Below are 461,373 nucleotides of genomic sequence, written 5' to 3' on the forward strand. Positions count from 1 at the left end.
CGCCACGATCATGCAGGCCATGAAGCTGTACAAACTCGATAACACCCGCTACCCCACGACGGAGCAGGGCCTGCAGGCGCTGCTGACCCGTCCGACCGGCGGCCCGCCGGCCACTGGCTGGAAGGAGGGCGGTTATCTGGAAAAGATGCCGAAGGACCCATGGGGCAATCCGTATCAGTTCCTGTCGCCCGGCGTGAAGGGCGAGATCGATGTGTTCTCGCTGGGCGCCGATGGCCAGCCCGGCGGCACCGGCGACGATGCCGATATCGGCTCCTGGGATAATTGAACCTGACCACCGACTCCTGACACGCGATGCGTCAGCGCGGCTTTACGCTGATCGAGCTGCTGGTGGTGCTGGTCATCATCGGCCTGACCCTGGGTCTCGTCACGATGAACGCGGCACCCAGCCAGCGCCAGGCCATGCAGCAGGAAGCGCAGCGCGTGGCACTGCTGCTGCAGCTGGCACGCGATGAAGCCATCGTGCGCAACCGTCCCGTCGCGTTCGAGGCAAACGCCAACAGCTACCGCTTCCTGATCCGCAACGGCCGCCGCTGGGAGGCCCTGCCCGCGGACGATATGCTGCGCGAGCGCGAATTCAAACGCAGTCCCGTGACCCTGCTGCTCGATCCTCCCACCAATATCCCCGGCGAAGCCCTGCGCATCGTGTTCGGCCGCGAGCCGGTCGACAAGCCGTTCGTGCTGACGATGGCCAGCGGCGACGTCAGCGCCGCCATCCATGCCGACGGCATCGGCCACTTCACGGTGGAATAAATGACACGCACCAAGCGCCGCGCACAGGGTTTCACGCTGCTCGAAGTGCTGGTGGCGCTGGTCATCGTCGGCACGGCGCTGGGCGCCTCGCTGCGCGCCATCGGCAGCCTGACGCAAAACAGCGATGGCCTGCGCAGCACGATGATGGCCACCTGGTCGGCCGAGAACCGGCTGGTCGAGATCCGGCTGGCGCGCGTGTTTCCCGCCGTGGGCAAGACGTCGTATGCATGCCCGCAGGGCGAGATGGAACTGATCTGCGAAGAGAACGTCATCATGTCGCCCAATCCGCGCCTGCGCCGTGTCGAAGTGAGCGTGTTCGAGGCGGCGCATCCCGAGCGCCGCATCATCAAGCTGGTGCAACTGGTGCTGCGCGAATGAAGCGCGCGACAAGCAAGCAGACCGCGCGCGGCTTCACGCTCGTCGAGCTGCTCGTGGCCATCACCGTGCTGGCGATCGTCGCCGTACTGGGCTGGCGGGGGCTGGACAGCATCATCCGCTCGCGCGCGGCGCTGACGGAGCAGATGGACCATTCCCGCGGCATCCAGCTGGCGTTTGCCCAGATGCAGAGCGACCTGGAACAACTGGCCGACAGGGATCTGCTGCCAGGCCGCCAGCAGCTGGTGGCGGACAATGCGCGGCTGATTTTCGTGCGCACCGTGTTCCCGGAAAACGGCCCGTCGCAACTGCAGGTCGTCAGCTACCGGGTGCGCGAGGGCGTGCTGTCGCGCCGCGAATCCGTCAACACGCGCGACCTGACGCAGCTCGACTCGCTGTGGCAGGTGGCGCTGGGCGACACCGATCCCGTGCCGGGCGTGGCGCTGCAGTCGGGCGTTGCCGACATGGCGATCCGCCTGTGGGAAAACGGCGCATGGCGCGCACCGGACAATGCGGCCGCCGCCCCGCAGCAGTCCCCGGTTCCCGGGGTCTCCGGCATCAAGGGACTGGAGATGTCGCTGCAGTTGCTGGGCCAGCCGAATCCGCTGGTGAAGATCCTGTTGCTGGGGGCCGTATGAGCGCCGGCCTGCACCGCCAGCGCGGCGTCGCCGTCGTCACGGCATTGCTGCTGACGACACTGGCCGTGACGATCGTCGCCAGCCTGTTCTGGCAGCAGCAGGTGCAGGTGCGTTCGATGGAAAACCAGCGCCTGCACCTGCAGACGCGCTGGATCCTGCGCGGGGCGCTGGACTGGGCGCGGCTGATCCTGCAGCAGGAAGGGAACGACAGCAGAATCATGACGCGCGAGGACGGCGTCTGGGCCACGCCGCTGGCCGAAACGCGGCTGGACGACTACCTCGAACGCGAGCGGCAGAATAACGAAACGTACGACGCCACGCTGTCGGGGCAGATTTACGATGCGCAGGCGCGCTACAATCTGGCGAATCTGGCTGGTCCGAACGGGGTCGACCCAAACCAGGTGAATGTGTTCAAACGCCTGCTGCGCAACGTGCAAATGGACGATGCGCTGGCGCTGCCGGTAGCGCAGGCCGTGGCGCGAGCGCGGCCGCTGTCGGCACAGGGAACTACGGGAACGACGGGAACGACGGGAACCGGTGGGGGTACAGGCAGTACCGGCACCACAGGTACCACCACAGGCAGCACCGGGACCACGGGCAGCGCGACAGGCACGGGCAGCAGCGCGCCGCTTCAGATGCTGCGGGTGGAAGACCTGCTGACGGTGGCCGGCGTGACGCAGCAGGCTGTAGAGCGGCTGCGCGATTTTGTCATCGTGCTGCCGGCCGAAGCGAAGGTCAATGTGAATACGGCGCGGGCCGAGGTGCTGGCGGCGCTGTTCGACAATATGTCGGTGTCGGAAGCGCAGTCGCTGGTCGTGCGGCGCAAGCGCTCAGCTTGGCCGACCAAGGATGCGCTGCAGGCCGATGCTGGCGCTGCCAAGCTGATGGTGGACGTCGTCGTCAGGAGCGACAACTTCCTCGTGCAAAGCCAGGTGCGGCTCGAACGGGCGGCGCTCGAAAGCTGGTCGCTGATCCACCGCGAGTTGCCGCAGGGCCGCTCGATAACAACGCCGGTATGGATACGGGAACTCTAGGAAAAGAAGGCAAACGGTTTTGACGACTCTTTATATCAGTTATCCGGCGCGGGCCGCCGCCAACGACGCGGGCGCGGCGCAGAGCTGCGGCTTCGCGCTGGTGGGCGATGGCGGCAGCGTGGCGCAGCAGGGCGTGGGTGCGCTGTCGAAGCTGGCGGACCTGGTGGCGTCGGCGCGCAAGGTCGTGCTGCTGCTGTCGGCCGCCGACGTGACGCTGCTGCGCGTGGCCGTGCCGCCGCTGTCCGGCGCGCGCCTGAAGGCCGCGCTGCCCAACCTGGTCGAGGAGCAGATCCTGGGTGACCCGGCCGAGTGCGCGTTTGCCGTCGGTCCCGTCCAGCCGGGCGTTGCCGAACGTACGGTCGCTGTCGTGCAGCGTGCCTGGCTGGAGGTGCTGGTGCGTGCGCTGGTGGCGCAGGGCGCGCGGTCCGTCAGCGCGCTGCCCGGCCAACTGTGCCTGCCGCTGGCACCGGGCGGCGTCTCCGCCGCGCTGGTGCATGACGAGGCAGGGCTGGAACTGACCCTGCGCGCCGCCCAGTACGAAGGCATGGGCCTGACGCTGCCGGCGCAGGCCGACAGCGCCTTGCATACGCTGCGGGCGCTGGCCGGCGAAGCGCCGGTCACGCTGTACGTGCCCGCCGCGCAGCGCGCGCAGTACGATGCGCTGGTAGCGGAAATCCCCGGCATCATGCTGGAAGAGGACAACTGGGTCCACCGCATCGCCGCCGCCCAGGCGGTGCAGCTGGATATGGCTGCGGGTCTCGGTGCCGCCAGCGGTGCGCAGGCGCGCGAATGGCGCCGATGGCGCTGGCCGCTGCGCATCGCACTGCTGGCAGTGCTGGTCAATATCGTCGGCCTGAACGTGGAGTGGCTGCGCATGCGCCGCGAGGCCCAGGCCGTGCGCCTGTCGATGACGCAGATCTTCCGCGCCGCCTACCCGAACGAGAAGGTCATCCTCGATCCGGCCGCGCAGATGCGCAAGAACATCGCCACCGCCAGGGTGGCCGGCGGCGAGATGGCGGCGGACGAATTCACGGCGCTGGCCGCCGCGCTGGGCGAAGCGCTGCAGATGCTGCCGCAGCGTGACGTGGTCGCCGGGCTGGAGTATCGCGAGCGCGCACTGACCGTCAAACTGAAACCGAATACCGTAGACGCGGCCGCGCTGGCGCAGGTGCAGGCGCAGCTCGCGCCGCGCAACCTGTCGCTGAAGGAAACCGGCGCCGGCGTCTGGCAACTGCGCGCGGGAGGCAAGTCGTGAGCAAACTGAAGGACACCATCAAGGGCTGGCGCGCGGGTGCCGACAGCTTCTGGAGCGCCCGCACGGAGCAGGAGCGCCGCATGCTGGCGATTGGCGGCACCGTCGTCGCGCTGGGGCTGATCTACGGCCTGCTGATCGATCCGGCCCTGACGGGCCGCGAAAAACTGCGGCGCGAACTGCCGCTGCTGCGCCAGGAAGCGGCGGAGCTGCAGGCGCTGGCCAGCCAGGCCGCGCAGATGTCGGCGGCGCCGGCAACGCCGCCGGCGCCGCTGTCGCGCGAAGCCCTGAACACGGCGCTGGCCGGGCGCGGGCTGACGCCGCAGAACGTGGTCGCCACGGGGGACTACTTCAAGATCGATTTCAAGAACGTGCCGTTTGCCGGCCTGGTGACCTGGCTGGACGAGGCGCGCCGTGAAAACCGGCTGGCCGTCACGGAAGGCACCGTCAGCGCGCAGGATGCCGCCGGCATGGTCGATGCGACGCTGACGCTGCGCCAGGAAACGGGCAGCCGATGAAGCGTACCCTCGCATGGCTGCTGGCCATTGCCGTCACGGCCGTGCTGACGATGCTGGTGTTCTTCCCGGCCACGTGGGTCGCCGTGCTGGTGGAGCGCCAGACGGGCGGGCGCCTGACATTGGGCGACGCGCAGGGCACGTTGTGGCATGGCTCCGCGTTTGTCGGCGGCGCCGCCAGTGGCAACGCGGCCGTCACGCCGCTGCTGCCGGGTCGCTTCACGTGGAAGCTGTCGCCGCTGTCGCTGCTGGGCAGCGTGCGGATGGAGCTGTCCAACCCGGAGGCGCTGACGCAGCCCGTCAACTTCACGGGCAGCTGGCGCCAGTGGCAGCTGAGCCCCGCGGCCTTGCTGCTGCCGGCCGACGGCCTGGCGGGACTGGGCGCGCCCCTCAATACGCTGGCGCTGTCCGGCCGTCTGCAGCTGTCGTGGACGTCGCTGCAACTGGCGCTGGTGGAGCGCACCGTGGCCGTCAATGGCGTGACGACGTTGCAGATGCAGGACGTGTCGTCGCGCCTGACGCCGATACGCCCGCTGGGCAGCTACCAGCTGGCGCTCGACTGGCGCGGCGCGCAGGCCGGCGTCAACCTCACCACGACCAAAGGCCCGCTGCTGTTGTCCGGTACGGGCCAGCTGCAAGGCGGCCGGCTGCAGTTTTCCGGCCAGGCGCAAGCGGCCAACGGCTACGAAGAAACGCTGGGCAATCTGCTCAACCTGCTGGGCCAGCGCAGGACGGTCGGCGGCAAAAACATCATCGCTTTAGAGTTCAGATAATGAAAAATCAGTTTGCAAGCAAAACCAATCCTCCGGCGCTCAAGCGCTTCAGTGCCGCTGCGCTGCTGTGCTGCATGCTGTCCTCGGCCATTGCCCCGGCATGGGCCGCGCCGCAGGCGGAGTCGGATGCGGCGGCGCTCAACTTCGTCGGTGCCGATATCGAGTCCGTCATCAAGGCGGTTGGCCACTACACCAACATCACGTTCCTGATCGATCCGCGCGTCAAGGGCACGATCACCCTGGTGTCGGAAAAATCGATCAGCAGGTCGCAGGCATTCGCGCTGCTGACGTCCGCGCTGCGCCTGCAGGGCTACGCGATCGTCAGCGGCGACGGCTATGCAAAGGTGGTGCCGGAAGCGGAAGCGAAGCTGCAGGCCACGCCCACGGTGATCGGCAAGCAGGCCACGCCGAAGGGCGACCAGATCGCCACGCAGGTATTCCACCTGTCGCATGAATCGGCGGCCAACCTGGTCAGCGTGCTGCGTCCACTGATCTCCACCAACAACACGATCAATGCCAATCCGGGCAACAACACGCTGGTCATCACGGATTACGCCGACAACCTGAAACGCCTGTCCAAGATCGTGGCGGCACTGGACGCGCCGGCATCGACGGACATGGACGTGATTCCCGTACGCTACGGCATCGCCAGCGACGTGGCGGCGATGATCAACAAGATGATGGAACCTGGCAGCGGCGCCGGCGACGGCGGCGGCAAGGTCACCGTGCTGGCCGACCCGCGCACCAATGCGCTGATCCTGCGCGCGCCGTCGCTGGCGCGCGCCAATCTCGCCAAGTCGCTGATCGCCAAACTGGACCAGCCGACGGCGGAACTGGGCAACGTGCACGTCGTCTACCTGAAGAACGCCGATGCGACCAAGCTGGCCGAGACACTGCGCGCGGTCACGACGGGAGAAGCGCCGAGCCAGGGTTCGGGCAGCGGCAGCTCCCTGAACAACAACCAGGCGACGATGCAGACTGGCGCCAACAACACCATCGGGCAGAGCGGCAGCACGTCCAGTACGGGGCCGACCAATCCGGCGCTGAGCGGCAACAGCCGCGGCACGTCCGGCAGCACGGGCGGCAGCGGCTACATCCAGGCCGATGCCTCCACCAACACGCTGATCATCACGGCACCGGAAGCGATCTACCGCAACCTGCGTGCCGTTATCGACCAGCTCGACGTGCGCCGCGCGCAGGTCTATATCGAGGCGCTGATCGTCGAAGTCAGTGCCGACAAGGCGGCCGAATTCGGGGTGCAGTGGGTCGGCGCCTCGGGCAACGGCAACAGCACCTACCGCGTGGGCGGCCTGCAGTCGTTCGCCAACGGCGGCAATAACCTCGTCAACGTCTACAACGGTACGGCGCCCGGCAACGGCCTGTCGATCGGCATCTTCAAGCAGCTGGCCGACGGCAAGCTGGGACTGGGGGCCCTGGCGCACGTGCTGGAGACGAACGCCAACGGCAACGTGCTGTCCACACCGAACATGATCACGCTGGACAACGAGGTGGCGACGATCCGCGTCGGCCAGAACGTGCCGATCCTGACGGGCCAGTTCACGACAACCTCGGGCACCAACTCCAATCCGTTCCAGACGATCGACCGCAAGGACGTGGGCCTGACCTTGAAGGTGAAGCCGCAAATCTCCGAAGGCGGCACGATCAAGCTGGCGATCTACAACGAATCGTCCAGCGTGGCGGCATCGTCGGTGGATGCCACGGCCGGCATCACGCTGAACACGCGGGTGATCGAGAACAACGTCATTGCCGACGATGGCCAGATCATCGTGCTGGGCGGCCTGATCGAGGACAAGGCCAGCGACAGCGTCGAACGCGTGCCCGGGCTGGCCAGCCTGCCAATCCTCGGCAACCTGTTCAAGTACAACAAGCGCAGCCGCACCAAGACAAACCTGATGGTGTTCCTGCGCCCGGTCGTCATCCGCAACATGGAGCAGAGCATCAGCCTGGCCACGGACCGTTACGACTACATGCGCTCGGCCGGTGCGACGCTGACGCCGAACGAGGCGGTCCTCGTCAAGCAGCTGGGCAATCCGATGCTGCCGCCGCTGGTCGACGGCAAGCCGGCCAGCGAAGACGGCACGCTGGCGCGCCCGGTTCCCCCGGCAGCCGTGCCGGCCCGCGTGCCCGGCGCTGCGCAACCCGTGCCCGCGCAACCGGCCGGGAAGCAGTAATGACCAATCTGCTGCCTTACGCCTTTGCGCGGGACTACCTCGTGCTGGCCCGCAGCGGCGAGCGTGACGATACCGTGCAGGTGCTGGTGTCGAACGCCACGACGCCGGCGGCCATCGCCGAGGTGTCGCGCCGCTTCGGCCGCATCCAGCTGTCCGCCATGCCGCGCGCCGAGCTGGAAGCGGCGATCGCGTCGGCCTATGCCGGCGCCGGCGGCGACGTGTCGCAAGTGGCCGACGAATTCGACGCCGACCTCGATCTCACCAAGCTGCTGCAGGACGTGCCGGCGATCGAGGATCTGCTGGAATCGTCCGACGACGCGCCCGTCATCCGCATGATTAACGCGCTGCTGACGCAGGCTCTGCGCGATGGCGCGTCCGACATCCACGTCGAGCCGTTCGAGCAGATTTCCGTCGTGCGCTTCCGCGTCGACGGCGCGCTGCGCGATATCGTCAAGCCGAGAAAGGCGATCCACGGCTCGCTGATCTCGCGGATCAAGATCATGGCGCAGCTGGACATCGCCGAGAAACGCCTGCCGCAGGACGGCCGCATCACGCTGCGCGTGGGCGGCAAGCCGGTGGACGTGCGCGTCTCGACGCTGCCGACGGGCCACGGCGAGCGCGCCGTGCTGCGCCTGCTGGACAAGGAAGCGGGCCGGCTCGACCTGCAGCACCTGGGCATGAGCGATCCGATGCTGGCGCAGTTCAACGGCCTGCTGGCGCAGCCGCACGGCATCGTGCTGGTGACGGGACCGACCGGCTCCGGGAAAACGACGACGCTGTATGCGGCCCTGTCGCTGCTGAACTCCACCACGACGAACATCCTGACGGTGGAAGACCCGATCGAATACGACCTGGCCGGTGTCGGCCAGACGCAGGTGAACGCGCGCATCGACATGACGTTTGCGAAAGCGCTGCGGGCGATCCTGCGGCAGGATCCGGACGTCATCATGATCGGCGAGATCCGCGACCTGGAAACGGCGCAGATCGCGGTTCAGGCTTCGCTGACGGGCCACCTGGTGCTGGCCACGCTGCACACCAACGATGCGGCATCGGCCGTCACGCGTCTGCTGGACATGGGCATCGAGCCGTTCCTGCTGTCGTCGTCGCTGCTGGGCGTGCTGGCGCAGCGGCTCGTGCGCAAACTGTGCCCCGTCTGCAAAACCAGCGATGGACAAGGTGGAGCAAGCGCGTGGCATGCGGTGGGGTGCGAAGCATGCGGCCACACGGGCTACCAGGGCCGCGTCGGTATTTACGAGCTGCTGCAGACGACGGAGCAGATTCGCTCGCAGATTCACGAGCGCGCGTCCGAAGCGCATATCCGCACGGCGGCGCTGGGCGACGGCATGCAGACGATGCGCGACGACGGCGAGCGCTGGCTGGCCAACGGCACGACCACGCTGGCCGAACTGCTGCGCGTGGCGAAGGACTAAAGGGCTATGCCGGCATTTCGATACGAAGCCGTCGACGCGGGCGGCGCCACCAAGAAAGGCGTCGTCAATGCCGACAGCGCCCGCTCCGCGCGCGCAGACCTGCGCGGCCAGGGGCTGGTGCCGCTGAAGGTCGATGCGATCTCGGCCCAGGTGGATGCCAGCGGCGCGACGAAACGGCGCGGGCTGGGCGAAAAACTGTCCACCACCGAACTGGCGCTGTTCACGCGCCAGCTGGCCAGCCTGCTGGAAGCGGGGCTGCCCCTGGAGCAGGCATTCACGGCGCTGCTGGAACAGGCCGAGCGGCCGTACGTGCGCGACCTGATCGCATCGATCCGCTCGGAGGTGATCGGCGGGGCGGCACTGTCCGACGTGCTGGGTCGTCATCCACGCGACTTCGCCGAGATCTACCGGGCGCTGGTGGCCTCGGGAGAACAGATCGGCCAGTTGTCGCGCGTGCTGTCACGCCTGGCCGACTACATCGAACGGCGCAACGCGCTGGTGCAGAAGGTCAAACTGGCGTTTACCTATCCGGCCATCGTCACGGTCGTGGCGTTCGCCATCGTCATCTTCCTGCTGACGTACGTGGTGCCGCAGATCGTGTCGGTGTTTGCCAACACGAAGCAGAAGCTGCCGCTGCTGACGGTGATCATGCTGGCCGTCTCCGACTTCGTGCGCCACTACGGCATCGTCGTGCTGGTGCTGCTGATCGGCGCCTGGGTCATGTGGCGCAAGGCGCTGCAGAACATCGAACTGAAAACGCGCTGGCATACGTGGCTGCTGACGGCGCCGTTGTATGGCAAGTTCGAGCGCAGCCTGAACACGTCGCGCTTCGCCAGCACGCTGGCGATCACGACGGGCTCCGGCGTGCCGATCCTGCGCGCGCTGGAGACGAGCCGCGACACGCTGTCGAACGTGGCGATGCGCCAGCTGGTGGAAGAGGCCAGCGACGCCGTGCGCGAAGGCGTCAGCCTGGCGCGCGCGCTGTCGGCGCAGAAGCATTTTCCGCCGATGCTGATCCACATGATCCGCGCCGGCGAAATCACGGGCGAGTTGCCGGCCATGCTGGAACGGGCTGCGGCCGCGCAGGAAGCGGACCTGGAACGCCGCACGCTGACGATTGCCGGGCTGCTGGAACCGGCCCTGATTCTGGCCATGGGTGTGGTGGTGCTGCTGATCGTGCTGGCCGTGCTGATGCCGATTATCGAGATTAATCAGCTGGTGCGCTGACAATGGAATACTGATGAACCGTTTGCCTTTTATTAGCACCGTTGCCGCCGTCGTGGCGCTGACGGCCTCCGTGGCCTACTGGGGCCTGCAGCTGTACAAGCCGGCGCAGCGGCCCATCGCCGCCGTGCCCGTGACGGAAACGCCGCCGGCACCGATCGACGCCGCGCGCGGCCTGTTCGGCGGCGACACGGCCGTTGCCGCCGTCAGCAATTATGAGCTGCGCGGCGTCGTGGCAGCCCGCAACGGCCAGCGCAGCGTGGCCATCATCGCCGCCAACGGCGAACCGCCCAAGGCCTGGCCGGTCGGGACGGAGCTGGCACCGGGCGTCACCGTCAAGGACGTGCAGCCGCGCTTCGTGACGTTGAGCGAAGGGGGTGTGCAGAAGCGGCTGGATCTGCCGGCCGACATGGGCATGTCGTCCACCACGGCCGCGCCGCTGCCGGAGGTGAAGCGCGGCGCGGCGCCGGCGCCGCAACAGCCATCGGCCACACCGCCACCGCCGCCCGCCAATCCGGGCGGCCAGGCAGCGTCAGGCGGCCAGGCGGGATATGTCGGCCAGGCCGGGCAGGCTGGAGGACAGGCAGCAGGGCAGGCGGGTGGACAGGCGGGTGGACAGGCAGCAGGCCAGGCCGCCCCGGTGCAGACGGCGCCCGCACAGCGAACGTCCACCGACACCAAATAAAAAGCACCTCGTCGGGACGGTAACCGACGAGGTGCCTGTTGCGCCGGCAGCAGCCGAACGCTCAATCCTCCGGATCGGCCTTCAGCTTCGCCTGCGCAATCGCCCGCCGGGCCTCCTGCCGCACGGCCGACTTGCTCTTCTCATGCGGTCCGGCGGCGCGCGCCTTGGCCAGCGCGGCAAACGGATTGCGCGGCTTGTTGAACGACGGCTCGACACGCAGCCGCATCTTCTGCCGGGTTGCCAGTGCCTTGTTTGCCATGGCGCGCTCCTTCGTTACAGCACGTAGCGGGACAGGTCCTCGTTGACGGCCAGCGCATCGAGCCGCTGGTTGACGTAAGCCGCGTCGATGACGATCGTTTTTTCCGTGCGGTCCGCCGCGTCGAACGAAATCTCTTCCAGCAGCTTTTCCATCACCGTGTACAGCCGGCGCGCGCCGATGTTTTCCGTGCGCTCGTTGACCTGGTGCGCGATCTCGGCCAGGCGCGTGATGCCGCTGGCGTCGAATTGCAGGGTCAGGCCTTCGGTCGCCAGCAGCGCTTCGTACTGGCGCGTCAGGCAGGCGTCCGTGCTGGTCAGGATACGCTCGAAGTCGGCGATCGACAGCGATTCCAGTTCCACGCGGATCGGGAAACGTCCCTGCAGTTCGGGGATCAGGTCCGACGGCTTGGCCAAGTGGAACGCACCGGATGCAATGAACAGGATGTGATCGGTCTTGATCATGCCGTACTTCGTGTTCACGGTGGTGCCTTCCACCAGCGGCAGCAGGTCGCGCTGCACGCCGGCACGGGAGACATCCGCGCCGCCCGATTCGGAGCGGGACGCGATCTTGTCGATCTCGTCCAGGAACACGATGCCGTTCTGCTCCACGTTCTGGATGGCCTTCTGCTTCATCTCGTCTTCGTTGACGAGCTTGGCCGCTTCCTCGTCCACCAAGAGCTTCAGTGCTTCGCGAATCTTGACCTTGCGGGCCTTCTTGCGTCCGCCGCCCACGCCGGAGAACATCGACTTGATCTGCTCCGTCATTTCTTCCATGCCCGGCGGCGCCATGATTTCCATCTGCGGCGACGGTTCGGCCACTTCGATCTCGATTTCCTTGTCATCGAGTTCGCCCATGCGCAGGCGCTTGCGGAACGTCTGGCGGGTACCGTCGGCGGCGGCCGGCTCGGCCTGCGCGTCGCGGAAGCCGAAGTCGCGCGGCGGCGGCAGCAGGATGTCGAGCACGCGGTCTTCGGCGGCGTCCTCGGCGCGGGCGCGCACCTTGGCCATCTCGGCCTGGCGCGTCTGCTTGACGCCGATATCGATCAGGTCGCGGATGATGGTATCGACATCGCGGCCCACGTAGCCCACCTCGGTGAACTTGGTGGCCTCGATCTTGATGAACGGCGCATCGGCCAGCTTGGCCAGGCGGCGGGCGATCTCGGTCTTGCCCACACCCGTCGGGCCGATCATGAGGATGTTTTTCGGCGTGATCTCGTGGCGCAGCGGTTCTTCGACCTGCTGGCGGCGCCAGCGGTTGCGCAGCGCGATGGCCACGGCGCGCTTGGCCTTGCCCTGGCCGACGACGTGTTTGTCGAGTTCACCGACGATTTCTTGCGGTGTCATGTTCATATGGGTCATGGTCAGTCCAGGGTTTCGATGATGTGGGACAGGTTCGTGTAGATGCACAGCTCGCCGGCGATCGTCAGCGATTTCTTGACGATGTCGGCCGGGGCCAGTTCCGTATTCTCGAACAGCGCCTTGGCGGCGGACTGGGCATAGACGCCGCCGGAACCGATCGCACCGATGCCGTCTTCCGGCTCCAGCACATCGCCATTGCCCGTGATGATCAAGGTCGATTCCGCATCGGCCACCAGCAGCATCGCTTCCAGGCGGCGCAGCACGCGGTCGGTGCGCCAGTCCTTGGCCATCTCGACGGAGGCGCGCAGCAGGTTGCCCTGGTGTTTTTCCAGCTTCGCTTCGAAGCGGTCGAGCAAGGTAAACGCATCGGCGGTGCCGCCGGCAAAGCCGCACAGGACCTTGCCCTGGTACAGCTTGCGCACCTTGCGCGCCGTGCCCTTCATGACGATATTGCCCAGCGTAACCTGACCGTCGCCGCCCAGCGCAACCTGCTTGCCGCGGCGCACACTCAGGATCGTGGTACCGTGAAATTGTTCCATATATGCCTCAAAGTAATGACGCGGAAATCTCGTCCAGCGGCAAATCTGGGGCTGGACGACAAAATTGCAAGGCAGAATGCAGCGTCCGGCAGCCGCTTCAATAGCGATGCGGCACCAGCCGTGCCGTGCCGCCGAATCCCATCCGACGCAACAGGGCTGCCACCAGGTGGTTCAGGTCGCGGAACGCGACAGGGCGGCTGTCCGCCAGCGCGCGCAGGCAGGCTAGCAGCTGGTGGGCGGCGTCGGTATCGATTCGCATCAGGTGCGAGCAATCGAACACGACGGCGGCAGAGTGTTCGGCATAATCCCGAATCGCCGCCAGCAGCGGGGCGATGTGTCCTTCGATGACTTGCGGCAACATGAAGCGATCCGTCGCCGGCGCGCCCGCCTGACGTGGTGCGCTGGCAGCATGTGGCGGCGCAACAAACGACGGCGGCGACACCTCGAACGTCACGCAGTAATCCATGGCCGTCTCCTCGAACGCCTTCTCGCGGTTCAGCAGGCGCAGCAGTTCGAGCAGCAGCAGCCACGGCGCTGCGCCATCGTCGCGCCGGCCGACTTCGACGGTGGCCTGGACCGTGGCAATCAGGTCGTCGGCACCGGCCAGAAACAGTTCCTGCTGCGCCGATACCGCCCGCAGCGCGTCCAGCAGCAAGGCACAGCCTGGGGCCGTGACCGCGTGGACGTGGCCGAAGTCCAGCCGCAGCGCGGCAGCGCCGGCCAGTTCGCGCAACCGAATGGCCTGGGTTTCGACGCCGGCATCGAGCACGCCGGCAAACTGCACGGTCGGTGCCACCCCGCTGTACGGATCGGAACGCGCAGGCGGTTGCCACGACGGCGGCGACGTTTCAAACGTGCTGGCGTAATCGATGGCAAGGTCTTCAAACGCATCCGGTTTGCCCAGCACCTGGTACAGGTCGAACAGCATCCACCAGGCGGTGCGGTCGCGCAGGCCCGGAGGCTGGTTATCGTCCCGTACGGCGCCCGCCAGCAGGCGCTCGGCGGCGTCGTGGTGGCCGCCCGCGTACAGCAGCGCCGCCTCATCCACCACGGCGGTGTTTTCGGTTTCGTCGTCGACAAGGATTTCCGTCACGGGACCGGTAACGGGTGCGGTGGCCGGCGGATCGACGCGGGGCGGCCGGCGGAAGGGTGGCTCGGGATCGTTGAAGATGTCGGCTGCCATGGCCGCTTCGATGGCATCGATCTTCAGTGCCGTGGCACGGGCGATGTCGCGCTGGCGTTCGTCGTGGGACCGTTGCCGCTGCAGTTCGCTGTTGGCGGACAGCCGGGCCAACACCTCGTCCTCATCGACGATGGCGTCACGCTTCTTTGAAAATCGCGAGAACAGTCCCATGGCGCCAGTGTAGCGGATAAGAGGAAGGGATTGCTCTGGCGTAAAAAAAGCATGCCGGAGCATGCTTTTCCTGAAACGCAGGGCGCTCGATCAGTCGCCGTACAGTTTCTGCTTCAGCTCGCGGCGCTGCTGCGCTTCCAGCGAGAGCGTGGCCGTCGGACGGGCGATCAGGCGGGGGATGCCGATTGGCTCGCCCGTTTCCTCGCACCAGCCGTATTCGCCGTTGTCGATCGACGCGATCGACTGCTGCACTTTCTTCAGCAGCTTGCGCTCGCGGTCGCGCGTGCGCAGTTCCAGAGCGTGCTCTTCCTCGATCGTGGCGCGATCGGCCGGGTCGGGCACGAGCACGGTTTCGCGCAGGTGTTCCGTGGTTTCGCCGGCGTTTTTCAGCAGCTCTTTTTCCAGTTGCTGCAGCTTGGCCTTGAAGAATGCCAGCTGGGCCGGGTTCATATAGTCCTTGTCGCTCATTTTCAGAATTTCTTCTTCGGTGAGCAATGGAGCTTCTGCAGCCGCGGGGGTCGATTTATTTGTTTTGGTCATGACTTCGCTTACCTTCGATACGACAGAGTTTTCAAATCCAGCCGGTCCGCCTCGTGGGCCGGGACCTGGCGCGGCCCCACAAAAACCGGGTTAGTTTATACCAAACATTGTTCCAGACCGCGAATAAAGATGTCTTTTGGCAGATTTTTACCGATAAAGACCATTTTGCTGCCGCGCACGTCGTTTTCGCCCCATTTGGCGCCAAGATCGCTGCCCATCAACTGGTGCACGCCCTGGAACACGACCTTGCGCTCGGCGCCCTGCATCCACAATACGCCTTTGTAGCGCAACATGCGAGGCCCGTACACGTTGACGAGTCCGCCCAGGAATTCGTCCAGCTTGGCCGAGTCGAACGGACGGTCGCTCTTGAAGACAAAGGCGGCGATCTCGTCCGTGTGGTGGGCATGGTGATGGTCATGCGCATGGCTGGGATGATCGCAGTGCTCGCCGTGCTCGTGGTCATGATGCTCGTGATCATGGTCGTCCGCCGCCAGGAAGTCCGGGTCCAGCTCCAGCTTCTCGTGCAGGTTGAACCCTTTCAGGTCCAGCACTTCCGTGATGGGAGCGTTGCCGAAGTCGGAGCGGCCGATGGGCGCGCGCGGGTTGATGCGCTTCAGGCGCGCGGTCAGCACCGCGACGGCCGCTTCGTCGACCAGGTCGGTTTTCGACAGCAGGATCTTGTCGGCAAACCCGACCTGGCGCTGCGCTTCCTCGTTGTCGTCCAGCTGCTGCATGGCGTGGCGGGCGTCCACGACAGTGACGATGGCGTCCAGCAGGTAGTGGCTGCCCACTTCCTCGTCGACAAAGAACGTCTGTGCCACGGGGCCAGGGTTGGCCAGGCCGGTGGTTTCGATGACGACACGGTCGAACGCAATCTCGCCGGCAGCGCGCTTCTTCGCCAGGTCGGACAGGCCGATGATCAGGTCGCCGCGCACCGTGCAGCAGATGCAGCCGTTGTTCATCTCGACGATCTGCTCGCGGCTTTCCTGGACCAGGATCTCGTTGTCGATGTTTTCCTGGCCGAATTCGTTTTCGATGACGGCAATGCGCATGCCATGCTGCTCGCGCAAGATGCGGTTGAGCAACGTGGTTTTCCCGGCACCGAGGAAGCCGGTCAGGATGGTGGTCGGAATCAGGGACATGGCGGATACCGGTAACAGAATCGGGCGATTATGCCGGAATTTCAACATTGCTGTCCAATGAGGACATTTGATGCGGATCAGGCCCGTGCCACGCGAGGCGGAACTATTTTGCGCGCGGATGCGCCTTGTCATAGACCTGCGCCAGATGCTGGAAATCCAGCGCCGTGTAGACCTGCGTCGACGTGATGCTGGTGTGTCCCAGCATTTCCTGTACGGCGCGCAAGTCGCCGGACGATTGCAGCACGTGCGATGCGAACGAATGGCGCAGCATGTGGGGATGCACGTGCATCGGCGCGCCCGTCGCCAGCGCATGGGCTTTCAGCCGCGTCTGCACGACGCGGGGCGCGATGCGGCTGCCCCGTTCGGACAGGAACAGCGCATTGCTGCCGTCTTTCGGCGCGCCGCGCACCTGCAGCCAGGCCGCGATCGCCGCCATGGCGGCCGCGCCCACGGGTACGCGCCGCATCTTGTTGCCCTTGCCCGTCACGACGACTTCGCCATTGTCGCGTTCCAGCCAGCTGAGGGAGGCGCTGCGGCCCGCCTCGGCCTTTACGTAGTGCAGGTCCAGGCTGCACAGCTCGGAAACGCGCAGTCCGCTGGAGTACAGCAATTCAAACATGGCGGTATTGCACAGCTCGGCAGGGGTAGGGGCCGCCGCTGCCTTGCGGGCCGGCGTGGCCACCAGTTGCACGGCATCGTCGACGGACAGGGCTTTTGGCAGCGATTTTGCCCGTTTCGGGGCGCGCACGCTCTCGACGGGATTGGTGGCCAGCGGCACCCGGTCGGCCAGCCAGTCGAAAAAACCGCGCCACGCCGACAGCTTGCGGGCGATTGTGCGGCCGTCCTGGCCGGAAGCGTGCAGTTTCGCGGCGAATCGCCGGATATCGCCGACACTGATTGCGGTCCAGTCCGTGCCTTCCGCGAGACGCGCCAGCTCGGCGATGTCGCGCCCGTACGCCGACACCGTGTGAGCCGACAGCTTGCGCTGCGTTGCCAGGTGGAGCAGCCAGGCGGCTGTCCGGTCCGGCGCGGCGTCGGCAGCCATGTCAGCCCAGCAGCGGGGCCAGGGCGACGCTGGCCGTCTCGCCGATATGTACGAGGAAATCGGTGGCCATCAGCGACGTGAAGCGTTCCGCATCCGGCGAACCCATGATCAGCAGGCCAAACGCCTTGCCCTTGGTGCCGGGCTGGCGCAGCGCGACGATAACGGCCGACTTGATGGAGCCGGCATCGTCCAGCCAGCGCACGGCTTCGAAATCGTTGTTGCTGCCGCAGTAGGGCGCCTGCAGGCCGTTGGCAAACAGCCGCGCGTCTTCCGACACGCCGGCGGCGAACCACTCGTCGGCATACTCGGGCGCCACGTTGAACAGGCGCAGCGTGGCGGCCGGCACGCTGAAGCTGGTTTTCAGGCCTTCCGTGACGGCGCGGGGCATCTGCGCCACGTCGTGCTCGCGCAGCAGCGACTGGTTCCAGCTGTGGAACCGGTTGGCGATGGCCTGGTTTTCCTGGGCATTGCGGTTCAGGTCCGACAGGCGCAGCTCCAGCGCCTTGTACCGTTCGCGCATGACTTCCATCTGCCGCTCCTGCAGCGACACGGCACGGCCCGTCAGCGGGCTGGACAGGCGAACGTCGCCCAGCAGACTTGCATGTTCTTCAAAAAAATGGGGGTGATCGGCCAGGTAGCGGGCGACGGCGGCGGAGTCCAGGGTGTCGGTCATTGTTGTCACATCGGATAGAAGCAGGGGACATTTTACCCGAGAGGCAACAAAAAAGACGCCCGCAGGCGTCTTTTTGCATTGCCCGAAGCAATCAGAAGTTGTGATGGATACCCAGCGCATAATGGTTCTGGTCGACATCGGTCCGTGCGGTTGGCACGAACGGCGTCTTTTTCTGTGCCAGGTCCAGGTACAGGTAGGTCCGCGGCGACAGGCTGTGCTCGTAGCCAACGGACACCTGCTTCGTCTTGATGACGCCGTCCGGCGTTTTCTGGCCGTAACCGAACAGCCACTTGCCCGGACCGACCGTGTAGTTTGCGCCGATGACCCAGGCATCCGTGTCCGGATTGATCGCCAGCGTATGGCCCTGGTCCTGCGTCTGGTACGAGGCCATCAGTTTCAGCGCGGGAATCGGCTTGTACGATGCGGCCACCGACGACAGCTTCGTTTCCACGCCATTGCGTTCATGCGCCACCATCGCCGCGAACGGGCCGTTGGTGTACGTTGCGCTGACGGAATACGGATTTGCGGACGCCTCCGAGTTCGCCGCGTACTGCGGCGCCGCCGCGGTGCCGCGGCCGATGATGGCCGGGTTGCCGTTGGCTTCCTTGGTGGCCACCGTGAAGTTCACCTGGAAGCCGTTCCAGACGGGCGTGTTGTAGAACAGCGCATTGGAGAAGCGGTTGGCGGAGTTGCCTGCCGGCCCGAGCGGGTCGCTGGTGTAGCCGGCAACCTGCAGGTTGGTCTGGTAGCCGGCCACGGCGGGCAGGCCCGACCACGGTTCGAAAGCGATGACAGACTCCTGGAACGCCGACAGGCCGCGGCCCAGGCGGACGGTACCGAACGAACCCTGCAGGCCGACGCGGCTCTGACCCTGGAACAGTGGACGGCTGACGTTTTCGAAGGTGCCTGTATCCGGCTCATAGCGAATCTCCAGCTGGAACAGCGCCTTCAGGCCATTGCCGAGGTCTTCGACCCCGCGGAAGCCCAGTTTGTTGTTGTCGCGTTTGCCGATCTGTGTCGAGTCGTTGGCCGTGTGAGTGGTGCGGGAAACGCCGGCATCGACAGTGCCGTAGATCGTCACGGAGGATTGGGCGTGCGCGGCGCCGAAAGCACCCGTCAGGGCCAGAGCCACCAGGGATTTCTTCATGTGATTGTCCTTTTTTAGATTGATCGATCCATATCCACAAGCTCGGGAGTGCGTCTCAAACACTCGATTGACTGCAACAATAAATAGCTGCCCCATCAATCTCGCCCGGGTTGGTCGATTATGAGCATGAGTAATGGTGGAAAGAAGTAAATCTGCCATCTTGTTGTATTTACGGAACGGTAGTATTACGGTCGTGAATTGCAAGCAACCGTGCCCGTTTCTGTTCATTGGTAAGGTAGGCATGTCGCCAGCGTAGTCGCATCGCTGCCGAGCCGGGCCTGTGCCGCATCAAGCCGGGCTGAATCGGCCGTGTTTTGTTGGCCCCCAGATCAGGTTTTGTATAAGCGGCACAACACAATCCGCTGTGCCGCGTTGTCATTACAACCAGCGCAGGACCATCCATAACAAGAACAGAGACGCGCGCCCCGCCCCGGCCGGCGCGCAAGCTCGCCATCGGGACCGCCTATGGCCAATCGGGAAGAGCTGATCATTCTGCGAGGGGCACGCACGGGAGATCCCGCGTGCCAGTTCGCCCTCGGCAAACTGTATCTGCAAGGCGGCACGGGACTGCCGCGCAGCCTGCCCACCGCCTTGCACTGGCTGTGCCGTGCCGCCGACCAGGGCGTGGCGGAAGCGTGGCTGCTGGTCGGTCGTGACGTTCCTCACGCCTGCGCCGCGCCGCATCGCGACAGCGCGCTGGCCGCCTATGGCCGGGCGGCCGACGCCGGCGTGGTACAGGCGGCGCTGACGTTTGCCCGCCTGCTGCTGCAGGACCCGCCCATCGTGCTGCCATCCCTGCGGGCACGGGCGAGCAGGGCCTTGCAGCAGATGTCGGGCAACGCGGACGCCGCCGACCTGCTGGCCAGACTGCAACCGCACCAGCCGACAGCCCTGCCGCGCCGTGCCGCGCCGCCGTTGAGGCCGGACCCAGGTGGCGAGCGGGCAGCCCAGCTGGCGCTGGGGCTGCAGTGGGCAAGAATGAACCGGACGGGGGAACGCGTGGCGCCGGGCGCCGGCGCCGTCAGTTTCAAGCGGGCCATCGGCTGCCTGACGCGGGCCGGCGAACAAGGCGAACCGGATGCATGGTTTGCGTTGGCCCGGATTTATGTGCGGTCGGAGTTTTCGCAACGTAGCGCCAGCGAAGCGCGCGCGTGCCTGGAGCGTGCCGCAGCGCTGGGCCATCGTGTGGCGCAGTTCGAGTGCGGCATGCAGGCGTGGCGGCTGCGGCGCGAAGAGGAGGAGAACGACGTGCGCGCCGTCTACTGGCTGCAGAAGGCGGCGGCGCAGGAGTGTGAAGCGGCCCATGCGGCGCTGGAACGGATCGTGCCATCGGCCGCGGCTGCCGGCTGGACGGCCGAACTGGCGCGGCTGACACCGCAGCTGCTGCGAGATCACCTGGCGAGCCGGCCGCTGCTGGCCGCGCGTATCGAGCTGGCCCTGCAGTTCCAGCTGAGCCGCGCCGAAGCTTTGCTGCTGGACGTCAAGGCGGCCGACCGGGGCCATTGCCTTGTGGTGGATATCCGCGCCGCGTATGGCCGCAGCCGACGCCGCATCGTCCTTGTACGCAATGCCTGCCAGCGCCAGGCGCTGGACCGGGCCGCGCGCGTGTTCGAGCCGTTCGACTCCGGTGTGGTGGGGCCGGAAGGCAACTACCGCCGGCGCCTGTACCGTCTCAAGACATTGCTGGCGCAGGTCGCCGCGGCGGACGGCCGGCCGGCAGCCTGGACGGGTTGAAGCTCGGTTGCTGCCTGGTTGCGGCTCAGTTGATCGCCAGCTCGATCTCGCCTTCAAAAACCGTCACCGCAGGGCCCGTCAGATAGACAGGCTGGCCTTCGCCGGCCCAGGCGATCGACAGCTGGCCGCCGCGCGCATCGACGCGCACGGGCGAATCGAGCAGGCCGCGGCGGATGCCGGCCACCACGGCCGCGCATGCGCCCGTGCCGCAAGCCAGCGTTTCGCCGGCGCCCCGTTCGAACACGCGCAGCCGGATGTGCCCGCGGTCGACAATCTGCATGAAGCCGGCATTGACCCGTTTCGGAAAATGGGGATGATGCTCGATCAGCGGACCGGTCAGTTCGACGGGTGCCGTCTCCGTGTCGGCCACGACCTGCACGGCATGCGGATTGCCCATCGACAGCACCGACACCAGCACGGTTTCCTTTTCTCCGCCCAGCTCCAGCATCAGCGGCCACAGCGTATCGCGCCCTTCCGGCTGGCCCTGCAGACCCTCCGTATCGAACGGCACCAGTGCGGGTTCCAGGACGGGCGCGCCCATGTCCACCGTAACGCTGCCATCGTCTTCCAGACGTGGCGAGATGACGCCGGACATCGTCTCGACGGCGATGCTGCGCCGGTCGGTCAGCCCCTTCTCCGCGACGAACTTGACGAAGGCGCGGGCGCCGTTGCCGCACTGCTCGACCTCGCCGCCGTCGCTGTTGAAGATGCGGTAGCGGAAGTCGCAGCCGGCCTGGGTGGACTTTTCAACGACCAGCATCTGGTCGGCGCCCACCCCGAAGCGGCGGTCGGCCAGCGCCTGCCACTGCGCCGGCGAGAAGTCGACCTGCTGGTTGATGGCGTCGATCACAACGAAGTCGTTGCCCGCGCCATGCATCTTGGTGAATTTCAGTTTCATCGTTTGTTGGAATAGAAGGACGGTTCGCCGTTGGGCCGGGTCTTGAAGCGTTTGTGGGTCCAGAAATACTCCGCCGGCGCTTCGCGCACGCGCTCTTCGATGAAGGCGTTCATGCGGCGCGTGGCGGCGACCATGTCGGGGCCGGGATAATTGTCCCACACCGGATAGAACTTGACGCGCCAGCCACGATAACCCGGCAGGAACGTGGCGATGACGGGCATTACCTGCGCGCCCGTGGTGGCGGCAATGCGCGCCGTGGCCGTCAGCGTGGCGGCGGGGATGCCGAAGAACGGCACGAATTCCGCGTCCTTTTCGCCAAAGTCCATGTCCGGCAGCATGAAGTAGGGCAGGCGGTCACGCAGCGCGCGCAGGATCGGCTTGATGCCGTCCTGGCGCGTAAACAGTTTGACAGGCTTGAAGCGGGCACGGCCGGCGCGCAGCACATTGTCGAACGCGGCGCTCTTCTGCTGCACGTACATCGACGATGCCGACGCTTCCATGGCGATCGAGGCGCCGGCCACGTCCAGGCAGACGAAGTGCGGGCACAGCAGGATGGTCGGCTTGTCCGTCATGGCGGCAACGGGAATCTGTCCCGGCGGCATGCCTTCGCTCGTTTCGATGACGATCAGCCGGCGCAGGCGCGCTTCCGATGCCCACCACAGGATGGCGCGTTCGAACACGCTGCGCGAGTAGGCCTGGAAGTGCCGCCTGGCCAGTGTCCTGCGCTCCTGTTCGGACAGTTCGGGCAGGCACAGGCGCAGGTTTGTCAGCGCGATGTCACGGCGTGGTCCCATGATGACGAACAGCAGGCTGCCGACGAGGTCGCCAAAACGTCCCAGCACGGGCAATGGCAGCCAGTGCAGCAGCCACATGAATCCCAGCAACAGCTTCATGCGGCCTCCTGGGCGGGAGCGGCAACGCCCTTGGGCGCCTTGTAGCGGTTATAGCTCCAGTAATACTGGGCCGGGCAGCCGGCGATCAGCTGCTCCATCGCGGCGTTGATGGCGCGGGCCTGCTGGGCGTTGTCGCCCTCCAGCGAGCCGGTGAACGGAACGAAATGCAGCAGGAAGCCTTTGCCGCGTGGCAGGCGCTCGGCATAGGTCAGCACGATGGGCGCGTCGCCGCCCAGCCTGGCCATCTTGGCCGGCAACGTCATCGTATAGGCGGGACGGCCAAAGAAATCCGCCCAGACGCCTTCGCCTTCTTGGGGCACCTGATCGGGCAGGATGCCGACGGGCTTGCCGCTCTTGAGGAACTTGGCCAGCATGCGCACCCCCGACAGGTTGGCTGGCGCCAGGCGCAGGTTGCCGCGCGCACGGGCGCCCTCCATCAGCGGCTTCATGGCCGCCTGCTTGGGCGGGCGGTACATGACCATCAGTTCGGTATCGTGCGAGACGCGCTGCGCCGTGATTTCAAAGCAGCCCAGGTGGGGCGTCAGGAACACGATGCCGCGCCCGGCGGCCAGCGTTTCCTCGACGATGCGGTAATCCTTGATGAAGACGCGCCGGCCGATGCGCTGGTCGGACGCGCACCAGATGAACGGCAGCTCGGCGATGGCCTTGCCGGCCTCGGCAATCGCTTGCGGCAACGCGTCCGCAAAGCCGGCCCGGGTGATGTTCTCGCGCATGCGGCGGCGGTAGGACGGCGACAGCGCATAGACCAGCCAGCCGAGCGCGCTGCCGAGGCAGTGCAGGACGGGCAAGGGGAAGTGCGAGAAAAAGCGGAAAATTCGTAACAACATGCAGGGGTATCCAGGAACAACACTTTTGCGTTGCTCCACACAAAAATTTTTGAAGAAGCGTAAAATACCACGTAGTAGGAACCGCTGAGTTAACAGACAACTTGCGATGCGGTATAAAAATTTCGCTAAAGCGTCGCAAGCCGTTCCTGGTTGTTGCGACAAAGTTTTTAACCATCAACCAGCTTCAGGAGCTTGCATGTCCTCTAACGATTACCTCTTTACGTCCGAATCCGTCTCGGAAGGCCACCCCGACAAAGTCGCGGACCAGATTTCCGATGCGATCCTGGACGCCATCCTGGCCCAGGACCCGAAAGCGCGCGTTGCCGCCGAAACCCTGTGCAACACGGGCCTCGTCGTGCTGGCCGGTGAAATCACCACGCACGCCAACGTTGATTATATTCAAGTCGCGCGCGAAACCATCAAGCGCATCGGCTACGACAACACCGACTTCGGCATCGATTACAAGGGCTGCGCCGTGCTGGTCGCCTACGACAAGCAGTCGCCCGACATCGCGCAGGGCGTGGATGAAGGCGCCGGCCTGGACCTGGACCAGGGCGCGGGCGACCAGGGCCTGATGTTCGGCTATGCCTGCGATGAAACGCCGGAACTGATGCCTGCCGCGATCTACTACGCGCACCGCCTGGTCGAGCGCCAGTCTCAGCTGCGCAAGGATGGCCGCCTGCCATGGCTGCGTCCGGATGCGAAGTCGCAGGTCACGCTGCGCTATGTGAACGGTCGCCCGGTCTCCGTCGACACCGTCGTGCTGTCGACCCAGCACGCGCCGGAAATGCTGCACAAGCAGATCGAAGAAGCCGTCATCGAAGAAATCATCCGCCCCGTGCTGCCGAAGGAATGGCTGGCCGACACGAAGTTCCTCGTCAACCCGACGGGCCGCTTCGTCATCGGCGGTCCGCAGGGCGACTGCGGCCTGACGGGCCGCAAGATCATCGTCGATACGTACGGTGGCGCGGCCCCGCACGGCGGCGGCGCGTTCTCCGGCAAGGATCCTACGAAAGTCGACCGTTCCGCGGCTTACGCCGCCCGCTACGTGGCCAAGAACATTGTCGCGGCCGGCCTGGCGCGTCAATGCCAGGTGCAGGTGTCGTACGCGATCGGCGTGGCGCGCCCGATCAACATCACCGTCTACACGGAAGGCACGGGCGTCATTCCGGACGAGAAGATCGCACAACTGGTGCATGAGTACTTCGATCTGCGTCCGAAAGGCATCGTCCAGATGCTGGACCTGCTGCGCCCGATCTACCAGAAGACGGCAGCCTACGGCCACTTCGGCCGCGAAGAGCCGGAATTCAGCTGGGAACGCACGGACAAGGCCGCAGCACTGCGCGCCGCCGCCGGCCTGTCGTAAAAAAGACAGATTTCGGGACGATCCCAGGACTATTCCGGGACTGTCCCGGAATTTTCTGAAAGCCGGGACAAGCGCCCGGCTTTTTACGTTAAAATGCCTGTTCTCCGAGGAGCGTTGCGACGGATCCACTGCGATCTGCCAGGCTCGGACATCTCTGCAACTGCGCTCACGTCAACTTTTTTCACTTTGAAAGGAGGCGTGATGAACGCCGCACTGAAACCTTCCCACGATTACATCATCGCTGACATCGGCCTGGCTGCATGGGGCGAAAAAGAAATCAAGATTGCTGAAACTGAAATGCCGGGTCTGATGGCGATTCAGGAAGAATTCGCCGCTGCCCAGCCGTTGAAAGGTGCCCGCATCGCCGGTTCGCTGCACATGACGATCCAGACCGCCGTGCTGATTCGCACGCTGGAAGCGCTGGGCGCGCAAGTCCGTTGGGCATCGTGCAATATCTACTCGACGCAGGACCACGCCGCCGCGGCGATTGCGGCCGTCGGCACGCCCGTGTTCGCCGTCAAGGGCGAAACGCTGGACGAATACTGGGATTACACCCACCGCATCTTCGAATGGCCGGGCGAAGGCGTCTACTCGAACATGATCCTGGACGACGGCGGCGATGCAACCTTGCTGCTGCACCTGGGCGCCCGCGCCGAGAAAGACATCTCCGTGCTGGACAATCCCGGTTCGGAAGAAGAGATCTGCCTGTTCAACGCCATCAAGGCGCGCCTGCAGAAGGACCCGACGTGGTACTCGAAGCGCCTGCCGGAAATCATGGGCGTGACGGAAGAAACCACGACGGGCGTGCACCGCCTGTACCAGATGCACAAGGACGGCAAGCTGGCCTTCCCGGCCATCAACGTCAACGACTCCGTGACGAAGTCGAAGTTCGACAACCTGTACGGCTGCCGCGAATCGCTGGTGGACGGCATCAAGCGCGCCACCGACGTCATGATCGCCGGCAAGGTTGCCGTCATCGCCGGTTATGGCGACGTGGGCAAGGGTTCGGCGCAAGCGATGCGCGCGCTGTCGGCCCAGGTGTGGGTCACGGAAATCGACCCGATCTGCGCACTGCAGGCGGCGATGGAAGGCTACCGCGTCGTGACGATGGATTACGCCGCCGAACACGGCGACATTTTCGTCACCTGCACGGGCAACTATCACATCCTGACCGAACAGCACATGCTGAAGATGAAGGACCAGGCCATCGTCTGCAATATCGGTCACTTCGACAACGAGATCGACGTTGCCGCACTGAAGAAATATCAGTGGGAAAACATCAAGCCGCAGGTCGATCACGTGATCTTCCCGTCCGGCCGTCGCATCATCCTGCTGGCCGAAGGCCGCCTGGTCAACCTGGGCTGCGGCACGGGTCACCCGTCGTACGTGATGAGCTCGTCGTTTGCCAACCAGACGATCGCCCAGATCGAACTGTTCCAGCACAAGGACAAGTACCCGGTCGGCGTCTACACGCTGCCGAAGCACCTGGACGAGAAGGTCGCCCGCCTGCAGCTGAAAAAGCTGAACGCACAGCTGACCGAGCTGACGCAGGAGCAGGCCGACTACATCAACGTGAAAGTTGAAGGCCCGTACAAGCCTGACCACTACCGCTATTGATCTGGCGACGAAGGCCGGCGCGAGCCGGCCTTTTTTTGACTGTATTCTTACTGCACCCCTGAAAGGCTTTTTGTTTATGCGTCTGGTTCTGACCTGGTTGATCAATACCGCGGCCCTGTTTGCAGTGCCTTACCTGATGCATTCCGTCAATGTCACGAGCATTGGCGCTGCCCTGATTGCGGCGCTCGTCCTGGGGCTGGTGAATACGCTGATCCGTCCATTGCTGCTGCTGCTGACCTTGCCCGTGACCGTACTGTCGCTGGGGCTGTTCATCTTCCTGATCAACGGCTTCCTGTTCTGGCTGGTCTCGAAGTTTGTGCCCGGCTTCGAGGTAACTGGTTTCTGGGGAGCGGTGGGTGGCGCATTGCTGTACAGCGTGATTTCCTGGGCTCTTTCCACCTTGCTGTTAAAAGACGCCGATGACTGACCATAATTTTAGTATCGAATTTTTCCCGCCGAAGACGGCGGAAGGCGCGGAGAAGTTGCGCGCCACGCGTGCCAGGCTGTCCGAGCTGCATCCGAAGTATTTTTCCGTGACGTTCGGCGCCGGCGGCACCACCCAGCAGGGCACGCTTGACACCGTGCTCGAAATCCTCGCCGCCGGCGAGCAAGCGGCGCCGCACCTGTCATGCGTGGGCGGCACGCGCGAGTCGATCCGCGCCATCCTGAAACAGTACCAGTCGCACGGCATCAAGCGCCTGGTGGCGCTGCGCGGCGACCTGCCCAGCGGTTACGGCGCGGCCGGCGAGTTCCGCTATGCCAGCGAGCTGGTCGAATTCATCCGTGCCGAAACGGGCGACTGGTTCCATATCGAAGTGGCGGCGTATCCGGAAGTGCACCCGCAGGCCAAGTCGCCGCAGGCCGACCTGGACGCGTTCGTCCGCAAGGTCAACGCGGGCGCGGACGCGGCCATCACGCAGTATTTCTATAATGCGGACGCGTACTTCCAGTTTGTCGAGCAGGCGCACAAGGCCGGCGTGACCGTCCCGATCGTCGCCGGCATCATGCCGATCACGAACACCACGCAGCTGATGCGTTTTTCCGATATGTGCGGCGCCGAAATCCCCCGCTGGGTGCGCCTGAAGCTGTCCAGCTTTGGCGACGACACGGCATCCATCAAGGCCTTCGGCCTGGACGTCGTGACGGCACTGTGCGAACGCCTGCTGGCCGGCGGCGCACCGGGCCTGCATTTCTACAGCATGAACCAGGTGGCGCCAACGACCGCCCTCTGGCAGCGCCTCGTTAAATAACCACTGGGACTGCCCCCAAAAAAAACCGGTGACAGGCTCCGATTTTCCGAAATTGGAGCCTGTCACCGGTTTTTTTTTCAGCCCGGCTCGGTAACGACGCGGCCCGGCGGCACGTCGAAAAAACCGGAAAAACCGGTGACAGGCTCCGATTTTTTCTTGGCGACTTCCTACTTTATCCTGCCTCGGTGATGATCTTGTCCAGCGGCACGTCGTGCCCATCGCTGCCGAACTCGGCCGCCAGGCACACGTAGGCGATGCCGATCGTGGCCGGGCGCGGCGTCTTTTCCAGTGTGCGGTCGTAAAATCCGCCGCCATATCCCAACCGGTACCCTTGCGTATTGAAAGCCAGGCAGGGCACCAGCAAGGCCGGTGGCGTCGGTTCGATCCGTAACTGCGCCGGCACGGCAATCCCCATCGTATCCTTGACGAGCGGCTCGCCCGGCTCCCAGACCGCGAACGCCAGCGGCGCGTCGCGTTCCAGCACCACAGGCAACAGCAGACGCACCCCCAGGCGGGCCAGCTCCGCGTACGCGGGATGCAGGTCGGGCTCGTCGCGCAGCGGCCAATAGACGCCCAACGCAGGTACCCTTGCATCCTGCCACCACGCCACGATCTGCCGGCAGATGGTGCCATCCCAGCTGGCCCGTGTGACAGGATCGAGCGCGCGACGCACCCCCAGCAAGCGCTTGCGCAACGCCGCCTTGCATTCGGCGTTCGTCTGTGCGGTGGAGGCTGGTAGCCCGGCTGGCATGCGTGTTATTCTAGGGTCGTTGGTCATATCGTTTGTCACAGGCGCAGAGGGCATCGGCTGTCGAAAAGCCATCACCTGCCGCCCATACATTGAGAGTCGTAGATTGATTTCCCCGTCGAAATGGATAGCCTGCGCCCTGCTTGCAATCGGCTGTGCCACCACCCCGCTGGCAATATCGCAGGACATGAATGGCGACACGCGCAAGGAGGACGATGCTTTCCTGCTGCTGCGCGACTCCGTCCGGCGCGATGACGCGGCCAAGACCGAGTTCTACGCTGCGCGGTTGACCGATTATGCGATTCCGTCCTACGTCGACTATTATCGGCTGAAATCGCACTTCCGGGATGCCAGCACCGCCGAGATCCTCGATTTCCTGAAGCGCTACGATGGCCAGGCCATTGCCGACCGCCTGCGCAACGACTGGCTGCTGGAGCTGGGTCGCAGGCGCGAGTGGGCGCTGTTCGACCAGCAGCTGCCGCTGTTCGTGCTGAACGACGATACCCAGGTCAAGTGCTACGCGCTGCTGTCGCGCCTGACGAAAGGGCAGAACGTGGCAGAGGAAGCGCGCGCGCTGCTGGTCTACCCGCCGTATTATGGCGACGCCTGCAACGGCCTGATCGCGTCGCTGGCGCAGACAAGCCAGTTCAGCGCGGAGGACCTGTGGACGCAGGTGCGGCTGGCCGGCGAGACCAATGCCACCGGGCCGGCACGCCGCATCATCATGCTGCTGAACGGCTCGGACAAGAAGGTCGCCCAGGCCATCGACCTGCCGGCCATCGCGCTGGCCAAGGGCGCGGGCGACACCCGGGCCGACCATGAAGTCTTTCTGATCGCGCTGGGCCGCACGGCGCGCACCAGCGTGAAGCTGTCCGTGCTGGCGCTGCAGAAGGCGCTGCCCAGACTCACTGCGCAGGAGCAGGCCATCGGCTGGGCCAATATCGCGCTGCCGGCGTCGTACGTGGTCGCGCCGGAAACCTCCGACTACTGGCGCCGCGCCCATGGCGCGCCCCTCTCCATCGACCAGCACCAGTGGCGCACCCGCTATGCGCTGCGCGAAGGAAACTGGAAGCTCGTGCGCGACTGCATCGCCGCCATGCCGGCCTCGCTGCGCGCCGACCCGGCCTGGGTCTACTGGCAGGCCCGCGCCGCGACCGCGCTTGCCGGTGGCACCATGCCGGCCGAGGCGCAATTCCTGTACCAGAGCATCGCCGACCGCCAGGATTACTATGGCCTGCTGGCAGCCGAGGAGCTGGGCCGCACCGTATCGATCCCGCCGCCGGGCGCGCCTGTCACGCAGGCCGAGATCGCGGCCATGGCGGCCAATCCCGGCTTCCAGCGCGCGCTGAAGTTCTTCAATATGCGGCTGCGCTTCGAAGGCACGCGCGAGTGGAACTGGGAACTGCGCCGCATGAGCGACCGCGAACTGATCGCCGCGGCCGAATTCGCCCGCCAGAACCATATCCTCGACCGCATGGTGTACACGTCAGAGCGCACCCGCGTACAGGCCGACTACACGCACCGCTATCCCGCGCCGCACGACGAGATCATGCAGACGCACACGCGCACCCTGGGCCTGGACCGCGCGTGGGTGTATGGCCTGATCCGCCAGGAGTCGCGCTTCATCATGACGGCGCAGTCGTCGGCGGGCGCCTCGGGCCTGATGCAGGTGATGCCTTCCACGGGGCGCTGGGTGGCGCAAAAGATCGGCCTGACGAACTTCGTGCAGGAAATGCTGACGGACGTGCGCACCAACATCCTGCTGGGCACGACCTACATGAACATGGTCCTGGGCAGCATGGACGGCTCGCAGGTACTGGCCACGGCGGCCTACAATGCGGGACCGGGGCGGTTGCGCTCGTGGCGCGGGGCGCTGACGAAGCCGATGGACGCGACCATCTTTATCGAATCGATTCCGTATGCCGAGACGCGCACCTACGTCAAAAACGTGATGGCGAATGCGACCTGGTACGCGGCCCTGTTCGAAGGGCGGCCCCAATCGCTGAAGGCGCGCCTGGGCACCGTTACGCCGAAGGGCTATTCGGACCAGGAACAGCAGCAGGCGACCTTCAGCAGCCGTTAGGCCGAACGCTGGTCTTTCCACTTCCGCACGCGATTTCCTCCACTTTCAGGCGATAATGCAGACCTTCGAACTCGATCCCACCCTGAGCCAGACACTGGCCGCCGTGCGCGAGCCCGGCCTGACCCTCATCATCGGCAACAAGAACTACTCGTCCTGGTCGATGCGGCCATGGGTCGCCATGACGGCGTTCGCCATTCCCTTCCATGAAGTGCGCGTGCTGCTGGATCAGCCGGACACGTCGAACAATATCGCCCGTTACAGTGCCAGCGGCCGCGTGCCCGTGCTGCTGGCCGGCGACATGACGATCTGGGACAGCCTGGCCATCTGCGAATACCTCGCCGAGCAGTTCCCCGACAAGCACCTGTGGCCGCAGGACGTGGCGGCACGCGCGATGGCGCGCTCCGTCTGCGCCGAGATGCATTCCGGGTTCGCCAGCCTGCGCACGACGATGTCGATGAACATTCGCGCCTCCCACCCTGGCCGCGGCCGCACGCCGGAGACGCAGGCCGACATCGGCCGCGTCAGCGAGATCTGGGAAGAGTGCCTGTCCCGCTTCGGCCACAACGGCTTCCTGTTCGGCGAGTTTTCCATTGCGGACGCGTTCTATGCGCCCGTCGTGATGCGCTTCCACACGTATGGCGTGGTGCTGCCGCCGGCATTGTCGGCGTACTGCGAGCGCGTGCGCAATCACCCGGCCGTCGCGCGCTGGATCGACGAGGCACTGGCCGAAACCGAAGTGGCCGGCAAGCACGAAGACGAGATGCCTGATTGATCGGACAATGAAGACATACATCGTGGGCGGTGCCGTCAGGGACGAGCTGCTGGGACTGCCCGTCAAGGACCGCGACCACGTCGTCGTGGGCGCAACGCCCGACGAGATGGTGCGCCAGGGCTTCCGGCCCGTCGGCAAGGATTTCCCCGTGTTCCTGCATCCGCAAACGCAGGAGGAATACGCGCTGGCGCGCACGGAGCGCAAGACGGCGCCCGGCTACAAGGGCTTTGTGTTCCACACGTCGCCGGACGTCTCGCTGGAAGAGGACCTGGTCCGGCGCGACTTGACGATCAACGCCATGGCGCGCGCGGAAGATGGCACGCTGACCGACCCGTTCGACGGCCAGCGCGATATCGGCGAAAAAGTGTTCCGCCACGTGTCGGCGGCGTTCGAGGAGGATCCGGTGCGCATCCTGCGGCTGGCCCGCTTTGCCGCCCGCTTCACGGATTTCACTGTGGCGCCGGAGACGAATGCGCTGATGTGCCGGATGGTCGAGGCGGGCGAGGTGGACGCGCTGGTGCCGGAGCGCGTCTGGCAGGAGCTGGCGCGCGGCCTGATGGAAGCGCGGCCATCGCGCATGCTGCAGGTCTTGCGCGGCTGCGGTGCGCTGGCGCGCATCGTGCCCGAGCTGGATGCGCTGTGGGGCGTGCCGCAGCCGGAAAAATGGCATCCCGAGATCGATACCGGCACCCATATGGAGCAGGTGGTCGATTACGCCGCCGCGCAGGGCTACGAGCTGCCGGTGCGCTTCGCCGGGCTGCTGCACGACCTGGGCAAGGGCATCACGCCGGCCGATAAATGGCCGTCCCATCACGGCCACGAAGGCATGGGCGCCCGGCTCGTGAAGGACGTCTGCGCACGCCTGAAAGTGCCGGGCGACTGCCGCGACCTGGCCGTGCTGACAGCGCGCGAACACGGCAACGTCGCGCGGGCACAGGAACTGCGCTGCAGCACGATCGTCGCCTTGTTTGAACGGTGCGACGCGTTCCGCAAGCCGGCCCGCTTTACGCAGCTGCTGCTGGCGGCCGAATGCGATGCGCGCGGCCGCACGGGACCATCGGCCAGCTTCCATGACCGTCCGTTCCCGCAACGTGCGTATCTGGAAGGGGCGCTGGCGGCCGCGCGGGCCGTCGATGCGGGTGCCATCGCGCAAGGGCTGACGCAAACCCCTGCCCGCATTCCGGACATGATCAGGCGTGCCCGCGTACGCGCCGTGCGCGAAGCGCTGCAGCGTGGCGACGAACCGGATGACAACGACCTCGCAGCGGAAAGCCCGGCATGACCAGCCTGAATCTGTTCCGCAATCCGCTCCAGCGCTGGTTCAACAAGGGCGGGCGCGAGACCGTGCCGGTCAAGGCGCTCGGCGAGCGTGACCGGCGCCGCATGCTGCGGCACTTCCTGTCGCTGGAGCGGCCCGACCGCATCCTGCGCTTCGGTTCCTTCATGGGCGACGAGCAGATCGCCAAGTACGTCAACGGCATCGACTTTGGGCGCGACATGGTGTTCGGCGTCTACAACCGCGCGTTCCGGCTGGCTGCTGTCGGCCACCTGGCGTTCTCGCCGCGGCAACCGTCCAGCGACGGCGTGACGGAAAAGGACCGCGTCGCGGAGTTCGGCGTCTCGGTGCTGAAGTCGGCGCGCGGCATGGGCATCGGCTCGAAGCTGTTCGAACGCGCCGCCATCGTCTGCCGCAACCACGATGTGGACACGCTGTACATGCACTGCCTGTCGTCGAACCAGACGATGATGCACATTGCAAAAAAGGCGGGGATGGAGATCCACCGCGACTACGGCGAGGCGGATGCCTACCTCAAGATCGGCCCCGCCAACCCTGCCAGCGTGCTGCAGGAAGCGATGCAGGAGCAGCTGGCCACGCTGGACTATGCGCTGAAGGCCAACGTGCGGCGCGCCACCAAGCTGCTGGACAAACTCCCCGGCCGCGCACCCAGGAAGTGACTTGAAACTGTCGCGTTACAGCTGGCGACAGTTGGCTGACAGCCTGGACAACAGCGCGACAACAGTCCGACATCTCTCCGACAGACACCGGCGCCGCCCAGGCGCACCATGACGTTGCAGGACAAGAAGCGGTACGCCGTACCGCACCTGATCAAACCAAATGGAGATGTCATGAAACTAGGCGAAAAATTCGATCGCGAACGCATGAAAACCGACGCAAAACCAGTCGTGCTGATGATGCAGCCGGAGGGCTATATCGAAGTGCGCGGGCCTGAAGAGCTGCGTCAATGGGAAGAAAACGCGCGCGCGCTGACCGGCGTGTCGATCGCGGCACCGCAAGGCTTGCGCGCGGCCACGACGTGCAGCGCCGGCTGCGCCGATGACTGTGGCGTGATGGCATAACGCGGCGGCATCAGCATTTTCTTCACCGCGTAGCACCACGGTGCTACGCACTCCAGGGGCTGCACCGACATGATATTAATCGTTACCGGCAAGGACGACTTGCATGCGCTGATGGTCCAGCGCGAACTCCACTCGCGCGGCCAGGCTTGCGCATTGTTTGAAACTGACCGGATCGCCAATTCGCCCGGCATCTCTTGGCGGTTTTCCTCCGGGCGTGCGCAAGTGAGCCTGCGCTGCCGCGATGGCATGCCCATCGACGTGGCCGATGTCGGGGCGATCTGGTGGCGCCGTCCGCAACCGGCCCAGCAGCGCGATGCCACGGCGCCGCCCAGCCACCATGCGCTGATCGATGTCGAATGCCGCGGCACGTTGATGGGCATGTTTTCGGCGGATTTCGACGGCCAGTGGGTCTCGTCGCCGGCCGCCACGCTGCGCGCCGCCGACAAGTTCCTGCAGTTGTCCGTCGCGAGCAAGATGGGCTTTCGTGTGCCGCGCACCGTCGTCACGCAACGCCGGCAGGACGTACTGGACCTGTATCGCGAAGCGGCCGGACGGGTCATCGTGAAGGCCGTCGTCGGCGTCGCCGAACCGATGCTGTTCACGCGCTTCCTGGACGATCCCGAGGCCATCGACGAGGCGTCGTACGCGGCTTGTCCCGCCGTCTACCAGGAATATATTCCGGGCTGCCGGCACATCCGGCTGAACTGTTTCGGCGACCGCTCCTGGGCAGCCGCGATCGACTCCGAAGCGCTGGACTGGCGCGCCGACCTGTCGGTGCCCGTCAGCGCGTGGGAAGTGCCGCAGGCGCTGCATGCGCAGGTGCGCCGCGTGCTCGATGCGCTGGAGTTGAAGATGGGGATCGTCGATCTGAAGCAGGACGCGAACGGCGAATTCGTCTGGCTCGAAGTGAATCCGCAGGGGCAGTTCCTGTTTCTCGAACCGCTGACCGGCATGCCGATGACGCGCTACTTCGCCGACTTCCTGATGGATGCCTGCGCCGGTACCACGCGGCACTGACGCAGGCCCGTATCACACCAGTGGCAATGCCGTCGTATCCTTGATGCGCTGCAGTGCGAAGCTGGACTTTACATCCAGCACCGCCGGGTGGCGCAGCAACGTCGCCATCATGAAACGCGAGAAGTGGTCCATGTCCTCGACGTGCACGCGCAGCAGGTAATCCATCTCCCCCGTCATCGCATAGCAGGCCACCACTTCCGGCCACTGCTCGACGGCCACGGCGAAGTCCTCGCGCGGCGACGCCGTGCCGGGCAGGGCGCCCAGCGCGCGGGCGTTGCTGTGCGCTGCGGCGTCGCTATGCTTTTCCAGACGCACGTTTACATAGGCCAGGAGGCCCAGGCCGATCTTGTCCGGGTCCAGCAGGGCCACGTACTGGCGGATGACGCCTTCCTCCTCCAGCCGCTTGATGCGGCGCAGGCAGGGCGACGGCGACAGGCTGACCTGCTCCGCCACGTCCTGGTTGGACAGGCGGCCGTCGGCCTGCAGAATGCCGAGAATTTTGCGGTCGGTCTTGTCGAGCGCGATCTTGGTCATGAATTCCTCGTTAGGGGATGAATATCGCAATATTATTGCTCAAAAGCGGTGTCCTTGGGAATTGTTTGCAATTTAATTCTTTCAAACGGGGTCTATACTGGGCGCTATTCTGATAAGGAGACAAGCATGCAATTCACGCCCTGGGACAACCCGATGGGAACCGATGGTTTCGAGTTCGTCGAGTTCGCCGCGCCCGATCCGAAGGCACTCGGCGCGCTGTTCGAGAACATGGGGTTCACCGCCATCGCCCGCCACCGCACCAAGGACGTCACCCTGTACCGCCAGGGCGAGATCAACTTCATCATCAATGCCGAGCAGGATTCGTTCGCGCAGCGCTTCGCCCGCCAGCACGGCCCGTCCGTGTGCGCCATTGCGATCCGCGTCGACGATGCGGCCTACGTCTACAACAAGGCGCTGGAGATGGGCGCGTGGGGCTTCGACAACAAGACCGGCCCGATGGAGCTGAACATCCCCGCCATCAAGGGCGTGGGCGATTCGCTGCTATACCTCGTCGACCGCTGGCGCGGCAAGAACGCCGACAAGGGCGTGACGCCGGGCAGCATCGGCGACATCAGCATCTACGATGCCGACTTCGTTGCGATCCCAGGCGTCGATCCGAACCCGGTGGGCAACGGCCTGACGTACATCGACCACCTGACGCACAACGTCTACCGCGGCCGCATGGGCGAGTGGGCCGGCTTCTACGAGCGCCTGTTCAACTTCCGCGAAGTGCGCTACTTCGACATCGAAGGCAAGCTGACGGGCCTGAAATCGAAGGCGATGACGTCCCCGTGCGGCAAGATCCGCATCCCGATCAACGAATCGTCGGACGACAAATCGCAGATCGCCGAGTACCTGAACGAATACCACGGCGAAGGCATCCAGCACATCGCGCTGGGCACGGACAATATCTACGGCTCGATCCAGGGCATGCGCGACAAGGGCATCGCGTTCCAGGATACCATCGAGACGTACTACGAACTGGTCAACCGCCGCCTGCCGAGCCATGGCGAGAACCTGGACGAGCTGCGCCGCCTGCGCATCCTGATCGATGGCCAGGCTAACAGCGAAAGTGGCCGCGAACTGCTGCTGCAGATCTTCACGCAGAACGTGATCGGACCGATCTTCTTCGAGATCATCCAGCGCAAGGGCGACCAGGGCTTCGGCGAAGGCAATTTCCGCGCGCTGTTCGAGTCGATTGAACTCGACCAGATCAGGCGCGGCGTGCTGGAAGACCCAGCCAGGTCCGAGGCGTAAGATGCGCAAGGGACTGTCCCCGCAGGGGGACTGTCTCTGTTTTACACAGCAGTAAAGACAAGCCGGCAGCCCCTCGTCAGAAGGGGCGCCGGCTTTGGCACTTAGAAAGAATATTGGAGACAAAACCCATGAACGCACCTCAAAAGGGTACGGAGCTAGGCACGCCGGAGCATCAATCCGACATTACGCTCGACGACAAGTGGACGCTCGAACGCGGCCGCGCCTTCATGACCGGCACACAGGCGCTGATCCGCCTGCCGATGATGCAGCGCGAGCGTGACGTCAAGGCCGGCCTGAACACGGCCGGCTACATCACCGGCTACCGCGGCTCGCCCGTGACAAGCATCGACATGACGGCGATCAAGGCGCAAAAGCACCTGGAAGCGCACCACGTCAAATTCCACCCCGGAATGAACGAAGACCTCGCGGCCACCGCCGTCTGGGGCACCCAGCAAACAAACCTGTTCCAGGACGCGAAGTACGACGGCGTCTTTTCCATGTGGTACGGCAAAGGCCCCGGCGTGGACCGCTGCGGCGACGTCTTCAAACACGGCAACAACGCCGGCTCGGCCAGACACGGCGGCGTGCTGGTGCTGGCCGGCGACGACCACGCCGCGAAATCGTCCTCCACCGCGCACCAGTCGGATCACATCCTGGCCGCGTGCGGCATCCCCGTGCTGTACCCGTCGTCCGTGCAGGAGTACATCGACTACGGCCTGCACGGCTGGGCGATGAGCCGCTACACGGGGCTGTGGGTGGCGATGAAGTGCGTGACCGACATCATCGAGTCGGGCGCCGTCGTCGACTTCGATCCCGACCGCGTGCAGATCGCCATGCCGGACGACTTCGAGCTGCCGCCCGGCGGCCTGAATATCCGCTGGCCCGATGCCGTGCTGGATCAGGAAGTGCGGATGAACAGCTACAAGTGGTACGCCGCGCTGGCCTATGCGCGCGCCAACAAGCTCAATCGCATCATCTGGGACAGCCCGAAGCCGAAGATCGGCATCATCACGGCCGGCAAATCGTACCTGGACACGCGCCAGGCGCTGGCCGACCTGGGCATCGACGAGCAGGCCGCCGCCGACATTGGCATCCGCCTGTACAAGATCGGCATGACGTGGCCGCTGGAAGCGGACGGCGTGCACGAATTCGCGCGCGGCCTGGACGAGATCATCGTCGTCGAGGAAAAGCGGCAGATCCTCGAATACGCGCTGAAGGAGGAGTTGTATAACCTGCCCGACGGCGAACGGCCCCGCGTCGTCGGCAAGTTCGACGACACCGGCGAATGGTCGAACAAGCACCGCTCCGGCCATGGCGACTGGCTGCTGCCGGCCACCTATGAACTCAATCCCGCGCAGATCGCCCGCGCGATCGCCAGCCGCATCTCGCACTACTGCGCCGGCCACCCCGTTGCGGCCCGGGTGCAGGAGCGCATCGCCTTCCTGGAAGCGAAAGAGCTCGTATTGAAATCCGTGCCGGTCAAGCCGAATCCGGAGACGGACCGCACGCCGTTCTTCTGCTCCGGCTGTCCGCACAACACGTCGACCAAGGTGCCGGAAGGTTCGCGCGCGCTGGCCGGCATCGGCTGCCACTACATGGTGCTGTGGATGGACCGCGAGACGTCGACGTTTACGCACATGGGCGCCGAAGGCGTCACGTGGGTGGGCCAGGCGCCGTTCACGAACGAAAAGCATGTCTTCACGAATCTGGGCGACGGCACTTACTTCCACTCCGGGATCCTTGCCATCCGCGCGGCCGTCGCCGCCAAGGTCAACATCACCTACAAGATCCTGTACAACGACGCCGTCGCGATGACGGGCGGCCAGGTCGTCGACGGTCCGCTGGACCCGGGCATGATCTCGCGCCAGATCGCCGCCGAAGGCGTCACGCCGATCATCGTCGTCACCGACGATCCGGACAAGTATCCCGACGATTACGCGTGGGCGCCCGGCGTCACGGTGCGCCACCGCTCGGAGCTGATGGACGTGCAGAAGGAACTGCGCGACAAACCCGGCGTGTCGGCCATGATCTACGACCAGACCTGCGCGTCCGAGAAACGCCGCCGCAGGAAGCGCAACGAATTCCCCGATCCGGCCAAGCGTGCCGTCATCAACGAAGCCGTCTGCGAAGGTTGCGGTGACTGCTCGGTGCAGTCGAACTGCCTGTCCGTGGAACCGCTGGAAACGGAACTGGGGCGAAAACGCCAGATCAACCAGTCCAGCTGCAACAAGGATTATTCCTGCGTGTCCGGCTTCTGCCCCAGCTTCGTCACCGTCGAGGGCGGGCAGCTGAAAAAGCCGAAGAAGGCCGCGGCAGGGACGGGCGACGTGCCTGCGCTGCCGGCGCCCGTGCTGCCGTCGACGGCCACGCCGTACGGCATCCTCGTCACGGGCATCGGCGGCACCGGTGTCGTCACCGTCGGCCAGATCCTGGCGATGGCGGCGCACGTGGAAGGCAAGGGCGCCGTGGTGCTGGACATGAGCGGGCTGGCGCAAAAAGGCGGCCCGGTGATGTCGCACGTACGCCTGGCCGACCGGCAGTCGGACCTGCACTCGACGCGCGTCGGCACTGGCAGCGCGGATCTTGTCATCGGCTGCGACCAGATCGTCACGGCCAGCCGCGACGCGTTGTCGCGCATGGGCGAGGGCCGCACGTGGGCGGCGATCAATTCGACCGGCGCCACGACTGCCGCATTCGTGAAGAATCCGGACTGGCAGTTCCCGGGCGACTCGTCGCAGCGCGAAATCGTCAAGGCCTGCGGCGCCGAGCGCGTGGACTTTGTCGACGCCGGACGCATCGCCACGGCGCTGATGGGCGACTCCATCGCGACCAATATGTTCATGCTGGGCTATTCGTTCCAGAAGGGCCACGTGCCGCTGTCGGAAGGCGCGCTGATGAAGGCGATCGAACTCAATGGCGTTTCGGTCGGCTTCAACAAGGCCGCCTTCAACTGGGGCCGTTACGCGGCGGTGGACCTGGGCGCCGTGACGAGGATGACGGCGCCGGCGCAGGTCATCGAATTCAAGCGCACGCAGACGCTTGACGAGATCGTCGGCCGCCGCATCGAACTGCTGACGGCCTACCAGAACGCGGCGTACGCCAGCCAGTACCGGGAGTTCGTCGATACGGTACGCGCGGCCGAGAGCCGACTCAACCCGAAGGGGCTGAAACTGACGGAAGCCGTCGCCCGCTACCTGTACAAGCTGATGGCATACAAGGATGAATACGAAGTAGCCCGCCTGCACACCGACCCCGCGTTCCGCCAGAAGATCGAAGGCATGTTCGAAGGCGACTACAAGGTGAAGTTCCACCTGGCGCCTCCGCTGCTGGCGAAGCACGACAAGGACGGCCATCTGGTCAAGCAGGAGTTCGGCCCATGGATGCTGCAGGCGTTCAAGCTGCTGGCGAAGCTCAAGGGCCTGCGCGGCGGTCCGCTGGACATCTTCGGCTACACGGCCGAGCGCAAGACGGAACGCGCGCTGGTCAGGCAGTACCGTGACACGGTAGCGGCGCTGCTGCCGAAGCTCACAAGCGAGAACCTCGCCACAGCCGTGGCGATCGCCCGCATCCCGGAAGACATCCGCGGTTATGGCCACGTCAAGGAGCGCCACCTGAAGGCGGCGAAGCAGAAGGAGGCGGCTTTGCTGGCGGCGTATCACACGCCGGCACCGGCATCGCACGCGGCCTGAGGCAGCAGGACCGGCAACAAGGACCGACAAGCAAGGCCGGTAAGCAAGAACTTTGAAGCAAGGCCGGGGCAAGCCATGATGTGACGCCAGTGCGTCACATCATGGCTTGCCCCGGTTTTTTTTGTCACGTTGGCGATAGCAAAATGGCAAAATGGCAAAGCGCATAAGCTAGCGCAAAACCATTCGTTCCAACTGTGGGGGGCGTTTGGTATGGTTCGCATCCCACCAGGACACCACAGAAATCCAGGGAGAACCCAGCCAATATGAAGAAGAAAAAACTGCTTGCCGCGCTCATCGGCGCTCAATGCGCCCAATTTATGCCGCTGCTGGCACACGCCCAGTCCACGCAGGCCGCCGAAGCACCGGCAGCCGGTGCCGCGCCCACGGCCGTCATCGTCACGGGCTCGCGCATTGCCCGTGCCACCCTGGAAGGGCCATCGGCCGTCACGATTCTCAAGGGTGAGGACATCACGCGCCAGGGCTACAAGAACGTTTTCGACGCGTTGAACAACCAGGCGCAGAACAGCGGCTTCGTGCAGGGCGCCGATTACGGCAACACGTTTACGCCATCGGCCAACACGATCAGCCTGCGCGGGCTGGGTCCGAACCACACGCTGATCCTGCTGAACGGCCGCCGACTGGCCGACTTCCCGACCGCCTACGAAGGCACGGTCAACTTCACCAACCTGGCCAATATCCCGTCCAGCATCGTCGAGCGCATCGAGATCCTGTCCGGCGGCGCTTCCGCGATCTACGGATCGGACGCCATCGCGGGCGTCATCAACATCATCCTGAAGACCAAGGCCGAGGGCTTCGACGTCAACGTCAAGGGCGGCACGTCGTCGCGCGGGGGCGGCGGCGACCGGCGCGTGCAATTCACGGGCGGCCAGACGTTCGGCAAGCTGACGACGGTGTTCAGCCTGGAACTGTCGGAACGGGACCGGCTGTCGACCTTGCAGCGCGACTTCATGGCCGAACGCGATGGCACGCCCACGAACATCCTGTCGCGCCGCAATCTCGACACGGGCAAGTACGTCAGCCTGGGCAATGCCTGCAACGACTTCGCCGACATGTTCGACAACAGCGTCTTCAGTTATACGGCCAAGGCAGGGGCCTACTGCGCCAGCCGCAAGGCCGCCAATACGCACTGGACGCTGCAGACGGAGAACCGCAGCAAGAACGCCTTCGCCAGTGCCACCTATGACCTGGGCGAGGCCGTACTGTTTGCCGACGTTCTGCTGGGCCGCAACGACACCGCCAGCAATACGCGCGGCCCGTCGTGGACCGCGGACTCGATCGGCAACAGCTACTTCCTGAACCAGAACACGGGTGCCTACGAGGAGTGGCGACGCTATATCTCGCCGCAGGAAACGGGCAGCGTGCAGCGCTACGACCGCACGTGGGAAGACCGCGCGCTGGCCGCATCCCTGGGCGTGCGCGGCAATATCGGCCAGACGGGCTGGAAGTACGAGGCCGGCTACAGCGCCTCCGCTTACAAGAGCGAAAACCACGTGCCGCGTGCGCTGGCCAATATCGACAGCTTCTTCCTCGGTCCGCGCCTGGGCACGGATGCGGACGGCGTCGCCATCTACGCGCCCGATCCGGCGCGCCTGACGCGGCGCCTGACACCGGCCGAATTCGACTCGATCACGGGCCAGGCCGACAGCGACGACGAATCGTGGACGCACACCCTTTCGGCCAGCGTCAACGGCAAACTGCTCGACCTGCCGGCCGGTCCGCTGCAGCTGGCGGCCGTGCTGGAGGCGGGCCGCCAGGGCTTCACCAACGCACCAGACCCGCGTATCAACGAAGGCTACTTCAACCTGGTGCCGGGCAGCTTCGTCACGGCGGGAACGCGCACCCGCTACGCGGCCGGCGCCGAACTGAACATCCCGCTGCTGTCCACGCTGACCGGCACGCTGGCCGGCCGCTATGACCGCTATGAGTTCGCCGAGCGCCGCAACGGCAAGTTCACGTACAACGCCGGTCTCGAATTCCGGCCGCGCAAGGACCTGCTGCTGCGCGCGAACTACGCCACCAGCTTCCGCGCGCCTGACATGAACTACATCTACAAGGCGCGCGGCACGGGCTACTACTCGTCCACCACGGACTATTACCGCTGCGCAGTCGCAGGCGAGCCGCTGGCCTCGTGCGAATATGCCGACGCGTCGCCCGGCGCCGACTACGTGCAGTACGGCAGCCGCGACCTGAAGCCGGAGCAGGGCAAGTCGTACGGCGCGGGCATCGTCTGGTCGCCCAGCAGCGCGTTCGACGTGTCGCTGGACTACTGGAACATCAAGATCGACGACCTGGTCGTGAACCTCGATGCGGACAAGCTGCTGCGCGACGAAGCGGCCTGCCGCCTGGGCGGACTGGATAGTGCCTCGTCGCTGTGCGTCGATACCGTCAGCCGCATCACGCGCTACGCCGACAACTCGCCGAACCGCCCTGGCGAGATCAAGGAGATCCGCGTCAATCCGATCAACGCGGCCAAGGAAAGCGTCAGCGGCTTCGACGTCAGCGCGAAATATGCGCTGCGCACGAGCGACTACGGCACGTTCACGGTGCGCGGCAACTACACGAAAACGATCACGCGCCGCTCGCAGCAGTTCGAAGGCGACGAGGTGCAGGACCGCCTGCACGCCCTGGACAGCAGCGACTGGCCGGACAAGCTGTCGACAAGCGTCAACTGGGACCGGGGCCCCATCTCGGCCACGTTGTTCGCGACCCGTTACGGCAAGATCCCGAACTCGGAGCAGACCGGCTACATCACGCCGACGACGCTCGTCAACGCCAGCGCCGTGTACCGCTTCAGCGATCGCCTGACCTTGTCCCTGATCGTCAATAACCTGTTCAACAAGGTAAAGGAAGATCGTTCCGGCGGCTGGCCGTACTACCCGATCGGCAACTACAGCCCACTGGGCCGCATCGGCTGGGTCGAGCTGAATTACCACTTCGGTTCGTAGCCGCGGAGGCTCCCGACAGGGTCCTGATCGATACTATAATGCTCCGGCGGGACGGGTGCGCACAGGCGCCCGTCCCGCTTTTCCATCCACCGTACCGGAGCCGTGAATGATTCGTACCGCCTTGCCGTCAGTCCTGTCGCTGTCCCTGCTCGCCGCATTCCCCTTGAGCCATGCCGCAACCGATCTCACCACCGTGGCGGAACGATCCGGGTTCGAGGCCACGGGCCGTTACGATGAAGTGATCAAGCTGTGCGACGGATTCCAGAAGGCCTATCCGAAGTCGGTGCGGTGCTTCGAGTTCGGCCGCACGCCGGAAGGGCGGCCGATGCTGGCGCTGGCCGTGTCGAAGACGGGCGCCCTGACCGCCGCGGCGGCGAGGAAAAAGAACCTGCCGGTACTGCTGGTGCAGGGCGGCATCCACGCCGGCGAAATCGATGGCAAGGATGCCGGCTTCCTGGCGCTGCGCCACGCGCTCGACGGCAAGGCGGCCAGCGGCACGCTGGATAAACAGGTGCTGCTGTTCGTCCCCGTGTTCAACGTCGATGGCCATGAGCGCTTCGGCAAATGGAACCGCCCGAACCAGCGCGGCCCGGTGGAGATGGGCTGGCGCGTGACGGCGCAGAACTACAACCTCAATCGCGACTACGTCAAGGCAGATGCGCCGGAGATGCAGGCGATGCTGGCGCTGGTGAACAGCTGGGACCCGCTGGCGTACATCGACCTGCACGTGACGGACGGCGCCAAGTTCCAGCCGGACGTGTCGATCCAGGTCGAGCCGGTGCACGGCGGCGACGAGGCTCTCAAGACGGCCGGCACGGCGCTGCGCGACAACGTCATGGCCGACCTGCGCAAGGGGGGCTCCGATCCCAAGCACTTTTATATCTCGTTCGCGAAAACGGACGAACCGCAGTCCGGCTTTGTCGACGAGATGTCGACGGCGCGCTTCTCGACAGGTTACTTCCAGCTGCGCAACCGCTTCGCCATGCTGGTCGAAACGCACTCGTGGAAGGACTATCCGACGCGTGTGAAAATCACGTACAACACGATCGTCTCGCTGATGGACCAGGTGGCGCGGCACGGCACCGAATGGCGCAAGGAGGCGCTGGCGGCGGACGCCCGTTCGGCAGCGCTGGCGGGACGTGAATTCCCGCTCAGCTACCGCACGACGGACAAGACCGAAATGATCGACTTCGCCGGCTACGAATACACGCGCACGCCGTCCGATGTGTCCGGCGGCGTCTGGACGAAATACGACGAAACAAAGCCGCAGAAGTGGACCGTGCCGCTGCGCGAGGAGATCGTGCCTGACCGCGTGATCACGGCGCCGGCCGGCGGCTACATCGTCCCCGCCGCGCAGGCATCGCTGGTGGCGCCAAAGCTGAAGCAGCACGGCGTGACGTTCAAGGTGCTGGCCGCTGCGCCGGGCAAGGTGGACGTCGAGGCGTTCCGCGCCGAGAGCACGAAGCTGTCTCCCAATTCGGTCGAAGGCCACCAGACGATGGCACTGGACGGCAGCTGGCAGCGGGAAGCGCGCGACATCGGCGCCGGCGCGCTGTTCGTGCCGATCGCACAGCCGAAGGCCCGCCTCGTGATGACGATGCTGGAACCGCAGGGCGCCGACTCGCTGGCCGCGTGGGGCATGTTCAACGTGTCGTTCGAGCGCAAGGAGTACATGGAGGAATACGTCGCCGAGGAAGTGGCGCGCGAGCAGCTGCAGGACCCGCAAGTTGCGGCCGCGTTCAAGGCGAAGCTGGAGAGCGATCCGGCCTTTGCAAAGAATCCGCGCGCGCGCCTGGAGTTCTTCGCCAAGCGCCATGCATCGTGGGATGAGCGGTTCAACCTGTATCCTGTGTACCGCACGGCGCGGGTGTACTGATAGATTTGGGGCAGGTACCTTTCACGGGGCCGTGTGGCCCCCTGAAAGCCCTGCCTTTACTGCGCCTGCAACGGAATCACGCCAGCGGCCGGCGTCGAACACGGCTCCTCGTCAAACGCGATATCGCCCAGCGGATTGGCCACGCCATCCGTTTTCAGGTCCGTGAAGCCGAACAGGTTGCGGTCCATCAGGTGCGACGGAATCACGGTGGACAGCGACGAGAACACGCTTTCCACGCGGCCCGGGTGCTTCTTTTCCCAGTCGCGCAGCATCGCCTTGATCTGCTTGCGCTGCAGGTTTTCCTGCGAGCCGCACAGGTCGCACGGGATGATCGGGAAGTTTTTCACTTCCGCGTAGCGCGTGGTGTCTTCTTCCTTCACGTAGGCCAGCGGGCGGATCACCATGTGCTTGCCGTCGTCCGATACCAGCTTGGCCGGCATGCCCTTGAGCTTCCCGCCGAAGAACATATTCAGGAAGAAGGTCTCGAGGATGTCGTCGCGGTGGTGGCCCAGCGCGATCTTGTTCGCGCCCAATTCATCCGCCACGCGATACAGGATGCCGCGGCGCAGGCGCGAGCACAGCGAGCACGTGGTCTTCCCTTCGGGGATCAGGCGCTTGACGATGCTGTAGGTATCCTGGTTCTCGATGTGGAACGCCACGCCCAGCTCCGTCAGGTAGGCGGGCAGGATATCGGCCGGGAAGTTCGGCTGCTTCTGGTCCAGGTTGACGGCGACGATGTCGAAGTGGATCGGCGCGCGTTCGCGCAGCGTCATCAGGATGTCAAGCAGGGCGTAGCTGTCCTTGCCGCCGGACAGGCAGACCATGACCTTGTCGCCGTCCTCGATCATGTTGAAGTCGCCGATGGCCTGGCCGACGAGGCGGCACAGGCGCTTGTGCAGCTTGTTGTTTTCGTAGGCGACCTTCTCGGCGGCCTTCTCGCTCACTGGCGTATCGATCACGGCGTTCATACGTCGTCCTTGATGCGGAAGACTTCGACGCCCACGCCTTCGCAATCCGGATACACGTCCGGCTTCATCGTCGACACGCGCACGGCGCGCACGCGCGGGTGCGCCAGCATGGCCTGCACGACATCGTCGCACAGCGTTTCCTGCAGATGCACGTGGCCTTGGGCCATGCGGCGGGCGATCGTTTCGCGCATGAAGTCATAGTCGACGACTTCGTGCAGTTCGTCGGCCTTCGGCGTCGAGACAGCCAGCGGGATGTACAGGTCGACGTTGATCAGGACGCGCTGTTCGCCCTTCTTCTCGAAATCGTGCACGCCGATATTGATCTGCACTTCGTAATTACGCAGGAACAGCCGGCGGCAGTCCTGCAGGCGGGGATGGGTGAGGGCGGACAGCATGGTTTTAAACCTTCAAAGAATCGAGTACTTATTGTGCGATGAACATCACGTCGCGCGGCAGGGGCATCAGGTGCTGGCCGCCGTCGACCAGCAGGGTCGTTCCCGTCACGGCGCGGGCGGTGGCCGCATACAGCACGGCGGCGACGACGTCCTCCGGTGTGCTGGAGCGGCCCAGCGGCGTTTGCGTGTGCGCCTTGGCGAAGCCCGCTTCGCTCTGGTCGCCGGACACCATGGTGATCCCCGGCGCCACGCCAACCACGCGCAGCGTCGGCGCAAGCGCCTGGGCCAGCATCGTCGTGGCCGTGTGCAGCGCCGCTTTCGACAGGGTGTACGACAAAAAATCGGGATTGAGATTGTACAGCTTCTGGTCCAGCAGGTTGACGACAACGGCCTGTCCGCCCGCCGGCGTGTGGCTGTGCAGCGACTGCGCCAGCAGCAGCGGCGCACCGAGATTGGCATGCATGTGCGCGTCCAGCTGCGCCAGCGAGAAGTCCGCCGCGCTGTCGTAATCGAATCGCGAGGCGTTGTTGACGACGCAGCTCACGCGGCCCAGCGCCGCGGCGGCAGCAGGCACCAGAGCTTTGACGGCGGCTTCGTCGGCCAGGTCGGCATGCAGCGCCACGGCGCGCCGGCCCAGCGCCTGGATCGCGCCGACGACGTCCAGCGCTTCGTCGCGCGAGGCGCGGTAATGCACGGCCACGTCCCAGCCGGCGGCCGCCATGCCCAGCGCGATGGCCCGGCCGATGCGGCGGCCGGCGCCTGTCACGAGTACGACCGGGGCGGTCGGGTTGGTAGTCATCATCGCTCCACTAGGTTCATTGTTGCCCGGCCCGGCGATTCGCTACAATGCTGGAATGTCACTTCCCGCACCTTCCGCCGATGCGCTGGCCGCGTCGCACGCTCTGCAGCACCGCATCGCCGCCGACATCGCCCAGCACGAGGGCGCCATTTCGTTCGCCAGCTTCATGGAACAGGCGCTGTATGCGCCGGACCTCGGCTATTACAGCGGCGGTGCCGCCAAGCTCGGCAAGGATGGCGATTTTACAACCGCGCCGGAGATGTCGCCGCTGTTCGGCGCAGCCGTGGCCCATGTCGCGGCCGCCATTATCGCCCAAAGCGCCCCACGCATCCTGGAATTCGGCGCCGGCACGGGCAAGCTGGCGCGCGACATCCTGACGGAACTGGCCGCGCTGGGCATTGCCGTCGAGAGCTATGCGATCGTGGAATTGTCCGGCGAACTGCGCGCGCGCCAGCAGGAGGCGCTGCGCGACTTCCCGCAGGTGACGTGGCTGGACGGCTTTCCCGAGCGGTTCGACGGCGTCATCGTCGGCAACGAAGTGCTCGACGCGATGCCGGTGGACCTTGTCACGAAAACGGCCGACGGCTGGCGCGCGCTGGACGTGACGATTGCGGACGGCCGCTTCGCGCACGTGCCGACCGCGTTGACAACGGCGCAGGGCGAGCAGCTGGCGCGCCAGATCCCGGATGCGAACGAGCTGCCGGAAGGCTACGTGACGGAGCTGCACGGCACCGCCTGCGGCTTCATGGGCAGCGTCGGCGCCTTGCTCGCCGGCGGCAGGGGCGCGGCGATCCTGCTCGATTACGGCTTTCCCGGCCACGAGTTCTATCACCCGGACCGCAGCACGGGCACGCTGATGTGCCACTACCGCCATCACGCGCATGACGATCCGTTCTATCTGCCGGGGCTGCAGGACATCACGGCCCACGTCGACTTCACGGCGGCCGCGCTGGCGGCGCAGGATGCCGGGGCGGACGTGCTGGCGTACATGAACCAGGCCGCGTTCCTGCTGGCGGCCGGCATCGGCGACCTGCTGCTGCGCACCGATCCCGCCGATTCGCAACGCTACCTGCCGCAGGCGAACGCCGTGCACAAGCTGCTGTCGCCGGCGGAAATGGGCGAATTGTTCAAGGTGCTCATCGTCGGCAAGGATGTGGCGCTGCCGCCCGCGCTGGCGGATGCCGACCGCGCGCACCGGCTGTAGGCCGTTCCGGTAACGCATGTTGTGAGTTCGGCTATTATGGTTGACTTGGCGCGAAACCCCGTCGTGACGCGCGGCTGACAATGTAGAGGCGATGGGAAAGATACATACACACTATGACAACCTGAAAGTGGCGCGCGGCGCGCCGCAGGAAGTCATACGTGCCGCGTACAAGGCACTGAGCCAGAAATACCATCCCGACAAGAATTTTGGCGACGAAAAGGCCGCCCGGATCATGGCGATCGTCAACACGGCTTACGACACGCTGGCGGACCCGCAACGGCGCAAGGAGCACGACGACTGGATCGCCCAGGAAGAATTTGAAGTCGAGTGGCTGGAAAGCACCCGCGACGACAGCCAGCGTTCCGTCGACGGTCCGGCGCAGGCCTGGGCCGACGGGCCGGAGCCGCGCCGCAGGCCCGTCCGGCTGCTGCGCAACTGGCGCTGGTGGCTCACGGCTGCCGGCTGCCTGGCGCTGGGCTGGGCGGCTGGCGTGATGACGGTGACCGAGCCGCGCCAGGTATCGACCGTGCTGGCGTCCGCCTGGGGCGGCACGCCCGCGGGCCCGGCGGCCGGTGCGAGCCGGTTGTATCCGCGGGCGGACAGCGAAGAGCAGGATGGCTGGAGCACTGGCCCGGCCGGCAGCAATCCGTCCGAAGCGGAATCGCCCGGGGCACCGCCGGTCAAGGTGGTGGCGCTGTCGCAGATCGTCCTGCCCGATGCCAGCGGCGAGTGCGAAAACGAAACGCCCGCGCTGGTCGCGCCCAATGGCGAGCCGTGGCCCACTCGCTCAGGGTACGTACCGGGCTTCCTGGTGGCGAACAAGGGGCACGACATGCAGCTGACCCTGGATAACGGCGTCAACGCTTTCCCCGTCTTCATCAAGGTGTACGACCTGGAGCGCCGGTCCAATGTGCGCTACGTGTTCGTGCAGGCACACGAAAAATACGTCGTCGAGGATCTGGCGACGGGGCGGTATGAGATCCGCTACCAGAACATTGATCTGGCCGGCAAAAACCCCTGCTCAAAACGCCAGGCCGGCTAAAAGCCTGCACGGCGTTGTTGCGGCGGGCTTGCCGTGCTAAAGCACTGTCTGCGCCCTTGCGCCTGGCCCTGCGTGCTTTTAGCCGGCCTGGTGTGACCGGGAAAAGCCCGCATGGCGTTGTTGCGGCGGGCTTGCCGTGCTGAAGCACTGTCTGCGCCCTTGCGCCTGGCCCTGCGTGCTTTTAGCCGGCCTGATGTGACCGGGAAAAGCCCGCATGGCGTTGTTGCGGCGGGCTTGCCGTGCTGAAGCACTGTCTGCGCCCTTGCGCCTGGCCCTGCGTGCTTTTAGCCGGCCTGATGTGACCAGGAAAAGCCCGCATGGCGTTGTTGCGGCGGGCTTGCCGTGCTGAAGCACTGTCTGCGCCCTTGCGCCTGGCCCTGCGTGCTTTTAGCCGGCCTGGTGTGACCGGCGTTCCTTCACTCAGGGGTTGGCTGGATCGTTCAGGCCCATGTCCGGGCTCGACATCAGCTTGTCGATATCCATCAGGATCAGCATCCGTTCGCCGATCGTCCCCAGTCCCAGCATGAATTCCTGCGAGAACGACGTGCCCAGCTCCGGCGCCGGCTTGATCTGGTCCGGCGTCAGCGTCGTCACGTCCGACACGCTGTCCACCACCATGCCCACCACGCGCCCCTTGATGTTGAGGATGATGACGACCGTGAACTGGTCGTACACGGGTTCGCCCAGGTGGAACTTGATGCGCATGTCGACGACGGGGATGATGATGCCGCGCAGGTTGATGACGCCCTTGATGAAGTCCGGGGCATTGGCGATGCGCGTGACCGCTTCGTAGCCGCGGATTTCCTGCACTTTGAGAATATCGATCCCGTATTCCTCGCGGCCGAGCGTAAAGGCGAGGAATTCGCGGCCGGCGCCGTCGACGGCGGCGTTCAGCTGATCCTGATTGTCTTGCATGATGTACCCCCGTGTTTGTTTTTGACAGCGTACCAGACTCCCGTATGTTTTTCGGTACGGCAAGTTTGTGTGGCACCGCCGCGGCTTCTGATTTATGCTGCGCTCATACGGGACCCGAAGGAGAACGCATGACGGATTCGACTGCTGCCGATGATAACTGGCTGCTTGACGAAGAGGAAGACGAGCCGGCGCAATCGCGCGCACCGGACCAGCGGCAATGGCGTGTGCTGATCGTCGACGATGATCAGGACGTGCATGCGGTGACCCGGCTGGCATTGCGCAACGTGACGTTCAAGGACCGCGAGCTGGAACTGTTTTCCGCCTACAGCGGGCGCGAAGCCTTCGACATCCTCGCCAGTACGCCCGATATCGCCCTGGTGCTGCTGGACGTGGTCATGGAAACCGATGACGCCGGCCTCGTCCTGGCGCGTCGCATCCGCGAGGAGTTGCACAATGCCATCGTACGTGTCGTGCTGCGCACCGGCCAGCCGGGGCAGGCGCCGGAGCAGCGCGTCATCGTCGAATACGACATCAACGACTACAAGGCCAAGACGGAGCTGACGACGCAGAAGCTGTTCACTACGGTGATCTCGGCGCTGCGCGCGTACGAGAGCCTGAACATGCTGGAACGCAGCCGGGTCGGCCTCGGCAAGATCCTGGCCGGCGCGACGAACCTGTACCAGATCCACTCGCTGCGCGAATTCGCGTCGGGCGTGTTGAACCAGGTTTCTGCCATTCTCGACGTTGGAGCCGACGGGGTGCTGTGCCTGATGCAGGCGGACGCGGGCAGCGCTTCCGACACCCTCGAGGCCGGCATGACGGTCGTCGCCGCCACGGGCGGCTACGCCGAGCTGGCCGAGCGCGAACACCTGCCTGCCGATCATGCGCTGGCGGCGACGATCGCCAAAGCGTTCGCGGAGCGGAAAAGCCAGTACGATCACCCCGCCAACGTGTTGTACATCCGCACGCAGGAGCACCGCGACGTGGCGATTTCCGTCACGCCGCCATGGCCGCTGGCGCAGATCCAGCGCGACCTGCTGGAAGTGTTCTGCGAGCGCATCGCCGCCGCGTTCGACAACCTGTACATGTTCGGCCAGTTGCGCAAGGCGCAGGAAGCCACCGTCATCGCGCTGGCCGACCTGGCGGGCTACCGCGATGGCGACGTGCAGGAGCATGCGCGCCGGGTGCGGCAGCTGTCGTCCGGCATTGCCGCGCGCATGAAGGAGCGGGGCGCCTACCCGCACGAGCTGACGCCGCAACTGGTCGACATGATCGGCCTAGCCAGCATCCTGCACGATGTCGGCAAGGTGGCGGCGCCGGACCGGACGCCGCACACGGAAGACGAACACGCGCGGCTGGGGCAGAAGGTGCTGGAGCGGGCGGCGGGAATGGTCGACGGCGTCAGCTACCTGACCTACGGCGCGCAGATCGCCGGCGCACACCATGAACACTTCGACGGCAGCGGCTTGCCGCAGGGGCTGCGGGGCACGGCGATCCCGCTGTCGGCACGGATTGTTTCCGTGGTGGACGCGTACGACTCGCTGACGCACGGACGCGGCGACGACAAGGCGTTGCCGCCACCGGCAGCGCTGCAATCGATCCGCGAACGCAGCGGCAGCCAGTTCGACCCGGAAGTCGTGCTGGCGCTGGCCGACGTCATCGGTTGAAAAGAGAGCAGAAAACCGGAGCAGAAAACCGGCGAAAAAACCGGCGAGAAAACCGGCGAGAAAACCGGCGAGAAAACCGGCGAGAAAACCGGCGAGAAAACCGGCGAGAAAACCGGCGAGAAAACCGGCGAGAAAACCGGCGAGAAAACCGGCGAGAAAACCGGTGACAGGCTCCGGTTTCCCCCGGAAACCGGAGCCTGTCACCGGTTTTCTGCTCTCTTTCCCGGTTTTTCTTTTTTTATGCCAGCTCGTTCAGTGACGCGGCTGCCAGCGCCTCGAATTGCGCGACCGTGACGGGGCGGGCGAACAGGTAGCCTTGCCCTTCGTCGCAGTGCTTGCTGCGCAGGAAGTCCGCTTGCGCCTGCGTCTCGACGCCTTCCGCGATCACTTCCAGCCCCAGCGCGTGGGCCAGGCCGATGGTGGCCGTGACGATCACGGCGTCGTTCGGGTCCGTCTCGATATCTTTCACGAAGCCGCGGTCGATCTTGATGCGGTCCGGCTCGAACAGTTTCAGGTAGCTGAGCGACGAGTAGCCCGTGCCGAAGTCGTCGATGGCCACCTTGATGCCGCGCGCGCGCAGCTGCTGCAACAGTTCGCGGCTGCGCTCCGGGTCCTGCATGGCCGCTGACTCCGTGATCTCCAGTTCCAGCAGGGCCGGATCGATGCCCGTCTGTCCCAGCAGGCGGTCCAGTTGCGGCAGCAGGCTGGTGCCATGGCACTGCCGCGCCGACAGGTTGGCGGCCAGCCGCAGGTGGCCGAGCCCGAGGCCGCGCCAGCGGTCCAGCAATTCCACGACCCGTTGCAGCACCCAGTCGCCCAGCGGCAGGATCAGTCCGGATTCCTCCGCGATGGGAATGAAGCGGTCGGGACCGACCATGCCCAGCTGCGGATGGTGCCAGCGCAGCAGCGCCTCGGCGCCGATGATGGCGCCGCTGCGCAGGTCGACCTGGGCCTGCAGGTACAGCTCGAACTCGTTTTGTTCCAGCGCTTGCCACAGGCGATTTTCCAGCAGCAGCCGCTCGTGTGTCGCAGCGTTCATTTCGGCGGAGAAGAACTGGAAGTTGCCGCGGCCGCGGCTCTTGGCCGCGTACATCGCCGTGTCCGCATGGCGCAGCAGAGTGCTGCTGTCGGTGCCGTCGGACGGGTACATTGCCACGCCCACGCTGGCGCCGCTGTGCACCGTCAGCCCCTGCAGCTGGTAGGGCAGGGCGAGCACCTCGACGATGCGTGCGGCCAGGTGGCTCACGGCGTCCGGCGTCGCGTCGGCCGCCGTCAGCACGATGAACTCGTCCCCGCCCAGGCGGGCGATGGTGTCGACGTCGCGCAGCAGTTCGCGCAGGCGGCCGGCCACGGCGATCAGCAGCTGGTCGCCCGTCTGGTGACCGTGCGTGTCGTTGATTTTCTTGAAGTGATCGAGGTCGAGGAACATCACGCCCGCGCCGCCCTGCGCACGCCCGGCGCGTGCCAGCAGCCCGTCCAGCCGCTGGTTCAGCGACAGCCGGTTGTCCAGCCCCGTCAGCGGATCGTGGTGGGCCAGCCGGTGGATGCGCTCCTGCGCGCGCTGCTGCTCCGTCAGGTCGTGCAGGATGGCGACAAACAGGTGCTCGCCCGGCAGCTCCACTTCGCTGACGGAGACGGCCAGCGGGAACGACACGCCTTCGCGCCGCCAGCCGGTCGCCTCGTACGCGTGGCCCGCACTGCCGGCGATGCGCCGCAGCAGCACGGCCGGTGCCTCGCCATGCGTGGCCGGCAGCAGCTGCATGAAGGGCAGTCCCGCCATCTGTTCGGCCGCATAGCCGAACAGCCGGCCGGCCGCGCCGTTGGCGGAAACAAGGACGCCCGTGCTGTCGATGGTCAGGATGGCATCGGCCGCCTTGTCGAGGATGGCCTGCAGCCGGGCCTCGCGCTCCTGCAGCCGGGCCGTGCTGTCCTCGACGCGGGCCTGGATCTGCGCCCGTTCGCCGCTGATCAGCAACAGCACGCCGCCCAGCAGGCCCGTCAGGAACAGCCCGGCCGCCAGGACGGACCAGCTTTGCCAGCCGCGCTGGCTGGCAACGTACTCGGCCGTCGGCGTCAAGGTCAGCAGATAGTCGCGTCCGCCGAAATGCAGCGTCTGGTGTATGGCGCCGCTGCCGTGGGGAGCGCCCGCACCCGTCGCGGTAGCCAGGCGGTCGCCCGTGGCCAGATCGTCGACCGTGGCGACCAGGTGCGGGAACGCGACCTGCGTCAGCACGCTGTGCAGATCGCTTTCCATCTGCAGCGACATCAGCAGCATGCCGATCGGCTCGCCGCCGTCGGGCGGGCGCACCGCCTGCAGGAGAACGACGCCGCGCTTGAGCTCCTTGCGGATCAGTTGCAGCGGCGCGCTCGAGACGGGCTCGTCGCTCTGCAGTGCCAGCCGTACGGCCTCCGCGCGCGACTGCTCGGCCAGCATGTCCAGGCCAAGATAGATACGGTTGCCGCGCGGCTCGATGAACGTGGCCACCATATGCATGTCGCGTTTGCCGACGGGGCGCATGACGCCGGTATCGTCCGGCACACGGATCGCAAACGACGGGTCGACGTTATCGCGGCCCCACCGTTCGAACGTCTCGCGCTCGTCGGCGGAGACGGGACGCAGCCAGCTCATCGACAGCATTTCCGGGTGACGCGTCAGATAACCCTGCGCCACGTTCCGGAAGTCCTTCGCCTTCATCGCCAGGCCGTGGCCATTGATGGCGCTCGACATGGCAAACAGGAAGCGCTCGTGTTCCGACAGCTTTGCGCGCATCAGGTCGCTGGCCTGCTGTGCCTTCAGCTGCACTGTCTGCATTTGCTGGTTCCACTCCCAGCGCCGCACGTTCACGAAGATCGTCACGAACAGGGCAGTGAGTACCAGCAGCGGCAGGCCCACCAGCCAGCGCCGCCGCCACCACAGCCGGCGCGGCTGGCCGCACAGGATCCAGACGAGCGGGGCGGCAATCAGCATGCCGAGGGTATCGCCGACCCACCACGCCAGCCAGTTGGCCGGCAGGTTCTCACCCGGCAGCACGCCCAGCAGGGCAAGGGCGCACAAGGTCAACGTGCTGCCGGTCAGGGCGAGGGCAGGGACGAGCATCAGGAAGCGCAGCACGTCGCGGCCCGAGTCGATGCCGGGATCGACCCAGCGCACGAACGCCTGCATGGCGATGTAGGCTTGCAGCGACGACGTGGCCGCCGCGGTGAGCGCGGCGGTCAGGCGTGCGCTGTCTGAGATGTCGGCCTGCACGAGAGGCAGGCTGATCACTGTCATGACGGCGGTGCCGAGGGCAACGCCAGGCAGCAGGCGCGTGCCGCCGGCGACAAGCGCGGCCAAGGCAATGCCTGCGGGCAGGAACAATGGTGTTGCGAAACCGGGCGCGAGGGCCAGCTCCATGCCGGCCCGGCCGGCGGCGGCATAGGCCGCGGCCAGTAAGAGATTGGCCAGCAGCAGGCCGTGCCAGCTGCTCAGTCGAGTGTTCAATCGGGGCTCCAGGCTAGTGACGGCAGCTTGCGATGGCACCGCAGGGGGCGCCCGCCGTTCGACGCCGGGGCGATTCTATAGCAATACATGCAACGAAAGGAACTCAACAAAAACTTTTATTAGCCGGGAAGCCGCATGAATTCAGGGGACGGAAGATTTTTGATGAACTCACAAAAACAACCCTTGCATTTTCGCAGCGGTAGCCGCTACAATCTCGCCCCGAAGCAGACGGTTAGCAACACAACACGAGCAAGAACGTGTTAAGGCGTTGACAGTTTTGATTTTATGCTTCATACTCTGCGGTTCCTCGCGGAGGGGTGGCCGAGTGGTTAAAGGCAGCAGACTGTAAATCTGCCCTCTTATGAGTACACTGGTTCGAATCCAGTCCCCTCCACCAAGTTTTTGCAAGGAAACTGAGTGACAATGTAGTGAAACGGAACCTCGCGGGTGTAGCTCAATGGTAGAGCTGAAGCCTTCCAAGCTTATGACGAGGGTTCGATTCCCTTCACCCGCTCCAGTTTTGTTGCAGTCGTAGTACCAAAAAAGCCCTTTTAGCTCAGTGGTAGAGCACTCCCTTGGTAAGGGAGAGGCCACGTGTTCAATCCACGTAAAGGGCACCAGAATTCGCTGTACCGTATTGGCAATGCATCGCAATACATCGCAATACATCAATCTGACAGTCGGGCGCGTGCCCAGCAATATTTTAAAATTGTTAGGAGTCAAAAATGGCAAAAGGTAAGTTTGAGCGGACTAAGCCGCACGTGAACGTTGGCACCATCGGTCACGTTGACCATGGCAAGACGACCCTGACCGCTGCAATCGCAACCGTTCTGTCGAAGAAATTCGGCGGCGAAGCGAAAGCCTACGACCAGATCGACGCTGCTCCGGAAGAAAAAGCACGCGGCATCACCATCAACACCGCCCACGTCGAGTACGAAACCGCTGCACGTCACTACGCACACGTTGACTGCCCAGGCCACGCCGACTACATCAAGAACATGATTACCGGTGCTGCCCAGATGGACGGCGCGATCCTGGTTTGCTCCGCAGCCGACGGCCCGATGCCACAGACCCGCGAGCACATCCTGCTGGCCCGTCAGGTTGGCGTTCCATACATCATCGTGTTCCTGAACAAGTGCGACCTGGTCGACGACGCAGAGCTGCTGGAACTGGTCGAAATGGAAGTGCGCGAGCTGCTGTCGAAGTACGAATTCCCAGGCGACGACCTGCCAATCATCAAGGGTTCGGCACGTATGGCCCTGGAAGGCCAGCCTGGCGAGATGGGCGAAGAGTGCATCATCCGTCTGGCCGACGCACTGGACAGCTACATCCCAACGCCTGAGCGCGCTGTGGACGGCGCCTTCCTGATGCCAGTGGAAGACGTGTTCTCGATCTCCGGCCGCGGTACCGTGGTCACGGGTCGTGTCGAGCGCGGCATCATCAAGGTCGGCGAAGAGATCGAAATCGTCGGTATCATCGACACCGTCAAGACGACCTGCACCGGCGTGGAAATGTTCCGCAAGCTGCTGGACCAGGGTCAAGCCGGCGACAACGTTGGTCTGCTGCTGCGCGGCACCAAGCGTGAAGACGTTCAGCGTGGTCAGGTTCTGGCAAAGCCAGGCTCGATCAAGCCGCACAACCACTTCACGGGCGAGATCTACGTTCTGTCGAAAGACGAAGGCGGCCGTCACACGCCATTCTTCAACAACTACCGTCCACAGTTCTACTTCCGTACGACGGACGTGACCGGTTCGATCGAACTGCCAGCGGACAAGGAAATGGTCATGCCAGGCGATAACGTGTCGATCACCGTCAAGCTGATCAACCCGATCGCCATGGAAGAAGGCCTGCGCTTCGCTATCCGCGAAGGCGGCCGTACTGTCGGCGCCGGCGTTGTTGCCAAGATCCTGGGTTAATTCCCAGTTCAGGAATCCTGCCAAGCAGGACTAGCGCCCAACCCCGGTTGGGTGCTAGAATAACGGATTCCACTGTAGTGTTTTACGTAGGGGCGTAGCTCAATTGGCAGAGCGTCGGTCTCCAAAACCGAAGGTTGGGGGTTCGATGCCCTCCGCCCCTGCCACCGAATTCTGGTGCAGGGCACCGAAAGTAAAAACGAATGTCTAATCAATCCGTGCAAACCGTTAGCACGTCCGGCGATAAGCTCAAGGTCGTGTTGGCGGTGGTTGCAGCGATTGCAGGCGTAGCCGGATTCTTTGTTCTGGCAGGTCAACCAACCCTGGTGCGGGCAGCTGCGCTTGTGGTTGGTTTGCTTATTTCCGTCGGCATTGCTTACACCTCCGCCTCTGGCCGCGATTTCATCAATTTTGCGAAAGAAGCTGTTCGCGAGACCAAGAAAGTCGTGTGGCCTACGCGTAAGGAGGCCACCCAGATCACGATGCTCGTGTTCGGCTTCGTGTTGGTGATGGCAGTGTTCCTGTGGGGAACAGATAAGCTGTTGGAATTCTTGTTGTACGACGTAATCCTGGGTTGGAAAAAATAATGAGCGAAAACGTGCAAGACGACACGGCGGGCGAATCGGTATCGGGTGAACCCGTGCCGGGCGACGCCGCAGCTCAAGAATCCGCGGCGCCAGTCAGCGTCCCGGTCAGCAACAAGCGCTGGTACGTGGTTCATGCCTACTCCGGCATGGAAAAGAGCGTGCAGCGTGCACTGACCGAACGCGTCGAGCGCGCCGGCATGCAGGAACAATTCGGCCAGATCCTCGTCCCGACCGAAGAAGTCGTGGAAGTGAAGAATGGCCAGAAGTCCGTCACCGAACGTCGTTTCTTCCCTGGCTACGTGCTGGTGGAAATGGAGATGACGGATGAGACCTGGCACCTGGTGAAGAATACCGCCAAGGTCACCGGCTTCATCGGCGGCAAGTCGAACAAGCCGACCCCGATTCCCGCACGCGAGATCGAAAAGATCATGACGCAGATGCAGGAAGGCGTGGAGAAGCCACGGCCGAAAGTGCTGTACGAAGTGGGCGAGCAGGTCCGCATCAAGGATGGTCCGTTCACCGATTTCAACGGCAACGTGGAAGAAGTCAACTACGAAAAGTCCAAAGTGCGCGTTTCGGTCACCATCTTCGGCCGCGCGACCCCCGTCGAACTCGAGTTCGGTCAAGTCGAAAAAGTTTAAGCGCCCTACGGAGCGTTCCGGAATTTTCGGAGAATCCACCCGAGGAGCCCTGCCATGAAGTACCGGCGGGGCGCTACCACTCAAATCCAACGATAGGAAAGCCATCATGGCAAAGAAAATCATTGGCTTTATCAAGCTGCAAGTACCAGCTGGTAAGGCAAACCCATCCCCACCGATCGGCCCGGCACTGGGTCAGCGCGGTCTGAACATCATGGAATTCTGCAAGGCGTTCAACGCGCAGACCCAAGGTATGGAACCAGGCATGCCGATCCCTGTGGTGATCACCGCCTTCGCGGACAAGTCCTTCACGTTCGTGATGAAGACGCCTCCAGCGACGTTCCTGATCAAGAAGCACTCGGGCGTGCAAAAAGGTTCGCCGAAGCCACATACCGACAAGGTTGGCACGCTGACCCGCGCTCAAGCGGAAGAAATTGCAAAACTGAAGACCCCTGACCTGACCGCCGCCGATCTGGAAGCCGCTGTGCGCACCATCGCCGGTTCGGCTCGTTCGATGGGCATCACCGTTGAGGGTATCTGATCATGGCAAAACTGTCCAAGCGCGCACAAGCCATCAAGGCTAAAGTAGACCGTACCAAAGTGTACCCGTTCGACAACGCTGTCGCCCTGATCAAGGAACTGGCTACCGCCAAGTTCAATGAATCGATCGACGTGTCCGTCCAGCTGGGCGTGGATCCGAAGAAGTCGGACCAGGTTGTTCGCGGTTCCGTCGTCCTGCCAGCAGGCACCGGCAAGACCGTTCGCGTGGCCGTGTTCGCTTCTGGCGACAAGGCTGAGGCTGCTAAAGCAGCCGGCGCGGATGTCGTCGGCATGGAAGACCTGGCAGAACGCGTGAAGGCCGGCGACATGCCGTTCGACATCGTTATCGCTTCGCCAGACACGATGCGTATCGTCGGTACCCTGGGCCAGATCCTGGGCCCACGTGGCCTGATGCCTAACCCGAAGGTCGGCACTGTTACCCCTGACGTCGCTACCGCCGTGAAAAACGCGAAAGCCGGCCAGGTTCAGTACCGTACCGACAAGGCCGGTATCATCCACGCCACGATCGGCCGTAAGTCGTTCAGCGACGCAGAACTGAAGAGCAACCTGGTTGCCCTGATCGACGCGCTGAACAAGGCCAAGCCTGCTTCGTCGAAAGGCATCTACCTGCGCAAGGTATCGCTGTCGTCGACGATGGGGGCAGGCGTCCGTGTTGATCACGGCACGCTGGCTGCTTAAGTAAAAGTTTAAGTCCTCGGGTGTGAACCCGGGGCGCATCTTTGGGCTGGCAGGTGCGCAAGTGCCTGCCAGGCAATCAAAGACCGTTGGGCGGGAAGCAGCAGGCAGGCTTCCCGTTAATTGCAGGTGAGAGCCGGCGCCCAACGCAGATGGTGTACCCGAACCAGTTTTGCAGTCCATTGGACTCCTAACCTCGGACGCCGTTGTTCGAAACCGACGCAGGAGCTTTTCCTGTGTCTTTAAAGGAGATTGACCGTGGGTCTTAATCTGAATGACAAAAAGGCCGTCGTCGAAGAGGTTTCCGCAAAGGTAGCAACTGCGCAAACGATCGTCGTGGCTGAGTACCGTGGCATCCAGGTTGCTCACTTGACGAAACTCCGTGCAGCCGCGCGTACCCAGGGCGTGTACCTGCGTGTTCTGAAGAACACGCTGGCACGTCGCTCTGTCGAAGGTACGCAGTTCGCCAACCTGGCCGATGCAATGACCGGTCCGCTGATCTACTCGATCTCGGATGATGCCGTGGCAGCAGCGAAAGTCATCAACGACTTCGCCAAAACCAACGACAAGCTGGTCATTAAGGCAGGTAACTATGCAGGCAAGCAGCTCGACGTAGCTGGCGTGACTGCACTGGCGAGCATTCCTAGCCGTGAAGTCCTCATCTCGCAGCTGTTGGGCGTTATGCTGGCACCGGTATCGGGCTTTGCACGTGGTCTGGCTGCTCTGGCAGCCAAGAAGAGCGAAGGTTCGGAAGCTGCTCCTGCAGCCGAAGAAACCGCTGCAGCGTAATTGCCGCACGTTCTCGTCAAGTAATCAATTCTGTAGCATACAAATCAATTAGGAGTTTCAAATGGCAATTAGCAAAGACGATATCCTGAACGCAGTGTCCGAAATGTCCGTGATGGACCTGAACGACCTGGTCAAGGCCTTCGAAGAAAAATTCGGCGTGTCGGCAGCTGCAATGGCCGCTCCAGCCGCTGGCGGCGCAGTCGCCGCTGCTGCTGAAGAGCAGACCGAGTTCAACCTGGTGCTGACCGAAGTCGGCGCGAACAAAGTCGGCGTCATCAAGGCAGTTCGTGAAATCACCGGTCTGGGCCTGAAAGAAGCCAAAGACGTGGTTGACGGCGCACCGAAGACCGTGAAAGAAGCCCTGTCGAAAGCCGACGCTGAAGCCGCTAAGAAGAAGCTGGAAGAAGCTGGCGCCAAGGCCGACCTGAAGTAATCTAGTATTACCGGCGCCGGTAACCTTTAGCGCCTGAGCCAAAGCTGCGGATTTCCTTCCGGAAGGGAGGAGATCCGGCTTTGGCTCCTTTGTCGTCTCTGTCGTATTTGTTGTGTTTTTGTTTTGTTGTACCCCTTCTTTTGTCGTCCTGGCCTGAAAAGGTAGTGCCTTGAGGTTTCGCCTGTGTGACATGTCCTGTCGCAAGCATACAAGCTGAAACCTGAATTTTCTATCCTTTCCTGTCACTCACGGAGTGTCCATGCACTACTCATTTACTGAGAAGAAACGCATTCGCAAATCATTCGCGAAACGCGCCAACGTCCACAACGTTCCGTTCCTGCTGGCGACCCAGCTCGAGTCTTACGAAAACTTCTTGCAAGAGCACACTCCGGTGTCGACCCGCAAGAACGAAGGCTTGCAATCGGCCTTCACTTCCATCTTCCCGATCGTCTCGCACAACGGTTTCGCACGCCTGGAGTTCCTCTCCTACGTGCTGGGCGACCCTGCGTTTGACGTGAAAGAGTGCCAACTCCGTGGCCTGACGTTCGCATCGCCGCTGCGCGCGAAAGTGCGCCTCGTGATCCTGGACAAGGAATCGCCGACCAAGCCGGTCGTCAAGGAAATGAAGGAACAGGAAGTCTACATGGGCGAACTGCCCCTGATGACGACCACCGGTTCGTTCGTCATCAACGGTACCGAGCGCGTCATCGTGTCGCAGCTGCACCGTTCCCCGGGCGTGTTCTTCGAGCACGACCGCGGCAAGACGCACTCGTCCGGCAAACTGCTGTTCTCGGCCCGTATCATCCCTTACCGCGGCTCGTGGCTGGACTTCGAGTTCGACCCGAAGGACATCCTGTACTTCCGCGTCGACCGTCGCCGCAAGATGCCGGTATCGATCCTGCTGAAGGCCATCGGCATGACGCCGGAACAGATCCTGGCGAACTTCTTCGTGTTCGACAACTTCAACCTGCGCTCGGAAGGCGGCGAGATGGAATTCGTCGCGGAACGCCTGCGCGGTGAAGTCGCGCGCTTCGACATCGTCAATCCGAAGGATGGCAAGACGATCGTCACGAAGGACAAGCGTATCAACGCCAAGCACGTGCGTGAAATCGAAGCGGCCGGCATCGCCCACATCTCTGTGCCGGAAGACTACCTGCTGGGCCGCGTGCTGGCCAAGAACATCGTCGATCCGGAAACGGGCGAAGTCGTGGCCTCGGCCAACGACGAGCTGACGGAAGAAGTCCTGAACCGCCTGCGCGATTCGAACATCTCCGCGATCCAGACGCTGTACACGAACGACCTGGACCAGGGCGCCTACATCTCGCAGACGCTGCGCATCGACGATACGGCCGACCAGACGGCCGCCCGTATCGCGATCTACCGCATGATGCGTCCTGGCGAACCGCCAACCGAGGAATCGGTCGAAGCGCTGTTCAACGGCCTGTTCTACAGCGCCGACCGCTACGACCTGTCCGCCGTGGGCCGCATGAAGTTCAACCGCCGTATCGGCCGTGACGAACTGACGGGCGCCATGACGCTGTCGAACGAAGACGTGCTGGCCGTGATCAAGATCCTCGTCGAGCTGCGCAATGGCCGTGGCGAAGTGGACGATATCGATCACCTGGGTAACCGTCGCGTCCGTTGCGTGGGCGAACTGGCCGAAAACCAGTTCCGCGCCGGTCTCGTGCGTGTCGAGCGTGCCGTCAAGGAACGCCTGGGCCAGGCCGAAGCCGACAACCTGATGCCGCATGATTTGATTAACTCCAAGCCGATTTCGGCCGCTATCCGGGAGTTTTTCGGTTCGTCGCAGCTGTCGCAGTTCATGGACCAGACCAACCCGCTGTCCGAGATCACCCACAAGCGCCGTGTTTCCGCACTGGGCCCGGGCGGTCTGACGCGCGAACGCGCCGGCTTCGAGGTGCGCGACGTGCACCCGACCCACTACGGCCGCGTCTGCCCGATCGAAACGCCGGAAGGTCCGAACATCGGCCTGATCAACTCGCTGGCTCTGTACGCCCGCCTGAATGAATACGGCTTCCTGGAAACCCCGTACCGCAAGGTCGAAGGTTCGAAGGTTACCGACAAGATCGACTACCTGTCCGCGATCGAAGAGGGCCGCTACATCATCGCCCAGGCTAACGCCAAGATCAACGAAGAAGGCCAGCTGATCGACGAACTGGTGTCGGCCCGTGAAGCCGGCGAAACGATCCTCGTGTCGCCAGAACGTATCCAGTACATGGACGTGGCCCCAGGCCAGATCGTCTCCGTCGCGGCCTCGCTGATTCCGTTCCTGGAACACGATGATGCGAACCGTGCACTGATGGGCGCCAACATGCAGCGTCAGGCTGTGCCTTGCCTGCGTCCCGAGAAGGCGCTGGTCGGTACGGGTATCGAACGCACCGTGGCAGTCGACTCCGGCACGACCGTGCAGGCGCTGCGTGGCGGCGTGGTGGACTACATCGACGCGGGCCGTGTGGTCATTCGCGTCAACGACGAAGAAGCGCAAGCTGGCGAAGTCGGTGTCGACATCTACAACCTGATCAAGTACACCCGTTCAAACCAGAACACCAACATCAACCAGCGTCCGATCGTCAAAGTGGGCGACCGCGTGGCCAAGGGCGACGTCATCGCCGACGGCGCATCGACCGACCTGGGCGAACTGGCGCTGGGCCAGAACATGACCGTGGCGTTCATGCCATGGAATGGTCTGAACTTCGAGGATTCGATCCTGATCTCGGAAAACGTCGTCAAGGACGACCGTTACACGTCGATCCACATCGAAGAACTGTCGGTGGTCGCTCGCGACACGAAACTGGGCGCGGAAGAAATCACCCGCGACATTTCGAACCTGGCGGAAAACCAGCTGGCGCGTCTGGATGAGTCCGGCATTGTGTACATCGGCGCCGAAGTGCAGGCCGGCGACACGCTGGTCGGTAAAGTGACGCCGAAGGGCGAAACGCAACTGACGCCGGAAGAGAAGCTGCTGCGCGCGATCTTCGGCGAAAAGGCATCCGACGTGAAAGACACGTCGCTGCGCGTGCCTTCGGGCATGGTCGGTACCGTCATCGACGTGCAGGTGTTCACCCGCGAAGGCATCCCGCGCGACAAGCGCGCCCAGCAGATCATCGACGACGAGCTGAAGCGCTACCGCCTGGACCTGAACGACCAGATGCGTATCGTGGAGGGCGATGCCTTCCAGCGTCTGGAAAAAATGCTGATCGGTAAGATCGTTAACGGCGGTCCGAAGAAGCTGGCGAAGGGTGCCGCGATCACCAAGGAATACCTGGCCGACCTGGACAAGTACCACTGGTTCGACATCCGCCCGGCCGACGACGACGCGGCAACGGCACTGGAAGCGATCAAGGAATCGATCGCCGAGAAGCGCCACCAGTTCGACCTGGCCTTCGAAGAGAAGCGCAAGAAGCTGACGCAGGGCGACGAGCTGCAGCCTGGCGTGCAGAAGATGGTCAAGGTCTACCTGGCCGTCAAGCGCCGCCTGCAGTCGGGCGACAAGATGGCAGGCCGCCACGGTAACAAGGGTGTGGTCTCGCGTATCGTGCCGGTGGAAGACATGCCGTACATGGCCGACGGTACGCCGGCGGACGTGGTACTGAATCCGCTGGGCGTTCCGTCCCGGATGAACGTGGGTCAGATTCTCGAGACCCACCTGGGCTGGGCAGCCAAGGGTCTGGGTATCCGCATCGGCGAAATGCTGGCGCAGCAGATCAAGGTCGAGGAGATGCGCAAGTTCCTGACGACCGTCTACAACGAGACGGGCACGAAAGAGGACATCGCCAACTTCAGCGACGAAGAGATCATGAATCTCGCCGGCAACCTGAAGAAGGGTGTGCCGTTCGCAACGCCAGTGTTTGACGGTGCGCACGAGTCGGAAATCCGCCGCATGCTGGATCTGGCGTACCCTGACGAGATCGCTTCGAAGCTGGGCATGACCCCGTCGAAGAATCAGGTCACGATGTACGACGGCCGTACCGGCGAAGCGTTCGAGCGCAAGGTCACGGTTGGTGTCATGCACATGCTGAAACTGCACCACCTGGTCGACGACAAGATGCACGCCCGTTCGACCGGTCCGTACTCGCTGGTGACGCAGCAGCCGCTGGGCGGTAAAGCCCAGTTCGGTGGCCAGCGCTTCGGTGAGATGGAGGTGTGGGCACTGGAAGCGTACGGCGCATCGTACGTGCTGCAGGAAATGCTGACCGTGAAGTCCGATGACGTGAATGGCCGTACCAAAGTGTACGAAAACCTCGTCAAGGGCGACCACGTGATCGAAGCCGGCATGCCGGAATCGTTCAACGTGCTGGTGAAGGAAATCCGTTCCCTGGGTATCGACATCGACCTGGAACGCACGTAATTCATTAGCACGAGCCCGGCCGCGCGGTAGCGCGCCGGGCAAAATTCAAGAATTCATCACTACCTGGAGTGATACATGAAAGCCCTGCTCGATCTATTCAAGCAAGTACAGACGAACGAGACCTTTGACGCGATCAAGATCGGTCTCGCCTCGCCTGAAAAAATCCGTTCGTGGTCCTACGGCGAAGTCAAGAAGCCGGAAACCATCAACTACCGTACCTTCAAGCCGGAGCGCGATGGCCTGTTCTGCGCCAAGATCTTTGGCCCGATCAAGGACTACGAATGCCTGTGCGGCAAGTACAAGCGCCTGAAGCACCGCGGTGTCATCTGCGAGAAGTGCGGCGTTGAAGTCACGCTGGCGAAAGTGCGCCGCGAACGCATGGGTCACATCGAGCTGGCCTCGCCGACCGCGCACATCTGGTTCCTGAAGTCGTTGCCGTCGCGTCTGGGCATGGTCCTGGACATGACGCTGCGGGACATCGAACGCGTCCTGTACTTCGAAGCATACGTCGTGACCGATCCGGGCATGACCCCGCTGAAGAAGTGCCAGATCATGTCGGAAGACGATTACGCCGCCAAGTACGAAGAGTACGGCGACGACTTCACCGCTTTCATGGGCGCCGAGGGCATCCGTGAACTGCTGCGCTCGATCGACATCCACCGCGATGCCGAAACGCTGCGCGTGGAACTGAAGGAATCGAAGTCCGAAGCGAAGATCAAGAAGTACGCCAAGCGCCTGAAAGTGCTGGAAGCGTTCCAGCGTTCGGGCATCAAGCCGGACTGGATGATCATGGAAGTGCTGCCGGTGCTGCCGCCGGAACTGCGCCCACTGGTCCCGCTGGACGGCGGCCGCTTTGCGACCTCCGACCTGAACGACCTGTATCGCCGCGTCATCAACCGTAACAACCGTCTGAAGCGCCTGATGGAGCTGCGTGCTCCAGAGATCATCACGCGTAACGAAAAGCGCATGCTGCAGGAAGCGGTCGACTCGCTGCTGGACAACGGCCGTCGCGGCAAAGCGATGACCGGCGCCAACAAGCGTCCGCTGAAGTCGCTGGCCGAGATGATCAAGGGTAAAGGCGGTCGTTTCCGTCAGAACTTGCTGGGTAAGCGCGTCGACTACTCGGGCCGTTCCGTCATCGTCGTGGGTCCACAGCTGAAACTGCACCAGTGCGGTCTGCCGAAACTGATGGCGCTGGAACTGTTCAAGCCGTTCATCTTCAACAAGCTCGAACTGATGGGCCTGGCGACGACGATCAAGGCGGCGAAGAAGCTGGTCGAGATCCAGGAACCGGTCGTCTGGGACATCCTGGAAGACGTGATCCGCGAACACCCGATCATGCTGAACCGTGCACCAACGCTGCACCGTCTGGGTATCCAGGCGTTCGAGCCGGTGCTGATCGAAGGTAAGGCGATCCAGCTGCACCCGCTGGTCTGCGCGGCGTTCAACGCCGACTTCGACGGTGACCAGATGGCTGTCCACGTCCCGCTGTCGATCGAAGCACAGATGGAAGCGCGTACGCTGATGCTGGCGTCGAACAACATCCTGTTCCCGTCGAACGGCGAACCGTCGATCGTGCCGTCCCAGGATATCGTGCTGGGTCTGTACTACGCGACGCGCGAGGCGATCAACGCCAAGGGCGAGGGCATGCTGTTCCCGGACGTGTCGGAAGTCATCCGCGCGTACGACAACAAGGAAGTCGAACTGGCCACGCGCATCACCGTGCGTATCGTCGAGAATCCACGCGATCCGGCGACGGGCGAGTTCGTCCGTACGCTGACCCGTTACGAGACGACGGTTGGCCGCGCCATCCTGTCGGAAATTCTGCCGAAGGGCCTGCCGTTCAGCGTGCTGAACCGCTCCCTGAAGAAGAAAGAGATCTCGAAGCTGATCAACACGTCGTTCCGCAAGTGCGGCCTGCGTGCCACCGTCGTGTTTGCCGACCAGCTGATGCAGTCGGGCTTCCGCCTGGCAACGCGCGCCGGTATCTCGATCTGCGTGGACGACATGCTGGTTCCGGACGTGAAGAAGTCCTTGATCGCAACGGCCGAATCGGAAGTGAAACAGATCGAGCAGCAGTACGCCTCGGGTCTGGTCACGGCCGGCGAGCGTTACAACAAGGTCGTCGACATCTGGGGCAAGACCTCGGACGAAGTCGGCAAGGCCATGATGGACCAGCTGAAAGTGGAAGACGTCGTCAAGCGCGACGGCACCACGACGACGCAGGAATCGTTCAACGCCATTTACATGATGGCCGACTCGGGCGCCCGTGGTTCGGCAGCGCAGATCCGCCAGCTGGCCGGTATGCGTGGTCTGATGGCAAAACCGGACGGCTCCATCATTGAAACGCCGATTACGGCGAACTTCCGTGAAGGCCTGAACGTTCTGCAGTACTTCATCTCGACCCACGGCGCTCGTAAAGGTCTGGCCGATACGGCACTGAAGACGGCGAACTCGGGTTACCTGACCCGTCGTCTGGTCGACGTGACGCAGGATCTGGTCGTGATCGAAGACGATTGCGGCACGTCCAACGGCACGCAGATGAAGGCAATGGTCGAGGGTGGTGAAGTCATCGAAGCCCTGCGCGACCGTATCCTGGGCCGCGTGGCAGGCACCGACATCGTCAATCCTGAAACCCAGGAAACGGTGTACGAAGCCGGCACGCTGCTGGACGAAGACATGGTCGAAGACATCGAACGCATGGGCATCGACGAAGTCAAGGTCCGCACGCCGCTGACCTGCGACACGCGTTTCGGCCTGTGCGCCAAGTGCTACGGCCGCGATCTGGGCCGCGGCAGCCTGGTCAACACTGGTGAAGCCGTCGGTGTCGTCGCTGCACAGTCAATCGGTGAACCTGGTACCCAGCTGACGATGCGTACGTTCCACATCGGTGGTGCGGCATCGCGTGCAGCGGTGGCCTCGTCGGTCGAAGCCAAGTCGAACGGTATCGTGCGCTTCACGGCCACGATGCGCTACGTCACGAACGGCAAGGGCGCGCAGATCGTCATTTCCCGTTCCGGCGAAGTGCTGATCACGGACGACCACGGCCGCGAACGCGAACGTCACAAAGTGCCTTACGGCGCCACGCTGATCGTCAAGGATGGCATGACGATCAAGGCCGGCACGCCGCTGGCAACGTGGGACCCGCTGACCCGTCCGATCATCACGGAATACGCCGGTACGGTGCGTTTCGAGAATGTGGAAGAAGGCGTCACGGTTGCACGTCAGGTCGACGAAGTCACCGGTCTGGCCACGCTGGTCGTGATCGATGCGAAGCGTCGCGGTTCGCTGACCAAGACGATGCGTCCGCAGGTCAAGCTGCTGAACGACGAAGGCCACGAAGTCAAGATCGCCGGCACGGAACACGCCGTGGCGATCGGCTTCCAGGTCGGCGCGCTGATCATGGTCAAAGACGGTCAGCAAGTGTCGGTCGGTGAAGTCCTGGCGCGTATCCCGACGGAATCGCAGAAGACCCGCGATATTACCGGTGGTCTGCCACGCGTTGCCGAGCTGTTCGAAGCACGTTCGCCGAAGGATGCGGGCATGCTGGCCGAAGTTACCGGTACGGTGGCCTTCGGTAAGGAAACGAAGGGCAAGCAGCGTCTGGAAATCACGGACATGGACGGCAACAAGCACGAGTTCCTGATTACAAAAGACAAACAGGTTCTGGTGCACGATGGCCAGGTCGTGAACAAGGGCGAGATGATCGTGGACGGCCCGGCCGATCCACAGGACATCCTGCGCCTGCTGGGTATCGAAGCGCTGGCACGTTACATCGTCGACGAAGTGCAGGACGTCTACCGTCTGCAGGGCGTGAAGATCAACGACAAGCACATCGAAGTGATCGTGCGCCAGATGCTGCGTCGCGTCCAGATCGTCAACGCCGGCGACACCGACTACATCGTCGGCGAGCAGGTGGAGCGTTCGGAGCTGTTGGAAGAGAACGACAAGGTCGTCGCCGCGGGCAAGCTGCCAGCGACGTACGAAAACGTGCTGCTGGGTATTACCAAGGCATCGCTGTCGACCGACTCGTTCATCTCGGCCGCATCGTTCCAGGAAACCACCCGCGTGCTGACGGAAGCGGCGATCATGGGCAAGCGCGACGGTCTGCGCGGCCTGAAGGAAAACGTCATCGTCGGCCGCCTGATCCCAGGCGGCACGGGCCTGGCCTTCCACCGCGCCCGTCGCGAGAAGGAAGTTTGGGAAGCCGAAGAACGCACGGCACTGCTGCAAGCCGAGCGCGCAGCGATGAGCGGTGGCGATGTCGAGGCAATCGAGACGTCGACCATGACGCAGGACGAGGGCGGCGAGGCGTAAGCTTCTCTTCTCTGGTTCAAATGAAAACGGCACCTTCGGGTGCCGTTTTTTTTCTGCCAGCAGTGCACTCGAGGCTGGGGCCGTCAGCACTGTCAGGCACGTCTCGCGTGATAAAACGTCAGTCGAGCGAGGGCTTGATAGCGCACCGTTGCGCTTGCGCGCCTGCTACGAAGCGTGCTCGAGATGCGGACTGCGATTTTGATCAGGCCACCAGAACACCAAATTGCTATCTGGTAAGATAGACCGTACAAACACGGTACGTTATGAAACCAGGTATCGGGTCGTCTGCAATCCAACAGGGAATAGAAAGATGGAACTATCTGCGGCTTTGCACAAATTTGTGAATGCATTCCAGCGATCGGAGATGTCTATCGGTAAGGTGGAATACACACCAGCGGCACCGGCGCCACAGTCGTCGATGCCGCTCGAGGGGGTTTTGGCAGACTATTACAAGTTTTTGTACGTCGATACGCATGCGCATGTTGGCGGGCTGTTTCACTTCTCTCTCTATGCTCCTGCCGACCTGTTGCGCTTGCAATACGGTTGGCACTGGATCAAAAATGAAAACGGCGAAACGATCGAGGATCCGCACTGGCCACGCCAATGGGTGGTGATCGCAGACCGGAATGGCGATGCCATCTTTGTCGATACTTCAACAGGGGCAGTGCACGGCAGCATTCAGAAACAGAATATGCTTCTTACAGATGATCTCAGCCAATTCTTCGATGTTATTGCCGAGGGAATGAGCATCGAGATGGATAAATACCATTTCGAGGCCGAGGATGATGACGCCAATATCACGCAAGAATTTTTGGATGACGTACATTCATTGTTGCAACCCAGGCTTGGCGCAGTAAAGTCGAAAAATTTTTATGAGTTCTTTTTTGGGTAAGACAGGACCGTCCGCCAGACATCGCTGGGCGCGGCTTCGCCGCTGAATGCGGCGCTGACTTTCAGGCTGATCCGGGTATGCGCATCACAGTTGAGATATCGCAACCGGATGCCGCTGAAGTGCGATCGATGTCAGGCCGCTGCAGGAAGGGTGGTGGCCGGGATCGTGCGCTCATGCCTCACAGGTGACCGGTAGCGGCAGGCTCATCCTCCCAGCGGTCATTCCGCCCGTCCACGTAACGGACCGGCGCCGTAGCCAGCTCCCCATCGCTGACGCCGTCCAGCGTGCCGACGTTGATGGCAACGAAGGCGCCTCGCACGGGCGAGTGGCCGAACACGAACGGCTGCACGCCGCAGTGGCGGCAGAAGCGGTGCTTTTCGACGTGACGGCCGAACGTGTATTCCTCCAGCGCGTCCTCGCCGGCAAGCAGCCGGAAATGTTCCGGCCTTACCATCGCGCCCCACCAGCGCTTCTTCAGGCACAGGGAACAGTTGCAGCGGACGGTGCCATCCGCCAGGTCGGCATCGGCTTCGTAGCGGACGACGCCACAGTGGCAACTGCCGCGATATGTTTTCATCTTGCTGTCCTTTCCGGCCAGGCACGGCCGATGGTTGCCAGTACAAATGCCAGGAACAGCAGTTGTGCGCCCAGCGACTGCCAGTCCGGTCCGGGGTGGCGCATTTCAAAATGCCCGCGCGGCCAAGGGACCCGCTGCGCACTTGCGTTTCATGGGTCATCCGAAAGAATCTTATCCGGTCATTGTAGCGCGGCAGTGCGCCGCTGGTTCGTGCCAGCTTTCAGCACACCCATGTTAGTATCCGGCCATGATTGCTTCCGCCCTGTTTACTCCCGCCCAGCAGAAATTACTGGGGCTGATGTTCGTGCGTGTGAATGAGGGATTCCACCTCAATGAAATCATGCGGCTGACGGGTCTGGGCAGCGCATCGGCCCAGCGGGAACTGAAGCGGCTGCACGAATCGGGGCTGATCGTGTCGGAGCGGATCGGCAATGTGCGGCAATTCAGGCCGAACAAGGAAAGCCTCGTGTACGAGGAGCTGGCCAGCATCGTCAAGAAGACGTTTGGCCTGGTCAGTGTTCTGAACTCCGCGCTGGCACCGATGCGCAAATCGCTCAATGTCGCATTCGTGTATGGCACGACGGCGAAAGAACAGGGGGCCTCGACGGATGCGATCGAGCTGCTGCTGATCGGCGAAAACACGACCTACGGGGAATTGCTCAGCAGACTGCCGGTCGCGGAACGCATCCTGCGTCGCAAGATCAACCCCAACCTGTATTCGGTCCCCGACTTCCGGCGGCGCCTGCGTGAGCGCCAGGGCTTTATCCTGGACGTGCTGAACGAGCGTAAGATATTCGTGCTGGGTGACGAGACGGATCTGGACGATATCGTAAAGGGTGCCGACGATGGAGAAGCGCTTTAGGACGTTCCGCGAGTTCTACCCGTATTATCTGGCGGAGCACGACAATCGCACCTGCCGGCGCCTGCATTTCATCGGCTCGACACTGGTATTGATCGTTCTGGCCACGACGCTGATCACGCGCCGCTGGGAACTGCTGTGGTTAGTGCCGCTGCTGGGCTATGGGTTTGCCTGGGTCGGCCATTATTTCTTCGAGCATAACCGGCCTGCCACGTTCACCTATCCGCTATTTAGCCTGATGGGGGACTGGGTAATGTTCCGCGACATGCTGATCGGCCGCCTGCGATGGTAGTTGCGTGGGGAACCCGATGGTAAAGCGGGTGAACGACCCCTTTTCCGATTCGCAGCCAATAGTACCGCCAAACGCCGTCACCACCTTGTGGCAGAACGCCAGCCCCATGCCCGTACCGCCGCCGGAATGACGCGTCGTATAAAACGGGTCGAATACGTGCGGCAGGACGTCGCCGGGGATGCCCAGGCCCGTGTCCGTCACCACCAGAAGATTCTGATTGGCACTTGCCTGGCACTCGATCAGCACGGTCCCGCGGCCGGCCGCCTTGATGGCCTGCAGCGCGTTCTTCAGCAGGTTGTACAGCACGTAGACGAGCAGCGTATCGGAACCGAAGAAACGGTAGTCGTCGCGCATCGTCACGCTGACCCGGTCCCGTTCGCGCTCCGAGAACGGATAGCAGGCCAATGCCTCGTCGACGCAGCGTTTGACCGAGTGAACGGCAAAGCCGTCCCGCTGCAGCGACCCGGCGCGGGCGGAAGCGAGCAGCATGTCGACAATGAAATTCGAGCGCGACACTTCCGCCTCGATGTGCTGCGCGATCTCCCCCAGATATTCCAGCTGTTGCGCATTCAGGCCAGGCGCCTGCGAGCGCTTGTAGCCGGCGATCAGCTCGGGCAGGCTGCGGGCGAGCACGCGCGACTGGCTGCGGATCGTCGCCAGCGGCGTGCGCACTTCATGCGCAATGCTGGCGGCCGTGGCGATGGGATCCGCCAGCAGGTTGTGCCGCACCATGGCCTGCGCGATCAGTCCCAGGCTGGCAACGATGAACATCACGCCGGGTGGATACAGCTCGATACCGTAGTTGCAGACATAGTCGACGACCGCCACGGAATAGATCAGCATGCTGACAAGGCAGTAGCGCAGCCGTGCCTTTTCCGTCGATAGCGCTACCTGCTGGCGGCGATACAACAGATACAGGCCGCGCGTGATGACGACAGCCGTCTGTACCAGGTGCAGCGGATGCAGCCAGCCGGCCCGGGGATAGTGACCGAAGAAGTACGTGTACATGCCGGCAATGAACCAGTCTGTCGTGGCGATCATGACCGCCAGCGCGCCGGCCAGCGCATAGCTGCCGTGCACGAAAGGCTTCTCGCTGCGATGCCCGGTGAGTTCCGTGATGAAGTGGTAAAGCGTGGTGGGGAGAAACAGGATAGGCAGGTAACCGATGCGGGCAATGCTCAGCGCGACACCCGGATCGCGCACCTGGAACAGGACGGCCCACGCAGCCTGCCAGCTGAACGTGGTCAGGCACACCACGAAAAAGATCATGCTGATGCGGTTCACACCGCGGGAGTTGAGCACGTAGGCGCCGTAGCCAAGGAAGAGCACTGACACCAGCGCCGGCAAAATTGAATACATTCGTTTTCCTCGCCAGGTAACAAATCTGTAGCAGGCAAGCGATCTTAACAACGGAATGTGGCAATGTCCCGGTCATCTTGGCCATAAACAACTCGGGGTTGCGTTAAATCAAAAGTGCGAAATGCATTTGGGCAAAAAGTAAAGGTGTTCGGCAACTGAATGTCGATCACCGCCGGACGCCAGAGCCTGCGGGCCACCAGAACCAGGGAGCATTACATGTTTATGCATGCCAACGTAGCGAACGATGTCAGCCATAATGCAAATGGAAGCGCCAATGCCGGCGCCGGCCCCGAACTGACCTTCCATCACCAGTTGTCGATCTACCTGAAAGATTCGAACGCTTACGGCAATACATACTTCGCTCGCTATTTCGAATGGCAAGGCATTTGTCGCGAAAAGTGGTTTTATGAATGCATCTCCCGCGATATGTTGCAGCAGGAAGGCGTATTCATCACAAAACATGCCCAACAGGACTATCTGGCCGAAACGTTTCCGTTCCAGGAAATCACCTGCGAAGTCAATGCCTACGATGTCAAACGCTGCTCGTTCTGGCTTGAGTTCCGCTTCTACGCAAACGGTTCGCCCGTCTCCGTCGGTCGCCAGCAGATCGTGTTTGCCAACCACGGCAAGCAGATCACGGCGTTGCCGGAACTGGTCATCAAGCGCATCAAACGTTATGAGCTCAAGTAAAGTATGAGCTCAAATAAGCTTATGAGCTCAAGTAAGATGTTGAGCTCATGTAAGCCATTGTTGTTCATGGGCAATGGTCCGGCTGTCACGGACGTTACACTGAAGGTTACTCCACTTCGGGGACGTCATGAAGCCGGACTGCTGCAAATTATGGAATCCGTGGGCCGCCGCAGGGTGGAGTCTGTTGTTTTCCCCCGTCTTCGGCGCATGGCTGCACGCTGCCAACTGGCAGGCGCTGGGCCGGCCCGACAAGGCCGCCGCCGCGCGGCGCTGGAGCTGGCTCGTTACCGGCACTGTGCTGCTGTCGGGGGTGATCGGCGCGCTGTTCGAGGTGTATGCGCGCCATCTCCCCGCGATCGCCGCGGTCATGGCGACGGCGGCGTGGTGCGGCCTGCCCGCGCGCGAACAGTGCCGCTATGTGCGCGACGCCGTCGGCAACGACTACCGCCGGCGCCGCTGGTGGCCCGTGCTGCTGGGCGGCGTCGCCGGCTGGATAGTGCTGGCCCTGCTGTCGCTGGGGGCGGCGACGTTGCTGGTCGGCGCGGGCGGTTTCTACATCTGACGCTCAGCCGGCTACTTTCTGCTGCGCGATCCAGTGGTCGATCTTCGCTTCGAGCAGGCTGAGCGGCAGGGTGCCGTCGCCCAGCACCTGTTCGTGGAAGGCAGGCAGGCTGAACTTGTCGCCCAGCGCCGCTTGGGCACGCTGACGCAGTTCCATGATCTTCAGTGCGCCGATCTTGTAGGCCAGCGCCTGGCCCGGCCACGCCATATAGCGTTCCGTCTCGCTTTTCGCGACAGCGTCATAGCCCAGCGTGTCCTTCATGTACTGGATGGTCTGCTCGCGCGTCCAGCCCTTGGCGTGCATGCCGGTATCGACCACGAGGCGGGTGGCGCGCAGCAGTTCGTCGTTCAGGTGGCCGAAATACTGCGCCGGATCCTCGAACAGGCCCATCTCGCGGCCCAGCGTTTCGGCATACAGCGCCCAGCCTTCGGTAAACGCGGTATTGCCGCCGAACTTGCGGAAGTTGGGCAGACCCAGCTCCTGCATCAGCGCGATGTGGAAGTGGTGGCCCGGCTTGCCTTCATGCAGGAACAGCGTGGTCATGCCTGTGTTGCCGTACTTGGTCGGGTCCGTCACTACGGACCAGAACACGCCGGGGCGCGAGCCGTCCGCCGCGGGCGCCGTGTAGTGGTCCGACGCGGTGTCGCGGCTCAGCTCGGGCTCCAGGCGCAGGTCCAGTTTGGCTTTCGGCAGCAAGGTGAACATCGACGGCAGCTTGGTGTCGAGCAAGTCGTTCAGACGGTGGTACTCGGCCTGCACCTGCTCTTCCGTCTTGAAGGGGAAGAAGCGCGGCTGCTGCGAGACCCAGACCGGCAGGCCGGCGGGCGGGCCGTCGTAGCCCAGCTTCGGGCCGAGGCGTGCAAACTCGCCCTGGATGCGCGCCACTTCCTTCAAGCCGATCGCATGGATCTGCTCCGGCGTCAGGTTGGTCGTCGTGGAATCGGCCACGCGCACCTGGTACCAGGCGGCGCCGTTCGGCACGTCGGCAATACCGGTCGTCGTGCGGCACGCCGGAACGTACTCTTTTTCCAGGAACGCGGACAGGCGGGCCAGCGCCGGCATCAGCTTGGTGCCGATGGTCTTGCGGTAGGCGGCCGTCAGTCGCGCCTTGTCGGCGGCGCTGAAACCGGCCGGCAGCTTGCTGATCGGCGTGTAATAAATGCTCTGTTCCGGGGTGGCGCTGACGAGCTTCTGGAACTGCGGCAGCGCCGACACCATGATTGCCTTCGGCTGCGTCACGCCCGTGCGCATGCCGTCCTTCATATTGACGATCGCCTGGTCGATCCATGCCGGCAGCTGGGTCAGGCGGTTCAGGTAGGCGTCGTACTGCTTGACGGTGCCCAGCGGTTGCGAGGCTTCGCCGCCGGCAAAGTTGGCCAGCGTGATCGGCAGGCTGTCCATCTGGCTGATCGGCAGCAGGTGGTCCGGATACGGTTCGTACGACAGCAGCGTTTTCAGCTCGAACGCCAGCACGTCGTAATTGATCTGGTCGCTGCGCACGAGGGCGCGACGGTCGATGGCGGCGAGCCGTTTCTGGAACTGGCGGTGGCGGGCGAACTGTTTGGCGCGCTCGGCCGGCGCGATGGCCATGCCGATCTGGTCGTCGAAACGGCTGTCGCCGTTTTGCGAGGCCCCCACCGGATCGAAGCGGGCGATGGCGTCGTAATACTCGTCCGCAAGCTTCAGGAACTGTTTGCTGGCGGCGGCCGAGACCGTTGCCGAGACCTTGCCTGCGGGCGCCGCGGGCGCGGCCTGGACACTGCCGAACGCCAGCAGCAGCGCGGCGGCGCCAGCGCACAGGGTGGCGGGGATAACACGGTGGTTCATGCGGGATTCCGTTTCGAAGTGAAGGGTGGAAAGAATCGCCGACAGCATAAGCGATCCGGTCCCGCGTTGACAATCAGGCCGCCGCGGCCGCCTCCGCCAGGCGGTGTTCGTACAGCGCGGCCACCACGTCTGACTGCGTCACGAAGCCGACAAAGCGCTCCTCGTCGTCGACAACGGGAATATGGTGCAGCCCCTGGTCGGCCATCAGCGGAACCAGGTCGACAATGGGCGTATCGATGCGGGCCACGCGCGGGCGCGGCGTCATGATCTGGCCGACCACTTCCGCCTTTTCCGAATGCGACATGCCGCTGGGACGCAGGAACGCCAGCAGCCGTTCGCGCATCGAGCGGTAATCGTCCAGCCCGCTATGGCGCAGGAAGTCGCCCTGCGTGACGATGCCAATCACGCGACGGGCAGGGTTCAGCACTGGCACTGCCGCGATGCGGTGACCGCGCATCGCCAGCCACGCGGCGCGCAGGCTGGTGCCGAACTCGGCAGTGACAACGTCCCTCGACATGATGTCGCCACAACTGATGACCCCGAAGCGGCGCTGGTAGGCGCGCAATTCCGTCTGCAGGAACAGCGCTTCCAGATCGTCGCGGCTGATGTCGAGCACCTGGCCATAGCGCTTCAGCACGGCATCCAGGTCCTCCGGCCGGAAGCCCAGGCGCACGGTCGGTACCGCGTCCTTCGTCGCATGCGGATTCGGGTGGGCCAGCACCTGGCTATGCGGATAGCGGCGGCCCGTCAGATTGTTGTAGATGATCGCGGCCGCTACCAGCAGCAGCGAATCGATCAGGATCGGCCCGAACACAAAGGAGAAACCGGCGGCATGGACGGCCGGGCCGCCGATCACGGTGGTCAGTGCCGCGGCACCGCCGGGCGGGTGCAGGCAGCGCAGGCTGAACATTGCGCCGATGGCGAGTGCCGCCGCCACCGCGGCCAGCACCGGCATAGGCAGCGCATGTCCCAGCCAGCGCACGCAGGCGGCGCCAACGAGCGCCGCCACGACATTGCCGCCGACCACGGACCACGGTTGCGCCAGCGGGCTGGCGGGCAGGCAGAACAGCAGTACGGAAGAAGCGCCCATCGGTGCGACCAGCCAGATGGCGTCGGTCCCCAGCAGCAAATGCGCGGTGACGCCGGTGACGAGAAGTCCCAGCAGTGCGCCACCGCAAGCGCGCAGTCGTTCGGTTGCGCTTGCCGTTCCTGCCGCCGGGATAAATGCGGTAAAGAAAGATTTCGGAAGCATCCTCCCATTATCCCACGGCGAGATTGTTACTGCAGAGCTAGCCAGCGGTGCTGCCGTGCGCGACCAGATCCAGCGGCAGGGCAGTCGTGTACTTGATCTGTTCCATCGAAAAGGCGGACGACACCCCGGTCAGGTTGGCCGTGCGGATGAGTTTCTTGTAGAAACGGTCATAGCCCGCGATATCGGTCGTCACCACTTTCAGCAGGTAATCGACGTCGCCGCTCATGCGGTGAAATTCCTGCACTTCCGGCAGCGCGATCACGGCCGCGGCAAAGCGTTCGAGCCATTTTTCGTCGTGCTGGCTGGTGCGCACGCTGACGAACACGGTGACCGGCAAGCCCGTCTTATGGCGGTTGACGATCGCCACGCGGCTGTCCAGGTAACCTTCGTCCTCCAGCCGCTTCAGCCGTTTCCAGCAGGGTGTGCTGGTCAGGCCGATACGTTCGGCCAGCTCGGCCACGGACAGGGTGCCGTCCACCTGCAGTGCGCCCAGGATGGCGTAATCGAACTTGTCGAGATGGTTCATGCTTCCCTTTGGCAGATATTGAAATGCCTATGCTGCTGCGGCCGTGAAATTCGGTCATTTTAGGACAACATTATCGCGCTTAACAATTAAGCTGTCCGGATGACGACTGAACTCTACCTGGATGGCAACGCCACCACCGCCGTCCTGCCGGCAGCGCTGCGTGCCGCCGTGCTGGCCATGGAGGATTGTTATGGCAATCCCAGCAGCAGCCACGCGACGGGCTTGAGGGCGAAGGCGCTGATGGATGCCGTGCGCGCCCGCGCGCGCCGCGTACTGGACGCAGGCGACGGTCGCCTGATGTTCAACAGCGGCGCCACCGAAGGCATCCAGACAGCCGTATTGTCCGCATTGTGCGCGATCCGCGCACGGCGCGACGCGGGCGAAGCGACGGGCACGCTGCTTGTCTACGGCGCCACCGAACACAAGGCCGTGCCGGAAAGCCTGGCGCACTGGAACCGCCTGCTGGGCCTGAACCTGGCATTGCACAAGCTGCCCGTCGATGGCGACGGCCGCCACGACCTGGCGGCATTGCGCGCGCTGGCGCCGCAGGCAGCTTTCGTCTGCACGATGGCGGCCAACAACGAAACGGGCGTCGTCTCCGATCTGGATGGCATTGCCAACGTGTTGTCGGCCAGCCCCGCGCTGTGGATGGTCGACTGCGTGCAGGCACTGGGCAAGCTGCCGTTGCGCCTCGCCCGGACCCGCATCGATTACGCGCCGTTTTCCGGCCACAAGCTGTATGCGCCCAAGGGCATCGGCATGCTGTACGTGCGCGCCGGTGCGCCGTTCACGCCGCTGATGATGGGCGGCGGCCAGGAGGGCGCACAGCGCTCGGGCACGGAGAACATGGCCGGCATCGCCGCGCTGGGCGCCGTGCTGGCGGCATTGGAGGATGGCAGCACGTTTCGCACGCATGCCGGGCTGACGGCCATGCGCGACCAGGTGGTACAAAGCCTGCGCGCTGCGCTGCCCGGCATCGTCTTCAATGCGCCGCTGGCCCAGGCGCTGCCGACCACCATCAATTTCTCCGTCCCTGGACTTTCCAGCAAGGAGCTGCTGGACGTGTTCGACGCGGCCGGCATCCGCGTCTCGGCGGGCAGCGCCTGTTCCGCCGCCAAGGCCGCACCCAGCTATGTCCTCGATGCCATGGGCCTCCCGGCCTGGCGCAGCAGCAGTGCCGTGCGGCTGTCGTTCGGGCCCGCCGTCGATGCCGCCACGATCCACGCCGCCTGCGCGCGTATCGCCCGCTGTGGCGAAGCGTTGCGCCGGTCCGGCATGGCGGCGGAGCCCGCGCAGGGCGTGTCCCGCCTGGACGGTCCGATGCAATTGACGGTCGCCGGTGCCAATACGTGGCTCGTCTGCGACGCGGCCAGCCGCACGTGCGTCGCGATCGATCCGCAGGCGGCGCTGGAAGCACGCGTCGATACGCTGTTGCACAGCCATGGCTTTCGGCTGCTGGCGCGATTGTCCACGCGCGGTGGCACCTTCAGCGAGCAGTTGATGCTGGGCGAGCGGCGCCTGCGGAAGCTGGCCGTCACCGGCGATCTGACGTGCTGGGTGCTGGACGATGCGCAAGGGGTGCCGGCCCATGCCTTCATCGGCATGCTGGCACCGTCCATGCTGGCGGCGCTGCTGCCGTCGGATATATTGCTGTGCCCCGGTATCGAAGAGCAAAGTGCGTGCTGTACCAGTCTGCGCGTTGCGCTGGCTGGCCAGGACGCATCCGCAATGGCAGGCATGCATCTGGATGGGCCGGCGCTGGCGGCACTGCTGCGCGAACATCCGGATGCACAAGTCGTGGACGTGCGCGAAGCGTGCGAACACGCCGCCTGCGCCGCCGGCATGGCGGCGATCAATGTGCCGCTGAGCCGTCTGGCTGCCTGGCTGCCCGAGTGGCTCGCGCGTCCCGAAGCGTCGCGCGCGCCGTTGATCTTCTTCTGCCGCAGCGGCAACCGCAGCACCCGCGCGGCCGAGTGCCTGCGCCGCCACGGTTATCGCCATGCGTATCACCTGGCCGGCGGCGTCGCCCTGGCCACGCTGCCGCTGGCGGCCTGATTCCTCGTAGCGTGTTTTGCCTTTACGGCGGCCCTTCGGGGCCGTCTTTTTTCTTTTGACGTCAAAAACCCGGGACAGTCCCCTGTTTGCAAGAAATTTCCTCGAAACCGGGGAGTGTCCCGGGTTTTTTGCGATACTGCCGGCAGAAGGAGGACCATCATGAAGACACTGCACGGATCATGCCTGTGCGGCGGCGTGGTGTATCGCGCCGCCGGGCCCGTCCACCACAGCAGCCATTGCTACTGCACGATGTGCCGGAAGCAGCACGGCGCAGCCGCAGGTACCTATGCCAACGTCGACCGCGCCGGTTACGTTATCGAGCAGGGCGCGGCGCTGGTGACGGAGTATGCGTCGTCCGAGCATGGCCGGCGCGGCTTCTGCAAGGTCTGCGGCTCCACGCTGTTCTGGCGCAGCACGGACTCCCCCGAGCGCATTGCCGTCACCCTTGGCACACTGGAGCCGGAGTACGACGGCCCTGTCGAACGGGAGCTGCACACGGACACCAAGCCCCGCTGGCTCCCGGTCAGGTGATCACAGGCCGATGGCCTGGCCCACGCCCATCAAGGTGGCAATGCCCAGCACGACGAAGATGGCGGCCGCGATGCCGTGCACCAGCTTCAGGTTGACGGCAGTGGCGGCGCGCTTGCCGATGTACACGGCGGGCACGTTCGCCAGCATCATGCCCAGCGTGGTACCGATGACGACGGCGACGATCTCGTGGAAGCGGGCGGCCAGCGCCACGGTGGCAATCTGCGTCTTGTCGCCCATTTCGGCAATGAAGAAGGTGATGACGGTGGCGGCAAAGACGCCGTAACGGCTGCTGTGCGGCTCGTTCTCGTCGATCTCGTCGGGCACCATGATCCAGGCGGCCATCGCCAGGAAACCGATGCCGAGCACCCAGCGCAGCATGTCGGGTCCCATCAGGTTCGTGATCCAGCTGCCCACGGCGGCCGCGCAGAAGTGATTGACGACGGTGGCGACAAAAATGCCGAAGACGATAGGCAGCGGGCGCCGGAATTGCGTGGCGAGGACGAAAGCGAGGAGCTGGGTTTTGTCGCCGATTTCGGCGAGGGCGACGACGCCCGTTGAGACGAGGAAGGCTTCCATATGGGTGGCAAGGGCCGGACGTTAACCAAGGACCCATGGGCAGCCCCGGCCCAGTAGCGGCCGCCCGTGAGTCATTGGTCTCGCCAGGCCGCATTGCGGCCATCTGCACCACGGTCGCCGCTCGTTGCAATTGCGTCGACCGATCATGTTGACGCAGATTCTTCCGCCGGGCGGAAGGAGGCTACTCCCCAAGAACGCCCGCATCATATCAGATGGTGCAGCAGAAGGCCCGGAGTGCATCCCGGCCACAAAGAACTCTGCCTCTTCTATGCTATTCTCACCGCGCCCGCGCCGCCACCCGGCCCGAGCTTTCGTCATTTGGAAAGAGACTTCATGCGAACATCCTTCACACTGCGCGCAGCGACGCCCGTCATCACGCTGGCGCTGCTGGGCCCCGTCTCCGCGTTTGCCCAGGATCCCCTGAGCTACGCCCGCTACAACGAGGTGCGCACCACGGCGCTGCACCTGGACCTGAAGGCCGACTTCGGCCGCAAGACGCTGGCCGGCTATGCCGAACTGACGCTGAACTGGCTGGACAAGAACAGCCGCACGCTGGTGCTGGACACGCGCCAGCTCAGCATCGCGCGCGTGCAGGTGCAGACCCCTGCCGGCGGCTGGGCGCCCGCGTCGTACATGCTGGACAAGGCGGACGCAAGGAAGGGCCAGGCGCTGCGCATCTCGCTACAGAACCAGCCGAACAAGGTACGCATCTACTATCACACGGCGCCGACGGCCAACGCGCTGCAGTGGATGACGCCCGCGCAGACGCTGTCAGGCAAGCGTCCGTTCATGTTCAGCCAGTCGCAACCCATCGACGCGCGCTCGTGGGTGCCGGTACAGGACACGCCGGCCGTGCGCTTCACGTACACCGCCCGCGTGGCAGCGCCGACCGGGCTGCGTGTCGTCATGAGCGCGGAAAACAATCCTCAGGCAACGGGCAAGGGCGGCTGGACCTTCCGCATGCCGCAGCCGATTCCGTCGTACCTGCTGGCGATCGCCATCGGCGAGCTGGAAGTACGCAACCTGGGCCCGCGTACGGCCGTCTACGCCGAACCGGCCCGCATCGAGGCCGCCGCGTTCGAGCTGGCCGATACGGAGAAGATGATTGCTGCCGCCGAGTCGCTGTATGGCTCGTATCGGTGGGGCCGTTACGACATGCTGGTGCTGCCGCCGTCGTTCCCCATCGGCGGCATGGAAAACCCGCGCATGACGTTCCTGACGCCGACGATGATCGCCGGCGACCGCAGCCTGAACGACCTGATCGCCCATGAACTGGCGCACTCGTGGTCCGGCAATCTCGTCACGAACGCGTCGTGGAAGCACTGGTGGCTGAACGAAGGCTTCACCACCTACGTGACCACCCGCGTCATCGAAACGCTGTACGGCAGCGAAGTGGCGGACATGAACCTGCAGGTGGAGCAGGAAGAAGCGCTGGCGTCGCTGAAAGAGATCCCCGTGGCGAAACAGGCGCTGCTCACGCGCGACCCGGACGTCAATCCGGACACGTACACGGACGAAGGCCTGGCCTATCCAAAGGGCGCCTGGTTCCTGCGCACGCTGGAGCAGCGCGCCGGCCGCGAAGTGTTCGACCCGTTCCTGCGCGGCTGGTTCGACCAGCACGCGTTCCAGTCCGTCACGACCGACCAGTTCCTCGCGTACCTGCGGGCCAACCTGCTGGACAAGCATCCGGAAGTGATGACGCAGGCCGAGCTCGATGAGTGGCTGTACGGCGCCGGCATTCCCGCCAGCGCCAGGCGGGTGGTGTCGCAGCGCTTTGCCGCTGTCGATGCCCAGCGCGGCGCATGGCTGAAGGGCGAGCAGGCCACTGCCGACCTGACCGCGCGCGGCTGGACGGCCACCGAGTGGATGCACTTCCTGAACGACATCGACAACAAGGCCAACGCGGCGCAGCTGCGTGAGCTGGACCAGACGTTCGCTTTGCGCACCAGCAAGAACAACGAGATCGCCTACCGCTTCTACCTCGCTGCCGTGCATGCCGGTTATGACGTGCGCGAACCGCTGAATGCATTCCTGATGAGCGTGGGCCGGCAGAAGTTCGTCGTGCCGCTGTACACGGCGCTGCTGAAGAATCCGGCGCAGGCGCAATGGGCCCGGGCCGTGTTCGCCAAGGCCCGCCCGCGCTACCACCCGGAGACGCAGGCGTCGGTTGCAAAGCTGATCAAATAAGCCGCTGAAGAAATAACGGAGTTTCGATGTTCCTGAAAAAACCTTTCGTGGCGTCGCTGCTGCTGGCGGCGCTCGGCGCCGGCGTGTCGCACGTTCCCGTGCTGGCCGCGGCCGACACCATCACGGCCAGCATTACCACGGCGGCGCCGTTCGACCTCGCACGCGACGTCAACACGGTACTGAAAACCTTCGACGTGCCGGGCATCGCCATTGCCATCGTCAAGGACGGCAAGGTCGTGGCCGCGCAAGGCTTCGGCGTGCGCAGGCTGGGCGACCCGGCGCCCGTGACGGGCAATACGCTGTTCGAGATTGCGTCCAATTCGAAGGCGTTCACGGCGGCGGCGCTGGCGCAGCTGGTCGACGAGGGCAAGCTGAAATGGGACGATCCGGTGACGCAGCACCTGCCGGACTTCCAGATGTACGACCCGTACGTGACACGCGAGATGACGGTGCGTGACCTGCTGGTCCACCGCAGCGGGCTGGGACTGGGCGCCGGCGACCTGCTGTGGTGGCCGACCACGACATTCAGCACGGACGAAATCATCCACCGCCTGCGTTACGTGAAGCCGGCGACGAGCTTTCGCGCCAGCTATGCGTACGACAACCTGCTGTACATCGTGGCAGGCCGCATCGTGGCGCAGAAGACGGGCAAGCCGTGGGGCGACGCGATCCGCGCGAGGATCCTGGCGCCGCTGGGCATGGACGGCACCACGACCAGCGTGGCGGCGATGCTGGGCTCAAGCGATTACGCGGCGCCGCACAGCCGCATCAATGACCGCATCGCCGTCGTCAAGCCGATGCCGGTCGAGAATGCGGTTGGCGCCGTCGGCATCAACACGAGCGCGGCGGACTTCGCCAAATGGATGAACGCGCTGCTGGCCGGCGGCAAGTTTGAAGACGACAAACGCCTGTTCAGTGCCGCGCAGGCGCGCGAGATGTGGACGCCGCAAACGCCCGTGAAGATCAGCGAGCCAAAACCGGCGCTGGCCGCCACGCGCGCCAACTTCAATTCATATGGCCTGGGCTTCTACGTGCGTGACTACCGCGGGTACAAGATGGTGATGCACGGTGGTGCCTTGCAAGGGTTCTATTCGCGCGTGGCGATGCTGCCGGACCAGAAGCTGGGTGTGGCGATCTTTACCAACGCGGAGAACAGCGGCTCGATGGCGGCGCTGCAGTGGCGCATCCTCGACCATTACCTGGGCGTGGAGCCGACCGACTGGATCGGCATCATCGCCGCGCAGGAGCAGCAGAGCCACCGCGACGAACTGGCGCGCCAGGGCAAGCTTGTTGCCGCGCGCGCCGCCGCGTCGAAGCCTTCGCTGCCGCGTGCCAGCTATGACGGCGAATACAGCGATCCGTGGTACGGCAATGCCGTCATCCGGCACGAAGGTAAAAAACAGATCTTCACGTTCACCCGCACGCCGGACCTGACGGGCGAGATGGAGCACTTCCAGCACGACACGTTCATCGTGCGCTGGAAGGAGCGCAACTTCAACGCCGATGCCTACGTGACGTTCGCGCTCAACCCGGACGGCTCGATCGAACGCATGAAGATGACGGCGATCTCCAGCGAGACGGATTTCAGCTATGACTTCCACGATCTGTCGTTCACGCCAGTGAAGGCCAAGGCGGCGCCGTAACACCGATGATCGCCGGTCCACAAAAGTCGGTGGGACCGGCACCTGTCGTTCGACGAAGCTGGAAGCGCACCTGTCAAACCTTTCAGTTTTGTACCAAATTCGGCAAAAACACATGTAACAGTGCGTTTCAGTGAACCTCTTTCATGTGCAAATGCAGCATAATCTCGCTCTTGTCATAATATGAAAGTTGTTTCCGCATGAATGAGCTGTTTGTATCGATTGTCCTGGTGTGCGGCTCCATGGTCGCGGGCTTCGTCGCTTTTTGCAGCTTCATGAGCCGGATTCAGCGTCGCTGACAGCGGGCATCCACGAAAAAAGAGCCGCCGGAACGTTGTTCCCGCGGCTCTTTCCATTTGTACGGATGTCTGGCGCTCTTGAATGCCTTACTGCTTCACGAACTTCAGCGTCATGCGGTCGCTCTCGCCGATCGCGGCATACCTGGCCCGGTCCTCATCCTTGTTGGCATACGTCGGCGGCAAGGCCCACACACCGCCCTTGTGATCGGCCGTGTCCTTCGGATTGGCATTGATCTCCGATTTCGCCGCCAGCTTGAAGCCGGCGCCTTCCACCAGCTTGATCACGTACGCCTCGTGCATATAGCCCGATGACGCTTTCGCTTCCTGCGGCTTCGATGCGGGCAGGCGGTGCTCCACCACGCCGAACACGCCGCCCGGCTTCAATGCCGCGTGCACGCTGGCCAGCAGCGCCTTGAGCTTGTCGTCGCCGCCTTCCGTCCAGTTGTGCAGGTTGCGGAACGTGAGCACCATGTCCGCGCTGCCGGCCGGCGCGTAATTGAACACGCCGTTGCCCGGCTCGAACGCGCCCAGCTGCACCTTGCCGTATACCGTCGGGTTCGCATCCAGGCGTGCCTTGAAGCGCTCGCCCGCCTTGGCCGTGTTCGGCGACTTCGATGTCGGCGTGGCGCCGGCCGCGATCAGCTTGCCCTGGTCGCGCAGGTAAGGTGCCAGAATCTCCGTGTACCAGCCGCCGCCAGGCGCCAGTTCCACCACCGTCATGTTCGGCTTGATGCCGAAGAAGGTCAGCGTCTCGTATGGGTGGCGATAGGCGTCGCGCTTCACATTGTCCGGCGTGCGCGAGCTGGCGCCGATCGCGGCCTTGAGGGCGGAATCGTCGGCCAGGGCCGGGGCGCTGCTGGCCGCTGCAAGCAGGGCTGCGGCGAAGAATCGTTTCATGCGGGTCTCCTGTAAGTGATGGGCGGGGCGGGCGCTTCGTGGGCGCGCCAGCGCGTTGATCATCAGTCAAGACGACGGCACGGTCAAGTGTCCGCATCGGACGCCCGCGGACGCCCGTGGACACTGTCCGGACAGACCCTGTAGGCACGCGTACAACACTTTCAAAATGGCATGATATTTGCGTATGCGACACATTGGTTTGCTGGTAATGTTTTGGGCTCGTCAGCGGTTCATCAGCGGCTCGTGTTATTCACTTGGAGACTTTATGGAACGACGTGCATTTCTCAATCTCGGCGGCGCAGCGCTGGGCACCATGCTGTTGCCACCCTTCGGCAGGGCCATCGCGGCCGAAGAGCTGGTTCGGCCCGTGGAAACGAAGTTCAAGAAAATGCTGGCCGATACGGCGCTGACGGCGGCCACGCAGGCGGGCGCCAGCTATTGCGACGTGCGCGTGGGCCGCTACCTGAACCAGTTCATCACGACGCGCGACCTGAATATCGAGAATGTCACGAACACGGAATCGGCCGGTGTCGGCGTGCGCGTCATCGCGGGCGGCGCCTACGGTTTCGCCGCGACCAACGACATGACGCCCGACGGCGTGGCTGGCGCTGCGCGCCAGGCCGTCGCCATTGCCCGCGCCAATGCCAAACTGCAGACCGAACCGGTGCAGCTTGCACCAACACCGGGCGTCGGCGAGGTCGCATGGGCCACGCCGTTCAAGAAGGACTGGCGCACGGTGCCGATCAAGGAGAAAGCCGAGCTGCTGATCGCCGGGAACAAGGCCGGCATGGAGGCAGGCGCTTCGTTCATGCAATCGCTGCTGTTCCAGGTGAACCAGCAGAAGTACTTTGCCTCGACCGACGGTTCTTACATCGACCAGGACCTGCACCGCCTGTGGGTGCCGTTCTTCGCCACGGCCGTGGACAAGACGAGCGGCAAGTTCCGTTCGCGTTCGGGCCTGTCCACGCCGGTCGGCATGGGCTACGAATACCTGGACGGCCGCAAGGAAGACAAATTCCAGGCCGCCGGCGGCGTCACCACGCTGTACCGCAATTCGTATGACCTGATCGAGGATGCGCGCGCCGCCGGCAAACAGGCCAAGCAGAAGCTGACGGCCAAATCCGTCCAGCCGGGCAAGTACGACCTGGTGCTGTCGCCCGAACACCTATGGCTGACGATTCACGAATCCGTCGGCCACCCGACGGAGCTGGACCGCGTGCTGGGCTACGAGGCCAACTTCGCCGGCACCAGCTTCGCCACGCTGGACAAATGGCAGTCGAAGAAATTCAAGTACGGTGCCGACATCGTCAACATCGTGGCCGACAAGACGACGCCTGGCTCGCTGGGCGCGGTCGGCTACGACGACGAAGGCGTCAAGTGCAAGCGCTGGGACATCATCAAGGACGGCGTGCTGGTGAACTACCAGGCCACGCGCGACCAGGCCCACATCATCGGCGAGAAGGAATCGCACGGCTGCTCGTACGCGGACAGCTGGAGCAGCGTGCAGTTCCAGCGCATGCCGAATGTCTCGCTCCAGGCGGGCAAGAAGCAGCTGACGCCCGACCAGATGATCAAGGACGTCAAGAAGGGCATCTATATCGTCGGCGACGGTTCGTTCTCGATCGACCAGCAGCGCTATAACTTCCAGTTCGGCGGCCAGCTGTTCTACGAAATCAAGGATGGCAAGATCACGCAGCCGCTGGAAGACGTGGCCTACCAGGCCAACACGCAGGAGTTCTGGAACGCGTGCACGGCACTGTGCGATGAGCGCGACTGGCGCATGGGCGGCTCGTTCTTCGACGGCAAAGGCCAGCCGAGCCAGTCTAGCATCGTCTCGCATGGCGCCTCGACGGCACGCTTCAACGGCATCAACGTGATCAACACCGCCCGCAAGATCGGCTGATAAGAGGGACTACCAGATGAAGATGTTGAACCAGGACGATACCAAACGCATCACCGACAAGGTGCTTTCCCTCTCCAAGGCCGACGAATGCACCGTCACGATCAAGGGCGGGCGCACCGGCAATATCCGCTATGCCCGCAACGCCGTCTCCACGGCGGGCCTTGTCGAGAACACGGAAATCGCGATCTCCGTCGCCTTCGGCAAGAAGCAGGGCACCGCCAGCGTCAACGAGTTTGACGACAAGTCGCTGGAAAAGGCCGTGCGCCGGGCCGAGGACCTGGCGCGCCTGGCACCGGAAAATCCTGAATTCATGCCGACGCCTGCCGCCGTCGCATTCAAGAGCTCATCGACGTTCAGCGCGAAGACCGACGCAATCGACCCGGAATTTCGCGCCCAGGTGGCGGCCTACAGCATCGAGGCCTGCCGCAAGAACAAACTCGTCGCAGCCGGCTTCTTCACCGACGAAAGCGGATTCGAGACGATCGCCAATTCGCGCGGCGTATTCGGCCACCAGCAGCGCACCAACGTCGACTTCACTTGCACCGTACGCACGGAAGACGGCCGCGGGTCGGGCTGGGTGCGCCGCGATGCGAACGACGTGAGCAAGTTCGACGCCCGCGCCGCATCGGACGTCGCAATCGAAAAAGCCCTGCGCTCGGTGGAAGCGAAAGCGCTGGAGCCAGGCCGCTATACGGTCATCCTGGAACCGGCCGCAACCTCCGACCTGATGGCGTACATGTTCAACAGCTTCGACGCCCGCAGCGCAGATGAAGGCCGCAGCTTCCTGGCGAAGCAGGGCGGCCGGAATCGGCTGGGCGACAAGCTGTTCGACGAGCAGGTCAACGTCTGGGCCGACCCGTGGCACCCGGACGTGCCCGTGCTGCCGTGGGACGCCGAGACGATGCTGGCGCGCGAGAAGATGGACCTGATCAAAAACGGCAAGATCGCCGCGCTGAACTACTCGCCGTTCTGGGCGAAGAAGCAGGGCGCCCGCGCCGTGGGCGCACCGGGTAACATCGTCATGGCCGGCGGCAGCAAGTCCACCGCGGAACTGATCGCCAGCACGAAAAAGGGTGTGCTGGTGACCCGCACCTGGTATATCCGCATGGTCGATCCGCAATCGGTGCTGCTGACTGGCCTGACGCGCGACGGCACGTTCTACATCGAGAACGGCAAGATCAAGCATCCGATCAAGAACTTCCGCTTCAACGAAAGCCCCGTCACGATGCTGAACAATATCGACGAGCTGGGACGTCCGGAAATCCTGGCCGGCGACGAAAGCCAGTTCCAGCTCCTGATCCCGGCGATGCGGGTGCGGGACTTCAACTTCACGTCCCTCTCCGACGCCGTGTGAGGCACTGGGGACGGGCACCGCAGTCCGGTGCCTTTCCCCGACGTTAGCCACCAACCCGGATCAAAGACGTTAAAGCAGCAAACCAGGCAACAGCAACAGGAGCAACAGTGGAACGACGTACCTTCCTGAAAGTGGGCGCAGCAGCCGGTGGCACGCTGCTCGTCCCCGTCTTCGGCAACGCCATCGCGGCAGAAGAGCTGATGAACCCCATGGCCGTGCAGTTCAAGAAATCGCTGGCCGATGCCGCGATGAACGCGGCCACCAAGGCCGGCGCGTCGTATTGCGACGTGCGCATCGGCCGTTACCTGAACCAGTTCATCACGACGCGCGACGTCAACGTCGAGAACATCGTCAATACGGAATCGTCCGGCGTGGGCGTGCGCGTGCTGGCCAATGGCGCGTACGGCTTTGTGGCGACCAATGTGATGACGCCGGACGCAGTGGCCGATGCCGCCCGCCAGGCCGTGGCGATCGCCCGCGCCAACGCGCGGCTGCAGAGCGAGCCGGTGCAGCTGGCGCCCGTCAAGGGCGTCGGCGAAGTCGCATGGGCCACGCCGTTCACGAAGGACTGGCGCACGGTGCCGGTCAAGGAGAAGGCCGAGATGCTGATCGCCGCCAACAAGGCGGGCCTGGCGGCGGGCGCCACGTTCATGACGTCGATGCTGTTCCAGGTCAACCAGCAAAAGTATTTTGCATCGACGGACGGCTCGTACATCGACCAGGACGTGCACCGTCTGTGGTCGCCGTTTACCGCCACGGCCGTGGACAAGGCCAGCGGCAAGTTCCGCACGCGCGACGGCCTGTCGTCGCCGGCCGGCATGGGCTATGAGTTCTTCGACGCGCAGCCGCGCCACAAGGTGCGCGCCGCCGGCGGCGTCACCACGCTGTACCACGGTGCCTACGACATCGTCGAGGATGCGAAAGCCGCGGGCCGCCAGGCGCGCGAGAAGCTGACGGCGAAGAGCGTCGAGCCGGGCAAGTACGATCTGGTGCTCTCGCCCGAACACCTGTTCCTGACGATCCACGAATCCGTCGGCCACGCCACGGAGCTCGACCGGGTGCTGGGCTACGAGGCCAATTACGCCGGCACCAGCTTTGCCACGCTGGACAAATGGCAGTCGAAAAAATTCAAGTATGGTTCCGATATCGTCAATTTCGTGGCCGACCGCACCACGCCGGGCTCGCTGGGCGCCGTCGGCTACGATGATGAAGGCGTGCCAGGCAAGCGCTGGGACATCATCAAAAATGGCGTGCTGGTGAACTATCAGGCCACGCGCGACCAGGCCCACATCATCGGCGAGAAGGAGTCGCACGGCTGCTCGTTTGCCGACAGCTGGAGCAGCGTGCAGTTCCAGCGCATGCCCAACGTGTCGCTTGCCGCTGGCGCGAACAAGCTGACGCCGGACGAACTGGTGAAAGATGTCAAAAAAGGCATCTATATCCTTGGCCGCGGCTCTTACTCCATCGACCAGCAGCGCTACAACTTCCAGTTCGGCGGCCAGCTTTTCTATGAAATCAAGGATGGGAAGATCACGCAGCAGCTGGGCGACGTGGCCTACCAGGCCAATACGCAGGAATTCTGGAACGCCTGCACGGCCATGTGCGACGAGCGCGACTGGCGCATGGGCGGCTCCTTCTTCGATGGCAAGGGCCAGCCGAGCCAGATCAGCGCCGTGTCGCATGGATCGAGCACGACGCGCTTCAACGGCATCAACGTGATCAACACGGCGCGCAAGATCGCCTGACCCCACAAGAAAACGTCATGAAATTACTGAACCAGGATGAAGCAAAGCGCATCAGCGCCAAGGTGATGGCGCTGACGAAAGCCGACGAATGCCGCGTGTCGATCTCCGGCTCGCGCAAGGGCAATGTGCGCTATGCGCGCAACAGCGTCTCGACGGCGGGGCTGGTGGAGGACACGCAGCTGTCCGTCTCCGTCGCCTTCGGCAAGCGCCAGGGCACGGCGCAGATCAACGAGTTCGACGACAAGTCGCTGGAAAAGGCCGTGCGCCGCGCCGAGGAAGTGGCGCGTCTGGCACCGGAAAACCCGGAGTTCATGCCGGCCGTCGGCAAACAGGAATTCCGCGCCACGCCAACCTACAACAAGAACGCCGATGCCTTCAGCCCCGAATACCGGGCCGAAATGGCGTTCCAGAGCATTGACGCGGCACGCAAGAAGGGCCTTGTCGCCGCCGGCTTCTTCTCAGACAGCACGGGCTTCGAATGCATCGCCAACTCGAATGGCGTGTTCGGCTACCAGGAACTGGCCAGCCTGAATTTCACCGTGACGACGCGCACGGAAGACGGCCGGGGCTCGGGCTGGGTCAACCGCGCGGCCTACGACCCGAAAAGCTTCGATGCCCGCGCCGCTTCCGAGATCGCCATCGAGAAGGCGCTGCGTTCCGTCGAGGCCAAGGCGCTGGAGCCGGGCCGCTACACAGTGGTGCTGGAGCCGTCGGCATCGTCCGATATGCTCAACTTCATGTTTGGCGCGTTCGATGCCCGCCAGGCCGACGAAGGCCGCAGCTTCCTGGCGAAGAAGGGCGGTGGCAACCGCCTGGGCGACCGGCTGTTCGACGAGAAGGTCAACGTCTGGGCCGACCCGTGGGACGCCAACGCGCCCGTGCTGCCGTGGGAACAGCAGTCGATGATGGCACGCCGGAAAACGGACCTGATCAAAAATGGCCAGGTGGCGTCGCTCGACTACGACCGCTACTGGGCGCAGAAGTCCGGCAAGCCGGCCAGCGCCGATCACGGCAACATCATCATGGCCGGCGGCAGCAAGTCCACCGAACAGCTGATCGCGGAAACCAGGAAGGGCATCCTCGTCACGCGCACGTGGTATATCCGCATGGTCGATCCGCAGTCGGTGCTGCTGACCGGGTTGACGCGCGACGGCACGTTCTACATCGAGAACGGCAAGATCCGCCACCCGATCAAGAACTTCCGCTTCAATGAGAGCCCTGTCGTCATGCTGAACAATATCGACGAGCTGGGCAAACCGATGCTGATCGGCGACGCGAATTCGCGCTTCCGCATGATGATTCCGGCGATGCGCGTGCGCGACTTCAACTTCACGTCGCTGTCGGACGCCGTCTGACGCGCGGGAGCACGGCTTGGCATACGATTTCTATTTCACGCGCCTGACCTACGAGTCGGGCGACTGGGATGTGGATATCCGCATGCCAAGCAATGTGCTGAACTCCCTCGTCGAGTACACGACGTTGAAAGTCGATACGACGGAGCGGATCGTCGCGTTATCCGACCCGAAGATGCTGGAGGCGCCGTTCTGCTACCTGGCCGGCCACAAGCTGGTGCAGTTCACGGACGCGGAACGCAAGAACTTCGAGCGCTACGTGAAGGGTGGCGGTTTTGTCTTTGTCGACGACTGCAACCACGATATCGACGGGCTCTTTGCGAAATCGTTCGAGGCGGAGATGGCGCGCATCTTCGGCGCGAAAGCCCTGCACAGGATTCCCAACACGCATCCGCTGTATTCGTGCTTCTTCCGTTTCGACGGGCCGCCCAACACGGGGATGGAGCTCAATGGCTGGGGCGACGACCTGGTGCACGAGTACCTGCAGGCGATCGAGGTGAAGGGCCGCATCGGAGTCTTGTACAGCAACAAGGACTACGGCTGCGAGTGGGACTACGACTTCCGCAACAAGCGCTGGCTGGCGGTCGATAACACGCGGTTTGCGGTGAACATCATTCAGTACGCATTGGGAGCATGAGGGAATGGCGGAAAGCGGCATGAATATCGAGTGGAACGAACAGGAAATCGCGGCGCTGACGAACAAGGTGAAAGCGCTGCGCGCCAGCATGAGCAGCGTCATCGTCGGCCAGCATGAGGTGATCGAGTCGCTCTTGATTTGCCTGCTGGCGGGCGGTCACGCGCTGGTCGAGGGCGTGCCGGGGCTGGGCAAGACGCTGCTGGTCAAATCGCTGGCGCAGGCCACGGACATGCAGTTCCGCCGCGTGCAGTTCACGCCTGACCTGATGCCCTCCGATATCGTCGGCACGGAGATCCTGGAAGAGGATACGGCCACGCGCAAGCGCGAGTTCCGCTTCCAGCAGGGGCCGGTGTTCACGCAGGTGCTGCTGGCCGACGAGATCAACCGCGCGCCGCCGAAAACGCAGTCCGCACTGCTGGAAGCGATGCAGGAACGCGCCGTGACGTTCGCCGGCCAGACCCATGAACTGCCGCGCCCCTTCTTCGTGCTGGCGACGCAGAACCCGATCGAGCAGGCCGGCACGTATCCACTGCCGGAAGCGCAGCTGGACCGCTTCCTGCTGCGCATCGACGTGGGCTATCCGAGCGAGGACGAAGAGATCGCCATGGTCTCGAACACCACGCATGGCGCGCTGCAGGATGCGCCGGCCGCAATGGACGTGGCCGCGCTGCTGCGCCTGCAGGCGCTGGTACGCGACATCGAAATCGGCGAGCACCTGCTGCGCTACGCAACGCGCCTCGTGCGTGCGACGCGGCCGGCCGAAACGTCCGTCGATGCCGTCAAGAAGCACGTCGGCTGGGGTGCCGGTCCCCGCGCCGGCCAGGCGCTGGTGCTGGCATCGAAAGCGCGCGCACTGATGCATGGCCGCCTGGCCGTCACGCGCGACGATATCGCCGCAATGCTGCTGCCGGTGCTGGCGCACCGCGTGCTGCGCAACTTCGAAGCGGAAGCGGACGGCGTGGCCATGGCCGACATCCTGGCGCACCTGCTCGACCGGATCAAACCCGCCTAAGTACCGATGCTGCAAACGCCCGCGTTGCTGGCGCACGCCGCCAATCTCGACCTCGTGATCCGCCACGTGCTGGCGGGACTCGGCCATGGCATTCACGCCGGCCGCGAACGGGGTGCGGGCGTCGAGTTTTCCGAGTACCGTGCCTACGCGCCGGGCGACGAATGGCGCCGTGTCGACTGGAAGCTGCTGGCGCGGGCCGACCGATACTATGTGCGCGAGGCGGAGCGCGACAGCCACGTGGCCGCCTGGCTGTGGCTCGATGCCAGCGCCTCGATGGCGGAACCCAGCTACCAGATCAAGGGACTGGATAAATTGTGGACGGCACGCACGGCGCTGGCCTGCGTTGCCGCGATTGCGCAGCGTCAGGGCGACGCGTTCGGGCTGGTGGTCTGCGGCGACGGCCGGGCGGAGGTCACGCCCGCCGCGCGCGGTCCACGCCAGTTGCAGCGCGTGCTGGCTGCGTTGGCGCGTACCTCCGCCAGTGGCGGCCTGCCCGATGCGACGGCGCTGAAGACGGCGCTGCGCATTGCCGCCGCGCCGGCCATCGTGTTTGCCGCCACCGATTGCCTGGACTGGCCGTCGCCGCTGTCCGAGGCGCTGCAACGGTTGCGGCACCTGCGCCACGACGTGCGCGTGCTGGCGCTGCGCACCCAGGCCGAAGTGGACGGCAGTTTCCCGTCCGGTGTGGCTTACCGCGAGCGCGAAGGCGCGGCGACCTTGCATCGGTTGCTGGCTACGGACCGTGAAACCTACCGCGACAGCGCCTACGCCCATTTCGCCGGCGTGGCGGCGCATTGCCGCCAGCACGACATCGCGCTGACCGAAGCGCGCATCGAGCAGCCGCTGGAAGCCGTGTTGCGTTCCTGGCTGCGGCCGCCGTCCGCGCGGGGAGCACGTCGATGACCAGCCTGCAGCCATGGTGGTGGGCCGCGTTGCCCGTGCTGCTGTTGCCGCTGTGGTGGCACCGGCAGAAGCGCCAGCGCACGGCGGCCGAGCTGCTGGCAACGGCGCGCTTCCTGCCGTCGTCCGCGCCGCAGCAGCGCCGCATCTGGCGCTGGACCGATGTGCTGCTGCTGATTGTCCGTCTGGCGCTGCTGGTGGCGCTGATTGCGTGGCTGGCAGTGACAGTCTTCCCGTGGCGCGGCAATACGGTGCTCGTAGCTACCGGGCTGGACCCGGCCTGGGTGGAACGGCAGATTGCATCGGCGCGCATGCAGGATGCCACCCGGATCGCGCTGCCGCCGCGCGTGCTGGACTGGCTGCACCGGAACGAACATGCATGGCGTGACGACGCCCGCATCCTTGTGCTGGCACGCTCGGGCGACGTGCCGATGCCGGCGCATCCGCCGCAGTTCGATCGCGGCATCACCTTCCGGCTGGCGCCAGCCGCGCCACCGCCGCCGCGCGTGCATCACGTCGTCCTTGCGACGGAAGACGCGCGCTGGCAGGCGCTGTTCGCCGCCTTCGGCGCGGCGGGTGAACGGTACGAGATCGCCACGGCACCCACGGCGCAAACTGAATTGATCGTCTGGGACCGGCCCGGGGCGCCGCCCGCAGGCTGGAAGGCGCCGCACTGGTGGCGCAGCGGCGGCATCGGCAAGCAAGTGCGGGCGGCGGGACTTCAGCTGACGTATGCCGACACGCCGCAAGGCCGCAACTGGTCGGGCATGCCATGGCCGCCCGCCAGCGCCGCCGATGCGGCCTCGCTGCACGAGGCGTGGCAGGCGCTGGCAGTGGCGCCATTGCCGTATCCGTTGCCGGCATTGGAGACGACGCCGGCACACGCCTCTTCCGCTGCTGCCGACGGTACGCGCGCGCCCTGGTGGCCCTGGCTGCTGCTGGGTTTATTCATCCTCGAACGCCTGCTTGCCCATGCACGCCGAACCTGATCTGCACAGCGCCATCGAGCGGCCCCTGTGGCACGCCGTGCTGCGCAGGCGTGTGCCATGGTGGCTGGCATCCGTCGTACCCGCGCTGGCGACGCTCCCGGCATCCGTGCCGGCCGGCCTGGCGCTGCTTGCCGGCGCGGTTGCCTGGGCAGCTTGGGACGCGCGCCACTGGCGCCAGCGCACGGCAACGCAATGGCCACGCTGGCTCGACGATGCCGTACCCGCGCTGGAGGACAGCAGCGGCCTGCTGGCAACGTCGTCCACGTCCCCGCTGGCGAACCTGCAGCGCGCCCGCCTTGCGGCGCGCCTGCGTGAGGCCGTGGGACCGGCGCAGTTTGCCGCCATCGCCCGCGCGCAAACGCCCACGAGCTGGTGGCCGGCCGCACTGGCTACGCTCGCTGCCGTCGCGGTCTGGCTGGTGCCGGCCGGCCAGCGCACGGCACCGCGCGAGGCGGTAGGGGCACGGCAGCCGGCAGCCGTTGCGGCGGTGCTGACAATGAAGGTGGTCCCGCCCCGGTACACGGGCGTGCAGCCGTACGACACGGCGCCGCGCGATTTGCAGGTACCGCGTTACAGCGCTGTCCAGTGGTGCGCGAAGGGTGCCGGAACCACCGTACAGCTGGGCGATGGCACCGCGTTGAACGTGGCCTCCGGTGCATGCGCGCAGTGGCACGCGCTGGACGCTGTCTCGTGGCGCAGCGGCGCGCTCCGTCACGACATCCGCGTCAAGGCGGATCAGCCGCCGACGGTGTCCGTGGCCGCGCCGACGGAAGCGGTGCACCAGCTCGCGCCCACCAGGGCAACGGTACGGATCGCGGTGGCGGCACGGGACGATTACGGCATCGCCCGTGCGACCCTGCATCTCACACTGGCACGCGGCAGCGGCGAGAGCATCCGCTTCAGCGACCGCGAAGTGCCGCTGCCGCAGGGGCGCGATGCGCGGCGGCGCGACTGGCAGAAGGACTGGACCTTGAGTGAGCTGGGCATGGAGCCGGGCGACGAGCTGTATTTCTTCGTGCGCGCGACCGACAACGATCCCGAACATCCGCACACGGTGCAGTCGCCCACGCACACCTTGCGGTTGCCGGGACCGGAGGCGGAAGCGCTGGATTCGTCCGCGCTGCCCGGCATGGTCAAGCCGGAGAACCTGCGCAGCCAGCGCCAGATCATCATCGACACGGAACAACTGGTGGCGGACATGCGCGGCAAGCTGCCGGCCGCCGTCGTGCGCGAACGCAGCGAGGGCATCGCTGCCGACCAGGCGCAGTTGCGGCGCCGCTATGGCCAGTTCCTGGGCGAAGAATCGACGCTGTTCGGCGACGAGCATGAGGAGCACGCGGGACACGACGATCATGACGAACACAAGCCGATGAACGGCGCCACGAATATGGCGGCGCAGTTTGGCCACGCCCACGACATGGAAGACAATGCGACGATCTTCGACCCGCAGACCAAGACGGTACTGCGGCGCGCGCTGAGCGCCATGTGGGACGCGGAAAAAGCGCTGCGGGCGATCGCGCCATCGTCCGCGCTGCCGCCTGAATACAAGGCGCTGGCGGCGATCAAGGCATTGCAGCAGGCCGAAAGGGTGTATCTGCACCGGGCCGCGTTCGAGCCGCCCCCCATCAAGGAGGACAAGCGGCTGAGCGGCGATACGGCAGGTGCGGCCAGCTATCGCCGCGCGCAGGTGGCGGCAAGTGGTACGGCCGGTTCGGCCGACGTGCGCTCGCTTGCCGGGGCGCTGTCTGGCGATGGGGCGCTGCCCGCGCTGTGGAGCCGGACGGCGGTCGATGCACTCAACCGGCTGCCGGGCGAGGATGCGAAACTGGCCGCGCAGCGCGCCGTGCAGGACGTGGCCGACGGCTGCGTACCGTGCCGCGGCACGTTGCGCGCCTGGCTGCGCGCCACGTTGCCCGCCAACCCCGTGCTGCAGGCGCAGCCCGAGCCGGACACGCCGTTGAGCCGCGCATGGCAAGGAGCGCCGCGATGACGCCGCTCGTCATGGCTGCTGCCGGCGCCGCCGTCGTCAGCGCTGCCCTGTATCTGCGCCGGCGGCGCTGGCTCGACGCCGCGCTGACGGCGACGGCAGGCGCTGCGCTGGCAGCCCTGCTGGCACTGCCGGTCCAGGACGCGCCGCGCGGGGGCGACATCGTCACGCTGGCCGACGGCGCCGCGCTGACCGACGTGGCGGGCGCCCGCGCGCTGGCGGTCCAGGGCCACGGCCTGCGCGATGCCGAGTGGCGCGACCTGCCGGCATTGCCCGTCACGTGGCAGGCGCCGCGCGACGAACTGCTGCGCCTCGACTTCCCGCGCACGCTGGCGCTGGGCCGCACGTTCGCGCTGACGGCACGCCGCGACGGCGCCGTTGCCGGCCCATGGCGCCTGCAACTGCTGGCGGAAAACGGCGTGGTGCTGCATGAAGCGAAAGGGAGTGACGCGGCGCTGACGGTGCAATGGCTGCCGCCGCTGGCCGAACGCCTGCTGCTGCGCGCCCGCCTGCTGGATGGCGCGGGCAAGACGCTGCACGAAGGGCCGGTGCCGCTGGCGGTCGTGGACGCGCTGCCGCTGCATCTGGTCGGCCGCTTCGGTGCGCCATCGTTCGATACGCGCGTGCTGAACGACCTGCTGACGGCCAGCGGCGCGGTGCTCGACTGGCAGACGGTGCTGGGCAAGACGGTCACACGCAGCGAGGGCGCGGCCGCGCTTGCGGTGCCGCCGAATGCGACGGTGATCGACGCCGGCTGGTTCGAGCGGCAGGGGACGGGCGCACGTGCCGCCCTGTTGGCGCAGGTGGCGCAAGGCATGCCGCTGATCGTCCTGGGCGGGAACGCCGGCGCGCCCGCCGTCTGGCAGGATGCAGTGACGTTGCGGCTGGTCGAACAATCGGCCACGACGGAACAGGAAGACACACGGCATCTGCGCGTGGGCGACGACGTGCTGGCGCTGGCTCCCGCATCGTGGAATCCCGCCGCGGGTGCCGGCTGGGCGGTCCTGGCCAGCGACCGGGATGGCAAGCCGTGGCTGTGGCAGCGCCCGTGGCAGGGCGGACGTATTGTCTGGCTGGGTGTCGCGGGGTGGCACCGGCATGCGATCACGGCGCCGCAGGCGCTGAGCGTCTGGTGGCAGCAGGTCTTTGATCTCGCGTCGCGGGGTACGGCGCGGCCGGTCGGCTGGGTGGCACCCGATCCGATGCCCGTGCCCGGCTTGCGCACGGAACTGTGCGCCCATGGTATGCGCCCCGGCAGCGCGGTGCAGGTCGAGTCGCACGCACTGGCGTGGCAGACGCGTGCCGATCGCGCGGGGGCGGCGTGCGTGGCGATCTGGCCGCGGCAGGCGGGCTGGCTGGGCGTGCGGTCTGAAGGGGCCGCCACGTATACCTACGTTTATGACAGAGGCGACTGGCCTGCGTGGCAGAAGGCGTTGCGGCAGGATGCGACGGCGCGGTATGTGGCGCGGGCGCTGCCGGGTGGTGACCGTCAAGCGCCAGCTCCGATTCGCATCGTACCCGCCTGGCCGTTCGCGTTGTTGCTGGGTGCTGCGTTGCTGGGCCTCTGGTGGCGCGAACGGCGCTGACCGGGGAGCGCTGCAGGTCGGGGGCGGCACCCGAAGGTCGGCCCGCCGCGGGGCCAGTCGCCAGCGGATCCCGCAGGCTCGATGCATCTGGGGACTGGCTCCCGCAAGGTGCCTGTCCCCGACGTTCGGCAACCGAAGCCCCTAGCCCCGCCAAGCCTGCACGTAGGCAGGAGCCGGCACCGTACACCCTTCGTCCACCACCGGCATTCCATGCGCCGCTTTCAGCGGCAGCACGCCCGCCCACACGGGAAGCTGCATGTCTTCCTCGTCATCCTTCGGCGGCCCCGTGCGCGTCTTGCAGGCCGCTTCCGCCAGCGCGATGCGCATGACGGTGGTGGCGGCGTATTCCTTGTCGTTGCCGGCGCGGACTTCACGCTGCCGGCCTGGCGCCATGTGCTCCATGAACGCTTCCATCGCCACGCGCTTGTGCGCCTCGTCCACGGCCTCGAAGCGCCCGTAGATCATCGCCGAGCGATAGTTCATCGAGTGATTGAACGCCGCGCGCGCCAGCACGAGACCATCGACGTGCGTGATCGTCACGCAGCATTCCTGCTCCTGCAGTCGTTTCAGCATCCTGCTGCCGTTGGAGCCGTGGATATACAGCCAGTCGCCGTCGCGCCAGCATGCCGTCGGGATGCAGTGGCTGCCATTGGCGTCGGCAAAGGCGATGTGGCAGACATAGGCACTGTCGACGATCGCGTGCAGCAGGGTGCGGTCATAGGACGCATAGTCGGCGACGCGTTTCACCTGCGTGCGGGGCGTGGGGGCGGAAGGTTTATTCATGATCTCCAGTCGGTTGGTTGAAGCCGCAATATAATGGCTAGGCTGGCTCCTGCAACAGGTCCAGCGATCATTAATCAAATGGAGCCACGATGGATTACGCGCTGCTGCTGTCAAGCTTCGACCGGGAACATGGCCACCGCAGCTGGCCGCGCCAGCGCCTGCTGCACGAATGCCTGCGCTGGGCGATCCGCGACGGCACGCTGGCGCCGGGCACGCGGCTGGTGGCAACGCGCACTTTGGCCAGTGAACTGGGCGTGGCCCGCAATACCGTGCTGTATGCGTATGAGCAGTTGGCCAGCGAGGGCTTTGTCGTCCCGGACCGGCGCGGCACCGTGGTCGCGCAGCTGGCCGCGGCGGGCGGTAACCGCAAGACAGCGCCGGTGCCGCAGGCGGGATTGTCGCGCCGCGCGCGCAACCTGCGCCACGTCAGCAACAGCGCCAGCGACGGGATGCCGTTCGTGCCGGGCGTGCCGGACTTGGCCAGTTTTCCGCTGGCCCTTTGGCGCCGCCTGCTGGACCGGGCCTGGCGCGGCCTCGATACCGCACAGCTGAATTACAGCGATCCGGCCGGCGAGCCGGCATTGCGGGCCGCGATCGCGGATCATCTGCGGGCGTCGCGCGGCGTCGTCTGCGAAGCGGCCCAGGTATTCATCACGGACGGAAGCCAGAGCAGCCTCGATCTGTGCGCGCGGGCGTGCGCCGACGAAGGCGACGTCGTCTGGATCGAGAATCCCGGCTATGGAGGTGCGCTGGCCGCCTTCCGTGGTGCCGGGCTGACGATCGAGGGCATCGACGTGGATGAGGAAGGCATGGCGCCCACGGTCCAGGACTGGCGCACGCGTCCCCCGCGCCTGGTCTACGCCACGCCTTCGCATCAGTATCCGGTGGGGACGGTGCTGTCGCTGGCGCGGCGCATGGCGCTGATCGACGGTGCGCGTGCGGCGGGTGCGCTGATCGTCGAAGACGACTACGACAGCGAATTTCGCCACGACGGTCCACCGTTGGCCGCGATGCAGGGCCTGGCGCCGGACGCGCCCGTGCTGTACTGCGGCACCTTCAGCAAGACGATGTTCCCGGGGATGCGCATCGGCTTTCTCGTCGTGCCGCCGGAGCTGGCGCCGCAACTGGCGGCCATGCGTGCGCAGTCGGCGGCGGCGGGCCGCGTAGCCGAGCAGCTGGCGCTGGCGCAATTTCTCACCAGCGGCCAGTTCGCACTGCACCTGCGCCGCATGCGCCGGCTGTACCGCCAGCGGCGCGACGCGCTGGTCGCGGCGCTCGAGCTGCATCTGGGACGGATCGCCGAAGTGCATGGCGCGTCGGCCGGCATGCACCTGTCGCTGCGGTTCACCGACGCCGCGTTATCGGACGTGGCAATCGTCGAGCGCGCGCGGGAAGAGGGGATTGTCGTCAATGCGCTGTCGACGCATGCCGTGCAAGGTACGACGGCGTGGAACGGCTTGATGCTGGGCTACGCGCAGGTGCCGGCGGAGCGGATGGAGGAACTGGTAAAGCGGCTGGCCGCCGTGATCCACCTGGCAGCGTATAAAACCGGTGACAGGCTCCGGTTTTCGGTAAACCGGTGACAGGCTCCTATTTTCTGAAAAATAGGAGCCTGGCACCGGTTTCAAAACAAAACAGGAGCCTGGCACCGGTTTTGTTTTTAGGCCGTTACATCAGAACGCGTAGTCCGCGCGCACGTACATCGAGCGGCCGTTGATGCCGAACGGGCAGGTCTCCCAGCAGCGCGTGAAGCCCAGTTGCGGGAACGGCGCCGCGCCGGTCTTGTCCCACTCGGTCGGGTAGGTGTCGAACACGTTATTGACGCCGAATGCCACGCTCATCTTCTTGGTGAAGTTGTAGCGCAGGGTCAGGTCGGCGATCCACTTCGCGTCCCAGGTCTGGATGAAGCCCGGCGTGAAGCCTTGTCCTTTTACCTCGCCGTAGTAGTTGGCGCGCGCATTGGCGTTCCACTGGCCGCGCGTGTAGTCGGCTGACAGCACGTGGTGGCGGCGCGGCTGGCCGTGTTCGATCAGCGTGACCTGCGAGGCGTCGAACAGCTCTTCGCCCGACAGGATCGACGACGTCGAATGACGGCCCTTCACCTCGGTCTTGTTGAAGCCCAGCTGGGCCGACAGCACCAGCGTGGCGCCCGGCAGTGGCATCTTGTAGTCGGTGACGATGTCCAGGCCGCGCGTGGTGGTATCGACGGCGTTCGTGAAGAACTGGGCCTGGCCCACCTTGAGCGGATTCAGGATGGCGCCCACCACGGGACCGTTGATGGCTTCCGAGATATTGCTGGAGAAGACGATGCGGTCCTTGATCTTGATCTGGTAGACGTCGGCGGTGAACGAGAAGTTCTGCACGGGGCGCAGCACGATGCCGACGCTGGCGTTACGCGACGTTTCTTCCTTCAGCGGGGCGATGCCCAGGGCGCGCGTGACGGCGCTGTTCTGACGCGCCGTCAGCGTTTCCGTCAGCACGCCGTCGGCGTTCAGGTTGGTCGAGACGGAGCTGTAGAAGGCCTGCTGCACGCCCGGCGCCCGGAAGCCGGACGAATAGCTGCCGCGCACACCCACCTGCTTGGACGGATCCCAGCGCGCGGTGATCTTGCCCGTCGTCGTGTTGCCGAAGTCGGAGTATTTTTCGTAGCGCACGGCGCCGGCCAGCAGCAGCTGTTCCGTCGGACGGTATTCCAGGTCGCCGTACAGCGCGATGTTGTGGCGGCCCGAGTCCACTTCCGTCGACGGCGTGTAGCCTGGGAAGCCCTGCGTGCCCGATGCGGCGATGCCGCCGGTACGGTCGCGGATGTCGATGGCCGGGTTGTTCGTGCGGCCATATTGGTACGACACCGGGTCGCCGGCGACGATCTGGTAGTTGTCCTCGCGCCATTCGAAGCCGGTGGCGAAGAACAGGTTGGCGCCGCCCAGGTTCAACGGTCCCTTGAAGTCCAGGTTGAACGTGGTCTGGTCGAATTTGAGCTTGCCCGTATCGGCTTCCAGCGGCGACTCGGCGTAGATGCCGCCCCCGGGCCGCGGCTCGTACCAGTAGCTGACGTTGATGGTCTGTTTCTCGTTGAAGGCCAGTTCGCTGCGGCCGTGGTTGACGCTGATGTCGGCCTTCCAGTCGTACGGCAGGTCCTTGCGGAAGCCGACGGCCAGGGACGCATCCTTGACGGTCGTGCGGATGTTCGGCAGGTAGCCGTTCGGATACACCTCCGGCACCGTGCGGGCGTCATCGGCGGCACGGAAGAAGCCGGACGAGTCGCCCTTGCGCTTGGACGCGCCGCCGAAGGCATACAGCTCGCCGCCGTTCCCCGTCGGCAGGGCGGCGTTCAGCCACAGGTACAGGTCTTTTGCATCGCTGTCGCCGATGCGCTGCGTCACGCGCGGCGGATTGGTGCGGGCCGTATCGAGGCCGGCGCGGTTGGTTTCCTTGCGCTTGCGCGCTTCGGCCGATACGTTGATGTAGCCGCCGTCCGTGCCCAGCGCCCAGCCGCGGTTGATGCTGCCCGAGTAATTGTCGCCGTCGCCTTCGGACGTGGTACCCAGCTGGCCGGACAGCTGCGTCTCGTTGATGTTCGACTTCAGCACGATGTTGATGACGCCGGCAATGGCGTCGGAGCCGTACTGCGCGGCCGCGCCGTCGCGCAGCACTTCGATATGGTGGATCGCCGACAACGGGATCGCATTGATGTCGGTACCGGCCGAACCGCGACCGACGGTCTGCTGCACGTTGACGAGGGCCTGCTGGTGGCGGCGCTTGCCGTTGATGAGGACCAGCAGCTGGTCCGGGCCCAGCGAGCGCAGGGTGGCGGGACGGATGATGTCGGTGCCGTCGCTGATGAAGGTCGAGGAGAAGTTGAACGACGGGTCCAGTGTCTGCAGCAGCTTGCCCAGTTCCAGCGGGCCGGCGTTCTGCATGTCCTTCATATTGATCAGGCCAACGGGCGCGGCGGTATCGAGCGCCGTCTTGGCGGCCGAGCGCGAGCCCAGCACGACGACGGTCTGTTCCGGGCTGGCGCTGGCGGGAGCGGTGGCGGTATCGGCGGTCTGCGCGATGGACTGCGCCGACAGCAGCAGCGCGGCGCCGGCCAGCAGGGTACGGCGGAAAGCGGGAATGGTGTGCTTCATGTGTCTCGTTCTCTCTGGTTATCGGTGGTCACGCTGATGTCAGCATGCGGGCTGGTCTGCCCGGACCCGCTTGATACTAACCGCCGGTTTGGAGAGCGAACAGAGTGAGAAAAGCACACTGTTGCGTAACTTGCACGCGCAAGAAATATTGCGTGCTTAATATTGAAAAGTGCCGTACTCTAATCGGCCTCATCAGTAAAAAAGTGCCGAATCGTGCGCGGATCGTGCCAATCCGCGACTTTTTCACGACACTGCGGCGGCGCCAGTCACCCCTGGTCGAGCATCCAGGACTTGAGGCCGTTCACCCACCCCTTGGCCGGCAGGTTGTAAGCCTTGCGGATCGCCGCAGCCCGTTCGTAGAGCACGGAAAAGTCCAGGACAGGCGCCTGCTTGAAGGCGATGACGACGATGTTCGCATCGTGCACCTCGGGCAACCAGACCACGGCGTCGAACGCCAGCTCCATGTTCTGCAGATTCTTGTCGTAGTTGCTGAAGTCGCCGAAGACGTTGGCCGTCATGATGCCGTATTCGTCCAGGCAGTCGGCGCAGGCCTGGTAGAACTCCGGCGAGTCGAGCACCGGGCCGCGCGCCTCCTCGTCGTACAGGTCGACCTGGAGCACGTCCACCTTGCCGTGATTGGCCGGGTCGTTGACGAAATCGAGGGCGTTCATTTCACGCACATCCAGGCGCGTGTCGTTGGGCGGCAGGCCGAACAGCGATTCGCAGATGGCGATGACGTTCGGATTGAGTTCGGCCACGCTGACCTTCGCACGCGGGAACTTCTGGTAGCAGAACTTCGTCAGCGCCGCGCTGCCCAGTCCCAGCTGCACGATGTGGCGGGGGTCAATCCGGAACAGCAGCCACATCATCATCATCTGCACGTATTCGAGCTCGATGGCATCGGGCCGCGACAGGCGCATGGCACCCTGCACCCAGGAGGTGCCCAGGTGGAGCGAACGGACGCCCTGGAATTCGGTAATGGTGGCGGGGGGATGGCCTGCCTGGTCGAAGCGTCGGTTTTGCATGGCCGACAGTTTACCAGCGGACGTAAAAAAAGACGCCGAAGCGTCTTTTTTCATCCAGCGAGGCGTGAAGCTTAAGCCTTGCGACGACGGGCCAGGAAGCCCATGACGCCCAGGCCGCCCAGCAGCATGCCGTAGGTGGTTGGCTCTGGAACTGCCGTCGTCACGTCGATCGTGCCGGCGTAGCTGGCGTTCGTGCCGAAGGCTTTGCCCGTCAGAACCAGGTTCAACGTGCCGTTGACTGGCAGGTCGAAGAACTCGATCTCGGACTTTTTGCCGATGTTGGAGATGTCCAGAGCGACGCCGTTCAGCGTGGCGCTGTAGAAGTCGATGTTGCTTTTGCTGTTTTGCAGATTCTTGACGAAACCGGTCGCGTCAGCCGCCACGCCGGAGTACGAGAACGTCCACGAATCGGTGAAGTCGCCAACCTGGTGGTTGGTTTCGAAGCCTTTGGTCCAGCTGCCAGCATTGTCGCCAACCAGTGCGATCACGGGGGAGGTGTAGTTCTCAGCCATTGCGCCACCGAAAGCGGTGCTCAGGAGTGCTGCCAGGACGATCGATTGCAGTTTCATGCTATTTCCTCAAGTGCTAGATGTGTTATCGAGCTGCTAAGATATATTATGGAACGACTTGTTGTCAATCGTTTATTAACTTATCCTTAAAAAAATAAAATATGCATAAAAAAAGACGCCGAAGCGTCTTGCAAGGAGGTAGCCAGGGTCTGTCAGGCGGGCTTACGGCCCCGTGCCAGCCAGGCCAGGATGCCCAACCCGCCCATCAGCATGCCGTAGGTCGCCGGTTCGGGCACCGGCATGATGTTGATCGTGCCGGCATAGCTGGCGGACGCGTCGAACATGCCGTTGACCCGGCCATAGACGTGCATCACCAGCGGCCCCGTGATCGGTTCCTGCATCATCACCGCGTATTCGTAGCCGCCGATCGGGCTCAGCGTCAGGAAGTGGCCGTTAATTTCCGCGCTGAAGAAATCGATGTCTGATTCTGGCCGGAAACCGATCGTGATGAGGCTCGAATCGACCAGCCAGTCGCCGTTGGTCGGCGAGAAATTGAACGTGTCGTAGAACCCGCCGGACTCCAGGTGGGTGACGCCGAACGATGCGGTCAGGATATCGGCCGCATTGCCGCCGAGATTGACGTTGTTGGTCAGGTCTTCCGCGTACGCGCCCGTCGACGCCGCCAATGCCGCAGCCAGTGCAATAGCAGAGAGTTTCATGGATTTTCCCCGTGTAAAGGCGAGCCGGACGGCCCGCATGAAATCACATTAGCTGGCGCGAAAGCTGATGCAAAACCTATAGCTGAGCTCTCTGACAACGATCAATCTGTCAAAAGAACCGACGGCAGCAGCATGGTCACGACAAGGCCGCCTTCGGCCCGGTTGGCCAGGGTGATACGGCCGCCGTGTGCCTCCGCGATCTCGCGCGCCAGGGCCAGGCCGAGACCGGTCCCGCTGCGCTTGGTGGAGTAGAACGGCACCAGTGCGTTCGTCAGCACCGTGTCGCTCATGCCGGGGCCCGCATCCTGGACGTCGATACGGATCGCGTCCTGGACACGGCGGACCGCCAGCGTCACCCCGTCCGGCGGGGAACCGGACTCGTGCGCATTCTTCAGCAGATTCAGCAGCGCTTGCTCCAGCTGCGCCGCATCGAACGCGCACGGCTCCGCGGGCAGCTCCCCCGATACGCGGAAGGGCACCTGTTCGGCAAGGCGGGCAACGAACGCCGGCCAGTGATGGGGTTCCAGGCGCGGCGTGGGCAGCTTGGCGAAGCGGGCATAACCAAGGATGAACCCTTCCAGGTGGCGGGTGCGTTCCTCGATCGTGGCCAGGATCTGCGGCAGCCGCTCGGTCTGGCCGCGCCGCACCAGCTCGGCACCGGAATGGGCCAGCGACGTCAGCGGAGCCAGCGAGTTGTTCAGCTCATGACTGATGACGCGAATGACCTTTTTCCACGTCTGCACTTCCTGGCGGCGCAGCTCCGACGTCAGCTGGCGCAGCAGCAGCAGTTCGTGGCGCCGCCCGTTCAGCTGGAAACGCCGGCGCGCCAGGTGGTACACCTCTTCCGCTTCGCCGTCGCCGGTGGTGAACAGGCCGTCCCCGCCCCGCGCTACCGCCTCGGCCAGCGCGGGAGCGGCCTTCTCCAGCAGTTCGTCCAGGCGGTGGCCCTCCAGCTTGCGGCCATCGCCCAGCATCTGGCGTGCGGCCAGATTGGCGTAGACGACGGGACCGCTGTCGGCCACCAGCAGCATCGCGACGGGGGTGTTCTGCACCATCGTATCGAGCAGCAGTTCGCGCTGGACGAGATTGAGACGCTGTGCGCGCAGCACCTCGCCCAGTTCGTTGTGCGCGGCCACGAGATCGTTCAGTTCGTCGTTCTGCGGCCAGTACAGGCCGAACGAAAAATCGCCGTCGCGGTAGCTGTGCACGGTGCCGGCCAGCGCGCGGTACAGCGACAGCATCGGCGCCAGCTGCGAGCGGATCGTGATGATCGACAGGGGCACGACGCACAGCAGGCACACGCCCAGCACCAGCAGCGGACGATTGGGGAACCAGTGTTCCAGCGCCAGCGCGATGACGATGCCCAGCGTGAGCAGGGTGCCGACCAGCGCCGACCAGCGTGTCAGCAGCGAAAGCCGCATGGCCCGGCTCAAGCCCCCGCGCGCGCGCATCAGGGGCGGCCGATGCCCAGCCGTTCCATGCGCCGGTACAGCGCCTGGCGCGACAGCCCCAGTTCGGCGGCGGCCTGCGCCACCACGCCGTGAGCGCGCGCCAGCGCCCCGCTGATCGCATCCCGGTCCGGCTCCGCATCGATGCCGGCGCCGTTCGCGCCCGCCGCGGCGGCAGGCAGGCCCAGGTCGGCAACGCCGATGTCATCTCCCGTCGCCAGCAGGCGGGCGCGGACCATGACGTTTTTCAGTTCGCGCACATTGCCCGGCCACGGGTGCGCCAGCAGCGCCGCTTCCGCGTCCGGCTTCAGCGTCTTGGCGCCTGCCAGGAAGTGACGCGCCAGCGGCAGAATGTCGCCCGGCCGGCTGGCCAGCGGCGGCAGTTTCAGCTCGATGACGTTCAGGCGGTAGTACAGGTCTTCGCGGAACGTCCCTGCCCGGATCATCGCGGGCAGGTCGGCATTCGTGGCGCTGACGATGCGCACCTCCACCCGCCGCTCGCGGTTCGAGCCGAGACGCTCGAAGCGGCCCGTCTCCAGTACCCGCAGCAGTTTCATCTGCCCGGCCAGCGGCAGGTTGCCGATCTCGTCGAGGAAGAGCGTGCCGCCGTCGGCCGCCTCGAACTTGCCTTCGCGCGCTTTCGAGGCGCCCGTGTAGGCGCCCGCGTCCGCGCCGAACAGCTCCGCTTCGATCAGCTCCGCGGGCAGCGCGCCGCAATTGAGCACGACAAACGGGCCGCTCGCCACGGCCGAATTGGCCTGGATGATTTCGGCAATGCGCTCCTTGCCGGTGCCGTTCGGCCCGCTGATCAGCACCGGGATGTCGGCGCGCGCCACCTGGCAGGCCAGGTGGATGACACGCTGCGTGGCGGGGTCCTGCCACACCATGCCGCGCAGGTCGTACTGCGCCAGCTCGCGGCGCTGGCGCAATTCTCCCTGCACCCGCTGGCGCAGCGCGCGGTTCACCTGGCCTAGTTCCAGCAGGTTCTTGACGGTGGCGATCAGCCGCTTGTCGTCCCACGGCTTGGCAAGGTAGTCGGCGGCGCCGGCCTTGATCAGGTCCACTGCCGCATCGAGGTGCGTCCATGCCGTCAGCAGGATCACCGGCAGGTCCGGATGCTGGCGGCGGATGGCGCGAAACAGGGCCACGCCTTCCTCGCCGGACGTGGTGTCGGCCGTGAAGTTCATGTCCTGCACGACCAGATCGATGGCCTCGCCATGGCGCGCCAGGGCAGCCAGGCCTTCGTCCGGCGACGCCGCCCGCAGCGTGTCGATATCGTGCAGCGAAAACAGCACTTCCAGCGCAATCGCGATGGCGGCGTTGTCGTCGATGATGAGTACAGTGGGCATGGCCGTCAGCATACATCAAGAGGCAGGCCCGGGGACACCCCGGGGTGCAGCCGGGGTTTCGGGAGCCCCGCGGCTATATCACCTGAGCCTGTGTCCATGCCGGGGTGCGACCCCATGGTGGACAGGGGCTCATTGGAAGCTCTGCACGCACTGTCACGTCACGCCGCGCGTGGCGGTGGCGGGCGAAATGCTGGCGGCGCGCCACGCGGGACCGTACACGGCGGCGACACCGAGCGCGAGGAAGATGCCGGCGCCGGCGACCAGGTAGCCGGCGGGCAGCCGGGCCAGTTCCAGCGTCGTGACCAGCAGGTGGTTCAGCGCCAGCGCGCCCAGCAGGCCAGCGGCCACGCCGGCGCTGGTGATCATCACGTTCTCGAGGATGAAATAGCGCAGGATGTCCAGGCGCCGGGCGCCGAGTGCGCGGCGCACGCCGATCTGTTTTTTACGCTGCGTGACCCACAGGCTTGCCATGCCAACGATGCCGCTGGCCGTCACCAGCATCAGCAGCACGCTGACGGTAACGAGCATCCACGCGAGACCGCGGTCGGCGCGGTAGCGGTCCTTGCGGTCCGCGTCGAGCGTCTTGGGCCGCACCAGCACGTGATTGCCGGCGTCGCGCCGCAACGCCTCTTCCGCCTCCTGCATGACACGGTCGCGCTGTCCCGGCTCCGTGCGCAGCGTGAACATCGCGCGGGGTTCGCCCACGCGCCGCATCGGCATGATGACCGACATCTCGCCCCGCTCGTCCCGTTCCGCCGCGGTCGACTGCAGTCGCTCGACGACGCCTGTCACGCGGGCCGCTTCGGCCGTGTCGCCAGTGCCGAAATAGAACGTCCTGCCCACGTAGCTGGTCGCCTCCGGCCACAGCTTTTTCGCCAGCGGCAGCGTCACGATGGCGATCTTCGACTGCTCCGTGCTGCTCTCGACGTCCAGGTCCAGCACTTCGGTGGGCAGGAAGTCGCGTCCTTCGACGAGCTTCAGCCCCCAGGTCTTGACGAGCGAATCGGGCGAGACGTACCAGGATGCGCCCGTCGTGGTACGCATCTGCTTGCGGTCCGTGGCCAGGCCGGTGTTGCTGCCGGACTGCGACAGCGGCACCTGGTTGGTCTGCGCCACCGATTCGACACCGGGCACGGCGCGCAGCACGTCGAGCTGGCGCTTCTGGCCGGCCAATACCTCGTTGAACGTGCCGCCGCCGCGCAGGTCGGCCACGCGCATGTGGAAGACATCGCTTTCGCGCTCGACGCCGGAAGGCCGCGAGACGACGGCCTCGCGCACGGAGACGATGTGCAGCGCGTTGGCCAGGATGGCCAGGCTCAGGGCCACCTGCACGGCGACCAGCAACGGGCCGGTGCGGTTACGCAGCAGCGACGAAAGGATCGGCTTGAATTCCATGTTCGGCCTCACTGGGATTTGAGTTGCAGGGCAGGCGTGACCTGGCACGCCCGCCACGTAGGCAAGAGGCCGGCCAGCATTGCCGCCGCCACCGCCATCAGGAATGTCACGATCAGCATGACCCAGTCCATCCGGGCCACCAGCGACAGCTCCTTCGACTGCAACGCGATCAGCGCCAGCGCGCCCCAGGCGAACAGCAGTCCGAGCACGCCGCCGGCCAGCCCGATCACCGCCGTCTCGGTCAGGAACTGGCGGAAGATCTCGCGCCGCGAAGCCCCCAGCGCGCGGCGCACGCCCACCTCGGCGGCGCGTACGGAAAACTTCGCCAGCAGCAGGCCGATGGTGTTCACGAGGCACAGCAAGAGGAAGCCGAACGCCAGCCAGGCCGAGAGCTTGTTGTCGTTGCCGACCACCTTCTGGTATTCCAGCCACTGCATCATGTCGTACAGTTTATTGGGCGCGTTGCGCGGCAGGCGGCCCAGCTTGCGCTGCTCGGCCGCGTAGGCGTTCAGCCAGTCCTGCAGCGCGGCGCGGTCGGAAGCGGTGTTCAGTTCGAACCAGAACTGGATCCACGTGCACTCGGAGTCCAGGAAAGCCTGGTAACCGGGGCCGCGGTCGTCAAAGCAGCTGGTGCTGCCATTGTTCTGCCATTCATGGCGCACGGCGCTGGCCATCGGCAGGAACAGCTCGTCCTCGTTGTCGAAGGCGCCCTTGCCGATGAGGCGGTGCGCGCGCGGGACCGGGTTCCAGCTGTCGATGACGCCCACGATCAGGTAATCGAAACCGCTGTAGCGCATGCGGCGGCCGACCGGATTGGCGTCGCCGTACAGTTTCTCGGCCAGCTTGCGCGTCAGGACGATCACGTCCGCGCCGGCACGGTCGTCCGCCTCGCTCCACGGCTGGCCATGCAGGAAGGGCACCTCGAACATGGCGAAGAAGTCGCGTGTGGGGGCGATGCCCGTGGCGGCAAAGGACGGCATGTCCTTGCGATCCGGTTCGACGGCGCCGCCCGTGCCCATGATGGCCGTGCGGCGGATGCCTTGTTGGCTGGCCAGGAGATTCATCGCGTCGCGGTAGCTGAGCTGATCGTCGTCCGGTTTCTCGCCTGGCGCGTAGCCCTGCAGCGGGGCGTTGTCGATCAGCGGCACGATCAGCCGCTCGCTCTTGTGCGGCATCGGGTTGCCGGACATGACGTGCAGGATCGTCAGCGTGCTGACGCTGGCGGCCACGCCAACGGCCAGCGTCAGCACCATCAGCGCCGTCAACGCCGGGTTGCGACGCAGGTTGCGCAGCCCGAGCTTGAGGTAGTAGGCGAACATGTCGGCTCCTCAGGCTACCAGCGTGGACGACTTCTTTACCAGGTCGGACACCTGGCCGTCGATGATGTGCACATTGCGCTGCGAGCGCGCCGCCAGTTCCGGATCGTGCGTGACCATCAGGATCGTCGTGCCCTGCGCATTGATCTCTTCGAGCAGCTCCATCACGCCGCGCGCCATCTGCGTATCGAGGTTACCGGTCGGTTCGTCGGCCAGCAGCAGCTTGGGCGAGCCGGCCAGCGCGCGCGCGATCGCCACGCGCTGCTGCTGGCCACCGGACAGCTCGGCGGGGAAGTGCTTCATGCGCGACGACAGCCCCACCTTGGCGAGCGCGTCCTCGATGCGCTCGCGCCGCTCGGCCGCGTTGAAGCCCCGGTAGCGCAACGGGACGTCCACGTTATCGAACAGCGACAGGTCCGGGATCAGGTTGAAGCCCTGGAAGATGAAACCCAGCTTCTCGTTGCGCAGGCGCGAGCGGGCGTTGTCGTCCATGCCACGGACGTTGACGCCGTCCAGGATGTACTCGCCATCGGTGAACTCCTCCAGCAGTCCGGCGATATTGAGGAAGCTGGTCTTGCCCGATCCCGATGGGCCCGTGACCGTGACGAACTCGCCCTGCTTCACGTGGATCTCGAAGCCGCGCAGCGCGTGCGTTTCGATCATGTGGGTGCGATAGACTTTGCTCAGGTTCTGCATGCGCAGCATGGTGGCCTCTCGTGTGATGTTCACTGGTTGATGGCGACGCGCGTGGCGTTCTCGAACGATTCGGTACCGGCGACAACGACCCTGTCGCCCTGTTTCAGGCCACTGACGATTTCCACGGCATTGACACTGGTGGCGCCGATCCGCACCGGCGTGCGCACGGCCACGCCGTCCTGCACGAGATAGGCGTAGCGTCCCCCTTCGGATTCGACGAAGGGGCCGCGCGGCAGCATCAGCACATTGGCCTTCTCGTCGATCAGCAGGCGCGCCTGCACGCGCTGGCTCTGGCGCAGTCCCTCCGGCTGCGCGCCATCGAAGCGCACGCGCGCCAGCACCTGGTTCTTGACGACCTCCGGCGACAGCGCGGATAGTTTACCGGTCGCGGTAGCGCCGTTGACGGTGATCTCCGCGCGCATGCCCAGTCCCAGGTCGTTGACGTACGTCTCGGGCACCTCCAGCTCGACCTCCAGCGCGGACAGGTCGACGAGCGTCATCAACGGCGTGTTGGCCTGCACCACGCTGCGGTTGGCGACATTCAGGGTGCCGATAAACCCGTTCACCGGGGCGCGCACCGTCAGCTCGTCGACACGGCGCTGCGCGTTCGCCAGCGTCAGCTTCTGCCGCTCCAGCTGCGCCTTTTTCGTTTTCAGCGCCAGTTCCACGTCGTCCTGTTCCAGGTGCGACGCCTGGCCCGCGTGGCGCGCGCGGATCTCGGCCGCCTTCAGCGCGTCCTTTGCTTTCTGGTAGTCGATCTTGGCGACGACGCCCTCGTTGGCCACGCTGTCATAGCGCTCCAGGGTGCGTTGGGCGGACAGGCGGTCGATTTCGGCCGTATCGGCGTCGCGCTGCGCCAGCAGCTTCTGCTTGCGCGCAAGGATTTCCTGGCGCGCCACCTCGGCGGCCAGCTCCTGGTAGCTGGACTGTTCTTTTTTGAGCTCGTCGGTCAGGTCGGGCGAATCCAGCACGGCGAGCACGTCGCCCTGGCGGACGGTGTCGCCGGCGCGCACCTTCAGCGTGACGGTCGACGATGGCGCCGTCGAATACAGGGTCGGGCTGACGGCGGCGACGATGCGGCCGTTGACGGCGGCATCGCGGATCAGGGTGCCGCGCGTCACCTCGGCAATGCGCAGCCGGGCAGCGCTGACGGCGTGCTCGCTGCCGCGCCAGCTGCCGAATGCGGCGGCAAACGCGGCGGCCACGAGCAGCGCACCGCCGGCCAGCACGGCGCGCCGCCGCCACTGGTGGCCGCGCGCGGCGGCGATGACGGTGTCCTGATGGGAAGTGTCGCGGATCATGGCAAAAGGTCGTAAGCGTCGATGACTGCTGTATTGCAGGAACTGTGCCACGCTCAAGTGCTTGATTTTACGAGGGCTGTCCGTTGTCCGACGGTGTCCGACGACGTCCGGGGCTGTCCGCGGCTTGCTTATCCGGCAATCGTCCTTCATATTGCCGAGCATAAATTACTGAGAAAAAATAAAGGACATCATGGGCTGGCTGCAAATACTGACGGGCCTGGACGACGGGGTCGCCGATTATCCCTTCGGCCGCGGCGACATCGGGCGCTACCACGCGCTGGTCGCGCGCGCGGACGAACGCTGCCTGGATGGCCAGACGGCGCGCGACATGCTGCTGGACGATTACGCCGACCGCCTGGGCCGCGAGACCAGCATCTTCGGCCGGCAGATGCTGCACCGGCGGCTGCGCGGGGGCGGCGATGGGGGGCGCGCGCGTGCGCTGCTGGGGGCGCCGGACCTGCTGGCACGCGTCGGTTCGATTTGCCGTCCCTTGCGCGCCGCCGAGACGGAGATCGCGGAGCACCTGTTTGGCGAAGCGCTGCCGCCTGCGCCGAAATGGGTGCGCTGGCTGTGGGTGCTGCCGGTGGCCTGGCTTGCCAGTATCGCGCTGGCGTTCATCCTGCCGCTGGGGTGGGTGGCGGCGGTCGCGTTGACGCTGGTGCTGGTGGCGATCCAGACGGCGTGGCACGAGCGCGCGCAGGAGTGGGACCGCGTGCTGCTGCCGTTGCGCACGATGCTGGACGTGCACCATGCGCTGGGGCGGGAGCCGGACGAGGCCGGACTGCTGACGCCATTCGTGGCCGACGCGCCCGCCGCCGGAAAGCTGCGGCGCCGCTTCGAACTGGCCCTGGGCGACCGCGTGCCCGGGCAACGCGAATACCGCGACTGGCTGCTGCAGGCGAACGTCAGGCGCTATTGCGCCACACGCGGCGCTTTGATGGCGCACCGCGATAACCTGCGCCGCAGCTTCGAGCTGGTGGCGGCGCTGGAAGCCGATTGCGCGCTGGCGCGCCACCTGCAAGGGCTTGAGCGGTTCTGCTGGGCAGAACCGGCGGGCCCGTTGACGTTGCAGGGTGTTGTCCATCCGCTGCTGGCGCAACCGGCGCCGGTGGACTTCGGACTGGCGCGGGAGGGCGAAGGCGCCTTTATCTCGGGTCAGAACGGCGTCGGCAAAAGCACGCTGCTGCGCACCGTCGGCATCAACCTGATCGCGGCACGCGCATTCGGCTTCTGCTACGCGGCGTCCGCACGCGTGCCATTGGTCCCCGTCCACGCCAGCATGCAGAGCGAGGACGCCATGGACAGCGGCGAGAGTCTCTATATGGCGGAGCTGCGCCGCGCCCGCGAACTGCTGGCGCTGGCCGCACAGGGCCCGGCCGTGTTCATCATCGACGAAATCTTCCGTGGTACCAATCACCTGGAGTCCGTGTCGGCGGCGACGGCCGTGCTGCACGCGCTGGCGCGACACCACGTGGTGATCGTGTCGTCGCACAACCTGGAGCTGGCGCCGCTGCTGCGCACCCAGCTGGCGCCATTCTGCGTGGAAGCCATCGAGGGCATGGTGCGCGTGCGCCCCGGTGTGCTGGTCGACACCAACGGCATCCGGCTGCTGGCGGGCAGCGGTTTCGATCCGGCGATCCAGCGCGATGCGGATATCGTGTTTGCTTGGCTCAGCCGGCATGCGCGGGGCGAGAATGCGGGGCCGCCGCCGGTGCTGACGCCAGAAAACCCGGGACAGATCCCTGTTTTGAGGCAACAAGCCTGACCGCTGTCTCGCCGGCCTGCCTGCAACAGCCGAGTCCGTGACAGTTCTGGTGCCTGACCCCGATGTTGTCACGGGCCCGGCCGTGAGCCATCGCGCCTGGCCCCGGCGTCGTGCGGGGCTGTCCTGGATGATGCCTACCGCTTGCGCGCAGGCTTTTTCGCGATGATCTCGCGGCAGTCACCGCGCACGGTGGCGTTGTCGTAGTCCGTCCAGCCGTAGCTGTCGACGTAGCGCGTGTGCTTTTTCCAGGCGCCATTGACGAAGCTCCATTCGAGGCGGTCGTCGGGGTAGCGGATGTCGGCCACGTCGAGCAGCGTATGGAACATGTTTTCCGTGGCAAGCCGCGCCTTGCGGTGGCGCCGGAGTTCTTTTATTTTGTTCGGATAGCGTTCCTGGTACTGGTCCGAGTACCACATGAACGCGGGAACGCGGAATTCATATTGCGTGTTGTGGCCGTGGAAGGCGATGCGGCAGCTGCCGTCGTACAGCGTCTGGCCGTGGTCGGCCACGTACAGCAGGGCGGCCGGGCGCTGGGCCGCTTTCAGCTGGCCGATCACCTGGGCGAGAAACCAGTCGCTGTAGAGGATCGAATTGTCGTAGCTGTTATTCAGTTGCGGCTTGATCGCCAGATCCGTGTAGACCGGTTTGTCGATGCCGAACAGCGACGGCTGCCATTTGTCGAACGCCTTCGGGTGGCGCTGGCTGTAATTCCAGTGGCTGCCCAGCGAATGCAGCACGATCAGCTTTTTCGGCGATTTGTCCGCCAGCGCCAGGCGCAGCGGCTCGAACAGCACTTCGTCGAAGTTGGAGCGGTTGGTAAAGCCGCCCAGGTTGGTGAACTGTACGACATCGGCCTCGCGCGCGAACACGGAAACGGGCGTGTCGAACTTGCCGAACGAGATCTGGTTCGACAGCCACCAGGTTTTGAAGCCCGCTTCCTGATAGGCGTTGAGGAACGATTTCTCGCTGAACCCGTCCTCAAGGCTTTCGCGCGCGGGCTTGCGCGAGATGATGACGGGGACCGACAGGCGCGTGGCGGAGACGGACGTGATGACGTCCGCCAGCGGCACCACATTCGGCTCCTGCGACAGCAACGGGTTGGTGGGACGGGCGTAGCCGAACAGGCTCCAGCGGTCGCGCCGGGACGATTCGCCCAGCACCATGACGACCACTTCCGGCGTATCGTCGGGGCTGGCCTGGTGCGCGCCGAAGCGGAAGTTGCGGCTGGTTTCGTTCAGCGCAGCGAGATAGCGCCGCTCGCGGTAGAAGTCGTAACCGCGCGCTACCAGGCCGAATGGCCACGAGCTGATGAAGGCATCGAAGCGGGCGGGCGGCTGGGCCCAGCGCGGCAGTGGCGGCAGGTGCAGGCCCGTCCGCTGCGCGCCTTTGTCCACGCTGGCCGAGGCGCTGGCGTTCTGTCCCGCATTGCCGAATTCCCAGCCGTAAGCGGCCAGCGCCGCAAACACGGCAATCAGGCCCAGCGCAACGAAGCGGGACGGTCCCGTCCATGCCAGATCCTGGCTCTGGCGCGCGGCCCGGAAGGCCGCCACCCACCACGCGGCAACGAGGGCCATGACGAACAGCATCGTCCAGACTTTCCGGCCCAGGAACTCCATCGCCTCCATCGGACTGGTTTCGGCCAGGATGCCCAGGTGGTGCGTGGAGATGCCCTGACCATAAAAGACCAGCAGATAGATCTCCGTGGGCAGCGCCATGAATGCGGGGATCAGCAGCCAGTGGAACCAGGCCGGGCGGCTGAACAGCGCCCATACCGCCGTCCACGCGACGATCTCGATGCCGAGGATGGGCCAGGCGGCCGGCACGGGTTTGCCGAGCAGGAAAGGGATATAGGGAACGCCGGACAGGGCCAGATAGCTCAGCAGGACGAACAGTGGGGCAGGGCGCAGCAGCGGTCGCATAGTCGATACGGTAAGAAAGTGCCCACCATTATCAATGCTTTTCCGGCGGACAGGCGTCACGCTCCGCCATCGGGGGAATCCCGGATGGCCCCGGCGCCTGGACCTGGCCCGCCCGCACGATGTCCTTGCCTAATTTATTTGCAAACCGGTTGACTGGGCTATGAACGACGTTTATACTCGCGAGTTCTCATTTTAGTCTGCGCGTGGTATACGCCGTTTCAGTACCGCATCAGATACGTACCTGAGCCGCTCCGTGTGGGTGGCTTTCGGCGCCTCCGGGCCCCGGATTACGTTGTCGCGCAGCGGAGAGACTGGTTTTAGCCCCGGGGCGGCGTGTTGCCGGGCCCGGGATGTCAACAGCAGTAATTTTGTTGGATTTAGAACGATGCCAACCATCAATCAATTGATTCGCAACCCACGTACCGCACTGGTCGTGAAGAGCAAATCGCCGGCACTTGAAAACTGCCCGCAAAAGCGTGGCGTGTGCACCCGCGTGTACACCACCACTCCTAAGAAGCCTAACTCGGCTCTGCGTAAAGTCGCCAAAGTGCGTCTGACCAACGGTTTCGAAGTCATTTCGTACATCGGCGGTGAAGGCCACAACCTGCAGGAACACAGCGTTGTTCTGCTGCGCGGCGGTCGTGTCAAAGACTTGCCAGGTGTTCGTTACCACATGGTTCGCGGCTCGCTGGATACCCAGGGCGTCAAAGACCGTAAGCAGGCTCGCTCGAAGTACGGTGCGAAGCGCGCTAAAGCGGCCAAGAAGTAATTCTTGCAATTTAATGAGTTGAGGCGGTCGCGAGGCCGAGTAAGTGGAAGGTCATGATGACCTCCGCGAGTGTCACAGAGGCACTCAACTGAAGACAGGAAGGAAATAGAAATGCCACGTCGTCGTGAAGTACCCAAGCGCGAAATTCTGCCGGATCCAAAGTTCGGTAACACCGAAGTCGCCAAATTCGTCAATGTTCTGATGCTGTCGGGCAAGAAGTCCGTTGCTGAAAACATCATCTACGGTGCATTCGACCATATCCAGCAAAAGTCCGGCAAGGACCCGCTGGAAGTGTTCGCAGCAGCGATCAACAACGCCAAGCCGATGGTGGAAGTCAAGTCCCGCCGCGTCGGTGGCGCAAACTACCAGGTGCCGGTTGAAGTGCGTCCAGTGCGCCGCCTGGCCCTGTCGATGCGCTGGCTGCGTGAAGCTGCCAACAAGCGCAGCGAAAAATCCATGCCACAACGCCTCGGCGGTGAGCTGATGGAAGCTGCGGAAGGCCGCGGCGGCGCGATGAAGCGCCGTGACGAGGTGCACCGTATGGCAGAAGCGAACAAGGCGTTCTCGCACTTCCGCTTCTAAAAATTCCGGCCGGAATATCCGGCCTTATCTGTTGTTCAAGCCGGGCACATTTTTGGTTGAAAAAATGCTGCTCGGTTTTGTCCATTAAAAGATTTAGGATTAATTATGGCCCGCAAGACCCCCATTGAGCGCTACCGCAACATCGGTATCTCCGCTCACATCGACGCTGGTAAGACGACGACGACCGAGCGCGTGCTGTTCTACACCGGCGTGAACCACAAGATTGGTGAAGTCCACGACGGCGCAGCAACCATGGACTGGATGGAGCAGGAACAAGAGCGCGGCATCACGATTACCTCCGCGGCGACCACCTGCTTCTGGAAAGGCATGGCCAACAACTTCCCGGAACACCACATCAACATCATCGACACGCCGGGCCACGTCGACTTCACCATTGAAGTCGAACGCTCGATGCGCGTGCTGGACGGTGCTTGCATGGTCTACTGCGCAGTGGGCGGCGTGCAGCCACAGTCGGAAACCGTGTGGCGTCAGGCTAACAAGTACAAAGTGCCACGTCTGGCCTTCGTGAACAAGATGGACCGTACCGGTGCCAACTTCTTCAAGGTCTACGAGCAGATGCGTGCCCGCCTGAAGGCCAACCCTGTCCTGATCCAGATCCCAATCGGCGCCGAAGACAACTTCAAGGGCGTGATCGACCTGGTCAAGATGAAGGCCATCATCTGGGACGACGCGTCCCAGGGCATGAAGTTCGACTACGTGGACATCCCGGCCGAACTGGCCGATTCCGCTGCCGAGTGGCGCGAGAAGATGGTCGAAGCCGCTGCTGAAGCGAACGAAGACCTGATGAACAAGTACCTGGAAGAAGGCGACCTGACGGAAGCCGAGATCAAGAAAGCGCTGCGCGATCGCACCATCGCTTCCGAGATCGTGCCAATGATGTGCGGTACCGCGTTCAAGAACAAGGGCGTGCAGGCCATGCTGGATGCCGTCATCGAATACCTGCCGTCGCCAGTGGACATCCCACCGGTCAACGGCACGGACGAAGACGAACAACCGGCCTCCCGCCGCGCAGCCGACGACGAGAAATTCTCGGCGCTGGCGTTCAAGATCATGACCGACCCGTTCGTCGGCCAGCTGGCGTTCTTCCGCGTGTACTCGGGTTCCGTGAACTCGGGCGACACCGTGCTGAACTCGGTCAAGAACCGCAAGGAGCGTCTGGGCCGTATTCTGCAGATGCACGCCAACCAGCGTGAAGAGATCAAGGAAGTGCGCGCTGGCGACATCGCCGCTGCCGTGGGTCTGAAAGACGTGACGACCGGCGAAACGCTGTGCGACCCGTCGTCGATGATCATCCTGGAGCGCATGGTCTTCCCTGAGCCGGTGATCCAGCAGGCCGTCGAGCCGAAGACCAAGTCCGACCAGGAAAAAATGGGCCTGGCGCTGAACCGCCTGGCACAGGAAGATCCGTCGTTCCGCGTCAAGACCGATGAAGAATCGGGCCAGACCATCATCGGCGGTATGGGCGAGCTGCACCTGGAAATTATCGTTGACCGCATGAAGCGCGAATTCGGCGTCGAAGCAACCGTCGGCAAGCCACAGGTTGCCTACCGCGAAACGATCCGCAAGGCCGTCACCGACGTCGAAGGCAAGTTCGTCAAGCAGTCCGGTGGTCGCGGTCAGTACGGCCACGCCGTTCTGACGATCGAGCCGCAGGAACCAGGCAAGGGCTTCGAGTTCGTCGACGCCATCAAGGGCGGTGTGATTCCTCGCGAATACATCCCTGCGGTGGAAAAAGGCGTGCGCGAAACGCTGAACAGCGGCGTGCTGGCTGGCTACCCGGTCGTTGACGTCAAAGTCACCGTCACGTTTGGTTCGTACCACGACGTCGACTCGAACGAGAACGCGTTCCGTATGGCTGGTTCGATGGCATTCAAGGATGGCTGCCGTAAAGCATCCCCAGTCATCCTGGAACCAATGATGGCTGTTGAAGTCGAAACGCCGGAAGACTACGCTGGTAACGTGATGGGCGACCTGTCGTCCCGCCGCGGTATGGTGCAGGGCATGGACGAAATCCCGGGCGGCGGCGGCAAGATCATCAAGGCCGAAGTACCGCTGTCGGAAATGTTCGGTTACTCGACCTCGCTGCGTTCCGCAACGCAGGGTCGTGCAACGTACACGATGGAATTCAAGCACTATTCCGAAGCGCCTAAGCACGTGATCGACGCGATCGTCACCGCCAAGGCCAAGTAATAATCTGTAGCAAAGGGACTTCGGTCCCTTACCGGCCTGGGGCAATCCTCCAGGCCGGACAACCTTAAATCAAAGTACTAAGGAAGAATAAAATGGCAAAAGGTAAGTTTGAGCGCACTAAGCCGCACGTCAACGTCGGCACCATCGGTCACGTCGACCACGGAAAGACCACGCTGACGGCAGCAATCGCAACCGTTCTGTCGAAGAAATTCGGCGGCGAAGCGAAAGCCTACGACCAGATCGACGCTGCTCCGGAAGAAAAAGCACGCGGCATCACCATCAACACCGCCCACGTCGAGTACGAAACCGCTGCGCGTCACTACGCACACGTTGACTGCCCAGGCCACGCCGACTACATCAAGAACATGATTACCGGTGCAGCGCAGATGGACGGCGCGATCCTGGTTTGCTCCGCAGCCGACGGCCCGATGCCACAGACCCGCGAGCACATCCTGCTGGCCCGTCAGGTTGGCGTTCCATACATCATCGTGTTCCTGAACAAGTGCGACCTGGTCGACGACGCAGAGCTGCTGGAACTGGTCGAAATGGAAGTGCGCGAGCTGCTGTCGAAGTACGAATTCCCAGGCGACGACCTGCCAATCATCAAGGGTTCGGCACGTATGGCCCTGGAAGGCCAGCCTGGCGAGATGGGCGAAGAGTGCATCATCCGTCTGGCCGACGCACTGGACAGCTACATCCCAACGCCTGAGCGCGCTGTGGACGGCGCCTTCCTGATGCCAGTGGAAGACGTGTTCTCGATCTCCGGCCGCGGTACCGTGGTCACGGGTCGTGTCGAGCGCGGCATCATCAAGGTCGGCGAAGAGATCGAAATCGTCGGTATCATCGACACCGTCAAGACGACCTGCACCGGCGTGGAAATGTTCCGCAAGCTGCTGGACCAGGGTCAAGCCGGCGACAACGTTGGTCTGCTGCTGCGCGGCACCAAGCGTGAAGACGTTCAGCGTGGTCAGGTTCTGGCAAAGCCAGGCTCGATCAAGCCGCACAACCACTTCACGGGCGAGATCTACGTTCTGTCGAAAGACGAAGGCGGCCGTCACACGCCATTCTTCAACAACTACCGTCCACAGTTCTACTTCCGTACGACGGACGTGACCGGTTCGATCGAACTGCCAGCGGACAAGGAAATGGTCATGCCAGGCGATAACGTGTCGATCACCGTCAAGCTGATCAACCCGATCGCCATGGAAGAAGGTCTGCGCTTCGCTATCCGCGAAGGCGGCCGTACCGTCGGCGCCGGCGTTGTTGCCAAGATCCTGGGCTGATCGATGCCAGGGTGTCGCTGATCGTCACTTCGGCGATTAAGCGATAGCAGTACAGGGCGGGACCGTGCTATCATGCCGGTCCCGCTCAGTTGTAAATGGCCTTACCGTTGTTTGCAGCCTTGCGCAGTACCCGTTTTGCATGACCTTACACATTGCCGGCGCATCCCTGCCCGGTTCGTTCTTTTTAAGGAATTAGCATGTCCACCCCGAATCAAAAGATCCGCATCCGCCTGAAGGCATTCGACTACAAACTGATCGACCAGTCCGCACTGGAAATCGTTGACACCGCCAAGCGCACCGGCGCCGTGGTCAAAGGTCCGGTTCCACTGCCGACCCGTATCCAGCGTTTCGACGTGCTGCGTTCCCCGCACGTCAACAAGACGTCGCGCGACCAGTTCGAAATCCGTACGCACCAGCGCCTGATGGACATCGTGGATCCAACCGACAAGACCGTTGACGCGCTGATGAAGCTGGACCTGCCAGCTGGCGTGGACGTCGAAATCAAACTGCAATAATCGATTCGCGTCGGACGGCTTTGCCGTCCGCCCAGAAAACCGGAACCCGAGGGTTCCGGTTTTTTTTTGGCCTAGCTGCTGTGGACAACGCATATTCCTATGCGGGACTAAATAAAATATGGTCGGCAGTGGGCGGCGCCGAACTTCCACCAATCACTGCCGCAAAAACGCAACACAACGGCGACTGAACCTGTCTTATTTGCAAAACCTTTTGATAACGCCGCAGCTCCTGTGAGAAATTATTGATGGCTGTTACAAGATGTAACAGCGCACAACTCATAAAATCCGGGAGCGATACGCATGCAGTTAACTTTGAAGAAAAGTGTTGTTGCGGTAGCGATGACACTCGCCACGCCGGCCATTCTGGCCCAGCAAACGGCGCCGACCCAGCCATCCCAGACCGTGTACATCACGGGCTCCAACCTGAAGCGCGTCGACAAGGAGGGCACGTCGCCCGTCCAGGTCGTGACCGCGCAGGATATCAAGGATACCGGCGCGCAGACCGTGCAGGAACTGATGCGTTTCGTGCCTGCGATCGGCTCCGACAGCAATTATGACTCCACCGACGGCGGTTTCTCACGGGGCGTCTCGACAGCTTCGCTGCGCGGACTCTCATCCACCTCGACACTGATCCTGTTGAATGGACGCCGCATGACACCGTCGGCGTATGCCGACCCGAACGATGGCAACTCAACGCTGTACGACCTGAACAGCATCCCCGTAACGGCCCTGGACCGCATTGAAATCCTCAAGGACGGCGCCTCCGCCGTGTACGGTTCCGATGCCATTGGCGGCGTCATCAATTTCATCACGAAGAGCAACTATCAGGGCGCGGAACTGGCCGCACGGGCCAGCGCGAACGACGACGGCGAGTTCGCCCGCCGCGGTGTCAGCGCAGCATGGGGCAAGGGCGACCTGGAGACCGACGGTTACAACGTGTTCGTCACCGCCGACATCTCCAAGCGCGACCGCACCGCACTGCGCGACGCGACCGATATCGCCTTCGCCCAGTATCAGCAGCTGAACGGGCGCTTCGCCACGCCTTACGGCAGCCAGATTTCCCAGTACCCGACGTTCTATCGCGAGAGCAGCCCCGGCTCCAGGAACTTTGGCGTCAGCCGCGCCAACGCCGCCGACAGGCTGCGCACGACGCTCGGCTGCGACCCGTCGGAACAGCTGGTGGGCACCACTCAGATGGGCTTCCCCGCCACGAGTGTCTGGGTTGGCCGCACGTTCTGCAACTACGACGCTACCCGTTTCCTCGAAGCGCAAAGCGAGGGCGACGATGGTGTGCTGATGAGCCGTGGCGTGCTCAAGCTCGGCACGAACACGCGGGCGTTTGCGGAGGTGGCCTATGGGCGCTCGAAGCGTACCTATACCAGCACGCCCATCACGCTCGGCCAGTCATCGGTCAATAATTTCACGGCCACGGGGGTGGCGGATCCGTTCCAGGCAATCCTTGAAATCGGCCACCCGGACAATCCGTTCCCGAACGCGCGGGCGTCCGTCGGCTACCGCTTTGCCAACCTGCGCGGCGGCACCGAGGTCATCAACAAGAACGCCCGCCTGCTGGTGGGCGCGGAAGGGGAGTTCGGTCGCTGGACCTGGGACACGGGACTGCTGTGGAACCGCTCCGAGAAAGAAGACACCTACTTCGATCGCCTGTACCTGCCAACCTTGCGCAAGCTAAACTCTGGTACCACGCTGGCGCAGCTGGCGGCCGATCCGACGATTTCGCAGGATGTCACCAACGCCGGACGGGCCTCCATCGTCCAGTGGGATGCAAAAACCCGCACGCAGTTCGGCGAACTGCCCGGGGGCGCCATCGGTCTGGCGCTGGGCGTCGAACTGCGCCGCGAGAAAATCGAGCTCGACCCGACCCCGGCGCTTGCCGCCGGCGATATCTACGGGCTCGTGAACTCCATCATCGATGGCGAGCGCGATGTGAAGTCGGCATTCGTCGAACTGCGCACGCCGCTGCTGAAAAACCTCGAGCTGGATTTTGCCGGCCGTGCCGACAAATACCCTGGCATCAAGACGAATTACGTACCGAAAGTGGGTGCGAAGTGGACGGCGTTCGACGGTCTCGCGTTCCGCGGTACCTATGCCAAAGGCTTCCGCGCGCCGGCACTGGTGCAGGTGACGCCGGGTGGCTCGCAGGTGTTCCTGCGCGATATCTTCGACCGGCGCCGCTGCGAGGTGGATGAGCGCACGCCGAAGCCGGGCGCGACGGAGGTGGATTGCGCCAAGTCCGCGGCGGGCACGGGCGGCGCCAACCCCGATCTGGTACCGGAAAAATCGCGCAGCTACTCGTTGGGCCTGATCTATTCGCCCAACAACAACCTGGAGGTCGTGATCGATTACTTCCGCATCCGCAAGGAAGGCGAGGTGGTGCAGGGCTCCGCATTTGAAGCGATCAAGAACGAGGACCGCACCCCCGGGAACGTCGTGCGCGATCCGAACCCCGCCAACTGGGTAACGGACGCCGCTGGCAACCCGGTCCCGAATACGGGGCCGCTGCTGATGGTCAAGCTGCCGTGGGAAAACCAGGGCTCGACTGAAGTGCGCGGCATCGACTTCGATGTACGGCACCGTGCCAGGATGGGCGAGTGGGGCGGCCTCAGCACTAAATTGAATGGCACCTACATGACGCACTACTCGCTGGCGCAGCATCCGGGCGACATCGAACATAACGTCGTGGGTGCGCAGTCCGGACTGTACGACTGGAATCTCTCCAGGACGCTTTACACGCCGCGGTTGAAGTTCAACCTGGCCACGACGTGGACGCGCGGCGACCACGCGGTCAATGCATCGATGAACTACGTCGGGACGGTGTCGCTGAAACGCTATGTGAATGCGGACACGGTCTACGACCAGCCATTCTGCCATTACGGCACGGCCAGACCGGACGATGCGGAACCGAATCGTGACGGAACGGTGCCGCTGTACGAGGAATACTATCCGGACTGCAAGATCGCGCACTGGATCACGTTCGGCCTGGGCTATACGTACACGGGCTTCAAGAACCTGACGCTGAACCTCAACATCCAGAACGTGTTCGACAAGCGCGCGCCATATGATCCGGGCCAGGGCATCTCGACCTCGTTCCTGCCGCTGGATGGCTACAACGAAGGGCTGCACAACAACCGCGGCCGCTACTTCGCGCTGAGCGCCCGGTACACATTCTGACGTGGCCGGCAAACGGCGGGGGCAGGGGCCGTCGCCGTCCGGAGTAGCCGGCCTGGCCACCCCCGCAGGCTGAGGCCCCGTTCGAATGGGCGGGGTCAGCGCAGCCCGAGGGCCCTCTGTTGGCTTCTCGCCGCGGATCGTCAGGACGCGCGGTCCTCGGCAGCATCAGGGGAATATACCTTACACCGGTTTGTTCAGCATCAGCCAGAAAATGACGACCAGTGCGCTGAACGCCGGAATGCCCAGTACGAACCATAGCTTGGCATAGCGCCAGTACAGCGCGGGCAGCGCAGTGCCACTGGTATCGGCGACGCGGGCGATATCGCGCATGCGGATCTGCAGCCAGACGACCGGCAGCCAGCAGACGCCCGCCAGCAGGTACAGTGCGACCGACCACAGGATCCATGCGCTGGACAACGGATACCCGGCCAGCCAGATCATGGCGAAGCCCGTCACCGGCTGCAGGATGACGGCCGGCGTCGTGAAGACATAATCGGCCAGCACCGTACGTTCCGTCACGATGCGGATGGCCCGCACGTCGCCCGTACGGTCGGTGATCCATTTGAAGAACGCGATACCCATGCCGGTGCCGAACAGAACAGTCGAGCTGAGTACGTGCAGCAGTTTCAAAAGCATGTAAGCGGTCATGATGCGATTATCGCATTGCGGCGCCATCAATCCATCGGCAACGGTGCGCGCGCACCGGCAGCACGGCAGGTGGCGGGTACAATGTGCCATCGTGTTCTCGCAGGCTTGCCCGTGATGAAAACCATGCTTGGCGCAGTCGCCCTTGCGACCTGTTTTGCCGCTGGCGCGGCCTCGTTCCCGGAGGCCTCCCCGCAGTCGCAAGGCTTTGCGACAGCGCGCCTGGAGCGCCTCGACCGCTACCTGGAATCGACCGTCGCGCGCGGCGACTACCTGGGCGTTGTGTCAATCGTGTTGCGCAATGGTCGGGTCGTCGATTGGCGCGCAGTCGGGCATCGGGATGGCGCGCGCACCCAACCGCTGCAGCGCAACGCGATCTTCCGAATCGACGCGATGACGCGCACCGTCACGGCCGCGGCCATGCTGATCCTGATGGAAGAGGGCAGGCTGAACCTGGATGATCCGGTGGCCGCCTACCTGCCGGAATTGCGGTCGCTGCGTTTGGGCGACGGCACTGCGCCGCGCGCGGCCGTGACGATTCGCCAGTTGCTGTCGCAGACGGCAGGATTCGGCGCCGACGCGGCGGCGCAGGCGACGCTGGACGGGGCGCCGGACACGGCCGAGTATGCGCGCCGCCTGGCGGCGCTGCCGCTGGCCACGGAGCCCGGCAGCCGCTTCCGCGACGATGCCATTTGCGCTGTCGTTGCCGGCCGCGTGATCGAAGCGGTGTCCGGCTTGCGGCTCGACGCATTCCTGCACAAGCGCATCTTCCTGCCGCTGCAGATGCGCGATACCGCTTTCATCGTCGCGCCTGGCGAGCGCTATCGCATCGCGGCAGTTGCCACCACGGACGCCACCGGCGCGCTGGTGACGCTGGCGCAGCCGGTGGCGCCGGGCCAGCGGATCACGCCCTATCTGAACGGAGCGGTCGGCCTGTATTCGACCGCGGAGGATTACGCGCGCTTCGCGCAGATGCTGGCCGATGGCGGCAGCCTGGACGGCGCGACGGTGCTGGGCCGCAAGAGCGTCGAGCTGATGATGCAGAATCACCTGTCGCACCTGGCGCCGCCAACCCACGACGAGTACGGCGCCGAAGGCTACGGCCTGGGCGGCAGCGTCGTGCTGGACCTGGCCCGGCGCGCCCGGCTCGGCTCGGTCGGCCAGTTCGGCTGGACGGGGGCGCAGTCGACATGGTTCACGGTGGACCGGCAGGAAGGGCTGGTTGCCGTGTTGATGCTGCAGCATGTGCCGCAGAGGGTGCTCGGTGACCCGGCCCGGCCGTCGGTCCGGGTCGCCAATCTGCTGTATCAGGCCCTCGTCAGGTAGCCTCAGGTCCCGGTCTGGCGCGTCCGGCGCAGGCAGCTTCCCGCCAGCAGGAGAAGACCCGCACCGAACATCAGGTACGTGCCCGGCTCCGGTACCGCACTTGCGTTGACGTAGCTGTGCGAATAAGAGGTCAGGACGCCTCAAGGACCACGACGACGCGGGAAGCCCGCTTGCTGCCGAGCGGATCTCGCCCAGCGGGCCAACCACCGCAGCCATGGCATGCGCGGGCCGACGATGGCGTCGACAGAGACAGGCGTGTCAAACAGCGGGCCGTTGGCCGTCTGCATGTCATAGCCCCCGCCGCCAGGGTAGATCGACACTTCACTGTCGAGGTCGGCCGTGCGGCCCTGCTGGAAGTAGTGCTTGTTCGGCATGTTCATTCCGGCATTCACCGGACGCAGGGAAATATTGTCAGGCTGGCCTGGGCAAAAGTAGTGCCGGCTTGCGCGGCGGCGTCGAACGAAACAAGGCTGACGGACATTAACATCGCGCCGAAAAATCGACTGGTCATGGCTGCTCTCCGCGAAATGGTAAGGGGACGGCGTCACTTGCAAATAAGTGGTATCAAAATGACAACCCCCCCATTGTAGGCATACTTTTCCGTGCGACCCATCGCAGCGCTTTGTACAACAGGCAATGACATACCTCGTACTTACTTGTTGCGTCAAGAGGCAAAGCAAAGTACACTAGCCGGCTTCGGTATGGAATCGACTTTTTTGTCCGTACCATTTTTAGTAGTTCAACATAGCCCTGCCCAATCGTAGGTGGGAATGGAGAAAAAATGAGCCTTGGCCTCCTCGGTCGCAAGGTTGGTATGATGCGCATCTTCACGGATGAAGGGGATTCGATCCCTGTCACCGTGCTGGACGTGTCGAACAACCGTATTGCGCAAATCAAAACTCCTGAAACGGATGGTTACTCCGCTGTTCAGGTCGTATTCGGTCAACGTCGCGCTTCCCGCGTGACCAAAGCCGCTGCGGGTCACTACGCTAAAGCTGGTGTTGAAGCCGGTACTCTGCTGAAAGAGTTCCGTATCGACGCTGCCAAAGCTGCAGAACTGAAAGCCGGTGAAGTGATCGCCGCCTCCCTGTTCGAAGTCGGTCAGAAGATCGACGTCCAGGGCGTCTCGATCGGTAAAGGCTACGCCGGTACCATCAAGCGTCACAACTTCGCTTCGGGTCGTCAGACCCACGGTAACTCGCGTTCGCACAACGTACCAGGCTCCATCGGTATGGCGCAGGACCCGGGCCGCGTCTTCCCAGGCAAGCGCATGACCGGCCACATGGGCGACGAAACCGTCACGACCCAGAATCTGGAAATCGCTCGTATCGATGCCGATCGTCAGCTGCTGCTGGTGAAGGGTGCCGTGCCAGGCGCGAAAAACGGTCAGGTGGTTGTTTCGCCAGCCGTCAAAGTCAAAGCTAAGAAGGGAGCTTAATTCATGGAACTCAAGCTCTTGAACGCTGAAGGTCAAGCCTCGTCCAACGTTGCTGCTGCAGACACCGTCTTCGGCCGTGATTACAACGAAGCCCTGATTCACCAGGTCGTCGTCGCTTATGCAGCCAATGCCCGTAGCGGCAACCGCGCGCAGAAGGATCGCGAACAGGTTCACCACACCACGAAGAAGCCATGGCGCCAAAAAGGTACCGGCCGCGCTCGTGCCGGTATGTCGTCGTCGCCACTGTGGCGCGGCGGTGGTCGCATCTTCCCGAACTCGCCTGACGAGAACTTCACCCACAAAGTGAACAAGAAGATGTACCGCGCCGGTCTGTGCTCGATCCTGTCGCAGCTGGCCCGTGAGGAACGTCTGGTCGTGATCGAAGAACTGTCGATCGAAGCTCCAAAAACCAAGCTGCTGTCGCAAAAGCTGGCGGGCATGGGTCTGGAATCGGTCCTGATCATCACCGACAACATCGAAGAAAACCTGCTGCTGGCTTCCCGCAACCTGCCGAACGTGCTGGTCGTGGAACCACGTCACGCAGATCCAATGTCGCTGGTCTTCTACAAGAAGATCCTGGTTACCAAAGCGGCACTGGCCAAGATTGAGGAGTTGCTGGCATGAGCGCCGTAAAAATTAGCGAAGAGCGCCTGATGAAGGTGCTGCTGGCGCCGGTCATTTCCGAGAAGGCCACCATGGTCGCGGAAAAGAACGAACAGATCGTGTTCCGTGTTGCCATGGACGCGACCAAGCCAGAAATCAAGGCCGCCGTTGAACTGCTGTTCAAGGTTGAAGTGGAATCGGTGCAGACCGTAAACCGCGAAGGTAAAGTCAAGCGTTCGGGCCGTTTCACGGGCCGTCGCAACCATACCAAGCGTGCTTTCGTGTGCCTGAAGCCTGGCCAGGAAATCAATTTCTCCGAGGAGGCTAAATAATGGCACTCGTTAAGATGAAGCCAACCTCCCCAGGCCGTCGTGGCATGGTGAAGGTCGTGACCGAAGGCCTGTTCAAAGGCCGTCCGTTCGCTGCCCTGGTTGAGAAAAAATCGAAGACCGCCGGCCGTAACAACAACGGCCACATCACCACCCGTCATATCGGTGGTGGTCACAAGCAGCACTATCGTCTGGTCGACTTCAAGCGCAACAAGGATGGCATCCCTGCGAAAGTGGAACGTATCGAATACGATCCAAACCGCACGGCGCACATCGCCCTGCTGTGCTACGCCGACGGCGAGCGCGCTTACATCATCGCTTCCAAAGGCCTGTCCGTCGGCGATACGCTGATGAACGGTTCCGAAGCGCCGATCAAGGCCGGTAACTGCCTGCCAATCCGCAACATCCCAGTCGGCACCACGATGCATTGCGTCGAAATGCTGCCAGGTAAAGGTGCCCAGATCGCCCGTACCGCCGGCGCCGGCGTCGTGCTGATGGCCCGCGAAGGTACTTACGCTCAGGTGCGTCTGCGCTCCGGCGAAGTGCGTCGTGTGCACATCGAATGCCGTGCAACGGTTGGTGAAGTCGGTAACGGCGAACACAACCTGCGCAAGATCGGTAAAGCCGGTGCGATGCGTTGGCGCGGTGTTCGTCCGACCGTTCGCGGTGTCGTGATGAACCCGATCGACCACCCGCACGGTGGTGGTGAAGGCCGTACCGCAGCTGGTCGTCACCCAGTGTCGCCATGGGGCCAGCAGACCAAGGGCAAGAAGACGCGTTCGAACAAGCGCACTTCTTCGATGATCGTCTCGCGCCGCGGCAAGAAATAAGGATAAACCATGACTCGTTCATTGAAAAAAGGGCCGTTCTGCGACGCCCACCTGGTGAAGAAGGTCGAAGCCGCGCAAGCGACCAAGGACAAGAAGCCAATCAAAACCTGGTCGCGTCGTTCGACGATCATGCCTGACTTCATCGGTCTGACGATTGCCGTGCACAACGGCAAAGTACACGTTCCCGTGTATGTCTCCGAGAACATGGTTGGTCACAAGCTCGGCGAGTTCGCGCTGACCCGTACGTTCAAGGGCCACGCTGCTGACAAAAAGGCTAAGAAATAATGGAAACCAAAGCTATCCTCAAAGGCGTACGCCTGTCGGATCAAAAAGGTCGCCTGGTGGCTGACCTGATCCGTGGCAAGAAAGTCGACGCCGCGCTGAACATTCTGCAGTTCAGCCCGAAAAAAGGCGCTGCCATCCTGAAGAAAGTGCTGGAGTCCGCTATTGCGAACGCCGAGCACAACGATGGTGCCGACATCGACGAACTGTACGTGAAAACGATCTACGTCGAAAAGGGCCCGATCCTGAAGCGCTTCACCGCGCGTGCAAAGGGCCGTGGCGACCGTATCTCGAAACAGTCCTGCCACGTCTACCTGACGGTCGGAAACTAAGGAGCCAAGATGGGACAGAAAATTCATCCAACCGGCTTCCGTCTGGCCGTAACCCGTAACTGGGCTTCGCGCTGGTACGCAACCAACGGTAACTTCGCTCAGATGCTGAACGAAGACCTGAAGGCGCGCGCCTACCTGAAGAAGAAGCTGAAGAACGCCTCCGTTGGCCGCATCGTCATCGAGCGTCCAGCGAAGAACGCACGCTTCACCGTGTACAGCTCCCGTCCGGGCGTTGTGATCGGCAAGAAGGGCGAAGACATCGAAGTGCTGAAGTCGGAACTGACCAAGATCATGGGCGTGCCAGTGCACGTCAATATCGAAGAAATCCGCAAGCCTGAAATCGACTCGCAGCTGATCGCCGATTCGATCTCGCAGCAGCTGGAAAAGCGGATCATGTTCCGCCGCGCCATGAAGCGCGCGATGCAGAACGCCATGCGTCTGGGTGCCCTGGGCATCAAGATCATGTCGTCCGGCCGTCTGAACGGTATCGAAATCGCCCGTACCGAATGGTATCGCGAAGGCCGCGTGCCTCTGCATACCCTGAAGGCGGACATCGACTACGGCACGTCCGAAGCGTCGACGACCTACGGCATCATCGGCGTCAAGGTCTGGGTATACAAGGGTGACCGCTCCGCTACCGGCGAAGCACCAGTCATCGATACCCCACCTGACGAGAAGAAGAGCCGCGGCCCACGTCGCGACGATGGCAAACCAGGTGGACGCCCACGTCCAGGTCCTGGCGCTAAACCAGGCGCCCCAGCCGCTCGCCGCGCCGCTGCCAAGCCGGCTGAGAAAGCAGGAGAATAATCATGCTGCAACCAGCACGCAGAAAGTATCGTAAAGAGCAGAAAGGCCGTAACACCGGCATTTCGCACACGCGCGGCACCGCCGTGTCGTTCGGCGAATTCGGTCTGAAAGCCGTGGCGCGCGGTCGTATCACCGCCCGCCAGATCGAGGCAGCGCGTCGTGCCATGACCCGTCACATCAAGCGTGGCGGTCGTATCTGGATCCGCGTCTTCCCGGACAAGCCAATTTCGAACAAGCCTGCCGAAGTCCGTATGGGTAACGGTAAAGGTAACCCGGAATACTACGTGGCTGAAATTCAGCCAGGTAAAGTTCTGTACGAAATGGATGGCGTCGGCGAAGAACTGGCGCGTGAAGCGTTCCGCCTGGCTGCTGCCAAACTGCCGCTGGCTACCACCTTCGTGGTGCGCCAGGTTGGCCAATAATTGGAGTGAAATATGAAAGCATCTGAACTCCGCGGCAAAGACCAGGCCGGTCTGCAGAAAGAGCTGAACGACCTGCTGAAGGCACAGTTCGGCCTGCGTATGCAAAGCGCCACCCAGCAGCTGACGAACACGTCGCAGCTGAAAAAGGTCCGCCGCGACATCGCACGCGTCAAAACGGTAATGAACACGAAGGAAGCCAAATGAACGAACCAGTGAAACAGTCGCTCAAGCGCACGCTGATCGGTAAAGTGGTGTCCGACAAGATGGACAAGACCGTTACTGTACTGATCGAGCGTCACGTGAAGCACCCTCTGTACGGCAAGATCATCGTGCGTAGCAACAAGTACCACGCGCACGACGAGACCAACCAGGTCAAGACCGGTGATACGGTCGAGATCGCGGAAGGTCGTCCGATCTCCAAAACGAAGGCGTGGACGGTGACGCGTGTAGTGCAAGCTGCACAAATCGTCTAAGAAGAAAAACGGTTCGCTGTAGCGATACGGCGGACCGCTTTCCAATTAGTTCTTGCAGGCCCGCAGGTAATGTGTAATACTTGCGGGCTTCGTTCATGTATCGCCGCTAAGTGTCTCTCCGCAGACGCGCCTCGCGGTCAGTACTGTATGAAGGTCAAGCACCCAAACAGTGACGCTGCGCGTCTCTGGCGGGACCAAGACTGACCGAGAGGTCCGCATTGTGTGGATTCTTCGGCTTAAGTTGGGAAAGAGAATACTATGATTCAAACTGAAAGCCGGCTCGAAGTAGCCGACAACACCGGTGCGAAAGAAGTTATGTGCATCAAGGTGTTGGGCGGTTCCAAGCGCCGTTATGCTGGCATTGGCGACGTGATCAAGGTCACCGTTAAGGTGGCTCAGCCTCGCGGCCGTGTCAAAAAAGGTGAAATTTATAACGCCGTGGTTGTGCGCACCGCTAAGGGTGTGCGTCGCCAGGACGGTTCCCTGGTCAAGTTCGACGGCAATGCCGCTGTCCTGCTGAACTCCAAGCTGGAACCGATCGGTACCCGTATCTTCGGACCAGTGACGCGTGAACTGCGCACTGAGAAGTTCATGAAGATCGTGTCCCTGGCACCGGAAGTCCTGTAAGGAGTCGTAATGGATAAGATTCGCAAAAACGACGAAGTCGTCGTCCTGACCGGTAAGGACAAGGGCAAACGCGGCGTAGTGACCCAGCGTGTAGACGCTGAGCACGTCGTGGTGGAAGGCGTGAACGTGGCTAAAAAAGCCGTCAAGCCTAACCCAATGACTGGCGTTACTGGCGGCATCGTCGACAAGACCATGCCTATTCACGTGTCCAACGTTGCTCTGTTCAACGCTGCGACCGGCAAGGCCGATCGCGTGGGCTTCAAAGAAGTGGACGGTAAAAAAGTCCGCGTCTTCAAGTCCTCCGGCGAAGTAGTGAAGGGGTAATCAGAAATGGCCCGTCTGCAACAAGTATACAAAGAGAAAGTCGTTGCCGAACTGACCGAGAAATTCGGTTACAAGTCGGTAATGGAAGTGCCTCGCCTGACCAAGATCACCCTGAACATGGGTGTCGGTGAAGCGATCGCTGACAAGAAGGTCCTGGAGCACGCCGTTGGCGACCTGACCAAGATCGCCGGCCAGAAGCCAGTGACGACCAAGTCGCGTAAGGCAATCGCCGGTTTCAAGATCCGCGAAGGCTACCCGATCGGTACGATGGTGACCCTGCGCGGCGCCCGCATGTATGAGTTCCTGGATCGTTTCATCACCGTGGCCCTGCCACGCGTGCGTGACTTCCGTGGCGTGTCCGGCCGTTCGTTCGATGGTCGTGGCAACTACAACATCGGCGTCAAAGAGCAGATCATCTTCCCGGAAATCGAGTACGACAAGATCGACGCACTGCGCGGCATGAACATCTCGATCACGACGACCGCCAAGACCGACGACGAAGCGAAAGCTCTGCTCGCCGCATTTAAATTCCCGTTCAGGAACTAACACGATCATGGCAAAACTCGCACTGATTAACCGTGAACAGAAGCGTGCTGACCTGGTGGAGAAATTCGCCGCCAAGCGCGCCGCTCTGAAGGCCATCATCGATGACCAGTCCAAGTCGGAAGAAGAGCGTTACGAAGCGCGCCTGAAACTGCAGGCCCTGCCACGCAATTCCGCACCGACCCGCCAGCGTAACCGCTGCGCCATGACCGGCCGTCCACGTGGCACCTTCCGTAAATTCGGTCTGGCCCGTACCAAACTCCGTGAATTCGCCATGCGTGGCGAGATCCCGGGTATGACCAAAGCCAGCTGGTAATAGGAGAATAAGCAATGAGTATGAGCGATCCTATCGCCGATATGCTGACCCGCATTCGCAACGCCCAGGGCGTGCAAAAAACGACCGTGGCGATGCCATCGTCGAAAGTCAAAGTAGCGATTGCCAACGTCCTGAAGGACGAGGGTTACATTGAAGATTTCGCCGTGTCTTCGAACGAAGGCAAGACGGAACTGAAGATCGGTTTGAAATATTATGTGGGCCGTCCTGTCATCGAGCGCCTCGAGCGCGTGTCCCGTCCGGGCCTGCGCGTCTACAAGGGCAAGGATGAAATCCCGACCGTCATGAACGGCCTGGGCGTTGCCATCGTGTCGACCCCGCAAGGCGTCATGACCGACCGCAAAGCGCGCGCTACCGGTGTAGGTGGCGAAGTCATCTGCTTCGTGGCTTAAGGAGTAACACATGTCTCGAGTAGCTAAAATGCCGATCGCCGTGCCGGCTGGCGCAGAAGTCGCCATCTCCGCACAAGCGATCACCGTCAAGGGCCCGCTGGGCACCCTGACCCAGAGCCTGAACGGCCTGGTCAAAGTAGTCAACGATAATGGCACGCTGACGTTCGACGTGGCCAACGACAGCCGCGAAGCCAATGCCATGTCCGGCACGCTGCGCGCTCTGGTCAACAACATGGTTACCGGCGTCACCAAGGGCTTCGAGAAGAAGCTGTCCCTGGTCGGCGTGGGTTACAAGGCGCAAGCGCAAGGCGACAAGCTGAACCTGTCCCTGGGCTTCTCCCACCCTGTTGTACACGCAATGCCAGCAGGCGTCACCGTCGCTACCCCAACGCCGACCGAAGTCCTGATCAAGGGCATCGATCGTCAGCAGGTTGGCCAGGTTGCCGCTGAAGTGCGCGCTTACCGCTCCCCTGAGCCTTACAAAGGCAAGGGCGTCCGCTATGTGGACGAAGTGGTTAAGATCAAAGAAACCAAGAAGAAGTAATTAGGGGCTGACGATGGACAAAAAAGAATCTCGTCTGCGCCGCGGACGTCAAACCCGCATCAAGATCGCACAACTGAAAGTGAACCGCCTGTCGGTCCACCGCACTAACCTGCACATTTATGCGAACCTGATCAGCCCGGACGCTAAAGTTCTGGTTTCGGCGTCTACGGTGGAAGCAGAAGTGCGCGCCGAACTGGCCGGCAAGTCGGGCAAGGGCGGTAACGCCGCCGCTGCCGCTCTGGTTGGCAAGCGCGTCGCCGAAAAGGCAATCAAGGCAGGCATCACCGAAGTAGCGTTCGACCGCTCCGGTTTCCGTTACCACGGCCGTGTGAAGGCGCTGGCAGATGCCGCGCGTGAAGCCGGTCTGAAGTTCTAAGGGTACGATCATGGCAAAAATGCAAGCAAAAATGCAAAGCGACAAGCCGGATGACGGCATGCGCGAAAAAATGATCGCGATCAACCGCGTGACCAAAGTGGTCAAGGGTGGTCGTATCATGGGCTTCGCGGCGCTGACCGTGGTTGGTGACGGCGATGGCCGCATCGGCATGGGCAAGGGCAAGTCGAAGGAAGTACCGGTCGGTGTGCAGAAGGCAATGGAAGAAGCCCGTCGCAACCTGATCAAGGTGCCTCTGAAGAACGGTACCCTGCAGCACACGGTAACCGGCCGTCACGGCGCTTCGCGCGTCATGATGAGCCCGGCCAAGCCAGGTACCGGCGTCATCGCTGGTGGCGCAATGCGCGCTATCTTCGACGTGATGGGCGTGACGGACGTGGTGGCGAAATCCACCGGTTCGAACAACCCGTACAACCTGGTGCGCGCCACCCTGGACGGCCTGTCGAAAATGAGCACTCCTGCTGACATCGCTGCAAAACGCGGCAAGTCGGTAGAAGACATTCTGGCTTAAGGGGATGACCATGAGCACTATCAAAGTCAAACTGGTGAAGGGCCTGATCGGCACCCGCCAAGACCACCGCGCTACGGTGCGTGGTCTGGGCCTGCGCCGTGTCAACTCGGTTTCCGAGCTGCAGGACACGCCATCGGTACGCGGCATGATCAACAAAGTCGCCTACCTCGTTAAAGTCGTGTCGTAAGCCCCGGCTTACGAACTGGAGAACACAATGGAATTGAATACCATTCAACCAGCCGAAGGCGCGAAGCACGCTAAGCGTCGCGTTGGCCGCGGTATCGGCTCCGGCCTCGGCAAAACCGCCGGCCGTGGTCACAAAGGTCAGAAATCGCGTTCGGGCGGCTTCCACAAAGTCGGCTTCGAAGGCGGTCAGATGCCTCTGCAACGCCGTCTGCCAAAGCGCGGCTTCAAATCGCTGAACGCCACCTTCAAGGCTGAAGTGCGTCTGTCCGACCTGAACGGCCTGGCCGTCGGCGAAGTCGACCTGCTGGTCCTGAAGCAGGCTGGCGTGCTGAGCGTGCTGGCACGTGACGTCCGCGTCATCGCATCGGGCGAAATCACCAAAGCAGTGACCGTAAAAGGCCTGAAAGTGACCGCCGGCGCGAAAGCGGCCATCGAAGCGGCCGGCGGCTCGGTAGCCTGAGACGCTTGAGCTTGAACGGAGCGAAAATTGGCGACTAATCCGCAGCTTGCTAAAAGTGCCGCAGCCGGTTTCCCTTGGGGCCGTCTGTGGTTTTTGCTGGGCGCTCTGGTAGTCTACCGCATCGGGGCTCATATCCCGGTGCCGGGAGTCGACCCGGTACAGCTGGCCGCACTGTTCAAGTCGCAGGAGGGTGGGCTGCTGGGCATGTTCAACATGTTCTCCGGCGGCGCCCTGTCGCGCTTCACGGTGTTCGCGCTGGGCATCACGCCCTACATTTCGGCCTCGATCATCATGCAGCTGGTGTCGATCGTTTCGCCGCAGATGGAAGCGCTGAAGAAGGAAGGGGAGTCGGGTCGTCGCAAGATCACCCAGTACACCCGTTACGCCACCGTGTTCCTGGCCTTGTTCCAGGCGTTCGGCATCTCGGTCGCGCTGGAAGCCCAGCCTGGCCTGGTGATCGATCCGGGCATGGCCTTCCGCTTCACCTCCGTGGTGACGCTGCTGACCGGCACGATGTTCGTGATGTGGTTGGGAGAGCAGATTACCGAGCGCGGTCTTGGTAACGGCATCTCGATCATCATCTTCGCCGGTATCGCCGCGGGTCTGCCGGGCGCGTTGGGTGGTTTGTTCACCCAGGTGTCGACCGGTGCGATCAGTGCGATCTCCGCCATCATCATCGTCATCCTGGTTGCAGCTGTGACCTATGCGGTGGTGTTCGTGGAACGTGGCCAGCGCAAGATTCTGGTGAACTATGCCAAACGTCAGGTCGGTAACAAGATCTACGGTGGGCAAACCAGCCACCTGCCCCTGAAGCTGAACATGGCAGGCGTGATTCCGCCGATCTTCGCATCGTCGATTATCTTGTTCCCGGCCACTATTGTGGACTGGTTCTCGCGTGGTGCGGACAACGCCAACCCCGTTGTACGCTTCCTGAAAGACTTTGCTGCATCGTTGAGCCCAGGCGAGCCTATCCATGCATTGCTGTATGCTGTGGCAATCGTGTTCTTCTGCTTCTTCTACACCGCACTGGTGTTCAACAGCAAGGAGACGGCGGACAACTTGAAGAAGAGCGGGGCCTTTGTGCCAGGGATTCGTCCCGGTGAGCAGACTGCCCGTTACATCGACAAGATCCTGACCCGATTGACGCTGGCTGGCGCCGTCTACATCACCGCTGTGTGCCTGTTGCCGGAGTTTATGCAAGCCCAGTGGAAAGTATCGTTCGTATTTGGTGGTACTTCTCTGTTGATTATTGTAGTGGTGACCATGGACTTCATGGCCCAGGTCCAGAACTACGTGATGTCGCAGCAATATGAGTCTCTGCTGCGTAAGGCAAACTTCAAAGGCGGCATTCCGACCCGCTGAGCGAACAGGTCAACATGGCAAAAGACGACGTCATACAGATGCAAGGCGAGATTCTGGAGAATCTGCCAAATGCGACTTTTCGAGTAAAGCTGGAAAACGGCCACGTGGTACTCGGCCACATTTCGGGTAAAATGCGGATGAACTATATCCGCATTCTCCCTGGCGACAAGGTGACGGTGGAGTTGACGCCGTACGACCTGTCCCGGGCTCGTATTGTGTTCCGGACCAAGTAATTTTAAGTAATCGAATCCAAAGAGAGTGCAAAAATGAAAGTTAACGCTTCAGTCAAGCGGATCTGCCGCAACTGCAAGATCATCAAGCGCAAAGGCGTCGTCCGCGTCATCTGCGTGGAACCACGTCACAAGCAGCGTCAAGGCTAACAGTTCGAGGAATAACGAATGGCACGTATTGCAGGGGTTAACATCCCAAATCATCAGCACACCGTGATCGGCCTGACGGCAATCTACGGCGTGGGCCGCCCACGTGCGCAGTTCATCTGCGCCCAAACGGGTGTTCCAACCAACAAGAAGATCAAAGACCTGGACGACAGCGAGCTGGAAAAGCTGCGTGACGAAATCGGCAAGTTCGTAGTGGAAGGCGATCTGCGCCGCGAACTGTCGATGAACATCAAGCGTCTGATGGATCTGGGTTGCTACCGCGGTATGCGTCACCGTAAGGGCCTGCCGGTCCGCGGTCAGCGTACCCGCACCAATGCTCGTACCCGCAAAGGTCCGCGCAAAGCCGCACAATCGCTGAAGAAATAATCTAGGGAACAACTATGGCTAAGCAACAAAGCAGCGCAGCAGCAGCGCGCGTTCGTAAGAAAGTCAAAAAGAACGTCGCTGAAGGCATCGCACACGTTCACGCTTCCTTCAACAACACGATCATCACGATCACCGACCGTCAGGGCAACGCTCTGTCGTGGGCAACTTCGGGCGGCGCCGGCTTCAAGGGCTCCCGTAAGTCGACCCCGTTCGCAGCGCAGGTTGCTGCCGAAGCGGCTGGTAAAGTTGCACAGGAATGCGGCGTGAAGAACCTGGAAGTGCGTATCAAGGGCCCAGGTCCTGGTCGCGAATCCGCTGTTCGCGCACTGAACAACCTGGGTATCAAGATCACCGAAATCCAGGACGTGACGCCAGTGCCGCACAACGGCTGCCGTCCTCCAAAGCGTCGCCGTATCTAAGCCCAGGCTTACTTACCGTCGTTTTTCGGCATCAGCAAGACTATGGCCGGTCCGGTGTGGATCGGCCACCGTCGCCCTGAAGTAAAAATCGCTGGAACAGTAGATCGGAAACGGTTATACTGTCCGGCTATTTTTGCCTGTTCGCTTTCTGGCGACGGGCATGTTGAGCCACCGTCTGGCGAATTAGAGGGTCAGACTAGCGCCTGATTGCACCCGATGCGATCTGGGGCGTCATTTATCATTTAAGGAAAATACCGTGGCACGTTATATCGGACCAAAAGCAAAACTCTCCCGCCGTGAAGGCACCGACCTGTTCCTGAAGAGCGCACGTCGTTCGCTCGATTCCAAGTGCAAACTGGACGTCAAGCCAGGCCAGCATGGCGTCAAGTCGGGTGCCCGCACCTCCGACTACGGCAACCAGCTGCGCGAAAAGCAGAAGGTCAAGCGTATGTACGGCATCCTGGAACGTCAGTTCCGCCGCTACTTCGCCGAAGCCGACCGTCGCAAGGGCAACACCGGCGAAACGCTGCTGTCCCTGCTGGAAACCCGTCTGGACAACGTTGCCTACCGTATGGGCTTCGGCTCGACGCGCGCTGAAGCACGTCAGCTGGTATCGCACAAAGCGTTCACCGTCAACGGTAACGTCGTGAACATCGCTTCCTACGCAGTCAAGATCGGCGACGTCATCGCCGTGCGCGAGAAGGCCAAGAAGCAGACCCGTATCGTTGAAGCCCTGTCGCTGGCCGAACAAGTCGGCATGCCGGCATGGGTCTCCGTGGATTCCAAGAAAATGGAAGGCACGTTCAAGTCCCTGCCAGAGCGTAGCGAAATCGCCAACGACGTCAACGAATCGCTGATCGTCGAACTGTACTCGCGTTAATCGCCGTACACCGTAATACCCCGCCCACTGCTTGCAGTGGGCGTTTTCACTAATGCCATCAGCCTTATCGGTGTAACGAGCCGAGGGTAATGAAAAGGACATTTCAATGCAAAACAGTTTGTTGAAGCCACGTATCATCGACGTCGAAGCCCTGGGCGCCGGTCACGCTAAAGTCGTGATGGAGCCGTTTGAACGCGGCTATGGCCACACGCTGGGCAATGCCCTGCGCCGCGTGCTGCTCTCGTCGATGATCGGCTACGCGCCGACGGAAGTCACCATCGCCGGTGTCGTGCACGAGTACTCGTCGCTGGACGGTGTGCAGGAAGACGTCGTCGACCTGCTGCTGAACCTGAAGGGCGTGGTCTTCAAAGTCCACAACCGCGATTCCGTCACGCTGACCCTGAAGAAGGAAGGCGAAGGCGCCGTGCTGGCATCGGATATCGACCTGCCGCACGACGTCGAACTGATCAACCCGGATCACGTGATCGCTCACCTGACCGCCGGTGGCAAGCTGGACATGCAGATCAAGGTCGAAAAAGGCCGTGGTTACGTGCCTGGTAACGTCCGTCGCCTGTCGGAAGACACGAACAAGACGATCGGTCGCATCATCCTGGACGCGTCGTTCTCGCCAGTGCGCCGCGTTTCGTACTCCGTGGAATCGGCTCGTGTGGAACAGCGTACCGACCTGGACAAGCTGATCATCAACATCGAAACGAACGGCGTCATCACGCCGGAAGAAGCGATCCGCCAGTCCGCACGCGTGCTGGTTGACCAGCTGAACGTGTTCGCTGCGCTGGAAGGCACGGAAGCGGCCGCCGAAGCACCGTCGCGTGCTCCGCTGGTCGATCCGATCCTGCTGCGTCCGGTCGACGACCTGGAACTGACGGTCCGTTCCGCGAACTGCCTGAAAGCCGAAAACATTTACTACATCGGCGATCTGATCCAGCGTTCGGAAAACGAGCTGCTGAAGACCCCGAACCTGGGTCGCAAGTCGCTGAACGAGATCAAGGAAGTGCTGGCATCGCGCGGCCTGACCCTCGGCATGAAGCTGGAAAACTGGCCGCCTGCCGGTCTGGAAAAGTAATTGCAATTGGGACCTCGATAAACCTACTGCGCGGGCCCATTTCCGACCTGCGATGCTCCGCTGCGGCGGATTGACCGTACTAAAGTAAGGTCGCGCTTCTTAGTCGGAACTGAGCCCTGCTCGCTACGTTTCTCGAGGCCCTTTGGCGCTAGTAGCTGTACCGTTGAGGCATGTCGCCGCAGCGTTTAATTTACTAACCGACCCGCGCCTGGGCGATTTCAACCTCACCCTGGCGATCGAAGAGTTCGGATATAAACATCATTGAAAGGAAGTACCATGCGTCACCGTCACGGCCTCCGTAAACTGAACCGTACCTCGTCCCACCGTCTGGCAATGCTGCGCAACATGACCGTTTCGCTGCTGCGTCACGAAGCGATCAAGACCACCGTGCCAAAGGCAAAAGAACTGCGCCGCGTGATCGAGCCGATCCTGACCCTGGGCAAGACCGACACCCTGGCAAACAAGCGCCTGGCGTTTGCTCGCCTGCGCGATCGTGAAATGGTTCAGAAACTGTTCGCTGAACTGGGCCCGCGCTACGCTAACCGCAACGGCGGCTACCTGCGCATCCTGAAGATGGGTTTCCGTGTTGGCGACAACGCTCCAATGGCTTACGTCGAGCTGCTGGACCGTCCGGAACCAACCGAAGTCGAAGCTGCACCGACCGCTGAGTAATTCATCAGCGTTCACTGAAAAAGCCGGGTCCGCCCGGCTTTTTCTATGGGCAGATGGTTTGTGCGACACTTTCGCGACAGACGCCGGCCGCCCCGACCGCCTATATTGGCGGCGGTGAACGCCTCCCGCGCCGTCGCGGCTGTTGCCTCAAAACAGGGGACTGTCCCGGGTTTTTGGCGTACCATGCTGGCGAATTGTCTTTTTGCAGAGTGATCAAATGTCCTTCCTGCTGCGCCTGTGTGCCATCTTCTTGCCGAAAAACTGGGGACAGGCTCCATTTTTCGGTCAACTTCTCAAAGCGCTGATGTGTCTGGCAGTGCTGCTCGCCGCGCCCGCTCAAGCCGACGAAGCGTTCCTCGATCCGACGGTTGCGTTCCAGATGTCGGCACGCATGGCCGACGCGAAAACCGTCGAAGTGACGTGGAAGATCGCCGAGGGGTATTACATGTACCGCGAGCGCTTCGCGGTCAAGGCGCAGGGTGCGGCCACGGGTGCCCCCCTGATCCCGCCCGGCAAGGTGAAGTTCGACGAAACGTTCGCTAAAGAGGTCGAAACCTACCGCCACAGCGTCGTCATCCGCGTGCCGGTCGAGGCCAGCGGCCCGTTTACCCTGACCGCCACGGGACAGGGCTGTTCCGACAAGGGGCTGTGCTATTCGCCGCAGGACGCGACCGTCAGGATTGGCGGCATGCCGGGCGACGTCGGCGTCGCCGCCAACGCCGCACCGGCGGCATCGCCGTTCAGCCTGCAGATGAGCCCTTCAACGTCCAGCGGCCCCGCCAGCGCTCCCGCGGACGTGGCACCTCCCCAAAGCGAACTGGGCCGCATTGACAGCGCGCTGCAGGGCGGCCGCATGATCGTCATCGTACCGCTGTTCCTGCTGCTGGGCCTGGGGCTGTCGTTCACGCCTTGCGTCCTGCCGATGGTGCCGATCCTGTCGTCGATTATCGTCGGCGAAGGCAGCGCGACGACGCGCAGGCGGGGCGTCATCCTGTCCGGCAGCTATGCGCTCGGCATGGCGATCGTCTACACGGCGCTGGGCGTCGCCGCCGGCCTGATCGGCGAGGGCCTGGCGGCCGCACTGCAGAATCCGTGGGTGCTTGGCGCGTTCGGACTGGCGATGGCGGCCATGGCGCTGTCGATGTTCGGCGTGTACGAACTGCAGCTGCCGTCCAGCCTGCAAAGCCGCCTCGCGGCAGCGTCAGGGCGCCAGTCGGCCGGCAAGCTGGCGGGCGTGTTTGCGATGGGCGCGATCTCCGCGCTGATCGTCGGCCCGTGCGTGGCAGCGCCGCTGGCCGGCGCGCTCGTCTACATCAGCCAGACGCGCAATGTCCTGGTCGGCGGCAGCGCGCTGTTTGCCATGGCGGTCGGCATGAGCGTGCCGCTGATGCTGGTCGGGCTCTCCGCCGGTTCATTGCTGCCGCGTGCCGGCGCATGGATGGACGCCGTCAAACGGTTCTTCGGCGTGTTATTGCTGGCCATGGCGTGGTGGCTTGTGTCGCCGGTATTGCCGGGCGTCGTGCAAATGTCGGGCTGGGCCGTGCTGGGGATCGGCTACGGCACTTATCTGTTCAGGCAGAAATATGGCTGGGTGGCAAAAGGGATCGCCATGGTGTCACTTGCCTTCGGTATTGTCCAGATGATCGGCGTGGCCACTGGCAGCCGCGATCCGCTGGCACCGCTGGCCCATTTGACCGGCAATGCGCCGGCCCCGGTACATTTCAAACGCATCGCCAACGTCCAGGAGCTGGACAGCATTCTCGCCAATACCGGCGGCAAGACGGTAATGCTCGACTTTTATGCCGACTGGTGCGTCGCCTGCAAGGAAATGGAGAAGCTGACATTCATCGATCCTGCTGTACAGGAGAAACTGGCCAATACGATCCTGTTGCAGGCCGATGTCACGGCGAATAACGCGGCGGATAAAGAACTGCTGAAGCGATTCAAACTGTTCGGCCCGCCTGGGATTATATTGTTCGACCCGAACGGCCGGGAAATTCCCGATTCCCGTGTGGTCGGTTTCCAGAACTCGACAAAGTTCCTCGCATCGTTGCAGAAGCTGGACTAGCGCGGGCGGGACGGGCACGGCGCCTTCGCCGAGTACCCGACCGCCATGCCGGTCGCCGTCGCGAAAGCTGACGGCACCAAAAGCGCCGTGACCGGCGCTTTTTTTGACCGCACCAACACGTCACAGCCAGAATCAGGCGCGATCGAGCCAGACGTTGGCACGCGTGGCGCAAAAAGGCGGGGCGAGGTTCTGCCCCGGCTACTTCGACATCGATCAGCCTTGCTGTTTCTGCATGTCGCCACGCACACGATCGTGCCGATGCCGGCCCTGATGCGCGGTCGCCGCGTCGAACGTCTTCTGCTGCTCCGGCGTCAGCACGGCATAAAACGTTTTCAATGCCGCCAGCCGGCTTTCCTGTTTTGCCAGTCGTTCTTTCTGCAGCTCCAGCATTTTCTCCATTCGTTCCGGTGCCGGCAGATCCTTGAAACCAACACGGTCCGCGCGCCCGACCGGCGTTTGCGGGTTGATCGCGGCGATATAGGTATTCCATGCCGGTTCCTGGGCCGCCGTCAGTTTCAACGCATCGTGCAGCTTCTGCTGGCGTTGCGCAATATGTTCGGCGCGCTTGGCGGGATCGAATTTGGTGGCGGCATAGGTGCGGTGATGTGGCGTCGTCGCTTCCTGGGCTTGCGCGGCCATTGCGGAGCTCAGGCCGATAACTGTCATGCCGATAATAAGGGATTTGCGCAGGGTGTTCATATTCTGTCCTTCGGAGTTAATGCTGCATTAAAAGATCATGTGCATCTCGATCGATAACGCTCTGCACATGAGACTCATCTTGGCAGCCATCTGTTTCGATGAAGTGTCGCGGGTGCCGTTATTTGTATCCGTTTGTTTCCTTTAAGCTTGCGACTTTGCTGCAATATTCATATACAAGACGATACAAACAGGCGTTAGGCGCGCGCCACGGAACTGGGGATAATTGAGGGATGGAACCTACATCGAGCATTCTGATCGTCGACGACGACCGCGATATCCGCACCCTGCTGGCGGACTACCTGGAGACGAACGGCTACCGCACGTTCGGCGCGCAGGACGGTGCCGCCATGTGGAAACTGTTGGACGAGACCAAGCCCGACCTTATCGTTCTGGACCTGAACCTGCCGGGCGAGGACGGCCTGACGATCTGCCGCAAGCTGCGCGCCCATTCAAACCTGCCTGTCATCATGCTGACGGCCCGCAGCGAGCCGCTGGACCGCATCCTCGGTCTGGAAATGGGCGCGGACGACTACCTGCCAAAGCCGTTCGAACCGCGTGAGCTTCTGGCGCGCATCCGCAGCGTCTTGCGTCGCAGCAATACGATGGCGGCAGGCGGGGCCGACAAGGCTGCGCAGATCCGCTTCTCCGGCTGGACGCTGGATCTGACGGCGCGTCATCTGCTCAATCCGGACGGCACGGTGATCATGCTGTCCGGCGCCGAGTTCCGTCTGCTCAAGGTATTCCTGGAGCACCCGAACCGCGTGCTGAACCGCGACCAGCTGCTCAACCTGACGCAGGGGCGCGACGCCGACCCGTTCGACCGTTCCATCGACATCCAGATCAGCCGCCTGCGCCAGAAGCTGGGCGAGGATGCGCGCGTGCCGCAAATCATCAAGACGGTCCGTAACGGCGGGTACGTGCTGGCCGGCGCCGTCTCGGTGGAGCCCAGAGTGTGAAGGCATTCTTCAACTCCATGACGGGGCGGGTGTTTTTTGCCCTGATGCTGGGGATTATCGCGTCGGCCGCGCTGACGCAATGGCTGGCGTTGAATGAACGTCAACGTACCCTGGAACGCTACCGCAATTTTCATGCGCTGGAGCGGGCCGAACAGATCATCGAAACGGCGGACGTGGTGCGCCCCGAATCGCGCGCGCAGTATTTGCAGGTGGCCAGCAAAGGCACCGTCCAGCTGGAACTGGCGGCGCACGAGGCACCCGCGCTGCCAGCCACGGAGTTCTCCGCCGCGCTGGCGCAGCGCCTCGGCCGCGAGTTCCAGGTCACGCCGATTGCCGAGCGGCCACCCAGCTGCGACAAGCCGATTGCCACCAACACGCTGTTCGGCGCCACGCAATGGCGCGGCACCTGCGAATCGGTCCAGATTGCCATGACGGACGGCCAACTGCTGAAACTGTCGGTCCTGCCGCCGCGCGCGCCGGCGCCGACGGGGCACAACGAATACGCCGTCATCCTCCCGTTCCTGCTGAGCATTGCCGTCCTTGCCTACCTCGTCACCCGCATGACGGTGCGGCCTTTGAGGCAGCTGGCGCAGGCGGCAAAAGACCTGGGCAACGACATCAATCACCCGCCGCTGGGCCTGACGGGCGCCAGCGAAATCCGCCAGGCCAGTGCCGCGTTCAATGCAATGCAGGCACGTATCCGCCAGTACATCGCGCAGCGCACGGAAATGCTGGCGGCCATCACGCACGATCTGCAGACGCCGCTGACGCGCCTGCGCCTGCGGCTGGAAAAGGTCACGGACGAGGACTTGCGGCAAAAGCTGATCGGCGATCTCTCGGCGATGCAGGCGATGGTCAAGGAAGGGCTGGACCTGGCGCGCAGCATCGACGCCGGTGGCACGATGCAGAAGCTCGACCTGGATTCGCTGCTCGACAGCGTCTGCGCCGACGCGGTCGAGGCCGGCCAGCCTGTGGAACTGAAGGGCTCGGCAGGAATGGCGCTGCTGGGCCGGCCACTGGACATCCAGCGCTGCCTCGTCAACCTGATCGACAACGCCGTCAAGTACGGACAGAAAGCGCACGTGACGGTGGAACGGCTGGCCGGCGCCGCGCGCATCCGCGTCCGCGACGAAGGTCCGGGCATTCCGCAGGACCAGCTGGCACGCGTGTTCGAACCGTTTTATCGGCTGGAAAGCTCGCGCTCGCGCGCATCCGGGGGGACGGGCCTGGGCCTGACAATTGCCCGCAATATCGCCGAGCAGCATGGTGCCACGTTAAGTTTGTCCAATGGCGACAACGGGGGCTTGAAGCCGTGTTAACACTGCCTGAATTTTATGCAGGGAAGTAATCAGCGGGACACAAAATGATGCGACAATGCCGCGCTAAATGCCGTGCGGCAACATGAAGCATAAACAAACCATGATAAAAACAGCCACTTGGGAGCCTGGCATGGCCGGCTCGTGCTACTCACTTATCACCGCAGTTCAATAATGAAAAAGAAAACTCTGGGAGTTCTCGTCGGCGTTGCCGTCGTTGTCACCGCCGGCGCGTGGCATTTCACGCGTCCCGCCGAGGCACCACAGGCAGCTGCCGGCAAGGGTAACGGCTTCGGGGGGCCGACGACTGTCAATATCGTCAAGCCACGCCGGCAGGACGTTCCCGTCCAGCTGCAGGCCAACGGTACCGTCAGCCCCATCAGCACCGTCGACCTGCATCCGCAGACCACCAGCACCATCGTCAAGGTGCACGTCAAGGAAGGCCAGTTCGTCCAGCAGGGCGACCTGATGTTCTCGCTGGACAGCCGCAGCGAAGCGGCCAATGTGCAGAAGGCCGATGCCCAGGTGGCGCGCGACCGCGCCAGCCTGGCCGACCTGGAACGCCAGTACAAGCGCAGCATGGAACTGCTGGCGCAGAATTTCATTGCCCAGGGCGCCGTCGATACGCTGAAAAGCCAGGTGGACGCCGCGCGCGCGCTGCTCGAGGCGGACGTTGCCGCCGCGCGCGCCGTGCGCGTGGACCAGAGCTACACGTCGATCCGTGCGCCGATGACGGGCCGGGTGGGCGCCATCAACGTCTATCCGGGCAGCCTCGTGCAGCTGACGACGTCGCTGGCGACGATCACGCAGCTCGATCCGATCAATGTTGCGTTCACGTTGCCGGAAAACGCCCTTGCCGCGCTGCTGGACGCGCAGCGCGCCGGCAAGGTGGCCGTGCAGGCGTTCCAGAACAATTCGCCACAGCCCATCGAAGGGCACCTGAGCTTTATCGACAACACGGTCGATCCGGTCGCCGGCGTCATCCGCGTCAAGGCCCAGTTCGACAACAAGGGGACGCGCCTGTGGCCGGGCCAGTACGTCAACACGACGCTGACGGTGCAAACCTTGAAGGACGCGCTGGTGGTACCGCAAAACGCTATCATCACGAACACCCGCGGTACCTTCGTGTATACCGTCGGGCCGGACAACACGGCGAAGATGGCGAACGTCGAGCGCCTGTACGCCTTCGGCGCGGATGCCGCCGTGCGCGGCCTGCAAGGGGACGAAAAAGTCATCGTCGAGGGCAAGCAGAACCTGCGGCCGGGCGGCAAGGTGCGCATCGCGGATACGCGCGTGGCCGACCAGGGGCGCAGCGGCGGTAAAGACAAGGGTGGTATCGAATGAGCCTGTCCGAGCTTTCCATCCGGCGCCCCGTCATGGTGGTGCTGCTGTCGCTGACCCTGATCCTGGCCGGCGTGCTGGCCTATCTGAAGATACCCGTCGCGGCTCTGCCCAGCTACAACACACCTGTCATCAACGTCAGCGCGGATCTGCCTGGCGCCAGCCCGGACACGATGGCGTCGTCCGTGGCGCTGCCGCTGGAAAAGCAGTTCTCGACGATTGCCGGCCTGCAGATGATCACGTCGACAAGCACGCAGGGCAACACGTCGCTCACGCTGGAGTTCGATTCCAGCATCGACGTCAATGAGGCAGCGGTAGACGTGCAGGCGGCGCTGCTGCGCGCCCAGCGCCAGCTGCCGCAGGAAATGACGGACCTGCCGTCGTACCGCAAGATCAACCCGGCCGACGCGCCCGTGCTGTTCATGGCGATGAATTCGCCATCGCTGTCGCTGTCCGAACTGAACGACTACGCGGAAAACCTGATCGCGCCCAGCCTGTCCACATTGCCTGGCGTGGCCCAGGTCACGGTCAACGGCCAAAAAAGATTCGCGGTGCGCATCCGCGCGAAATCGGACCTGCTCAATGCCCGCGACCTGACCCTCGCGGAGGTGCAGGCGGCCGTGCGCAACGCCAACGCCAACACGCCGCTGGGCGTGCTGGACGGGCCGTCGCAGACGCTGACGATCCAGGGCAGCCCGCAGATGATGAAGGCGTCGGAGTTCCGCGACCTGATCATCGCCGTGCGCAATGGCGAACCGGTGCGCCTGAAGGATGTCGCCACCGTCGAGGACAGCTTCCAGTCCATCAAGTCGTTCGGCAGCTATAACGGCGAGCGCGCCATCGTGCTGCTGGTGCAGCGCCAGCCCGATGCGAACACGGTGCAGGTCGTCGATGGCGTCAAGGCGCTGCTGCCGCGCTTCAAGGCGCAATTGCCCGAGTCAATCAATATCGCCCTCGTCAACGACCGTTCCGTGTCGATCCGCGAGGCGCTGCATGACGTCAATCTGACCCTGGCGCTGACGATCGTGCTGGTCGTGCTCGTCATTTTCCTGTTCCTGCGCCGCGCTGCCGCCACGTTCATCCCCGCCGTGACGATGCCGATCTCGCTCCTGGGCGCGCTCGCGCTGCTGTACGCATTCGGCTACAGCCTGGACAACATCTCGCTGCTGGGCATCACGCTGGCCGTCGGTCTGGTTGTCGACGATGCCATTGTCGTGCTGGAAAACATCGTGCGGCACATCGAGCATGGCAAGAAGCCGCTGCAGGCAGCGCTGATCGGCGCGCGCGAGATGGGCTTCACCATCGTCTCGATCTCGATCTCGCTGGTGGCCGTTTTCATTCCCATCTTCTTCATGCCGGGCGTGATGGGCCTGATGTTCCATGAATTCGCCGTCGTGGTGGCGCTGTCCGTGCTGGTGTCCGCCGCCGTGTCGCTGACGCTGGTGCCGATGCTGGCATCGCGCTTCCTGCCGGCCGACTCGCATGAAACGTCCGGTGACGACAGCTTTATCGGCCGCCACTTCGAAGCCGGCTTCATGAAGGTGCGCAACGGCTACGCGCGCACGCTGGACATGGCGCTGCGCCACCGCTTCGTGGTGCTGGGCATTGCTGTTGGCACGTTCGCATTGACGATCGTCATGTACAGCGCGATCCCGAAAGGCTTTTTCCCCGAAGAAGACATCGGCCAGATCCGCATCAACACGGAGGCATCCGAAGACATCTCGTCGGCTGCGATGCTGGGGTTGCAGGAGAGGGTGGCGGCGCTGATCCGCGCCGACCGCAACGTCAAGGACGTCGTCTCGTTCACGGGCGGTGGCAACACGGGCCGCATGTTTGTCGTGCTGAAAGACCGTTCCGAGCGCGACAAGATGCCGCAGGTGCTGGAAAGCCTGCGCAAGGCGACGCGCGAGGTGGCCGGCATTGCCGTCTACATGTCGCCGGTGCAGAACCTGCAGCTGGGCGGACGGCCGTCGAAGAGCCGCTATCAGTACACGCTGCAATCGGTCAGCCCGGATGCGCTCAGCGAGTGGGCCGAGCGCTATCTTGAGCGCATGCGTTCGGACCCGGACTTCCGCGACGTGACGAGCGATTCGCAGAACAAGGGCCTGCAGGCGTCGCTCAAGATCGACCGCGACAAGGCCAACAATCTGGGCGTCGCGCTCAGCGATATCCGTACGGCGCTGTACCTGGCGTTCGGCGAGCGCCAGGTGTCGACGATTTATTCGTCCGCGGCCAGCTATTACGTGATCCTCGAAGCTGCCGACGAGGACCGCCGCTTCGAGGACGCTTTGACGAAGGTGTCCGTGCGGAATACGTCCGGGCAGCTGGTGAAACTGTCCAGCTTCGCGACCGTCGAGCGCACGGTGGGCCCAACGGCCGTCAACCACCAGGGCCAGCTGCAGGCGATTACGCTGTCGTTCAACCTGGCGCCAGACGTACCGCTGGGTAACGCCACGGCCAAGATCGACGCGATGGGCCAGGAATTCGGGCTGCCGCCGTCGATCATCACCACGTATGGCGGCGACGCTGCCGTGTTCCAGAGCTCGCAAAGCAGCCAGGTCATCCTGATCGTGGCCGCGCTGGGCGTCATCTACGTGCTGCTGGGCGTACTGTACGAAAGCTATATTCACCCGCTTACCATTCTTGCCGGCTTGCCGTCGGCCGCCGTGGGCGCGCTGCTGACGTTATGGATCTTCAAGATGGACCTGACGATGATCGCCATTATCGGCATCCTGATGCTGATCGGTATCGTCAAGAAAAACGCCATCATGATGATCGACTTCGCGCTGCAGTTGCAGCGGGAGGAGGGCAAGCCGCCGGTGGAAGCGATCCGCGAAGCGTGCATCCTGCGTTTCCGGCCGATCCTGATGACGACGCTGGCAGCGCTGATGGGCGCGCTGCCGATCGCGCTGGGCCTGGGCGCCGGCGCCGAGCTGCGCCAGCCGCTGGGCCTGGCCGTCTGCGGCGGCCTGATCTTCTCGCAGGTCATCACCTTGTACATCACGCCGGTGATCTATCTGTTCCTGGACAAGTACAGCGGCACGGGCCCGATGAGCGACAGCGACCTGGACGACAGCGAACCCCCGTTGGGCCAACAGCCGGTGGAGCTGAAAGCCGTGAACCTGTCGAAGCACTGAGCCAAGCCTGTATCCAGCTCGGGGGCCGACCCCGAGGTGGACACGAGCCCGGCAGTACGGAAGGAGCGCGCTCGAGGGATACATACGGTAACATCCGTTAACGACAAGCTCGCGTAAGCTTGCTCGACTTTGGCCCGGCTTGCCGGTTTGTGCACAGAAAACGGTTTATCTTGTTCCAGTCAAGCCACACCCACGGTCCCGACGAGTATTGCCCCACCTGCGGCCAGCCCCTGCCGCCCGGTGGCCTGATTCCGCAATATGGCCGCAAGCAGCCGAACCGGATCGGTCTCGGCATTGCCATCGGCCTGCACGTGTTGATCCTGCTGCTGGCGCTGATGAATCCGCAGACGTTCGTCAAGCTGAAGCCACCGTCGAAACAGGGCGAGATGGTCTGGGTCGCCCCTGTCGCGCCTACGCCGGCCCCGGCGAAAACTGCGCCGGCACCCAGGCCGACACCGACCCCGCAGAAGCAGGCGCCGAAGAAGGTCGCGAAAGCGCCTCCGCGTCCGGCGCCGCCGTTGCAACCCCGCACCAATCCGGATGCCATTACGGAGAAGCAGCAGCAGGAGCCGCCACCGGTACAGGCGAAGCTGACGCCGCCGCCGCCTGACGTTACGGACATGTCCCAGCTGATCGAAGCGAACCGCCGCAAGCGTGGCGCCACGTCGTCCCCGCCGGCCGATTCGGCCGAGAGCGAAGACGCCAAGGCCAAGGCGCGCGCCATCGCCAACATCATGGGTGCGCAGGGCCGCAACGCGGCCGGCGACCGCGAGGATTCGGGCGGCATCTTCGACGTGCAGAACCAGACCTTCAACAGCGCCGACGTCAAGTTCCGCGGCTGGAATACCAACTTCAAGCGCCGCTGGCTGCAGCAGGTGCACGTGGAGCTGGGCAACGAGATCGATATCGAGAATGCTGTCGTCACAAAAATGATCGAGCTCATCCGCAAGGAAAAGCCGGGCGACTTCGAATGGGAGTCGCACCGCCTGGGCCGCGTTGTCCGGATGAGTGCCCGCAAGGAGGATGAAGCGGAGCTGCGCGCCTTCCTGCTGAAGGAAATGTATCCAAAATATATCCGGCCGGCAGGCCGCTGAATGGATCGCTGATGAACAATTTTGAACGGCGGCGCGACCGCTTCGAGATGTTTGACGGGATGGACAGTCCCGCCCTCAATCTCACATTTACGCTGGAGCTGCCCGACTTCCGGCCATGGTGCAGGGAAGAAGGGCTGGCGCCGTTCCACGTGCTGCTGTGCGCGGTGCTGCGCTCGACGTTGAAGGTGGAAAATTTCCGCTACCGCGTGCTCGATGGCGACGTGCTGCGCATCGACCGGCTGCGGCCGTCGTTTACCGTCACCAATGCGAACAACGACGTCAATTTCGCCCAGTTCGAATGGACGGATGACCTGCGCGAGTTTGTCGCCCGTGGCCGGGCGGCCGGCGCCGCGGCTTCCGCAATGACCGAGCTGAACCGTTTTTACCGCGCCATGACGCCGCGCGAGTGCCGCGACCAGGTTTTTATCACGTGCATTCCATGGCTGGACTTCACGTCCATCCAGCATCCCACGGCGGCGCTGGACAACCCGGACATTCCATCGATCGCCTGGGGCAAATTCCGCGACGCACCGGGCGGGCGGTTGCAACTGCCGTTCTCGGTGCAGGCCCACCACGGTTTCGTCGACGGGTTCCACATCCACCAGCTGGCGCAGCAGATCGAACGGGAACTGACCGGGTTCATGGCATAAAACCCGGGACAGTCCCCTGTTTTGAGGCAGTGCCGCTTACGCCGCCTTGCGCTCCGGCAGCGCCTCACTGATCCAATAGATCAAGGCCAGTGCCGGCAGCGCCATCCCCGCCAGCAGTGCAGCATGCCAGCCGTACTGCGCATACACCCAGCCACCCAGGGCGGAGCCGGCAGCGCCGCCGGCAAAGAACGCGGCGAAATACAGGCCGTTGAGCCGACTGCGCACTTCGTGGCCCAGCATGAAGATGGCACGCTGGCCCAGCACCAGGTTGCCGGCGACGCCCATGTCCAGCACGATCGACGCGGCCACCAGCACGGCCAGCGCGAAGGCATGCGAGCCCGGCACCAGGAGCGGCAGCGCGAAGCCGGCAATACCGAGGATTAACGCGACCGCCGTGGCAATAGTGCTGTGCCCCTTGTCGGCGAGCTTGCCGGCAATGGGCGAGGCCACCGCGCCGGCCATGCCGACCAGCGCGAAGACGGCAATCGCCGACTGCGACAGCCCGAACGCGGGTCCGGCCAGCACCTGCGGCACGACAGTCCAGAACAGGCTGAACGCACCGAACAGGCCGGCGTGATAGGCCGCACGGCGCCGCAGGATGGGCGTCGTGGCAAACAGTGTCCACAGCGAGCCAATCAGTTTTGGGTACGACAGGGCGGCTTGCGGCACGCGCTGCGGCAGTTTGAAGCGCAACACGACCGCCAGCAGCGCAATCAGCACGGCGGCGCCGCCAAATACGACGTGCCAGCTGGCATGATCGGCAACCAGGCTGGCGGCGGGCCGCGCCAGCATCACGCCCAGCAGCAGTCCGCTGACGACCTTGCCCACCGTGTGGCCCCGTTCGGCCTCGCTGGACAGGTGCGCGGCAAACGGTACCAGTACCTGCGCCGCCACCGACGACAGGCCGATGGCCAGCGCCGCCGCCAGGAACACGGCTGCACTGGTGGCGAAAGCCGCAGCCAGCAGCGCCACCGACGCCACGCCCAGCGCCACGACGATCAGCCGGCGGTTTTCCAGCAGGTCGCCCAGCGGCACGACAAACAGCAGCCCCAGGGTATAGCCGACCTGCGTCAGCGTGACGATCAACCCGGCCGCGGCTGGTGAAAGGCCCGTCGCGGCGCTGATGGGGCCGACCAGCGTCTGCGCGTAGTACAGGTTGGCGACGATCAGCCCGGCCGCAGCGGCCAGCAGTGTGACCATGCCGCGTGAAATGGAAGTTGAATTCATGATGGCCTCGAAGGGTAAGAAACGATGAGGCCAGTCTAGAGGAGTTCGCTGTTCAGATAATCAGCGCATAATGCACCTCTACAATTCACTTTATATGAACAATCAATGGACAAGGTCAAGGCCATGCAGACGTTCGTCCGGATCGTCGAGGCGAACAGTTTTACCAAAGCGGCTGAGACGCTGGGGCTGCCCCGCGCCGCGCTGACCGCAACGATCCAGAAGCTGGAGGCGTATCTCGGCACGACGCTGCTGCTGCGCACCACGCGCAAGTTGGCACTGACCAGCGACGGCGCCGAATACTACGAGCAATGCGTGCAGATCCTCGCCGCCATCGACGTGGCGGAGCAGGGGTTTCGCTGTGCGGCGTCCGCGACGCCGCGCGGCACCCTGCGCATCGAGCTGCCGGGCGCCGTCGGCCGCAACGTCATCCTCCCCCGGCTGGGCGCTTTCCAGGCGGCGTATCCCGAAGTGTCGCTGACGATCAGCCTGGCCGACCGCCTGGCCGACCTGACCCAGGAAGGCGTCGACTGCGCACTGCGGGTCGGCGCCTTGCAGGATTGTGCGCTGGTCGGGCGGCAGATGGGCAGCATGCGTTTCGTGACGTGCGCGTCGCCCGCCTATCTCGCCAAGCACGGCACGCCGCGCAGCATTGCCGACCTGCGCACGCACCGCGGCATCGTTCACTTCTCGGGACGCACGGGGCGGCCGTTCGACTGGGATTTCGTGGTGGAGGATGGCCGCGTGGAAACGGCGCAGGTGGGCGGCCCCGTCGCCATCGACGATGCCGACGCCAACGTCATCTGCGCCTTGCAGGGCATCGGCATCACGCAGGCGGCGGCGTACCAGGTGCGGGCGCACCTTGAAAGCGGGGCGCTGGTGGAGCTGCTGGGGGAGACGCCACCCGTGCCGATGCCGGTGTCGCTGCTGTATCCGAAAGGGCGGATGGCGACGGCGAAGGTGCGGGTGTTTGCGGAGTGGGTGGCGGGGGTGCTGGCGGACGAGCCGGATTTCTGAACGCCGGGAACAGGCACCTGTCCCCGAAGGCCGTAGCCAGTCTTATCCCTGTTTCAGCTTGCGCGCGATATCGATCGCAAAATATGTCAAGACGCCATCGGCGCCGGCACGTTTAAAGGCCAGCATGGCCTCCATCATCACCTTGTCGTGATCGAGCCAGCCATTCTGCGCGGCCGCCTTGATCATCGCGTACTCGCCGCTGACCTGGTAGGCGAATGTCGGTACCTTGAATTCGTCCTTCACGCGGCGCACGATGTCGAGGTACGGCATGCCCGGCTTGACCATGACCATGTCGGCGCCTTCCTGCAGGTCGCCGGCCACTTCGCGCAGCGCTTCGTCGCTGTTGGCCGGGTCCATCTGGTACTGGTTCTTGTCGCCCTTGCCCAGGTTTTTCGCCGAGCCGACGGCGTCGCGGAACGGGCCGTAGAAGGCTGACGCGTACTTCGCCGAATACGCCATGATGCGCGTGTGGATGTGGTTCTTTTCTTCCAGTGCCTGGCGGATGGCGCCGATGCGGCCGTCCATCATGTCCGATGGCGCCACCACGTCCACGCCGGCATCTGCCTGGGCCATCGCCTGGCGCACCAGCATTTCGGTGGTGATGTCGTTGATGACGTAGCCGTTATCGTCGATCAGGCCGTCCTGGCCGTGGCTCGTGTACGGGTCGAGCGCCACGTCCGTCAGGATGCCCAGCTCCGGGAAGCGCGCCTTCAGCTCGCGTACGGCGCGCGGCACCAGGCCTTCAGGGTTGGTCGCTTCCACGCCGTCCGGCGTCTTCAGCGATGCGTCGATCACCGGGAACAGTGCCAGCACGGGGATGCCCAGGTTGACGCACTCCTCGGCCACCTTCAGCAGCAGGTCCACCGACACTCGCTCCACGCCCGGCATCGACAGCACCGGCTCGCGCACGTTCGTGCCTTCCAGGATGAAAACCGGGTAGATCAGATCGGCGGGGGTGACGACGTTCTCGCGCATCAGGGCGCGCGAGAACGGATCACGGCGCATGCGGCGCATGCGCATGGCAGGGAACTGGGCGGAGAAGTGAGGGCTGTGCATCGCGGTGTAGTCCATTCAGCAGTAAAAAATCATTGTTCGTCGTCGGGCGCTTCCGGCGGATCCAGGTCTTCCGGTGTGGGCGGGTCGATATCCAGGCCGACCAACTGCTCGATCTTCGCCGTCGCTTCCTCGATACCGATGCGCTTGAGCGCCGAGAACAGCTGCACGGTGAACGGGAAGCCCACGCCATCCTCGTCGACATAGCTGTCCAGCTTTGCCTGCGTCTGGCGCAGGATGTTGACGGACTCGTTGCGATTGAGCTTGTCGGCCTTGGTGAGGATGCAGTGGATCGGCTTGCCGCTGGGGGCAAACCATTCCAGCATCTGGATATCCAGGTCCGTGAACGGGCGGCGCGCGTCCATGATGAGGACCAGCGCGGCCAGCTGTTCGCGGCGTTGTACATAATCGCCCAACAGGCGCTGCCAGTGCAACTTGGCGTCCCCCGATACTTCGGCGTAGCCGTACCCTGGCAAATCGGCCAGCAGGCAACGTATTTCGGCCTGGTTCGTCTCATCCTTCCGGTGCATTGCCACGTGGGCGCCGCCGATGGAGAAAAAGTTGATGTGCTGCGTGCGGCCCGGTGTCTTGGACGCGAACGCCAGGCCCTTCTGGTTGCACAGGATATTGATTGCAGTGGATTTTCCGGCATTCGAGCGGCCCGCGAAAGCGATTTCGGGAACCGTCGTTCGGGGGAGGTCACGCAGATGATTGACGGTCGTAAAGAAGCGGGCTTGCCAGAGCTTGGACATGGAGATAGGGGGGAAATTGCAAGGAAGACAGGCTTTTGGCCGAGGAAGCTATTGTACAATAAGGCGTTACTTCGCTTGCGGTCCGCGTCACTGCGAACATTTTATTGACTCTTCTCTGTAGGGTGTCTGAATGAATCGTGCGTTTACACCGGTGGTACATTCCATATTCACAGCGTTGATGTTCGTTTCGGGCGCAGCCTTCGCTGCAGACGCCGCCCACCCTGCCGCGGCGGCCAAAGTCGATCCGGCCAAGGGCTCGTCCTTGTACACCGATGGCGACAACGCGCGCGGCCTGCCCGCCTGCGTGTCCTGCCACGGTGCCGCGGGCAACTCCACCATCGCCGCCAATCCGAAGCTGGCGGGCCAGCCGGAATCGTACCTGTACAAGCAGCTGGTCGACTTCACGACGCCGGAGCGCCAGAATCCCGTGATGACGATGTACGCCAAGATGCTGACGGACGCGGAGAAGAAGAACATCGCCGCCTGGCTGTCCACGCAGGGCTCGAAACCGGGCGCCGCGAAGAACAAGGACACCGTCGAATGGGGCAAGACCATCTATCGCGGCGGCATCGCGGACAAGAAAATCCCGGCCTGCGCCAGCTGCCACGGTCCCGCGGGGGCAGGCAACCCGGCCCGCTACCCGCGCATCGGCGGCCAGCACCAGGACTACACGATCGCCCAGCTGGAGGGCTTCAAGGGCAAGGGCCGCAAGAACAGCGCCGAGATGACGACGATCGCCGAGCGCATGTCCAGCGACGAGATCAAGGCGGTCGCCGATTACGTGGCGGGCCTGAAGTAAAGCGCGCCGGGTGGCGCATCGACCGACAAGGGGCGGCAGCGCGAGCTGGCTGCCCTTTTTCTTGGCGTTCGTCGGCCGAAATGACTAGTTCTTCCGCCGCGTCGCCGTAGGCACATCGCCGCGCCGCTCCATTTGCGCCTGCCGATTTGATAGTATGCAGTGCGCACCACTCACCTGATTCCATCGCATGAGCACCACCTCGACCACCGGTATCCGCCTGCACACCCGCCGTCCCGCCGTGAACGAAGCCATCGAGCTGCTGTCGTCGATGCGTTTTGCCATCGCGCTGCTCGTGATGATCGCGATTGCCGCCATCATCGGCACGATCATGCAGCAGAACCAGCCCATGCCGAACTACATCAACCAGTTCGGCCCTTTCTGGTTCGACGTGTTCGACAAACTGGGGCTGTATGCCGTCTACTCGGCGTGGTGGTTCCTGCTGATGATGGCGTTCCTCGTCACGTCGACGTCGCTGTGCATCTTCCGCAATGCGCCCAAGATGATGAAGGACATGCGCAGCTGGCGCGAGAACGTGCGCGAGCAGTCGCTGCGCAATTTCCATCACAAGGCCGAATGGCAATCGCCGCTGGCGCGCCTGGCGCTGGCGCAGCAGACGGCGGCGCGCCTCGGCCACGCGGGCTACCAGGCCAGGATCGTCGAGAAGGACGGCGGCACCCTGGTGGCTGCCAAGCGCGGCGCGGCCAACAAGTTCGGCTACATCTTCGCGCACAGCGCCATCGTCGTCATCTGCGTGGGCGGCCTGCTCGATTCGGATATGCCGATCCGCATCCAGGAATGGGTGCTGGGCAAGGAGCCGTTCAAGGGCAACGGCATCATTGCCGACATCCCCGCGAAACACCGTCTCGGTCTCGGTAACCCCACGTTCCGCGGCAACGCCATGATCCCGGAAGGGCAGGCCAGCGACACGGCCATCGTGCCGCGCGCCGATGGGGTGCTGATCCAGCCGCTGCCGTTCACCATCGAACTGAAAAGATTCAATATCGAGTTCTACAGCACCGGAATGCCGAAGCTGTTTGCCAGCGAAGTGGTGGTGCGCGACCATGAAACGAAGCAGACCTTCCCTGCCACGATCGAAGTGAACAAGCCGCTGATCTACAGGGGCCTGGCCGTCTACCAGTCCAGCTTCGAGGACGGCGGCAGCAAGCTGAAAATGACGGGCTTCCCGATGACGGGGCCGCAATCGGCGAAGTTCGAGATGAACGGCGAAGTGGGCGGGTCGACGAAACTGGACGACGCCTACACCGTCGAATGGTCCGACTTCCGTCCGTTCAACGTGGAGAACATGGCCAGTCGCGACGCGCGCGACGTCAGGAAAGGCGAGAGCTTCGACAACGCGTTTGCCAATGGTCTCAGCAGGCAGCTGGGCTCCGCGGCCAAGAACGCCAACAACAAGGACCTGAAAAACGTCGGCCCCAGCGTGCAGTACAAGCTGCGCGACAAGACGGGGCAGGCGCGCGAATTCCAGAACTACATGCAGCCCGTCACCGTCGATGGCGCGACCGTGTTCCTGTCCGGCGTGCGCGCCACCCCGGCCGAGCCGTTCAGCTACCTGCGCATCCCTGCGGATGACGAGCACAGTGTGCGCGACTGGATGCGCCTGCGCGCCGCGCTGCACAACCCGGAGTTGCGCGGCCAGGCCGCGCAGGCCTACGCCCGCCGCGCGATGCCGCAATCGAGCCGCGCCGAGGCGATGGAATCGCAGCTGGCGCTGTCGGCGCTGAAAAGCATGGAGATCTTTGCCGGCAATGCGCAGTCGGCCGGCTTCATGGCCGTCAGCCGCTTCCTGGAAAAGGTCCCGGCCGCCGAGCAGGAAAAAGCGGCGGACATCTTCATGAAGATTTTGAACGGCACGTTGTGGGAGTTGTGGCAGGTCGCGCGCGCGAAGGACGGCCTGGCGCCTGCCGCGGCGGACGAGCCCCACGCGCGGTTCCTGCAGCTGGCGACCAATGCCTTGTCGGACAGCGCTTTCTACGGCGCGCCGGTCTACCTGCAACTGGACGAATTCACGCAGGTAAAGGCCTCCGTGTTCCAAATCACGCGCTCGCCCGGCAAGGCCGTCGTCTACCTGGGCTGCGCGCTGCTGGTGCTGGGCGTGTTCTCGATGTTCTATATCCGCGAGCGCCGGCTGTGGGTGTGGATCCGCGATGACGGGCAGGGCGCCCATGCGCTGATGGCGATGAGCACGCAGCGCAAGACGCTGGACTTCGACAACGAGTTCGACGCATTGAAGAAAAACCTGCCGAAGACGGCGTAAAAAACGGCGTAAGCTTAGGTAAATGAAGGAGACCAGCATGGATATCACACAAAACGGGACCTACACGGAAGCGCCGGGCTACTTCCGCCGCCTGACCGTGGCGGACTGGCTGTTCGCGGCCGCGCTGCTGGCCGCCGCGCTGTTTGCGCTGAACCGCTACGGCGCCTATATGGACGTGTATGAAAAAGTCATCCTCGTGCTGTCCGCGCCCACGTCCGCCGCGCTGGGCTGGCACTGGAAACCGGTGCGCTGGCTGATGCCGGCCGTGGCGCTGCTGTCGCTAGGGGCCATCGCGCTGTACGGCGGTAACCTGGAAGCGGCCGACAACCGCTTCTGGCTGCGCTATATGCTGTCGAGCCAGTCCGCCATCCTGTGGATGAGCGTGTTCTTCTTCCTGGCCACCCTGTTCTACTGGATTGGCCTGGCGTCGCGCCCACCGAAGGCAACGAAGGAGGAGCCGGTTCAGAAGCATTCGCCCGCCGGCGCCGCCATCGGCTCGCGCCTGTGCTGGGGCGCCGTGCTGCTGGGCTGGACGGGCATGATGGTGCGCTGGTACGAGTCGTACCTGATCGGCGCGGACGTCGGCCACATCCCCATCTCGAACCTGTACGAAGTGTTCATCCTGTTCGCGCTGATCACCGCCATGTTCTACCTGTACTACGAGCAGCGCTACGCCACGCGCCAGCTTGGTCCCTTCGTCATGCTGATCATTTCGGCGGCCGTGGGCTTCCTGCTGTGGTACACCGTGGCGCGCGGCGCGGCCGAAATCCAGCCGCTGGTGCCGGCGCTGCAAAGCTGGTGGATGAAGATCCACGTGCCGGCCAATTTCATCGGCTATGGCACGTTCGCGCTGGCCGCGATGGTGGCATCGGCCTATCTGCTCAAGTCGCACGGCTATCTGGTCGACCGTCTGCCCGCGCTGGAGCTGCTGGACGACGTGATGTACAAGGCCATCTCCGCCGGCTTCGCGTTCTTCACCATCGCCACCATCCTGGGCGCGCTGTGGGCTGCCGAGGCCTGGGGCGGCTACTGGTCGTGGGACCCGAAAGAGACGTGGGCGCTGATCGTCTGGCTGAACTACGCAGCGTGGCTGCACATGCGCCTGATGGCCGGCCTGCGCGGCCGCGTGGCTGCATGGTGGGCGCTGGTCGGCCTGCTGGTGACGACGTTTGCGTTCCTGGGCGTGAACATGTTCCTGTCGGGCCTGCACTCCTACGGCGCGCTGTAATGTAATGCAGTTGTAATCCGCTGCGCTTTCGGAATGAGGTAAGGTTAGTCCCGTATTTTTACTGTATCAAACCACTCATTGTCGGAGCTGTCATGCTGATCAAACGTTCCCCCAACGGCATCGACCTGCCGTTTTCGTCGGAGATCACGCCGCGCGCGGTCTTTGAAAACCGGCGCGCCTTTATCCGCCAGATCGCCGCCGGCTCCATCGCCGGCGGCGCGCTGCTGGAAATGCTGTCGCGCGAAGCGTTCGCGCAGGGCGCCAAAGCGAAGCTGCCCGCCCAGCGCAACGCGGCCTACTCGGCACAGGACAAGCTGACGGCCCTGCACGACGCGACCCACTACAACAATTTCTATGAATTCGGCACCGACAAGAGCGATCCGGCCGAAAATGCCGGCACGCTGCGTCCGCGCCCCTGGACGGTGTCGATCGAGGGCGAAGTGAAAAAGCCGATGACGCTCGACCTCGATGCACTGCTGAAACTGGCGCCGCTGGAAGAACGCGTCTACCGGCTGCGCTGCGTGGAAGGTTGGTCGATGGTGATTCCATGGATTGGCTACTCGTTCTCGGAGATCATCAAGCGCGTGGAACCCACGGGGAACGCGAAGTACGTCGAGTTCATCTCGCTGGCCGACCGCAAACAGATGCCGGGCGTGAACAGCCGCGTGCTGGACTGGCCTTACACCGAAGGGCTGCGGCTGGACGAGGCGAATCATCCGCTGGCGCTGCTGACCCTCGGCATGTACGGCGAGACGCTGCCGAACCAGAACGGCGCGCCGGTGCGCCTCGTCGTGCCGTGGAAGTACGGCTTCAAATCGGCCAAGTCGATCGTGAAAATCCGCTTCGTGCGCGACATGCCGCGCACGTCGTGGAACCGCTCCGCGCCGTCCGAATACGGCTTCTATTCGAACGTCAACCCGAACGTGGACCACCCGCGCTGGTCGCAGGCCACGGAGCGGCGCATCGGCGAGGACTCGTTCCTGTCGCGCAAACGCAAGACGCCGATGTTCAACGGCTATGACGTGGCGTCGCTGTATACCGGCATGGACCTGAAGAAGAATTTCTGATGGCACCGAAACAGGTCACGGCTATCAAGGCGGCCGTCTTCGTGCTGGCGCTGGTGCCGTTCGCCCGGCTGGTCTGGCTGACGTTGACGGGTGCGCTGGTCGAGCCGCTGCAGTTCATCACGCGCTCGACGGGCGACTGGACGCTGTACTTCCTTTGCATCACCCTGGCGGTGACGCCGCTGCGGCGCCTTTCGAAATGGAACTGGCTGCTGAAAGTGCGCCGCATGGTGGGGCTGTTTGCGTTCTTCTATGCGCTGCTGCACTTCACCACGTTCCTCTGGTTCGACCATTTCTTCGACGTGGCGGAGATGCTCAAGGACGTGGCCAGGCGGCCGTTCATCCTGGTCGGCTTCATTGCCTTCGTGCTGCTGGTGCCGCTGGCCGTGACTAGCACGAACGCCATGGTGCGCCGCCTGGGCGGCAAGCGCTGGCAGTGGCTGCACCGGCTGATCTACGTGATTGCACCGCTCGGCGTGCTGCACTTCTGGTGGATGAAGGCCGCCAAGCACGACCTCAATCAGCCGATGCTGTTCGTCGCCATCGTGGCGGTGCTGCTGGCGCTGCGCGCGTGGTGGGCCTGGCAAAAGCAAACGCCGGCAAGAGCCGGCGTCGCACAACGATAAAACCCGGGTCTGTTCCCAAAACCAGGGTCTGTCCCGGGTTTTTGGCGGGTTTCCGTTAGCGGATCAGTGACTCCAGCGCGAACAGCTCTTCCGGCGTTTCGCGGCGGCGCACCAGGTGCACCTGGTCGCCGTCGACGATGACTTCGGCGGCGCGGCCGCGCGTGTTGTAGTTCGAGGCCATCGTCATGCCGTAGGCGCCCGCCGTCTTCATGACGAGCAGGTCGCCCGCTTCCACGGCGAGGGCGCGGTCGCGCGCCAGCCAGTCGCCCGATTCGCAGATGGGGCCGACGACGTCGAACGTGGCGCCGCCCGTCGCCTGCTTCACGGGCTGCATGTCCATCCAGGCCTGGTACAGCGCGGGCCGCGCCATGTCGTTCATGGCCGCGTCGACGATGCAGAAGTTCTTCTCTTCGCCGTACTTGATGAATTCCACTTTCGTCAGCAGCACGCCCGTGTTGCCGACGATGGAGCGGCCCGGCTCGAAAATCACCTTGATCGCCTTGCCGCCGTGCTTTTCGGCGCGCCATGCCTCGACGCGCTGGAACACGCGCGTCACGTAGTCGCCTGCGTGCGCGGGCGCTTCCTCGCCGGCCACGCCGTAATCGATCCCCAGGCCGCCGCCCACGTCCAGGTGATGCAGGTGGATGCCCTCGGCCGCCAGAGCGTCGATCAGTTCGATCAGGCGGTCCAGTGCTTCCAGCAGCGGCGTGTCGTCCAGCAGCTGCGAGCCGATATGGCAGTCGATGCCCGCCACGTCCAGGTGCGGCAGCTGCGCCGCCATGCGGTAGGTGTCCAGCGCATCGCTGAACGCGACGCCGAATTTGCTGGCTTTCAGGCCAGTGGCGATGTAAGGGTGGGTCTTCGGATCCACGTTCGGATTGACGCGCAGCGACACGCGCGCCTTCTTGCCCAGCGCGCCGGCCACTTCATTGAGACGGTGCAGTTCGGGAATCGACTCGACGTTGAAGCACAGGATATCGTGCTGCAGCGCCAGACGCATCTCGTCGACGCTCTTGCCCACGCCGGAGAAGATGACTTTCTTCGGGTCGCCGCCGGCGGCGATCACGCGCAGCAGCTCGCCGCCGGAAACGATGTCGAAGCCGGCACCGCGCCGCGCCAGCAGGTCGAGGATGGCCAGGTTCGAGTTGGCCTTCATCGCGTAGCACACCAGCGCGTCGCGGCCGGCGCAGGCGTTGGCGTAGGCATCGAAGTTCTCGAGCAGCTGGGCTTTGGAGTACACATACGTCGGCGTACCGAACGTCTCGGCGATGATAGGCAGGGCGACACCTTCGGCGCGCAGGACACCGTTCTGATAATCGAATTGGGACATTGAGTGGCTGGACAGTTACTGTTGGGATGCGGGAGGCGTGGAAGGAACCGGGGCCGAAGGCGGCGCGGTGCCGGGTTTGCCCAGCTCGGCGGCGGGCTTGTTGGGCGGCTTCGGCATATACAATGGGCCCGTCTGGCCGCAACCTGACAGAAAAACAGCGGCAATAACAGCGGCGACAGGCAACGCTAAAGTGAACTTCACGATTAGAATCTCGGTATGAACAGAACCCTTGGAGTGTAGCATGACCGAAACCGAATTCCTGGACCTGGCCGACAGCACGCTGGCCGCCATCGAGAGCGCGCTCGACCGCCTCACCGACGAAGACCGCATCGACGTCGAATGCAGCCGCAATGGCAATGTGCTGGAGATCGAGTTCCTGCACAATGGCTCGAAGGTCATCGTCAACAGCCAGGCGGCAATGCAGGAAATGTGGCTGGCGGCCCGCTCCGGCGGCTTCCACTACCGTTACGTCGACGGCAAGTGGGTCGACACCCGCGACGGCACGGATCTCTTCGACGCGCTGTCGCAGGTCACAACCGAGCAGGCGGGCAGCGGCCCGGTCGTCGTCAGCCCGCAATCATAAAAAAACCGGTGACAGGCTCCGGTTTCGGGAAACTGGAGCCTGTCACCGGTTTTGCGGTTCGCCGGGACTTTATGCGAGCCGGTTATCGGCGATGCGGTAGTGCGGGTCTTCGAATTCGTTGATCTCGACCATGCTCTTGGCCTTGTCGAGAATCTCGAGGCAGTCGGGGCTCAGGTGGCGCAGGTGCAGCGTCTTGCCGGCCTGCTGGTAGCGCACCGCCAGCGCGTCGATGGCTTCCACGGCGGAGTGGTCGACAACCTTTGCGTCGCGAAATTCGATCACCACGTGCTCGGGATCGTTCTTCGGGTCGAACAGCGCGGCAAAGCTCGACGTCGAGGCAAAGAACAGCGACCCTTTCAGCGCATACACTTTCCAGCCGCGCGCATCGGTGTGCACGCGTGCCTGGATTTCCTTGGCGTGCTGCCACGCGAACACCAGCGCGGCAAACACGACGCCGGCCAGCACGGCAATTGCCAGGTCGGTCAGCACGGTGATGATCGTGACGCCGACCACGATGACGGCGTCCTGCCGCGGAATCTTGCGCAACGTTTGCAGGCTGCCCCACGCAAACGTCTTTTCGCAGACGACAAACATCAATCCCACCAGCGCGGCCAGCGGAATCATCTCGATCCAGCGCGACAGCAGCACGATAAAGCCCAGCAGGAACACGGCGGCGACGATGCCGGAAACCCTTAGCCGCGCGCCGTTGTTAATGTTGATCATGCTCTGACCGATCATGGCGCAGCCGCCCATCGAGGCGAAGAAACCGCTGACGACGTTGGCGATACCCTGCGCCATGCTTTCGCGGTTCGGCCGACCGCGCGTGTCGGTGATCGCGTCGACCAGGTTCAATGTCAGCAGCGTTTCGATCAGGCCGATCGCTGCCAGGATCAGCGCGTACGGCAGCACGATATACACGGTCTCCAGCGTCAGGGGCACCTGCGGCACGTGGAACGTGGGCAGGCCGCCGGCGATCGAGCCCATGTCGCCCACCGTCTTCGAGTCGATGCCGAAGGCAGCCACGAGCCCGGAGACGATGAGGATGGCCGCCAGCGACGACGGCACGGCTTTTGTCAGCCTCGGCATGAGGTAGATGATCGCCATCGTCAGCGCGACAAGGCCCAGCATCGTCCACAGTGCCGCGCCGGACATCCAGACTCCCGCTACCTTGAAGTGGCCGAACTGCGCGATGAAGATGACGATGGCCAGGCCGTTCACGAAGCCCAGCATGACGGGATGGGGCACCATGCGGATGAATTTGCCCAGCTTGCAGGCGGCAAACAGCAGCTGCAACACGCCCATCAGCACGACGGCCGCGTACAGGTATTCCACGCCGTGGGTGACGACGAGGCTCGTCATGACGACGGCCAGCGCGCCGGCGGCGCCGGAAATCATGCCGGGCCGGCCGCCCAGCGCGGAGGTCAGCAGGCAGACGATAAAGGCGGCGTACAAACCCGTCAGCGGGCTGACGTGGGCGACCAGGGCAAACGCGATCGCTTCCGGCACCAGTGCCAGGGAGACCGTGATGCCGGATAAAACGTCCGCTCGCAGCTGGGTGGAATGCATTTCAGCCATCAGAACAACTCATTCTTGACGGCGTCGCGCGCCTTTTCCTCGGCCGGCGTGCCGCGATTGGCGCCTTCCAGGCTTTCCACACCCACGCCCGGCGGGTTCTCCGCATAGTAATAGTCGCCGTTCGCCATGACGATGCCGTCCGGGACCGGGCGCTCTTCGACAGGAACGGACTTCAGCGCCTTCTGCATGTAGCCGATCCAGATCGGCAGTGCCAGCCCACCGCCCGTCTCGCGGTTGCCCAGGTTCTTCGGCTGGTCGTAGCCGATCCAGGCGATGCCCACGAGTTTCGGCTGATAGCCGGCGAACCATGCGTCGATCGAATCGTTGGTCGTGCCGGTCTTGCCCGCCAGGTCAGGGCGCTTCAGCGCCTGCTGGGCTTTCGCGGCCGTGCCGTAACGGGCCACGTCGCGCAGCATGCTGTCCATCAGGAACGCATTGCGTTCGTCGATGACGCGGTTCGCTTCCACGCCGGCACGGTCCGGCGCAGCCTGTGACAGCACGCGGCCGTTGGCATCCGTGACCTTCGAGATCAGGTAAGGCGTGACTTTGTAACCGCCGTTGGCGAATACCGCATAGGCGCCGGCCATCTGCAGCGGCGTCACGGCACCGGCACCCAGCGCCAGCGTCAGGTACGGCGGGTTCTTGTCCGGCTCGAAGCCGAAGCGCGTGGCGTATTCCTGGCCGTAGCGGGCGCCGATCTTGTGCAGGATGCGGATCGAAATCATGTTCTTCGATTTCGTCAGGCCGCGGCGCATCGTCATCGGACCTTCGTACCTGCCGTCGTAGTTCTTCGGTTCCCACGCCTGGCCGCCCGTCTGGCCCGCATCGAACGAGATCGGCGCGTCATTGATGATCGTCGCCGGCGACAGGCCGCGCTCCAGCGAAGCGGAATAAATGAACGGCTTGAACGACGAGCCGGGCTGGCGCCACGCCTGCGTCACGTGATTGAACTTGTTGCGGTTGTAATCGAAGCCGCCCACCATCGCCTTGATCGCGCCGTCTTCCGTGCTGGCAGCAACGAATGCCGATTCGATTTCCGGCATCTGCGTGATTTCCCAGTCCTTCTCTTCCTGCCTGACACGGATCACGGCGCCGCGGCGGATGCGGCGGTTCGGCGCGGCCTTTTCCGCCAGCCAGGCCTTGCCCATGTCGAGCCCCTTGCCGGTGATCGAAATCTCCTCGCCCGACGCCGTCACGGCCGTCACCTTCGTCGGCGACGCCGTCAGCACCATGGCGGCGACGATGTCGTCGCTGTCCGGATGCTCGGCCAGCTCCGTCTCGATGATCTCATCGGCCTCGCTGCGGTTCTTCGGCAGATCGACGTACGCCTCCGGCCCACGGTAGGCGTGGCGGCGCTCGTAATCCATCACGCCGCGGCGCAACGCCAGGTAGGCCGCGTCCTGGTCGGCCTTGGTGATCGTCGTGAAGACGTTCAGACCGCGGGTGTACGTGTCGTCCTTGAACTGTTCATAGACAAGCTGGCGTGCCATCTCGGCCACGTATTCGGCATGCACGCCGAATTCGCTGCTGTCCGTCTTTACTTTCAGCTGCTCGTTTTTCGCTTCCTCGAATTGCGCCGGTGTGATGTAGCCCAACTGCGCCATGCGCTGCAGGATGTACTGTTGTCGGATGCGCGCGCGTTTCGGATTGACGACCGGGTTGTACGCGGAAGGTGCTTTCGGCAGACCCGCCAGCATGGCCGCTTCGGCCACGGTGATGTCCTGCAGGTGTTTGCCGAAATAGATCTGCGAGGCCGAAGCGAAGCCGTACGCGCGCTGGCCCAGGTAGATCTGGTTCATGTAGACCTCGAGAATCTGGTCCTTGGTGAGGTTCTGTTCGATCTTCCATGCCAGCAGCGCTTCATAGGCCTTGCGTTTCAGCGTCTGTTCGCTGGACAGGAAAAAATTGCGCGCGACCTGTTGCGTGATCGTCGATGCGCCCTGGCGCGCGCCGCCCGTCGCATTGTGCAGCGCCGCCCGCAGGATGCCCCAGTAGTCGACACCGCCGTGTTCGTAGAAGCGGTCGTCCTCGATGGCCAGCACGGCCTTCTTCATGACGGCGGGAATGTCCTTGAAACGCACCAGGTTGCGCCGCTCTTCGCCGAATTCGCCGATCAGCACGTTGTCGGCCGAATAAATCCGCAGCGGCATTTTCGGCCGGTAATCGGTCAGCGTGTCCAGCGACGGCAGGCTCGGATAGGCCAGCGCCAGGCCGAAAACGACGAGCAGGACGGCGCCCAATACGAGGCCGACGACGGATGCCAGAGCGAGCAGCAGGAAGTTCTTGGGGGACTTGGGTTTGGCAGCGTTGTTGGGAGGAGTCATGCGACGGAAACTTTCATAATTTTGTGCAAGCATTATAAGCGAGCCCCATTTCGCGCGGCACGCGCGGCCGCCTCGCTCTGTGCTCGCACAATTTTGCATGAGCAACAAAACAAGAGTGTTGTCGCGTCGGCTATACAGACTGAAAACTGTATGGCCCATCGCGCACAGTGTCACAAAAATTCCCTGTAGAAATATCTTTACACCCGCTTCCGGCCGTTGCTAGGATTCAATATCAATCCCGCCTTGGGTGTCAAGCTATTGTTTTTTAAGCGATTTTTTCAATTATGCAAACAAAACTGGTGTGGTCACTGGCGTGCCCAGCGCGCCGCGCCGGACGGGGAGCGCGCCTATGATGCCCGACCTGAGGGCTTTGTTCGGCGGCACCGCGGCGCCACTGGTCGGCCTGGACATCAGCACTTCCAGCGTGCGTCTGGTCGAGCTGAGCGACGCCGGGAAGGACGGCCTGCGCCTGGAGCGCTATGCCAGCGAGGCACTGCCGCGCGGCGCTGTTGCCGACGGCAATATCGAAAACCTGGACCAGGTCGTGGACGCCGTACGCCGCGTCATCAAGAAGAGCGGCACGCGGGCGCGCAACGTCGCGCTGGGCATGCCCCCGGCGGCCGTCATCACGAAAAAGATCATCCTGCCGGCCGGGATGTCGGAAGAGCAGCTGGAAGTGCAGGTGGAATCCGAAGCGAGCCAGTACATCCCCTTCGCGCTGGACGAGGTGAGCCTGGACTTCGACGTGATCGGCCCTGTCGCCCGTTCCGCGGACGATATCGAAGTGATGCTGGCCGCGGCCCGCCGCGAAAAGATCGAGGATCGCGTGGCGGTTGCCGAGGCGTCCGGGTTGAAGGCGTCCGTCATGGACATCGAATCGTATGCCGCGCGCGCCGCGCTCGAACGTGTACTGGCGCAAGCGCCGGGCGGCGGCGCAGGCCAGGTGGTCGCGCTGTTTCAGATCGGCGCCCAGGTCACGCATTGCTCGGTGATGGCCGATGGCGTCACCGTGTACGAGAAGGAGCAGCCGTTCGGCGGCAATTCGCTGACGCAGGACATCGTGCGCGCCTATGGCCTCGCTTTCGAGGAAGCGGAAGCGCGCAAGAAGGCGGGCGACCTGCCGGACAATTACGCCGCCGCCATCCTGGCACCGTTCCTGGAAAGCGCCGCGCTGGAAGTCACGCGCGCCATCCAGTTCTTCTTCACGTCGACCCCGTACACAAAGATCGACCGCATCTGCCTGGCCGGTGGCTGCGCGCTGGTGCCGGGCCTGCTGGACATCGTCGCCGGTCGCAGCCGCATCGCCACGGCGGTGGTCGCGCCATTCGCCGGCATGAAGCTGGCAGGCACGGTGCGCGAACAGCAGCTGCGCACGGATGCACCGGCGTACCTGGTCGCCTGCGGCCTCGCATTGCGGAGGTTCGGCTGATGATCCGTATCAATCTGCTGCCGCACCGTGAGGAAAAGCGCAAGCAGCGCAAGGCCGCCTTCGTCGCATTGATGATGTTCGCGGCGCTGATCGGCGTCGGCATCGTACTGGTGGTGGGCGGGTACAACGCCCGCGCCATCGCCGTGCAGGAAGGCCGCAACGGCGAACTCAAGACGGCGATCGCGGCGCTGGACGGCAAGATCCGGCAGATCGCCACGCTGAAACAGGAAATCGAGGCGCTGAAGGCGCGCCAGCAGGCCGTGGAGGACCTGCAGGGCGACCGCAATCAACCTGTCTACCTGCTCGATGAACTGGTGCGGCAGACGCCACCCGGTGTGTACCTGAAGGCATTCCGCCAGGAAGGGCAGCGCGTGACGGTAAACGGCTACGCCCAGTCGCAGGAGCGGGTCTCGGAACTGCTGCGCAATATGTCGAGCGCATCGCCGTGGCTGGAGCGGCCGGACCTGGTCGAGGTCAAGGCGGGCACGATCGGCCAGGGCAAGACGGCGCGCAAGGTAGTGGAGTTCGCCGTCATTGTCGGCATCAAGCGGCCGCGCGACAAGGATAAGCCGGAAGACGACGGCAAGCCGGCGGTCCAACCCGCCGCGGCGGAAAAGGCGACGTAACCATGGCAACGGACATCAGAGATCTGATCGACGCCATCGGCGCCCAGTTTCGAGGACTGAATGGCTTGCATCCCGGCCAGTGGCCGCTGGCGCCGCGGGTCCTGTGCGGCATCGGCGTGGCGCTCGCCGTGGTGGCGCTGGGTCACTTCGCCTACTGGAGCGGGCAGTTCGAAGAACAGGAGGCAGGCGCGGCGCAGGAGCAGAACCTGCGTACGGAGTACCGCATGAAGACGGCGCAGGCGATCAACCTGACGGCGCTGGTGGCGCAGAAGGCGCAGGTGGACCAATACGTCGTGCGGCTGGAAAAGCAGTTGCCGAGCAAGGCGGAAATGGCGGCGCTGCTGTCGGACATCAACCAGGCGGGCCTGGGCCGCGGCCTGCAGTTCGAGCTGTTCAAACCGGGCCAGGTGGTCGCCCGCGATTACTACGCCGAGCTGCCGATCGATATCAAGGTCACGGGCAATTACCACGACATCGGCGCGTTCGCCAGCGACATGGCGAACCTGCCGCGCATCGTTACGCTGAACAATATGGTCTTGAGCTCGGGCCGCGACGGCGCGCTGACGCTGGACGCGGTGGCCAAGACCTTCCGCTACCTGGATCAGGATGAAGTGGCGGCGCAGCGCAAGGCCGCGGCGGCGCGCAAGAAGAAGGAGCCGAAGCCATGAAGCATGCCTCGATCCTGATGCTTGCATGCGGCCTGCTGCTGGCCGGGTGCGGCGACAGCGACGTGCAGGAAGTGCGCCAGTGGATGAAGGAAGTGGACGCCACCACGCGCGTGGCCGTCAAGCCCCTGGCGGAACCGAAGACGTTCGTGCCGTTCGTGTACGCGTCGCAGCAACAGCCTGACCCGTTCAATCCGAACAAGCTGATCACGGAGGCCAGGGCCAGAGCCGGCGACGGCGCGCAGCCCGACATGGGCCGCCGCAAGGAATTCCTCGAGGGCTTCCCCCTCGATACGATGAAGATGGTCGGCACCTTGCAGAAGGGCAGCGCCGTGTACGGCTTGCTGCAGATCGACCGCACGGTGTACCAGGTCAGGGCCGGGCAGCACCTGGGCCAGAATTTCGGCCTGATCACGGCGGTGACGATGGACGCCGTCCACGTCAAGGAACTGGTACAGGATGCGGCTGGCGAGTGGGTCGAGCGCATGTCGAAGTTGGAGCTGCAGGGCAGCAAGGAGAGTACGCAATGATCGCCATTCAAACACTGCGCCGGGCCGGCGTCGCGCTGGCGCTGGCTTGCGCCAGCGCGGGCGCGCTCGCGCAGCACGCGATCGAGTCGGTCACGGCCAACCAGCAGGGCTCGAACGTGATCGTGCGGATCGCCCTGGACGGCAGGCCGGAGAAGCTGCCGGCCGGTTTCGCCACGACCAATCCGCCGCGCATTGCGCTGGACTTCGGCAAGACGACCAACGGAACGGGCCGCACCACCCACGATTTGGAAGTGGGCGACCTGCGTAGCGTGAACGTGGTGCAGGCGGGCGAGCGCTCGCGTCTTGTGTTCAACCTGAAGCGCCCGCTGAACTACGCCACCGCCATCGACGGCAGGAACGTCATCCTGACGATCGATTCGTCCGGCGGCACGGCCACGGCCGTGGACAGCCGCGGGCTGCCCGCCGCGCAAGCGGCGCCGGCCCCCGCGAAAGTCGCCGCGCGGCCGACCTTGCGCGATCTCGACTTCCGCCGCGGCAGCAATGGCGAAGGCCGCATCGTCGTCGACCTGCCCAACAGCCAGGTGGCCGTGGACGTACGCCAGGGCGCCAACGGTGTCACGGTGGACTTTCTTAAGACGGCGCTGCCGGAAACGCTGCGCCGCCGCCTCGACGTGACGGACTTCGGCACGCCGGTCGCGCTGATCACGACGACGCCGCAGGGCGACAACGTGCGCATGCAGATCGAAGCGAAGGGGCTGTGGGAGCAGAGCGTCTACCAGAGCGACACGCAACTGGTCGTGGACGTCAAGCCGATCAAGGAAGACCCGAACAGGCTCACGCAAGGCTCGCAGGGGTATCGGGGCGAGAAGCTGTCGTTCAACTTCCAGAACGTGGAAGTGCGCGCGGCGCTGCAGGCGATTGCCGACATCTCGGGCCTGAACATCATCGCCAGCGACAGCGTGGCGGGCGGCCTGACGCTGCAGCTGAAGAACGTGCCGTGGGACCAGGCGCTGGACGTGGTGATGCAGGCGAAGGGCCTCGACATGCGCAAGAACGGCAACGTCATCTGGATCGCGCCGAAAGAGGAACTGCTGACGAAAGAAAAGCTGGAGCTGGAACAGAAGGCGCAGATCGCCGAGCTGGAGCCGCTCAAGTCCGAGATCTTCCAGCTGAACTATCAGAAGGCCGAAGCGTTCAAGACGGTGTTCGGCCTGGAAGGAGGCGACTCGCGCAACCGCATCCTGTCCAAACGCGGCAGCGCCATCATCGAGCCGCGCACCAACCAGCTCTTCGTCACCGACGTCGCGGCGAAACTGGACGACGTGCGCAAGCTGATCGCCAAGACGGACGTGGCCACGAAACAGGTGCTGATCGAAGCGCGCATCGTCGAGGCCAACGATGGCTTCACCCGCAACCTGGGTGCGAAGCTGGGTTTTGCCGACATGCGCACCATCCGCGGCGGCCAATCCGGCTGGTCGCTGGGCGGCGACAACCGCATCGGCGTCGGCGGCAATATGAACGGCATCGGTCAGACTACGGGTCAGGTGGCGCTGACGGATGCGACGAACGACTTCGGCAACACCCAGTTCATCAACCTGCCGGCCGCGCCCATCAACGGCGTCGCCGCGGGTAACCTGGCCGTCAGCCTGTTCAACGCCGCCGCCAACCGTTTCCTCAATCTGGAGCTGTCAGCGCTGGAAGCGGACGGCACCGGCAAGATCATCTCCAGCCCGCGTGTCGTCACGGCGGATAAATCGATCGCGCTGATCGAACAGGGCCTGGAGCTGCCGTACCAGGTTGCGACGAGCAGCGGCGCCACGTCGATCGTCTTCCGCAAGGCGAACCTGCGGCTGGAAGTGACGCCGCAGATCACCCCGGACGGCAACGTCGTCATCGACGTGGACGTCAACAAGGACAGCGTGGGCGCGGAAACGCGCGCCGGCTTCGCCATCGACACGAAGCACGTCAAGACGCAGGTCATGGTGGAAAACGGCGGCACCGTCGTGCTGGGCGGAATTTACCAGCAGACGGAGCGCACTACGGTGTCGAAAGTGCCGTTGCTGGGCGACGTGCCGGTGTTCGGCTACCTGTTTCGCAATACCAGCCGGACCAGCGAGAAGACCGAACTGCTGGTATTCATCACGCCAAAAGTGGTTGCGGACCGGCTGTCGGCACGTTAACGCGGCCATGGCGGCGTTGCCGCCGCCTTGCCGTGCTGAAGCACTGTCTTCGCCGGCGCCCTGACCTGACCACGTTAGCGCGCCGACAGTACGAGTTCAATACCAGAAGAAGACGGCCAGGCTGCCCAGCAGCCCGGCCGTTTTGCATTGTGGGCCGGCCCGCGCCCGCTCAGATTACAATGCGATGTCTGTTACACATTCCAACACGCGATGCAGAATGTATTTTTGGTAGGGCTCATGGGAGCGGGGAAGACGACGATCGGCCGCATGCTGGCGCGCAAGCTGGGCCTGCGCTTCGTCGACTCCGACCACGAGATCGAAGCGCGCACCGGCGCCACGATACCCTGGATCTTCGAGATCGAGGGCGAGGGCAGCTTCCGGCGCCGCGAGGCCGAAGTGATCCGCGACCTGTGCGGCCAGGAAGGCATCGTGCTGGCCACAGGCGGCGGCGCCATCCTGAACCCCGAGAGCCGGGCGGTGCTGCAGCAGCGCGGCACGGTCGTCTACCTGCGTGCCAGCATCCCCAGCATTCTTGCGCGCACGAGCCACGACAAGAACCGCCCGCTGCTGCGCACGGCCGATCCGCGTGCCAAGCTCGAAGAGCTGATGGCCCAGCGCGAGCCGCTGTATCTGGAGATGGCGCATCTCGTCGTCGATACGGGACGACCTAACGTACAATCGATGGTCCAGATCATCATCAACCAGCTCGACGCGCTCGCCTGCCAGGCGGCGCCCAATTGCACGACGCAGGCACAAACTTCGATGAACGAACAGACCAATATCCTACTCAATGTCGACCTCGGCGAGCGCAGCTACCCGATCTCGATCGGCCCCGCCGTGCTGGACGACCCGGACCTGCTGGCCCGTCACGTCAACGGCCGCAAGGTGGCCATCGTCACCAACAGCACCGTCGCCCCGCTATACCTGGAGCGCCTGCGCGCGCCGCTGGCGGCCGCCGGCAAGGACGTCATCGCCGTCGTGCTCGACGATGGAGAGGAATACAAGAACTGGGCCAGCCTGATGCGGATCTTCGACGCGCTGCTGGCCAACAAATGCGACCGCAAGACCACGCTGGTGGCGTTGGGCGGCGGCGTGATCGGCGACCTGACCGGCTTTGCCGCCGCCTCTTACATGCGCGGCGTCGATTTCATCCAGGTGCCGACGACCCTGCTCTCGCAGGTCGATTCGTCGGTAGGGGCAAGACGGGCATCAACCACCCGCTGGGCAAGAACATGATCGGCGCGTTTTATCAGCCGAAGGTCGTGCTGGCCGATACCTCGACGCTCGATACCTTGCCGCAGCGCGAGCTGGCGGCCGGCCTTGCGGAAGTCATCAAGCATGGCGCCGTGATCGACAGCGATTTCTTCGACTGGATCGAGGACAATATCGACAATCTGGTGGCGCGCGACCGCGCCGCATTGGGCTACGCGATTGCCCGATCGTGCGAGATCAAGGCGGACGTGGTGCGCCAGGACGAGCGCGAAGGCGGCCTGCGCGCCATCCTCAACTTCGGCCATACGTTCGGCCATGCCATCGAAGCGGGCATGGGCTATGGCCACTGGCTGCACGGCGAAGCGGTCGGCTGCGGCATGGTGATGGCGGCCGAGCTGTCGCTGCGCCTGGGCTATATCGATGCCGAGACGGTGGCACGCGTGCGCGCGCTGGTGACTGCGGCCGGCCTGCCCGTCAAGGCACCCGACCTGGGCACGGCGCGCTGGCTGGAACTGATGGAAGTGGACAAGAAGAACGAAGGCGGCGACATCAAGTTCATTCTGCTCAAGCCGCTCGGCACCGCGCTGGTTACCACCGCGCCACGCGCTCTGCTGCTGGACACCATCGCGGCCTGCGTGGAGTGACGATGGAAGACACGCTCGCCCCCTACGCCGCGCACTCGGAACAGGGCCGCGGCCGTCGTTTCGCGGAGTCGCCGCACGCGTCGCGCAGCCAGTTCCAGCGCGACCGTGACCGCATCATCCATTCGACGGCGTTCCGCCGGCTCGAATACAAGACGCAGGTGTTCCTGAACCATGAGGGCGATCTGTTCCGCACCCGGCTGACGCACAGCCTGGAAGTGGCGCAGATCGGCCGCTCGATCGCCCGCAACCTGCATCTGAACGAAGACCTGGTGGAAGCCATCGCGCTGGCGCACGACCTGGGCCACACGCCGTTCGGCCACGTGGGGCAGGACGTGCTGAACGAATGCATGCAGCCGCACGGCGGCTTCGAACACAATCTGCAAAGCCTGCGCGTAGTCGATCACCTGGAAGAACAGTACGGCGCGTTCGATGGCCTGAACCTGATGTTCGAGACGCGCGAAGGCATTCTGAAACACTGCCCGGCCAGCAATGCGCGGCTCCTGGGCGACGTGGCGCAGCGCTTCCTCGACAAGACGCAGCCGTCGCTGGAAGCACAGCTGACGAACCTGGCCGACGAAATCGCCTACAACAGCCACGATATCGACGACGGGCTGCGCTCCGGCCTGATCACCATCGCGCAGATGGAGGAAGTCGCATTCTTCGGCCGGTTGTGGCGCGAAGTACAGGGCGCGTTCCCCGGCCTGACGGGCCGCCGCGCCATCTATGAAACGCTGCGCCGCCTGATCACGGCGCTGGCGGACGACCTGATCGTCACGTCGCGGCAGCGCATCGCCGAGGTCAACCCGCGCAGCATCGACGACGTGCGCGCGGCGCCGCCGCTGATCCGTTTTTCCGACCCGATGCGCAAGGACGCGACGGACCTGAAACGCTTCCTGCGCGAAAACCTGTACCGTCACTACAAGGTCAACCGCATGCGCCTGAAGGCCAGCCGCATCGTGCGCGAGCTGTACGAGGCATTTACCCAGGATCCGCACCTGCTGCCGCCGGATTACCGCGAACCGACGGGCGACGCGACACGCCAGGCGCGCCGTATCGCCGACTATATTGCCGGCATGACGGACCGCTACGCCATCCGCGAGCACAGCCGTTTGTACTCGCTGGAAGAACTCTGATTAGCGGCAAGCTCGAGTACTGATTCGCTTGACTTCAAAACCCGCCGGGTCAACGATGGTGTCTTACGCAAGGAGATCATCATGAGCGATGACACCATCGAATCCGAGGCGAAAGCGCACCGTCACGGCGGAAACGGGCACAACAACGGTCACAACCATAACAACGGCGCCGAGCGCCGCTTCGCCGCGATCGAGCGCGATGTCGCCGTAATCGCTTCGAACTATTGCACGAAAGAAGACCTCGTCAAGGTGGAGCTGAAAATGCTGGACCGCTTCGGCCGCCTCGATGCCACATTGGCGGAACTGGAAAGCCGGGTCGTACGCTGGGTCTTCGCCTCCGTCGTCTCTGTCGCGGCCGTCTGCTTCACCGCCGGCAAGCTCCTTTAAAACAGCCGCGCCTGCGCGTCCGCCGCGTTCCCCAGCAATTCCACCAGCAGCTTCTTGATCGGCGCGGGCAGCGCCGCTTCGCCCACCTTCCCGATATCGAGCCAGAGCACGCTGCCGTTGCTTGCCAGCGGTGCGCGTTGCGCCAGCGTCACCAGCATCGGCACGATGTGCAGCTTGTAGTGCGTGAAGCCGTGCGTCACCGTGCGCAGGCGTTCCTGCGATTCCGGCACGCCGAACGGTTGCACGGCGCGAGAGACGTATTCCTCGTCCACCTCCACGTGCTCCTCGTCGTCGATCAGAATGTGGCCCGCCACTTCCGGCAGCGACAGCAGCCCGCCCCAGATGCCCGTCGCCGCGCGCTGTTCCAGCAGCACCTGGCCGTCGTGCACGACCAGCAGCATGACGGCGTGTTTTTCCGGCACCGTCTTTTTCGGCTTGCGCACGGGCAGTTCCTTGGTGCGGCCGGTGGCGTAGGCCACGCAGCGCGGCTGCATGGGGCAGCGTGCGCAGTCGGGGCTGCTGCGCGTGCACAGCGTCGCGCCCATGTCCATCAGCCCCTGCGTGTACGACTCGATGCCTTCGGCCGGCAGCAGCGCCTCGGCGCGGCGCCACATCGCCTCTTCCGTGCGGCGTTCGCCCGGGTAGGTGTCGATGCCGAACACGCGCGCGAACACACGTTTGACGTTGCCGTCCATGATGGCCGCGCGGGTGCCGCTGGAGAATGCCGCGATGGCGGCCGCCGTCGAGCGGCCGATGCCGGGCAGGTCGGCCAGCAGGACCGGATCGGACGGGAACACGCCGCCGTATTCCGCCACGATGCGCTGGGCGCATTTGTGCAGGTTGCGCGCGCGGGTGTAGTAACCGAGGCCGCTCCACTGCGCCATCACGTCCTCCACGGGAGCCGCCGCCAGCACGTGGACGGTGGGGAAGCGTTCCAGGAAGCGGGCGTAGTAACCCAGCACGGCCGCGACCTGGGTCTGCTGCAGCATGATCTCGGAGAGCCAGATGCGGTAAGCGTCGCGCGTGTTCTGCCAGGGGAGGGTGTGGCGGCCGTGCTGCTTTTGCCAGCCGATCAGCGTGGCGGAAAAAGAGGGATCGATGAATTCTTCGTACTGCAAGGTGGTCCTTGATAAAGGGGCGGTCAGGCCGCGGCGGCGATGAGTTCCGCGTCGATGGCGCTGCCGATGGCGACAGCCAGTTCGGCCAGGCGCGCCTTCTGCTGTTCCAGCGCGGCCTGGCCGGCTTCGAACGTTTCGATTTTCTGCTCCAGCGAATCGGCCGCGTCGTGGATACGCTGGATCGATGCCTGGCGGTGTTTCAGTTGTTCCCTGTGCTGCAGGATGTGCGCTTCCAGCGGCGTCATGATGCCCTTCAGCCAGCCTTCCGCATCGGCGTTGGCCGCCTTGAAGCAGCGTTTCACCTGCGAGGCGATCGTGTCGAAGAAGCGCTCGATCAGTACCACGCGGCTTGTCAGCAGCAAAGTGGCCGTGCCGAACTGCTTCTGGTAGATCGCCTCCACCTCGGATACCTCGCTGCGGTATTTCGCCAGCGAGAACGCCGGCGGCAGCGCGATGGCCAGGCCATGCTCGCCGGAGAACTTGCGGTACATGACCTCCATCATGTCGCGGATTTCCGCCACCTTGCGCTCGGATGCTTCCAGCTCCGCCTGCACGCTGTCGAAGAATGTCCGCACGGCTTCGCGCATGCCGGTGGAGAAGCGGCTGCGGCCCATGGCGTCGCGCACCTGCAATACATGGTCACGCAGCACGTCCATGCCCAGCGTGCCATACAGTTCCGTGGACAGGCGCGTAAACACAGCCCGCGTTGCCTGCAGCCGGAACAGACTGGCGTCGAATTCGCGCTTCTCGGCATCCACGCGGCGCATCATGTGGGCGATGACGTTCTGGTTCTTGCCGCGCAGGCTGCGTAGCTCGTGCAGCTGTTCGGCAAAGCCGCGCATGCGCGCCGTCAGCAGCGCCTGCTGGGCCGCGTTGAGCGACTGCAGGTCGTCGGCCAGCCGGCGCCGCACGATTTCCTGCTTGGCCGGAATCAGCTCCTGGAACAGCGCCGTCTCCAGTTCGGCGATGCGGCTGCGCGCCAGCAGGGGCGCATCGTCCGTGATCTTCGCCACCAATGCCTTGTGGGCCGAGACGGGAAAGACCTGGCCCGCGTCCACGCCCAGCAGGTGCGCCACATGCTCGCGCTGGCGGCCGATTTCGTCGTCCACCTGTGAGTCCGGGCGCAGCGCATCCCACATGCCGTCGATCTTGTTGAGCACCACGAGGCGGCCGGCCCCCGCGCCGATATGCTCGCGCCAGACTTCGATATCGCTCTTCGTCACGCCCGTATCCGCCGCCAGGATGAACAGCACCGCATGCGCGTGCGGAATCAGGTTCAGCGTCAGTTCCGGTTCCGTACCGATCGCGTTCAGGCCCGGCGTATCGAGGATGACGAGCCCCTGTTTCAGCAGCGGATGGGGAAAGTTGATGATCGCGTGGCGCCAGCGCGAGATCTCGACCTGGCCCGCAGCGTTCAGGGTGGCGGGCAAATCCGGATCGTCCGGGTCGTACAGGCCGTAGCGCTGCGCTTCCTCCACGCTGACGTGGCGCGTCTGGCTGACCTGCCGGAACACCTCGTGCATCTCGTCGGCCGCGTCCACGTTCAGCGGCAGGATCGTCCACGCGCGCAGGTCGTCGCGGTAGTCGCTGGTGGACAGGTTGGCGGCGCGCGTCTCGATCGGCAGCAGCCGGATCGACGGCGGATATGCGGAATCGTACGACAGCTCGGTGGGGCACATCGTCGTGCGCCCGGCAGCCGACGGCAGGATGCGCTGGCCGTAGCCGGCAAAGAAGATCGCGTTGATCAGTTCGGACTTCCCGCGCGAGAATTCGGCCACGAACGCCACCGACAGCTTGTCGTCCGACAGCCGCGCCAGCGTGGCCGCCAGGCGTCCCTCGGTTGCCCCGTCCAGCAGGCCGGCAGCCGTCACCCAGGCACGGTAGTCCTGCAGTGCCGCCACCACGCCCTGGCGCCATGCGCTGTACTGTTCGAGATCCCTGACCATGGTGTCTTTTACCTTATTTTTGACACTTGATGCAATAGAAGGTCGAGCGCTGTCCCTGTTTGAACTGGCGGATCGGCGTGGTGCAGACGCGGCACGGCACGTCGGCACGATCGTAGACGAAATACGACTGCTGGAAGTAGCCCGACTGGCCGTTCACGCTGATGAAGTCGCGCAGCGTGCTGCCGCCCTGGACGATCGCCTCGGCCAGCACGTCGCGGATGGCCTGTGCCAGCCGCTCATACCGCGCAAGGCCGATGCGGCCGGCCGGCGTCTTCGGATTGATCCCGGCGCGGAACAGGCTTTCGGAACAGTAGATATTGCCGACACCGACGACGATGTCCCCGGCCAGCAGCACCTGTTTGATGGCGGCGCTGCGCCCGCGCGTCTGGCGGAACAGCAGCCCGCCCGTGAAATCGGGCCCCAACGGCTCCACGCCCAGACCGCGCAGCAGCTGGTGGGCATCGACGTCGCCGTCGTCCTTCGGGTGCCACAGCACGGCGCCGAAGCGGCGCGGGTCCGTCATGCGCAGCACCTGGCGGCCTTCGGCCCCTTCGACGACCAGGTCGAAATGGTCGTGCTTCTCCGGCGGCACACCAGGCGGCAGCACGCGCAGGTGGCCGGACATGCCCAGGTGAATGATCAGCGTGCCGTGCTCGAACTCCACGAGTAGGTACTTGCCGCGCCTACCCGTGGCGACGACGGTGCGGTCAACCAGTACTTCCGGCAGGAGCGCGGGAAACGGCCAGCGCAGGCCGTCGCGGCGCAGCACGACGTCGCGCACGGCGCGGCCTTCGATATGGGGCGCGACACCGCGCCGTGTCACTTCGACTTCTGGTAATTCTGGCATGGGGGGTCTGGTCGGTAACGTGCAACAGGACGAACTGCGGAAGTTAATGTCCGGTAAGCATGTGTTACACCTGCAAATATGTGAAAGCCGTAGGTTGGGCGTAAAATCCAGAAATCGAGCCCGACTTTGCAGGATCCACCCTTGAAAAACGCATTTGCCATTGTAACCCTGTCGGCCCTGGTGTCCGCTTGTGCTGTTGCGCCACAAAAACAGACACCCGGGGAACCGGGGCAGCCGGCCTCGTCCGGACTGCCCCCGGTGACCGAGGTAATGGCCGCAGCTGCCGTGGCCGAAGCCGCCAAGCCGGACGAAAAACTGCCGGCCGTCCCGCTGACGAGCGACCTGTTCTACAAGCTGACGAAGGCCGAGCTGGATTTCAGGAACGGCCAATGGCAGAGCGCGTATGTCAGCATGATGGTGCTGGCCCAGCAGACGCGCGATCCGCGCCTGGCGCGCCGCTCGGCCGAGATGGCGCTGGCGGCGAAGCAGGGCAGCGAGGCGCTGGCGGCAATCCGCCTGTGGCGCGAGCTGGCACCCGATTCCGACGAGGCGGTGCAGTATTTCCTGGGCTTTTCCGTGCTGGGCGACGACCTGGCGGAATCCGAACAGGTGTTCGCGCAGCGCCTGCAAAAGGCGCCGGCGCACGCACGGGGCCTCGTCATGTTCCAGATGCAGCAATACCTGCTGCGCGCGAAAGATAAGGCGGCCGCGTTCGCGCTGCTCGAGCGCGTGCTGGCGCCGTATGGCGACACGATGGAGAGCCACCTGGTGCTGGCGCAAGGCGCGCTGGCGGCGGACGACAAGGAACGCTCGCTGCGCGAAGCGCGCCGTGCGCTGGAGCTGAAGCCGGACTCCGAGCTGGCCGTGCTGACGATGGCGCAGGTGCTGGGCGACGTCGACGCCGTAGGCCAGCTGTTTGGCGGCTTCCTGGCGAAAAATCCGGATGCGCGCGAAGTGCGGGCAGCCTACGCCCGCCTGCTGGTCGAGCAGAAGCGCTACGACAAGGCGCGCGCCCAGTTCGAAGCGATCCTGAAGGAGCAGCCGGACAACCCGGCCACCTTGTACGCCCTGGGCATCATCTCTGTGCAAGCCAACGATCCGAAGGCGGCCGAACAGTACCTGCGCCGCCATGTGGAACTGGTGCAGAAGGCCGGGGAGGGCGAGCAGGAGGGGGCACAGGAGGGCGACGCATCGAAGGGTGTCATGCTGCTGTCGCAGATCGCCGAGGAGCGGGGCGACCTCGATGGCGCCATCGCATGGCTCGACAAGATCGACAGTGTCGACCCGCGCATGATCCTGACGGCGCGCCTGAAGCGCGCGCATCTGACGTCGAAAAAAGGCGACCTGGCAGGGGCCCTGAAACTGCTGCGCGACATCGCCGCCGTCGATCCGGCCGAGCAGGCCGAGGTAACGCAGACGGAAGGCCAGCTGCTGCGCGACGCCGGCCGCGGCGCCGAGGCCTATGCGCTGCTGGCCGACGCCGTCAAGAAGTTCCCCGACAGCCCGGACCTGCTGTACGACTTCGCGCTGGCCGCGGAAAAGCAGGGCAAGCCGGACGAGATGGAAGCGGCGCTGCGCAAGGTCATGGAAGCGGTGCCGGACAACCACCACGCCTACAATGCGCTGGGCTATTCGCTGGCCGAACGGGGCGTGCGCCTGGACGAGGCGTTCACGCTGATCGAGAAGGCACTGTCGATGGCGCCGGGCGATCCGTACATCATGGACAGCATGGGCTGGGTGCAGTTCCGCATGGGCCGCCTGAAGGACGCGGAACAGACGTTGCGCCGTGCCTACGCGCTGCGCAACGACGCGGAAATCGCCGTGCACCTGGGCGAAGTGCTGTGGCAGCAGGGCCAGCGCGCCGAGGCGCAGAAGCTGTGGCGCGAGGCCCGCGCCAAGGACCCGAAAAGCGACGCGCTGCGCGACACGCTGGCGCGCCTGAACACCAGTCTATAAGGACCGCATGAAGCAACGCATCACTCCCCTCATCGTCTGCGCGGCCGCGCTGCTGGCCGGCTGCGCCACGACACCCTCCACGCCGCTGTCCACCGCCGGCGTCGCGCCTTACCGTGAGACCGTGGCACTGGACGGCAGCCTGGCCGTCAACTACGTCAAGGAAGGCAAGCGCGAGTCGCTGTCCGGCAAATTCTCGTGGCGCCAGCAGGGACCGCGTACGGATGTGACGTTGTCGTCGCCGCTGGGCCAGCAGATTGCCGCCATTACCGTCACGCCGGGCCAGGCCACCTACTCGGAAGGCAACAAGCCGCCGCGCAGCGCGCCCGATATCGACACGCTGTCGGCGCAGACGCTGGGCTGGCCGCTGCCGGTCTCCGGGCTGCGCGACTGGCTGCAGGGCTACGCCAGCGCGTCGAACGGCCAGCGCTTCGCCGCCAGCCCCGCCAGCAGCACGGTGACGACGAAGGACGGCTGGAACCTCGACTTCGCCGCCTGGCAGGACGGCAGCACCCCGCCGAAACCGCGCCGCATCGTCGCGCGCCGCGGTCCTGGCGGCGACATCGAGGAGATCGAGATCAGGATCGCCATCCAGCCCGAGGCGTCGAGCGTGCAATGAGGGCATTGAACAACTGCCCGGCCCCGGCCAAACTGAATCTGTTCCTGCACGTGACGGGGCGCCGGCCCGATGGCTATCACCTGCTGCAGACCGTGTTCCAGCTGATCGACCGCGGCGACGTGCTGCACTTTACGCTGCGCGAGGATGACGCCATCCGGCGCGTGACGGACGTGCCGGGCGTGCCGGAACAGGACGACCTGATCGTGCGCGCGGCGCGGCTGCTGCAGGCCGAAGTCGTGCGCCGCACGGGCCGTGCGCCCGCCGGCGTCGATATCGCCATCGACAAAATCCTGCCGATGGGCGGCGGGCTGGGTGGCGGCTCGTCCGACGCGGCCACCACGTTGATGGCGTTGAACGCGCTGTGGCAGTCAGGGTTGTCGCGCCAGGAACTGATGGATATCGGCTTGCCGCTGGGTGCCGACATCCCGTTCTTCATCTTCGGCCGCACCGCGTTTGCCGAAGGTGTAGGGGAGGCGCTACGCGAGGTCGACGCGCCCGACTGCTGGTATGTTGTCATCGAACCGGGCGTGTCGGTGCCCACCGCCAAGATTTTTACGTCAGAACATTTGACAAGGAACACGCCGCTCGTCATAATGTCGGACTTTTCCAGCCACTACGCAAATCGAAGCGACTTGCGGGGTTTTGGAAGGAACGATTTGCAACAAGTGGCCACCCGCTTGTTCCCGCCGGTAGCAGAGGCGGTAGAATGGCTGGGGGCGTACGGCGATGCCAGGATGACTGGCTCCGGAGCTTGTGTGTTCTGCGCGTTTGACGGCGAGGACGAGGCGGATGCGGTGCTTGCGAAAGTGCCCGCTGCCTGGACTGGCTGGAAGGCGAAAGCGCTGGCACATCATCCGCTGGACGCTGTACCGGGGTTCGGTAAATGAACTTCGGCACTGAAAGTTGTGAAGCGTAAAAAGATTTGGCTTTACGTTGGAGATGCAGTATAATGCTCGCCATCTGACGGAAAGTAGTCAGTCAGAGTAGGGGAATCGCCAAGCTGGTTAAGGCACCGGATTTTGATTCCGGCATACCAAGGTTCGAATCCTTGTTCCCCTGCCACCTTTTCTCTGGTATGTCGATGCGCAGGCGTCCAGCCAGAGTAAAACAAAAAATGCCCCTGCCGAGCTGGGGCTTTTTTATTCCGTTTTTATGCTGGATTCGTTCCGGTGTATTCAAGTCAATGCTTACCTTCCTGGGACATCCATGGCTTACGAAAACCTGATGGTTTTTACCGGCAACGCTAATCCTGCGTTGGCAGAAGGCGTCGCAAAAAATCTCGGCATCCCCCTTGGCAAAGCAGTCGTTTCGAAGTTCTCGGACGGCGAAGTCATGGTCGAAATCAACGAGAACGTCCGCGGTAAAGACGTCTTCGTGCTGCAATCGACCTGCGCGCCTACCAACGACAGCCTGATGGAACTGATCCTGATGGTCGATGCACTGAAACGCGCATCCGCCGGTCGTATCACCGCCGCCATTCCTTACTTTGGTTACGCCCGCCAGGATCGCCGTCCGCGTTCCGCCCGCGTCGCCATCTCGGCAAAAGTCGTCGCCAACATGCTGGAAAAAGCCGGCGTCGAGCGCGTCCTGATCATGGACCTGCACGCCGACCAGATCCAGGGCTTCTTCGATATCCCTGTCGACAATATCTACGCGTCGCCGATCCTGCTGGGCGACCTGCAGAAAAAGGATTACCAGGACCTGCTGGTCGTGTCGCCGGACGTCGGCGGCGTCGTCCGCGCCCGCGCCCTGGCAAAGCGCCTGGGCTGCGACCTGGCGATCATCGACAAGCGCCGTCCGAAAGCCAATGTTTCCGAAGTGATGAACATCATCGGCGACGTCGAAGGCCGCAACTGCGTCATCATGGACGATATGGTCGACACGGCCGGCACGCTGGTCAAGGCGGCCGAAGTCCTGAAGGAACGCGGCGCCAAGAAAGTCATCGCTTACTGCACGCACCCTGTGCTGTCCGGCCCCGCGATCGACCGCATCAACAACTCGTCGCTGGACGAACTGGTGGTGACGGATACGATTCCGCTGTCCGAAGCGGGTAAAGCCTGCAGCAAGATCCGTCAACTGACCTGCGCACCGCTGCTGGCAGAGACGTTCAAGCGCATCATCAAGGGCGATTCCGTGATCTCCCTGTTCGTCGACTAAAGACGGACGAATCTCGGCATTTCAGGCGGCGCGCCGGTTTTTCGACCGGCGCGCCGCCAGTGTTTTATCCGGCGGCGTGCAGTTAATCTATCGTGCGCCGCCGGTTTCGAAGCCATCCTGGTCGCGGGAGGCTTTATAACCGTGGGCGCAAGCCCCGACTCTATTGGAGTATCAAATGAAAGTTGTTGCATTCAAACGCGAACTGCAGGGCACGGGTGCGAGCCGCCGCCTGCGTATTTCCGGCCAAACCCCTGGCATCATCTACGGCGGCACCGAAGCCCCTGTGACGATCGCCCTGGACCACAACGCGCTGTACCACGCGCTGAAAAAAGAAGCGTTCCACGGCTCCGTGCTGGATCTGGAACTGGACGGCAAAGTACAGAAAGTGCTGCTGCGCGACTTCCAGATGCACGCATACAAGCAACTGGTCCTGCACGCTGATTTCCAGCGCGTCGATGCCAACCAGCCAGTCCACGTCAAAGTGGCGCTGCACTTCGAAAACGCCGACGTTTCCCCAGCAGTGAAACTGCACGGCGCGACGATCAGCCACGTGGCCAACGAAATCGAAATCTCGTGCCTGCCATCGGCACTGCCAGAGTTCATCGCCGTTGACCTGTCGAACATGGACGTCGGCACCTCGCTGCACATCAACGACCTGAAACTGCCGGAAGGCGTGACGGCTGTTACGCACGGCAACAACCTGACGATCGCTACCGCTTCGGTACCGGCCGGCCAGGTGTCCGCCGACGCGGCTGCCGAAGAGAAGAAGTAATATAGCCAGCTGCGGCAACGCGGTTTGCAATGAAAACCCTGCTGCGGCAGGGTTTTTTTTGTCTGTTCCATTCGGAGGTGTCCATGATGATCGACTGGCAGCATTTCACACTCTGGACGTCGCTGGCCGGCGGCCTGCTGATCGGCGCCGCCGCCGCGATGCTGATCCTGCTGAACGGCCGCATCGCGGGTATCAGCGGCATCGTCGGCGGCCTGCTGCGCGCGCCGCGGGCGGACCGGCGCTGGCGCCTTGCCTTCCTGGCCGGCCTGTTGCTGGCCGCGCCATTGTGGCGCGGCGTCACGGCGCTGCCGCCCGTGCATCCGGTTGCAGGTGGCGCTACGCTGGTGCTGGCAGGGTTGCTGGTGGGCTTCGGCACGCGCCTGGGTGCCGGCTGCACGAGCGGCCACGGCGTGTGCGGCCTGTCGCGGCTGTCGCCACGCTCGCTGGCCGCCACCGTGACATTCATGCTGGCCGGCGCGCTGACGGTATTCGTGCTGCGCCACCTGGCCGGAGGCTGATATGCGGAACCTGTTCGCGCTGCTGGCCGGCCTGCTGTTCGGCACCGGCCTGATCCTGTCGGGCATGACCGATCCCGCCAAGGTCACGGCTTTCCTCGACGTGGCCGGCAACTGGGACCCGTCACTGGCGCTGGTCATGGGCGGCGCGCTGCTGGTAGCGCTGCCCGCCTTCCACGTCGCGCGCCGGCGCGGCGCCACGATCGACGGGGAACCGCTGCAACTGCCGACGGCGCGCCGGCTCGACCGGCCACTGATCGTCGGCAGCATCCTGTTCGGTGCCGGATGGGGCCTGGCGGGATACTGTCCCGGCCCCGCTCTGGCTTCACTGACGAGACCGGAAGGCGCGCCATGGCTGTTCGTCCTGGCGATGCTGGCCGGGATGGTCCTGTACGAGGCGCGGCAATGGTGGCACGGGCGGTGAAACTCCGCGATAATCGCGTTTTTTCCTGCAAGCGCGCACCATGCCTATCCGCCTGATCGTCGGCCTCGGTAACCCCGGCCCCGAATACGAACAAACCCGCCACAACGCCGGCTTCTGGCTGGTCGACAATCTCGCGCGCGGCCTGCCGTCCACCTTCCTGCAGCGCGAAAGCCGCTTCAATGCGCTGGCGGCAAAAACGTCGATCGCCGGCCAGGAAGTCTGGCTGCTGGAGCCGCAAACGTATATGAACCGCTCCGGCCAGTCCGTCGGCGGCCTGGCGCGCTTCTTTAAAATTAATGCGGACGAGATCCTTGTCGTGCACGACGAACTCGATATGCTGCCCGGCGTGGCAAAGATGAAAAAAGGCGGCTCGTCGGGCGGCCACAATGGCCTGAAGGACATCACGGCCGCCCTGGGCACGCAGGACTACTGGCGCCTGCGCATCGGCATCGGCCACCCGCGCACGCTGAATCTGACGCAGAACGTGGCCGACTTCGTCCTGCACCGCCCGCGCCGCGAAGAGCAGCTGCTGATCGATGAAGCGATCGAAAAGAGCTTGAAGATCATTCCGCTGGCGGTGACGGGCAAGACGGCCGAGGCGATGACGGCGCTGCATACCGCCTGAGCCAGCGAACACAGACAATTTTGCCGCCTGCCCGGGCCACAGTTCCGGATATGCGACCCCGTCGGGCGCTATAATGCGCAATTCCCCGGCCCCAGCGTATTGATCAGCGCAGCACTTCCCGCGCGATGGCGCCCGGCGGCGGCATTCACATTTAACAAGGAATTCCATGAGTCTCAAATGCGGCATCGTCGGCCTGCCCAACGTCGGCAAGTCCACCCTTTTCAATGCGCTGACGAAGGCCGGCATCCCGGCCGAGAACTATCCGTTCTGCACGATCGAACCGAACGTTGGCGTCGTCGAGGTGCCCGATCCGCGCCTGAAGCAGCTGGCGGAGATCGTCAAGCCTGAGCGCATCGTCAACGCCATCGTCGAATTCGTCGACATCGCCGGCCTGGTCGCCGGTGCGTCGCAGGGCGAAGGCCTGGGCAACCAGTTCCTGGCGCACATCCGTGAGACGGACGCCATCGTCAACGTGGTGCGCTGCTTCGAAGATGAAAACGTCATCCACGTGGCCGGCAAGGTCAGCCCGCTGGACGACATCGCCGTGATCCAGACCGAACTGGCGCTGGCCGACATGGGCACCGTCGAGAAGGCGATTCACCGCGAGAACAAGAAAGCCCGCTCCGGCGACAAGGATGCGGCCAAGCTGGTCGCCCTGCTGGAACGCATCATGCCAGCACTGAACGACGCCACGCCCGTGCGCGCGCTGGGCCTGACCGAAGACGAAATGGCCATCATCAAGCCGCTGTGCCTCATCACGGCCAAGCCGGCGATGTACGTGGCCAACGTTTCCGACAGCGGCTTCACCAACAATCCGCTGCTGGACCAGCTGACGGAATACGCGAAGTCGCAGAACGCGCCGATCGTCGCCATCTGCGCGGCCATCGAAGCGGAAATCGCCGACCTGGAAGACGAAGACAAGCAAGCCTTCCTGGCCGACATGGGCATGGACGAGCCGGGCCTGGACCGCCTGATCCGCGCCGGCTTCAAACTGCTGGGCCTGCAGACGTACTTCACGGCCGGCGTCAAGGAAGTACGCGCGTGGACGATCCACGTGGGCGACACGGCACCGCAAGCAGCAGGCGTCATCCACACCGACTTCGAGCGCGGCTTCATCCGCGCCCAGACCATTGCCTTTGACGACTTCATCGCCTACAAGGGCGAAGCGGGCGCAAAGGAAGCGGGCAAGATGCGCGCCGAGGGCAAGGAATACGTCGTCAAGGATGGCGATGTGCTGAACTTCCTGTTCAACGTTTAAACCATGCATGCGGGATCGCTCCATCCCGCCAGCTCAAAGAAGCCCCGGCGTCCATGATGCCGGGGCTTTTGCATTGGGCTTCCTATCCGAGCCTGTTTCGCGCGCTAAAAAAATGCTAATGTGAACGTCTTTCGACAGGGAGAGAAATATGTTCAAGAAACTGGCTGCGGAAGCGCTGGGCATCAGCGATATCGGTATTATTGTCCGCCCCGCCGACTACAGCAAAGTCGATGCGGACGATTATCTGTTCAGCGAAGACGGCGAACAGATCTTCTTTCTCATCAAGAGCAAGAAGGATGAATACTGCTTTACCAATCTGGCGCTGATCCACGTGGACGGCGACTCGGCCGTGTCCTCCAAACGGTCCATCAAGCGCTACGATTACGCGTCCCACGACATTTCCGACGTGACCATTGAAACGGCCGGGACACTGGACATGGACATCGAGCTCAAATTCCATATCGACGATACGGAGTTTTCCATCGACGTCAAGAAGTCCTTTATCGAGCAGCTCAAGGATATTTACAAAGCGTTGATTTCCATTGAAAAGCAGCAGCGGCGCGACGAAGTCTGCCGTGAGAATGCGCTGCGCACGCTCGATGCCACGGCGTCGGTGCACAAGCTCAATATCGCCCCGGCCGAAGGCAGCCTGGCCAGCCAATACGAGATTTTGCTGGCGGCCCTGAACAAGGCCATGCTGGAAACGCATACGAAGCGCGATTTCAGCGACGTGTTCACCAAATACATCCACAACTGACAGCGGGGCACCGCCTGCGGCGCCTACGCAAGCACAAACCTTTTCTGCGCCGGCAGACAATGCCGGTGCAGGTCGTAGCCATCCACGATGGTCTGCCGCGCCGCATCGCGCAGGTGCGTCAGGCTGGTGCGGCGCGCCAAAGCATCCGCGACCGTTTCGGCCAGCCGTTCGTGGTCGAAGAAATCCGTCAGCAGGCCATTCTCGCCGTGGCGGATCATCTCCTCCAGCGGCGGCGTGCGGGAGCCGACGATCATGCAACCCACGCTCATCGCTTCCATCAGTGACCACGACAGCACGAATGGGTACGTCAGGTACGTGTAGACGGCGGTGACCTGCATCAGTTGCGTCAGCAGCGCATGCGGCACGCGGCCGACGAGGTGAACGCGGCTCATGTCCAGCCGCGGAGCCACTTCGTCGCGGAAGATCGCCTTCCACGTCTGGCCCGGCGGCGGGGCCGCGCCATAGCTGGTGCCGTCGCCGCCGACGATGACGATGCGCGCGTTCGGCCGCAGCCGCTGCAGCAGGGGCAGGGCGCGCATGAAGACGTGGTAGCCCCGGTAGGGTTCCAGCTGGCGCGAGACGAAGGTGACCACCTCGTCACCGGGTTTCAGCGTCACACCCGCGACCGACAGCGTCACGCGCGCCTGCGGATCCGGGCGGAAGCGGTCGGTGTCGATGCCGTCGTGGATGACACTGATGCGGTCGCGGAACCAGGCCGGATGGCGGTCGCGCTGGAAGACGGTGGGCGACAGGCCCGCGTCGGCGGCCGACATCGCGTGCAGCAGATGCGTGTTGCGCAGCCGCAGGCGCTGCAGGCCGGCCACGCCCGGATCGCCGGCAAACTCGGGATCGAAATGCGCGTCGCCGCCTTCGGCCTGATAATAATATTCCGCGTAGATCAGCAGCTTCGCGCGCGGGAAGACGTCCTTGACGAACAGCGCTTCGCCCCAGCCCGGATGGGCGAACACGATGTCTGGCGTGAAGCCCTCGTCGCGCAGCCGCTGCAGGGCCGCCGCCGCGGACTCGCCGCGCAGCACCTTGCTGTACATGTCCCTCAGCTGGGTGGCCTGCTGGTGCACGTCCGCAGGCACCTGGACCTTGTGCGCGACGTAGCGCACGCCCGGCAGCGGCTCGGCCTTGTCGGCCATGCCCAGCGCGACGACTTCATGTCCGTCCGCCGCCAGCGCTGGCGCGAGATGCCGGTACTGGCCGGGGAAATTCTGGTGGATGAAGAGGATGCGGGCCATCTATTTCTTCGTCGCGGGTTTGGCCTCGTACTTCGCAATGGCCTTCGCGAACCCCGCGTTCAGCGCGTTCGGCACCGCCAGCGACAGCTGGTAGTGCTCGACCAGGAAACCCTTGCCCGTGTTGCGCAACACGCCGCTGGCCTGGCAGGTGCCCATCTGCGTGGTCAGCTGTTCGTCGAACCACACATACGAACGGTCGGGCGAATGGTAGACGTTGCGCTTCTGCGCCGTGAAGCTCCATGCCTTGCCGCGTTCCCAGAACGGCCTGGCCCACGCCTTGAACTGGTCGCGCGTCCAGATTTCGGTCTTGTCGGTGCCGATGTAGACGCCCTGTGGCGCGATCTTGTCGAAGTAGGCGGGACGCGTGTGGGCGGCATCGTCGTGCCAGCCGTCGACAAAGGCGTTTACCTCGCGCACGAACGCGGCGTCCGGGACCGCCTGGGCCTGCGCGACGGGTCCAGACAGCAGCGCGGCAGCGGCCAGGGTGGCCAGGGCCAGCGATGGGTTCATCGTATTCTCCGGTTGAGCTGGAATTCGTGCAGAATACACCAGCGTGCGGCGCCGGCCAATGCTGCCTGTATAATCGGCGCGTTCACTGCTATCTAGAGACTCATGGCTTCATTCAACGACAATGTCAGCATGGCGCTGTTCTGCGACTTCGAGAACGTCGCACTCGGCGTACGCGACGCGAACTACGAAAAATTCGATATCAAGCCCGTGCTCGAACGCCTGCTGCTCAAGGGTAGCATCACGGTCAAGAAGGCCTATTGCGACTGGGATCGCTACAAGGCATTCAAGGGCCCCATGCACGAGGCGAACTTCGAACTGATCGAAATCCCGCACGTGCGCATCTCCGGCAAGAACTCGGCGGACATCCGCATGGTCGTCGACGCGCTGGACCTGTGCTACACGAAGGCGCACGTCAACACGTTCGTCATCATCTCCGGCGACTCCGACTTTTCGCCGCTGGTGTCGAAACTGCGCGAGAACAACAAGAAGGTCATCGGCGTGGGCGTCAAGGATTCGACGTCCGACCTGCTGGTGGCCAACTGCGACGAATTCATCTTCTACGACGACCTGGTGCGCGAGAAGAGCCGCAACGCCAAGCGCGATTCGCGCGAGCAGGCGCCGAAGCGCTCGCCCGAGGAAGAAAAGCGCAAGCGCGACGAGATGGACAAGCGCCGCAACCAGGCGGTCGACATCGCCTACGAAACGTTCGACGCGCTGGTCGCGGAGCGGGGCGACAGCGGCAAGATCTGGGCCTCCGTGCTGAAGGAAGCGATCAAGCGCCGCAAGCCCGATTTCAGCGAATCGTTCTACGGCTTCCGCACGTTCGGCAACCTGCTGGAAGAGATGAAGGCGCGCGGCCTGCTGGAATTTGGCCGCGACGAGAAATCCGGCGCCTACGTCTACCGCAGCAGCAGCGCCGCAGCGCAGGCGGCGGTGGCCGACGCGGCAGCCGAGACGGAACAGGCGGGCGGCGAGCAGACGGCGGTGGAAACGGCCGAGGTACGCGAGCCGCGCGAGAGCCGCGAGGCGCGTGAAGCACGCGAGGGCCGGCGGGGCCGTGGCAACCGGGGCGGCCGCAATCGCCGCGGTGGCGCCGGGGAGCCGGCCGAATCGGCCGAGCAGGCACCGATGAGCGATCTCGAAACGCAGGAAGTGGCGGTAGCGCTGGAAACCGCCGCCGCCGACTATGCGGCACTGGTGCGTTCGACCGAACAGGCGTTGCAGGAGCTGGCGCCGGGAGAAGATGTGCACGGCACGGCGGCCGAACAGGAAGCGCTGGCGCCGGTGACTGGCGAGACGCCGGCTGTGGCCGCGGACGCCGATGCCCCGGCAGAGACGACGGCCAAGCGCCCACGCAGCCCGCGCAAGCCGGCAGCGGCCAAGAAGCCGGCACGCACCAGCAAGGTTGCCAAGGCGGCGGCGGATGCGGCGGAAGCTGTCGAGGCGGTGCTGGCGCAGGCGCCCGCGCACGAAGTGGCGCCTGAGACGGCACCGGCCGCCGTGGCCGATGCTGGCCCGGACGAAGCCGCAGCAGCGGAAGGCGCGAAGCGGGCGAAGAAGCCGGGCACGCACAAGACGCCTGCACGCAGCCGTCTGCCGCGCAAGCCGAAGGCAACACCGGAGGAGTGATTCGGCGCGCCGGCGTTCCGGCGCAACCGTTTTTGCAGCGTAAATCGCCCCGCCCGGCGGGGCGATTTACTGCCCGGCACTTTGCTGCCATACTGAGGGCCAGGCATCAATATGGCGCATCCTCATGGCGACTCTGTCCGAACTCACGCTGTACCCCATCAAGTCCTGTGCCGGCATTTCCCTGCGTTCGGCCATTCTCACCCGTGCCGGCCTGATGACCGAGCAGATCTACGACCGCGAATGGATGGTCGTCGATGCGAACGGCCAGTTCCTCACCCAGCGCGAGCACCCGAAAATGGCGTTGATCACGCCGCGTCTGAAGCTCGACACCCTGGAGTTGCGCGCACCTGGCATGCTGCGCCTGGAAATCCCGCTCGGATTGCCCAATCCGGCCGATGCGACCGTCGTCGAGGTGGAGATCTTCGAAGAGCGCCTTGCCGCCTACGAATGCGATCCGTTGACGGCCGCGTGGTTCAGCAACTACCTCGGCGTGCCGTGCCGCCTGGTGCGCTTTCACGCCGATGCGAAGCGGCTGGCGAATCCCAAATGGACGGGCGGCGTCGAAGCGCCCACGCTCTTCTCGGACGGCTATCCGGTTCTCGTCATCGGCGCCGAATCGCTGCGTGACCTGAACGCTCGCCTGGAAGCGGCCGGCCGCGCCGCGCTGCCGATGAACCGTTTCCGACCCAATCTCGTCATCGACGGCATCGAGGCGTTCGAAGAAGACTATGTCGAGACATTCCGGCTGGGCGAGGCCCTGCTCAAGCCCGTCAAGCCGTGCCCGCGCTGCCCGATGCCGTCGATCGACCAGGAGAAGGGCGAGTACGGTCCCGATCCGCTCGATATCCTGCAAGGCTATCGGAGCAAGCCGGAAGTCGATGGTGCGGTATGCTTCGGCATGAACAATATCCTGCTCGAGGGCGATGGCCAGCGCGTGCAGGTAGGCCAGACGGTGGACGTCACCCTGGCATTCTGAGCGAGTCCGCATGACGCACACGTTGAAGGGAAAGCCGGCCGCGCCGGCAGCCACGGAATTTGCCAGCGACCTCGCGGCCGAAAACGGCCAGCTGCGCGCCCGCATGGCGTACATGATCGAGCAGGCCGAGCGCAACCACGCCATCATGATGCGGCACCAGGCATTCGACCTGGAGATTGTCGGCGCCGGCAGTTTTCCTGAACTGATCGGCAGCATCTTCCGCTCGCTGCCGGCCATCTCGGAACTGGACAGCGTGACGTTATCGCTGATCGACGAGGATGCCGACATCCGGACCGTCATGGAAAAGCTGGGTGTCGATTTCGCCGCGTTTCCCGACCTGCTGTTCGAGCCGGGTATCGACGGGCTGGGTTTTGACACGGGCACGCGCCATACGCTGGCGCCGCCACCGAAACCGATACTGGGCATGTTCGATCCGGTGCGCCATGCGCGCCAGTTCCCGGCACCGGGCGTGCGCCTGCAAAGCGTGGCCATCGTGCCGCTGCTGCGCAACAAGCGCATCATCGGCAGCCTGAACCTGGGCAGCGCCGATCCGGCGCGTTTCACCCCCAGCCTGGGCACGGACTTCATCGAGCACATGGCATCGATCATCGCGATCTGCCTGGAAAACGTCATCAGCAACGAGATGCTGAAGTACATCGGGCTGACCGACTCGCTGACGGGCGTCTACAACCGCCGCTACATCGACCGGCGCCTGCTGGAAGAGATCGCGCGGGCGCGCCGGCAGAACTACGCCATCTCGTTCATGTACATCGACATCGACCACTTCAAGCGCGTCAACGACACCGTCGGCCACCAGGGTGGCGACGAAGTGCTGCGCGAAGTGGCAGGGCGCATCAAGGCCGAACTGCGCGTGTCCGACGCGCTGGCCCGCTTCGGCGGCGAGGAATTCGTCGTGCTGCTGATCGACGCGGACCTGGACAGCGCGGCCTTTGTCGCCGAACGCATCCGTGCCAGCATCGCCGCCAGCATGATCGGCATCGCACAAGGCGTGCAGCTGTCCATTACAGGGTCGATCGGCGTGGCGTGCCTGGACAAAGCCGGCGAAGGCACGGCCGAAGCGGCCGCGCTGGAACTGGTGGCCCATGCCGACGAGGCGCTGTATCTGGCCAAGTCGGGCGGGCGCAACCGCGTCATGCGGTATGCCGGTACGTAGAGCGCGGCCAACATCCGCGGTGGCGCAAGGGGCGCTGGCACGCGTCTACGAACAAGGCAAGGCCGTGCCGCAGGATTACCGCAAGGCCGCGGCGCTATACCGCGAGTCCGCGAAGGGCGGCAATCCTGAAGCGAAAACGGCACTGGCGCGGCTTGCCGAAAAAATACTGGCGGACGGCGCAGCGCCGGCGGCAGGCCAATAACCTAAGCCTGATTGCCCGCCAGCCGCCGCAACGCCCGCAACCCCGGCATGAACAGATACTCGCCGCCGCGCAGGGTGCAGAAGCTCTGGATGCCGTGGATGCGTCGGCGCACGGGGCGTTCCGGCAGCGTGAACGTGGCGCCGTCCGGCTGCTGGCCGACGATCGGGTCGCGCTCGTCGGCCAAGTCGATGAAGTTGCCGTGGTTGATCCACTCCTGCTGCATGAATTCCATCGTTTCCGGCGCCTTGGCGGACAGGCCGATGAAGAACAGGCCCCGTTCGGCGCCGTCGTCCTCGAACAGGTCGGGGCGGTAGGGCGGGCCGAACGTCGTGCTGCGCCGGATCAGGCGGTGCAGGTTCACGTCCGTCAGGATGGCCAGCTTGCTGTCGCGCGGGTTCATGCGCCGCATGTGGCAACCGTGCGGCACCCGCAGACCCTCCTGATCCTTTGAATACGTGAAGTCGTTGTTGCGCTGGCGGTCCGCGCCCAGCTCTGGATCGTCCCGCTCGGGCGCGAGCGCCAGCGGCGCGCCGCTGCGCCACCGCCCCACCAGCTTGGCCGCGAGCAGTTCCTGGCCGTGGGCATCGCCACCGTGCTCGCGCAGGAAGCGGTTGAAGGCCGCCACGTCCGTGTGATATTTGCGCAGCACGACGTATGTCCCGTTGCGGCCGATGGAGTCTTGCACCGGTCCCGGCTGCGCCAGCGGCACGCCCGCCTCGCCCGGATAGCCGAGGATGAATTCGCCCGCCTTGACGGGCCGGCCCTGGCCCGGCCACGTGGGCGCCGTGCCGCCTTCGACGGCCGGGTTGCCGATGTTGTCGCGGTAGCCGAACGAGTTGCGGCTGTCGGGCTGCGCGCCGAAGTCGTGGGATCCCAGCACCGTTACGCCGGCGATACCGGCGAACTGTTCGTGCGCCGTCACCATCGCCGCGCGCCACGAGGTTTCGTCCGGCGCGAAGATCGACACGGCCAGGTGCAACTGGCCGCTGCCATACGGCGCTTCCCACGTTTCCGGCGCATTCGGACCGTAGTCCTGCAGGCGCTCGGCGCGCTGCGCCATGCCGTCGCGGAACGCGGCCGGGAAGCTGTCCAGCAGTGCCGCATCGAGATCCAGCGCGCGCAGGCCGGCGTGGCTCAATGCGACGGCAATCCATGCTTCCGCGTTATCGGCGGCATCGGCGGCGCTGCGCACGTGCGGCGCCAGGCGCGCCAGCAGCGCACGTCCGCCGGCGGCGCTGTCAAAGCGCAGCAGCACGTGGGTGCCGAAATACGGGTCGGGCCGGTCGAACAGGATCGTGGCCTGGATATCGTGCAGCTCGAGCGCGGGCGCGGGCGCCTCGTGGTGGACGAGCGCCTTGACCTTATCAAGAATCGACATGGCCGCTCACCTTGTCGAGGAACTCCTGCAGGGCGTCGTTCATCCGCTGCAGGCGGCGCGCGTCGACGACGGAGAGGTGCGGATTGGCCACATACCAGCCGTCCGCCGTCAGCTGGTGGCTGGCGATGAAGTCCTTCACGCCCGGGTCGGTGATGCCCGGCCAGCCTTCCACGGACGAGAACAGCAGGTCCATCAGGTCCGGGATCTTGGTGGCGAAATCGTCGATATACGTGTCCCAGTCGCCATCGTAGGTGGTGGCGAACAGGATCTTCGTGTCGTTTTCAAAGAAGACAAAGCGCATGTCGTGCAGGGTCGCGACCTTCTGCGCGCCGACGAAGTTGCCGTTGACGAGCTTGAAGATGCGCCGCAGCCTGTCCGCGCCGCCCGGCTTCAGCGGTGCGATGGCGGTCAGCTCGGAGACCTTGCCGGACTGGCGGCCGATGCGGCCGGCCGATCCCGGCTCCGCGTCCGCGTGGGCGTCATGTTCGCGCAGGACGTTTTCCAGCGCGAGTTTCAGCAGTTGGGGCGCGTCGCCCAGCACTTCCTCGACCTTGCGCCTGATCTCGGCGAGGTCGGTGGTTTTATGTTCTTGCATGGTCAGTTCCTTATTCAGTCGGGCACTTGCGCCAGGTCGTCGATCTCGATGCGCGGCTGCGCGTTCATCTCGTGGCGGAAGCGGGTCGAGGTTTCGTAAGCGCGGATGCGGGCGCGCATGATGGAGCCGAGCGGGCGATGCGCCTCGATGCCCTGCCATGGATTAAACGACAGTACGTCGTCGGCAAACACGCGGCGCGCAGGGCTGTATGCCTCCTGCGGCGGGATCGTCAGTTTTGCGACGGGCAGGTAGGGCGACGCGTCTTCGTCCCAGCGTACCGACGCGTCCTCGATTGGCATTTTTTCGATATCGGTACACAGCTGCACGCGCAGCTCGTATTCGCCGCCCTGGGTGCGGAAGAAATCCACAACAAGGTCGCGCAGCTCCGAGTCGCCGGCATCGTCGCGCAGCGGCTGGCCGGTCAGGGCGCGCACGTTGTCCGACAGCGGCGCCGCGCACACCTTGGCCACGTAGTCGCCGTAGCGGATCGCGGCCATGCTGTAGAACGTCTCGCCCAGGATATGGTGGTTCGGCGCGCCCAGCGTGTCGATGGTGGGGTTCTCGATGCCGAGCAGGTGCAGCGCCTTGCTGCCGCCATGGGCCAGCGCGGCCAGTATCTTGCGCACCATGTCAGGATCGTCGGCGTGCTTCTCCAGCAGTTGCTGGGTTTTGAGGTAGGCGGCCGCGTGGCCGAACGCGATGACGGGGTGGTTCACGAGCAGGAAGTCCTGCGTGGTGGCCGTGCGGCCCGGCAGCAGCTGCGGGCCCGGCACGTCCAGCAGTTTCAGCGCCATGCCGCGCGGGGCGGGAATGCGGTCGCTGTGCAGGTCGCCCGGCGCGGTGGACAGCCGCAGCACGACGGGGTGGGTGGCCGGCGTCGCGAAGACGCCCTGGCGCAGCGGCTCGGGGAGCTTGTCGTAGACGTCGAGCCGGCCTTTCAGCACGCCGTGGCACTTGGCGTGGGCATCGCGGGTGGCGTGCCGGTGTTTGTCGAATACCTTGCGGTTCACGCGCAGCATCGATTCGACAATGGCATCGATGATGGCGTCTTCATTGGCCTGTTTGACTTCCAGGCCGTTGGTGTAGCGTACATAAGTCTCGGTGGCGTGACTCATCAGATTCCTTCTGGCGGTTACGGTCGGGCCAGTATAAGAAATGCAATTGTGACGTCCGGTAGAGTGGGGCTTCTAGACTACTGGTAGCCTGCGCGAGGAGACGTAAGGTGGCGTGCGTGTCGCCGTCGTCCGCGGTCATGACTGGCCAGGTGGCGCTTCATTTACCGCGCGAGGAATACTTGCATCCGGTAGTTATAAAAAAATAACATCGACGGTTTGGCCGGGCGAGAATCACCTTTTGAGCACAAACTACCGAGGCGATTATGCGTATCCTGTTTATTTCCATGCTGCTTGCAATGCCGCTCGTATCGAACGCTGCGCAACCTCCCCAGCAGACGTCGACCCTCCCGTTTTCGGAGGTCAGCACCTACGATGAAAACGATGTGCTACAGCCGGTTGCGCTACAGGTTCTCAGCGATACCGCCGGCGCGACGACCGTCACCACGGAGGGCTTGATAAAATCCCCCGTCCAAGAGTGGGAAGATTGGGGCAGCCACGGCGCTGATACGCTGTCACTGAATCTGGCGCCAAAAGCCGGCTATCGAATTACCGGGTTTTCGATGTCCAGCCATGTCGCGGGCGATGTATTCATTCCAGACCCCCCGGGGGGAGGTCACCGCTATTACATGGAATATGATCCGATCGCCGAAACTTCATGGGGTATATTCATCGAGCATACGGACTGGAACGGTACGCGGGGCACGGGCGCCGAGAACGTCAGGACACCGTCGCTTTTGACGTTTGCCATTCACGATCTCGCAATCGTCGATGCCCAGACGTTTGAATTCGCTGCCTGGACATTCATAAGCAAAAGGGGCAGCTTCTACTATTGGGTCGATCCCGAGACCGGGGATGGGGTTGAGAGGTGGGTTGATCCCGCTGCTGGATGTCCCTGACCAATCCGACGCTGGCGATCTATACCGAACTGTTGCCTGTGCCGGAACCGGCGACCCGGGCCATGCTTCTTGCCGGTGTCGGGATGGTGGCCGTGGCCCGTCGTCGGCGTCGGCATTGATCCTACGGCCGGGCGGTGCTGGTCAGCCAGCAGCGCCCGGCGGCGTAGGGAAGGATCAGGACTGGCGACGACGGCGAGCGACGCCCACGATGCCAACGCCTGCCAGCAGCATGGCCCACGTTGCCGGTTCCGGCACGGGGGCCAGTGCCGTGTAGATCGTCAGCGTGGGATTGGACAGCGACAAGGAAGCGGACGCTGGCAGTTTGGAAGACCAGATGTCCTGTGTATCAGGATCGTAGAACGTGTACTGGCCGTACTGCGACTGCGTAAACACACGTGTGTCGAAGTCGAACTGCGTGGTGCCAAGGATGCTCAGGTCATGCCGTTCGAGTGATAACGGCGTGGCGGCCGTCACGTTGTCGAGATGGGTTTGCGTAAAACCGCCTTTGCCATCGGGTAGGAAGACAGTGACGGTGTTGGCGGCGTAGGCTGGCGAGTCCAAGTGGTAGCGGGGGTCGGACGTATTGAGCGTGGAAGTGTACAGCGAACCACTCACCGTTGCGGAAAACGAGAAGCCAGTGATGCGGTAGCCGGCTTTCGGGGTCAGGTCCATCGACAGCCGATAGGTGTCGCCCAATGCCTGGCTCCCGCCGACCGAGAGGTCGACGGCGGTTTCCCACGCTGGCGTGGTGACGGTGGTGGCACCCGCCGTGTCGCTCAGCACCTGCAAGCCAACCGGTCCGGCCGGCAGCTGAAACCAGCTGTCATGGGCGATGTTGGAAAACTGCAGTGTCGACGACTGGATCGGCGGCTCGGCGGCCTGGGAAGCAAGAGGGATGGCAAGCAATGCGCAAAGCATGAAGTGACGCATGGTTTCTCCGGTAGGGAATGAACTCAAATTCTAGCGCATCCATCGCTTGTTGATATCTTTTTTGTAACTACCGAAATGCGAGTCGCTGCCGTCAGCCGCGCGGCTGCAGCGCGATGACGGCCATGCCGGCCAGCGCCAGCACGGCGCCGGCGATATCCCAGCGGGTCAGCGCGACGCCATCGACGACGCGCAGCCAGATGAGGGCCACGACAATGTACATGCCCCCATACGCCGCATAGGTGCGGCCGGCGGCGGTCGGGTGCAGCGTCAGCAGCCAGGCGAACAACGCCAGCGACACGGCGGCCGGCAGCAGCAGCCACGGGCTGCCTCCCTGTTTGAGCACGCGCCACGGCAGCCAGCAGCCGACGATTTCCGCCAGCGCGGTGACGGCAAAGAGTGCGGCGACGCGCAGTAAGTCTGGCGCCGCAGTCAAGCAGTGTTTCCTGCCAGCCAAGCGAATAGAAATGCCTGCATCCGTTCTCCTTTCATGCGGTACGGGCGGTGCTTCTGCCGTGTTTTACATATTTCGCAACATGCTAATATACTTGAGATAACGTTCTGTTTCAGCGTGTCATGTCCAGCCTACTCGAACAAATCACAACAGCGCTTGCACAGTTTTCCAGTCAATCGCGCTTGTACGAGCTGCACCTTGAAGAGGCCGGCGATGCCGGGTTGGGCTCCGGCGGTTTGCTGGTGGAAACTTTTACAGCGAACGATGCCCTGCAGGATGCCGGCGCCCGCGACATCATTGTGCTGTCGACGAATGCCGATATTGTAATGTCTGCACTGCCGGGGGCCGCCGAGCTGCCCTGGCCGTCAGCCTGCCGGATGGCGAACGCACGACCTTCAGCGGCGACATCACTGCAGTAGCTATGCTGGGCAGCAATGGCGGCTTCGGCCGTTACCGGCTGCGGCTGACACCCTGGCTGTGGCGCCTGCGCCAGGTACGCAATAGCCGTGTGTGGCAGGATAAAACCGTCGTGGAGATTTGCGAAGCGGTGATGCAGCCATACGGACTGCCGGCCCGCTGGCGCTGGAGCGATGACACAGCCGCCTTTCTCGCCTCGCTCCCGCCCCGCAGCTACTGCTGCCAGTACCGCGAATCCGATTATGACTTCCTCTGCCGCCTGCTGGCGGAAGAGGTATCGGCTGGCGCTTTGAAGCGGTAGAAGACGGGCCGGGCCACCAGCTGGTGTTGTTCGCCGACAGTACGCAATCCACTGCCTGCCCGGAGGATGGCAGCAGCGAGCGCGGGGAAGGAGTGCGCTTCCATGGCGCACGCGCCGGCGAAGCCTCCGACACGGTACAGGCTCTGGAAGCCCGGCGCCGGGTGACATCGTCTCTGACCACTTTGCTGAGTTATGACTACAAGGCCAAGCGTGCCGTGGTCGGCAGTGCGCCAGCCCGCCAGCCGCCGGCCGCCCTGCCGCCGCTGGAAAGCTATGACGTTCCGGGTCAGTACGCCTATGCCGACAGCGCGTTGGCGCAGCATTACGGCGTGTTGCAGATGGAGGCGCAGGAAGCGCGAGCGCGTGCATGGCACGGCCGCTCGACGGTGCGAACCCTGGCTGCCGGCACCAAGCTGCGCATCACGCAAGGACCGCTGGCAGTGGGAACGGAGTTGTTCACCGTCGTGCGGGTGATCAGCGTCGGTGTCAACAATCTGCCGACACCGGCGGGAGGGGCTGGCCGAGCTGTTCGGGCCATTGCCGGAACTGCTGGAGGAAGCGCCTGCGCTGGACGGCAGTGCTACGCCAGCAGACCTGGCGCGGGTGATCGACCAGGCCACCACGAGCGGGTACGCCAACGCGTTTGACGCCGTCCCGGCCGATGTCCGGTGGCCTCCGGTTGTCCCCGGCAGTGACGGCCGTTAGCACCCCAAGCCAACGGCGGCGGGGGCGCAAAGTGCCATCGTCATCGGCGCCGACGGCGCCACGCAGCCGGCCGGCGCGGACGAACTCTGTTGCGATGCGCTGGGCCGCGTACGCATCGGGTACCACTGGCAGGAAGCCGACAACACCGCATCATGCTGGGTACGCGTGGCGCAGCGGCTCGCGGGCGGCGGCATGGGCAGCCAGTTCCTGCCCCGTATCGGCCAGGAAGTACTGGTGCAGTTTATCGAGAACGATATCGACCGCCCGATCGTCGTCGGTGCCCTGTACAACGGCCAGGGCGAGGGCGGCGTGGCACCGACGCCGGGCGGCGCGCCGGCCCGGGCCGACGAAGGGTCCCCGTTTGGCAGCGCGACGGACCATAGTACCTCCGGACAGGGTAATCTTGCCGGCGGCAACAGCCCTGTATGGCACGGTGCATCGGCCGGCGCGGATGGTCACCGCAACCCTGCTGCCCAATGGGGTATCCGCACCAAGGAGTTTGGCGGCAGCGGCTACAATCAGCTGCTGTTCGACGATACCGATGCCCAGGGCCGGGTGCAGCTGCGATCGACGTTTGCCGGCACCGAACTGACGCTGGGTCACCTGGTGCACGCGGCGGACAACTACCGCGGCAGCCTGCGTGGCCAGGGTGCGGAACTGCGCACCGATGCATGGGGCGCGATACGCGGCGGTGCCGGCCTGCTGGTGACGAGTTACGCGATCGTGCACAATGCCCAGGCCCGTGATCCCGCCGGCGACAACGTGGCCGGCATCGCACTGATGAAGCAGGCCGTGAAGCTGGCCGAGACGTTCAGCGAGGCGGCAACGACGCATCGGACGGTGGCCCTGGCGAGCTACGTCGGTTCGGCCAGGCCAGGCGGCAGCGCCAGGTCCGACGCCGAAGCGCCGCTAGCCGGCATGCTGACGGCCGTTTCCGGCATGGTCGGCGCGAGCGGCCTGGATGCTGCGCGCGCCGATGCGGGCGCGCGCAGCACCGCGCCGGACGACGGCAAAGTACCGCATCCGGTCGATCCGGTCATCGCCGTCAGTGCGAGGGCCGGACTGGCCGTGACGGCCGCGCAGGCGATGCAGCTGTCTTCGGGCGATACCGTGGCGTTGATGAGCGGTGCTGACAGCCAGTTCGTTGGCGGTGCCGGCCTGCGCGTGCATGCCGGCCAGGCGCTGGGCGTACTTGGCGGTGCGGTGGCGCCCGACGCCGGCGGCATCGGGCTGCAGGCCATCGCCGCGCAGGGCGCCATCGACGTCCAGGCGCAGGGCGACACCCTGTCCGTGCAGGCGCGCGACGACGTGCAGGTGATCAGCGCGTCATCGTTCTCGGAATGGGCCGCGCACAAGCGCATCAGCCTGTCCACGGTGGGCGGCGCCAACATCACGATCGAGGGCGGCAACATCACCGTGCAGTGTCCGGGCAAGATCGCCATCCACGCCGGCAAGAAAAGTTTTACGGGGCCGGAACAGGCAGCCGTTGCGTTGCCGGTGCTGCCGCAATCGATCTGCGTCGAGTGCCTGCTCAAGGCGCGCGCGGCCGGCTCGCCATTTGCGATGAGGTAGGCGTGGACGACTATTTCGACCTTGCCGGGTTTGCGGCCACCGCCCTGCGGGAGTATCCGCATTGTGCGGTGTACGGCCTGGCCGACCATGGCGGCATGCCGGGGCTGCACGCGCGGCTGTCACGTTCGTCTGTCGCGTGGCGCAGCCTGTTCGAAGGCTCGCGCGAGGAGAATGCGCTGGCCGTGGCGCCGCTGCTGTTTTCGCTGACCGATGCGTGGGCAGGCCGTCACCGGCAACTGTGGACTGGATCGCCGCGCACGGCACGTACACGTCATCGCTGCTGATGCTGGCGTCGCCCCTGGCGATCGACGATGTCGCGGCACGGCTGGCGCGCCGGCTGGACGCCACGCTGTCCGAAGACATGAACGTGATGCTGCGCTTTTTCGACCCGCGCGTCTTCGAGGCCCTGATGCGTGCGATCGAGCCGGCGCAGCGCGAGGCGTTCCTGGACGTTGCCGGCGGATGGTGGTATTTCGACCGGCGCGGCGCATTGGTGGCACAGCCGGCCCGCTGCGATGGGCCGGACAGGCACGTGGCGCCGCTGCGGCTGACGGCGGCGCAGGAATTCGCGCTGCTGGCAGCCAGCGAGCCGGACCAGGTGGCCGAGCAGTTGCAGACGATGGTGCCGGAACCGTGGCGCGACGTGCCGCTGCCGCGGCGCGTCGGCTTCCTGCAGCGCCATATCGCTGCCGCCAACGCGCTGGGCCTGCGCTCGACCCGCGACCTCGCGTTGTACTGCGCCGCCGCGCTGCTCGAGGGCGAGGAGTTTGCCGGCACGCCCAAATGGCGCCCGCTGCTGGCGCAGGTGCAGCGTGGCGAACTCGATTTCGGCGCAGCTCTGGCGCAGTAACCGGAACAGGAAACCAGATGCATACAAAAGTTCAGCAAAAATGACGACCTCACTGACGCTGGCTTGCGCGCGCGCTGCCCGGCCTGGCTGGTTGCATGCCGCAGACCTGCAGCGCTGGATAAGGCTGCCGGCACGGCGGCTAGTGGTACCGAGCCGGTCATGCTTGCTATCACGGGCTACAACTACACGAACCGCAATATCGGCTCATTCAGCGTGGACGGCAAGTCTCCGGTGACGTGTTCGATACATTGCATTCGTTCTCGTTCCGGCCCGAGGTCGAAGTCGAGCCTGTGGTAACGAACGATCCCATCGCGGACGCACAGCCGAACACGCAGGTGAAATGACGCAGTAATAAAGGAGCAGGGATGCACTCTGAAGTGAGTTATACCGAAACTGGCTCAACAATATGGGCCTGTACACGGCATACAAGAACTACGGCCTTGTGCCTTGCGGTGGCATGGATTGTGCCGAGTATGGCCGGCTGTACGCCAAACAACCCTGCCGCGGCGGACAATGCAAACAGCACTGCGCAAAGGAGTAACGAACCGGTAATGCTCTCGATCACAGGCTACAACTATACCAATCGGCATATTGAATCGTTCAGTGTTAATGGGCAGGGAGGCGGCAATATTTACGTCAGCCTTTGCACCAAGCGGGCTCCCTGGGGCCGATCCGGCTCCAGGCTACGCCGATGGCCACCAATCCTGGGGCGGCGAGCAGGCCATCGCCCATGGGGTCGAGGAAGTGCGGCATTTCGTCGCAGCACACGAGATTCGGAACTCGTTCCCGGTTGACAGCATTTGGGTGGCAACCAACGGCCGCATCGAAGTGGTGAATCAATTCCATGAGCGTGTGTATCCCGGCGCGCACTCGGATGTGGGCGGAGGCTATCGGCCGGGGGAGGGTGGCAAGTCGCTGAAGGCTAATGAAAAGTTGAGCCAGATCCCTTTGCATCACATGTACGAGGCTGCAATCGCAGCAGGCGTGCCGTTGGCACCGAAGACAGCATGGTCGTTGGGGAGCCAACAGGACTTCGAGCTAAGCCCAACGTTGAATGACTGCTTTAACTACTACACGCAAAAGCTGCCCGGCTCTGGCATCTTGGGGGAAAACATGAACGCCAGCATGCGCCTCTATTATGCCTGGCGCTTTGCATCCATCCGCCGGAAGGCTGGAGGTGATCGGGCGGAGGCGAATCGAATCAGCGACGTGGATCGGCGGTACACCTCGGAACGCAAAGCACTGAACGCCGAAATCGAGCGGCTGGAAGCGATCGATAACGAGGCCGCGCGGGCCCACAGCCAGGCACTGGCACGCAGCCAGGCCTACGTGCAGTCCAACTACGCCAACCCGAAACTGGACATGGCGCCATATCGCGCAGCCATCGACGAAGCGGCCGACCGGCGCGCCGTCACGCGCGACGAGCTGCTGAGGATGAAAGCCAGGCGCGATGCACTACCCGACATGTCCCCGCTCAACGACGCCATCGCCATGTACGACAAACAGCTGCTCGAAGACGCCCGCGCGATCCGCGATGTCTATTCGGCCCGCGGCATGTTCGGTGGCGCGCCGGATGCGCAGCGGCGCCGCGAGCTGCGGCCGCACTACAAGGCGCTCGTCAAAGCCTACGAAGACGAATACATCCACAACCGCGGCCTGAAGGACGAGAAGATCATCGCGTTCTTCGAACACTATGTGCATGACTCGCTGAGCGGCTTCGCCAAGGATGCGACGCTGCCGTCGGACCCGCGCGTGATCTACCTGGGCGGCGACGAGAAATACCGCTACGCCCGCAACGAGCCACGGCACGACGGTGAAGAAGCGCAGTACGCCAGCGTCGGGAAGGACGAAGCCGGGCAGAGCGCGTAGCGCTTATTCCAGCAGCAACGCCTCGGCGCGCGCCACGGCCTGTGCGCCGCCGCGCAGCACGATCACGTCGCCGGCCGCCAGGATCGTATCGGAGCCGATCTCGAGGCGCTGCTTGCCGCGTCGGATCGTCGTCACCTCGGCGCCTGCGCCGGCCACGTCGATGTCGGCCAGCGCCTTGCCGATGCCGCCCGCATTGTCGGTCAGCGTGACGGTGTGCAGCCGCACCATCTCCGCATCGTCGCCGACGTCGCTGATGCCGTGGAAGTAGCCGCGCAGCGAGGCATAGCGCTCCTCGCGCGCCGCCTGCACGCGGTGCACCACGCGGCGCAGCGGCACGCCCAGCATGACGAGGGCGTGCGACGCGAGCATCAGGCTGCCCTCGATCAGCTCCGGCACCACTTCCGCCGCGCCCGCGGCCTTCAGGCGATCGAGGTCGGCGTCGTCGTGGCTGCGCACGATGACGGGCAAGGTCGGTGCCAGCTCGTGCACCAGGTGCAGCACCTTCAGGGCCGATGTCGTGTTGGCATAGGTGATAACGAGCGCGCTGGCGCGATAGATGCCGGCGGCGATCAGGCTTTCGCGCCTGGCGGCGTCGCCGTACGACACGTTGGCGCCGGCCGATTGCGCGTCCTGCACGCGGGTCGGGTCAAGATCCAGTGCGTGGTACTCGATCGATTCTTCCTGCAGCAGGGTGGCCAGGCTTTGCCCGCTGCGGCCGAAGCCGGCCACGATGACGTGCTTCTGTGTCGACATCGTGCGCGCCGCGATCTTGGTCAGGTTCAGCGACTGCATCATCCACTCGTTGCTGGAGAATTTCAGCACCAGCCGGTCCGACTGCTCGATCAGGAACGGCGCGGCCAGCATCGACAGCACCATCGACGCCAGCACGACCTGGATGACGAACGGGTCGACCAGCTCCATGCCGCCCGCTACATTCAACAGCACGAAGCCGAATTCGCCGGCCTGCGCCAGGGCCAGGCCCGTGCGCATTGCCACGCCGTCCGAGGCGCCGAACGCCTTGGCCAGGCCGGCGATCAGCGCGAACTTCATCAGTACCGGCAGGATCAGCAGCACTAGCACGAGCCACCAGTTCTCGTACACGATCCGCACATTGAGCAGCATGCCGACGGTGATGAAGAAAAGCCCCAGCAGCACGTCGCGGAACGGCTTGATGTCTTCTTCCACCTGATGCTTGTACTCGGTTTCCGAGATCAGCATGCCGGCCACAAAGGCGCCCAGCGCCAGCGACAGGCCGGCCAGTTCGGTGATCCACGCGGCGCCCAGCGTGATCAGGAGGAGGTTCAGCATGAACAGCTCCTGCGAGCGGCGCTTGACGACGATCGTAAACCAGCCGCGCATCAGCTTCTGGCCGAAAAACAGCAGCAGCACCAGCACCAGGACGGCCTTCAGCGCGGCCCAGCCCAGCGTCGCGCCCAGGTTGTCGGGATTGCGCGCCAGCGCCGGGATCAGGATCAGCAGCGGCACCACGGCCAGGTCCTGGAACAGCAGGATGCCGACGATCTTGCGGCCATGCTCCGATTCCAGTTCCAGCCGCTCCGTCAGCATCTTGACGACGATGGCGGTGGACGACATCGCCAGCGCGCCGCCCAGCGCGAATGCGGCTTGCCAGCTGACGTCGATCGCGGGCGGCAGCGTGTATGCGAGGACCCAGCCGAAAACGACGGTCGAGACGATCGTCAGCACCACCTGCGCCATCCCGAGGCCGAAGACGACGCCCTTCATGGCCTTCAGCTTGGGCAGGGAGAACTCGAGGCCGATGGAGAACATTAGGAAGACGACGCCGAATTCGGCCAGCGACGCGGTGGCGTGGCTTTCTTCGGCCAGCCCCAGCGCGTGCGGGCCGATCACGATGCCGACGGCCAGGTAGCCCAGCATGGGCGGCAGGTGGAGCATGCGGAAGGCAACGACGCCGAGTACCGCGCTGCCCAGCAACAGGAGGGTCAGTTCAAGAGGGGAGAACATCGTCAGGCGGCTGCGGCAGGCTGTCCGGCACGCGCGCGGATGTTTTTTGTAACATCTGGCAAGTTTTTTGCTTTCCCAATTCGGCTATACTTTCGGCATGAGTGTAACCCATGAAAAAACAATGCTGAAAGCTTTTGATGCAACAACCGCAAGCCGCGCCCTGGAACTGGCGCGCGAGGCCCTGCAAATCGAGGCGGACGCGCTGATCGCCCTGCATGACCGTCTGGCAACAGACGTAAGTGTGGGGCAAGCCGTGTCGCTGCTGCTGAACTGCAAGGGCCGCGTTGTCGTGTCCGGCATCGGCAAATCCGGCCATATCGGCCGCAAGATCGCCGCCACGCTGGCGTCGACCGGCACGCCGGCCCTGTTCGTGCATCCTGCCGAAGCGGCGCACGGCGACCTGGGCATGGTCACGCCGGACGACGCGTTCATCGCCATCTCGTATTCCGGCGAAAGCGCGGAGCTGATGGCGATCCTGCCGGTGGTCAAGCGCATGGGTGGCTCGGTCATTTCGATGACGGGCAAGCCGGAATCGAGCCTGGCGAAGCTGGCGGACGTGCATCTGGACGTGTCGGTCGCCAAGGAAGCATGCCCGATGAACCTGGCGCCCACGGCATCGACGACCGTCACGCTGGCGCTGGGCGATGCGATTGCCGTCGCGTTGCTGGACCTGCGCGGCTTCAAGGAAGAAGACTTCGCCCGCTCGCACCCTGGCGGCGCGCTGGGCCGGCGCCTGCTGACCCACGTGCGCGATGTGATGCGCAGCGGTGACGCGATTCCCGCCGTGACAACCGAAACGGCACTTCCCGAGGCGCTGATGCAGATCACGCAGAAGGGGATGGGCATGACGGCCGTGGTGGATGCAGACTACCGTCCGGTGGGCGTGTTTACCGACGGCGATTTGCGCCGGATGATCGACAAGGTGCAGGACTTCAGCAAGGTGATCATCAAGGATGTGATGCATGCCAATCCGCGCACGATCGGGCCGGACAAGCTGGCCGTCGATGCCGTCGCCATCATGGAACAGTACCGCATCAACCAGATGCTGGTCGTCGACGACGACGGCCGGCTGGCCGGCGCGCTGCACATCCACGACCTGACGCGGGCGAAGGTGATCTGATGGCGGACGATCTCATGAAGCGGCCGATCGACATGCAGAACGTGCAACGGGCGGCCGGTGTCCGCCTGATGATTTTCGACGTGGACGGCGTGCTGACCGACGGCAGCCTGCATTACGGCGCAGATGGCGAAGCGTTCAAGACGTTCAACGTGCAGGATGGCCTGGGCATCAAGCTGCTGCAGGAAGCGGGCATCCAGACGGCCATCATCAGTGCACGCCGTTCGCCGCAAGTGACGGCGCGGGCGAGGGACCTTGGCATCGATCACGTGCACCAGGGCGGCCACGACAAGCTGACACCGTTCAACGCGCTGCTGGCGCAACTGGGCCTGACGGCCGACCAGGTGGGCTTCATCGGCGACGATGTCGTCGACCTGCCGATCCTGTCGCGCGTGGGCTTTGCCGTGGCCGTGCCGAACGGGCGCCAGGAAGTGCTGGCGCGCGCCCATTACATCGCGGCCAATCATGGCGGCCGCGGCGCCGTGCGCGAAGTATGCGAGTTCGTGCTGCGCGCGCAGGGGCTTTATGACAAGACCATGGCCCAGTTCCTGATCTAGGAGTCACGATGCGCAATCAAAGGACCGCCCACCGCTACCGCCTGTCCGTCGGCCTCGTGCTCGGCCTGTTCGGTGCGTTCGGCAGTTTCTGGCTGGTCGAGATGATGAACCGCGGCGGCGACGAGCTGCAGGGCGGCCTCAAGGTCAACGAGCCCGATTACATCGTCGAAAATTTTTCGTTCGTGCGGATGACAAAGACGGGGCAGCCCAGCTACATCATCTCGGGCGACAAGCTGACGCACCGGCCGGTGGACGATTCGTCGGACATCGTCAAGCCCGTCGTGCGCAGCCTGTCGGGCGAGCGCGAGCCGATGGACATCCATGCCGAGCGCGCGCGCGTGGACCAGGACAACACGCGCGTGACGCTGATGGAGAACGTGCGCATCGACCGCGCCGCGTCGGCCAACTCGCAGGAAATGCATCTGGCCACGCAGTCGCTGACGATTTTCCCCGAGGAGGACCGGATGGAAACGAACCAGCCCGTGCGCCTGCAGCTGGGGAACGCCACCGCCACCGGCACGGCCATGCGCGCCAACAACGCCACGCGGCAGTTGCAATTGACCGGTCGCGGCACCATCGTGTATCCACCGCGCGGGCAACAGACCAAATAGGATTCAATCAATGAAGAAACTCATACTGACGGCGGCACTGCTGGCGGGGATGGCGGGACTGGCAGGACATGCCGTCGCCGAAAAGGCCGACTCGTACCAGAAGACGGTGATCAACTACGGCACGCTCGATGCCGACGACGTCAAGCAGGTGTACACGTTCACGGGCGACGTCACGCTGACCCGCGGCACGCTGTCGATGAAGGCCGACAAGGCCGTCGTCACCTACACGCCGGACGGCTACCAGCTTGCCACGCTGACGGGCGGCGCGCGCAAGGTCTCCTTCCGCCAGAAGCGCGACGGCGAAGGCGACCAGTGGATGGAAGGCGAAGCCGAACGGATGGAATACGACGAGAAGGCCGAGCTGGTGAAGCTGTATTCGAAGGCGAAGATCCGCCGGCTGGAAGGCAAGAAGCCGAGCGACGAAGTCGAAGGCGAGTTCATCTCCTATGACAGCCGCAAGGAATACTTCAGCGTGCGCAATACGGACGCCGGCACCAACAAGCCCGGCGCGGGCCGTGGCACGATGGTGATCCAGCCGAAACGCACGGAGCCGGCTCCGGCCTCGACACCGGCCGCGGGGAAATAATGGCGGACGTGACCCCGGAAAACTGCGGCAGCACGCTGATCGTGCGCGGCCTGCAAAAGAGCTACGGCAAGCGCCAGGTGGTGCACGACGTGTCGCTGCAGGTAGCCTGCGGCGAAGTGGTGGGCCTGCTGGGGCCGAACGGCGCGGGCAAGACGACGTCGTTCTACATGATCGTCGGCCTGGTCGCGTCCGACGCGGGCACCATCGACATCAGCGGCACCGACATCTCCAGCCTGCCGATCCACAAGCGCGCCAACCTGGGGCTGTCCTACCTGCCGCAGGAAGCGTCGGTGTTCCGCAAGCTGACGGTGGAGGAAAATATCCGCGCCGTCCTGGAAATCCAGAAGGTCGACGGCAAGGCCCTGACAAAGGCGCAGATCGACGAGCGCCTGAACAACCTGCTGGCCGACCTGCAGATCGAGAAGCTGCGCGAGAACACGGCGCTGTCGCTGTCGGGCGGCGAGCGCCGTCGCGTCGAGATCGCGCGCGCCCTGGCAACCAATCCGCGCTTCGTGTTGCTGGACGAACCGTTTGCCGGCGTCGATCCGATCGCCGTGATCGAGATCCAGCGGATCGTGCGTTTCCTGAAGGAGCGCAGTATCGGCGTGCTCATCACGGACCACAATGTACGGGAGACGCTGGGCATCTGCGACCGGGCGTACATCATCAATCAGGGCAGCGTCCTGGCGTCGGGCCGGCCGGACGATATCATTGCCGACGAATCCGTGCGGCGCGTGTATCTTGGTGAACACTTCCGTATGTGACCGCACATGAAACAGTCTCTGCAACTGCGAACGTCGCAGCACCTGGCGCTGACACCACAGCTGCAGCAGTCCATCCGGCTGCTGCAGTTGTCCACGCTGGAACTGCACCAGGAACTGGAACAGCTGCTGACGGATAACCCGCTGCTGGAACGGCTCGACGATCCGCTCGACCGTTCGCTGCGGCTGCTGGCCGATGGCGCCATCGGCCAGCAGAGCGCGCCCGAGGCACCGGCCGAAGGCCCGCCCCAGCAAACCGACGCGGCGGCCCCCGCAGAGGCAGAACCGTATGACGGCGCCGACGCGGACCGCGGCCCGGAAGGCGATACCGACTGGACCGACGCGGGCCGCGGCAAGGCGCCGGACGACGACGACGCGCGGCCGCAACTGGAAGCGAGCCATTGTTCGCTGCGCGAACACCTGATGGAGCAGATGCGGGTGACGGTGCAACAGCCGCGCGACCGGGCGCTTGTCGAGCTGATCATCGACGCGCTGGACGAAAACGGCTACCTGGAAGAGAGCCTGGACGAGATCCACGGCCGCCTGCCCGAAGAGCTGGAAGTGGAAATGGAAGAGCTGCGCACGGCGCTGGCGCTGCTGCAGAGCTTCGATCCGGTGGGCGTCGGCGCCCGCAGCGCGTCCGAATGCCTGGCGCTGCAGATCCGCAAGATGCCGGGCGTGCCGCTGGTGACGCGCCGGATGGCGCTGTGCATTGTCGAGAAACACCTGGCCTGGTTTGCCCAGCGCGACTTCAACAAGCTCAAGAAGGCGCTCGATTGCGACGACGAAGACCTGCGCGAAGCACAGGCCGTCATTCGCCAGTGCAACCCCCATCCGGGCGCCGCGTATGCGTCCGACGTGTCAGACTATGTCGTACCGGATGTGATTGTGAAGAAGGGCCGCAACGGCTGGGTGGTCACGCTGAACAACGACGTGATGCCGCGCCTGCGCGTGAACGCGCTGTATGCCAGCCTGCTCAAACAGGGCAAGGGCGAAAGCCAGATGGGCGCGCAGCTGCAGGAAGCGAAGTGGCTGATCAAGAATATGCGCCAGCGCTTCGACACGATCCTGCGCGTCGCACAGGCCATCGTCGAGCGGCAGAAGAACTTTTTCTCGCATGGCGCGGTGGCCATGCGACCCCTTGTGTTGCGTGAAATAGCTGATACACTGGGGCTACACGAGAGTACGATCTCTCGGGTGACAACTCAGAAATATATGCTCACTCCCCATGGCATGTTTGAGTTGAAGTATTTTTTTGGCAGCCACGTCGCAACCGAAGCGGGTGGGGAAGCTTCCTCGACTGCGATCCGTGCGCTGATCGTGCAATTCACAGGAGCCGAAGACCCGAAGAACCCTTTATCCGACAGTAAGATTGCGGACATGCTGGGAGAACAGGGCATGGTGATTGCGCGACGCACTGTTGCCAAGTATCGCGAAGCCTTGAAAATCCCTCCCGTCAGCCTCCGCAAGTCCTTGTAGTGCATGGGTTCCTCTGCGCCGCCGGCTTTTTACCACGGCGGGCAACGCACGAACCTTAGAGCGACATCATCTTTAGGAGTGTGTATGAATCTCACCATCAGTGGACATCATATCGACGTAACCCCAGCCATCCGCGAATACGTGCAGAACAAGCTGGAGCGCGTGAAACGACATTTCGATCAAGTGATCGACGTTTCTGTCATCCTGACTGTAGATAACCTCACCGAGAAAGAGAAGCGCCAGAAAGCAGAGATCAACCTGCGCATGTCGGGCAAGACCATATTTGTGGAAAGCGTGGCACAGGACCTGTACGCGGCCATCGATACGCTGATCGATAAGCTGGACCGCTCGGTCATGAAATACAAGGACAAAGTGCAGAATCACAATCATGATTCCATCAAGCACCTGGCCGAAAGCGATATCCCCGCTGCGTAACGCAGCTGTGTAATTCCAGAGAAAAAGGGCGCGAAAGCGCCCTTCTGCATTCAGGGTCGCGCAACAACTCCGCCATCCACTGCCGCGTTCGTGTCGACCCCCTAGGGTCACGCCCTGACATCGACACAAGCTGAGCCGTTGTTTTTTCTCGCCATCCATCAGGGCGCAATCCCCCACCGTTCCGCTTCCCGCTTTCAACGCAATATTTGTCGTCTGCCGCGCTAGAATGGGGCATCTCTGACTATTCCTGCTGCCATGAGCGAACACGTCCACATCCGCGTCGGTAACGGTACCGGTTTCATCACGCTCGATCGCCCCGGGCGTTGAATTCGCTGTCGCTGGACATGGTGCGGGCGATGACGGCGGCCTTGCTGGCATGGCGCGACGACCATGACGTCGCCGCCGTCGTTGTCCGCAGCACCAGCGAGAAGGCCCTGTGCGCCGGGGGCGATATCCGCTTCTTCCATGACGCCGGCCGCGCCACGCCCCAAGGCGGCAGCGCACTGCTGGAGGATTTTTTCACGGAAGAATACGCGCTCAATCACCTGATCCACTGCTACCCGAAACCCTATATCGCGCTGATGGACGGCGTCGTCATGGGCGGCGGCATGGGCATCGCCCAGGGCGGCCCCCGCTGCGCGGTGCGCATCGTAACGAACCGGACGAAGATGGCGATGCCCGAGGTGAACATCGGTCTGTTCCCCGATGTGGGCGGCAGCCATTTCCTGTCGCGCGCGCCCGGCAGCCTGGGTGTCTATCTCGGTCTGACGGGCCTGACGATCGGCGCGGCCGACGCGCTGTATGTCGGCCTGGCCGACCACTACGTGCCCGACACCGAGCTGGCCGCGCTGTCCGACCTGATCGGCTCCACGTCCGGCGGCGGCCTGCGCGAAGCGGTGGCAACCTTTGCCCGGCCGTTGCGCGCCGGCGCTGGCGACAGTCCATTGCTGGCGCACCGTGCCCTGATCGAGCGCCATTTCGGCCACGCTTCGGTGCCGGACATCATGGCATCGCTGCGAGACGATGACGACCCGTTCGCACGACAGGCATTGGGGGCGATGGAACAGCGCTCGCCGCTGATGATGTGCGTGACGCTGGAACTGCTCAAACGGGGCGCGCGCCTCGGCGTGGCGGACTGCCTGCGCATGGAGCGCACCGTGGTGCGGCGCACGTTCGAGCACGGCGAAGTGCTGGAGGGCGTGCGCGCGCTCGTCATCGACAAGGACAACGCGCCGCGCTGGAACCCGCCCGCGCTGGCCGACGTGACGGATGCCATGGTCGCGCAATTGTTCGAACCGGCCTGGCCGGACCATGCGCATCCGCTGCGCCATCTTTAACTGACGAGGTGATCATGCAGCGCCGCGATTTGCTGAAATGCCTCTGTGCTGCCGCCGTGCCGCTGCCGGCATGGGCGAGCGAGACGCCCGCCCCGGCGGCCGACCACCATCAGCACCTGTTCAGCCCCGCGATGGCGCGGCTGCTCGACACCGGCTCCGGCGGCGGCCCGCCCGTGATCGGTGCGAACGACCTGGTGCCGCTGCTCGACAGCGCCGGCATCCGTCGCGCCGTGCTGCTGTCGGCAGGCTATGTGTACGGCAGCCCGGTGCGCAAGATCGATGACGAATACACCAAGGTGCGCGCCGAAAACGACTGGAATGGCGCGCAGGCCGCACAGTTCCCGGACCGCCTGCGCGCGTTCGGCAGCGTCAACCCGCTGAAGGATTACGCGCTGGAGGAAATCGCGCGCTGCGCGGCCGCACCGCATCTGCGGCATGGCCTGAAACTGCACTTCGGTAACTCCGACGTGCAACTCGAACTGCCCGAGCATGCGCAGCGGCTGAAGGAAGTCTTTGCGGCGGCGAACCGGAACGGCATGGCCATTGTCGTCCACCTGCGAGCCTCATTGTCGAAGCACCGGCCCTTTGGCGCGGTGCAGGCGCGTGTGTTCCTGGACGAGCTGCTGCCCGCCGCGCCGGACGTGGTCGTGCAGGTGGCGCACATGGCCGGCAGCGGTCCGGGCTACGACGACCCGCCGGCGGACGACGCATTGTCGGTGCTGGCCGAAGCGGTGGCCCGACACGACCGCCGCACGCGCCGGCTGTATTTCGATGTGGCGTCGCTGGCGCGGCCCGGCATGAAGCCGCATGACGCGGCCAACCTGGTGCAACGCATCCGCCAGATCGGCATCGACCGCATCCTGTATGGCTCGGACGCGGCATCGGGCCGAAACCTGCGGCCGCGGGAAGGCTGGGCTGCGTTTCGCCAGCTGCCCCTTTCCGAGGCCGAACTTGCCGGCATCGCGCAAAATCTGGCGCCGTACCTGCGCCCGGCCAGCACGGGCGCCGGACGGCGCAATCCGCGGCGTGCCGTTACCGCGCGTTCGCTGCCGCCGCGCGGCGAGTGAGGACTAAAAAAAACCTGGCCAGTGCCATGTTCTCGTTATCAGGCCTGCTCGCGGTGCCGCAGCACGACGCGTTCGGCGCCGTTGAAATACTGCGCCAGCCGTTCGGCCATGTACACCGAGCGGTGCTGGCCGCCTGTGCAGCCGATGGCCACGGTCAGGTAGCTGCGGTTGTCCTTCTTGAACGACGGCAGCCACTTCTCGATGAACGCGCGGATGTCGCGGAACATCTCTTCCGCGCTCGGTTGCGCATCGAGGAAGGCAATCACAGGCGCATCGCGGCCGTTCAGCGGCCGCAAGGTCAGATCGTAATACGGGTTCGGAATCGCCCGCACGTCGAACACGTAGTCCGCGTCCTGCGGCACGCCAACCTTGAAGGCGAACGATTCGAAGAACAGCGTCAGTGGCGCGTTCTCGCTTTCGACCAGATCCTTGATCCAGCCGCGCAGCTTGTTGGCCGAGAGTTCGGACGTGTCGATCACGTGTCCCAGCTGCTCGATGGCCGAGAGGCGCTCGCGCTCCTCCTGGATGCATTCGATCAGCGTGCGACGGGCGGCGGGGTTCTGACCCGGGTGAAGTTCGTGCGACAGCGGATGGCTGCGCCGCGTTTCGGAAAAGCGCGCCACCAGCGAGTGCGTGTTCGCCGTCAGGAACATCACCTTCACGTCGTGTCCCAGATCCTTGAGTTTGCGGATATCGCCCGGCAGCGTGGCCAGCGACGCGGCGCTGCGCGCATCGACAGCGACAGCCAGCGCCTGCGTGCCTTCTTCGCACAGCGTGCCCACGAGACTGGCAAGCAGCGCAGGCGGCAGGTTGTCTACGCAATAGTAGCCGGTGTCTTCGAGAACGTTCAGGGCAACCGATTTGCCCGAGCCGGATATTCCGGTAATGAGGACGATACGCATGCGCGCATGATACCCGAAATCGTACGGCCATCGTGCTCCAGTGCCTTGCCGGTGTCAGGCATGCGGCGGTGCGAACGGCCAGTGCAGCGGCGAGCCGTCGATCCACGCGCGGGCGCTGGCGAACGCGTGATCGTGTGCCATCTCGCGGCTGTCGAACGTGCCTGGCGGCTGCACGAGGCGGTGGCGGTGGATTTCGGTCGCCTCGTCCGCAATCGTCGCCTCGTAACCGTAACCTTGCGGGCCGGATGTGGCGGCGACTTCGATGAGGTGGCCCCGATAGGCCTGTCTTGTCATGCTCGTTCTCCGTGGATGAGGAAGCCGAAGGTCACTTGCGCCAGAAGCGGTCCAGCAGGGGCGTCACACTGGTGCCGTGAACAAGGATCGACAGCACGATGACGGCCAATGTCAGGTTGACGAGCTGCTGCGCCAGCGGCTGCGGCAGCCCGTGGTTGATTGCGTACATCAGGTAGTAAAGCGAGCCGATCCCGCGCACGCCGAACCAGGCGGCGATGACGCGCATGCGCGGACTGGTCCGGCTGCCCACCAGGGCCACCAGCACGCTGGCGGGACGGGCCACGAAGAACAGGAACAGCGCGGCCGCCCAGCTGCGCCAGTCGAACAGCAGCGTGGTGACGGCACCGCCCAGCAGCAGCACCAGGGTCAGCTCGGACAGGCGCTCCATGTGTTCCTTAAACAGCAGCGAGCCATCGCTGACGGAGGGGGGCGCGTCGGGTCCCACGGCCACCGCGGCGCGGCGCGCCAGCTGCTGTTCCGCCTGGCGCAGCGCCACGCCGGCAACGAACACCGCCAGGAAGCCCCACACGTGCGCGGCCAGGCCGAGGCCATAGACGACGGCGATCAGGCCCAGGCCCATCAGGTCGTCCAGCACTTCATGGCCCGGCCGGCTGGCGCGCAGCCAGAAATTGACGCGCGCCAGCGCCATGCCGCAGGCGCCGCCAATGAGGATGGCGCCCAGCGTGCCCCAGATGAGTTCCACGCCCAGCCAGCGCAGGCCGTTTTCGCCTAGGTCATGCAGGCCAAGCAGGCCAAGGCCCAGCATGACGAAGGGAAAGGCGCTGCCATCGTTCATCCCGGCTTCGCAGCCCAGAGTAAACCGCAGCGGGTCGTCATCGCCCGCGTGGCGCAGTTGCACGTCGGACGCCAGCACCGGATCGGTGGGCGCCAGCAGTGCGCCGAGCAGCACGCCGGCGCCCAGCGGCAGGTCCAGCACCGTGTAGCAGAACAGGGTAATCAGCCCGACCGACAGGGCCATTGCCGTCCACGCCAGCCGGATCGGCGGCCCCCAGCGGCGCAGGCTGAAAGGCACGGGCATCTTGATCCCCGCCGAGAACAGCGAGATCAGCACGGCAACCTCGGTCAGCACCTCCAGCAGCGGCGCGGCGGCGAACACGTCGAACGAAAAGAAATGCAGGCCCATGGGGCCCAGCAGCATGCCGATGCCCAGGTAAATGATGGCGGAGGTGAACGGCAGGCGGGCGATGGGGGTGCCCCACAGGCCGCGCGCGAGCATCAGGCAGCCTACCAGCACGAACCACTGGTAGCTTGCCATGGCGGTGGAAAGGGGCGTGTCGTCGGCGGGATTCAACGCGTTACCGCCGCAAGGGGGTGAAGGGAACCGGGCGCTGCCAAGGTGCGGCCCAGACCCGGGCCGGGTGGGTCCATTCGTTGGCGTATATTCTCGACTTTCATGTGTATGTCGGTCCTCGGTCTCTGTGATCAGCGTAACACGGACGCCAGTATGCAAAATAATAATTCGCCGCCGCGATGCGTCCGCGCGACTGACAAATCGTTGGCTCCGGCCGGCCGGCAGGCGTAGACTGTGAAAATCGCCATGCGGATCGCGCCGCGCTCGGCTGGTGGTCAGGAAGTTCCTCATGGAATCTCTCACCAATGGACTTGCGCATGCGGCGGCGTGGACGATCGTGCTGTATACGCTCGTGACGACGCACATCACCATTATCGGTGTCACTGTCTATCTGCACCGTTCGCAGGCGCACCGTTGTGTCACATTGCATCCCGCGATCAGTCATTGTTTGCGCTTCTGGTTGTGGTTTACGACCGGCATGGTCACGCGCGAATGGGTGGCCATTCACCGGGCCCATCACGCGCACTGTGAAGGGCCGCTCGATCCGCACAGCCCGGTCGTACTCGGTATCCGCAAGGTGCTGTGGCAAGGTGCGGAGTTATACCGTACAGCCGCCGCGGATGCGGGGATGCTGGACCGTTACGGCGCGGGAACGCCGGACGACTGGATCGAACGCAGGTTATACAGCCGTTTCGCATGGCAGGGCGTGGGCGCGCTGCTTGTGCTGGACCTGCTGCTGTTCGGCGTGATCGGCGCCACTGTCTGGGCCGTGCAGATGCTGTGGATACCCGTGCTGGCGGCCGGCGTCATCAATGGCGCGGGCCATTACTGGGGCTATCGCAACTTCGACTGCCCGGAGGCGGCAACGAATCTGCTGCCGCTGGGCCTGCTGATCGGCGGCGAGGAACTGCACAACAATCACCATGCGTTTGCCAGTTCGGCCAAGATGTCGGCGCGCTGGTACGAGTTCGACGCAGGCTGGCTGTATATCTCGCTGCTGCGTGCCTGCGGGCTGGCCGAGGTGCGGCAACTGCCGCAGCGGCCACGGTGCCGGCCGGGCAAGACCGAAGCCGACATGTGCACGCTGGCGGTGGTCCTGGCTAACCGGGCGCGGGTGATGGCCGAGCTGAGCGCCGCGCTGCGGCGGGTCTGGCGGCAGGAAACGGCAACGCTGCGCGCGTTCGATCCCGTGCAATGGCGCGGCGCACGCCGGCTGTTCCGTCGCGACCCCGGTTATCTGAGCGGCGAGCAATCGCAACGGCTGCAGCAATTGCTGGATCATAGCGAAGTGCTGTGTCACGTGCACGAACTGCGCAGCGAGCTGGCGACGCTATGGCGGCGCACGCCTGCGACGCCCGAGGAGTTGCTGGAAGGCCTGCGTGCATGGTGCGCCAGGGCGGACCTGTCCGCCTGCGAGCCATTGCGGCGGTACGCTGCGCGGTTGCGCAGTTATGGCTGACTGGTTGCGCCACTAAGTCGGGACTGCGGATGTGTTCTTCAGCGGTGCCGTATGGCGACTTCAGTCGCCGCTCATCGCCTGGCGTTGGCGAAGCAGGGAATTCGTCGAGCACCGCTCGGGGCCTGTGGAGCGGTGCTGCCTTGCAAGGCAGTACTCCTTACCAGCGTTGCAATGGCGGGACTTCAGTCGCCGCTCATCGCCTGGCGTCGGCGAAGCAGGGAATTCGTCGAGCCCAGCTCGGCGCCTGCGTAGCGGCGTGCGCTTGCAAGCGCACGTTCCTTGCAACCTTCGATGAGGGCGACTTCAGTCGCCGCTCATCGCCTGGCGTTGGCGAAGCAGGGAATTCGTCGAGCCCAGCTCGGCGCCTGCGTAGCGGCGTGCGCTTGCAAGCGCACGTTCCTTGCAACCTTCGATGAGGGCGACTTCAGTCGCCGCTCATCGCCTGGCGTTGCCGTTCCATGAACTCTTGCAGCGTATCGATCCCCCGCAGCTGCAGAATGGTGTTACGCACGGCCGCTTCCAGCAGCACGGCGATGTTCCGGCCGGCGGCGACGGGGATGACGACTTTACGGATCGGCAGGCCCAGCACGTCTTCGGTCGGAAACTGGAACGGGAGGCGTTCCACCTCTTCTTCCAGTGCGGAGCGGCGTACCAGGTGAACGATCAGCTTCAGGCGCATCTTGCGGCGCACGGCCGTCTCGCCGAAGATTGCCTTGATGTCCAGCAGGCCCAGCCCGCGCACTTCCAGCAGGTTTTGCAGCAGGGGCGGGCAGCGGCCTTCGATCATGTTCGGGGCGATGCGGGAGAATTCCACGGCGTCATCCGCGACCAGCCCGTGACTGCGTGAAATCAGTTCGAGGCCCAGCTCGCTCTTGCCCAGACCGGAGTCGCCGGTGATGAGCACGCCAACGCCCAGCACGTCCATAAAGACGCCATGCATGATGATGCGTTGCGCCAGTTTTTTCGACAGATAGACGCGCAGAAAGTCGATCACCTGCGCGGCCGGCAGCGGCGTGGAGAACAGCGGGATGTTTTTTTCGTCGCAGATGGCGAGAATGTCGGGAGGCGTTTCCAGCCCTTGCGCGATGATCAGCGCCGGCGGTCCGCCCGCGATCAGTTCCCCGATGACGTGGGCACGCGTCAGCGCCTTGAGCCGGTGATAGTAATTGATTTCCTGGTGGCCGAAGACCTGGATACGGCCCGGGTGGATCGTGTTCAGGTGACCCACCTGGTCGGCGGCCGACGCGGCGTCGCCGGAAATCTGGCGCTCGCCGCCGGGAAAGCCGGCAAACCATCCCAGTTGCAAAGTCTCACGATTATCGTCGTACAGCCGTTGGATCGTCAGAGGAGATTGCAACATAATGTTACCTGCAGAAAATGTCGATCCCTTAGTTTAACCTGCGGCCTGCAGGCTGGGTTGCCAATCGATGATGCGGCGATACACGGAATGGGGATCGGGATCCGTACTAAGCGCGGCGCGGAAACTGTCGTCCGAGAACATCTCGGCAATTTCCGACAGGATTTCAAGATGCTGCTGCGTAACGTGATCCGGGATCAGCAGGAAGAACAGCAGGTTGACGGGCTTGCCGTCCGGCGATTCGAACGGGATCGGCTCGGCCAGGCGGACAAAGGCCGCCAGCGGCGACTTCAGGCTTTTCGAGCCCTTGATCCGGCCGTGCGGCACGGCAACGCCATGGCCCAGGCCGGTCGATCCGAGGCGCTCGCGCGCAAACAGATTGTCGGACACTGTGGACCGCGCGATACCGCAGTTGTTCTCGAAAATAAGGCCGGCTTGCTCGAAAGCGCGCTTCTTGCTCGAAACTTCCAGGTCCAGCTGGACGTTCTCAGGCGACAGGATTCTACTCAGGTTGTTCATAACGCGACTTGTATGGTGCGGCGCACAAAAGGGACTGGCGAGCAGAATTATAGGCCTCTTTGTCCGTCGTGTAACTTGAAATTGCTCGGCCCGGCTTGCAACTTCGTCATCGCCGGGAGCCAACAGAAGCTGACAACAAAATTATAAAATTTACACCGACCAGTTGCATGGCTATTTGTACGTCGAAACCTGCATGTTTGCCGCGTCTTTGCTCGGCAATTCAGCCTTTGGCCAATTATTGCTTTCCCCTGCCCATCGTACTGCGTTCACGCTCAAGCTGAGCGCGCGCACGTTAAAAAGTTTTGATCAGGAACAGCTTATTGCCGTGCGTTGCGCAAGTTGGACGGTTTGCCGCCACTGGTGTAGTTGGTGCGCCACGGATTGATGTCAAGGCCGCCACGGCGGGTGTAGCGCGCATAGACCGTCAACTGCTGGGGCTGGCACTGGCGCAGAATGTCGACAAAGATGCGCTCCACGCATTGTTCGTGGAATTCGTTGTGCTCGCGAAAACCGATCAGGTACTTCAGCAGGCTTTCCTGGTCGATCTGCGGACCGGCATACGTGATCTGCACGCTGCCCCAGTCCGGTTGGCCAGTGACGAGGCAGTTCGACTTCAGCAGGTGGGAGACGAGGGTCTCCTCGACGGGCAGCTCGTCGAAGCTTGCCTTCAGCAGCTCCGGCTGAGGCGCGTACTTGTCGACTTCGATATCGAGGCGGTCCAGCAGCACGCCGTCCAGCTCGCCCATCTGCAGCTTGCCAAAGTCCTCCTGCATCGTCAGCACGACGTGGACATTGGCGCCGGCTGCGGCCGACAGGTCCTGCTGCAGCAGTTCGCGCAGCGCCTCGGGGCCACCCAGGCGGGTCTGGTTAAACGAGTTCAGGTACAGCTTGAACGACTTCGATTCGATGATGTTGGGCGAGTCGGCCGGCACGGTGATGCGGGCGATGGCAACTTGCGGCTTGCCGCGCATGTTCAGCCACGACAGTTCATAGGCGTTCCAGATGTCGACGCCAAAAAACGGCAGCGTGCCCGTCAGGCCAAGCTCGTCGCGCTTGCCCACGCGGGGAATCGGAAACAGCAGCTCGGGAGCGTAATCGGTACGGTAGGCGGAAGTCTTGCCCAGCGGGGACTGGTCGGCGGAATTGGTCATGGCAGCGTGCATCCAGGCGGAAAAGCCTGCCATGGTAGCGCAAAAGCGGCGCCGTCGCAGCGCCCTGAAAACCAGTGCCAGGCTCCGGTTCTCGGGAAGCAAAACCGGTGACAGGCTCCTATTTTCGGGAAACAGGAGCCTGTCACCGGTTTTAGTAACCGGAGCCTGGCTCCGGTTTTTCGGTTTCTTTTACTGGCTTACAGGAACAGCTTGTAGACGGGGTTCTGCGTCTCGTCCCAGTAGCGGTAGCCCAGCGTGGCGAGGAAGTTTGCGAACTCGTCCATTTCTTCCGGCGGCACCTGCAGCCCGATCAGGATGCGGCCCACGTCGCCGCCCTGCGAGCGGTAGTGGCACAGCGAGATGTTCCAGTTTGGCGCCATGCTGTCCAGGAAGCGCATCAGCGCGCCCGGGCGTTCGGGGAATTCGAAGCGGTACAGCAGCTCGTCCCTGGCCAGCGCGCTCTTGCCGCCGACGAGGTGGCGCAGGTGGGCCTTGGCCAGTTCGTCGTGGGTCAGGTCGAGTGTGGGAAAGTCGTGCTCCTCGAAGCGGCGGGCCACGGCGCCGGATTCGTTGCGGTCGGCGATCTGGATACCGACAAACACGTGCGCCCGGTCCTGGTCGCTGATCCGGTAGTTAAATTCCGTCACGTTGCGCGGGCCGATCAGCGAGCAGAAGCGCTTGAAGCTGCCGCGCTGCTCGGCCATCGTGACGGCAAACACGGCCTCGCGGAACTCGCCCAGCTCGGCGCGCTCGGCCACGAAGCGCAGGCGGTCGAAATTCATGTTGGCGCCGCAGGCGATGGTGACGAGCGTCTCGTTCCGGATCGGGTTTTTCGTCAGTTCCGCGCGCTCGATATACGCCTTGGCGCCGGCAATCGCCAGAGCGCCGGCCGGCTCCAGGATCGAGCGCGTGTCCGTGAACACGTCCTTGATGGCCGCGCAGATGGCGTCGGTGTCGACGATGATGATCTCGTCCACGTACTGCTGCGCCAGGCGGAATGTCTCTTCGCCGACGAGGCGCACGGCCGTGCCGTCCGAGAACAGGCCCACGTCGGACAAGGTGATCCGCTCGCCCGCCTTCAGGCTGCGCGCCATCGCGTCGGAGTCCATCGACTGCACGCCGATGACCTTGATGTCCGGCCGGATCTGCTTGACATAGGCAGCCACGCCCGAAATCAGGCCGCCGCCGCCGATCGCGCAGAAGATCGCGTGGATCGGGCCGGAGTGCTGCCGCAGGATCTCCATGGCAATGGTGCCCTGGCCGGCGATGACGTCCGGGTCGTCGAACGGGTGCACGAACGTCAGCTTCTGTTCCTGCTCCAGGGTCAGCGCGTGGTTGTAGGCATCCGTGTACGAGTCGCCGTGCAGCACGATCTCGACGTTGTGTCTGCCGCGCGCCTTGACCGCTTCGATCTTCAATGTCGGCGTGGTTGTCGGCATGACGATGACGGCCCGGCAGTTCAGCTTCGCGGCCGACAGGGCGACGCCCTGAGCATGGTTGCCGGCCGACGCCGTGATGACGCCACGCTTGAGCTGTGCATCCGACAGCTGGGCCATCTTGTTGTACGCGCCGCGCACCTTGAAAGAGAAGACGTCCTGAATATCCTCGCGCTTGAAGTAAATTCGGTTCTGGTAGCGCTGCGACAGGGCAGGCGCCAGCTCCAGCGGCGTTTCGGAAGCGACGTCATAGACGCGCGCGGTCAGGATTTTCTTCAGGTAGTCGATTGTCATGGTCTTCAAAGTCGGTTGGGGGAGACAACATGTCAACGGCGGGTAACCGGAGAGAGGCAGCGAATACGGGCCGGGCGGGTGTGCCGGGCAGTTCATTCGTGCGGGATGTGCTGGGTGCGACTCATTATAATGGACTCCCGACCCCGCCTTCCAGATACGATGACTGACGTTACCCCATGATCGAGTCCGCCATTCTGTGGCTGCTGGCCTTCCTGGCCGCACCGGCAGTAGGACTGACTTCGGTCTTCCTCATCGCATTCGTCTCCGCCACGCTCGTTCCTCTCGGCTCCGAACCCGCTGTCTTCGCCGTCGTCAAGGCCAATGAAGCACTGTTCTGGCCGGCCATCATTGTCGCCACCTGCGGCAATACACTGGGCGGCGTCGTCGATTACTGGATGGGTTATTACGCCAAGGCGGCGTTTGCCAGGGAGCGCGAGAGCCGCTGGTTCGGCTGGCTGGCACGGCATGGCGCCAAGACCATGCTGCTGTCGTGGGTGCCCGGCATCGGCGACCCGCTGTGCATGCTGGGCGGCTGGCTGAAGCTGCCGTTCTGGCCCACTGTGGGCTATATGGCCATCGGCAAGTTCGCCCGCTACCTGACGATGACGGCGCTGCTGCTGTACGTGCCGGATGGCTTCTGGCGCGCACTGGTCGATATGCTGGGCGGCTGAGACGTGGATTGGCGGTGCAGCTAATTTTGCGGCAGCACAATGCGCGCAAATTTTGATCAATGGGGCATGCTGAAAGGTCATGCTGCCGCTGGAAAAATCGGCGATGCCAAATATTATTCTGTCAAGTGACGTTAACGGAAGCCGGGCGCGGCACAAGGCTGTTGCCGCGTTGTGCGCCGCAATACGCTAGAATGAACCCTCTCAGCGTCTTCTGTCCCTCCGCATAATGAACGCCCCAGCACAAATCCAGGCCCTTCTCGCCGAATCGCCCGACGGTCACGCACCGAGCCGGGTCCGTGAAATCCCCTATAACTACACGTCGTTTTCCGACCGCGAGATCGTCATTCGCCTGTTGGGGGAAGAATCGTGGCAGCTGCTCGACGAGCTGCGCGGCGCCCGCCAGACGGGCCGCTCCGCGCGCATGCTCTATGAAGTGCTGGGCGACATCTGGGTCGTGCGCCGCAATCCCTATCTGCAGGACGACTTGCTGGACAACCCGAAACGGCGCCAGGCCCTGATCGACGCGCTGCATCACCGGCTGGCCGAAGTGGACAAGCGCCGCCTGACGGTCGATGCGGACGAAGCGGGCGGCGACGCCGCGCGCCGCCGTGACAACGTGGAAAAGCTGCTGGCCGCCGCCAACAAGGCCGTCGCCGACTTCGGCGAAGAATTCCGCCAGATGTACGACCTGCGCAAGCGCGCCATCAGGGTACTGGGCCGCTACACGGACAAGCACAATATCCGCTTCGACGGCATGCACCGCATCTCGCACGTGACCGACGCGACCGACTGGCGCGTCGAGTATCCGTTTGTCGTGCTGGTGCCCGATTCGGAAGAAGAGATGGCGGGCCTCGTCAAAGGCTGTATCGAACTGGGGCTGACGATCATCCCGCGTGGCGGCGGCACCGGCTACACGGGTGGCGCGATTCCGCTGTCGCCGCTGTCGGCCGTCATCAACACGGAAAAGCTGCTGACCCTTGGCCAGGTCGAAATGAAGATGCTGCCGGGCGTGGACCGCGAATACGCGACCATTTTCTCGGAAGCGGGCGTCATCACGAACAAGGTATCGGAAGCGGCCGAGAAGGCCGGCTTCGTGTTTGCCGTCGACCCGACTTCCGCGCACGCGTCCTGCATCGGCGGGAACATCGCCATGAACGCGGGCGGCAAGAAGGCCGTCCTGTGGGGCACGGCGCTGGACAACCTGGCTTCCTGGCGCATGGTCGATCCGAACGGCGACTGGCTGGAGGTCACGCGTCTGGACCACAATCTTTCGAAGATCCACGACACGCCGCTGGCGCGCTTCAGACTGGAATGGACGCATCCGAACGCAAAGGGCGAAGCGAAGGGCGAGCCGTTCAGGACGGAGATCCTGGAAATCGCCGGCCGCAAGTTCCGCAAGGAGGGCCTGGGCAAGGACGTCACGGACAAATTCCTCGCCGGCCTGCCGGGCATCCAGAAGGAAGGCTGCGACGGTCTCATTACGTCCGCGCGCTGGATCCTGCACAAGATGCCGAAGCATACGCGCACCGTCTGCCTGGAGTTCTTCGGCCAGGCACGCGACGCGATCCCGTCGATCGTCGAGATCAAGGACTACCTCGATGGCCTGCCCGCGCAAGGCGAGCAGTTCGCCACCTTGCGCCTCGCGGGCCTGGAACACCTGGATGAACGCTACCTGCGCGCCGTCGGCTACGCCACCAAATCGAAGCGCGGCGTGCTGCCGAAGATGGCACTGTTCGGCGACATCGTCGGCGACGACGAGAATGCCGTCGCCATGGCCGCATCGGAAGTGGTGCGCCTGGCGAACACCCGCGTGGGCGAAGGTTTCGTTGCCGTCAGCCCGGAAGCGCGCAAGAAGTTCTGGCTCGACCGCGCCCGCACGGCGGCCATTGCCAAGCACACCAACGCGTTCAAGATCAACGAGGACGTCGTCATTCCATTGAACCGGATGGGCGAGTACACGGACGGCATCGAGCGCATCAACATCGAGCTGTCGATCAAGAACAAGCTGCAGTTTGCCGACGAGCTGCGCGCCTTCTTCGCCGCCGGGAACCTCCCGATCGGCAAGAGCGACGACGCGGGCGACGACAAGGTCGGCTACGCGGAAATGCTGGGCGAGCGCCCGCACCAGGCGCTGGCGCTGATCGACGGGGTGCACGCCCGCTGGACCTACCTGCTGGCGAACCTGGACAAGCCGCTCGACACGGCCCGCCTTGAACTGTACCAGCTGGGGCTCGAAGAACTGAGTGCCGCGTTCGAGGCGCGCCTGCAAAGCCAGCCGCACGCCACGCTGTTCGACATCGTGCAGGACCGCACGGTGCGCGTCAGCTGGAAGCAGGAACTGCGCGCGCCGCTGCGCCAGATCTTCAACGGCGCCGCGTTCAAGCTGATTCTCGACGAGGCACAAGCGATCCACAAGCGCGTGCTGCGCGGCCGCGTCTTTGTCGCGCTGCACATGCACGCCGGCGACGGCAACGTGCACACCAACCTGCCGGTCAACTCGGACCATTACGAGATGCTGCAGGACGCCCACAAGGCCGTCGCGCGCATCATGCAGCTGGCCCGCTCGCTGAACGGCGTCATTTCGGGCGAACACGGCATCGGCATCACGAAGCTGGAATTCCTGACGGAAGACGAGATCGCCGAATTCCGCGACTACAAGCTGCGCGTCGATCCGGAAGGGCGCTTCAACAAGGGCAAGCTGCTGAACCTGCCGGGGATGGATGCGGACCTGCGCAACGCGTACACCCCGTCCTTCGGGCTGATGGGCCACGAATCGCTGATCATGCAGCAAAGCGATATCGGCGAGATCGCCAACAGCATCAAGGACTGCCTGCGCTGCGGCAAGTGCAAGCCGGTCTGCAACACGCATATTCCGCGCGCGAACATGCTGTACTCGCCGCGCGACAAGATCCTCGCCACGGGCTCGCTGATCGAAGCGTTCCTGTACGAGGAGCAGACGCGCCGCGGCATCTCGATCCGCCACTGGGAAGAGTTCGAGGACGTGGCCGATCACTGCACCGTGTGCCACAAATGCGTGACGCCATGCCCCGTCAACATCGACTTCGGCGACGTGTCGATGAACATGCGTAACCTGCTCCGTAAAATGGACAAGCGCTCGTTCAATCCCGGCAAGGCCGCGTCGATGTTCTTCCTGAACGCGACCGATCCCGGCACGATCAACGCCGCGCGCCAGTCGATGATCGGCCTCGGTTACAAGGCCCAGCGCCTGGGCAACGAGATCTTCAAGAAGGTCGCGCGGGCGCAGACCAAGGCACCGCCACCGACGACGGGCAAGCCGCCCGTGCGCGAGCAGGTCATCCACTTCATCAACAAGAAGATGCCGGGGAACCTGCCGAAGAAATCCGCGCGCGCGCTGCTGGACATCGAGGACAACAAGATGATCCCGATCATCCGCGATCCGAAGAAGACCAACGCCAACACGGAAGCGGTGTTCTACTTCCCGGGCTGCGGGTCGGAGCGGCTGTTCTCGCAGGTTGGCCTGGCCACGCAGGCGATGCTGTGGGAAGTGGGCGTGCAGACGGTGCTGCCGCCGGGCTACCTGTGCTGCGGCTATCCGCAGCGCGGCTCGGGCGACTACGACAAGGCGGAGAAGATGATGACGGATAACCGCGTCCTGTTCCACCGCATGGCCAACACGCTGAACTACCTGGACATCAAGACGGTGCTGGTCTCGTGCGGCACGTGTTATGACCAGCTGTCGACGTATGAGTTCGAGAAAATCTTCCCCGGCTGCCGCATCATGGACATCCATGAGTATTTGCTCGAAAAGGGTGTCAGGCTGGAAGGCGTGACGGGCACGCGCTATATGTACCACGACCCATGCCACACGCCGATGAAATTGCAGGACCCCGTCAAGACGGTCAATGCGCTGGTGCAGACGCATGACAGCGTGAAGATCGAGAAGAACGACCGCTGCTGCGGCGAGTCCGGCACGCTGGCCGTGACGCGTCCGGACATCTCGACGCAGGTGCGCTTCCGCAAGGAAGAAGAGATGGTCAAGGGTTCGGACAAGCTGCGCGCCGATGGTTTCGACGGCAACGTCAAGATCCTGACCAGCTGCCCGTCCTGCCTGCAGGGCCTGTCGCGCTACAACGAGGATTCGGGCACGACGGCGGACTACATCGTCGTCGAGATCGCCAAGCACCTGCTGGGCGAAAACTGGATGCCGGACTACGTCAAGCGCGCCAATGACGGCGGTATCGAGCGGGTTCTCGTATGAGCGGGTGCGACCTGTGCACGCTGCTGGCGGCGCCGCCTGCTGACGTCATCGTCTGGCAGGATGCGCGGCTGGCCGTCGTCGCCGTGGACGAACCGGGCTACCCCGGTTTTACGCGCGTCGTCTGGAAGGCGCACGTGAAGGAGATGACGGACCTGGCGCCGGCCGAACGCGCGCATGTGATGGCGGCCGTGTGGGCCGTCGAAGCGGCGCAGCGCGCCGTCATGGCGCCGCATAAAATCAATCTGGCCAGCTTCGGCAACATGACTCCTCACGTGCACTGGCACGTGATCCCGCGTTACACTGACGACGCGCACTTCCCGAATCCGACCTGGGGTGTGCGCCAGCGCGATCCATCCACCGGGACGCTGCTGGCCCGCGCGGCATTGCTGCCGCGGCTGCACGCAGCCATCGTCGAACATCTGAATCGAACATTTGAATGAGCCCCGCCATGCCAGACTGCACCGGTCTTACCGTCCACAATAAATCGCGCGTCCTTGAAATCAGTTTCGACGACAACCGCACGTTCAACATCCCGCTGGAACTGCTGCGCGTGTATTCGCCGTCGGCCGAAGTGCGCGGTCACGGTGCCGGCCAGGAAGTGCTGCAGGTCGGGAAAAGCGACGTGACCTTGCTCGACCTGCAACCGGTGGGCAACTACGCCGTCAAGCCGACGTTCTCCGACGGCCACGACTCCGGCCTGTACACCTGGGAATACCTGTACGACCTGGGCGCCAACGTGGACGAGCGCTGGGCCGACTACCTGGCGCGCCTGCATGAGGCCGGCTTCGAAGGCGACAGCGGCCGCGCGCCGGGCACCGTGCTGCCGGGCGCAGCGTCCAAGCCGCACGCTTGCGGGCATCATCACTGAGTATCAATGTCGGGCCTTTGCTGATGCCGCAAAGCTGAGAGACGGCAGCGGGCCGCGGACAGAAATCCAACCCAACGGCTGACAGCCGGGGGCAGGGAGGAGCGATGGCATGCAGGCCATTGCCGCTGCGCAGGCAAGGGGCCTTGCTCCTTGAATTCGCTGCTACGCCCCGGCGGGTCTGACCCCAGTTCCTGGTCTTGGATTATGAACAAGCCCTCGGCTCCTTGACCTTACTGCTAGATTCAACGCCTTTAGCGCGTACTCTGGCGACCCTCGCTCTATGTAGTGCCTCTTGCATCACCCCTTAGCGCGCTACCAACTATCGTCGCGCCAACGCAACGAACGGTCGTGCGGAAATGCATCGCCCCTTGTAGAGCGCTACCGGAACTCCCACAATCCTGAATTGCCCACGCGCAATATGCGCGCACTTTCAGGATCGTCATGCCAAAACTCACCGTGCGCTTCAGCCTGATGGCTGCGCTGTCCTTGTTTGCCATCATGCTGGTGATCGGCGCCGCCCTGGGCGTGTTCACCCTCAACCGCGCCAACGGCGCGCTGGCGCGCATCCACGCGATCGCCGCCGAAACCCAGGACATCAACGATGTCTACAAGGACACGGCTCGTACCCGTTCGGCGCTGACCCGGGCCTATTCGGAAGCGAAGGAGGGGGACCAGCCCGCGTCGGCCAGCACGGCCATCGGCGCGTCGCGCAAGTCGCACGAGCGCTCGCAGCAGGCACTGGCGGCGTTTGCCGCGCTGCCGGTGCAGGACGGCACCGATGCGCAGCTGCAGCGTGAAGTGGCCGAGGCCGGCCGGGTGCTGATGGCATCGCTGGACGACGCTACCGACGCGCTGCGCAAGGACGACACTGCCGCCTATTCGACGATCAATGCCAGGCAGGTCACGCCGCAGGGCGCGGCGTTCTCCGCGCTGCTGGAAAAATTCCAGCAGCAGAACACGGCCCTCAGCCGCGAGCTGCTCGAGCAGCATCACACCCAGTACATCACCGTGCTGTGGCTCGTCGCCCTCGGCATCACGGCCGCCCTCGGTCTTGTCGTTGCCATGCACTTCTTCCTGCGCAGCCTGGTCATCGCGCCGCTGGGCCGCGCGGTCGAGCTGCTGGACCAGGTAGCGCACGGCGACCTGACGGCACAGGTGCCGGCGCATGCGGACAACGAAATCGGCCGCCTGATGGGCGGCATTGCGACGATGCAGCAAAGCCTGGTGGACATGGTAGCCAACGTGCGCACCGGCGCACAGACCATCGACACGGCCGCCGGCGAAGTCTCCAGCGGCAACCTGGACCTGTCGGCACGCACGGAAAGCCAGGCCGGCGCGCTGCAGGAAACGGCGGCCACGATGGAAGAGCTGACCAGCACCGTCACGCAGACGACCGGCAACACGCAGCAGGCGCGCGAGCTGGTGCAGGCCGCCTCCGACACGGCGGCGGCGGGTGGCGCCGTGATGGGCCGGATGGCCGGCACGATGGCCGCCATCGATGCTTCGTCGCGCAAGGTGGTCGACATCATCGCCGTCATCGACGGCATCGCCTTCCAGACCAATATTCTTGCGCTGAACGCCGCGGTGGAAGCGGCGCGCGCGGGTGAGCAGGGGCGCGGCTTCGCCGTGGTGGCATCGGAAGTGCGCACGCTGGCACAGCGCAGCGCGTCGGCAGCCAGGGAAATCAAGGCGCTGATCGACGACTCCGTCGCCAGCGTCAGCTCCGGCACGCAGCTGGCCGCGCAGGCGGCGCAGGCAATGACGGAAATGGTTACGCGCGTCGGGCACGTGACGAACATCGTCGTCGATATCGCCGAAGCGAGCCGCGAACAAAGCCACGGCATTGCGCAAGTCAATCAGGCCATCGCGCAGATGGACGAAGTCACGCAGCGCAACGCGGCGCTGGTGGAAGAGGCGGCCGCATCGACGCAGGCCATGAAGGAAGAAGCGGACAATCTGGTACGCGCCGTCAGCGTGTTCCGGCTGCCGCCGCAGGCGGCGGTGAGCAGAGCGCCCGTCGTCGCACCGGTACGCAAGAGCGTGCCGGCCAAGGCCGCGTCAGTGAAGCCGGCGGCCCGCAAGGTGGCCGCCACGGCGGCGGCCGACGACTGGGAAGAGTTCTGACGCTCAGCGCGGCCACGTCCACGTTTGCCCGGCAATCGTGACGGGCCGCGGAGTCAGCTCTTCCTTGAAAAACAGGTCGGCCACGTCGTTGGCCGCGATGTGCGGGGTAGCCGGCGCCACGCCCGCGTGGCGCGGCCCAGCCAGGTCGCGATCACAGGTGGCCGATCGATGCGGCAGTAATGCAAGAGAGCGCAGCGGCGGACGGCTTGAACCCGATGCCGCCAACGTTACCGGGCGGCCTGGACGACCTGCTCGAGCTCGTGGTCCCGGAACTGCAACGGCGCGGCCTGTTGCGCAAGGCTTACGACAGCAGCACGCTGCGCGGCCACCTGAAGCTGTAAGACCCGGCGTTTTATTTAGTTTGCGGCGGAACGGTTGTTCAGCATGTATTCTTCGTAACGGCGCTGCTCGCGTTCCCAGATGTAGCGGAAGGCGGCGCGGGCTGCCGGTGGCAGGGTGCGGATGGCTTCGGCGTTGAACGGCATCGGGGCCGGCACCTTGTCCGCGCGGCGGGCCTGCGCGTCCGTGGCGTCGATCATCTGGCGCGTTGCTTCATCGATCTCAGGGAAAAAGATATCCTTGGGAAGTTGATGTTGAACCTGCATGGTGTTCCTCCGTTGGTGACTTGGCCGTTGGGCCCGATTGATCACTTAACGCAGCGTTGAGCAGACCGGTTGACACGTTTGTCGGAAAATGCTGCAGATTGCAAATAAGTCAAGCAATATTTCAAGTATTGGCAACATGGCGAGGAAGTGTGGACAGCGCTTGTATAATGCTGTCAGATCAACAGGCCCCCATACCATGACCAACACCACCCATTTCGGCTACAAGACCGTTGCCGAAGACGAGAAAGTAAAGGAAGTCGCCAAGGTCTTCCACTCTGTCGCCGCCAAGTACGACGTAATGAACGACCTGATGTCCGCTGGCCTGCACCGCCTGTGGAAGACCTTCACCATCGCCAACGCGGGCGTGCGGCCGGGCTTCAAGGTACTGGACATCGCCGGCGGTACGGGCGACCTGGCCAAGGCGTTTGCCCGGCAGGCGGGGCCGGCCGGCGAGGTATGGCTGACCGATATCAACGAGTCAATGCTGCGCGTTGGCCGCGACCGCCTCTTGAACCGCGGCCTGGTCACCCCAACATTGTTGTGCGACGCCGAAAAACTGCCGTTCCCGGACAATTATTTCGACCGTGTCAGTGTTGCCTTCGGCCTGCGCAATATGACGCACAAGGATGTGGCGTTGTCGGAGATGCGCCGCGTGCTGAAGCCGGGCGGCAAACTGCTGGTGCTGGAGTTTTCCAAGGTACCGGAACCCCTGCAAAAGCCGTACGATCTGTATTCGTTCTCGGTGCTGCCTTGGCTGGGCCAGAAGATTGCCGGCGATGCGGAAAGCTACCGTTACCTGGCTGAATCGATCCGGATGCATCCGGACCAGGAAACGCTGAAGACAATGATGCAGGCCGCAGGCCTGGAACGGGTACAGTATTACAATCTGACGGCAGGTGTGGCCGCTTTACACACTGGTATCAAGCTATAACGCATTAAGCTGTCAGTTATAGCCATTACGTAGGAACTGCCATGAAACTGAAAAAATTCCTGATCGGCGCGACCATCGCGCTGTCGGCCATGTCGATGATGGCCGAACTGGCTGCCCGTCCGATGGGCGGCGGCCGTTCCATCGGACGCCAGTCGCAAAGCGTCAAGCAGATGGCACCGCGTCCCGCACCGGCGGCAACGCCGCAGCAGGGCGTCAACCGTCCGGCCGCTGCGCCGGCGCCGCGGCCGGGTGTCACGCCACCGCGTCCGAGCATGTGGAAGGGTCTGCTGGGCGGTGCATTGCTTGGCCTGGGTCTGGGCGCGCTGCTGTCGCACTTCGGCCTGGGTGGGGCAATGGCAAGCATGATCGGCACGATCCTGACCTTCGCACTGATCGCCGGCGCCATCTTCCTGATCTGGCGCTTGATCCGCAGCCGCTCGCAGGGCCCGCGCCCGGCCGTGGCTGGCTATAACAGTACCGGTTTTACCGGTGACGGCTTCGGCGGCAGCAAGCAGTTCGACACGCCGGCAACGCGTGGTGTTGCCACGCCGGAAATTGGCTCCGGCCTGCAACCGTCGGCCTACCAGCCTGCGGCATCCGGCCTGGACCTGAACAAGCCGGCCCCGGCGCACACCCCCTGGGGCGTGCCGGCCGACTTCGACAAGGAAAGCTTCCTGCGTCACGCCAAGGGTAATTTCATCCGCCTGCAGGCCGCCTGGGACAAGAGCGACGTCAACGACATCCGCGAGTTCACCACGCCAGAGGTCTTTGCCGAGTTGAAGCTGCAGATTACCGAGCGCGGCGGCAAGGCGGACTACACGGACGTGGTGCACATCGACGCCGAGCTGCTGGGCATCGAGAACAATGGCACGGATTACCTGGCAAGCGTGGAATTCCGTGGCCAGATCAAGCCGGCACCGGATGCGCTGGCCGAGCCGTTCCACGAAGTGTGGAACCTGGTCAAGCCGGTCAACGGCAACGCTGGCTGGCTGTTGGGCGGTATCCAGCAGGTCGCCTGAACAGGGCACGGCTGACTGAAGCGTCATCGTGCAGGGGATTGTGCAGCGTTAATCTCCTGCAAACTGGTAAGATCAAAACCGCCCGGGATATTCCAGGGCGGTTTTGTTTTTTGGGCCCGAAATCATGTTCCCCTTCTTTCCCTTTAATGGTGCGTTGCCGACATTGTCGATGCCGGCCGCAGCGACGATCAACCATCTGCTGGCGCAGGAGGGCTGGGCGCGCGCCGAGCTGAAACAGTTTGCCGGCAAGGTCGCGCGCATCGACGCGTCGCCCGTCGAGCTGCGCCTGATGGTCACGCCCGACGGCATGGTGCAGGCGGCCTCAAGCGATATTGTTCCCGCTGTGACGATCCGGCTGAAGCTGTCCGACCTGCCGCTGATCGCGCAGAACCGCGAGCGCGCGTTTTCCTACGTGCAGATCGAAGGTGACGCCGAGTTCGCCAATGCGATTTCGCGGCTGTCGCAGTCGTTGCGCTGGGAAGCCGAGCACGACCTGGAGAAAGTCGTCGGGCCGATCGCCGCAGTGCGCCTCGTCAGCGGCGCGAAAGCCGCTGTCGCATCGTTACAGACGGGGCAGCGCAAGCTGTCCGAAAACGTCGCCGAATATTTTCTGGAAGAACAGCCGCTGCTGGTGAGGCCGGCCGTGACAGAGGAATTCGCCGCCGGTGTCACGCGCCTGCGCGACGATGTCGAACGTGCCCTGAAACGCCTGGAAAAACTGGAACAGCAACACGCCAAACGCCACGCCCACACGGCGGCCTCCCCCAACACGGAAACTCGATGATCCTGAAATTTCTCCGCCTGCTCAAGATTCTGCGCGTCCTCGTCAAATACGGTCTCGACGAAATTGCGATTTCCGGCTTCGACAAGCCGGGCATCAACCGGGTCATCGATACGGCCTTTTTCTGGCGCAATCTGAGCAGCCCGCGCGCCATCCGCCTGCGCCTGGCACTGGAAGAGCTCGGTCCAATTTTCGTCAAGCTGGGCCAGGTGCTGTCCACCCGCGCCGACCTGATTCCGGCCGATATCGTGCTGGAGCTGTCGAAGCTGCAGGACCGCGTGCCGCCGTTCGATTCGGACCTGGCCATTGCGCAGATCGAGCGCTCGCTGGGCGCCCATCCGGACCAGCTGTTTGCCCGCTTCGAGCGCATCCCCGTCGCTTCCGCGTCGATCGCCCAGGTGCACTTCGCCATGCTGCCCGACGGAACGCAGGTGGCCGTGAAGGTGCTGCGTCCCGGCATGAAGAAGCTGATCGACGAAGACGTGGCGCTGATGAACCTGGCGGCGGACTGGATCAACCGCCTGTGGCGCGACAGCAAACGCCTCAAGATGAAGGAGGTGGTCGCCGAGTTCGACAAATACCTGCACGACGAGCTGGACCTGATGCGCGAAGCGGCCAACGCGGCGCAACTGCGGCGCAATTTCGCCGATTCGAACCTGCTGATGGTGCCGGAGATGTACTGGGACTATTGCTCCAGTAACGTCATCACGATGGAGCGCATGCACGGCATTCCCGTATCGCAGATCGACCGGCTGGTGGAGGCGGGCGTCGACCTGAAGAAGCTGGGCAGCGACGGCGTGGAGATTTTCTTCACGCAGGTGTTTCGCGACGGCTTCTTCCACGCCGATATGCACCCGGGTAACATTCTCGTCTCGATCGATCCGGCCACATTCGGCCGCTATATCGCGCTGGACTTCGGCATCGTCGGGACCTTGAACGATTACGACAAGGACTACCTGTCGCAGAACTTCCTGGCGTTCTTCCGCCGCGACTACAAGCGCGTGGCTGAAGCGCACATCGAGTCGGGCTGGGCGCCGAAGAACACCCGCGTCGATGAACTGGAAGCGGCCGTGCGCGCCTGCTGCGAGCCGATCTTCGACCGTCCGCTGAAGGACATCTCGTTTGGCCAGATCCTGTTGCGCCTGTTCCAGACGTCGCGCCGCTTCAACGTCGAAGTGCAGCCGCAGCTGGTGCTGCTGCAGAAAACGCTGCTCAATATCGAGGGCATGGGCCGGCAGCTCGATCCGGAGCTGGATCTGTGGAAGACCGCCAAGCCGCACCTCGAGCGCTGGGTGTCGGAACAGGTCGGCTGGCGCGGGCTGATCGAGCGGCTGAAGGCCGAAGCGCCGCGCTACTCGCACATCCTGCCGACGCTGCCGCGACTGACGCAGCAGGCGCTGATCGCCCTGAGCGACCGAGACCCGCACATGGGTGACGTGCTGCGCCAGCTGGCCGAAGAGCAGCGCCGCACCAACCGTCTGTTGACGTTCTTTGTGTATTTTGTCGGGACCTTTGTCGTCGGCGCCGTGGGCTTCCAGGCCTGGATGCGCTGGCATGGAGCGATGTGATGGCTGAACCTACCAACCCAACTTTCGACACCCGCGATCCCCAGCAAGCCGCGTTCTGGGACGAGCGGTTTACCCAGCGCTTCATGCCGTGGGATAAGGGCGGCGTCCCCGAACGGCTGCGCCAGCTCGTGGCCGGTCACGACGCCGCCGCCGATGCGACCGTCACGGCGCCCGTCGCGCTGATCCCCGGTTGCGGCTCCGCGTATGAACTGGACCTGATGTGCGAGGCGGGTTGGGATGCGACGGCGATCGATTTTTCGCCAGCCGCCGTGGAGCGGGCCCGCAATGTCGTCAAGCGCTGGCCGGAACGCATCGTCCAGGCCGACTTCTTCACATGGCAGCCGGAGCGCCCGCTCGACATCATCTACGAGCGCGCCTTCCTGTGCGCGCTGCCGGCCGACATGTGGCCCCGCGTGGCCGAACGCTACGCGGAGCTGCTGCCCCGCGGCGGCCTGCTGGCCGGCTACTTCTTCCTGGGCACGACCCCGAAAGGCCCGCCATTCGGCATCGAGCGCAGCCAGCTGGAGGCACTGCTGGCCCCGCACTTCACGCTGGAAGCGGACGAAGCGGTGAAAGACTCGCTGCCCGTTTTCCAGGGGGCCGAGCGCTGGCAGGAGTGGCGCCGCCGCTGAGACACTGAAAGTCAAAGCCGAAACCGGTGACAGGCTCCGGTTTTCCGAGAAAATCGGAGCCTGTCACCGGTTTTTGAAGCGGGCGAAGCAAGGAACGAGTCGCTGCCCGTCTGCCAGGGCGCCGAACGCTGGGACGAGTGGCGCCGCCGCCGGAACCGGGGAACGGAAAACCGGAAAACCGGTGACAGGCTCCGGTTTTTTGCGGGGAAACCGGAGCCTGTCACCGGTTTTCACGAATTGGCTCACGCCGCCATCTGTCTTGCTCCCGTCAAAAAGCTTTATAATTCAGGGTTTTTGACGATTTTTGCGGAGTAACCGATGCCTATCTACGCCTACCGCTGCGAGGAATGTGGCTTTGCCAAGGACGTGCTGCAGAAGATTTCCGATCCGCAGCTGACCGAGTGCCCATCCTGCGGCAAGTCCACGTTCAAGAAGCAATTGACGGCTGCCGGCTTCCAGCTAAAAGGGACCGGCTGGTATGTCACCGATTTTCGCGGCGGCAATGCGCCAGCCACCGGCGTGGCCGCCAAGACGGACGCCCCGGCCGCAAGCTCGGGTGAATCCAAGGCTGCCACGCCTGCACCCGCGACGACGACGCCTTCCGGCGGCGATACGAAGTAACCTTTTCACTCGATGAACACGATACGTAAATATTTCATTACCGGCCTGCTGATTCTCGTTCCGCTGGCCATCACGCTGTGGGTGTTGAACATCATCATCAGCACGATGGACCAGTCGCTGCTGTTCGTGCCGGAACGCTGGCAACCGCATAACCTGATCGGTTTCGATATCCCCGGCCTGGGAACGATCCTGACGATTCTGATCGTGTTCCTCGTGGGCCTGCTGGCCAACAACCTGATCGGCAACTACATCCTGCGCCTGTGGGAAAAGCTGCTGCACCGGATTCCCGTTGTCAGCTCGCTGTACGGCAGCGTCAAGCAGGTGTCGGACACGCTGTTCTCGTCGTCCGGCAACGCCTTCCGCAAGGCCGTGCTGATTCCGTATCCGCACGCCAACTCGTACACCATCGCGTTCCTGACGGGCACTCCCGGTGGCGACGTCAAAAATCACCTGGTGGGAGACTATGTCAGCGTGTACGTGCCGACGACGCCGAACCCGACCTCCGGCTTCTTCCTGATGATGGCGCGCGACCAGGTGGTGGAGCTCGACATGACCGTGGACGCCGCACTGAAGTACATCGTATCGATGGGCGTTGTCGCCCCTGACTGAACAAATTTAACCTGAAACGAGAAATAACCATGTCTATGCGTACTCATTACTGCGGCCTCGTCACCGAAGCCCTGCTGGGCCAAACCGTCAGCCTGTGCGGCTGGGTCCATCGTCGCCGCGACCACGGTGGCGTGATCTTCATTGACCTGCGCGACCGAGAGGGCCTGGTTCAGATCGTCTGCAACCCGGAGCAGGCCGAAGTGTTCAAGGCGGCCGAAGCCGTACGTAACGAGTTCTGCCTGCGCATCACGGGCACCGTCAAGGACCGCCTGGCGGGTACCGTCAACAACAACCTGAAGTCCGGCAAGATCGAAGTGATCTGCTCGCAGCTGGAAGTGCTGAACCCGTCGGTCGCCGTGCCGTTCCAGCTGGACGACGACAACCTGTCCGAAACCACCCGCCTGACGCACCGCGTGCTGGACCTGCGCCGTCCGCAGATGCAGAACAACCTGCGCCTGCGCTACAAGGTGACGATGGAAGTGCGCAAGTACCTGGACGAGCTGGGCTTCATCGACATCGAAACGCCGACCCTGACCAAGTCCACGCCCGAAGGCGCGCGCGACTACCTGGTGCCGTCGCGCGTCAACGCCGGCCAGTTCTTCGCGCTGCCGCAGTCGCCGCAGCTGTTCAAGCAACTGCTGATGGTCGCCAACTTCGACCGTTACTATCAGATCACCAAGTGCTTCCGCGACGAAGACCTGCGCGCCGACCGCCAGCCGGAATTCACGCAGATCGACTGCGAGACATCTTTCCTGAACGAACAGGAAATCCGTGACCTGTTCGAAGACATGATCCGCAAGGTGTTCAAGAACACGCTGTCGATCGACCTGCCGAACCCGTTCCCGGTGATGAACTTCTCCGAAGCGATGGGCCTGTACGGTTCGGACAAGCCGGACATGCGCGTCAAGCTGCAGTTCACCGAACTGACCGAAGTGATGAAGTCGGTCGACTTCAAGGTCTTCTCGGCCGCCGCCAACCTGCCGAACGGCCGCGTGGTCGGCATGCGCGTGCCGAAGGGTGCGGACATGCCCCGTTCGGAAATCGATGCGTACACCCAGTTCGTCGCCATCTACGGCGCCAAGGGTCTGGCGTACATCAAGGTCAACGAGAAAGCCAAAGGCCGTGACGGCCTGCAGTCGCCGATCGTCAAGAACATCAACGACGAAGCCCTGGCCCAGATCCTGGAACTGACGGGCGCCGAAGACGGCGACCTGATCTTCTTCGGCGCGGACAAGGCCAAGGTCGTCAACGACGCCATCGGCGCCCTGCGCGTGAAGATCGGCCACAGCGAATTCGGCCGCAAGAACGGCCTGTTCGACGACGTCTGGGCCCCGCTGTGGGTCATCGACTTCCCGATGTTCGAATACGACGAGGAAGACGACCGCTGGACCGCGACGCACCACCCGTTCACGGCACCGAAAGACGGCCATGAAGACATGCTGGAAACCAATCCGGGCGCCTGCATCGCCAAGGCCTACGACATGGTCCTGAACGGCTGGGAGCTGGGCGGCGGCTCGATCCGTATCCACAAGGAAGACGTGCAGTCGAAAGTATTCCGCGCGCTGAAGATCGGTGCGGAAGAAGCGCGCCTGAAGTTCGGGTTCCTGCTGGACGCGCTGCAGTACGGCGCGCCACCGCACGGCGGCCTGGCATTCGGCCTGGACCGTATCGTCACGCTGATGACGAAGTCGGACTCGATCCGCGACGTGATCGCCTTCCCGAAAACGCAGCGCGCCCAGGATCTGCTGACGCATGCACCGTCGGAAGTGGACGAGAAGCAGCTGAAAGAGCTGCACATCCGTCTGCGCGCGGCCGAGCCGAAGGTGGCTGGGTAAAATGAAGGGGGCGCCGCGGCGCCCCTTTTTTCCGTCTGCGGCAAGTATTGGCCGGCGATCCGCTGGGGACTGTCCCGCTAAAGAGGGCGCAGGCGAGCGTAGGCGACGTCACTTACCGGGGACAGACCCTAGCGGATTCAGCACCACCAGTGTCATCAGCAACCCACATGCCCTACAAAATCCCCGAATCCGTCCTGGTCGTCATCCACACGGCCAACCTCGAAGTCCTGCTGATCGAACGGGCCGGTAATCCCGGCTTCTGGCAGTCGGTCACCGGCTCGCTGGACACGCCGGACGAACCCCTGTCGGCCACCGCCTCCCGCGAGCTGCACGAGGAAACCGGCATCGTGGCCGACGGAGAGAGCATCGTCCTGCGCGACTGGCATCTTTCGAACGTCTACGAAATCTATCCCGTCTGGCGCCACCGCTACGCCCCGCGCGTCACCCACAACACGGAACACGTCTTCAGCGTACAGGTGCCGCGCGACATCCCGGTCACCCTGGCGCCGCGCGAACACGTCGCCCACGTCTGGCTGCCGTGGATGGAGGCGGCCGACAGATGTTTCAGCCCGTCCAATGCCGAGGCCATCCTGCAGCTGCCCCGGCAGCTGAAGAAGCTCGCAGGATGATGCTCTAAAGCAATCGTGCCGTCGCCGCACGATTGCCACGGAAGAAACAGTACAGTTGGGGCTAAAATGATTCCATGAAGATCAAAGTCGCCACCTACAATATCCACAAGGGGGTCTCCTACCGCAGCAAGCCGCGCGTAGTCGCCCTCAAGCAGGCCATCGCCGCATTCGACGCTGACCTGATCTTCCTGCAGGAAGTGCAGGGCCAGCACGACCGCATTGCCGCGCGCTACGGCGAAGAACACCATGGGCACCGGCACTGGCCGCAGGGCAGCCAGCACGAGTTCTTTGCCGGGGAATCGCACCAGTCGGTCTATGGGTTGAATGCCCAGTACGACCACGGCCACCACGGCAATGCGCTGCTGACGCGCTTTCCCATCGCCAAATGGACCAACACGGACATCTCCGACCATGCGTACGAGGCACGCGGCATCCTGCATTCGATCGTGGAGACGCCGCAGGGCACGGTGCACTGTTATGTGATCCACCTGGGGCTGTTCGAGAAAAGCCGGGTGCGCCAGGTGGAGGCCCTGATCGAGGCCGTCAATCTGTCGGCACCGAATAACGAGCCGGTCATCATCGCCGGCGACTTCAATGACTGGCGCAACACACTGAGCGCCAAACTGCGCAAGGCGCTGGGAGTGGTAGAGGTCTTCGACGAGCTCGGCGCCGGCTCCAGCCTGGGCGACCTGGTCCGTACCCTGGCGCGACGCCAGGCGGCGATCCGTCCGGCCCGCACTTTCCCGGCCGCCTTGCCCTTCTTTCGCCTGGATCGCATCTATGTTCGTGGCTTCAAGGTAGAATCGGCGGAGGTCCTGCATGGCCAGTTATGGGCCAAGCTGTCGGATCACGCGCCGATCGTGGCTACCCTGAGCCTTGCCTGACATGCGTCCCGTTGAGTTCATTGCCGATAACGAAGTAAAACTGCTGCACTGCGGTACCGAGTTCTTCCCCGCCCTGGTGGAAGCGATCGATGCCGCGCAGGGCGAGATCTACTTCGAAACGTATATTTTCGCCGATGACGAAACGGGACAGGCTGTGCTGGCCGCGCTGATGCGGGCGGGGCAGAGGGGCGTTACCGTACGCGTGATCACCGACTGGTTTGGCACCGGCAACGGCCGCTCGAACCGGATGCACGCGCAACTGCTCGAAGCGGGTGTCGAGCACCGTATCTTCAACCCGTGGTTCCGTCGCGGCGTCACCCGCACGCATCGCAAGATCTGCGTGGTCGACCGCTGCATCGCGTTCGTCGGCGGCATCAATATCAACGACGACATGTTCTGCGACTACGACCACAGCAAGGCCCTGTGCGCCCCCCGCTGGGACTTCGCCGTGGCCGTCGAGGGGCCGTTGCTGGCCGCCATCCAGAAGGAGGCCCAGGCGCAGTGGCTGCGCCTGGGCCGCATGCCGCTGAAGCAGCGTTTCAGCCTGTACAACGAACTGCGCCGGGCCAACAAGGTCGCGGTGGAGGCGACCGTGCAGGCCGGCTTTGTCGTGCGCGACAATCTGCGCAACCGCCAGACCATCCAGAAAGCCTACCTGAACGCCCTGGGCCGCGCGCGCAAGAGTGTGCTGCTGGCCAATCCATATTTCGCGCCAGGACGCAAGTTCCGCCGGGCGCTGTCGCAGACGGCCCAGCGCGGCGTCGAGGTCGTGCTGTTGATCGGCGTGGGCGAACACTGGCTGCAGGATGCCGTCGCCCATTCGTTCTACCCGAAGCTGCTGGCGTCCGGCGTCAAGGTCGTCGAGTATCATAAGACCCAGCTGCATGCCAAGGTTGCCGTCATCGATGACGAATGGGCGACGGTCGGCTCGTCCAACGTGGATGGACTGAGCCTGTTTTTGAACCAGGAAGCGAACGTCGTGATCAAGGACGCCGCCTTCGCCGTGGATTTGCGCCGGCATATCGAAGCGGCAGTGGCGGAGGGCGTCGAAATCCATCCGCACGAATACGAGCACGTCGGCCGCTTCCGCCGCATCGGCTACGAGATCGCCTACGTGGTCTACAAGACGCTGATGCGCATCTTCGCAGTAGGAAAGTACGCCTGATGGACAATGTAAGGATCGACAAATGGCTGTGGGCCGCGCGCTTCTTCAAGACGCGCAGCCTGGCAACGGACGCCATTGACAACGGTAAAGTAAAAATCGGCGGCGACCGCGTCAAGCCGGCCCGGACGCTGAAGCTGGGCGAACGGCTGCACATCGACAACGGTTCAGACGAGTGGGACGTCCTCGTGCTGGGGCTGTCCGACAAGCGCCAGGGCGCGCCCATCGCCCGCACCTTGTACGAGGAAACGGAAGAGTCCATCGCCCGGCGCCAGAAGGAAGCCGAGCGCCGCAAGCTGTTCCAGGAACCGGCTGCCGACTTCAAGGGCCGCCCGACCAAGCGCGACCGCCGCCTGCGCGAGAGCATCGACACGGGCGAGTGACGCCGTAGAAAACCGGTGACAGGCTCCTGTTTTTTTGGAAAAACAGGAGCCTGTCACCCCTGCTGATACCGGCAGCGGCACGCAAGCGCCGCATACTGCCACCGGCCCCGTCAAAATAGAACGCCACCTCTAACAATGAGGTTTGACATTTATCCTGCTCTGGATAATAGTACGAGCGTTCGTAATTTTTTTTCACACGATGTAAATCGTCGGAGGGAGAATGGACTTTTTCTCCTGAAGCGACGATTCCAAGTGAGCGCCCTAGTTATCAATACCTCGACAAAATTCATGCGCAAGGGTGAAATGACCCGCGCCGCCATCCTGGACGTGGCCCTGGACCTGGCCAGCCGTGACGGGCTGGAGGGCCTGACCATCGGCCTGCTGGCGGACAAGATGAACATGAGCAAATCGGGAGTGTTCGCCCACTTCGGTTCGCGTGAAGACTTGCAGCTGGAAGTGTTGAAGCTGTATCACCGCCGTTTCGAGCAGGATGTGTTCTATCCCAGCATCAAGGAGCCTCGTGGCCTGCCCCGCCTGCGCGCGATGTTCGCGCACTGGGTCAAGCGCGTCAGCATCGAGATCGCGTCCGGCTGTATCTATATCAGCGGCGCCGTCGAATACGACGACCGTCCCGGACCGATCCGCGAGGAGCTGGTGTCGATGGTGGGTGCCTGGCAAAGCGCGCTGCTGCGCGCGGCCCAGCAGGCCATCGAAATGGGCCACCTGAAAGCCGATACGGATGGCCAGCAGCTGGTGTACGAGATGTATGGCCTGATCCTGGCAGTCCATCACGATGCCCGCTTCCTGCGCATCCCCGGCAGCGTGGACCGCGCCAGCATCGGCTTCAACCGCCTTATCGAGAATCACCAATCTTAAGCCGGCGCCCGCGCCGGTACTTCAGTCAATAACTTAGCCTTTAGTCGTCAGGAGATAAACATGGGTCAATACGTCGCGCCAATCCGGGATATGCAATTCGTGCTGCATGAGTTCCTGAAGGTGGAAGAGCAGCTCAAGGAACTGCCGGCCCACGCCGAGACGGATGCCGACATCATCAACCAGGTGCTGGAAGAGGGTGCGAAATTCACGTCCGAAGTGCTGTTCCCGCTGAACCACTCCGGCGACCGCGAAGGCTGCAAGCATGACGCGCAGGCGAAAACCGTCACGACGCCGAAGGGCTTCAAGGAAGCGTACAAGCAGTACGTGGACGGCGGCTGGGCTGCGCTTGCATGCGACCCCGAATTCGGTGGCCAGGGCCTGCCGGTCGTGCTGAACAACTCGTTCTACGAGATGCTGAACTCCTCCAACCAGGCATGGACGATGTATCCGGGCCTGTCGCACGGCGCCTACGAGTGCCTGAAGGAGCACGGCACCGACGAGCAGAAACGCCTGTACCTGCCGAAGCTGGTCTCCGGCGAATGGACCGGCACGATGTGCCTGACCGAACCGCACTGCGGCACCGACCTGGGCCTGCTGCGCTCGAAAGCCATCCCGAACGACGACGGTTCCTGGACCATCACCGGCAACAAGATCTTCATCTCGGCCGGCGAGCACGACATGTCCGACAACATCCTGCACCTGGTGCTGGCCCGCGTGCCGGACGCACCGGAAGGCTCGAAAGGCATCTCGCTGTTCCTGGTGCCGAAGTTCCTGCCGAACGACGACGGCAGCGTCGGCGAGCGCAACCCGATCTTCTGCGGCGCCATCGAGGAAAAGATGGGCATCCACGGTAACTCCACCTGCCAGATGAACCTGGACGGCGCGAAAGGCTGGATCATCGGCCAGCCGAACAAGGGCCTGAACGCCATGTTCGTGTTCATGAACGCGGCCCGCCTGGGCGTGGGCATGCAGTCGCTGGGCCTGACCGAAGTCGCGTACCAGAACGCGCTGGTGTATGCCAAGGACCGCGTGCAGATGCGTTCCCTGTCGGGCGTGAAGGCACCGGACAAGCCAGCCGACCCGATCATCGTGCACCCGGACGTGCGCCGCATGCTGCTGACCGCCAAGGCCTACGCCGAAGGCGCGCGCGCATTCTCGTCGTACGTCGCACTGCAGATCGACCGTGAACTGAACCACCCGGACGAAGAAGTGCGCAAGGAAGCGGCCGACGAAGTCGCGCTGCTGACCCCCGTCATCAAGGCCTTCATCACCGACAACGCATGGATCGCCACGTCCGAAGCGATGCAGGTGTACGGCGGCCACGGCTACATTTCGGAATGGGGCATGGAGCAGTACGTGCGCGACGCCCGCATCAACCTGATCTACGAAGGCACCAACACGATCCAGTCGCTGGACCTGCTGGGCCGCAAGATCCTGATGGACAACGGCGCCAAGCTGCGCAAGTTCGGCGAGAAGGTGCGTGCCTTCGTCGAGGAAAATGGCACCGACGAAGCGATGTCCGAATTCGTCACGCCGCTGGGCGAGCTGGGCGAAAAAGTGGGCAAGCTGACGATGGAAATCGGCATGAAGGCCTTCCAGAACCAGGACGAAGTGGGCGCGGCCGCCGTGCCTTACCTGCGCGTCGTGGGCCACCTGGTGTACAGCTACTTCTTCGCGCAGATGGCCAAGATCGCACTGGAGAAGAAGGATTCGGGCGACAAGTTCTACGAAGCCAAGCTGCAGACCACGCGCTTCTACTTCGCGCGGCTGTACCCTGAGACCGCGATGCTGATCCGCCAGGCCCGTTCCGGTGCCGCGAACCTGATGGCGCTGGACGCCGACCTGTTCTAAAAATTAGAGGAAAAACATGAGCAACTTCAGCGTGAAAAAAGTCGCCGTCCTGGGCGCCGGTGTGATGGGCGCGCAGATCGCCGCGCACTGCGTCAATGCCAAGGTGCAGGTAGTGCTGTTCGACCTGCCTGGAAAGGAGGGAACGCCGAAAAACGGCATCGTCCTGAAAGCCATCGAAGGCCTGAAAAAGCTGTCGCCGGCACCGCTGGGCGACAAGGAAGACGCCGCCCTGATCCAGGTCGCGAACTACGAAGACAACCTGGACCAGCTGGCCGACTGCGACCTGATCATCGAAGCGATCGCCGAGCGCCTGGACTGGAAGCACGACCTGTACAAGAAGGTCGCGCCGCATATCGGCGCCAACGCCATCTTTGCGTCGAACACGTCGGGCCTGCCGATCCACCAGCTGGCCGAAGGCTTCGATGCGGACCTGAAGGCGCGCTTCTGCGGCGTACACTTCTTCAACCCGCCGCGCTACATGCACCTGGTCGAACTGATTCCGACGGAAGCGACGCGTCCTGAAATCCTCGACCAGCTGGAGACGTTCCTGACGTCGGTGCTGGGCAAGGGTGTCGTGCGTGCGAAAGACACGCCGAACTTCATCGCCAACCGCGTCGGCATCTTCGGCATGCTGGCCACGATCCACCAGGCCGAAAAATTCGGCCTGTCCGTGGACGTCGTCGACGACCTGACGGGTGCGAAGCTGGGCCGCGCCAAGTCCGGCACGTTCCGCACGGCGGACGTCGTCGGCCTTGACACGATGGGCCACGTCATCAGGACGATGCAGGACAACCTGAAGGACGACCCGTTCGCCGCCGTCTACAAGACACCGGACGTGCTGGCCAAGCTGATCGAGAAGGGCGCGCTGGGCCAGAAGGCCGGCGGCGGCTTCTATAAAAAGGTCGGCAAGGACATCCAGCGCCTGGACTTCGCCACCGGCGAATATGTCGCTGGCGGCGCGAAAGCTGCCGACATCATCGGCCGTATCCTGAAAGAGAAGGACCCGGTCAAGAAATTCAAGGCGCTGCGCGAATCGACCAACCCGCAAGGCCAGTTCCTGTGGGCGATCTTCCGCGACGCGTTCCACTACATCGCCTACCACCTCGAATCGATCGCCGACAACGCGCGCGACGTCGACTTCGCGATGCGCTGGGGCTTCGGCTGGAAAGTGGGCCCGTTCGAAACGTGGCAGGCCGCCGGCTGGAAGCAGATCGCCGAGTGGGTCAAGGAAGACATCGACGCCGGCAAGGCACTGACCGACGCACCGCTGCCAGCGTGGGTGTTCGAAGTGGACGGCGTGCACACGGCCGAAGGTTCGTACTCCGCCGCGTCGAAGAAATTCGTGCCGCGCTCGAACCTGGACGTCTACAAGCGCCAGGAATTCCGCGCACCGGTACTGGGCGAAGGCGCGCTTGACGCAACGAAGGCCGGCACCACCGTGTTCGAAGACGACAGCATCCGCCTGTGGCACTCGGGCGACGAAGTGCTGGTCGCCTCGATCAAGACAAAGATGCACGTCATCGGCCAGGGCGTCATCGACGGCCTGAAACGGGCTTTGTCCGAAGCGGAACAGAACTTCAAGGGCCTGGTGATCTGGGGTACGGATGCGGCCGAAGGCGGTGCGTTCTCCGCCGGCGCCGACCTGCAGTCGGCCCTGCCAGCCTTCATGGCCGGCGGCGCGAAAGCCCTCGATCCATTGATCAAGGACCTGCAGAACACCTTCATGGCGATGAAATACTCGAACGTGCCGGTCGTCGCTGCCGTTGCCGGCCTGGCGCTGGGCGGTGGCTGCGAAATGGCGCTGCACGCATCGCGCCGCGTCGCGTCGATCGAGTCGTACATCGGCCTCGTCGAAGTGGGCGTGGGCCTGATCCCTGCCGGCGGTGGCCTGAAAGAAGCGGCCGTCCGTGCGGCGAAGGAAGCCAAGGGCAATGACATCCTGCAATTCCTGAAGACGGGCTTCACCAACGCGGCCACCGCGAACGTGTCGAAGTCGGCCCTGGAAGCGAAGGCGATGGGTTACCTGAAGGAAGACGACATCATCGTCTCCAACCCGTACGAACTGCTGCACGTGGCGAAAGTCACGGCGCGCTCGATGTTCGACGCCGGCTACCGCGCACCGCTGCAGCGCCCCGTGCCAGTGACCGGCCGTTACGGCTGGGGCACGATCCGCGGCCAGCTGGTCAACATGCGTGACGGCGGCTTCATCTCCGCGCACGACTACAAGCTGGGCGACATGATCGCCGAGATCGTGTCGGGCGGCGATATCGACCAGGGCAGCGTGGTGTCCGAGCAGTGGCTGCTGGACATGGAACGCAAGGCCTTCCTGGAACTGCTGAACAATCCGAAGACGCAAGAGCGGATCATGGGCATGCTGCAGACCGGCAAGCCAGTGCGGAACTGACTTTAGGACGAACATTATGAGCAAACAACTTCAAGACGCATACATCGTCGCAGCGACCCGCACCCCGATCGGCAAGGCGCCACGCGGGATGTTCAACAAGACCCGCCCGGACGACCTGCTGGTGCACGCCATCCGCGGCGCCATGGCTGCCGTGCCGAACCTGGACCCGGCCCTGATCGTCGACGCGATCATCGGCTGCTCGTTCCCGGAAGCGGAGCAGGGCTTCAACATCGCCCGTAACTCGGTCGTGCTGGCAGGCCTGCCGAACACGGTGGGCGGCGTCACCGTCAACCGCTACTGCGCATCGGGCATCACCGCGCTGGCGATGGCGGCGGACCGCATCCGCGTGGGCGAAGCGGACGTGATGATCGCCGGCGGCGTCGAATCGATGTCGATGGTGCCGATGATGGGCCATCACCCGTCGATCAACATGGAAACGTTCAGGGACGAAAACGTGGGCCTGGCCTACGGCATGGGCCTGACGGCTGAAAACGTGGCGAAGCAGTGGAAGGTGTCGCGCGAAGACCAGGACGCGTTCGGCCTGGAATCGCACCGCCGCGCCATCGCCGCCCAGCAGGCCGGCCAGTTCAAGGACGAAATCACGCCCGTCGAGATCATCACCCGCACGCCCGACCTGCGTACCGGCGAAATCAAGATCGGCAAGCGCACCGTTGATTCCGACGAAGGCCCGCGCGCCGACGCGTCGATGGAAGGCATGGCCAAGCTGAAGCCCGTCTTCGCCGCCAAGGGCTCCGTGACGGCGGCAACGTCGTCGCAGATGTCGGACGGCGCGGGTGCGCTGATCGTCGTCTCCGAGAAGATCCTGAAGGAACATAACCTGACGCCGCTGGCCAAGTTCTCGTCGTTCGCCGTGCGCGGCGTGCCGCCGGAAATCATGGGCATCGGTCCGAAGGTGGCGATTCCTGCCGCGCTGGCCGCTGCCGGCATCACGCAGGACCAGCTGGACTGGATCGAACTGAACGAAGCCTTCGCCGCGCAGGCGCTGGCCGTGATCCGCGACCTGAACCTCGATACCAGCAAGGTCAACCCGCTGGGCGGCGCGATCGCCCTGGGCCACCCGCTGGGCGCGACCGGCGCCATCCGCGCCGCGACCGTGGTGCACGCACTGCGCCGCAACAACCTGAAGTACGGCATGGTGACGATGTGCGTCGGCGCAGGCATGGGCGCCGCCGGTATCATCGAACGCGTGTAAGCGTTATCCGCGAACCATAACAAAGGGCGCCGTGGTCACAAACCCGGCGCCCTTCATCATTCAAAACATGGAGAGAGACATGGACATCCTCGTCAGCAAGGAAGGCGGCATCCTCACGCTGGAATTCAACCGCCCGGAACGCAAGAACGCAATCACCTCCGCGATGTACCAGCTGCTGGCCGACACGATCAACGCGGCCGAAACCGACAACGAAGTACGCGCCATCCTCATCACCGGCAAGCCGGAGATCTTCACGGCCGGGAACGACCTCGATGATTTCATCAAGACGGCGCGTCCGACGTCGGCCGAGGACTTCGCCAACCGTCCCGTGTTCCAGTTCATGCGCGCGCTGTCCGGCGCCACGAAGCCCGTCGTCGCGGCAATCGGCGGCATGGCCATTGGCATCGGCACCACGCTCCTGATGCACTGCGATCTGGTCTACGCAGGCGACAGCGCGAAATTCTCCGTACCGTTCACGCAACTGGGCCTGTGCCCGGAATTCGGCTCGTCGATGCTGATGCCCCTGGCCGCCGGCCACGCGCGCGCCGCCGAGAAACTGATGCTGGGCGAGCCGTTCACCGCGCAGGAAGCCTACGACATGGGCATCGTCTCGAAAGTGGTGCCGGCCGCCGACGTGCTGGAGTTCGCCCGCGCGCAAGCGGCCAAGCTGGTGGCACTGCCGGCCGCGTCGATCCGCACGACCAAGCGGCTGATGACGCAGGGCCGCAAGGAAGAGCTGAACGCGATTATCGCCACCGAGAGCAGGTTGTTTGGCGAGATGCTGCTGGCGCCGGAAGCGAAGGAAGCGTTTACCGCCTTCTTCGAGAAGCGCAAGCCGGACTTTACGAAGTTCGCATAAGCGGGCGGCCGGTGGCGGCATTCCTGCTTTTGCCGCCAACCGTGCGGCAGAGTGACTATAATTGCCGCACCGCCGGCTGCTGTCCCGGCTTGCCCAACGGACCGCCTCCGCCGTGACCACTGCTGCCGAAGAATTCGACTATGAAGACGCCTTGCGCGGTTGCGCGCGAGGCGATGCGCAGGCGCTGCGGCGCCTGTACCAGCAGGAGAGTCCGCGCCTGCTCGGTGTGGCGCTGCGCATCGTGCGCGAGCGGCAGGCGGCGGAAGATGTGCTGCACGACGCGTTTGTCAGCATCTGGACCAAGGCCGGCAGCTTCGACGCGGCGCGAGGTTCGGGGCGCGGCTGGATCTACAGCATCGTGCGCTACCAGGCGCTCGACGCGATCCGCAATGGATCGCAGGAAGTGGCCGTCAGTGAAGACGCGCTCGACGCCATCGACAGCGAAGCGGCGCTGCAAGGGCAGCACCAGGTGGCCGATGCGTTTGAACTGCGCGCCAACCTGGGCCGGCTGCACGACTGCCTGACGCAGCTCGACGCGGCCAAGCGCAACAGCATCCTGTACGCCTATGTCGACGGCTGCACCCATTCGGAAATCGCCGAACGCCTGGCGTCGCCGCTCGGCACCGTCAAGGCGTGGATCAAGCGCGGCCTGAGTGCGCTGCGGGAGTGCATGGTATGAATCCAATCCGCGATCCGCACGAACTGGCCGGCGAATACGTGCTCGGTACCCTCGACGCAGCGCAGCGCCGCGAGGTCGCACTGGCGCTGCGCGATGATGCCGCCTTGCGCGCCGCCGTCGCCGCATGGGAGGAGCGCCTGCTGCCGCTCGTCAGCCTGGCCGAACCGGTCGTGCCCTCGGCCGCCCTGTGGGTGCGCATCGAGCGCAGCACCCTGCCGCCGGCACGGCCGGAAGCGCCGGTTGCACGCTGGTGGAATGCCTTGGGTCTGTGGCGCGGCCTGGCTGCCGGCGGCTTTGCCGCAGCGGCCATCATGGCGGTCGTCGTGGGCGTGCGGGTCCAGGCGCCCGCCTCGCCCGCGTATATGGTGGTGCTGGCCCAGCCGCAGAGCATGGCGCCGGGCTGGATCGTGCGCGTCAACGACAGCCGGATGCTGCGCCTGGAACCCCTGGTGCGAACCGAGGTGCCGGCGCAGAAGGCGTTGCAGTTGTGGACCAAGGCCGATGGCTGGAAAGGCCCTGTTTCGCTCGGCCTCGTTACGCCAGGCCAGCCGTTCGAAGTGCGGCTGGACAAACTGCCGCCGCTGCAGCCGAACCAGCTGTTCGAAATCACGCTGGAACCGGCCAACGGCTCGCCGATCGGCCGTCCGACGGGGCCGATCCTGTTTATCGGCCGCGCCGTCAAGACGATGTAAGGAAATGCCGCCGCCAGCTGGCGGCGGCTGCGCCTTACTTGATGGCGATGGCGATGTCGCGCAGCCCCGTGCTGCCGCTGCCGATCACAGACAGCTTCACGTCCGCAGCACCGTTCACCGGCGTCGCTGCGCCGCTGGTCAGGTCGATCCGGTACAGCGTGCTGGCGCCGCCGGCCGCAGTGCGCAGCGCCGCCAGCGCCAGGCCGTTGGCACCTCCGGCGATATCGAAGCCCCCATCCCCGGCTGTGTCCAGACCCAGAGGCCCGACGTTGGTCAGCGTTCCGTCATTCGGTGGGTTCTGCAGGGCCAGCACGTCGGCGCCGCTGTCCAGGTCGAACAGCATCGTTGCCGTCGCCCCCGCCACGCTGTTGGTGTAGGCGGCGGCCGTGACGACCGGTGCCGTGCCGCTGCGGTTGATCGTGCCGTCCGTGGTTGTCGCGCCGGTATCGACATTGATGCGCAGGTTTTGCCCGCTGTTGCCGATGACGCGCAGGCGGTCCGCCACGGGGTTGAAGTCGACCGCGAAGGCCGTGCCGCTGATGGCCCCGAACGGCGCGCTGGTGTCGGCCGCATCGGCCATCAATGTCGCCTTCACGGTCGCCACGCCGGTGGCGGGGTCGATCGTGACGATGCGTGCGGCCGACGTCAGGCCATACATCAAGCCATCCTTCGGCCGGAAATCGATGCCGAGCAGGCTCTCGCCGCTGTTCATGCCCGTGATGGCCACCGTGCCAGTGGGCGTGTTCGGTGCGGTCGCCTTGAACGCGACGAGGCGCGCGTCGTCGGTCAGGCCATAGACGGTGGGCTGCGCAGTGGCCCGCACGGCGATACCGCGCACGTCTTCGGTCACGCCGAGCGCGCCGACCAGCGTTGCGGCGGCAGTGGCGGCGCCGGGATTGACGGTGTACAGATTGCGCGCGCCGCCGGCCGTCGCCACGAGATAGCCGACATTGGTGCGGCCGTCGATATCGAAGCCGTTGCCGTTGCCCACATCAATGCCCAGTGCTACCGGCGTTGCCAGCGTGCCGTTGTTGGGCGGATTCTGCACGTACAGCGTGTCGTTGACGCTGTCGATGCCATACAGCGTCGTCGCGCCCGTGCCGGCGAACGAATTGGTGTAGGCCGACGCCGTGATCGCGGTATTGGCGGCGCCGCCGTTGATGGCGCCGTCGGTGGTGACGGCGCCGGTATCGACATTGATCCGCAGGCTTTGCCCGCTGCTGCCGACGATGCGCAGGCGGTCCGCGACCGGGTTGAAGTCGACGCCGAAATCGCTGCCGGCCAGCGCGGTGAAGGGCAGGGTGGTGTCTGCCGCATCGGCCATCAACGTCGACTTCAGCGTCGCGATGCCGGTTGTCGTATCGATCGTATAGAGCCGCCCGCCGCTGCCCACGCCATACAGCATCCCATCGACAGGGCGGAAATCGATGCCAACCAGGCTGTCCCCGCCCTGCAGGCCCGTGACGGCGACAGTCGTGCGGATGGTGCCTGGCGTGGCGCGGTCAAACGACACGAGCTTGTTGGTAACCGTTAGCGCGAAGACGTCGCCCGGGGTGGGCACGGGCACGGCCGGCGTGGGTGCCGGATCATCGATGGTACCGTGGCTGCCGCCACCGCACGCGGTCAGCGCCAGTGCGACGGGCAAGGAAAGGATCAGCTTGGAAATGGTCATGGTAGTGCCTCCTGAAGTCGGTTGAGTGGTCGCTCAACGATTGCCGGTAACACTCGGCCAACGTTGATAGGATCACTACGCCGGGCGAACGGTTTTGGATGCACTGCCTCGAAAATATTCTGCTACGCTTGGGCGCGGCGGGCTTCAGTCGCCGGAATGGCGCTACAGGCCAAGCACAGCGCCGTAACAATCGGCAGCAGAATCGCCACCTCAAGCCGGTGCGAGCTGTGATAGCGCTTCGTCTCGAAAACGGAGTCGACCGTCGATGTGAAGTCCGTTCCGAAGCGCAGGCCGGATTCCTCGAAGTTCGCGTAAACTGGCGCTTTCGCGGGCGGGCAACGTAACCGGCCGGCCCGCTCAACCCTCTGGAAAATTGACAGATGACCCGATTTGCCCTGATTACCGGCACCTTGCTTCTTGCCCTCTCGGGGCTGATGCAGCTGCGGCGCCTGCCGCCAACGCCCCGTTCAACACGCAGCTCTTCAACCTGCTGGAGAACAAGAAGAACATCGTCGATGGCAAGCATTACTATCGCAAGGATTTTGCCCAGGCGTTCGATGCGCTGCTGGCGAGCTCGAAGCTTTCCAGGGTGGACGAGAACAAGGTGTCATTGAAGAAGCGGCTGCTGAGCGGCCCTGCCGGGGAGCCCGACGCGGTTACCGAAGCGGGCAAGCAGTACCTGTATTACCGGGCATGCCAGGCGCATATGTGCGACGAGACGAACCTGGGACTCGTCTACGAACCGGCAAGCGGCAAGATGGCCGCGTCGCTGCGCCTCAATGGCCAGCAGGAGTACCTGGGCACGCCCACGCCGGCGGAGCGCGCACTGCTCGAGAGGATGCAGGCGCAGCGCTGATCCGGCTGGGTCAATGCCCGAAGTGCCCATACAACCCCAGGCAAAGCTCCGTAAAGATCAACAGCAGAATTGCCACCTCGAGCCGATGCGAGCTGTGATAGCGCATCGTCTCGACCAGCGTTTCGGACGTGTGCGACAGCGTCGTCAGCTTGCGGTCCAGCGCCGCGGCGCGGTCGTGCAGTTCGTAGTCGCCTTCCAGGCGTGCGTAGAGGCCTGACAGGCCGGGGTTGTCCCACAGCAGATCGGGGCGATCGAGCACGCCGGCGCGGCCGTTCAGGCGGTTCTCCGCCAGCAGCATGTTCCCCACCGCCTTCAGCAGCTCGGCCGGTTTCGCTGAAAAGCGTCCGTCCTCGGCCAGGTCGCGTGCCAGCGGTTCGGCCAGGTCGAAGTCGCGCGCGGCGCGCCGTTCCTGGAACGACAGCATCGTGGCCTTGGCCATGACTTCGGCGATGAGCTGCAGGCGCAGCCGGTCCGCGTTCTTGATCTTGATGTACGGGCCGGCCGGTCCTTCCTCCTCGTCCGCATCCACCTGGACCGTTGCCGCTTCCTCGGCGCCGACATCGCCCTCGCCCGACGAGTGCTGCGCGAGGACTTCCAGCAAGCGGGCCTTCTCGTCGTTGGAGGCGTTGAACAGCACCACCGCGCCGTAACGGAAGATGGCGGCGATGCCGCCTTGTCCCAGCTTTACCGTGAACGGCGATTTCGCGATGATCTCGAATGCCGAAATCGCGCGCACGTCGATCCGTTCCGCAGCCATGATGGCGCGCGCCGTGAACTCGGCATGCGTGATGACGGGCCGCTGGAACGGCAGCTTTTCTGTTTTGACGTGCAGGCCCTGCCGGGTACGGGGGCGTGGGTTCCAGCGAATTTTTCTTTTGTCGATATTGCTGTCCATAGTCTTCCGATTGCCTGGGCCAGTGCGGGTGCAGGCTGTGCCAAATAAAACGCCCACATCATATCGGATGTCGCCGTCGGACGGCTATTCGCGGTGGCGCACATCGGTGCGTGGACAGTAGATTTGGCGGAAGGCGGCAGCGGAAACGCGGCAGCAGATGCGGCAGGGCGCATCCGAAGAGCGGCGCCCGTCGGCACGCGCGATTGCGCGGCGTGCCGGTCCAGGGACGTGGCCTGGGGACGTTACTCGGGCGCCGTCAGGAACCCGTCGCCGATATCGGTGCCGTCGATGCCCGCATCGAACACTTCGGTTCGCGCGGACGCCGACAGCTTTGCCGCCACCGTGCGGCCGTCGGCCTTTTCCTTCAGCGACTCCCACCACAGCGCGGCCACGCCGGCCACGTGCGGGCATGCCATGCTGGTGCCGCTCCATGTCTGGAAGCCGCCGCCGGGGAAGGCGGACGTAATGTCGACCCCAGGTGCGCTGATGCGCGCCATGGAGTTGGAGAAGTCGGCCACGTAGAACTGGCTGTCACGCCGGCCGATGGCCGCGACCGAGACGACGTCGTTTGCAGCGGCCGGCAGCGAAACGGCAATGCGGAAGTCCGCGTTCTCGTTACGCCGACTCTCGTTGCCCGCGGCGGCCACCACCAGCGGTTCGACGCCGAGCCCGCCCTGGGCGTCCATCATCGCCATGATCGCGTCGAACATGCGCAGGTTGCCGCGGTACGCTTCCAGTGCCTGCGAGGTGGCCAGGGCGACCGGCATGCCGCCACCCACCAGCTGCTCCACCAGTCCGGGGAAGTCGAACCCCAGCGACATCGAGATGATGTTCGCGTTCTGCTGCAGCGCCCATGTCATGCCGTTGAACAGCATCTCGGAACTGCCGGAGCCGTCGTTGCCCAGGACCTTGCCGATCAATGCGTTCTCCACGCCGCGGGCGACGCCGATGCGCTGGCCGTTGACGTCGCGGCCGAAGATGGTGCCGGCGCAGTGGGTGCCGTGGCCCACCACGTCGTCGATGCCGTCGCCGCTGAAATCGTTGGTGACGAGGTTGACGCCGTTGAACGCGGCGTGGCGCGCATCGATGCCTGTGTCGAGCACGCAGACGGTGACGCCGGCGCCAGTGAAGCGGCTCTTGTCGGCGCCGACCGCAGCGATCCCCCAGCTGTCCGCCGCGGCGGCTGTCCCGTTGTCGAACGGCTCGATCAGGCGCGTCGGCATCGTGGGTGTCACGAGCCGTACGTCCGGTTCCTTGCGGGCCTGGGCAAGCTCACGCTCGCTCAGGCGCTCGACAGTGACTTCCGGCCTGGCAGTCGTGCGCAAGCTTTCGAACAGCCGAATGCCGGCAAGACCCGGCTGCAGCCGGCCACCGGCGTCGGCACTGCTCCTCAGGATCACGTAGTTCTTCATGTCTGACTCCCTCTGCTATCGCTTTGACGTTGATGAATGTGCGAGCCAGTATGGGGATAGCGCAAACGCGCGCCACTGGCCGGGCGCGCGTCGCATGAAGCCAGTCAAAGTTTAGCATCGCCATTCGGCGAAAGTTCGCGATATTGTCACCGGAGTCAGTCCAACTGTCATGGCGGTGACAACGGTGCAAGGAAGGAATCTGGTGCCGGTATATTTCCCGACCGCCGGCGCCGGTAGTGGCGGCTCGCGCCGCCAATTGCCCTCTCCACTGAGCGAGACGTATTGTGCCCGCCGATTTTTACACCGTCGTGACACGACCTCGATGCATGTGCCGCAGGCGCTGTGCTTTAATACGCGCCATGACCGTTACCGATCCCATCGACCTGCTGCGGCAGGCCGTCGCATTCCACCAGCGCGGCGAACTGGCCCGCGCCGAGGCGCTGTATGCCGCCGTGCTGACGGCCGACCCGGACAATTTCGATGCGCTGCACCTGTCCGGTGTCATCGCGCGCCAGCGCAAGGCGCCGCAGGTTGCGTTCGAGCTGATCGCCCGCGCCCTGGCCATCGATGCGGACAAGGCCATCGCTCACTGCAACCTCGGCGCCGTGCTGCAGGACCTGGGCCGCGAGCAGGAGGCGCTGGCCAGCTACGATCGGGCACTGGCGCTGCAGCCGGCGTATGCCATCGCACTGTGCAACCGCGGCAACGCCTTGCGGCGCCTGGGCCGGCCGGGCGAAGCGCTCGACAGCTACGGTCGCGCGCTGGCAGTAACGCCCCGCTATCCGGAAGCGCTGTGCAACCGTGCGCTGGCGCTGCAGGCGCTGGACCGTCATGCCGACGCGCTGGACGATTTCGGCGCGGCGCTGACGCAGCGGCCGGCCTTTGCGGAAGCGCTGCATGGCGCTGCCGTATCCCTGCTGGCGCTGGACCGTCCCGACGATGCGTTGCAGGCATTCGACCGCGCGCTGCGTGTGCAGCCTGACTACCCGGAAGCGTGGTGCGGCCGCGCCACGCTGCTGCTGCGGGCGCAGGAGGCTGACGAAGCCCTGCACAGCTACGCCCAGGCATTGCAGCTGCGGCCCGGCTATGCACGCGCGCAGCTGGGCAGCGCGAACGCGCTGCGGGCGCTCGGCCGGCGCGACGAGGCGATCGCGGCGTACGAAGCGGCGCTGGCGTGCGGCGCCGATGCGGACACGGTGGCGTACCTGCTGGCATCGCTGGGCGCCGCGCCGGCACCGCAGGCGTCGCCCGCCGGCTACGTGGCCGCGCTGTTCGACCAGTATGCGGGCCGGTTCGAGCGCCACCTCGTCGATGTGCTGCGCTACCGTACACCGGCGTTGCTGGCCGACCTGCTGGCGCGGCAAGTGCCGCCGCACGCGCACGGCTCGCTGGATATCCTCGACCTGGGTTGCGGCACGGGCCTGTGCGGCCCGCTGCTGCGGCCACTGGCGCGGCGCCTGGAAGGTGTCGACCTCTCGTCGGGCATGCTGGCCCAGGCGCGTGAGCTGGGCGTCTACGATGCGCTGGCCTGCGCCGAGCTGACGGCGTTCCTGCGCACGGCGCCGGCATGCCGGGACGTGCTGGTCGCTGCCGACGTCCTGGTGTACGTGGGCGACCTCGATGCGGCGTTCGGCGCCGCCCGCGATGCGCTGCGTACCGGCGGGCTGTTCGTGTTGTCGGTCGAGGCATTGACGGAGGAGGGCGCGGCCGGTTACGCGCTGCGTCCGTCCGGCCGCTATGCGCACACGGCGCGCTATCTCGACGCACTGGCGGCACGCCACCGCTTTGTCGTGCGCGAGACGGTTCCGTGCACGCTGCGCGAGGACAGCGGCAGCGGCGTTGCAGGCCTGCTGTTCGCGCTGGCCGCGGCGGACGACGTCAGCGCGTGACGCGCAAGTAATCCACGTCGAGATACCCGCCATCGGGCGCGCGGTGCCGACGCTGAACAGGCCCAGCGTCGCGCCGACCCAGCGGCCCGGCTGGGCGGCAAACGCGCGCGGCGCCGGCACCCATGTCTGCAGTTCGACGTGCGTCTGCGCGGTAGCTGCCGGCGCCGGTACCTTCTGCGCCAGGATGGATGCGCCGCGCACTTAATCGCGCGCGGCGGGACGGCCTGCGTGGCGGTCGGCGATAGGCGACGGAAGGGGACTGCAGCATCGGCACATCGGCCGTGACGGCTGCGCTCAGCAGATTGATTGTTGGCCTGCCATCCGTGACAATGGCCATTCCGTCAGCCAGGGAATGCGCCCGTGTCACTACTGGAAATCGCCGCCAACGCCGTCATGGCCGTTTCGATCGTTCTTGCGGGACGCAACAACGTCCACTCATGGTGGCTCGGCGTCGTCGGCTGTACGCTGTTCGCACTATTGTGCTACGACGTGCGGCTGTATGCGGACGTGGCCTTGCAGGTCTTCTTCATCCTGACGTGCATCGTCGGCTGGGTACAGTGGCTGCGTGGCGCCAGCGGCAAGCCGTTGCCGATCGGATCGGCCAGCGTGCGGTCGTTGGCCGCAATGGCATGTGCCGGCCTTGCCGCTACCTTCGCCTATGGAATGATGCTGCGCGAGTTCACGGATGCGTATGCGCCATTCATCGATTCGGCGGTGCTGGCATTCTCCGTTATCGCGCAGTTCCTGCTGATGGGCCGGCGCATCGAAACGTGGCCCGTCTGGCTGCTGGTGAACACGATCTCGGTGCCGCTGTACGCCGGCCGCGGCCTGTATCTCACGGCGGTGCTGTATGCGGCCTACTGGGTCAATGCGGTGGTGTCGTGGTGGTGGTGGAACCGGCAGATGCGTGCTGCCGGGTAAGTGCTACTGCAGCCTGAACACCGCCGTCACCGGCTGTGCAAACGGAATCGACCGCGGCACCGCATGGCCCCCGGCATCCGGTGCCGGTGTGCTAAGAGCCAGCGCTTTCTTCGCCAGGTCGGCACTGCCGATATCGCTGTCCGCGATGCCGTGTTCGGCCAGCAGCTTTTCCGATAATGCGGACAGTTCCATCGGGTGCGCCGCGCGGCGTGGGCGTCGGGATTCTGCGCGCCGGTCGCGAATTGCAGCTCGCCTGTATCGGGTGCCACCCAGGCCTGCGCCTTGCCCGTCCTGGGAACGATTTTGCGTTGAACCAGACATTCATGTCTGGACTGGGCTGTCGGGAATGGAGTGGCGGTAGGCGCTGGGCGTCACGCCCATCTTCTCGCGAAACGCGGTGGCGAAGTTGCCGGCGCTTTTGAACCCGACCAGCAGCGCGATGTCCTGGATGTCCATGTCCGTGTCGCGCAACAGCTGCAAACCGCGCGCGATGCGTTCCTCGCGGATAAACGCGAAGACGGTCTTGCCCGTCTGCGCACGGAACAGTTGGCTCAGCTTTTCCCGGTAGGTGCCCACGCTGCGGGCGATTTCGTTCAGGCTGGGCAGGGCGCCCAGGTTGTCGGCGATCAGGTGCATGGCCGCGCGGACGGTAACGGCATCGGGATCGACCGGTTGCGACGCATCGGGGGGCGGGGGCGGAGCGCGCCGCATCAGGTTCAGGTGCACGTGTATCCGTGCCGCCAATTCTCCCGGCGTAAAAGGTTTGGAGACAAAATCCACACCGCCGATCGACAGCCCGGTAATCCGGTCTTCCACCGAGTCGATACCGCTGACGAAAATAATGGGAATATCTTGCGTGGCCGGATTGGCTTTTAGCAGGCGGCAACAAGTATAGCCATCCATACTAGGCATTCTGACGTCCAGCAAAATCAGGTCCGGTCGCTGGGATAACGCCAGCTGATAACCCTGTTCACCATTGAACGCCACCGAAACACGGTAAGGCAGCTCGCTCAGCAGGTCAACCAGCATGCGCTGCTCGAACGCCGAGTCGTCAACGATGAGTATATTGCGCACGGTAGCGTCGCTTGTGAGATACATGGCGTGGCTGTTACATGTGAGTTTGGTGTCTATTATGCCTCGATTTAAATTTATTTCTTTGGTTTCTCCTCCGCCAAAAGCGTAGTCACCTCCAGCAAAAGCAGGCCGCGTGGCGCTGCAACATAATAAAACCACTGTCACGGTGCAATTTTGTCTGATCGTGACTTTTCGATAGTATTTGAGGGTCCTTTTCAGGTTAAAACATAGGCTTTGTCGTTTGACACCTGATTCACTGCAACGCAACAGTAGGAGGAAGTATGAAGCATACCGATTTTGGCCAGATGCCATGTCCGATCGCGCGCAGCCTCGGCAAGGTGGGCGAATGGTGGAGCATTCTGATCCTGCGCGACGCGTTCTACGGTCTGACCCGATTCGACGAGTTCGAGAAGAGCTTGAAGATCGCGCCCAATATGCTGACCCGTCGGCTGGCAGGTCTCGTTGCGGGCGGCCTGATGGAAAAACGCCAGTACAGTGCACGTCCACCCCGTTACGAATATCTGTTGACGAAGGAAGGACGGGCTTTCAAACCCGTGCTGCTGGCATTTATTGCCTGGGGTAACGAACACCTGGCGCCGGAAGGGGCAAGCTTGCTCGTCGTCAACCGCGAGACCGGCGAACCGGCAACGCAGATCGTGGTGGACGCCACCAGCGGGCGTGCCATCAGCGACGAAGACTATATGTTTGCGCCGGGCCCGGCCGCCAACGAGATGATGCGCATGCGGCTGTCACAGGCGGCCAAGCAGCTGTAGCACGCCTCCCCCACCTGGGCTGGTGCTGGTTGCCGGGTACTTGCCGCGCTGTCTTGCGGCCGGTGCCCGGCTTTTTCACGTCCTGTGCACTGTTGCGCGTGCGGTGCGACCGATTCGCGTCAACCAACATAGAATAAATATCCATACTCGAAAACAGAACAAGAGATCCTGGAAGAGGCCTTTTCGGTAGGTAACCACTAGGAGAATCAGAATGAACAAGGCAAGGATGTGGAAGAGTTTCCTGGGCGTGCCGTTGCTGGCAGTCCTGATGAGCATCGGCGCGGCACATGCCCAGTCGTTGAGCAAGGCCGATGAGAAGTCGCTGAAGGACATGGCGATGGCGAACATGACGGAAGTCGAAGCCGGTAAGCTCGCACTGCAGAAATCGCAGAATGCGGAAGTGAAAACGTTCGCCCAGCAAATGGTCGACGATCACACGAAGGGCCTGGATGAGGTGAAAGCGGTGGCACAGGCGAAAGGCGTGGCGCTGCCGACCGAACTCGATGCCAAGCACAAGGCCATGGCGAAAAAACTGGAAGGCATGTCCGGCGAGAAGTTCGACATGGCTTACATGCAAATGGGCGGCATGAAGAGCCACAAGGAAGCCAAGGCGATCGTGACGAAAGCGCAATCGAGTGCGAAGGATAGCGACGTCAAAGGCCTGGCGGCGAAGCTGCAGCCGACCATCGACCAGCACATGGGGCACGTGCAGCAGGTGCAGGCCAGCCTGAAGTCCGGCGGCACCGCCATGGGCGCCAGCGGCTCGGGCAAGACCGGCAGCAGCGCGACAATGCCGGAGTCGAAAGACAAGGTGAAGAAGGCACAGGAAACCAGCGGCAATACGGACAGCCCGGTGGATCCTGCGAATCCCGCCACCAAGCCGGTCAAGCAGTAACCATGCAGTAATGCAACTGGGGACCGGCAGTCCGGGGCGAAACGCCCGGACTGCCGGTCCCTTGTGTTATGGGGTGCCCACCCGGGCGCGTTCCGATCACCCCAGGCGCTGCTCCGGCAGCTCGTCGCTGCCATCGGGCTCGATAGCCGGCTCGATCGTGATCTCCGTTTTCAGCGAATTGGCGACGTAGCACTTCTCGTGCGCTTCGTGATGGATGGCCGCGATGTCCTCTTCGCTGGGCCAGGCGGTGCCGCCGAACACGATCTGCGGGCGCAGCGTAATGTTCGTCATCGCCATGCGGCCTTCCCCGTTCTTTTCCAGCAGGCCAACGGCGCTGTCGCTGTAGCTTTCCACGACATGGCCGCGTTTTGCCGCAATCGACAGGAAGAACAGCATGTGGCAGCTCGACGTTGCCGCGATCAGCGCTTCTTCCGGATCGACATTGTCCGCCACCGACATCGGCAGCGGCACGGACAGCGGCGACGAGGAAGCCGGCACACGCAACCCGCCATCGAATACCCACTCGTGGGCCCGGCTGTATCGTTGGTCGAGGAAGGACTGGCCGTTACGCTGCCATTCCACTTTGGCTTCGAATTGCATGTTATCTCTCCATGGTTGAACAAACGCTGGTAGCGCATACGGCGCCGCGCGCCCTCGGGGCAGGCGCTGCGCCGGCATGTGCGGACCGTTCTGGCGGCCAGCTGCGCCCGGAAGGCGGCGCATCGGCAGCTTCACGGTGGGTTATCCGATCCCGGCAACACCCGGCACAGTACCGCCGCCGCGTCGTCCGCCCCTTTCACCGCCAGGCTGTGCGAGCGAGACTGGTCGGCCTCGAACGTCCGCAGTTGCGCCAGCATGGGCGCCAGTCCCATCACGGCGCAGCGCCGGGCGAGTTCGCCGGCGGTCAGGAGCCGGTAGGGGTCGACGAGCCGATAAAACCCGTCCGTCATGCCCAGGATGACGGCGCCCGGCGCCAGCGGCATCGTGAAGGTGCGGGCAACGATGGGGCCGCGCGGGGCGAGGCACAGCACGGATGGCTGAGACGCCGTGTTCTGCTCTTCGCGGCGCGCGCGCAGCATCGGCAGCAAATGCGCCTTGCGCGCCACCGCATCGACGATGCCGTCGTCCGCCAGCTGTTTCAGCTGCGCCTGGAGGATGGCTTCCTGGGGATTGACGTGCGGGTCGATGTCCTGGATCGATGCGTCGCCATCGAACAGCAGCGTCTTGCAGTCGCCCACGCACCACGCCTGCAAGGTGGTCGTTTCCTCCGTGTGCACGATGCGCAGCCAGCTCAGGGCAGCGATAGGCCACGCATGCAGCGGCACGTCCGCCCCGCCGATGCGGTCGAGAAAGGCGGCATGCGTTTTGGCCAATGCCAGGCGCACGCTGTCGCCCTGCGACCGGTCGCGCCGCAGGTGCGGCTCCAGCAGGCGGCAGAACGTCCGCACGAACCAGACCACGTCGCCTTGCTCCGCGTCGATGTGGTCCATCTCCGCGACGGAGGTGCCGCCGTCGAGGACAAGGATGTCGGTCAGGTCGTCCTGCCCGAAAACGGCGATCAGGTCTTCATTGTGGGTGGCGGTCGCACCGTCGCAAACGGTGTCGATCGTCAGTTGCGGGCGCACGCCGCGCGGCGCATTGTCCATGTCTGTCCCGGCGATGGAATCGTTGTGCCGATTCTAACATTGGACATCAGGCATTGCGGCCCAGCGTCTTGCGTCCGGTGGCGGACCAATGCGGCTTGTCGCTGCTGCCACCGACGAACTTGATGACGCCATACGTCGCGCCCACGGCGATCAGCTGCGGGTTCATGCCGGAGCGGGGCAGCCGGTCCAGCACGATCTCCTTGCCGGCGGCATCGCGGATGCGCACGGTGCCGCGCCAGGATATCGTCATATCGATGGCGCGGCCGTCGATGTGCAGCGATGCCAGCGCCGGCGCCGTGCGCAAGCCGCTCATGCCGAACGCCCCCACCATGTCCTGCGCGGCCCGCACGCTTTCCCTGGGCGTCGCATGCGCCCAGCGGATCGGTACACCCGGCATCGAAGGCACGTCGGCCGGATCGATCTTGCCGCGTGCGATCTTCCAGCTCCAGTGCATCAGGTAGGCCCGCTCGCGTGGGCGCAACGTGGCGGTGATGCGCACGCGGATGTTGGCCGCGGCCATCGCCGCCAGGAACGCTTCCACGGCGGCGCGGAACGGCTCCGCCAGATCCTGCGGCGACCGGCTGCCCGGGAAGCGCTGCACCCAGTGGGCGCCGCTCAGGTCGTCGCTCGGCGCTTCGGGGGGGCAGTTGCGGGCATACCGGTCTCCAATAGGTGTTGCATCGCATTTCGAGCAGGGAGCGCTGGCTTCAGCCGCCGCCGCGGTGTCTCCGCCGGCTTCCCGCCGCGTACCATTTATACTGCGATTTTCCAAAATGTCGCGCACGACCATGTCCAGCCAACCCACGCCCTCCGCTGCGCCAGCCCGGCCGACCCGCTGCGGCTGGGTCAATCCCGCCAATCCCCGCTATCTCGCTTACCACGACGAGGAATGGGGCGTGCCTTGCCACGACGAAGTGCGTCTGTTCGAGATGCTCAATCTGGAGGGCGCGCAGGCGGGCCTGTCGTGGGAAACGATCCTGAACAAGCGGGAGAGCTATCGCGCAGCGTTCGACGGCTGGGATGCCGTGAAGATCGCCGCATACGGGCCGGACAAGGTGGCGCGGCTGCTGCAGGATCCCGGCATCGTGCGCAACCGCCTGAAGGTGGCCGCCGCCATCGCCAACGCCCAGGCTTACCTGCGCCTGCGCGACGAGGGCCAGACGCTCGACAGCTTCCTGTGGGCCTATGTCGACGGAAATCCCCTCTGCAATCGCATTGTCGCGCCGGGCGACCGGCCGGCCAGGACGGCGCTGTCCGACCGCCTCTCGAAAGACCTGGGCAAGCGCCGCTTCAAGTTTGTCGGTTCGACCATTGTCTACGCCTACATGCAGGGTATCGGCATGGTCAACGATCACGACCTGGCCTGCTTCCGACAGCGCGAGTGCGCCAGGTTGGGCGCCTGAGATGGCATACGTCGTTCTCGATACGGGCTTCGGCCGCGGCGAGCGCTTTGCCGCCGCGCGCGGCGAGGGGCGCGGCTTGCACTACATCGCCGTGCTGGCCGATCTGCCGCCGGCGCACACTATCGCCGCCGCCGACCTGCGCGCGGCCTGGCCGACCGCCGTCCCGGGCCTGCACCGGATCGTGCTGGACGACGGCCGCACGACGCTCGACCTGCTGCTGGGCGATATCGACACCGGCATCGGTGAACTGAGTGCGCGGGTCGACGAGTTTCATGTGCCCGCGCCACTGGCGTCGCCGCGCGCGCTGGGCAAGCTGGCGGTGCCCGATGCGCTGTTAGCGGCGTGCGATGGCGACGACGGCTGGCGCCGTGCGTTGCGCGCGGCCGGCTTCTCCTGGCCGGACAATGACGGCACGCCCGGCTGGCTGCATGCCCGCTACACGAGCCGCAAGCCGCAGCCGCCGCGCCGCCCCGCGCCGGTGCGCACTGCCATCGTCATCGGCGCCGGCGTAGCGGGCAGCGCCGCATGCGAACGCCTGTGCGCGCGCGGCTGGGACGTGACGTTGATCGAACGCCATGCCGAACCGGCCACGGAGGCATCCGGCAACCGCGCCGGCATCTTCATGCCGCTGCTGTCGCGGGATGACAATATCCCGACCCGGCTGACGCGCGCTGCCTATCTGTATGCCATGCGCACGTGGCAGCGGTTGGGTGGACTGGCCCCGGACGGCGTGCCGATGCTGGGGGCGCAGTGCGGCGTGCTGCAACTGGCGCGCGATAGCCAGCACGCGGTGCTGCAGCGGGAAGTGGTAGCGCAGTGGCGCTATCCGGATGAATTCGTCCGCTGGCTCGACGACAACGCGGCATCGGCGCTGCTGGGGGCGGCCACGCCGCATGGTGCCTGGCTGTTCGGGCAGGGCGGCTGGGCCAATCCGGCGTCGATCTGCCGCGCCATGCTGGCCGCATGCGGCGCAAGACTGCGGCGCATCTTCCACGCCGAAGCCCTTCGGCTGGAGCGCCGCGACGAAGCCTGGCATGTTGTCGGCGCTGACGGCGGCGTCATCGCCAGCGCCGCCCACGTGATCGTCGCCAATGGCGCCGGCGCGATGACGCTGGCGCAAACGGCGCCGCTGCCGCTGTATACGATGCGCGGCCAGGTCACTCACCTGGAACGGGAACGGTTTGCCGGACCGGCGCTGGTGGTCTGCCGCGAGGCCTACATGACGCCGGCGGTGGACGGCATCGTCAGCGTCGGCGCCACTTACGACAAGGACGACGAGCGCGCGCTCAGGCCCGCCAGCCAGGCCGAGAACCTCGCCAGGGCGCGCGAGATCCTGGGCGCGGGCCGCGTCCCGGCCGACTTGCCGCTGCAGGGCCGCGTGGGGCTGCGCTGCATGGCGCCGGACCGCTTGCCACTCGTTGGCGCCTTGCCCGATTACACCGCTGCCGGCCAGCCGGAACGGTTGCGCGACGTGACACGTCATCCCGGCCTGCACACGCTGCTCGGTTACGCGTCGCGGGGCCTGATCTGGGCGCCGCTGGCGGCCGAACTGCTGGCGTGCCAGCTGGAAGACGCGCCGCTGCCGCTGGAGGCAAGCCTGGCGACGGCGCTGGACCCGGCCCGGTTTTTGTTGAAAGAGCGCAAACGGCATCCCGCCGCCGGAAGTGTCGCAATCCCGCCAAAACCTTGATTTAACAGGGCCATGGCGCGGTTTGATGCGTATTGCCTTGCGGCATCACGATATAATCCGTTCCAACGAAATCGCGGTGGAGACGCACAGGATGGACGATCATACCGGCTCCCCCGAGCTGTTCATGTTTCTGGCTTCCACAGTACACGACATGAAAAATTCGATCAGCGTCCTGGGTGGCACGCTGGAGAATCTGCTCGACCAGGCCAGACCCGAAACCCACAGCGGTCCCGAATATCCGCAGATGGCGCAGATGCTGTACCAGACCCGGCGCCTGTCGGACAATCTGATGCAGCTGCTGGCGCTGTACAAGGAAGTCGGCAAGCCGACCTACCCGTTCGAGCCGAACACGGTACCCGTGCGCGAGCTGGTGCAGCAGGTGGCCGGCCAGGCCCGCGTGCTGCTCGAATCGAAGGGGATCGTGCTGGAAGTGCAATACCCGGCCGACCTGCTGTGGACCTTCGACGAGGACCTCGTGATCGGCGTGCTGGCGCATGCCGTCAACAACGCGGTGCGCTACACGCGCGACCGCATTCGCCTGACCATCGGCGAACGTGACGGCATGCTGGAATTGACCGTGGCCGACAACGGCATGGGCTTTCCGCCGTCGATGCTCGAAGCGGGCACGCAGGTGGGGCAAGGCGTCAATTTCCTCACCAACAGCAGCGGCCTGGGGCTGTTCTTCGCCAGCGAGGTGGCGCGGATGCACCGGCGCCGCCAGCTGACGGGCGCCATCCGCCTGGAAAACGCCGGACCGCTCGGCGGCGGCCGTTTCGTGCTGATGCTGCCATGAGCGCGCGATCATGAGTACAACCTATGTCACGGCCGCCGGTGCGCCCACTTCGGAAAGCGCGGACGTCGAGTGGAGCGAGAAGCGCTACCTGATCGTCGACGACTTCGTCGGCATCCGCCAGCTGCTGCGCGAATCGTTGCGCAATATCGGCGCCAGGCACATCGACCAGGCATCGTCAGGCGGCGAAGCCATGACGCTGCTGCTGCGCACCCATTACGACGTGGTGCTGTGCGACTTTAACCTGGGCGAGGGCAAGAACGGCCAGCAGGTGCTGGAGGAGGCGCGCGTGCGCAACCTGATGATCCCCAGCAGCGTATGGCTGATGGTGTCTGCCGAGAAGAGCGTCGAATCCGTCATGGGCGCAGCCGAGCACCAGCCGGACGCCTACATCATCAAGCCGATCACGGAGGGCGTGCTGCTGACGCGCCTGAACCGCGTCTGGCACAAGAAGCAGGTGTTCCGCGAGATCGATGCCGCATATATCGAGAAGGACTATCTGCGCGCGGCCAGGCTGTGCGATGCGCAGGTGGCGCAGCACAAGGTGCACGAGATCGACCTGATGCGCATGAAGGCGACGTTGCTGCTGAAGGCGGGCGAACCGGACAAGGCCCGCGCCGTCTACGAGCGGCTCCTGGAAGAACGCGAATTTAACTGGGCGCGCACGGGCCTGGGCAGAATCCGCATGGCCAACGGCGACCACGAGGCGGCGCGCCAGATGTTCCAGGGTGTTATCGCGGAAAACCGCTTTTATATTGACGCCTATGACCAGCTTGCCACGTCGCTGACGCTGCTGGGGCGCCACGACGACGCGTGCGGCGTGCTGGAAAAGGCCGCCAAGCTGTCGCCCAACGCCGTGCAGCGCCAGCGCAGCCTGGGCAACACCGCCCTGCGGATCGGCAATATCCCGCTGGCCGAACATGCGTTCCGCAAGTGCCTCGCCATCGGCGAATACTCGATCAACAAAACGGTGGACGCGTTCTTCGGCATGGCGCGCGTGTGCGGCCAGAAGAACGACATCAAGGAGGCGCTGCGGCTGCTGGCCGCCGCGCAGCGCGACTTTCCGGGCGAGCTGGTGAAGCTGCGCGCAAAGATCACCGAGGGGCTGGTCTACCACGAAAGCGGCGACTTCCGCCGCGCCCGCAAGTCCGGCGACGAACTGGAGGCGCTGCTGGGGAAGGAGAAGAAGCGTCCCCAGACGGCCCTGTGCATCGAGATGGCGACCTTGCTGTTTGCCGTCGGCGTCAAGGACGCGCCGGCCGAGCTGCTGTGCCACGTCGTGCGCAACAACCACGACAATCCTGTACTGGTCGAGGAAGTGCAGGCGATCTTCGACAAGGCGCGCCTGAGCGAGGAGGGCATGGCGATGATCGCCGAGGCGCGCCGCGAAGCGTCCGAGATGATGAACAAGGGTGTGCTGCTGTGGAAGACGGGCAAGCTGGCCGAAGCCGTCGAATGGATGCGCGAAGCGCGCGTGCGCTTGCCGGACAATATGCGCATCCTGTTCAATTCGGCGCAGATGCTGATCAACCAAATGCAGCTGCACGGCTACGACGAGGCGCTGATGATCGAGGCGAACGGTGTGCTGATGCACGTGGACGAACTGGCGGCCGGCCAGCAGCGCTTTGCCCAGCTGGTGGAGCAGCTGCAGATGCTGATCCCCGGCCGCGCGCAGACGCCCGAGGCCGTCGACGCGGAGCTCGAAGCGCTGCGTGGCGCGGCGCCCGCGGAGGCTTGACGGCGTACTTCCGTGGCCCCGGCGACGCGCCCGTCTCCTGGTTACTCTTTCGGCTTGGTCCCCGCCTTGCGCGCGGCCGGCTTGCGCGCGGCATCGGTGTCGGCGGCGGTGTCGGCGGCGGTCTCTTTCGACGCTTCCGACGGCTGGACGCTGTTGTCCTGCGCCGTCGGCACCGGCGACGTCGGCGACACCTTGCCACCACTATCCGGCGCCACGGCCGAACTCACGGCCTGCGTGAACTGCTCCTGCAGCAGGTTCCACCACGCGGCCGGGTTGGCCATCTGTGCGGTGGCCGCGGTGGCGGCATCCGGCTTCGGGGGCACCTTCGCTTCCTCGGCCGGCCTGGCCGGCGCCTTGCCCGCAGCGGCTTTGGCCGGGTCGGCGTGCTGGAAGAACGCGGCGGCATACGGATTGTCGCGGCCCTGCTGCATCGCCTCGGCCATCGTCTGGCCCATCGTCTTCAAGGTGGCAATCGTATTGCGCTGCACCTCCAGCGCCTGGATGCTACTGCGCAGCATTGCCGTATTCAGGTTCAGCCATGATTCCACGGCCTTCAGGTCGCTGATTTTCTTGTCCAGCTCATCGACGGACAACGTGGGAGTGGCAAGGCTCGGCAGCGACATGCCGGGCACGCCCATGCTGCCCCACAGGTTCTTCACGAAATCCAGCGTGTCCGTCATCGCGGCAGCGCCGGGGATATTTGGCATTTGCGGTGTGCTCATCTTTGTCTCCTGAGGCAGCGCATCGGCGCTTCCAAAATGGCCCTGCAGGTCGGCGAGGGGCGGCGCCTAGCGTAGCAGATAGTTACCATCTGCGGAGTAAAAGTTACCCCTTGCGAAACGCAAGGCGTCGGCAGAGACGCTACACTACCGCCATGACGTCCGTTTCCTTCCTTGCCCGGCATCGCCGCGTACTGCTGCTCGGTGCAGTGACCGTGCTGCTGCATTACGTGACGATCGACTGGCTGGCCGCGCGCATCGGTATGCCGGACCATGAGCGGCCCGTCGTGCCGACCGTCAGCGCGCAACTGCGCCTGGCCCTGCCGCCACGGACCGAAACCGCGCAGCAGCGCGAGGCGCCCACGCCCACCCCCGCGCTGCCGCTGCCGAAGCGGACGTCGCGCCCCGCGCCGGCCGCACCCGCATCCGACGCGTCCGATGCGTCGGATGAAGGCACCGCCGCGACGGCCGATGACGGCGACGGCGTCCAGGGGGACGCGGCGGAAGCCGGACCCGCGCTACAATCCCAGGCACCGCAACCCGTCGCGCCCCTACCGGCACAGCCCCCCGCACCGCCTGCACCGGAGCCGGCGCCCGCTTCGGCGCCCGCGGCGGACAACGCGCCGGCGGGACGGCGCTTCCGCGTCAACCTGCCACCGCCCGCCGCGTTCGAACTGGAAGTGAAGCGCACGGATGCCGACGGGCGCAATTGGACCGGCGTGGCCGATATGCGCTGGCAAACGGACGGCAGCCGGTACAAGGTTGGCCTGAACGTGGGCATCAGCATGCTGGTGGCCCGTGTCGACCTGCTGACGCTGACCAGCGAGGGCACGATCGACGACGCCGGTATCGCCCCGGTCACGATGACGGAAAAGCGGCGCTCCCGTTCGATGACGGCCACGCACTTCCAGCACGACGAGCGGCGCATCACGTTTTCCGCCAGTACGGCCAGTGCGCCGCTGCTGGCCGGGGCACAGGACAAGGCGACGGTGCCGTTCCAGCTGGCGGCGATCGGCCGGGGCGACGTCAACCAGTTCGCCGGCGACATCGACCTCCAGGTGGGCGAGGACCGCAGCGCCACGATTTACCGGTTCCAGCTGGTGGGCGAGGAAGAGCTGGAGACGAAAATGGGGCGGCTGGTAACGTGGCGCCTGGCACGCCCGCCCCGGCCCGGCAGCTACAACGCGCGGCTCGACATCTGGCTGGCGCCCAGCCTGGACTGGTATCCGGTCCAGATCAGGAACACGGAAGGCAACGGCGCGGTCACGACGCAGACGGTCACGAAGATCCTGCGGCCCGCACAGTAACGAGACAAGGACTATCCATGCGCAGTACGACAGCACTCATCCTCCTGGCAACCCTTGGCGCCGCTGGCATGGCGCAGGCGGCCGATGACCACCCTAGCGTGAAACGGCCCTTCAACCTGCCGCCGCCGGGGGAACTGGTGTACTCCGTCAAGGCCAACAGCCATGGCATCCCGCTGGCCGGCAACGGCACGATCACGTGGCGCCACGGCGACGGCAAGTACACGCTGCTGACGGAAGCGCGTTCCGGCATCTTCGGCAAGGTGCTGGACTACCGCAGCGAAGGCGGCATCGATGCCTACGGGCTGGCGCCGGAAACGTATTACGAGAAGCGCATCCGCAAGGGCGCGGGCACGACGACGTTCAGGCGCGACACAAAAACGATCGACTTCGCCGACAACGACAAGTCGGTGCCGCTGAAAGGTGGCGAACAGGATCGCAGCAGCGCGCCGTGGCAGCTGGCCGCCATTGCCCGGGGCGCGCCTGAGAAATTCACGCCGGGCTCGGAGTGGGCCATCTACGTCGCCGGCCGGCGCAGCGCCGATACGTGGACATTCAAGGTGGTCGGCACGGAAGCCGTGCAGACGGGCCAGGGCGAGGTCAAGGCCGTCCATTTCGCCCGGCTGGCACCGAAGGCGAAACAGGGCCAGCAGGTCGACCTGTGGCTGGCGCCGGCGCTGGAGTGGTATCCCGTGCGGCTGGTATTTACGGAGGAGGACGGGGATTCGTTCGAGCAGGTGCTGGACAAGGTCAATAAAACCAGGTGAACAAAAACTAGGCAAGGACAGGCGTCTGTCACATTCGGGTATGGCTGAGGAACTGGTATACTGACGCCCCCGTCCGGGACAGCAAGGCGATGTCAAACTTGCACCGGGCCGGCCAGACACCCGGAGCACAATGAGCAATTTTGCAAGCAGCGCAGCCACGGCTGCGGACAACCACCCCGCGGAACCGCCAGAACTGGAGCAGCAGCACGAGCAGAACGCGGCCCTGCAGGCGCACTTCCAGCCCCACGTTTCGGTCGACGAGATCGAGCAGGTCTTCCACCTGAAGCGCGCGCAGCCGCTGCTGCAGGTCTTCACGGCCCTGTTCCACGGCGGTTTCGAGAGCGTGCTCGTGCGCCTGCTCGTGCTGCGCGAGCTGGCCAACGACACGGCGTCGTCCGCGTTCTCGCGTGCGGACATCAATACCCGCCTGGCCTATCTGCTGCCGGAAAGCCTGGAAACGGTGCTGATGCGCCTGCGTACCAACCAGTTGCTGGCGTGGGATGCCCAGCAGGGCGTCTACCGCGTCACGCCGATGGCGCGCAACGTGCTGGCCGCGCTGGACGGCCTCTTGGGGACGGGGCGCCAGGACGACGATGCGGAAATGGGCTTCCTGCTGTCGCAAGTGGCCGGCGCGCAGGCGATCGGCGGCGTCACGACGGAGCAGCTGCAGCACCTCTTGGGCCGCCTGGTCGACCTGACCGAGGAATTCCGCGACGCGATCGCTTCCGGTTCGGAATTTCGCCTGCGCGAATCGCAGGCCAAATGGCACACGGCGTGCGACTGGGTCGAGAAGGGCTCGGAAATCCTGCGCGCCATCACCACCGACGAAAACGCCGACCACGCGACACATCGCGCCGCCCAGGCCATCGGCCGGGCGCAAAGCGCGCTGCTGAACATGCAGGGCATGTTCTCGCGCGCACTGAACCAGATCGAGCGCCAGCGCGTGCACCTGGGCCAGTCCGGTCTCTCGACGACGGACATCAAGCGCTGGCTGCTGGCGCACGAAGACCTGGCGTCGCTGGCGGAAGACGCCATCGACCAGCCCGTGAAACCGCTGTTCATCACGCCGGCCGAGATGATCGACGTAGCCGAAACGGAACTGCTGACGGAGCGCGCCGTCTCCGCCGTGGGCGGCCTGCCGTCCGGCACCGATGCGCCGACGACGATCAACGACACGCCGCTGATGGCCAAGGAGCTGGACGACTGGCTGGCGCGCCTGTCCGACTTCGCCACATTGAACAACTTCCCCAGCATCGCCGCCGAATCGCCGAAGGAGATCCCGGCGCACGAGTCGCTGCTGCCGGCCAGCTTCGCCGTGGCGTCGTACCGCGCTTCGCTGCTGCCGCTGCTGGGCGACGCGTCCGAAGCGAGCCTGCAGGGCGCGACGGCCGAATTGGCACGCCTGCCGATCACCTTTACACCGAGCGACACCATGGTGCAGCTGCCGGACCTCGAAGTGGCGGCAATGACCCTGGCATCCCTCTCACTAGACCTGGAAAGCGGCAAGGCCGATGAATGACGATTCCCAAATCCTGATCGCGCGCCTGCTGACGCATCAGACCCTGCGCCGCGACGACAAGCTGGTCAAGCGCGCGCTGTCGGACGAGCAGTTCCGCATCGAGGTGGACGCGCGCCTGCTGGCGACCGGTCTGAAACTGCTGGACAACGTGTATGCGGACCACGTCACGCTGGCGCTGCACCGCACGATCGAGCCGAAGATCTTCGGCGCGCGCGACACGTGGCAGAACAATAACTTCGGCCTGGCCCGCGACGGCGTTGCGCTCTTGGTCGTGCTGTGGGCGCTGATCATCCTGCCCAAGCGCGAGCGCCAGGAAACGCACCAGCACGCGGACGACGACCAGAACGACATGTTCGGTACCGAGAAGCCCGTGCCGCGCGCGGAAGACACGTCCATCGGCATCCCGTACAAGGCGCTGCTGGCCGACTTCGGCGACAAGCTGGGCAAGAAGACGCGCATGGACATGAACCTGGGCATCCTCTCGAAGCTGGGCTTCATCGAACGGCGCGGCGACATCATCGTGGAAGGCCCGCTGCTGGACCTGTTGATGGATACCGACCTGCTGAAGGAACGCATCATCAACGGCGCGCTGGCGGACGTGTTCAAGCGGGCGCCGGCGCAGGTCGTGCACATCCCGCGCGCGGCGCTGGCCGAAGCGGCCGCCGCCAACGACGCGGCCCGTGCCGGCAAGGCGTCGCGCGACGCCACGACGATGGCGCGCGAAGTGGAGGCTGCCGTGCTGGATGCCGCCGCCGCGCGTGCCGCCGCCGAAGACCATGGCGACGACAATGCCGAAACCCCGGAACCACCGAACGAAAGCTGACCCATGTTCCATATCAAATCGCTAGAACTGGTCCATTGGGATTACTGGCAGCGCATCAAGAACATCCCGCTCGATGCGAAGATCATCACCATCGCGGGTCAGAACGGCTCGGGCAAGACGACCCTGCTGGACGCCTTGCGCACCCTGTTCGGCCTCGATTGCTCGATGGGCCGCACGTATAAACACTATGCGCGCCACTCGGGCCAGCAAAGCGCCTGGCTGCGCGCCGTCGTCGACAACAAGCCGTCCGGCCGCCAGCTGTCGAACCGGCCGTTCCGCGCCAGCGGCTTCTTCGCCGAAGACGAAGTGACGCTGTTCTGCCAGATCCAGAAGAACGGCGGCGACTGGAAGCGTCAGTACCTGATGCGTCCGGGGAACGTCGAGATCGAGGAAGTCACCGAAGCAAACGACTGGCTGGGCGTGGAAAATTATCGCAAGCGTCTCGCTCAAGCCGGCCTGTCGCCGGCGATGGCGAAAGTGCTGGCGCTGGAGCAGGGCGAAACGGACAAGCTGTGCGAGTACGCGCCACGCCAGTTGCTGGACCTGGTGTTCCAGGTGTTCGGCGACAAGGAAGTGCTGGACGCGTATGACGAGGCCAAGCGCCATCAGCGCGATACGGAAGAAGAACTGAAGCGGTTCGAAGCGGAGCTGGACGGCTCGCGCGCGAACCTGGAAGCGCTGCGCCTGCGCGTGGCCAACTACCATCAGTGGGAGACGCTGCACAAGGAGCGCCGCAACCTGCAGGAGGAAGTGCTGCCGTCGCTGGAATACCACGAGGCACGCGAGAAGGCGAACAATATCGGGCGCCAGCTGCGCGAAGCGAAGAAGCCGCTGTCGCAGGTCGACCAGGTGATCACGGACCGGCGCAAGGAAGTGGAGCGCCAGGCCAAGCTGCTGCAGGACGCGCAACAGCAGGAAACCCTGCTGGAGCAGGAATCGACGGCGCTGCAAAGCCGCCTCGCCCTGCTGAACGCGAAACTGAAACCGCTGGACAGCCTGATCGAACAGAAGTCGCGCCTGCAGAAGCTGGCCAGCGAGGCCGGTGCGGACGTGGCCGACGTCGCCGCGCAGCTGGCAGAGAAGGAAGCGGAGCTGGGCAAGCTGCGCGCGTCGCGCGACGCGATTTCGTCGCGCATCGCCACCGACAAGGCGACGATCGCCGCGCTGCAGGGCAAGACGGCCATGCCGGAGCCGGACAATGTGCGGGCCATGCGCCGTGCGCTGCGCGATGCGAATATCGCGCATGCGATGCTGTCCGATATCGTCGAGGTGACGGATCCGAAATGGCAGGGCGCCGTCGAGGGTGTGCTGGGCGGTTATGCATCCGTCGTGCTGCTGGAGAATGCGTCCGACGCGTCGGCCGCGTACCGGCTGGCGGAGAAGGAACGCTATCGTCACTTCATCGTGCCCGAATGCGTCAAGGCGCACGAGCCGAAGAACCAGAGCCTGTTGTCGGTGGTGCGCTTTACGGCGCGCGCGCCGGAATGGCTGATCGACCAGCTGTCGCGCATCACGCGCGTGGACTCGGTGGAAGAGGGCGCACGCCTCGGCAATATCGAGGAATGGATCACGCCGGACGCGTACCACAAGGAACGCCGCGGCGGCCGCTCGCTGTTTGTCGAAGTGTCGCGTTACCGCTTCGGTTCGGCCGGCCGTACGCAGCGCCAGGAAGCGATTGCCCGCAACCTGCCGGCGCTGGAAGCGGAAGAAGACAAGTTCACGCTGCAGATCAGTAAGCTCGCTTCCGAGACCAGTGCGCTCAAGGCCCGCGTGGCCGGTGTCGATGCCGTCAAGGAGCTGTCGGCCCGCGCCGACGAATTCGACGAAGCCGCACGCACGGCCGTGCCGCTGCGTTCCGAGCGCCTGGAAGTCGGTACGCGCCTGGGCGAATTGCAAGGACTGATGAAGAACGCCACGGTGGCACGCACGCGTGCCGATTCGTCATGGCAGTCGGCCCGCATGGCGCTCTCCGAAGCGGAAGCGGGCATGCGCCTGAACTACAAGCGTCAGCTGGAACAGCGCAGCGACCACGCCAGAGCCTTGCTGGCATTGCGACGCCAGTGGCGCCACCTGCCCGGTGCATGGCGCCGTCCCGCACGACGCCTGGCGCTGGTCGAACAGCACCAGAACGCGCACCAGGTCGACCTGCGCATCGCCAGCCTGCAGGCCAGCCTGGCACGTGACAACTGGGAGCTCGATGCGACGGTCATCGACCAGTACGAGCGCCTGAACGAGCAGCTTTCGTCGCGCAAGTCGGAAACGGAAGAACGCCGCTACCAGAACAACCGCGCCATCGAGGCGACGGCCAACGCGCGCGGTGCGTACATCGAGCGCCTGCGCTACACGATCAAGCAGTACGCCAAGAACATCAAGGAGCTGGGCGAGCTGGCCAATATCGAGGTGCATGCCGACCCCGTCAAGCTGGAGAACGACGACCTGCTGCTGGCGCAGGCCGGCCTGCACGTGCGTTTCAAATTCGACGGCAAGGGCGTCATCGGCATGAACGACGGCGAAGCGTCCGGCGGCCAGCAGGTCATGAAGTCGCTGGTGCTGCTGATCGGCCTCTTGAAGTCCGAAGATGGCTCCGGCGGCTTCGTGTTCATCGACGAACCGTTTGCCCACCTGGACATCCGCAACATCCAGCTGGTCGGCGAGTTCCTGAAGAACACGGACGCGCAGTATCTGATGACGACGCCGCTGACGCACAACACGGATGTCTACGACCCTTCCGAACTGACGCTCATCACGAGCAAGAAAAAGAAGGATACACAGTGGGCGCAGCCGATCTTCGTGCTGCAGCGCCGCAAGCCGGGGGAGGCTGCCGCCTGAGCTGCCGTGTAATCGAAGCCAAAGCCGCGCACTGCGCGGCTTTTTTTTGCTGGTGCGTTGCGCGGACCTGCACGGGTGCCCTGTCCCCGGTTGCATCCCCCCGCCAACAAGGCGCATGCGGCGCTTGACATTCTCTTTGCCTGATCTATTATTTCTGTAATTACAGAAATTAAAGAAGTGGCGATGACCTTGAGCCCGACCGAACAGAAGTACATCCTTCACTGGGGCGAGATGGGCACCCGCTGGGGTGTCAACCGCACGGTGGCGCAGATCCATGCGCTGCTGTTCCTGTCGAACGCGCCGCTGAACGCGGAGCAGATCGTCGAGGCACTGGGCGTGGCGCGCTCGAACGTCAGCAACAGCCTGAAGGAGCTGCAAAGCTGGAGGCTCGTCAAGGTCGCGCACGTGCTGGGCGACCGCCGCGATCATTTCGTGGCATTGCAGGACGTGTGGGAGATCTTCCGCACGATTGTCGAGGAGCGCAAGCGGCGCGAGATCGATCCCACGTTGACGGTGCTGCGCCAGTGCGCCATCGAAGCGGAAGGGGACGCCGGCATGGAGGACGCCACGCGCCAGCGCATGGCGCAGGTACTGGAATTGCTGGAAATGCTGACCGACAGCTACGACGACTACAAGCACCTGCCGCCGGCCACGCTGAAGCGTTTCCTGGCGATGGGCGGCAAGGTCGCCAAACTGCTGTAGAACGAGGGCCAACTCATGAGCACACCCGAACTGACGATCTATTTCGACGGCGCCTGCGGCTTCTGCACGGCGGAAGTGCGCGCCTTGCAAGGCCGCGACCGACTCGGCGCGCTGGCGTTTGTCGACATCGCGGCACCCGGCTTCGACGCGTTTCCGCCCGGGACCGACATGCCGGCGCTGAGGGCGCAGCTGCATTCCGTCACGCGTGACGGCCGGGTGCTGAAAGGACTGGACAGCTTGCAGGCGGCGTACACGCTGGTCGGCCTCGGATGGGCCGTGCTGCCGCTGCGCGTGCGCGCCTTGCGCCCGCCGCTGGAATGGGCGTACGGCCAGTTCGCGCGGCACCGCTACCGGGTTTCCCGGTTCCTCGGCTTGCCCGCCATGGCGCCCCAGTGCGACGGCGATGCCTGCCGCCCCAGCCCTTACCTGAAAGAGGCGCCGGATGAACGCCGCCGATGACCTGAGTTTTGGCGCGCCCGGCCAGACGGTGCTGGTGACCGGTGCCACCGGTTTCGTCGGCCGCCAGCTCGTGGCCGCGCTGCTGGCCGACCGGCAGGCGGTCGTTGCCCTGACGCGCGACCCGGTGCAGGCCACGCGCGTGCTGGGCACGGACGTGCGCTGCATCGCGAGCATGGCGGAGCTGCCGGCAACGACGCGCGTCGACGTCGTCGTCAACCTGGCCGGCGCCCGCATCCTCGGTCATCGCTGGACCGCCGCCCGCAAGGCCGTGCTGCGCGCCAGCCGCGCGGCATTGACGCGGGGCGTGGTGGACTGGATCGCAGCGGCGCACGGCAGGCCGCGCCTGCTGCTGTCGGCATCGGCGATCGGTTACTACGGCGTGCAGCCGCAAGGCATTGACGCCGCGCTGACGGAAGGGAGTCCGCCGCAGCCGGTGTTCATGTCGGCGTTGTGCCAGGAATGGGAAGCCGAGGCCGCGCGCGCCGCGCAGCATGGCGTACAGGTGGCCTGCACCCGCTTCGGGCTCGTGCTGGGGCATGGCGGCGCGCTGCCACCGATGCTGCTGCCGGTGAAACTGGGCGTCGGCGGCCGTATGGGCAGCGGGCGGCAACGGCTGTCGTGGATCCACGTGGACGATCTGGTACGGGGCCTGGCCTGGCTGGCGCGCCGCAGCGCCGTCGAACCGGTCGGCGGTGCGTGGAACTTCACGGCGCCGGAGGGTACCACGCAGGGACAATTCGTCCGCACGGCGGCAGCGCTGCTGCACCGGCCCGCATTGCTGCCCGCGCCTGCCTGGCCCGTGCGGCTCCTGCTGGGCGAACAGGCCGACCTGCTGCTGGAGGGCCAGAACGTGGTGCCGCGGCGGCTGCGTCAGGCCGGCTTTACCTTCACTTATCCGACCATCGAGAGCGCGCTGCGCGCTTTGTGCTAGCCCTGTCGCCGGGCCGGCTGCACTGCCACGGTGAGAATGTGCAGCGCACGGTTGGCTTTGTCCAGCGCGACACGTGCGGCCTCTTGCTGGGCGTCGGCCGTGCGCGGCCTGGCGTCGCGGTACTGGCGGCAGCGTTCCAGTCCCGCCGTCCTGCCTTCCGACGCATTCTCGGCCACCTCGAAGCCCGCGGCCATCAGCGTTTGCGCCGCAACGCGGAACAGGTGATCGGGCATGCCGGGCAGCGTCAGCGCGCCGGCGCTGGACGTGAAGCCGCTGCGCCGGGCCAGCGCCAGCATGTAGGGCGTGTCCGCCGCCAGCTGGACACTGCCGCCGGGGACCATCACCAGCAGGGGCGCATACGGCGCCAGTTCGGGCAGCACGTGATTCGGAAAGACGTGTGCCTGTCCCGCGCGGCCTGCCAGCAGGGCGTACTGGCGGTGGTCGTGGACCGGCGTCAGGCCGATGCGGGAAAACGGCGTCAGGGCCACCGGCGGCAGCGCGGCGTCGGCACTGTCCTGCGCCCCGTCGATACACAGGGTTCCGAACAGCAGGACATGGCGCAGCGCCTGGCCATGTTGCGCGCCCCACACGACGCGGGCGTTGCCGCCGCCCTGCAGGAATCGCACGAGTGCCCGGTAACCGTCGGCCGGGGCCGGCGGCAGCGTGGCGAAATCGAGCGCGGCCAGCGCCGCCTGCAACGCGGTTGAAATTTCCAGGCAGCGGCCGGCCGGGTAAGGCTGGCCGAGATGAACAGGATAACGTTGCGTCAGCTCGGCATCGACACTCGCGCGCAACTGCAGGAACAGCGCGCGCAGCGACGCCAGCTCGGGAAGCAGGAAACGCTCCGTCAGCATCTGCTGGCGGGCCGGATCGGGCACGCGCGGCTCGTGCGGCAGCAGGGACACCGGTGTCATTGCACCTCCGGCAGCGTCGGTTGGGCACGGCGCCAGCGCAGCATGCCGATCGAGAAGGCTGCCAGGTAAGCGATCAGCAGGCCGAAGGGGACCAGCGACAGCGGGTGGTGCAGCACCATCTCCTGGCTGAGCGGCTGCGGCACGTCCGATTGCCGATTGATGTAGATTTCCACGCCGATGTGCAGCACGCGCGCGGCGAACAGCAGGCAAAGGACGATGCCGAAGCGGTCATATGGCTTGAAGAAGAAACGGCGGCCGAGGTTTTCCAGGCGCGTCTTCTTCAGCGCGAACACGCCCAGCCAGGCGCCGCCCAGTGCGCCGGCGCCGAGGCAGGCCAGCGCGAACGTATCGGGCAGCAGCGAAACGGCTGCCCCGACGAGCAGCAGCGGGAGCAGCGTCGCGCCCAGCACGTGCCGCCACAGCAGCGATTCCTGCCGAACGAAGATACGCTTGACGCGGGAATAGATGCGCCAGATCAACAGGGGAATCAGGATCAGCAGCGCGAGGGTGGTCGTCAGCATGGGGTGGTTCGGCGTCAGGTAAAAGTGTACGGGGGTGAAATTGTAACGCTGCGGCGCGAAAACGGGGTCCGTGATAAGTTGTGGCCCTCAATGACGGGAGGAACCATGGAACCATTCACGATCGGTCGCCGCGGCGACCGGATCAGCGAGCGCACCATCGAGGCGCACCGGGCGCCCGACCTGCCGGTGCCTGTCGACGAACCTGCGCCGGACCCGCAACCGGGGCATCCGCATCACTCGGAAGGTCCGCTGGAGCAGGACGATCCGGTGCCGGATCATAAGCCGGAGGTGGGGTTATAGCTTTTTGAGGCAACGGCGGGGGCAGGCTCGTGCCTGTCCCCGGCCATGCTGCGCACCGTTACTGTGCGCTTTCCTGCGCAGTGTTCCGGTCAATCGAACGCCCAGGAATACAGCACGTCCAGCGCGTTGTTCGTCCCCGTCTGGAACTGCAGCGTGATGCGCTCGTTCAGCTTGTAACGCAGCTTGACGAGCGAGGTGGCCGTGCCGGCGCCCTGCTCGAAGCTCAGGTAGGCGCGCGACGACAGCTTCTTGCCGACCGTGACGACGGTATTTTCCAGTCCCTTCGCATTGCCGTTGCTGCCCGTTGCCTGGCCCACGCCCAGCTCGTCCAGCCCCACCTTGTTGGCCAGGCTGCCGCCGCCCTTGCCGCCGAACAGTGCGCCGGCCGCGGTGCTGAGCAACGCCATCTCGCTGCCGGCCATGTCCTGCGTGCCGTGGCCCAGCACGAGCCACGACAGCTTCTCGCTGTCCGGCACACTCGGCGTCGATACCAGCCGGGCCTGCGGCGCCAGCGCCGTGCCGCGCACTTCGACACCCGCCTCCACGTTCGTCTCCGACGTCTCCGTGCCTTCCGGCCGCTTGCGCACGGCCAGGATGTTCAGGCCGGGATTGTCGTACGCGCCCGTAAAGTTGATGACACCGCGATCGATCGCCAGCTTCTGGCCGTAGGCGGCATAGGTGCCGCTGGCCACGCGGATGCTGCCGTTGATGCGCGGCGCCCGGCGGTCCGCCACGCGCACGTGCACGGCGCCGGCAAGATACGCGTCCAGGCCCTTGCCGCGCAGGCGGAAGTCGTCGCCCAGGTCCGCCTCCAGGTCCACGTTCAGCGGCATCGACTCCGCCGCCTCCTTGATCGTCGGCCTGGTGCGGCCGAGGATGACGACGTCGTCGCTGATCGTCGGCGTGCTTTCCGACGGCAGTTCGATATCGCCCCGGTCGGCGCGGAATTTGCCGTTCAGCTGGAAGCGTCTGGCATCGCGTACCAGCGTGCTCTCGCCGGACAGCACCAGCGTGCGGTCCGGGCGCGACAGGGCTTCCAGTTTGTCGGCCGTGAGCCTGAGCTGCATCGTCGCCTCGCCATTGGCCAGTCGCGCCCAGCCTTGCGCATTGGCACGGCCCGTGCGACCTTCGAAGTGCAGGCGCTGCACGGTCAGGCGGTCGCCTGCGACCTGCGCCTGCAACTGGCCGTTGCGCAGGCGGACACCTTGCTCGGCCCAGTTGACCACCAGGTTCGACCCCGTCACGTCGCCGTTCAGGGCAGGGGCGCCGACGGTGCCGTTGCCGGACAATGCGCCCTTCAACGCGCCGTCAAGCTCCAGGCCCTCCATGCCGGCCAGCGGCGCCAGCCAGGCGATCGACGGCATATTGATCGTGCCGCTCGCGTTCAATGGGCTGTCGCCCGGAATGCGGCCATTGCGCAGCTGCGCCGTCGCATCGAGCTTGATCTGGCCGGCACGGGCGCCGTCCAGCGCCACGCCCACGCGCAGTGCATTGCCCGCGACGTTCACGCCGGCCTGCAATTGCGTCAGGCCCAGCGCGAACGGCTTGTCGCCGCCGGTGATCACGATGTCGCCCTTTTCCCGGAAGACCTGGACCGAGCCGTCCAGCGCCGGGGCGGCGCCGGTGGCGATAGGTGCCACCAGCTCGACTGCCCAATTGGCGCCGAGCGTCAGGTCGGACTTGACGTTGCGCCGCCATTCCCGGGACATCTGCGCCAGGTACGAGGCGGGCACGCCGGCAGCCCCGCCGCGGCTCTTCCAGCGCGTGCCATGCTTCTCCAGATTCTCGACGCGGATGCTGCCGTCCGGCAGGCGGATCACGGCATTCGTCAGCGCGATCTGCTCCGGTGCCGCCAGTCCCATCACGCCGCGACCTTTCGGCGCAGCGATGCGCAGCGGTGCCGGTGCCTGCAGGTTCAGGGCGAAGCGGCCGCGGTTCTGCAGTGTCTCGATGGCACCCGTCCACGTGTCGGCCGCGAAGCCGCCGCGGATGCGCATCGCCGCGTCGAAGTCGGGATTGGCCGCCGTCAGCTGGAACGTATGCGCCGCCTTCGTGCCGCTGCTTTGCAGGCGGGCGCGATCGAGCGTCATGCCCGGTCCGGTGTAGCCGGCCACGTCGATATCGGCCACCAGCGCCTCGACATTGCCCAGCGTGCCCGTGGCCTTCAGTGCACGGATCTGATGCTGCGTCAGGAAGCGCAGCGTATTGCCTTCCAGGCCGAACGACAGCTGCGGCTTGTCCATCGTGCCGCCCGCCGTGCCGGAGCCGCGCAGCACGCCGCCGAAGCCGGGGCCAAGGCTGGACAGCTGCGGTGCGTCCAGCTTCCAGTCCAGCCGGTCGCGCGGCGCACCGAACGCCCCCTTTGCCTGCAACGTATTGGGGCCCAGATGCAAGTCGACGTCGGCATTGTCGACGTGGACGTGATCGGCCACCACCTTCGCGTGGCCGGTCAGCGGAGCGCCCTGCAGCGTGGACGCCGGCTGCAATCTGAGATCCACGTTGGCGCGCCAGTCGGCGGCCAATCTGGCCGTGCCGGAGAAGTCGGCATTCAGGTTGCCCGTCGGCGCGTCGGCGGCGAAAGCGGCCGGATTGATTTTCGCGACGCTGCCTGCCAGCGTGATTTCCGGCTTCTTGTCCTTGCCGGCCAGCGCGAACTGGCCCGATGCCCGTATCAAACTGTCGGGCGCGCGTACCCTGGCACCCGTCATCGCCAGGCCCCGGGCTTGCGCGTCGAACGACGTGCGTGGCGCCGCATAGCCGCCGGTGGCGATACCTGTGGCCGCGATGGCACCCGCCAGGTCGCTGCGCACCGCCGTCAGTTGCTTCGCATCGACCTTCCAGCGCAGCTGTTCGGCGGGCAGGCCGAAGTCGCCATCCAGTTGCGCCGTGTTCTGGCCCAGCGCCAGGGTGGCGGCAATGTCGGTCAGGTGCTGCGCATCGGCGCGCAGCTTGCCGCTGCCGGCCAGCGGCTGGCCGAACAGGCGGCTGGGCCGGATCGTGAAGTCCGCTCCCAGGTTCCATTCCGGTACCAGCTTGCCGGCCGCGTTGAGCGCCGCATTCAGGTCGGCTTCGGGAAACGCGCCCAGTGCCGCCGGGTCGAAATGGTCGACCGTGGCCGCCATCTTGAACGGCTTGTCCTCCTTCAGGCTGGCCTGGCCCGTCAGGTTCAAGCTGCCGCGCCCGGCCTGCAGGCGCGCCTGCGTGATGTGGACGATGGACCCGTCCAGCGTCGCCTTGGCGGCCAGGCGCAGGTTCTTCTCCGCCAGGTTGATGTCGAACGCCTGCTTTTCCCCGGTGCTGCGCGCGCCGATATCGCCGGCGATCGCCGTCGGCTTGGCACTGCCGTGGATCGCATGCAGGTCGATGCGGTCCGTGTGAAGCTGGAATTCGGCCGTCTCGATGCCGCCTTCGGGGCCGGTACGGCGCACGTTGCCGCCGCCCGTGAACTTGCCGGCTGCACCCAGGTCGATCAGCAGCGTGTCGAGCGTGGCCGCCGTCAGGGTGCCGCCCAGGCGCGCGGTCACGGCCCGCAGCGGCAGCAGCCCCTGGTCGATCGGCCCGGGTTCGGCTGTATTCGTCAACGCCAGGTTGCCGCTGACGTTTTCACCGCCACCGATCTTCGCTTTCAGTTCCATGTTCAGCGAGGCCTTCGGCCACGCGGATTCGAAGCGCGACGGATCGACGCCATACGCGCGCACGTCCGCCGTGCGCAGCGGGATCTTGTCGAATGGCGCGATGGTGGCGACACCGTCGCCGTTGGCGTTGGCCGAGGTGCCCTTGACGGCCACCGTCATCAGCGCCAGGTTGCCCGAGACGGCAGCCGTCAGCCGGGCCGGGGCCTGCCCGGGTGCGTAATGGATTTCGCTCAGGCTGCCCGTGCCCTGCAGCGCGTAGGGTTTCTGTGCGCCGATGGTGGCGTCGGCCGCCACCTTGCCGAACGCCGTCAGCGCGGCGCCGTTTTTGAGCTGCCAGCGTGTCTTGTCGCCATACAGCTCCGCGTGCACGCCGCTCACTTCGGTGCGGGCGCCTTTTTCGTCGACCAGGACAAGCTTCGTCAGCGCCGCATCGGCCACGCTGATGCGGAACGGCGGCGCCAGCTTTTCCGGCATCGTCAGCGGCTCGGATGGTCCGGTGCTCTGCGAGAGCACGCTCGCCACGCGCAGCTTGCTGATTTCGATCCCGGCGGAGAAGAACTGCAGCGGTGACCAGTCGATATCGATATTGTCGGCCGTGATCGTGCTGCTCTTGCCCTTGTAGACGAGGCGGCCGATGTGCATGTGGTCGTACAGCGAACCGGTCACGCCGGTCAGCGTGACGGAGCCGCCGCTGGCTTTCGCCACGCGCGCGGCGATCTGCTGCAGCGTCGTCTCGCGGCCCAGCAGCCAGACGGCGCCGCCCAGCACGACGACGGTCACGCCGGCGCCGATCAGCGTGCGGCGCAGCCAGCGGCGCTGTTTGGCAACCGGTGCTGGGGGGTTGTCTTGCGGGTCTTGGTTATCGGTGCCGGCCATCAGAAAGTGAATCCCAGTGAGAAGTGCAGGCGGGCCTTGCGCACGGCGTGGCCATATGCCACGTCGACGTTGATGGGGCCCACGGGGCTTTTGTAGCGCGCGCCGACGCCATAGCCCGATTTCGGGTGGATGTCCGACAGCGAGTCGGCCGCGTTGCCCGTGTCGTAGAACACGGCCGCGCCCCAGGTGGGCTTGAACCAGTACTGGTACTCGGCGCCGGCCGTCATCAGGTAGCGGCCGCCCACAGTGGCTTCGCCTTCGCGCACGCCCAGTTCCTGGTAGGCGTAGCCGCGCACGGAATTGTCGCCGCCGGCGCGGAACAGGTAAGTGGCCGGCACGCCCGACTTGCTGCTCGAACCCAGCACGCCCAGTTCGCCGCGGAAGATGAACAGGTTCTTCGCATTGAGGGGGCGGTACGTGATGCCGCGGGCGGTGGCGCGCAGGAACTTCTGGTCCGTCAGCAGGGGCAGCACGGCGCCGCCGGCGGTGGCGTTCAGCACATAGCCTCTGGTGGGGAAGATCAGGTTGTCCAGCTTGCGCCACGTGACGGCGTAGGTCAGCGGCAGGCTCATTGCGTGCGTCGGCTCGGCGCCGGCAATGGAACGCGATTCGTTCAGGTATTCGATCGAGATGCTGCGTTCCAGCGTCGGCGTGCCCCATGCGCGCTTGCCGTAGACGGAAGCGCTGCGGATGGTTTCGCCTTCGATGTCGTCGCGGTTCAGGGCCGCGCCGAAGCTGTCGTTGTAGCCGTCCTGCGTGGTCGGGAAGTAGAAGTCCGCATGGGCGTTCTGCTTCTTCTGCTCGAGCGTGATGGCGCTCTTCATGCGCAGGCCCCAGATCGCCAGGTCGTCATACGAAACCGACGTGCGCCCGCCCGTATTGGTGGAGATACCGACGCCGACGCTGACGTTCTTGGCCTTGTTCTCGACCACGCGCACCAGCAGGGGCAGCGGCGCGATGGTGGCGGGCGGCGCGGTGCCGGTCTGCTTGTCCTCGGCCGCGTCGCGCTGCTGCGCGAGCAGCGCGTTCAGGTCGGCGCTGACTTCGACGCCGGAAAAATAGCCCGTGTCCTGCAGCTTGGCCTGGTATGCCTGCAGGGCCGCTTCGTCATAGACGTCGCCCGGCTTGATCCCGTTGAGGTTGCGGACGATCGATTCCGGATAGCGTTTCAGGCCTTCGATCTTCAGTTCGCCGAAGCGCATCTCGGGACCGCTGTCCAGCGCCACCCGCAGCAGGGCACGGCGCGTATCGGGATCGACGGTGGCAACGCTTTCCGTCAGCTGCGCGCGCGGATACCGCGTCTGCACGACGGCGCGCACGATGGCCCGCTTGGCCCGTTCCCAGTCCTCCTGGCGGAACACTTCGCCTTCCGCCAGCGGCCAGCTGGCACGCAGCGCGTCCTTGTCGAACGGCGACTCGCCGGAGGACTCGAAGCCGTTCAGCACAATCTCGACGCCCCCCACCAGCACGGCCTCGCCTGGCGTAACGTCGACGATGACGTTCGGCGTGCCGCCGTTGTCGTCCAGCCGCACGGCGACTTCAGGGCTGTAATAGCCCTCCGTTGCCAGCAGCTCCCTGGCCTGCCTGGGGGTGGTGCGCACGAGCCGGCGCAGCTGCTCGCGGTCGGTGCGGGGATTGCCGCGGTAGCGCAGCAGGTCGAGGTTTTCCTCCAGCAGATCGTCCAGATCGCCGGGTGCGTTGATGCGCACGTTGTACTGCAAGCCGTCGGCAGCCAGCACGGCCATGGGAAGGGCCAGTGCTGCGCAGGCAAGCGCTACCCGCTGCATTACTTTTGTCGCGACATATGCCAAAATTCGTCTTTTCGTCCGGGTAGGTGCCACCTCAACGACTGTTGAGTAAAAGCGGTTGAGCAAATACGGCGATGTTACTGGATAAACGCGCCAGATGGCGTTCCGATAACGGCCGCCCGGCGAGTGGTCAGCGAAGTTGTCACACCTAATAGAAAGATTGCAATATGAAAAGCGATGCGGCCCTTGTACTGTTCAGCGGCGGACAGGATTCCACCACGTGCCTGGCCTGGGCACTGGACCGGTACCAACGGGTCGAAACGATCGGCTTCGATTACGGCCAGCGACACGCCATCGAGCTGACGATGCGCCCGCAACTGCTGGCGAAGCTGCGCGCGCAGCGCCCGGACTGGGCTGCGAAGCTGGGCGAGGATCACATGATCGACTTGTCCCTCATCAAGCAGCTCTCGCACACGGCAATGACGGAGGATATCGAGATCACGATGCAGGCCAACGGGCTGCCCAACACGTTCGTCCCGGGCCGTAACCTGATGTTCATGACGGTGGCGGCCACGCTGGCGTACCGGCGCGGCTTGAACGTGCTGGTCGGCGGCATGTGCGAAACGGATTTCTCCGGCTATCCGGACTGCCGCGACGATACGATGAAGGCCCTGCAGGTGGCCCTGAACCTGGGCATGGATACGCGGGTCAAACTCGAGACGCCGCTGATGTGGCTCGACAAATCGCAAACGTGGGAACTGGCCGAGGGCCTGGGCGGCACGGCGCTGGTGGACCTGATCCGCGCCGACACGCACACCTGCTACAAGGGCGAACGCGGTGCGCTGCACGACTGGGGCTATGGTTGCGGCGAGTGTCCCGCCTGTGCCTTGCGGGCGCGCGGATACAAGGAGTATGCCGCGCGGGCAGGCCAGGCCTGAAGCGTCATCTCCCTGGCGGGTTGCCCTCCAGGCGGCCCGTCAGACCGCGGCGCCCTTGAGCGCCGCGGCACGCCTGTCGCGGTTGCGGCGGGCGATCCACCACAGGATGGCCAGCGGAATCAGCACCGGCAGCAGGAGCGGCGCGATGACGGCAGCGACGATGAAGCACCCCAGCACCAGCGCGGCCACGATCAGCACGCCCACTCCCGCAAACACGAAGCACACGAAGATGGCAACGGCAACGATGATCAGCGCCGCCAGGACGATGCCGCCGCCGGCAAGGAACATCGCCAGCAATGCGCCGAACGGTCCATCGGTCCCGTCGCCATCGACGTGGAAGTAATAGTCGTGCGCCTCGAAGGCGTTGCAGGCGGCGATCGCCAGCAGGACGACAAGGGTGACGGCAAGCAGTTTTTTCATGATGGCTCCGCAAGAATAAGGTCCGAATGGCCTTACTGTAGGCGGCGCCCGGATCGTGCGCCACGGCGAAGCGACAAGCGGCGCGATTCGCGCGACGAGTTGCAGCCAGGCCCCCTCGGAATGCGCGATCCAGGTCGAACGCGATGACCGGGACGTGCGCGCCATCGCCCGCGAGCAGCGTGCCGTGGCCGCTTTCGATGACGGGGCGCGTGCCGCGCTGGGCGGGCGAGCCGGCGCCCGTGTCGAGCGACAGGGTGCTGTCGATCTGGAGCAGCGCTTTCGCGCCATCGCCCAGGTCTTCCGTGCCCATGAATTCCGGCACCGAGCGGTGATTGGGCAACCGCGAAAGTTCCCCGTGCTTCGTTGAGAAGGATTCGATGGCGGCATTCCGGCGCGCGTACAATTGGACCTGCGCGTGCGCGCCCGTGCTGGCCGCCAGCAGCGCGGCGGCGATGGGAGAGAGGATCTTCATTGCACCATTGTCCTGTCGCCGTGGCGCGGTCGGCATCCCGCATCCGTGGGCAACTGTGCTCATGCAAGGGCAGGGCGCAACTGCTATCATTCTGGCCTTTTTCCGCAATCGGTACCGGCCATGGACGACATCAACGAACAGCACGACGACGAAAATACCCTGATCCAGGAAGCCCGTGTCTGGCAGGGGCAAGGCTGGACGGCGCGCGTCATCAAGAACGAGGATGACGAAGGCTGGGCCGTCGCGATGATCAAGGACGGCGAACCGGAGCCGGCACTGGTCGGACCCTGGACGATGGGCCGCGACAAGAAGAACCCCAAGCCGCTGGACATCTCCGCCTTCCATACGCTGGTGAAAACGGCCAACGAGGTGCTGCGCCGCCACGAGCAGGCGCTGCACGCGAAGCTGCACAAGAACGTGCGCGTCAACACGGACGATGGCCCGATCACCGTCAAGCTCGATATCGTGCCGGACGAGGACGACGCGTATGCCATCCTGGCCGCTGTCGATCAGTATGGCGAAGAGCTGGCGTCGGTGCGCGTAAGGCCTGACTTCAAGCTGACCGTCACCAGCGCCGAGGGGTGGATCGAAGGCGGTTACCGCAAGCCGTAACTGTTGCATTTAGGAAGCCTTTCCTAGCCGTAACTGGCCTCCGGCGGGCGCGCCTGATATATTGCCCGGATGCATTTTTATCCGGGAATATGATGGAAGTCCGCCTGCGCCGTCTCGAAGCCGTCCAGTCCATGCTGCTTGAAATCGGGCAGCGCTCCACGAGCTGTACCGATATCGTCCAGTTCCTGCGCGCCGTGCACGGCGCGCTGGGAAACATCATGTATGCGGCAAACTTCTATGTGGCGCTGAACGAGCGCGATGGCGATCCGCATGCCGTCCGGTTTGTCTATTACATCGACGAGGTCGACGAGGCGCCAGACCCGCACGAGGTGGCGCGGCTGGCGTCGCCCGAACAGTCGCCCACGGCCTGGGTGATCCTGAACCGGCAGCGCCTTGTGTTGACGGCCTCCGAACACTACTCGCGCCAGAGCGAAGGCGAGCTGATCGGCCACGGCACCGTGTCGGAGCACTGGATGGGGTGTCCGCTGCTGGACCAGAACGGCCAGGCGCTGGGCGCCATCGTCATCCAGACCTACGACAAGCAGCATACCTACAGCGAGGAAGACCAGGCGCTGTTTGCACTGATCGCCAACCACGTGTCGTCCGCCCTGCAGGGCTTGCAAAGCATGGACCGGCTGGAGCGGGCGGTGCGCGAGCGTACGCTGCGGCTGGAACACGAGGTGGCCGAACGGCGCCGCGCCGAGAGCCTGCAGCGGGCGCTGTACGAGATCGCCAGCCTGTCGGCTTCCGTGTCCGACTCGGGTGCGCTGCCCGCGCGGCTGCACGAGATCATCAGCGGCCTGCTGACGGCGCGTAATTTCCTTATCGCCCTGTACCACCCTGACAGCGGCGACATCAGCATCCCGTATTTCGTCGACGAGAAAGACCACGAAGCGCCCGTCAAGCGTTTCCGCTACGGCTTGGGCATGAGCTCGTACGTGCTGCGCCACAAGCGTCCCGAATTGCTGGATGCGGCGCGCTATGCGGAACTGGCCGCATCGGGGGAAATCAACGAGCCGCTTGGCAGCAAGGACATCGCCAGCTGGATGGGCGCGCCGATGCTGCTGGGTGACGAGGCTTACGGCGTCATTATCGTGCAAAGCTACGACAACTCCGTGCTGTACACCCAGTCGGATCTGGACGTGCTGGCCTTCATGGCCAGCCACGTGGCCGTCGCGCTGGCGCGCATGCGGGCCGACCGGGCCATCCTGCAGGCCAAGGCCTCGCTGGAAGAGCAGAACGCGGCCCTGAACCATGCGCTGACGCAGTTGCAGACGGCGCAGACGGAACTGGTGCGGCAGGAAAAGCTGGCGTCGCTCGGGCGCCTCGTCGCAGGGGTGGCGCACGAGATCAACACGCCGCTGGGCATCTGCGTTACCGCGACCAGCCACCTGGTGCAGGAACTCAAGCTGGTCAAGGAGGACCTGGCGGCCGGCCAGCTTGACGAAGACGGCCTGAACGGCTTCTTCGACACGGTCGACCAGTCGCTGCGCATCCTGACGACCAACACGCAGCGCGCCGCCGCGCTGGTGCGCAGCTTCAAGCAGGTGGCGGTGGACCAGTCGTCGGAAAACATCCGCAATTTCAACCTGTCGAAATACGTGGCCGAAGTGCTGCTGTCGCTGCAACCGAAACTGAAGGGCAAGCCGGTCAAGGTGGAGGTGAACTGCCCGCCCGACCTCCAGCTGGACAGTTTCCCCGGCGCCGTGTCGCAGATCGTCACGAATATGGTGATGAACTCGCTGGTGCACGGCTTCGACGGCGACCAGCCCGGCACGATCCGCATCACCGGCAAGCTCGATGGCGATCACGTGCTGTTCGATTACAGCGACGACGGCATCGGCATGGATGCGGTCACCCTGGGCCAGCTGTTCGACCCGTTCTTCACGACAAAGCGGGGCAGCGGCGGCAGCGGCCTGGGCGCGCATATCCTGTACAACCTGGTAACGGGACCGCTGGGCGGCACGATCAACGTCCACAGCGCGCCGGGGATGGGGCTGCACTACCAGCTGCGTTTCCCGCGCGACCAGCGCAAGGCCAAAGCCGCCGCATAGCGCCCAGCCCGCTGACAACATCGGGGTCAGGCACAAAACCTGTCACGGGCGGGACGGTGGAGACCGTAACGCCGAACCCGCGTGCCCGGACGGATTGCACGCAGGCTCGCGCGCACGAGCCGAGCACGTGGTTCACGCCGGTGACGCCAATGCCCCCCACTTACGGCTGCGCTCGTGACAGTTATCGTGCCTGACCCCGATGTTGTCAGACGCCGATGTAAGGCGGCAGAGTGGGGCGGCCGGGTTCGCACGTTTTTGCCATCCGGCGAGGTCATCGTCGAAGAGGCGCACCGTGCGGTGTCGGTGGAGTATGTGCAGGCCACATTGGACAGCCTGCGCGGGACCGTCGGCGCCGCCGCCTGGTGGTCGCGTGCGACATGGCTGGCGACACTCAACGCGCTGGCCGTGCCGCTGCCGATCCTGGGCATGTATTGCCGCGACCTGCATCTGGCGCGGCCGTTTGCGGATGTTTTGAAGCGGCGCCGTCAGTCCGGGAAGCGCTCGTTGATCTCGAGTGCCGCATCGATATTCTGGATCAGCAGCTCGACGAATTGCGGGTCGAGGTGATGACCGGCGACTTCGCGCAGGTGCGCCGTCACTTGCTCCACCGGCCACGCATCCTTGTAGCAGCGCTTGTGCATCAGCGCGTCGAACACGTCGGCCACGGCGACGATGCGGGCGTACAGGTGGATGTCCTGGCCCTTCAGGCCTTGCGGGTAGCCGCTGCCGTCGTATTTCTCGTGGTGCTGGTGGGCGATGACGGCGGCCGCTTTCAGGATCGGCCGCTGCGAGCCATCCAGGATCGACAGGCCGACCGCCGGATGCTGTTTCATGATTTCCCATTCGGCCGGATCGAGCTTGCCGGGTTTGAGCAGCACGGAATCCGGCGTGGCGATCTTGCCGATGTCGTGCATCGGCGCCGCGTGCCGCAGCACGGCGGTTTCGTCGTCCGGCAAGCCGGCCGCCTTGGCCAGGATGTGGCACACCTCGGCCATGCGACGGACGTGGTTGCCCGCCTCGTTCGAGCGCGATTCGACGACGTCGCCCAGGCGCAGGATCAGCTCGGCCTGCGTGTCCGTGATCTCCTGGTTCAGCAGAATGTTGTCAAAAGCGATAGCCACGCCGCCGCAGAAAATTTCCAGAAGCTTGGCGTCGACCTCGGAAATCTCCTCGACGCCTTTCAAGACCAGCAGCGACACCTTGCCGCTGTTGTCGTTCGGGAAATAGCCGACGTACGTGTCCCCCTCGATGCGCGAGATGCGGTTGCTCTTGGCGTCGTCCAGCTGCGCCAGCAGGGCCGGCGTCAGCAGCGATTCCTCGTCCTCGCCGATCTGTGCCAGCACTTCGTAGGCGTCCTGGCCGCTGATGGCCGTGGCCGCGCGCAGACGCAGCAGCATGCTCGTCTCCAGGCGCAGCAGTGCGACGACCTGTTGCAGCAGGCCGTTGGCGAAGTCCTTCAGGTTTCGCTGCTGGAAAATGTGGGCGGAGGCGGCGATGACGCGCTCCAGACCTTCGCGATAATGCATCTGCTGCTGGCGCGCTTCCTCGACCTTCATGATGTCGCGGTAGGCCCGCAGCGCGGCAAAGGTCGTCGTGAACAGCTTGGTGCGGTCCAGCTCCGTCTTTTCCTTGTAGTCGTTGATGTCGTAATTGACGATCACGCGCTCTTCCGGCGCCTGGCCCGGTTGGCCGGTGCGCAGTACGATGCGCGTGAACCGGTTGTCCAGGTCCTCGCGCATCCAGCGCGCCACTTCCAGTCCGCTGTCCTCGCGCTCCATGACGACGTCGAGGAAGACCAGCGCGATATCCTTTTCGCGGGCCAGCACTTCCTTGGCCTCGGCGCCGCTGTACGCATGCAGGAACGTCAGCGCGCGACCGTCGAGACGGAAACGGGTGAGCGTCAGCTTGGTGATGTCGTGGATATCGGGTTCGTCATCGACCAGCAAAACTTTCCAGGGAGGCAGCTTGGGCGAGGCTGTAGACAGGAAGGACATAGGGCGACTTTTGGCAAATGGACGGGCCTGCGAATGGGGCGAGTTGCCGCGCATTATTGAGGCACGGCAATTTAATTGTAGCGCCGACTATTTGCATTAACAACAGGTAATAAAAATTTCGCCATGGCTTTACAACACCGTGCTGCTATTCATAGCGCTTCTGACATTTCTCGCACCAGAACGAGCGACGTTTTGTCTTGCCCAGGTGACCCTTGTGGAAGGCGATATTGCAGCGTGGGCAAATCCGCTTGGTATGGGCAAGCCAGTGCTGTTTCAGCACGAACGCTTTTTTCCATTCTAGAAATTCGAAGCTGTATTGCCGGGCCTGTTTCACGAGTTCCCGCAATTTCGTCGCAGGCAGTGCGCCGATCGTCGAAAGAGGGTGAATCTTCAGCCGGAACAGCACTTCGTTCTTGATGATGTTGCCGACGCCGGAAAATACCGTCTGGTCCAGCAGCGCGTCACATGCCAGTGTGTCCGGCATCGCGCGCAGCTTTTTCAGCGCCACGGCCGGTTTCCACTCGTCGGCCATCACGTCGGCCTGCCACTCGTAAGCCTCGTTCAGGTCGCCGTCGATCGTCCGGATGGAGCAGGTATAGAAGTTGAGCTCGCCGCCTTCCTCGAAGGCCAGCGACAGCCGGGGCGGGCTGTGTTCCTTGCGCTCGTCGATGCGGTAGCTGCCGAACATCAGGAAGTGAACGCGCAGGCTGAACAGCGGCAGCTCGATCAGGAAGTGCTTGCCCCACGTGCGCACGGAAAGGATCGGCTGGCCGGGCAGTTCGTCGTACGGGACGGTCGTGCTGTTGCCATGCGCCTCGGCAATGGTGCGGCCTTCGAACGGCTTGGCCAGTTCCTTCAGGATGACGAGAGAGGGACCTTCCGGCATGCTGTGCTCCGCGAAATGAGGAGGAGCCAGTGTGCCCGCGCCGGGTCAGCCGGGCAGTGCGCGCACGCACATAAAAAACCGGTGACAGGCTCCGATTTTTTGCGGAAACCGGCGGTAGACCGGAAATCCGGTGTGGAAAACCGGTGTCAGCCACCTATTTTCGACCGGGGCGGGCGGGAAAAACCAGAGCCTGTCACCGGTTTTTAATTTTCGCAACATTCATGGGATTCGTCCGGGACTGTCTCGGAATTGCCCAAAAAAAACCGCAGGCAGCTTGCGCTGCTTGCGGCAAAGGATCAGCGGCGGGGTTAGCCGACGCATCAGGACACTGTTCTGCTTACCCCAGTTGCGGCAGGCCGGTCAGGTAGCCGACGGCGGCGCCGTAGCCACCGCGGTAGTTGGCCTTGATCAGCGGATCGAGCGTGCCGGCCACCTTGGCGTGCAGGCCACCGGTGACGTTGCCGCTGGCGTCTTTCGAGACGTCCCAGTCGCCTGCGTGCTGGAAGTTGCTCATGATGTAGGCAAAGCCGTTGATGTCGTCCACGGCATGCAGGCCCGTCGATTCGGCGCCGGCCGGATTCGACAGCACGCGCACCAGCGCTTTGGTGTCGACGTTGTAGGCCCACAGGAAATTGTTGACGTGCGTGCTGGAGTCTTCGCCGATGAACAGCGTGCGCAGCTTCTCGGAGAACTTGATGTTGTCCGGATTGGCGACCTTGTCCGCATTGGCCTTGTTGCCCAGCGCGTCCGGCGTGGCCAGGTCTTCGCTCAGCAGGGCCGGCACGGCAGCCATGTCGACAGGTACCCATTCGCTGTTGATCGCAGCCCCCGTGTCGTCCTTCTGGCCGCCCTTCATGTTCAGCGCATAGACGGCACCGGCGCTCGGGCCCTTGATGCTGATGCCGCCCGAGCCGTCCTTCATGGCCGAGCCGATCGACGCGATGGCCGAGTAGGCGATCTTGTCCTTGGCGTTGACGGTCGTGCCTTCCATCTTCGTGAAGCCCAGGCTGCCGCCCTTGAGTGCGGCGTAGCGGTGGGTTTCCAGGAAGGCCGCGGCCTGCTCCATGCCCGGATTGACCTTGACCCAGTTGCTCTTGCCGCTGAACGGAATCTTCTTGAACGTGGCGTCCTGCGGGTCGGCCGTCCTGACGCCCATGATGTCGGCGGCCTTCAGCTTGTCGGCCAGGGCCTTGATCTCGGCGCTGGTGGCCTTGCCCAGCAGGATCCAGGTCAGGTCGGCCGAACCGCCGTTCTCCGCCGTTTTCTGGTTCCATTTCGCCACGTACAGGGCGCCGGCCGACAGGTCCTGTGCCTTGTCGGCCACGAACATGAACAGGCCGCCGTTGGTGGCGTCGTCGCCCATCAGTACGGTACGCTCGTCCGGCATCACCTGCACCAGCTCGTGCGAGATGCGGCCCAGGCAATAGTGCTTCTTGATGCTGCCCGTGCCGTCCGGATTGACCGTCACTTCCGGCAGGTGGCCGTAGTGGTATGGGTTCGCCTTCCTGGCGTCGCCGTACAGGTTGGTCGAGAATGCCTGGAACTGCGTGTCCTTGTCGACGACCGTCGCGTCCGGTTCGTATTCCTCGCTGGACAGGTGGGTGTTCCATGGCGAACGGCTGGCGCCGCACGTGATCCACAGGCCATTGGCCGGGCTCGTATCGACGTTGTGGTATTTCACCAGCGACAGCGCGCCCGTCGTCTTGTCCTGGTCCAGCGTCAGGATCGCAATCGGCGACGGCAGCATGCCGTACATCGAATCGCCCTTGACGTTCTTGCTGGTGTACTCGAACTGCACCACGGCAAACACCGGGTTGCCCTTGACGCCGTCCACTTTCGCGTTGGCGAGCTTCAGCAGCGAGCTGCCGTCCGGGCAGTCGGAGAAGAACTGGCGCTGGCCGGCATCGGTCTTGTCGAGGATTGGCTTGTTGTTGATGTCGTAGTAGCCGCCTGCCAGGATCGTACCGCCATTGCCGTTCGGCACCATGGCGCCCGTGACGAAGAACGCTTCGTATTTCAGCGAGTAGTTCTGCTTGGTGCCGTCGCTGTAGGTGGCCGACATCGTTGAACCGACCGAAGTCGTCGCCATCTTGGCCGCGTCGGCCAGCGTCGGCGCCGGCATGGCCGAGAACGTCACCGACGTCAGCGTCGCGGGCGCCGGGGTCGGCGCGACAGGCGTCGGGACGGGCAGGACGTCATCGTTGTCGCCGCCGCAGGCGGTCAGCAGCGCTGCTGCCGTGCTGGCACCCGCCAGTGGGAGCAGCGGCGCGCCGGACAGGAATTTCAAAACGCGGCGACGGGACGAATCGTGGTACTCGGACATGAACTGGCATCCTGGGTTGTTAAGAATGCCCGCATCTTAGTTGCGATCTGTTACAACATCGTGACAGCGGAAACTCGCCGCCGTGGCGGACGGCGTATATTGAATGCTCTGGAATGAAAGGACGCATCATGCAAACGTCAAACGTTATGAAACGCTTCGTGCTGGCTGGCGCGCTGCTGGCAGGTGCCGCGCAAGCCGCCGTGACCGTCAAATACGAAAAGCCGGACGACTTTCTCGATATGCCGCGCTCCGAACGCGACCGCGACCAGATCCTGAAAGACATCACGACCCACTTCGAGAGCCTCGGCAAGGAACTGCCCCCCGGTCAGGATCTGCGCGTGACGGTGACGGACCTGGACCTGGCGGGACGGCTGGAGCCGCGCCGCTGGGCCGTCGATGAAATCCGCATCATGCGCGGCGGCGCCGACTGGCCGCGCATGACGGTGTCGTGGACGCTGGAACAGAACGGCAATGTGCTCAAAAGCGGTACGGACGAAGTCTCGAACATGAACTATCAGCAGCGCATGACGCGCTATTTCTCCAACGACTCCCTGCGTTACGAGAAACAGATGATCGACGACTGGTTCCACAAGGCCATCGCCGACAGCCGGGTCAGCAAGCGCTGAGCTGCACGTGCTGAAATAAATCAGTCGAGCCAGTTCACCCTGGGAAACTTGGCCAGGAACTCGTCGGGCATCGGCACGACCTGGCTGTGCGTGTAATTGAAAAAGACAAAGCCCTGCTTGGCCATCGCGATCAGTTTCTTGTCGCTGGGGCGCGTGATGCGGAAGGTGATGTCGCCGCCGTACTTGTTGAAGTCCATCACGCCGACTTCGAACACGAGCTGGTCGCGCGCATGGGCTTCGGCCCGGTACGTGGTCGCCAGGTCGGTGACGATGATGCCGGTGCCGTCCGCTTCCGTTTCGCGCACGCCGAAATCGTACAGGAAGCGCGCCCGTGCCTCCGAGATCATGGAGATCATCGAGTCGTTGCCCAGATGGTTGGCACCGTTGATGTCGGTCACCCGCACCGTCAGCTGGGTCGTGAAGCAGAACTGGTCTTCGGGGAATTCAAGCTTGAGTCTGGCCATGGTCGAAGGCGCCGCGCGCCGGCAAAAACGGTATTGTAGCCGCCCGCAGGATGGACCGCGCCCGTATTGAACAGGCGCGATCCGGTCCGGTTCTGTCGTTGAGGAGGCCCGTCGACGGGCCGCAGACCCGGAGACGCATGATGCCGGCGCGGCGCGATACGGTCTGTACGCCGCCACACTCAGCAGTTCAAAGCGGTCCGGGCGCGACGGTGTAGTGTTCCAGGAAGTGGCGGAATTGCTCGCCGGAAAATGCCGCGCTGGCCACGCGGTCGAAGCGGGAGATGGCGGCGCGGTCCGATTTCAGCGAGTAGGCCATGAAGAAGGCCCGGTCCGGCATCGGCAGGCGCACCAGCCGGATGTCGATTCCCGCGCTGTTGGCGTAATAGCGGGGCGAATATTCGTTTTCAAAAAATACGGCGTCGATCCGGCCCGCCTGCAGCTTGCGCAGGTTGGCGCCCTGCCATTCCGTCACGGCCAGGCCCTGCCAGCGGATGGGCACCTTGTCGAGCCCGGGCGGGATGGTGGAACCGGCTACCCAGCCGATATCCATGCCCGAGAGCGCGGACAGCGTTGGTACGGCGCGCAACGGCGCATCCCGGCGCACGGCCAGGTGCGGATGAGTGCGCAAATAGGTCCAGCCGAAGGTGCCGATGCCGGGACCCCGGTCGGTGGCGCCGCTGGTCAGCAGCAGCACGTCGAGCGTGCCGTTGCGCAGGCTCTCCATGGCGCGGCGCAGCGACGTGGGCGGCATCCATTGCAGCGGCACGCCCCGGGGCACGACGCGCCGTTCCAGGAAAGAGCGCAGCAGCGCCCCGTGCAGCGGCGCGTCCGGGGAGCCCATGATCAGTGGCGCGACGATGAAGCCGCCGACACGCAGCGGTGCCGCATCGGCGCAGGCCGCCGCCAGCAGGCAGACGGCCACGGCCACGGCCAGGGGTCTTGACTGGACAGGCAATCGGATCATGCCGCGATTCTAGCCCAGCCGGCCTGGCCATGCACGATGCAACTTACTGATGGTCGCTCAGGAACAGCAGCGTGTTGCCGTGCGCCTCGGCGGCCGAGCGCTGGTGATAACTGCCGCGGTGCGAGCAGTTGAAACCATGCTCGGCGTCGGGATAGACATGGATTTCCACGTTGTCGCGCTCGCCGAACCGTTCCGCGATGCTGCGCACCGCGTCCTGCGGGATATGGCTGTCCTTGCCACCGAAGTGCATCAGCAGCGGGATCGTCACCTCGTCCGCCCGGTCCAGCGCGTTCTGGATGCCACCGCCGTAGTAAGCTACTGCCGCGTCGACGGTACCGTTGGCGGCCGTCAGGTACGACAGCAGGCCCCCGAAGCAATAGCCGATCGACGCGACCCTTGGGCCCACGCCGGACAGGCCGCGCAGCGCCTTGACGGTGGCCGCCACATCTGCGATGGCCTTGCCGGTGTCCGTCTTCCCTTTCAGCTCGACGGCCTTTTTCCAATCGGCATCGTCGTAGCCCAGTTCGATGTGGGCACCCTGGCGCCAGAACAGGTCGGGCGCCAGCACGACATAGCCGTCCGCCGCATACTGCTCGGCAACGCTGCGGATATGCGCGTTGACGCCGAAGATTTCCTGAATCAGGACGATGCCAGGGCCGCTGCCGCCGCGCGGCAGGGCCAGCCAGGCCTGGAACGTGCCGTCGTCGCCCTGCACATCGATCCATGTGGTATTGCTGTCCATTTGTTCTCCTGTGGTTGACCTGGCCCGGACCGACAGTGGCCGGGGCAGGCATGCGGCTCAGTATAGCCGCGCCACCCGTCGCCTGCGCGCCACCGCGCTGCGCCGGCGTGCGGCAAGCCGGGTAAAGCATGCTACCCTTGGGAGACCTACCATCTTTCAATGGGGTGGCGCACATTTCCGATAATCATCAAGCCCGACAGCCGGCAAGACGATGGCCTATTGCGGCCATATTGGCGCTGCTGTGCGGCGCCAGTCTGACAGGCTTGCTGTTCGCCGGAGTCAGCCGGCTGGAGCAGGATCGCCTCGTGCTCGCGTTCACGCAGCGTGCGCACGTGCGCGAATTTGCGCTGCGCGAGGGGATCAACAACGCCATCGACGGCCTGCGTGCCGTCAATCAGCTGTTCGTCAGCCAGCCGGCCGTCAGCCGCGAAGAGTTCCGCCGCTTTACCCGACCGTTGCTGGAGCGCTACCCGTACGTGATGGCATACGACTACAAGCACTTCATCACGGCCGACCAGCGCGCGGCCACCGAAGCGTCGCTGCGATTGCATGCGCCGGGTGCGCGCGTGACGGAGTTTCGCGAAGGCAAAGTCGTGCCGGCCGGCGCACGGCCCCGTTATCGTGTGATCGAGTTCATCGAGCCTTACCGGGGCAACGAGGCGGCGTTCGGGCTCGATTCGCTGTATTCGTCAGCCGACGAGACGGCGCGTCAGCGCGCCTACGACACGGGACTGCCGATGGCCAGTCCGCTGGTGAAGCTGGCGCAAACGGATTCGAAGATGGGCATGCTCATTGCCATGCCGGTGTACCGTTTCGATGCCAGCTTGCCGGACGTGCCGGCGCGGCGCGCGGCACTGGTGGGCGAAACGGGCGTGACGTTGCTGCCGGCCGAGATGGTCAGCATGATCCTGATGGTATCGGGCCTGCACCAGGTGCACCAGCAGGCGCTGCGCATCCAGGGCGTCGGCCTGCACGTCTATGCCGGATCGCAGCCATCGGCCGAAACGCTGGTGTATTACGCGCCGCCACCGGCGCGTCGCCTGGCTGCGCTGGCGCCGCCACTGTCCTGGCTGTACCGGCGCCCGCCGGCACCGCTGGACGTGCCCCTGGAAGTGGCCGGCCGCACCTGGCACGTGGTGGCCAGCATGAGCGAGGACATCCTCGTGGCCGACCATCTGGCGTCGCTGTCGACGCTTGTGCTGGGCATCCTGACGACATTGCTTGGCACCGCCTACGTGCACTCGATCGCCACGCGCCACCGGGCCATCGCCCGGCGTGTGGAGGAGCGCACGGCCCAACTGAACGAAGCGAACCGCACGCTGCTGCTGCGCGAGCGCGCCATCGAATCGAGCCGCAACGCGATCCTGATCGTGGCCGCGGCGGACGACTATCCCATCGTCTACGTCAATCCGGCGTTCGAACGCAGTACGGGTTTCAAGGCGGCCGAGGTCATGGGCCGCAACCCGCGTCTGCTGTATCGTGACGACGTCGACCAGCCGGACTCGGAACTGATCCGCAGCGCGCTGCGCGAACAGCGCGACGGCCACGCCACGCTGCGCTACTACCGCAAGGACGGCACGCTGTTCTGGAGCGAGACGTACGTGTCGCCGGTGCGGGACGAAAACGGCATCGTCACCCATTTCGTCTCGATCCAGCACGACATCACGGCCATGAAGGCTTACGAAACGGAACTGCACCACCAGGCCACGCACGATGCGCTGACCGGCCTGGCGAACCGGGTACTGCTGCACGACCGGCTGCAGCAGAACATTGCGCAGGCGGCCGTGCGCGGTCACAGCCTGTGGGTGGTATCGATCGACCTGGATCGCTTCAAGTTCACCAACAGCCGCGTGGGCCACAAGGCCGGCGACCGCCTGCTGCAGGGCATTGCCGAGCGCCTGCAGGCCGCGGTTCGACCCATCGACACGCTGGCCCGCCTGGGCGGCGACGAGTTCGCACTGATGCTGCTGCCGGAAGAGGGGGCGCGCAAGCCGTCGCTGGAGCAGTTGCAGCGTGTGTTGACCAGCCTGAACCAGCCGGTGGTACTGGACGGGAAGGCGCAGTTTATCGCCGGCAGCGCGGGTGTGGCGATCTATCCGGATCATGGTGCCGACCCGACGACGCTGCTGGAGCGAGCCGATATCGCGATGTTCCGCGCCAAGGAGCTGGGCGGCGACAACTACAAGTTCTACACGCACGCCATGCGCGAACAGTTGGGCGAGCGGGTGCAGATGGAAAACGCGTTGCGCCAGGCTCTGGAGCGGCGCGAGTTCGTGCTGTACTACCAGCCGCAGGTCGATATCGGCAGCGGCCGTATCGTCGGCATGGAAGCGCTGATCCGCTGGCAGCATCCGGAGATGGGCATGGTGGCGCCGGGGCGGTTCATTCCGCTGGCCGAGGAAACGGGCATGATCCTGCCGATGGGCGCGTGGGTGCTGCGCAGCGCCTGCCAGCAGCTGCGCACGTGGCAGTCCGAAGGCCACCGCAACCTTCGCGTGGCCGTCAACGTCTCGGCGCGGCAGATGGCCGAGCAGGGTTTCGTCGGCAGCGTGGCCGACGTGCTGGTGGAGGCCGGGCTCGACCCCACCTGCCTGGAGCTGGAGCTGACGGAAAGCCTCGTCATGAACGACGTCGAACACGCGATCGTCGTCATGCGCCAGCTGAAAAAACTGGGCGTGAAACTGGCGATCGACGATTTCGGGACGGGCTACTCCAGCCTGGCCCACCTGAAGCGTTTTACGGTGGACGTGCTGAAAATCGACCAGGCGTTCGTGCGCGACCTGACGGTGGACCCGGACGACGCGGCCATCGTCACGACCATCATTGCGCTGGCGGCGAACCTGAACCTGCAGGTCATCTCGGAAGGGGTGGAGACGCTCGAGCAGCTGTCGTTCCTGCGTGCGCACGGCTGCTCGCAGATGCAGGGTTATTACTTCAGCCGCCCGGTACCAGCGAGCGCGTTCGGTGCCGTGCTGGACGAGAACGACGCCCGGCTGGCCGCCGGCAGCGCCGCACCGCTGGGAGTGGCGCTGCACTCGTGATACGACTTATCTGCTTTCCAGCGCCTGCAGCAACGCCTTGTGGAACGCCTCCGGGTCTTCCATCTGCGGCGCATGGCCCATGCCAGGGAACTCCACCAGGCGAGCGCCCGGGATGCGCTTGACGGCCTCCTTGCCCAGCACCTTGTAATTGCCGATCTTCGCCTTGACGTCGGGCGGCGCGATGTCGCCGCCGATGGCGGTGGTGTCGCCGTCGCCGATCATCAACGTCACCGGCACTTTCAGGTTGGGGAATTCATGCACGACGGGCTGGGTGTAGATCATGTCGTAGATCAGCGCGGAGTTCCACGCCACGACCTGGTGGCCGGGTCCCGCGTTCAGGCCGGCCAGCATGTCCACCCACTTCTCGTATTCCGGCTTCCAGCGGTTCATGTAATACGTGCTCTTCTCGTAGCTGCGCACACTGTCGGCAGTGAGCTTCAGCTCGCGCTCGAACCACTGGTCCACGCTGCGGTACGGCACGCCCAGCGCCTTCCAGTCTTCCAGTCCGATGGGGTTGACCATCAGCAGATGCGACACGTTCTGCGGATACATCAGCGCGAAGCGCGTGGCCAGCATGCCGCCCGTCGAATGACCCAGCAGCGCCACCTTGCCGTCCTTCGCCTCCTTCGTCACGCCGATCTTCTGCAGCAGCGCCATCGTGTTCTGCGCCAGCTGGTGGAAGCTGTACTGGTAATGCGGCGGCTTGGTGGAGGCGCAGAAGCCGATCTGGTCGGGCACGATGACGCGGTAGCCGGCGCCGGCCAGCGCCCGGATCGAGGTTTCCCACGTCGCACCGCAGAAGTTCTTGCCGTGCAGGAGAACGATCGCCTGGCCGTTGCCTGTGCCCTGCGGCTTCACGTCCATATACGCCATCTTGATCGTCTGGCCCTGCGAGTTGAAACGGAACTGTTGCACGGGATAGGGGTAGCGGAAGCCCTGCAGCTCGGGACCGTATGCCGCGGCCGATGCCGCCGTGCCGATGAGCGCCGCCAGCGTGGCGGCGAGAAGATGTCGAACCATGGTTTACTCCGGGTTGGCAAAGCGCCAAATATAGACGAAACGACACTGTCCTGCCGGACGCCAGCGACCTTGCAAGGCCACTAAGTTTCGAACAGTTCGCAGGGAGAGCCCGGAACAGAGTAAACTACGCCCTTTCTGTCGCATGGGGCGATTCGAACAATAGGGAACCTGCACCACCATGAGCCGGCGTCGTTCCCGATAATTTTAGCGAGAACCACGATGACTGCAACAACCCAGGAACCCATTCTGTTTACCGATCTGAACCTCAGCCCAGCGCTGATCAAGGTCCTGAAGGAGGTCGGCTACGAACAGCCGTCGCCGATCCAGGCCGCCACCATTCCCCACCTGCTGGAAAACCGCGACGTGCTGGGCCAGGCCCAGACCGGCACCGGCAAGACCGCCGCGTTCGCGCTGCCGATCCTGTCGCGACTCGACACCCGCCAGACGTCGCCGCAGGCGCTCGTGCTGGCCCCCACGCGCGAGCTGGCGATCCAGGTCGCCGAGGCGTTCCAGCGCTATGCCGCCCATATTCCCGGCTTCCACGTGCTGCCGATCTACGGCGGCCAGAGCTACGGCCCGCAGCTGTCGGCGCTGCGCCGCGGCGTGCACGTCGTTGTCGGCACGCCAGGCCGCGTCATCGATCACCTGGACAAGGGCTCGCTCGACCTGTCGAAGCTGAAGACCCTCGTGCTGGACGAAGCGGACGAGATGCTGCGCATGGGCTTTATCGACGACGTCGAGCGCATCCTGAAGGAGACGCCGGAATCGCGCCAGACGGCGCTGTTCTCGGCCACGATGCCGTCGGCCATCCGCCGCATCGCCAACACGTACCTGAACGACCCGAAGGAAGTGACCGTCGCGGCCAAGACCGGCACGGCGGAAAACATCCGCCAGCGCTACTGGCTCGTCTCCGGCATGCACAAGCTGGACGCGCTGACCCGCATTCTGGAAGCGGAGCCGTTCGATGGCATGATCATCTTCAGCCGCACCAAGATCGGCACGGAAGAGCTGACGGAACGCCTGCAGGCCAGAGGCTTCTCGGCCGCCGCCATCAACGGCGACATGCAGCAGGCCGCCCGTGAGCGCACCATCGGCCAGCTCAAGGAAGGCAAGATCGACATCCTCGTCGCCACCGACGTGGCCGCGCGCGGCCTGGACGTGGAGCGCATCAGCCACGTCGTCAACTACGACGTGCCGTACGACGCCGAAAGCTACACGCACCGCATCGGCCGCACGGGGCGCGCCGGCCGCAGTGGCGAGGCGATCCTGTTCATCACCCGCGCGAACGCACGCTGCTCAAATCGATCGAACGGGCCACGCGCCAGCCGATCACGCAGATGGAGCTGCCGTCGCTGCAGGCCGTCAACGACGTGCGCATCGCCCGCTTCAAGGATCAGATCACGGCAACGCTGGCGCTGGGCGGCCTGAAGGAATTCCAGCAGCTGGTGGAAGAATACGAGCAGGAACACGACGTTCCTGCGACGGAAATCGCCGCTGCGCTGGCCATGATGGCGCGCGGGAACACGCCCCTGCTGCTCGACAAGAAGGCCGAAAAAGGCTGGCACGAGGATGGCGTGCGGCCGGAGCGTGCCGAGCGTCCCGACCGCGGCGACCGCCCCGAACGTGCCGAACGGCCACGTGCCGAGCGCCCGGACCGTCCGGCCATGCCGAAGAAAGAACGCACGGCGCGCGAGCCGGATGCGGGCATGGCGACCTACCGCATCGAAGTGGGTTACGAAGATGGCGTCAAGCCGGGCAATATCGTGGGTGCCATCGCCAACGAAGGCGGCATCGATTCGAAGTTCATCGGCCGCATCGAGATCTTCGAGGACTACACGGTGCTGGACATGCCGGCCGACCTGCCGGCGGATAAACTGCAACTGTTGACGGGCGTGCGCGTTGCCGGCCGCATGCTGCGCATCCGCCGCGACGGCGAAGCCGCACCGGAAGTGGCAGCCGCCGCTCCGGCGCAGGCCAAGAAACCGGTCGAGCGCAAGAAGGCGCTCGACGCGGTCGTCGAATCGGCGCTGACGGAAGAGGAAGCGCCGGCGAAGAAGAAAAAGGAAAAGCCGGGCAAGGTGACGATGCCGATGCGTCCTTACCGCATCGAAGTGGGCACGAAACACGCAGCCACGCCATCGAATATCGTGGGCGCCATCGCCAACGAAAGCGGCCTGGAAGCGCGCTACATCGGCCGCATCGAGATCTTCGAGGACCACTCCGTGCTGGAAATGCCGGATGGAATGCCGGACGAGATCTTCAAGCACCTGGGCAAGGTCTGGGTCGGCGGCCAGCAGCTGAAAATCAGCCTGGCCGACGAGATGCCGCCGGAGTCGGGCAAGCATACGCCGCCGAAGAAGCCTGTCGCAGGCAAGCCCAAAGCCAAGCGTTAATCCGCAATAACGCAAGTCCCGTCAGGGACTCCTGCACACCAGCGGTGCCCGCACGCACCAACATGGCAAATCGCCCGGCCCAGCGCCGGGCGTTTTGCCGTCCAGCACCCGCACAGTCGCGTCCACAGGAGTGGCCCGGATTTTGCATTGTCCTTTGCATTGACTCGCACCGAGGTGGCCGATGTTACTGCGAAACGACTTGCTTCAATATGACGCGCCGCGCCGCATTCTGCGCATCCTGTGGATCGATGCGGCGCGCCATGGCGCCTATGTCTTCGACGTTGCCGCGCGGGCCTGCGAGGCCGCGCACATCCGCGTCGCCACGCTGGAAGCGGATCTGGCCGAAGGCCGCGCCGTGCGCCTGGCGGAGGATCCGTTCCTCGTCACCGTCAACCAGGATGCGCTGCCGCCCCGGCACATCGAGCTGCGCGAGCGCGCATGGCAGATCGTCCAGGAGCTGACCGCCAGCGAGCCGGGCATCTACCAGTCGCGCCGGCGCGGCCAGCTGATTGCCGACTACACGGCGCAGCACGGGATTTCGCACCCCACCGTCTACCGGTACCTGCGCCGCTACTGGCAGCGCGGGCAGACGCCCAACGCGCTGCTGCCGGACTACGGCAACTCGGGCGCGCGGGGGAAGACGCGCGCTTCCACCGCCGGCATCAAGCGCGGCCGGCCGCGCAAGGAGGGCGCGCCGCCGGGCGTCAACGTAGACGAGGCGATGCGCCGCATCTTCCGGGTGGCGATGTCGTGCTGCGCGGGCATCCGGCAGTCGCGCCGCGCCACCTATGAAGCGATGGTGCGCGACTTTTTCAGCCAGCGCAGCGTCGACGGCGCCACGCGGCGTGTGGTGCGCACGCCGCCGTCGGACGGAGCGCCCAGCTTCGGCCAGTTCGGCTACTGGCTGGAACGATGCGACGTGCTGCGTCGGGCCGAGCGGCCGTTGCCGCTGGCACCGCACGCCGTTATCGCGCATCCGGGCAAGCCGGGCGCGGCGTTCCGGCTCGATGCCGTCCGTGCCGATGTGCAGCTGGTGGCCACCACGGAGCGCGACCGGCTGGTCGGACGGCCCGTGCTGTACGTTGTCAGCGATGTCTTCAGCGGCATGATCGCCGGTGTCTACGCCAGCCTGGAACCCCCGTCCTGGCAGCAGGCCGTGATGGCATTGGCCAACTGCGCCGCGGACAAGCCGCGCTATTGCCAGCGCCTGGGCCGTGCCATCACGGTGCAGGACTGGCCCAGCCGGCACCTGCCGGAGCTGCTGGTGGTGCCGCGCGCGCTGCGTCCGGCCGATGGGGGCGGTGCGCTGCGCAACAACTTCGGTGTGCGCTGCATCAGCGGCACGGCCGACAGCCAGACGCTCCCCTGGCGCGAGGCGCTGGAGCGTCGCTGCGCGCTGCTGCCGCTGGAGGCGGACCAGCTGGCGCCGCAGCTCGGCGGTCTCGATGGCGTGCTCGATATCGGCCAGTTCACGCGCCTTGTCGCCGATGCGGCGCTGGAGCACAATCTGCTGGCCGGCGCGGAAACGCCCGCGCCGCTGCAGCTGTGGGACTGGGGCGTGCAGCAGCGCGGCACCGCGCTGAAACAGTACCGCGAGGAGCTGGTGCATTGCCTGCTGCTGCCGGTGCACGACGCGACCGTCACGGCGCACGGCATCTGCCTGAACGGCACTTATTACAGTTGCACGCGGGCCGTGGAAGAGCGCTGGTTCGAGCGGGCCCGCCAGCGCGGCCACTGGACGGTGAAAGTGGCGGGCGACCTGACCCACGTCGATGTCGTCTACCTGCTCGATGCCGCCAGACCGCTGCAGTTCCACCAGTGCCATATCGTCGAACGGGGCACGACCGGCTACCCGGTGCAATCGCCGGAGGCGCCACGCCGCACGGGGCAGCCCTCTGGCCAGTACAGCAGTTTCGGCAGGGTCGTCGCGAGCCTTGCCAACTGACGTTTAACCAGTTCCTTCGGCTGGGTGTAGTGCCACCCACTCTTTGCGCGCCTCCCGGCGCGCTTTTTTTTATCCGCCATTCATTGCGCCGCAACGCCCACGTATCGTCTTGGTGCAAACGCGTTGCATGACGTGGCCGCGCAACGACATTGGCTGCGAAGCCGCATGCAAACAAAGTCCAACCGGGGCGGCGAGCCTTGTGGGGCAAGGCCTCTCCGACATGGCCGGCGGCGCGCAGCGCCGAACCAACTGCATTCGTTGCGCCGAAATCAGTGCTTTCGAAGTTACGAATGGCACGCCGATTGCTATTTCTTCACTGTGACTATTCAACAGCAGAAAGGGCATCGATGCAAAGTACAACATTGAAATCGGTCACACGGCGCGACTTCCTGTACCGTGCCGCCGCCGTCGGCGGCACCGGGCTGCTGCTCAACGCGATGAATGCCTGGGGGATGGGCATTGCGTCGACGATGGCGGTCCCGCCAGTGCTGAGCGGGAGTGGCAAGGGCAAGTCCGTCGTCATTCTCGGCGCCGGGCTGGCGGGCCTTACCGCGGCGTATGAACTGAACAAGCTGGGTTATCGCGTGCAGGTACTGGAGGCGCGCGGCTTCGCTGGCGGCCGGTGCCAGACGGCGCGCAAGGGTTTCGAGCTGACGGAGCTGGGTGGCGAGACGCAGCGCTGCGCGTTCGACGATGGCCTGTACATCAACCACGGCCCCTGGCGCATCCCGCTGCATCACCAGTCCACGCTGCATTACACGCGCCTGTTCGAAGTGCCGCTGGAAGTGATGGTGAACGATAACGACCATGCGTTCGTCTATCTGGAAAATGGCGGGCCCCTGGCGAAGCAGCGCCTTCGTCCCGCGCAGATCAAGGCCGACATGCGCGGCCACGTGGCCGAACTGCTGGCCAAGTCGGTGCAGGACCATACGCTCGACAAGCAACTCTCCGCCGACGACCGGCGCGCGCTGCTGGACTACCTCGCGCACGAGGGCCAGTTGAGCGCGGGCGACCTGCGCTACAAGGGGCGCACGGGCCGCGGCTTTGCCGTCAATCCCGGCGCCGGCATGAATCCCGGCGCCGGCACGCCGTCGGACCCGCTGGGGTTTGCGGACTTGCTGGCCTCCGGCGTGGGCAAGGTGTACAGCGCGGTGCAGGACTTCCCGATGCAGAACACGATGTTCCAGCCAGTGGGTGGCATGGATGCCATTCCAAAGGCGTTTGAAAAGCGCGTGGGCCGATTCATCCGCTATCGCGCCGAGGTGCAGAAGATCCGCCACGGCGAGCAGGACGTCACGGTGACGGTAAGGGACACGGCCAGCGGCAAGGTCGGCACCGTCACGGCCGATTACTGCCTGTGCACCTTGCCGCTGTCGGTGCTGCGCATGATCGACACGGACTTTTCCGATCCTTTCAAGGCCGCGGTCAAGGCGGTGGCGTACGCACCGGTCGGCAAGATCGGGCTGCAGATGAAGCGCCGCTTCTGGGAAGAGGACGACCATATCTACGGCGGCCACGTGCTGACCGATATCCCGGGCATCAACACGATCTCGCTGCCTTCGACGGGCTGGCAGAAAAAGAAGGGTGTGCTGCTGGGGTACTACAACTACACCACGGCGGCCATCGAGGCGAGCGCCCTGAGTCCGGCCGAGCGCGCCGAATTTGCCATTGCCGCCGGCGAGAAGATCTTTCCCGCTTACCGCGAGTCGTTCGAGACGGCGTTTTCGGTGGCATGGCACCGGGTGCAGTACAACCTGGGCGGCTGGGCCGAGTGGACGGAAGAGAGCCGCAAGGCCGCCTATCCGCTGCTGCTGGAAGGCGAAGGGCGCGTGCTGCTGGCGGGCGAACATCTGAGCTACCTCACGGGCTGGCAGGCAGGCGCCATCGAATCGGCCTGGCAGCAACTGGCACGCATCCACGAAAGGGCAAACGCATGAACCACATCATTTGCGCGCTCGCGCTGATGGCCTGCACGCTGCCGGCCAGCGCTGCCGGCACCGACGGCAAGGCCGTCTTCCAGAAAAGCTGCGCCGCCTGCCACCAGGCCAGCGGCAAAGGCATTCCCGGCGCCTTTCCGGCACTGGCCGGCAACGCCTTCGTTCAGGGGCCCGGGCAGGAACCGGCCACCGTGCTGCTCAAGGGCCGCGGCGGAATGCCCGACTTCTCCGCCAGCCTGTCCGATGCCGACCTGGCCGCCGTGCTGACGTACGTGCGTACCAGCTGGGGTAATCGCGGCGACGCCATGACGGAACAGCAGGTCGCGGCCTTGCGCACCGAACTGCAGGCAGCAAAGTTCGCCGCCAGCCCATTTGCCAACAAACACTGAAGGAACCCCATGAAGAACGCTGCCATCGCTACCCTGTTTCTGCTGACCGCCGCCACTGCCGGTGCCCAGGACATCGTCCGCCACAAGATTCCCGGCTCGGATTTCCCCATCGCCCAGGCGGTGACGCTGCCGCCGAACGCGACGATCCACTTCATCAGCGGCCAGGTGCCGCCCATCGTGGACAAGGCAGCCAATCCCGATTCGCTGGCCGCCTACGGCGACACGAAAACCCAGACCGTGGGCGTGCTGAAGAAAATCGACGAGATCCTCAAATCGATGAACCTGACGATGGGCGACGTCGTCAAGATGCAGGTCTTCCTCGTCGGCGATCCGGGCAAGGGCGGCCGCGCCGACATCAAGGGCTTCATGGACGGGTACACGCAGTTCTTTGGCGCCACGGCGCAGCCGGTCCCGCAACCGAACCTGCCCGCGCGCGCCGTGATGCAGGTGGCCGGCCTGAATTCGCCGGGCTGGCTCGTCGAGATCGAGGTGGTCGCCGCCAAAAAATAATCTTCCGCTGTCGCCGCATCCGGTTTTCCCTTCACCCCAAGAACAAAAGGACTACGCAATGCACAAGGCCATCATCACATCGGGCGCCGCCGCGATGCTGCTGCACACGGGACTATCTTCCGCCGCCGATCCCCAGGCCGACGTCGTCGGCGCCGCCGGCGCACCCGCCTCGGTGGGCGCCGTCATCGTCACGGGCACCCGCGCCAGCGGCCTGAAAGCGGAAAACAGCGCCTCGCCGATCCAGGTGATCGACGCCGCCTCGCTGCAGCGCACCGGCCAGCCGGACCTGATCCAGGCCATAGCGCAGAACATTCCGTCGTTTACGGCGCAGGCATTCGGGGGTGATACGGCCAACCTGACGCTGTCCGCCCGCCTGCGCGGCCTGTCGCCCAACAACACGCTGGTGCTGGTCAACGGCAAGCGGCGCCACGGCACCGCCAACCTGGCCGTGCTGGGCGGGCCTTACCAGGGCGGCGCGGCGGCCGACCTGAACTACATCCCGGTGGCCGCCATCGACCATATCGAGGTGCTGCAGGACGGTGCCGCAGCACAGTACGGCACGGACGCCATCGCGGGCGTCGTCAACATCATCCTGAAGTCGAACAACCAGGGCCTGTCCGGCAACGTCAACGGCGGCCGCTACGGAGACGGCGGCGGCCACACGGGCGATGGCACCGCCAACATCGGCTTCACGCCAATGGCCAATGCGTTCATCAGCCTGACCGCGGAATCGCGCTATCACGGCTACAGCGACCGGGGCGGCATCGATCCGCGCGTGCTCGATCCGGCCAACCTGGCCAGCCAGCCGCTGGTGCAGGTGCCCGGCTATCCGTACCTGAACAAGATTTCGGGCGACGCGCAGTATCACCTGCACACGCTGGCGCTGAACGCGGGCTACGATATCGATGACGACACGTCGCTGTACGCATTCGCCACGGCAGGCCGCAAGCACGCGCGCGCGCACGAGAACTACCGCATGCCGAGCCGCCTGCCGGCCGTCTATCCGCTCGGCTTCGATCCGAAGGAAACGATGAAGGAGACGGATTACGCGGTGACGGGAGGTGCCCGGGGCAAGATCGGTGGCACATGGAACTGGGAACTGTCGAGCACCTATGGCCGCGACGAAGCGAAGATCGGCGTCGAGGACACGGCCAACGTCTCGCTGTACAACGACACGGGGTTCACGCCCACGTCGTTCGCGGCGGGCGAATTCATCGCCAGCCAGTGGACGAACAATTTCGACATCAGCCGCGAGCTGGAGATGGGCTGGGCGAAATCGTCGACGTTCGCGATGGGCCTGGAGCACCGCATCGACCGTTACGAGATCGTGGCTGGCGATCCGGGCTCGCGCTACAAGGAGGGCTCGCAGTCCTACCCCGGCTTCTCGCTGACGGATGCTGGCAAGTACAAGCGCAACAACAAGGCCATCTACGCCAACTTCATCAGTTTCCCGCTGCCGGGATGGACGGTCGACCTGGCCGCCCGTTATGAGCACTTCAGTGACTTCGGCAACGCCAAGGTGGGCAAGCTGACGAGCCGCTACGACATCACGCCGACAATCGCCGTGCGCGGCACCTACAGCAACGGCTTCCGCGCGCCGACGCTGGCGGAGCAGTATTACTCGGCCACCAACGTGTCGCCCACCAGTGCCTTCGTGCAGCTGGCCCCCAACTCTGCCGGCGCCAGGCTGGTGGGCATCGACGGCCTGAAGCCGGAGGCATCGACGAACCTGTCGGCGGGGCTGGTCCTCAATCCCGCCAACAACGTTTCCGTGACACTGGACGCGTATCAGATCAAGATCCGCGACCGCATCGTCGGCAGCGGCGCGTTGTACGGTTCCGGTGGCGCGGTCAACTCGCCGGCCGTCGTCGCGGCCATCCTCGCCAACGGCAACGTGCTGGACCCCACCGTCAGCGAAACCGGCATCAATATCTTCTCGAACGCCGTCAACACCCGCTCGCGCGGCGTGGAGCTGGTGGCGACCGTCAACAGCAACTATGGCGACCTGGGGCGCGTCGACTGGTCGCTGGCCGCCAATTACAACCAGGTGCGCGTCACCAAGATCAACCAGGCGCCCGCGCAGCTGATGCCGCAACAGCTCCTTGACCGGACGGCGATCTCGAACCTGGAGACGGCTTCACCGCGCACGCGCGTCAATCTCGGGGCGCTATGGAAACTGGGCCAGTGGACGGTGAACCTGCGTGAGGCGATCTACGGCAAATCGAGCAATTTCGAATCGCCCGATGGCGGCACCTACTTCAAGAATGAAGTCGGCACGACGGCCATCACGGACCTGGAGATCAGCTACAAGATCAATAACAACTGGACTGTCTCGGCAGGCGCGAACAACCTGTTCAACCAGTATCCCGACCAGGTCAACGCCCAGTTGCTGGCCGCGTACCGTGCGGACCTGAACAACGCGGCCGTCACGATCTATCCGTCGTTCTCGCCGTTCGGCATCAACGGCGGCTATTACTACGCGCGCGCGAGCTTCAAGTTCTGACGCGGGTGCGATGACAAGCCAGGGCGGGGCGCGTTATGCTGCGCTCTGCCCTTTCACTTGTCGAGGATACGATGCGCAAGCCGTTCCGCCATTCCCTGCTGGCCGCCGCCGGCTCATTCCTGACCGCCGGTACCGTGGCAGCACCCATGTCGCTGCAGGACTACCTTGCCCTGATGGGGCCGGAGCCGGACCGGCACATCGCCTATGGCCCGGCGCCCTCGCAGTTCGTCGAGCTGTTCCAGCCCGCAGGTGATGGGCCATTCCCCGTCGTCGTGCTGATCCATGGCGGTTGCTGGACGGTGGAATTCGGCGGCATCGCCCAGATGCGCAATATGGCCGGCGCGCTGAAGGCACAGGGCATCGCCGTCTGGAACGTGGAATACCGCCGCCACGACGAAGCGGGCGGCGGTTACCCCGGCACGTACCAGGACATCGCCACCGCCGTCGACCGGCTGAAAGCGGAAGCGCCGGCGCATCGTCTGGACATCGGCAGGATCGTCGCGGTAGGTCACTCTGCCGGCGGCCACCTGGCACAGTGGGCCGCGTCGCGCCACCGGCTGCCGTCATGGAGCCCGGCCTGGACACCCGACCCGCTGCCGCTGCCGACGGTCATCAGCCTGGGCGGCCTGGCCGACCTGCGGCACCAGGCCGCGCTGATCCAGAGCAGCTGCGAGCGCAGTACGACGCAGCTGGCCGGCACGCCAACGGCCGCGCGGCCCGACGTGTTCGCGGATACATCGCCAGCGGAGCTGCTGCCCGCCGGAGTCCGCACAATCCTCATCCACGGCGAATACGATGTCGTCTCGCCGCCATCGACCGGCACCGCCTACGCCGCCCGCGCGCAGGTGGCCGGTGACCAGGCCGAGGTCATCGTGCTGCCCCGTGCCAGCCATTACGACGAGGTGGCGGCCACGTCGCCGGCCTGGGCGATTGTCGGGCGGGAGATACGGCGGGCGCTGGATATGCTGAAATAATAGAAGATCAGGCGGGGAAGTTCGAGCATAGCTGGGGAGCTACGACAGCACGGACCATGGCGGCAAGGTGCCAGCCGCTTCCTCGACGAGTGTCGTAATGGGGAAACCCGCAGCGCTGAAGGGCGACATGACGTTTTGCCCCCAGTGCAAAGGGACCTTTGCGATCCAGCCCGACGGCAAAGGCGCCAGGCACAATGGCAAGCCCTACGCGCACGATGGCGACGGCACCGCGTGCGGCGCGCCTCATCGCGTCACTGTAGGCTCAATACTCGTCATACTTGCGCGCATCCCCACGCACCTGCGCCGCCGGATACTTCGACGCATTCAGCGCTAGTTTTTCCAGCGCCGCGGCGTGCAGGTCAACGTCCATCTTGTCGGCCAGCTGCACCAGATACAGCAGCACGTCGGCCAGCTCGTGGCGGATGCCTTCGCGTTTGCGTTCGTCCAGTTCCGCAGGCGCGCCGGTGGGCAGCCACTGGAAATGTTCGACCAGCTCCGCCACTTCGACGGACAGCGCCATCGCCAGGTTCTTCGGCGTGTGGTACTGCTGCCAGTCGCGTTCCGCAGCGAAGGCGCGCGTCAGGTCGCGCAGCTGTTCGAGCGGGTTCATGTCAGCGCCTTGGCCATGAAGACCGACAGCGGGTCGGCCGGATAATCGCCGAACGGGCCGCGGTACTTGTAGCCCAGGCGCTCGTACAGTGCCAGCGCCTCGACCAGCGTCGGACCCGTTTCGAGCATCAGCGTCGTGCAGCCCTTGGCGCGGGCACTCGTCTCCAGTGCGGCGAGCAGCTTGCGGCCCACTCCCTGGCCGCGTGCCACGGGGCGCACGTACATGCGTTTGACTTCGCCATATTCCGGCCCGATCACGATGCCGGCGCAGCCCAGCGGGGCGCCGCCGGCGTCGCGCGCGACGGCGAACAGCACGTTCGGTTGCGCCAGCGACGAGACGTCCAGCGCGTAGACATTTTCGGCCGGGTAGAGCGAATAGAGGTGGGCATCCAGTTCGGCGATCAACTCGTGGACGTCCGGCTGGTCGGCGGTTTCAAAGGATATCTGCATGGTCTTGGCAAGCGTTTTCGGACGATTATTCGGTGGCCCTGATGGTATCATCCCCGCGCCGCTCATTCGGGGCCGACTGAGGGCAAGACACCATAAGGATCTCGATGAAATCGCTTCTCTCTCATGCCGTTGCCCTGACGTTCGGTTCGACCTTGCTCGCAACCTCGCCTGCCATGGCTGCCATGGCCCCGCGTGCGGACAATGCCTGGCTGTCGCAGGTCGACGCCGAGGCGCGCTCGCAGCGCGTGTCGAATGTCGCTTACCAGCTTGACTTCACGCTGACGGGCAAGGAGACCTTCGCCGCCACCACCACGCTGCAGTTCGACCTGAAGGATGCCGATGCGCCATTGACCGTGGACCTGGACAAGGCGACGATCAAGGCGCTTACCGTCAACGGCAAGACTGTCGCGCCGCAGTACAACAACTGGTTCATCACGCTGGCCGCCGCCGACCTGAAGGCGGGCCGCAATACCATCGTCGTCAGCTACGAACGTCTGCACAGCACCAATGGCGAGGGCCTGCACCGCATGGTCGATCCCGTCGACGGCCGCGTCTACACCTACTCGCATTTCGAGCCGGCCGCGGCGCACCAGATGTTCGCGCTGTTCGACCAGCCCGACCTGAAGGCCACGTACCAGGTCAACGTGACGGTGCCCGCCGACTGGGTCGTCGTCTCGACCACGCGCGAGTCGTCCGTGCAGGATACCCAGGGGGGCAAACGCTGGACGTTCCCTGTCACGAAGAAACTGTCGCCGTATAACTTCTCGATGCATGCCGGCCCATACAAGATGTGGGGAGACGGCAGCGGCAAGTATCCGATGCGGCTGTTCGCGCGCCAGTCGGTGGCGGCGCAGATCGATCCCGCCGAATGGTTCAAGTATACGAAGCAGGGCCTGGCCTTCTTCGACGGGTACTTCGGCATCCCTTACCAGTTCGGGAAGTACGATCAGCTGCTGGTGCCGGACTTTCTGTACGGTGCGATGGAAAACGCCGGCGCCATCACCTTTGCCGAGGCGCGCTTCCTGCACAAGGACAAGATGACGACGGACCAGCGCCACACGCTGGCCAGCGTCATCATGCACGAGATGGCGCACCAGTGGTTCGGCGATCTGGTGACGATGAAGTGGTGGAACGGCCTGTGGCTCAACGAAAGCTTCGCGTCGTTCATGGGGACGCTGGGCACGGCGGAGTCCACCGAATTCAAGAACGCATGGCAGTATTTTTACTCACAGGGCAAGACGGCCGCCTACCGCCTGGACGAGTCGCCAGGCACCCACCCGATCGAAGTGCCCGTGCCGACGACGGCCAACGCGTTCGACAACATCGATGCGATTACCTACTCGAAGGGCGCATCGACATTGAAGCAGCTGCGTCACCTGCTGGGGGAAGAAACGTTCCGCAAGGGTGTGCACAATTACCTCGTCAAATACCAGTTCCAGAACGCGAAACTGGACGACTTCATCGGCAGCCTGGGCGAAGCGGCCGGCCGCGACCTGACGCAATGGACGCAGCAGTGGCTGTATCAGCCTGGCGTCAACACGATCACGGCGGACTACGCCTGCAAGGCCGGCAAGGTCACGGCGTTCTCGCTGCGCCAGACGGCCGCGCAGGCGCATCCCGTGCTGCGCGAGCAGCGCGTGCAGGTGGCGCTGTTCGGCGCCAGGGGGAAGACTCTGGCGCTGGATCGCAACGTGGCCGTGACGTACAACGGCGCGAGCACGGAAGTGCCGGCGCTGAAGGGTGCCGCGTGCCCGGATCTGGTCTATCCGAACTACCAGGACTGGGGCTTCGTCAAGGTGCAGCTGGACGACCGTTCCGCCGCCACCGCGCGCGAGGACATCAGCAAGGTGTCCGACCCGCTGCTGCGCACGATGCTGTGGCAAAGCATGTGGGACGGCGTGCGCGATGGCGCGCTGCCATTGAACGTGTTCCTGCAGACAGCCCTGAACAACGCGTCGCGCGAAACCGATTACGCCCTGCTGGGCAATGTGCTGGACAAGGTCCGCGGCGGCCACGCCTACCTGGAGCGCATGGCGCCGCAGGCGGCGTACACGCGCCGGACGGCACAGGCGCTGGAGGCGCTGGCATGGCAAGGTGTGCAGAAGGGCGCGGACGCGAACTTCCGCCGCCGCTGGCTGGCCACGTATATCGAGCTGGCGTCCAGCCGTGAAGCGCTCGAGCGGCTGGCGGGGTTGCTCGCGGGACGCGGCGTGCCGCAAGGCGTAACGATCGGCCAGGACGTACGCTGGAATATCGTTGAAAAGCTCAATGAACGAGACGCCCAGGGCAGCGCCGCGCTGCTGGCGGCGGAAGAGGCGCGCGACAAATCCGATACCGGTTCCGCAGCGGCGCTGGCGGCCAGCGTCGCGCGGCCCGACCCCCAGGTCAAGAGCGCATGGCTGGAAAAGATCGGCGATCTGAAGACGGACTTGCCGTTCTCGCGCATCCGCACGGCGATGGAAAACCTGTACCCGGCGTCGCAGGCGGCACTGGCCGAACAGACCGCGGAGCGCCGCCTGGCGCAGCTGCCGGAACTGGACAAGGCTGCCGGGCCGGTGTTCATGCGCTCCTATGCCGCCACGCTGATCCCTGCCGCCTGCACGCCGCAAAGCGTGCAGCGCCTGGCCGATGCGGCAGCGAAGCAGACGACGTTGTCCGCCGGCGCACGGCGCGCGCTGCTGGCCCGTCATGACGAGGATTCGCGCTGCGTGGCCATCCGCAAGGCCATGACGGTGCCGCTGGACTGATCGGGCACACGCCATCGATAACGACGCCGGCCCTGTGCCGGCGTTTTTTTCGTCGCGACATCCCCGGTGTCCACCATGGCCCGCTCGACCCGATGTCGGCTGCAGGCCGTGGAGGTGGCGATGCGTTAGCCGCGGGTTGCGCGTCAGCGCTGCGGCAACGGGTAGGTGGCGGGGCTGACGTTGCCGTCCTTGTCCACGGCCTGCACGCCGAAGAACACGTTGTCCTTCGACAAGTCGCTGCGGAACGACGTCACGTTTCCGACGAACTTCGCGCCCTGCCAGTCGGCGGCCGTGGTTTCGCGCCAGACGACGCGGTAGCCGGCGAGATCCGGTTCCGTGTTCGCCTGCCACACGAGGTCCGTCTTGTTGTCCAGCTTTGCCGTCAGCACCTTGACGTCGCGCGGTGCGGCCGGGGCCAGCGCCAGCGTGGCCAGTGCCGCCGCATTGACGCGTGCCACCTGCGCCGTGTAGTCGGTGTCGACGAACTGGATCAGGTCGCCGTACTGCGTGCCGCCTTCCTTGCGCAGGTCCTGGTGCTGGTGGCGGAAGTCCTCGGCCGGCTCCGTGAAGCGCAGCGCCGCGTAGCCCTGTTCGAGGAACGGGATATGGTCGCCACCGCGCAGGTAGCGGTCGCGCCGCTGGATCACCGTTACCTTGAAGTTCTTCACATAGCGCTCGCCCGCTTCCTTGACGTGGCGGGCCAGCTGGCGCGACGGCGAATCGTTCTCGCCGCCGGTCTGGATCAGCGTGCGCAGCGCATCGGGCACTTCCTTCACGGCCGGGATGCCCTCGGCGAACAGGCGCACCTGCTTGTTGTCACGCTTGCCGTCCTCGTTGACCGAACTGCCGATGATGTCGTTGGTGAACATGCCGGCCACGTTGACGTTGTTCTTGCGCGCCTGTTCGGCCCAGTGGCCGGCGCCGAACAGGCCCTGTTCTTCGGCTGCCACGGCCATGAAGACGAGCGTCGCGTCGAAATTGCGTTTCGCCATCACGCACGCCATCTCCATCACGGCGGCCGTGCCGGAGGCGTCGTCATTGGCGCCCGGCGCATCGCTGGTGTAGTCCATCACGTCCGTCACGCGCGAGTCGTAGTGACCGGACACCACGTACAGCCGGTCTTTCGATGCGCCCTGCGAACCGGGCAGGGTCGCGACGACGTTGACGATTTCCGTGGGGCGCGACAGGCGCGGCGCGACCGGGTGCAGATGGCTGTCGAACGTCACCTGCAGCTTGCCGGCGCCGCAGCGTTCCAGTTCGGACTTGATCCAGCGGCGCGCCGCGCCGATGCCGCGCGTTTCCGATTCGGTTTCCGACATCGTATGGCGCGTGCCGAAGCTGACCAGTTTTTCGATATAACCATGGATGCGCTGGGGCGAGATCTCGCGGACGATGGCGTCGATCTCGGCCTGGCGTTGGGGGACGCCGGTGGCTGGTGCGCCTGCGGCCACCGCGCAGGTGGTCAGCAGGACGGCAGCGGCGACGGGCTTCTTCGGGAAGTACATGGGTTTCCTTGTGCTGTGGATGGCGTCGCACAGCTTACCTCAACCTGCTGCCGCGTTGCGCACTGCGTTAGAATGCCCGCCTTAACTTACTGCAGCGGAAGCGACCATGACCTACGAAGAATACCTTGACGAAGTCACCACGCTGATCTTCGAGAAATTTGGCGTGACCGAAAAGCAGGCCATCACGATGGTCATGCGCGCGCAGGATGCGGAGTTCTTCGTCAAACACGACGACAACGAAGCGCTGCGCAACGTCGACCAGGCGCATGCCGATGCGAAGGCGCTGTATGCGGCGGCGCAGGAAAAGCAGCCACCGCGCCGGAAGTAAGCGAGGTGCCGGCCCGGCGATGCGTGCGGGCCGGGGGGGCTTTCAGGTCCGGATCATGTCGTGAATGCTGTAGCTCATCACGGCCAGGAACGCGACCAGCCCCAGATACAGCACGCCATAGTTGACGCGCGTGTCCAGCTTGACGTTGTAGTAGTCCGGCGTCGGAGCCGTCTCGCCGCGCCAGGCCGCCTTCAGCTGCGGAATCGCCAGCAGGCCGACGACGATCAGCATGGGACTGGGCCGGTAGAAGAACAGCGCAGCCAGCAGGGGCACACCCAGCAGCCAGACCTTGGGCGAGACGATGGCGGTGATGCGGCCGCCGTCGAGCGGCGCCAGGGGGATCAGGTTGAACAGGTTGATCATGCAGCCCGAATATGCCAGCGCCAGCAGCAGCTGGCTGTCGTTGTCGCGCGCGGCGAAATAGCACGCCAGCGATGCCACCGTGCCGGCCAGCGGACCCATCACGCCGATGTACGCCTCTGTCTCCGCGTCGTGCGGCTGGTCCTTCAATGCAATCCAGGCGCCGACAAACGGGATGAATGCGGGCAGTCCCGCCGCCAGCCCGCGCTGGCGCGCCGCCACGTAATGGCCCATCTCGTGGACAAAGAGCAGCAGCACGAAACCGGCCGCGTAGCGCCAGCCGAACACCCAGCTGTAGACGACCAGCGACAGGAGCATCGTGCCGCCGGACGTCAGCAGCTTGCCCAGTTTGCCGGCCGCGAACAGCCAGATCAGCAATTTGGCCATGTCAGGACTTGGTCAGGTCGACCTTCGGCTTGCGGCCCAGCAGCTTGCCGATGCCCATCACGGCGGCGCCGACACCGACAATGATGACCTTCTTGAACGCCAGCAGCAGCGCGAACAGCTTGCCGAACAGACCTAGCTTGGCGGCGGCGCCACCGGCGATCAGGGCGGCCAGGCCGTACTCGGCCACCTTGTCGGTGCGCTCGTTGAAGTCGGCATAGCGGTTGCCGGCGGTGAAATCGGAAAACGCCGTCACGGCCTTCATCTCGTTGCGGATCTGGCCGATCTGGTCCATGCCGGCAACCGCGTTCAGCACCAGTACGCCTTCACGGCCCAGCACGCGGATGTTGTAGTTCAGGCCGTTCTGCGTATCGCCTTCGCTGTGCAGCTCCTTGGCCCAGTACAGCTTGTGGCTGGTCTTGTCGTAATGGGGTGCTTCGGCCCAGCCCACCAGCGTCATCGGCTGGTAACCCTGTTTCTTGCGCTCTTCATTCGCCTCGACCATCGACTCCTGCATCGTTTTCAGCAGCTCGTCATATTTGATGCTGTCGGCATCGTCGTCCTTGACGTGGCCCTGCTTCTCATACGTCACCACCACGCCCCAGCCTTCGCGGCTGAGCGGGTGGACGGCGGTGGGAACGATCATGCCCAGCGTTTCGATGCCTGGCGGATTGCCCCAGCCTTCGCTGAGCAGGCGGCCGGCGTCCGCCGGCGACAGGTAACGGAAGTTGGGCGGCAGATTCAGCGTGGCGATGTCGCCCGGCAGCGTGATTTTGCCTTCCTGGAATTTCAAGGAGGTCATCAGTTGCCCGGGGCTGGCTTCGGCAGCGTGGGTGAGCGGGACCGCCAGCAGCAGGCAGAGGACGGCGGACAATAGCGATTTGAACGTCATGATTCGATTCTGAAAATTGGGGGAGTTACTGCGCGACGGTGCGGCCGGTTACCGCGGCTGGCGTCCCGCTTTGCGTTGCAGTGGTGCGGCCGACCGGGGCGGCTGTGGCCAGCGGGGGTGCGGTTGGGTCCGCCGGCGCGCCAATGGCGCTGTAGCCAACCGGACGCATGGCGACGGTGATGGCGTTCGGGTAGTCGAAGCCGGCGCCCGTCTGGCGGTCGACGGCATAACCGATGAGGCCGCCTACCAGCACATTGCCCCATACGGCAGTGTTGGCACCCGATTCGACGCGCGAATTGCCGACCAGCGCGTCATGCCGGCAGTGGACAACGAGGTCGGCCGTGCTCTTGTGGATCGTCGTCGAGCCGGGGCTGGTGAGGAACCAAGTGCCGACGTCGTTGGTCAGCGCGCAGCCGACACCTGCAAGCTCGCGGTGGTCGTGGATAGTGGTGATTGTGACGGCCTGCAATTGCTTGCCGGTGATGGATGCGCAGCCTGTCAGCGCCAGCGCGGCAAGCGCGCAGGACAGTGGTTTCAACATGGATTTCCCTGTTTGAAGTGGTCGGCCGCCTCGGATGGGCGTGCTCTATGGAATGTGGCGACCATTTTACGCAACAGGGCGTTGTCAGAATCTCGCCAAATGTAACATTCAGGGAATATCTGTTTCTTTCTGGTATGCGGCGGGTGCCGTCGGGCGGCACCCGCGCCGAATCAGCGTAACCCGGCGATGGCGACAGCGTCGGCCCCTGCCGGGATGCGCATCGGCGCGGCCGGGTCGGTCACTGCCTGCCATACGGCTTCGGCCACGTCCGCAGCATGCGTGACGGCGGTCGATTGCGCCCGACCGTCGAATACCTGCTTCGCGAAGGACGCATATGCGTCGGGAATCGCCCCGTCCATATGCGGCCGGGCGTTTTCACCGAAGCGCGTTTCGGGAGACCGCCCCGGCAATACGAGGTGACAGCGCACATTGAACTGCGCCACTTCCAGCGCCAGCGACTCGGTAAACGCATTCACGGCCGCTTTGCTGGCCGTGTAGGCAGACAGCAGCGGCAGCGGCAGCAACGTCACGCTCGACGTCACGTTGACGATCACACCTGCCTGACGCAGCCGGAACTGGGGCAGCACGGCCTGTGTCAGTGCGATCGGGCCCAGCGCGTTGGTCTCGAACAGGGTGCGGACCGTCGACATGGCGGTGCCCTCCAGCGCACCCAGCGCGCCGATGCCCGCGTTGTTGACCAGTACGTCGATCGGGCCTGCCGCAGCAAGGGCACGCTCGATACTGTCCGGGTCCGTCACGTCCAACGGAATCACGCGCAGCCGTGGAGAGGAAGGCAGGATGCCGTCGGCGGGCCTGCGCATCGTGGCGACGACGTTCCAGTCCCGCTCGAGGAAATAGCGGGCGATTTCAAGGCCGAAGCCGGACGAACAGCCAGTGATCAGAACGGTTTTCATGTTGACTCCTGTAGGGGTGGGCAATAACCAGACTGTAGAGGAGCGGGCCCGGACTTGCTACAATCGTTCGTCCACCTTCCTTTAGCGAGAGTCCGAATATGATCGACCCGCTGGCCGAAGCGGTCACGCTGCTGCAGCCGCATGCCCGCTTTTCCAAAGTCGTCAGCGCCGCCGGGCCCTGGCGCGTGCGCCGCCGCGAGCTCCATCAGCCGTTTTACTGCGCGATCCTCGAAGGCGCGTGCCTGCTGCAAGTGCCAGACCACGATCCCATTGCTCTGTTGCAGGGTGATTTTGTGCTGGTTCCGTCCGCCTGCGGCTTCACCATCTCGGGCGTGGCACCGCCGCCGGCGGAGTCCGCGGACAGCGTGCCGACGCTGCTGCCGAACGGCGAATTCCGCCACGGCCCGGTCGATGCGCGGGCGGACGTGCAGATGCTGCTCGGCTACTGCACGTTCGATTCGCCCGATGCGGCACTGCTGGTGTCGCTGCTGCCGCAGCTGGTGCACGTACGCGGCGAACCGCGCCTGGCAACGCTAGTATGCCTGGTGGGGGACGAGTCGCGCGCCGAGCGGCCAGCGCGCGAGGAAGTGCTGTCGCGCCTGCTGGAAGTGATGCTGATCGAAGCACTGCGGTCCGCGGCAGGCACGGTGGCGTCACCGGGTTTGCTGCGCGGCCTGGCGGACGAGCGCCTGGCAATGGCGCTGCGCCGCATCCACGAGGATGTGGCAAGACCCTGGACGGTCGCCCAGCTGGCGCAGGAAGCGGCCCTGTCGCGCTCGGCGTTTTTCGAACGTTTCAGCCGGGCGTTGGGCGTTGCGCCGATGACTTACCTGCTGGCGTGGCGGATGGCGCTGGCCAAGCGCCTGCTGCGGCAACGGGAAGCGGGCATCGCCGCTATCGCCGAACGCGTTGGCTACGGTTCCGCCAGCGCGTTCAGTGTCGCGTTCGCCCGGCACGTGGGACTGCCGCCCGGGCGCTATCTGCGCGAGCAGGGCGCCGTCAGTGGTAAAAGTAGGGCGCCAGCACCGATACTTCGGTGATTGCCTTGACGGGCAACCCGTTGCGCTCGGCGACCTGGCGGATGGCGTCTGGCGTGGGGGCATCGTAGATGCAGAAGGTGCGGGTCTTGTCGTCGCTGACATAGGAGTGCACCCAGGTCACGCCCTGTTCGCTGTTGGTCGCGACCACCTTGCCCAGCGCTTCGGCACCGCTGGCGTCCACGGGGATATTCAGACCGTCGGGAAAAATGCGTTCCACCATGTAGCGGGGCATACGAACCTCCTTGCGCGGGTAAAGGGTGAGAATTCAAGGCTGAGAATTCAAGGCCGAGAATGCAAGATAGTCCAAAACACCCGGCAGGGCAACGGTTCGATGACGCCGGGGCCCGCCATTGACGCGGGCCTGGCACACCATCCGTCGTCGGCGTTTTCGCTGCCTGGTCGTGGTATCGTGATTCACAAGGCCGTCGCCGTGGCCTGGCCTTTACCTGGAGGTGTCTATGACGAACCGTCTTCGATATCTGGACAATGCCGAAAAGATTTTCGTTTTCGACCAGGTGTACACGCTTACCGCTGCCAGCGAGCAGGCAACCAGAAAGAAGCTGAGCGCGTTCGGCATGTTTGCCAAGCTGAACCTGTTTAACCGGCCGAAGGACGAGACCGTCCTCCTGTCAAAGCACGAGTTGCGTTACGAACCTTTCTGGCATGCCGTGGCAATCCGATCGGCCGACTACTCGCGCGAGCTGGTCTATCCTGTGGAGATCGGTAACGCATTTGCGAACCGGGTGCTGATCGACGGCAAGGAATACCCCGTCGTCGAGCAGGGTGGCAAACGGCTCATCAGCCTGCCGGGGGTGGAGTATTCGCACCGGCAGATCGTTTTCGACGAGTATGTCGATGGACTGGCGCGCGAGCTGAAAAAGGGTGCGCTGGCCCATTACTTCAAGAAGCAATACAAGGTGCAGGAGCGCACGGCGCTTGAACTGCCTGAGGCCGTTGTACCGCAGTTGCGGCTGCCTACGCTGCTGCAACAGATCCACCAGAAGCTCGCCGCGGACGTCATCAATGCGCATGAATTCCAGGAGGATCTCATCACGATCGAAAAAGTGCACCTCTATTACCGGCCCGTTTTCGCCTTCGAATTTACCTGGACGACGGAAGACAAGGTGGGCGTGATCGAAGTCGACGGACTGACGGGTGACGTGATCGAAAACGGCCAGTGGTTCAAGGAAAAGCTCCAGGCCATCACGACGCGGGAGATGCTGTTCGAGGTGGGATCGGAACTGGCCGGTGTCCTGGTGCCGGGTGGCAGCGCGGCCGTCAAGGTCATCGAACGGGTGACGGCTGACAACGGCCGGTCCCGCACGTAGCCGATTTGCCGCGGCGAGGCTGCGTCAGCACGCGGCCTCGATCAGCTCGATGCGATTACCGAACGGGTCCTCGATGCCGGCCCGGCGCCTGCCAGCCACTGGTGGTTCTTCGCGCACAAGCACGCCGCGCTCGCGCAGCAACGCGCAATAGTCGTCGAAATCGGCGACGACAAACGCGGGATGCGCCTTTTTCGCCGGGACGAAGCCTGCCTGCGCGCCAATGTGCAGTTGCGTCGTACCCGTTACGAACCACATGCCGCCTGAAGCGTTCAGCGGCGCCGGCTTGGGCGTTTCGGCCAGGCCCAGCACGCCGCCGTAAAAGGCCCGTGCCTCGTCGTCGGCGCCTGGCGGGATGGCGACCTGTACGTGGTCGATTCCGGCGATATGGGGCATGGCGTTCTCCGCAATGATAAACGTCGATGTTAGCGCATCCGCCGGGCGGAAGGGGCGCCCGCCATCGATGGCGGGGGCAGCCCCGGGAGAGAGGATCAGGCCAGCTGCAGACGTGGCACCGCGAGGGCGTGCCCCGGCGCGGCGGACGCGACTTGCTGCGTCGTGTCAAGCTTGAAGATGCTGACAATCCCGGCCAGGTGCGCGGCCTGTTCCTGCATCGCTTCCGATGCCGTGGCTGCCTGCTCCACCATTGCCGCATTCTGCTGCGTCACCTGGTCCATCTGCGCGATCGCCTGGTTGATCTGGCCGATGCCGGCGGTCTGCTCCTCGGTGGCCATGGTGATCTCGCCGATGATGTCGGCAACGCGCTTGACGCTGTCCACGATGTCGTTCATGGTCGAGCCAGCCTGATCGACCAGCCGCGCGCCATCGTCCACCCGCGCTACCGAGTCCGTGATGAGCTGCTTGATTTCCTTGGCTGCCGCTGCCGAGCGGTGGGCCAGGCTGCGCACTTCCGTGGCCACCACCGCGAAACCGCGTCCCTGCTCGCCGGCACGCGCCGCCTCGACCGCTGCGTTCAGCGCCAGGATATTGGTCTGGAATGCAATGCTGTCGATGACACCGATGATGTCGGCGATCTTCTTGGACGACTCGTTGATCGACGCCATCGTCTGCACGACCTGCGATACCACCGCGCCTCCGCGGCTGGCCACGTCGCTGGCGGACGTCGCCAGGGTGGCGGCCTGGCGTGCATTGGCGGCACTGTGCGTCACGGTCGACGTCAGCTCTTCCATCGACGAGGCGGTTTCCTCGAGGGTGCCGGCCTGCTCTTCCGTGCGGACCGACAGGTCGGCATTGCCCGCGGCGATGTCCGACGACGCGCTGGCGATCGCATCGGAGCCGCTGCGGATCTCGCGCACCAGCCCCAGCAGGTGATCGTTCATGTGCTTCAGGGCATTCTGCAGTTCGCCGATCTCGTCCTGGGAGCCGGCTTCCGGGCAGGACGTCAGGTCGCCCGCCGCCACGCGCCGTGCGAGCGCGACAGCAGCGGTAACCGGGACGGTGATGCTGCGCGTCAGCCACCATGCGCAGACGACACCAAAGGCAACCGACAGGCAGCCAAGCAGCATCACGATGCGGCGGCTTTCCGTCTTGATGTCCTGAATCTGGTGCCGGAGGGCATCGATGCGGTCGCGCTGGATCTTGACCAGCGCTGCCATGCTGGCCTGATACGCCTCCGCGGCGGGGATATACACCCGGTCGTGCACTTCGTTCGATTCCTCCGGCTTGCCCTCACTCTTGAGCCTGATTGCCTCGTTACGGCCGCTCACATAGGCGCCGCGCACTTCCATCATTTTCGCCAGGGCCTGCTTTTCTTCCGGCGTCGTCAGCATCGCTTCCGCCTGCTTCATGTAGACGGCGGCCTTCTCGTTGGTTTCCTTCGTGTGCTTCGCGAAGAACTGCCCCAGCGTGGGGTCGCTGCTGCGGATGATTGCCGACGTGCGGATCACCGCAATGGCGATATTGCTGCTCCAGTCGGTGATCAGGCGTTCTTTCCTGACCGGCTCGTCGAGCATCTGCTCGGCGGCGTCCGCCACGGCGTTCAGTTTGAAGACGCCGACGATGGTGGTGCCGATGGACAGCAGCAGGACAAGGGCAAATCCGAGCGCCAGCCGGCGCCCGATTTTCATGTTGGACAAAATGTTCATGCGTTGCTTTCAGTTACCAGTAATTGGTGCAACGCAACATTATAGCTGGAGTTTGCGGCCGTGTCTTTCGACCGATCGGCACCGTTGTGCGCAACACACGGGCACGTTGCGCTGCACAAGAACGCTGGGGCGCGCGAACGCAGAACGTCAGACCTTGGCCGGGAGCGGCCTGCGGAGCGGAGTGGTGGCAAAAGGTCCCGCCAGAGCGATGCCCTGTGATGGACCAAGGCAGGGCGAATCGGAAGAAGCGGCGGAAAGAAAAACGCCCACTTGCATGAGTGGGCGTTTCGTCAGTACATTCTTGGTGGCCCGGGGCGGAATCGAACCACCGACACAAGGATTTTCAATCCTCTGCTCTACCAACTGAGCTACCAGGCCAAGGCGCGCAATTATAGCAGCCCTGTCGCGGATCTGCCTAGTCCCATTTGAAGGACTGCGCGCGGCGGCCTTCACGGCGCGCGCATGCGGCTTTTCAGCACGCGCCCGTCGGTCCCGAACAGCACCAGATACTCCGGCTTGCCAGGCCGCGCCTTGCCGCCCGTCGGCGGATACAGCCACGCCTGCATGCCGTTGTCGAATGCGATTTCGGTACCGGCGCCCAGCACGGCGCGGACCTGGTCGCGGTTCTGGCCGGGCGCGATGCCCGGCGCGGACGGCGCGTCCGGCGGCGCGGGATCGTCCATGTACTCGAACGAGAGCAGCGTGTCGTCCGGCCAGGCCGCATCCCACAACGGCGCGTAGTAACTGTGATCGAGCAGGACCTGGCAGTCGCAGTAGCGCAGTTCGCCCGGCGACTGGCTGCCGCCCGCATACAGGTAGCGCAGCGGCAGTACCGCGCTGCGTTCGCCAGCGCGCAGCGTGACGGCGAACACGGGGCGCTCGGTGAAGAACAGGTAATTGCCGTCCGGCGCAGTGCAGACGCGGTCCGGGTCCGTCAGCAGGTCGGCCAGCCACGCGAACAGGTGCGCGTTGTTCGAGACCAGCCCCGCTTCCATGCCGACGCGGCACTCGAGCCGCAAGTCGCCCAGCCGGCGCATGCCCGCCGGGACGCCGGGGCTGCGCACGTCGGCACGCCATGTCATGCTGGTCGTGCGGCGGTTGGCAACGAGTGCCGCGTCCTCACGCCACGCCCGCTCGTCGCGTTCCAGCGTGAAGCTGTTATCGGCGGCCACGGGGACGGGCAGCGTGACCGTCTCGCCCACGACCTTGAGCACGATGCCTTCCATGCGCGTGCGCGTCAGCCGCGGCAGCAGCCGGAAACGCAGTGTTGCGCCAGGCGCCAGCGTGGCCCCCTGGCGCGCGAAGCGGTCCATGCCCCGCAACATCTTGCGATACGATTTGTCGACCGGGTCGCGGGTTGCCGTGACCACCACGTTCTGTACGGGCTCGGTCTGCGCGCCCGCCTGCAGGGCGCATGACAGCAACAGGGCGGCGGCAGGCGATCGGCGGAACATGGCAGCGACGGTTCAGTTGGGCGGATCGGTGCATGGTAGCCGGTAACGTGTCGGGACATCGCACGGATGGCGTTACAATTATTCGCTGTCGAGGTAACAATCTTGCTGATTGAAAAGGATCACGGCAGGCGATAACCAAGCTTTACAACCATGGCGCAGCGCCACGGCAGATAATCACGAGTATATTCACACTAATAAGTCACGCCGGCTACCAGGACAAGATGAATAATTCCACCCAGCCAGACGAGAAGCTCAGCGAGGAGCCCAACGAGAAGCCCAAGGAGATCCGGCGCGCGCCGACCGGCTACGAACAACGGTTCGATCTCCTCGTTGCCAGCATCACGGATTACGCGATCTACATGCTCGATACGGAGGGCCACGTCAGCAGCTGGAACGCGGGCGCCCAGCGTTTCAAGGGGTATGAAGCGCAAGACATCATCGGCCAGCACTTCTCGCGTTTTTACACGGACGAGGACAAGGCCACCGGCCTGCCCCAACGGGCGCTGCGTGCCGCGCGCGAGGAAGGGCGCTTCGAAGGCGAAGGCTGGCGCGTGCGCAAGGACGGCACGCGCTTCTGGGCCAGCGTCGTCATCGATCCGATCCGCACGCCGGACGGCACCCTGGTCGGCTTCGCCAAGATCACGCGCGACATCACCGAACGCATGACGGCGCAGGAAGCGCTGCGCGAAAGCGAGCAGCGCTTCCGCCTGCTGGTGCAGGGCGTCACCGACTACGCGCTGTACATGCTCTCGCCCGAAGGCATTATCACGAACTGGAACGCGGGCGCGCAGCGCATCAAGGGTTATGCGGAGCGCGAGGTCGTCGGCACCCACTACCGGCGCTTCTTCACCGAAGAGGATCGAGCCGCCGGGTTGCCGGAACAGGCAATCGAAACGGCCACGCGGACGGGCCGCTACGAGAGCGAAGGGTGGCGCGTGCGCCGCGACGGCTCGCGCTTCTACGCCCATGCGGTGCTGGACGCGATCCACGACGAAGCGGGCGATCTGCTTGGTTTCGCCAAGATCACGCGCGACATCACGGAGCAGCGCAAGGCCGCGCAATCGCTGGAACAGACCCGCAGCGCGCTGTTCCAGGCGCAGAAGATGGAAGCGATCGGCCAGCTGACGGGCGGCATCGCCCATGACTTCAACAATCTGCTTGCCGTGCTGTCGAGCGGGATCGACATCCTGCATGCGCAGCAGCCGGGCAGTACGGCGGGCCGGGTACTGGACAGCATGCGCCGGGCCGTGGAGCGTGGGGCGCTGCTGACGCAGCAGCTGCTGGCGTTTGCGCGCCAGCAGCCGCTGGCCGCCGCCACGCACCAGATCAACACACTGGTGGGCGCATTCGAGCCCGTGCTGCGCCGCGCCAGCGGACCGCAGGTGTCCTTTCTGTTCGACCTGTCGCCGCGCCTTGCCAGCGTCTCCGTCGACGAGGCGCGCTTCGAGGCCACGATACTGAACCTCGTCGTCAATGCGCGCGACGCAATGCCCGAGGGCGGCACGCTGACGCTGGAAACGCGCAATGTCGACCTCAAGAACAACGAGGTGGGCGCGCTCCCGGCCGGCCAGTACGTGCGCGTGACAGTGCGCGATACCGGCACGGGCATGTCGCCGGAAGTGGTGGCGCGCGCCTTCGAGCCCTTCTTCACGACCAAGCCGGTAGGCAAGGGCACGGGGCTGGGATTGTCCCAGGTGTACGGTTTCATCGCCCAGTCGGGCGGCGATGTGATCATCGAGACGGCGCTGGGCGAGGGCACGGCCATCAGCCTGTACCTGCCGGCGGTCGCGGAGGCCGGGCCCGTGGATGCCGGGCTGCCGTCGCTGCGCAGCGAACGCGTGCTGATCGCCGAGGACGACAAGCTGGTGATGGCGGTCGCCTGCGAGCTGTTCGAGACGATGGGCTATGACGTGGTGACGGCGCCGGACGGCGTCGCGGCGCTGCGCATCCTGGAGCGCGACACGGCGATCGACGTCCTGTTCACCGACCTGATGATGCCCAACGGGATGACCGGGCTGGATCTGGCCAGGGCGGCGCGGGCGCGTCATCCGGCGATGAAGATCATTATCGCGTCGGGCTACCCGCAGGCGGCGCTGCAGCAGGAACAGCCGGGCAGCACGGAATTCTCGTTCGTGGGCAAACCATACCGGCTTGCCGACCTGGCCCGCCACCTGCGCGCCACCAGCTGACGCGCAGCCGGATGCGAGGCCCGATGCGACCGCCCGGCCGCCTGACCGGCCGGGCGGTCGCACTATAATGGCGCTTTCCTGTTTCAGATGCCGCGTCATGACCGATTCCCCTTCCCCCGCGTTGCCGTGCTGGTGCCCTGCTATAACGAGGCGACCACCATTGCCGCCATCGTGCGCGACTTCCGCGCCGCGCTGCCGGCTGCACGCATCTACGTGTTCGACAATAATTCGACCGACGACACGGTCCGTATCGCGCAGGCCGCCGGCGCCGTCGTGCGCCACGTGCCGGCTCAGGGCAAGGGCTCGGTGGTGCGCCGCATGTTCGCCGATGTCGAAGCGGACGCCTACATCATGGTCGACGGCGACGACACCTACGATGCAAGCGCCGCGCCGCGCATGGTCGCGCGCCTGCTGCAGGAAGGGCTGGACATGGTGGTCGGCAGCCGCGTCACGCACGAACAGGCTGCGTACCGCTTCGGCCACCGCTTCGGCAACCGCCTGCTGACGGGATGCGTGTCGATGCTGTTCGGCCGCACGTTCAGCGATATCCTGTCCGGGTACCGGGTTTTCTCGCGCCGCTACGTCAAATCGTTCGCCGCCCATTCGACCGGCTTTGAAATCGAAACGGAACTGACGGTGCACGCACTGGAGCTGCGCATGCCGGTGATGGAAGTGGAGACGGTCTACAAGTCGCGTCCGGAAGGCTCGTTCAGCAAACTCAGTACCTATCGCGACGGCGCCCGCATCCTCTTGACGATCCTGCGCCTGTTCAAGTCGGAAAAGCCGCTGGGCTTTTATTCGCTCGGCTTCGTCATCTGTGTCCTGCTGTCGCTCGGCCTGGCCGTACCGCTCGTGCTGACGTTCCTGGAAACGGGCCTGGTGCCGCGCCTGCCGACGGCCGTGCTGTGCACGGCGCTGATGCTGTTCGGGATCGTGCTGCTCACGTGCGGCATCATTCTCGACGCTGTCACGAAGGGACGTATCGAGCAGAAGCGCTTTGCCTACCTGGCAGTGCCGGCCGCGTGGATCGAGCCGGAACCGACGACGAACCGCTCCACTGCGGCGGCCGCGTGATGCGCGCGTCCGCAGTCGCCAGGCTGGAGGCCTGGTTCGGGCGTCGCTGCGCGCCCCTGAATACGCCGGGGGCGTGGCGCAAGGCCGCATGGCTGGCGCCGCTGGTCTTCGGCTGCGTGTCGCTGCTGCTGGGGCAGGACGACGGCTGGGACATGAAGAACTACCACCTGTACAACGCGTACGCCGCGCTGCATGGGCGTATCGGCTTCGACCTGGCGCCGGGCCAGTGGCAAAGCTACTTCAATCCCACGCTGGATATCCTGTACTACCTGCTGGTGACGCACCTGCCCGGGCCCGTGGCGGGCTTCATCATGGGAGCGCTGCACGGCCTCAATTTCATCCTGGTGCTGGCGATTGCCGGCCAGGTGCTGGACCGTCTGGGGCCGGCGGACCGCTGGCGCGTGCCGCTGCTGCTGGCCATCGGCGGCATGTGCAGCGTCGGCTTCTTGTCCGAAGTGGGCAATTCGATGGGCGATAACATGACGTCGCTGCTGGTATTGGCGCCCGTCTGGCTGCTGCTGCGCGGATGGGACCTCCTGCACGCGCCGCGCGGCGGCAATGCGCTGGCGCTGGGCGCCGGCCTGCTGATGGGTCTTGGCGCGGGACTCAAGCTGACCAATGCAACCTATGCGGTCGGGCTATGCGTGGCGCTGTTCGCCATCGGCGTGCCCTGGCTGGCACGCCTGCGGCTGGCCTTCCTGTTCGGCGTGGCCGTGCTGGGCGGCCTTGCCGTCACGGCAGGGTGGTGGTTCCTGACGATGTGGCGAGAATTCGGCAACCCGCTGTTCCCGCAATTTAACAACATCTTCCGGAGCCCGCTGGCGCAGACGCATGGCGTCATCGACTTTTATCACACGCCGCAGACCATCTGGGAAGCGCTGACGTGGCCGATCTTCTTCACGCTGCATTTCGAGCGCGTCTCCGAGCTGATCTTCCGCCAGCTGATCTGGCCCGTGGTCTACCTGCTGTTCATCGCGTTTGCCGTGCGGCTGCTGTGGCGCCGCGGCGCTGCCGCGCTGCCGGCGCCGCGCGAGCGCTTCCTGCTGGTGTTTTTTGTCGTCGCCTTTGTGGCCTGGACCAAGCTGTTCGGGGTACACCGCTACCTGGTGCCCATCGAGCTGCTGGCACCGCTGGTGGCGTGGCTGCTGCTGCACCGGCTGCTGCCGGCCGCGGGCGCGCGGCGCGCCGCAGGCTGGGTGCTGGTCGTGTGCTCGCTGATCGTCTTCCCGTTCGGAACGTGGGGGCATACGGATTGGACGCGCCAGAGCCTGCGCGCCGACGTGCCCACGTTTGCGCAGCCGGACCAGACGGTGCTGGTGACGGGACTGGCGCATCCGCCTCTGGGCTGGATGGTCGCGTTCTTCCCACCCGAGGTCAAGGTCGTCGCGCTCGCGGGCGGCTTCCCCGAAACGCCGGCCTGGGTGGCTCGCATTCGCAAGGCGCTGGACGAGCGCCGCGGTCCGCACTATGCCATGGTACAGGGTGCCATCGACGAACAGAAGGACCGCCTGGCGGCACGCCTGGCCTGGGCCGACCGGCTCGGACTGACGCGCGATGACAGCGGCTGCCGCCGCCTGGACTGGCTGACGAAGAAGGTGCGCCTGCGGGTGCAACTCGCACCGCCGATGGCCGGAGAGGGCCGTGCCTGCACGCTCGTTTCGCAGCCGAAGTACGTGATGGACGTGGCGGCGGAGAATGCCGCCACGGTGGCGCGCGTCGGCCAGAACCTGGCGCACTACGGCCTGTCAATCCAGGCCGGCGCATGCCGGACCTACAACGCCTACATCGGCGCCGAGGCCAAGCCTTACCTGCTGTGTCCTCTGGAGAAGACTCAGCTGCTGCCGTAATGCGCAGCCTGGGCGGCACCCACGTGGGTGTCGCCTTCCTCGCGGATTTCCGCCACCGCCTGCAGATAGCGCTGCAGCGCATCTTCCAGTGAGGGCATCAGTTGGCCCCGTTCGCTGGCCAGCGCCGAGAAGCGCGGCTGCGCGGCGGGATAGGCCAGCGTTTCCGACGGCTGGACGTCCAGGCCGCTGCTGTCCACACCGGCCAACGCACAGACGCGGCGGGCCAGCTCTGCCCAGCTGACCGCTTCGCCGTTACTGAGGTGCCAGATGCCCCGTTCGCGGTCGATCAGCAGGTTCAGGCAGGTCTGCACCAGGTCCGGCACGTAGGTGGGCGAGACGACGAGGTCGTCCGCGGCCGCGAACTGGCGGCCTTCGGTCATTGCCTGCAGCACGAGCGTGACGAAATTGTGCTTGTCCCACGGGCCGAAGAAGGCGCTGCTGCGCACCATCAGCGTTTCCGGATTGACGGCGAGTACGCGGCGCTCGGCCTCGGCCTTGCTCTGGCCGTAGACGTTCAGCGGCGCCACCGGATCGCTTTCCACGTACGCGCTGCCCTTGCTGCCGTCGAACACGAGGTCGCTGGAGAACGTCAGCAGGCGAACCTGGTGACGCGCGCATGCGATCGCCAGCACCACGGGGCCGTGCGTGTTCTCGCGCAGGCACCGTTCGCTGTCCTTCTCCGCATCGTGCACGCGCACGTAGCCGCCCGCGTTGACGATGGCCCAGGGCTTGTAGCGCTCGATGGCCGCTTCCACGGAGGCGGGATCGGCAATGTCCATTTCCTGGCGCGTCAGCACGCGGAACGCGAGATTGCGCTCTTCGCAGATGCGGGCGAACGCGCTGCCCAGTGTGCCGGTCGCGCCGCTGATCAGGATCGGCTGTACGGTGCGCTGCGCCGCGTGCCGCTCCGCGGGCAGGGCCGCCACGGTGGCGCTGGTGGCAACCGGCGGGCACAGGAAGCGGCCGGGGCGGCGCCACCAGCCCAGGCCCTGCAGCACCGGATTGGACGGCGGGCGGCCGGACGACAGTTCTTGCATCAGGCGTGCCAGCGCCGTCGGGCGCGGCGCGGGCGAGCGCAGGTCGTAGGCGCCGTTCTCGTAATAACCACGGCATTCGGTGACGAGGCAGTTCCAGTCATACGAGCCCAGCAGCGACCAGACGGTCACCGCACGCACGTCCGCCCCCTTGCGCTGCACGTCGTGCGCGGCGTTCCACACCTCGTGCAGCCAGCGCAGCTGATCTTCGCGGTTGGCATCGATGTGCGCTTCCGTCACGGCCATGGGCAGCCCGTAGCGTTCCCACACTTCTTCCATGAGCGGGCCGATGCCCGGGGTCGGCGTGGCCAGCGCGCGCGCCGTTTCGATGTCGGCAAAGCCGTGCTCGCCGACGTAGCGGGCCGGGAAGCGCTCGCCGCGGTGGTCCAGCCAGCGCTCGCTGGTGATGTAGTAGTTCAGGCCGACGATGTCGGGCGGGCAGGGATTGTCGCGGAACCACAGCACGTCCTCGGGCGGGATGCCGCTTTTCATGATGTAGCCCCACAGCGTGTGCTCTTCGTCCACGCGGCCGCACAGCAGGTCCCAGGCCAGCCAGCGGCGCTCGTTGTAGAAGTCGGCCCAGTCGGCCAGCTCCGGCGTGCTGTAGGTCTTGCCCAGGTCGTCCGTCTGCACCAGTTTGGCGTTCGGGTTGACGGCGCGGATGGCGCGCATCGACAGCACGACGGCCTTGCACTGGTTGATCAGCGCCTGCAGGAAGATCAGGTCGCTCTTGCCGTGCGGGTACCACACGCCATACAGGCCGGCAAAGCGGGCCGTCGTGCACGGCTCGTTGACGGGGGTGTAGAACTCGACCCATGGGAAGCGGGCGGCGACGGCGCCGGCGTATTCGGCCAGCCGTGGCGCGAAGCCGGGATCGACGAGGCTGGTGTCGCGGGGGCCGCTGCCGTGGTGGATCAGGCCGACGATGGGCGCCACGCCCAGGTCGCGCAGCGCCGGCAGGCGCTCATCGGCCCACGACCAGTCGGCGCTGGCGATGCCGTCCGGGGCCGTCAGCTCCCACAGTACCGGATAGCGGATTGCCTTGATGCCCAGTGCCGCAAAGCGATCCAGGTCGTCGATCCGGGTGCCATGACCGTTCTGGTCCATCTGACTGAAATACTGATCTCGCACGCGGTTGACCGTACCTTCCAGTCCGCCCCATAACTCGATCACCTGGTTTTGAATTTCGTCATCATTTTTCATGTTATTGGTGAGCTAGTCGAACGAGGGAGGAAGTATGGCAAAAAAATTAAAACATTGGCGCCGTATTGCCTGTCGTTACTGAACCATTCAACTCGGCAGTATCCCTGCGGCCGAGTTGCCAGAAGTGCGCGGCGACTGCGCCCGCTTCGGTAAACTGGCCCGTTGATCACTGGTGAGGAGGAAACGCATGCGTCTGGTTTTCATGGGCAATTCGATCGAGGAGTGGGGCACGGCCATTGCAGTGGCCATCGCCGCGGCGGTGCTGATGTACGTCGCCAGGTACCTTCTCGTGCATCGGCTGTCCGCGATCGCCGCACGCACCGAAACGCGCGTGGACGACTGGTTCCTGCGCCTGCTCAAGTCCACGTACACGGTCTTCATCCTGATCTTCGCCCTGTATCTCGGTTCGCTGATGCTGGAGTTCCCGCGCAAATACGAGATCTGGTTGTGGCGCGTGGCCGTTTCGGCGATGCTGATCCAGGCCGCGATCTGGGCCGACACCGCCGTGCGCACGTGGCGCGGCCGCTACCGGCAGGCCGCGATGGGCACCGAGAGCGTGGCCAGCGCCGCGTCGACGGCCATCATCGACTTCCTGCTGCGCCTTGTCGTCTGGGTCGTGTTCCTGCTGATGGTTCTCGACAACCTGGGCTTCAACATCACGACGCTGGTGGCCAGCCTGGGGATCGGCGGTATCGCCGTCGCTCTGGCCGTGCAGAACATCCTGGGCGACCTGCTGGCGTCGCTGTCGATCGTGCTGGACAAGCCGTTTGTGGTCGGTGACTTCATCATCGTCGGCGAGTTCCTGGGCACCGTCGAATATATCGGCCTGAAGACAACGCGGCTGCGCGGCCTGGGAGGCGACCAGGTGATCTTCGCCAACGGCGACATCCTGAAGGCGCGCATCCTCAACCAGACGCGCATGTTCACGCGCCGTGCCGCGTTCTTCCTGCGCGTCCACTACAGCACCGACCCCGCCAAGCTCGAAGAGATTCCCGGCATGGTCAAGGACATCATCCTGGCGCACGAGGACACGGCCTCGTTCGAGCGCGCCCACCTGCGCGAACTGGGCGAGTGGTCGCTGAACTACGAGGTAATCTACTGGATCAAGAACCCGGACTATTTCGTGTTCATGGATACGCAGCAGTCGATCCTGCTGGCCGTGCTCCGGGGGCTGAAGGAACGCGGCATCGAAGTGGCCTTCCCGGCGCGCATGGTCATCCGCAATCCCTTCGATTGCCAGGACGACTCGCCTGTTCTAAACTCACCCGCTCTATGAACGGGCAGGAGCGGGGATGAACAGACTGGCGTTGAAGGCGATCGCGGGCAGCCTCGCGCTCGTGCTGGCGGGCGGCGCGATGGCGGCATCGGTGCAGGACGTGGCGGAACGTTACCGCAAGCTGGTCCTGGCGGTAGGGCAGCACGACAAGGATTACGTCGACGCCTATTACGGCCCGCCCGCGCTGCAGGAACAGGCCGTGCGCGAGCAGCGCCCATTGGCAGCCATTCGCGCCGATGCGCAGGCCGCCATCGCCGATCTGGCCAACAATAAGGCCGGCAATGCCGACGAGGCGCTGCGCATCGAATTCCTGCAAAAGCAGCTGCGCGCGATGACGGCGCGGGTCGATATGCTGGCCGGTAAAAAATTCACGTTCGACGAAGAGACGGCGCTGCTGTACGACGCCGTCACGCCGCATCACGACCGCGCCTACTACGAAGCGCTGCTCAAGCAGGTGGACGCGCTGGTGCCAGGCAAGGAGCCGCTGCCTAAGCGGGTGCAGGCGTTCCGCGCCCGCTTCGCCATACCGAAGGAGCGCCTGAAACCTGTGATGGATGCGGCCATCGCCGCTTGCCGCGCGCGCACGGCGAAGTACATGGACCTGCCGGCCAGCGAAAGCTTCGTGCTCGAGTTCGTGACGGGCAAACCGTGGTCCGGCTACAACTGGTACAAGGGCGATGCTCACAGCCTGATCCAGATCAACACCGAGTTCCCGATCTATATCGAGCGCGCCGTGGACCTGGGTTGTCATGAAGGCTATCCGGGCCACCATGTCTACAACGCGCTGCTGGAAAAGGCGCTGGTCAAGGAGCGCAACTGGGTCGAGTTCAGCGTCTATCCGCTGTATTCGCCGATGTCGCTGGTGGCCGAGGGAAGCGCCAACTATGGCATCGATCTCGCCTTCCCGGACGAGGAACGGGTCGCGTTCGAGCGCGACGTGCTGTACCCGCTGGCGGGGCTCGATCCGGCGCTGGCGGGGCGCTACGGCCGGCTGATGAAACTGCTCTCGCAACTGAGCTACGCGGACAACGACAATGCCATGCACTACCTGGAAGGCCGCTTCACGCGCGAGCAGGCGATCGAATGGCTTGTCAACGTTGCCCTGTACCCGCCCGAAAAGGCGGGCCAGCGCGTCCAGTTCTATGACGGCCTGCGCGGCTACGTGATCAACTACAACCTGGGCAAGGACCTCGTCAAGGCGTGGGTCGAGCGGCGCGTGACGGCGACCGATCCGGCGCAGGCGCGGGCGCAGCGGTGGGCGGCGTTCAGGGAGTTGCTGTCGTCGCCTCGGCTGGCGAGCGGGCTGCGGGATTAACGGCAGGCAGGCACCCACGTGCCGTGGGTGCCTGCCACAAACGATTCTAGTCCGCGGTTTTCTTCATGCGGGCCGACGATGGCAGCGCCACCGCGCTGCGCGTCGGCACCAGCTTCGCCACGTCCGACTCATCGATCGCCAACGCCAGCTGCTGGCGCTGCAGCACGGCCAGCCGGCCCTGGTCCAGCAGCTGCAGGTCGCGCAGTTCGTACGGCCCCTTGCTGGCGGCCAGCAGCGCGGCGTCGAACGGCAGGTCGATGCTGGCCTGGCCGGGTTCCAGCCACTGCGCGGCGTTGCCGACACCGAGCGGCTGCAGCGTGCCATTGATCGTGCCATACAATACGCCGCGCACCTCGTAGCGGCCCGCGCTGGCCGCCTCCACGCCCAGCCGGACCGTCAGCGCATTGCCCGTGCCGGCGAGATCGGCGGTGCGGGTCAGCTTCGCTGTCGGCAGCGCCACCGGCACGGCAAAGCGCGCCGAACGCAATGCCTGCCGGCCCTGCACCGTTGCCTTCACATTGGCCTGCACTTCCCACAAGCCGGGGGCGGCGGCATCCGTCGCGTCGGGCGTCACGGTGGCGGCCATGCGTCCCGCGCCGTCGGCCTTGAAGACCAGCCGATAGCTGCGTCCCGCGGGCGACATCAGCGTGGCATCGATGCGCGCCGGCGTTGCCGCGCCCTGGTCTGTCAGCTGCGCGAACACCGTCACCTTTTGTCCCTGCAGATATGCGGGCGCCCCGGCCTGCATCGTCAGTGCCAGCGGGCTGTCCGGCTCGACCACGTTGACGAGATAGCGCTGCGCTGCCGACAGCCCCTGCGCGCGCATGCGCAGCGGGCCGCTGCCCACTTCCGCGCTCAGGCGAAATGCCGACGTACCGGAAGCGAACGGGATGTCGGCCCTGGCCAGGCGGTCGGCCGATACCAGCATTTCCATGCCTTCGCCCGCGGCCAGCTCGCGTCCGGCCGCATCGACGATGATCAGTGCGGAAGGGTGGATCGCCTCGTTCTCGCGAATCGACGCCTCGCCCACGGGTTGCAGGCGCACGAGCGCGCGCGGCGCCGTGACCGGCAGGGCGACACCTTGCGCCAGTTCGGCGCCGGTGACGGTAAAGTATGCCTCGCGGCTGGTGGCGACAAACGGCTGCGGCGCTGCAACGGCGGCGCGCGAGCTCCAGCTGAACGAGACCGGTTCGCGCGCCACGGGTGCGGACTTCGCAGCGCCGGCGGATGCGAGCAAGGAGGGCGTCAGGTCGCCCGCACGCTGCGGCAGCAGTTCGGCATGCGCCGTCAATGCGGTGACGCACAGCGCGACGGCGCCCGGCGTGGCCAGTACGGTGAGTTTCAGGTTCATCGCGGCTCCTCAGATATCGTTACGCAGGATGACGTCCAGGCCGAAGCACTTGCGCCGGCTCTGGTTGTGCGACAGCGGCTCGCCGCCGCTGGTGCGGTCCTTGTCGTAGAACCAGCGGGTGCCCGCGCCGGACTGGCTGGTGCACTCGAGGAAGCCGTCCGAACAGCTGTTCAGCCAACCCTGCGTTACTTCCAGCCCCACGTTTTCCGGGTAGCCGCCGCACCAGCTGTCGCCGTCGAAGGGCGAGCTGTCGACGTCCGTGCCGACCACGCTGTGGAAGGGCTTTGGCAGGGCCGGGCGGCCAGCGGTGCCGTACAACATGGTGGCGTTGTAGTTGGCCATCCAGCTGACCTGCTGCTGGCGCACGGCATCCGACTTGAAGCCCAGCAGCCAGCCCACGGCCGATTCGAACGCGTTGCCATTGATGGCGGCGTCCGCCAGCGGCGTGCCCAGCGACGATGGCGCCAGCGCGTTGACCCAGCGGATGGCGCGGATGATGGCGGGAAAGCGGCTGTCCCGGGTCGGGTTCGACATGATCCAGCGGATGATGTTGCCGCCGTTCGAGTGGGTCTCCACGACGAGGTCCGTGATGTCCTGGGCGACAATAAAGCCGTGCAGCTGGCCGGCCAGGCAGCCGGCGGCGGCGTCCGCCCACATATACTGGTCGAAATCGCAGTTGACGACCACGTAGCGCGACGGGTCCGGCAGGCCCTGGCGGACGGAGTCGATCATCTCGCGCGACCAGTAATCGGTGGCGGCATCGGTCTGGTGGCCGGTGCCGTGCACGAAGGCGACGCCGGTATTGCCCGCCTGCGCGGGCAGTGCCGCGGCCAGGGCAAGGGCCAGGATGCAGCCGGACATCTTCCACTTGCTTGAATTCATCTCTCTGTCTCCAATGAGGGTGAAACAATGTGTGAAGGAACAGCGTGGTGCGGGGAAGGGTGATGCAGGCGGTTGAGGCCGCCTGCGGGGAGACTACGGCGCACGACAGGCGCCGTATTGCTGGTTCATGACAGCGTATTGATGAAACCCGCCAGTTCGAGCCGGTTTTGTGCTGGCTCAATCGAACGCGGATCAGGCAAAAAACGGATCGACAGGGCGCGATCAGCCGGCGGCGGTATTGGTGTCAGCGCTCAGCAGCGTGATCACATCGCCCAGCGGCATGGGACGGGCAAACAGATAGCCCTGCATGCCGGGGCTGCCATGTTCGGCAAGGAAGGTCGCCTGTTCCTGCGTTTCCACGCCTTCGGCCACGACGCGCAGTCCCAGGTGGCCCGCCATCGCCATGATGGACTGGACGATGGCGGTGCCGTTGGCGTCGCCCGGCATGTCGTGAATGAAGCTGCGGTCGATCTTCAGTTCATACAGCGGCATGCGTTTCAGGTAGGCCAGGTTGGAGTAGCCGGTGCCGAAATCGTCGATCGAGAAGCGGATGCCCAGCCGCGCCAGTTCGTGCATGCGCTCGATCGTGTCGTCCAGGTTCTCGATCAGCAGACCTTCCGTCACCTCGAAGATCAACTGGGTCGCCGGCGCACCCGTCTCCTGCAGGATGGCGCGCACGTCGGCCACGAAATCGGGCTGGCGGAACTGCGACGGACTGACGTTGACCGACAGCGGCATCGCCTGTCCTTCGGCCTCCAGGCGCAACCAGGACAGGCATGCCTGACGCAGCGCCCAGCGGCCCAGCGGCACGATCTGGCCGGTCGCTTCGGCCACGGGAATGAAGACGTCCGGCGGAATGCTCGTGCCGTCCGTACGGCGCCAGCGCATCAGCAGTTCGGCTCCGACGGGCGTGCTGTCGCGGCTGACCTGGAGCTGCAGGTGCATCTGCAGTTCGCCGTTTTCCAGCGCCATCGACAGGTCGCGCTCCATCGTCAGGCGGCGCTCGACTTCGGCGCGCATCGTCGATTCGAACAGCGCCACGCCGTTGCGGCCGTCGGCCTTGGCGCGGTACATGGCGATGTCCGCCTCGCGCAGCAGGTCGTGCACTGTCTGGTTGGCCCGGGGCAGCACGGCCACGCCGACGCTGGCCGACGACGTATAGGACTGGCCGTCGATGTCGAACGTCTTGCCGATGGCGTCGCGGATGCGTTCGGCCATGGCCAGCGCGGCGCGCGTGGCCGCATCGACGTCGCGGCCCAGGTCCTGGAGCAGCACGACGAATTCGTCGCCGCCAAGGCGCGCCACGGTGTCGTCCGAGCGGACTAGTTGCGTCAGGCGCTGCGCGGCCTTGCGCAGCATCGAGTCGCCGGTGGCATGGCCGCGCGCGTCGTTGATGAACTTGAAGTGATCGAGATCGATGAAGATCACGGCACCATAGCGCTGCTCGCGCTGGGCGGCGGCCAGCATGCGTTCGAGCCGGTCCATCAGCAGGCGCCGGTTCGGCAGGCCTGTCAGGACATCGTAGAACGCCAGGTTATGGATCGCATCGGCGGCGCGCTTGCGTTCCGTGATGTCGCGACCGACGACGACCCAGTGCGTATTGACGCCGCCTTCGTCGGCGAACGGCACCATTTCCATCTCCACTAGGTACGGTTCGCCGGACTTCGTGTAGTTCATCAGTTCGGCCGTCACGGCTTCCGTGCGGTGCATCGCCGCCACCACGCGCTCGACTTCAAGGGCATCGGTGAGAGGGCCGTGCAGCATGCGCATGCTCTGGCCCATCAGCTCTTCGCGCCGGTAGCCGGTGCGGCGCAGGAAGGCATCGTTGACGAAGGTGATCGGCTGTTCGGCGGCGGTGCCGGGAACGGCCTCGGCGATCATGACCATTTCGTTCAGGCGCGCGACTGCTGCGGACGTCAGGCGCAGTTCGGCGTTGACGGCTGCCAGCTTGTCGCGGTTCTCCTGCAGCGACTGCGTCTGGCCGCGCAGGTCGCCCAGCGAGCGGGCCAGACGTTGCAGCAGCGTGCTGGACGTGATCGTCAGCAGCAGGCCGACGCAGACGAAATTGAGCGTAATGACCAGCGACGGCACCAGCGCATACTCGGGCCGGCCTGTTACGTACAGCCGCGCGTAGCCGGTCAGGCTCAGCACCAGCATCGTCACGGAAGCCAGTGCCAGCGCACCGAGCGCAGGCCGCAGGCCAAGCAGCACCGCACCGAGCACGGGCGGCGCCAGCAGATAGCCCTGGCTGATGGGACCGACCGTCAGCATCATGCTGACGCCGACGAAGTACAGCATCGCCAGCAGGTTCAGCACGCGCACGTTGTAGGAGAGGCATTTCGCCCGCCAGAGGGCCAGCAGCCAGGTCAGCGCGACGATGTCGATCGCAATGATGGACCACAGGCCGTCATGCAGCGCCAGCGCCATGCTGGGTACGGCCGCGACGATTCCCAGGGCGGTCACGATGGACAGCAACTGAGAGAAGATCTGGGTGCGCCAATGCGCCATATCGTCGAATGCCACGATGCTGCCTTCAGGCCGGGGAGGGGAGTGCAGAAATGCAAGAGATATTACGAAGTGGAAATATGGTACGTCGTTTTGCCCAATAAGTCATCAATTTCCACACCCCTGTTGCTGGGCGCCGACGGCTGCCGTGGCCAGTAGTGCGGGAATGTTGCCTTTGGAAACACATCACGGGCATTTATTGGCGCCGCCGCCACGTACACGGAGTCAGTCCGGCAATATTGCCAAAAAACGGGGACAGTTCCGATTTCTGGCAACTATCTGTACTACCGTCTTGCCGCGTCCCGGGCGTACGGCTGACGAACGGACTTTCCGGTACGATGGGGCTCAACTTTCAACCATTGTGCCGGAGGTAACTTGATCGATTCCCAGCCAGCTGAGACGCCCGTTGTCGGCGCCGCTTTCAGTCAGCCAAGGCCATTCGCCGCGTCCGGGCGCATCGGCCGGGTGCGCTATCTGGCGTACGGCTTTGTAGGCATGTTCCTGGTGATGCTGGCGGCAGCCATGCTCGGCGGCGTGGTGGGTACGACAGGCGCGTCCGAACAGGTCAGCGGTGCGATGGTGCAGATCGTCGTGGGCTCGCTGGTCCTGGCACTGACCTTGATCCTGGCCCGGCGCCGCCTGAACGACATGGGCAGGACCGGCTGGTGGGGCTTGCTGCTGCTGGTACCGCTGCTCAATTTCATTGCCACGGCCTGGCTCGTATTCGGCAAGGGTGATGACGGCGCCAATGCCTATGGCCCGCCGCCTGCGCCGAACAGCCGAGGCGCGATTGTGTTGGCCTGCATCGGTCCCGTGCTGTTTGTGGGCGTGATGCTGTATTCGGGCGTCGATGCATACCGCACCTACGTCGACAGGGCGACGCCGTCGCGCAGCCAGACGTTCTGAGGCGCGCTCAAGCCGCGGCGCTGTCCCGCCCCAGCGTTTCCGCGCGCGTGACGCGGTTGCGGCCCATCTGCTTGCTGCGGTACAGGGCAAGGTCGGCGCGGCGCAGCGCGTCTTCCCAGCTGGCGTCGTCCGCTCTACAGCATGCCAGGCCGATGCTGACCGTCATCGGAATGGTCTTGCCGTCCACGTGCAGCGGCGTGCGTGCGATCAGGTCGCGCACCCGCTCGGCAATGCACAGCGACGCGTCGTCGTTGCTGCCGGCGATCAGCACGGCGAATTCCTCGCCGCCCAGGCGGAACAGCGCGTCGTAGCCGCGCAGCGCCTGCGCGGCCAGCACCGTCACGTGCCGGATCGCCAGGTCGCCCGTGCTGTGGCCGTGGCGGTCGTTGATCGATTTGAAATGATCGATGTCGAAGGTGATGAACGCCATCGGCTGCTGCGTGCGTAGCGCGCGGCTGAATTCCCGGTCGGCGATGTCATGCAGCGCGCGCCGGTTCAGCCATCCCGTCAGGCTGTCCGTCAGCGATGCCTTGCGCAGCGCCAGCTCCTGCTCGCGGATGACGATCAGCGCGCAGCACATGCCTGCCACCATCAGGAACACGAACACCGACAGCGAGCCAAGGGTCTGCAGTGCCTGACTGCCCAGGAAGGTGAGATTGGTCGTGCGGTGGAAGGCGATGTAGCAGGCCCGCACGATCATCTGCGTCATGAACAGCAGCTCCAGCACCATCAGCGGCATATAGGCCGCGCGGGCGCTGTCGCGCGGCAGGCGCCACAGCGGCCACACGGCGCAGGCGTTGATGGAAACGATGATGGGCGTGAACAGCAACAGCCGGTTGGCGACGGATTGCGCGGCAAACGCGCTCTGGTGCAGCAGCAGGACGCTCACCACGAGCACGACCAGCAGCCAGTAGCGTGGCGGCAGGCCAAGGTGCCGTCGCAGGCCGGCGACGATGCCGAAGTGCCCGGCAATGTACAGCGCATTGCCGATGGCGGCAATGCGCACATCGTGCACGCCGGCCAGGGCCGCGCTGAAGGCGACGAGATTGGACGCCACGAAGAACGCACCGGCCATCGACCAGTCCAGCAGTCCCGCCGCCCGCGAGCTGGCGCGGTACAGCATCAGCATCGCCGCCGCCATGATCGTCGCCGCCAGGCCCGAAGCGACGATCAGCGTAAAGGCGTCCATGGGTTTCCTGTGATAAGACTGCGCTAGAAAGCCTTCGAGTATACGACGGGTAAATCAGTACAATCCTCTCACATTGTCACTTTTGGTAACGAAGCGGGCGCAAAACCGCGAAATGTGAAGTGCTAACGCGACAAGTGTTGCAATGAGGAATTAAACATGCACGCAACGAGCATGATCACGCGTCATGCAAAGAAAAAACCGGTGACAGGCTCCGATTTTCACAGCGTGAAAATCGGAGCCTGTCACCGGTTTTAAATCGGAGCCTGTCACCGGTTTTAAATCGGAGCCTGTCACCGGTTTTAGTAAATCGGAGCCTGTCACCGGTTTTGGGGGCGGTGGGCGCCGCTTCCGGGTTACTTGCGCGCGGCAGCCGACTGGTCACGCACGGCGCGGAACTCGGCATCCTGCGACCAGTTCGGCCAGGCCCCGCCGTCGGCCAGGTCGCGGCCCAGGCTGTACAGCATGCCCAGATCGCGCGCCATGCCCGTGAACGGCCATTGGGCGCTCCACTCGTCGGAAGGCTGGTGGTAATTGTTCGTTACGTATGCCTCTTCGGCCTTCGCGCCTGCGCCGGTGCCGCCGTCGACCAGGTCCTCGCCGGAGCCGAACGAAATCGCCGGTACGCCGCGCTTGGCGAACGGGAAGTGGTCGGAGCGGAAGAAGTGTCCCGCTTCCGGCTTCGGATCGGGCGAGTACGTCATGTTATAGCCCTTGGCCTTGGCGATCAGCTGATCGAGCAGGTCCAGTTTCGCGCTGCCGGAAATCGTGAAATTGCGCGCGGGACCGTAAGGGCTGAGGGCATCCATATTGATCACGCCGACCGTCTTCTCCAGCGGATACAGCGGGTTCGCGGCATAGTATTCGGAGCCCAGCAGGCCTTTTTCTTCCGCCGTCACGGCCAGGAAGGCCACACTGCGCTTCGGTGCCGGCGCCTTCCCGTACGCGCGCGCAAGTTCCAGCAGGGCGGCAATGCCGGTGCCGTTGTCCACGGCGCCGTTATAGATCTTGTCGCCCTTGGCATCGGGCAGGCCGACGCCAAGGTGATCCCAATGGCCGCTGTAGATAACGGTTTCGTCCGGACGCGCGCTGCCTTCGATGCGCGCGGCCACGTTCTTCGACTTGATCACCTGCGCATCGACGGCGTAATGGGCCGACAGCGTTATGCCCTTCAGCGGCACAGGCTTGAAATCGCGGCTCTGCGCCTGCTTCTTGAGGGCGTCGAAATCGAGGCCGGCCCGTTTGAACAGGTCGACGGTGGTGTCGCGCTGGATCCACGCCTCCATCGGTGCATGCGCCTCGCGCGGCGCCTTGCGCACGATGTCGTACATGACGTTCGTGTTGGAGTTCTTCACCGTGGCCCAGCCATAGGAAGCGGGCGCCGTTTCGTGCACGATCAGCGTGCCCAGCGCGCCGCGGCGCGCCATCTCTTCATATTTATAGGTCCAGCGGCCGTAGTAGGTCATGGCCTTGCCGCCGAATTCGCCGTTGCCCGTTTCGAAGTCGGCATCGTTGATCAGGACCACGGCCAGCTTGCCTTTCAGGTCGACGTCCTTGAAGTCGTCCCACTTGCGTTCCGGCGCCGTGGTGCCGTAGCCAACGAACACCAGCGGGGCGTTCTTGAAGTCGACGACTTTCTCGCCGTTCATCGCCGCGCGCACGGCGATCTGTTCGCCCTGCGTGAAGCGTTGCTTCTTTTTACCGTCGGACAGCGTCAGCGTCACCGGGCCCTTGATCTCGAAGCGGCCCAGTGGCACGTCCTGCGTCCAGCTGCGCTTGCCGTTGACCAGGTCGCCACCCGGCTGCAGGCCGGCAGCCTTGAACTGTTCGACCAGGTAGTCGACGGTCTTCGTTTCGCCGGCGGTGTTCGGCCCGCGGCCCTCGAACGCATCGGACGACAGGACCTTGACATGCTGCGACAGGCGCTGCGGCTCGAACTGCGGGGCGGAGCTGGTTTGGGCCTGCGCCGCAAACGCGGCGGCCAGCAGGGTGACGAGCAAGACTTTCTTCACTGACGATCTCCTTGGTGCAAAAATGTGAACTCGGGAATGCAACGTTGCAAAGTATCTTCTTTCTGCGCGCCGAGGTCAAAGATTCCCGCAGCCGCGCCCGGGCATTTGCTATGCTGGCGGCTTTGGCCGGCGCCTTGCCGGCCCGACGTCATTACGGAGCGGCAGATGGTCTCGTTGCAGGAGCAGTTACTCAAGGCAGGTCTGGTCGACAAGAAGAAGGTCAAACAGGTCAACCAGGACAAGAGCAAGCAGGTAAAAACGGAGCGCCGCACGGGCACGCAAAGTGTCGACGAGGCGCGCCTGGCCGCGCAGGAAATCCAGCGCAAGAACGCCGAGCGCGCGCGCGAACTGAATGCCCAGCGCGACGCTGCGGCCGCGCAGAAGGCCATCATGGCGCAGATCGTGCAAATGGTGCAGAAGAACAAGCAGAGCAAGGGCAACGGCGACATCGCCTACAACTTCACGTTTGCCAACAAGATCGAGCGCATCCATGTTTCAAGCGCCGTGCGCGAGCACCTGGTGGCGGGACGCCTCGTCATCGTCCGGCTGGGCGATACGACGGAACTGGTGCCCCGGGTCATCGCCGACAAGATCGCCGAGCGCGATCCGGCACTCGTCGTGCGGGTCAACAAGGTGACAACGGAGACCGACCCGGACGATCCGTATGCCGCGTACCAGATCCCTGACGATCTGATGTGGTGAGAGCGTTTGTCGAACGCAAGCCGCCTTCGGGCGGCTTTTTTTCGACTGAGACGGACCTCAAATCGGTTCAATCGTGCGTTTTGTCCTGGACGAATGCGGTAGTATTGGAGCCTTGACTGGTACAACGGCGGTTCAAAATGAGCGAAATGACGACTGTGGCATTCGAACAACGCGCCCCGTTGGCTTACCGCAGCGGTGTCGCGGCACGGCTGGCGGGCCTGAGCGTGGAGACGCTGCGGGTGTGGGAGCGTCGCTACGGCCTGTCCAACACAAAGCGCTCGGAACACGGGCAACGCCTGTACACGGCCGAACAGGTGCGCCGGCTGGCGCTGCTGAAACAGCTGGTCGACCAAGGGCATCCGATCGGCACGCTGACGGCCTTGCCCGTCGAGCGGCTGGAAGAACTGACGGGCGTACGCGCGGTGCTGGACGGCGCGCAGCCCGTGCGGGTGGCGGTCATCGGCGAAAGCCTGGGCCGGCGCATCGCCGCGTCCGGCCATCTGCCCGGCCTGAACGTGCTGCGGCATTGCGCGCGCCTGGACGACGCGGCGCTGCTGGCCGGCGTGAATGCGGATGTTTTGCTGGTCGAGTTGTCCGAACTGGAAGTAGCGGCCGTGCCGCAGATCGCCGCGGCGCGGCGGCAGGCCGACGTAGGCGCCGTCGTCGTGCTGTACCGCTTCTGCGCCAGCGCGACGATCCGCGAGCTGCGCGCGCAAGGTTGCCTCGTCGCCCGCGTGCCCGCCGAGATGGGCGAACTGGCGCTGCTGTGCCGTGCGGCGCTGTCGGGCCAGCAGGTGGCGTTGTCCGAACGTCCCACGCCGGTGGCGCCGCCGCGTTTCGACGAGCGCGCGCTGGCCACGATCACTTCCGCCGGCAACCGTATCACGTGCGAATGCCCGCGCCACCTGGCCGACCTGCTGCTGATGGTCGGCTCGTTCGAACGCTACAGCGCCCGCTGCGCGGCCGAAAGCACGGCGGACGCCCAGCTGCACCGCGACCTCGAACTTGCCGCCGCCCGTGCCCGCGCGCTGCTGGAAAATGCGATGGAACGCCTGGCGCTGGCGGAAGGGCTGCCGCTGCCTCCGCCATAAAGCCGGGGCTGGCCCCGGTCAGCCCGTCAAGCGGCCAGCCGCTCCCCGCTCCACGCCGCGGCGGCATGCGCCAGCAGCGTCGCTTCGGCATCGGCCAGCACCCCATCCGCATCGGCGATCTTCGACATTGCCTGCAGCAGCTTGCGGCGCAGCGCCGGATCGCGGATCTCGTCCAGCACGGCGTCGAGCAGCTCAGGCTCCAGCTCCACGTTGCGGCGGCCGGACGCATCGATCAGCAAGTCCTCGCACAGTTCGCCCAGCAGGTCGTGGAACGTGTCGGTGTCGATCTCGATAAGATCCAGGACCTTGGAGTGCGCCAGTGCGCGCAATTCGGCTGCGGCCAGGTCGCCGTCGACAATCATCGACAGGGCAAGGATACGGGCGGCAGCGCTGGGGCTGTCGGTAGGGTAGGTACGCATTTAAAACTCCTTTGAAAAGTCATCAAGATTTGTTACGGGTGGCATTGCGGGTCACATACAGGCTGGCAACGACGCTGCCGGCAATCAGGGTGGCCACGACCGCCAGCGAAACGTGGACTGGCAGGTGGATCCACGGCAGCAGCAGCATCTTCGCGCCGATAAAGCACAGCACCAGCGCCAGGCCATACTTCAGCAGGTGGAAGCGGTCGGCGATATCGGCCAGCAGGAAGTACAGTGCCCGCAAGCCCAGGATCGCGAACAGGTTCGACGTGAACACGATGAACGGGTCCGACGTGATCGCGAAGATCGCCGGAATCGAGTCGACCGCGAACACGAGGTCCGTCGCCTCGATCAGTACCAGCACGAGGAACAGCGTCGTCACGTGGCGAACGCCGTTATGGCGCACGAAGAATTTCTCGCCATGGTCGCCCGGGGCGACCGGCAGCACGCGGCGCGCCAGTCGCAGCACCGGGTTGTTGCGCACGTCCGGCTCATGGTCGGCCGCCCACATCATCCGCACGCCTGTGAACAGCAGGAATGCGCCGAACAGGTACAGCACCCACGAGAATTCGCTCACGACCCATGCGCCGGCCAGGATCATCACGGCGCGCATGACGATGGCACCCAGCACACCGTAGATCAGCACGCGGCGCTGGTACTCGGGCCGTACCTGGAACGCGGAGAAGATCAGCAGGAAGATGAACACGTTATCGACCGACAGCGCCTTCTCGATCAGGTAGCCCGACAGGAACTCGAGCGCCTTGCGCTCGGCGATCTCGGGACCCACGGTGCCGTGCAGGTACCACCACAGGCCGCCGTTGAACAGCAGCGCCAGCGTGAACCAGCCCAGCGACCATGCGCCTGCTTCGCGCACGGACACCTTGTGCGCCTTGTTGCCGCCGAAGACCCACAGGTCCAGCGCCAGCATTACCAGCACGAAGGCGACGAAGCCAGCCCACATGGGCGCGCTGGCGATGTTTTCGATACCGTTCATCGTTTCATCTCCGCGTTATGGGTCAGCGCTCGTTATCGCGTTCCGGCGCCGCCGTCACGAGCTTCTCGTGCGTGAAGCCGCGGCGGCGGGCCAGCTGGCGCGAGACGGCGCGGTCGGCCCGTTCGGCGGCGCGGTCGATGGCGGCGTACAGATCCTCTTCGGTGTCCTCGATCAGCACCGTCTTGCGGCCGTTCGGCAGGCTGACCTGGATCTTGCAGCGCTTGTCGCGGCCGCCACGCGGGCCGTTGATGTCGGACAGCCAGACCACCAGCCGGCGCGTGAGCGTCCAGCCGAGGGCGAACTGCAGCCGCCGTTTCACATACGCCCGCAGGTTGTCCGTCAGCACCAGTCCGTTCGATTGGATGTCGATCTGCATAGCCATCATGTCCTCCTTGGTAATGGAAACATCATGGTAGGGACGATTGTCGATTCGTGCAATTCGAATATAGTTACTTAAATCATCGGGAAATTGGAGGTATGGAGGGGCCTTGTGGCAGGCCCGCCAGGCCGCATGCGCGGGGCAGGGGGATATTGCGGACGCGCTGGCGGCAGGCTGGCGCCGTCAGCGCGTATTGATTATCAGGCCTTCCGGCGTCGCGCTGCCCAGCCAGCCACGCCCAGCCCTGCCAGCAACATCGCATAGGTGGACGGCTCCGGTACCGGGGCCACCTGGACGGTCAGCAAGTAATCCGTCACGCCGATCGAAGCAGTGGAGTCCAGCCAGTAAATGTACTGCCAGTCATCCGAGTAAGTTATAGTTTCGGTTCCAAATGCCCATGCGCCACTGCGCGTGGACAGATCGAGGAGAAAATCACCGTCCACTGGCACGCCTGCGTTGGCCGTCATGGCCTGCTGGCCGATCACGTCGTGCACGCGGGTGCCGCCGAATTCCGTTCGCTCTCCGCCCTGTGTCAGGGCCATGTCCATGGAGGCATTATTGGTCGCCTCCCCTGGCTCATAGACGCAGGGCCACGTTGGCATCTCACGATACAGGGTGCCGTTGGCAACAGCGCTGAACGTCATTGACGTGATGCGGTAGCCCTGCCGCACGGACCCGGCCAGCTGATGGAAGGCAGTGTCGCTGTTAGCGGATCCGCTAGGTCCGTCACTCTCGACGCTATAGCTCTGCAATCCCAGGGACAGACCGATCTGGGTCCTGCCGTCTGTATCGGATAGCAGCTTCATGTTGAAATTGCCGCCAGTGGACACACCGGTGAGCCAGGTCAGGCTGAAGGACGATGAGTCGATCGTGGTTGCCGCGCGGGCGGCACTGCCGACTGTCAGCAGGCCGCCAATCAGAAGGGTCGTGAGAAGTTTTTTCATGATTTTTTTGACAAGTTGAGGGATGCCAAGCGTAGCAGTAAAAGCCAGTGCAAATCATCACCGATTGTCACGAACGGCCGTTTATTTCAAGTCGTCAGCGGACGCCCCGCAGAGCCTCGAGTTATGCGAACATGGCTCCTTGATCCATCGAAAAAATCTGCAAACGCATGGCCACACTGAACTACAAGCATCTGCGCTACTTCTGGATGGTGGCGCGCTCCGGCAGCATCGCCAAGGCGGCGACGCAGCTGCACCTGACGCCGCAGTCGATCTCGGGCCAGTTGACCGAATTCGCGGATACGCTGGGCGTGCAGCTGTTCCGCCGCGTGGGACGGCGCCTGGAACTGACGGAAACCGGCCAGCGCATCCTGCGCCACGCCGAAGACATCTTCAGCGCGGGGGACGCGCTGATGGACGTGGTGCGCGACCAGTCGGCCGCCAGTGCTACGCCGTTTCGCGTCGGCGTGTCGGACTCCGTTTCGAAAACGGTCGCGTGCCGGCTGGTGGCGCCCGCACTGACGCTCGACGAACCGATCCGCCTGGTCTGCCGCGAGGGCCGGCTGGCCGCGCTGCTGGCGGACCTGGCGATCCATAAACTGGACATGATCATTGCCGACCGCCCCATGCCCAGCCACCTGAGCGTGCGCGGCTACAGCCACTTGCTGGGCGAGAGCGAGCTGGGCGTGTTTGCGGCGCCGGCGCTGGCCGCCACGCTGGAGGGTCCGTTCCCCGACTGCCTGAACCATGCACCGCTGCTGCTTCCCGGCGAGGATTTCGCCCTGCACGCACGGCTGATGCGCTGGCTGCACGACAACGTGCCGCGGCTGCATGTCGTCGGCGAATTCGACGACAGTGCCATGATCAAGGCATTCGGCCAGGCAGGCACGGGGCTTTTTTTCGCGCAGTCCGCCATCGCCCGGCACATCTGCGCGCAGTACGGCGTGGTCATGATCGGTACGGTGCCGGGCCTGCGCGAGCAGGTCTATGCCATCACGTCGGAGCGGCGCCTGAAGCATCCCGCAACGCAGGCCATCAGCCAGGCCGCCCGCCAGACGTTGGCCTGAAAACAGGGGGCAGCCACCGATTAGCCGGTGGCGAGCCGCGCGCGAACGGGGATATTCGTACCATGGGACAGCGTTCTATGATCAAATAGGCACCAGTCTTTCACTCCAGGGAACCCCATCATGACGCAGGCATTCAAGGTTGGCGACAAGGTCGAGTGGCATTCATCGCAGGGCGCCGTGCAGGGCATGGTCAAGAAGAAGCTCACGTCGCACACGACGATCAAGGGGCACGAGGTGGCGGCCTCGCCGGACAATCCCGAATATCTTGTCGTCAGCGACAAGACGGGTGCCGAAGCGGCCCACAAGCCTGATGCACTGAAGAAAATATAAAGCTTGCAACTGTGCAGTAGCGTACGGACAGCAGGATCCGCCTGCGGCATTCTGGAGGTGTCAAAACAACATCACTAGAGGAGAGCGATCATGGGTAAATATTTTCTGGCGTGGATCCTGGGTGTGCCCGGCATTGTCCTGGTTCTGCTGTACCTGTTCTTTAATTGATACTGCGCCGTGGCGCGCATGACGAGACGCCACCCTTGCGGTGGCGTTTTACATTCACCTCTCTCACTTCTAGGGACAACGACGATGCACCGCAGCGCGCCGACCACTCTTGCACTTGCCCTTGCTTTCGCCGGTTCTTCGCTTCACGCGCAGACGGTCATCCGGATCGGTACCGCGTCGCCGCTGTCCGGCCCCGGCGCCCACCAGGGCAAGGACATCGAGAACGGCGCGCGCATGGCCGTTGACGATCTCAATGCCAAAGGCATCGTCATCAAAGGCACGAAGGTGAAATTCGCGCTGATGCCCGAGGACGACGGCGGCGACCCGAAAACCGGCACTGCTGTCGCGCAGAAGCTGGTGGATGCGAAAGTGGCGGGTGTTGTCGGCCACCTGAACTCCGGCACCACGGTGCCTGCCTCGAAAATCTACGCTACCGCCGGCATCCCGCAGATTTCTCCGGCCGCCACCACGCCCCTGTACACGAGCCAGGGTTTCAGGACGGCATTCCGCGTCGTCGCCAACGACAACCTGATCGGCCGCGCCCTGGCCACGTACACGATCGCCACGATGAAGGCGACAAAGATCGCCGTTATCGACGACCGCACGGCCTTCGGCCAGGGCCTGGCCGATGAATTCGTCAAGGGCATCAAGGCCAAGGGGGGCGCGACCATCGTCAGCCGCCAGTTCACCAACGACAAGGCGACCGACTTCAATGCGATCCTGACGCAGATCCGGGCCCGCAAGCCGGACGTGATTTTTTACGGCGGCATGGAAGCGGTGGCCGGGCCGATGCTCAAGCAGATGAAGGCCCTGGGGATCGATGCCCGGCTGGTGTCCGGCGACGGCATCTGCTCCGAACGGCTGCCGCTGCTGGCGGGCGACGCATTGGGCGACGACAAGGTGGTCTGCGTGGTTGCCGGCGGCATCGACGGTCCGCAGGAGGCCACGCACGACGCGTTCACGCAACGCTATCGGCAACGCTACAAGCTGGACGTGCAGAGTTACGCACCGTATGCCTACGATTCTGTGATGGTGTTGGCCACGGCAATGCAGCAGGCCGGCTCGGCCGAGCCGGCGAGGTTCCTGCCCGCGCTGGCAAAGGTGAAGTACCAGGGCATCACCGGTTCCATCGCCTTCGACGGCAAGGGCGACCTGCGCGACGCGGCGCTGACGCTGTTCACGTATCGCCAGGGGAAAAAGACCAGGCTGCAGGTGGTGCGGGCCAACTGACAGGGGCGCCGCTGCGCGCGACTTTGCGTTACAGTCGGGGTCCGACCATTGTTCCACCTGCCGCCACGGCGGCTTTTACGACAAAGGACAGATCATGAAACATCTTCCGCGCACCTGCAGCGTCACAGCCCTGACCGCGGCCCTGATCGCCGGCCCGGCAATCGTCTTCGCCCAGACGGGCGGCTACACGGGGCCCAGCGCCAAGGCCGCCGCGCCGGCGGGCTACAAGGGTCCGACCAATGTGCCGCTGGTGACGGCGAAACAGCTGCTCGACAAGGGCAAGGACGACCAGCACGTCAGGGTCCAGGGCAAGCTGCTCAACCACAAAGGCGGCGACGACTATGAGTTCGCCGACGCAAGCGGCAAGATGACGGTGGAGATCGAGCCTGAGCTGTTTCCACAGGGCACGGCCGTCGACCAGAACACCGTCGTCGAACTGATCGGCGAATTCGACAAGGAGACGTTCGGCGAATCGACGCTGGACGTGCAGCAGATCAAGGTCGTGTCGAAATAAGCTGGCCGGTCGCCAGCCCTTCCATCTCGCTGACAGTGTGGCGCAGCGCGGCTGACATCGCCACGCCGCGCTGCGCGAACACTTCGGAGAGCTGGCCGTAATACCATAACGTGCCGGCCTGACCGGAGGAGAAGCGCTCGAAGACGGCCGGCCCGATCGTGCGCAGGTCGTCAAGGATGGCGCGCGCGTTGTACAGCTTGTCGCATCCGCTGACCAGCAGCGTGTCGCTGTCCGCTTCCATCAGGTGCGCCAGGTAGGCGCGTTTGCGCTCTTCCCATGGTGCCTTGGCGCCGTTTGCCCCCGGCATCGCATCCGTGCATCCCATCACCATCCGCAGCACGCGCTCGCCGAACACCGCCACCTGCGCAGTAAATGCCGCTCCGCCATCCTCCAGCACGTCGTGCAGCAGCGCCGCGATCTGCTGGTCTTCGTCGCCGCCATGCTGCGCGACCAGACCGGCCACGCCCACGGGGTGGACGATGTACGGTATGGCCGTGCCCTTGCGGGCCTGGCCCTCATGCGCCTTGGCGGCCAATGCCAGGCCCTGGGAATAACGTGGTGTCATCTGCGGTTCCATTCCGAAAGTGTGGCGAGGGGAGCATCTTTTGCGTCGGGCCGGCATACTGCGCCAGCGTCTGCAGCACGATGTCGTGCAGGCGCTGGATGACGGGCGCCGGCTCCAGCGCCGCGCAGTGCAGGCCGAGGCCGACGGCGGGCAGCGCCGGCAGCGTTGCGTCATCGAGCAGCCGCAGGTGCGCGGGAACGCCGAGGGCGGTGCGCACGGTGACGCCCAGGCCGGCGGCGACGGCGGCCCATACGCCGCCCAGGCTGGCGCTGGTAAACGCCACGCGCCACGGGATGCCGGCGCGGTCCAGTGCGGCCGTGGCGGCGCTGCGCATCAGGCACGGCGCATCCATCATCACCAGCGGCAGCGGTGCGTCGTCCGCGTGCCACAGCGGAGCGCCACTCGCCGGCCCGATCCAGCGCATCGGCAGCGGATCGACGACCTGCGTGCTGCGGGCGGGCGCCGACGGCGTGCCGATATCCCACGTCAGCGCCAGATCCAGCTGGCCTGCCGCGAACAGGTCCATCAGCTGCGCATGCCGTGCCACGCGCGCTTCGATGCGCAGCCGTGGATGGGCGCGGGTAAACCGGCCCAGGACGTCGGTCAGGATATGCTCGCCGAAGTCCTCCTGCATGCCCAGGCGGATGCTGCCGGCCAGCTCCACGCCGCGTACGGCCGCTGCCGCTTCGTCGTTCAGTTCGAGCAGCCGGCGCGCGTAGGCCAGCAGCGATTCGCCCGCCGCGGTGGGTGTCAGCCCTCGCCCGGACTTGCGCAGTACGGGCATGCCCAACTGGTCTTCCAGTTTTTTCAGCTGGCCGCTCATGGCCGACGTCGATTTGCCGAGGCGGTCGGCCGCGCGCGCAAAACTGCCCATCTCGACACCGGTCACGAAGCTGCGCAGCGTATCGAGATCAAAGGTTATTCGCCGCATGATCGTCCGGTTTTCCTGAATGGTCACTACAGATATTCCTGATTTTGGGGATGACGATAGGCGCGTATGCTGACGTTGTCAATATCACCAAGGAGCCAGCCATGCCGATGAGCCGCATCTCCCTGCAGCGGGGAAAATCGTCCGAGTACCTGCGCGCCGTGTCCGACAGCCTGCACCGCGCACTGGTCGAGGCACTCGACGTGCCCCCGACGGACCGCTTCCAGCTGTTCGACCAGCACGAACCGCACGAGATGAGCATCGATCCGCATTACCCGGCAGGTACGCGCTCGGCCGACTACGTGTTTATCAACGTGATCGTCGGGCGGCCCCGCAGCGCCGCCATGAAGGCCGCCTTCTACCAGCGGCTGGTGGCGCTGCTGGCCCAGTCGCCGGGCGTGCGGCCGGAGGACGTCATGGTCGTCATCGCCTCGTCGCAGTCCGAGGACTGGTCGTTCGGCAGCGGGGTACAGGGTCTGCCCTTGCGGACAGATTCGGCAACGGCGGCAGAGGTGTCGGCATGATCGCCATGCAGTACAGCTTCGTGCTGCCGGCCGACTACGACATGGCGATCGTCCACCGCCGCATCGCGGAGCGTGGCCACATGACGGATGCCTTCCCCGGTCTGCTGTTCAAGGCCTACCTGAGCGCGGACAAGGGCGAGGGCAGCGACAATCTGTATGCGCCGTTCTACCTGTGGCAGCATCCGGATGCGATGCACGACTTCCTCGCGGGCCCGGGCTTTGCCGCCGTGTCGCAGGCGTTCGGCTGGCCGTCGGTGCGCACGTGGACGCTGTGGCATGCGCACCGGCGCAATGACATCGGCGCGGCGCGCTTTGCCACGCGCAGCATCGTCCCGATCGCGCCGCACACGCCGCTGGCGCAGTTGCGCGAGCAGGAGGTTGCCGCCAGCCAGGCCGCGGCGCAGGCGGGCGCGCTGGCCACGCTTGCCGGATTCGAGCCGGTCGGCTGGAGCCTCGTGCGCTTCCGGCTGTGGCGCGAACGTCCGGCGGAGGTGGCAGGATGGCAGGTGTACGAAGTCGGGCACATGTCCGTGCCCCCGCGCTGACGGCTTACTGCGCCGCGGCTGTCCGCCATCCCTGCAGGGCGCGGATGGCGTCTTCCTTGGACTTTGCTTCGATCTCGATCCACGGCGCCTGCGCATACGACCCCGGCATGGTTTCGATCAGGTCCGAATGCTGGCGGTCGTTGAACGACGTGCGGCCGTTCGAGATGTGCACCAGCTGATGTTCCGGCACGGCCCACGTTTCGCGCGCCTTCAACAGCATTTCCGCCACGCTGGGATGATCGTAGCTGTCCAGCTTCTCATGGACGATGTGATGGTGCGCGTCGAGCACCATCGGCACGCCGCTGCGCACGCAGACGTCGTGGATTTCCTCTGCGCTGTACGCATACTCGTCGTTCTCCAGGCCGAGGCGGCAGCGGATCGCGTCGGGCAGGCGGGCGATGTTTTCCACCAGCGCGTCCGAACGGTTGGCCTTGCCGCCATGGATCTCCAGCAGCGCCCACGGCGTGCGGGGTTGGCCGAGCAGGTCCATGATCTCGGCATGCATCTGCAGGATCTTGACGCTGTTGGCGACTACGCCGGCCGAGTCGGAGCTGAGCACCACGAACTGGTCGGGATGCATGACGAGACGGATATTGCGCTCGCGCGCCCGCGCGCCGGAGCGCGCCAGCGTCCCGGCGAAACTGGCCAGCAGGTCGCGGCCCAGATCATCGTCGGCAAATGGAAAGATCGACGACGGAATCCGGTACAGCGAGATGCCTTCGCGCTCGCAGTAGCGCATGGCGTTGTCGAACGCCTGGATATTGCTGCGATAGATATCGTCCAGCAGTTTCTGCTGCGTTTCCGGCGATTGTTCCAGCAGCCGCTTGCGCGTGATGGTGCGGTACTTGATGTCGCTTGAAACGGTTACACAGACAAGTCCGAGGTGAGGTGGCATGGCGGTCGGGCACGAAGTGTCGGGAAAGGTCAGGGCTTCGATGATAGCAGCGGTGGCGCGCTTCGGCGCCACGCACGACCCGCTGACGTCGCGCGCATGTCGCGCTCCTGCTATGCTGCAATCGAACGTGATCCGGAGGTGCAGATGCAGCGAATATTGATCGTCGTCGGGCTGGCGCTTGTCGCCATCGGCCTGGCCTGGCCGTGGCTCGGCAAGCTGCCGCTCGGGCGCCTGCCGGGCGATATCCACATCGTGCGCGAAGGCGGCAGTTTTCACTTCCCCATCGTCACGTGCCTCGTCATTTCCGTGCTCGTCTCCCTGCTGATCTGGCTGTTCCGGCGCTGAGCGCCGTGTATTCGAAAGACATTCTTCATGGTCATCGTGACTCACAACGGCAAGTTCCACGCCGACGACGCCTGGGCCGTTGCGGTCCTGCACATCCTGTTCCCTGACGCGGAGATCGTGCGCACGCGCGACCAGGCCATCATCGAGGCGGCCGATTTCGCCGTCGACGTCGGCGGCATCTGGGATCCGGCCACAGGGCGGTTCGATCACCACCAGAAGGGGTTCGACGGCGCCAGGATGAGCGGCGTTCCTTATGCCAGCGCGGGCCTCGTGTGGCGTGAGTACGGCCCGCGTTGCGTCGCCGCGCTGGCCGCCAGCCATGTGGGATACGCATTGGGCGAAGACAAGGCGCGCGAGATGGCCTATGCCATCGATGCCGATGTCGTGCAATACCTCGACCTGTCCGACGTGGGCGCGGCAAAGAACGCGCCCGGCGGCTACGGCCTGTCCGCCGTGATCTCGGGCTTCAATCCGAACTGGCTCGATGAACAGCGGCTGGGCTACGGCGAGGCGGCCGAAACGTTCCGGCTCGCCGAGTTCCGGCGCGCGATGTCGCTGCTGACGGACATATTGATCAATGCCGTCAAGTACCGCGTCGGCGCGATGCTGGCGGTCGAGCAGGTGCGGCAATCGGAGGCGTTGGAAGGCGGGCGGCTGCTGTTGTTGAAAAACAGCGCTCTGCCGTGGACACAGCTGGTGCGCAAGGAAATGCCGAAAGTGCTGTTCGTCCTCAGCCACAGCCTGTCCGAGGGACGCTACCTGCTGCATACGGTGCCGATGAGTGCCGAGAGCTTTCAGGCGAGGGCTGACCTGCCCGCGGCATGGGCGGGATTGCGCGATGCCGAGCTGGCGGCCGTCACGGGCGTTGCCGATGCCACGTTCTGCCATAACGGCCGGTTTATCGCGGCGGCGAAATCGTACGAGGGCGCCCATGCGATGGCATTGCAGGCGCTGGCGGCCGTGGACGCTGCGACTTAGGCAGCCGCCTTGCCGGCGCGCCGGCAACGGTCGGAGCAGAATTTCACATGGTCCCAGTCGCGTTCCCACTTCTTGCGCCACGTGAACGGCAAGCCGCAATGGGCGCAGACCTTGGTCGGCAGGTCGGATTTCTTGCGCATCTTCATGGTGAGCATCTTGCGCCAGACCGGGGCTTGATGTCGTTCGCAACGACGTCAGGCAGCGCGCGTGCGAATTCTCCCTGCCTTGCCAGCCTGATCAAGGGCCAGGAGCAATTCCTGCACGTCTGGATGCCGGGCGTGCCAGGCCTGTGCGACGGGACCGGCAAACTGGCGACGGTGGACGTCAAGCCGGGATCGCCCAAGTACGACAAGGTCATCCACGTGTTGTCCGTCCCCGCCGGGGCGAAGCCCACCACATGGGATTTACCGACAACCGGCGCTGCCTGTGGGCGGGCCGCCTGGACGACAGCAGGATGTTCGTCTTCGATGTCGGCACCGATCCCGCCAAACCGAAGCTGGTGAAGACGATTTTCGACCTCGTGGGCAACAGCGGCTACGTCGGGCCGCATACGTTTTAGCCGATTCCCGAACGCATGCTGATCGGCACGCTGTCGAACGAGCGCGACAAGAGCGGCGACACCGGTCTGATGGTGTACAACAACAAGAGCGATCATGTCGCCAGCTATCCGATTCCGACTGCCATGCCGGGCGGCGTGCCAGCGGCGCCGGCGCGCCACAAAACAAAACGCCAACCGGGGTCGGTTGGCGTCAGCAGTCCCCATGGAGGATGATTCACTTGCAGCTTGAGTATTACAGAGCAATATCGGACACTTTTTTCACTTGCCCGGGCTGCACGGCGGGACCGGCACCGGCAACGAAGTTTTCCAGGCTTGGCGATGCAATCGCCAGCTTCAGTGTTTCAGCCGTGGCGGCCCACGTCGCCGCCAGCAACTGCACGTTCTCGTTCAGCTTTTTCCCATAGGACGGGACGATCTCGCGGATCTTTTCCTGCCACGCGGCCGTCTTCAGGCGATCCGGGAAGACTTTCTCCAGCAGCGACAGCATGATCGCGGGCGAAGTCGAGCCACCCGGTGACGCCCCCAAGAGCGCCGATATCGAGCGGTCTTCGGAGACCACCACTTCCGTACCCAGCTTCAGGACGCCGCCCTTGTCGGGCACGTTCTTGATGATCTGCACACGCTGGCCAGCCTGCCACAAGCGCCAGTCTTCGTCCCTGGCCTCCGGCATGTAGCGGCGCAGCGCTGCCATCTTGTCCTCCCTGGACTGCTCCAGTTGCTGGGCAAGATATTTGACGAGTGCAAATTCATGGACGCCGACTTGCAGCTGCGGCAAGACATTGGAGGCCGTGGTGGCCTTGCCGATATCGAAGTAGGAGCCGTTCTTGAGGAACTTGGTGGACCAGGTGGCGAATGGTCCGAACAGCAGCACCGTTTTACCGTCCAGCACGCGCGTATCCAGATGGGGCACCGACATGGGCGGCGAACCCGTATCCGCCAGGCCGTACACCTTGGCCAGATGACGCGAGGTAATGGCCGGATTGTCCGTCACCAGGAACTCGCCCCCGACAGGGAAGCCGGCATATTGCTTCGCTTCGGGAATGCCGGACATTTGCAGCAGCGGCAATGCGGCGCCGCCGGCGCCGATGAACACGTGCCGCGCATCGACCGTCTGAACTTTGGAATCGTCCTTGATATCGAACGCCGACACGCGCCAGGTGCCATCGTCGTTGCGGGTGATGGAGCGTACCTCGTAGCCGGTCGCAATCTTGCTGCCCACGGATTCGCCGAGATGCTTGTAGAACTGGCGGGTAATCGATCCCAGGTTGACGTCGGTACCGAGCGGCGACCGGGTGGCGGTCACGATCTCGTCCGCCTTGCGGCCTTCCATCATGATCGGAATCCATTCGCGGATCTGGGCCGGCTCGGTGGTCAGTTCCATGCCGGCGAACAGTGGCGATGCCTTCAGCGCTGCAACGCGCTTGCGCATGAACTCGCGGTTTTCCTCGCCAAACACGAGATTCATGTGCGGCGTCGAATTGATGAATTCGCGCGGATTACCCAGCACGCCCTTGCGCACCTGGTGCGACCAGAACTGGCGCGAGATCTGGAAGTTCTCGTTGATGTCGATCGCCTTGGAGATTTGGACGTTCCCTTTGTCGTCCACCGGCGTGTAGTTCAGTTCGCAGAGCGCCGAGTGACCGGTGCCGGCGTTGTTCCAGCCGTTCGAGCTTTCTTCCGCCACTTTGTCCAGACGTTCGAACACTTCGAACGTCCAGTTCGGCTCCAGCTCGGAAAGATACACGCCCAGCGTTGCGCTCATGATGCCGCCGCCGATCAGCAGCACGTCGACCTTGCGGTCGGCCTTGTCGGCACGGAAAGGGCGATTGAACAGGGAGTATCCGCCCACTACCGCTGCGGTGCCCGCGGCAGCGCCGATGAACTTGCGTCGGGAGAAGCGCTTGGGAGTAGCGGGTGTAGCGGGTTGGTTGCTGTTTTCTTGACTCATGGGTAGGTACTCCTGGAATGGCTGATAGCGCTAGCAACGTCGAGCAGACCGGTGCATGGGCGCGAGCTGATGTGTTCGGGGGTTACTGTTCGATCAATGACGGCGTGAGGGCGGTATCTCGTGTTTCTGCGCGACTACTGCCGCGCATTCAGCAGGATTTTTTCCAGCGTATGCTTGAAGGCCTCAGCTTCCTGTTCGCTAAAGCCATGCATTAACTGCCCGTAGACCTTGCGCAGTCCCGCATTAATCTGCGGGTAGAGCGCGATGCCTTTTTCGGTCAGTTCAACATTGACCTGGCGGCCGTCCGCCTGATCGCGCACCTTGCGAATGATGCCCTTGGCTTCCATCCGATCCAGCAGGCGCGACATCGGGCCGGGTTCGATCCCGGCAAGCCGGCCGAACTCGGTGACGGTCCGTGCACGCTGGCGCATCGCACCGATGACCACGACAAACTGCGAAGCGGTCAGGTCCAGCGGCGCCATTTCCTGGTCCAGCGCTGCAAACAGGGCATTACGGGCCTGGCTGATCAGGTAGCCAAACTGGCCATCTTGCAGTTCTTCAAACACTTGCATAGGTAAGAAAAAGTTCCGGCGCGAAACTAGGGGGTCTCATTATATTTACCTAGGCAAATATAATCAAGCGGTGATTCCGTGCGGCAAGCACGGATCAGGGCCGAAGGAAACATCGCGGAAGGGCCGCCCCTGCTGGCGGACAGGGATCGCGCGCGGGCACGAGGGAGGGCACTGTGGAAACTACGGATGCCGGAGAGACAAACAAAAACGCCACCCGAAGGTGGCGTTTTGCTGTACTGCTGAATTCCTGGTGGCCCGGGGCGGAATCGAACCACCGACACAAGGATTTTCAATCCTCTGCTCTACCAACTGAGCTACCAGGCCAAGAGGCCGCATTATAGCAGGCAAATACAGGTTTGCAATAGTGGTTGAGCATGACTAGAGATATTTGCGCCAGGGACAACGATGATTTGCGAAGGCGCAGGTTTTTCTCAACAAAGAACGCCGGCATAGTGATGCTTTGAATGACTGGAGCCACCATGACCGCTACCACCATCCCGCAAATCGGCCTCGGCACCTTCCGCCTGCAGGGCCAGGTTGTCACCGACGCAGTCCGCACCGGCCTGGAGCTGGGCTACCGCCATGTGGACACGGCGCAAATCTACGGCAATGAAGCCGATGTGGGCACCGCGCTGGCTGCCGCCGGCGTCCCCCGCGAGGAGCTGTTCGTCACGACCAAGATCTGGACGGACAACCTGGCCGGCGACAGGCTGATCCCCAGCCTGAAGGACAGCCTCCACAAGCTGCGGCTTGAACGTCTCGACCTGACGTTGATCCACTGGCCTTCGCCGGACGAGGTGGTGCCGGTGGCCGAAAGCATGGCGGCGCTGGCCGAAGCGCAGCGCCAGGGGCTGACGAAGCTGATCGGCGTGTCGAACTTCACGATCCGCCATATGGAGGAGGCCATCGCCGCCGTCGGCGCGGATGCCATCGCGACGAATCAGGTGGAGATCCACCCGTACCTGCCGAACCGCGCCGTCGTCGACTTCGCGCGCAATCGTGGCATCCACCTGACGGCCTACATGCCGCTCGCCTACGGCAAGGTTGTCACCGATCCCGTCATCGCCCGCATCGCCGCAGCCCACGGCGCCAGCCCGGCGCAGGTCGCGCTGGCGTGGGCGCTGCGGCAGGGCTTTGCCGTGATTCCATCGTCCACGCGACGCGCCAACCTGGCAGGCAATCTGCAGGCGGCCCGCATCGCGCTGTCCGATGCCGACATGGCCGCCATCGACGCGCTGGCGCAGGGCCCGGAGGCACGCCTCGCCAATCCGGGTGGCCTGGCGCCCCGCTGGGATTGATGCGGATGCCGTGCCGGCCGTGCGGTCGTTATAATGGGTGAATGAACAAGTCTTCCACTTCATCGGCCACCAGGCAACATGTGCAGACGGCTGTCTGCATCGTCGGCAACGGCGCCATCGCCAAGACGGCGGCGCTGGCGTTTGCCCAGTCTGGGCAAAGCGTCACACTGCTCGGCCCTCCGCCGGTCACGCCGCCGGACGGCCTGGAGGCGAGCTGGGATGCGCGCGTGTATGCGCTGAACCATACGGCGCAGAAGCTGCTGTCGTCGCTGAAGGTGTGGGGCGCCATGGAAGCGGCGCGCATCGCGCCGGTCGATGCGATGATCGTCAAGGGCGATGGCGAGCAGCCCGGCCACATCAGTTTCGATGCCTACGGCGCCCATGCCGATACGCTCGCATGGATCGTGGAAGACCGCAACCTGAATCAGGCGCTGGACGCGGCACTGCGCTTCGCCCAGAACGTGCACGTGGTGTCGGGCCGCGCGGTGGCGCTGTCGACCGGCGCTGAGCACGCCAGCGTGCAGCTGGACGACGGCAGCCAGATCCGCGCATCGCTGATCGTCGGCGCCGATGGCGCCCAGTCGTGGGTGCGAGGCCAGTGCGATATCGGCCTCGATTACAAGCCGTACGGCCAGAAGGGTGTCGTCGCCAACTTCGAATGCGAGCGGCCGCACCACGGCGCCGCGCTGCAGTGGTTCACCTGCTCGCGCGGCATCGTCGCGCTGTTGCCGCTGCCCGGCAACCGGGTCTCGCTGGTGTGGTCGGCCCCCGATGCGCTGGCCGACACGCTGCGCGACGAAGGCGCGCAGGCGCTGGCCGACCGGCTGGCCGAATTCGCCGCGGACAAACTGGGCAAGCTGACGCCCGTGCTGCCCGAGCAGGTCAAGGCATTCCCCCTCACGTTGATGCGGCCTCATTCATTGGTGGCCGAGCGCGTGGCGCTGATCGGGGATGCAGCGCACGTCGTGCACCCGCTCGCCGGCCACGGCATGAACCTGGGCTTCGGCGACGTGCGCGACCTCGTGCAGGCCGTGGCCGGACGCGAGGAGCACCGCTCCATTGGCGACAGCCGCGTGCTGGCCCGCTACAGCCGCGCGCGCAAGGAAGAAGTGCTGGCCATGCAGGTCACCACGGACGGGCTGTACCGGCTGTTTACCGCCAACCTGGAACCGGTTCGCGTGGTGCGCAATTTCGGGCTAAACTTGCTCGATAAGCTGCCGATCGTGAAGCGCCAGCTGATGGCTCATGCGCTTGGCAGACATTGATGGTGGCCAGATCGGCGACAACAGTGCCGACAGGATTGACGGCAGAATCGTACGGCCCCGTTACAAACCAACGACCAAAAAGCGAAGAACGGGCGGCCCTGCAGCCGCTATCATCGACAGAATAATCACGTCACGTCGCGCACCGCCGGTGCCGCGACGGGCGGTCCATGTCCGGAGATTCCATGAAAATGCTCAAAACCGCCGTCGTACTCGCGTCGGCCCTGCTGACGTCCTACGCAGGCGCGCAGTCCGTCGAAGCCACGATCCGCAAGAACGTCGAACCCAAGCTGGGCGATAACGTCAAGATCGATTCGATCCGTGAGACGCCGTATGGCGGCCTGTACGAAATCCGTGTCGGCAACGACGTGCGCTATACCGACAAGACGGGTTCCTACCTGATCGTCGGCCACGTCTTCAGCCTCAAAACAAGCGAAGACCTGACGCAGGCGCGCATCGACGACCTGAACAGGATCAAGTTCTCCGACCTGCCGACGGAGCTGGCCATCAAGACCGTCAAGGGCAACGGCAAGCGCGTCATCGCCGTGTTCGAGGACCCGAACTGCGGCTACTGCAAGCGCTTCCGCCAGCAGGCGTTGAGCCAGGTCGACAACGTGACGATCTATACCTACCTGTACAACATCCTGTCGCCCGATTCGGCCGTGAAGTCGAAGAACGTGTGGTGCTCCTCCGACCGTGCCAAGGCGTGGGACGACTGGATGCTGCACAACAAGGCGCCGGGGGCCGCACCGGCCAACTGCACCACGCCGAACGACAAGGTGTTCGCGCTGGGCCAGAAGCTCAATATCAACGGCACCCCGGCGGTCTTCTTTGCCGACGGCACCCGCATCCCGGGCGCGATCGACCTGAAAACGCTGGAAGCGCGCATGGCCGCCGCAAAGCAGTAAGACTGCCGTATCATTCGATCAGAGCGGGCAGACCCGCAGGAACCGGCGCGCCAGCAGAGCGCGCCGTTTGCCCATCCAGACCAGGAGATAGCATGGTGATATTGAATATCAACGGGCGCGACACGCAGGTCGACGCCGATCCCGCCACCCCCATCCTGTGGGCCCTGCGCGATAACCTCAACATGACGGGCACGAAGTTCGGCTGCGGCGCGGCGCTGTGCGGCGCCTGCACGGTGCACCTGGCCGGGCAGCCGATCCGCTCCTGCATCACGCCGATCTCCGCAGCCGTCGGCCAGAAGATCACGACGATCGAGGCGATGGAAGGCGACCGGATCGGCAAGGCCGTGCAGGACGCCTGGGTCAGGCACGACGTGCCGCAGTGCGGCTACTGTCAGAGCGGCCAGGTGATGAGCGCCGCCGCGCTGCTGAAATCGAACAAGGCGCCGACGGACGCCGATATCGACAGCGCCATGGCCGGCAATATCTGCCGCTGCGGAACCTACCAACGCATCCGCGCGGCCATCAAGGACGCGGCCAGGACACTCGCCTGAGGAGACTTCGCATGCGCAAACAATGGATCGAAGGCAGTCTCGCCGGCGCAATCCCTACCGCAGGCATCTCGCGGCGCGGTTTCATGAAGGGTGCCGGCGCCGGGCTCGTGCTGGGATTTACTGTTGTCGCGGGCGGACGCATGGCGCGTGCGGCCGGCCTGCCGCAGGCGGCGCAGCAGCCCAACGCATTCCTGCGCATCGCGCCGGACAACACCGTCACCGTCATCGTCAACCGGCTCGAATTCGGCCAGGGCGTGCAGACGGCGCTGCCGATGCTGATCGCCGAGGAACTCGATGCCGACTGGTCGCAGGTGCGGGGCATCCTGGCGCCAGCGGGCGAAGCATACAAGGACCCGGCGTTCGGCATCCAGATCACGGGCGGCTCGGGCAGCGTGGCCCATTCGTGGGTGCAGTACCGTGAAATCGGCGCCAAGGCGCGCGCGATGCTGGTCGCTGCCGCGGCCGAGCAATGGAAAGTGCCCGTCAACCAGGTCAAGGCGGTGCAGGGCGTGCTGACCGGCCCGGGCGGACGCAAGGCCACGTATGGCGAGATGGCCGAGGCGGCGATGAAGCAGCCGGTGCCGGCGCACGTGGTACTGAAGAACGTCGAGGACTTCCGCTTCATCGGCAAGCCGATGCCGCGCCTCGATGCGCGCGCGAAGTCGAACGGCAGCCAGCAGTTCGGCATGGACTTCAAGCCGGAAGGCACCAAGGTAGCGGTGGTCGCGAGGCCGCCCGTGTTTGGCGCCCGGGTCCGGTCGTTCGATGCTACGGCAGCCAAGGCGATGCGCGGCGTTGTTGCCGTCGTGCCGGTCGCGCTGGATCGCGGCGCCGAAGGCATTGCCGTGATCGCCGATGGCTACTGGCCGGCGAAGCAGGCGCGCGACGCACTCCAGATCGACTGGGACAGCAGCGGCGTCGAGAAGGTCGATACGGCCAGGCAGTTTGCCGGCTACCGCGCGCTGGCCGCAAAACCGGGCACTGTCGCAAAGCAGGGCGACACGTCGAAGCTGGCGGCCGCGCCGAAGAAGATCAATGCCATCTACGAGTTCCCGTACCTGGCGCACGCGCCGATGGAGCCGCTCAATTGCGTCGTCGACCTGAAGCCCGATTCCTGCACCATCTGGGCGGGCAGCCAGTTCCAGACGATGGACCAGGCGGCCGCCGCGAAAACGGCCGGCCTGAAGCCGGAGCAGGTGACGCTGCATACGATGATGGCGGGCGGCGGCTTCGGTCGCCGTGCCACGCCGTCGTCGGACTATATCGTCGAAGCGGTCAACGTCGCCAGGGCCTACGGCAAAGGCCCCGTCAAGGTGATCTGGAGCCGCGAGGACGATATCAAGGGTGGCTACTACCGTCCCGCCCACGTGCACCGCGCGGCGCTGGGGCTCGACGCCCGCGGCAGGATCGTTGCATGGGACCACACGATCGTCGGCCAGTCGATTATTACCGGCTCCGCGTTCGAGCCGATGATGGTCAAGAACGGTGTCGATGCGACGATGGTCGAGGGCATGGGCGAGCCTTACAAGGTGCCGCTGCACCTGACCGTCCACAACGCCAGGGCCAACGTGCCGGTGTTGTGGTGGCGCTCCGTCGGCTCCACGCACACCGCTTTCGTCATGGAGACGCTGATCGACGAAGCGGCGCATGCGGCAGGCAGCGATCCCGTCGCCTACCGCAAGAAGCTGATCCCGGCGGATCATAAACGCCATCACCTAGCGCTGGACCTGGCTGTCGGCAAATCCGGCTACGGCACGAAGAAGCTGCCGAAAGGACAGGCGTATGGCGTGGCCGTGCATGAATCGTTTGGCACTGTCGTCGCGTATGTGGTCACGGCGTCCGTCGAAAACGGCGTGCCCAAGCTCCATACCGTGACGGCCGGCGTGCACTGCAACCAGCCCGTCAATCCGCTGTCGATCGAGGCGCAGGTGCAGGGCGCGATCCTGATGGCCGTCGGCACGACCTTGCCGGGCGCCGCCATCACGCTCAAGGATGGTATCGTCGAACAGAACCAGCTGTCCGACTATACCGTCGCGCGCATGCCGGACATGCCGCGGGTCGACGTGCACATCGTGCCGTCGAACGAGCCGCCGACCGGCATGGGCGAACCGGGGCTGCCGCCGCTGGCGCCGGCGTTTGCCAATGCCGTGTTCCGCCTGACGGGCAAGCGGCTGCGCAAGCTGCCGTTCGACCTGGCGTCGGCCACGAAGGCATAAGGTTGGCATCCGACATCGTCGGCATCCTGCTGGCAGCGGGCCGGGGCCGCCGCTTCGATCCCGAGGGCGTGCGCAACAAGCTGCTGCAGCCGCTGGGGGAAGGCTCTCCGGTAGTTGCGGCCAGTGCGCGGCACATGCTCGCCGTGCTGCCGCGCGTGGTTGCCGTCGTGCGCGACGATGACGACGCGACGGCCGCGCTGCTGGCGCAACTGGGCTGTGAAGTAGCGCGCTGCGCCGATGCCGACGCCGGCATGGCGGCATCGCTTGTCCATGCCCTGCGGCAGGTGGCGCAGGCCGATGGCTGGGTAGTGGCGCTGGGCGACATGCCGCGGGTGCTGCCGTCCACGATCGCCGCGTTGCGCCAGGCGGTCTGCGAGGGCGCGGCCATCGCGGCGCCTGTGTACCAGAGCAAGCGGGGCAATCCGATTGCCTTCGGCCGCCTGCATCTGCCTGAGCTGCTGGCACTGGCGGGCGACCGCGGCGCACGCGGTATCGTCAACAACAATCCTGTCACCGATGTAGCGGTGGACGATGCGGGCATCCTGCTCGATATCGATACGCCGTCCGACCTAAGATGAAAAAGAAAAAAACCTCTAGCCAGGCAGCGGCCATTGCCTATGCCATCGTCGCGAAAGATCTCGCGGCCCACCTGTTCCAGGTCACGCTGACCGTGCAGAATCCCGATCCGGCAGGCCAGGTGCTGGCGCTGCCGGCATGGATTCCCGGCAGCTACATGATCCGCGAATTCTCCCGCAATATCGTCCAGATCCGCGCCGAAGCGGAAGGCCGTACCGTCCAGTTGACGAAGCTGGACAAGCATTCGTGGCAGGCACCTGCCGTCGGCGGCCCGCTCGTCGTGCAGTACGACGTCTACGCCTGGGACCTGTCGGTGCGTGCCGCGCACCTGGACGGGACGCACGGTTTCTTCAACGGCACCAGCGTGTTCCTGCGCGTGCTCGGCCAGGAAGAGGTGCCGCACGTCGTCGATATCGGCCAGCCGGAGATTGATGCGGCGCGCACCTGGCGCGTGGCGACGGCGCTGCCGGAACTGCGGGCGAAGCGCTACGGCTTCGGCACGTACGTCGCTGCCGATTACGATGAGCTGATCGACAGTCCTGTCGAAATGGGCGACTTCGCGCTGGCGACGTTTACGGCGCATGGCGTGCCGCACGACGTCGTCATCACGGGCCGCGTGCCGAATCTCGACATGGACCGCCTGTGCGCCGACCTGAAGGCGATCTGCGAAACACAGATCGCCTTCTTCGAACCGAAAACGAAACAGGCGCCGATGGACCGTTACGTGTTCATGACGCTGGCCGTCGGCGACGGCTACGGCGGGCTGGAACACCGCGCATCGACGGCGCTGATCTGCGCCCGCGCCGACCTGCCGACGACCGCGGCACAAGGCAAGGAGCGCAGCGAGGGCTACATCAAGTTCCTTGGCCTGTGCAGCCATGAGTATTTCCACACCTGGAACGTCAAGCGCATCAAGCCGGCCGTGTTCGCGCCGTACGACCTGCAGGTGGAGAACTACACGCCGCTGCTGTGGCTTTTCGAAGGGTTCACCAGCTACTACGACGACCTGTTCCTCGTGCGCAGCGGCATGATCACGGAACAGCAGTATTACAAGATGCTGGGCAAAGCCGTTGGCGGCGTACTGCGCGGTGCAGGCCGCACCAAGCAGAGCGTGGCCGATTCCAGCTTCGACGCATGGGGCAAGTACTACCGCCAGGACGAGAACGCGCCGAACGCCATCGTCAGCTACTACGCCAAGGGCTCGCTGATCGGGCTGGGGCTCGACCTGACGATCCGCACGAAAACGGCAGGCAAGCGCTCGCTGGACGACATCATGCTGGCGCTGTGGCAGCGCTACGGCCGCGACTTTTATCCCGACGGCCGCCGCGGCGTGACGCCTGCCGACGTGGAAGCGCTGTTCGACGAGATCAGCGGCATGAAGCTCAAGCCGTTCTTTGAAAAATACATCCGCGGCACCGAAGATGTGCCGCTGGCGAAGCTGCTGGCGCCATTCGGCGTCAAGTATACGGACGAGCGCAAGGGCGGCAAGCCGAGCCTGGACGCGAACATCGGCCGCGACGGCGCCGACTGCAAGCTGTCGGCTGTCCACGAAGGCGGCGCGGCGCACCGGGCCGGCCTGTCGGCAGGAGACCTGCTGGTCGCCATCGACGGCCTGCGGGTCACGGGCAACCCGTCGAACCTGGAAACCCTGCTGGGCCGCTACAAGGTGGGCGAGACGATCGAAGTGCACGCCTTTCGGCGCGACGAGCTGATGACGTTCGCGGTGCAGCTGCTGGGCGAGCGCGTGCCGACGGTCACGCTGGCGATCGACAGCGCCCGCAAGCTGGACGTGGCGCGGCCGACGATGATCGCTGCAGGAAAGCGGTAACGCCGCGTTGAAGTGTGGGGTGTACTCGTGTTGGGCGAGCTGACTCGTCGTAGCGCGAGGACATCCTGGCCGTTCAGCGTGGATGCCAGAGCCGGTGACGACCACGTGGCATGAAGCGACATCGTGTTCCTATGCCTTGACAGGCCCGAACGTCATCGTCCAGTTGGTCTCCCAGCACACCCCACCGTCATTCGAGAATGCCTGCTCCCAGCGCGGTCTGGCGCCGCCAGTCCACGTGAAACGTACGCGGATCGCCTGGCCGTCCAGCACATCGTCGGCAAAAAACAGGCCGGTATCGCCATTGAATTTACCCGTTACCGGCACGTCCAGCGCCGTCGGGTTGCGTCCGTCCAGCCACCAGATCGACCACGTTTGCGTTGTCCGGCAATAGGAGCGTACTGCGATGGCACGGAACTCACCGTCCGGGGACCGCAGCAGGTTGTCTTCCAGATTGCCGAAGCCGCCCAGCGTCTTCACTGTCGACGACAATCCGTCGAACTCTTCCCATTCGGTGCAGCCGGTCAGGCGCGAACGCAGCCGGCGGTGCCGGACCTCCCAGTCGCCGATGATGAAATCGAAGTCGGGCGGCGCAGCGGGGGCGAGTGGCAAAGGCATCGCGGCTCCTTTCGGATGAAGTGTCTTCGAAGTTCAGGCGAACAGCCGTTGCAACTCGGCGCCCGGGTCATCGGCGCGCATAAAGGCCTCGCCAACCAGGAACGCATGCACGTTCGCCGCGCGCATGCGCGCCACGTCGCCAGCGTTCAGGATGCCGGACTCCGTGATCACCATACGCTCCGGCGGAATGCGCTCCAGCAGATTCAAGGTCGTATCGAGCGTCACGTCGAACGTGCGCAGGTTGCGGTTGTTGATGCCGACGAGGTTACTTTTCAGCTTCAGCGCAGCCGTCAGTTCGTCGCCGTCGTGCGACTCGATCAGCACGTCCATCCCCAGCTCGTGCGCGCACGCTTCCATCTCCGCCATCAGGCCGTGATCGAGCGCCGAGACGATCAGCAGGATGCAGTCGGCACCCATCGCGCGCGCCTCGTAGATCTGGTACAGGTCGACCATGAAATCCTTGCGCAGCACCGGAATATTGCATGCGGCGCGGGCCTGCTTCAGGTATTCGGTGGAGCCCTGGAAGAACTGCTCGTCCGTCAGCACGGACAGGCAGGCGGCGCCGCCCCCCTCGTAGCTGGCGGCGATATCGGCCGGGCGGAAATCGGCCCGCAGTACGCCTTTCGATGGCGACGCCTTCTTCACTTCCGCGATGACGCCGGCATTGCCGGCGTCAATCCGGCGGCGCAGGCTCGCTTCGAAGCCGCGCAGCCCTGCGCGCAGTTCGCGGTCGCCTTCCACTTCGTCGCGCAGGCTGGCGAAGCTGCGGTATTTTTTGGCGGCCGCCACTTCGTCGGCCTTGACGGCCAGGATTTTATTCAGGATATCGGACATGGCTTATTGAGTTAATTGCGTTCGGCCAGCGCCAGGCGCGCGCCCAGCATCAGAAACAGGCTGCCTGTCAAGCGGTTCAGCCACAGTGCCACGCGCGGCTTGACCTTCAGGCGCGCGCTGGCAAATGCCGTGAAGACGGCCAGGCCGTTACACCACAACATGCCGTTGAAGTTGAAGATGCAGCCAAGGATGAGGAACGCCAGCGGCTTGTTGGGTGCGTCAAGGGAGATGAACTGGGGCACGAAGGCGAGGAAGAACAAAGCGACTTTCGGGTTCAGGACATTGGTCAGGAAGCCCTGCGCGAAGATGCGGCGGTAGGGCAGGGCGGTAACGGCCGGTGCCGCCGCGCGCTCGTCGCTGCGCAGTTTCGCCCGCAGCATCCCGATGCCGCACCACACGATATACGCCGCGCCCACCCACTTGACGACATTGAACGCGGTTGCCGAAGTGGCCAGCAGCGCGGACAACCCCACGGCGGCAGCCAGCACGTGCACCATCGTGCCGGCGCCGATACCGAGCGCGGTCACGCAGCCGGCACGCCAGCCCTGCGTGGCGCTACGCGCCATGATCAGCAGGGAATCGGGGCCGGGCATGATGTTCAGCAGCAGCCCGGAAACGACAAACAGCGTCAGGTCGTGGATGCCGAACATGCCGGCCCCTCAAGCGTTGCTGGCGCCGAGCGCCTGCGTCACCTCGACGAACTGACGCAGCTTCCCCAGCGCGGCGCCGGAGCTGACCGCTTCCCGTGCCTTCGCCAGGCCATCCTCGATGGACGACGCGACACCGGCCGCATACAGCGCGGTGCCGGCATTGAGCGCGACGATGTCGCTGGCCGGACCGGGCACGCCGGACAGCGCTTCCATCACGCGTTCCTTCGACTCGGCTGCGTCGGCCACCTTCAGGTTGCGGCTGGCGATCATCGCCAGGCCGAAGTCTTCCGGGTGGATTTCGTATTCGCGAATTTCGCCGTCGATCAGCTCACCCACCATCGTGCCCGCGCCCAGCGACACTTCATCCATATTGTCGCGGCCATAGACGACGATGGCGTGCTGCGCGCCGAGGCGCTGCAGCACCCGCACCTGGATGCCGACGAGATCGGGGTGGAACACGCCCATCAGGATGTTGGGCGCGCCGGCGGGATTCGTCAGCGGTCCCAGGATATTGAAGATGGAGCGCACGCCCAGCTCGCGCCGGACGGGTGCCACGTGTTTCATCGCGGCGTGGTGGTTCGGCGCGAACATGAAGCCGATGCCCGTCTGCGCGATCGACTGGGCGATCTGTTCGGGCTTCAGGTTGATATTGGCACCCAGGGACTCAATCAGGTCCGCACTGCCGGACGACGACGACACGCTGCGCCCGCCGTGCTTGGCCACGCGCGCACCGGCGGCGGCGGCCACGAACATCGCCGCGCTGCTGATATTGAAGGTGTGTGCACCATCGCCCCCCGTGCCGACGATGTCGAGCAGGTTGGTGGTGTCGGCCATCGGCACCTTGGTGGAAAACTCGCGCATGACCTGGGCCGCGGCGGTGATCTCGCCGATGGTTTCCTTCTTGACGCGCAGGCCCATGGTCAGGGCGGCCACCATCACGGGCGACATTTCGCCGCTCATGATCTGGCGGAACAGGTGCAGCATCTCGTCGTGGAAGATCTCCCGGTGTTCGATACAGCGGACCAGGGCTTCTTGATGGGTGATCGGCATGGCGGCTCCTTAGCGGACGAGGAAGTTCTTCAGCAGGGCATGGCCATGCTCGGACAGGATGGACTCGGGATGGAACTGCACGCCTTCGATATCGAAGTCCTTGTGCCGTACACCCATGATTTCGCCATCGTCGGTCCATGCCGTCACTTCCAGGCAGGCGGGCAGCGATGCGCGTTCGATCGCCAGCGAGTGGTAGCGGATCACCGTGAAGGGGCTGGGCAGGTCGGCAAACACGCCTTCGCCCGTGTGGGCGATGGCGGACGTCTTGCCGTGCATGACCTGCTTGGCGCGAATGACCTTGCCGCCGAACGCCTCGCCGATGGCCTGGTGGCCCAGGCACACGCCCAGAATCGGCTTCTTGCCGGCGAAGTGCTTCAAGACCTCGACGGAGATGCCTGCCTGCGCCGGCGCCTTCGGTCCCGGCGAGATGCAGATGCGCTCCGGGTTCAGCGCTTCGATCTCCTCGATCGTGATTTCGTCGTTGCGGAACGTGCGCACGTCCTCACCCAGTTCGCCGAAGTACTGCACGATGTTGTAGGTGAAGGAGTCGTAGTTGTCGATCATCAAGAGCATGTCAGAACTCCCCATCCAGGCCATCTTGCACTTGTTCGGCCGCGCGCAGCACGGCGCGCGCCTTGTTCTCGGTTTCCTGCCATTCCATTTCAGGGATCGAATCGGCCACGATGCCGGCGGCGGCCTGCACGTACAGCATGCCGTCCTTGATAACGCCGGTGCGGATCGCGATCGCCACGTCCATCTCGCCGCCGAACGACAGGTAGCCGCAGGCGCCGCCATAGATGCCGCGCTTGGAGATTTCCAGTTCGTCGATGACTTCCATCGCCCGCACTTTTGGCGCGCCCGTCAGGGTGCCGGCGGGGAAGGTGGCGCGCAGCACGTCCAGGTTGGACATGCCGGACTTCAGCTTGCCCTCGACGTTCGACACGATGTGCTGCACGTGCGAGTATTTTTCGATGACCATGCGGTCCGTGACCTTCACGCTGCCCGTCTCGGAGATGCGGCCCAGGTCATTGCGCGCCAGGTCGATCAGCATTACGTGCTCGGCGATCTCTTTCGGATCGGCCAGCAGTTCCTCGGCCAGTTGCGCATCCTTCTCCGGCGTGGCGCCGCGCGGGCGGGTGCCGGCGATCGGGCGCAAGGTGACTTTCTTCTCGCCGTCGGGCAGTGTCTCGTTGCGGACCAGGATCTCCGGCGACGCACCGACGATCTGCATGTCGCCGAAATTGTAGTAGTACATGTACGGCGACGGATTCAGCGACCGCAGCGCGCGGTACAGCGTCAGCGGCGAATCGACGTAGGGCTTCCTGATGCGCTGGCCGATCTGCACCTGCATCAGGTCCCCGGCCATCACGTATTCATGGGCTTTCGCGACGGCCTTCAGGTAGTCTTCCTTGGGGAAGTCGCGGATGATGTCGGTCCGTACGGAGGACGACGTGACGGGCGCATCGACTCCGCGCCGCAGCAGCGCGCGCAGCTCTTTCAGCCGCACGCGCGCCTTGTCGAACGACTCCGGCTGCGTGGTGTCGGCATACACGATCAGATACAGCTTGCCGGACAGGTTGTCGATGACAGCCAGTTCTTCCGTCACCATCAGCTGGATATCCGGCAGGCCCAGGTCGTCCTTTTGAGCCGTGCCGGCCAGCTTCTTCTCGATATGGCGCACGGTGTCGTAGCCGAAGTAGCCGGCCAGGCCGCCGCAGAAGCGCGGCATGCCGGGGCGCAGCGCGACCTTGAAGCGGGCCTGGTACTGCTCGATGAACTCGAGGGGATTGCCGTCGTGCGTCTCGACGACTTCACCGTTTTTGACGATCTCGGTATGGCTGCCGTACGTGCGCAGCACCGTTTTCGCCGGCAGGCCGATAAACGAGAAACGGCCGAAGCGTTCGCCGCCGACGACGGACTCCAGCAGGAAGGTGTTCTTGCCCGTGTTCTGCGTCTGCGCGAGCTTGAGGTACAGCGACAGCGGTGTTTCCAGGTCGGCAAAGGCTTCCGCGATCAGGGGGATACGGTTATAGCCTTGCGTGGCCAGCGATCGGAATTCGAGTTCGGTCATGGTTCTCTCCAATCCGCCACGCTTCGAGTGTGGTGGTGGCGGTGAGGTTCAACAAACCTGCCGGGAGCGAGCGGGATGAAAATGCGCCAAGCAGACAAACTAAGCGCAATGGTCGAGCACAACTCCGACGGCAGCAATCTGGGGGCTTTTCAGCCTGACTTATGCAGTCCAGGATTGCCAGCGTCGCCACAGCCAGGCCTCAATCGAGCCTTGGTGAGTAACGTTGTGTCGTTTGTTGAGGAACATGACAGGAGTAAGGAGCCTGAGTTAAGTCGGTTCTGCGGTGTTGTTGTCGGTACCGTTGTCGATACCGTTGTCGGTACTGTTGTGCAAGCCAATCAATCTTGCCGCGTGCAGCAGCGTGTCAACTATACCATCGGAATCCGTTTTATGTATAGCTTCGCCGTGGTTATAACCATACGGCACCGTCAGCACGGGGCAGCCCGCCGCGCGGGCCGCTTGCGCGTCGTTGGACGAATCGCCGATCGCCACGACCTGCGCCGGCGGCAGGCCGAAGAACTCGCACGCCTTCAGCAGCGGCATCGGGTCCGGCTTCTTCTTCGGGAAGGAGTCGCCGCCGTAGATGACCTCGAAATAGCCGTCCAGTTCCTTCAGCTTCAGCAGCGGCAGCGCGAACGCCAGCGGCTTGTTGGTGACGCAGGCCAGACGCAGACCCGCCCCTTTCAGCTCGGCCAAGCCGGCGGCGACGTCGGGATACAGCGTGCTGTGATGACCATTGATGGCCAGGTAGTGGCGCTGGTAGGCATCCATCGCTTCCACGAAGTGACGCTCGATGCCGGCATCGTCATGGTCCAGCGCGAGCACACTGCGGATCAGGTTTTCCGAACCCTTGCCGACCATGTTCTTGATCTGTTCGGCCGTGATGGACGGCAGGCCCAGTTCCTCGCGCATGCGATTGATGGCAACGTGGAAGTCGGGCACGGTGTCGAGCATCGTGCCGTCCAGGTCGACGATGGCGGCGCGCACGCCGCACAGTGGGTGAGCGGCCGCCGTCATTTATACCCCCGCCAGTTCGGCGCGCATCGCGTCGATGACGGCCTTGTAGTCGGGCTGGCCGAAGATGGCCGAGCCGGCGACAAACGTATCCGCGCCCGCCCTGGCGGCGGCGGCGATATTGTCGACCTTGATGCCGCCATCGACTTCCAGCAGGATGTCGCGGCCCGATTCGTCGATCAGCCGACGCGCCTGGGCGATCTTCACCAGCGTCTGCGGGATGAACGACTGGCCACCGAAGCCCGGATTCACCGACATCAGCAGGATCATGTCGACCTTGTCCATCACGTGCTCCAGGTAGGACAGCGGCGTGGCCGGATTGAACACGAGGCCGGCCTTGCAGCCGTTATCGCGGATCAGCTGCAGCGAGCGGTCGATGTGGTCGGACGCTTCCGGGTGGAAGGTGATGATGTTGGCACCGGCCTTGGCGAAGTCGGGAATGATGCGGTCGACCGGCTTGACCATCAGGTGCACGTCGATGGGCACCTGCACGTGCGGGCGGATCGCCTGGCAAACCAGCGGGCCGACAGTCAGATTCGGCACATAATGGTTGTCCATCACGTCGAAATGGATGATGTCGGCGCCGGCGGCGACGACGTTTCTCACTTCCTCGCCCAGGCGGGCGAAGTCGGCGGACAGGATGCTGGGGGCGATGCGGAAAGTAGTCATGACGCTCTGCTGAAAGAAAGATGCGCTATTTTACGCTGCGGTGGCACCGTGTGCGACGCGCGCCTTGCGTCCCGGGACGAATTGCGGTGCAATGGACAACCGCGATAGCAAAACGCCATATTTGAATTTTCGGCATAATTGCAGGTCTGATACCATGCACCAACCAAGGAATATCGATGGCCCAATATGAATTCGCCGTGTCCGTGCGGACGCAGTACCTGCCCGAGCAGTCGGACCCCGAGCGTACCAACTTCGTGTTCACGTATTCGATCACGATCAAGAACACGGGCACGGTGGCCGCGCAGCTGATCTCGCGCCACTGGATCATCACCGATGCGAACAACCATATCCAGGAAGTGCGCGGACTGGGTGTCGTCGGCCATCAGCCGTTGCTGCAGCCGGGCGAGCAGTTCGAGTACACGAGCGGCACGCAGCTGCGTACACCGCAGGGCTCGATGGTGGGCGAGTATTTCTGCGTGGCCGAGGATGGCCACCAGTTCGAAGCCAAGATTCCGGAATTCGTGCTGTCGCTGCCGCGCACGCTGCACTGAGCCGGATTTACCGGCCTGCCTTATATTATTCGGGCCGATCCGGCTTGCGCACAGGCGGCGCCTTTTTCTTGCGCGGCATCGTCCACCAGACGATAAAGACCAGCAGGAACAGCGCCACCAATGCTTCCAACATCAGATACCACATACCGCCTCCATGTCATTTGCCCACGCCAGTCTAACCCGTTCCGCCCGTCCGCTGGCACTGGTCGGCGCCATTGTCGCCATATTGGCTGGCTGCGCCGCGCCACCACCGCCTGCACCGCAGGTGCCGCAGCCTGTGCCCCAGCCTGACCCCCAGCCTGTGCCCCCGCCTCAGCCGGCGCCGCCGGCGCCGCCTCCAAAGACAGGTTTCGTCCCGGCGACGTATGCCGATCTGCCGGGCTGGGCAACCGACGACCTGCGGTCCGTCTGGCCGGCCTTCCTGTCCTCGTGCAGCGTGCTGGGCAAGCGGGCCGAGTGGCAGGAGTCGTGCAAGATCGCGCGCACGGTGGACAAGCGCAGCGAGCCGGCCATCCGGCTGTTCTTCGAGACGTTTCTGCAGCCGCAGCGTGTCATCGCGGCCGATGGCAGCGGCACCGGTCTCGTCACCGGGTATTACGAAGCACAGCTGCGCGGCTCGCGCCGCCAGGCCGGCGCCTACCAGACGCCTTTATATAAAGTGCCGGACGATCTGCTGACGGTCGACCTGACCGGCGTCTACCCCGACCTGAAGGGCAAGCGCCTGCGCGGAAGAGTGCAGGGCAAAAAGGTGGTGCCCTATGCCAGCCGGGCGGAAATCGCCAGCGCCGGCTTTCCGGGCAAGGAGCTGCTGTGGGTGGACGATCCTGTCGAGGCCTTCTTCCTGGAAGTGCAGGGCTCAGGGCGCGTGCAGCTCGATTCCGGCGAGACGGTGCGCGTGGCGTACGGCGACCAGAACGGTCACCCGTATAAATCGATCGGCAAGTGGCTGGTCGAGCAGGGCGAGCTGACGGCCGAGCAGGCGACGGCGCAGGGCATCAAGGCGTGGATCGCCGAGCACCCGTCGCGCCGGCAGGAGCTGTTCAACGCCAACCCCAGCTATGTGTTCTTCCGCGAAGAGAAGCTTCCCGATCCGAGCGTGGGGCCAAAAGGATCGCTCGGCGTGCCGCTGACGCCGCAACGCTCCGTTGCGATCGACGCGACCCAGATTCCGCTGGGCGCGCCGCTGTTCCTGGATACGACGCAGGCGGGCAGCGACGTGCCGATGCAGCGCCTCGTGATGGCGCAGGACACGGGCGGCGCCATCCGGGGCGCCATCCGCGTCGACTTCTTCTTCGGCTTCGGCCCGGAGGCGGCCGACAACGCCGGCCGCATGAAGCAGCGCGGCCAGGTGTGGGTACTGCTGCCGAAGGCTACGCAGTAAGCGTCAACTGAGCGTCAACGCAGCACGAGCACCGGCAGGTGCGTGTGCGCCAGCACCTTCTGCGTCTCGCTGCCGAGGAACAGTTTGTTCAGGCCCTTGCGGCCGTGGGAGGCCATCAGGATGATGTCGCAGTGGTGCTTTTCCGCGGCCGCGACGATTTCTTCGTAAGGGCTGTGCGAGTTGGCCACGACCCCTTCGAACGCAATCCCGGCCGCTGCGGCCGCGGCGGCGACCTTGTCCAGATGGCTGGTCGCGGCCACGCTCGCCTGGGTATCGAAGACCTCCGCATCGGGAATGACAGCCCCGTCCATCGCTATCGGCGTGAACGGGAAGGGCTGCACGACCGAGACACCGACGATCCGCGCGCCGTGCACGCGGGCGAATTCGACGGCGATGGCAGTCGCTTTTTCCGACAGCTCCGAGCCGTCGGTGGGCAGCAGGATACTCTTGAACATGGCGGACTCCCTTGTAAATATGTCAAGCACTCAGTGTAGGCCGGGTGCCGCGTCCGGGGCGCACGCTTTGGCTGCGCGCGGGGCGTGCTCAACCACCTGTCGGCACCCGTCTGACGCTACAATCCCTGGGTAACCGACACCCCTCGAGGAGACACGCATGCAATATGAAGATCTGATCGTCGAAGTCCATGGCAAGGTTGCCCTGATCCGCCTTAACCGGCCGAAGGCGCTGAATGCGCTGAACGACAATATGATGAACGAGCTGGGCGAGGCGCTTGCCGCCTTCGACAAGGATGCACAGATCGGCTGCATCGTCCTGACGGGCAGCGAGAAGGCGTTCGCAGCCGGCGCGGATATCGTGGCAATGAAGGACTACACGTACCAGGACACCTACCGCGACAACTACATCACCCGCAACTGGGAACATATCCTCAAGGTGCGCAAGCCCGTGATCGGCGCCGTCGCCGGTTACGCGCTGGGCGGCGGCTGCGAGCTGGCGATGATGTGCGACTTCCTGATCGCCGCGGATACGGCAAAGTTCGGCCAGCCGGAAATCAAGATCGGCGTCACGCCAGGCGCGGGCGCCACGCAGCGCCTGCCGCGCACCATCGGCAAATCGAAAGCGATGGATCTGCTGCTGACGGCGCGCACGATCGATGCAGTAGAAGCGGAGCGCATCGGCATCGTCTCGCGCGTCGTGCCGGCCGACCAGCTGATCGCGCAGGCGCTGGAAGCGGCCGACACGATCGCGGCAATGCCGCTGTCGGTGGCGATGATGATCAAGGATGCCGTCAATCGCGCCTTCGAGACGACGCTGACGGAAGGCGTCAACTACGAGCGCCGCCTGTTCCATGCCGCGTTCGGCACGCCGGCGCAGCGCGAGGGGATGTCGGCCTTCATCGAAAAGCGCTTGCCAAAGTTCGAGGGACTTTGATATGCTTCTGTCCCTCGCAGCAACGCAGCTGTCATGAAAATGAAACAAGCGCGCTGATGTGAAGAAAAGAGAAGCTTGACGAAACGCACGAATGACCGCATAATCTCGCTTCTCTGCTGCTGACAAACACAACGATTTGTCGGGTTCCGAAAGGATCGCAGCAAGCGCCTCCGGGCAGAATTCTTTAACAATCAACAGTCGATAAGTGTGGGCGTTTGATGTGAGTGTGCCCTGAACTTCGGTTCAGATACTCAAAATATAGCATCAAACGCTTACACAAGTAATAAACGTGACCTCGCAAGAGGAACGTCAGTACTTGAGTGAGTGACCTCCGATAGCAGTATCGGAACAACAGAGATTAAACTGAAGAGTTTGATCCTGGCTCAGATTGAACGCTGGCGGCATGCTTTACACATGCAAGTCGAACGGTAACAGGGAGCTTGCTCCGCTGACGAGTGGCGAACGGGTGAGTAATATATCGGAACGTACCCAAGAGTGGGGGATAACGTAGCGAAAGTTACGCTAATACCGCATACGATCCAAGGATGAAAGCAGGGGACCGCAAGGCCTTGTGCTCCTGGAGCGGCCGATATCTGATTAGCTAGTTGGTAGGGTAAAGGCCTACCAAGGCATCGATCAGTAGCTGGTCTGAGAGGACGACCAGCCACACTGGAACTGAGACACGGTCCAGACTCCTACGGGAGGCAGCAGTGGGGAATTTTGGACAATGGGCGCAAGCCTGATCCAGCAATGCCGCGTGAGTGAAGAAGGCCTTCGGGTTGTAAAGCTCTTTTGTCAGGGAAGAAACGGGTGCGGCTAATATCTGCATCTAATGACGGTACCTGAAGAATAAGCACCGGCTAACTACGTGCCAGCAGCCGCGGTAATACGTAGGGTGCAAGCGTTAATCGGAATTACTGGGCGTAAAGCGTGCGCAGGCGGTTTTGTAAGTCTGTTGTGAAATCCCCGGGCTTAACCTGGGAATGGCAATGGAGACTGCAAGGCTAGAGTTTGGCAGAGGGGGGTAGAATTCCACGTGTAGCAGTGAAATGCGTAGAGATGTGGAGGAACACCGATGGCGAAGGCAGCCCCCTGGGTCAAGACTGACGCTCATGCACGAAAGCGTGGGGAGCAAACAGGATTAGATACCCTGGTAGTCCACGCCCTAAACGATGTCTACTAGTTGTCGGGTCTTAATTGACTTGGTAACGCAGCTAACGCGTGAAGTAGACCGCCTGGGGAGTACGGTCGCAAGATTAAAACTCAAAGGAATTGACGGGGACCCGCACAAGCGGTGGATGATGTGGATTAATTCGATGCAACGCGAAAAACCTTACCTACCCTTGACATGTACGGAAGCCACGAGAGATCGAGGTGTGCTCGAAAGAGAGCCGTAACACAGGTGCTGCATGGCTGTCGTCAGCTCGTGTCGTGAGATGTTGGGTTAAGTCCCGCAACGAGCGCAACCCTTGTCATTAGTTGCTACGAAAGAGCACTCTAATGAGACTGCCGGTGACAAACCGGAGGAAGGTGGGGATGACGTCAAGTCCTCATGGCCCTTATGGGTAGGGCTTCACACGTCATACAATGGTACATACAGAGGGCCGCCAACCCGCGAGGGGGAGCTAATCCCAGAAAGTGTATCGTAGTCCGGATTGTAGTCTGCAACTCGACTGCATGAAGTTGGAATCGCTAGTAATCGCGGATCAGCATGTCGCGGTGAATACGTTCCCGGGTCTTGTACACACCGCCCGTCACACCATGGGAGCGGGTTTTACCAGAAGTAGGTAGCTTAACCGTAAGGAGGGCGCTTACCACGGTAGGATTCGTGACTGGGGTGAAGTCGTAACAAGGTAGCCGTATCGGAAGGTGCGGCTGGATCACCTCCTTTCTAGAGTCGGCACGGATCGCAAGATCGTGCATCAAACGCTCACACTTATCGACTGTTGTTAGAGAAACAGCAACAAGCGCGGGTCTGTAGCTCAGCTGGTTAGAGCACCGTGTTGATAACGCGGGGGTCGTTGGTTCGAGCCCAACCAGACCCACCAGGATTCATCCGGGGGATTAGCTCAGCTGGGAGAGCACCTGCTTTGCAAGCAGGGGGTCGTCGGTTCGATCCCGTCATCCTCCACCATCGCTTCTGTTGAAAGTCCAAACGCAAGTAATCAAGATACTTTCGTTTGATCTTTTAGAGATCACTGCTGTTTCGTTCTTTAACAATCTGGAAGAAGTAAAGTTTTATTGAATGCATGAGACATCATGTGTTCAGGGTAGTAATAAAGCTCATCAAAACACAGTAGTAAATGCTTGAACCGATAGCCGTCAAGGTTATAGGGACAAGTGAATAAGTGCACATGGTGGATGCCTTGGCGATTACAGGCGATGAAGGACGTAGTAGTCTGCGATAAGCTACGGGGAGCTGACAAACGAGCTTTGATCCGTAGATTTCCGAATGGGGAAACCCACCCTTTTAGGGTATCACTCACTGAATACATAGGTGTGTGAGGCGAACGCGGCGAACTGAAACATCTAAGTAGCTGCAGGAAAATAAATCAACCGAGATTCCCAAAGTAGTGGCGAGCGAAATGGGATGAGCCTGCATATGATAGTCGGACTGATAGTGGAAGCCTCTGGAAATAGGCGCCATAGTGGGTGATAGCCCCGTACGCGAAATCAGACCGGTGGTACTAAGTATGCGACAAGTAGGGCGGGACACGAGAAATCCTGTCTGAAGATGGGGGGACCATCCTCCAAGGCTAAATACTCGTAATCGACCGATAGTGAACCAGTACCGTGAGGGAAAGGCGAAAAGAACCCCGGGAGGGGAGTGAAATAGATCCTGAAACCGTGTGCATACAAACAGTCGGAGCGGACTTGTTCCGTGACGGCGTACCTTTTGTATAATGGGTCAGCGACTTACATTCAGTAGCGAGGTTAACCGAATAGGGGAGCCGCAGAGAAATCGAGTCCGAACAGGGCGCTAGTTGCTGGGTGTAGACCCGAAACCAAGTGATCTACCCATGGCCAGGTTGAAGGTGCGGTAACACGCACTGGAGGACCGAACCCACTAATGTTGAAAAATTAGGGGATGAGCTGTGGGTAGGGGTGAAAGGCTAAACAAACTTGGAAATAGCTGGTTCTCTCCGAAAACTATTTAGGTAGTGCCTCAAGTATCACCATCGGGGGTAGAGCACTGTTATGGCTAGGGGGTCATCGCGACTTACCAAACCATTGCAAACTCCGAATACCGATGAGTGCGAGCTTGGGAGACAGACATCGGGTGCTAACGTCCGGTGTCAAGAGGGAAACAACCCAGACCGCCAGCTAAGGTCCCAAAGATTGGCTAAGTGGAAAACGAAGTGGGAAGGCTAAAACAGTCAGGATGTTGGCTTAGAAGCAGCCATCATTTAAAGAAAGCGTAATAGCTCACTGATCGAGTCGTCCTGCGCGGAAGATGTAACGGGGCTAAGCCAGTCACCGAAGCTGCGGATATGCGTAAGCATATGGTAGGAGAGCGTTCTGTAAGCCTGCGAAGGTGTCTTGTAAAGGATGCTGGAGGTATCAGAAGTGCGAATGCTGACATGAGTAGCGATAATGCGGGTGAAAAGCCCGCACGCCGTAAGCCCAAGGTTTCCTGTTCAACGTTCATCGGAGCAGGGTGAGTCGGCCCCTAAGGCGAGGCAGAGATGCGTAGCTGATGGGAAGCAGGTTAATATTCCTGCACCGTCGTATGATGCGATGGGGGGACGGATCGCGGAAGGTTGTCTGACTGTTGGAATAGTCAGTTTCTGGTTCATAGGAGGTACTTAGGCAAATCCGGGTACGTAATCCAAGGGACTGGGACGAGGAACTTAGGTTCTGAAGCAATCGGAAGTGGTTCCAAGAAAAGCCTCTAAGCTTCAGTCATACGAGACCGTACCGCAAACCGACACAGGTGGGCGAGATGAGTATTCTAAGGCGCTTGAGAGAACTCGGGAGAAGGAACTCGGCAAATTGGTACCGTAACTTCGGGAAAAGGTACGCCCCGGTAGCTTGGTCACTTTACTGTGATAGGGCGAAAGGGTTGCAATAAACTGGTGGCTGCGACTGTTTAATAAAAACACAGCACTCTGCAAACACGAAAGTGGACGTATAGGGTGTGACGCCTGCCCGGTGCTGGAAGATTAAATGATGGGGTGCAAGCTCTTGATTGAAGTCCCAGTAAACGGCGGCCGTAACTATAACGGTCCTAAGGTAGCGAAATTCCTTGTCGGGTAAGTTCCGACCTGCACGAATGGCGTAACGATGGCCACACTGTCTCCTCCCGAGACTCAGCGAAGTTGAAGTGTTTGTGATGATGCAATCTACCCGCGGCTAGACGGAAAGACCCCATGAACCTTTACTGTAGCTTTGCATTGGACTTTGAACCAATCTGTGTAGGATAGGTGGGAGGCTTTGAAGCGGGGACGCCAGTTCTCGTGGAGCCAACCTTGAAATACCACCCTGGTTTGTTTGAGGTTCTAACCTTGGTCCGTGATCCGGATCGGGGACAGTGCATGGTAGGCAGTTTGACTGGGGCGGTCTCCTCCTAAAGTGTAACGGAGGAGTTCGAAGGTACGCTAGGTACGGTCGGACATCGTGCTAATAGTGCAATGGCATAAGCGTGCTTAACTGCGAGACCGACAAGTCGAGCAGGTACGAAAGTAGGACATAGTGATCCGGTGGTTCTGTATGGAAGGGCCATCGCTCAACGGATAAAAGGTACTCTGGGGATAACAGGCTGATTCCTCCCAAGAGTTCATATCGACGGGGGAGTTTGGCACCTCGATGTCGGCTCATCACATCCTGGGGCTGTAGCCGGTCCCAAGGGTATGGCTGTTCGCCATTTAAAGTGGTACGTGAGCTGGGTTTAAAACGTCGTGAGACAGTTTGGTCCCTATCTGCCGTGGGCGTTGGAAATTTGAAGGGGGCTGCTCCTAGTACGAGAGGACCGGAGTGGACGAACCTCTGGTGTACCGGTTGTCACGCCAGTGGCATTGCCGGGTAGCTAAGTTCGGAAGAGATAACCGCTGAAAGCATCTAAGCGGGAAACTTGCCTTAAGATGAGATTTCCCAGAGCCTTGAGCTCTTTGAAGGGTCGTTCGAGACCAGGACGTTGATAGGTCAGGTGTGGAAGTGCAGTAATGCATTAAGCTAACTGATACTAATTGCCCGTACGGCTTGTCCCTATAACCTTGACGGTTGTGGCAAGCATTTACCCTGTGTGAGCTTTAACGAGTATTACCCCAACTTTACTTCTTCCAGATTAAGCGCTGCCGTTGCCCAACAGGGAACGACAGCGTGTACAAGTCATGCCTGATGACCATAGCAAGTCGGTCCCACCCCTTCCCATCCCGAACAGGACCGTGAAACGACTTTGCGCCGATGATAGTGCTGCAACCAGTGTGAAAGTAGGTTATCGTCAGGCTGTTATACCGGGAAAGCCCGCTGCGCGATCGCAGCGGGCTTTTTCATTCAGGACTTCGTACACACAACCGGAATTCCGGCACCGCGCCGTATGCGCGAGCCAATCAGTCAAGTCTGATGACCATAGCAAGTCGGTCCCACCCCTTCCCATCCCGAACAGGACCGTGAAACGACTCTGCGCCGATGATAGTGCTGCAACCAGTGTGAAAGTAGGTTATCGTCAGACTAGTAATTAGAAAAGCCCCGCCAGGTGATCCTGGCGGGGCTTTTTGCTTTCCGCTCCATGGAAAAAACCGGAGCCTGTCACCGGTTTTCCCGGTCTGTCGCCCGTTTAGTACATCCGCTATTCCGCAGCATCAGATTGCTGCAGATTCTGTTTCACCGGGACGGTGGCGACCTTGCTGCCGCGGCTGATGCTTTCGCCATCTTCCTTGCGCAGGGTCCAGAACGTCAGTGAAGACACGATCGTCAGCCCGGCCAAGGTCAGGAAGGCGTTGTGCAAGGCGCTCGTCAGTACGACCCGGTCCGTCTGCGGCATGTCACCCAGATACCAGGCCGTGATCAGCGAGCCGCACGCCAGGCCAAAACTCATCGAAAGCTGCTGCATCGAGCTCGCCATCGTGCTGGCCATGCTGGAATCCTTCTGGTCGACGTCCGCATACGCGATGCTGTTCATGCTGGAGAACTGCAGTGAATTGAAGAAGCCCTGGCACAGGCTGATGGCCACGATGACGTACGGCGGAGTCCCTAGCTGCACGAATGAGAACATCCCGATGGTCACGCCGATCAACACCGTGTTCACCACCAGCACCTGGCGGTAGCCGAACCGGTTCAGCACCCGCACCGCGATGAACTTCATGCCCATCGCGGCCGCGGCGGCAGGCATCATCAGGAGGCCTGACTGCCACGCGGGAAGGCCGAGACCCAGCTGATAGAGCAGGGGCAGCAAAAACGGCAGGCCGCCGACGCCAAGACGGGTGGCAAAGCCGCCCAGCACCGATACGCGGAAGGTGCGGATCTTGAAGAGCGCAAGGCGCAGCAGCGGATACTCTTCGCGGCCGGCATGCCATACGTAGGCAGCCAGCAGGCTGCATGCGATGAACAGCAGGACCGCAAAAGATGTTCCATCCAGTTTGTGTTCGCCGAAGACTTCGAGGAGCCAGGACAGCAGTGCGACGCCGGTGCCGAACAGGATCAGTCCCATCACGTCCAGCGGACGTGGGCCGTCGCCGTGGGAATCCGGCATGTAGCGATGCGCCAGCCAGACGGCGGCCAGCCCCACGGGCACGTTGATGAAGAAGATCTCGCGCCACGACAGCCAGTGCACGATCAGTCCACCAACAGTGGGACCAAGCAGAGGACCGATCAGCGCGGGGATGATCACGAAATTCATTGCCGTGAGCAGCTCGGCTTTCGGGAATGTGCGCACGATCGTCAGCCTGCCGACCGGCATCATCATCGCCGCGCCCAGCCCTTGCAGCAGGCGCGCCGCCACCAGCATCGGCGAATTGACGGACAGCCCGCACAGCACGGACGCCAACGTGAAGATACCGATGGCGCTCATGAACACGCGCCGCGTGCCGTAGCGGTCCGCCATCCAGCCGCTGATCGGAATCGCCACGGCGAGGCTCAGAATATAACTCGTGACGACGGCCTTGAGGCTCAGCGGCGTGACCTGCAGGCTGATGGCCATGCTGGGGATCGCGGTGTTGACGATGGTGGAGTCGAGCTGCTCCATGAAGAGGGCCGTGGCGACGACCCAGGGAAGGTAACGCTTGGTGATGTCGGTATCGGACATAGGCACGGCAACAATGCACAGTGATGAACTGCTCCGATTGTTGCATAAAGCGGCGAAAGGCGAAGCCGCCCTTGCCGCGCGTTGCAGTGGCTATGTCACATCAGGGAGACCAGCCGGTCCATCAAAGGTTGCGTGGCGTCGGCCAGCCGTTCCAGGCTCGCTTCGCGCAGTGCCGCCGTGTCGACGACGTGCTCGGACGCGAGGCCGGCCCAGCGCAGCAATGCCGCGCATGCCTGCGGCGTATCGAACACGCCGTGCAGATAGGTGCCCAGCACCTGGTCGTCCAGCGAGCGTGCGCCTTCCGCCCTGCCGTCGATGCGAAACGCAGGGCGATCCAGCGCATCGCCTGTCGACACGCCCATATGGATTTCGTAGCCTGCCACCGTGGCGTCGGCAAACACGCAATCGCCGCGTACCTGCTCGAGGCGTTTTTCCTGCGTCAGGATCGTGATCATGTCCAGCAGGCCGAGGCCCTCGGATTCGCCCGCCGCTCCCTCGACGCCATACGGATCGCGCACCGTGAGGCCCAGCATCTGGAAGCCGCCGCAGATGCCGATCACCTTGCCGCCGTAGCGCAGGTGCCGCGTGATCCGTTCGGGCCAGCCTTGTTCCGTCAGCCAGGCCAGATCGCCGCGCGTGTTCTTGCTGCCGGGGAGGACGATCAGGTCCGCTGGCGGGACCGGCTGTCCGGCGCGGATGAACTGCAGGTCCACATCGGGATGGGCGCGCAGCGCGTCGAAGTCCGTGTGGTTGCTCATGCGCGGCAGGCTGGGAACGACGATACGAAACGCACCGCGCTGCGCCTGCACCGCCTGTACCGCATCCTCGGCGTCGAGGAACAACCCATGCAGATACGGCAGCACGGCCAGCACCGGCTTGCCCGTCTGCCGTTCCAGCCATTCCAGCCCCGGTTCCAGCAGCCGGATATCGCCGCGGAAGCGGTTGATGACAAAGCCGATGATACGTTGCCGCTCGCTGTCGGACAGGCAGGCCAGCGTGCCGACGATATGGGCGAATACGCCGCCGCGGTCGATGTCGGCCACCAGCACGACGGGGCAATCGACGGCCTCCGCGAAACCCATATTGGCGATGTCCCGGTCGCGCAGGTTGATCTCGGCGGGACTGCCGGCGCCCTCGACGATGACGGCGTCGTACTGCCGCAGCAGGCGCGCATGGGACTCGAGCACCGCCGCCATCGCCACGGTCTTGTAGCGGTGGTAGTCGCGCGCGTTCATCTCCGCTCGCACCTTGCCATGAATGATGACCTGAGCGCCCGTATCGCTGGAAGGCTTGAGCAGCACGGGATTCATGTCCGTGTGCGGCGCGATGCCGGCGGCGGCGGCCTGCAACGCCTGGGCGCGGCCGATCTCCCCGCCGTCGGCCGTGACGGCGCTGTTCAACGCCATGTTCTGCGGCTTGAACGGCGCAACGGCGACGCCCCGGCGTTTCAGCAGCCGGCACAGCGCGGCGACCACGGTGCTCTTGCCCGCGTCGGACGTCGTCCCTTGAATCATCAGGGTGGAGTAGGGGAATGCCATCTCAGTTCCGGCGCCGCTGGCGGGCCTGCTCGAGCAATTCGCACAGTGAAGCCGTGCCCTGGATCATGCGCGGTCCCGCGCGATTGACCAGATGGCCATCGATGGTGAACAGATTGCCCTGGCGGGTCGCCTTCATGTTCGGGTACTGCCGCCACATCGCGGCGCCTCCCTGTTCCTTCTCGGCCGTGCTGAATACCGCTTCGGGGTCCGCCTGCAGCACCGCTTCGATGCTGACGACGGGCGCGGTAACGCTTTGCGATGCGAAGATGTTCTCGCCGCCGCACACTTTCAGCGCATCGCTGACGATGTGCGTGCCGTTGAGCGTATAGAGCGGCTTGTCCCACACCTGGTAGAACGTGCGCACAACCGGACGGCCGGCATAGCGCGACCGCAGGCCGGTCAGCTGCTGTCGCAGGGTTTGCGCCGCCGCGTTGGCTGTCGTTTCCGTTCCCAGCAGCTTGCCCATGTTGGCCACGTTGCCGGCAATGGCGTCGAGCTTTTTCGGCTCGCTGTGATACAGCGGGATATTCAGTTTGCGCAGCATGTCGATCTGACGCTCGGAACTGCCGTGGCGCCAGACGACGATCAGGTCCGGTTTCAGCGCAATGATGCGCTCCAGGTCCACCTCGCGGTTGCTGCCGATGCGGGGAATCGCCTTGGCAGCCTCCGGGTAATCGCTGTAGTCGACCGCGCCCACGATGCGGCTGCCGCCGCCGGCGGCAAACAGCAGTTCCGTCACATGGGGCGCCATCGAGATCACGCGTTGCGCCGGCCTGGCCAGCGTCACCATCTGGCCATCGTCGTCGCGCACCGCGATCGTGGCCCATGCGGCCGATGCGGTGAGGGTCGCGAGCAGTAGCGCCGGGAGCTGCTTGTTCATCTTGATTCCTTTGTCCATTCGTTCAATGCCAGTTCCAGCCTGGCCCACGCCGCCTCGTCCGGCGGCAATCCGACGCGGATGCCGCGCGGGCCGTCACGGAACAGCCGCACCCAGATGCCGCGCCGGGCCATGTGCTCGTGGAAGCGTTCCGGCTCCCGCTCGGGCCACCACTGGAACAGCGCCGTGCCGGCCGATTCGATGCCGTGCGCCGCGAGCAGCTGCGCCAGGCGCCGCCCGTCATGCAGCAGCCTGTCCCGTGTCGTACGCTGCCACGGCCGATCGAACAGTGCGGCTTTGCCCACCTGCTGCGCCGGGCCGCTGACCTGCCATGGTCCCAGCAGTTCGTCCAGCGCGGCCAGCAAATCCGGCTGGGCCGCGACGAAGCCGAGGCGGATGCCGGCCAGGCCGAAGAATTTGCCGACCGAGCGCAGAACGATGAGGGCCGGCTGGTCCGCGCAGTCGGCCACGCTTTGCGCGCCATCCGTGTCCGCAAACGCCTCGTCCACCACCAGCCAGCCGCCCCGTTGGGCCAGTGTCGTGGCCCATGCCAACAACTGCGCGCGCGGCACCGTGGCGCCGGTGGGATTGTTCGGATTGCAGACGACCAGCACATCGCAGCCGTCGACCGCAGCGGCCAGCCCGGCGTAAGGTACCTGCGTTGCGCTATGGCCGTGCTGCGCCCAGTGATGTGCGTGTTCCGCATACGAGGGCGCGGCAATGACGACACGCGACGGCGCCCGCAGCCGCGGCAGCGCCTGGATCGCCGCCTGCGTCCCGGCGACCGGCAGCATGCGGTGCGCGCCGTAATATGCGCACGCCGCGTCCACCAGTGCGGGATCGGGTTCCGGCAGCCGGTGCCACGCGTTGCCGGCAAGGACCGGGGCGGGATACCAGACCGGATTCAAACCGGCCGACAGGTCGATCCAGTCGGACCGGCCATAGCGACGCATTGCGTCGCGCAGATTGCCGCCGTGTTCAGGCATGCCGCGCCCCTGTCACGAGCAATGCGCCAATGGCGGCGCACGACAACCACAATATGGTAGTGTTCAGCACCAGCCGCCATGCGCGGCCGATGTCCGCTGCCTGCGCGGGCGCGCCACTGCCGAGCGGCGGGCGCTGTTCCACTGCGCCATCGTAGACGGCGGCGCCGCCAAGGGCCAGCGACAGCGCGCCCGCGCCGCTGGACATCACTGGCCCCGCGTTCGGGCTGCCCCACGCCGGGGCCTGCGTACGCCAGCATTGCCACGCGCGCCGTTTGCCCGTCATGGTCGGCGCCAGCAGCACGTACGACAGGGCCGTCAGCCGGGCCGGCAGATAGTTCATCACATCGTCCACCCGAGCGGCCACGCGGCCGAAGTAAAGAAAGCGCTCATTGCGGTAGCCCCACATCGCGTCCAGCGTATTCACGAGCCGGAACAGTACCGCACCGGGTCCGCCCGCAACGGCAAACCAGAACAGCGTGCCAAAGACGGCGTCGTTGCCATTCTCCAGCAGCGATTCGGCGCTGGCCTTGGCCAGGTCGGCCTCGGCCGCGTTCGCCGTGTCGCGGCTGACGATCATCGACGTCAGGAAGCGGGCGCGCGGCAGGTCGCCGGCGGTCAGGGCGGCGGCGATCGGCAGATTGTGTTCGCGCAGGCTGCGCAGGCCGATGCAAAGGTACAGCAGCAAGGCATGAACGGCCCAGCCGGCGCCGCACAGCCATGCCGTCAGCGCGGTGATCGGCAGCACGGCCAGCGTCCAGGCGAGCGCACCGCGCAGCAGCCGCCCACGGCCGCGATTCAATCTGCGCTGGAGGACCGACGCCAGGTTGCCGAAGCCGACGAGCGGGTGAAAGCGGCGCGCTTCGCCCAGGAGCAGATCAAGCAGCACGCCGGCCACCATCAGTGCTGCAACGGCAGGCCATGACAGGCCGCTCAGCATGGTCCGCCTTTCAGCACCAGTGGCAGTCCCGCCGCGACCAGCACTGCGCGGTCGCACAGCGCGGCGACGGCCTGGTTCAGCCGACCGGCTTCGTCCGCATACGCGCGCGTGATGGCGCCATACGGCACGATGCCCATGCCGACTTCGTTGGAGACGAAGACGACGTCGCCGCGAGGCTGTGCCAGTTCTGTCAGCAGTGCCGCGCGCTCGGCATGGAACCGCGGTGGCAGTTCGATTGCGCCAACGTCCGGATAGACGATACCGCCGTCGAACAGCAGGTTGCTGAGCCACAGCGTCAGGCAGTCGACCAGTACCAGCCGGTGCGGTGCACGCCACGCCGCCAGTATTTCTCCCATCGCGAGCTTTTCCTCGACCGTCGTCCAGTGCGCTGGGCGTTGGGTTCGATGCAGTGCGATCCGCTGCGCCATTTCGCCGTCGCCGGCCGCCGCGGTGGCGACATACACGACCTCCTTGCCCGACTGCTGTGCCAACGCCTCGGCGTAAGCGCTCTTGCCGGAGCGGGCGCCGCCCAGGACGAGGGTACGCGTCATGGTGCCTCCCGCGTAAAGAGTGCCGCTGCCGCCGCTGGATTGGAGGGGAAGTAGCCGTGGAAGTACGATGCCGTCACGCTGCCGACGCGGTAGACAGCCTCGCCCTGCGCGGCGGACGGGTTTTTGGCCGTGTGCGCAGCGACCGGCAGTTCGGTGTCGAAGCGCGAATAATGAAACGTGTGGCCACGCAGCGCGCCGTGCGGCGTCGGCATCGTCTGCGGTCCCAGGCCGGCCAGGCGCTTCTGCACCGTGATGCGGCCTGGAAGAATGCCGGCCATGGGCCAGTCGTGGCCCGCGCCGTCCGCCAGCGCGTCAGCCAGTGCCATCATGCCGCCGCATTCGGCGACGATCGGCACGCCGGCCGCATGTGCCGTGCGGATCGACTCGCGCCAGCGCGCGGCGCCGGACAGGCGCTTGCAATGCAGTTCGGGATACCCGCCGGGCAGGTAGACGGCATCGGCGTCCGGCGGTACCGGCTCGTCTGCCAGCGGCGCGAAGAACACCAGCCGCGCTCCCATGGCGCGCAGCAGATTCATATTGGCGGGATAAACGAACAGGAACGACTCGTCGCGCGCAATGGCGATCGTGCGGCCTGCCAGCAGCGGCGGCAGTGGTACTTCCGGCGCGGGATGGGCAAAGATCACTGGCGGCAACGCCGCCCATGCGGCTTCGTCGAACGTCATCTGCGCCGCCAGTTCGTCCAGCAACGCATCGACACCTTCCACTTCATGCGGCAGCACGAGCCCCAGGTGCCGCTCGGGCAGCGAGCGGCCCTGTTTCGGCAGTGTGCCGAACAGGGGAATGCCGCGCAGCGACGTCTGCACCATGGCCGCGTGACCGGGACTGGCAACGCGGTTGGCGATGACACCTGCCATCTCGACGGGTCCATAGTCGCGCAGGCCATGCACGATCGCGCCCGCCGTCTGCGCCATCGCGCCTGCATCGATGACGGCCAGCACCGGCACGCCGAACTCGCGCGCCAGGTCGGCGGCGGATGGCGTGCCGTCGTACAGGCCCATGACACCCTCGATGAGGATCGCGTCCGCTTCGTCAGCGGCCTGCGCCAGCAGGCGCTGGCAGCGCTCGCGGCCAACCATCCACAGGTCGAGCGTTTCGACCGGGGCGCCGCTGGCACGCTCCAGCACCATCGGATCGATGAAGTCCGGCCCGCACTTGAATACGCGCACGCGCTGGCCGGCCTGCGCCAGCCGGCGCGCCAGGGCCGCCGTCACCGTGGTCTTGCCCTGGCCCGACGAGACGGCGGCGATCAAAACGGCGCGCGCGGCCATCAGAACTCCGTTCCCGCCTGGGCGGCGATACCGGCCTTGAACGCATGCTTGACGACGTTCATTTCCGTGACCGTGTCGGCGATGTCGATCAGCTGCTGCGGCGCGCCGCGGCCCGTGATGACGACATGCTGCATCGCCGGTCGGTCCAGCAGGTCGGCGATGACCGTCTCCACGTCCAGGTACTGGTACTTCAGCGCGATGTTCAGTTCATCCAGAAGCACCAGGCCGACGGCCGGATCGGCCAGGAAGCGCTTCGCCTGCTCCCACGCGGCTTGCGCCTTTTCGGTATCGCGGGCACGATCCTGCGTGTCCCACGTATAGCCTTCGCCCATGGCATGAAAGCTGACTTCGTCCGGGAAACGGCGTAGGAATTTTTCCTCACCCGTCGACATGGCGCCCTTGATGAACTGGACGACGCCGACCTTCATGCCGTGGCCCAGTGCCCGCGCCACCATGCCGAAGCCGCTCGAGCTCTTGCCTTTGCCGTTGCCCGTGTTGACGACGATGATGCCGATTTCCTTGTCGGCCGCGGCGATCTTCGCGTCGACGATGGCTTTCTTGCGCTCCATGCGGGCGCGGTGGCGCTCGTTCAGCGCTGCGGTGTCTTCAGGTGTCATTGGGTTCATGCTCATGCCTCGCGTGGGATGAAAATACTGCGGCTGCCGTGCCGCACGATATCGATCGGATGGTGCAGGCAGTCGCTCAGGATCGGCGCCTGCATCACGTCGTCGCGGGCCCCGGCCAGCCAGCGCCCGTCGCCCATCAGCAGCAGGGCGTGGGTGGAGATGCCATGAGCCAGGCTCAGGTCGTGGCCGATCATGACGACGGTCTTGCGCTGCTCGCGGCACAGCTTTGCCAGCAGTCCCATGACGCCGACCTGGTGCGCCAGGTCGAGCGCATTGGCCGGTTCGTCCAGCAGCAGCAGCGGCGTATCCTGCGCCAGCAGCGCCGCGATGGCCACGCGCTGGCGCTCGCCGCCGGACAGCGTACGCACGTCGCGCGTCGCCAGGTCGTCCACTTCCATCGATGCCAGGGCGCGCAGGGCGATCCGGTGATCGTCGCTGTTCTCCCAGTAGCTGCCCGCGTGGTAGGGATGGCGGGCCGACAGCACCGTTTCGATGACGGTGTAGGCAAAGGCGTCGCTGCGCGACTGCGCCAGGAAGGCGCGCTGGCGCGCCAGCGCTTCCAGCGGCCAGAGGGCGAGTGGGCGGCCCTGCATCAGCACCTGGCCGCCATCGGGTGGGCGCACGCCGGCCAGCGCGCGCATCAGGGTGCTTTTGCCGGCACCGTTGCGGCCGATGATGCTCCAGCATTCGGCGTCGCGCACCTGCCAGTCCAGGTTTTCGACCAGCGTGCGCGCGCCGATGCGCAGTTGCAGACGTTCGGTCGCGATCATCATTTGCGCAACCGATGCAGCTGGTACAGGAATACCGGCGCGCCCACCAGCGCCGTGATGACGCCCACAGGAAGCTGCTGCGGCGCGATGATCGTGCGCGACAGCGTATCGGCCAGCACGAGGTAGGCGCCGCCGGCCAGGGTGGCGGCGGGAATCAGCACGCGATGGTCCGGCCCGAACGCGAAGCGGCATGCGTGCGGCACGATCAGACCGACAAAGCCGATGCTGCCGGCCGTGGTGACGGCGCTGGCGGTCAGCAGGCCGGAACAGAAGAACAGGCCCTTGCGCAACGCGCCGACGCGGATGCCCAGCGTGGCGGCGGCTTCCGCATGCAGCGCAAGCACGTTCATCGAGCGCGCCATGCGCAGCGCGAACAGCAGTCCGGCGGCCAGGACGACCCAGGGCAGGGCCCGCAGTGGGGCCCCGGACAGGTCGCCGATCAGCCAGAACACCATGCCGCGCAGTTCGTTCTCGCCGGAGATCGACAGCATCAGCGACACCACCGCGGAGCCGGCGGACGACAGGATCACGCCTGTCAGCAGCAACAGCGCAGTGCCGCCTTCCGCGGCGCTGCCCGAGCGCAGGTCGCGCCGGGCCAGTAAATAGAGGAGCATGGAAATGACGACGGCACCGGCAAACGCGGCGGCGTCGACAACCCAGGCCGCACATGCGGCCATCAGCGCGGCCAGCGCACCGACGGCCGAGCCGGACGAAATGCCCAGCACGTAGGGATCGGCCAGCGGATTGCGAAGCAGTGCCTGCATCATGACGCCGGCCAGCGACAGCGCCGCGCCGGTGACGAAGGCCGACAGCGCACGGCTGGCGCGCAGGTCGAGCAGCGTAGCCGCCAGCGAGTCGGGACGGCGATGCAGCAACTCGTCCAGCGCGCCGGGGAGGTCGGCCAGCGGAATGGAAACGGAACCCGTCATCCCCGCGAAGAGCACACTGCCGACGCAAGCGAGCAGCAAGCCGGCAACGATGATGCCGGCACGCGAGCGCAGATTGGCCGAGGTTGGGTGCATGATTGTCCTGATTATCCTGCGCGGCCGGGGCAGCGTGCCCCGGCCGTTGAAGCACACTTACTTGAAGCCGTAGCGCACGCCGGCAAACGCCGTGGAGCCGCCCGTCTGGTAGTAACGCGCCAGTTCATACGCCTTGTCGGCCACGTTGTTCCAGCGGATCAGCGCCGACCAGTCACGCGCGAAGCGGTACGTGGCGTACAGGTTGACGGTGCCGTAGCCCGGCAGCGTGTTGCGGTTGGCGGCATCGTCGAAGCGCGCAGAGGACAGGTGCCATTCCACGCCACCGGTCAGGGGGCCGTTGACGTATTCCACGATCACGTTGGCGTGGCGCTTGGCGCGGCGCTGCAGGCGCTTGCCCGTCGTTTCGTCGCGCGGGTCCTGGAAGTCAATGTCCGCAGCCACCGAAAAGGCGCCGAACTGGCGGCGGGCGTTCAGCGTCAGGCCTTCCAGCAGGCCCTTGTTGACGTTGTACGCGCAGCCCCACGTATAGTCGTTCTTCTCGTCGCTCGGGAAGGGGCACGGCGTCGTGTTGACCAGCAGGTCGGTCAGCTTGTTGTGATAGTAGACAGCGCCCAGTTCCGTCGTGCCGTCGTTGTAGTGTGCGCCGATTTCCGCATTGCGGCCCTTCTCGGGGCGGTTGTTCTCGTTGCCGTAGCCCGAGTAATACAGCTCGTTGAAGGTGGGCGCACGGTAGCTGGTGCCAAAGCTGGCTTCGACGCGCAGTGCGTCGCTGACGCGGTAGCCATAGCCGAGCGAGCCGGTGGTGCGCGAGTGGTACTGCGAGCTGTCGTCGTTGCGCACGCCGATGTTGACGAGGTGGGCGCCGCGTTTCAGGCTGTAGGTCGCGGCATACGACTTGGTGGTGCGTTCCTTGTTCAGTTCCGTCGTCGTCCCGTCCGCCTCTTCCTTGCGGTGTTCGGCCAGCAGCTGCAGATTGTCACTGCCGATGCGGATGTCGTTCTGCCACGTGAACGTGGTCTGCTTCGAGTCGATCTGGCTGCCGCCGAACGGGCCGGGCGCGTAGAAGGAGCCGGACTTGTCGCGCGACTGCGCCGCCTGCAGGAACATCGTCCACTTGGGCGTGATGCGGTTGCGCGAGTAGGCCGCGAAGTTGCTCTGCACCTGCGTGCTGTAGGCGTCAAAAGCGCCGCTGTCGTAGTCGGCGGTCGTGTCGCTGTACAGGAAGACGCCGCCGACCTCGTGGCCGGGCGCGAGCTGCACGGAAACCTGGCCGGCGGCGCTCTTGCGGTGATAGCCGTCGTCGTCCGGGTTGTAGCTGGAGGACGGTGCGCGCGTGGCCGAGAAGCCCTCGGACAGTTCCTTGCCGACGGAGAGCGAGTAGCTCACGCGGTCGGTGCCACCGGAGATTGCCGCATCTGCCTCATAGGTGGCGTCGCTGCCGGCGCCGACAAATGCGGTGACGGCCGGGGCGCCCTTGCCCTTCTTGGTGAACAGCTGGATCACGCCACCGATGGCGTCGGCGCCATACAGCGTGGAGAGAGGGCCGTACACGATCTCGATATGGTCGATGGCCGACAGCGGAATCGCGCTCCAGTTGGCCGCGCCGCCCGAGACGGAACCGATGCGCACGCCGTCCACCAAGACGATGCTCTGGTTCGCGGATGCGCCGCGCAGCAGTACGCTGGCGTTGGTGCCGGGGCCGCCGTTGCGGGTCACTTCCAGGCCGCGCTGGCGCTGCAGCAACTCCGTCAGCGAGCCGACGCCGGCGTTGGCGATGTCTTGCGCGGAGATCGTCAGCGTGTCGGCGATGACTTCACTGGCTAGCTGCGGCGTGCGGCTGGCGGTCACGATGACGGAATCGATGGCGGTGGTCTGGGCGATGGCGCCTGGTGCGGCAAAGGCAGCGGAAACGGCGAAGGTGGCAGAAACGGCGAGCGCCGCGCGCGTGGCGCGGGGTGTTGCGGGAGAGGTCATGGTAAATCTTCTTCAATGTGCAACCGGCCCACTTCCCCGCGGGTCGGATGGAACAGAAGCGCGCGCCGGCGCTTCCACCTGGGTCCTGGCCGGTATCCGGGCTGGCAGGTATGGCCGTCTTACCTTCCCATGCGTCGTCGCGACAATGCACAGTGGTTGCTGAAGACGGCTGCCGCGCGATGCGCGGCGGCCTGCTTACCGTTGCGGGGCAGCATACGTTGGCCGCGCGACCGATGCCTGACGCGGCTTCGTATTTCCCGTTTAACTGCGTCCGAGAGACGGACGCGGGCACCAAAACCCCGTCATTATACGGGCATTGGCCCGTCCCCGGCGCCCGCCCACACCCGCGTGACGGCGCCATACGCGATCTGGTGCGGCGTGGCGGCAGCGGCCAGCGCGGCCTGCGCCAGCGGTGTGCCTGAGGCGAGAGCAGTCATCAGCCGGATAGTGCCGGCATGGCAGATGACGATTGCCGTGCCGGTGCCGTGGTGACGGATCGTGTCCATGGCGCAGGCAACACGCCTCGCCACTTCGAACACGTTCTCGCCGCCGCCGGGGCGGTAGCGCAGCAGGTCGGCGGCCCAGGCGTCGACTTCCCGGCGCGGGATGTCGTCCCATGCGCGCCCCTCCCAGGCGCCGAAATCCATCTCGGCCAGGTTGGCGTCGAACGCCACGTCGGCCGACAGCAGCCGCGCCAGCGCGGCGCAACGCTGCAAGGGGCTGCTGAACACGGGCGCGTGCGGCAGCCGCAGCGATGCGTGCACGCGCGTCAGCTCATCCTGCGCCACCGCCAGGTCGCTGCTGCCGTAGCAGATGCCGGTGTCGACGAGCGGACGGGGATGGCGAACCAGGAGCAGTTCCATCGTCAGCCCGGCAGGACGGCCAGCACGCACAGATAGAACACGGCTTCGCACAACTGCTGCACGGCGCCGAGGCAGTCGCCCGTATAGCCGCCCAGCCGGCGGGCGCATTTGCGGGCGAACCAGAGCGCAGTCGCAGCCATCGCCGCGATACCGACCGCGAGGTTGTGCCAATGCAGCGGCCCTGCCAGGGCGGCCAGCAGCAGCGGCGGCGCGCAGCACAGCGTGGCAATCGCGAATTCGCTGCCGCTCATCTGCTGCGCCAGCGGCTTGGCCTTGCCTTCGGCCCGCGCGTAATCCATGCGCCAGATCAGGCTTGCCGCCATCAGCCGGGAAAGCGGGTGGGCGACGATCAGCGCGGCCATGGCCTGCAGCGGCGGCAGGTGCGCCAGCGCCGTGCACTTCACGGCCAGCAGCAACAGGATACCGATGGCGCCATACGCGCCGATGCGCGAATCCTTCATGATCTCCAGCGCCCGTTCGCGGGTGACGCCACCGCCCAGGCCATCGCAGGCGTCGGCAAAGCCGTCTTCGTGGAAGGCGCCCGTCATATAAATAGACGCTGCGGTGGACAGCAGTACCGCCACCGCCGGCGGCAGCACGAGCGCCACCGCCCAGTAGATAGCTGCGGCAGCCGCGCCGACAACGAGGCCGACCAGCGGGAAGTAGCGCGACGCGTGATGCAGCCAGTCCGGCTCGAAGCCCACCCAGCGCGGAACGGGCAGTCGCGTGAAGAACTGCAGCGCCGTGAAGAAGAGGCGCAGCTGGTGCAGGAGCGGGGCCATTGCCGTCAGGCCGACTGTTCGCTGACGCGGGCCGATTCGAACGTGGCCATCCGGTTCAGGAAGTTGACGGCGGCATGCAGCAGCGGCAGTGCCAGCGCGCTGCCCGTGCCTTCGCCCAGGCGCAGGCCAAGGTTCAGCAGCGGCGTCGCGTCCAGCGCTTCGAGCAGCCGGCGGTGGCCATTTTCGCCGGAACAGTGCGCGAAGACGCAGTATTCAAGGATGGCGGGCTGGAGCCGCGCCGCCACGAGCAGTGCGCTGGTGACGATGAAGCCGTCGATCAGCAGCACCATGCGGCGTTCGGCCGCGCGCAGCATGGCGCCTGCCATCATGGCGATCTCGAAGCCGCCGAACGTGGCCAGCACGTCAAGCGGTGCGGTAACGCCGGCATGCCGGGCCACAGCGGCCTCGATGACTTCCTGTTTGCGCCGCACGCCCGCTTCGGACAGGCCGGTGCCGGCGCCCGCGCAGGCGGCGACGGGTATTCCGGTCAGCTTGTGCATCAGCGCCGCGGCGGCTGTCGTGTTCCCGATGCCCATCTCGCCGAAGCCGATCACATTGCCGGGCAAGGCGTCCACCAGTGCCATTCCGTGCTCCAGCGCCCGCGCGCACTGGCCGGACGTCATCGCCGGTTCGTGCGCGAAATTGCGCGTGCCCGGGGCCACCTTGCGGTCGACCAGTCCCGCACGCGGCCCGAACTCATGGGCGACGCCGGCATCGACGACCTGCAGCGCGCACCCGTTATGCGCGGCGAAGACATTGATCGCGGCCCCGCCGGCCAGGAAGTTTTCGACCATCTGCCATGTCACGTCCTGCGGATAGGCCGATACGCCTTCGGCCACGATGCCGTGGTCGGCCGCGAAGACGAGCAGGGCGGGGGCTGCCAGCGCCGGGGTGGTGGTCCCATGGATCATGCCGATCTGCCGCGCCAGCGCTTCCAGCATTCCCAGGCTGCCCAGCGGCTTGGTCTTGTTGTCGATGGCGCTCGCCAGACGGTCGGCGAGGTCGGGCTGAAAGGGGGAGACGATGGCTGGAAGCGTCATGGCGGTGGCGTGGCAGGCGTGATCGGAAGACCGGAATTATAATGGCGCATGCGCCTGCTCATCATCGAAGACAATCCCGACATCGTCGCCAACCTGTATGGTTTCCTGGAACCGAAAGGCTACGTGCTCGATTTCGCCGGTAACGGCTATGGCGGGCTGGCGCTGGCCGCCCAGCACGAGTACGACGCCGTGGTACTCGACGTCATGCTCCCTGGCCTGAACGGGCTGGAACTGTGCCAGAAACTGCGCGGTGAGCTGCGCAAGGCCACGCCGGTGCTGATGCTGACGGCGCGCGACACGCTGCAGGACAAGGTGGCGGGCTTCGACAGCGGCGCGGACGACTACCTGGTCAAGCCGTTCTCGCTGGTCGAACTGGAAGTGCGTCTGCGCGCGCTGGTGCGCCGCGCGCGCGGCTCGCACGGCGGCAGCGCCGTGCTGACGGTGGGCGAACTGTCGTTCGATACGGAGACATTCGAGGCGCGGCGCGCCGGCCGGCCGCTGGCGCTGACGAAAACCGGCTACACGATTCTGAAACTGCTGATGAAGGAAGCGCCTAAAGTGGTGTCGCGCGACACGGTGGCGCATGAGGTGTGGGGCGACAACCCGCCGGACAGCGATGCGTTGCGTGTGCATATCCATGCGCTGCGGCAGGCGCTCGACAAACCGTATCCCTTCGCGATGCTGCGCACGATTTCCGGCATCGGCTACAAGCTGGTGACGTCCGATGAGCAAACCTGAATCGATGCGGCGGCAGATCACCGTCGCCTACCTGAAGTTTGCCGCCGCGTCGACGCTGTTTTTCGCCATCATCGCCGCCGTGGCGGTGGAAGGGATCGAAGTGCGCCTGGTCGACGAGCGGCTGGAGGAGGTTGCGTCGTGGGCAAGTCCCCGTTATGCAGGCAAGCTGCCCGTCGAGATGCCGGCCGGGATCAGCTTCCACCATGGCGCGGGCATTCCCCGCTCGCTGCGCGGCCTGCCGGACGGGGTCCAGGAAATCGAGGTGGATGGGGTCGATCTGCACGTATTGAAAGGACACGATGGTCTGGGCGAATTCGTCGTGGTCGATCATGACAGCGATTACGAGCAGATCGAACTGGTCGTGTATTCCATGTTCGGCGTGGCGTTCCTGGGCTTCCTGGGCTGCTCGCTGATGCTGGGCCGCTACGTGGGCAATCGCGTCGTCAACCCGATCGTCGAACTGGCCCAGGCGGTGGACCGGCGCGCGTCGCGGCTGCCGATGGGAGAGCGTGCGGATGAACTGGGGCTGCTGTCGCGCACCATCGCCGGCCATACGGGCGAACTGCGGCAATTCCTCGATCGCGAGCGCTTTTTCACGGGGGACGTCAGCCACGAGTTGCGCACGCCGCTGACGGTGATCGCGGGCGCCGCCGAGGTGCTGATGGCGCAGACCGAGCGCGAGCCGGCGCTGTACGCGCCGGCCGAACGGATCTACCGCGCCGCGCGCGAAGCGACGGACGTGACCAGCATGCTGCTGCGCCTCGCGCGCGCGCCCGACCAGCTGGAGTGGGCGGGGATGTCGGCGGCGGCGCTGGCCCGCGCTGAAGTGGCCAGGTACCAGCCGCTGGTCGTTGGCCGGCCGCTGGCGCTGACTTACACGGGCGGGGACGATTTCACCATTCACGGCGTGCGTGAGCTGGTGCTGGCCGCTATCGGCAACCTGGTGCGCAACGCCTGTCAGTACACGGAACGGGGCACCGTGGAGGTCAGTCTGTCGGGCCGCGCGGTGATCGTCGAGGACACCGGGCCCGGCCTGCCGGCGGCGGCGCGGGCACGCCTGAACAACGAACCGATTCCGGCGGATGCGCGCGGTTCGTCCGGCACCGGCCTGGGTCTCGGACTGGTACAACGGATCTGCGCACACCTTGGCGCCACGCTGGCGTTGCGCGAACGGGCGGCTGGCACACGCTTTGAAATTCACTTTCCGGAAGAATTAACGAGCACTTAACCGGTGCTTGACGTGGCGTTTACCCGACGGCGGCTATCTTCGATACCTGTCCTTCGGAGCCCGTACCTTGAAACCTGTTTCCCTGCCGCGCGTCAGCGGCCCAATGTTGACGCTGGGCGCGTCCGCTTTTCTCGTATTGGCCTACAACGCCAGTTTCTGGAAGACGTTTGCGTCGGCCACGGGCGGCGTCCATGCCGGCAACGTGCCGATGTATCTCGGTGCGTTCCTCATGCTGGTACTGCTGTTCAATGCCATCCTCACGCTGTTCAATTTCCGTTTTGTCATCAAGCCGCTGCTGGCGGTGCTGTTCCTGGGCGCTTCCGCGGCAAGCTATTTCATGAACGAATACGGCGTCGTCATCGATGCCTCGATGGTGCAGAACGTACTCGAAACGGATCCGAAGGAAGCGCACGAGCTGCTTAGCTGGAAGATGCTGGAAACGGTGACCTTGCTGGGGGTATTGCCGTCGCTGCTGGTCTGGCGCCTGCCGCTGGTGTTCCGGCCGATCCGACGCGATTTGCTGTTGAAGGCCGCAACCGTCGTAGTGTCGCTGATTGCCGGCGCCGGCCTGCTGCTCTTGATGTTCAAGGTGCTGGCGCCGGCCGTGCGCGAGCACCGCGAATTGCGGTTCCTGCTGACGCCCACGAACATGTTCCAGGCGACGCACGGTTATCTGAAGCGCAAATGGGCAGCGCCACTCGTGATTGCGCCGCTGGGGACGGATGCGGCGCATGGGCCCAAATGGGCCGCGCTAGCCGGGCAGGGCAAGCGTACAGTCACGGTGATTGTTGTCGGCGAGACGGCGCGGGCGATGAATTTTTCGCTGAATGGCTATACCAGGACGACCAATCCGCTGATGTCGGGCCAGCAGGGGCTGATTAACTTCCGCAATGTGAGCTCCTGTGGCACCGCGACGGCTGTATCCGTGCCATGCGTGTTCTCCGGCCAGACCCGGGACGATTATTCTGCCGATAAAGCGCTGCGCCAGGAAGGATTGCTGGATGTGCTGCATCACGCCGGGTTCGACGTGCTGTGGCGGGACAATAATTCCGGCTGCAAGGGTGTTTGCGATCGCATCAGGTATGAAGACGTATCCCACCCTGTGCCGGGCGACCCGCTGTGCAATGATGAAGAGTGCTATGACGAGCGGCTGCTGCGCGGCCTGCCGGACTTGATTCGCAATCCGCGGAAGGATCTCGTCATCGTACTGCACCAGAAAGGCAGCCATGGGCCCGCCTACTGGAAACGCTATCCGGCGGCGTTCGGCAAATTTGGCCCGGTATGCCAGACAAACGAGCTGGAGCAGTGCTCACGTGAATCGATCGTCAACGGCTACGATAATACGATTCTGTACACGGATTACTTCCTCAGCAAGACGCTGGACATCCTGCGCGCAAGCGCGGCGGACGGGAGCGTGGACACGGCGATGTTGTATTTCTCCGATCACGGTGAATCGCTCGGCGAGAAGAATATGTATCTGCACGGCGCGCCGTACATTATCTCGCCGGCGGAGCAGCGCACGGTGCCGATGATGCTCTGGCTGTCCGATGGGTACCGGCAGCGCTCCGATATCGACCAGCAGTGCCTGGCGGCGCGCAGCACGCAGGCGTTCTCGCACGATAACGTGTTTCATTCCGTACTGGGTCTGCTCGATGTAAGTACCGCTGTCTATAACCCCAAGCTGGACATCACTCACGCCTGCGCCCGTGGAATCTGACTCGATAGCTGTTTCCGGTGCGCGCCAGTTCTGGCGTGCGGCCGGCGCGATGGTGCTGTCCGCACTCCTGATTCTCTGGATCGGTAGCAATACCGATATCGACCTTGCGCTGGCGGATGCGGCATACGATGCCGCAACGCACAGCTTTCCCATGCAGCACGCGTGGATTGCCGAGCAGTTCAACCATGTGATGTTGAAAACGGTACTGTCCTTGCTGGGAGCAACTGCGGTCCTGCTGACGCTATGGGACGCTTGGCGGCCCTGTCGCAGCTGGACTGCATCGCGCCGTACCGGTATGCGCGTGGTTGCCATGTCCGCCGTGCTGGTCCCGTCCGTTATCGGTTTGATGAAGCATGCCAGCGTTTCGCACTGCCCCTGGGATCTGCAGCGCTATGGCGGCACCCAACCTTATGTCCGCCTGCTGGAATGGATGCCGGCGGGGATCGAGGCAGGGCATTGCATGCCTGCCGGTCACGCGTCGAGTGCGTTATGGCTGATTTCCATCGCCGCATTCTGGTGGCCGCAACGCCGCCGTACGGCGATATTCGTCGCGGGAACGATGCTGATGCTGGGGCTTGCGGTTGGCTGGTTGCAGCAACTGCGTGGGGCACACTTTTTGACGCATACGCTGTGGTCGGCTTGGGTGGCCTGCGTCGTCGTCGGTGCCATCTACGTTTTTAACACGAAGGGGCTTGCGCGACTGCGCAGGGTTCGATATGATTCTGTCCCTGCCGCAACGCAGACGTGAAAACGAAACGATGCGACAGTGTGAAGCCCCGCAGTGCGGGGCTGAACAAAGTGCCTTGAGCGGCGCTGAACGAAGAAAAAAGAGAGTTGACGAGCTGCACGAAACACCGCATAATCTCATCTCTCTGCTGCTGACAAACACAACGATTTGTCGGGTTCCGAAAGGATCGCAGCAAGCGCCTCCGGGCAGAATTCTTTAACAATCAACAGTCGATAAGTGTGGGCGTTTGATGTGAGTGTGCCCGGGACTTCGGTCCCGATACTCAAAATATAGCATCAAGCGCTCGCAAGAAATTTAACGTGACCTCGCAAGAGGAACGTCAGATTCTTGAGAGTGAATTTCTCCCAGTGGGAGGAATTCAAGACTACGTCCATTTATGGATGTTAAACAGAGATTAAACTGAAGAGTTTGATCCTGGCTCAGATTGAACGCTGGCGGCATGCTTTACACATGCAAGTCGAACGGTAACAGGGAGCTTGCTCCGCTGACGAGTGGCGAACGGGTGAGTAATATATCGGAACGTACCCAAGAGTGGGGGATAACGTAGCGAAAGTTACGCTAATACCGCATACGATCCAAGGATGAAAGCAGGGGACCGCAAGGCCTTGTGCTCCTGGAGCGGCCGATATCTGATTAGCTAGTTGGTAGGGTAAAGGCCTACCAAGGCATCGATCAGTAGCTGGTCTGAGAGGACGACCAGCCACACTGGAACTGAGACACGGTCCAGACTCCTACGGGAGGCAGCAGTGGGGAATTTTGGACAATGGGCGCAAGCCTGATCCAGCAATGCCGCGTGAGTGAAGAAGGCCTTCGGGTTGTAAAGCTCTTTTGTCAGGGAAGAAACGGGTGCGGCTAATATCTGCATCTAATGACGGTACCTGAAGAATAAGCACCGGCTAACTACGTGCCAGCAGCCGCGGTAATACGTAGGGTGCAAGCGTTAATCGGAATTACTGGGCGTAAAGCGTGCGCAGGCGGTTTTGTAAGTCTGTTGTGAAATCCCCGGGCTTAACCTGGGAATGGCAATGGAGACTGCAAGGCTAGAGTTTGGCAGAGGGGGGTAGAATTCCACGTGTAGCAGTGAAATGCGTAGAGATGTGGAGGAACACCGATGGCGAAGGCAGCCCCCTGGGTCAAGACTGACGCTCATGCACGAAAGCGTGGGGAGCAAACAGGATTAGATACCCTGGTAGTCCACGCCCTAAACGATGTCTACTAGTTGTCGGGTCTTAATTGACTTGGTAACGCAGCTAACGCGTGAAGTAGACCGCCTGGGGAGTACGGTCGCAAGATTAAAACTCAAAGGAATTGACGGGGACCCGCACAAGCGGTGGATGATGTGGATTAATTCGATGCAACGCGAAAAACCTTACCTACCCTTGACATGTACGGAAGCCACGAGAGATCGAGGTGTGCTCGAAAGAGAACCGTAACACAGGTGCTGCATGGCTGTCGTCAGCTCGTGTCGTGAGATGTTGGGTTAAGTCCCGCAACGAGCGCAACCCTTGTCATTAGTTGCTACGAAAGAGCACTCTAATGAGACTGCCGGTGACAAACCGGAGGAAGGTGGGGATGACGTCAAGTCCTCATGGCCCTTATGGGTAGGGCTTCACACGTCATACAATGGTACATACAGAGGGCCGCCAACCCGCGAGGGGGAGCTAATCCCAGAAAGTGTATCGTAGTCCGGATTGTAGTCTGCAACTCGACTGCATGAAGTTGGAATCGCTAGTAATCGCGGATCAGCATGTCGCGGTGAATACGTTCCCGGGTCTTGTACACACCGCCCGTCACACCATGGGAGCGGGTTTTACCAGAAGTAGGTAGCTTAACCGCAAGGAGGGCGCTTACCACGGTAGGATTCGTGACTGGGGTGAAGTCGTAACAAGGTAGCCGTATCGGAAGGTGCGGCTGGATCACCTCCTTTCTAGAGTCGGCACGGATCAGCAATGATCGTGCATCAAACGCTCACACTTATCGACTGTTGTTAGAGAAACAGCAACAAGCGCGGGTCTGTAGCTCAGCTGGTTAGAGCACCGTGTTGATAACGCGGGGGTCGTTGGTTCGAGCCCAACCAGACCCACCAGGATTCATCCGGGGGATTAGCTCAGCTGGGAGAGCACCTGCTTTGCAAGCAGGGGGTCGTCGGTTCGATCCCGTCATCCTCCACCATCGCTTCTGTTGAAAGTCCAAACGCAAGTAATCAAGATACTTTCGTTTGATCTTTTAGAGATCACTGCTGTTTCGTTCTTTAACAATCTGGAAGAAGTAAAGTTTTATTGAATGCATGAGACATCATGTGTTCAGGGTAGTAATAAAGCTCATCAAAACACAGTAGTAAATGCTTGAACCGATAGCCGTCAAGGTTATAGGGACAAGTGAATAAGTGCACATGGTGGATGCCTTGGCGATTACAGGCGATGAAGGACGTAGTAGTCTGCGATAAGCTACGGGGAGCTGACAAACGAGCTTTGATCCGTAGATTTCCGAATGGGGAAACCCACCCTTTTAGGGTATCACTCACTGAATACATAGGTGTGTGAGGCGAACGCGGCGAACTGAAACATCTAAGTAGCTGCAGGAAAATAAATCAACCGAGATTCCCAAAGTAGTGGCGAGCGAAATGGGATGAGCCTGCATATGATAGTCGGACTGATAGTGGAAGCCTCTGGAAATAGGCGCCATAGTGGGTGATAGCCCCGTACGCGAAATCAGACCGGTGGTACTAAGTATGCGACAAGTAGGGCGGGACACGAGAAATCCTGTCTGAAGATGGGGGGACCATCCTCCAAGGCTAAATACTCGTAATCGACCGATAGTGAACCAGTACCGTGAGGGAAAGGCGAAAAGAACCCCGGGAGGGGAGTGAAATAGATCCTGAAACCGTGTGCATACAAACAGTCGGAGCGGACTTGTTCCGTGACGGCGTACCTTTTGTATAATGGGTCAGCGACTTACATTCAGTAGCGAGGTTAACCGAATAGGGGAGCCGCAGAGAAATCGAGTCCGAACAGGGCGCTAGTTGCTGGGTGTAGACCCGAAACCAAGTGATCTACCCATGGCCAGGTTGAAGGTGCGGTAACACGCACTGGAGGACCGAACCCACTAATGTTGAAAAATTAGGGGATGAGCTGTGGGTAGGGGTGAAAGGCTAAACAAACTTGGAAATAGCTGGTTCTCTCCGAAAACTATTTAGGTAGTGCCTCAAGTATCACCATCGGGGGTAGAGCACTGTTATGGCTAGGGGGTCATCGCGACTTACCAAACCATTGCAAACTCCGAATACCGATGAGTGCGAGCTTGGGAGACAGACATCGGGTGCTAACGTCCGGTGTCAAGAGGGAAACAACCCAGACCGCCAGCTAAGGTCCCAAAGATTGGCTAAGTGGAAAACGAAGTGGGAAGGCTAAAACAGTCAGGATGTTGGCTTAGAAGCAGCCATCATTTAAAGAAAGCGTAATAGCTCACTGATCGAGTCGTCCTGCGCGGAAGATGTAACGGGGCTAAGCCAGTCACCGAAGCTGCGGATATGCGTAAGCATATGGTAGGAGAGCGTTCTGTAAGCCTGCGAAGGTGTCTTGTAAAGGATGCTGGAGGTATCAGAAGTGCGAATGCTGACATGAGTAGCGATAATGCGGGTGAAAAGCCCGCACGCCGTAAGCCCAAGGTTTCCTGTTCAACGTTCATCGGAGCAGGGTGAGTCGGCCCCTAAGGCGAGGCAGAGATGCGTAGCTGATGGGAAGCAGGTTAATATTCCTGCACCGTCGTATGATGCGATGGGGGGACGGATCGCGGAAGGTTGTCTGACTGTTGGAATAGTCAGTTTCTGGTTCATAGAAGGTGCTTAGGCAAATCCGGGCACGTAATTCAAGGGACTGGGACGAGGAACTTAGGTTCTGAAGCAATCGGAAGTGGTTCCAAGAAAAGCCTCTAAGCTTCAGTCATACGAGACCGTACCGCAAACCGACACAGGTGGGCGAGATGAGTATTCTAAGGCGCTTGAGAGAACTCGGGAGAAGGAACTCGGCAAATTGGTACCGTAACTTCGGGAAAAGGTACGCCCTTGTAGCTTGACCACTTTACTGTGGAAGGGTGAACGGGTTGCAATAAACTGGTGGCTGCGACTGTTTAATAAAAACACAGCACTCTGCAAACACGAAAGTGGACGTATAGGGTGTGACGCCTGCCCGGTGCTGGAAGATTAAATGATGGGGTGCAAGCTCTTGATTGAAGTCCCAGTAAACGGCGGCCGTAACTATAACGGTCCTAAGGTAGCGAAATTCCTTGTCGGGTAAGTTCCGACCTGCACGAATGGCGTAACGATGGCCACACTGTCTCCTCCCGAGACTCAGCGAAGTTGAAGTGTTTGTGATGATGCAATCTACCCGCGGCTAGACGGAAAGACCCCATGAACCTTTACTGTAGCTTTGCATTGGACTTTGAACCAATCTGTGTAGGATAGGTGGGAGGCTTTGAAGCGGGGACGCCAGTTCTCGTGGAGCCAACCTTGAAATACCACCCTGGTTTGTTTGAGGTTCTAACCTTGGTCCGTGATCCGGATCGGGGACAGTGCATGGTAGGCAGTTTGACTGGGGCGGTCTCCTCCTAAAGTGTAACGGAGGAGTTCGAAGGTACGCTAGGTACGGTCGGACATCGTGCTAATAGTGCAATGGCATAAGCGTGCTTAACTGCGAGACCGACAAGTCGAGCAGGTACGAAAGTAGGACATAGTGATCCGGTGGTTCTGTATGGAAGGGCCATCGCTCAACGGATAAAAGGTACTCTGGGGATAACAGGCTGATTCCTCCCAAGAGTTCATATCGACGGGGGAGTTTGGCACCTCGATGTCGGCTCATCACATCCTGGGGCTGTAGCCGGTCCCAAGGGTATGGCTGTTCGCCATTTAAAGTGGTACGTGAGCTGGGTTTAAAACGTCGTGAGACAGTTTGGTCCCTATCTGCCGTGGGCGTTGGAAATTTGAAGGGGGCTGCTCCTAGTACGAGAGGACCGGAGTGGACGAACCTCTGGTGTACCGGTTGTCACGCCAGTGGCATTGCCGGGTAGCTAAGTTCGGAAGAGATAACCGCTGAAAGCATCTAAGCGGGAAACTTGCCTTAAGATGAGATTTCCCAGAGCCTTGAGCTCTTTGAAGGGTCGTTCGAGACCAGGACGTTGATAGGTCAGGTGTGGAAGTGCAGTAATGCATTAAGCTAACTGATACTAATTGCCCGTACGGCTTGTCCCTATAACCTTGACGGTTGTGGCAAGCATTTACCTGTGTGAGCTTTAACGAGTATTACCCCAACTTTACTTCTTCCAGATTAAGCGCTGCCGTTGCCCAACAGGGAACGACAGCGTGTACAAGTCATGCCTGATGACCATAGCAAGTCGGTCCCACCCCTTCCCATCCCGAACAGGACCGTGAAACGACTTTGCGCCGATGATAGTGCTGCAACCAGTGTGAAAGTAGGTTATCGTCAGGCTGTTATACCGGGAAAAGCCCACCAGTGATCTGGTGGGCTTTTTTCATTTCTGCTTCATATTCCCATCACGCCGCCGACTTGGCGCACCGTCCCGAACCGTCGCTCCGCCGGGCACTGCCCGACGTCGCACTTTGCGCCGATTGCTCCGCCCGCCACTGGCGGACGTCGCTGCTGCAACCAGTGTGAAAGTAGGTTATCGTCAGGTTGTTATACCGGGAAAAGCCCACCAGTTATCTGGTGGGCTTTTTTCATTTCCGCTTCATGTTCCATCACGCCGCCGACTCGGCGCACCGTCCCGAACCGTCGCTCCGCCGGGCACTGCCCGACGTCGCACTTTGCGCCGATTGCTCCGCCCGCCACTGGCGGACGTCGCTGCTGCAACCAGTGTGAAAGTAGGTTATCGGCAGGCACCGATTTTTCCCGCCATCGGTGCCCCATATTCACTGGCGAAGGTTGGCTGCTTGTCATCACCCCGTCACGCCGCCCTCGTAGACTCCGCCATTTGTCTTCCGGAGATCCGCCCATGAACCTGCCCCGCCTTTCACTGCTGTCCTTTGCCGTCGCGTTGACCGCCTGTGGAGGGGGCAGCGATAACAGCCCGGCCGTCATCGCGCCCGCGCCGGCACGCATCAGCGGTACGTTCCTCGACAGCGCGGTGGAAGGACTGGACTATGTGGCTGGCACGGCGGCCCGCGCGACAACCACGGCGACGGGCGGGTTCACTTGCGCGGCCGGCGAGACGGTCAGTTTCTCGGTCGGTGCCATCAACCTGGGCAGCGCACCATGCGCGGCGACCCTGACGCCGCTGCAGCTGGCCGGCAGCAAGGACGCCAGCGACACCAAAGTCGGCAACCGCCTGCTCGCCCTGCAACTGCTGGACGAAGACGGCGAACCCTCGAACGGTATCCGCATCGCCGGCGAAGTTCGCACCGCACTGGCGGACAAGCGCATCGACTTCGATGGTGCTGCCGCAGCCTTTGACCCGGCGCTGGCCGCCGTGCTGGCGGCTGCCGGCGGCAAGTACGCCACCCGCACCGTCGACGCCGAGCGGCGCATGCTGGCGCGCGAGCATTTCGAAGACACGTTGGCCGCGAAACTGAACACGCCCGCGGTCGAGAAGTTCACGCAAGGCGCCGTCGAGGTCAGCGTCACCCGCTATCAGATCGCGGCCGACAGCAAATTCCATATTCCATACGAAGGCAACAATGCCGGCGTGAAGGCGGACTTCCCACAAGGGTTCCTGCCATCGTTCGGCTCTTCGCTCGCGTTCAAGGGCATGAACGCGAATGGCGACATGGAGTTCTACGGACTGACGGACCGGGGTCCTAACGGCGATGGGCCCAACGTCCCATCGCTGGACGGCAAAGGCACCACCGGCAGCAAGATCTTCCCGGCGCCATCCTTTACACCGTCGGTCGGCATCATCACCGTCGGTAAGCAGGGCGCTGTGCTCAGCTCCGTCTTGCCGATCAGGATGACGGCGACGGCCAACGCCACCGGCCTGCCGATTCCCGAAGGCTCGCTCGGCAATTCGGCCGAGATCCCGGTGTTGGACGCGATGCGTTTCGACCCCGCCGGCAAGGCCGCGTTCAACGCCAACGGCATCGATAGCGAGGCGGTCGTGCTGGACAAGAAACGCAACGCGTTGTGGATCTCCGATGAATACGGGCCGTTCATCGTCAAGGTGGACGCATCGACTGGCATCGTGCAGAACCGCTACGCCGCCGGCACAGGCCTGCCGAAAATTTTCGCCAAGCGCCGTGCCAACCGTGGCATGGAAGGCCTGACGCTGGACACCGCGACAGACCGCCTGCACGGTTTCCTGCAAAGCCCGCTGACGGACGGCAGCGCCCCGTATGCCGTCACGGGCAAGAACGAACAGGTCGAACGCTTCGCGCGCTTTACGCGCTGGATCGAGTTCGATCCGTCCGCAGGCACGACGACCAGGATGTTTGCCTATCCCATCGGGGCGGCCGACTATCAGGATGGCCGCACAGGTAACGCGAAACTGGGCGACGTGGTCGCACTGGGCAACGGCAAATTCATCGTGATCGAACAGGGCACAGGTCCGAAAGGCAAAGTATTCAACAAGCTGATGCTCGTCGAGATCGGTGCCGCCACCGACATCTCCACCACCTCGTTCAACGCCGACACGTCCGATCTGGAGAAGAGCTCGATGGCCGGTGACGCCGTGAACGGCGCGGACTGGGCCAAGGTCGTACCGCTGAAGAAAACGGAGCTCCTGGACCTGAACGCGATCGGCTGGCTGGCCGAGAAGGCCGAGGGCCTGACGATCGTCGACGCCAACACCCTGGCGATCGCCAACGACAACGACTTCGGACTGAGGACCAGGGTGTTCACCGCGAACGGCCAGGCCGTGGCGGACGCCGATGTCGCCAAGTGCAACGTGGACGCGAATGGCACGATCGTCACCAGCAGTGCCGCCGGCTGCAACGCCGCCAATACCATCCGCGTTGCGCGTGGCGCCGATGCTGAGCGGCCGAGCCGCCTGTGGCTGCTCAAGTTCGGCAAGGCGCTCACCACGTATTAATGGCAGCCTACAGCAGCGACTCGATCGGCAGCATGGACATGAAGAACACGCCGGCACGCTCCCCCAGGCTCGTGCCCGGCTCGACGTCGTGGCGCACCACTGTTTTTCCCTGGCGCTCCAGCCAGTAAAGTGCTCCGTCAGGCGCCAGCCGAACTTCGTAAGCCTCGGTCGGCATCCGCCTGTCGAATGCATCAAGAATGCGGTCGGCCAAGGCTGGACTGTCGATCACAAAGCCCATCTCGGTATTGAGCCTGGAAGAGCGCGGGTCGAAATTGAAGGAGCCGATAAACACACGGGCGCGGTCCACCGTGAAGGTCTTGCTGTGGAGGCTGGAATCCGAACTGCCGCCCAGGCCCCGCATTCGCTTTTTTGCGGAGTTCTGGCTCAGGCGACGCAGCTCGAAGAGCGATACGCCGGCTTCGAGCAGCTCCTTGCGGTGCCTGGCATAACCGGCATGCACCGCGGCGACGTCCGTCGCTTCCAGTGAGTTGGTCAGCACCCTGACCTTGACGCCGCCCTGGGCCAGCTCCACGAGTGCATCCGTTCCAACGTCCGTGGGCACGAAATAGGGCGAGACCAGATTCAGTTCCTTGACCGGCTCCCCCATGCGCTTTTTGAGCTTGTTGACAACAAGGGTGCGAGGCTCGGCCAGCCCAAGTCCCTTGGCGGGATCGTCGCTGATCATGCGCGTTACCGCCCAGTCAAAACTCAAGCTGCCCGCCGCGAAGTTTTTGGCAAATGTGGCGTTACGCAGGGCACGGACATAAGCTTCTGCGCGCGCGCTTTGCTCAATGCTCAGGGCAATCGTCTCGAGTTCCTCCAGTGCCTTTTCGCCCACGGTTGGCAGCAGGCCCGCCGCCGGGTAGGACGAGTCGCTGTTCCAGTATCGGTCGAAGTCTTTCGACACCTCGGTGACGACGGGGCCGATGGCCATCACATCGAGGTCGGCAAACAGGACATCGTCGGCCGCACCAAAATACGCATCGCCGACATTGCGGCCGCCAACGATTGTGGCCTGGTTATCCGCAGTAAACGACTTGTTGTGCATGCGCCGGTTGGCACGATGGAAGTCGGTGAGGTAACCGAGGGCACGCGTGCCGCGGTTAGCGAATGGATTGAACAGGCGGACTTCGATCAGCGCATGTGCATCCAGGGCCGCCAACAGGGCATCCAGGCCGGTCGTATTGTTATCATCGAGCAGCAACCTGACCCTGACACCCCGATCGGCCGCACGGCGCAGGGCGGCGAACAGTAACGTGCCGGTCATGTCGTCGTGCCAGATGTAGTACTGGACATCGAGCGTACGCTCGGCGGCCTGGGCAAGCAGTGCGCGCGCGGCAAAAGCATCGCGCCCATCGGACAGCGCGTACACACCGGACTTGCCCGGATGGGCCATGATCCCTGCGGCATGGGCGAGAGCAAGCCGGGTGCCGCCGGTATTCGGATCGGTTGTAGAACTGGTCCGGTCCGTCAGCGATGGCAGGGCATTGCACCCGGACAGAAAAACCAGCATCAGGCCAAGCGCGACGGCGCCCAGGGCAATGGTCAGGCGCGGACGCGAGTTCGGGTTCATGCCAGGCCGGTCATCAGAGATTGAGCACGAATGCGCTCAACAGAGCCAGGGCTTTGGCCACTGTCTGCGCGGCAGGCGACGTCAGTGCCCAGCCCCATCCGGCCGAGTGAAACATCAGTCTGGAAAAGACTTCTACTACGTTCATAGTTGCTTTCATATTGTGTCATTCGCTCGACAACGGGACGTGCCAGCGGCAGAACCGTTGGCAATACACTCGCTCAACATGGTTCCAGGCAGCACTATCACCGTTTGCCCGCTGCAGCTCCGTTCGGTACCGCGCACAGTTACAACGGTTGGTGTCAAGTGGAAATATGTTGACCGGCGGCTACTTGCAATGTGCTACTCTTCCCCCTTCGGCCCGCCCAATCACCACAAGACAACCTGTCGAACGCCTTGTATGCACGACCCAAACCAGAACCATCTCCTCGCTGCCCTTCTCGACACCGAGTTTCATCGCCTTTCCCCACACCTTCAGTCGGTACCGTTACGGCTAGGCGACGTGCTGTGCGAATCCGGCGCTACGCTGGAATACGTGTACTTCCCGACAACGGCGATCATCTCTTTGCATTACCTGCTGGAGAACGGCGGTTCGTCTGAAATCGCCGGCGTCGGCAATGAGGGGATGTTGGGGGTGTCTCTCTTCATGGGGGGCGGTACCACACCGAGCAGGGCCGTGATCCAGACCGGTGGCCATGGCTATCGGTTGCCCGTACGGATCCTGATGGAGGAATTCAACCGCTCCGGTCCGGTAATGCGCCTGCTGTTGCGCTATACCCAGGCATTGCTCACCCAGATGGCGCAGACCGCCGTCTGCAACCGCCACCATACCGTGGAGCAGCAGCTGTGCCGCTGGTTGCTGCTGACGCTCGACCGGCTGGGGGCTGGCGAACTGACGATGACCCAGGAACTGATTTCCAATATGCTGGGTGTGCGCCGGGAAGGTGTCACCGAAGCGGCCGGGCGACTGCAGGGCCGTGGCTACATCAGTTATCGTCGCGGCCACATCACGGTCATTGACCGTGCCGGGCTGGAGGTGGACGTGTGCGAATGCTATGACGTCGTCAAGAAGGAATTCGGGCGGCTGTTGTCGGACGTGCGCCATCGCCAGCCAGGGGATCTGCCCAAGCGGGCTGCCTGACAGCGCAACTGCCACCATCCCGACGCGTGCACTGATGCAATACATTAAACATTTTCTGGTTGGACGACCGTTGGCGATGGGCTTTGCGGCCATGTTGGCCGTTACTTTGCTCGTTGGTTCGATTGCTCTCGCCGGGCAGCTTCAACTGGGCATGGCGATACTGTCGGGTTGCCTGGCTGGCTTGCTGTTGCTGGCCAGGCGCCAACGGCGTGAACCGACCGCGACGTCGCGCACCCCGCTGCTGAAAGCGGGCGCCCTGCAGGACGCGATTTTCAACAGCGCCAATTTCTCGACGATCGCTACCGATGCGGACGGTGTCATACAGGTATTCAATGTGGGCGCGCAGCGCATGCTCGGCTATGCCCCCGAAGACATGATCAACAAGTTGACGCCCGCCAGTATTTCGGACGCGCAAGAATTGATCGACCGCGCAAGGCTCCTCAGTATCGAGTTCGATACGACAATTCGTGCCGGCTTCGAAGCGCTCGTCTACAAGGCGTTACGGGGCATTGAGGATATCTATGAACTGACCTGCATCCGTGCGGACGGCACGCGCTTCCCGGCACTCGTGTCGGTTACAGCCTTGCATGGCGCCGCGGACGAGATCATCGGTTTCCTGTTGATCGGCACCGACAATACGGCCCGCAAGCAAATCGAAGCCGAACAGGCTCTTCTGGACCAACGGCTGCGCGACCAGCATTTCTATACGCGCTCGCTGATCGAATCGAATATCGATCCGCTGATCACGACCGACACGCGCGGCATGATCAGCGACGTCAATCACCAGATGGAGCTGTTGACGGGACGCACGCGCGCCGAGCTGATCGGCGCACCGTTCCAGAGTTGCTTTACCGAGCCGCAGCGCGCCGAGGAAGCAATCACGCGCGTGCTGCAGGAAAGCAAGGTCACGAATTACGAACTGACGGCGCTGGCCCGCGATGGCCAGAAGACGGTGGTGTCGTTCAATGCCACTACCTTTCACGACCGCGAGCGCAGGTTGCAAGGGGTGTTTGCGGCGGCGCGCGATGTCACGGAGCGCAAGCATTTCGAGCACGCCCTGCAAGAGACCAATATCGAACTGCAGCTCGCCAGGGAAGCGGCTGAAAAAGCCAACCGTGCGAAATCCGAATTTCTGTCGAGCATGAGCCATGAGCTGCGCACGCCGCTCAACGCGATCCTTGGTTTTGCCCAGCTGCTGGAATCGGAAGTGCCGGCCCCGGCCCCGTCCAGCAGCGCTCGATCGACCAGATCCTCAAGGGCGGCTGGTATCTGCTGCGCCTGATTAACGAGATACTCGACCTGTCCATGATCGAGGCTGGCAAGGTGACGATGTCCCAGGAGTCGATGTCAATCAACGACGTGCTGCAGGACTGCCGGGAAATGATCGCGCCCCAGGCCGAAAAACGCCGGATTGCCTTGGAGTTCCCGGAGCTGGACAACTTATTTTATGTCCATGCCGACCGCACCCGGGTCAAGCAGGTCATGATCAACCTGCTGTCGAATGCGATCAAGTACAACGGCGTCGGCGGCACCGTCAGCGTCCACTGCGGCGCAGGGGCGAATGAGCGCATCCGTGTCAGCGTCAAGGACACGGGCGCCGGCCTGTCGGCCGCACAGCTGGCGCAGCTGTTCCAGCCCTTCAACCGTCTTGGCCAGCATGACGGTGGCGAAGAAGGAACGGGCATTGGTCTTGTCGTGACCAAGCAGCTGGTCGAGCTGATGGGGGGCCGGATCGGCGTCGAAAGCGAAGTGGCCGCCGGGACGACTTTCTGGGTCGAGTTTGCGGCAGCGGTACCGCCTGCTCTCGCACTCGACAACATCGAAGAAGGCTCGATCGAACGCCGGCCGCCTTCGTCTTCGGACCAGCCGACGTTGCTGTATGTCGAAGACAACCCCGCCAATCTTGCGCTCGTCGAGCAGCTGATTGCGCGCCGGGGCGACCTGAAACTGATCACCGCGATCGATGGCCATCTCGGCATCGAACTGGCGCGCGCCTACCTGCCCGACCTGATTCTGATGGATATCAATCTGCCCGGCATCAGTGGCTACGGGGCATTGAAATGCCTGCGGGACGATCCCCTGACCGCCCACATACCAGTGCTGGCGCTGTCGGCCAATGCCGTCCCGCGGGACATCGAAAAAGGCCTCGAAGCAGGTTTCTTCCGTTACCTTACCAAGCCGATCCGCATCCACGAATTCATGGATGCGCTGGACGTCGCCTTGCTGCATATGGCAAACAGTAACCTGCCAGGGCCGGCTGAACATGGCCAATAACGGATTGCTGCCGCAAATTTTAAGGAACCACCCAATGCTTGAACCCGCTGAAATTCTGGACGCTACCATTCTGATCGTCGATGACCAGGAAGCGAACGTGTCGCTACTCGAGCAAATGTTGCGCAACGAGGGCTACAAGAACATCACGACGACCCAGTTTCCGCGTGAAGTTTTCGCGCTGCACGAGCAACAGCGCTTCGACCTGATCCTGCTCGACTTGCAGATGCCGGAAATGGATGGTTTCGAGGTCATGGAAGGGCTGAAGAAGATCGAGCACGGCAGTTATCTGCCGGTGCTTGTCATCACTGCCCAGCCGGCACACAAGCTGCGGGCGTTGAAGGCAGGAGCGAAAGACTTTGTCAGCAAGCCCTTCGATTTTGTCGAGGTACAAACGCGTATCTACAATATGCTGGAGGTTCGTCTGCTGTATCGCCGGCTCGATGACCACAACCGGGTGCTCGAACAGACGGTGCTGGAACGGACTGCCGAATTGCGCCAGAGCGAAGCACGGTTCCAGCGCTTCACGGAACTGTCATCGGACTGGTACTGGGAGCAGGATGCCACCGGCAAGCTGACGCAATTCTCCGGCCCGGTCGAGGAAATGCTCGGTATCGGCAACGGCGCAACGACGGAAGAACTGGCGGCAGCAGGCTGGAATATGCAGGAGCGGGCCACGCTCGACGATAAGATCGCCAACAGACAACCGTTCCTGGATTTCATCTGCAGCCGCACCTTGCCGAATGGGCGCCTCCAGTATCTGCAGATCAGCGGCGAGCCGATATTCGACGCGGCCAGCGCCTTTTGCGGCTATCGTGGCATCGGGCTGGACGTCAGCGAGCGCATGCAACGGGCGTAACGGCGGCATCCGCCTTTAACCGGGCGTGCGTACCGCTCGCCAGCCCGGCTGTCTCCTTCAGGCCGGCTCTCGCGCCGATTCCAGGCCGGCACGTTAAATTTCCTAATGTTCGGTTCCGTACGGAACTCATCGATGCGGTGGTGCATGATGGCTTCACTCTTTGACAGCCGCTGAGCCCCACCCGGCGAACGCGACTGTCGCCTCCGACCTGCCACTCCCGCCCTGCGGAACGCGTGCCCGACGCCGTCGAGCCGTTCTGCCCAAAGCGGCGTACGCCCACAAAAGGATTTTTCATGAAACATGCACTCATCTTGCTCGCACTCGCCTCCACCATTTCCCTGTCGGCTTGTCAGCGCGACACCCCGCCGCCGGTTGTACAAGTCGTCGCCGGTCCTGCCGGTGCGCCTGGCGCTACCGGTGCCACGGGCGCGACGGGTGCCCAGGCTGCCACCGGCGCCACTGGCGCCACTGGCGCTGCAGGTCAAAGCGGCGCGACTGGCGCTGCCGGCTACGATGGCGCCAAAGGCGACACTGGCAGCACGGGTGCCACCGGCTACGACGGTGCCACTGGTGCGACTGGTGACGCGGGCGCCACCGGCGCCACCGGCGACAACGGTGCAAAAGGCGACAAGGGCACGACCGGCGACACGGTAGTCGTATTGCCGCAGCGCTGATCTTTCCATAACGGGCCAGCCGGAGATAGCAACCGGGGGAACGAATGCTGATCGTGTGCGCCCCTCCTGCCGGATCGCAGATAATGCGGACAGGAGAGCGACATGAGTGCAGACTACGAGACCATGGAAGTGAAGGGCGGTCACCCCGTCAAGATGTGGACGCACGGTGTGCCCGTCGAGACGGCGGCCAGGGAGCAGCTGGCCAACACGGCAAAGATGCCGTTCATTTACAAGCATATTGCCGTCATGCCGGATGTCCATCTGGGCAAGGGCTCGACCATCGGCAGCGTCATCCCGACGCTGGGCGCCATCATCCCCGCGGCGGTCGGCGTCGACATCGGCTGCGGCATGATGGCGGCAAAGACGACACTGTCGGCCAATGACCTCCCCGATAATCTCGGGCCGCTACGCAGCGCCATCGAAAAAGCCATTCCGCACGGGCTGTCGCCCCGCACCCGCGGTTTCAAGGGCCGCGATGAAGGCTCCTGGCAAAATCCGCCCTCCGCGGTGGATGCCGCATGGATGCAGCTGAAGGAAGAATTCGACGTCATCTGCGCGAAGACGCCGAAGCTGCGCCACACGAACAACTACAAGCACCTCGGCACGCTCGGCACGGGCAACCACTTCATCGAAGTCTGCCTCGACGAGGACAATGCCGTCTGGCTGATGCTGCACTCCGGCTCGCGCGGCGTGGGCAATGCGATCGGCACACACTACATCGAACTGGCGCAGCAGGACATGCGCACGCATATCGCCAACCTGCCGGACCGCGACCTGGCGTACCTGAAAGAGGGCACGCAGCATTACGACGATTACGTGGAAGCCGTTGGCTGGGCGCAGAAGTTCGCGCGGATGAACCGCGAAGTGATGATGCAGAACCTGATCGCCGCCATGCGCACCGTTATCCGCAAACCGTTCCAGACGCACCTGGAAGCCGTCAACTGTCATCACAACTACGTGCAGAAGGAACGCCACTTCGGGCAGGACGTGCTGGTAACGCGCAAGGGCGCCGTCTCGGCGAAGACGGGCGAGTTGGGGATCATTCCGGGCTCGATGGGCGCGCGCAGCTATATCGTGCGCGGCAAGGGCAACGAGGAGAGCTTCACCAGCTGTTCCCATGGCGCGGGCCGGACGATGAGCCGCACCGAGGCGAAACGCCGCTTTACGCGCGCGGACCAGGTCAGGGCGACGGCCGGCGTGGAGTGCCGCAAGGACGACGGCGTCATCGACGAAATTCCGATGGCGTACAAGGATATCGACGCGGTGATGCACGCACAGCGCGAGCTTGTGGAAGTGGTGCATACACTTAAGCAGGTGGTCTGTGTGAAGGGCTGATGTAGAGAGGCACGCGCGATGATTGAGCTGGACGGATCCACGGGTGAGGGCGGCGGCCAGATCCTGCGCTCCGCGCTGACGCTGTCGATGATCACGGGGCAGCCGTTCCGGATCCGGCATATCCGCGCCAACCGCCCCAGGCCTGGCCTGATGCTGCAGCATCTGATGGCCGTAAAGGCCGCGGCGGCAGTATGCGATGCCGAGGTCAGTCATGCTGAGGTGGGATCGACGGAGCTGGTGTTTGCACCGCGCTGTATCAAGGGCGGCGTCTACGACTTGGCGATCCGCACTGCCGGCAGCTCGACGCTCGTGCTGCAAACGCTGCTGCCTGCGCTGCTGTATGCGGACGTGCCGTCCGTGGTGCGGATCAGCGGCGGCACGCACAACCCGAAGGCCCCGCCTGCCCACTTCATCGAACGTGCCTATCTGCGCCTGCTGGCTGCAATGGGCGCGCAAATCGAGTTCGAGCTGAAACGCTTCGGCTTCTATCCCAACGGCGGCGGGGAGCTGTGCGCCGCCGTCTGGCCCTGTCCGGAATTACATCCGCTGAATCTGCTCGAACGGGGCACGCTGCGCACAGCGCAAGGGGAAGCGTATGTGGCCGCGCTGCCGCTGGCGATCGCGCAGCGGGAGCTGGACTGCGTCAGGAAGGAGCTGGACTGGGACGATGACGTCCTGCATGCACATCCGCTGGCAAACGACCAGGGGCCCGGTAACGTCGTGCTGCTGACGGTCGACAGCGAATACGTCACCGAGGTGTTTTCGGCGGTGGGCGAGAAGCGCGTGCGTGCCGAAGCAGTGGCGGGCGGGGCCATCCTGGCGGCGCAGCGCTACCTCGTTTCCGGCGCTGCTGTCGGCGAGCACCTGGGCGACCAGCTGATGCTGCCGCTGGCCCTGGCCGGTGGCGGCAGCTATACCGTCGATCACGTCTCGCAGCACGCGATCACGAACGCGGAAGTGATCGCGCAGTTCCTGCCGGTGACCGTCACGTTTACGGCCGGCGAGCGGTGCAGCCTGTGCACGATCGCGGGGACTTCAGAATAGATACTGCGCGCTGAAGCCGGCCTGCCAGTTGCGCCCCGGCGCCGCTTCATAATAGCGCCTGTTCGTGTCGCCGACGATCACCGAGCCGACGTACGTCCTGTCCAGCAGGTTGTTGAGCCGGACGAACTCGCGGATGCGCCAGTTGCCCACCGGCTGCTGTGCGTTCATCCGCAGATTCACGACGCCATACCCAGGTGCCGGCTGCTCGCGGTTTGTGTCCTCCGCATACACGCGGCCGTTGGCCAGGGCTTCGACGGCCGCGCCATAACGTCCCGCCGCTTCCTTCCACGCCAGCTCGCCGTATGCCGTGACGCGCGCAACGCCAGGAATGCGGTTGCCTTCGGCGACATTGGCAAAGGCCTCGTCGTAAATCGCGCGCAGTCCCGTCAACGCGACGCGTGCCGTAAAGCCGCGGCCCCAGTTCGCATCGAACGAGACCTCCATTCCCTGGCGCAGCGTCCGGCCCGCGTTGCGGTAGCTGGTGCGCCCGCCGCTGGCCGCGTCCACGACCAGTTCGTCGCGCGTGCGGACCTGGAACAGCGCCACGTCCACGCGCGCGGATTCGTTCAGCTGCGCCTTCGTTCCCAATTCCACGTGCGTGCTGCGGGCGGGCCGCAGGCCGAAATTGAAGCCGCCGCCCGTGCCCGAGTAGAACGATTCGTTCAGTGTCGGCGTTTCGAAACCGCGTGCGGCGCTGGCATAAACGCTGAGGGCAGGCGTGAGCTTGTACAGGGCGCCCAGGACGGGTGTCGTGCGCGAGAACGTCATGCCGCCGCTGTCGTTGCCGTTGGCGAGGAAGCGGTCCGACACGTCGACCTTGACGCGGCTGTGCCGCAGGCCACCGGTCAGTCGCCACGCGCCGCTTTGCCATTCGCTCTGGACGTAGGGATCCAGGTTCGACACCACATCGTTTTCGTCGCGCCGCAATGCGCCGCGCACGCCAAGCTGGTTGCCGACGAAGTTCTCGTAGCCGGTGCGGTCGTCGCTGGAACGGTCGTAATCCAGGCCGACGGTGGTGCGCAGCACGCCATTGTCGAAGCGGCGCACGTCGCGCCAGCTCATCGCCGCGCCGTAGAAGTCGCGGTCGAAATCGATCACGCCGCCCGAATGCGACGGCGGTGCCTGGAAGGCCTTAGAGAAGGCCTGGTATTGCACGACTTCCCGGTTACCGCCATAGACCATCAGGTGCAGACGGTTCTCGCCGAAGTACCTGTCGTAGCTGGCGCCAGCCTGCTGGTGGTCGATGCTCTTGCGCGTGTTGTAGCGATTGGCGAAGGTACGCTTCGGCGTCTCGGTATCGTTCGGGTCCGTCTCGCCGGCTCTCGGATCGCGCAGGTAAGTGGCCCACTGGACGCCCAGCGGATCCTCGCTGCCCTTCTGGCGCAAGGCGCTCGCAACGATGGTCAGCTTGCTGCGCTGGTCGGGTTCGAAGGTGATCTTGGCGAATGACTGGTCGCGTCGTGCGGCGCTGTGGTCGCGGTAGCCATCCGTGTCGAACCGGGATGCGTCAAGCACATAGCCCATCTTGCCATCGCGGCCCTGTGCGCTGACGTCCACCTTGCGTGCGCCATCGCTGCCCGCCGTGACCGATGTCTCCACCGAAGCGGGCTCTTTGCCGTCTTCGGTGAACAACTGCACCACACCGCCCGAGTGATTGCCATATAGCGCGGAGAATGGGCCGCGCAGTACCTCGATGCGTTGGGCGCGATCAAGATTGAATGTGGCCGCCTGGCCTTGGCCGTCCGGCATGGTGGCGGGTATGCCGTCGGCAATGAGGCGTACGCCGCGCACGCCGAACGCCGAGCGCGCACCGAAGCCGCGCGACGAGATCTGCAGGTCCTGCGCGTAGTTATAGCGGTTTTGCACGACCAGCCCCGGTACCGCTACCAGCGACTCTGAGGCGTTAACGCGCATCTGGCCTTCGCGAATGCGGGCGGCATCGACGACATCGATCGCCGCCGGAACGTCCTGGCTTGCATGCTCGATGCGGCTGGCGGTGATGACGACGACGTCGTTAATCGAGTCGGCCGCGAATGTGGCAACAGGGAAGGCCGCGGCAACGGCTGAGGTAATGAGAGACAGGTGGAATCGGAACATAGGGATAGCGGATGGGATGGATGGTCTGCCAACTAATATAACCCGACCCCGAATATTTCGCCGTCCCTCTTGCGGAGCGTTCGCCGCCTTGCTATAGTTCTGTCCCTGCCGCAGCGTAGTAGTGAAAACGAAACGATGCGACAGTGTGAGGCCCGCAGTGCGGGGCTGAACAAAGTGCCTTGAGCGGCGCTGAACGAAGAAAAAAGAGAGTTGACGAGCTGCACGAAACACCGCATAATCTCATCTCTCTGCTGCTGACAAACACAACGATTTGTCGGGTTCCGAAAGGATCGCAGCAAGTGCCTCCGGGCAGAATTCTTTAACAATCAACAGTCGATAAGTGTGGGCGTTTGATGTGAGTGTGCCCGGGACTTCGGTCCCGATACTCAAAATATAGCATCAAACGCTCGCAAGAAATTTAACGTGACCTCGCAAGAGGAACGTCAGATTCTTGAGAGTGAATTTCTCCCAGTGGGAGGAATTCAAGACTACGTCCATTTATGGATGTTAAACAGAGATTAAACTGAAGAGTTTGATCCTGGCTCAGATTGAACGCTGGCGGCATGCTTTACACATGCAAGTCGAACGGTAACAGGGAGCTTGCTCCGCTGACGAGTGGCGAACGGGTGAGTAATATATCGGAACGTACCCAAGAGTGGGGGATAACGTAGCGAAAGTTACGCTAATACCGCATACGATCTAAGGATGAAAGCAGGGGACCGCAAGGCCTTGTGCTCCTGGAGCGGCCGATATCTGATTAGCTAGTTGGTAGGGTAAAGGCCTACCAAGGCATCGATCAGTAGCTGGTCTGAGAGGACGACCAGCCACACTGGAACTGAGACACGGTCCAGACTCCTACGGGAGGCAGCAGTGGGGAATTTTGGACAATGGGCGCAAGCCTGATCCAGCAATGCCGCGTGAGTGAAGAAGGCCTTCGGGTTGTAAAGCTCTTTTGTCAGGGAAGAAACGGGTGCGGCTAATATCTGCATCTAATGACGGTACCTGAAGAATAAGCACCGGCTAACTACGTGCCAGCAGCCGCGGTAATACGTAGGGTGCAAGCGTTAATCGGAATTACTGGGCGTAAAGCGTGCGCAGGCGGTTTTGTAAGTCTGTTGTGAAATCCCCGGGCTTAACCTGGGAATGGCAATGGAGACTGCAAGGCTAGAGTTTGGCAGAGGGGGGTAGAATTCCACGTGTAGCAGTGAAATGCGTAGAGATGTGGAGGAACACCGATGGCGAAGGCAGCCCCCTGGGTCAAGACTGACGCTCATGCACGAAAGCGTGGGGAGCAAACAGGATTAGATACCCTGGTAGTCCACGCCCTAAACGATGTCTACTAGTTGTCGGGTCTTAATTGACTTGGTAACGCAGCTAACGCGTGAAGTAGACCGCCTGGGGAGTACGGTCGCAAGATTAAAACTCAAAGGAATTGACGGGGACCCGCACAAGCGGTGGATGATGTGGATTAATTCGATGCAACGCGAAAAACCTTACCTACCCTTGACATGTACGGAAGCCACGAGAGATCGAGGTGTGCTCGAAAGAGAACCGTAACACAGGTGCTGCATGGCTGTCGTCAGCTCGTGTCGTGAGATGTTGGGTTAAGTCCCGCAACGAGCGCAACCCTTGTCATTAGTTGCTACGAAAGAGCACTCTAATGAGACTGCCGGTGACAAACCGGAGGAAGGTGGGGATGACGTCAAGTCCTCATGGCCCTTATGGGTAGGGCTTCACACGTCATACAATGGTACATACAGAGGGCCGCCAACCCGCGAGGGGGAGCTAATCCCAGAAAGTGTATCGTAGTCCGGATTGTAGTCTGCAACTCGACTGCATGAAGTTGGAATCGCTAGTAATCGCGGATCAGCATGTCGCGGTGAATACGTTCCCGGGTCTTGTACACACCGCCCGTCACACCATGGGAGCGGGTTTTACCAGAAGTAGGTAGCTTAACCGTAAGGAGGGCGCTTACCACGGTAGGATTCGTGACTGGGGTGAAGTCGTAACAAGGTAGCCGTATCGGAAGGTGCGGCTGGATCACCTCCTTTCTAGAGTCGGCACGGATCGCAAGATCGTGCATCAAACGCTCACACTTATCGACTGTTGGATGAAGAAGAAACAGTAGCACCGCAAGATACAAGGCATCAACACTGCGGGTCTGTAGCTCAGCTGGTTAGAGCACCGTGTTGATAACGCGGGGGTCGTTGGTTCGAGCCCAACCAGACCCACCACGTATCGCGCAAGAAAATCCCTGGGGGATTAGCTCAGCTGGGAGAGCACCTGCTTTGCAAGCAGGGGGTCGTCGGTTCGATCCCGTCATCCTCCACCAAAAGCTTAAACGTAAGCGTGACTTGTTCGCTTTTACGTTTAGTCTTTAAGAGACTACTGCTGTTTCGTTCTTTAACAATCTGGAAGAAGTAAAGTTTTATTGAATGCATGAGACATCATGCGTTCAGGGTAGTAATAAAGCTCATCAAAAACACAGTAGTAAATGCTTGAACCGATAGCCGTCAAGGTTATAGGGACAAGTGAATAAGTGCACATGGTGGATGCCTTGGCGATTACAGGCGATGAAGGACGTAGTAGTCTGCGATAAGCTACGGGGAGCTGACAAACGAGCTTTGATCCGTAGATTTCCGAATGGGGAAACCCACCCTTTTAGGGTATCACTCACTGAATACATAGGTGTGTGAGGCGAACGCGGCGAACTGAAACATCTAAGTAGCTGCAGGAAAATAAATCAACCGAGATTCCCAAAGTAGTGGCGAGCGAAATGGGATGAGCCTGCATATGATAGTCGGACTGATAGTGGAAGCCTCTGGAAATAGGCGCCATAGTGGGTGATAGCCCCGTACGCGAAATCAGACCGGTGGTACTAAGTATGCGACAAGTAGGGCGGGACACGAGAAATCCTGTCTGAAGATGGGGGGACCATCCTCCAAGGCTAAATACTCGTAATCGACCGATAGTGAACCAGTACCGTGAGGGAAAGGCGAAAAGAACCCCGGGAGGGGAGTGAAATAGATCCTGAAACCGTGTGCATACAAACAGTCGGAGCGGACTTGTTCCGTGACGGCGTACCTTTTGTATAATGGGTCAGCGACTTACATTCAGTAGCGAGGTTAACCGAATAGGGGAGCCGCAGAGAAATCGAGTCCGAACAGGGCGCTAGTTGCTGGGTGTAGACCCGAAACCAAGTGATCTACCCATGGCCAGGTTGAAGGTGCGGTAACACGCACTGGAGGACCGAACCCACTAATGTTGAAAAATTAGGGGATGAGCTGTGGGTAGGGGTGAAAGGCTAAACAAACTTGGAAATAGCTGGTTCTCTCCGAAAACTATTTAGGTAGTGCCTCAAGTATCACCATCGGGGGTAGAGCACTGTTATGGCTAGGGGGTCATCGCGACTTACCAAACCATTGCAAACTCCGAATACCGATGAGTGCGAGCTTGGGAGACAGACATCGGGTGCTAACGTCCGGTGTCAAGAGGGAAACAACCCAGACCGCCAGCTAAGGTCCCAAAGATTGGCTAAGTGGAAAACGAAGTGGGAAGGCTAAAACAGTCAGGATGTTGGCTTAGAAGCAGCCATCATTTAAAGAAAGCGTAATAGCTCACTGATCGAGTCGTCCTGCGCGGAAGATGTAACGGGGCTAAGCCAGTCACCGAAGCTGCGGATATGCGTAAGCATATGGTAGGAGAGCGTTCTGTAAGCCTGCGAAGGTGTCTTGTAAAGGATGCTGGAGGTATCAGAAGTGCGAATGCTGACATGAGTAGCGATAATGCGGGTGAAAAGCCCGCACGCCGTAAGCCCAAGGTTTCCTGTTCAACGTTCATCGGAGCAGGGTGAGTCGGCCCCTAAGGCGAGGCAGAGATGCGTAGCTGATGGGAAGCAGGTTAATATTCCTGCACCGTCGTATGATGCGATGGGGGGACGGATCGCGGAAGGTTGTCTGACTGTTGGAATAGTCAGTTTCTGGTTCATAGAAGGTACTTAGGCAAATCCGGGTACATAATTCAAGGGACTGGGACGAGGAACTTAGGTTCTGAAGCAATCGGAAGTGGTTCCAAGAAAAGCCTCTAAGCTTCAGTCATACGAGACCGTACCGCAAACCGACACAGGTGGGCGAGATGAGTATTCTAAGGCGCTTGAGAGAACTCGGGAGAAGGAACTCGGCAAATTGGTACCGTAACTTCGGGAAAAGGTACGCCCCGGTAGCTTGGTCACTTTACTGTGATAGGGCGAAAGGGTTGCAATAAACTGGTGGCTGCGACTGTTTAATAAAAACACAGCACTCTGCAAACACGAAAGTGGACGTATAGGGTGTGACGCCTGCCCGGTGCTGGAAGATTAAATGATGGGGTGCAAGCTCTTGATTGAAGTCCCAGTAAACGGCGGCCGTAACTATAACGGTCCTAAGGTAGCGAAATTCCTTGTCGGGTAAGTTCCGACCTGCACGAATGGCGTAACGATGGCCACACTGTCTCCTCCCGAGACTCAGCGAAGTTGAAGTGTTTGTGATGATGCAATCTACCCGCGGCTAGACGGAAAGACCCCATGAACCTTTACTGTAGCTTTGCATTGGACTTTGAACCAATCTGTGTAGGATAGGTGGGAGGCTTTGAAGCGGGGACGCCAGTTCTCGTGGAGCCAACCTTGAAATACCACCCTGGTTTGTTTGAGGTTCTAACCTTGGTCCGTGATCCGGATCGGGGACAGTGCATGGTAGGCAGTTTGACTGGGGCGGTCTCCTCCTAAAGTGTAACGGAGGAGTTCGAAGGTACGCTAGGTACGGTCGGACATCGTGCTAATAGTGCAATGGCATAAGCGTGCTTAACTGCGAGACCGACAAGTCGAGCAGGTACGAAAGTAGGACATAGTGATCCGGTGGTTCTGTATGGAAGGGCCATCGCTCAACGGATAAAAGGTACTCTGGGGATAACAGGCTGATTCCTCCCAAGAGTTCATATCGACGGGGGAGTTTGGCACCTCGATGTCGGCTCATCACATCCTGGGGCTGTAGCCGGTCCCAAGGGTATGGCTGTTCGCCATTTAAAGTGGTACGTGAGCTGGGTTTAAAACGTCGTGAGACAGTTTGGTCCCTATCTGCCGTGGGCGTTGGAAATTTGAAGGGGGCTGCTCCTAGTACGAGAGGACCGGAGTGGACGAACCTCTGGTGTACCGGTTGTCACGCCAGTGGCATTGCCGGGTAGCTAAGTTCGGAAGAGATAACCGCTGAAAGCATCTAAGCGGGAAACTTGCCTTAAGATGAGATTTCCCAGAGCCTTGAGCTCTTTGAAGGGTCGTTCGAGACCAGGACGTTGATAGGTCAGGTGTGGAAGTGCAGTAATGCATTAAGCTAACTGATACTAATTGCCCGTACGGCTTGTCCCTATAACCTTGACGGTTGTGGCAAGCATTTACCCTGTGTGAGCTTTAACGAGTATTACCCCAACTTTACTTCTTCCAGATTCAAGAACACAGCTGCTCTGTCGAGAGCTGTGTTCTGTACAAGTCATGCCTGATGACCATAGCAAGTCGGTCCCACCCCTTCCCATCCCGAACAGGACCGTGAAACGACTTTGCGCCGATGATAGTGCTGCAACCAGTGTGAAAGTAGGTTATCGTCAGGCTGTTATACCGAGAAAAGCCCACCAGTGATCTGGTGGGCTTTTTTCATTTCCGCTTCATATTCCCAGCACGCCGCCGACTTGGCGCGCCGTCCCGAACCGTCGCTCCGCCGGGCACTGCCCGACGTCGCACTTTGCGCCGATTGCTCCGCGCGCGACTGGCGGACGTTGCGACGTTCGCCACTAGCGAACGTCGCCTGCAATCAGTGGGAAAGTAGGTTATCGCCAGACTGTTTATATAAAGAAATCCCGTCCAGTGATCTGGCGGGGTTTTTCGCATTCGGGGCGCATATTCCAGCAGTATGTGCCGACTGTGATCGCCGCTGCGAGGTTTTGCCCCGCTCTGGATTCCGGGCTTGCGAACACGCCTGCGACTCGGTGAAGTCAGGCCTTCACCGGACGCCGTTCGGATGACGAAAGGCGTAGAGGTTAGCGTCGGGACTGCCGCGCGGCCAGTCCCCGACACTTTTCGTTAATGCTCAAACGCCCCAGATGATGTCGTCCCCACCGTCGCGCGCGGCGCGCAGCATTTCCAGCAACGGGTAAGCACGCTGGGCGAAGCCGACGTGGTTGCGTTCGGCGATTTCCGGCGTCTCGCCTTCTTCAGGCAGCGTATGGGCATGCGTGTGGGCCGCGTGGTCCGCTTCGACTTCGGGGTGCAGCTTGCTCAGCGCGACTTCCTGCTCCAGCAATTCCACCGCCTTTGCCGCTTCTGCTGCCGTGATGACGCCGCGGCTGGCATTCTTGTGCAGCAGATCGAGGATACGCTGCGCGTGCTCCTGGTACATCGTCAGTCCTGCCGAGGATTTGGATTTGAACGTGATTAACATGGCGCTTCCTGGTTGTAGTTTTATTGGTTTAACGATATTACGACTACTCGAGATCCATTGTACGCACACGTACGTTCAGTTGACCCTGAACGAGCGGAGGAACGTGTCGACATTCTCCTTGCTGACCGCATTTTCAGGTCCGATCACTACGACCTGGTAGACGCGCTTCCCACGCGCCAGAAAGCGCCCGTGCAATGTCACCGGTGCACGGGCACGGGCGCCGTGAGCTTCCACATCGAATCCACCATCGCGTATCGATTCCTTGGCGGCCGCCGCGCCGATATTGCGCACCATCGCTGTTTTCATGGCTTGTACCGCCATTTGCGCCTTCTCCGCATCCGCCAGCTCGGCGCTGCCGACAGCGAACAGCGTGCCGTCGATATCGGTAGCCGCCATCGTCATCGATGCTGTCTGGCCGTCCAGGTTGACAGAGCGCGTGTGCGACGCGGGCTTGCTGGGAAACAGCACGGCGTACGGCGCGACATTGCTGCGATAGTCGCGCCAGTCGAACTTCGGACTACAGGCGCACACCGCCAGCGCGGCGAACGGGATAACAAGTAATCGAAAGGGCGGCTTCATGCTCCGATGGTAGCAGTCAGGCAGCACGTGCGCCACCGCGCGATGCGGCCTCAGCCGTGGTGCAGGGCCCGACGAAACTGGATGGCCTCGGCCACGTGTTTTTCGGCGATCGCCGCCGTGTCCGCCAGATCCGCAATCGTCCTTGCTACCCTGAGTACCCGGTGGTACGCCCGCGCGGACCAGTGGAACTGCAGCATCGCCTTGTGCAGCAGCTCCTGTCCCGCGCGCTCGGGCTGGCAATAGCGGTCGATCTCGCGTGGCGTCAGATGACGGTTGGTTTTTTGCTGGCGGACCATCTGGCGCTCCAGCGCCGCTTCAACGCGCAGCGCGATGGTGCCCGACGGTTCTCCTTCGGCACCGGTCAGCAGCATCTCGGCACTGACTGGTCCCACCTCGATCTGCATGTCGATGCGATCCAGCAGCGGACCTGAGATGCGGTTCTGGTATCGTGCGACAGCTTCCGGTGTACAGCGGCAGCGGGCGGCGGGGAGGCCGAGGAAGCCGCAAGGACACGGATTCATCGCGGCGATCAGCTGGAAGCGCGCCGGAAAGTCCGATTGCCTGGCTGCGCGCGACACGGTAACGCGACCCGACTCGAGCGGCTCGCGCAGCACTTCCAGTACGCGCCGGTCGAACTCCGGCAGCTCGTCCAGAAACAGCACGCCGCAATGGGCCAGTGATATCTCCCCAGGGCGAGGCACGCTGCCGCCGCCCACCAGCGCCACAGCCGAGGCCGTGTGATGGGGCGAGCGGAAGGGACGACGTTTCCAGCATTGGGTAGAAAACCCGCCCGTCAGCGACTGCACTGCGGCCGCTTCCAGTGCCTCGTCGTCCGTCATCGGTGGCAGGATGCCCGCGAAGCGCGATGCCAGCATCGTCTTGCCCGCACCTGGCGGCCCTACCAACAGCAGGCTGTGCGCGCCGGCCGCGGCGACCTCCAGCGCCCGCTTGGCACGCTGCTGGCCCTTCACTTCCGCGAAGTCGGGATAAGTCGCCCCGATCGACGCCAGACTGGCCCGATGACGCGTCAGCCGGAGCGTGTCGTCGGCAGCACGAAAGTGATTGCAGACCTCCAGCAGCGTGGCGGCGGGGTAGATGGCCGCGTCCGGCACCAGCGCCGCTTCGTCGGCATTGGCGCGGGGCAGGATGAATGCATGCCGCTGGCCCCTGGCGCGCTGCATCGCAAAGGTCATGGCCAGGGCGCCGCGGATGGGGCGCAGTTCGCCCGTCAGGGACAGTTCACCGGCGAATTCGTAAAGAGACAGCGGCGGCGTGGGAATCTGGCCGGAAGCGGCCAGGATGCCAATGGCAATCGGCAGATCGAAGCGGCCGGATTCCTTGGGCAGATCGGCGGGCGCGAGATTGACGGTAATGCGATGGTGCGGCATGTCGAAGCCCGCGTTCAGGATCGCGGCACGCACGCGCTCGCGCGACTCTTTCACTTCCGTATCGGCCAGCCCGACGATGTTGAACGCAGGCAGGCCGTTGGCGAGGTGGATTTCCACACTGACCTGCGGCGCCTCCATGCCCGCCAGCGCGCGACTCCTCAGGACGGCCAGACTCATGGAAACCCCGCTGCGAACACGATCCTCAAATGCTAGAGCGTCCCGCAGGCCGGGTTTTGCGCGGCCGCAAAGGCGGCCGGGACTTACAGCGGCGTCTTCTCGGCAGCCATCTTTGCTTCCAGCTCGGCCAGGCGCGTTTCCAGCAGTTCCAGGCGCGCACGGGTCTTGGCCAGCACCTGCGCCTGGATGTCGAATTCCTCGCGGGTGACGAGATCCAGGCGCGCAAAGCCCTGCGTCATCATCGATTTGACGTTCTTCTCGATGTCCTTGGCGGGAGAATTCTGGATCACGTGATTGATTTTGTTTTGCAGGTCGTTGAAGAAATTGTTCATGTCCACGATGGGCTCCAGGTGATGGGGTCTCGACCGCACCAGTGTAGTGCGGCGCCAGAGATTATTTGGTGCGAAAGGGTCGGCATTCCACCCTCCTGACGGCTATCGATCCAACAACATTTGCTGGCACGCATTCTGCTTAGGAAGGGGGAAGCTTTGACGATCACCTGGATTTTAAACCGCAATAAAAGTTCACTCAAAAGGAAATCGCCATGAAACACCCGAGCAAGCACCTGTCACTGGCTGTCATCCTGTCCGCAAGCGTCGCTGCAGGCCATGCCGGCGCGCAGGAAGTCGCCGCGGCGCCTGCGGCGAAACCGGACAATGAGATCAGCTTTAATGCGGCCGTTACCAGCGATTACCGTTACCGCGGGATTTCGCAGACACGACTGAAACCCGCGCTGCAGGGCGGCGCCGACTGGGTCAACAACCCGACAGGTTTTTATGCCGGCACCTGGCTTTCCACCATCAAGTGGGTGAAAGACGGCGGCGGCGACGGCAGCATCGAATGGGATGTCTACGCCGGCAAGCGCGGCGAAATCGCGCCCGGCATCTCGTATGACGTGGGTGGCCTGGGGTACGTCTACCCGTCGAACTCGCTGCCGACCAGCGCGAACACGTTCGAACTGTACGGCCAGCTGGGCTACGGCCCAGCCACCCTGAAATATTCCCACTCGCTGACCAATCTGTTCGGTTTCGCCGACAGCAAGAACAGCCAATACCTGGACGCCTCCGTCAACCAGGAGCTGGCACAGGGTTTCATCCTGAATCTTCACGTGGGCCATCAGAAAGTCAGGAATAACGGCGGCGCCGATTACACCGACTGGAAGGTCGGCGTCACCAAAGACTTCGGCGTTGCCACCGTCGCGCTGGCATACGTCGACACGAATACCGAAAGCTATATCGCACCAAACGGCAAGAACCTGGGCAAGTCCGGCGTGGTGCTGACCGTCTCCAAAACCTTCTGAACGAGGCCCGCAATGAAACTGATTACCGCCATCATCAAGCCCTTCAAGCTGGACGAAGTGCGCGAAGCGCTGTCCGCCATTAACGTGCAGGGCATCACCGTGACTGAAGTGAAGGGTTTCGGCCGGCAGAAGGGCCACACGGAGCTGTATCGTGGCGCTGAATATGTCGTCGATTTTCTGCCCAAGACGAAAATCGAGGCAGCCGTGGATGACGCCATCGTCGAGCAGGCCATCGAAGCGATCGAAAGCGCGGCGCGCACGGGCAAGATCGGCGATGGCAAGATTTTCGTGTACAACCTCGAACAGGTTATCCGTATCCGTACCGGCGAAACCGGTAACGACGCTCTCTAAGGGGAAAACTGAATGAAAAAAACCATAACAAAATGGCTGGCCGGGATTGCCGTAACGATGGCACTCGGCACGGCCGTACCGGCCTGGGCACAGGACGCGGCAGCCACCACGCCAGCGGCGACTGCCACGGTTGCCGCACCGGCCGCACAGGCCGCGACCGCTGCCACGACGGTCGCGCCAGCGCCTGCAGCTCCCGCAGCCGTCGCCAACAAGGGTGACACAGCCTGGATGTTCGTTGCCACGCTGCTCGTGATCCTGATGACGATTCCCGGTCTGGCACTGTTCTATGGCGGCCTGGTGCGTACCAAGAACATGCTGTCGGTGCTGATGCAGGTATTTACGATCTTCAGCCTGATCATCGTGCTGTGGTGCCTGTACGGCTATTCGTTCGCCTTCACCCAAGGCAACGCCTTCATCGGCTCGGGCGCCCGCGCGCTGCTGAATGGCATCTACGATCCGGCCACGGGCTTTGCAGTGGCCGCCACGTTCAGCAAGGGCGTCGTCATTCCCGAGTTTATCTTTGTCGCCTTCCAGGGAACGTTTGCCGCTATTACCTGCGCCCTGATCGTGGGCGCGTTTGCCGAACGGGCGAAATTCGCCGCCGTGCTCGCGTTCATCGTGCTGTGGTTCACGTTCTCGTACCTGCCGATCGCCCACATGGTCTGGTTCTGGACGGGCCCGGACGCAATCACGAATGCCGACACCCTGGCGGCCGAGGCGGCCAAAGCTGGCTTCATCTGGCAAAAAGGCGCGCTGGACTTCGCCGGCGGCACAGTCGTGCACATCAACGCCGCCGTGGCGGGCATCGTCGGCGCCTTCATGATCGGCAAGCGCGTCGGCTACGGTCGCGAATCGATGGCGCCGCACTCGCTGACGTTGACGATGGTCGGCGCTTCGCTGCTGTGGGTGGGCTGGTTCGGCTTCAATGCCGGTTCCGCGCTGGAAGCTGGCGACGTGGCCGCGCTGGCGTTCATCAATACGCTGCTGGCGACCGCGTCCGCCGCCGTGTCGTGGCTCTTTGCAGAATGGATTTTCAAGGGCAAGCCTTCGATGCTGGGTGCCGCTTCCGGCGCCGTTGCCGGCCTCGTCGCGATCACCCCGGCGGCAGGTTACGTCGGTCCGATGGGCGGCTTGGTCATCGGCCTGGTCGCTGGTATAGTCTGCCTGTGGGGCGTGAACGGCCTGAAGCGGATGCTGGGCGCGGACGACTCGCTGGACGTGTTCGGCGTGCACGGCGTCGGCGGTATTCTTGGCGCGATACTGACCGGTGTATTTGCCGCGCCATCGCTGGGCGGCCAGGGTATCTGGGATTACGTGACGAATGCCGCATCCCCGGACTTCTCGATTGCCGGCCAGGTCATGACGCAGGCTACGGCCGTCGGCATCACGATCGTCTGGTCGGGCATCGTTTCGGTGATCGCTTACAAGCTGGTTGACATGGTCATCGGGCTGCGCGTGCCGGAAGAGCAGGAGCGTGAAGGCCTGGACATCACGAGCCACGGCGAATCGGCCTACCACTCCTGATACCGTCCGGTTCAGCCCAAAGCGCCCCAACGGGGCGCTTTTTTGCTTTCAGAACCTTTAAATTGTCGGTTCCGCCCCGATTTGATGAATTCGCAATTCGCCCGACCGACTACAAGGATGTAACATGGTGCCCCACCTCGTCACGGCCCTGACCGGACCGCTGCTCGACCTCGAAGAAAAAATCCTCGCCGCGACGCCCGCCATCGAGCGCTGGTTCCGGCTGGAGTGGCAGGAACACACGCCGCCGTTCTACTGCTCCGTCGATCTGCGCAACGCCGGCTACAAGCTGGCGCCGGTGGACACCAACCTGTTCCCGGGCGGCTTCCATCACCTGGCGACCGAAATGCTGCCGTTGTCGGTACAGGCCGCCATGGCTGCCATCGATAAATATTGCCCAGACGCGCGCAACCTTCTGGTCATTCCGGAAAGCCATAACCGCCACCCGACTTACCTTGAAAACGTGGCCCGGCTGACGCAGATCTTCCGCCAGACGGGCCTGCACGTGCGGCTCGGCACGCTCAATCCGGAGATCACGCAGCCCACGCCACTGGCTCTGCCGGACGGCAATATGCTCGTCATCGAGCCACTGGAGCGTTCTTCGAACGGCCGTCGCCTCGGGCTGAAGGATTTCGACCCATGCACGATCCTGCTAAATAACGACCTGTCGGCCAGCATTCCGGACATCCTGCAAAACATCCATGAGCAGAGCCTGCTGCCGCCGCTGCATGCGGGCTGGGCGCTGCGGCGCAAGAGCAACCACTTCACGGCCTATGACGAAGTGGCGAAGAAGTTCGGCAAGCTGATCGGTGTTGACCCGTGGATGGTCAACCCGTTCCACGCCAAATGCGGCGAAGTCGACCTGCAAACGGGCGAGGGGCAAGAGGTTTTGGCCGGCAACGTCGATGCCGTGCTGGCGAAAATCCGCAAGAAATACAAGGAATACGGCATCAAGGAAAAACCGTTCGTCATCATCAAGCCCGATGCGGGCACGTACGGCAAAGGCATCATCACCATCCGCGATGCGGCCGAGCTGAAAGACCTGTCGCCGGCGCAGCGCGAAAAGATGTCTGTTGTGAAAGACGGCAAGGTGGTCACCGACCTGAACATCCAGGAAGGCGTGCCCACGTTCGAGAGCATCAAGGAATCGGTGGCCGAACCGGTCGTCTACATGATCGACCGCTATGTCGTCGGCGGTTTCTACCGGGTGCACGCGGAGCGGGGCGTCGATCAGAACCTGTACGGTCCCGGCTCCGAATACGTGCCGCTGGCGTTTGCCCAGCAGCACGCCATTCCCGACCTGAAAGCCAAGCCGGGAACGGCCGCGCCCAACCGTTTCTACGTGTACGGCGTCGTGGCGCGGCTGGCCTTGCTGGCGGCATCGCTGGAAATGGAACGTACGGATCCGAATCCCGAAGTGTACTGAGCCACGCTGGGCCGGCGGGCGATGCCGTCGAAGAAACTCGGCTAAAATCAGTCATTACTTCGAATGGATGCACCAATGAAAATCGCGTTCCTCGCCGACCCGCTGGCAAGCTTCAAGATCTACAAGGATTCCACCTTCGCCATGATGGCCGAGGCCGCCAAACGCGGCCACGAGGTGTATGCCTTCCAGCAGCGCCACATGGCGTTGCGCGACGGCATCGTCAGCGCGCGCGTCGAGCGCATCACGCTGACGGGCGACCAGGATGCCTGGTACACGGCTGGCCCTGCGCAAGACATGCGGCTGGGCGAGTTCGACGCCATCCTGGAGCGCAAGGACCCGCCGTTCGACATGGAATATGTCTATGGCACGTACCTGCTGCAGCTGGCCGAACAGCAGGGCGCCAAGGTGTTCAACAAGCCGCAGGCGATCCGCGACCACAACGAAAAGCTGGCCATTGCCCAGTTCCCGCAGCTTACGGCGCCAACGCTCGTGACGTCGGACGAAGCGCGGCTGCGCGCCTTCCACGCCGAGCATGGCGACGTCATCCTCAAGCCGCTGGACGGCATGGGCGGCACCGGCATCTTCCGCGTCAAAGCGGACGGCCTGAACCTGGGCTCCATCATCGAGACGCTGACGGACAACGGCAAGCGCACCATCATGGTGCAGCGCTATATTCCCGAGATCGTCAAGGGTGACAAGCGCATCCTTGTCATCGGCGGCAAGCCTGTCCCGTTCTCGCTGGCACGCATTCCGCAGGGCAGCGAAATTCGCGGCAATCTGGCAGCCGGCGGCATCGGCGTTGCGCAACCGCTGACGACGCGCGACCGGGAGATTGCCGAGGCGCTGGGCCCCGTGCTGGCCGCCCGCGGCTTATTGCTGGTAGGATTGGATGTGATCGGCGATTACCTCACCGAGGTCAACGTCACGAGTCCGACCTGTTTCCAGGAGATCACCCAGCAGTCCGGCTTCGATGTCGCAGCCATGTTTATCGACGCGCTGGAAGCGGCGGGCGGACAAGGATAACCATGGTAGGAATTTTGCTTATGACACATGCACCGCTGGGAGAAGCATTCCTGGCGGCGGTGTCGCACGTGTTTCGCGGGAAGGTCGAGCATCTGGAAGCAATCGACGTGATAGCGGACCAGGATTTACTGGACGTGCAGAAGCTGGCGGCGGCGGCGATCAAGCGGCTGGACGACGGTTCCGGTGTGCTGGTGATTACCGACGTCAAAGGGGGCACGCCGGCAAATTGCTGCAACAAACTGGCGGACGCGGGGCACGTGGAAGTCATCGCCGGCATCAGCCTGCCGATGCTGCTGCGGGCAATCACGTATCGCACCGATACGCTGGATGTGGTGGTGGAAATGGCGCTGGCGGGCGCCCAGAGCGGTGCGGTCCGGGTGGACAACCGCATTCGCGTGCAATAAGCGAGTCTTAAAGCGCATCTTAAAGATGTCGTTCTAATATGGCGCGCACTGACAAAATGAGTGAAAAAACTAAAACATGATTCAGCAAGAACTCGAGATTAGCAACAAACTGGGGCTGCATGCGCGTGCTTCCGCCAAGTTCACCCAGCTGGCCGCCAAGTACAAAAGCGATGTCTGGCTGTCCCGCAACGGGCGCCGCATCAACGCGAAGTCCATCATGGGCGTCATGATGCTGGCCGCGGGCAAGGGCGCCAAGGTCACCCTGGAGGCCGACGGTGCCGACGAAGCCGACTGCATTGCCGCGCTGTCCGCGCTCGTCAACGACAAGTTCGGCGAAGGCGAGTAAATGCCGTTTGACCGCAGCCGTTCCCCCTTCCCAGCAGGAGCATCGATGGCATCGTTCACACTGCACGGCATCCCGGTCTCGCGCGGCATCGCCATCGGCCGCGCCCACCTGCTGGCGCCGGCCGCACTGGACGTCAAGCACTACCTGATCGCCGAGGAACACGTCGAGGCGGAAGTGGTGCGCCTGCAGACCGCGCTGGCGGCTGTCCACCGTGAGCTGCAAACGTTGTGGAACGAGCTGCCCAAGGATGCGCCCACGGAGCTGGGCGCATTCATCGACGTGCATGCGCTGATCCTGTCGGACCCGATGATCTCGGAGGCGCCGCTCGACATCATCCGTGGCCGCCACTACAACGCCGAATGGGCGCTGGTGACGCAGATCGAGGAACTCTCCGCCCAGTTCGACGAGATCGAGGATGCCTACCTGCGCGAGCGCAAGGCCGACATCCAGCAGGTCGCCGAGCGGGTGCTGAAAGTCCTGATGGGCAGCGAGCCGCTGGCGGCGCCGTATGCCGTCAACCCGGGCGACGACGAATTCATGGCGCAGATGGTCGTCATCGCGCATGACATCTCGCCGGCCGACATGCTCAAGTTCCGCGACCGCTCGTTCATCGGCTTCGTGACGGACGTGGGCGGCCAGAACTCGCACACGGCCATCGTCGCGCGCAGCCTGGACATACCGGCCGCCGTCGGCGTGTCGCAGGCCTCCGCGCTGATCGAGCAGGACGACTGGGTCATCATCGATGGCGAGGCCGGTGTCGTCATCGTCAGCCCCAGTGCGCTCGTGCTGGAACAGTACCGTGAGCGCCAGCTGGCCGCGCAGCGCGCCCGCAAGAAGCTGGGCAAGCTGAAAAAAACGCCGGCCGTCACAAAAGACGGTACGCCGATCACGCTGCTGGCCAATATCGAACTGCCGGACGACTGCGGTCCCGCGCTGGAAGCGGGCGCCAACGGCGTCGGCCTGTTCCGCTCCGAGTTCCTGTTCATGGGGCGCGCGGCCGATATGCCGTCCGAGGACGAGCAGTTCGAGCAGTATCGTCGTGCCGTGGCGGCGATGAAGGGCCGTCCCGTGACCATCCGCACGCTCGATATCGGCGCCGACAAGCCGCTCGACCCCACCGAGCACACGGCTCTCAACCCCGCGCTGGGGCTGCGCGCGATCCGCTACTGCCTGTCCGAACCGCAGCTGTTCCTGACGCAGCTGCGCGCCATCCTGCGTGCCTCCGCTCATGGCAAGGTGCGCATCCTGATCCCGATGCTGGCGCATGCTTTCGAGATCGACCAGTCGCTGGCGATGATCGAACAGGCCAAGGCACAGCTGCGCGAAGCAAACGTCAAATTCGACGCGAACGTGGACGTGGGCGCGATGATCGAGATCCCGGCGGCGGCGCTGGCGCTGCCGATGTTCGTGCGCAAGATGAACTTCCTGTCGATCGGCACCAACGACCTGATTCAGTACACGCTGGCCATCGACCGGGTTGATTATGAGGTGGCACACCTTTACAATCCTCTTCATCCCGCCATCCTGCAACTGATTTCGATGACCATAGCCGCCGGCCAGAAGGCCGGTATCGACGTTGCCGTGTGTGGCGAGATGGCGGGCGACGTCAAGCTGACGCGCCTGCTGCTCGGCATGGGCCTGCGCGAGTTCTCCATGCATCCCGCGCAACTGCTCTCCGTGAAGCAGGAAATCCTGAACAGCGACATGGGCGCGATCGTCCCGCTGACCCGCAAGATACTTCGTTCGATGGACCCGGATGGCATCGCGGATGCCGTGCTGGCCCTGCAGACGATTTAACGGACCACCGGGGGCCTGCCGCGCCCTGGCTGGCCGCATACAGTGGCGCCTTCATTGTGGCGCCACATCGACGACTGGCCCGTGGGGCCGCAGTAACGTGATCAACAACCCATGTCCTCGATAGGAATCGTCTCTCCGCAAACGATGGCGTTTGCGGAACCCCTGCGGTTGCAGAGCGGCGCCACGCTGCGCGACTACCGCCTGATGTATGAAACATACGGCACCCTGAATGCCGACAAATCCAATGCGGTGCTGGTGTGCCACGCGCTGAACGCGTCGCACCACGTGGCCGGCTACTATGCCGACGACCCGAAAAACGTCGGCTGGTGGGACAATATGGTCGGTCCCGGCAAGCCGCTCGATACCGACAAGTTCTTCGTCATCGGCGTCAACAACCTGGGCTCGTGTTTCGGCTCCACTGGCCCGATGCACGTCAATCCCGCCACCGGCAAGCCTTACGGCGCCGCCTTCCCTGTCGTGACGGTGGAGGACTGGGTCAATGCGCAGGCGCGCCTGGCCGACCAGCTGGGCATCGCGCAGTTCGCCGCCGTGATGGGCGGTTCGCTGGGCGGCATGCAGGCGCTCGCGTGGAGCATCATGTTCCCGGACCGGCTGCGCCACTGCGTGGTGATCGCCTCCACGCCCAAGCTCTCGGCGCAGAACATCGCCTTCAACGACGTCGCCCGCCAGGCCATCCTGTCCGACCCGGACTACCGCGGCGGCGATTTCTACGAACATGGCGTGGTGCCAAAGAACGGCCTGAAGGTGGCGCGCATGGTCGGCCACATCACGTATCTGTCGGATGACGACATGGCCGAGAAATTCGGCCGCAAGCTGAGGGACATGGTGGGTAAAGACGGCGCCGAAAGGGGCGACTACAAGTTCGGCTTCGGCATCGACTTCGAAATCGAATCGTACCTGCGCTACCAGGGCGACAAGTTTTCCGAATACTTCGACGCCAACACCTACCTGCTGATCACGAAAGCGCTGGACTACTTCGACCCGGCGCGCGTGCATGACGGCGACCTGGCGAAAACGCTGGCCGTGACGAAAGCAAAATTCTTCCTGGCGTCGTTCACGACCGACTGGCGTTTTTCGCCGGAGCGCTCGCGCGAGATCGTTCAGGCGTTGCTCTGCAACAGGCGCGAAGTGACGTATGCGGAGATCGATGCGCCGCACGGCCACGATGCGTTCCTGCTGGACGATGCGCGCTACATGAACCTGGTGCGTGCCTATTACGAGCTGGTATGGAAAGAACTGGAAGGGAAGGGCGCATGACGTTCGACGATCTGAAAACCGCGCGGCCCGACCTGGCCTTCATCGCCCACTGGGTACAACCGGGGGCGCACGTGCTGGACGTGGGCTGCGGCGACGGCGTCATGATGGACTACCTGCAGACGGACAAGCGCTGCAGCGGCTACGGTCTTGAACTGGCGGACGACCGCGTGCTGGCAAGCACGAAGCGCGGCGTGCGCGTGATCCAGCAGGATTTCGAAAAGGGCCTCGGCATCTTTGGCGACAATTCGTTCGACACGGTGCTGTGCCTGTCGTCGCTGCAGATGATGCAGCACGTGGAAAACCTGCTGCGCGATATCGTGCGCGTGGGGCGCGAAGCGATCGTCTCGTTCCCCAACTTCGCCTACTGGCCGCACCGCGTCGCGCTGCTGCGCGGACGGATGCCGGTGTCGAAGACGCTGCCGTACCAGTGGTACGACACGCCCAACGTGCGCTGCGCAACCATCGAGGACTTCCGCGAACTTGCGGCCGACGTGGGACTGGAAGTGATGGAATGCGTGGCGCTTGCGGAAGGCAGGATCGTCAACGTGCTGCCGAACCTGCGCGGCGAGCTGGCTGTGTTCCGGCTGCGGAAAAAGGGCGGCGGCTAAGCTGTGCTATCGTGTCGCCTGCCGGCGAGTTATTGTCGGAATTATCACGCCAGTTTGGACCAATACGATGAAATCGATCACGACCAAGACCCGCCACGCCATCGCTTTGCTGGTGCTGGCAACCAGCACAGGACTGGCGTCGGCCCAGCAGCCGTCGCCACGTTCGCAAGAGGCCACTGACGGCATTCCCGTCACACGCCTGTCGCGCCTGCGCGTCCTCAGCGACGAGCAGGCCGTCAACCAGCAGTCAAAGCTGCAGTATGACCAGCTGCTGCAGGAAGCCGGCCAGAAGAACGCCCTCGTGCCGGCGAACCATCCGCAGGTGCAGCGCCTGCGCGCCATTGCCAAGCGCATCATTCCGCACGTTGGCCGCTGGAATGCAGAGGCAGCCAACTGGAACTGGGAAGTCAACCTGCTGGCCTCCGACCAGGTCAACGCGTTCTGCATGCCAGGCGGGCGCATCGCCTTCTTCACGGGCATCCTGACGAAACTGAACATGACGGACGACGAAGTGGCCATGGTGATGGGTCATGAAATCGCCCATGCGTTGCGCGAGCACGCCCGCAAGCGGCAAGGCGAATCGCAACTGGCCGCCATCGCCGGCAAGATCGGTGGCGTGGCGGCGTCCGCGCTGTTCGGCATCGATCCGCAGCTGACGGACTTCGGCGGGCGCATGGCGGCCCAGGTGGCCGTGCTGAAGTTCTCGCGCGGCGAGGAAACGGAAGCGGACCTTGTCGGCATCGACCTGGCCGCGCGCGCCGGTTTCGATCCCCGCGCCGGCATCGCGCTGTGGCAGAAGATGGGCGCCGTCAATTCGCGCGCGCCGATCGAATTCATGTCGACGCACCCCAGTGGCGAAACCCGTATCGCCGAAATGAACAAGAGCATGCCGCTGGTGCTGCCGGTGTACGCGCGCACGCGCGGCACGACCGTGGCCGCGCTGCCGGCCTATCGCACGACGCCGCTGCCGAAGTCGTAATGGCCGGACCGAAGGGGGAAAAGGCGCCGTTGCCGATGCGCGACGGCGTCACGCCCAGCTATCTGTGGCTGCCTGAAGGCGACTGGCAGGACCTGATCGGCTTCATGGTGGCGAACTACCCCGCGGTGACGGAAGTCCAATGGCGCGAGCGCATGGCCCGGGGCGACGTCGTCGATGCGAAGGGCACGCCGCTGCGGCCCGACTCGCCGTACCGGCGCGGCCTGCGCATCTTCTATTACCGCGAGCTGGAAGAGGAAACACCAATTCCGTTCGAGGAAGCGATCCTGTACCAGGACGAGCATATCGTCGTGGCGGACAAGCCGCACTTCCTGCCGACGATCCCGACGGGACGCTTCCTGAAAGAGACGCTGCTGGTGCGCCTGCGCCGGCGGCTCGGCATCGAGGATCTCGTGCCCATTCACCGGCTGGACCGCGAAACGGCAGGGGTCGTCGTCTTATCCTGCAATGCGAACTCGCGCGGCGCTTACCAGTCGCTGTTCCAGAAGCGCCTCGTGCAGAAGGAATACGAAGCCCTGGCGGGGCCGCTGCCGGGACGCGAGTTCCCGTTCCACTACAAGAGCCGCATGGTCGAAGGCGACAAGTTCTTCACGATGAAGGAGGCGCCGGGCGAACCCAATTCCGAGACGACCATCGACGTGATCGAGACGCGCGGCGAGCACGTGCTGTACCGCCTGTGGCCGCACACCGGGCGCCAGCACCAGCTGCGCGTGCACCTGTCGGCGCTGGGCATCCCCATCGTCAACGATGCGTTCTATCCCGTGGCGCTGCCATGCAAGGGGGACGATGTGTCGCAGCCACTGAAGCTGCTGGCCCGGGCGATCGGGTTTCCCGATCCGTTGACGGATGAGTGGCGCTGGTTCGAGAGCCGGCGGCGTCTGTAATTCAGGGACTGGATTCCCCGGTTCTCAGCGGGCGTAGTCGATGATCAGCGGTGCGTGATCGGAGAACTTCTCGTCCTTGTAGACGGCTACCGTCTGCGCGCAGCCGGCAATGCCGGGCGTGGCGACGTGGTAGTCGATGCGCCAGCCCACGTTCTTCGCGTAAGCCTGGCCGCGGTTGCTCCACCACGTGTACTGTTCGGGTCGGGGATCCAGGCCGCGGTGCACGTCCACATAGCCCACTTCATCGAACACGCGCGTCAGCCACGCCCGTTCTTCCGGCAGGAAGCCGGAATTCTTGACGTTGCCCTTCCAGTTTTTCAGATCGATTTCCTTGTGCGCGATATTCCAGTCGCCGCAGATGACGACTTCGCGGCCCTCCGCACGCAGCTGTGCCAGGTGCGGCAGGAACAGTTCCATGAAACGGAACTTCGCTTCCTGGCGTTCCGGCGACGACGAGCCGGATGGGCAGTAGACGGAGATGATGGTCAGGTCGCCGAAGTCGGCGCGCACGTAGCGGCCTTCCGCGTCGAACTCGGGACTGCCGAAACCGATCTTCACCGCGTCAGGCGCCAGCCTGCTGTAGATGCCGGTGCCGGAGTAGCCCTTCTTTTCCGCGTAGTGGAAGTGGCCGTGGTAGCCGTGCGGGTTCAGGAACTCTTCCGTCATGTCGGCGGCCTGCGCCTTGAGCTCCTGCACGCAGATGAAATCGGCCGACTGTGTCGCCATCCAGTTGAAGAAGCCCTTCTTGGAAGCGGAGCGGATTCCATTCAGGTTGGCGGAGATGATTTTTGGCATAGATTAAAATAACGGCACTTATCGTACAAGGACCGGCAATATGAACAATTTAAGGCAGCAGTTTATCGCGTTTTCCGTCTCGGCGGGGGTGCTCAGGTTCGGCGAATTCATGACCAAGGCAGGCCGCAAGTCGCCGTATTTCTTCAACGCGGGCCTGTTCCATGACGGCGCCACGCTGGCCCGCGTGGCCGACTTCTATGCCCAGACGCTGCTCGACTCGGGCGTCGAATTCGACATGCTGTTCGGCCCCGCGTACAAGGGCATCACGCTCGCTTCGGCCACGTCGATGGCGCTGGCCGCCAAGGGCCGCAACGTCTCCTTCGCCTACAACCGCAAGGAAGCCAAGGATCATGGCGAAGGCGGCACCCTGGTCGGCGCGAAGCTGCAGGGCAAGGTCGTCATCGTCGACGACGTGATTTCGGCCGGCACCTCGGTGCGCGAATCGGTCGAGATGATCCGCGCCGCCGGCGCAGAGCCGTGCGCCGTGCTGATCGCGCTGGACCGGATGGAACGGGGCGGCAAGGACGGCCAGATGTCCGAGTTCTCGGCCGTGCAGGAAGTGAGCCGGAACTACGGCATCCCCGTCATCTCCATCGGCAGTCTGGCCGACTTGTTCGGCTACCTGGCGGCCGACCCCGCGCTGGCCGAACATAAGGCGGCGGTGGAAGCGTATCGCAGCCAGTACGGCATCGCGTAATGGCACAAGGCGGGCCGGATGTGATTAAATGGAACTACAGAAACTATGTTGATCGTGGAGACGCCATGAATATCGCAACGCTGAAAGTGTACGGCGACGAACACACGCTGGACGACGTACGCGACGGCCTGCCTACCGAACCGGATAGCAGCTGGCGCAAAGGGGATGCGCGGCCGGACGGGCGCGTGCGCATCGATTCCGGCTTCACCGTCAATCTGGGCCAGGACGAAAATCCGGACGCGCTGCTGCGCCACCTGCGCGCCTGGCTGCACGAATGCGAGGCGCGCGGCATCACGTTCGATGTGCCCCCGATCGCCGCCGAACTGCGCATCGCCATGGTCACCGCCGCCCCCGGCGAAACGCTGGACTTCTCCATTGCCGACCTGACGCTGCTGGTCAATATGGGCATCACGCTCAGCATCTCCCGGTGACGCGGCCTTTGCTGCCCGTGCTGGGCCGGATGCTGCTGACGGCACTGCTGCTGTTCCTGATCCTGATCGTCGGTTTCTATACCTTGTATGGCGCGCTGTTCGCCCTCGACGGCGGGCAGGGCTGGGGGACGCTGATCTGGATGGCGTTCGGCGGCGGCATCGTCTTCCTTTTGGGCTGGTGGATTTCCCGACTGTGGTTGCGCAAGAAAGCGGTGTGGCGATGAGTGCCGGGAACGACAATAACGAAACGGGGAGCGGCGCGGCCAGCGGCATCGTGCTGATTGCCAAGGCTGCTCTGACGGTCTTGCTGCTGTGCGTGCTGGTCGGCGGCGGCGTGTGCGGCATCTGCATGGGCGTAATGGACCTGAATGGGCCGCACAGCAACCCGAGCGAAGGCATGATGCTGATCTTCCTGACACTGGGAGGTATCGCCATCATCGGTTTCGTGCTGTGGCTGATGTGGTCGAAAAAGAAGCCGGTACCGCCGGAACCGGAGCAATGACGGGACCCGTCCTGTCGCCCGGCGCTGCCCAGTTGGCGCACCTGCTGTTCGAGTGGCTGGGTATCGCCATCGGCGTGCAGCTGTACCGCTGGCAGCGCCGCCGCGCGGGCCAGCCGGCGATGCTGGAGCGGGGCTCGTTCGGCGTCGTGATCGGCTGCATCCTTGGTGCCGCCATCGGCAACAAGGCCGTGTTCTGGATCGAAATGCCGCAGCTGTGGGCCGGTACCGCTGTCGACTGGCGCGTGCTGGCCTCGGGCCAGTCCATCGTCGGCGGGTTGCTGGGTGGATTGATCGGCGTGGAGGTGGCGAAAAAGCTCACCGGGATCACGCGTTCGACGGGCGACCAGTTCATCCTGCCGCTTGTCGCCGGCACCGTGGTGGGCCGCGTCGGCTGCTTCCTGGCCGGCCTGCATGACGGCACGTACGGCGTGGCCACCGCGCTGCCATGGGGGATGGATTTCGGCGATGGCGTGCCGCGTCATCCCACGCAGCTGTACGATATGCTCGTCGTGCTGGCGCTGGGCGCCGCGCTGTGGCACTGGCGCCGGCCGCTGGCGCGACAGAGCGGCCTGGCGTTCAAGCTGTACCTGTCCGGCTATCTGCTGTGGCGTCTCCTTGTCGACGGCATCAAGCCGCTGCCGTACGATTATGGCTTCGGCCTGTCGGGCATCCAGCTCGTGTGCATCGTGGCGCTGCTGTGTTACCTGCCAGCGCTGATCGGGCAATGCAGGGCGCATCGCCTTCCTGCCGCCAGTTGAGGCGACTTCAAACAACAATACCGGCGCCGCCGCGCACGACATTCCCATGAGCCGCAAAACCCGTCCCTACCTGTTCTACGACACCACGACATCCGTCTGCTCCACTTGCCTGCATTCCGTCGAAGCCAAGATCCTGTTCAAGGACGACAAGGTGTACATGGACAAATGGTGCGGCGCACACGGCACCGAGCGGGTGCTGGTCAGCGACGACGTGGAATACTACCGGCTGTGCCGCGAGGTGTTCGTCAAGCACCCGGAAATGCCGCAGCGGTTCAACACGAAGATGGAATACGGCTGTCCGTACGACTGCGGCCTGTGTCCCGACCACATGCAGCACTCGTGCCTGTCGGTGGTCGAGATCACGGACAACTGCAACCTGAACTGCCCCGTATGCTATGCCGAAAGCGGCACGCACCGCGAGCGCCACAAGCCGTTCGACGAGGTGCTGCGCATGCTCGACGCCGTCGTCGCCAACGAAGGAGAGGCCGACGTGATGCAGCTGTCCGGCGGCGAACCCACGCTGCATCCGCAGTTCTGGGACATCCTCGACGCTGCCAAAGCGCGCCCCATCAAGCACGTCATGGTCAATACCAACGGCATCGTGCTGGCGCAGGACAGGGCATTCGTGCAGCGGCTGGCGAGCTACGCGCCCGGCATCGAGGTCTACCTGCAGTTCGATTCGCTGCGCGCCGAGGTGCACCGCGAACTGCGCGGCGCGGACCTGTCGCGCATCCGCCGGCAGGCGCTGGACAATCTGAACGAGGCCGGCCTGTCCACCACCCTGGTCGTGACATTGAAAAAGGGGCTGAACGACGGCGAGATCGGCGCCATCATCGACTTCGCGCTGACGCAGCCGTGCGTGCGCGGCGTGACGTTGCAGCCGATCCAGGATGCCGGTCGCGTCGAGGACTACGATCCCCGCCTGCACCGGCTGACGGTATCGGAAATCCGCCGCAAGATCGCCGAACAGAGCGATCTGTTCACCTTGCAGGACGTCGTGCCGGTGCCCTGCAACCCCGACACGCTGGCAATGGCCTACGCCATCAAGACGCCCGAGCGCACGGTACCGCTGACGCGCTGGCTCGATCCGCAGACGCTGGTCGAAGGCAGCGGCAACACGATCGTGTTCGAGCGCGACGAAGGGCTGCGCGATGCCGTCAGGGACCAGGTCTTCAAGCTGTTCTCGACGAACCACTCGCCGGAGTCGCAGGCCAACTGCCTGTCGGAGCTGATGTGCTGCCTGCCGCTCGTCAGCGCGCCGTCGACGCTGCGCTACGACAATGTGTTCCGCGTGCTGATCGTCCAGTTCATGGATGCGTATTCGCTGGACGTGCGGGCGCTGAAAAAATCCTGCATCCACTTCGCCCAGCCGGACGGCAAGATGGTGCCGTTCGAAAGCTACAACCTGCTGTACCGCGACGGGCGCAAGCTGACGTCGATCCGCGCCAGCATCGCCCAACAGTTTGCGCAGCGGCGCAGCCCTGCCTCGATTCCCATCCACGCAGTCACGACGGAGTGACGCCACCATGCAGTTTTCCGAAGACCGTATCGACACCTTTGCCGGGCGCGCCGGCGCCGCCCGCACCATTCATATCTGGCAGCCCAACGCACCGCGTGCCGTCCTGCTGGCGCTGCACGGCGGCATGGCGCATGCCGGCGACTGGGTCACGCCCGCGCTGTACTTCCGCGAGCGCGGCATCGCCACGGTCGCGTACGACCTGTGCGGCCACGGCGGGGGGCCGCGGGCCGACGTGCCGGATTTCGACGTGTTTCTCGAAGAGACCGCGCTGTTTCTCGACTGGGTGCGCAGCGCGCATCCGGGCCTGCCGATCTTCGTCATCGGCCACTCGATGGGGGCGCTGATCGCCACGAAGCTCGGCCTGCAACTGCCGCCCGGCGCGGTCCAGGGTTTCATCCTGTCGTCGCCATATTATGTGAATGCCATCCCCGTGGCGGCACCGCTGCGCGCGATGGGGGCCGTGCTGGAACGGCTGGCACCAACGATGAAGGTGCCGCTGGCACCGCTGACGGACGTGCTGACGCATGACCCAGATATCACCGCGCGTCATCACCGCGACGAGGCCAGGGGCGTGCGCGCCAGTGAGCTGACGATACGCTTCGGCCAGGCGTTACAGCGGGCGCAGCGCGGCCTGTCGCTGGCCGGCTGGTCGCATCCGCTCTACGTCGTGCTGGCCGGACAGGACCGGTTGGCCGACACGGCGGCGAGTACCCGGTTGCTGGCGGCCGTGCCGGCGCACCTGCTGACCTGCCGCACGGAGCCGGGCAATTATCACGAGAACTTCAATGAGGTGAATCGTGTCGAACTGTTTGCCGACATCGCCCGCTGGATCGAAGCGCATCTGCTGTCGCGGGGTTGACCCGCCGTTCTGTGGCGATTGCCGCGCGTTGTAACGATTGGTTAAGCACCCCACAGTGCGCGGCGCCCGTCTTGGCTACCATCGGCACATCGCAATGCCAACCAGGCCAATGAAGGAGCACAGCATGGATTCGATCAATCGCAACCAGCCGGAAGAGAATCACCGCAACCTGTCGGGCGCACCCGCCGTTCGCCAGATCAAGGATATCGTCGACACGGCCAAGAGCTGTTTCTTCGTCACCGCACACGGCGTGCGGCCGATGTCGGTGCAGAAGGTGGACGACGGCGGCAATCTGTGGTTCCTCAGCGCCAGCGACAGCCACAAGGACGAGGACATCGCCGCCAGCCCCGTCGTGCGCCTGTACTTCCAGGGCTCGCCCCATTCGCATTTCCTGTACCTGGACGGTCTCGCCTCGTTGTCGAAGGACCCCGCCAAGATCCACGAACTGTGGAGTCCCGAACTGAAGACGTGGTTCACGGAAGGCGAGAAGGACCCGCGCATCGACGTCATCAAGGTCGCGCCCACGTCCGGCTACTACTGGGACAACAAGCACGGCAATCTGGTCTCGGGCATCAAGATCATGGTCGGCGCCGCGATCGGCGTGACCTTGGACGATTCTATCGAGGGGACGATCCAGCCGTAAGGACGCTGCCGCCGCCGTTGCCGCTGGGGTCTGTCCCCGTAAGGGACGGCGTCCGAGGCAGTTGTTGGCGTCATCAGGGGACTGGCCCCGGTTTTCAGCCTGCGTCCCCAACAACCAGCGCTACTTCCCCGGCGCACCGCACTGACAAACGTCGGCAAATGCCACGGCCCGCCCGGCGCCACAAGCCGGCACATGCCGGTCGTCTCGGACAGCGTCTGCGCGAAGCGTTCGCCGGTCCAGACCCACTGCTCGCGCGCCCAGCAGTCGCCCAGGCCGCGGCCCTTTTGTCCGGCCGTGATCGTCCCGTTGGCGTAGTTCGACGCCTGGTCCGTCACCAGCTCCGGCGCATAGGGCGGCTGCGCATTGATGACCCAGTACCCGGTTCCCCCGTTGTAGGCGCCCGTCCAGCACCCTGTCGACACCAGCAGCTTGCCCGGTGCCAGCTTCTCTACCGCCAGTTCCGTTTTGCCGCCGGCTGCCAGGCCCTCGCATTCGCCGTCGTCGAACCCCTTGCGCAACTCGGCCAACAGGGGCTTGATGGCCTCGCGCGGCAGGCTGGCCTTGCCCTTGACTACCGGCGCGGCCACGATGACGGGCGCGGGCAGGGCGGGCAGTACGGTGTCCTCGGCCTTGGTGCCCTTGCGAACCAGTGCACCGGCCGTGCCCACGCGGCCCTGGAACTCGTCCATTTTCAGCAGCACGGCGGTGGCGCCGGCGCCGGACAAGGACCAGCTGCCGCCGCGGTTCGACCATTTCGGCGTGCCCGTTTTTGTCAGCGCGTCGATCAGCGCGTCCGTCTGCTCGCGCGACAGCGCGCCCGTCAGCGTCTTCGGATCGATGCGAACGGTGCCGAGCGTGCGCGTGTCGATCTTCATCGTCGTCACGCCTGCTTTGGCGGCACTGGCGCGGTCGTCTTCGCTGTAGGAACCCAGCTGGACCTCGGCCGTTACCGGCTGGCCAGGGCCGGCCTTGCGGGTCAGCAGGACGGACACCGCCGCTTCCTCGCGCTCTTCGGCGTGGTAGCCGGCGGCGCGGCACGTGCGGGTGTTATCGCAAGCCAGTTCCCAGTCCTTGTGCGTGAAGCCCACGTCGGGCGGCTCGGCCGCGGTGGCGCTGGTGGCGGCAAGCAGCAATGCTGCCCGGAGGAGGGCTTGTCGGGCAAAAGTCATGGGGCGGTCCGGCAGTTTGTAACAAAGTCTCATCGGGCGGCATGATACTCCCATGTGGCGGCCCGAATTCTCCCCAATAGTCACACTCGCCGGCTCCTGGGCACGCTGCGTGTAAAAGCGCGTAAAAAAAGGCGCCGCGGCGCCTTCTTTCGGAAGAGGGCAGGTATCAACCCGCCAGCTTCTGCTTGAGCAGCTCCGTCAGCTGCGCCGGGTTGGCCTTGCCTTTGGATGCCTTCATCGCCTGGCCGATCAGCGCGTTGATGGCCGCCTCCTTGCCCGCGCGGTACTGCTCGACGGACTTGGCATTGTTGGCGATGACGTCGTTGACGATGGCTTCCAGCGCGCCCGTGTCGGAAATCTGCTTCAGGCCATCGCGCTCGATGATGACGTCCACCAGGTTCTCGTCGTCCGATTGCGCTTCCCACATCGACGCGAACACCTTCTTGGCCGCATTGTTCGAGATCGTGCCGTCGGCAATGCGCTTGAGCATGCCCGCCAGCTGCGCCGGTTTGACTGGCGCGTCGGCGATGTCGACATCGTTGCGGTTCAGCGTGGACGACACGTCGCCCATCAGCCAGTTGGCGGCCGCCTTGGCATTGTCAAGGCCGGCCTTGGCGACGACGGCTTCGAAATAGGTTGCCATCGCCTTGGAGGACGTCAGCACCAGCGAGTCGTATTCCGGCAGCTTGTACTCGTTGACGAAGCGCTCGCGCATCACGGCCGGCAGTTCCGGCATGTCGGCCCTCACGCGCTCGATCCACTCAGGCGAAATCGCCAGCGGCGGCAGGTCCGGGTCGGGGAAGTAGCGGTAGTCCTGCGCATCTTCCTTGCTGCGCATCTCGCGCGTTTCCTTGCGATCCGGGTCGTACAGGCGCGTGGCCTGCACCACCTTGCCGCCTTCCTCGATCAGTTCGATCTGGCGGCGCACTTCCACGTTGACCGCTTCCTCGATGAAGCGGAACGAGTTCAGGTTCTTGATTTCGCAGCGGGTGCCGAATTCCGTCTGACCCTTCGGGCGGACCGAGACGTTGACGTCGCAGCGGAACGAACCTTCCTGCATATTGCCGTCGCAGACCCCCAGCCACATCACGAGACCGTGCAGGGCCTTGGCATAGGCTACGGCTTCCTGTGCGCTGCGGATTTCCGGTTCGGAGACGATTTCCAGCAGCGGCGTGCCGGCGCGGTTCAGGTCGATGCCGGACATGCCGTGGTAGTCCTCGTGCAGCGATTTGCCGGCGTCTTCCTCCAGGTGCGCGCGCGTCAGGTTGACGGTCTTGGTGACGAACTTGCCGTCCTTTTCATAGCCGAACGTCAGCGAGCCGCCTTGCACGACCGGATCGTCCATCTGGCTGATCTGGTAGCCCTTCGGCAGGTCAGGGTAAAAATAGTTCTTGCGCGCGAAGACCGAACGCGGGGCGATCTTCGCACCCACGGCCAGGCCGAAGCGGATGGCGCGATCGACGGCCTGCTTGTTCATCACAGGCAGCACGCCCGGCAGCGCCAGGTCGACGGGACTGGCCTGCGTGTTCGGTTCGGCGCCGAACGTCGTTGGCGAACCGCTGAAAATCTTGGAGCCGGTCGTGAGCTGCACGTGGTTCTCCAGACCGATGACGACTTCCCATTCCATAATGTCTTCTTCCTCTGTTCTTAGATGCCGGCGGGAGCCTGCTTGTGCCATTCGGTCGCCTGCTGGAACTGGTGCGCGACGTTCAGCAGCTTCGCCTCGGCGAAGTAATTGCCAATGATCTGCAGGCCCACGGGGCGCTTGCCGTTCTTCTCGCCGGCACCGAAGCCGCACGGGACCGACATGCCGGGCAGGCCCGCCAGGCTGGTGGACAAGGTGAAGATGTCGGCCAGGTAGTTCGCCACCGGATCGTCCGCCTTCGAGCCCAGATCCCATGCGACGGTCGGCGCGACAGGTCCCATGATGACATCGCAGACCGCGCCTGGTCCCGTCAGCACGTTCGCGAAATCCTGCGCGATCTTGCGGCGGATGCGCTGGGCCTTCAGGTAATAGGCGTCGTAGTAGCCATGGCACAGCACGTAGGTGCCGACCATGATACGGCGCTGCACTTCCGGACCAAAGCCCTGGGCGCGCGTCTTCTTGTACATGTCCTGCAGGTCCTTGTAGCCCTCGGCACGGAAGCCGTAGCGCACGCCGTCGAAGCGCGACAGGTTGGACGATG

The 461,373-nt window shown here is 64.0% G+C and carries 413 protein-coding genes, 13 tRNA genes, 10 rRNA genes, 5 pseudogenes and 3 riboswitches (2 of these 444 only partly in view); of the genes and pseudogenes, 290 read left to right on the forward strand and 151 right to left on the reverse strand.

Annotation, left to right across the window (positions count from 1 at the left end):
• The 12 genes in view from gspG to E1742_RS26425 are tightly spaced (at most 26 nt apart) and all read left to right on the forward strand, a layout consistent with a single transcriptional unit that may run on beyond the window.
• A protein-coding gene (gene gspG / locus E1742_RS17890; protein ID WP_134386318.1) for a type II secretion system major pseudopilin GspG crosses the window boundary here: on the forward strand, positions 1-286 show its 3' portion. The gene continues 158 nt to the left of window position 1, outside the view; 286 of the gene's 444 nt are visible here — the last part of the coding sequence; the start codon falls outside the window, past its left edge; the stop codon is at positions 284-286.
• A gap of 26 nt (positions 287-312) precedes the next feature.
• Complete coding sequence (gene gspH, locus E1742_RS17895) at positions 313-771, forward strand: type II secretion system minor pseudopilin GspH (protein ID WP_134386319.1); 459 nt, start codon at positions 313-315, stop codon at positions 769-771.
• On the forward strand, positions 772-1,149 hold the full coding sequence (gspI, locus tag E1742_RS17900) for a type II secretion system minor pseudopilin GspI (RefSeq protein WP_134386320.1): 378 nt from the start codon (positions 772-774) through the stop codon (positions 1,147-1,149).
• Positions 1,146-1,784 (forward strand): type II secretion system protein GspJ, encoded by a 639-nt coding sequence (locus E1742_RS17905; RefSeq protein ID WP_134386322.1) that lies wholly within the window; start codon positions 1,146-1,148, stop codon positions 1,782-1,784. Before gspI ends, E1742_RS17905 begins: the two co-directional genes overlap by 4 nt.
• Complete coding sequence (gspK, locus tag E1742_RS17910) at positions 1,781-2,818, forward strand: type II secretion system minor pseudopilin GspK (RefSeq protein WP_134386324.1); 1,038 nt, start codon at positions 1,781-1,783, stop codon at positions 2,816-2,818. Before E1742_RS17905 ends, gspK begins: the two co-directional genes overlap by 4 nt.
• A gap of 19 nt (positions 2,819-2,837) precedes the next feature.
• Positions 2,838-4,073, forward strand: coding sequence for a type II secretion system protein GspL (gene gspL / locus E1742_RS17915; RefSeq protein WP_134386326.1), 1,236 nt, complete (start codon positions 2,838-2,840; stop codon positions 4,071-4,073).
• Positions 4,070-4,588 (forward strand): type II secretion system protein M, encoded by a 519-nt coding sequence (locus E1742_RS17920; protein ID WP_134386328.1) that lies wholly within the window; start codon positions 4,070-4,072, stop codon positions 4,586-4,588. The genes gspL and E1742_RS17920 overlap by 4 nt, the downstream gene beginning before the upstream one ends.
• Entirely contained in the window at positions 4,585-5,358 is a 774-nt protein-coding gene (gene gspN / locus E1742_RS17925) for a type II secretion system protein N (RefSeq protein ID WP_134386330.1), read from the forward strand. The genes E1742_RS17920 and gspN overlap by 4 nt, the downstream gene beginning before the upstream one ends.
• Positions 5,358-7,550, forward strand: coding sequence for a type II secretion system secretin GspD (gene gspD, locus E1742_RS17930; RefSeq protein ID WP_134386332.1), 2,193 nt, complete (start codon positions 5,358-5,360; stop codon positions 7,548-7,550). Before gspN ends, gspD begins: the two co-directional genes overlap by 1 nt.
• The gene (gspE, locus tag E1742_RS17935; protein ID WP_134386334.1) at positions 7,550-8,980 is read left to right on the forward strand and encodes a type II secretion system ATPase GspE; all 1,431 of its coding nucleotides are present in this window, start codon (positions 7,550-7,552) and stop codon (positions 8,978-8,980) included. The genes gspD and gspE overlap by 1 nt, the downstream gene beginning before the upstream one ends.
• A gap of 6 nt (positions 8,981-8,986) precedes the next feature.
• Positions 8,987-10,207 carry a type II secretion system inner membrane protein GspF gene (gspF, locus tag E1742_RS17940; protein WP_134386336.1) on the forward strand — a complete coding sequence of 407 codons (1,221 nt, stop codon included), beginning with the start codon at positions 8,987-8,989 and terminating at the stop codon, positions 10,205-10,207.
• A 13-nt stretch (positions 10,208-10,220) separates the two neighbouring features.
• Positions 10,221-10,889, forward strand: coding sequence for a type II secretion system protein N (locus E1742_RS26425; RefSeq protein WP_189568923.1), 669 nt, complete (start codon positions 10,221-10,223; stop codon positions 10,887-10,889).
• 61 nt (positions 10,890-10,950) lie between these two features.
• Here the strand turns inward: E1742_RS26425 and E1742_RS17950 are convergent, their stop codons facing one another.
• The 9 genes from E1742_RS17950 to E1742_RS17990 all read right to left on the reverse strand — a co-directional run bounded on the left by E1742_RS17950 (position 10,951) and on the right by E1742_RS17990 (position 18,946).
• Positions 10,951-11,148 carry a hypothetical protein gene (locus tag E1742_RS17950; protein ID WP_134386338.1) on the reverse strand — a complete coding sequence of 66 codons (198 nt, stop codon included), beginning with the start codon at positions 11,146-11,148 and terminating at the stop codon, positions 10,951-10,953.
• 14 nt (positions 11,149-11,162) lie between these two features.
• A complete protein-coding gene (hslU, locus tag E1742_RS17955; RefSeq protein ID WP_189568947.1) occupies positions 11,163-12,497 on the reverse strand; it encodes an ATP-dependent protease ATPase subunit HslU in 1,335 nt (444 codons plus the stop codon).
• An 11-nt stretch (positions 12,498-12,508) separates the two neighbouring features.
• Complete coding sequence (gene hslV / locus E1742_RS17960) at positions 12,509-13,045, reverse strand: ATP-dependent protease subunit HslV (protein ID WP_107144197.1); 537 nt, start codon at positions 13,043-13,045, stop codon at positions 12,509-12,511.
• Between the two features lie 97 nt (positions 13,046-13,142).
• A complete protein-coding gene (locus tag E1742_RS17965; protein WP_134386340.1) occupies positions 13,143-14,399 on the reverse strand; it encodes an STAS domain-containing protein in 1,257 nt (418 codons plus the stop codon).
• A gap of 90 nt (positions 14,400-14,489) precedes the next feature.
• A complete protein-coding gene (gene dksA, locus E1742_RS17970) occupies positions 14,490-14,939 on the reverse strand; it encodes an RNA polymerase-binding protein DksA (protein WP_134386342.1) in 450 nt (149 codons plus the stop codon).
• Positions 14,940-15,034: 95 nt separating this feature from the next.
• The gene (locus E1742_RS17975; protein WP_134386344.1) at positions 15,035-16,081 is read right to left on the reverse strand and encodes a CobW family GTP-binding protein; all 1,047 of its coding nucleotides are present in this window, start codon (positions 16,079-16,081) and stop codon (positions 15,035-15,037) included.
• A 103-nt stretch (positions 16,082-16,184) separates the two neighbouring features.
• Positions 16,185-17,126 (reverse strand): tyrosine recombinase XerC, encoded by a 942-nt coding sequence (locus tag E1742_RS17980; protein WP_134386346.1) that lies wholly within the window; start codon positions 17,124-17,126, stop codon positions 16,185-16,187.
• 1 nt (position 17,127) lies between these two features.
• Positions 17,128-17,799: a DUF484 family protein gene (locus E1742_RS17985; RefSeq protein ID WP_134386348.1), complete on the reverse strand. Its 672-nt coding sequence runs from the start codon at positions 17,797-17,799 to the stop codon at positions 17,128-17,130.
• Between the two features lie 91 nt (positions 17,800-17,890).
• On the reverse strand, positions 17,891-18,946 hold the full coding sequence (locus E1742_RS17990) for a porin (RefSeq protein ID WP_134386350.1): 1,056 nt from the start codon (positions 18,944-18,946) through the stop codon (positions 17,891-17,893).
• 465 nt (positions 18,947-19,411) lie between these two features.
• Between E1742_RS17990 and E1742_RS17995 the strand changes: the two genes are divergently transcribed.
• The gene (locus E1742_RS17995; protein WP_134386352.1) at positions 19,412-20,680 is read left to right on the forward strand and encodes an SEL1-like repeat protein; all 1,269 of its coding nucleotides are present in this window, start codon (positions 19,412-19,414) and stop codon (positions 20,678-20,680) included.
• 25 nt (positions 20,681-20,705) lie between these two features.
• Here E1742_RS17995 and dapF read toward each other — a convergent pair whose 3' ends face one another.
• The 3 genes from dapF to E1742_RS18010 are packed head-to-tail and all read right to left on the reverse strand — an operon-like array spanning position 20,706 to position 23,319.
• Positions 20,706-21,578, reverse strand: coding sequence for a diaminopimelate epimerase (gene dapF / locus E1742_RS18000; protein ID WP_134386354.1), 873 nt, complete (start codon positions 21,576-21,578; stop codon positions 20,706-20,708).
• Positions 21,575-22,471, reverse strand: a complete 897-nt coding sequence (locus E1742_RS18005; RefSeq protein WP_134386355.1) for an LpxL/LpxP family acyltransferase — start codon at positions 22,469-22,471, stop codon at positions 21,575-21,577. Before E1742_RS18005 ends, dapF begins: the two co-directional genes overlap by 4 nt.
• The gene (locus E1742_RS18010; RefSeq protein ID WP_134386357.1) at positions 22,468-23,319 is read right to left on the reverse strand and encodes a lysophospholipid acyltransferase family protein; all 852 of its coding nucleotides are present in this window, start codon (positions 23,317-23,319) and stop codon (positions 22,468-22,470) included. Before E1742_RS18010 ends, E1742_RS18005 begins: the two co-directional genes overlap by 4 nt.
• Positions 23,320-23,515: 196 nt before the next feature.
• Between E1742_RS18010 and metK the strand changes: the two genes are divergently transcribed.
• The 4 genes from metK to metF all read left to right on the forward strand — a co-directional run bounded on the left by metK (position 23,516) and on the right by metF (position 27,552).
• Positions 23,516-24,685 (forward strand): methionine adenosyltransferase, encoded by a 1,170-nt coding sequence (metK, locus tag E1742_RS18015; protein ID WP_134386359.1) that lies wholly within the window; start codon positions 23,516-23,518, stop codon positions 24,683-24,685.
• A gap of 100 nt (positions 24,686-24,785) precedes the next feature.
• A riboswitch (S-adenosyl-L-homocysteine riboswitch) is annotated at positions 24,786-24,860 on the forward strand.
• Between the two features lie 26 nt (positions 24,861-24,886).
• Positions 24,887-26,302, forward strand: a complete 1,416-nt coding sequence (gene ahcY / locus E1742_RS18020) for an adenosylhomocysteinase (RefSeq protein ID WP_134386361.1) — start codon at positions 24,887-24,889, stop codon at positions 26,300-26,302.
• A 76-nt stretch (positions 26,303-26,378) separates the two neighbouring features.
• The gene (locus E1742_RS18025; RefSeq protein ID WP_134388225.1) at positions 26,379-26,729 is read left to right on the forward strand and encodes a phage holin family protein; all 351 of its coding nucleotides are present in this window, start codon (positions 26,379-26,381) and stop codon (positions 26,727-26,729) included.
• Positions 26,722-27,552: a methylenetetrahydrofolate reductase [NAD(P)H] gene (gene metF, locus E1742_RS18030; protein WP_134386363.1), complete on the forward strand. Its 831-nt coding sequence runs from the start codon at positions 26,722-26,724 to the stop codon at positions 27,550-27,552. The genes E1742_RS18025 and metF overlap by 8 nt, the downstream gene beginning before the upstream one ends.
• Positions 27,553-27,724: 172 nt before the next feature.
• On the opposite strand, the gene E1742_RS18035 is transcribed toward metF, so the two are convergent.
• Positions 27,725-28,303, reverse strand: a complete 579-nt coding sequence (locus E1742_RS18035; protein ID WP_229466065.1) for a 5-formyltetrahydrofolate cyclo-ligase — start codon at positions 28,301-28,303, stop codon at positions 27,725-27,727.
• Between the two features lie 184 nt (positions 28,304-28,487).
• Here E1742_RS18035 and E1742_RS18040 point away from each other — a divergent pair, with 184 nt between their 5' ends.
• The 6 genes from E1742_RS18040 (at position 28,488) to E1742_RS18065 (ending at position 34,530) form a co-directional block, all read left to right on the forward strand.
• Positions 28,488-30,383, forward strand: a complete 1,896-nt coding sequence (locus E1742_RS18040) for a lytic transglycosylase domain-containing protein (RefSeq protein WP_229466067.1) — start codon at positions 28,488-28,490, stop codon at positions 30,381-30,383.
• A gap of 55 nt (positions 30,384-30,438) precedes the next feature.
• On the forward strand, positions 30,439-31,155 hold the full coding sequence (locus E1742_RS18045; RefSeq protein WP_134386369.1) for a glutathione S-transferase family protein: 717 nt from the start codon (positions 30,439-30,441) through the stop codon (positions 31,153-31,155).
• A gap of 7 nt (positions 31,156-31,162) precedes the next feature.
• Positions 31,163-32,437: a multifunctional CCA addition/repair protein gene (locus E1742_RS18050; protein WP_134386371.1), complete on the forward strand. Its 1,275-nt coding sequence runs from the start codon at positions 31,163-31,165 to the stop codon at positions 32,435-32,437.
• Positions 32,434-33,111 carry a GNAT family N-acetyltransferase gene (locus E1742_RS18055; RefSeq protein ID WP_134386373.1) on the forward strand — a complete coding sequence of 226 codons (678 nt, stop codon included), beginning with the start codon at positions 32,434-32,436 and terminating at the stop codon, positions 33,109-33,111. The genes E1742_RS18050 and E1742_RS18055 overlap by 4 nt, the downstream gene beginning before the upstream one ends.
• 108 nt (positions 33,112-33,219) lie before the next feature.
• The gene (locus E1742_RS18060; RefSeq protein WP_189568926.1) at positions 33,220-33,513 is read left to right on the forward strand and encodes a hypothetical protein; all 294 of its coding nucleotides are present in this window, start codon (positions 33,220-33,222) and stop codon (positions 33,511-33,513) included.
• Positions 33,514-33,582: 69 nt separating this feature from the next.
• Positions 33,583-34,530: an MvdC/MvdD family ATP grasp protein gene (locus E1742_RS18065; protein WP_134386377.1), complete on the forward strand. Its 948-nt coding sequence runs from the start codon at positions 33,583-33,585 to the stop codon at positions 34,528-34,530.
• A gap of 12 nt (positions 34,531-34,542) precedes the next feature.
• Here the strand turns inward: E1742_RS18065 and E1742_RS18070 are convergent, their stop codons facing one another.
• Positions 34,543-35,064 (reverse strand): Lrp/AsnC family transcriptional regulator, encoded by a 522-nt coding sequence (locus E1742_RS18070; RefSeq protein ID WP_107144178.1) that lies wholly within the window; start codon positions 35,062-35,064, stop codon positions 34,543-34,545.
• 126 nt (positions 35,065-35,190) lie between these two features.
• On the opposite strand from E1742_RS18070, the gene hppD reads away from it, so the two are divergent.
• The 4 genes from hppD (at position 35,191) to E1742_RS18090 (ending at position 44,852) form a co-directional block, all read left to right on the forward strand.
• A complete protein-coding gene (gene hppD, locus E1742_RS18075) occupies positions 35,191-36,321 on the forward strand; it encodes a 4-hydroxyphenylpyruvate dioxygenase (RefSeq protein ID WP_134386379.1) in 1,131 nt (376 codons plus the stop codon).
• 128 nt (positions 36,322-36,449) lie between these two features.
• The gene (locus E1742_RS18080; protein ID WP_134386381.1) at positions 36,450-40,010 is read left to right on the forward strand and encodes an indolepyruvate ferredoxin oxidoreductase family protein; all 3,561 of its coding nucleotides are present in this window, start codon (positions 36,450-36,452) and stop codon (positions 40,008-40,010) included.
• A 263-nt stretch (positions 40,011-40,273) separates the two neighbouring features.
• Complete coding sequence (locus tag E1742_RS18085) at positions 40,274-42,976, forward strand: TonB-dependent receptor domain-containing protein (protein WP_134386383.1); 2,703 nt, start codon at positions 40,274-40,276, stop codon at positions 42,974-42,976.
• Positions 42,977-43,082: 106 nt separating this feature from the next.
• Positions 43,083-44,852 carry a M14 family metallopeptidase gene (locus tag E1742_RS18090; protein ID WP_134386385.1) on the forward strand — a complete coding sequence of 590 codons (1,770 nt, stop codon included), beginning with the start codon at positions 43,083-43,085 and terminating at the stop codon, positions 44,850-44,852.
• Positions 44,853-44,908: 56 nt separating this feature from the next.
• Here the strand turns inward: E1742_RS18090 and ttcA are convergent, their stop codons facing one another.
• Genes ttcA through E1742_RS18105 form a run of 3 tightly spaced genes read right to left on the reverse strand, consistent with a single transcriptional unit; the run spans position 44,909 to position 47,014 of the window.
• Positions 44,909-45,820 (reverse strand): tRNA 2-thiocytidine(32) synthetase TtcA, encoded by a 912-nt coding sequence (gene ttcA, locus E1742_RS18095; RefSeq protein ID WP_134386387.1) that lies wholly within the window; start codon positions 45,818-45,820, stop codon positions 44,909-44,911.
• Entirely contained in the window at positions 45,817-46,215 is a 399-nt protein-coding gene (locus E1742_RS18100) for a dihydroneopterin aldolase (RefSeq protein WP_134386389.1), read from the reverse strand. The genes ttcA and E1742_RS18100 overlap by 4 nt, the downstream gene beginning before the upstream one ends.
• 28 nt (positions 46,216-46,243) lie before the next feature.
• Positions 46,244-47,014: an SDR family oxidoreductase gene (locus E1742_RS18105; RefSeq protein ID WP_134386391.1), complete on the reverse strand. Its 771-nt coding sequence runs from the start codon at positions 47,012-47,014 to the stop codon at positions 46,244-46,246.
• Positions 47,015-47,069: 55 nt separating this feature from the next.
• Here E1742_RS18105 and E1742_RS18110 point away from each other — a divergent pair, with 55 nt between their 5' ends.
• Positions 47,070-48,218, forward strand: a complete 1,149-nt coding sequence (locus E1742_RS18110; RefSeq protein WP_134386393.1) for a class I SAM-dependent methyltransferase — start codon at positions 47,070-47,072, stop codon at positions 48,216-48,218.
• A 91-nt stretch (positions 48,219-48,309) separates the two neighbouring features.
• Complete coding sequence (locus tag E1742_RS18115; protein WP_134386395.1) at positions 48,310-49,260, forward strand: J domain-containing protein; 951 nt, start codon at positions 48,310-48,312, stop codon at positions 49,258-49,260.
• Positions 49,261-49,680: 420 nt separating this feature from the next.
• Here the strand turns inward: E1742_RS18115 and E1742_RS18120 are convergent, their stop codons facing one another.
• Positions 49,681-50,175, reverse strand: coding sequence for a chemotaxis protein CheW (locus E1742_RS18120; protein WP_134386397.1), 495 nt, complete (start codon positions 50,173-50,175; stop codon positions 49,681-49,683).
• Between the two features lie 128 nt (positions 50,176-50,303).
• Between E1742_RS18120 and E1742_RS18125 the strand changes: the two genes are divergently transcribed.
• Complete coding sequence (locus tag E1742_RS18125) at positions 50,304-51,842, forward strand: DUF3369 domain-containing protein (RefSeq protein WP_134386399.1); 1,539 nt, start codon at positions 50,304-50,306, stop codon at positions 51,840-51,842.
• Positions 51,843-52,080: 238 nt separating this feature from the next.
• Here the strand turns inward: E1742_RS18125 and E1742_RS18130 are convergent, their stop codons facing one another.
• Complete coding sequence (locus tag E1742_RS18130; protein WP_229466070.1) at positions 52,081-55,323, reverse strand: EAL domain-containing protein; 3,243 nt, start codon at positions 55,321-55,323, stop codon at positions 52,081-52,083.
• Positions 55,324-55,634: 311 nt separating this feature from the next.
• On the opposite strand from E1742_RS18130, the gene E1742_RS18135 reads away from it, so the two are divergent.
• From E1742_RS18135 to E1742_RS18200, 14 genes are all read left to right on the forward strand, one after another.
• Positions 55,635-55,720: transfer RNA gene (locus E1742_RS18135), tRNA-Tyr, on the forward strand.
• 46 nt (positions 55,721-55,766) lie between these two features.
• Positions 55,767-55,840, forward strand: a tRNA-Gly gene (locus E1742_RS18140).
• A gap of 28 nt (positions 55,841-55,868) precedes the next feature.
• Positions 55,869-55,943, forward strand: a tRNA-Thr gene (locus E1742_RS18145).
• Between the two features lie 105 nt (positions 55,944-56,048).
• The gene (gene tuf / locus E1742_RS18150; RefSeq protein WP_134386401.1) at positions 56,049-57,239 is read left to right on the forward strand and encodes an elongation factor Tu; all 1,191 of its coding nucleotides are present in this window, start codon (positions 56,049-56,051) and stop codon (positions 57,237-57,239) included.
• A gap of 88 nt (positions 57,240-57,327) precedes the next feature.
• Positions 57,328-57,403, forward strand: a tRNA-Trp gene (locus E1742_RS18155).
• A 36-nt stretch (positions 57,404-57,439) separates the two neighbouring features.
• Positions 57,440-57,823, forward strand: coding sequence for a preprotein translocase subunit SecE (gene secE / locus E1742_RS18160; protein WP_134386403.1), 384 nt, complete (start codon positions 57,440-57,442; stop codon positions 57,821-57,823).
• Positions 57,823-58,464, forward strand: a complete 642-nt coding sequence (gene nusG / locus E1742_RS18165; protein WP_134386404.1) for a transcription termination/antitermination protein NusG — start codon at positions 57,823-57,825, stop codon at positions 58,462-58,464. Before secE ends, nusG begins: the two co-directional genes overlap by 1 nt.
• Before the next feature lie 106 nt (positions 58,465-58,570).
• Entirely contained in the window at positions 58,571-59,002 is a 432-nt protein-coding gene (gene rplK / locus E1742_RS18170; RefSeq protein WP_112939725.1) for a 50S ribosomal protein L11, read from the forward strand.
• Positions 59,003-59,004: 2 nt separating this feature from the next.
• Positions 59,005-59,700, forward strand: a complete 696-nt coding sequence (gene rplA / locus E1742_RS18175) for a 50S ribosomal protein L1 (protein WP_134386406.1) — start codon at positions 59,005-59,007, stop codon at positions 59,698-59,700.
• A gap of 255 nt (positions 59,701-59,955) precedes the next feature.
• Positions 59,956-60,486 carry a 50S ribosomal protein L10 gene (gene rplJ / locus E1742_RS18180; protein WP_134386408.1) on the forward strand — a complete coding sequence of 177 codons (531 nt, stop codon included), beginning with the start codon at positions 59,956-59,958 and terminating at the stop codon, positions 60,484-60,486.
• Between the two features lie 61 nt (positions 60,487-60,547).
• A complete protein-coding gene (rplL, locus tag E1742_RS18185; protein ID WP_134386410.1) occupies positions 60,548-60,919 on the forward strand; it encodes a 50S ribosomal protein L7/L12 in 372 nt (123 codons plus the stop codon).
• A 259-nt stretch (positions 60,920-61,178) separates the two neighbouring features.
• Complete coding sequence (rpoB, locus tag E1742_RS18190; protein ID WP_134386412.1) at positions 61,179-65,288, forward strand: DNA-directed RNA polymerase subunit beta; 4,110 nt, start codon at positions 61,179-61,181, stop codon at positions 65,286-65,288.
• A 75-nt stretch (positions 65,289-65,363) separates the two neighbouring features.
• Positions 65,364-69,605, forward strand: a complete 4,242-nt coding sequence (gene rpoC / locus E1742_RS18195) for a DNA-directed RNA polymerase subunit beta' (protein ID WP_134386414.1) — start codon at positions 65,364-65,366, stop codon at positions 69,603-69,605.
• 310 nt (positions 69,606-69,915) lie between these two features.
• Complete coding sequence (locus E1742_RS18200) at positions 69,916-70,497, forward strand: hypothetical protein (RefSeq protein WP_134386416.1); 582 nt, start codon at positions 69,916-69,918, stop codon at positions 70,495-70,497.
• Positions 70,498-70,675: 178 nt separating this feature from the next.
• Here the strand turns inward: E1742_RS18200 and E1742_RS18205 are convergent, their stop codons facing one another.
• Complete coding sequence (locus tag E1742_RS18205) at positions 70,676-71,074, reverse strand: GFA family protein (RefSeq protein WP_134386418.1); 399 nt, start codon at positions 71,072-71,074, stop codon at positions 70,676-70,678.
• Positions 71,075-71,321: 247 nt separating this feature from the next.
• On the opposite strand from E1742_RS18205, the gene E1742_RS18210 reads away from it, so the two are divergent.
• Positions 71,322-71,936, forward strand: coding sequence for a helix-turn-helix domain-containing protein (locus E1742_RS18210; RefSeq protein ID WP_134386420.1), 615 nt, complete (start codon positions 71,322-71,324; stop codon positions 71,934-71,936).
• Complete coding sequence (locus E1742_RS18215; RefSeq protein ID WP_134386422.1) at positions 71,920-72,225, forward strand: Mpo1-like protein; 306 nt, start codon at positions 71,920-71,922, stop codon at positions 72,223-72,225. Before E1742_RS18210 ends, E1742_RS18215 begins: the two co-directional genes overlap by 17 nt.
• Here E1742_RS18215 and E1742_RS18220 read toward each other — a convergent pair.
• Positions 72,160-73,584, reverse strand: coding sequence for a sensor histidine kinase (locus E1742_RS18220; RefSeq protein ID WP_134386424.1), 1,425 nt, complete (start codon positions 73,582-73,584; stop codon positions 72,160-72,162). The genes E1742_RS18215 and E1742_RS18220 overlap by 66 nt on opposite strands.
• Positions 73,585-73,743: 159 nt before the next feature.
• Here E1742_RS18220 and E1742_RS18225 point away from each other — a divergent pair, with 159 nt between their 5' ends.
• Entirely contained in the window at positions 73,744-74,274 is a 531-nt protein-coding gene (locus tag E1742_RS18225; protein WP_229466073.1) for an acyl-CoA thioesterase, read from the forward strand.
• Positions 74,275-74,458: 184 nt separating this feature from the next.
• Positions 74,459-74,836: a hypothetical protein gene (locus tag E1742_RS18230; protein WP_134386426.1), complete on the forward strand. Its 378-nt coding sequence runs from the start codon at positions 74,459-74,461 to the stop codon at positions 74,834-74,836.
• Between the two features lie 3 nt (positions 74,837-74,839).
• Here the strand turns inward: E1742_RS18230 and E1742_RS18235 are convergent, their stop codons facing one another.
• The 3 genes from E1742_RS18235 to E1742_RS18245 all read right to left on the reverse strand — a co-directional run bounded on the left by E1742_RS18235 (position 74,840) and on the right by E1742_RS18245 (position 78,441).
• Positions 74,840-76,663 (reverse strand): DUF885 domain-containing protein, encoded by a 1,824-nt coding sequence (locus E1742_RS18235; protein ID WP_134386428.1) that lies wholly within the window; start codon positions 76,661-76,663, stop codon positions 74,840-74,842.
• Positions 76,664-76,736: 73 nt separating this feature from the next.
• The gene (locus E1742_RS18240; RefSeq protein ID WP_134386430.1) at positions 76,737-77,915 is read right to left on the reverse strand and encodes an HPP family protein; all 1,179 of its coding nucleotides are present in this window, start codon (positions 77,913-77,915) and stop codon (positions 76,737-76,739) included.
• A 37-nt stretch (positions 77,916-77,952) separates the two neighbouring features.
• Complete coding sequence (locus E1742_RS18245) at positions 77,953-78,441, reverse strand: Lrp/AsnC family transcriptional regulator (RefSeq protein ID WP_134386432.1); 489 nt, start codon at positions 78,439-78,441, stop codon at positions 77,953-77,955.
• A 99-nt stretch (positions 78,442-78,540) separates the two neighbouring features.
• On the opposite strand from E1742_RS18245, the gene E1742_RS18250 reads away from it, so the two are divergent.
• Positions 78,541-80,496 (forward strand): aminotransferase class V-fold PLP-dependent enzyme, encoded by a 1,956-nt coding sequence (locus E1742_RS18250; RefSeq protein WP_134386434.1) that lies wholly within the window; start codon positions 78,541-78,543, stop codon positions 80,494-80,496.
• Between the two features lie 159 nt (positions 80,497-80,655).
• The gene (locus E1742_RS18255) at positions 80,656-81,027 is read left to right on the forward strand and encodes a GFA family protein (protein ID WP_134386436.1); all 372 of its coding nucleotides are present in this window, start codon (positions 80,656-80,658) and stop codon (positions 81,025-81,027) included.
• Here the strand turns inward: E1742_RS18255 and E1742_RS18260 are convergent, their stop codons facing one another.
• Positions 81,028-81,603 carry a TMEM165/GDT1 family protein gene (locus tag E1742_RS18260; RefSeq protein WP_134386438.1) on the reverse strand — a complete coding sequence of 192 codons (576 nt, stop codon included), beginning with the start codon at positions 81,601-81,603 and terminating at the stop codon, positions 81,028-81,030.
• An 11-nt stretch (positions 81,604-81,614) separates the two neighbouring features.
• Positions 81,615-81,819, reverse strand: a riboswitch (yybP-ykoY riboswitch).
• A 117-nt stretch (positions 81,820-81,936) separates the two neighbouring features.
• Here E1742_RS18260 and E1742_RS18265 point away from each other — a divergent pair.
• A complete protein-coding gene (locus E1742_RS18265) occupies positions 81,937-83,790 on the forward strand; it encodes a M1 family metallopeptidase (RefSeq protein WP_134386440.1) in 1,854 nt (617 codons plus the stop codon).
• A 26-nt stretch (positions 83,791-83,816) separates the two neighbouring features.
• Complete coding sequence (locus tag E1742_RS18270; protein WP_134386442.1) at positions 83,817-85,433, forward strand: serine hydrolase; 1,617 nt, start codon at positions 83,817-83,819, stop codon at positions 85,431-85,433.
• A gap of 383 nt (positions 85,434-85,816) precedes the next feature.
• Here the strand turns inward: E1742_RS18270 and E1742_RS18275 are convergent, their stop codons facing one another.
• The gene (locus E1742_RS18275; RefSeq protein ID WP_134386444.1) at positions 85,817-86,626 is read right to left on the reverse strand and encodes a class I SAM-dependent methyltransferase; all 810 of its coding nucleotides are present in this window, start codon (positions 86,624-86,626) and stop codon (positions 85,817-85,819) included.
• A gap of 265 nt (positions 86,627-86,891) precedes the next feature.
• Between E1742_RS18275 and E1742_RS18280 the strand changes: the two genes are divergently transcribed.
• The 10 genes from E1742_RS18280 (at position 86,892) to E1742_RS18325 (ending at position 100,091) form a co-directional block, all read left to right on the forward strand.
• Positions 86,892-88,529, forward strand: a complete 1,638-nt coding sequence (locus E1742_RS18280) for a TldD/PmbA family protein (RefSeq protein ID WP_134386446.1) — start codon at positions 86,892-86,894, stop codon at positions 88,527-88,529.
• 16 nt (positions 88,530-88,545) lie between these two features.
• Positions 88,546-89,883: a TldD/PmbA family protein gene (locus tag E1742_RS18285; RefSeq protein ID WP_134386448.1), complete on the forward strand. Its 1,338-nt coding sequence runs from the start codon at positions 88,546-88,548 to the stop codon at positions 89,881-89,883.
• A gap of 107 nt (positions 89,884-89,990) precedes the next feature.
• Entirely contained in the window at positions 89,991-91,628 is a 1,638-nt protein-coding gene (locus E1742_RS18290; RefSeq protein WP_134386450.1) for a TldD/PmbA family protein, read from the forward strand.
• A gap of 17 nt (positions 91,629-91,645) precedes the next feature.
• Positions 91,646-92,983 (forward strand): TldD/PmbA family protein, encoded by a 1,338-nt coding sequence (locus E1742_RS18295; protein ID WP_134386452.1) that lies wholly within the window; start codon positions 91,646-91,648, stop codon positions 92,981-92,983.
• A 16-nt stretch (positions 92,984-92,999) separates the two neighbouring features.
• Positions 93,000-93,617: a DUF4159 domain-containing protein gene (locus E1742_RS18300; RefSeq protein ID WP_134386454.1), complete on the forward strand. Its 618-nt coding sequence runs from the start codon at positions 93,000-93,002 to the stop codon at positions 93,615-93,617.
• A 19-nt stretch (positions 93,618-93,636) separates the two neighbouring features.
• Positions 93,637-94,629: an AAA family ATPase gene (locus tag E1742_RS18305; protein WP_134386456.1), complete on the forward strand. Its 993-nt coding sequence runs from the start codon at positions 93,637-93,639 to the stop codon at positions 94,627-94,629.
• A gap of 6 nt (positions 94,630-94,635) precedes the next feature.
• Positions 94,636-95,532, forward strand: coding sequence for a DUF58 domain-containing protein (locus tag E1742_RS18310; protein ID WP_134386458.1), 897 nt, complete (start codon positions 94,636-94,638; stop codon positions 95,530-95,532).
• Positions 95,529-96,518, forward strand: coding sequence for a hypothetical protein (locus tag E1742_RS18315; protein ID WP_134386460.1), 990 nt, complete (start codon positions 95,529-95,531; stop codon positions 96,516-96,518). Before E1742_RS18310 ends, E1742_RS18315 begins: the two co-directional genes overlap by 4 nt.
• Positions 96,502-98,508, forward strand: a complete 2,007-nt coding sequence (locus E1742_RS18320; RefSeq protein WP_134386462.1) for a hypothetical protein — start codon at positions 96,502-96,504, stop codon at positions 98,506-98,508. The genes E1742_RS18315 and E1742_RS18320 overlap by 17 nt, the downstream gene beginning before the upstream one ends.
• Positions 98,487-100,091 carry a hypothetical protein gene (locus E1742_RS18325; RefSeq protein ID WP_134386464.1) on the forward strand — a complete coding sequence of 535 codons (1,605 nt, stop codon included), beginning with the start codon at positions 98,487-98,489 and terminating at the stop codon, positions 100,089-100,091. Before E1742_RS18320 ends, E1742_RS18325 begins: the two co-directional genes overlap by 22 nt.
• A gap of 141 nt (positions 100,092-100,232) precedes the next feature.
• Here the strand turns inward: E1742_RS18325 and E1742_RS18330 are convergent, their stop codons facing one another.
• On the reverse strand, positions 100,233-100,874 hold the full coding sequence (locus E1742_RS18330; protein WP_134386466.1) for a pyridoxamine 5'-phosphate oxidase family protein: 642 nt from the start codon (positions 100,872-100,874) through the stop codon (positions 100,233-100,235).
• Positions 100,875-100,963: 89 nt separating this feature from the next.
• Here E1742_RS18330 and pdxR point away from each other — a divergent pair, with 89 nt between their 5' ends.
• On the forward strand, positions 100,964-102,457 hold the full coding sequence (gene pdxR / locus E1742_RS18335) for a MocR-like pyridoxine biosynthesis transcription factor PdxR (protein ID WP_134386468.1): 1,494 nt from the start codon (positions 100,964-100,966) through the stop codon (positions 102,455-102,457).
• A gap of 90 nt (positions 102,458-102,547) precedes the next feature.
• Here pdxR and E1742_RS18340 read toward each other — a convergent pair whose 3' ends face one another.
• The 10 genes from E1742_RS18340 to E1742_RS18385 all read right to left on the reverse strand — a co-directional run bounded on the left by E1742_RS18340 (position 102,548) and on the right by E1742_RS18385 (position 114,762).
• Positions 102,548-105,004, reverse strand: coding sequence for a TonB-dependent receptor plug domain-containing protein (locus E1742_RS18340; protein WP_134386470.1), 2,457 nt, complete (start codon positions 105,002-105,004; stop codon positions 102,548-102,550).
• Between the two features lie 266 nt (positions 105,005-105,270).
• Positions 105,271-106,029, reverse strand: a complete 759-nt coding sequence (locus tag E1742_RS18345) for a spermine/spermidine synthase domain-containing protein (RefSeq protein ID WP_134386472.1) — start codon at positions 106,027-106,029, stop codon at positions 105,271-105,273.
• A gap of 71 nt (positions 106,030-106,100) precedes the next feature.
• Positions 106,101-106,598 carry an FxDxF family PEP-CTERM protein gene (locus E1742_RS18350; protein WP_206076689.1) on the reverse strand — a complete coding sequence of 166 codons (498 nt, stop codon included), beginning with the start codon at positions 106,596-106,598 and terminating at the stop codon, positions 106,101-106,103.
• Between the two features lie 152 nt (positions 106,599-106,750).
• Positions 106,751-107,257 carry an FxDxF family PEP-CTERM protein gene (locus tag E1742_RS18355; protein ID WP_166793517.1) on the reverse strand — a complete coding sequence of 169 codons (507 nt, stop codon included), beginning with the start codon at positions 107,255-107,257 and terminating at the stop codon, positions 106,751-106,753.
• Between the two features lie 101 nt (positions 107,258-107,358).
• Complete coding sequence (locus E1742_RS18360) at positions 107,359-108,678, reverse strand: sensor histidine kinase (RefSeq protein WP_134386476.1); 1,320 nt, start codon at positions 108,676-108,678, stop codon at positions 107,359-107,361.
• Between the two features lie 29 nt (positions 108,679-108,707).
• A complete protein-coding gene (locus E1742_RS18365) occupies positions 108,708-110,054 on the reverse strand; it encodes a sigma-54-dependent transcriptional regulator (RefSeq protein ID WP_134386478.1) in 1,347 nt (448 codons plus the stop codon).
• Positions 110,055-110,207: 153 nt separating this feature from the next.
• Positions 110,208-111,449 (reverse strand): ABC transporter permease, encoded by a 1,242-nt coding sequence (locus E1742_RS18370; RefSeq protein WP_134386480.1) that lies wholly within the window; start codon positions 111,447-111,449, stop codon positions 110,208-110,210.
• A gap of 8 nt (positions 111,450-111,457) precedes the next feature.
• Positions 111,458-112,768: an ABC transporter permease gene (locus E1742_RS18375; protein WP_134386482.1), complete on the reverse strand. Its 1,311-nt coding sequence runs from the start codon at positions 112,766-112,768 to the stop codon at positions 111,458-111,460.
• 9 nt (positions 112,769-112,777) lie between these two features.
• A complete protein-coding gene (locus E1742_RS18380) occupies positions 112,778-113,470 on the reverse strand; it encodes an ABC transporter ATP-binding protein (RefSeq protein WP_134386484.1) in 693 nt (230 codons plus the stop codon).
• Positions 113,471-113,490: 20 nt separating this feature from the next.
• Positions 113,491-114,762 carry an efflux RND transporter periplasmic adaptor subunit gene (locus tag E1742_RS18385; RefSeq protein WP_134386486.1) on the reverse strand — a complete coding sequence of 424 codons (1,272 nt, stop codon included), beginning with the start codon at positions 114,760-114,762 and terminating at the stop codon, positions 113,491-113,493.
• A gap of 190 nt (positions 114,763-114,952) precedes the next feature.
• On the opposite strand from E1742_RS18385, the gene E1742_RS18390 reads away from it, so the two are divergent.
• Complete coding sequence (locus E1742_RS18390; protein ID WP_134386488.1) at positions 114,953-116,527, forward strand: MutS-related protein; 1,575 nt, start codon at positions 114,953-114,955, stop codon at positions 116,525-116,527.
• Between the two features lie 134 nt (positions 116,528-116,661).
• Here E1742_RS18390 and E1742_RS18395 read toward each other — a convergent pair whose 3' ends face one another.
• The gene (locus tag E1742_RS18395) at positions 116,662-118,446 is read right to left on the reverse strand and encodes a phosphoethanolamine transferase (protein ID WP_134386490.1); all 1,785 of its coding nucleotides are present in this window, start codon (positions 118,444-118,446) and stop codon (positions 116,662-116,664) included.
• Between the two features lie 385 nt (positions 118,447-118,831).
• On the opposite strand from E1742_RS18395, the gene rpsL reads away from it, so the two are divergent.
• From rpsL to E1742_RS18425, 6 genes are all read left to right on the forward strand, one after another.
• Positions 118,832-119,215 (forward strand): 30S ribosomal protein S12, encoded by a 384-nt coding sequence (rpsL, locus tag E1742_RS18400; protein ID WP_130186567.1) that lies wholly within the window; start codon positions 118,832-118,834, stop codon positions 119,213-119,215.
• 111 nt (positions 119,216-119,326) lie between these two features.
• Entirely contained in the window at positions 119,327-119,797 is a 471-nt protein-coding gene (gene rpsG / locus E1742_RS18405) for a 30S ribosomal protein S7 (protein WP_134386492.1), read from the forward strand.
• A gap of 105 nt (positions 119,798-119,902) precedes the next feature.
• A complete protein-coding gene (gene fusA / locus E1742_RS18410) occupies positions 119,903-122,008 on the forward strand; it encodes an elongation factor G (RefSeq protein ID WP_134386494.1) in 2,106 nt (701 codons plus the stop codon).
• 92 nt (positions 122,009-122,100) lie between these two features.
• Positions 122,101-123,291 (forward strand): elongation factor Tu, encoded by a 1,191-nt coding sequence (tuf, locus tag E1742_RS18415; RefSeq protein ID WP_134386401.1) that lies wholly within the window; start codon positions 122,101-122,103, stop codon positions 123,289-123,291.
• A 197-nt stretch (positions 123,292-123,488) separates the two neighbouring features.
• Positions 123,489-123,806, forward strand: a complete 318-nt coding sequence (gene rpsJ / locus E1742_RS18420; RefSeq protein WP_130186563.1) for a 30S ribosomal protein S10 — start codon at positions 123,489-123,491, stop codon at positions 123,804-123,806.
• A gap of 339 nt (positions 123,807-124,145) precedes the next feature.
• Positions 124,146-126,995: a TonB-dependent receptor plug domain-containing protein gene (locus tag E1742_RS18425; RefSeq protein WP_166793518.1), complete on the forward strand. Its 2,850-nt coding sequence runs from the start codon at positions 124,146-124,148 to the stop codon at positions 126,993-126,995.
• A gap of 180 nt (positions 126,996-127,175) precedes the next feature.
• On the opposite strand, the gene E1742_RS18430 is transcribed toward E1742_RS18425, so the two are convergent.
• Entirely contained in the window at positions 127,176-127,631 is a 456-nt protein-coding gene (locus E1742_RS18430) for a DUF2269 family protein (RefSeq protein ID WP_229466076.1), read from the reverse strand.
• 126 nt (positions 127,632-127,757) lie between these two features.
• Here E1742_RS18430 and E1742_RS18435 point away from each other — a divergent pair, with 126 nt between their 5' ends.
• Positions 127,758-128,966, forward strand: coding sequence for a serine hydrolase domain-containing protein (locus E1742_RS18435; RefSeq protein WP_166793519.1), 1,209 nt, complete (start codon positions 127,758-127,760; stop codon positions 128,964-128,966).
• 2 nt (positions 128,967-128,968) lie between these two features.
• On the opposite strand, the gene E1742_RS27410 is transcribed toward E1742_RS18435, so the two are convergent.
• Both E1742_RS27410 and E1742_RS18445 read right to left on the reverse strand, forming a co-directional pair.
• Positions 128,969-129,100, reverse strand: coding sequence for a PEP-CTERM sorting domain-containing protein (locus tag E1742_RS27410; protein ID WP_134388229.1), 132 nt, complete (start codon positions 129,098-129,100; stop codon positions 128,969-128,971).
• A 6-nt stretch (positions 129,101-129,106) separates the two neighbouring features.
• A complete protein-coding gene (locus E1742_RS18445) occupies positions 129,107-129,346 on the reverse strand; it encodes a hypothetical protein (RefSeq protein WP_134386502.1) in 240 nt (79 codons plus the stop codon).
• Positions 129,347-129,747: 401 nt separating this feature from the next.
• Here E1742_RS18445 and rplC point away from each other — a divergent pair, with 401 nt between their 5' ends.
• From rplC to dsbD, 29 genes are all read left to right on the forward strand, one after another.
• A complete protein-coding gene (rplC, locus tag E1742_RS18450; RefSeq protein ID WP_134386504.1) occupies positions 129,748-130,404 on the forward strand; it encodes a 50S ribosomal protein L3 in 657 nt (218 codons plus the stop codon).
• 3 nt (positions 130,405-130,407) lie between these two features.
• The gene (gene rplD / locus E1742_RS18455) at positions 130,408-131,028 is read left to right on the forward strand and encodes a 50S ribosomal protein L4 (RefSeq protein WP_134386506.1); all 621 of its coding nucleotides are present in this window, start codon (positions 130,408-130,410) and stop codon (positions 131,026-131,028) included.
• Positions 131,025-131,339: a 50S ribosomal protein L23 gene (rplW, locus tag E1742_RS18460; protein ID WP_134386508.1), complete on the forward strand. Its 315-nt coding sequence runs from the start codon at positions 131,025-131,027 to the stop codon at positions 131,337-131,339. Before rplD ends, rplW begins: the two co-directional genes overlap by 4 nt.
• Positions 131,339-132,166, forward strand: a complete 828-nt coding sequence (gene rplB / locus E1742_RS18465; protein WP_134386510.1) for a 50S ribosomal protein L2 — start codon at positions 131,339-131,341, stop codon at positions 132,164-132,166. The genes rplW and rplB overlap by 1 nt, the downstream gene beginning before the upstream one ends.
• 9 nt (positions 132,167-132,175) lie before the next feature.
• Positions 132,176-132,451: a 30S ribosomal protein S19 gene (rpsS, locus tag E1742_RS18470; RefSeq protein ID WP_093556914.1), complete on the forward strand. Its 276-nt coding sequence runs from the start codon at positions 132,176-132,178 to the stop codon at positions 132,449-132,451.
• A complete protein-coding gene (gene rplV / locus E1742_RS18475; RefSeq protein ID WP_175425006.1) occupies positions 132,448-132,780 on the forward strand; it encodes a 50S ribosomal protein L22 in 333 nt (110 codons plus the stop codon). Before rpsS ends, rplV begins: the two co-directional genes overlap by 4 nt.
• A 9-nt stretch (positions 132,781-132,789) precedes the next feature.
• Positions 132,790-133,587 carry a 30S ribosomal protein S3 gene (rpsC, locus tag E1742_RS18480; RefSeq protein WP_134386512.1) on the forward strand — a complete coding sequence of 266 codons (798 nt, stop codon included), beginning with the start codon at positions 132,790-132,792 and terminating at the stop codon, positions 133,585-133,587.
• 2 nt (positions 133,588-133,589) lie between these two features.
• The gene (rplP, locus tag E1742_RS18485) at positions 133,590-134,009 is read left to right on the forward strand and encodes a 50S ribosomal protein L16 (protein ID WP_134386514.1); all 420 of its coding nucleotides are present in this window, start codon (positions 133,590-133,592) and stop codon (positions 134,007-134,009) included.
• 12 nt (positions 134,010-134,021) lie between these two features.
• Positions 134,022-134,213, forward strand: a complete 192-nt coding sequence (rpmC, locus tag E1742_RS18490) for a 50S ribosomal protein L29 (RefSeq protein ID WP_134386516.1) — start codon at positions 134,022-134,024, stop codon at positions 134,211-134,213.
• Positions 134,210-134,482 (forward strand): 30S ribosomal protein S17, encoded by a 273-nt coding sequence (gene rpsQ / locus E1742_RS18495; protein WP_107144091.1) that lies wholly within the window; start codon positions 134,210-134,212, stop codon positions 134,480-134,482. The genes rpmC and rpsQ overlap by 4 nt, the downstream gene beginning before the upstream one ends.
• Positions 134,483-134,740: 258 nt before the next feature.
• Positions 134,741-135,109: a 50S ribosomal protein L14 gene (gene rplN / locus E1742_RS18500; protein WP_107144090.1), complete on the forward strand. Its 369-nt coding sequence runs from the start codon at positions 134,741-134,743 to the stop codon at positions 135,107-135,109.
• A 9-nt stretch (positions 135,110-135,118) separates the two neighbouring features.
• Positions 135,119-135,433 (forward strand): 50S ribosomal protein L24, encoded by a 315-nt coding sequence (rplX, locus tag E1742_RS18505; protein WP_131148095.1) that lies wholly within the window; start codon positions 135,119-135,121, stop codon positions 135,431-135,433.
• A gap of 6 nt (positions 135,434-135,439) precedes the next feature.
• Positions 135,440-135,979, forward strand: a complete 540-nt coding sequence (gene rplE, locus E1742_RS18510) for a 50S ribosomal protein L5 (RefSeq protein WP_131148094.1) — start codon at positions 135,440-135,442, stop codon at positions 135,977-135,979.
• Positions 135,980-135,986: 7 nt separating this feature from the next.
• Complete coding sequence (gene rpsN, locus E1742_RS18515) at positions 135,987-136,292, forward strand: 30S ribosomal protein S14 (protein ID WP_134386518.1); 306 nt, start codon at positions 135,987-135,989, stop codon at positions 136,290-136,292.
• Between the two features lie 14 nt (positions 136,293-136,306).
• A complete protein-coding gene (gene rpsH / locus E1742_RS18520) occupies positions 136,307-136,702 on the forward strand; it encodes a 30S ribosomal protein S8 (protein WP_107144086.1) in 396 nt (131 codons plus the stop codon).
• A gap of 10 nt (positions 136,703-136,712) precedes the next feature.
• Positions 136,713-137,246: a 50S ribosomal protein L6 gene (rplF, locus tag E1742_RS18525; protein WP_134386520.1), complete on the forward strand. Its 534-nt coding sequence runs from the start codon at positions 136,713-136,715 to the stop codon at positions 137,244-137,246.
• A gap of 13 nt (positions 137,247-137,259) precedes the next feature.
• Entirely contained in the window at positions 137,260-137,622 is a 363-nt protein-coding gene (rplR, locus tag E1742_RS18530) for a 50S ribosomal protein L18 (RefSeq protein ID WP_134386522.1), read from the forward strand.
• 10 nt (positions 137,623-137,632) lie between these two features.
• Positions 137,633-138,151, forward strand: coding sequence for a 30S ribosomal protein S5 (gene rpsE / locus E1742_RS18535; RefSeq protein WP_107144083.1), 519 nt, complete (start codon positions 137,633-137,635; stop codon positions 138,149-138,151).
• A 4-nt stretch (positions 138,152-138,155) separates the two neighbouring features.
• A complete protein-coding gene (gene rpmD / locus E1742_RS18540) occupies positions 138,156-138,338 on the forward strand; it encodes a 50S ribosomal protein L30 (protein ID WP_130186541.1) in 183 nt (60 codons plus the stop codon).
• A gap of 27 nt (positions 138,339-138,365) precedes the next feature.
• Positions 138,366-138,797, forward strand: a complete 432-nt coding sequence (gene rplO / locus E1742_RS18545) for a 50S ribosomal protein L15 (RefSeq protein ID WP_134386524.1) — start codon at positions 138,366-138,368, stop codon at positions 138,795-138,797.
• Between the two features lie 27 nt (positions 138,798-138,824).
• Positions 138,825-140,159 carry a preprotein translocase subunit SecY gene (gene secY, locus E1742_RS18550; RefSeq protein ID WP_134386526.1) on the forward strand — a complete coding sequence of 445 codons (1,335 nt, stop codon included), beginning with the start codon at positions 138,825-138,827 and terminating at the stop codon, positions 140,157-140,159.
• Between the two features lie 14 nt (positions 140,160-140,173).
• The gene (gene infA / locus E1742_RS18555) at positions 140,174-140,392 is read left to right on the forward strand and encodes a translation initiation factor IF-1 (protein ID WP_005663428.1); all 219 of its coding nucleotides are present in this window, start codon (positions 140,174-140,176) and stop codon (positions 140,390-140,392) included.
• 33 nt (positions 140,393-140,425) lie between these two features.
• Positions 140,426-140,539, forward strand: a complete 114-nt coding sequence (gene rpmJ, locus E1742_RS18560; RefSeq protein ID WP_005663407.1) for a 50S ribosomal protein L36 — start codon at positions 140,426-140,428, stop codon at positions 140,537-140,539.
• A gap of 18 nt (positions 140,540-140,557) precedes the next feature.
• Positions 140,558-140,923, forward strand: coding sequence for a 30S ribosomal protein S13 (rpsM, locus tag E1742_RS18565; protein WP_093556901.1), 366 nt, complete (start codon positions 140,558-140,560; stop codon positions 140,921-140,923).
• A gap of 14 nt (positions 140,924-140,937) precedes the next feature.
• A complete protein-coding gene (gene rpsK / locus E1742_RS18570; RefSeq protein WP_028101645.1) occupies positions 140,938-141,342 on the forward strand; it encodes a 30S ribosomal protein S11 in 405 nt (134 codons plus the stop codon).
• A 256-nt stretch (positions 141,343-141,598) separates the two neighbouring features.
• Positions 141,599-142,222: a 30S ribosomal protein S4 gene (rpsD, locus tag E1742_RS18575; protein ID WP_134386528.1), complete on the forward strand. Its 624-nt coding sequence runs from the start codon at positions 141,599-141,601 to the stop codon at positions 142,220-142,222.
• 106 nt (positions 142,223-142,328) lie between these two features.
• Positions 142,329-143,306, forward strand: a complete 978-nt coding sequence (locus E1742_RS18580) for a DNA-directed RNA polymerase subunit alpha (protein ID WP_134386530.1) — start codon at positions 142,329-142,331, stop codon at positions 143,304-143,306.
• A gap of 276 nt (positions 143,307-143,582) precedes the next feature.
• Positions 143,583-143,978 carry a 50S ribosomal protein L17 gene (gene rplQ / locus E1742_RS18585; RefSeq protein ID WP_107144078.1) on the forward strand — a complete coding sequence of 132 codons (396 nt, stop codon included), beginning with the start codon at positions 143,583-143,585 and terminating at the stop codon, positions 143,976-143,978.
• Between the two features lie 304 nt (positions 143,979-144,282).
• Positions 144,283-146,046, forward strand: coding sequence for a protein-disulfide reductase DsbD (dsbD, locus tag E1742_RS18590; RefSeq protein ID WP_134386532.1), 1,764 nt, complete (start codon positions 144,283-144,285; stop codon positions 146,044-146,046).
• A gap of 213 nt (positions 146,047-146,259) precedes the next feature.
• Here the strand turns inward: dsbD and E1742_RS18595 are convergent, their stop codons facing one another.
• Complete coding sequence (locus tag E1742_RS18595; RefSeq protein ID WP_134386534.1) at positions 146,260-146,745, reverse strand: Spy/CpxP family protein refolding chaperone; 486 nt, start codon at positions 146,743-146,745, stop codon at positions 146,260-146,262.
• 230 nt (positions 146,746-146,975) lie between these two features.
• On the opposite strand from E1742_RS18595, the gene E1742_RS18600 reads away from it, so the two are divergent.
• The 6 genes from E1742_RS18600 to E1742_RS18625 all read left to right on the forward strand — a co-directional run bounded on the left by E1742_RS18600 (position 146,976) and on the right by E1742_RS18625 (position 155,239).
• Positions 146,976-147,701: a response regulator gene (locus E1742_RS18600; protein WP_134386536.1), complete on the forward strand. Its 726-nt coding sequence runs from the start codon at positions 146,976-146,978 to the stop codon at positions 147,699-147,701.
• Entirely contained in the window at positions 147,698-149,020 is a 1,323-nt protein-coding gene (locus E1742_RS18605) for an ATP-binding protein (protein WP_134386538.1), read from the forward strand. The genes E1742_RS18600 and E1742_RS18605 overlap by 4 nt, the downstream gene beginning before the upstream one ends.
• A 171-nt stretch (positions 149,021-149,191) precedes the next feature.
• Positions 149,192-150,361, forward strand: coding sequence for an efflux RND transporter periplasmic adaptor subunit (locus E1742_RS18610; RefSeq protein ID WP_134386540.1), 1,170 nt, complete (start codon positions 149,192-149,194; stop codon positions 150,359-150,361).
• Positions 150,358-153,495 (forward strand): efflux RND transporter permease subunit, encoded by a 3,138-nt coding sequence (locus E1742_RS18615; RefSeq protein ID WP_134386542.1) that lies wholly within the window; start codon positions 150,358-150,360, stop codon positions 153,493-153,495. Before E1742_RS18610 ends, E1742_RS18615 begins: the two co-directional genes overlap by 4 nt.
• A gap of 170 nt (positions 153,496-153,665) precedes the next feature.
• Complete coding sequence (locus tag E1742_RS18620) at positions 153,666-154,589, forward strand: hypothetical protein (protein ID WP_134386544.1); 924 nt, start codon at positions 153,666-153,668, stop codon at positions 154,587-154,589.
• A gap of 11 nt (positions 154,590-154,600) precedes the next feature.
• A complete protein-coding gene (locus E1742_RS18625) occupies positions 154,601-155,239 on the forward strand; it encodes a CatA-like O-acetyltransferase (protein ID WP_134386546.1) in 639 nt (212 codons plus the stop codon).
• Between the two features lie 36 nt (positions 155,240-155,275).
• On the opposite strand, the gene E1742_RS18630 is transcribed toward E1742_RS18625, so the two are convergent.
• Complete coding sequence (locus tag E1742_RS18630) at positions 155,276-156,466, reverse strand: MFS transporter (RefSeq protein WP_134386547.1); 1,191 nt, start codon at positions 156,464-156,466, stop codon at positions 155,276-155,278.
• 105 nt (positions 156,467-156,571) lie between these two features.
• Between E1742_RS18630 and E1742_RS18635 the strand changes: the two genes are divergently transcribed.
• Complete coding sequence (locus E1742_RS18635; RefSeq protein WP_134386549.1) at positions 156,572-157,480, forward strand: LysR family transcriptional regulator; 909 nt, start codon at positions 156,572-156,574, stop codon at positions 157,478-157,480.
• A gap of 42 nt (positions 157,481-157,522) precedes the next feature.
• Here the strand turns inward: E1742_RS18635 and hemB are convergent, their stop codons facing one another.
• On the reverse strand, positions 157,523-158,536 hold the full coding sequence (gene hemB, locus E1742_RS18640) for a porphobilinogen synthase (protein ID WP_134386551.1): 1,014 nt from the start codon (positions 158,534-158,536) through the stop codon (positions 157,523-157,525).
• Positions 158,537-158,565: 29 nt separating this feature from the next.
• Positions 158,566-159,285 (reverse strand): ribosome biogenesis GTP-binding protein YihA/YsxC, encoded by a 720-nt coding sequence (gene yihA / locus E1742_RS18645; RefSeq protein ID WP_134386553.1) that lies wholly within the window; start codon positions 159,283-159,285, stop codon positions 158,566-158,568.
• A 130-nt stretch (positions 159,286-159,415) separates the two neighbouring features.
• Between yihA and E1742_RS18650 the strand changes: the two genes are divergently transcribed.
• The 5 genes from E1742_RS18650 (at position 159,416) to msrQ (ending at position 165,277) form a co-directional block, all read left to right on the forward strand.
• The gene (locus E1742_RS18650) at positions 159,416-160,084 is read left to right on the forward strand and encodes a c-type cytochrome (protein WP_134386555.1); all 669 of its coding nucleotides are present in this window, start codon (positions 159,416-159,418) and stop codon (positions 160,082-160,084) included.
• A 187-nt stretch (positions 160,085-160,271) separates the two neighbouring features.
• On the forward strand, positions 160,272-162,359 hold the full coding sequence (locus E1742_RS18655; protein ID WP_134386557.1) for a cytochrome c biogenesis protein ResB: 2,088 nt from the start codon (positions 160,272-160,274) through the stop codon (positions 162,357-162,359).
• Between the two features lie 37 nt (positions 162,360-162,396).
• The gene (gene ccsB, locus E1742_RS18660; RefSeq protein WP_134386559.1) at positions 162,397-163,587 is read left to right on the forward strand and encodes a c-type cytochrome biogenesis protein CcsB; all 1,191 of its coding nucleotides are present in this window, start codon (positions 162,397-162,399) and stop codon (positions 163,585-163,587) included.
• 92 nt (positions 163,588-163,679) lie between these two features.
• A complete protein-coding gene (gene msrP, locus E1742_RS18665; RefSeq protein ID WP_134386560.1) occupies positions 163,680-164,654 on the forward strand; it encodes a protein-methionine-sulfoxide reductase catalytic subunit MsrP in 975 nt (324 codons plus the stop codon).
• Positions 164,654-165,277 carry a protein-methionine-sulfoxide reductase heme-binding subunit MsrQ gene (gene msrQ / locus E1742_RS18670; protein ID WP_134386562.1) on the forward strand — a complete coding sequence of 208 codons (624 nt, stop codon included), beginning with the start codon at positions 164,654-164,656 and terminating at the stop codon, positions 165,275-165,277. Before msrP ends, msrQ begins: the two co-directional genes overlap by 1 nt.
• Positions 165,278-165,332: 55 nt before the next feature.
• Here msrQ and lysA read toward each other — a convergent pair whose 3' ends face one another.
• Complete coding sequence (lysA, locus tag E1742_RS18675; RefSeq protein ID WP_134386564.1) at positions 165,333-166,607, reverse strand: diaminopimelate decarboxylase; 1,275 nt, start codon at positions 166,605-166,607, stop codon at positions 165,333-165,335.
• Between the two features lie 15 nt (positions 166,608-166,622).
• Positions 166,623-166,937, reverse strand: coding sequence for an LPS translocon maturation chaperone LptM (gene lptM / locus E1742_RS18680; protein ID WP_307721883.1), 315 nt, complete (start codon positions 166,935-166,937; stop codon positions 166,623-166,625).
• On the opposite strand from lptM, the gene cyaY reads away from it, so the two are divergent.
• Positions 166,849-167,190: an iron donor protein CyaY gene (gene cyaY / locus E1742_RS18685; RefSeq protein ID WP_134386568.1), complete on the forward strand. Its 342-nt coding sequence runs from the start codon at positions 166,849-166,851 to the stop codon at positions 167,188-167,190. The two genes, lptM and cyaY, sit on opposite strands and share 89 nt — an antisense overlap.
• Positions 167,191-167,259: 69 nt before the next feature.
• On the opposite strand, the gene E1742_RS18690 is transcribed toward cyaY, so the two are convergent.
• Positions 167,260-168,765, reverse strand: a complete 1,506-nt coding sequence (locus tag E1742_RS18690; RefSeq protein WP_206076691.1) for a SulP family inorganic anion transporter — start codon at positions 168,763-168,765, stop codon at positions 167,260-167,262.
• On the reverse strand, positions 168,765-171,089 hold the full coding sequence (locus E1742_RS18695) for a penicillin-binding protein 1A (protein WP_189569213.1): 2,325 nt from the start codon (positions 171,087-171,089) through the stop codon (positions 168,765-168,767). The genes E1742_RS18690 and E1742_RS18695 overlap by 1 nt, the downstream gene beginning before the upstream one ends.
• A gap of 352 nt (positions 171,090-171,441) precedes the next feature.
• On the opposite strand from E1742_RS18695, the gene E1742_RS18700 reads away from it, so the two are divergent.
• The 8 genes and pseudogenes from E1742_RS18700 (at position 171,442) to E1742_RS18735 (ending at position 179,856) form a co-directional block, all read left to right on the forward strand.
• A complete protein-coding gene (locus E1742_RS18700; RefSeq protein ID WP_134388231.1) occupies positions 171,442-172,518 on the forward strand; it encodes a pilus assembly protein PilM in 1,077 nt (358 codons plus the stop codon).
• The gene (locus tag E1742_RS18705) at positions 172,518-173,144 is read left to right on the forward strand and encodes a PilN domain-containing protein (RefSeq protein WP_134386572.1); all 627 of its coding nucleotides are present in this window, start codon (positions 172,518-172,520) and stop codon (positions 173,142-173,144) included. Before E1742_RS18700 ends, E1742_RS18705 begins: the two co-directional genes overlap by 1 nt.
• 2 nt (positions 173,145-173,146) lie before the next feature.
• Positions 173,147-173,812, forward strand: a complete 666-nt coding sequence (locus E1742_RS18710; protein WP_134386574.1) for a type IV pilus inner membrane component PilO — start codon at positions 173,147-173,149, stop codon at positions 173,810-173,812.
• Complete coding sequence (locus tag E1742_RS18715; protein ID WP_134386576.1) at positions 173,809-174,339, forward strand: pilus assembly protein PilP; 531 nt, start codon at positions 173,809-173,811, stop codon at positions 174,337-174,339. Before E1742_RS18710 ends, E1742_RS18715 begins: the two co-directional genes overlap by 4 nt.
• Entirely contained in the window at positions 174,336-176,480 is a 2,145-nt protein-coding gene (locus E1742_RS18720; protein WP_134386577.1) for a type IV pilus secretin PilQ, read from the forward strand. The genes E1742_RS18715 and E1742_RS18720 overlap by 4 nt, the downstream gene beginning before the upstream one ends.
• 237 nt (positions 176,481-176,717) lie before the next feature.
• Positions 176,718-178,336 (forward strand): annotated as a pseudogene (gene aroKB, locus E1742_RS18725) (bifunctional shikimate kinase/3-dehydroquinate synthase AroKB).
• Positions 178,337-178,338: 2 nt separating this feature from the next.
• Positions 178,339-179,469 (forward strand): deoxyguanosinetriphosphate triphosphohydrolase, encoded by a 1,131-nt coding sequence (locus E1742_RS18730; protein ID WP_371860166.1) that lies wholly within the window; start codon positions 178,339-178,341, stop codon positions 179,467-179,469.
• An 81-nt stretch (positions 179,470-179,550) separates the two neighbouring features.
• The gene (locus E1742_RS18735; protein WP_134386579.1) at positions 179,551-179,856 is read left to right on the forward strand and encodes a hypothetical protein; all 306 of its coding nucleotides are present in this window, start codon (positions 179,551-179,553) and stop codon (positions 179,854-179,856) included.
• Here the strand turns inward: E1742_RS18735 and mutY are convergent.
• Genes mutY through mutM form a run of 3 tightly spaced genes read right to left on the reverse strand, consistent with a single transcriptional unit; the run spans position 179,853 to position 183,767 of the window.
• On the reverse strand, positions 179,853-180,974 hold the full coding sequence (mutY, locus tag E1742_RS18740; RefSeq protein ID WP_134386580.1) for an A/G-specific adenine glycosylase: 1,122 nt from the start codon (positions 180,972-180,974) through the stop codon (positions 179,853-179,855). The two genes, E1742_RS18735 and mutY, sit on opposite strands and share 4 nt — an antisense overlap.
• Positions 180,975-180,997: 23 nt before the next feature.
• Positions 180,998-182,920, reverse strand: a complete 1,923-nt coding sequence (locus E1742_RS18745) for a dynamin family protein (protein WP_134386581.1) — start codon at positions 182,918-182,920, stop codon at positions 180,998-181,000.
• A 13-nt stretch (positions 182,921-182,933) separates the two neighbouring features.
• Positions 182,934-183,767: a bifunctional DNA-formamidopyrimidine glycosylase/DNA-(apurinic or apyrimidinic site) lyase gene (mutM, locus tag E1742_RS18750; RefSeq protein ID WP_134386582.1), complete on the reverse strand. Its 834-nt coding sequence runs from the start codon at positions 183,765-183,767 to the stop codon at positions 182,934-182,936.
• A 270-nt stretch (positions 183,768-184,037) separates the two neighbouring features.
• On the opposite strand from mutM, the gene E1742_RS18755 reads away from it, so the two are divergent.
• From E1742_RS18755 to E1742_RS18805, 11 genes are all read left to right on the forward strand, one after another.
• Positions 184,038-185,723: a tetratricopeptide repeat protein gene (locus E1742_RS18755; protein ID WP_229466079.1), complete on the forward strand. Its 1,686-nt coding sequence runs from the start codon at positions 184,038-184,040 to the stop codon at positions 185,721-185,723.
• 7 nt (positions 185,724-185,730) lie between these two features.
• Positions 185,731-186,339 (forward strand): outer membrane lipoprotein LolB, encoded by a 609-nt coding sequence (locus tag E1742_RS18760; protein WP_134386584.1) that lies wholly within the window; start codon positions 185,731-185,733, stop codon positions 186,337-186,339.
• Positions 186,336-187,226 carry a 4-(cytidine 5'-diphospho)-2-C-methyl-D-erythritol kinase gene (gene ispE / locus E1742_RS18765; protein WP_134386585.1) on the forward strand — a complete coding sequence of 297 codons (891 nt, stop codon included), beginning with the start codon at positions 186,336-186,338 and terminating at the stop codon, positions 187,224-187,226. The genes E1742_RS18760 and ispE overlap by 4 nt, the downstream gene beginning before the upstream one ends.
• Before the next feature lie 98 nt (positions 187,227-187,324).
• A tRNA-Gln gene (locus E1742_RS18770) sits at positions 187,325-187,401 on the forward strand.
• Positions 187,402-187,545: 144 nt separating this feature from the next.
• On the forward strand, positions 187,546-188,496 hold the full coding sequence (locus E1742_RS18775; RefSeq protein WP_134386586.1) for a ribose-phosphate pyrophosphokinase: 951 nt from the start codon (positions 187,546-187,548) through the stop codon (positions 188,494-188,496).
• 175 nt (positions 188,497-188,671) lie between these two features.
• A complete protein-coding gene (locus tag E1742_RS18780; protein ID WP_134386587.1) occupies positions 188,672-189,268 on the forward strand; it encodes a 50S ribosomal protein L25/general stress protein Ctc in 597 nt (198 codons plus the stop codon).
• 83 nt (positions 189,269-189,351) lie between these two features.
• On the forward strand, positions 189,352-189,786 hold the full coding sequence (locus E1742_RS18785; protein WP_134386589.1) for a YeeE/YedE family protein: 435 nt from the start codon (positions 189,352-189,354) through the stop codon (positions 189,784-189,786).
• 1 nt (position 189,787) lies between these two features.
• Entirely contained in the window at positions 189,788-190,207 is a 420-nt protein-coding gene (locus E1742_RS18790; RefSeq protein WP_134386591.1) for a YeeE/YedE family protein, read from the forward strand.
• 40 nt (positions 190,208-190,247) lie between these two features.
• On the forward strand, positions 190,248-190,832 hold the full coding sequence (gene pth / locus E1742_RS18795) for an aminoacyl-tRNA hydrolase (RefSeq protein WP_134386593.1): 585 nt from the start codon (positions 190,248-190,250) through the stop codon (positions 190,830-190,832).
• Between the two features lie 166 nt (positions 190,833-190,998).
• The gene (gene ychF / locus E1742_RS18800) at positions 190,999-192,090 is read left to right on the forward strand and encodes a redox-regulated ATPase YchF (RefSeq protein WP_134386594.1); all 1,092 of its coding nucleotides are present in this window, start codon (positions 190,999-191,001) and stop codon (positions 192,088-192,090) included.
• 148 nt (positions 192,091-192,238) lie between these two features.
• On the forward strand, positions 192,239-192,847 hold the full coding sequence (locus tag E1742_RS18805) for a PH domain-containing protein (RefSeq protein WP_134386596.1): 609 nt from the start codon (positions 192,239-192,241) through the stop codon (positions 192,845-192,847).
• Positions 192,848-192,870: 23 nt separating this feature from the next.
• On the opposite strand, the gene E1742_RS18810 is transcribed toward E1742_RS18805, so the two are convergent.
• Both E1742_RS18810 and E1742_RS18815 read right to left on the reverse strand, forming a co-directional pair.
• Positions 192,871-194,094, reverse strand: coding sequence for a glycosyltransferase (locus E1742_RS18810; protein WP_134386598.1), 1,224 nt, complete (start codon positions 194,092-194,094; stop codon positions 192,871-192,873).
• Positions 194,095-194,604, reverse strand: a complete 510-nt coding sequence (locus E1742_RS18815) for a nuclear transport factor 2 family protein (RefSeq protein WP_134386600.1) — start codon at positions 194,602-194,604, stop codon at positions 194,095-194,097. It lies immediately after the preceding gene.
• A 102-nt stretch (positions 194,605-194,706) separates the two neighbouring features.
• On the opposite strand from E1742_RS18815, the gene E1742_RS18820 reads away from it, so the two are divergent.
• The 4 genes from E1742_RS18820 to E1742_RS18835 all read left to right on the forward strand — a co-directional run bounded on the left by E1742_RS18820 (position 194,707) and on the right by E1742_RS18835 (position 198,585).
• Positions 194,707-196,233: an NYN domain-containing protein gene (locus E1742_RS18820; protein ID WP_134386602.1), complete on the forward strand. Its 1,527-nt coding sequence runs from the start codon at positions 194,707-194,709 to the stop codon at positions 196,231-196,233.
• A gap of 124 nt (positions 196,234-196,357) precedes the next feature.
• On the forward strand, positions 196,358-197,209 hold the full coding sequence (locus tag E1742_RS18825; RefSeq protein WP_134386604.1) for an MOSC domain-containing protein: 852 nt from the start codon (positions 196,358-196,360) through the stop codon (positions 197,207-197,209).
• Positions 197,210-197,219: 10 nt separating this feature from the next.
• A complete protein-coding gene (locus E1742_RS18830) occupies positions 197,220-198,383 on the forward strand; it encodes a GGDEF domain-containing protein (RefSeq protein ID WP_134386606.1) in 1,164 nt (387 codons plus the stop codon).
• Positions 198,370-198,585: an SEL1-like repeat protein gene (locus E1742_RS18835; protein WP_134386608.1), complete on the forward strand. Its 216-nt coding sequence runs from the start codon at positions 198,370-198,372 to the stop codon at positions 198,583-198,585. The genes E1742_RS18830 and E1742_RS18835 overlap by 14 nt, the downstream gene beginning before the upstream one ends.
• 1 nt (position 198,586) lies before the next feature.
• Here E1742_RS18835 and E1742_RS18840 read toward each other — a convergent pair whose 3' ends face one another.
• Genes E1742_RS18840 through E1742_RS18850 form a run of 3 tightly spaced genes read right to left on the reverse strand, consistent with a single transcriptional unit; the run spans position 198,587 to position 201,673 of the window.
• Positions 198,587-199,963, reverse strand: coding sequence for a Dyp-type peroxidase (locus tag E1742_RS18840; protein WP_134386610.1), 1,377 nt, complete (start codon positions 199,961-199,963; stop codon positions 198,587-198,589).
• Positions 199,950-200,558, reverse strand: a complete 609-nt coding sequence (locus E1742_RS18845; protein ID WP_134386612.1) for a hypothetical protein — start codon at positions 200,556-200,558, stop codon at positions 199,950-199,952. Before E1742_RS18845 ends, E1742_RS18840 begins: the two co-directional genes overlap by 14 nt.
• Before the next feature lie 14 nt (positions 200,559-200,572).
• The gene (locus E1742_RS18850; RefSeq protein ID WP_134386614.1) at positions 200,573-201,673 is read right to left on the reverse strand and encodes a catalase family protein; all 1,101 of its coding nucleotides are present in this window, start codon (positions 201,671-201,673) and stop codon (positions 200,573-200,575) included.
• A gap of 263 nt (positions 201,674-201,936) precedes the next feature.
• Here E1742_RS18850 and E1742_RS18855 point away from each other — a divergent pair, with 263 nt between their 5' ends.
• Together E1742_RS18855 and E1742_RS27095 are read left to right on the forward strand one after the other, a co-directional pair.
• Positions 201,937-202,569 (forward strand): hypothetical protein, encoded by a 633-nt coding sequence (locus E1742_RS18855; protein WP_134386616.1) that lies wholly within the window; start codon positions 201,937-201,939, stop codon positions 202,567-202,569.
• The gene (locus tag E1742_RS27095; RefSeq protein ID WP_134386618.1) at positions 202,560-202,688 is read left to right on the forward strand and encodes a PEP-CTERM sorting domain-containing protein; all 129 of its coding nucleotides are present in this window, start codon (positions 202,560-202,562) and stop codon (positions 202,686-202,688) included. Before E1742_RS18855 ends, E1742_RS27095 begins: the two co-directional genes overlap by 10 nt.
• 55 nt (positions 202,689-202,743) lie before the next feature.
• Here E1742_RS27095 and E1742_RS18865 read toward each other — a convergent pair whose 3' ends face one another.
• Positions 202,744-203,499 carry a PEPxxWA-CTERM sorting domain-containing protein gene (locus tag E1742_RS18865; RefSeq protein ID WP_229466082.1) on the reverse strand — a complete coding sequence of 252 codons (756 nt, stop codon included), beginning with the start codon at positions 203,497-203,499 and terminating at the stop codon, positions 202,744-202,746.
• Positions 203,500-203,590: 91 nt separating this feature from the next.
• Entirely contained in the window at positions 203,591-203,932 is a 342-nt protein-coding gene (locus E1742_RS18870) for a YnfA family protein (RefSeq protein WP_134386620.1), read from the reverse strand.
• A 140-nt stretch (positions 203,933-204,072) separates the two neighbouring features.
• Between E1742_RS18870 and E1742_RS27265 the strand changes: the two genes are divergently transcribed.
• The 6 genes and pseudogenes from E1742_RS27265 (at position 204,073) to E1742_RS18895 (ending at position 209,664) form a co-directional block, all read left to right on the forward strand.
• Positions 204,073-204,369, forward strand: a complete 297-nt coding sequence (locus tag E1742_RS27265; protein ID WP_307721884.1) for a hypothetical protein — start codon at positions 204,073-204,075, stop codon at positions 204,367-204,369.
• Positions 204,321-205,315, forward strand: a pseudogene (locus E1742_RS27270) (type VI secretion system Vgr family protein). Before E1742_RS27265 ends, E1742_RS27270 begins: the two are co-directional and overlap by 49 nt.
• A gap of 172 nt (positions 205,316-205,487) precedes the next feature.
• On the forward strand, positions 205,488-206,945 hold the full coding sequence (locus tag E1742_RS27275; protein ID WP_307721927.1) for a type VI secretion system Vgr family protein: 1,458 nt from the start codon (positions 205,488-205,490) through the stop codon (positions 206,943-206,945).
• A 2-nt stretch (positions 206,946-206,947) separates the two neighbouring features.
• The gene (locus E1742_RS18880) at positions 206,948-207,229 is read left to right on the forward strand and encodes a DUF4123 domain-containing protein (RefSeq protein WP_134386622.1); all 282 of its coding nucleotides are present in this window, start codon (positions 206,948-206,950) and stop codon (positions 207,227-207,229) included.
• Complete coding sequence (locus tag E1742_RS18885; RefSeq protein WP_134386624.1) at positions 207,184-207,795, forward strand: DUF4123 domain-containing protein; 612 nt, start codon at positions 207,184-207,186, stop codon at positions 207,793-207,795. The genes E1742_RS18880 and E1742_RS18885 overlap by 46 nt, the downstream gene beginning before the upstream one ends.
• Before the next feature lie 609 nt (positions 207,796-208,404).
• Positions 208,405-209,664 (forward strand): phospholipase effector Tle1 domain-containing protein, encoded by a 1,260-nt coding sequence (locus E1742_RS18895; protein WP_134386627.1) that lies wholly within the window; start codon positions 208,405-208,407, stop codon positions 209,662-209,664.
• A gap of 3 nt (positions 209,665-209,667) precedes the next feature.
• Here E1742_RS18895 and E1742_RS18900 read toward each other — a convergent pair whose 3' ends face one another.
• Positions 209,668-211,647, reverse strand: a complete 1,980-nt coding sequence (locus E1742_RS18900; RefSeq protein ID WP_134386629.1) for a monovalent cation:proton antiporter family protein — start codon at positions 211,645-211,647, stop codon at positions 209,668-209,670.
• A gap of 97 nt (positions 211,648-211,744) precedes the next feature.
• Between E1742_RS18900 and E1742_RS18905 the strand changes: the two genes are divergently transcribed.
• The 9 genes and pseudogenes from E1742_RS18905 (at position 211,745) to E1742_RS18945 (ending at position 219,597) form a co-directional block, all read left to right on the forward strand.
• Positions 211,745-212,767, forward strand: a complete 1,023-nt coding sequence (locus E1742_RS18905; protein ID WP_371860167.1) for a KpsF/GutQ family sugar-phosphate isomerase — start codon at positions 211,745-211,747, stop codon at positions 212,765-212,767.
• Positions 212,767-213,321 (forward strand): KdsC family phosphatase, encoded by a 555-nt coding sequence (locus E1742_RS18910; protein ID WP_229466084.1) that lies wholly within the window; start codon positions 212,767-212,769, stop codon positions 213,319-213,321. The genes E1742_RS18905 and E1742_RS18910 overlap by 1 nt, the downstream gene beginning before the upstream one ends.
• Positions 213,322-213,329: 8 nt before the next feature.
• On the forward strand, positions 213,330-213,932 hold the full coding sequence (gene lptC, locus E1742_RS18915; RefSeq protein ID WP_134386633.1) for an LPS export ABC transporter periplasmic protein LptC: 603 nt from the start codon (positions 213,330-213,332) through the stop codon (positions 213,930-213,932).
• A gap of 10 nt (positions 213,933-213,942) precedes the next feature.
• A complete protein-coding gene (gene lptA / locus E1742_RS18920) occupies positions 213,943-214,518 on the forward strand; it encodes a lipopolysaccharide transport periplasmic protein LptA (protein ID WP_134386635.1) in 576 nt (191 codons plus the stop codon).
• The gene (gene lptB / locus E1742_RS18925) at positions 214,518-215,282 is read left to right on the forward strand and encodes an LPS export ABC transporter ATP-binding protein (protein ID WP_134386637.1); all 765 of its coding nucleotides are present in this window, start codon (positions 214,518-214,520) and stop codon (positions 215,280-215,282) included. Before lptA ends, lptB begins: the two co-directional genes overlap by 1 nt.
• A 6-nt stretch (positions 215,283-215,288) precedes the next feature.
• A complete protein-coding gene (locus E1742_RS18930) occupies positions 215,289-216,758 on the forward strand; it encodes an RNA polymerase factor sigma-54 (RefSeq protein ID WP_134386638.1) in 1,470 nt (489 codons plus the stop codon).
• An 84-nt stretch (positions 216,759-216,842) separates the two neighbouring features.
• Positions 216,843-217,193: a ribosome hibernation-promoting factor, HPF/YfiA family gene (gene hpf, locus E1742_RS18935; RefSeq protein WP_134386640.1), complete on the forward strand. Its 351-nt coding sequence runs from the start codon at positions 216,843-216,845 to the stop codon at positions 217,191-217,193.
• Positions 217,194-217,448: 255 nt separating this feature from the next.
• Positions 217,449-218,530: pseudogene (locus E1742_RS18940) on the forward strand (enoyl-CoA hydratase/isomerase family protein).
• A 14-nt stretch (positions 218,531-218,544) separates the two neighbouring features.
• Positions 218,545-219,597, forward strand: a complete 1,053-nt coding sequence (locus E1742_RS18945) for an amidohydrolase family protein (RefSeq protein WP_134386642.1) — start codon at positions 218,545-218,547, stop codon at positions 219,595-219,597.
• Between the two features lie 38 nt (positions 219,598-219,635).
• Here E1742_RS18945 and rapZ read toward each other — a convergent pair whose 3' ends face one another.
• Genes rapZ through E1742_RS18960 form a run of 3 tightly spaced genes read right to left on the reverse strand, consistent with a single transcriptional unit; the run spans position 219,636 to position 222,105 of the window.
• Positions 219,636-220,499, reverse strand: coding sequence for an RNase adapter RapZ (rapZ, locus tag E1742_RS18950; protein ID WP_134386644.1), 864 nt, complete (start codon positions 220,497-220,499; stop codon positions 219,636-219,638).
• Positions 220,500-220,553: 54 nt separating this feature from the next.
• Complete coding sequence (locus E1742_RS18955; RefSeq protein ID WP_134386646.1) at positions 220,554-220,793, reverse strand: hypothetical protein; 240 nt, start codon at positions 220,791-220,793, stop codon at positions 220,554-220,556.
• A 31-nt stretch (positions 220,794-220,824) separates the two neighbouring features.
• Entirely contained in the window at positions 220,825-222,105 is a 1,281-nt protein-coding gene (locus tag E1742_RS18960; protein WP_229466093.1) for a cation:proton antiporter, read from the reverse strand.
• Positions 222,106-222,394: 289 nt separating this feature from the next.
• Here E1742_RS18960 and E1742_RS18965 point away from each other — a divergent pair, with 289 nt between their 5' ends.
• Positions 222,395-223,564, forward strand: coding sequence for a DesA family fatty acid desaturase (locus E1742_RS18965; RefSeq protein WP_134386648.1), 1,170 nt, complete (start codon positions 222,395-222,397; stop codon positions 223,562-223,564).
• A 424-nt stretch (positions 223,565-223,988) separates the two neighbouring features.
• Here E1742_RS18965 and hprK read toward each other — a convergent pair whose 3' ends face one another.
• The 4 genes from hprK to ilvA all read right to left on the reverse strand — a co-directional run bounded on the left by hprK (position 223,989) and on the right by ilvA (position 228,321).
• Complete coding sequence (gene hprK / locus E1742_RS18970) at positions 223,989-224,924, reverse strand: HPr(Ser) kinase/phosphatase (protein ID WP_107144010.1); 936 nt, start codon at positions 224,922-224,924, stop codon at positions 223,989-223,991.
• Positions 224,925-224,957: 33 nt separating this feature from the next.
• Positions 224,958-225,440, reverse strand: coding sequence for a PTS sugar transporter subunit IIA (locus tag E1742_RS18975; RefSeq protein ID WP_134386650.1), 483 nt, complete (start codon positions 225,438-225,440; stop codon positions 224,958-224,960).
• Positions 225,441-225,757: 317 nt separating this feature from the next.
• Positions 225,758-226,591 carry an NADPH-dependent 7-cyano-7-deazaguanine reductase QueF gene (gene queF, locus E1742_RS18980; protein ID WP_134386652.1) on the reverse strand — a complete coding sequence of 278 codons (834 nt, stop codon included), beginning with the start codon at positions 226,589-226,591 and terminating at the stop codon, positions 225,758-225,760.
• A 197-nt stretch (positions 226,592-226,788) separates the two neighbouring features.
• Positions 226,789-228,321, reverse strand: a complete 1,533-nt coding sequence (gene ilvA, locus E1742_RS18985) for a threonine ammonia-lyase, biosynthetic (RefSeq protein ID WP_134386654.1) — start codon at positions 228,319-228,321, stop codon at positions 226,789-226,791.
• 176 nt (positions 228,322-228,497) lie between these two features.
• On the opposite strand from ilvA, the gene E1742_RS18990 reads away from it, so the two are divergent.
• From E1742_RS18990 to E1742_RS19015, 6 genes are all read left to right on the forward strand, one after another.
• Complete coding sequence (locus E1742_RS18990) at positions 228,498-228,992, forward strand: YqaA family protein (RefSeq protein WP_134386656.1); 495 nt, start codon at positions 228,498-228,500, stop codon at positions 228,990-228,992.
• Positions 228,993-229,218: 226 nt separating this feature from the next.
• A complete protein-coding gene (locus E1742_RS18995; RefSeq protein WP_134386658.1) occupies positions 229,219-233,232 on the forward strand; it encodes a DUF3683 domain-containing protein in 4,014 nt (1,337 codons plus the stop codon).
• Entirely contained in the window at positions 233,229-233,672 is a 444-nt protein-coding gene (locus E1742_RS19000; RefSeq protein ID WP_134386660.1) for an HIT family protein, read from the forward strand. The genes E1742_RS18995 and E1742_RS19000 overlap by 4 nt, the downstream gene beginning before the upstream one ends.
• Positions 233,673-233,680: 8 nt before the next feature.
• On the forward strand, positions 233,681-234,100 hold the full coding sequence (locus tag E1742_RS19005) for a gamma-butyrobetaine hydroxylase family protein (protein ID WP_134386662.1): 420 nt from the start codon (positions 233,681-233,683) through the stop codon (positions 234,098-234,100).
• 441 nt (positions 234,101-234,541) lie between these two features.
• Positions 234,542-236,224: a methyl-accepting chemotaxis protein gene (locus tag E1742_RS19010; protein ID WP_134386664.1), complete on the forward strand. Its 1,683-nt coding sequence runs from the start codon at positions 234,542-234,544 to the stop codon at positions 236,222-236,224.
• Between the two features lie 179 nt (positions 236,225-236,403).
• Positions 236,404-236,565, forward strand: coding sequence for a hypothetical protein (locus E1742_RS19015; protein WP_206076692.1), 162 nt, complete (start codon positions 236,404-236,406; stop codon positions 236,563-236,565).
• Between the two features lie 15 nt (positions 236,566-236,580).
• Here E1742_RS19015 and E1742_RS19020 read toward each other — a convergent pair whose 3' ends face one another.
• Positions 236,581-236,829 carry a hypothetical protein gene (locus tag E1742_RS19020; protein WP_134386666.1) on the reverse strand — a complete coding sequence of 83 codons (249 nt, stop codon included), beginning with the start codon at positions 236,827-236,829 and terminating at the stop codon, positions 236,581-236,583.
• Positions 236,830-237,025: 196 nt separating this feature from the next.
• On the opposite strand from E1742_RS19020, the gene ubiE reads away from it, so the two are divergent.
• The 19 genes from ubiE to E1742_RS19115 all read left to right on the forward strand — a co-directional run bounded on the left by ubiE (position 237,026) and on the right by E1742_RS19115 (position 256,457).
• Positions 237,026-237,760, forward strand: a complete 735-nt coding sequence (gene ubiE / locus E1742_RS19025) for a bifunctional demethylmenaquinone methyltransferase/2-methoxy-6-polyprenyl-1,4-benzoquinol methylase UbiE (protein ID WP_134386668.1) — start codon at positions 237,026-237,028, stop codon at positions 237,758-237,760.
• A 41-nt stretch (positions 237,761-237,801) separates the two neighbouring features.
• Positions 237,802-238,779, forward strand: a complete 978-nt coding sequence (locus E1742_RS19030; protein ID WP_134386670.1) for a Tim44 domain-containing protein — start codon at positions 237,802-237,804, stop codon at positions 238,777-238,779.
• A gap of 169 nt (positions 238,780-238,948) precedes the next feature.
• Positions 238,949-239,563, forward strand: coding sequence for a ubiquinone biosynthesis accessory factor UbiJ (locus E1742_RS19035; protein ID WP_134386672.1), 615 nt, complete (start codon positions 238,949-238,951; stop codon positions 239,561-239,563).
• Complete coding sequence (gene ubiB / locus E1742_RS19040) at positions 239,560-241,128, forward strand: ubiquinone biosynthesis regulatory protein kinase UbiB (protein ID WP_134386674.1); 1,569 nt, start codon at positions 239,560-239,562, stop codon at positions 241,126-241,128. The genes E1742_RS19035 and ubiB overlap by 4 nt, the downstream gene beginning before the upstream one ends.
• Positions 241,128-241,760, forward strand: a complete 633-nt coding sequence (locus E1742_RS19045; RefSeq protein WP_134386676.1) for a methyltransferase — start codon at positions 241,128-241,130, stop codon at positions 241,758-241,760. The genes ubiB and E1742_RS19045 overlap by 1 nt, the downstream gene beginning before the upstream one ends.
• A gap of 318 nt (positions 241,761-242,078) precedes the next feature.
• On the forward strand, positions 242,079-242,381 hold the full coding sequence (locus E1742_RS19050) for an FmdB family zinc ribbon protein (protein ID WP_134386678.1): 303 nt from the start codon (positions 242,079-242,081) through the stop codon (positions 242,379-242,381).
• Positions 242,382-242,402: 21 nt separating this feature from the next.
• Positions 242,403-242,990: a DUF502 domain-containing protein gene (locus E1742_RS19055; RefSeq protein ID WP_134388236.1), complete on the forward strand. Its 588-nt coding sequence runs from the start codon at positions 242,403-242,405 to the stop codon at positions 242,988-242,990.
• Between the two features lie 29 nt (positions 242,991-243,019).
• The gene (gene aspS, locus E1742_RS19060; protein WP_189569199.1) at positions 243,020-244,825 is read left to right on the forward strand and encodes an aspartate--tRNA ligase; all 1,806 of its coding nucleotides are present in this window, start codon (positions 243,020-243,022) and stop codon (positions 244,823-244,825) included.
• A gap of 167 nt (positions 244,826-244,992) precedes the next feature.
• Complete coding sequence (nudB, locus tag E1742_RS19065; RefSeq protein ID WP_134386680.1) at positions 244,993-245,454, forward strand: dihydroneopterin triphosphate diphosphatase; 462 nt, start codon at positions 244,993-244,995, stop codon at positions 245,452-245,454.
• A gap of 74 nt (positions 245,455-245,528) precedes the next feature.
• Positions 245,529-246,338, forward strand: coding sequence for an endonuclease/exonuclease/phosphatase family protein (locus tag E1742_RS19070; RefSeq protein WP_134386682.1), 810 nt, complete (start codon positions 245,529-245,531; stop codon positions 246,336-246,338).
• Between the two features lies 1 nt (position 246,339).
• The gene (gene clsB / locus E1742_RS19075; protein ID WP_134386684.1) at positions 246,340-247,503 is read left to right on the forward strand and encodes a cardiolipin synthase ClsB; all 1,164 of its coding nucleotides are present in this window, start codon (positions 246,340-246,342) and stop codon (positions 247,501-247,503) included.
• Complete coding sequence (locus E1742_RS19080; protein ID WP_134386686.1) at positions 247,503-247,883, forward strand: RNA-binding S4 domain-containing protein; 381 nt, start codon at positions 247,503-247,505, stop codon at positions 247,881-247,883. The genes clsB and E1742_RS19080 overlap by 1 nt, the downstream gene beginning before the upstream one ends.
• A 288-nt stretch (positions 247,884-248,171) precedes the next feature.
• Positions 248,172-248,759, forward strand: a complete 588-nt coding sequence (locus E1742_RS19085; protein ID WP_134388238.1) for a TetR/AcrR family transcriptional regulator — start codon at positions 248,172-248,174, stop codon at positions 248,757-248,759.
• A gap of 60 nt (positions 248,760-248,819) precedes the next feature.
• Positions 248,820-250,610 carry an acyl-CoA dehydrogenase C-terminal domain-containing protein gene (locus tag E1742_RS19090; protein ID WP_134386688.1) on the forward strand — a complete coding sequence of 597 codons (1,791 nt, stop codon included), beginning with the start codon at positions 248,820-248,822 and terminating at the stop codon, positions 250,608-250,610.
• Positions 250,611-250,626: 16 nt separating this feature from the next.
• The gene (locus E1742_RS19095) at positions 250,627-253,014 is read left to right on the forward strand and encodes a 3-hydroxyacyl-CoA dehydrogenase/enoyl-CoA hydratase family protein (protein WP_134386699.1); all 2,388 of its coding nucleotides are present in this window, start codon (positions 250,627-250,629) and stop codon (positions 253,012-253,014) included.
• 16 nt (positions 253,015-253,030) lie between these two features.
• Positions 253,031-254,227: an acetyl-CoA C-acyltransferase gene (locus E1742_RS19100; RefSeq protein WP_134386701.1), complete on the forward strand. Its 1,197-nt coding sequence runs from the start codon at positions 253,031-253,033 to the stop codon at positions 254,225-254,227.
• Between the two features lie 79 nt (positions 254,228-254,306).
• Positions 254,307-255,086 (forward strand): enoyl-CoA hydratase, encoded by a 780-nt coding sequence (locus tag E1742_RS19105; RefSeq protein ID WP_134386702.1) that lies wholly within the window; start codon positions 254,307-254,309, stop codon positions 255,084-255,086.
• A 112-nt stretch (positions 255,087-255,198) separates the two neighbouring features.
• Positions 255,199-255,765, forward strand: a complete 567-nt coding sequence (locus E1742_RS19110) for a sigma-70 family RNA polymerase sigma factor (RefSeq protein WP_134386704.1) — start codon at positions 255,199-255,201, stop codon at positions 255,763-255,765.
• On the forward strand, positions 255,762-256,457 hold the full coding sequence (locus tag E1742_RS19115) for an anti-sigma factor (RefSeq protein WP_134386706.1): 696 nt from the start codon (positions 255,762-255,764) through the stop codon (positions 256,455-256,457). Before E1742_RS19110 ends, E1742_RS19115 begins: the two co-directional genes overlap by 4 nt.
• A gap of 34 nt (positions 256,458-256,491) precedes the next feature.
• Here the strand turns inward: E1742_RS19115 and E1742_RS19120 are convergent, their stop codons facing one another.
• On the reverse strand, positions 256,492-258,129 hold the full coding sequence (locus tag E1742_RS19120; protein ID WP_134386708.1) for a DUF4394 domain-containing protein: 1,638 nt from the start codon (positions 258,127-258,129) through the stop codon (positions 256,492-256,494).
• Positions 258,130-258,502: 373 nt separating this feature from the next.
• Between E1742_RS19120 and E1742_RS19125 the strand changes: the two genes are divergently transcribed.
• Positions 258,503-258,985, forward strand: a complete 483-nt coding sequence (locus E1742_RS19125) for an Ivy family c-type lysozyme inhibitor (RefSeq protein WP_166793520.1) — start codon at positions 258,503-258,505, stop codon at positions 258,983-258,985.
• 10 nt (positions 258,986-258,995) lie between these two features.
• On the opposite strand, the gene E1742_RS19130 is transcribed toward E1742_RS19125, so the two are convergent.
• A complete protein-coding gene (locus E1742_RS19130; RefSeq protein WP_134386712.1) occupies positions 258,996-259,880 on the reverse strand; it encodes an RMD1 family protein in 885 nt (294 codons plus the stop codon).
• Between the two features lie 242 nt (positions 259,881-260,122).
• Positions 260,123-261,292 carry a S8 family peptidase gene (locus tag E1742_RS19135; protein ID WP_134386714.1) on the reverse strand — a complete coding sequence of 390 codons (1,170 nt, stop codon included), beginning with the start codon at positions 261,290-261,292 and terminating at the stop codon, positions 260,123-260,125.
• Positions 261,293-261,651: 359 nt separating this feature from the next.
• Here E1742_RS19135 and E1742_RS19140 point away from each other — a divergent pair, with 359 nt between their 5' ends.
• Positions 261,652-263,181, forward strand: coding sequence for a tetratricopeptide repeat protein (locus E1742_RS19140; protein ID WP_134386715.1), 1,530 nt, complete (start codon positions 261,652-261,654; stop codon positions 263,179-263,181).
• 360 nt (positions 263,182-263,541) lie between these two features.
• Positions 263,542-264,102, forward strand: coding sequence for a nicotinamide riboside transporter PnuC (gene pnuC, locus E1742_RS19145; RefSeq protein ID WP_134386717.1), 561 nt, complete (start codon positions 263,542-263,544; stop codon positions 264,100-264,102).
• Between the two features lie 3 nt (positions 264,103-264,105).
• On the opposite strand, the gene E1742_RS19150 is transcribed toward pnuC, so the two are convergent.
• Together E1742_RS19150 and E1742_RS19155 are read right to left on the reverse strand one after the other, a co-directional pair.
• Complete coding sequence (locus E1742_RS19150; protein ID WP_134386719.1) at positions 264,106-264,294, reverse strand: hypothetical protein; 189 nt, start codon at positions 264,292-264,294, stop codon at positions 264,106-264,108.
• Positions 264,295-264,423: 129 nt separating this feature from the next.
• Entirely contained in the window at positions 264,424-265,200 is a 777-nt protein-coding gene (locus tag E1742_RS19155) for a response regulator transcription factor (RefSeq protein WP_134388239.1), read from the reverse strand.
• Between the two features lie 257 nt (positions 265,201-265,457).
• Between E1742_RS19155 and E1742_RS19160 the strand changes: the two genes are divergently transcribed.
• Together E1742_RS19160 and E1742_RS19165 are read left to right on the forward strand one after the other, a co-directional pair.
• Entirely contained in the window at positions 265,458-265,949 is a 492-nt protein-coding gene (locus E1742_RS19160; RefSeq protein WP_134386721.1) for a winged helix-turn-helix transcriptional regulator, read from the forward strand.
• A gap of 211 nt (positions 265,950-266,160) precedes the next feature.
• A complete protein-coding gene (locus tag E1742_RS19165; RefSeq protein WP_134386723.1) occupies positions 266,161-266,844 on the forward strand; it encodes a DUF4142 domain-containing protein in 684 nt (227 codons plus the stop codon).
• A gap of 96 nt (positions 266,845-266,940) precedes the next feature.
• On the opposite strand, the gene E1742_RS19170 is transcribed toward E1742_RS19165, so the two are convergent.
• From E1742_RS19170 to E1742_RS19180, 3 genes are all read right to left on the reverse strand, one after another.
• The gene (locus tag E1742_RS19170; protein ID WP_134386725.1) at positions 266,941-267,444 is read right to left on the reverse strand and encodes an OsmC family protein; all 504 of its coding nucleotides are present in this window, start codon (positions 267,442-267,444) and stop codon (positions 266,941-266,943) included.
• A gap of 131 nt (positions 267,445-267,575) precedes the next feature.
• On the reverse strand, positions 267,576-268,490 hold the full coding sequence (locus E1742_RS19175; protein ID WP_134386727.1) for a hypothetical protein: 915 nt from the start codon (positions 268,488-268,490) through the stop codon (positions 267,576-267,578).
• Positions 268,491-268,536: 46 nt separating this feature from the next.
• Entirely contained in the window at positions 268,537-269,091 is a 555-nt protein-coding gene (locus tag E1742_RS19180) for a hypothetical protein (protein ID WP_206076693.1), read from the reverse strand.
• A 187-nt stretch (positions 269,092-269,278) separates the two neighbouring features.
• Here E1742_RS19180 and E1742_RS19185 point away from each other — a divergent pair, with 187 nt between their 5' ends.
• The 4 genes from E1742_RS19185 to E1742_RS19200 all read left to right on the forward strand — a co-directional run bounded on the left by E1742_RS19185 (position 269,279) and on the right by E1742_RS19200 (position 274,111).
• Positions 269,279-269,893: a DNA-3-methyladenine glycosylase I gene (locus E1742_RS19185; protein WP_134386729.1), complete on the forward strand. Its 615-nt coding sequence runs from the start codon at positions 269,279-269,281 to the stop codon at positions 269,891-269,893.
• A 1-nt stretch (position 269,894) separates the two neighbouring features.
• Positions 269,895-271,583, forward strand: coding sequence for an FAD-dependent 5-carboxymethylaminomethyl-2-thiouridine(34) oxidoreductase MnmC1 (mnmC1, locus tag E1742_RS19190; RefSeq protein ID WP_134386731.1), 1,689 nt, complete (start codon positions 269,895-269,897; stop codon positions 271,581-271,583).
• Between the two features lie 151 nt (positions 271,584-271,734).
• Positions 271,735-272,376, forward strand: a complete 642-nt coding sequence (locus E1742_RS19195; RefSeq protein ID WP_307721885.1) for a sensor histidine kinase — start codon at positions 271,735-271,737, stop codon at positions 272,374-272,376.
• A gap of 10 nt (positions 272,377-272,386) precedes the next feature.
• Positions 272,387-274,111, forward strand: coding sequence for a tetratricopeptide repeat-containing response regulator (locus E1742_RS19200; protein ID WP_134386735.1), 1,725 nt, complete (start codon positions 272,387-272,389; stop codon positions 274,109-274,111).
• Between the two features lie 41 nt (positions 274,112-274,152).
• Here E1742_RS19200 and E1742_RS19205 read toward each other — a convergent pair whose 3' ends face one another.
• Positions 274,153-274,833, reverse strand: coding sequence for a PhaM family polyhydroxyalkanoate granule multifunctional regulatory protein (locus E1742_RS19205; RefSeq protein WP_134386737.1), 681 nt, complete (start codon positions 274,831-274,833; stop codon positions 274,153-274,155).
• 152 nt (positions 274,834-274,985) lie between these two features.
• Between E1742_RS19205 and E1742_RS19210 the strand changes: the two genes are divergently transcribed.
• The 8 genes from E1742_RS19210 to E1742_RS19245 all read left to right on the forward strand — a co-directional run bounded on the left by E1742_RS19210 (position 274,986) and on the right by E1742_RS19245 (position 284,164).
• Positions 274,986-276,137, forward strand: a complete 1,152-nt coding sequence (locus E1742_RS19210; protein WP_134386739.1) for a DUF3108 domain-containing protein — start codon at positions 274,986-274,988, stop codon at positions 276,135-276,137.
• A 17-nt stretch (positions 276,138-276,154) separates the two neighbouring features.
• Complete coding sequence (locus E1742_RS19215; protein ID WP_134386741.1) at positions 276,155-276,901, forward strand: DUF3108 domain-containing protein; 747 nt, start codon at positions 276,155-276,157, stop codon at positions 276,899-276,901.
• A 130-nt stretch (positions 276,902-277,031) separates the two neighbouring features.
• On the forward strand, positions 277,032-278,420 hold the full coding sequence (locus tag E1742_RS19220) for a hypothetical protein (protein WP_134386743.1): 1,389 nt from the start codon (positions 277,032-277,034) through the stop codon (positions 278,418-278,420).
• On the forward strand, positions 278,413-279,243 hold the full coding sequence (locus E1742_RS19225) for a hypothetical protein (RefSeq protein ID WP_229466095.1): 831 nt from the start codon (positions 278,413-278,415) through the stop codon (positions 279,241-279,243). Before E1742_RS19220 ends, E1742_RS19225 begins: the two co-directional genes overlap by 8 nt.
• A gap of 3 nt (positions 279,244-279,246) precedes the next feature.
• Positions 279,247-282,072, forward strand: a complete 2,826-nt coding sequence (locus E1742_RS19230) for an ATP-binding protein (protein ID WP_134386745.1) — start codon at positions 279,247-279,249, stop codon at positions 282,070-282,072.
• Between the two features lie 183 nt (positions 282,073-282,255).
• Positions 282,256-282,774, forward strand: coding sequence for a GbsR/MarR family transcriptional regulator (locus tag E1742_RS19235; protein ID WP_134386747.1), 519 nt, complete (start codon positions 282,256-282,258; stop codon positions 282,772-282,774).
• A 15-nt stretch (positions 282,775-282,789) separates the two neighbouring features.
• Positions 282,790-283,233: a thiol-disulfide oxidoreductase DCC family protein gene (locus E1742_RS19240; protein WP_134386749.1), complete on the forward strand. Its 444-nt coding sequence runs from the start codon at positions 282,790-282,792 to the stop codon at positions 283,231-283,233.
• Positions 283,217-284,164: a TIGR01777 family oxidoreductase gene (locus E1742_RS19245; RefSeq protein ID WP_134386751.1), complete on the forward strand. Its 948-nt coding sequence runs from the start codon at positions 283,217-283,219 to the stop codon at positions 284,162-284,164. Before E1742_RS19240 ends, E1742_RS19245 begins: the two co-directional genes overlap by 17 nt.
• Here E1742_RS19245 and E1742_RS19250 read toward each other — a convergent pair.
• Complete coding sequence (locus E1742_RS19250) at positions 284,161-285,078, reverse strand: hypothetical protein (protein ID WP_134386753.1); 918 nt, start codon at positions 285,076-285,078, stop codon at positions 284,161-284,163. The genes E1742_RS19245 and E1742_RS19250 overlap by 4 nt on opposite strands.
• Positions 285,075-285,599, reverse strand: a complete 525-nt coding sequence (locus E1742_RS19255) for a CcdC protein domain-containing protein (RefSeq protein ID WP_134386755.1) — start codon at positions 285,597-285,599, stop codon at positions 285,075-285,077. Before E1742_RS19255 ends, E1742_RS19250 begins: the two co-directional genes overlap by 4 nt.
• A gap of 105 nt (positions 285,600-285,704) precedes the next feature.
• Between E1742_RS19255 and E1742_RS19260 the strand changes: the two genes are divergently transcribed.
• A complete protein-coding gene (locus tag E1742_RS19260; RefSeq protein WP_134386757.1) occupies positions 285,705-285,899 on the forward strand; it encodes a hypothetical protein in 195 nt (64 codons plus the stop codon).
• 89 nt (positions 285,900-285,988) lie between these two features.
• On the opposite strand, the gene E1742_RS19265 is transcribed toward E1742_RS19260, so the two are convergent.
• Entirely contained in the window at positions 285,989-290,410 is a 4,422-nt protein-coding gene (locus E1742_RS19265; RefSeq protein ID WP_134386759.1) for a translocation/assembly module TamB domain-containing protein, read from the reverse strand.
• Positions 290,410-292,155 carry an autotransporter assembly complex protein TamA gene (locus E1742_RS19270; protein WP_229466096.1) on the reverse strand — a complete coding sequence of 582 codons (1,746 nt, stop codon included), beginning with the start codon at positions 292,153-292,155 and terminating at the stop codon, positions 290,410-290,412. The genes E1742_RS19265 and E1742_RS19270 overlap by 1 nt, the downstream gene beginning before the upstream one ends.
• Positions 292,156-292,385: 230 nt before the next feature.
• Between E1742_RS19270 and queC the strand changes: the two genes are divergently transcribed.
• The gene (gene queC / locus E1742_RS19275; protein WP_134386763.1) at positions 292,386-293,096 is read left to right on the forward strand and encodes a 7-cyano-7-deazaguanine synthase QueC; all 711 of its coding nucleotides are present in this window, start codon (positions 292,386-292,388) and stop codon (positions 293,094-293,096) included.
• Between the two features lie 39 nt (positions 293,097-293,135).
• Here the strand turns inward: queC and E1742_RS19280 are convergent, their stop codons facing one another.
• Positions 293,136-293,516 carry a hypothetical protein gene (locus E1742_RS19280; protein ID WP_134386765.1) on the reverse strand — a complete coding sequence of 127 codons (381 nt, stop codon included), beginning with the start codon at positions 293,514-293,516 and terminating at the stop codon, positions 293,136-293,138.
• 55 nt (positions 293,517-293,571) lie between these two features.
• Here E1742_RS19280 and E1742_RS19285 point away from each other — a divergent pair, with 55 nt between their 5' ends.
• The 3 genes from E1742_RS19285 (at position 293,572) to E1742_RS19295 (ending at position 296,654) form a co-directional block, all read left to right on the forward strand.
• On the forward strand, positions 293,572-293,883 hold the full coding sequence (locus E1742_RS19285; protein ID WP_134386767.1) for a hypothetical protein: 312 nt from the start codon (positions 293,572-293,574) through the stop codon (positions 293,881-293,883).
• Between the two features lie 225 nt (positions 293,884-294,108).
• On the forward strand, positions 294,109-294,600 hold the full coding sequence (locus tag E1742_RS19290; protein ID WP_134386769.1) for a hypothetical protein: 492 nt from the start codon (positions 294,109-294,111) through the stop codon (positions 294,598-294,600).
• A gap of 89 nt (positions 294,601-294,689) precedes the next feature.
• On the forward strand, positions 294,690-296,654 hold the full coding sequence (locus E1742_RS19295; RefSeq protein ID WP_307721886.1) for a GAF domain-containing sensor histidine kinase: 1,965 nt from the start codon (positions 294,690-294,692) through the stop codon (positions 296,652-296,654).
• 485 nt (positions 296,655-297,139) lie between these two features.
• Here E1742_RS19295 and E1742_RS19300 read toward each other — a convergent pair whose 3' ends face one another.
• From E1742_RS19300 to E1742_RS19310, 3 genes are all read right to left on the reverse strand, one after another.
• A complete protein-coding gene (locus E1742_RS19300; protein ID WP_134386772.1) occupies positions 297,140-298,648 on the reverse strand; it encodes an HD domain-containing phosphohydrolase in 1,509 nt (502 codons plus the stop codon).
• A gap of 145 nt (positions 298,649-298,793) precedes the next feature.
• Positions 298,794-299,534, reverse strand: coding sequence for a DNA-formamidopyrimidine glycosylase family protein (locus E1742_RS19305; protein ID WP_134386774.1), 741 nt, complete (start codon positions 299,532-299,534; stop codon positions 298,794-298,796).
• Between the two features lie 337 nt (positions 299,535-299,871).
• Positions 299,872-301,857, reverse strand: coding sequence for a PhoX family protein (locus tag E1742_RS19310; RefSeq protein ID WP_134386776.1), 1,986 nt, complete (start codon positions 301,855-301,857; stop codon positions 299,872-299,874).
• A 128-nt stretch (positions 301,858-301,985) separates the two neighbouring features.
• Here E1742_RS19310 and E1742_RS19315 point away from each other — a divergent pair, with 128 nt between their 5' ends.
• Positions 301,986-302,483, forward strand: coding sequence for a DUF3016 domain-containing protein (locus tag E1742_RS19315; RefSeq protein ID WP_134386778.1), 498 nt, complete (start codon positions 301,986-301,988; stop codon positions 302,481-302,483).
• Positions 302,484-302,503: 20 nt separating this feature from the next.
• On the opposite strand, the gene E1742_RS19320 is transcribed toward E1742_RS19315, so the two are convergent.
• From E1742_RS19320 to E1742_RS19330, 3 genes are all read right to left on the reverse strand, one after another.
• The gene (locus E1742_RS19320) at positions 302,504-302,947 is read right to left on the reverse strand and encodes a thioesterase family protein (RefSeq protein ID WP_134386780.1); all 444 of its coding nucleotides are present in this window, start codon (positions 302,945-302,947) and stop codon (positions 302,504-302,506) included.
• A gap of 187 nt (positions 302,948-303,134) precedes the next feature.
• Positions 303,135-303,911 carry a substrate-binding periplasmic protein gene (locus tag E1742_RS19325; RefSeq protein WP_134386782.1) on the reverse strand — a complete coding sequence of 259 codons (777 nt, stop codon included), beginning with the start codon at positions 303,909-303,911 and terminating at the stop codon, positions 303,135-303,137.
• A 43-nt stretch (positions 303,912-303,954) separates the two neighbouring features.
• The gene (locus E1742_RS19330; RefSeq protein WP_134386784.1) at positions 303,955-304,653 is read right to left on the reverse strand and encodes a dienelactone hydrolase family protein; all 699 of its coding nucleotides are present in this window, start codon (positions 304,651-304,653) and stop codon (positions 303,955-303,957) included.
• A 263-nt stretch (positions 304,654-304,916) separates the two neighbouring features.
• Here E1742_RS19330 and E1742_RS19335 point away from each other — a divergent pair, with 263 nt between their 5' ends.
• Positions 304,917-307,694 (forward strand): bifunctional diguanylate cyclase/phosphodiesterase, encoded by a 2,778-nt coding sequence (locus E1742_RS19335; protein WP_229466097.1) that lies wholly within the window; start codon positions 304,917-304,919, stop codon positions 307,692-307,694.
• 6 nt (positions 307,695-307,700) lie between these two features.
• Here E1742_RS19335 and E1742_RS19340 read toward each other — a convergent pair whose 3' ends face one another.
• Entirely contained in the window at positions 307,701-308,714 is a 1,014-nt protein-coding gene (locus E1742_RS19340) for an alpha/beta fold hydrolase (RefSeq protein ID WP_134386786.1), read from the reverse strand.
• A 219-nt stretch (positions 308,715-308,933) separates the two neighbouring features.
• On the opposite strand from E1742_RS19340, the pseudogene E1742_RS19345 reads away from it, so the two are divergent.
• From E1742_RS19345 to E1742_RS19380, 8 genes and pseudogenes are all read left to right on the forward strand, one after another.
• Positions 308,934-311,107: pseudogene (locus E1742_RS19345) on the forward strand (DEAD/DEAH box helicase).
• 181 nt (positions 311,108-311,288) lie between these two features.
• Positions 311,289-313,052 carry a TnsB C-terminal domain-containing protein gene (locus E1742_RS19350; protein WP_134386788.1) on the forward strand — a complete coding sequence of 588 codons (1,764 nt, stop codon included), beginning with the start codon at positions 311,289-311,291 and terminating at the stop codon, positions 313,050-313,052.
• 347 nt (positions 313,053-313,399) lie between these two features.
• Complete coding sequence (locus E1742_RS19355; protein WP_134386790.1) at positions 313,400-314,989, forward strand: flavin monoamine oxidase family protein; 1,590 nt, start codon at positions 313,400-313,402, stop codon at positions 314,987-314,989.
• Positions 314,986-315,378, forward strand: coding sequence for a c-type cytochrome (locus E1742_RS19360; RefSeq protein ID WP_134386792.1), 393 nt, complete (start codon positions 314,986-314,988; stop codon positions 315,376-315,378). Before E1742_RS19355 ends, E1742_RS19360 begins: the two co-directional genes overlap by 4 nt.
• Before the next feature lie 9 nt (positions 315,379-315,387).
• Complete coding sequence (locus tag E1742_RS19365) at positions 315,388-315,888, forward strand: RidA family protein (RefSeq protein WP_134386794.1); 501 nt, start codon at positions 315,388-315,390, stop codon at positions 315,886-315,888.
• A gap of 58 nt (positions 315,889-315,946) precedes the next feature.
• Positions 315,947-318,391, forward strand: coding sequence for a TonB-dependent receptor plug domain-containing protein (locus E1742_RS19370; RefSeq protein ID WP_134386796.1), 2,445 nt, complete (start codon positions 315,947-315,949; stop codon positions 318,389-318,391).
• Positions 318,392-318,426: 35 nt separating this feature from the next.
• Complete coding sequence (locus E1742_RS19375) at positions 318,427-319,365, forward strand: alpha/beta hydrolase (protein WP_307721887.1); 939 nt, start codon at positions 318,427-318,429, stop codon at positions 319,363-319,365.
• 31 nt (positions 319,366-319,396) lie between these two features.
• Entirely contained in the window at positions 319,397-319,699 is a 303-nt protein-coding gene (locus E1742_RS19380) for a PAAR domain-containing protein (RefSeq protein ID WP_134388243.1), read from the forward strand.
• On the opposite strand, the gene E1742_RS19385 is transcribed toward E1742_RS19380, so the two are convergent.
• Together E1742_RS19385 and E1742_RS19390 are read right to left on the reverse strand one after the other, a co-directional pair.
• Entirely contained in the window at positions 319,628-319,975 is a 348-nt protein-coding gene (locus E1742_RS19385) for a nucleotide pyrophosphohydrolase (RefSeq protein ID WP_134386798.1), read from the reverse strand. The two genes, E1742_RS19380 and E1742_RS19385, sit on opposite strands and share 72 nt — an antisense overlap.
• Positions 319,972-320,424, reverse strand: a complete 453-nt coding sequence (locus E1742_RS19390) for a GNAT family N-acetyltransferase (RefSeq protein WP_134386800.1) — start codon at positions 320,422-320,424, stop codon at positions 319,972-319,974. The genes E1742_RS19385 and E1742_RS19390 overlap by 4 nt, the downstream gene beginning before the upstream one ends.
• A gap of 104 nt (positions 320,425-320,528) precedes the next feature.
• Here E1742_RS19390 and pepN point away from each other — a divergent pair, with 104 nt between their 5' ends.
• Positions 320,529-323,171, forward strand: a complete 2,643-nt coding sequence (gene pepN, locus E1742_RS19395; protein WP_134386802.1) for an aminopeptidase N — start codon at positions 320,529-320,531, stop codon at positions 323,169-323,171.
• Positions 323,172-323,314: 143 nt separating this feature from the next.
• On the opposite strand, the gene E1742_RS19400 is transcribed toward pepN, so the two are convergent.
• On the reverse strand, positions 323,315-324,676 hold the full coding sequence (locus E1742_RS19400; protein WP_134386804.1) for a M28 family peptidase: 1,362 nt from the start codon (positions 324,674-324,676) through the stop codon (positions 323,315-323,317).
• 106 nt (positions 324,677-324,782) lie between these two features.
• Here E1742_RS19400 and E1742_RS19405 point away from each other — a divergent pair, with 106 nt between their 5' ends.
• Complete coding sequence (locus tag E1742_RS19405) at positions 324,783-325,004, forward strand: hypothetical protein (protein ID WP_134386806.1); 222 nt, start codon at positions 324,783-324,785, stop codon at positions 325,002-325,004.
• Positions 325,005-325,046: 42 nt separating this feature from the next.
• On the opposite strand, the gene E1742_RS19410 is transcribed toward E1742_RS19405, so the two are convergent.
• The 4 genes from E1742_RS19410 to E1742_RS19425 form a co-directional block, all read right to left on the reverse strand.
• Positions 325,047-325,751, reverse strand: coding sequence for a site-2 protease family protein (locus tag E1742_RS19410; protein ID WP_134386808.1), 705 nt, complete (start codon positions 325,749-325,751; stop codon positions 325,047-325,049).
• 1 nt (position 325,752) lies between these two features.
• Positions 325,753-326,640 (reverse strand): DUF2167 domain-containing protein, encoded by an 888-nt coding sequence (locus E1742_RS19415; RefSeq protein WP_134386810.1) that lies wholly within the window; start codon positions 326,638-326,640, stop codon positions 325,753-325,755.
• A 25-nt stretch (positions 326,641-326,665) separates the two neighbouring features.
• On the reverse strand, positions 326,666-327,181 hold the full coding sequence (locus tag E1742_RS19420; protein ID WP_189569186.1) for a hypothetical protein: 516 nt from the start codon (positions 327,179-327,181) through the stop codon (positions 326,666-326,668).
• Between the two features lie 170 nt (positions 327,182-327,351).
• The gene (locus E1742_RS19425) at positions 327,352-328,095 is read right to left on the reverse strand and encodes an SDR family oxidoreductase (RefSeq protein ID WP_134386812.1); all 744 of its coding nucleotides are present in this window, start codon (positions 328,093-328,095) and stop codon (positions 327,352-327,354) included.
• Positions 328,096-328,193: 98 nt separating this feature from the next.
• Between E1742_RS19425 and E1742_RS19430 the strand changes: the two genes are divergently transcribed.
• Entirely contained in the window at positions 328,194-329,135 is a 942-nt protein-coding gene (locus tag E1742_RS19430; RefSeq protein WP_134386814.1) for an AraC family transcriptional regulator, read from the forward strand.
• Here E1742_RS19430 and E1742_RS19435 read toward each other — a convergent pair.
• The gene (locus E1742_RS19435; RefSeq protein ID WP_134386816.1) at positions 329,095-329,367 is read right to left on the reverse strand and encodes a DUF4242 domain-containing protein; all 273 of its coding nucleotides are present in this window, start codon (positions 329,365-329,367) and stop codon (positions 329,095-329,097) included. The two genes, E1742_RS19430 and E1742_RS19435, sit on opposite strands and share 41 nt — an antisense overlap.
• A gap of 226 nt (positions 329,368-329,593) precedes the next feature.
• On the opposite strand from E1742_RS19435, the gene E1742_RS19440 reads away from it, so the two are divergent.
• Complete coding sequence (locus E1742_RS19440) at positions 329,594-330,463, forward strand: hypothetical protein (protein WP_134386817.1); 870 nt, start codon at positions 329,594-329,596, stop codon at positions 330,461-330,463.
• A 24-nt stretch (positions 330,464-330,487) separates the two neighbouring features.
• Here the strand turns inward: E1742_RS19440 and E1742_RS19445 are convergent, their stop codons facing one another.
• The 4 genes from E1742_RS19445 to E1742_RS19460 form a co-directional block, all read right to left on the reverse strand.
• Positions 330,488-330,856, reverse strand: coding sequence for a VOC family protein (locus E1742_RS19445; RefSeq protein ID WP_134386819.1), 369 nt, complete (start codon positions 330,854-330,856; stop codon positions 330,488-330,490).
• Positions 330,857-330,951: 95 nt separating this feature from the next.
• Entirely contained in the window at positions 330,952-332,565 is a 1,614-nt protein-coding gene (locus tag E1742_RS19450; RefSeq protein ID WP_134386821.1) for a methyl-accepting chemotaxis protein, read from the reverse strand.
• Between the two features lie 302 nt (positions 332,566-332,867).
• A tRNA-Phe gene (locus E1742_RS19455) sits at positions 332,868-332,943 on the reverse strand.
• Between the two features lie 71 nt (positions 332,944-333,014).
• Positions 333,015-334,019, reverse strand: coding sequence for a hypothetical protein (locus tag E1742_RS19460; protein WP_229466100.1), 1,005 nt, complete (start codon positions 334,017-334,019; stop codon positions 333,015-333,017).
• Between the two features lie 221 nt (positions 334,020-334,240).
• Here E1742_RS19460 and E1742_RS19465 point away from each other — a divergent pair, with 221 nt between their 5' ends.
• The 3 genes from E1742_RS19465 to E1742_RS19475 all read left to right on the forward strand — a co-directional run bounded on the left by E1742_RS19465 (position 334,241) and on the right by E1742_RS19475 (position 339,129).
• On the forward strand, positions 334,241-336,208 hold the full coding sequence (locus tag E1742_RS19465; protein WP_134386823.1) for a hybrid sensor histidine kinase/response regulator: 1,968 nt from the start codon (positions 334,241-334,243) through the stop codon (positions 336,206-336,208).
• A gap of 87 nt (positions 336,209-336,295) precedes the next feature.
• Positions 336,296-337,282: a glycosyltransferase family 2 protein gene (locus E1742_RS19470; RefSeq protein WP_134386824.1), complete on the forward strand. Its 987-nt coding sequence runs from the start codon at positions 336,296-336,298 to the stop codon at positions 337,280-337,282.
• Positions 337,282-339,129 carry a glycosyltransferase 87 family protein gene (locus E1742_RS19475; RefSeq protein ID WP_134386825.1) on the forward strand — a complete coding sequence of 616 codons (1,848 nt, stop codon included), beginning with the start codon at positions 337,282-337,284 and terminating at the stop codon, positions 339,127-339,129. Before E1742_RS19470 ends, E1742_RS19475 begins: the two co-directional genes overlap by 1 nt.
• Here E1742_RS19475 and E1742_RS19480 read toward each other — a convergent pair.
• Positions 339,114-341,366 (reverse strand): family 1 glycosylhydrolase, encoded by a 2,253-nt coding sequence (locus E1742_RS19480; RefSeq protein ID WP_229466110.1) that lies wholly within the window; start codon positions 341,364-341,366, stop codon positions 339,114-339,116. The genes E1742_RS19475 and E1742_RS19480 overlap by 16 nt on opposite strands.
• A 187-nt stretch (positions 341,367-341,553) precedes the next feature.
• On the opposite strand from E1742_RS19480, the gene E1742_RS19485 reads away from it, so the two are divergent.
• On the forward strand, positions 341,554-342,642 hold the full coding sequence (locus E1742_RS19485; RefSeq protein WP_134386826.1) for a mechanosensitive ion channel family protein: 1,089 nt from the start codon (positions 341,554-341,556) through the stop codon (positions 342,640-342,642).
• A 16-nt stretch (positions 342,643-342,658) separates the two neighbouring features.
• Positions 342,659-343,957, forward strand: coding sequence for a hypothetical protein (locus E1742_RS19490; protein WP_134386827.1), 1,299 nt, complete (start codon positions 342,659-342,661; stop codon positions 343,955-343,957).
• A 46-nt stretch (positions 343,958-344,003) separates the two neighbouring features.
• On the opposite strand, the gene E1742_RS19495 is transcribed toward E1742_RS19490, so the two are convergent.
• From E1742_RS19495 to E1742_RS19505, 3 genes are all read right to left on the reverse strand, one after another.
• The gene (locus E1742_RS19495; protein WP_134386828.1) at positions 344,004-345,308 is read right to left on the reverse strand and encodes a DUF4785 domain-containing protein; all 1,305 of its coding nucleotides are present in this window, start codon (positions 345,306-345,308) and stop codon (positions 344,004-344,006) included.
• Between the two features lie 9 nt (positions 345,309-345,317).
• Complete coding sequence (locus E1742_RS19500) at positions 345,318-346,190, reverse strand: hypothetical protein (RefSeq protein ID WP_134386829.1); 873 nt, start codon at positions 346,188-346,190, stop codon at positions 345,318-345,320.
• Positions 346,191-346,412: 222 nt separating this feature from the next.
• Positions 346,413-348,713, reverse strand: a complete 2,301-nt coding sequence (locus E1742_RS19505; protein ID WP_229466113.1) for a putative bifunctional diguanylate cyclase/phosphodiesterase — start codon at positions 348,711-348,713, stop codon at positions 346,413-346,415.
• Between the two features lie 357 nt (positions 348,714-349,070).
• Between E1742_RS19505 and E1742_RS19510 the strand changes: the two genes are divergently transcribed.
• Positions 349,071-349,601 carry a DUF805 domain-containing protein gene (locus E1742_RS19510; protein WP_134386831.1) on the forward strand — a complete coding sequence of 177 codons (531 nt, stop codon included), beginning with the start codon at positions 349,071-349,073 and terminating at the stop codon, positions 349,599-349,601.
• A 7-nt stretch (positions 349,602-349,608) separates the two neighbouring features.
• On the opposite strand, the gene E1742_RS19515 is transcribed toward E1742_RS19510, so the two are convergent.
• Positions 349,609-350,790, reverse strand: coding sequence for a GGDEF domain-containing protein (locus E1742_RS19515; RefSeq protein WP_134386832.1), 1,182 nt, complete (start codon positions 350,788-350,790; stop codon positions 349,609-349,611).
• A gap of 353 nt (positions 350,791-351,143) precedes the next feature.
• Positions 351,144-352,799, reverse strand: coding sequence for a M28 family metallopeptidase (locus tag E1742_RS19520; RefSeq protein WP_134386833.1), 1,656 nt, complete (start codon positions 352,797-352,799; stop codon positions 351,144-351,146).
• A gap of 165 nt (positions 352,800-352,964) precedes the next feature.
• On the opposite strand from E1742_RS19520, the gene E1742_RS19525 reads away from it, so the two are divergent.
• Together E1742_RS19525 and E1742_RS19530 are read left to right on the forward strand one after the other, a co-directional pair.
• Positions 352,965-353,501 (forward strand): DUF2058 domain-containing protein, encoded by a 537-nt coding sequence (locus E1742_RS19525; RefSeq protein WP_134386834.1) that lies wholly within the window; start codon positions 352,965-352,967, stop codon positions 353,499-353,501.
• Between the two features lie 146 nt (positions 353,502-353,647).
• Entirely contained in the window at positions 353,648-354,592 is a 945-nt protein-coding gene (locus E1742_RS19530; RefSeq protein ID WP_134386835.1) for a MerR family transcriptional regulator, read from the forward strand.
• Positions 354,593-354,618: 26 nt separating this feature from the next.
• Here the strand turns inward: E1742_RS19530 and E1742_RS19535 are convergent, their stop codons facing one another.
• From E1742_RS19535 to E1742_RS26885, 4 genes are all read right to left on the reverse strand, one after another.
• Positions 354,619-355,011, reverse strand: a complete 393-nt coding sequence (locus E1742_RS19535; RefSeq protein WP_134386836.1) for a TerB family tellurite resistance protein — start codon at positions 355,009-355,011, stop codon at positions 354,619-354,621.
• A gap of 22 nt (positions 355,012-355,033) precedes the next feature.
• On the reverse strand, positions 355,034-356,005 hold the full coding sequence (locus E1742_RS19540) for a TerC family protein (protein WP_189569180.1): 972 nt from the start codon (positions 356,003-356,005) through the stop codon (positions 355,034-355,036).
• A 22-nt stretch (positions 356,006-356,027) separates the two neighbouring features.
• The gene (locus E1742_RS19545; protein WP_206076694.1) at positions 356,028-356,390 is read right to left on the reverse strand and encodes an HPF/RaiA family ribosome-associated protein; all 363 of its coding nucleotides are present in this window, start codon (positions 356,388-356,390) and stop codon (positions 356,028-356,030) included.
• Positions 356,391-356,584: 194 nt separating this feature from the next.
• On the reverse strand, positions 356,585-357,328 hold the full coding sequence (locus E1742_RS26885) for a PEP-CTERM sorting domain-containing protein (protein WP_229466115.1): 744 nt from the start codon (positions 357,326-357,328) through the stop codon (positions 356,585-356,587).
• A 167-nt stretch (positions 357,329-357,495) separates the two neighbouring features.
• Between E1742_RS26885 and nhaR the strand changes: the two genes are divergently transcribed.
• From nhaR to E1742_RS19570, 4 genes are all read left to right on the forward strand, one after another.
• On the forward strand, positions 357,496-358,392 hold the full coding sequence (gene nhaR, locus E1742_RS19555; RefSeq protein ID WP_134386837.1) for a transcriptional activator NhaR: 897 nt from the start codon (positions 357,496-357,498) through the stop codon (positions 358,390-358,392).
• Positions 358,393-358,512: 120 nt separating this feature from the next.
• Positions 358,513-358,722, forward strand: coding sequence for a hypervirulence associated TUDOR domain-containing protein (locus E1742_RS19560; protein ID WP_134386838.1), 210 nt, complete (start codon positions 358,513-358,515; stop codon positions 358,720-358,722).
• A 252-nt stretch (positions 358,723-358,974) separates the two neighbouring features.
• Positions 358,975-360,120, forward strand: coding sequence for a branched-chain amino acid ABC transporter substrate-binding protein (locus tag E1742_RS19565; RefSeq protein WP_134386839.1), 1,146 nt, complete (start codon positions 358,975-358,977; stop codon positions 360,118-360,120).
• A 94-nt stretch (positions 360,121-360,214) separates the two neighbouring features.
• Entirely contained in the window at positions 360,215-360,634 is a 420-nt protein-coding gene (locus E1742_RS19570) for a YgiW/YdeI family stress tolerance OB fold protein (protein WP_134386840.1), read from the forward strand.
• Here the strand turns inward: E1742_RS19570 and E1742_RS19575 are convergent.
• Both E1742_RS19575 and E1742_RS19580 read right to left on the reverse strand, forming a co-directional pair.
• Positions 360,615-361,199, reverse strand: coding sequence for an HD domain-containing protein (locus E1742_RS19575; RefSeq protein ID WP_134386841.1), 585 nt, complete (start codon positions 361,197-361,199; stop codon positions 360,615-360,617). The two genes, E1742_RS19570 and E1742_RS19575, sit on opposite strands and share 20 nt — an antisense overlap.
• Positions 361,150-362,130: a LysR substrate-binding domain-containing protein gene (locus E1742_RS19580; RefSeq protein WP_134386842.1), complete on the reverse strand. Its 981-nt coding sequence runs from the start codon at positions 362,128-362,130 to the stop codon at positions 361,150-361,152. The genes E1742_RS19575 and E1742_RS19580 overlap by 50 nt, the downstream gene beginning before the upstream one ends.
• 107 nt (positions 362,131-362,237) lie before the next feature.
• Here E1742_RS19580 and E1742_RS19585 point away from each other — a divergent pair, with 107 nt between their 5' ends.
• Together E1742_RS19585 and E1742_RS19590 are read left to right on the forward strand one after the other, a co-directional pair.
• Positions 362,238-362,651 (forward strand): tautomerase family protein, encoded by a 414-nt coding sequence (locus E1742_RS19585; RefSeq protein ID WP_307721888.1) that lies wholly within the window; start codon positions 362,238-362,240, stop codon positions 362,649-362,651.
• A complete protein-coding gene (locus E1742_RS19590; RefSeq protein ID WP_134386844.1) occupies positions 362,648-363,196 on the forward strand; it encodes a DUF4865 family protein in 549 nt (182 codons plus the stop codon). Before E1742_RS19585 ends, E1742_RS19590 begins: the two co-directional genes overlap by 4 nt.
• A 4-nt stretch (positions 363,197-363,200) precedes the next feature.
• Here the strand turns inward: E1742_RS19590 and uvsE are convergent, their stop codons facing one another.
• Positions 363,201-364,091 carry a UV DNA damage repair endonuclease UvsE gene (uvsE, locus tag E1742_RS19595; protein WP_134386845.1) on the reverse strand — a complete coding sequence of 297 codons (891 nt, stop codon included), beginning with the start codon at positions 364,089-364,091 and terminating at the stop codon, positions 363,201-363,203.
• Positions 364,092-364,235: 144 nt separating this feature from the next.
• Between uvsE and E1742_RS19600 the strand changes: the two genes are divergently transcribed.
• Positions 364,236-364,436 (forward strand): DUF2905 domain-containing protein, encoded by a 201-nt coding sequence (locus E1742_RS19600; RefSeq protein ID WP_134386846.1) that lies wholly within the window; start codon positions 364,236-364,238, stop codon positions 364,434-364,436.
• A gap of 27 nt (positions 364,437-364,463) precedes the next feature.
• The gene (locus E1742_RS19605) at positions 364,464-365,414 is read left to right on the forward strand and encodes an MYG1 family protein (protein WP_134386847.1); all 951 of its coding nucleotides are present in this window, start codon (positions 364,464-364,466) and stop codon (positions 365,412-365,414) included.
• On the opposite strand, the gene E1742_RS19610 is transcribed toward E1742_RS19605, so the two are convergent.
• Positions 365,411-365,569, reverse strand: coding sequence for a DUF2256 domain-containing protein (locus tag E1742_RS19610; RefSeq protein ID WP_443094115.1), 159 nt, complete (start codon positions 365,567-365,569; stop codon positions 365,411-365,413). The genes E1742_RS19605 and E1742_RS19610 overlap by 4 nt on opposite strands.
• 242 nt (positions 365,570-365,811) lie before the next feature.
• Between E1742_RS19610 and E1742_RS26245 the strand changes: the two genes are divergently transcribed.
• Positions 365,812-365,973 carry a hypothetical protein gene (locus tag E1742_RS26245; RefSeq protein ID WP_166793521.1) on the forward strand — a complete coding sequence of 54 codons (162 nt, stop codon included), beginning with the start codon at positions 365,812-365,814 and terminating at the stop codon, positions 365,971-365,973.
• Between the two features lie 15 nt (positions 365,974-365,988).
• The gene (locus E1742_RS19615) at positions 365,989-366,186 is read left to right on the forward strand and encodes a hypothetical protein (protein ID WP_134386848.1); all 198 of its coding nucleotides are present in this window, start codon (positions 365,989-365,991) and stop codon (positions 366,184-366,186) included.
• 19 nt (positions 366,187-366,205) lie between these two features.
• Here the strand turns inward: E1742_RS19615 and mqo are convergent, their stop codons facing one another.
• From mqo to E1742_RS19630, 3 genes are all read right to left on the reverse strand, one after another.
• Positions 366,206-367,921 carry a malate dehydrogenase (quinone) gene (mqo, locus tag E1742_RS19620; protein ID WP_134386849.1) on the reverse strand — a complete coding sequence of 572 codons (1,716 nt, stop codon included), beginning with the start codon at positions 367,919-367,921 and terminating at the stop codon, positions 366,206-366,208.
• A 134-nt stretch (positions 367,922-368,055) separates the two neighbouring features.
• Entirely contained in the window at positions 368,056-368,493 is a 438-nt protein-coding gene (locus E1742_RS19625; protein WP_134386850.1) for a MarR family winged helix-turn-helix transcriptional regulator, read from the reverse strand.
• Positions 368,494-368,741: 248 nt separating this feature from the next.
• Positions 368,742-368,817: transfer RNA gene (locus E1742_RS19630), tRNA-Phe, on the reverse strand.
• A gap of 155 nt (positions 368,818-368,972) precedes the next feature.
• On the opposite strand from E1742_RS19630, the gene dkgB reads away from it, so the two are divergent.
• The 7 genes from dkgB to E1742_RS19665 all read left to right on the forward strand — a co-directional run bounded on the left by dkgB (position 368,973) and on the right by E1742_RS19665 (position 377,132).
• Complete coding sequence (gene dkgB / locus E1742_RS19635; RefSeq protein WP_134386851.1) at positions 368,973-369,791, forward strand: 2,5-didehydrogluconate reductase DkgB; 819 nt, start codon at positions 368,973-368,975, stop codon at positions 369,789-369,791.
• A 41-nt stretch (positions 369,792-369,832) separates the two neighbouring features.
• Positions 369,833-371,056: a UbiH/UbiF family hydroxylase gene (locus E1742_RS19640; RefSeq protein WP_134386852.1), complete on the forward strand. Its 1,224-nt coding sequence runs from the start codon at positions 369,833-369,835 to the stop codon at positions 371,054-371,056.
• 182 nt (positions 371,057-371,238) lie between these two features.
• Positions 371,239-371,961, forward strand: a complete 723-nt coding sequence (locus E1742_RS19645; RefSeq protein WP_134386853.1) for a DsbC family protein — start codon at positions 371,239-371,241, stop codon at positions 371,959-371,961.
• A gap of 92 nt (positions 371,962-372,053) precedes the next feature.
• The gene (locus E1742_RS19650; RefSeq protein WP_134386854.1) at positions 372,054-372,512 is read left to right on the forward strand and encodes a (2Fe-2S)-binding protein; all 459 of its coding nucleotides are present in this window, start codon (positions 372,054-372,056) and stop codon (positions 372,510-372,512) included.
• Positions 372,513-372,523: 11 nt separating this feature from the next.
• Positions 372,524-374,728: a xanthine dehydrogenase family protein molybdopterin-binding subunit gene (locus E1742_RS19655; protein WP_134386855.1), complete on the forward strand. Its 2,205-nt coding sequence runs from the start codon at positions 372,524-372,526 to the stop codon at positions 374,726-374,728.
• A gap of 2 nt (positions 374,729-374,730) precedes the next feature.
• Complete coding sequence (locus tag E1742_RS19660) at positions 374,731-375,306, forward strand: nucleotidyltransferase family protein (RefSeq protein WP_307721889.1); 576 nt, start codon at positions 374,731-374,733, stop codon at positions 375,304-375,306.
• A complete protein-coding gene (locus E1742_RS19665; RefSeq protein ID WP_134386857.1) occupies positions 375,303-377,132 on the forward strand; it encodes a M61 family metallopeptidase in 1,830 nt (609 codons plus the stop codon). The genes E1742_RS19660 and E1742_RS19665 overlap by 4 nt, the downstream gene beginning before the upstream one ends.
• A 129-nt stretch (positions 377,133-377,261) precedes the next feature.
• Here the strand turns inward: E1742_RS19665 and E1742_RS19670 are convergent, their stop codons facing one another.
• From E1742_RS19670 to rpe, 8 genes are all read right to left on the reverse strand, one after another.
• Complete coding sequence (locus E1742_RS19670) at positions 377,262-377,747, reverse strand: DUF1579 domain-containing protein (protein WP_134386858.1); 486 nt, start codon at positions 377,745-377,747, stop codon at positions 377,262-377,264.
• Positions 377,748-377,780: 33 nt separating this feature from the next.
• Positions 377,781-378,581 carry an indole-3-glycerol phosphate synthase TrpC gene (gene trpC, locus E1742_RS19675; protein WP_134386859.1) on the reverse strand — a complete coding sequence of 267 codons (801 nt, stop codon included), beginning with the start codon at positions 378,579-378,581 and terminating at the stop codon, positions 377,781-377,783.
• An 11-nt stretch (positions 378,582-378,592) separates the two neighbouring features.
• Entirely contained in the window at positions 378,593-379,231 is a 639-nt protein-coding gene (locus E1742_RS19680; RefSeq protein WP_134386860.1) for a LysE family translocator, read from the reverse strand.
• 9 nt (positions 379,232-379,240) lie between these two features.
• Positions 379,241-380,281: an anthranilate phosphoribosyltransferase gene (gene trpD / locus E1742_RS19685; protein WP_134386861.1), complete on the reverse strand. Its 1,041-nt coding sequence runs from the start codon at positions 380,279-380,281 to the stop codon at positions 379,241-379,243.
• 9 nt (positions 380,282-380,290) lie between these two features.
• Entirely contained in the window at positions 380,291-380,854 is a 564-nt protein-coding gene (locus E1742_RS19690; protein WP_134386862.1) for an anthranilate synthase component II, read from the reverse strand.
• Between the two features lies 1 nt (position 380,855).
• Positions 380,856-382,352 (reverse strand): anthranilate synthase component I, encoded by a 1,497-nt coding sequence (gene trpE, locus E1742_RS19695; RefSeq protein WP_134386863.1) that lies wholly within the window; start codon positions 382,350-382,352, stop codon positions 380,856-380,858.
• 267 nt (positions 382,353-382,619) lie between these two features.
• Positions 382,620-383,369, reverse strand: a complete 750-nt coding sequence (locus E1742_RS19700) for a phosphoglycolate phosphatase (protein ID WP_134386864.1) — start codon at positions 383,367-383,369, stop codon at positions 382,620-382,622.
• A complete protein-coding gene (gene rpe / locus E1742_RS19705) occupies positions 383,370-384,035 on the reverse strand; it encodes a ribulose-phosphate 3-epimerase (protein ID WP_134386865.1) in 666 nt (221 codons plus the stop codon).
• Between the two features lie 176 nt (positions 384,036-384,211).
• On the opposite strand from rpe, the gene apaG reads away from it, so the two are divergent.
• Entirely contained in the window at positions 384,212-384,586 is a 375-nt protein-coding gene (apaG, locus tag E1742_RS19710) for a Co2+/Mg2+ efflux facilitator ApaG/CorD (protein WP_134386866.1), read from the forward strand.
• 154 nt (positions 384,587-384,740) lie between these two features.
• The gene (gene mltA / locus E1742_RS19715) at positions 384,741-385,967 is read left to right on the forward strand and encodes a murein transglycosylase A (RefSeq protein WP_134386867.1); all 1,227 of its coding nucleotides are present in this window, start codon (positions 384,741-384,743) and stop codon (positions 385,965-385,967) included.
• 14 nt (positions 385,968-385,981) lie between these two features.
• On the opposite strand, the gene E1742_RS19720 is transcribed toward mltA, so the two are convergent.
• Complete coding sequence (locus tag E1742_RS19720; protein WP_134386868.1) at positions 385,982-386,422, reverse strand: universal stress protein; 441 nt, start codon at positions 386,420-386,422, stop codon at positions 385,982-385,984.
• A 157-nt stretch (positions 386,423-386,579) separates the two neighbouring features.
• On the opposite strand from E1742_RS19720, the gene E1742_RS19725 reads away from it, so the two are divergent.
• The 7 genes from E1742_RS19725 to rrf (E1742_RS19755) all read left to right on the forward strand — a co-directional run bounded on the left by E1742_RS19725 (position 386,580) and on the right by rrf (E1742_RS19755) (position 393,027).
• Complete coding sequence (locus tag E1742_RS19725; protein WP_134386869.1) at positions 386,580-387,356, forward strand: enoyl-CoA hydratase; 777 nt, start codon at positions 386,580-386,582, stop codon at positions 387,354-387,356.
• Positions 387,357-387,716: 360 nt separating this feature from the next.
• Positions 387,717-389,247: ribosomal RNA gene (locus E1742_RS19730) — 16S ribosomal RNA — on the forward strand.
• 80 nt (positions 389,248-389,327) lie between these two features.
• Positions 389,328-389,404, forward strand: a tRNA-Ile gene (locus tag E1742_RS19735).
• Positions 389,405-389,414: 10 nt separating this feature from the next.
• Positions 389,415-389,490: transfer RNA gene (locus tag E1742_RS19740), tRNA-Ala, on the forward strand.
• 200 nt (positions 389,491-389,690) lie between these two features.
• Positions 389,691-392,563, forward strand: a 23S ribosomal RNA gene (locus E1742_RS19745).
• Positions 392,564-392,689: 126 nt separating this feature from the next.
• A 5S ribosomal RNA gene (gene rrf / locus E1742_RS19750) occupies positions 392,690-392,802 on the forward strand.
• A 112-nt stretch (positions 392,803-392,914) separates the two neighbouring features.
• Positions 392,915-393,027: ribosomal RNA gene (rrf, locus tag E1742_RS19755) — 5S ribosomal RNA — on the forward strand.
• Together the 16S, 23S and 5S rRNA genes with 2 tRNA genes alongside form the textbook arrangement of a ribosomal RNA operon.
• Before the next feature lie 117 nt (positions 393,028-393,144).
• Here rrf (E1742_RS19755) and E1742_RS19760 read toward each other — a convergent pair.
• The 14 genes from E1742_RS19760 to cobT form a co-directional block, all read right to left on the reverse strand.
• Positions 393,145-394,599 (reverse strand): DHA2 family efflux MFS transporter permease subunit, encoded by a 1,455-nt coding sequence (locus E1742_RS19760; protein WP_134386870.1) that lies wholly within the window; start codon positions 394,597-394,599, stop codon positions 393,145-393,147.
• A 95-nt stretch (positions 394,600-394,694) separates the two neighbouring features.
• Positions 394,695-396,137, reverse strand: a complete 1,443-nt coding sequence (locus tag E1742_RS19765) for a cobyric acid synthase (protein WP_134386871.1) — start codon at positions 396,135-396,137, stop codon at positions 394,695-394,697.
• Between the two features lies 1 nt (position 396,138).
• The gene (locus E1742_RS19770) at positions 396,139-397,017 is read right to left on the reverse strand and encodes a cobalamin-binding protein (protein WP_134386872.1); all 879 of its coding nucleotides are present in this window, start codon (positions 397,015-397,017) and stop codon (positions 396,139-396,141) included.
• On the reverse strand, positions 397,014-398,000 hold the full coding sequence (gene cobD, locus E1742_RS19775; RefSeq protein ID WP_134386873.1) for a threonine-phosphate decarboxylase CobD: 987 nt from the start codon (positions 397,998-398,000) through the stop codon (positions 397,014-397,016). Before cobD ends, E1742_RS19770 begins: the two co-directional genes overlap by 4 nt.
• Entirely contained in the window at positions 397,993-398,937 is a 945-nt protein-coding gene (gene cbiB, locus E1742_RS19780) for an adenosylcobinamide-phosphate synthase CbiB (RefSeq protein WP_134386874.1), read from the reverse strand. Before cbiB ends, cobD begins: the two co-directional genes overlap by 8 nt.
• Entirely contained in the window at positions 398,931-399,488 is a 558-nt protein-coding gene (gene cobU, locus E1742_RS19785; protein ID WP_134386875.1) for a bifunctional adenosylcobinamide kinase/adenosylcobinamide-phosphate guanylyltransferase, read from the reverse strand. Before cobU ends, cbiB begins: the two co-directional genes overlap by 7 nt.
• Positions 399,485-400,777, reverse strand: a complete 1,293-nt coding sequence (locus E1742_RS19790) for a cobyrinic acid a,c-diamide synthase CobB (RefSeq protein WP_134386876.1) — start codon at positions 400,775-400,777, stop codon at positions 399,485-399,487. The genes cobU and E1742_RS19790 overlap by 4 nt, the downstream gene beginning before the upstream one ends.
• Complete coding sequence (cobO, locus tag E1742_RS19795; RefSeq protein WP_134386877.1) at positions 400,777-401,403, reverse strand: cob(I)yrinic acid a,c-diamide adenosyltransferase; 627 nt, start codon at positions 401,401-401,403, stop codon at positions 400,777-400,779. Before cobO ends, E1742_RS19790 begins: the two co-directional genes overlap by 1 nt.
• Before the next feature lie 2 nt (positions 401,404-401,405).
• Positions 401,406-402,173, reverse strand: a complete 768-nt coding sequence (locus E1742_RS19800; RefSeq protein ID WP_134388249.1) for an ABC transporter ATP-binding protein — start codon at positions 402,171-402,173, stop codon at positions 401,406-401,408.
• The gene (locus tag E1742_RS19805) at positions 402,173-403,195 is read right to left on the reverse strand and encodes a FecCD family ABC transporter permease (RefSeq protein ID WP_134386878.1); all 1,023 of its coding nucleotides are present in this window, start codon (positions 403,193-403,195) and stop codon (positions 402,173-402,175) included. The genes E1742_RS19800 and E1742_RS19805 overlap by 1 nt, the downstream gene beginning before the upstream one ends.
• A 57-nt stretch (positions 403,196-403,252) precedes the next feature.
• Positions 403,253-405,130, reverse strand: a complete 1,878-nt coding sequence (locus tag E1742_RS19810) for a TonB-dependent receptor plug domain-containing protein (RefSeq protein ID WP_134386879.1) — start codon at positions 405,128-405,130, stop codon at positions 403,253-403,255.
• A gap of 70 nt (positions 405,131-405,200) precedes the next feature.
• A riboswitch (cobalamin riboswitch) is annotated at positions 405,201-405,441 on the reverse strand.
• On the reverse strand, positions 405,436-405,993 hold the full coding sequence (locus tag E1742_RS19815; protein ID WP_134386880.1) for a histidine phosphatase family protein: 558 nt from the start codon (positions 405,991-405,993) through the stop codon (positions 405,436-405,438). Its footprint overlaps the riboswitch before it by 6 nt.
• 2 nt (positions 405,994-405,995) lie before the next feature.
• Positions 405,996-406,775: an adenosylcobinamide-GDP ribazoletransferase gene (locus tag E1742_RS19820; protein WP_134386881.1), complete on the reverse strand. Its 780-nt coding sequence runs from the start codon at positions 406,773-406,775 to the stop codon at positions 405,996-405,998.
• 5 nt (positions 406,776-406,780) lie between these two features.
• Complete coding sequence (cobT, locus tag E1742_RS19825; protein WP_134386882.1) at positions 406,781-407,815, reverse strand: nicotinate-nucleotide--dimethylbenzimidazole phosphoribosyltransferase; 1,035 nt, start codon at positions 407,813-407,815, stop codon at positions 406,781-406,783.
• 48 nt (positions 407,816-407,863) lie between these two features.
• Here cobT and E1742_RS19830 point away from each other — a divergent pair, with 48 nt between their 5' ends.
• From E1742_RS19830 to E1742_RS19875, 10 genes are all read left to right on the forward strand, one after another.
• A complete protein-coding gene (locus E1742_RS19830) occupies positions 407,864-408,553 on the forward strand; it encodes a response regulator transcription factor (RefSeq protein ID WP_134386883.1) in 690 nt (229 codons plus the stop codon).
• On the forward strand, positions 408,540-409,781 hold the full coding sequence (locus tag E1742_RS19835) for a sensor histidine kinase (RefSeq protein WP_134386884.1): 1,242 nt from the start codon (positions 408,540-408,542) through the stop codon (positions 409,779-409,781). The genes E1742_RS19830 and E1742_RS19835 overlap by 14 nt, the downstream gene beginning before the upstream one ends.
• A 67-nt stretch (positions 409,782-409,848) precedes the next feature.
• Entirely contained in the window at positions 409,849-411,498 is a 1,650-nt protein-coding gene (locus E1742_RS19840; protein WP_229466117.1) for a phosphoethanolamine transferase, read from the forward strand.
• Positions 411,488-412,246, forward strand: a complete 759-nt coding sequence (locus tag E1742_RS19845; RefSeq protein WP_229466119.1) for a phosphatase PAP2 family protein — start codon at positions 411,488-411,490, stop codon at positions 412,244-412,246. Before E1742_RS19840 ends, E1742_RS19845 begins: the two co-directional genes overlap by 11 nt.
• Before the next feature lie 396 nt (positions 412,247-412,642).
• Positions 412,643-414,173: ribosomal RNA gene (locus E1742_RS19850) — 16S ribosomal RNA — on the forward strand.
• An 82-nt stretch (positions 414,174-414,255) separates the two neighbouring features.
• Positions 414,256-414,332, forward strand: a tRNA-Ile gene (locus E1742_RS19855).
• A gap of 10 nt (positions 414,333-414,342) precedes the next feature.
• Positions 414,343-414,418 (forward strand) — tRNA-Ala (locus E1742_RS19860).
• A gap of 200 nt (positions 414,419-414,618) precedes the next feature.
• Positions 414,619-417,491, forward strand: a 23S ribosomal RNA gene (locus E1742_RS19865).
• Positions 417,492-417,616: 125 nt separating this feature from the next.
• Positions 417,617-417,729: ribosomal RNA gene (gene rrf, locus E1742_RS19870) — 5S ribosomal RNA — on the forward strand.
• 523 nt (positions 417,730-418,252) lie between these two features.
• Entirely contained in the window at positions 418,253-420,280 is a 2,028-nt protein-coding gene (locus tag E1742_RS19875; RefSeq protein ID WP_229466121.1) for an esterase-like activity of phytase family protein, read from the forward strand.
• A gap of 7 nt (positions 420,281-420,287) precedes the next feature.
• On the opposite strand, the gene E1742_RS19880 is transcribed toward E1742_RS19875, so the two are convergent.
• Complete coding sequence (locus tag E1742_RS19880) at positions 420,288-421,853, reverse strand: phospholipase D family protein (protein ID WP_134386885.1); 1,566 nt, start codon at positions 421,851-421,853, stop codon at positions 420,288-420,290.
• Between the two features lie 397 nt (positions 421,854-422,250).
• Between E1742_RS19880 and E1742_RS19885 the strand changes: the two genes are divergently transcribed.
• The 6 genes and pseudogenes from E1742_RS19885 to rtcA all read left to right on the forward strand — a co-directional run bounded on the left by E1742_RS19885 (position 422,251) and on the right by rtcA (position 429,174).
• A complete protein-coding gene (locus E1742_RS19885) occupies positions 422,251-422,991 on the forward strand; it encodes a Crp/Fnr family transcriptional regulator (protein WP_134386886.1) in 741 nt (246 codons plus the stop codon).
• A 34-nt stretch (positions 422,992-423,025) separates the two neighbouring features.
• Positions 423,026-425,265 (forward strand): annotated as a pseudogene (locus E1742_RS19890) (PAS domain-containing hybrid sensor histidine kinase/response regulator).
• A 34-nt stretch (positions 425,266-425,299) separates the two neighbouring features.
• The gene (locus E1742_RS19895) at positions 425,300-426,121 is read left to right on the forward strand and encodes a response regulator (protein WP_134386887.1); all 822 of its coding nucleotides are present in this window, start codon (positions 425,300-425,302) and stop codon (positions 426,119-426,121) included.
• A gap of 293 nt (positions 426,122-426,414) precedes the next feature.
• On the forward strand, positions 426,415-426,795 hold the full coding sequence (locus E1742_RS19900) for a collagen-like triple helix repeat-containing protein (protein ID WP_134386888.1): 381 nt from the start codon (positions 426,415-426,417) through the stop codon (positions 426,793-426,795).
• Positions 426,796-426,897: 102 nt separating this feature from the next.
• A complete protein-coding gene (locus tag E1742_RS19905) occupies positions 426,898-428,130 on the forward strand; it encodes an RtcB family protein (protein WP_134386889.1) in 1,233 nt (410 codons plus the stop codon).
• An 18-nt stretch (positions 428,131-428,148) separates the two neighbouring features.
• Positions 428,149-429,174, forward strand: a complete 1,026-nt coding sequence (gene rtcA, locus E1742_RS19910) for an RNA 3'-terminal phosphate cyclase (protein WP_134386890.1) — start codon at positions 428,149-428,151, stop codon at positions 429,172-429,174.
• Here the strand turns inward: rtcA and E1742_RS19915 are convergent.
• Positions 429,166-431,271: a TonB-dependent receptor family protein gene (locus E1742_RS19915; RefSeq protein ID WP_134386891.1), complete on the reverse strand. Its 2,106-nt coding sequence runs from the start codon at positions 431,269-431,271 to the stop codon at positions 429,166-429,168. The genes rtcA and E1742_RS19915 overlap by 9 nt on opposite strands.
• Positions 431,272-431,791: 520 nt before the next feature.
• Here E1742_RS19915 and E1742_RS19920 point away from each other — a divergent pair.
• The 5 genes from E1742_RS19920 to rrf (E1742_RS19940) all read left to right on the forward strand — a co-directional run bounded on the left by E1742_RS19920 (position 431,792) and on the right by rrf (E1742_RS19940) (position 436,908).
• Positions 431,792-433,322, forward strand: a 16S ribosomal RNA gene (locus E1742_RS19920).
• Between the two features lie 106 nt (positions 433,323-433,428).
• Positions 433,429-433,505 (forward strand) — tRNA-Ile (locus E1742_RS19925).
• 22 nt (positions 433,506-433,527) lie between these two features.
• Positions 433,528-433,603 (forward strand) — tRNA-Ala (locus E1742_RS19930).
• 193 nt (positions 433,604-433,796) lie between these two features.
• Positions 433,797-436,669: ribosomal RNA gene (locus E1742_RS19935) — 23S ribosomal RNA — on the forward strand.
• Between the two features lie 126 nt (positions 436,670-436,795).
• Positions 436,796-436,908: ribosomal RNA gene (gene rrf, locus E1742_RS19940) — 5S ribosomal RNA — on the forward strand.
• A gap of 476 nt (positions 436,909-437,384) precedes the next feature.
• Here rrf (E1742_RS19940) and E1742_RS19945 read toward each other — a convergent pair.
• From E1742_RS19945 to E1742_RS19960, 4 genes are all read right to left on the reverse strand, one after another.
• Positions 437,385-437,735, reverse strand: coding sequence for a DUF1840 domain-containing protein (locus tag E1742_RS19945; protein ID WP_134386892.1), 351 nt, complete (start codon positions 437,733-437,735; stop codon positions 437,385-437,387).
• Between the two features lie 75 nt (positions 437,736-437,810).
• Positions 437,811-438,314 carry a hypothetical protein gene (locus E1742_RS19950; RefSeq protein ID WP_134386893.1) on the reverse strand — a complete coding sequence of 168 codons (504 nt, stop codon included), beginning with the start codon at positions 438,312-438,314 and terminating at the stop codon, positions 437,811-437,813.
• 50 nt (positions 438,315-438,364) lie between these two features.
• Positions 438,365-439,879, reverse strand: coding sequence for a YifB family Mg chelatase-like AAA ATPase (locus tag E1742_RS19955; RefSeq protein ID WP_134386894.1), 1,515 nt, complete (start codon positions 439,877-439,879; stop codon positions 438,365-438,367).
• 83 nt (positions 439,880-439,962) lie between these two features.
• On the reverse strand, positions 439,963-440,217 hold the full coding sequence (locus E1742_RS19960) for an accessory factor UbiK family protein (protein WP_134386895.1): 255 nt from the start codon (positions 440,215-440,217) through the stop codon (positions 439,963-439,965).
• A gap of 206 nt (positions 440,218-440,423) precedes the next feature.
• Here E1742_RS19960 and E1742_RS19965 point away from each other — a divergent pair, with 206 nt between their 5' ends.
• The 12 genes from E1742_RS19965 to E1742_RS20020 all read left to right on the forward strand — a co-directional run bounded on the left by E1742_RS19965 (position 440,424) and on the right by E1742_RS20020 (position 451,814).
• A complete protein-coding gene (locus tag E1742_RS19965; RefSeq protein ID WP_134386896.1) occupies positions 440,424-441,179 on the forward strand; it encodes a TorF family putative porin in 756 nt (251 codons plus the stop codon).
• Positions 441,180-441,191: 12 nt separating this feature from the next.
• Entirely contained in the window at positions 441,192-441,530 is a 339-nt protein-coding gene (locus E1742_RS19970; protein WP_134386897.1) for a P-II family nitrogen regulator, read from the forward strand.
• Between the two features lie 12 nt (positions 441,531-441,542).
• Complete coding sequence (locus tag E1742_RS19975) at positions 441,543-443,054, forward strand: ammonium transporter (RefSeq protein WP_134386898.1); 1,512 nt, start codon at positions 441,543-441,545, stop codon at positions 443,052-443,054.
• 124 nt (positions 443,055-443,178) lie between these two features.
• Positions 443,179-444,477 carry a glutamate--cysteine ligase gene (gshA, locus tag E1742_RS19980; RefSeq protein WP_134386899.1) on the forward strand — a complete coding sequence of 433 codons (1,299 nt, stop codon included), beginning with the start codon at positions 443,179-443,181 and terminating at the stop codon, positions 444,475-444,477.
• Between the two features lie 75 nt (positions 444,478-444,552).
• Positions 444,553-445,500 (forward strand): glutathione synthase, encoded by a 948-nt coding sequence (gene gshB / locus E1742_RS19985; RefSeq protein WP_134386900.1) that lies wholly within the window; start codon positions 444,553-444,555, stop codon positions 445,498-445,500.
• 2 nt (positions 445,501-445,502) lie between these two features.
• Positions 445,503-445,904 (forward strand): PTS sugar transporter subunit IIA, encoded by a 402-nt coding sequence (locus E1742_RS19990; protein WP_134386901.1) that lies wholly within the window; start codon positions 445,503-445,505, stop codon positions 445,902-445,904.
• A 76-nt stretch (positions 445,905-445,980) separates the two neighbouring features.
• Positions 445,981-446,250: an HPr family phosphocarrier protein gene (locus E1742_RS19995; RefSeq protein ID WP_134386902.1), complete on the forward strand. Its 270-nt coding sequence runs from the start codon at positions 445,981-445,983 to the stop codon at positions 446,248-446,250.
• 45 nt (positions 446,251-446,295) lie between these two features.
• Complete coding sequence (gene ptsP, locus E1742_RS20000) at positions 446,296-448,047, forward strand: phosphoenolpyruvate--protein phosphotransferase (protein ID WP_134386903.1); 1,752 nt, start codon at positions 446,296-446,298, stop codon at positions 448,045-448,047.
• Positions 448,048-448,158: 111 nt separating this feature from the next.
• Positions 448,159-449,325 carry a homoserine O-succinyltransferase MetX gene (gene metX / locus E1742_RS20005; protein WP_134386904.1) on the forward strand — a complete coding sequence of 389 codons (1,167 nt, stop codon included), beginning with the start codon at positions 448,159-448,161 and terminating at the stop codon, positions 449,323-449,325.
• Positions 449,322-449,933, forward strand: coding sequence for a methionine biosynthesis protein MetW (metW, locus tag E1742_RS20010; RefSeq protein WP_134386905.1), 612 nt, complete (start codon positions 449,322-449,324; stop codon positions 449,931-449,933). The genes metX and metW overlap by 4 nt, the downstream gene beginning before the upstream one ends.
• 67 nt (positions 449,934-450,000) lie before the next feature.
• The gene (locus tag E1742_RS20015) at positions 450,001-450,912 is read left to right on the forward strand and encodes a M48 family metallopeptidase (RefSeq protein ID WP_134386906.1); all 912 of its coding nucleotides are present in this window, start codon (positions 450,001-450,003) and stop codon (positions 450,910-450,912) included.
• The gene (locus tag E1742_RS20020) at positions 450,912-451,814 is read left to right on the forward strand and encodes a pseudouridine synthase (RefSeq protein ID WP_229466124.1); all 903 of its coding nucleotides are present in this window, start codon (positions 450,912-450,914) and stop codon (positions 451,812-451,814) included. The genes E1742_RS20015 and E1742_RS20020 overlap by 1 nt, the downstream gene beginning before the upstream one ends.
• Before the next feature lie 24 nt (positions 451,815-451,838).
• Here the strand turns inward: E1742_RS20020 and E1742_RS20025 are convergent, their stop codons facing one another.
• On the reverse strand, positions 451,839-452,609 hold the full coding sequence (locus E1742_RS20025; protein ID WP_134386907.1) for an exodeoxyribonuclease III: 771 nt from the start codon (positions 452,607-452,609) through the stop codon (positions 451,839-451,841).
• 40 nt (positions 452,610-452,649) lie between these two features.
• Between E1742_RS20025 and pyrE the strand changes: the two genes are divergently transcribed.
• The 8 genes from pyrE (at position 452,650) to E1742_RS20065 (ending at position 458,018) form a co-directional block, all read left to right on the forward strand.
• Positions 452,650-453,306 (forward strand): orotate phosphoribosyltransferase, encoded by a 657-nt coding sequence (gene pyrE / locus E1742_RS20030; protein ID WP_134386908.1) that lies wholly within the window; start codon positions 452,650-452,652, stop codon positions 453,304-453,306.
• A gap of 65 nt (positions 453,307-453,371) precedes the next feature.
• Positions 453,372-453,737, forward strand: coding sequence for a DUF4279 domain-containing protein (locus E1742_RS20035; RefSeq protein ID WP_134386909.1), 366 nt, complete (start codon positions 453,372-453,374; stop codon positions 453,735-453,737).
• Complete coding sequence (locus E1742_RS20040; RefSeq protein WP_134386910.1) at positions 453,734-453,961, forward strand: hypothetical protein; 228 nt, start codon at positions 453,734-453,736, stop codon at positions 453,959-453,961. The genes E1742_RS20035 and E1742_RS20040 overlap by 4 nt, the downstream gene beginning before the upstream one ends.
• Positions 453,958-454,239, forward strand: coding sequence for a hypothetical protein (locus tag E1742_RS20045; RefSeq protein ID WP_134386911.1), 282 nt, complete (start codon positions 453,958-453,960; stop codon positions 454,237-454,239). The genes E1742_RS20040 and E1742_RS20045 overlap by 4 nt, the downstream gene beginning before the upstream one ends.
• Positions 454,236-454,997: a prolipoprotein diacylglyceryl transferase gene (locus E1742_RS20050; RefSeq protein ID WP_134386912.1), complete on the forward strand. Its 762-nt coding sequence runs from the start codon at positions 454,236-454,238 to the stop codon at positions 454,995-454,997. The genes E1742_RS20045 and E1742_RS20050 overlap by 4 nt, the downstream gene beginning before the upstream one ends.
• A gap of 46 nt (positions 454,998-455,043) precedes the next feature.
• Entirely contained in the window at positions 455,044-456,516 is a 1,473-nt protein-coding gene (locus E1742_RS20055; protein WP_134386913.1) for a radical SAM protein, read from the forward strand.
• 7 nt (positions 456,517-456,523) lie between these two features.
• The gene (locus E1742_RS20060; protein ID WP_134386914.1) at positions 456,524-457,375 is read left to right on the forward strand and encodes an alpha/beta fold hydrolase; all 852 of its coding nucleotides are present in this window, start codon (positions 456,524-456,526) and stop codon (positions 457,373-457,375) included.
• Between the two features lie 124 nt (positions 457,376-457,499).
• Positions 457,500-458,018 carry a pyridoxamine 5'-phosphate oxidase family protein gene (locus tag E1742_RS20065; protein ID WP_134386915.1) on the forward strand — a complete coding sequence of 173 codons (519 nt, stop codon included), beginning with the start codon at positions 457,500-457,502 and terminating at the stop codon, positions 458,016-458,018.
• Here E1742_RS20065 and E1742_RS20070 read toward each other — a convergent pair.
• From E1742_RS20070 to gatA, 3 genes are all read right to left on the reverse strand, one after another.
• Positions 457,910-459,187 carry a DUF1176 domain-containing protein gene (locus E1742_RS20070; protein ID WP_134386916.1) on the reverse strand — a complete coding sequence of 426 codons (1,278 nt, stop codon included), beginning with the start codon at positions 459,185-459,187 and terminating at the stop codon, positions 457,910-457,912. The two genes, E1742_RS20065 and E1742_RS20070, sit on opposite strands and share 109 nt — an antisense overlap.
• Before the next feature lie 166 nt (positions 459,188-459,353).
• Positions 459,354-460,814 (reverse strand): Asp-tRNA(Asn)/Glu-tRNA(Gln) amidotransferase subunit GatB, encoded by a 1,461-nt coding sequence (gene gatB, locus E1742_RS20075; RefSeq protein ID WP_134386917.1) that lies wholly within the window; start codon positions 460,812-460,814, stop codon positions 459,354-459,356.
• A gap of 20 nt (positions 460,815-460,834) precedes the next feature.
• On the reverse strand, positions 460,835-461,373 hold the 3' end of the coding sequence (gene gatA, locus E1742_RS20080; protein WP_134386918.1) for an Asp-tRNA(Asn)/Glu-tRNA(Gln) amidotransferase subunit GatA. The gene runs 946 nt beyond the window's last position; the window shows 539 of its 1,485 coding nt (coding positions 947-1,485); its start codon lies off the right edge, out of view; it ends in the stop codon at positions 460,835-460,837.

It is taken from the genome of Pseudoduganella plicata (genome assembly GCF_004421005.1).
GTDB lineage: Bacteria > Pseudomonadota > Gammaproteobacteria > Burkholderiales > Burkholderiaceae_D > Rugamonas > Rugamonas plicata.

Coding starts and splice junctions, on each gene's coding strand:
- gspF (WP_134386336.1), top strand. CDS start 8,987: ATGCCGGCATTTCGATACGAAGCCGTCGACGCGGGCGGCGCCACCAAG.
- ttcA (WP_134386387.1), bottom strand. CDS start 45,820: ATGAACGCCGTGATCGATACGCCAGTGAGCGAGAAGGCCGCCGAGAAG.
- E1742_RS19130 (WP_134386712.1), bottom strand. CDS start 259,880: ATGGACAGCAATATCGACAAAAGAAAAATTCGCTGGAACCCACGCCCC.
- rpoB (WP_134386412.1), top strand. CDS start 61,179: ATGCACTACTCATTTACTGAGAAGAAACGCATTCGCAAATCATTCGCG.
- E1742_RS18065 (WP_134386377.1), top strand. CDS start 33,583: ATGATATTAATCGTTACCGGCAAGGACGACTTGCATGCGCTGATGGTC.
- E1742_RS18260 (WP_134386438.1), bottom strand. CDS start 81,603: ATGGAAGCCTTCCTCGTCTCAACGGGCGTCGTCGCCCTCGCCGAAATC.
- ubiB (WP_134386674.1), top strand. CDS start 239,560: ATGATCCTGAAATTTCTCCGCCTGCTCAAGATTCTGCGCGTCCTCGTC.
- E1742_RS19155 (WP_134388239.1), bottom strand. CDS start 265,200: ATGTATCTCACAAGCGACGCTACCGTGCGCAATATACTCATCGTTGAC.
- E1742_RS19225 (WP_229466095.1), top strand. CDS start 278,413: ATGAATGACGATTCCCAAATCCTGATCGCGCGCCTGCTGACGCATCAG.
- E1742_RS18330 (WP_134386466.1), bottom strand. CDS start 100,874: ATGAATAAACCTTCCGCCCCCACGCCCCGCACGCAGGTGAAACGCGTC.
- gspK (WP_134386324.1), top strand. CDS start 1,781: ATGAGCGCCGGCCTGCACCGCCAGCGCGGCGTCGCCGTCGTCACGGCA.
- E1742_RS19200 (WP_134386735.1), top strand. CDS start 272,387: ATGAGTACAACCTATGTCACGGCCGCCGGTGCGCCCACTTCGGAAAGC.
- E1742_RS19485 (WP_134386826.1), top strand. CDS start 341,554: ATGCGTCTGGTTTTCATGGGCAATTCGATCGAGGAGTGGGGCACGGCC.
- E1742_RS19425 (WP_134386812.1), bottom strand. CDS start 328,095: ATGAAAACCGTTCTGATCACTGGCTGTTCGTCCGGCTTCGGCCTTGAA.
- ispE (WP_134386585.1), top strand. CDS start 186,336: ATGAGGGCATTGAACAACTGCCCGGCCCCGGCCAAACTGAATCTGTTC.
- E1742_RS18830 (WP_134386606.1), top strand. CDS start 197,220: ATGACGCACACGTTGAAGGGAAAGCCGGCCGCGCCGGCAGCCACGGAA.
- gspH (WP_134386319.1), top strand. CDS start 313: ATGCGTCAGCGCGGCTTTACGCTGATCGAGCTGCTGGTGGTGCTGGTC.
- E1742_RS19120 (WP_134386708.1), bottom strand. CDS start 258,129: ATGACCATTTCCAAGCTGATCCTTTCCTTGCCCGTCGCACTGGCGCTG.
- E1742_RS18615 (WP_134386542.1), top strand. CDS start 150,358: ATGAGCCTGTCCGAGCTTTCCATCCGGCGCCCCGTCATGGTGGTGCTG.
- ilvA (WP_134386654.1), bottom strand. CDS start 228,321: ATGACAATCGACTACCTGAAGAAAATCCTGACCGCGCGCGTCTATGAC.
- E1742_RS18905 (WP_371860167.1), top strand. CDS start 211,745: ATGAGTGTAACCCATGAAAAAACAATGCTGAAAGCTTTTGATGCAACA.
- E1742_RS19340 (WP_134386786.1), bottom strand. CDS start 308,714: ATGGTTCGACATCTTCTCGCCGCCACGCTGGCGGCGCTCATCGGCACG.
- E1742_RS18120 (WP_134386397.1), bottom strand. CDS start 50,175: ATGCAAGACAATCAGGATCAGCTGAACGCCGCCGTCGACGGCGCCGGC.
- E1742_RS19450 (WP_134386821.1), bottom strand. CDS start 332,565: ATGAACATTTTGTCCAACATGAAAATCGGGCGCCGGCTGGCGCTCGGA.
- E1742_RS18285 (WP_134386448.1), top strand. CDS start 88,546: ATGAAGATGTTGAACCAGGACGATACCAAACGCATCACCGACAAGGTG.
- E1742_RS19810 (WP_134386879.1), bottom strand. CDS start 405,130: ATGACCTCTCCCGCAACACCCCGCGCCACGCGCGCGGCGCTCGCCGTT.
- rplL (WP_134386410.1), top strand. CDS start 60,548: ATGGCAATTAGCAAAGACGATATCCTGAACGCAGTGTCCGAAATGTCC.
- E1742_RS19545 (WP_206076694.1), bottom strand. CDS start 356,390: ATGATGGCTATGCAGATCGACATCCAATCGAACGGACTGGTGCTGACG.
- E1742_RS27095 (WP_134386618.1), top strand. CDS start 202,560: ATGTCCCTGACCAATCCGACGCTGGCGATCTATACCGAACTGTTGCCT.
- E1742_RS19010 (WP_134386664.1), top strand. CDS start 234,542: ATGCCAAAACTCACCGTGCGCTTCAGCCTGATGGCTGCGCTGTCCTTG.
- E1742_RS18280 (WP_134386446.1), top strand. CDS start 86,892: ATGGAACGACGTGCATTTCTCAATCTCGGCGGCGCAGCGCTGGGCACC.
- E1742_RS19215 (WP_134386741.1), top strand. CDS start 276,155: ATGCGCAGTACGACAGCACTCATCCTCCTGGCAACCCTTGGCGCCGCT.
- E1742_RS18010 (WP_134386357.1), bottom strand. CDS start 23,319: ATGTTGTTACGAATTTTCCGCTTTTTCTCGCACTTCCCCTTGCCCGTC.
- E1742_RS18200 (WP_134386416.1), top strand. CDS start 69,916: ATGGAACTATCTGCGGCTTTGCACAAATTTGTGAATGCATTCCAGCGA.
- E1742_RS18445 (WP_134386502.1), bottom strand. CDS start 129,346: ATGAACATGCCGAACAAGCACTACTTCCAGCAGGGCCGCACGGCCGAC.
- E1742_RS19900 (WP_134386888.1), top strand. CDS start 426,415: ATGAAACATGCACTCATCTTGCTCGCACTCGCCTCCACCATTTCCCTG.
- E1742_RS19525 (WP_134386834.1), top strand. CDS start 352,965: ATGGTCTCGTTGCAGGAGCAGTTACTCAAGGCAGGTCTGGTCGACAAG.
- cobD (WP_134386873.1), bottom strand. CDS start 398,000: ATGCCTGAACACGGCGGCAATCTGCGCGACGCAATGCGTCGCTATGGC.
- E1742_RS19115 (WP_134386706.1), top strand. CDS start 255,762: ATGAATCCAATCCGCGATCCGCACGAACTGGCCGGCGAATACGTGCTC.
- E1742_RS18635 (WP_134386549.1), top strand. CDS start 156,572: ATGGACAAGGTCAAGGCCATGCAGACGTTCGTCCGGATCGTCGAGGCG.
- E1742_RS19430 (WP_134386814.1), top strand. CDS start 328,194: ATGATCGACCCGCTGGCCGAAGCGGTCACGCTGCTGCAGCCGCATGCC.
- hslU (WP_189568947.1), bottom strand. CDS start 12,497: ATGAACATGACACCGCAAGAAATCGTCGGTGAACTCGACAAACACGTC.
- E1742_RS19965 (WP_134386896.1), top strand. CDS start 440,424: ATGAAACACCCGAGCAAGCACCTGTCACTGGCTGTCATCCTGTCCGCA.
- E1742_RS18085 (WP_134386383.1), top strand. CDS start 40,274: ATGAAGAAGAAAAAACTGCTTGCCGCGCTCATCGGCGCTCAATGCGCC.
- gatB (WP_134386917.1), bottom strand. CDS start 460,814: ATGGAATGGGAAGTCGTCATCGGTCTGGAGAACCACGTGCAGCTCACG.
- E1742_RS19655 (WP_134386855.1), top strand. CDS start 372,524: ATGCGCAAACAATGGATCGAAGGCAGTCTCGCCGGCGCAATCCCTACC.
- E1742_RS19015 (WP_206076692.1), top strand. CDS start 236,404: ATGCAAGAGAGCGCAGCGGCGGACGGCTTGAACCCGATGCCGCCAACG.
- E1742_RS19495 (WP_134386828.1), bottom strand. CDS start 345,308: ATGAACCTGAAACTCACCGTACTGGCCACGCCGGGCGCCGTCGCGCTG.
- E1742_RS19260 (WP_134386757.1), top strand. CDS start 285,705: ATGGAACCATTCACGATCGGTCGCCGCGGCGACCGGATCAGCGAGCGC.
- E1742_RS19820 (WP_134386881.1), bottom strand. CDS start 406,775: ATGGCCCCGCTCCTGCACCAGCTGCGCCTCTTCTTCACGGCGCTGCAG.
- E1742_RS19885 (WP_134386886.1), top strand. CDS start 422,251: ATGCACGACCCAAACCAGAACCATCTCCTCGCTGCCCTTCTCGACACC.
- metF (WP_134386363.1), top strand. CDS start 26,722: ATGACTGACCATAATTTTAGTATCGAATTTTTCCCGCCGAAGACGGCG.
- E1742_RS18345 (WP_134386472.1), bottom strand. CDS start 106,029: ATGCAAAACCGACGCTTCGACCAGGCAGGCCATCCCCCCGCCACCATT.
- E1742_RS19440 (WP_134386817.1), top strand. CDS start 329,594: ATGACGAACCGTCTTCGATATCTGGACAATGCCGAAAAGATTTTCGTT.
- E1742_RS19400 (WP_134386804.1), bottom strand. CDS start 324,676: ATGTACTTCCCGAAGAAGCCCGTCGCCGCTGCCGTCCTGCTGACCACC.
- E1742_RS19360 (WP_134386792.1), top strand. CDS start 314,986: ATGAACCACATCATTTGCGCGCTCGCGCTGATGGCCTGCACGCTGCCG.
- rplE (WP_131148094.1), top strand. CDS start 135,440: ATGGCCCGTCTGCAACAAGTATACAAAGAGAAAGTCGTTGCCGAACTG.
- mutM (WP_134386582.1), bottom strand. CDS start 183,767: ATGCCAGAATTACCAGAAGTCGAAGTGACACGGCGCGGTGTCGCGCCC.
- E1742_RS18650 (WP_134386555.1), top strand. CDS start 159,416: ATGAATCGTGCGTTTACACCGGTGGTACATTCCATATTCACAGCGTTG.
- queF (WP_134386652.1), bottom strand. CDS start 226,591: ATGACCAATTCCGCCGACCAGTCCCCGCTGGGCAAGACTTCCGCCTAC.
- rpmJ (WP_005663407.1), top strand. CDS start 140,426: ATGAAAGTTAACGCTTCAGTCAAGCGGATCTGCCGCAACTGCAAGATC.
- E1742_RS19590 (WP_134386844.1), top strand. CDS start 362,648: ATGATCGCCATGCAGTACAGCTTCGTGCTGCCGGCCGACTACGACATG.
- E1742_RS19950 (WP_134386893.1), bottom strand. CDS start 438,314: ATGAAGCCGCCCTTTCGATTACTTGTTATCCCGTTCGCCGCGCTGGCG.
- E1742_RS18320 (WP_134386462.1), top strand. CDS start 96,502: ATGCACGCCGAACCTGATCTGCACAGCGCCATCGAGCGGCCCCTGTGG.
- gshA (WP_134386899.1), top strand. CDS start 443,179: ATGGTGCCCCACCTCGTCACGGCCCTGACCGGACCGCTGCTCGACCTC.
- E1742_RS19270 (WP_229466096.1), bottom strand. CDS start 292,155: ATGGCCGTGCTGGCTGCCGACGGCTTGCAGTACAACGTGCGCATCAAC.
- E1742_RS18275 (WP_134386444.1), bottom strand. CDS start 86,626: ATGAAACGATTCTTCGCCGCAGCCCTGCTTGCAGCGGCCAGCAGCGCC.
- E1742_RS20025 (WP_134386907.1), bottom strand. CDS start 452,609: ATGCCAAAAATCATCTCCGCCAACCTGAATGGAATCCGCTCCGCTTCC.
- E1742_RS18730 (WP_371860166.1), top strand. CDS start 178,339: ATGGAAGACACGCTCGCCCCCTACGCCGCGCACTCGGAACAGGGCCGC.
- E1742_RS18105 (WP_134386391.1), bottom strand. CDS start 47,014: ATGACTACCAACCCGACCGCCCCGGTCGTACTCGTGACAGGCGCCGGC.
- E1742_RS18350 (WP_206076689.1), bottom strand. CDS start 106,598: ATGAAACTGCAATCGATCGTCCTGGCAGCACTCCTGAGCACCGCTTTC.
- E1742_RS19770 (WP_134386872.1), bottom strand. CDS start 397,017: ATGAACAAGCAGCTCCCGGCGCTACTGCTCGCGACCCTCACCGCATCG.
- E1742_RS19175 (WP_134386727.1), bottom strand. CDS start 268,490: ATGGACAATGCGCCGCGCGGCGTGCGCCCGCAACTGACGATCGACACC.
- E1742_RS19805 (WP_134386878.1), bottom strand. CDS start 403,195: ATGCACCCAACCTCGGCCAATCTGCGCTCGCGTGCCGGCATCATCGTT.
- E1742_RS19725 (WP_134386869.1), top strand. CDS start 386,580: ATGCAATATGAAGATCTGATCGTCGAAGTCCATGGCAAGGTTGCCCTG.
- E1742_RS18435 (WP_166793519.1), top strand. CDS start 127,758: ATGAAAACCATGCTTGGCGCAGTCGCCCTTGCGACCTGTTTTGCCGCT.
- E1742_RS19250 (WP_134386753.1), bottom strand. CDS start 285,078: ATGACACCGGTGTCCCTGCTGCCGCACGAGCCGCGCGTGCCCGATCCG.
- nusG (WP_134386404.1), top strand. CDS start 57,823: ATGAGCGAAAACGTGCAAGACGACACGGCGGGCGAATCGGTATCGGGT.
- E1742_RS19605 (WP_134386847.1), top strand. CDS start 364,464: ATGGTCATCGTGACTCACAACGGCAAGTTCCACGCCGACGACGCCTGG.
- E1742_RS19105 (WP_134386702.1), top strand. CDS start 254,307: ATGGACATCCTCGTCAGCAAGGAAGGCGGCATCCTCACGCTGGAATTC.
- E1742_RS18995 (WP_134386658.1), top strand. CDS start 229,219: ATGAACGCCCCAGCACAAATCCAGGCCCTTCTCGCCGAATCGCCCGAC.
- E1742_RS18050 (WP_134386371.1), top strand. CDS start 31,163: ATGAAGACATACATCGTGGGCGGTGCCGTCAGGGACGAGCTGCTGGGA.
- E1742_RS19085 (WP_134388238.1), top strand. CDS start 248,172: ATGCGCAAGGGTGAAATGACCCGCGCCGCCATCCTGGACGTGGCCCTG.
- E1742_RS18655 (WP_134386557.1), top strand. CDS start 160,272: ATGAGCACCACCTCGACCACCGGTATCCGCCTGCACACCCGCCGTCCC.
- E1742_RS19515 (WP_134386832.1), bottom strand. CDS start 350,790: ATGGACGCCTTTACGCTGATCGTCGCTTCGGGCCTGGCGGCGACGATC.
- metX (WP_134386904.1), top strand. CDS start 448,159: ATGTCCTCGATAGGAATCGTCTCTCCGCAAACGATGGCGTTTGCGGAA.
- E1742_RS18760 (WP_134386584.1), top strand. CDS start 185,731: ATGAAGCAACGCATCACTCCCCTCATCGTCTGCGCGGCCGCGCTGCTG.
- E1742_RS19625 (WP_134386850.1), bottom strand. CDS start 368,493: ATGCAAGTGTTTGAAGAACTGCAAGATGGCCAGTTTGGCTACCTGATC.
- E1742_RS19465 (WP_134386823.1), top strand. CDS start 334,241: ATGAATAATTCCACCCAGCCAGACGAGAAGCTCAGCGAGGAGCCCAAC.
- uvsE (WP_134386845.1), bottom strand. CDS start 364,091: ATGCCACCTCACCTCGGACTTGTCTGTGTAACCGTTTCAAGCGACATC.
- E1742_RS19670 (WP_134386858.1), bottom strand. CDS start 377,747: ATGCCTTTGCCACTCGCCCCCGCTGCGCCGCCCGACTTCGATTTCATC.
- E1742_RS19475 (WP_134386825.1), top strand. CDS start 337,282: ATGCGCGCGTCCGCAGTCGCCAGGCTGGAGGCCTGGTTCGGGCGTCGC.
- E1742_RS19205 (WP_134386737.1), bottom strand. CDS start 274,833: ATGAGCACACCGCAAATGCCAAATATCCCCGGCGCTGCCGCGATGACG.
- E1742_RS19160 (WP_134386721.1), top strand. CDS start 265,458: ATGAAGCATACCGATTTTGGCCAGATGCCATGTCCGATCGCGCGCAGC.
- gspE (WP_134386334.1), top strand. CDS start 7,550: ATGACCAATCTGCTGCCTTACGCCTTTGCGCGGGACTACCTCGTGCTG.
- E1742_RS18055 (WP_134386373.1), top strand. CDS start 32,434: ATGACCAGCCTGAATCTGTTCCGCAATCCGCTCCAGCGCTGGTTCAAC.
- E1742_RS18745 (WP_134386581.1), bottom strand. CDS start 182,920: ATGGTCAGGGATCTCGAACAGTACAGCGCATGGCGCCAGGGCGTGGTG.
- E1742_RS19565 (WP_134386839.1), top strand. CDS start 358,975: ATGCACCGCAGCGCGCCGACCACTCTTGCACTTGCCCTTGCTTTCGCC.
- E1742_RS18325 (WP_134386464.1), top strand. CDS start 98,487: ATGGCAAGGAGCGCCGCGATGACGCCGCTCGTCATGGCTGCTGCCGGC.
- infA (WP_005663428.1), top strand. CDS start 140,174: ATGGCAAAAGACGACGTCATACAGATGCAAGGCGAGATTCTGGAGAAT.
- E1742_RS18125 (WP_134386399.1), top strand. CDS start 50,304: ATGACGGATTCGACTGCTGCCGATGATAACTGGCTGCTTGACGAAGAG.
- E1742_RS18715 (WP_134386576.1), top strand. CDS start 173,809: ATGAAGCATGCCTCGATCCTGATGCTTGCATGCGGCCTGCTGCTGGCC.
- rpmC (WP_134386516.1), top strand. CDS start 134,022: ATGAAAGCATCTGAACTCCGCGGCAAAGACCAGGCCGGTCTGCAGAAA.
- rpsL (WP_130186567.1), top strand. CDS start 118,832: ATGCCAACCATCAATCAATTGATTCGCAACCCACGTACCGCACTGGTC.
- lysA (WP_134386564.1), bottom strand. CDS start 166,607: ATGTCCCAATTCGATTATCAGAACGGTGTCCTGCGCGCCGAAGGTGTC.
- E1742_RS26885 (WP_229466115.1), bottom strand. CDS start 357,328: ATGAAAAAACTTCTCACGACCCTTCTGATTGGCGGCCTGCTGACAGTC.
- E1742_RS18250 (WP_134386434.1), top strand. CDS start 78,541: ATGACGACTGAACTCTACCTGGATGGCAACGCCACCACCGCCGTCCTG.
- E1742_RS19240 (WP_134386749.1), top strand. CDS start 282,790: ATGAGCACACCCGAACTGACGATCTATTTCGACGGCGCCTGCGGCTTC.
- E1742_RS19445 (WP_134386819.1), bottom strand. CDS start 330,856: ATGCCCCATATCGCCGGAATCGACCACGTACAGGTCGCCATCCCGCCA.
- lptB (WP_134386637.1), top strand. CDS start 214,518: ATGGCGGACGTGACCCCGGAAAACTGCGGCAGCACGCTGATCGTGCGC.
- aspS (WP_189569199.1), top strand. CDS start 243,020: ATGTCTATGCGTACTCATTACTGCGGCCTCGTCACCGAAGCCCTGCTG.
- E1742_RS19575 (WP_134386841.1), bottom strand. CDS start 361,199: ATGACACCACGTTATTCCCAGGGCCTGGCATTGGCCGCCAAGGCGCAT.
- E1742_RS18695 (WP_189569213.1), bottom strand. CDS start 171,089: ATGACTCCTCCCAACAACGCTGCCAAACCCAAGTCCCCCAAGAACTTC.
- E1742_RS19830 (WP_134386883.1), top strand. CDS start 407,864: ATGCGCCTGCTCATCATCGAAGACAATCCCGACATCGTCGCCAACCTG.
- trpD (WP_134386861.1), bottom strand. CDS start 380,281: ATGCCGATCACCCATCAAGAAGCCCTGGTCCGCTGTATCGAACACCGG.
- msrQ (WP_134386562.1), top strand. CDS start 164,654: ATGGCACCGAAACAGGTCACGGCTATCAAGGCGGCCGTCTTCGTGCTG.
- E1742_RS19500 (WP_134386829.1), bottom strand. CDS start 346,190: ATGAATTCAAGCAAGTGGAAGATGTCCGGCTGCATCCTGGCCCTTGCC.
- E1742_RS19280 (WP_134386765.1), bottom strand. CDS start 293,516: ATGAAAAAACTGCTTGCCGTCACCCTTGTCGTCCTGCTGGCGATCGCC.
- ptsP (WP_134386903.1), top strand. CDS start 446,296: ATGGCATCGTTCACACTGCACGGCATCCCGGTCTCGCGCGGCATCGCC.
- tuf (WP_134386401.1), top strand. CDS start 122,101: ATGGCAAAAGGTAAGTTTGAGCGCACTAAGCCGCACGTCAACGTCGGC.
- E1742_RS18965 (WP_134386648.1), top strand. CDS start 222,395: ATGGAATCTCTCACCAATGGACTTGCGCATGCGGCGGCGTGGACGATC.
- E1742_RS18235 (WP_134386428.1), bottom strand. CDS start 76,663: ATGAACCACCGTGTTATCCCCGCCACCCTGTGCGCTGGCGCCGCCGCG.
- E1742_RS20060 (WP_134386914.1), top strand. CDS start 456,524: ATGCAGTTTTCCGAAGACCGTATCGACACCTTTGCCGGGCGCGCCGGC.
- E1742_RS18945 (WP_134386642.1), top strand. CDS start 218,545: ATGCAGCGCCGCGATTTGCTGAAATGCCTCTGTGCTGCCGCCGTGCCG.
- E1742_RS19915 (WP_134386891.1), bottom strand. CDS start 431,271: ATGTTCCGATTCCACCTGTCTCTCATTACCTCAGCCGTTGCCGCGGCC.
- E1742_RS19220 (WP_134386743.1), top strand. CDS start 277,032: ATGAGCAATTTTGCAAGCAGCGCAGCCACGGCTGCGGACAACCACCCC.
- E1742_RS19650 (WP_134386854.1), top strand. CDS start 372,054: ATGGTGATATTGAATATCAACGGGCGCGACACGCAGGTCGACGCCGAT.
- E1742_RS18215 (WP_134386422.1), top strand. CDS start 71,920: ATGGAGAAGCGCTTTAGGACGTTCCGCGAGTTCTACCCGTATTATCTG.
- metW (WP_134386905.1), top strand. CDS start 449,322: ATGACGTTCGACGATCTGAAAACCGCGCGGCCCGACCTGGCCTTCATC.
- E1742_RS19135 (WP_134386714.1), bottom strand. CDS start 261,292: ATGAAGAACTACGTGATCCTGAGGAGCAGTGCCGACGCCGGTGGCCGG.
- E1742_RS19370 (WP_134386796.1), top strand. CDS start 315,947: ATGCACAAGGCCATCATCACATCGGGCGCCGCCGCGATGCTGCTGCAC.
- E1742_RS20035 (WP_134386909.1), top strand. CDS start 453,372: ATGAATATCGCAACGCTGAAAGTGTACGGCGACGAACACACGCTGGAC.
- E1742_RS19140 (WP_134386715.1), top strand. CDS start 261,652: ATGACCGTTACCGATCCCATCGACCTGCTGCGGCAGGCCGTCGCATTC.
- E1742_RS19645 (WP_134386853.1), top strand. CDS start 371,239: ATGAAAATGCTCAAAACCGCCGTCGTACTCGCGTCGGCCCTGCTGACG.
- E1742_RS18810 (WP_134386598.1), bottom strand. CDS start 194,094: ATGGCCCGCATCCTCTTCATCCACCAGAATTTCCCCGGCCAGTACCGG.
- E1742_RS19955 (WP_134386894.1), bottom strand. CDS start 439,879: ATGAGTCTGGCCGTCCTGAGGAGTCGCGCGCTGGCGGGCATGGAGGCG.
- E1742_RS18775 (WP_134386586.1), top strand. CDS start 187,546: ATGGCTTACGAAAACCTGATGGTTTTTACCGGCAACGCTAATCCTGCG.
- E1742_RS18610 (WP_134386540.1), top strand. CDS start 149,192: ATGAAAAAGAAAACTCTGGGAGTTCTCGTCGGCGTTGCCGTCGTTGTC.
- E1742_RS18855 (WP_134386616.1), top strand. CDS start 201,937: ATGCGTATCCTGTTTATTTCCATGCTGCTTGCAATGCCGCTCGTATCG.
- E1742_RS19905 (WP_134386889.1), top strand. CDS start 426,898: ATGAGTGCAGACTACGAGACCATGGAAGTGAAGGGCGGTCACCCCGTC.
- E1742_RS18205 (WP_134386418.1), bottom strand. CDS start 71,074: ATGAAAACATATCGCGGCAGTTGCCACTGTGGCGTCGTCCGCTACGAA.
- E1742_RS18865 (WP_229466082.1), bottom strand. CDS start 203,499: ATGCGTCACTTCATGCTTTGCGCATTGCTTGCCATCCCTCTTGCTTCC.
- E1742_RS18390 (WP_134386488.1), top strand. CDS start 114,953: ATGGGCTGGCTGCAAATACTGACGGGCCTGGACGACGGGGTCGCCGAT.
- pth (WP_134386593.1), top strand. CDS start 190,248: ATGCCTATCCGCCTGATCGTCGGCCTCGGTAACCCCGGCCCCGAATAC.
- rapZ (WP_134386644.1), bottom strand. CDS start 220,499: ATGCGTATCGTCCTCATTACCGGAATATCCGGCTCGGGCAAATCGGTT.
- hprK (WP_107144010.1), bottom strand. CDS start 224,924: ATGTTGCAATCTCCTCTGACGATCCAACGGCTGTACGACGATAATCGT.
- cobT (WP_134386882.1), bottom strand. CDS start 407,815: ATGACGCTTCCAGCCATCGTCTCCCCCTTTCAGCCCGACCTCGCCGAC.
- rpsM (WP_093556901.1), top strand. CDS start 140,558: ATGGCACGTATTGCAGGGGTTAACATCCCAAATCATCAGCACACCGTG.
- E1742_RS19435 (WP_134386816.1), bottom strand. CDS start 329,367: ATGCCCCGCTACATGGTGGAACGCATTTTTCCCGACGGTCTGAATATC.
- rplC (WP_134386504.1), top strand. CDS start 129,748: ATGAGCCTTGGCCTCCTCGGTCGCAAGGTTGGTATGATGCGCATCTTC.
- E1742_RS19875 (WP_229466121.1), top strand. CDS start 418,253: ATGAACCTGCCCCGCCTTTCACTGCTGTCCTTTGCCGTCGCGTTGACC.
- E1742_RS19615 (WP_134386848.1), top strand. CDS start 365,989: ATGCTGATCGGCACGCTGTCGAACGAGCGCGACAAGAGCGGCGACACC.
- cyaY (WP_134386568.1), top strand. CDS start 166,849: ATGACCGAAACCGAATTCCTGGACCTGGCCGACAGCACGCTGGCCGCC.
- E1742_RS20050 (WP_134386912.1), top strand. CDS start 454,236: ATGACGGGACCCGTCCTGTCGCCCGGCGCTGCCCAGTTGGCGCACCTG.
- E1742_RS17995 (WP_134386352.1), top strand. CDS start 19,412: ATGGCCAATCGGGAAGAGCTGATCATTCTGCGAGGGGCACGCACGGGA.
- E1742_RS18755 (WP_229466079.1), top strand. CDS start 184,038: ATGGCCGCAGCTGCCGTGGCCGAAGCCGCCAAGCCGGACGAAAAACTG.
- E1742_RS19815 (WP_134386880.1), bottom strand. CDS start 405,993: ATGGAACTGCTCCTGGTTCGCCATCCCCGTCCGCTCGTCGACACCGGC.
- E1742_RS18705 (WP_134386572.1), top strand. CDS start 172,518: ATGATCCGTATCAATCTGCTGCCGCACCGTGAGGAAAAGCGCAAGCAG.
- E1742_RS18365 (WP_134386478.1), bottom strand. CDS start 110,054: ATGCCCACTGTACTCATCATCGACGACAACGCCGCCATCGCGATTGCG.
- cobU (WP_134386875.1), bottom strand. CDS start 399,488: ATGACGCGTACCCTCGTCCTGGGCGGCGCCCGCTCCGGCAAGAGCGCT.
- E1742_RS19375 (WP_307721887.1), top strand. CDS start 318,427: ATGCTGCGCTCTGCCCTTTCACTTGTCGAGGATACGATGCGCAAGCCG.
- E1742_RS19070 (WP_134386682.1), top strand. CDS start 245,529: ATGAAGATCAAAGTCGCCACCTACAATATCCACAAGGGGGTCTCCTAC.
- E1742_RS19680 (WP_134386860.1), bottom strand. CDS start 379,231: ATGTTCGGCATCCACGACCTGACGCTGTTTGTCGTTTCCGGGCTGCTG.
- E1742_RS19470 (WP_134386824.1), top strand. CDS start 336,296: ATGCCGCGTCATGACCGATTCCCCTTCCCCCGCGTTGCCGTGCTGGTG.
- rtcA (WP_134386890.1), top strand. CDS start 428,149: ATGATTGAGCTGGACGGATCCACGGGTGAGGGCGGCGGCCAGATCCTG.
- E1742_RS18265 (WP_134386440.1), top strand. CDS start 81,937: ATGCGAACATCCTTCACACTGCGCGCAGCGACGCCCGTCATCACGCTG.
- E1742_RS20070 (WP_134386916.1), bottom strand. CDS start 459,187: ATGACTTTTGCCCGACAAGCCCTCCTCCGGGCAGCATTGCTGCTTGCC.
- E1742_RS17965 (WP_134386340.1), bottom strand. CDS start 14,399: ATGGGACTGTTCTCGCGATTTTCAAAGAAGCGTGACGCCATCGTCGAT.
- rpsS (WP_093556914.1), top strand. CDS start 132,176: ATGACTCGTTCATTGAAAAAAGGGCCGTTCTGCGACGCCCACCTGGTG.
- E1742_RS19990 (WP_134386901.1), top strand. CDS start 445,503: ATGGTAGGAATTTTGCTTATGACACATGCACCGCTGGGAGAAGCATTC.
- E1742_RS17990 (WP_134386350.1), bottom strand. CDS start 18,946: ATGAAGAAATCCCTGGTGGCTCTGGCCCTGACGGGTGCTTTCGGCGCC.
- E1742_RS18375 (WP_134386482.1), bottom strand. CDS start 112,768: ATGTTCGCCTACTACCTCAAGCTCGGGCTGCGCAACCTGCGTCGCAAC.
- E1742_RS19690 (WP_134386862.1), bottom strand. CDS start 380,854: ATGCTCTTGATGATCGACAACTACGACTCCTTCACCTACAACATCGTG.
- rplA (WP_134386406.1), top strand. CDS start 59,005: ATGGCAAAACTGTCCAAGCGCGCACAAGCCATCAAGGCTAAAGTAGAC.
- E1742_RS18690 (WP_206076691.1), bottom strand. CDS start 168,765: ATGGCTGAAATGCATTCCACCCAGCTGCGAGCGGACGTTTTATCCGGC.
- E1742_RS19535 (WP_134386836.1), bottom strand. CDS start 355,011: ATGCGTACCTACCCTACCGACAGCCCCAGCGCTGCCGCCCGTATCCTT.
- E1742_RS17905 (WP_134386322.1), top strand. CDS start 1,146: ATGAAGCGCGCGACAAGCAAGCAGACCGCGCGCGGCTTCACGCTCGTC.
- E1742_RS20055 (WP_134386913.1), top strand. CDS start 455,044: ATGAGCCGCAAAACCCGTCCCTACCTGTTCTACGACACCACGACATCC.
- dsbD (WP_134386532.1), top strand. CDS start 144,283: ATGTGTCTGGCAGTGCTGCTCGCCGCGCCCGCTCAAGCCGACGAAGCG.
- pyrE (WP_134386908.1), top strand. CDS start 452,650: ATGAACAATTTAAGGCAGCAGTTTATCGCGTTTTCCGTCTCGGCGGGG.
- E1742_RS19300 (WP_134386772.1), bottom strand. CDS start 298,648: ATGTCCTTCCTGTCTACAGCCTCGCCCAAGCTGCCTCCCTGGAAAGTT.
- E1742_RS19970 (WP_134386897.1), top strand. CDS start 441,192: ATGAAACTGATTACCGCCATCATCAAGCCCTTCAAGCTGGACGAAGTG.
- E1742_RS18110 (WP_134386393.1), top strand. CDS start 47,070: ATGTCACTTCCCGCACCTTCCGCCGATGCGCTGGCCGCGTCGCACGCT.
- E1742_RS19050 (WP_134386678.1), top strand. CDS start 242,079: ATGCCTATCTACGCCTACCGCTGCGAGGAATGTGGCTTTGCCAAGGAC.
- E1742_RS18825 (WP_134386604.1), top strand. CDS start 196,358: ATGGCGACTCTGTCCGAACTCACGCTGTACCCCATCAAGTCCTGTGCC.
- rpsJ (WP_130186563.1), top strand. CDS start 123,489: ATGTCCACCCCGAATCAAAAGATCCGCATCCGCCTGAAGGCATTCGAC.
- rplQ (WP_107144078.1), top strand. CDS start 143,583: ATGCGTCACCGTCACGGCCTCCGTAAACTGAACCGTACCTCGTCCCAC.
- E1742_RS18425 (WP_166793518.1), top strand. CDS start 124,146: ATGACACTCGCCACGCCGGCCATTCTGGCCCAGCAAACGGCGCCGACC.
- E1742_RS26245 (WP_166793521.1), top strand. CDS start 365,812: ATGGGATTTACCGACAACCGGCGCTGCCTGTGGGCGGGCCGCCTGGAC.
- E1742_RS18380 (WP_134386484.1), bottom strand. CDS start 113,470: ATGCTGCGCATGCAGAACCTGAGCAAAGTCTATCGCACCCACATGATC.
- trpE (WP_134386863.1), bottom strand. CDS start 382,352: ATGACCGAACTCGAATTCCGATCGCTGGCCACGCAAGGCTATAACCGT.
- E1742_RS19265 (WP_134386759.1), bottom strand. CDS start 290,410: ATGGCCGGCACCGATAACCAAGACCCGCAAGACAACCCCCCAGCACCG.
- rpsK (WP_028101645.1), top strand. CDS start 140,938: ATGGCTAAGCAACAAAGCAGCGCAGCAGCAGCGCGCGTTCGTAAGAAA.
- E1742_RS18270 (WP_134386442.1), top strand. CDS start 83,817: ATGTTCCTGAAAAAACCTTTCGTGGCGTCGCTGCTGCTGGCGGCGCTC.
- dksA (WP_134386342.1), bottom strand. CDS start 14,939: ATGACCAAAACAAATAAATCGACCCCCGCGGCTGCAGAAGCTCCATTG.
- E1742_RS19460 (WP_229466100.1), bottom strand. CDS start 334,019: ATGTTCCGCCGATCGCCTGCCGCCGCCCTGTTGCTGTCATGCGCCCTG.
- E1742_RS19350 (WP_134386788.1), top strand. CDS start 311,289: ATGTTACTGCGAAACGACTTGCTTCAATATGACGCGCCGCGCCGCATT.
- E1742_RS19585 (WP_307721888.1), top strand. CDS start 362,238: ATGAGCCGCATCTCCCTGCAGCGGGGAAAATCGTCCGAGTACCTGCGC.
- E1742_RS18430 (WP_229466076.1), bottom strand. CDS start 127,631: ATGCTTTTGAAACTGCTGCACGTACTCAGCTCGACTGTTCTGTTCGGC.
- E1742_RS19325 (WP_134386782.1), bottom strand. CDS start 303,911: ATGATCCGATTGCCTGTCCAGTCAAGACCCCTGGCCGTGGCCGTGGCC.
- E1742_RS18895 (WP_134386627.1), top strand. CDS start 208,405: ATGGGCAGGGAGGCGGCAATATTTACGTCAGCCTTTGCACCAAGCGGG.
- E1742_RS18900 (WP_134386629.1), bottom strand. CDS start 211,647: ATGTTCTCCCCTCTTGAACTGACCCTCCTGTTGCTGGGCAGCGCGGTA.
- E1742_RS19020 (WP_134386666.1), bottom strand. CDS start 236,829: ATGCAGGTTCAACATCAACTTCCCAAGGATATCTTTTTCCCTGAGATC.
- rplW (WP_134386508.1), top strand. CDS start 131,025: ATGAGCGCCGTAAAAATTAGCGAAGAGCGCCTGATGAAGGTGCTGCTG.
- E1742_RS19330 (WP_134386784.1), bottom strand. CDS start 304,653: ATGGACAGCAATACCACATGGATCGATGTGCAGGGCGACGACGGCACG.
- E1742_RS18580 (WP_134386530.1), top strand. CDS start 142,329: ATGCAAAACAGTTTGTTGAAGCCACGTATCATCGACGTCGAAGCCCTG.
- ahcY (WP_134386361.1), top strand. CDS start 24,887: ATGAACGCCGCACTGAAACCTTCCCACGATTACATCATCGCTGACATC.
- E1742_RS19230 (WP_134386745.1), top strand. CDS start 279,247: ATGTTCCATATCAAATCGCTAGAACTGGTCCATTGGGATTACTGGCAG.
- E1742_RS19560 (WP_134386838.1), top strand. CDS start 358,513: ATGACGCAGGCATTCAAGGTTGGCGACAAGGTCGAGTGGCATTCATCG.
- tuf (WP_134386401.1), top strand. CDS start 56,049: ATGGCAAAAGGTAAGTTTGAGCGGACTAAGCCGCACGTGAACGTTGGC.
- E1742_RS19150 (WP_134386719.1), bottom strand. CDS start 264,294: ATGGAACTGTCCGCATTATCGGAAAAGCTGCTGGCCGAACACGGCATC.
- E1742_RS18355 (WP_166793517.1), bottom strand. CDS start 107,257: ATGAAACTCTCTGCTATTGCACTGGCTGCGGCATTGGCGGCGTCGACG.
- rplO (WP_134386524.1), top strand. CDS start 138,366: ATGGAATTGAATACCATTCAACCAGCCGAAGGCGCGAAGCACGCTAAG.
- rpmD (WP_130186541.1), top strand. CDS start 138,156: ATGACCATGAGCACTATCAAAGTCAAACTGGTGAAGGGCCTGATCGGC.
- E1742_RS19415 (WP_134386810.1), bottom strand. CDS start 326,640: ATGACGTTCAAATCGCTATTGTCCGCCGTCCTCTGCCTGCTGCTGGCG.
- E1742_RS19995 (WP_134386902.1), top strand. CDS start 445,981: ATGATTCAGCAAGAACTCGAGATTAGCAACAAACTGGGGCTGCATGCG.
- E1742_RS20015 (WP_134386906.1), top strand. CDS start 450,001: ATGAAATCGATCACGACCAAGACCCGCCACGCCATCGCTTTGCTGGTG.
- E1742_RS19610 (WP_443094115.1), bottom strand. CDS start 365,569: ATGCTCACCATGAAGATGCGCAAGAAATCCGACCTGCCGACCAAGGTC.
- mqo (WP_134386849.1), bottom strand. CDS start 367,921: ATGAGTCAAGAAAACAGCAACCAACCCGCTACACCCGCTACTCCCAAG.
- E1742_RS18060 (WP_189568926.1), top strand. CDS start 33,220: ATGACGTTGCAGGACAAGAAGCGGTACGCCGTACCGCACCTGATCAAA.
- E1742_RS19410 (WP_134386808.1), bottom strand. CDS start 325,751: ATGGCCAAATTGCTGATCTGGCTGTTCGCGGCCGGCAAACTGGGCAAG.
- E1742_RS19210 (WP_134386739.1), top strand. CDS start 274,986: ATGACGTCCGTTTCCTTCCTTGCCCGGCATCGCCGCGTACTGCTGCTC.
- trpC (WP_134386859.1), bottom strand. CDS start 378,581: ATGTCCGATATCCTGAATAAAATCCTGGCCGTCAAGGCCGACGAAGTG.
- E1742_RS18720 (WP_134386577.1), top strand. CDS start 174,336: ATGATCGCCATTCAAACACTGCGCCGGGCCGGCGTCGCGCTGGCGCTG.
- E1742_RS19295 (WP_307721886.1), top strand. CDS start 294,690: ATGATGGAAGTCCGCCTGCGCCGTCTCGAAGCCGTCCAGTCCATGCTG.
- yihA (WP_134386553.1), bottom strand. CDS start 159,285: ATGTCCAAGCTCTGGCAAGCCCGCTTCTTTACGACCGTCAATCATCTG.
- E1742_RS19035 (WP_134386672.1), top strand. CDS start 238,949: ATGCCGGCCGCAGCGACGATCAACCATCTGCTGGCGCAGGAGGGCTGG.
- E1742_RS18845 (WP_134386612.1), bottom strand. CDS start 200,558: ATGCAAGAACATAAAACCACCGACCTCGCCGAGATCAGGCGCAAGGTC.
- E1742_RS18600 (WP_134386536.1), top strand. CDS start 146,976: ATGGAACCTACATCGAGCATTCTGATCGTCGACGACGACCGCGATATC.
- E1742_RS19100 (WP_134386701.1), top strand. CDS start 253,031: ATGAGCAAACAACTTCAAGACGCATACATCGTCGCAGCGACCCGCACC.
- E1742_RS19975 (WP_134386898.1), top strand. CDS start 441,543: ATGAAAAAAACCATAACAAAATGGCTGGCCGGGATTGCCGTAACGATG.
- E1742_RS19880 (WP_134386885.1), bottom strand. CDS start 421,853: ATGAACCCGAACTCGCGTCCGCGCCTGACCATTGCCCTGGGCGCCGTC.
- E1742_RS19095 (WP_134386699.1), top strand. CDS start 250,627: ATGAGCAACTTCAGCGTGAAAAAAGTCGCCGTCCTGGGCGCCGGTGTG.
- E1742_RS18040 (WP_229466067.1), top strand. CDS start 28,488: ATGAATGGCGACACGCGCAAGGAGGACGATGCTTTCCTGCTGCTGCGC.
- E1742_RS19030 (WP_134386670.1), top strand. CDS start 237,802: ATGAAACTGAAAAAATTCCTGATCGGCGCGACCATCGCGCTGTCGGCC.
- E1742_RS18395 (WP_134386490.1), bottom strand. CDS start 118,446: ATGCGACCGCTGCTGCGCCCTGCCCCACTGTTCGTCCTGCTGAGCTAT.
- rpsE (WP_107144083.1), top strand. CDS start 137,633: ATGGCAAAAATGCAAGCAAAAATGCAAAGCGACAAGCCGGATGACGGC.
- E1742_RS19945 (WP_134386892.1), bottom strand. CDS start 437,735: ATGTTAATCACGTTCAAATCCAAATCCTCGGCAGGACTGACGATGTAC.
- E1742_RS26425 (WP_189568923.1), top strand. CDS start 10,221: ATGAACCGTTTGCCTTTTATTAGCACCGTTGCCGCCGTCGTGGCGCTG.
- E1742_RS19365 (WP_134386794.1), top strand. CDS start 315,388: ATGAAGAACGCTGCCATCGCTACCCTGTTTCTGCTGACCGCCGCCACT.
- E1742_RS18595 (WP_134386534.1), bottom strand. CDS start 146,745: ATGAACACCCTGCGCAAATCCCTTATTATCGGCATGACAGTTATCGGC.
- hpf (WP_134386640.1), top strand. CDS start 216,843: ATGAATCTCACCATCAGTGGACATCATATCGACGTAACCCCAGCCATC.
- mnmC1 (WP_134386731.1), top strand. CDS start 269,895: ATGGCATACGTCGTTCTCGATACGGGCTTCGGCCGCGGCGAGCGCTTT.
- rpsH (WP_107144086.1), top strand. CDS start 136,307: ATGAGTATGAGCGATCCTATCGCCGATATGCTGACCCGCATTCGCAAC.
- E1742_RS19245 (WP_134386751.1), top strand. CDS start 283,217: ATGAACGCCGCCGATGACCTGAGTTTTGGCGCGCCCGGCCAGACGGTG.
- E1742_RS18780 (WP_134386587.1), top strand. CDS start 188,672: ATGAAAGTTGTTGCATTCAAACGCGAACTGCAGGGCACGGGTGCGAGC.
- E1742_RS18835 (WP_134386608.1), top strand. CDS start 198,370: ATGCCGGTACGTAGAGCGCGGCCAACATCCGCGGTGGCGCAAGGGGCG.
- E1742_RS18910 (WP_229466084.1), top strand. CDS start 212,767: ATGGCGGACGATCTCATGAAGCGGCCGATCGACATGCAGAACGTGCAA.
- E1742_RS19720 (WP_134386868.1), bottom strand. CDS start 386,422: ATGTTCAAGAGTATCCTGCTGCCCACCGACGGCTCGGAGCTGTCGGAA.
- rpoC (WP_134386414.1), top strand. CDS start 65,364: ATGAAAGCCCTGCTCGATCTATTCAAGCAAGTACAGACGAACGAGACC.
- rpe (WP_134386865.1), bottom strand. CDS start 384,035: ATGACTACTTTCCGCATCGCCCCCAGCATCCTGTCCGCCGACTTCGCC.
- metK (WP_134386359.1), top strand. CDS start 23,516: ATGTCCTCTAACGATTACCTCTTTACGTCCGAATCCGTCTCGGAAGGC.
- E1742_RS19490 (WP_134386827.1), top strand. CDS start 342,659: ATGAACAGACTGGCGTTGAAGGCGATCGCGGGCAGCCTCGCGCTCGTG.
- E1742_RS18785 (WP_134386589.1), top strand. CDS start 189,352: ATGATGATCGACTGGCAGCATTTCACACTCTGGACGTCGCTGGCCGGC.
- E1742_RS17980 (WP_134386346.1), bottom strand. CDS start 17,126: ATGGCTGCCGACGCCGCGCCGGACCGGACAGCCGCCTGGCTGCTCCAC.
- rplX (WP_131148095.1), top strand. CDS start 135,119: ATGGATAAGATTCGCAAAAACGACGAAGTCGTCGTCCTGACCGGTAAG.
- E1742_RS20065 (WP_134386915.1), top strand. CDS start 457,500: ATGGATTCGATCAATCGCAACCAGCCGGAAGAGAATCACCGCAACCTG.
- E1742_RS18080 (WP_134386381.1), top strand. CDS start 36,450: ATGAACGCACCTCAAAAGGGTACGGAGCTAGGCACGCCGGAGCATCAA.
- mltA (WP_134386867.1), top strand. CDS start 384,741: ATGTCATTTGCCCACGCCAGTCTAACCCGTTCCGCCCGTCCGCTGGCA.
- msrP (WP_134386560.1), top strand. CDS start 163,680: ATGCTGATCAAACGTTCCCCCAACGGCATCGACCTGCCGTTTTCGTCG.
- E1742_RS19540 (WP_189569180.1), bottom strand. CDS start 356,005: ATGAACGGTATCGAAAACATCGCCAGCGCGCCCATGTGGGCTGGCTTC.
- rpsN (WP_134386518.1), top strand. CDS start 135,987: ATGGCAAAACTCGCACTGATTAACCGTGAACAGAAGCGTGCTGACCTG.
- E1742_RS18340 (WP_134386470.1), bottom strand. CDS start 105,004: ATGAAGCACACCATTCCCGCTTTCCGCCGTACCCTGCTGGCCGGCGCC.
- E1742_RS17985 (WP_134386348.1), bottom strand. CDS start 17,799: ATGACCGACACCCTGGACTCCGCCGCCGTCGCCCGCTACCTGGCCGAT.
- E1742_RS18310 (WP_134386458.1), top strand. CDS start 94,636: ATGCTGCAAACGCCCGCGTTGCTGGCGCACGCCGCCAATCTCGACCTC.
- rpsQ (WP_107144091.1), top strand. CDS start 134,210: ATGAACGAACCAGTGAAACAGTCGCTCAAGCGCACGCTGATCGGTAAA.
- E1742_RS19390 (WP_134386800.1), bottom strand. CDS start 320,424: ATGCAGATATCCTTTGAAACCGCCGACCAGCCGGACGTCCACGAGTTG.
- E1742_RS19165 (WP_134386723.1), top strand. CDS start 266,161: ATGAACAAGGCAAGGATGTGGAAGAGTTTCCTGGGCGTGCCGTTGCTG.
- E1742_RS18385 (WP_134386486.1), bottom strand. CDS start 114,762: ATGATCCGCGACACTTCCCATCAGGACACCGTCATCGCCGCCGCGCGC.
- E1742_RS18815 (WP_134386600.1), bottom strand. CDS start 194,604: ATGAACCCATCGCTGGCCCTGGCCACCCTGGCCGCTGCCGCGCTGCTG.
- E1742_RS18045 (WP_134386369.1), top strand. CDS start 30,439: ATGCAGACCTTCGAACTCGATCCCACCCTGAGCCAGACACTGGCCGCC.
- ychF (WP_134386594.1), top strand. CDS start 190,999: ATGAGTCTCAAATGCGGCATCGTCGGCCTGCCCAACGTCGGCAAGTCC.
- E1742_RS18115 (WP_134386395.1), top strand. CDS start 48,310: ATGGGAAAGATACATACACACTATGACAACCTGAAAGTGGCGCGCGGC.
- E1742_RS18100 (WP_134386389.1), bottom strand. CDS start 46,215: ATGCTGTCCGCCCTCACCCATCCCCGCCTGCAGGACTGCCGCCGGCTG.
- E1742_RS18625 (WP_134386546.1), top strand. CDS start 154,601: ATGAACAATTTTGAACGGCGGCGCGACCGCTTCGAGATGTTTGACGGG.
- E1742_RS19530 (WP_134386835.1), top strand. CDS start 353,648: ATGACGACTGTGGCATTCGAACAACGCGCCCCGTTGGCTTACCGCAGC.
- nhaR (WP_134386837.1), top strand. CDS start 357,496: ATGGCCACACTGAACTACAAGCATCTGCGCTACTTCTGGATGGTGGCG.
- E1742_RS18220 (WP_134386424.1), bottom strand. CDS start 73,584: ATGTATTCAATTTTGCCGGCGCTGGTGTCAGTGCTCTTCCTTGGCTAC.
- queC (WP_134386763.1), top strand. CDS start 292,386: ATGAAAAGCGATGCGGCCCTTGTACTGTTCAGCGGCGGACAGGATTCC.
- E1742_RS18315 (WP_134386460.1), top strand. CDS start 95,529: ATGACCAGCCTGCAGCCATGGTGGTGGGCCGCGTTGCCCGTGCTGCTG.
- dapF (WP_134386354.1), bottom strand. CDS start 21,578: ATGAAACTGAAATTCACCAAGATGCATGGCGCGGGCAACGACTTCGTT.
- E1742_RS19760 (WP_134386870.1), bottom strand. CDS start 394,599: ATGTCCGATACCGACATCACCAAGCGTTACCTTCCCTGGGTCGTCGCC.
- rplF (WP_134386520.1), top strand. CDS start 136,713: ATGTCTCGAGTAGCTAAAATGCCGATCGCCGTGCCGGCTGGCGCAGAA.
- E1742_RS19480 (WP_229466110.1), bottom strand. CDS start 341,366: ATGAAAAATGATGACGAAATTCAAAACCAGGTGATCGAGTTATGGGGC.
- E1742_RS19320 (WP_134386780.1), bottom strand. CDS start 302,947: ATGGCCAGACTCAAGCTTGAATTCCCCGAAGACCAGTTCTGCTTCACG.
- gspI (WP_134386320.1), top strand. CDS start 772: ATGACACGCACCAAGCGCCGCGCACAGGGTTTCACGCTGCTCGAAGTG.
- rplK (WP_112939725.1), top strand. CDS start 58,571: ATGGCAAAGAAAATCATTGGCTTTATCAAGCTGCAAGTACCAGCTGGT.
- E1742_RS18210 (WP_134386420.1), top strand. CDS start 71,322: ATGATTGCTTCCGCCCTGTTTACTCCCGCCCAGCAGAAATTACTGGGG.
- E1742_RS18005 (WP_134386355.1), bottom strand. CDS start 22,471: ATGAAGCTGTTGCTGGGATTCATGTGGCTGCTGCACTGGCTGCCATTG.
- E1742_RS18975 (WP_134386650.1), bottom strand. CDS start 225,440: ATGAACAACCTGAGTAGAATCCTGTCGCCTGAGAACGTCCAGCTGGAC.
- rpsC (WP_134386512.1), top strand. CDS start 132,790: ATGGGACAGAAAATTCATCCAACCGGCTTCCGTCTGGCCGTAACCCGT.
- E1742_RS18735 (WP_134386579.1), top strand. CDS start 179,551: ATGAGCGATGACACCATCGAATCCGAGGCGAAAGCGCACCGTCACGGC.
- E1742_RS18805 (WP_134386596.1), top strand. CDS start 192,239: ATGTTCAAGAAACTGGCTGCGGAAGCGCTGGGCATCAGCGATATCGGT.
- E1742_RS18255 (WP_134386436.1), top strand. CDS start 80,656: ATGAAGACACTGCACGGATCATGCCTGTGCGGCGGCGTGGTGTATCGC.
- E1742_RS19045 (WP_134386676.1), top strand. CDS start 241,128: ATGGCTGAACCTACCAACCCAACTTTCGACACCCGCGATCCCCAGCAA.
- E1742_RS18295 (WP_134386452.1), top strand. CDS start 91,646: ATGAAATTACTGAACCAGGATGAAGCAAAGCGCATCAGCGCCAAGGTG.
- E1742_RS18850 (WP_134386614.1), bottom strand. CDS start 201,673: ATGAGTCACGCCACCGAGACTTATGTACGCTACACCAACGGCCTGGAA.
- ccsB (WP_134386559.1), top strand. CDS start 162,397: ATGGATATCACACAAAACGGGACCTACACGGAAGCGCCGGGCTACTTC.
- E1742_RS19305 (WP_134386774.1), bottom strand. CDS start 299,534: ATGCCGGAAGGTCCCTCTCTCGTCATCCTGAAGGAACTGGCCAAGCCG.
- pdxR (WP_134386468.1), top strand. CDS start 100,964: ATGGATTACGCGCTGCTGCTGTCAAGCTTCGACCGGGAACATGGCCAC.
- E1742_RS19665 (WP_134386857.1), top strand. CDS start 375,303: ATGAAAAAGAAAAAAACCTCTAGCCAGGCAGCGGCCATTGCCTATGCC.
- E1742_RS18700 (WP_134388231.1), top strand. CDS start 171,442: ATGCCCGACCTGAGGGCTTTGTTCGGCGGCACCGCGGCGCCACTGGTC.
- fusA (WP_134386494.1), top strand. CDS start 119,903: ATGGCCCGCAAGACCCCCATTGAGCGCTACCGCAACATCGGTATCTCC.
- E1742_RS18070 (WP_107144178.1), bottom strand. CDS start 35,064: ATGACCAAGATCGCGCTCGACAAGACCGACCGCAAAATTCTCGGCATT.
- E1742_RS19835 (WP_134386884.1), top strand. CDS start 408,540: ATGAGCAAACCTGAATCGATGCGGCGGCAGATCACCGTCGCCTACCTG.
- ubiE (WP_134386668.1), top strand. CDS start 237,026: ATGACCAACACCACCCATTTCGGCTACAAGACCGTTGCCGAAGACGAG.
- rplN (WP_107144090.1), top strand. CDS start 134,741: ATGATTCAAACTGAAAGCCGGCTCGAAGTAGCCGACAACACCGGTGCG.
- E1742_RS18035 (WP_229466065.1), bottom strand. CDS start 28,303: ATGCCAGCCGGGCTACCAGCCTCCACCGCACAGACGAACGCCGAATGC.
- E1742_RS19700 (WP_134386864.1), bottom strand. CDS start 383,369: ATGACGGCGGCCGCTCACCCACTGTGCGGCGTGCGCGCCGCCATCGTC.
- E1742_RS19895 (WP_134386887.1), top strand. CDS start 425,300: ATGCTTGAACCCGCTGAAATTCTGGACGCTACCATTCTGATCGTCGAT.
- gshB (WP_134386900.1), top strand. CDS start 444,553: ATGAAAATCGCGTTCCTCGCCGACCCGCTGGCAAGCTTCAAGATCTAC.
- E1742_RS18245 (WP_134386432.1), bottom strand. CDS start 78,441: ATGAACCATCTCGACAAGTTCGATTACGCCATCCTGGGCGCACTGCAG.
- E1742_RS19355 (WP_134386790.1), top strand. CDS start 313,400: ATGCAAAGTACAACATTGAAATCGGTCACACGGCGCGACTTCCTGTAC.
- E1742_RS18790 (WP_134386591.1), top strand. CDS start 189,788: ATGCGGAACCTGTTCGCGCTGCTGGCCGGCCTGCTGTTCGGCACCGGC.
- E1742_RS19195 (WP_307721885.1), top strand. CDS start 271,735: ATGAAAAATTCGATCAGCGTCCTGGGTGGCACGCTGGAGAATCTGCTC.
- E1742_RS27265 (WP_307721884.1), top strand. CDS start 204,073: ATGTCCAGCCTACTCGAACAAATCACAACAGCGCTTGCACAGTTTTCC.
- E1742_RS19185 (WP_134386729.1), top strand. CDS start 269,279: ATGTCCAGCCAACCCACGCCCTCCGCTGCGCCAGCCCGGCCGACCCGC.
- E1742_RS19310 (WP_134386776.1), bottom strand. CDS start 301,857: ATGTCCGAGTACCACGATTCGTCCCGTCGCCGCGTTTTGAAATTCCTG.
- E1742_RS19580 (WP_134386842.1), bottom strand. CDS start 362,130: ATGCGGCGAATAACCTTTGATCTCGATACGCTGCGCAGCTTCGTGACC.
- E1742_RS19080 (WP_134386686.1), top strand. CDS start 247,503: ATGGACAATGTAAGGATCGACAAATGGCTGTGGGCCGCGCGCTTCTTC.
- E1742_RS19640 (WP_134386852.1), top strand. CDS start 369,833: ATGAACAAGTCTTCCACTTCATCGGCCACCAGGCAACATGTGCAGACG.
- E1742_RS18990 (WP_134386656.1), top strand. CDS start 228,498: ATGATCGAGTCCGCCATTCTGTGGCTGCTGGCCTTCCTGGCCGCACCG.
- E1742_RS17950 (WP_134386338.1), bottom strand. CDS start 11,148: ATGGCAAACAAGGCACTGGCAACCCGGCAGAAGATGCGGCTGCGTGTC.
- E1742_RS18840 (WP_134386610.1), bottom strand. CDS start 199,963: ATGTCGATTCTTGATAAGGTCAAGGCGCTCGTCCACCACGAGGCGCCC.
- E1742_RS18240 (WP_134386430.1), bottom strand. CDS start 77,915: ATGCTTCCGAAATCTTTCTTTACCGCATTTATCCCGGCGGCAGGAACG.
- E1742_RS19800 (WP_134388249.1), bottom strand. CDS start 402,173: ATGATCGCGACCGAACGTCTGCAACTGCGCATCGGCGCGCGCACGCTG.
- E1742_RS20045 (WP_134386911.1), top strand. CDS start 453,958: ATGAGTGCCGGGAACGACAATAACGAAACGGGGAGCGGCGCGGCCAGC.
- E1742_RS18305 (WP_134386456.1), top strand. CDS start 93,637: ATGAATATCGAGTGGAACGAACAGGAAATCGCGGCGCTGACGAACAAG.
- E1742_RS19385 (WP_134386798.1), bottom strand. CDS start 319,975: ATGAACCCGCTCGAACAGCTGCGCGACCTGACGCGCGCCTTCGCTGCG.
- apaG (WP_134386866.1), top strand. CDS start 384,212: ATGGCCCAATATGAATTCGCCGTGTCCGTGCGGACGCAGTACCTGCCC.
- hemB (WP_134386551.1), bottom strand. CDS start 158,536: ATGCACAGCCCTCACTTCTCCGCCCAGTTCCCTGCCATGCGCATGCGC.
- E1742_RS19005 (WP_134386662.1), top strand. CDS start 233,681: ATGCCAGACTGCACCGGTCTTACCGTCCACAATAAATCGCGCGTCCTT.
- secE (WP_134386403.1), top strand. CDS start 57,440: ATGTCTAATCAATCCGTGCAAACCGTTAGCACGTCCGGCGATAAGCTC.
- dkgB (WP_134386851.1), top strand. CDS start 368,973: ATGACCGCTACCACCATCCCGCAAATCGGCCTCGGCACCTTCCGCCTG.
- hppD (WP_134386379.1), top strand. CDS start 35,191: ATGCAATTCACGCCCTGGGACAACCCGATGGGAACCGATGGTTTCGAG.
- E1742_RS19790 (WP_134386876.1), bottom strand. CDS start 400,777: ATGGCCGCGCGCGCCGTTTTGATCGCCGCCGTCTCGTCGGGCCAGGGC.
- lptA (WP_134386635.1), top strand. CDS start 213,943: ATGAAGAAACTCATACTGACGGCGGCACTGCTGGCGGGGATGGCGGGA.
- cobO (WP_134386877.1), bottom strand. CDS start 401,403: ATGAACCCAATGACACCTGAAGACACCGCAGCGCTGAACGAGCGCCAC.
- E1742_RS18955 (WP_134386646.1), bottom strand. CDS start 220,793: ATGACAAGACAGGCCTATCGGGGCCACCTCATCGAAGTCGCCGCCACA.
- E1742_RS19600 (WP_134386846.1), top strand. CDS start 364,236: ATGCAGCGAATATTGATCGTCGTCGGGCTGGCGCTTGTCGCCATCGGC.
- E1742_RS18710 (WP_134386574.1), top strand. CDS start 173,147: ATGGCAACGGACATCAGAGATCTGATCGACGCCATCGGCGCCCAGTTT.
- gspN (WP_134386330.1), top strand. CDS start 4,585: ATGAAGCGTACCCTCGCATGGCTGCTGGCCATTGCCGTCACGGCCGTG.
- E1742_RS18360 (WP_134386476.1), bottom strand. CDS start 108,678: ATGCGGCTTTCGCTGCTGACACGCTGGTCGGCGCTGGTCGGCACCCTG.
- E1742_RS19420 (WP_189569186.1), bottom strand. CDS start 327,181: ATGTTGAAACCACTGTCCTGCGCGCTTGCCGCGCTGGCGCTGACAGGC.
- E1742_RS17975 (WP_134386344.1), bottom strand. CDS start 16,081: ATGTCCCTGATTCCGACCACCATCCTGACCGGCTTCCTCGGTGCCGGG.
- E1742_RS19090 (WP_134386688.1), top strand. CDS start 248,820: ATGGGTCAATACGTCGCGCCAATCCGGGATATGCAATTCGTGCTGCAT.
- E1742_RS18820 (WP_134386602.1), top strand. CDS start 194,707: ATGGCTTCATTCAACGACAATGTCAGCATGGCGCTGTTCTGCGACTTC.
- lptM (WP_307721883.1), bottom strand. CDS start 166,937: ATGCGGTCTTCGTCGGTGAGGCGGTCGAGCGCGCTCTCGATGGCGGCC.
- E1742_RS19255 (WP_134386755.1), bottom strand. CDS start 285,599: ATGCTGACGACCACCCTCGCGCTGCTGATCCTGATTCCCCTGTTGATC.
- hslV (WP_107144197.1), bottom strand. CDS start 13,045: ATGGAACAATTTCACGGTACCACGATCCTGAGTGTGCGCCGCGGCAAG.
- rplB (WP_134386510.1), top strand. CDS start 131,339: ATGGCACTCGTTAAGATGAAGCCAACCTCCCCAGGCCGTCGTGGCATG.
- E1742_RS18630 (WP_134386547.1), bottom strand. CDS start 156,466: ATGAATTCAACTTCCATTTCACGCGGCATGGTCACACTGCTGGCCGCT.
- cbiB (WP_134386874.1), bottom strand. CDS start 398,937: ATGCTGAGCGGCCTGTCATGGCCTGCCGTTGCAGCACTGATGGTGGCC.
- rpsG (WP_134386492.1), top strand. CDS start 119,327: ATGCCACGTCGTCGTGAAGTACCCAAGCGCGAAATTCTGCCGGATCCA.
- E1742_RS19235 (WP_134386747.1), top strand. CDS start 282,256: ATGACCTTGAGCCCGACCGAACAGAAGTACATCCTTCACTGGGGCGAG.
- E1742_RS18225 (WP_229466073.1), top strand. CDS start 73,744: ATGTCGATCACCGCCGGACGCCAGAGCCTGCGGGCCACCAGAACCAGG.
- rplP (WP_134386514.1), top strand. CDS start 133,590: ATGCTGCAACCAGCACGCAGAAAGTATCGTAAAGAGCAGAAAGGCCGT.
- rplD (WP_134386506.1), top strand. CDS start 130,408: ATGGAACTCAAGCTCTTGAACGCTGAAGGTCAAGCCTCGTCCAACGTT.
- E1742_RS20020 (WP_229466124.1), top strand. CDS start 450,912: ATGGCCGGACCGAAGGGGGAAAAGGCGCCGTTGCCGATGCGCGACGGC.
- E1742_RS19315 (WP_134386778.1), top strand. CDS start 301,986: ATGCAAACGTCAAACGTTATGAAACGCTTCGTGCTGGCTGGCGCGCTG.
- E1742_RS19290 (WP_134386769.1), top strand. CDS start 294,109: ATGGACGACATCAACGAACAGCACGACGACGAAAATACCCTGATCCAG.
- nudB (WP_134386680.1), top strand. CDS start 244,993: ATGCCCTACAAAATCCCCGAATCCGTCCTGGTCGTCATCCACACGGCC.
- E1742_RS18370 (WP_134386480.1), bottom strand. CDS start 111,449: ATGGAATTCAAGCCGATCCTTTCGTCGCTGCTGCGTAACCGCACCGGC.
- E1742_RS19405 (WP_134386806.1), top strand. CDS start 324,783: ATGACCTACGAAGAATACCTTGACGAAGTCACCACGCTGATCTTCGAG.
- pepN (WP_134386802.1), top strand. CDS start 320,529: ATGAAATCGCTTCTCTCTCATGCCGTTGCCCTGACGTTCGGTTCGACC.
- E1742_RS19000 (WP_134386660.1), top strand. CDS start 233,229: ATGAGCGGGTGCGACCTGTGCACGCTGCTGGCGGCGCCGCCTGCTGAC.
- E1742_RS18090 (WP_134386385.1), top strand. CDS start 43,083: ATGATTCGTACCGCCTTGCCGTCAGTCCTGTCGCTGTCCCTGCTCGCC.
- clsB (WP_134386684.1), top strand. CDS start 246,340: ATGCGTCCCGTTGAGTTCATTGCCGATAACGAAGTAAAACTGCTGCAC.
- E1742_RS19570 (WP_134386840.1), top strand. CDS start 360,215: ATGAAACATCTTCCGCGCACCTGCAGCGTCACAGCCCTGACCGCGGCC.
- E1742_RS18025 (WP_134388225.1), top strand. CDS start 26,379: ATGCGTCTGGTTCTGACCTGGTTGATCAATACCGCGGCCCTGTTTGCA.
- E1742_RS19765 (WP_134386871.1), bottom strand. CDS start 396,137: ATGGCATTCCCCTACTCCACCCTGATGATTCAAGGGACGACGTCCGAC.
- E1742_RS18930 (WP_134386638.1), top strand. CDS start 215,289: ATGAAACAGTCTCTGCAACTGCGAACGTCGCAGCACCTGGCGCTGACA.
- lptC (WP_134386633.1), top strand. CDS start 213,330: ATGCGCAATCAAAGGACCGCCCACCGCTACCGCCTGTCCGTCGGCCTC.
- E1742_RS19170 (WP_134386725.1), bottom strand. CDS start 267,444: ATGCAATTCGAAGCCAAAGTGGAATGGCAGCGTAACGGCCAGTCCTTC.
- rplR (WP_134386522.1), top strand. CDS start 137,260: ATGGACAAAAAAGAATCTCGTCTGCGCCGCGGACGTCAAACCCGCATC.
- gspD (WP_134386332.1), top strand. CDS start 5,358: ATGAAAAATCAGTTTGCAAGCAAAACCAATCCTCCGGCGCTCAAGCGC.